The sequence below is a fragment of the Cutibacterium avidum 44067 genome (assembly GCF_000367205.1).
GTDB lineage: Bacteria > Actinomycetota > Actinomycetes > Propionibacteriales > Propionibacteriaceae > Cutibacterium > Cutibacterium avidum.
On the sequence record NC_021064.1, the window covers coordinates 865,073 to 1,326,445 of the forward strand.

The 461,373-nt window shown below is 62.8% G+C and carries 407 protein-coding genes, 11 tRNA genes, 3 rRNA genes, 1 other RNA gene, 9 pseudogenes and 1 riboswitch (2 of these 432 only partly in view); of the genes and pseudogenes, 214 read left to right on the forward strand and 217 right to left on the reverse strand.

Annotation, left to right across the window (positions count from 1 at the left end; all coding sequences use genetic code 11):
- The 3 genes in view from PALO_RS03950 to dprA are tightly spaced (each overlapping or abutting the next) and all read left to right on the forward strand, a layout consistent with a single transcriptional unit that may run on beyond the window.
- A protein-coding gene (locus PALO_RS03950; RefSeq protein ID WP_004808563.1) for a YraN family protein crosses the window boundary here: on the forward strand, nt 1-34 show its final stretch. It extends 389 nt beyond the left edge of the window; the window shows 34 of its 423 coding nt (coding positions 390-423); its start codon lies beyond the left edge, outside the window; it ends in the stop codon at nt 32-34.
- Entirely contained in the window at nt 31-1,554 is a 1,524-nt protein-coding gene (locus PALO_RS03955) for a YifB family Mg chelatase-like AAA ATPase (protein ID WP_015582508.1), read from the forward strand. The genes PALO_RS03950 and PALO_RS03955 overlap by 4 nt, the downstream gene beginning before the upstream one ends.
- Nucleotides 1,551-2,690: a DNA-processing protein DprA gene (gene dprA / locus PALO_RS03960; protein ID WP_015582509.1), complete on the forward strand. Its 1,140-nt coding sequence runs from the start codon at nt 1,551-1,553 to the stop codon at nt 2,688-2,690. The genes PALO_RS03955 and dprA overlap by 4 nt, the downstream gene beginning before the upstream one ends.
- Here the strand turns inward: dprA and PALO_RS03965 are convergent.
- The 4 genes from PALO_RS03965 to PALO_RS03980 all read right to left on the reverse strand — a co-directional run bounded on the left by PALO_RS03965 (nt 2,665) and on the right by PALO_RS03980 (nt 5,262).
- On the reverse strand, nt 2,665-3,186 hold the full coding sequence (locus tag PALO_RS03965; RefSeq protein ID WP_015582510.1) for a methylated-DNA--[protein]-cysteine S-methyltransferase: 522 nt from the start codon (nt 3,184-3,186) through the stop codon (nt 2,665-2,667). The genes dprA and PALO_RS03965 overlap by 26 nt on opposite strands.
- 49 nt (nt 3,187-3,235) lie before the next feature.
- Nucleotides 3,236-3,451, reverse strand: a complete 216-nt coding sequence (locus tag PALO_RS03970; protein WP_004808547.1) for a CsbD family protein — start codon at nt 3,449-3,451, stop codon at nt 3,236-3,238.
- A gap of 274 nt (nt 3,452-3,725) precedes the next feature.
- The gene (locus PALO_RS03975; RefSeq protein WP_015582511.1) at nt 3,726-4,856 is read right to left on the reverse strand and encodes an alpha/beta fold hydrolase; all 1,131 of its coding nucleotides are present in this window, start codon (nt 4,854-4,856) and stop codon (nt 3,726-3,728) included.
- Nucleotides 4,857-5,176: 320 nt separating this feature from the next.
- Nucleotides 5,177-5,262: transfer RNA gene (locus tag PALO_RS03980), tRNA-Leu, on the reverse strand.
- A 139-nt stretch (nt 5,263-5,401) separates the two neighbouring features.
- Here PALO_RS03980 and PALO_RS03985 point away from each other — a divergent pair.
- Together PALO_RS03985 and PALO_RS03990 are read left to right on the forward strand one after the other, a co-directional pair.
- The gene (locus tag PALO_RS03985) at nt 5,402-6,766 is read left to right on the forward strand and encodes a M20/M25/M40 family metallo-hydrolase (RefSeq protein WP_015582512.1); all 1,365 of its coding nucleotides are present in this window, start codon (nt 5,402-5,404) and stop codon (nt 6,764-6,766) included.
- A 2-nt stretch (nt 6,767-6,768) separates the two neighbouring features.
- Nucleotides 6,769-8,067 carry a citrate synthase gene (locus PALO_RS03990; protein ID WP_015582513.1) on the forward strand — a complete coding sequence of 433 codons (1,299 nt, stop codon included), beginning with the start codon at nt 6,769-6,771 and terminating at the stop codon, nt 8,065-8,067.
- 24 nt (nt 8,068-8,091) lie between these two features.
- On the opposite strand, the gene PALO_RS03995 is transcribed toward PALO_RS03990, so the two are convergent.
- Nucleotides 8,092-9,063, reverse strand: a complete 972-nt coding sequence (locus PALO_RS03995; protein WP_004808539.1) for an aldo/keto reductase — start codon at nt 9,061-9,063, stop codon at nt 8,092-8,094.
- Nucleotides 9,064-9,157: 94 nt separating this feature from the next.
- Here PALO_RS03995 and PALO_RS04000 point away from each other — a divergent pair, with 94 nt between their 5' ends.
- The 6 genes from PALO_RS04000 to hisG all read left to right on the forward strand — a co-directional run bounded on the left by PALO_RS04000 (nt 9,158) and on the right by hisG (nt 13,258).
- The gene (locus PALO_RS04000; protein WP_015582514.1) at nt 9,158-9,811 is read left to right on the forward strand and encodes a histidine phosphatase family protein; all 654 of its coding nucleotides are present in this window, start codon (nt 9,158-9,160) and stop codon (nt 9,809-9,811) included.
- 53 nt (nt 9,812-9,864) lie between these two features.
- Entirely contained in the window at nt 9,865-10,446 is a 582-nt protein-coding gene (locus PALO_RS04005) for a DUF3090 domain-containing protein (RefSeq protein WP_015582515.1), read from the forward strand.
- Nucleotides 10,404-11,243, forward strand: coding sequence for an SCO1664 family protein (locus PALO_RS04010; RefSeq protein WP_334333933.1), 840 nt, complete (start codon nt 10,404-10,406; stop codon nt 11,241-11,243). Before PALO_RS04005 ends, PALO_RS04010 begins: the two co-directional genes overlap by 43 nt.
- Nucleotides 11,244-11,315: 72 nt before the next feature.
- Nucleotides 11,316-11,981, forward strand: coding sequence for a nicotinamide riboside transporter PnuC (gene pnuC / locus PALO_RS04015; RefSeq protein WP_015582517.1), 666 nt, complete (start codon nt 11,316-11,318; stop codon nt 11,979-11,981).
- Between the two features lie 84 nt (nt 11,982-12,065).
- Nucleotides 12,066-12,332 carry a phosphoribosyl-ATP diphosphatase gene (locus PALO_RS04020; protein ID WP_004808531.1) on the forward strand — a complete coding sequence of 89 codons (267 nt, stop codon included), beginning with the start codon at nt 12,066-12,068 and terminating at the stop codon, nt 12,330-12,332.
- A 71-nt stretch (nt 12,333-12,403) separates the two neighbouring features.
- Nucleotides 12,404-13,258: an ATP phosphoribosyltransferase gene (gene hisG / locus PALO_RS04025; RefSeq protein WP_015582518.1), complete on the forward strand. Its 855-nt coding sequence runs from the start codon at nt 12,404-12,406 to the stop codon at nt 13,256-13,258.
- An 88-nt stretch (nt 13,259-13,346) separates the two neighbouring features.
- Here hisG and PALO_RS04030 read toward each other — a convergent pair whose 3' ends face one another.
- The gene (locus PALO_RS04030) at nt 13,347-13,946 is read right to left on the reverse strand and encodes a hypothetical protein (protein WP_015582519.1); all 600 of its coding nucleotides are present in this window, start codon (nt 13,944-13,946) and stop codon (nt 13,347-13,349) included.
- A 103-nt stretch (nt 13,947-14,049) separates the two neighbouring features.
- Between PALO_RS04030 and PALO_RS04035 the strand changes: the two genes are divergently transcribed.
- From PALO_RS04035 to pheT, 7 genes are all read left to right on the forward strand, one after another.
- Complete coding sequence (locus PALO_RS04035) at nt 14,050-14,523, forward strand: SseB family protein (RefSeq protein ID WP_050796881.1); 474 nt, start codon at nt 14,050-14,052, stop codon at nt 14,521-14,523.
- Between the two features lie 371 nt (nt 14,524-14,894).
- Nucleotides 14,895-15,536, forward strand: coding sequence for a translation initiation factor IF-3 (infC, locus tag PALO_RS04040; RefSeq protein ID WP_004808524.1), 642 nt, complete (start codon nt 14,895-14,897; stop codon nt 15,534-15,536).
- A 100-nt stretch (nt 15,537-15,636) separates the two neighbouring features.
- Nucleotides 15,637-15,843 carry a 50S ribosomal protein L35 gene (rpmI, locus tag PALO_RS04045; protein ID WP_015582520.1) on the forward strand — a complete coding sequence of 69 codons (207 nt, stop codon included), beginning with the start codon at nt 15,637-15,639 and terminating at the stop codon, nt 15,841-15,843.
- Nucleotides 15,844-15,943: 100 nt separating this feature from the next.
- On the forward strand, nt 15,944-16,315 hold the full coding sequence (gene rplT, locus PALO_RS04050; protein ID WP_004808521.1) for a 50S ribosomal protein L20: 372 nt from the start codon (nt 15,944-15,946) through the stop codon (nt 16,313-16,315).
- Between the two features lies 1 nt (nt 16,316).
- Nucleotides 16,317-17,138 carry a TrmH family RNA methyltransferase gene (locus PALO_RS04055; protein WP_004808520.1) on the forward strand — a complete coding sequence of 274 codons (822 nt, stop codon included), beginning with the start codon at nt 16,317-16,319 and terminating at the stop codon, nt 17,136-17,138.
- 153 nt (nt 17,139-17,291) lie between these two features.
- A complete protein-coding gene (pheS, locus tag PALO_RS04060; RefSeq protein ID WP_023033462.1) occupies nt 17,292-18,401 on the forward strand; it encodes a phenylalanine--tRNA ligase subunit alpha in 1,110 nt (369 codons plus the stop codon).
- On the forward strand, nt 18,398-20,917 hold the full coding sequence (gene pheT, locus PALO_RS04065; RefSeq protein ID WP_004808516.1) for a phenylalanine--tRNA ligase subunit beta: 2,520 nt from the start codon (nt 18,398-18,400) through the stop codon (nt 20,915-20,917). The genes pheS and pheT overlap by 4 nt, the downstream gene beginning before the upstream one ends.
- Nucleotides 20,918-21,005: 88 nt before the next feature.
- On the opposite strand, the gene bioB is transcribed toward pheT, so the two are convergent.
- Nucleotides 21,006-22,172 carry a biotin synthase BioB gene (bioB, locus tag PALO_RS04070; protein ID WP_004808515.1) on the reverse strand — a complete coding sequence of 389 codons (1,167 nt, stop codon included), beginning with the start codon at nt 22,170-22,172 and terminating at the stop codon, nt 21,006-21,008.
- 60 nt (nt 22,173-22,232) lie between these two features.
- Between bioB and PALO_RS04075 the strand changes: the two genes are divergently transcribed.
- The 6 genes from PALO_RS04075 (at nt 22,233) to rrf (ending at nt 30,563) form a co-directional block, all read left to right on the forward strand.
- Nucleotides 22,233-22,799: a TetR family transcriptional regulator gene (locus PALO_RS04075; protein ID WP_004808513.1), complete on the forward strand. Its 567-nt coding sequence runs from the start codon at nt 22,233-22,235 to the stop codon at nt 22,797-22,799.
- A gap of 96 nt (nt 22,800-22,895) precedes the next feature.
- Nucleotides 22,896-23,435, forward strand: a complete 540-nt coding sequence (locus tag PALO_RS04080) for an arginine repressor (protein ID WP_015582523.1) — start codon at nt 22,896-22,898, stop codon at nt 23,433-23,435.
- 79 nt (nt 23,436-23,514) lie between these two features.
- On the forward strand, nt 23,515-24,771 hold the full coding sequence (gene tyrS, locus PALO_RS04085; RefSeq protein WP_015582524.1) for a tyrosine--tRNA ligase: 1,257 nt from the start codon (nt 23,515-23,517) through the stop codon (nt 24,769-24,771).
- 686 nt (nt 24,772-25,457) lie between these two features.
- Nucleotides 25,458-26,980: ribosomal RNA gene (locus PALO_RS04090) — 16S ribosomal RNA — on the forward strand.
- A gap of 270 nt (nt 26,981-27,250) precedes the next feature.
- Nucleotides 27,251-30,335 (forward strand): 23S ribosomal RNA (locus PALO_RS04095).
- Between the two features lie 111 nt (nt 30,336-30,446).
- Nucleotides 30,447-30,563 (forward strand): 5S ribosomal RNA (gene rrf, locus PALO_RS04100).
- The 16S, 23S and 5S rRNA genes sit together here, the layout of an rRNA operon.
- 324 nt (nt 30,564-30,887) lie before the next feature.
- On the opposite strand, the gene PALO_RS04105 is transcribed toward rrf, so the two are convergent.
- Nucleotides 30,888-31,553 (reverse strand): class I SAM-dependent methyltransferase, encoded by a 666-nt coding sequence (locus PALO_RS04105; protein ID WP_023033460.1) that lies wholly within the window; start codon nt 31,551-31,553, stop codon nt 30,888-30,890.
- A 266-nt stretch (nt 31,554-31,819) separates the two neighbouring features.
- Here PALO_RS04105 and PALO_RS12475 point away from each other — a divergent pair, with 266 nt between their 5' ends.
- From PALO_RS12475 to PALO_RS04180, 15 genes are all read left to right on the forward strand, one after another.
- Complete coding sequence (locus PALO_RS12475; RefSeq protein ID WP_015582526.1) at nt 31,820-33,151, forward strand: hypothetical protein; 1,332 nt, start codon at nt 31,820-31,822, stop codon at nt 33,149-33,151.
- On the forward strand, nt 33,148-34,146 hold the full coding sequence (locus tag PALO_RS04115; protein ID WP_015582527.1) for an HAD-IIA family hydrolase: 999 nt from the start codon (nt 33,148-33,150) through the stop codon (nt 34,144-34,146). Before PALO_RS12475 ends, PALO_RS04115 begins: the two co-directional genes overlap by 4 nt.
- Before the next feature lie 70 nt (nt 34,147-34,216).
- Nucleotides 34,217-34,786, forward strand: a complete 570-nt coding sequence (locus PALO_RS04120; protein ID WP_015582528.1) for a biotin transporter BioY — start codon at nt 34,217-34,219, stop codon at nt 34,784-34,786.
- On the forward strand, nt 34,783-35,502 hold the full coding sequence (locus PALO_RS04125; RefSeq protein ID WP_015582529.1) for an energy-coupling factor ABC transporter ATP-binding protein: 720 nt from the start codon (nt 34,783-34,785) through the stop codon (nt 35,500-35,502). Before PALO_RS04120 ends, PALO_RS04125 begins: the two co-directional genes overlap by 4 nt.
- Nucleotides 35,499-36,125, forward strand: coding sequence for an energy-coupling factor transporter transmembrane component T family protein (locus tag PALO_RS04130; protein WP_004810919.1), 627 nt, complete (start codon nt 35,499-35,501; stop codon nt 36,123-36,125). The genes PALO_RS04125 and PALO_RS04130 overlap by 4 nt, the downstream gene beginning before the upstream one ends.
- 217 nt (nt 36,126-36,342) lie before the next feature.
- Nucleotides 36,343-37,080, forward strand: a complete 738-nt coding sequence (locus PALO_RS04135) for a TlyA family RNA methyltransferase (protein WP_015582530.1) — start codon at nt 36,343-36,345, stop codon at nt 37,078-37,080.
- A 42-nt stretch (nt 37,081-37,122) separates the two neighbouring features.
- Nucleotides 37,123-38,058 carry an NAD kinase gene (locus PALO_RS04140; RefSeq protein WP_015582531.1) on the forward strand — a complete coding sequence of 312 codons (936 nt, stop codon included), beginning with the start codon at nt 37,123-37,125 and terminating at the stop codon, nt 38,056-38,058.
- On the forward strand, nt 38,055-39,734 hold the full coding sequence (gene recN / locus PALO_RS04145; protein ID WP_015582532.1) for a DNA repair protein RecN: 1,680 nt from the start codon (nt 38,055-38,057) through the stop codon (nt 39,732-39,734). The genes PALO_RS04140 and recN overlap by 4 nt, the downstream gene beginning before the upstream one ends.
- A gap of 73 nt (nt 39,735-39,807) precedes the next feature.
- The gene (locus tag PALO_RS04150; protein WP_015582533.1) at nt 39,808-41,496 is read left to right on the forward strand and encodes a CTP synthase; all 1,689 of its coding nucleotides are present in this window, start codon (nt 39,808-39,810) and stop codon (nt 41,494-41,496) included.
- A complete protein-coding gene (locus PALO_RS04155) occupies nt 41,493-42,152 on the forward strand; it encodes an NUDIX domain-containing protein (RefSeq protein ID WP_015582534.1) in 660 nt (219 codons plus the stop codon). Before PALO_RS04150 ends, PALO_RS04155 begins: the two co-directional genes overlap by 4 nt.
- Complete coding sequence (locus PALO_RS04160; RefSeq protein WP_015582535.1) at nt 42,149-43,069, forward strand: site-specific tyrosine recombinase XerD; 921 nt, start codon at nt 42,149-42,151, stop codon at nt 43,067-43,069. Before PALO_RS04155 ends, PALO_RS04160 begins: the two co-directional genes overlap by 4 nt.
- Nucleotides 43,070-43,165: 96 nt before the next feature.
- Nucleotides 43,166-44,083 carry a ParA family protein gene (locus tag PALO_RS04165; RefSeq protein WP_015582536.1) on the forward strand — a complete coding sequence of 306 codons (918 nt, stop codon included), beginning with the start codon at nt 43,166-43,168 and terminating at the stop codon, nt 44,081-44,083.
- Entirely contained in the window at nt 44,068-44,430 is a 363-nt protein-coding gene (locus tag PALO_RS04170; RefSeq protein WP_004810935.1) for a hypothetical protein, read from the forward strand. Before PALO_RS04165 ends, PALO_RS04170 begins: the two co-directional genes overlap by 16 nt.
- Nucleotides 44,431-44,447: 17 nt before the next feature.
- Nucleotides 44,448-45,185, forward strand: a complete 738-nt coding sequence (locus tag PALO_RS04175; protein ID WP_004810937.1) for a pseudouridine synthase — start codon at nt 44,448-44,450, stop codon at nt 45,183-45,185.
- Between the two features lie 9 nt (nt 45,186-45,194).
- Nucleotides 45,195-46,271 carry an FKBP-type peptidyl-prolyl cis-trans isomerase gene (locus PALO_RS04180; RefSeq protein WP_023033455.1) on the forward strand — a complete coding sequence of 359 codons (1,077 nt, stop codon included), beginning with the start codon at nt 45,195-45,197 and terminating at the stop codon, nt 46,269-46,271.
- Nucleotides 46,272-46,332: 61 nt separating this feature from the next.
- Here PALO_RS04180 and gluQRS read toward each other — a convergent pair whose 3' ends face one another.
- Nucleotides 46,333-47,364: a tRNA glutamyl-Q(34) synthetase GluQRS gene (gene gluQRS, locus PALO_RS04185; RefSeq protein WP_036910244.1), complete on the reverse strand. Its 1,032-nt coding sequence runs from the start codon at nt 47,362-47,364 to the stop codon at nt 46,333-46,335.
- Between the two features lie 45 nt (nt 47,365-47,409).
- On the opposite strand from gluQRS, the gene PALO_RS04190 reads away from it, so the two are divergent.
- From PALO_RS04190 to ilvC, 12 genes are all read left to right on the forward strand, one after another.
- On the forward strand, nt 47,410-48,372 hold the full coding sequence (locus PALO_RS04190; RefSeq protein ID WP_015582539.1) for a helix-turn-helix transcriptional regulator: 963 nt from the start codon (nt 47,410-47,412) through the stop codon (nt 48,370-48,372).
- Nucleotides 48,369-49,337 carry a WYL domain-containing protein gene (locus PALO_RS04195; protein ID WP_015582540.1) on the forward strand — a complete coding sequence of 323 codons (969 nt, stop codon included), beginning with the start codon at nt 48,369-48,371 and terminating at the stop codon, nt 49,335-49,337. Before PALO_RS04190 ends, PALO_RS04195 begins: the two co-directional genes overlap by 4 nt.
- A gap of 1 nt (nt 49,338) precedes the next feature.
- Nucleotides 49,339-49,542 carry a hypothetical protein gene (locus PALO_RS04200; RefSeq protein WP_015582541.1) on the forward strand — a complete coding sequence of 68 codons (204 nt, stop codon included), beginning with the start codon at nt 49,339-49,341 and terminating at the stop codon, nt 49,540-49,542.
- Between the two features lie 93 nt (nt 49,543-49,635).
- A complete protein-coding gene (locus PALO_RS04205) occupies nt 49,636-49,869 on the forward strand; it encodes a twin-arginine translocase TatA/TatE family subunit (RefSeq protein ID WP_015582542.1) in 234 nt (77 codons plus the stop codon).
- An 8-nt stretch (nt 49,870-49,877) separates the two neighbouring features.
- Complete coding sequence (tatC, locus tag PALO_RS04210; protein WP_023033454.1) at nt 49,878-50,771, forward strand: twin-arginine translocase subunit TatC; 894 nt, start codon at nt 49,878-49,880, stop codon at nt 50,769-50,771.
- A 38-nt stretch (nt 50,772-50,809) separates the two neighbouring features.
- Nucleotides 50,810-51,703 carry a diacylglycerol/lipid kinase family protein gene (locus PALO_RS04215; protein WP_015582544.1) on the forward strand — a complete coding sequence of 298 codons (894 nt, stop codon included), beginning with the start codon at nt 50,810-50,812 and terminating at the stop codon, nt 51,701-51,703.
- A gap of 29 nt (nt 51,704-51,732) precedes the next feature.
- Nucleotides 51,733-54,492 (forward strand): DEAD/DEAH box helicase, encoded by a 2,760-nt coding sequence (locus PALO_RS04220; RefSeq protein ID WP_015582545.1) that lies wholly within the window; start codon nt 51,733-51,735, stop codon nt 54,490-54,492.
- Between the two features lie 62 nt (nt 54,493-54,554).
- The gene (gene hisF / locus PALO_RS04225) at nt 54,555-55,316 is read left to right on the forward strand and encodes an imidazole glycerol phosphate synthase subunit HisF (protein WP_015582546.1); all 762 of its coding nucleotides are present in this window, start codon (nt 54,555-54,557) and stop codon (nt 55,314-55,316) included.
- 44 nt (nt 55,317-55,360) lie between these two features.
- Nucleotides 55,361-55,771 carry an HIT family protein gene (locus PALO_RS04230; protein WP_004810959.1) on the forward strand — a complete coding sequence of 137 codons (411 nt, stop codon included), beginning with the start codon at nt 55,361-55,363 and terminating at the stop codon, nt 55,769-55,771.
- A 207-nt stretch (nt 55,772-55,978) separates the two neighbouring features.
- A complete protein-coding gene (locus PALO_RS04235; protein WP_036901880.1) occupies nt 55,979-57,796 on the forward strand; it encodes an acetolactate synthase large subunit in 1,818 nt (605 codons plus the stop codon).
- A 1-nt stretch (nt 57,797) separates the two neighbouring features.
- Nucleotides 57,798-58,304 carry an acetolactate synthase small subunit gene (ilvN, locus tag PALO_RS04240; RefSeq protein ID WP_015582548.1) on the forward strand — a complete coding sequence of 169 codons (507 nt, stop codon included), beginning with the start codon at nt 57,798-57,800 and terminating at the stop codon, nt 58,302-58,304.
- Nucleotides 58,270-59,394: a ketol-acid reductoisomerase gene (gene ilvC, locus PALO_RS04245; protein ID WP_342341414.1), complete on the forward strand. Its 1,125-nt coding sequence runs from the start codon at nt 58,270-58,272 to the stop codon at nt 59,392-59,394. Before ilvN ends, ilvC begins: the two co-directional genes overlap by 35 nt.
- Nucleotides 59,395-59,478: 84 nt before the next feature.
- On the opposite strand, the gene PALO_RS04250 is transcribed toward ilvC, so the two are convergent.
- Together PALO_RS04250 and PALO_RS04255 are read right to left on the reverse strand one after the other, a co-directional pair.
- A complete protein-coding gene (locus PALO_RS04250; protein WP_015582550.1) occupies nt 59,479-60,057 on the reverse strand; it encodes an O-methyltransferase in 579 nt (192 codons plus the stop codon).
- 100 nt (nt 60,058-60,157) lie between these two features.
- A complete protein-coding gene (locus PALO_RS04255; RefSeq protein ID WP_051048697.1) occupies nt 60,158-61,216 on the reverse strand; it encodes a 3-isopropylmalate dehydrogenase in 1,059 nt (352 codons plus the stop codon).
- An 89-nt stretch (nt 61,217-61,305) separates the two neighbouring features.
- Between PALO_RS04255 and PALO_RS04260 the strand changes: the two genes are divergently transcribed.
- Entirely contained in the window at nt 61,306-62,397 is a 1,092-nt protein-coding gene (locus PALO_RS04260; protein WP_023033452.1) for a branched-chain amino acid aminotransferase, read from the forward strand.
- A gap of 96 nt (nt 62,398-62,493) precedes the next feature.
- Here PALO_RS04260 and PALO_RS04265 read toward each other — a convergent pair whose 3' ends face one another.
- The gene (locus PALO_RS04265; protein WP_015582553.1) at nt 62,494-63,777 is read right to left on the reverse strand and encodes a thymidine phosphorylase; all 1,284 of its coding nucleotides are present in this window, start codon (nt 63,775-63,777) and stop codon (nt 62,494-62,496) included.
- Between the two features lie 81 nt (nt 63,778-63,858).
- Here PALO_RS04265 and PALO_RS04270 point away from each other — a divergent pair, with 81 nt between their 5' ends.
- The 4 genes from PALO_RS04270 (at nt 63,859) to PALO_RS04285 (ending at nt 65,980) form a co-directional block, all read left to right on the forward strand.
- Nucleotides 63,859-64,659 (forward strand): fumarylacetoacetate hydrolase family protein, encoded by an 801-nt coding sequence (locus PALO_RS04270; RefSeq protein ID WP_015582554.1) that lies wholly within the window; start codon nt 63,859-63,861, stop codon nt 64,657-64,659.
- Complete coding sequence (locus PALO_RS04275) at nt 64,659-65,621, forward strand: CPBP family intramembrane glutamic endopeptidase (RefSeq protein ID WP_015582555.1); 963 nt, start codon at nt 64,659-64,661, stop codon at nt 65,619-65,621. Before PALO_RS04270 ends, PALO_RS04275 begins: the two co-directional genes overlap by 1 nt.
- Before the next feature lie 75 nt (nt 65,622-65,696).
- Nucleotides 65,697-65,768, forward strand: a tRNA-Gln gene (locus PALO_RS04280).
- Between the two features lie 136 nt (nt 65,769-65,904).
- A tRNA-Glu gene (locus PALO_RS04285) sits at nt 65,905-65,980 on the forward strand.
- A gap of 138 nt (nt 65,981-66,118) precedes the next feature.
- Here the strand turns inward: PALO_RS04285 and PALO_RS04290 are convergent.
- Entirely contained in the window at nt 66,119-66,838 is a 720-nt protein-coding gene (locus PALO_RS04290; RefSeq protein ID WP_004810977.1) for an IclR family transcriptional regulator, read from the reverse strand.
- A 120-nt stretch (nt 66,839-66,958) separates the two neighbouring features.
- Here PALO_RS04290 and leuC point away from each other — a divergent pair, with 120 nt between their 5' ends.
- The 4 genes from leuC (at nt 66,959) to PALO_RS04310 (ending at nt 70,983) form a co-directional block, all read left to right on the forward strand.
- The gene (leuC, locus tag PALO_RS04295; protein WP_015582556.1) at nt 66,959-68,380 is read left to right on the forward strand and encodes a 3-isopropylmalate dehydratase large subunit; all 1,422 of its coding nucleotides are present in this window, start codon (nt 66,959-66,961) and stop codon (nt 68,378-68,380) included.
- Between the two features lies 1 nt (nt 68,381).
- The gene (leuD, locus tag PALO_RS04300) at nt 68,382-68,972 is read left to right on the forward strand and encodes a 3-isopropylmalate dehydratase small subunit (protein WP_015582557.1); all 591 of its coding nucleotides are present in this window, start codon (nt 68,382-68,384) and stop codon (nt 68,970-68,972) included.
- A 142-nt stretch (nt 68,973-69,114) separates the two neighbouring features.
- Nucleotides 69,115-69,837 (forward strand): lysophospholipid acyltransferase family protein, encoded by a 723-nt coding sequence (locus tag PALO_RS04305; protein ID WP_171023479.1) that lies wholly within the window; start codon nt 69,115-69,117, stop codon nt 69,835-69,837.
- Between the two features lie 48 nt (nt 69,838-69,885).
- Nucleotides 69,886-70,983: a D-alanine--D-alanine ligase family protein gene (locus PALO_RS04310; protein WP_015582559.1), complete on the forward strand. Its 1,098-nt coding sequence runs from the start codon at nt 69,886-69,888 to the stop codon at nt 70,981-70,983.
- 9 nt (nt 70,984-70,992) lie between these two features.
- On the opposite strand, the gene PALO_RS04315 is transcribed toward PALO_RS04310, so the two are convergent.
- Nucleotides 70,993-71,451 (reverse strand): DUF3515 domain-containing protein, encoded by a 459-nt coding sequence (locus tag PALO_RS04315; protein ID WP_171023461.1) that lies wholly within the window; start codon nt 71,449-71,451, stop codon nt 70,993-70,995.
- 53 nt (nt 71,452-71,504) lie between these two features.
- Between PALO_RS04315 and PALO_RS04320 the strand changes: the two genes are divergently transcribed.
- Complete coding sequence (locus PALO_RS04320; protein WP_015582561.1) at nt 71,505-72,467, forward strand: thiamine-phosphate kinase; 963 nt, start codon at nt 71,505-71,507, stop codon at nt 72,465-72,467.
- Nucleotides 72,468-72,517: 50 nt separating this feature from the next.
- On the opposite strand, the gene PALO_RS04325 is transcribed toward PALO_RS04320, so the two are convergent.
- Nucleotides 72,518-72,772, reverse strand: a complete 255-nt coding sequence (locus PALO_RS04325) for a hypothetical protein (RefSeq protein ID WP_036910330.1) — start codon at nt 72,770-72,772, stop codon at nt 72,518-72,520.
- A 19-nt stretch (nt 72,773-72,791) separates the two neighbouring features.
- On the opposite strand from PALO_RS04325, the gene PALO_RS04330 reads away from it, so the two are divergent.
- Nucleotides 72,792-75,164, forward strand: a complete 2,373-nt coding sequence (locus PALO_RS04330; RefSeq protein WP_041710015.1) for an FtsK/SpoIIIE family DNA translocase — start codon at nt 72,792-72,794, stop codon at nt 75,162-75,164.
- 133 nt (nt 75,165-75,297) lie between these two features.
- Here PALO_RS04330 and PALO_RS12815 read toward each other — a convergent pair whose 3' ends face one another.
- The 3 genes and pseudogenes from PALO_RS12815 to PALO_RS04340 form a co-directional block, all read right to left on the reverse strand.
- Nucleotides 75,298-75,510, reverse strand: coding sequence for a DUF805 domain-containing protein (locus tag PALO_RS12815; protein ID WP_023033451.1), 213 nt, complete (start codon nt 75,508-75,510; stop codon nt 75,298-75,300).
- A gap of 34 nt (nt 75,511-75,544) precedes the next feature.
- Nucleotides 75,545-75,628: pseudogene (locus PALO_RS13135) on the reverse strand (DUF805 domain-containing protein); the annotation flags it as partial.
- Between the two features lie 337 nt (nt 75,629-75,965).
- Nucleotides 75,966-76,039, reverse strand: a tRNA-Val gene (locus tag PALO_RS04340).
- Nucleotides 76,040-76,136: 97 nt separating this feature from the next.
- Between PALO_RS04340 and prfB the strand changes: the two genes are divergently transcribed.
- The 12 genes from prfB (at nt 76,137) to ssrA (ending at nt 87,066) form a co-directional block, all read left to right on the forward strand.
- Nucleotides 76,137-77,243, forward strand: coding sequence for a peptide chain release factor 2 (prfB, locus tag PALO_RS04345; RefSeq protein ID WP_015582565.1), 1,107 nt, complete (start codon nt 76,137-76,139; stop codon nt 77,241-77,243).
- A gap of 10 nt (nt 77,244-77,253) precedes the next feature.
- Complete coding sequence (gene ftsE, locus PALO_RS04350) at nt 77,254-77,940, forward strand: cell division ATP-binding protein FtsE (protein WP_015582566.1); 687 nt, start codon at nt 77,254-77,256, stop codon at nt 77,938-77,940.
- A gap of 32 nt (nt 77,941-77,972) precedes the next feature.
- Entirely contained in the window at nt 77,973-78,875 is a 903-nt protein-coding gene (gene ftsX, locus PALO_RS04355; RefSeq protein ID WP_015582567.1) for a permease-like cell division protein FtsX, read from the forward strand.
- Between the two features lie 46 nt (nt 78,876-78,921).
- The gene (gene smpB, locus PALO_RS04360; RefSeq protein ID WP_004811003.1) at nt 78,922-79,404 is read left to right on the forward strand and encodes an SsrA-binding protein SmpB; all 483 of its coding nucleotides are present in this window, start codon (nt 78,922-78,924) and stop codon (nt 79,402-79,404) included.
- A 98-nt stretch (nt 79,405-79,502) separates the two neighbouring features.
- The gene (gene argC / locus PALO_RS04365) at nt 79,503-80,558 is read left to right on the forward strand and encodes an N-acetyl-gamma-glutamyl-phosphate reductase (RefSeq protein WP_015582568.1); all 1,056 of its coding nucleotides are present in this window, start codon (nt 79,503-79,505) and stop codon (nt 80,556-80,558) included.
- 11 nt (nt 80,559-80,569) lie between these two features.
- Nucleotides 80,570-81,736, forward strand: coding sequence for a bifunctional glutamate N-acetyltransferase/amino-acid acetyltransferase ArgJ (gene argJ / locus PALO_RS04370; RefSeq protein WP_015582569.1), 1,167 nt, complete (start codon nt 80,570-80,572; stop codon nt 81,734-81,736).
- The gene (argB, locus tag PALO_RS04375; protein ID WP_015582570.1) at nt 81,733-82,683 is read left to right on the forward strand and encodes an acetylglutamate kinase; all 951 of its coding nucleotides are present in this window, start codon (nt 81,733-81,735) and stop codon (nt 82,681-82,683) included. Before argJ ends, argB begins: the two co-directional genes overlap by 4 nt.
- Nucleotides 82,658-83,875: an acetylornithine transaminase gene (locus tag PALO_RS04380; protein WP_036910248.1), complete on the forward strand. Its 1,218-nt coding sequence runs from the start codon at nt 82,658-82,660 to the stop codon at nt 83,873-83,875. Before argB ends, PALO_RS04380 begins: the two co-directional genes overlap by 26 nt.
- Nucleotides 83,876-84,020: 145 nt before the next feature.
- Complete coding sequence (gene argH, locus PALO_RS04385; protein ID WP_036910334.1) at nt 84,021-85,427, forward strand: argininosuccinate lyase; 1,407 nt, start codon at nt 84,021-84,023, stop codon at nt 85,425-85,427.
- Nucleotides 85,424-85,957 (forward strand): DUF1707 SHOCT-like domain-containing protein, encoded by a 534-nt coding sequence (locus PALO_RS04390; protein WP_015582573.1) that lies wholly within the window; start codon nt 85,424-85,426, stop codon nt 85,955-85,957. The genes argH and PALO_RS04390 overlap by 4 nt, the downstream gene beginning before the upstream one ends.
- 97 nt (nt 85,958-86,054) lie before the next feature.
- Entirely contained in the window at nt 86,055-86,666 is a 612-nt protein-coding gene (locus PALO_RS04395; RefSeq protein ID WP_015582574.1) for a DUF1707 SHOCT-like domain-containing protein, read from the forward strand.
- A gap of 29 nt (nt 86,667-86,695) precedes the next feature.
- Nucleotides 86,696-87,066, forward strand: a transfer-messenger RNA (tmRNA) gene (gene ssrA, locus PALO_RS11660).
- Here ssrA and PALO_RS11935 read toward each other — a convergent pair.
- On the reverse strand, nt 87,031-88,626 hold the full coding sequence (locus tag PALO_RS11935; RefSeq protein WP_201764013.1) for a recombinase family protein: 1,596 nt from the start codon (nt 88,624-88,626) through the stop codon (nt 87,031-87,033). The genes ssrA and PALO_RS11935 overlap by 36 nt on opposite strands.
- Nucleotides 88,627-88,861: 235 nt before the next feature.
- Here PALO_RS11935 and PALO_RS04405 point away from each other — a divergent pair, with 235 nt between their 5' ends.
- Nucleotides 88,862-89,422 (forward strand): antirestriction protein ArdA, encoded by a 561-nt coding sequence (locus PALO_RS04405; RefSeq protein WP_015582576.1) that lies wholly within the window; start codon nt 88,862-88,864, stop codon nt 89,420-89,422.
- Between the two features lie 44 nt (nt 89,423-89,466).
- Here PALO_RS04405 and PALO_RS11565 read toward each other — a convergent pair whose 3' ends face one another.
- Nucleotides 89,467-89,889: a hypothetical protein gene (locus tag PALO_RS11565; protein ID WP_015582577.1), complete on the reverse strand. Its 423-nt coding sequence runs from the start codon at nt 89,887-89,889 to the stop codon at nt 89,467-89,469.
- 134 nt (nt 89,890-90,023) lie between these two features.
- Nucleotides 90,024-90,179 carry a hypothetical protein gene (locus PALO_RS12480; RefSeq protein ID WP_155242765.1) on the reverse strand — a complete coding sequence of 52 codons (156 nt, stop codon included), beginning with the start codon at nt 90,177-90,179 and terminating at the stop codon, nt 90,024-90,026.
- Nucleotides 90,180-90,470: 291 nt separating this feature from the next.
- Between PALO_RS12480 and PALO_RS04410 the strand changes: the two genes are divergently transcribed.
- Both PALO_RS04410 and PALO_RS04415 read left to right on the forward strand, forming a co-directional pair.
- Entirely contained in the window at nt 90,471-90,923 is a 453-nt protein-coding gene (locus tag PALO_RS04410; RefSeq protein ID WP_015582578.1) for a hypothetical protein, read from the forward strand.
- Nucleotides 90,923-91,138: a helix-turn-helix transcriptional regulator gene (locus PALO_RS04415; protein ID WP_021108403.1), complete on the forward strand. Its 216-nt coding sequence runs from the start codon at nt 90,923-90,925 to the stop codon at nt 91,136-91,138. The genes PALO_RS04410 and PALO_RS04415 overlap by 1 nt, the downstream gene beginning before the upstream one ends.
- 216 nt (nt 91,139-91,354) lie before the next feature.
- On the opposite strand, the gene PALO_RS04420 is transcribed toward PALO_RS04415, so the two are convergent.
- Nucleotides 91,355-91,846, reverse strand: coding sequence for an arsenate reductase ArsC (locus tag PALO_RS04420; RefSeq protein WP_015582580.1), 492 nt, complete (start codon nt 91,844-91,846; stop codon nt 91,355-91,357).
- 151 nt (nt 91,847-91,997) lie between these two features.
- On the opposite strand from PALO_RS04420, the gene PALO_RS04425 reads away from it, so the two are divergent.
- From PALO_RS04425 to secA, 8 genes are all read left to right on the forward strand, one after another.
- Nucleotides 91,998-92,663, forward strand: a complete 666-nt coding sequence (locus tag PALO_RS04425; protein WP_015582581.1) for a hypothetical protein — start codon at nt 91,998-92,000, stop codon at nt 92,661-92,663.
- A 205-nt stretch (nt 92,664-92,868) separates the two neighbouring features.
- Nucleotides 92,869-93,447 (forward strand): YqgE/AlgH family protein, encoded by a 579-nt coding sequence (locus PALO_RS04430; RefSeq protein WP_015582582.1) that lies wholly within the window; start codon nt 92,869-92,871, stop codon nt 93,445-93,447.
- A gap of 64 nt (nt 93,448-93,511) precedes the next feature.
- Nucleotides 93,512-94,222, forward strand: a complete 711-nt coding sequence (mtrA, locus tag PALO_RS04435; protein ID WP_015582583.1) for an MtrAB system response regulator MtrA — start codon at nt 93,512-93,514, stop codon at nt 94,220-94,222.
- A gap of 116 nt (nt 94,223-94,338) precedes the next feature.
- Nucleotides 94,339-95,817 carry an MtrAB system histidine kinase MtrB gene (gene mtrB, locus PALO_RS04440; protein WP_036902484.1) on the forward strand — a complete coding sequence of 493 codons (1,479 nt, stop codon included), beginning with the start codon at nt 94,339-94,341 and terminating at the stop codon, nt 95,815-95,817.
- A complete protein-coding gene (locus PALO_RS04445) occupies nt 95,814-97,595 on the forward strand; it encodes an LpqB family beta-propeller domain-containing protein (RefSeq protein ID WP_015582585.1) in 1,782 nt (593 codons plus the stop codon). Before mtrB ends, PALO_RS04445 begins: the two co-directional genes overlap by 4 nt.
- Before the next feature lie 194 nt (nt 97,596-97,789).
- Nucleotides 97,790-98,284: a ComF family protein gene (locus PALO_RS04450; RefSeq protein WP_036910340.1), complete on the forward strand. Its 495-nt coding sequence runs from the start codon at nt 97,790-97,792 to the stop codon at nt 98,282-98,284.
- A 195-nt stretch (nt 98,285-98,479) separates the two neighbouring features.
- The gene (gene hpf, locus PALO_RS04455) at nt 98,480-99,091 is read left to right on the forward strand and encodes a ribosome hibernation-promoting factor, HPF/YfiA family (RefSeq protein WP_015582587.1); all 612 of its coding nucleotides are present in this window, start codon (nt 98,480-98,482) and stop codon (nt 99,089-99,091) included.
- Nucleotides 99,092-99,359: 268 nt separating this feature from the next.
- Entirely contained in the window at nt 99,360-102,062 is a 2,703-nt protein-coding gene (gene secA / locus PALO_RS04460; protein ID WP_015582588.1) for a preprotein translocase subunit SecA, read from the forward strand.
- Between the two features lie 48 nt (nt 102,063-102,110).
- Here secA and PALO_RS04465 read toward each other — a convergent pair whose 3' ends face one another.
- Nucleotides 102,111-102,635, reverse strand: a complete 525-nt coding sequence (locus PALO_RS04465; protein WP_015582589.1) for an Rv3235 family protein — start codon at nt 102,633-102,635, stop codon at nt 102,111-102,113.
- A gap of 179 nt (nt 102,636-102,814) precedes the next feature.
- On the opposite strand from PALO_RS04465, the gene PALO_RS04470 reads away from it, so the two are divergent.
- A complete protein-coding gene (locus PALO_RS04470) occupies nt 102,815-103,312 on the forward strand; it encodes a DUF6912 family protein (protein ID WP_004811057.1) in 498 nt (165 codons plus the stop codon).
- Between the two features lie 28 nt (nt 103,313-103,340).
- Here the strand turns inward: PALO_RS04470 and PALO_RS04475 are convergent, their stop codons facing one another.
- On the reverse strand, nt 103,341-103,814 hold the full coding sequence (locus tag PALO_RS04475; protein WP_015582590.1) for a DUF2505 domain-containing protein: 474 nt from the start codon (nt 103,812-103,814) through the stop codon (nt 103,341-103,343).
- A gap of 153 nt (nt 103,815-103,967) precedes the next feature.
- Between PALO_RS04475 and PALO_RS04480 the strand changes: the two genes are divergently transcribed.
- The 3 genes from PALO_RS04480 (at nt 103,968) to trpS (ending at nt 110,672) form a co-directional block, all read left to right on the forward strand.
- A complete protein-coding gene (locus PALO_RS04480) occupies nt 103,968-108,578 on the forward strand; it encodes an NAD-glutamate dehydrogenase (RefSeq protein WP_015582591.1) in 4,611 nt (1,536 codons plus the stop codon).
- Between the two features lie 59 nt (nt 108,579-108,637).
- On the forward strand, nt 108,638-109,435 hold the full coding sequence (locus PALO_RS04485) for a PHP domain-containing protein (protein ID WP_036902472.1): 798 nt from the start codon (nt 108,638-108,640) through the stop codon (nt 109,433-109,435).
- A gap of 145 nt (nt 109,436-109,580) precedes the next feature.
- Nucleotides 109,581-110,672 carry a tryptophan--tRNA ligase gene (gene trpS / locus PALO_RS04490; protein ID WP_015582593.1) on the forward strand — a complete coding sequence of 364 codons (1,092 nt, stop codon included), beginning with the start codon at nt 109,581-109,583 and terminating at the stop codon, nt 110,670-110,672.
- A gap of 65 nt (nt 110,673-110,737) precedes the next feature.
- Here trpS and PALO_RS04495 read toward each other — a convergent pair whose 3' ends face one another.
- A complete protein-coding gene (locus tag PALO_RS04495; RefSeq protein WP_015582594.1) occupies nt 110,738-112,363 on the reverse strand; it encodes a DEAD/DEAH box helicase in 1,626 nt (541 codons plus the stop codon).
- 249 nt (nt 112,364-112,612) lie between these two features.
- Here PALO_RS04495 and PALO_RS04500 point away from each other — a divergent pair, with 249 nt between their 5' ends.
- Entirely contained in the window at nt 112,613-113,179 is a 567-nt protein-coding gene (locus PALO_RS04500; protein ID WP_177166475.1) for a hypothetical protein, read from the forward strand.
- Nucleotides 113,180-113,271: 92 nt separating this feature from the next.
- Here the strand turns inward: PALO_RS04500 and PALO_RS04505 are convergent, their stop codons facing one another.
- Together PALO_RS04505 and PALO_RS04510 are read right to left on the reverse strand one after the other, a co-directional pair.
- Nucleotides 113,272-113,499 carry a DUF3107 domain-containing protein gene (locus PALO_RS04505; protein ID WP_004811072.1) on the reverse strand — a complete coding sequence of 76 codons (228 nt, stop codon included), beginning with the start codon at nt 113,497-113,499 and terminating at the stop codon, nt 113,272-113,274.
- Nucleotides 113,500-113,520: 21 nt separating this feature from the next.
- Entirely contained in the window at nt 113,521-114,384 is an 864-nt protein-coding gene (locus PALO_RS04510; RefSeq protein WP_015582596.1) for a PP2C family protein-serine/threonine phosphatase, read from the reverse strand.
- 269 nt (nt 114,385-114,653) lie between these two features.
- Between PALO_RS04510 and PALO_RS13140 the strand changes: the two are divergent.
- The 4 genes and pseudogenes from PALO_RS13140 to nudC form a co-directional block, all read left to right on the forward strand.
- A pseudogene (locus tag PALO_RS13140) lies at nt 114,654-116,048 on the forward strand (UvrD-helicase domain-containing protein); the annotation flags it as partial.
- Between the two features lie 72 nt (nt 116,049-116,120).
- A pseudogene (locus PALO_RS13145) lies at nt 116,121-117,824 on the forward strand (RecB family exonuclease); the annotation flags it as partial.
- A complete protein-coding gene (locus tag PALO_RS04520) occupies nt 117,821-121,069 on the forward strand; it encodes an ATP-dependent DNA helicase (protein WP_015582597.1) in 3,249 nt (1,082 codons plus the stop codon). The pseudogene PALO_RS13145 and the gene PALO_RS04520, both read left to right, overlap by 4 nt.
- A 133-nt stretch (nt 121,070-121,202) precedes the next feature.
- Nucleotides 121,203-121,991, forward strand: a complete 789-nt coding sequence (gene nudC, locus PALO_RS04525) for an NAD(+) diphosphatase (protein WP_275433910.1) — start codon at nt 121,203-121,205, stop codon at nt 121,989-121,991.
- A 31-nt stretch (nt 121,992-122,022) separates the two neighbouring features.
- Here the strand turns inward: nudC and recD are convergent, their stop codons facing one another.
- Genes recD through PALO_RS04540 form a run of 3 tightly spaced genes read right to left on the reverse strand, consistent with a single transcriptional unit; the run spans nt 122,023 to nt 130,272 of the window.
- A complete protein-coding gene (recD, locus tag PALO_RS04530; RefSeq protein WP_004811082.1) occupies nt 122,023-123,891 on the reverse strand; it encodes an exodeoxyribonuclease V subunit alpha in 1,869 nt (622 codons plus the stop codon).
- The gene (locus tag PALO_RS04535) at nt 123,884-127,117 is read right to left on the reverse strand and encodes a UvrD-helicase domain-containing protein (protein WP_015582599.1); all 3,234 of its coding nucleotides are present in this window, start codon (nt 127,115-127,117) and stop codon (nt 123,884-123,886) included. Before PALO_RS04535 ends, recD begins: the two co-directional genes overlap by 8 nt.
- Nucleotides 127,114-130,272, reverse strand: a complete 3,159-nt coding sequence (locus PALO_RS04540; protein ID WP_015582600.1) for an exodeoxyribonuclease V subunit gamma — start codon at nt 130,270-130,272, stop codon at nt 127,114-127,116. The genes PALO_RS04535 and PALO_RS04540 overlap by 4 nt, the downstream gene beginning before the upstream one ends.
- Nucleotides 130,273-130,436: 164 nt before the next feature.
- On the opposite strand from PALO_RS04540, the gene PALO_RS04545 reads away from it, so the two are divergent.
- Nucleotides 130,437-132,518, forward strand: coding sequence for an ATP-dependent DNA helicase UvrD2 (locus PALO_RS04545; RefSeq protein ID WP_177166351.1), 2,082 nt, complete (start codon nt 130,437-130,439; stop codon nt 132,516-132,518).
- Here PALO_RS04545 and PALO_RS11940 read toward each other — a convergent pair.
- Nucleotides 132,476-133,420 (reverse strand): hypothetical protein, encoded by a 945-nt coding sequence (locus PALO_RS11940; RefSeq protein ID WP_419763412.1) that lies wholly within the window; start codon nt 133,418-133,420, stop codon nt 132,476-132,478. The genes PALO_RS04545 and PALO_RS11940 overlap by 43 nt on opposite strands.
- A gap of 178 nt (nt 133,421-133,598) precedes the next feature.
- Here PALO_RS11940 and PALO_RS04555 point away from each other — a divergent pair, with 178 nt between their 5' ends.
- The gene (locus PALO_RS04555; protein WP_004811094.1) at nt 133,599-134,222 is read left to right on the forward strand and encodes a M48 metallopeptidase family protein; all 624 of its coding nucleotides are present in this window, start codon (nt 133,599-133,601) and stop codon (nt 134,220-134,222) included.
- On the opposite strand, the gene PALO_RS04560 is transcribed toward PALO_RS04555, so the two are convergent.
- Entirely contained in the window at nt 134,210-135,571 is a 1,362-nt protein-coding gene (locus PALO_RS04560) for a zinc-dependent metalloprotease (protein ID WP_015582605.1), read from the reverse strand. The genes PALO_RS04555 and PALO_RS04560 overlap by 13 nt on opposite strands.
- A gap of 85 nt (nt 135,572-135,656) precedes the next feature.
- Here PALO_RS04560 and PALO_RS04565 point away from each other — a divergent pair, with 85 nt between their 5' ends.
- From PALO_RS04565 to PALO_RS04575, 3 genes are all read left to right on the forward strand, one after another.
- Nucleotides 135,657-136,805, forward strand: a complete 1,149-nt coding sequence (locus tag PALO_RS04565) for a YlbL family protein (RefSeq protein WP_015582606.1) — start codon at nt 135,657-135,659, stop codon at nt 136,803-136,805.
- Nucleotides 136,802-137,365 (forward strand): PPA1309 family protein, encoded by a 564-nt coding sequence (locus tag PALO_RS04570; protein WP_177166352.1) that lies wholly within the window; start codon nt 136,802-136,804, stop codon nt 137,363-137,365. Before PALO_RS04565 ends, PALO_RS04570 begins: the two co-directional genes overlap by 4 nt.
- A gap of 167 nt (nt 137,366-137,532) precedes the next feature.
- The gene (locus PALO_RS04575) at nt 137,533-138,018 is read left to right on the forward strand and encodes a universal stress protein (protein ID WP_171023474.1); all 486 of its coding nucleotides are present in this window, start codon (nt 137,533-137,535) and stop codon (nt 138,016-138,018) included.
- Nucleotides 138,019-138,091: 73 nt separating this feature from the next.
- On the opposite strand, the gene PALO_RS04580 is transcribed toward PALO_RS04575, so the two are convergent.
- From PALO_RS04580 to PALO_RS04595, 4 genes and pseudogenes are all read right to left on the reverse strand, one after another.
- On the reverse strand, nt 138,092-138,736 hold the full coding sequence (locus PALO_RS04580; RefSeq protein ID WP_004811103.1) for a cation efflux transmembrane domain-containing protein: 645 nt from the start codon (nt 138,734-138,736) through the stop codon (nt 138,092-138,094).
- A gap of 167 nt (nt 138,737-138,903) precedes the next feature.
- Nucleotides 138,904-139,095 carry a hypothetical protein gene (locus PALO_RS12335; protein ID WP_148285397.1) on the reverse strand — a complete coding sequence of 64 codons (192 nt, stop codon included), beginning with the start codon at nt 139,093-139,095 and terminating at the stop codon, nt 138,904-138,906.
- Nucleotides 139,092-140,314: pseudogene (locus tag PALO_RS04585) on the reverse strand (IS110 family RNA-guided transposase). Before PALO_RS04585 ends, PALO_RS12335 begins: the two are co-directional and overlap by 4 nt.
- 662 nt (nt 140,315-140,976) lie before the next feature.
- A tRNA-Met gene (locus PALO_RS04595) sits at nt 140,977-141,053 on the reverse strand.
- Nucleotides 141,054-141,270: 217 nt separating this feature from the next.
- Here PALO_RS04595 and PALO_RS04600 point away from each other — a divergent pair.
- From PALO_RS04600 to serA, 6 genes are read left to right on the forward strand one after another with little or no spacing between them, the layout of a single operon-like run.
- Entirely contained in the window at nt 141,271-142,758 is a 1,488-nt protein-coding gene (locus tag PALO_RS04600; RefSeq protein ID WP_015582610.1) for an ABC transporter substrate-binding protein, read from the forward strand.
- Complete coding sequence (locus PALO_RS04605; protein ID WP_015582611.1) at nt 142,755-143,732, forward strand: ABC transporter permease; 978 nt, start codon at nt 142,755-142,757, stop codon at nt 143,730-143,732. Before PALO_RS04600 ends, PALO_RS04605 begins: the two co-directional genes overlap by 4 nt.
- On the forward strand, nt 143,729-144,541 hold the full coding sequence (locus PALO_RS04610) for an ABC transporter permease (protein ID WP_004811119.1): 813 nt from the start codon (nt 143,729-143,731) through the stop codon (nt 144,539-144,541). Before PALO_RS04605 ends, PALO_RS04610 begins: the two co-directional genes overlap by 4 nt.
- Nucleotides 144,541-145,353, forward strand: coding sequence for an ABC transporter ATP-binding protein (locus PALO_RS04615; protein WP_015582612.1), 813 nt, complete (start codon nt 144,541-144,543; stop codon nt 145,351-145,353). Before PALO_RS04610 ends, PALO_RS04615 begins: the two co-directional genes overlap by 1 nt.
- Nucleotides 145,350-146,135, forward strand: coding sequence for an ABC transporter ATP-binding protein (locus tag PALO_RS04620; RefSeq protein WP_015582613.1), 786 nt, complete (start codon nt 145,350-145,352; stop codon nt 146,133-146,135). Before PALO_RS04615 ends, PALO_RS04620 begins: the two co-directional genes overlap by 4 nt.
- Before the next feature lie 46 nt (nt 146,136-146,181).
- On the forward strand, nt 146,182-147,372 hold the full coding sequence (gene serA, locus PALO_RS04625) for a phosphoglycerate dehydrogenase (RefSeq protein ID WP_004811127.1): 1,191 nt from the start codon (nt 146,182-146,184) through the stop codon (nt 147,370-147,372).
- Between the two features lie 82 nt (nt 147,373-147,454).
- Here the strand turns inward: serA and PALO_RS04630 are convergent, their stop codons facing one another.
- Nucleotides 147,455-148,243, reverse strand: a complete 789-nt coding sequence (locus PALO_RS04630; protein WP_004811130.1) for an inositol monophosphatase family protein — start codon at nt 148,241-148,243, stop codon at nt 147,455-147,457.
- A gap of 82 nt (nt 148,244-148,325) precedes the next feature.
- Here PALO_RS04630 and PALO_RS04635 point away from each other — a divergent pair, with 82 nt between their 5' ends.
- The gene (locus tag PALO_RS04635) at nt 148,326-149,843 is read left to right on the forward strand and encodes a S10 family peptidase (protein ID WP_021108430.1); all 1,518 of its coding nucleotides are present in this window, start codon (nt 148,326-148,328) and stop codon (nt 149,841-149,843) included.
- A gap of 21 nt (nt 149,844-149,864) precedes the next feature.
- Here PALO_RS04635 and rsgA read toward each other — a convergent pair whose 3' ends face one another.
- Genes rsgA through PALO_RS04650 form a run of 3 tightly spaced genes read right to left on the reverse strand, consistent with a single transcriptional unit; the run spans nt 149,865 to nt 152,766 of the window.
- A complete protein-coding gene (rsgA, locus tag PALO_RS04640; protein ID WP_015582615.1) occupies nt 149,865-150,866 on the reverse strand; it encodes a ribosome small subunit-dependent GTPase A in 1,002 nt (333 codons plus the stop codon).
- Complete coding sequence (aroA, locus tag PALO_RS04645; protein WP_015582616.1) at nt 150,867-152,156, reverse strand: 3-phosphoshikimate 1-carboxyvinyltransferase; 1,290 nt, start codon at nt 152,154-152,156, stop codon at nt 150,867-150,869.
- The gene (locus PALO_RS04650) at nt 152,146-152,766 is read right to left on the reverse strand and encodes a DoxX family membrane protein (RefSeq protein ID WP_021108432.1); all 621 of its coding nucleotides are present in this window, start codon (nt 152,764-152,766) and stop codon (nt 152,146-152,148) included. Before PALO_RS04650 ends, aroA begins: the two co-directional genes overlap by 11 nt.
- 106 nt (nt 152,767-152,872) lie before the next feature.
- Here PALO_RS04650 and PALO_RS04655 point away from each other — a divergent pair, with 106 nt between their 5' ends.
- A complete protein-coding gene (locus PALO_RS04655; RefSeq protein WP_419763413.1) occupies nt 152,873-153,667 on the forward strand; it encodes a sigma-70 family RNA polymerase sigma factor in 795 nt (264 codons plus the stop codon).
- Nucleotides 153,658-153,924 carry an anti-sigma factor RsrA gene (locus PALO_RS04660; protein WP_171023472.1) on the forward strand — a complete coding sequence of 89 codons (267 nt, stop codon included), beginning with the start codon at nt 153,658-153,660 and terminating at the stop codon, nt 153,922-153,924. Before PALO_RS04655 ends, PALO_RS04660 begins: the two co-directional genes overlap by 10 nt.
- Nucleotides 153,925-154,150: 226 nt before the next feature.
- On the opposite strand, the gene PALO_RS04665 is transcribed toward PALO_RS04660, so the two are convergent.
- Together PALO_RS04665 and PALO_RS13150 are read right to left on the reverse strand one after the other, a co-directional pair.
- The gene (locus PALO_RS04665; protein ID WP_015582619.1) at nt 154,151-156,244 is read right to left on the reverse strand and encodes a PHP domain-containing protein; all 2,094 of its coding nucleotides are present in this window, start codon (nt 156,242-156,244) and stop codon (nt 154,151-154,153) included.
- Nucleotides 156,245-156,702: 458 nt separating this feature from the next.
- Nucleotides 156,703-156,777, reverse strand: a complete 75-nt coding sequence (locus tag PALO_RS13150) for a 50S ribosomal protein bL37 (protein WP_369797015.1) — start codon at nt 156,775-156,777, stop codon at nt 156,703-156,705.
- 181 nt (nt 156,778-156,958) lie between these two features.
- On the opposite strand from PALO_RS13150, the gene PALO_RS04670 reads away from it, so the two are divergent.
- On the forward strand, nt 156,959-158,434 hold the full coding sequence (locus tag PALO_RS04670) for a sensor histidine kinase (RefSeq protein WP_015582620.1): 1,476 nt from the start codon (nt 156,959-156,961) through the stop codon (nt 158,432-158,434).
- A 69-nt stretch (nt 158,435-158,503) separates the two neighbouring features.
- Here PALO_RS04670 and PALO_RS04675 read toward each other — a convergent pair whose 3' ends face one another.
- Entirely contained in the window at nt 158,504-158,755 is a 252-nt protein-coding gene (locus PALO_RS04675; RefSeq protein ID WP_002513444.1) for a WhiB family transcriptional regulator, read from the reverse strand.
- A gap of 278 nt (nt 158,756-159,033) precedes the next feature.
- Between PALO_RS04675 and PALO_RS04680 the strand changes: the two genes are divergently transcribed.
- The gene (locus tag PALO_RS04680) at nt 159,034-159,432 is read left to right on the forward strand and encodes a hypothetical protein (protein WP_004811151.1); all 399 of its coding nucleotides are present in this window, start codon (nt 159,034-159,036) and stop codon (nt 159,430-159,432) included.
- Nucleotides 159,433-159,480: 48 nt separating this feature from the next.
- Here the strand turns inward: PALO_RS04680 and PALO_RS12485 are convergent, their stop codons facing one another.
- From PALO_RS12485 to PALO_RS04695, 4 genes are all read right to left on the reverse strand, one after another.
- A complete protein-coding gene (locus PALO_RS12485) occupies nt 159,481-159,657 on the reverse strand; it encodes a DUF6104 family protein (RefSeq protein ID WP_015582621.1) in 177 nt (58 codons plus the stop codon).
- A 76-nt stretch (nt 159,658-159,733) separates the two neighbouring features.
- Complete coding sequence (locus tag PALO_RS04685) at nt 159,734-163,534, reverse strand: multifunctional oxoglutarate decarboxylase/oxoglutarate dehydrogenase thiamine pyrophosphate-binding subunit/dihydrolipoyllysine-residue succinyltransferase subunit (RefSeq protein WP_041710023.1); 3,801 nt, start codon at nt 163,532-163,534, stop codon at nt 159,734-159,736.
- Between the two features lie 186 nt (nt 163,535-163,720).
- Nucleotides 163,721-164,950, reverse strand: coding sequence for a glycosyltransferase family 87 protein (locus PALO_RS04690; RefSeq protein WP_041710247.1), 1,230 nt, complete (start codon nt 164,948-164,950; stop codon nt 163,721-163,723).
- 151 nt (nt 164,951-165,101) lie between these two features.
- A tRNA-Arg gene (locus tag PALO_RS04695) sits at nt 165,102-165,173 on the reverse strand.
- 122 nt (nt 165,174-165,295) lie between these two features.
- Here PALO_RS04695 and lysA point away from each other — a divergent pair.
- From lysA to PALO_RS04800, 21 genes and pseudogenes are all read left to right on the forward strand, one after another.
- On the forward strand, nt 165,296-166,732 hold the full coding sequence (gene lysA, locus PALO_RS04700) for a diaminopimelate decarboxylase (RefSeq protein ID WP_015582624.1): 1,437 nt from the start codon (nt 165,296-165,298) through the stop codon (nt 166,730-166,732).
- Between the two features lie 70 nt (nt 166,733-166,802).
- Nucleotides 166,803-168,128, forward strand: a complete 1,326-nt coding sequence (locus PALO_RS04705) for a homoserine dehydrogenase (RefSeq protein WP_015582625.1) — start codon at nt 166,803-166,805, stop codon at nt 168,126-168,128.
- Nucleotides 168,129-168,130: 2 nt separating this feature from the next.
- On the forward strand, nt 168,131-169,201 hold the full coding sequence (gene thrC / locus PALO_RS04710) for a threonine synthase (RefSeq protein ID WP_290126285.1): 1,071 nt from the start codon (nt 168,131-168,133) through the stop codon (nt 169,199-169,201).
- Between the two features lie 10 nt (nt 169,202-169,211).
- Nucleotides 169,212-170,102, forward strand: a complete 891-nt coding sequence (thrB, locus tag PALO_RS04715; RefSeq protein WP_004811167.1) for a homoserine kinase — start codon at nt 169,212-169,214, stop codon at nt 170,100-170,102.
- Nucleotides 170,103-170,402: 300 nt separating this feature from the next.
- Complete coding sequence (gene rho, locus PALO_RS11955) at nt 170,403-172,304, forward strand: transcription termination factor Rho (protein WP_015582627.1); 1,902 nt, start codon at nt 170,403-170,405, stop codon at nt 172,302-172,304.
- A gap of 114 nt (nt 172,305-172,418) precedes the next feature.
- Nucleotides 172,419-172,628: a 50S ribosomal protein L31 gene (gene rpmE / locus PALO_RS04725; protein ID WP_004811173.1), complete on the forward strand. Its 210-nt coding sequence runs from the start codon at nt 172,419-172,421 to the stop codon at nt 172,626-172,628.
- A 103-nt stretch (nt 172,629-172,731) separates the two neighbouring features.
- Entirely contained in the window at nt 172,732-173,820 is a 1,089-nt protein-coding gene (prfA, locus tag PALO_RS04730; RefSeq protein ID WP_015582628.1) for a peptide chain release factor 1, read from the forward strand.
- Nucleotides 173,817-174,683, forward strand: a complete 867-nt coding sequence (gene prmC, locus PALO_RS04735) for a peptide chain release factor N(5)-glutamine methyltransferase (protein WP_015582629.1) — start codon at nt 173,817-173,819, stop codon at nt 174,681-174,683. The genes prfA and prmC overlap by 4 nt, the downstream gene beginning before the upstream one ends.
- Before the next feature lies 1 nt (nt 174,684).
- Nucleotides 174,685-175,465 (forward strand): annotated as a pseudogene (locus PALO_RS04740) (L-threonylcarbamoyladenylate synthase); the annotation flags it as partial.
- A gap of 206 nt (nt 175,466-175,671) precedes the next feature.
- The gene (locus tag PALO_RS04745; protein ID WP_004811181.1) at nt 175,672-176,775 is read left to right on the forward strand and encodes an MraY family glycosyltransferase; all 1,104 of its coding nucleotides are present in this window, start codon (nt 175,672-175,674) and stop codon (nt 176,773-176,775) included.
- A 291-nt stretch (nt 176,776-177,066) separates the two neighbouring features.
- Nucleotides 177,067-177,435, forward strand: coding sequence for a hypothetical protein (locus PALO_RS04750; protein ID WP_015582631.1), 369 nt, complete (start codon nt 177,067-177,069; stop codon nt 177,433-177,435).
- A gap of 14 nt (nt 177,436-177,449) precedes the next feature.
- Nucleotides 177,450-177,728, forward strand: coding sequence for a hypothetical protein (locus PALO_RS04755; protein WP_015582632.1), 279 nt, complete (start codon nt 177,450-177,452; stop codon nt 177,726-177,728).
- Entirely contained in the window at nt 177,725-178,501 is a 777-nt protein-coding gene (gene atpB / locus PALO_RS04760; protein WP_004811187.1) for a F0F1 ATP synthase subunit A, read from the forward strand. The genes PALO_RS04755 and atpB overlap by 4 nt, the downstream gene beginning before the upstream one ends.
- 85 nt (nt 178,502-178,586) lie before the next feature.
- Nucleotides 178,587-178,808, forward strand: a complete 222-nt coding sequence (gene atpE / locus PALO_RS04765; RefSeq protein WP_004811190.1) for an ATP synthase F0 subunit C — start codon at nt 178,587-178,589, stop codon at nt 178,806-178,808.
- Between the two features lie 10 nt (nt 178,809-178,818).
- Nucleotides 178,819-179,373 (forward strand): F0F1 ATP synthase subunit B, encoded by a 555-nt coding sequence (locus PALO_RS04770; protein ID WP_004811192.1) that lies wholly within the window; start codon nt 178,819-178,821, stop codon nt 179,371-179,373.
- The gene (locus tag PALO_RS04775) at nt 179,370-180,161 is read left to right on the forward strand and encodes a F0F1 ATP synthase subunit delta (RefSeq protein WP_004811193.1); all 792 of its coding nucleotides are present in this window, start codon (nt 179,370-179,372) and stop codon (nt 180,159-180,161) included. Before PALO_RS04770 ends, PALO_RS04775 begins: the two co-directional genes overlap by 4 nt.
- Nucleotides 180,162-180,214: 53 nt before the next feature.
- Nucleotides 180,215-181,852, forward strand: a complete 1,638-nt coding sequence (gene atpA, locus PALO_RS04780; RefSeq protein WP_015582633.1) for a F0F1 ATP synthase subunit alpha — start codon at nt 180,215-180,217, stop codon at nt 181,850-181,852.
- 3 nt (nt 181,853-181,855) lie between these two features.
- Complete coding sequence (locus PALO_RS04785; RefSeq protein WP_015582634.1) at nt 181,856-182,800, forward strand: F0F1 ATP synthase subunit gamma; 945 nt, start codon at nt 181,856-181,858, stop codon at nt 182,798-182,800.
- 11 nt (nt 182,801-182,811) lie between these two features.
- Nucleotides 182,812-184,266, forward strand: a complete 1,455-nt coding sequence (gene atpD / locus PALO_RS04790) for a F0F1 ATP synthase subunit beta (protein WP_015582635.1) — start codon at nt 182,812-182,814, stop codon at nt 184,264-184,266.
- A 5-nt stretch (nt 184,267-184,271) separates the two neighbouring features.
- Complete coding sequence (locus PALO_RS04795; protein WP_004811202.1) at nt 184,272-184,703, forward strand: F0F1 ATP synthase subunit epsilon; 432 nt, start codon at nt 184,272-184,274, stop codon at nt 184,701-184,703.
- 130 nt (nt 184,704-184,833) lie between these two features.
- Nucleotides 184,834-185,346 carry a DUF2550 domain-containing protein gene (locus tag PALO_RS04800; protein WP_004811204.1) on the forward strand — a complete coding sequence of 171 codons (513 nt, stop codon included), beginning with the start codon at nt 184,834-184,836 and terminating at the stop codon, nt 185,344-185,346.
- Here the strand turns inward: PALO_RS04800 and PALO_RS04805 are convergent, their stop codons facing one another.
- The 4 genes and pseudogenes from PALO_RS04805 to PALO_RS12835 all read right to left on the reverse strand — a co-directional run.
- On the reverse strand, nt 185,347-185,997 hold the full coding sequence (locus PALO_RS04805) for a cob(I)yrinic acid a,c-diamide adenosyltransferase (RefSeq protein WP_004811205.1): 651 nt from the start codon (nt 185,995-185,997) through the stop codon (nt 185,347-185,349).
- 185 nt (nt 185,998-186,182) lie between these two features.
- Nucleotides 186,183-187,019, reverse strand: a complete 837-nt coding sequence (locus tag PALO_RS12980) for a uracil-DNA glycosylase (RefSeq protein ID WP_004811207.1) — start codon at nt 187,017-187,019, stop codon at nt 186,183-186,185.
- Between the two features lie 2 nt (nt 187,020-187,021).
- The gene (locus PALO_RS12830) at nt 187,022-187,612 is read right to left on the reverse strand and encodes a low temperature requirement protein A (RefSeq protein ID WP_023033429.1); all 591 of its coding nucleotides are present in this window, start codon (nt 187,610-187,612) and stop codon (nt 187,022-187,024) included.
- 80 nt (nt 187,613-187,692) lie between these two features.
- Nucleotides 187,693-188,235, reverse strand: a pseudogene (locus tag PALO_RS12835) (low temperature requirement protein A); the annotation flags it as partial.
- Nucleotides 188,236-188,498: 263 nt separating this feature from the next.
- Here PALO_RS12835 and PALO_RS04820 point away from each other — a divergent pair.
- The 3 genes from PALO_RS04820 to arfB all read left to right on the forward strand — a co-directional run bounded on the left by PALO_RS04820 (nt 188,499) and on the right by arfB (nt 190,657).
- Nucleotides 188,499-188,822 carry a MarR family winged helix-turn-helix transcriptional regulator gene (locus PALO_RS04820; protein ID WP_036910348.1) on the forward strand — a complete coding sequence of 108 codons (324 nt, stop codon included), beginning with the start codon at nt 188,499-188,501 and terminating at the stop codon, nt 188,820-188,822.
- Nucleotides 188,819-190,018, forward strand: a complete 1,200-nt coding sequence (locus PALO_RS04825) for an MFS transporter (protein WP_015582640.1) — start codon at nt 188,819-188,821, stop codon at nt 190,016-190,018. The genes PALO_RS04820 and PALO_RS04825 overlap by 4 nt, the downstream gene beginning before the upstream one ends.
- A 216-nt stretch (nt 190,019-190,234) precedes the next feature.
- Complete coding sequence (arfB, locus tag PALO_RS04830; RefSeq protein WP_023033427.1) at nt 190,235-190,657, forward strand: alternative ribosome rescue aminoacyl-tRNA hydrolase ArfB; 423 nt, start codon at nt 190,235-190,237, stop codon at nt 190,655-190,657.
- A gap of 583 nt (nt 190,658-191,240) precedes the next feature.
- Here the strand turns inward: arfB and PALO_RS04835 are convergent.
- The gene (locus PALO_RS04835; protein ID WP_023032723.1) at nt 191,241-191,891 is read right to left on the reverse strand and encodes a hypothetical protein; all 651 of its coding nucleotides are present in this window, start codon (nt 191,889-191,891) and stop codon (nt 191,241-191,243) included.
- A gap of 385 nt (nt 191,892-192,276) precedes the next feature.
- Here PALO_RS04835 and PALO_RS04840 point away from each other — a divergent pair, with 385 nt between their 5' ends.
- Nucleotides 192,277-194,331, forward strand: coding sequence for a type I restriction-modification system subunit M (locus tag PALO_RS04840; RefSeq protein ID WP_015582643.1), 2,055 nt, complete (start codon nt 192,277-192,279; stop codon nt 194,329-194,331).
- Between the two features lie 134 nt (nt 194,332-194,465).
- Nucleotides 194,466-195,020: a YagU family protein gene (locus tag PALO_RS04845; protein ID WP_015582644.1), complete on the forward strand. Its 555-nt coding sequence runs from the start codon at nt 194,466-194,468 to the stop codon at nt 195,018-195,020.
- 68 nt (nt 195,021-195,088) lie between these two features.
- On the opposite strand, the gene PALO_RS04850 is transcribed toward PALO_RS04845, so the two are convergent.
- Genes PALO_RS04850 through PALO_RS04860 form a run of 3 tightly spaced genes read right to left on the reverse strand, consistent with a single transcriptional unit; the run spans nt 195,089 to nt 197,987 of the window.
- Nucleotides 195,089-196,141 (reverse strand): ABC transporter substrate-binding protein, encoded by a 1,053-nt coding sequence (locus PALO_RS04850; RefSeq protein ID WP_015582645.1) that lies wholly within the window; start codon nt 196,139-196,141, stop codon nt 195,089-195,091.
- Entirely contained in the window at nt 196,138-196,971 is an 834-nt protein-coding gene (locus tag PALO_RS04855; protein WP_004811233.1) for an ABC transporter ATP-binding protein, read from the reverse strand. The genes PALO_RS04850 and PALO_RS04855 overlap by 4 nt, the downstream gene beginning before the upstream one ends.
- Entirely contained in the window at nt 196,968-197,987 is a 1,020-nt protein-coding gene (locus PALO_RS04860; RefSeq protein ID WP_004811235.1) for a FecCD family ABC transporter permease, read from the reverse strand. The genes PALO_RS04855 and PALO_RS04860 overlap by 4 nt, the downstream gene beginning before the upstream one ends.
- A 161-nt stretch (nt 197,988-198,148) precedes the next feature.
- Nucleotides 198,149-198,269, reverse strand: a riboswitch (cobalamin riboswitch).
- Between the two features lie 553 nt (nt 198,270-198,822).
- Here PALO_RS04860 and PALO_RS04865 point away from each other — a divergent pair.
- The 3 genes from PALO_RS04865 to PALO_RS04875 are packed head-to-tail and all read left to right on the forward strand — an operon-like array spanning nt 198,823 to nt 201,381.
- Nucleotides 198,823-200,121, forward strand: a complete 1,299-nt coding sequence (locus PALO_RS04865) for a hypothetical protein (protein ID WP_015582646.1) — start codon at nt 198,823-198,825, stop codon at nt 200,119-200,121.
- A 57-nt stretch (nt 200,122-200,178) separates the two neighbouring features.
- Complete coding sequence (locus tag PALO_RS04870; RefSeq protein WP_015582647.1) at nt 200,179-200,745, forward strand: hypothetical protein; 567 nt, start codon at nt 200,179-200,181, stop codon at nt 200,743-200,745.
- Nucleotides 200,746-200,751: 6 nt separating this feature from the next.
- Entirely contained in the window at nt 200,752-201,381 is a 630-nt protein-coding gene (locus PALO_RS04875) for a hypothetical protein (RefSeq protein WP_015582648.1), read from the forward strand.
- A 186-nt stretch (nt 201,382-201,567) separates the two neighbouring features.
- Here the strand turns inward: PALO_RS04875 and lpdA are convergent, their stop codons facing one another.
- Nucleotides 201,568-202,971: a dihydrolipoyl dehydrogenase gene (gene lpdA / locus PALO_RS04880; RefSeq protein WP_015582649.1), complete on the reverse strand. Its 1,404-nt coding sequence runs from the start codon at nt 202,969-202,971 to the stop codon at nt 201,568-201,570.
- A gap of 151 nt (nt 202,972-203,122) precedes the next feature.
- Between lpdA and PALO_RS04885 the strand changes: the two genes are divergently transcribed.
- Entirely contained in the window at nt 203,123-204,649 is a 1,527-nt protein-coding gene (locus PALO_RS04885) for a helix-turn-helix domain-containing protein (protein ID WP_015582650.1), read from the forward strand.
- Here PALO_RS04885 and pdxY read toward each other — a convergent pair.
- Nucleotides 204,586-205,461: a pyridoxal kinase gene (gene pdxY, locus PALO_RS04890; RefSeq protein WP_015582651.1), complete on the reverse strand. Its 876-nt coding sequence runs from the start codon at nt 205,459-205,461 to the stop codon at nt 204,586-204,588. The genes PALO_RS04885 and pdxY overlap by 64 nt on opposite strands.
- Before the next feature lie 65 nt (nt 205,462-205,526).
- On the opposite strand from pdxY, the gene PALO_RS04895 reads away from it, so the two are divergent.
- Together PALO_RS04895 and PALO_RS04900 are read left to right on the forward strand one after the other, a co-directional pair.
- The gene (locus PALO_RS04895) at nt 205,527-206,321 is read left to right on the forward strand and encodes a glycerophosphodiester phosphodiesterase family protein (protein WP_004811250.1); all 795 of its coding nucleotides are present in this window, start codon (nt 205,527-205,529) and stop codon (nt 206,319-206,321) included.
- A gap of 161 nt (nt 206,322-206,482) precedes the next feature.
- A complete protein-coding gene (locus PALO_RS04900; protein ID WP_004811252.1) occupies nt 206,483-206,815 on the forward strand; it encodes an RNA polymerase-binding protein RbpA in 333 nt (110 codons plus the stop codon).
- 105 nt (nt 206,816-206,920) lie between these two features.
- On the opposite strand, the gene PALO_RS04905 is transcribed toward PALO_RS04900, so the two are convergent.
- The 5 genes from PALO_RS04905 to metX are packed head-to-tail and all read right to left on the reverse strand — an operon-like array spanning nt 206,921 to nt 211,646.
- Nucleotides 206,921-207,739 carry a polyprenol monophosphomannose synthase gene (locus tag PALO_RS04905; RefSeq protein WP_004811255.1) on the reverse strand — a complete coding sequence of 273 codons (819 nt, stop codon included), beginning with the start codon at nt 207,737-207,739 and terminating at the stop codon, nt 206,921-206,923.
- Nucleotides 207,720-209,309, reverse strand: a complete 1,590-nt coding sequence (gene lnt / locus PALO_RS04910) for an apolipoprotein N-acyltransferase (protein ID WP_015582653.1) — start codon at nt 209,307-209,309, stop codon at nt 207,720-207,722. Before lnt ends, PALO_RS04905 begins: the two co-directional genes overlap by 20 nt.
- Entirely contained in the window at nt 209,306-209,797 is a 492-nt protein-coding gene (locus PALO_RS04915; RefSeq protein WP_015582654.1) for an Lrp/AsnC family transcriptional regulator, read from the reverse strand. The genes lnt and PALO_RS04915 overlap by 4 nt, the downstream gene beginning before the upstream one ends.
- Entirely contained in the window at nt 209,794-210,444 is a 651-nt protein-coding gene (gene metW, locus PALO_RS04920; protein ID WP_004811259.1) for a methionine biosynthesis protein MetW, read from the reverse strand. Before metW ends, PALO_RS04915 begins: the two co-directional genes overlap by 4 nt.
- The gene (gene metX / locus PALO_RS04925) at nt 210,420-211,646 is read right to left on the reverse strand and encodes a homoserine O-acetyltransferase MetX (protein ID WP_015582656.1); all 1,227 of its coding nucleotides are present in this window, start codon (nt 211,644-211,646) and stop codon (nt 210,420-210,422) included. Before metX ends, metW begins: the two co-directional genes overlap by 25 nt.
- 67 nt (nt 211,647-211,713) lie before the next feature.
- Between metX and PALO_RS04930 the strand changes: the two genes are divergently transcribed.
- Complete coding sequence (locus PALO_RS04930; protein ID WP_041710029.1) at nt 211,714-212,931, forward strand: acetyl-CoA hydrolase/transferase C-terminal domain-containing protein; 1,218 nt, start codon at nt 211,714-211,716, stop codon at nt 212,929-212,931.
- On the opposite strand, the gene PALO_RS04935 is transcribed toward PALO_RS04930, so the two are convergent.
- The 7 genes from PALO_RS04935 to prcB form a co-directional block, all read right to left on the reverse strand.
- Complete coding sequence (locus PALO_RS04935) at nt 212,932-213,780, reverse strand: HAD family hydrolase (protein WP_023032715.1); 849 nt, start codon at nt 213,778-213,780, stop codon at nt 212,932-212,934. It abuts the gene before it with no gap.
- Nucleotides 213,781-213,858: 78 nt separating this feature from the next.
- Nucleotides 213,859-213,932, reverse strand: a tRNA-Pro gene (locus PALO_RS04940).
- A 63-nt stretch (nt 213,933-213,995) separates the two neighbouring features.
- On the reverse strand, nt 213,996-215,366 hold the full coding sequence (gene der, locus PALO_RS04945) for a ribosome biogenesis GTPase Der (RefSeq protein ID WP_015582658.1): 1,371 nt from the start codon (nt 215,364-215,366) through the stop codon (nt 213,996-213,998).
- Between the two features lie 64 nt (nt 215,367-215,430).
- A complete protein-coding gene (gene cmk / locus PALO_RS04950; protein ID WP_015582659.1) occupies nt 215,431-216,102 on the reverse strand; it encodes a (d)CMP kinase in 672 nt (223 codons plus the stop codon).
- A gap of 62 nt (nt 216,103-216,164) precedes the next feature.
- The gene (locus tag PALO_RS04955; protein ID WP_144010455.1) at nt 216,165-217,328 is read right to left on the reverse strand and encodes a prephenate dehydrogenase; all 1,164 of its coding nucleotides are present in this window, start codon (nt 217,326-217,328) and stop codon (nt 216,165-216,167) included.
- Nucleotides 217,249-217,926: a proteasome subunit alpha gene (prcA, locus tag PALO_RS04960; RefSeq protein ID WP_015582661.1), complete on the reverse strand. Its 678-nt coding sequence runs from the start codon at nt 217,924-217,926 to the stop codon at nt 217,249-217,251. The genes PALO_RS04955 and prcA overlap by 80 nt, the downstream gene beginning before the upstream one ends.
- On the reverse strand, nt 217,923-218,762 hold the full coding sequence (gene prcB / locus PALO_RS04965; RefSeq protein ID WP_015582662.1) for a proteasome subunit beta: 840 nt from the start codon (nt 218,760-218,762) through the stop codon (nt 217,923-217,925). Before prcB ends, prcA begins: the two co-directional genes overlap by 4 nt.
- Nucleotides 218,763-218,905: 143 nt before the next feature.
- On the opposite strand from prcB, the gene PALO_RS04970 reads away from it, so the two are divergent.
- The 4 genes from PALO_RS04970 to PALO_RS04985 are packed head-to-tail and all read left to right on the forward strand — an operon-like array spanning nt 218,906 to nt 223,013.
- Nucleotides 218,906-219,526: a TetR/AcrR family transcriptional regulator gene (locus tag PALO_RS04970; protein WP_021108458.1), complete on the forward strand. Its 621-nt coding sequence runs from the start codon at nt 218,906-218,908 to the stop codon at nt 219,524-219,526.
- Entirely contained in the window at nt 219,526-220,434 is a 909-nt protein-coding gene (locus PALO_RS04975) for an ATP-binding cassette domain-containing protein (protein ID WP_015582663.1), read from the forward strand. Before PALO_RS04970 ends, PALO_RS04975 begins: the two co-directional genes overlap by 1 nt.
- Nucleotides 220,435-220,437: 3 nt before the next feature.
- Nucleotides 220,438-222,624: a YhgE/Pip domain-containing protein gene (locus tag PALO_RS04980; RefSeq protein WP_015582664.1), complete on the forward strand. Its 2,187-nt coding sequence runs from the start codon at nt 220,438-220,440 to the stop codon at nt 222,622-222,624.
- Nucleotides 222,621-223,013, forward strand: coding sequence for a DUF3054 domain-containing protein (locus PALO_RS04985; RefSeq protein WP_015582665.1), 393 nt, complete (start codon nt 222,621-222,623; stop codon nt 223,011-223,013). The genes PALO_RS04980 and PALO_RS04985 overlap by 4 nt, the downstream gene beginning before the upstream one ends.
- A 114-nt stretch (nt 223,014-223,127) precedes the next feature.
- Here PALO_RS04985 and PALO_RS04990 read toward each other — a convergent pair whose 3' ends face one another.
- Nucleotides 223,128-224,750: an HAD-IA family hydrolase gene (locus tag PALO_RS04990; protein WP_015582666.1), complete on the reverse strand. Its 1,623-nt coding sequence runs from the start codon at nt 224,748-224,750 to the stop codon at nt 223,128-223,130.
- Between the two features lie 7 nt (nt 224,751-224,757).
- The gene (gene metH, locus PALO_RS04995) at nt 224,758-228,243 is read right to left on the reverse strand and encodes a methionine synthase (RefSeq protein WP_015582667.1); all 3,486 of its coding nucleotides are present in this window, start codon (nt 228,241-228,243) and stop codon (nt 224,758-224,760) included.
- 51 nt (nt 228,244-228,294) lie between these two features.
- Here metH and PALO_RS05000 point away from each other — a divergent pair, with 51 nt between their 5' ends.
- Nucleotides 228,295-229,101, forward strand: a complete 807-nt coding sequence (locus PALO_RS05000; protein WP_004811285.1) for a proteasome assembly chaperone family protein — start codon at nt 228,295-228,297, stop codon at nt 229,099-229,101.
- A 9-nt stretch (nt 229,102-229,110) separates the two neighbouring features.
- Here the strand turns inward: PALO_RS05000 and rpe are convergent, their stop codons facing one another.
- The 12 genes from rpe to efp form a co-directional block, all read right to left on the reverse strand.
- Entirely contained in the window at nt 229,111-229,782 is a 672-nt protein-coding gene (rpe, locus tag PALO_RS05005) for a ribulose-phosphate 3-epimerase (RefSeq protein WP_015582669.1), read from the reverse strand.
- A gap of 424 nt (nt 229,783-230,206) precedes the next feature.
- A complete protein-coding gene (locus PALO_RS05010) occupies nt 230,207-231,052 on the reverse strand; it encodes a CAMP factor family pore-forming toxin (protein WP_015582670.1) in 846 nt (281 codons plus the stop codon).
- A gap of 394 nt (nt 231,053-231,446) precedes the next feature.
- Nucleotides 231,447-232,811 carry an RsmB/NOP family class I SAM-dependent RNA methyltransferase gene (locus PALO_RS05015; protein ID WP_015582671.1) on the reverse strand — a complete coding sequence of 455 codons (1,365 nt, stop codon included), beginning with the start codon at nt 232,809-232,811 and terminating at the stop codon, nt 231,447-231,449.
- Complete coding sequence (fmt, locus tag PALO_RS05020) at nt 232,808-233,755, reverse strand: methionyl-tRNA formyltransferase (RefSeq protein ID WP_015582672.1); 948 nt, start codon at nt 233,753-233,755, stop codon at nt 232,808-232,810. Before fmt ends, PALO_RS05015 begins: the two co-directional genes overlap by 4 nt.
- Nucleotides 233,756-233,791: 36 nt before the next feature.
- Entirely contained in the window at nt 233,792-235,801 is a 2,010-nt protein-coding gene (locus PALO_RS05025) for a primosomal protein N' (protein WP_015582673.1), read from the reverse strand.
- Nucleotides 235,802-235,853: 52 nt separating this feature from the next.
- The gene (gene metK / locus PALO_RS05030) at nt 235,854-237,050 is read right to left on the reverse strand and encodes a methionine adenosyltransferase (protein WP_004811298.1); all 1,197 of its coding nucleotides are present in this window, start codon (nt 237,048-237,050) and stop codon (nt 235,854-235,856) included.
- 40 nt (nt 237,051-237,090) lie between these two features.
- Entirely contained in the window at nt 237,091-238,323 is a 1,233-nt protein-coding gene (gene coaBC / locus PALO_RS05035) for a bifunctional phosphopantothenoylcysteine decarboxylase/phosphopantothenate--cysteine ligase CoaBC (protein ID WP_015582674.1), read from the reverse strand.
- Nucleotides 238,324-238,335: 12 nt separating this feature from the next.
- Entirely contained in the window at nt 238,336-238,683 is a 348-nt protein-coding gene (gene rpoZ / locus PALO_RS05040) for a DNA-directed RNA polymerase subunit omega (RefSeq protein WP_015582675.1), read from the reverse strand.
- 20 nt (nt 238,684-238,703) lie between these two features.
- Nucleotides 238,704-239,303 (reverse strand): guanylate kinase, encoded by a 600-nt coding sequence (gene gmk, locus PALO_RS05045; protein WP_015582676.1) that lies wholly within the window; start codon nt 239,301-239,303, stop codon nt 238,704-238,706.
- 56 nt (nt 239,304-239,359) lie between these two features.
- Nucleotides 239,360-239,680, reverse strand: a complete 321-nt coding sequence (mihF, locus tag PALO_RS05050) for an integration host factor, actinobacterial type (protein WP_004811306.1) — start codon at nt 239,678-239,680, stop codon at nt 239,360-239,362.
- A 90-nt stretch (nt 239,681-239,770) separates the two neighbouring features.
- Nucleotides 239,771-240,463 carry a transcription antitermination factor NusB gene (gene nusB / locus PALO_RS05055; RefSeq protein ID WP_015582677.1) on the reverse strand — a complete coding sequence of 231 codons (693 nt, stop codon included), beginning with the start codon at nt 240,461-240,463 and terminating at the stop codon, nt 239,771-239,773.
- Nucleotides 240,460-241,029 carry an elongation factor P gene (gene efp / locus PALO_RS05060; protein ID WP_015582678.1) on the reverse strand — a complete coding sequence of 190 codons (570 nt, stop codon included), beginning with the start codon at nt 241,027-241,029 and terminating at the stop codon, nt 240,460-240,462. Before efp ends, nusB begins: the two co-directional genes overlap by 4 nt.
- Before the next feature lie 231 nt (nt 241,030-241,260).
- Between efp and ppk2 the strand changes: the two genes are divergently transcribed.
- A complete protein-coding gene (gene ppk2 / locus PALO_RS05065; RefSeq protein WP_015582679.1) occupies nt 241,261-242,211 on the forward strand; it encodes a polyphosphate kinase 2 in 951 nt (316 codons plus the stop codon).
- Here the strand turns inward: ppk2 and PALO_RS05070 are convergent.
- Both PALO_RS05070 and PALO_RS05075 read right to left on the reverse strand, forming a co-directional pair.
- The gene (locus tag PALO_RS05070) at nt 242,096-244,087 is read right to left on the reverse strand and encodes a heavy metal translocating P-type ATPase (protein ID WP_015582680.1); all 1,992 of its coding nucleotides are present in this window, start codon (nt 244,085-244,087) and stop codon (nt 242,096-242,098) included. The two genes, ppk2 and PALO_RS05070, sit on opposite strands and share 116 nt — an antisense overlap.
- 115 nt (nt 244,088-244,202) lie before the next feature.
- Nucleotides 244,203-244,598 (reverse strand): ArsR/SmtB family transcription factor, encoded by a 396-nt coding sequence (locus PALO_RS05075; RefSeq protein ID WP_015582681.1) that lies wholly within the window; start codon nt 244,596-244,598, stop codon nt 244,203-244,205.
- A 332-nt stretch (nt 244,599-244,930) separates the two neighbouring features.
- Here PALO_RS05075 and PALO_RS05080 point away from each other — a divergent pair, with 332 nt between their 5' ends.
- Nucleotides 244,931-245,815, forward strand: a complete 885-nt coding sequence (locus PALO_RS05080) for an endonuclease domain-containing protein (RefSeq protein WP_373430358.1) — start codon at nt 244,931-244,933, stop codon at nt 245,813-245,815.
- 288 nt (nt 245,816-246,103) lie between these two features.
- Here PALO_RS05080 and PALO_RS05085 read toward each other — a convergent pair whose 3' ends face one another.
- The 12 genes from PALO_RS05085 to PALO_RS05140 form a co-directional block, all read right to left on the reverse strand.
- Entirely contained in the window at nt 246,104-247,183 is a 1,080-nt protein-coding gene (locus PALO_RS05085; protein WP_023033421.1) for a 3-dehydroquinate synthase family protein, read from the reverse strand.
- Complete coding sequence (locus PALO_RS05090) at nt 247,180-247,695, reverse strand: shikimate kinase (protein WP_004811316.1); 516 nt, start codon at nt 247,693-247,695, stop codon at nt 247,180-247,182. Before PALO_RS05090 ends, PALO_RS05085 begins: the two co-directional genes overlap by 4 nt.
- Entirely contained in the window at nt 247,692-248,888 is a 1,197-nt protein-coding gene (gene aroC, locus PALO_RS05095; protein ID WP_004811317.1) for a chorismate synthase, read from the reverse strand. Before aroC ends, PALO_RS05090 begins: the two co-directional genes overlap by 4 nt.
- Nucleotides 248,889-248,901: 13 nt before the next feature.
- The gene (locus PALO_RS05100) at nt 248,902-249,708 is read right to left on the reverse strand and encodes a shikimate dehydrogenase (protein ID WP_004811318.1); all 807 of its coding nucleotides are present in this window, start codon (nt 249,706-249,708) and stop codon (nt 248,902-248,904) included.
- Nucleotides 249,709-249,724: 16 nt separating this feature from the next.
- Complete coding sequence (gene mltG / locus PALO_RS05105) at nt 249,725-250,834, reverse strand: endolytic transglycosylase MltG (protein WP_015582684.1); 1,110 nt, start codon at nt 250,832-250,834, stop codon at nt 249,725-249,727.
- Nucleotides 250,831-251,274 carry a Holliday junction resolvase RuvX gene (gene ruvX, locus PALO_RS05110; RefSeq protein ID WP_171023470.1) on the reverse strand — a complete coding sequence of 148 codons (444 nt, stop codon included), beginning with the start codon at nt 251,272-251,274 and terminating at the stop codon, nt 250,831-250,833. The genes mltG and ruvX overlap by 4 nt, the downstream gene beginning before the upstream one ends.
- Nucleotides 251,275-251,309: 35 nt before the next feature.
- Entirely contained in the window at nt 251,310-253,988 is a 2,679-nt protein-coding gene (gene alaS / locus PALO_RS05115) for an alanine--tRNA ligase (protein ID WP_015582685.1), read from the reverse strand.
- Between the two features lie 172 nt (nt 253,989-254,160).
- Nucleotides 254,161-254,622: a DUF948 domain-containing protein gene (locus PALO_RS05120; protein WP_015582686.1), complete on the reverse strand. Its 462-nt coding sequence runs from the start codon at nt 254,620-254,622 to the stop codon at nt 254,161-254,163.
- Nucleotides 254,619-256,010 carry a replication-associated recombination protein A gene (locus PALO_RS05125; RefSeq protein WP_036910264.1) on the reverse strand — a complete coding sequence of 464 codons (1,392 nt, stop codon included), beginning with the start codon at nt 256,008-256,010 and terminating at the stop codon, nt 254,619-254,621. The genes PALO_RS05120 and PALO_RS05125 overlap by 4 nt, the downstream gene beginning before the upstream one ends.
- A gap of 107 nt (nt 256,011-256,117) precedes the next feature.
- Nucleotides 256,118-257,941 carry an aspartate--tRNA ligase gene (gene aspS, locus PALO_RS05130; RefSeq protein WP_015582688.1) on the reverse strand — a complete coding sequence of 608 codons (1,824 nt, stop codon included), beginning with the start codon at nt 257,939-257,941 and terminating at the stop codon, nt 256,118-256,120.
- Nucleotides 257,942-258,123: 182 nt separating this feature from the next.
- Nucleotides 258,124-259,194 (reverse strand): hypothetical protein, encoded by a 1,071-nt coding sequence (locus tag PALO_RS05135; RefSeq protein ID WP_015582689.1) that lies wholly within the window; start codon nt 259,192-259,194, stop codon nt 258,124-258,126.
- Between the two features lie 123 nt (nt 259,195-259,317).
- Complete coding sequence (locus PALO_RS05140) at nt 259,318-259,971, reverse strand: TetR/AcrR family transcriptional regulator (RefSeq protein ID WP_015582690.1); 654 nt, start codon at nt 259,969-259,971, stop codon at nt 259,318-259,320.
- A gap of 85 nt (nt 259,972-260,056) precedes the next feature.
- Between PALO_RS05140 and PALO_RS05145 the strand changes: the two genes are divergently transcribed.
- Genes PALO_RS05145 through PALO_RS05155 form a run of 3 tightly spaced genes read left to right on the forward strand, consistent with a single transcriptional unit; the run spans nt 260,057 to nt 265,774 of the window.
- Complete coding sequence (locus tag PALO_RS05145; RefSeq protein WP_015582691.1) at nt 260,057-264,490, forward strand: acyl-CoA dehydratase activase-related protein; 4,434 nt, start codon at nt 260,057-260,059, stop codon at nt 264,488-264,490.
- Nucleotides 264,491-264,524: 34 nt separating this feature from the next.
- Nucleotides 264,525-265,088, forward strand: coding sequence for a GNAT family N-acetyltransferase (locus tag PALO_RS05150; RefSeq protein WP_036910359.1), 564 nt, complete (start codon nt 264,525-264,527; stop codon nt 265,086-265,088).
- The gene (locus PALO_RS05155; protein WP_015582693.1) at nt 265,082-265,774 is read left to right on the forward strand and encodes a DUF998 domain-containing protein; all 693 of its coding nucleotides are present in this window, start codon (nt 265,082-265,084) and stop codon (nt 265,772-265,774) included. The genes PALO_RS05150 and PALO_RS05155 overlap by 7 nt, the downstream gene beginning before the upstream one ends.
- A gap of 73 nt (nt 265,775-265,847) precedes the next feature.
- Here the strand turns inward: PALO_RS05155 and hisS are convergent, their stop codons facing one another.
- Nucleotides 265,848-267,212 carry a histidine--tRNA ligase gene (hisS, locus tag PALO_RS05160; protein WP_004811330.1) on the reverse strand — a complete coding sequence of 455 codons (1,365 nt, stop codon included), beginning with the start codon at nt 267,210-267,212 and terminating at the stop codon, nt 265,848-265,850.
- Nucleotides 267,213-267,340: 128 nt separating this feature from the next.
- A complete protein-coding gene (locus PALO_RS05165; protein ID WP_015582694.1) occupies nt 267,341-268,012 on the reverse strand; it encodes an MBL fold metallo-hydrolase in 672 nt (223 codons plus the stop codon).
- Here PALO_RS05165 and PALO_RS05170 point away from each other — a divergent pair.
- Complete coding sequence (locus PALO_RS05170; RefSeq protein ID WP_177166464.1) at nt 267,990-269,288, forward strand: DUF349 domain-containing protein; 1,299 nt, start codon at nt 267,990-267,992, stop codon at nt 269,286-269,288. The two genes, PALO_RS05165 and PALO_RS05170, sit on opposite strands and share 23 nt — an antisense overlap.
- Nucleotides 269,289-269,383: 95 nt before the next feature.
- On the opposite strand, the gene PALO_RS05175 is transcribed toward PALO_RS05170, so the two are convergent.
- From PALO_RS05175 to murQ, 21 genes and pseudogenes are all read right to left on the reverse strand, one after another.
- On the reverse strand, nt 269,384-271,705 hold the full coding sequence (locus PALO_RS05175; RefSeq protein WP_015582696.1) for a RelA/SpoT family protein: 2,322 nt from the start codon (nt 271,703-271,705) through the stop codon (nt 269,384-269,386).
- Between the two features lie 141 nt (nt 271,706-271,846).
- The gene (locus PALO_RS05180; RefSeq protein WP_004811334.1) at nt 271,847-272,941 is read right to left on the reverse strand and encodes a potassium channel family protein; all 1,095 of its coding nucleotides are present in this window, start codon (nt 272,939-272,941) and stop codon (nt 271,847-271,849) included.
- A 2-nt stretch (nt 272,942-272,943) separates the two neighbouring features.
- Nucleotides 272,944-273,477 carry an adenine phosphoribosyltransferase gene (locus PALO_RS05185; RefSeq protein WP_015582698.1) on the reverse strand — a complete coding sequence of 178 codons (534 nt, stop codon included), beginning with the start codon at nt 273,475-273,477 and terminating at the stop codon, nt 272,944-272,946.
- Nucleotides 273,474-274,643, reverse strand: a complete 1,170-nt coding sequence (gene secF, locus PALO_RS05190; RefSeq protein ID WP_004811336.1) for a protein translocase subunit SecF — start codon at nt 274,641-274,643, stop codon at nt 273,474-273,476. The genes PALO_RS05185 and secF overlap by 4 nt, the downstream gene beginning before the upstream one ends.
- 1 nt (nt 274,644) lies before the next feature.
- Complete coding sequence (secD, locus tag PALO_RS05195; protein WP_015582699.1) at nt 274,645-276,288, reverse strand: protein translocase subunit SecD; 1,644 nt, start codon at nt 276,286-276,288, stop codon at nt 274,645-274,647.
- A 73-nt stretch (nt 276,289-276,361) separates the two neighbouring features.
- A complete protein-coding gene (gene yajC / locus PALO_RS05200) occupies nt 276,362-276,799 on the reverse strand; it encodes a preprotein translocase subunit YajC (protein WP_004811338.1) in 438 nt (145 codons plus the stop codon).
- Between the two features lie 62 nt (nt 276,800-276,861).
- Nucleotides 276,862-277,890, reverse strand: coding sequence for a Holliday junction branch migration DNA helicase RuvB (gene ruvB, locus PALO_RS05205; protein ID WP_036910270.1), 1,029 nt, complete (start codon nt 277,888-277,890; stop codon nt 276,862-276,864).
- A gap of 47 nt (nt 277,891-277,937) precedes the next feature.
- Nucleotides 277,938-278,543 (reverse strand): Holliday junction branch migration protein RuvA, encoded by a 606-nt coding sequence (gene ruvA, locus PALO_RS05210; RefSeq protein WP_015582701.1) that lies wholly within the window; start codon nt 278,541-278,543, stop codon nt 277,938-277,940.
- A complete protein-coding gene (ruvC, locus tag PALO_RS05215; protein ID WP_004811341.1) occupies nt 278,540-279,085 on the reverse strand; it encodes a crossover junction endodeoxyribonuclease RuvC in 546 nt (181 codons plus the stop codon). Before ruvC ends, ruvA begins: the two co-directional genes overlap by 4 nt.
- A 41-nt stretch (nt 279,086-279,126) precedes the next feature.
- Nucleotides 279,127-279,921: a YebC/PmpR family DNA-binding transcriptional regulator gene (locus tag PALO_RS05220; protein WP_015582703.1), complete on the reverse strand. Its 795-nt coding sequence runs from the start codon at nt 279,919-279,921 to the stop codon at nt 279,127-279,129.
- A gap of 150 nt (nt 279,922-280,071) precedes the next feature.
- A complete protein-coding gene (gene priA, locus PALO_RS05225; RefSeq protein ID WP_015582704.1) occupies nt 280,072-280,839 on the reverse strand; it encodes a bifunctional 1-(5-phosphoribosyl)-5-((5-phosphoribosylamino)methylideneamino)imidazole-4-carboxamide isomerase/phosphoribosylanthranilate isomerase PriA in 768 nt (255 codons plus the stop codon).
- Between the two features lie 13 nt (nt 280,840-280,852).
- Nucleotides 280,853-281,473: an imidazole glycerol phosphate synthase subunit HisH gene (hisH, locus tag PALO_RS05230; protein WP_015582705.1), complete on the reverse strand. Its 621-nt coding sequence runs from the start codon at nt 281,471-281,473 to the stop codon at nt 280,853-280,855.
- Nucleotides 281,466-282,086, reverse strand: a complete 621-nt coding sequence (gene hisB / locus PALO_RS05235) for an imidazoleglycerol-phosphate dehydratase HisB (protein WP_004811345.1) — start codon at nt 282,084-282,086, stop codon at nt 281,466-281,468. The genes hisH and hisB overlap by 8 nt, the downstream gene beginning before the upstream one ends.
- Entirely contained in the window at nt 282,086-283,213 is a 1,128-nt protein-coding gene (locus PALO_RS05240; RefSeq protein WP_041710254.1) for a histidinol-phosphate transaminase, read from the reverse strand. The genes hisB and PALO_RS05240 overlap by 1 nt, the downstream gene beginning before the upstream one ends.
- A gap of 32 nt (nt 283,214-283,245) precedes the next feature.
- Nucleotides 283,246-284,565: a histidinol dehydrogenase gene (gene hisD, locus PALO_RS05245; protein WP_015582707.1), complete on the reverse strand. Its 1,320-nt coding sequence runs from the start codon at nt 284,563-284,565 to the stop codon at nt 283,246-283,248.
- A gap of 4 nt (nt 284,566-284,569) precedes the next feature.
- Nucleotides 284,570-285,124, reverse strand: a complete 555-nt coding sequence (locus tag PALO_RS05250) for a hypothetical protein (protein ID WP_015582708.1) — start codon at nt 285,122-285,124, stop codon at nt 284,570-284,572.
- Nucleotides 285,121-288,693 (reverse strand): DNA polymerase III subunit alpha, encoded by a 3,573-nt coding sequence (dnaE, locus tag PALO_RS05255; RefSeq protein WP_015582709.1) that lies wholly within the window; start codon nt 288,691-288,693, stop codon nt 285,121-285,123. Before dnaE ends, PALO_RS05250 begins: the two co-directional genes overlap by 4 nt.
- A 104-nt stretch (nt 288,694-288,797) precedes the next feature.
- Nucleotides 288,798-288,926 carry a hypothetical protein gene (locus PALO_RS12985; RefSeq protein ID WP_259903059.1) on the reverse strand — a complete coding sequence of 43 codons (129 nt, stop codon included), beginning with the start codon at nt 288,924-288,926 and terminating at the stop codon, nt 288,798-288,800.
- 363 nt (nt 288,927-289,289) lie between these two features.
- Nucleotides 289,290-289,824 (reverse strand): annotated as a pseudogene (locus PALO_RS12840) (family 1 glycosylhydrolase); the annotation flags it as partial.
- Between the two features lie 578 nt (nt 289,825-290,402).
- Complete coding sequence (locus tag PALO_RS05270; protein ID WP_015582711.1) at nt 290,403-291,419, reverse strand: hypothetical protein; 1,017 nt, start codon at nt 291,417-291,419, stop codon at nt 290,403-290,405.
- Between the two features lie 272 nt (nt 291,420-291,691).
- A pseudogene (gene murQ, locus PALO_RS05275) lies at nt 291,692-292,500 on the reverse strand (N-acetylmuramic acid 6-phosphate etherase); the annotation flags it as partial.
- A gap of 171 nt (nt 292,501-292,671) precedes the next feature.
- Here murQ and PALO_RS05280 point away from each other — a divergent pair.
- Together PALO_RS05280 and PALO_RS05285 are read left to right on the forward strand one after the other, a co-directional pair.
- The gene (locus tag PALO_RS05280) at nt 292,672-293,544 is read left to right on the forward strand and encodes a MurR/RpiR family transcriptional regulator (RefSeq protein ID WP_177166481.1); all 873 of its coding nucleotides are present in this window, start codon (nt 292,672-292,674) and stop codon (nt 293,542-293,544) included.
- A gap of 22 nt (nt 293,545-293,566) precedes the next feature.
- Nucleotides 293,567-294,226 carry an HdeD family acid-resistance protein gene (locus PALO_RS05285; protein WP_015582714.1) on the forward strand — a complete coding sequence of 220 codons (660 nt, stop codon included), beginning with the start codon at nt 293,567-293,569 and terminating at the stop codon, nt 294,224-294,226.
- A 107-nt stretch (nt 294,227-294,333) separates the two neighbouring features.
- Here the strand turns inward: PALO_RS05285 and PALO_RS05290 are convergent, their stop codons facing one another.
- From PALO_RS05290 to hisI, 13 genes are all read right to left on the reverse strand, one after another.
- A complete protein-coding gene (locus tag PALO_RS05290) occupies nt 294,334-294,531 on the reverse strand; it encodes a hypothetical protein (RefSeq protein ID WP_015582715.1) in 198 nt (65 codons plus the stop codon).
- Nucleotides 294,532-294,540: 9 nt separating this feature from the next.
- Nucleotides 294,541-294,843, reverse strand: a complete 303-nt coding sequence (locus tag PALO_RS05295) for a hypothetical protein (protein ID WP_015582716.1) — start codon at nt 294,841-294,843, stop codon at nt 294,541-294,543.
- A gap of 63 nt (nt 294,844-294,906) precedes the next feature.
- A complete protein-coding gene (locus tag PALO_RS05300; RefSeq protein ID WP_015582717.1) occupies nt 294,907-296,379 on the reverse strand; it encodes a glutamate synthase subunit beta in 1,473 nt (490 codons plus the stop codon).
- A complete protein-coding gene (gene gltB, locus PALO_RS05305; protein ID WP_015582718.1) occupies nt 296,372-300,895 on the reverse strand; it encodes a glutamate synthase large subunit in 4,524 nt (1,507 codons plus the stop codon). Before gltB ends, PALO_RS05300 begins: the two co-directional genes overlap by 8 nt.
- A 126-nt stretch (nt 300,896-301,021) precedes the next feature.
- Nucleotides 301,022-301,861 (reverse strand): prolipoprotein diacylglyceryl transferase, encoded by an 840-nt coding sequence (gene lgt, locus PALO_RS05310; protein WP_015582719.1) that lies wholly within the window; start codon nt 301,859-301,861, stop codon nt 301,022-301,024.
- Nucleotides 301,858-302,691: a tryptophan synthase subunit alpha gene (trpA, locus tag PALO_RS05315; protein ID WP_004811361.1), complete on the reverse strand. Its 834-nt coding sequence runs from the start codon at nt 302,689-302,691 to the stop codon at nt 301,858-301,860. The genes lgt and trpA overlap by 4 nt, the downstream gene beginning before the upstream one ends.
- Nucleotides 302,688-303,944: a tryptophan synthase subunit beta gene (gene trpB, locus PALO_RS05320; protein ID WP_015582720.1), complete on the reverse strand. Its 1,257-nt coding sequence runs from the start codon at nt 303,942-303,944 to the stop codon at nt 302,688-302,690. The genes trpA and trpB overlap by 4 nt, the downstream gene beginning before the upstream one ends.
- Before the next feature lie 31 nt (nt 303,945-303,975).
- The gene (gene trpC, locus PALO_RS05325; protein ID WP_015582721.1) at nt 303,976-304,776 is read right to left on the reverse strand and encodes an indole-3-glycerol phosphate synthase TrpC; all 801 of its coding nucleotides are present in this window, start codon (nt 304,774-304,776) and stop codon (nt 303,976-303,978) included.
- Nucleotides 304,777-304,992 (reverse strand): HGxxPAAW family protein, encoded by a 216-nt coding sequence (locus tag PALO_RS05330; protein WP_004811364.1) that lies wholly within the window; start codon nt 304,990-304,992, stop codon nt 304,777-304,779.
- 17 nt (nt 304,993-305,009) lie between these two features.
- Nucleotides 305,010-305,165: a hypothetical protein gene (locus PALO_RS12490; protein ID WP_023032685.1), complete on the reverse strand. Its 156-nt coding sequence runs from the start codon at nt 305,163-305,165 to the stop codon at nt 305,010-305,012.
- Nucleotides 305,143-305,724, reverse strand: coding sequence for a Trp biosynthesis-associated membrane protein (locus PALO_RS05335; RefSeq protein WP_041710256.1), 582 nt, complete (start codon nt 305,722-305,724; stop codon nt 305,143-305,145). The genes PALO_RS12490 and PALO_RS05335 overlap by 23 nt, the downstream gene beginning before the upstream one ends.
- Before the next feature lie 47 nt (nt 305,725-305,771).
- On the reverse strand, nt 305,772-307,271 hold the full coding sequence (locus PALO_RS05340) for an anthranilate synthase component I (protein WP_015582723.1): 1,500 nt from the start codon (nt 307,269-307,271) through the stop codon (nt 305,772-305,774).
- Nucleotides 307,271-307,636, reverse strand: coding sequence for a phosphoribosyl-AMP cyclohydrolase (gene hisI, locus PALO_RS05345; protein ID WP_171023453.1), 366 nt, complete (start codon nt 307,634-307,636; stop codon nt 307,271-307,273). Before hisI ends, PALO_RS05340 begins: the two co-directional genes overlap by 1 nt.
- Before the next feature lie 96 nt (nt 307,637-307,732).
- Here hisI and PALO_RS05350 point away from each other — a divergent pair, with 96 nt between their 5' ends.
- The gene (locus PALO_RS05350) at nt 307,733-308,368 is read left to right on the forward strand and encodes a TIGR03085 family metal-binding protein (protein WP_015582725.1); all 636 of its coding nucleotides are present in this window, start codon (nt 307,733-307,735) and stop codon (nt 308,366-308,368) included.
- Nucleotides 308,369-308,399: 31 nt separating this feature from the next.
- On the opposite strand, the gene gatB is transcribed toward PALO_RS05350, so the two are convergent.
- Genes gatB through gatC form a run of 3 tightly spaced genes read right to left on the reverse strand, consistent with a single transcriptional unit; the run spans nt 308,400 to nt 311,718 of the window.
- A complete protein-coding gene (gatB, locus tag PALO_RS05355) occupies nt 308,400-309,893 on the reverse strand; it encodes an Asp-tRNA(Asn)/Glu-tRNA(Gln) amidotransferase subunit GatB (RefSeq protein ID WP_015582726.1) in 1,494 nt (497 codons plus the stop codon).
- Nucleotides 309,893-311,398 (reverse strand): Asp-tRNA(Asn)/Glu-tRNA(Gln) amidotransferase subunit GatA, encoded by a 1,506-nt coding sequence (gene gatA / locus PALO_RS05360; protein WP_015582727.1) that lies wholly within the window; start codon nt 311,396-311,398, stop codon nt 309,893-309,895. The genes gatB and gatA overlap by 1 nt, the downstream gene beginning before the upstream one ends.
- Nucleotides 311,395-311,718: an Asp-tRNA(Asn)/Glu-tRNA(Gln) amidotransferase subunit GatC gene (gatC, locus tag PALO_RS05365; protein ID WP_004811372.1), complete on the reverse strand. Its 324-nt coding sequence runs from the start codon at nt 311,716-311,718 to the stop codon at nt 311,395-311,397. The genes gatA and gatC overlap by 4 nt, the downstream gene beginning before the upstream one ends.
- Nucleotides 311,719-311,882: 164 nt before the next feature.
- On the opposite strand from gatC, the gene PALO_RS05370 reads away from it, so the two are divergent.
- Together PALO_RS05370 and PALO_RS05375 are read left to right on the forward strand one after the other, a co-directional pair.
- Nucleotides 311,883-312,494: an ACT domain-containing protein gene (locus PALO_RS05370; protein ID WP_015582729.1), complete on the forward strand. Its 612-nt coding sequence runs from the start codon at nt 311,883-311,885 to the stop codon at nt 312,492-312,494.
- Nucleotides 312,495-312,500: 6 nt separating this feature from the next.
- Nucleotides 312,501-313,013 (forward strand): SNARE-associated domain-containing protein, encoded by a 513-nt coding sequence (locus PALO_RS05375; RefSeq protein ID WP_004811374.1) that lies wholly within the window; start codon nt 312,501-312,503, stop codon nt 313,011-313,013.
- 28 nt (nt 313,014-313,041) lie between these two features.
- Here the strand turns inward: PALO_RS05375 and PALO_RS05380 are convergent, their stop codons facing one another.
- The 4 genes from PALO_RS05380 to PALO_RS05395 all read right to left on the reverse strand — a co-directional run bounded on the left by PALO_RS05380 (nt 313,042) and on the right by PALO_RS05395 (nt 316,590).
- A complete protein-coding gene (locus tag PALO_RS05380; protein ID WP_004811375.1) occupies nt 313,042-313,254 on the reverse strand; it encodes a hypothetical protein in 213 nt (70 codons plus the stop codon).
- An 18-nt stretch (nt 313,255-313,272) separates the two neighbouring features.
- Nucleotides 313,273-314,256: a methionine synthase gene (locus tag PALO_RS05385; protein WP_015582730.1), complete on the reverse strand. Its 984-nt coding sequence runs from the start codon at nt 314,254-314,256 to the stop codon at nt 313,273-313,275.
- On the reverse strand, nt 314,253-315,353 hold the full coding sequence (gene mnmA / locus PALO_RS05390; protein ID WP_015582731.1) for a tRNA 2-thiouridine(34) synthase MnmA: 1,101 nt from the start codon (nt 315,351-315,353) through the stop codon (nt 314,253-314,255). The genes PALO_RS05385 and mnmA overlap by 4 nt, the downstream gene beginning before the upstream one ends.
- Before the next feature lie 91 nt (nt 315,354-315,444).
- Nucleotides 315,445-316,590 (reverse strand): cysteine desulfurase family protein, encoded by a 1,146-nt coding sequence (locus PALO_RS05395; RefSeq protein WP_015582732.1) that lies wholly within the window; start codon nt 316,588-316,590, stop codon nt 315,445-315,447.
- Nucleotides 316,591-316,746: 156 nt separating this feature from the next.
- Between PALO_RS05395 and glgX the strand changes: the two genes are divergently transcribed.
- From glgX to PALO_RS05430, 7 genes are all read left to right on the forward strand, one after another.
- Nucleotides 316,747-318,837, forward strand: coding sequence for a glycogen debranching protein GlgX (glgX, locus tag PALO_RS05400; RefSeq protein WP_015582733.1), 2,091 nt, complete (start codon nt 316,747-316,749; stop codon nt 318,835-318,837).
- A gap of 280 nt (nt 318,838-319,117) precedes the next feature.
- Nucleotides 319,118-321,277 (forward strand): alpha-1,4-glucan--maltose-1-phosphate maltosyltransferase, encoded by a 2,160-nt coding sequence (locus tag PALO_RS05405; protein ID WP_015582734.1) that lies wholly within the window; start codon nt 319,118-319,120, stop codon nt 321,275-321,277.
- The gene (treS, locus tag PALO_RS05410; RefSeq protein WP_015582735.1) at nt 321,274-323,046 is read left to right on the forward strand and encodes a maltose alpha-D-glucosyltransferase; all 1,773 of its coding nucleotides are present in this window, start codon (nt 321,274-321,276) and stop codon (nt 323,044-323,046) included. The genes PALO_RS05405 and treS overlap by 4 nt, the downstream gene beginning before the upstream one ends.
- On the forward strand, nt 323,043-324,341 hold the full coding sequence (locus PALO_RS05415; protein ID WP_015582736.1) for a phosphotransferase: 1,299 nt from the start codon (nt 323,043-323,045) through the stop codon (nt 324,339-324,341). Before treS ends, PALO_RS05415 begins: the two co-directional genes overlap by 4 nt.
- Before the next feature lie 81 nt (nt 324,342-324,422).
- A complete protein-coding gene (glgB, locus tag PALO_RS05420; RefSeq protein WP_015582737.1) occupies nt 324,423-326,357 on the forward strand; it encodes a 1,4-alpha-glucan branching protein GlgB in 1,935 nt (644 codons plus the stop codon).
- A gap of 21 nt (nt 326,358-326,378) precedes the next feature.
- The gene (locus PALO_RS05425) at nt 326,379-327,173 is read left to right on the forward strand and encodes an NUDIX hydrolase (protein ID WP_015582738.1); all 795 of its coding nucleotides are present in this window, start codon (nt 326,379-326,381) and stop codon (nt 327,171-327,173) included.
- 96 nt (nt 327,174-327,269) lie between these two features.
- Nucleotides 327,270-329,351: a glucose PTS transporter subunit IIA gene (locus PALO_RS05430; RefSeq protein WP_015582739.1), complete on the forward strand. Its 2,082-nt coding sequence runs from the start codon at nt 327,270-327,272 to the stop codon at nt 329,349-329,351.
- A 104-nt stretch (nt 329,352-329,455) separates the two neighbouring features.
- On the opposite strand, the gene PALO_RS05435 is transcribed toward PALO_RS05430, so the two are convergent.
- The 3 genes from PALO_RS05435 to PALO_RS05445 form a co-directional block, all read right to left on the reverse strand.
- Nucleotides 329,456-331,969 (reverse strand): glycoside hydrolase family 65 protein, encoded by a 2,514-nt coding sequence (locus tag PALO_RS05435; RefSeq protein ID WP_015582740.1) that lies wholly within the window; start codon nt 331,967-331,969, stop codon nt 329,456-329,458.
- Nucleotides 331,966-332,709, reverse strand: a complete 744-nt coding sequence (locus tag PALO_RS05440) for an HAD family hydrolase (protein ID WP_004811387.1) — start codon at nt 332,707-332,709, stop codon at nt 331,966-331,968. Before PALO_RS05440 ends, PALO_RS05435 begins: the two co-directional genes overlap by 4 nt.
- A gap of 108 nt (nt 332,710-332,817) precedes the next feature.
- Entirely contained in the window at nt 332,818-333,756 is a 939-nt protein-coding gene (locus PALO_RS05445) for a tetratricopeptide repeat protein (RefSeq protein WP_004811388.1), read from the reverse strand.
- Nucleotides 333,757-333,868: 112 nt separating this feature from the next.
- On the opposite strand from PALO_RS05445, the gene pgm reads away from it, so the two are divergent.
- Nucleotides 333,869-335,500: a phosphoglucomutase (alpha-D-glucose-1,6-bisphosphate-dependent) gene (pgm, locus tag PALO_RS05450; RefSeq protein WP_004811389.1), complete on the forward strand. Its 1,632-nt coding sequence runs from the start codon at nt 333,869-333,871 to the stop codon at nt 335,498-335,500.
- A gap of 89 nt (nt 335,501-335,589) precedes the next feature.
- Here the strand turns inward: pgm and PALO_RS05455 are convergent, their stop codons facing one another.
- On the reverse strand, nt 335,590-336,117 hold the full coding sequence (locus PALO_RS05455) for a PH domain-containing protein (RefSeq protein WP_015582741.1): 528 nt from the start codon (nt 336,115-336,117) through the stop codon (nt 335,590-335,592).
- 2 nt (nt 336,118-336,119) lie between these two features.
- Nucleotides 336,120-336,272, reverse strand: a complete 153-nt coding sequence (locus PALO_RS12495) for a hypothetical protein (protein WP_162495054.1) — start codon at nt 336,270-336,272, stop codon at nt 336,120-336,122.
- Nucleotides 336,273-336,523: 251 nt separating this feature from the next.
- Here PALO_RS12495 and mce point away from each other — a divergent pair, with 251 nt between their 5' ends.
- Nucleotides 336,524-336,982 carry a methylmalonyl-CoA epimerase gene (gene mce, locus PALO_RS05460; protein WP_015582742.1) on the forward strand — a complete coding sequence of 153 codons (459 nt, stop codon included), beginning with the start codon at nt 336,524-336,526 and terminating at the stop codon, nt 336,980-336,982.
- Between the two features lie 137 nt (nt 336,983-337,119).
- Complete coding sequence (locus tag PALO_RS05465; RefSeq protein ID WP_015582743.1) at nt 337,120-338,463, forward strand: DivIVA domain-containing protein; 1,344 nt, start codon at nt 337,120-337,122, stop codon at nt 338,461-338,463.
- Nucleotides 338,464-338,576: 113 nt separating this feature from the next.
- On the opposite strand, the gene nucS is transcribed toward PALO_RS05465, so the two are convergent.
- Complete coding sequence (nucS, locus tag PALO_RS05470; protein ID WP_187290332.1) at nt 338,577-339,335, reverse strand: endonuclease NucS; 759 nt, start codon at nt 339,333-339,335, stop codon at nt 338,577-338,579.
- A 63-nt stretch (nt 339,336-339,398) separates the two neighbouring features.
- Here nucS and PALO_RS12355 point away from each other — a divergent pair, with 63 nt between their 5' ends.
- On the forward strand, nt 339,399-339,689 hold the full coding sequence (locus tag PALO_RS12355) for a hypothetical protein (RefSeq protein ID WP_231097213.1): 291 nt from the start codon (nt 339,399-339,401) through the stop codon (nt 339,687-339,689).
- Nucleotides 339,686-340,498: an alpha/beta fold hydrolase gene (locus tag PALO_RS05475; protein WP_041710040.1), complete on the forward strand. Its 813-nt coding sequence runs from the start codon at nt 339,686-339,688 to the stop codon at nt 340,496-340,498. Before PALO_RS12355 ends, PALO_RS05475 begins: the two co-directional genes overlap by 4 nt.
- 9 nt (nt 340,499-340,507) lie before the next feature.
- Here PALO_RS05475 and PALO_RS05480 read toward each other — a convergent pair whose 3' ends face one another.
- Nucleotides 340,508-341,011 (reverse strand): peptidylprolyl isomerase, encoded by a 504-nt coding sequence (locus tag PALO_RS05480; protein WP_041710262.1) that lies wholly within the window; start codon nt 341,009-341,011, stop codon nt 340,508-340,510.
- 387 nt (nt 341,012-341,398) lie between these two features.
- Between PALO_RS05480 and PALO_RS05485 the strand changes: the two genes are divergently transcribed.
- Genes PALO_RS05485 through PALO_RS05505 form a run of 5 tightly spaced genes read left to right on the forward strand, consistent with a single transcriptional unit; the run spans nt 341,399 to nt 347,295 of the window.
- Nucleotides 341,399-342,418, forward strand: coding sequence for a PAC2 family protein (locus tag PALO_RS05485; RefSeq protein ID WP_004811397.1), 1,020 nt, complete (start codon nt 341,399-341,401; stop codon nt 342,416-342,418).
- Between the two features lie 35 nt (nt 342,419-342,453).
- Nucleotides 342,454-343,941, forward strand: coding sequence for an Hsp70 family protein (locus PALO_RS05490; RefSeq protein ID WP_015582747.1), 1,488 nt, complete (start codon nt 342,454-342,456; stop codon nt 343,939-343,941).
- Nucleotides 343,938-345,692, forward strand: coding sequence for an FUSC family protein (locus PALO_RS05495; RefSeq protein ID WP_015582748.1), 1,755 nt, complete (start codon nt 343,938-343,940; stop codon nt 345,690-345,692). Before PALO_RS05490 ends, PALO_RS05495 begins: the two co-directional genes overlap by 4 nt.
- Nucleotides 345,689-346,339, forward strand: coding sequence for an IMPACT family protein (locus tag PALO_RS05500; RefSeq protein ID WP_015582749.1), 651 nt, complete (start codon nt 345,689-345,691; stop codon nt 346,337-346,339). The genes PALO_RS05495 and PALO_RS05500 overlap by 4 nt, the downstream gene beginning before the upstream one ends.
- A gap of 44 nt (nt 346,340-346,383) precedes the next feature.
- Entirely contained in the window at nt 346,384-347,295 is a 912-nt protein-coding gene (locus tag PALO_RS05505) for a diacylglycerol/lipid kinase family protein (protein WP_023033406.1), read from the forward strand.
- Between the two features lie 29 nt (nt 347,296-347,324).
- On the opposite strand, the gene PALO_RS05510 is transcribed toward PALO_RS05505, so the two are convergent.
- Genes PALO_RS05510 through PALO_RS05520 form a run of 3 tightly spaced genes read right to left on the reverse strand, consistent with a single transcriptional unit; the run spans nt 347,325 to nt 349,041 of the window.
- On the reverse strand, nt 347,325-348,011 hold the full coding sequence (locus tag PALO_RS05510) for a 5'-methylthioadenosine/adenosylhomocysteine nucleosidase (protein ID WP_015582751.1): 687 nt from the start codon (nt 348,009-348,011) through the stop codon (nt 347,325-347,327).
- A 51-nt stretch (nt 348,012-348,062) separates the two neighbouring features.
- Entirely contained in the window at nt 348,063-348,683 is a 621-nt protein-coding gene (locus PALO_RS05515) for an L-threonylcarbamoyladenylate synthase (RefSeq protein WP_015582752.1), read from the reverse strand.
- A 37-nt stretch (nt 348,684-348,720) separates the two neighbouring features.
- Entirely contained in the window at nt 348,721-349,041 is a 321-nt protein-coding gene (locus PALO_RS05520; protein ID WP_187290343.1) for a hypothetical protein, read from the reverse strand.
- Between the two features lie 261 nt (nt 349,042-349,302).
- On the opposite strand from PALO_RS05520, the gene PALO_RS05525 reads away from it, so the two are divergent.
- Nucleotides 349,303-350,502 (forward strand): pyrophosphate--fructose-6-phosphate 1-phosphotransferase, encoded by a 1,200-nt coding sequence (locus PALO_RS05525; protein WP_004811405.1) that lies wholly within the window; start codon nt 349,303-349,305, stop codon nt 350,500-350,502.
- 160 nt (nt 350,503-350,662) lie between these two features.
- Here the strand turns inward: PALO_RS05525 and PALO_RS05530 are convergent, their stop codons facing one another.
- Nucleotides 350,663-351,970 (reverse strand): ISL3 family transposase, encoded by a 1,308-nt coding sequence (locus PALO_RS05530; protein WP_015582132.1) that lies wholly within the window; start codon nt 351,968-351,970, stop codon nt 350,663-350,665.
- 135 nt (nt 351,971-352,105) lie between these two features.
- Between PALO_RS05530 and PALO_RS05535 the strand changes: the two genes are divergently transcribed.
- The 5 genes from PALO_RS05535 to PALO_RS05555 all read left to right on the forward strand — a co-directional run bounded on the left by PALO_RS05535 (nt 352,106) and on the right by PALO_RS05555 (nt 355,820).
- Nucleotides 352,106-353,047: a DNA primase family protein gene (locus PALO_RS05535; protein WP_272946590.1), complete on the forward strand. Its 942-nt coding sequence runs from the start codon at nt 352,106-352,108 to the stop codon at nt 353,045-353,047.
- A 139-nt stretch (nt 353,048-353,186) separates the two neighbouring features.
- The gene (locus tag PALO_RS05540; protein WP_015582755.1) at nt 353,187-353,465 is read left to right on the forward strand and encodes a VRR-NUC domain-containing protein; all 279 of its coding nucleotides are present in this window, start codon (nt 353,187-353,189) and stop codon (nt 353,463-353,465) included.
- Nucleotides 353,446-354,822: a DEAD/DEAH box helicase gene (locus tag PALO_RS05545; RefSeq protein WP_015582756.1), complete on the forward strand. Its 1,377-nt coding sequence runs from the start codon at nt 353,446-353,448 to the stop codon at nt 354,820-354,822. Before PALO_RS05540 ends, PALO_RS05545 begins: the two co-directional genes overlap by 20 nt.
- On the forward strand, nt 354,813-355,274 hold the full coding sequence (locus PALO_RS05550) for a hypothetical protein (RefSeq protein ID WP_015582757.1): 462 nt from the start codon (nt 354,813-354,815) through the stop codon (nt 355,272-355,274). Before PALO_RS05545 ends, PALO_RS05550 begins: the two co-directional genes overlap by 10 nt.
- A 210-nt stretch (nt 355,275-355,484) precedes the next feature.
- Nucleotides 355,485-355,820 (forward strand): HNH endonuclease, encoded by a 336-nt coding sequence (locus PALO_RS05555; RefSeq protein ID WP_021108806.1) that lies wholly within the window; start codon nt 355,485-355,487, stop codon nt 355,818-355,820.
- Nucleotides 355,821-355,981: 161 nt separating this feature from the next.
- On the opposite strand, the gene PALO_RS05560 is transcribed toward PALO_RS05555, so the two are convergent.
- Both PALO_RS05560 and PALO_RS11980 read right to left on the reverse strand, forming a co-directional pair.
- Nucleotides 355,982-357,334 (reverse strand): MFS transporter, encoded by a 1,353-nt coding sequence (locus PALO_RS05560; RefSeq protein ID WP_015582759.1) that lies wholly within the window; start codon nt 357,332-357,334, stop codon nt 355,982-355,984.
- A 10-nt stretch (nt 357,335-357,344) separates the two neighbouring features.
- Entirely contained in the window at nt 357,345-359,405 is a 2,061-nt protein-coding gene (locus PALO_RS11980) for a YcaO-like family protein (RefSeq protein ID WP_080634300.1), read from the reverse strand.
- Nucleotides 359,406-359,737: 332 nt separating this feature from the next.
- Between PALO_RS11980 and PALO_RS05570 the strand changes: the two genes are divergently transcribed.
- The 3 genes from PALO_RS05570 to PALO_RS05580 all read left to right on the forward strand — a co-directional run bounded on the left by PALO_RS05570 (nt 359,738) and on the right by PALO_RS05580 (nt 362,891).
- Complete coding sequence (locus tag PALO_RS05570) at nt 359,738-360,208, forward strand: P27 family phage terminase small subunit (RefSeq protein ID WP_444843312.1); 471 nt, start codon at nt 359,738-359,740, stop codon at nt 360,206-360,208.
- 88 nt (nt 360,209-360,296) lie between these two features.
- Nucleotides 360,297-361,454 carry a methionine adenosyltransferase gene (metK, locus tag PALO_RS05575; RefSeq protein WP_015582762.1) on the forward strand — a complete coding sequence of 386 codons (1,158 nt, stop codon included), beginning with the start codon at nt 360,297-360,299 and terminating at the stop codon, nt 361,452-361,454.
- A gap of 129 nt (nt 361,455-361,583) precedes the next feature.
- Nucleotides 361,584-362,891 (forward strand): ISL3 family transposase, encoded by a 1,308-nt coding sequence (locus tag PALO_RS05580; RefSeq protein ID WP_015582132.1) that lies wholly within the window; start codon nt 361,584-361,586, stop codon nt 362,889-362,891.
- Here the strand turns inward: PALO_RS05580 and PALO_RS05585 are convergent.
- The 16 genes from PALO_RS05585 to PALO_RS05660 form a co-directional block, all read right to left on the reverse strand.
- Entirely contained in the window at nt 362,863-363,996 is a 1,134-nt protein-coding gene (locus PALO_RS05585) for an MFS transporter (RefSeq protein ID WP_015582763.1), read from the reverse strand. The genes PALO_RS05580 and PALO_RS05585 overlap by 29 nt on opposite strands.
- Nucleotides 363,997-364,206: 210 nt before the next feature.
- A complete protein-coding gene (locus PALO_RS05590) occupies nt 364,207-365,427 on the reverse strand; it encodes a YhjD/YihY/BrkB family envelope integrity protein (protein ID WP_015582764.1) in 1,221 nt (406 codons plus the stop codon).
- Between the two features lie 109 nt (nt 365,428-365,536).
- Entirely contained in the window at nt 365,537-366,124 is a 588-nt protein-coding gene (locus tag PALO_RS05595) for a MerR family transcriptional regulator (protein WP_016667570.1), read from the reverse strand.
- A 183-nt stretch (nt 366,125-366,307) separates the two neighbouring features.
- Nucleotides 366,308-366,787 (reverse strand): bifunctional nuclease family protein, encoded by a 480-nt coding sequence (locus tag PALO_RS05600; RefSeq protein ID WP_004811409.1) that lies wholly within the window; start codon nt 366,785-366,787, stop codon nt 366,308-366,310.
- Nucleotides 366,788-366,866: 79 nt separating this feature from the next.
- Nucleotides 366,867-367,577: a transcriptional regulator FtsR gene (gene ftsR, locus PALO_RS05605; RefSeq protein ID WP_004811410.1), complete on the reverse strand. Its 711-nt coding sequence runs from the start codon at nt 367,575-367,577 to the stop codon at nt 366,867-366,869.
- Complete coding sequence (locus tag PALO_RS05610; RefSeq protein ID WP_004811411.1) at nt 367,577-368,158, reverse strand: zinc-ribbon and FHA domain-containing protein; 582 nt, start codon at nt 368,156-368,158, stop codon at nt 367,577-367,579. Before PALO_RS05610 ends, ftsR begins: the two co-directional genes overlap by 1 nt.
- Before the next feature lie 8 nt (nt 368,159-368,166).
- Nucleotides 368,167-368,559 (reverse strand): glycine cleavage system protein H, encoded by a 393-nt coding sequence (locus PALO_RS05615; protein WP_171023465.1) that lies wholly within the window; start codon nt 368,557-368,559, stop codon nt 368,167-368,169.
- A gap of 64 nt (nt 368,560-368,623) precedes the next feature.
- Nucleotides 368,624-369,376: a DUF881 domain-containing protein gene (locus tag PALO_RS05620; protein WP_015582765.1), complete on the reverse strand. Its 753-nt coding sequence runs from the start codon at nt 369,374-369,376 to the stop codon at nt 368,624-368,626.
- Nucleotides 369,369-369,701: a small basic family protein gene (locus tag PALO_RS05625; protein ID WP_002513635.1), complete on the reverse strand. Its 333-nt coding sequence runs from the start codon at nt 369,699-369,701 to the stop codon at nt 369,369-369,371. Before PALO_RS05625 ends, PALO_RS05620 begins: the two co-directional genes overlap by 8 nt.
- Before the next feature lie 42 nt (nt 369,702-369,743).
- Entirely contained in the window at nt 369,744-370,490 is a 747-nt protein-coding gene (locus PALO_RS05630) for a DUF881 domain-containing protein (protein WP_036910383.1), read from the reverse strand.
- A gap of 20 nt (nt 370,491-370,510) precedes the next feature.
- A complete protein-coding gene (gene clsA / locus PALO_RS05635) occupies nt 370,511-371,164 on the reverse strand; it encodes a cardiolipin synthase ClsA (protein ID WP_015582767.1) in 654 nt (217 codons plus the stop codon).
- Between the two features lie 45 nt (nt 371,165-371,209).
- Entirely contained in the window at nt 371,210-371,833 is a 624-nt protein-coding gene (pgsA, locus tag PALO_RS05640) for a phosphatidylinositol phosphate synthase (RefSeq protein WP_023032665.1), read from the reverse strand.
- Nucleotides 371,826-372,386, reverse strand: coding sequence for an HIT family protein (locus PALO_RS05645; protein ID WP_015582769.1), 561 nt, complete (start codon nt 372,384-372,386; stop codon nt 371,826-371,828). Before PALO_RS05645 ends, pgsA begins: the two co-directional genes overlap by 8 nt.
- Entirely contained in the window at nt 372,379-374,448 is a 2,070-nt protein-coding gene (gene thrS / locus PALO_RS05650) for a threonine--tRNA ligase (protein ID WP_036910277.1), read from the reverse strand. Before thrS ends, PALO_RS05645 begins: the two co-directional genes overlap by 8 nt.
- A 73-nt stretch (nt 374,449-374,521) precedes the next feature.
- The gene (locus PALO_RS05655) at nt 374,522-375,154 is read right to left on the reverse strand and encodes a response regulator (RefSeq protein WP_015582771.1); all 633 of its coding nucleotides are present in this window, start codon (nt 375,152-375,154) and stop codon (nt 374,522-374,524) included.
- On the reverse strand, nt 375,151-376,371 hold the full coding sequence (locus PALO_RS05660) for a sensor histidine kinase (protein ID WP_015582772.1): 1,221 nt from the start codon (nt 376,369-376,371) through the stop codon (nt 375,151-375,153). The genes PALO_RS05655 and PALO_RS05660 overlap by 4 nt, the downstream gene beginning before the upstream one ends.
- Nucleotides 376,372-376,601: 230 nt before the next feature.
- Between PALO_RS05660 and PALO_RS05665 the strand changes: the two genes are divergently transcribed.
- Nucleotides 376,602-377,663 (forward strand): ABC transporter permease, encoded by a 1,062-nt coding sequence (locus PALO_RS05665; protein ID WP_015582773.1) that lies wholly within the window; start codon nt 376,602-376,604, stop codon nt 377,661-377,663.
- Nucleotides 377,664-377,696: 33 nt separating this feature from the next.
- The gene (locus tag PALO_RS05670) at nt 377,697-378,485 is read left to right on the forward strand and encodes an ABC transporter ATP-binding protein (RefSeq protein ID WP_015582774.1); all 789 of its coding nucleotides are present in this window, start codon (nt 377,697-377,699) and stop codon (nt 378,483-378,485) included.
- Here PALO_RS05670 and PALO_RS05675 read toward each other — a convergent pair.
- A complete protein-coding gene (locus tag PALO_RS05675) occupies nt 378,442-379,506 on the reverse strand; it encodes an NAD(P)-dependent alcohol dehydrogenase (RefSeq protein WP_015582775.1) in 1,065 nt (354 codons plus the stop codon). The genes PALO_RS05670 and PALO_RS05675 overlap by 44 nt on opposite strands.
- A gap of 165 nt (nt 379,507-379,671) precedes the next feature.
- A tRNA-Val gene (locus PALO_RS05680) sits at nt 379,672-379,746 on the reverse strand.
- 497 nt (nt 379,747-380,243) lie between these two features.
- On the opposite strand from PALO_RS05680, the gene PALO_RS05690 reads away from it, so the two are divergent.
- From PALO_RS05690 to PALO_RS05705, 4 genes are all read left to right on the forward strand, one after another.
- A tRNA-Gly gene (locus PALO_RS05690) sits at nt 380,244-380,316 on the forward strand.
- A 28-nt stretch (nt 380,317-380,344) separates the two neighbouring features.
- Nucleotides 380,345-380,415 (forward strand) — tRNA-Cys (locus PALO_RS05695).
- Nucleotide 380,416: 1 nt separating this feature from the next.
- Nucleotides 380,417-380,491: transfer RNA gene (locus PALO_RS05700), tRNA-Val, on the forward strand.
- 244 nt (nt 380,492-380,735) lie between these two features.
- Entirely contained in the window at nt 380,736-381,494 is a 759-nt protein-coding gene (locus tag PALO_RS05705; RefSeq protein ID WP_015582777.1) for a sirohydrochlorin chelatase, read from the forward strand.
- Nucleotides 381,495-381,550: 56 nt separating this feature from the next.
- Here the strand turns inward: PALO_RS05705 and PALO_RS05710 are convergent, their stop codons facing one another.
- Entirely contained in the window at nt 381,551-382,405 is an 855-nt protein-coding gene (locus PALO_RS05710) for a PPK2 family polyphosphate kinase (RefSeq protein WP_004811460.1), read from the reverse strand.
- A gap of 134 nt (nt 382,406-382,539) precedes the next feature.
- On the opposite strand from PALO_RS05710, the gene msrB reads away from it, so the two are divergent.
- The 3 genes from msrB to PALO_RS05725 all read left to right on the forward strand — a co-directional run bounded on the left by msrB (nt 382,540) and on the right by PALO_RS05725 (nt 384,913).
- Nucleotides 382,540-382,986 (forward strand): peptide-methionine (R)-S-oxide reductase MsrB, encoded by a 447-nt coding sequence (msrB, locus tag PALO_RS05715; protein WP_004811463.1) that lies wholly within the window; start codon nt 382,540-382,542, stop codon nt 382,984-382,986.
- Nucleotides 382,987-383,108: 122 nt separating this feature from the next.
- Entirely contained in the window at nt 383,109-383,678 is a 570-nt protein-coding gene (locus PALO_RS05720) for a DUF3000 domain-containing protein (RefSeq protein ID WP_015582778.1), read from the forward strand.
- Entirely contained in the window at nt 383,675-384,913 is a 1,239-nt protein-coding gene (locus PALO_RS05725; RefSeq protein ID WP_015582779.1) for a ribonuclease D, read from the forward strand. Before PALO_RS05720 ends, PALO_RS05725 begins: the two co-directional genes overlap by 4 nt.
- Before the next feature lie 36 nt (nt 384,914-384,949).
- Here PALO_RS05725 and dxs read toward each other — a convergent pair whose 3' ends face one another.
- The 11 genes from dxs to PALO_RS05775 form a co-directional block, all read right to left on the reverse strand.
- On the reverse strand, nt 384,950-386,818 hold the full coding sequence (dxs, locus tag PALO_RS05730; protein ID WP_021108529.1) for a 1-deoxy-D-xylulose-5-phosphate synthase: 1,869 nt from the start codon (nt 386,816-386,818) through the stop codon (nt 384,950-384,952).
- Nucleotides 386,819-387,023: 205 nt separating this feature from the next.
- On the reverse strand, nt 387,024-388,160 hold the full coding sequence (locus PALO_RS05735; protein ID WP_015582781.1) for an alpha/beta hydrolase: 1,137 nt from the start codon (nt 388,158-388,160) through the stop codon (nt 387,024-387,026).
- Nucleotides 388,161-388,370: 210 nt separating this feature from the next.
- Nucleotides 388,371-391,040 (reverse strand): aconitate hydratase AcnA, encoded by a 2,670-nt coding sequence (gene acnA, locus PALO_RS05740; protein ID WP_015582782.1) that lies wholly within the window; start codon nt 391,038-391,040, stop codon nt 388,371-388,373.
- A gap of 372 nt (nt 391,041-391,412) precedes the next feature.
- Nucleotides 391,413-391,739 carry a DUF6767 domain-containing protein gene (locus PALO_RS11985; protein WP_320432724.1) on the reverse strand — a complete coding sequence of 109 codons (327 nt, stop codon included), beginning with the start codon at nt 391,737-391,739 and terminating at the stop codon, nt 391,413-391,415.
- Nucleotides 391,666-393,438 (reverse strand): recombinase family protein, encoded by a 1,773-nt coding sequence (locus tag PALO_RS05745; RefSeq protein ID WP_041710045.1) that lies wholly within the window; start codon nt 393,436-393,438, stop codon nt 391,666-391,668. The genes PALO_RS11985 and PALO_RS05745 overlap by 74 nt, the downstream gene beginning before the upstream one ends.
- 117 nt (nt 393,439-393,555) lie before the next feature.
- On the reverse strand, nt 393,556-394,392 hold the full coding sequence (locus PALO_RS05750; protein WP_015582784.1) for a hypothetical protein: 837 nt from the start codon (nt 394,390-394,392) through the stop codon (nt 393,556-393,558).
- A gap of 19 nt (nt 394,393-394,411) precedes the next feature.
- Nucleotides 394,412-394,633, reverse strand: a complete 222-nt coding sequence (locus PALO_RS05755; protein ID WP_015582785.1) for a hypothetical protein — start codon at nt 394,631-394,633, stop codon at nt 394,412-394,414.
- Nucleotides 394,634-394,675: 42 nt separating this feature from the next.
- Nucleotides 394,676-395,869: an ISL3 family transposase gene (locus PALO_RS05760; protein WP_015582786.1), complete on the reverse strand. Its 1,194-nt coding sequence runs from the start codon at nt 395,867-395,869 to the stop codon at nt 394,676-394,678.
- Between the two features lie 454 nt (nt 395,870-396,323).
- Nucleotides 396,324-396,563, reverse strand: coding sequence for a hypothetical protein (locus PALO_RS05765; protein ID WP_015582787.1), 240 nt, complete (start codon nt 396,561-396,563; stop codon nt 396,324-396,326).
- Nucleotides 396,564-396,585: 22 nt separating this feature from the next.
- Nucleotides 396,586-397,791, reverse strand: a complete 1,206-nt coding sequence (locus PALO_RS05770; RefSeq protein ID WP_015582788.1) for a class I SAM-dependent RNA methyltransferase — start codon at nt 397,789-397,791, stop codon at nt 396,586-396,588.
- Between the two features lie 183 nt (nt 397,792-397,974).
- A complete protein-coding gene (locus PALO_RS05775; protein ID WP_015582789.1) occupies nt 397,975-399,999 on the reverse strand; it encodes an APC family permease in 2,025 nt (674 codons plus the stop codon).
- 134 nt (nt 400,000-400,133) lie between these two features.
- Between PALO_RS05775 and PALO_RS05780 the strand changes: the two genes are divergently transcribed.
- Both PALO_RS05780 and PALO_RS05785 read left to right on the forward strand, forming a co-directional pair.
- Complete coding sequence (locus PALO_RS05780) at nt 400,134-400,829, forward strand: potassium channel family protein (RefSeq protein WP_004811481.1); 696 nt, start codon at nt 400,134-400,136, stop codon at nt 400,827-400,829.
- A gap of 42 nt (nt 400,830-400,871) precedes the next feature.
- Nucleotides 400,872-401,531 (forward strand): potassium channel family protein, encoded by a 660-nt coding sequence (locus PALO_RS05785; RefSeq protein WP_015582790.1) that lies wholly within the window; start codon nt 400,872-400,874, stop codon nt 401,529-401,531.
- Between the two features lie 610 nt (nt 401,532-402,141).
- Here the strand turns inward: PALO_RS05785 and PALO_RS05790 are convergent.
- From PALO_RS05790 to PALO_RS05805, 4 genes are read right to left on the reverse strand one after another with little or no spacing between them, the layout of a single operon-like run.
- Complete coding sequence (locus PALO_RS05790) at nt 402,142-402,534, reverse strand: OB-fold nucleic acid binding domain-containing protein (protein WP_015582791.1); 393 nt, start codon at nt 402,532-402,534, stop codon at nt 402,142-402,144.
- Nucleotides 402,535-402,536: 2 nt separating this feature from the next.
- The gene (locus PALO_RS05795) at nt 402,537-403,271 is read right to left on the reverse strand and encodes a DUF3710 domain-containing protein (protein ID WP_004811487.1); all 735 of its coding nucleotides are present in this window, start codon (nt 403,269-403,271) and stop codon (nt 402,537-402,539) included.
- Between the two features lie 43 nt (nt 403,272-403,314).
- Complete coding sequence (dut, locus tag PALO_RS05800) at nt 403,315-403,773, reverse strand: dUTP diphosphatase (RefSeq protein ID WP_015582792.1); 459 nt, start codon at nt 403,771-403,773, stop codon at nt 403,315-403,317.
- The gene (locus PALO_RS05805) at nt 403,766-404,326 is read right to left on the reverse strand and encodes a DUF3093 domain-containing protein (RefSeq protein WP_015582793.1); all 561 of its coding nucleotides are present in this window, start codon (nt 404,324-404,326) and stop codon (nt 403,766-403,768) included. The genes dut and PALO_RS05805 overlap by 8 nt, the downstream gene beginning before the upstream one ends.
- A gap of 38 nt (nt 404,327-404,364) precedes the next feature.
- On the opposite strand from PALO_RS05805, the gene PALO_RS05810 reads away from it, so the two are divergent.
- The gene (locus PALO_RS05810) at nt 404,365-404,664 is read left to right on the forward strand and encodes a DUF4235 domain-containing protein (protein WP_015582794.1); all 300 of its coding nucleotides are present in this window, start codon (nt 404,365-404,367) and stop codon (nt 404,662-404,664) included.
- 68 nt (nt 404,665-404,732) lie between these two features.
- Here the strand turns inward: PALO_RS05810 and PALO_RS05815 are convergent, their stop codons facing one another.
- Complete coding sequence (locus PALO_RS05815) at nt 404,733-405,029, reverse strand: DUF4193 domain-containing protein (protein ID WP_002513666.1); 297 nt, start codon at nt 405,027-405,029, stop codon at nt 404,733-404,735.
- A 209-nt stretch (nt 405,030-405,238) separates the two neighbouring features.
- On the opposite strand from PALO_RS05815, the gene sepH reads away from it, so the two are divergent.
- A complete protein-coding gene (sepH, locus tag PALO_RS05820) occupies nt 405,239-406,309 on the forward strand; it encodes a septation protein SepH (protein WP_015582795.1) in 1,071 nt (356 codons plus the stop codon).
- 75 nt (nt 406,310-406,384) lie between these two features.
- Here sepH and PALO_RS05825 read toward each other — a convergent pair whose 3' ends face one another.
- The 3 genes from PALO_RS05825 to PALO_RS05835 are packed head-to-tail and all read right to left on the reverse strand — an operon-like array spanning nt 406,385 to nt 408,830.
- On the reverse strand, nt 406,385-407,032 hold the full coding sequence (locus PALO_RS05825; protein WP_036901796.1) for a thymidine kinase: 648 nt from the start codon (nt 407,030-407,032) through the stop codon (nt 406,385-406,387).
- Nucleotides 407,029-408,156 carry an alkaline phosphatase family protein gene (locus tag PALO_RS05830; RefSeq protein ID WP_015582796.1) on the reverse strand — a complete coding sequence of 376 codons (1,128 nt, stop codon included), beginning with the start codon at nt 408,154-408,156 and terminating at the stop codon, nt 407,029-407,031. The genes PALO_RS05825 and PALO_RS05830 overlap by 4 nt, the downstream gene beginning before the upstream one ends.
- A gap of 11 nt (nt 408,157-408,167) precedes the next feature.
- The gene (locus PALO_RS05835; RefSeq protein WP_004811500.1) at nt 408,168-408,830 is read right to left on the reverse strand and encodes a DUF5998 family protein; all 663 of its coding nucleotides are present in this window, start codon (nt 408,828-408,830) and stop codon (nt 408,168-408,170) included.
- Between PALO_RS05835 and PALO_RS05840 the strand changes: the two genes are divergently transcribed.
- From PALO_RS05840 to PALO_RS05850, 3 genes are all read left to right on the forward strand, one after another.
- Nucleotides 408,811-409,908: an App1 family protein phosphatidate phosphatase gene (locus tag PALO_RS05840; RefSeq protein ID WP_015582797.1), complete on the forward strand. Its 1,098-nt coding sequence runs from the start codon at nt 408,811-408,813 to the stop codon at nt 409,906-409,908. The two genes, PALO_RS05835 and PALO_RS05840, sit on opposite strands and share 20 nt — an antisense overlap.
- Before the next feature lie 65 nt (nt 409,909-409,973).
- On the forward strand, nt 409,974-412,625 hold the full coding sequence (locus PALO_RS05845) for a DNA gyrase/topoisomerase IV subunit A (RefSeq protein ID WP_015582798.1): 2,652 nt from the start codon (nt 409,974-409,976) through the stop codon (nt 412,623-412,625).
- A 16-nt stretch (nt 412,626-412,641) separates the two neighbouring features.
- Nucleotides 412,642-413,124 carry a carbonic anhydrase gene (locus PALO_RS05850; RefSeq protein WP_004811507.1) on the forward strand — a complete coding sequence of 161 codons (483 nt, stop codon included), beginning with the start codon at nt 412,642-412,644 and terminating at the stop codon, nt 413,122-413,124.
- A gap of 69 nt (nt 413,125-413,193) precedes the next feature.
- Here PALO_RS05850 and PALO_RS05855 read toward each other — a convergent pair whose 3' ends face one another.
- From PALO_RS05855 to PALO_RS05865, 3 genes are all read right to left on the reverse strand, one after another.
- Entirely contained in the window at nt 413,194-414,525 is a 1,332-nt protein-coding gene (locus PALO_RS05855; protein WP_021108541.1) for an MFS transporter, read from the reverse strand.
- 53 nt (nt 414,526-414,578) lie between these two features.
- Nucleotides 414,579-415,898: an anaerobic C4-dicarboxylate transporter family protein gene (locus tag PALO_RS05860; protein ID WP_015582800.1), complete on the reverse strand. Its 1,320-nt coding sequence runs from the start codon at nt 415,896-415,898 to the stop codon at nt 414,579-414,581.
- Between the two features lie 311 nt (nt 415,899-416,209).
- Nucleotides 416,210-418,369: a DNA gyrase/topoisomerase IV subunit B gene (locus PALO_RS05865; RefSeq protein ID WP_015582801.1), complete on the reverse strand. Its 2,160-nt coding sequence runs from the start codon at nt 418,367-418,369 to the stop codon at nt 416,210-416,212.
- A 154-nt stretch (nt 418,370-418,523) separates the two neighbouring features.
- Here PALO_RS05865 and PALO_RS05870 point away from each other — a divergent pair, with 154 nt between their 5' ends.
- From PALO_RS05870 to dcuC, 3 genes are all read left to right on the forward strand, one after another.
- Nucleotides 418,524-418,730, forward strand: a complete 207-nt coding sequence (locus tag PALO_RS05870) for a DUF7455 domain-containing protein (RefSeq protein ID WP_004811514.1) — start codon at nt 418,524-418,526, stop codon at nt 418,728-418,730.
- Nucleotides 418,723-419,463, forward strand: a complete 741-nt coding sequence (locus tag PALO_RS05875; protein ID WP_004811516.1) for a Type 1 glutamine amidotransferase-like domain-containing protein — start codon at nt 418,723-418,725, stop codon at nt 419,461-419,463. The genes PALO_RS05870 and PALO_RS05875 overlap by 8 nt, the downstream gene beginning before the upstream one ends.
- 84 nt (nt 419,464-419,547) lie before the next feature.
- Nucleotides 419,548-420,963 (forward strand): C4-dicarboxylate transporter DcuC, encoded by a 1,416-nt coding sequence (gene dcuC / locus PALO_RS05880; RefSeq protein WP_004811521.1) that lies wholly within the window; start codon nt 419,548-419,550, stop codon nt 420,961-420,963.
- Nucleotides 420,964-420,966: 3 nt separating this feature from the next.
- Here the strand turns inward: dcuC and PALO_RS05885 are convergent, their stop codons facing one another.
- A complete protein-coding gene (locus PALO_RS05885) occupies nt 420,967-421,548 on the reverse strand; it encodes a GNAT family N-acetyltransferase (RefSeq protein ID WP_004811524.1) in 582 nt (193 codons plus the stop codon).
- A gap of 192 nt (nt 421,549-421,740) precedes the next feature.
- On the opposite strand from PALO_RS05885, the gene PALO_RS05890 reads away from it, so the two are divergent.
- Entirely contained in the window at nt 421,741-422,922 is a 1,182-nt protein-coding gene (locus PALO_RS05890) for an alpha/beta hydrolase (protein ID WP_036902412.1), read from the forward strand.
- Here PALO_RS05890 and PALO_RS05895 read toward each other — a convergent pair.
- Entirely contained in the window at nt 422,863-423,474 is a 612-nt protein-coding gene (locus PALO_RS05895) for a TetR/AcrR family transcriptional regulator (RefSeq protein WP_004811526.1), read from the reverse strand. The genes PALO_RS05890 and PALO_RS05895 overlap by 60 nt on opposite strands.
- Before the next feature lie 106 nt (nt 423,475-423,580).
- On the opposite strand from PALO_RS05895, the gene PALO_RS05900 reads away from it, so the two are divergent.
- Nucleotides 423,581-426,151, forward strand: coding sequence for a glycoside hydrolase family 2 protein (locus PALO_RS05900; RefSeq protein WP_015582805.1), 2,571 nt, complete (start codon nt 423,581-423,583; stop codon nt 426,149-426,151).
- A gap of 69 nt (nt 426,152-426,220) precedes the next feature.
- Here PALO_RS05900 and PALO_RS05905 read toward each other — a convergent pair whose 3' ends face one another.
- Nucleotides 426,221-427,759: an RNA polymerase sigma factor gene (locus tag PALO_RS05905; RefSeq protein ID WP_023033395.1), complete on the reverse strand. Its 1,539-nt coding sequence runs from the start codon at nt 427,757-427,759 to the stop codon at nt 426,221-426,223.
- 344 nt (nt 427,760-428,103) lie between these two features.
- Between PALO_RS05905 and PALO_RS05910 the strand changes: the two genes are divergently transcribed.
- From PALO_RS05910 to PALO_RS05920, 4 genes and pseudogenes are all read left to right on the forward strand, one after another.
- On the forward strand, nt 428,104-429,042 hold the full coding sequence (locus PALO_RS05910) for a sigma-70 family RNA polymerase sigma factor (RefSeq protein WP_004811533.1): 939 nt from the start codon (nt 428,104-428,106) through the stop codon (nt 429,040-429,042).
- A gap of 507 nt (nt 429,043-429,549) precedes the next feature.
- Nucleotides 429,550-430,486: pseudogene (locus tag PALO_RS11665) on the forward strand (transposase).
- A 396-nt stretch (nt 430,487-430,882) separates the two neighbouring features.
- Nucleotides 430,883-431,272 (forward strand): hypothetical protein, encoded by a 390-nt coding sequence (locus tag PALO_RS12360; protein WP_144010461.1) that lies wholly within the window; start codon nt 430,883-430,885, stop codon nt 431,270-431,272.
- A 21-nt stretch (nt 431,273-431,293) separates the two neighbouring features.
- Nucleotides 431,294-431,578: a hypothetical protein gene (locus PALO_RS05920; protein ID WP_015582808.1), complete on the forward strand. Its 285-nt coding sequence runs from the start codon at nt 431,294-431,296 to the stop codon at nt 431,576-431,578.
- On the opposite strand, the gene PALO_RS05925 is transcribed toward PALO_RS05920, so the two are convergent.
- From PALO_RS05925 to PALO_RS05970, 10 genes are all read right to left on the reverse strand, one after another.
- Entirely contained in the window at nt 431,575-431,793 is a 219-nt protein-coding gene (locus PALO_RS05925) for a hypothetical protein (RefSeq protein WP_015582809.1), read from the reverse strand. The genes PALO_RS05920 and PALO_RS05925 overlap by 4 nt on opposite strands.
- A 149-nt stretch (nt 431,794-431,942) precedes the next feature.
- On the reverse strand, nt 431,943-432,851 hold the full coding sequence (locus tag PALO_RS05930) for an acyl-CoA thioesterase (RefSeq protein ID WP_036910393.1): 909 nt from the start codon (nt 432,849-432,851) through the stop codon (nt 431,943-431,945).
- Between the two features lie 54 nt (nt 432,852-432,905).
- Nucleotides 432,906-435,080: a 1,3-beta-galactosyl-N-acetylhexosamine phosphorylase gene (gene gnpA / locus PALO_RS05935; protein ID WP_015582811.1), complete on the reverse strand. Its 2,175-nt coding sequence runs from the start codon at nt 435,078-435,080 to the stop codon at nt 432,906-432,908.
- 102 nt (nt 435,081-435,182) lie between these two features.
- Complete coding sequence (hrpA, locus tag PALO_RS05940; protein ID WP_015582812.1) at nt 435,183-439,265, reverse strand: ATP-dependent RNA helicase HrpA; 4,083 nt, start codon at nt 439,263-439,265, stop codon at nt 435,183-435,185.
- Nucleotides 439,266-439,333: 68 nt separating this feature from the next.
- Nucleotides 439,334-439,558 carry a hypothetical protein gene (locus PALO_RS05945; RefSeq protein WP_015582813.1) on the reverse strand — a complete coding sequence of 75 codons (225 nt, stop codon included), beginning with the start codon at nt 439,556-439,558 and terminating at the stop codon, nt 439,334-439,336.
- Nucleotides 439,559-439,595: 37 nt separating this feature from the next.
- Nucleotides 439,596-440,450, reverse strand: coding sequence for a universal stress protein (locus PALO_RS05950; protein WP_015582814.1), 855 nt, complete (start codon nt 440,448-440,450; stop codon nt 439,596-439,598).
- 89 nt (nt 440,451-440,539) lie between these two features.
- Entirely contained in the window at nt 440,540-441,466 is a 927-nt protein-coding gene (locus tag PALO_RS05955; RefSeq protein ID WP_004811552.1) for a T3SS (YopN, CesT) and YbjN peptide-binding chaperone 1, read from the reverse strand.
- Nucleotides 441,467-441,661: 195 nt separating this feature from the next.
- Nucleotides 441,662-444,511, reverse strand: a complete 2,850-nt coding sequence (locus PALO_RS05960) for a vitamin B12-dependent ribonucleotide reductase (RefSeq protein ID WP_015582815.1) — start codon at nt 444,509-444,511, stop codon at nt 441,662-441,664.
- Nucleotides 444,512-444,592: 81 nt separating this feature from the next.
- Entirely contained in the window at nt 444,593-445,099 is a 507-nt protein-coding gene (gene nrdR, locus PALO_RS05965) for a transcriptional regulator NrdR (protein WP_015582816.1), read from the reverse strand.
- A gap of 225 nt (nt 445,100-445,324) precedes the next feature.
- Entirely contained in the window at nt 445,325-445,675 is a 351-nt protein-coding gene (locus tag PALO_RS05970; protein WP_015582817.1) for a hypothetical protein, read from the reverse strand.
- A gap of 283 nt (nt 445,676-445,958) precedes the next feature.
- Here PALO_RS05970 and PALO_RS05975 point away from each other — a divergent pair, with 283 nt between their 5' ends.
- On the forward strand, nt 445,959-446,642 hold the full coding sequence (locus tag PALO_RS05975) for a LexA family protein (protein WP_015582818.1): 684 nt from the start codon (nt 445,959-445,961) through the stop codon (nt 446,640-446,642).
- A gap of 9 nt (nt 446,643-446,651) precedes the next feature.
- Here PALO_RS05975 and PALO_RS05980 read toward each other — a convergent pair whose 3' ends face one another.
- The 4 genes from PALO_RS05980 to miaA form a co-directional block, all read right to left on the reverse strand.
- Nucleotides 446,652-448,700 carry an ATP-dependent DNA helicase gene (locus PALO_RS05980; RefSeq protein ID WP_015582819.1) on the reverse strand — a complete coding sequence of 683 codons (2,049 nt, stop codon included), beginning with the start codon at nt 448,698-448,700 and terminating at the stop codon, nt 446,652-446,654.
- The gene (gene hflX / locus PALO_RS05985) at nt 448,690-450,141 is read right to left on the reverse strand and encodes a GTPase HflX (protein WP_015582820.1); all 1,452 of its coding nucleotides are present in this window, start codon (nt 450,139-450,141) and stop codon (nt 448,690-448,692) included. The genes PALO_RS05980 and hflX overlap by 11 nt, the downstream gene beginning before the upstream one ends.
- Before the next feature lie 122 nt (nt 450,142-450,263).
- A complete protein-coding gene (dapF, locus tag PALO_RS05990; protein ID WP_015582821.1) occupies nt 450,264-451,088 on the reverse strand; it encodes a diaminopimelate epimerase in 825 nt (274 codons plus the stop codon).
- Between the two features lie 4 nt (nt 451,089-451,092).
- The gene (miaA, locus tag PALO_RS05995; RefSeq protein WP_015582822.1) at nt 451,093-452,052 is read right to left on the reverse strand and encodes a tRNA (adenosine(37)-N6)-dimethylallyltransferase MiaA; all 960 of its coding nucleotides are present in this window, start codon (nt 452,050-452,052) and stop codon (nt 451,093-451,095) included.
- A 117-nt stretch (nt 452,053-452,169) separates the two neighbouring features.
- On the opposite strand from miaA, the gene PALO_RS06000 reads away from it, so the two are divergent.
- Nucleotides 452,170-452,370: an antitoxin gene (locus tag PALO_RS06000; protein WP_015582823.1), complete on the forward strand. Its 201-nt coding sequence runs from the start codon at nt 452,170-452,172 to the stop codon at nt 452,368-452,370.
- Nucleotides 452,371-452,522: 152 nt separating this feature from the next.
- On the opposite strand, the gene miaB is transcribed toward PALO_RS06000, so the two are convergent.
- Together miaB and PALO_RS06010 are read right to left on the reverse strand one after the other, a co-directional pair.
- Nucleotides 452,523-454,007, reverse strand: a complete 1,485-nt coding sequence (gene miaB / locus PALO_RS06005) for a tRNA (N6-isopentenyl adenosine(37)-C2)-methylthiotransferase MiaB (protein WP_004811566.1) — start codon at nt 454,005-454,007, stop codon at nt 452,523-452,525.
- Nucleotides 454,008-454,056: 49 nt separating this feature from the next.
- Nucleotides 454,057-455,598: a YfcC family protein gene (locus tag PALO_RS06010; RefSeq protein ID WP_080634301.1), complete on the reverse strand. Its 1,542-nt coding sequence runs from the start codon at nt 455,596-455,598 to the stop codon at nt 454,057-454,059.
- Between the two features lie 181 nt (nt 455,599-455,779).
- Here PALO_RS06010 and PALO_RS06015 point away from each other — a divergent pair, with 181 nt between their 5' ends.
- Complete coding sequence (locus tag PALO_RS06015; protein WP_015582825.1) at nt 455,780-456,679, forward strand: aldose 1-epimerase family protein; 900 nt, start codon at nt 455,780-455,782, stop codon at nt 456,677-456,679.
- A gap of 55 nt (nt 456,680-456,734) precedes the next feature.
- On the opposite strand, the gene rny is transcribed toward PALO_RS06015, so the two are convergent.
- The 4 genes from rny to PALO_RS06035 all read right to left on the reverse strand — a co-directional run bounded on the left by rny (nt 456,735) and on the right by PALO_RS06035 (nt 460,551).
- Nucleotides 456,735-458,360: a ribonuclease Y gene (gene rny / locus PALO_RS06020; RefSeq protein ID WP_015582826.1), complete on the reverse strand. Its 1,626-nt coding sequence runs from the start codon at nt 458,358-458,360 to the stop codon at nt 456,735-456,737.
- Between the two features lie 97 nt (nt 458,361-458,457).
- Nucleotides 458,458-459,006, reverse strand: a complete 549-nt coding sequence (recX, locus tag PALO_RS06025) for a recombination regulator RecX (RefSeq protein WP_080634302.1) — start codon at nt 459,004-459,006, stop codon at nt 458,458-458,460.
- On the reverse strand, nt 459,003-460,049 hold the full coding sequence (gene recA, locus PALO_RS06030) for a recombinase RecA (RefSeq protein ID WP_015582828.1): 1,047 nt from the start codon (nt 460,047-460,049) through the stop codon (nt 459,003-459,005). The genes recX and recA overlap by 4 nt, the downstream gene beginning before the upstream one ends.
- A 307-nt stretch (nt 460,050-460,356) precedes the next feature.
- Entirely contained in the window at nt 460,357-460,551 is a 195-nt protein-coding gene (locus tag PALO_RS06035) for a DUF3046 domain-containing protein (RefSeq protein WP_004811580.1), read from the reverse strand.
- Between the two features lie 149 nt (nt 460,552-460,700).
- On the opposite strand from PALO_RS06035, the gene PALO_RS06040 reads away from it, so the two are divergent.
- A protein-coding gene (locus PALO_RS06040) for a DeoR/GlpR family DNA-binding transcription regulator (protein ID WP_036902406.1) crosses the window boundary here: on the forward strand, nt 460,701-461,373 show its 5' portion. 86 nt of this gene lie beyond the right edge of the window; only the first 673 of its 759 coding nucleotides appear in the window; its start codon is at nt 460,701-460,703; the stop codon falls past the right edge of the window.

The following is a 461,373-nucleotide window of genomic DNA, read 5'->3' on the forward strand; positions in this document are numbered from 1 at the left end:
GCCGACGATTACGCATGTGCGGGGCATCCAGTGACCGGGGCAAGCGCATGGTCGGTTGCCCTGATGGGGTTGGAAGGCTGCTTGGTCGAGGTGGAGACGGCCATATCGTCGGGCCTGCCGCGTACGGTACTCGTCGGCCTTCCGGACATGGCCCTGCACGAGGCTCGGGATCGGTGTCGGGCTGCGGTTGGTGCCACCGGCATGTCCTGGCCGAGCAACGTCCTGACGATTAACCTCACCCCCGCTGGCCTGCCGAAGGCCGGAACTCACTTCGATCTCGCCATTGCCGCTGCGACCCTGGCTGCGGACGGAAAGATCCCGCAGACCCTGCTCGGGTCGACGGTTCTCATGGGGGAACTGGGGCTTGACGGGCGGGTACGACCAGTGCGTGGGGTACTCCCGGCATTGTTGGCGGCTCGCGAGGCAGGGTTCGAATGTGCCGTGGTGCCGTCCGGCCAGTATGCCGAGGCCCGGTTGGTGCAGGGGGTGACGATCTGGCCGGTCGGCCATCTCCGTGATGTCGTCGAGGTCCTGCACGGCCGTCCGGTACTGGCGACTGAGGAACCCGTGACTGACGCCGCCGATGCTGATCCAGGTCTGGTAGATCTGGCAGAGGTGATCGGCCAACACGAAGCACGCCGCGCCCTTGAAGTGGCGGCAGCCGGACGCCACCACATCCTCCTTCGCGGCGCACCTGGATGCGGGAAGTCGATGCTGGCACGACGGCTGCCCGGGATCCTTCCCCGCCTGGATCACCGGGACGCCCTCGAGGTGACGGCTCTGCACTCCTTGGCAGGCCGGGGGAGCGGGCGTCTCATGACCAGGCCACCGTTGGCACAACCACACCATTCCGTGTCGATGGCTGCCATGGTCGGCGGAGGAGCACGGATTGCCCAGCCAGGTGCCATCTCCTTGGCGCACCGCGGCGTCCTCTTTCTCGACGAGGCCCCGGAATTTGCCCCCAAGGTCCTCGATTCGCTGCGTGGGCCCTTGGAGACGGGGGAGATCATCATTGGCCGTTCTCAGGCCCACACGACGTTCCCAGCTCGGTTTCAGCTCGTCATGGCACTCAACCCGTGCCCGTGCGGGATGGCTGACGACCCATCCGGTCGGTGTACCTGCACTCCACAACAGGTCCAACGGTATTCGGGTCGGCTCTCCGGCCCGATCCTCGACCGAGTCGACGTGACGGTACGGATGCGCCCGCTGACCTCGGCGCACCTGCTTGACGCCTCAACGTTGCCCGCAGGGGAGTCCAGCGCCGTCGTGCACGACCGGGTGGCAGAAGCCCGGCTGAGGGCTGCGCGTCGCTGGGAGGGGAGGCCATGGAAATGCAATGCCGAGGTGCCGGGGAAGGTGCTTCGCCAGAAGCTCCCGGCCAATGATGCCACTCGCATCATCGAAGACGCCCTGACGACCGGTCGGCTGACAGCCCGCGGCGTGGACAAGGTGCTGCGAATCGCATGGACCGTGGCCGATTTGGAGGGCAAGGACGAGGTGGACAAGGCATGTGTTGCTGAGGCCATGGGGATGAGACGAGGACGATTGTTATGACATGGGACAACGAGAGGGTGGCGCGAGCTGCCCTGACAACAGTTGTCCAGCCTGGGGACAGCGTCACGGCGCGGCGATTGCTGGACATGACGGCCGAAGAGATGTGGCACCGCCTGCTGACCGATGTGGACGAGAGATGGTACGAGCGAGCCAGAGGGACGGATGTCGACCAGGTGGTGGCCCGGTCGGAGAAAGCCATGATGAGGTTCCTCATCCCCGGAGACGAGGAGTGGCCCGTTGGGCTCGATGACCTCTCGTGGGTGGGGAAGTCAGGAATGGGTGGGGTTCCCATCGGGTTGTGGGTTCTTGGCCCGACACGCGTCAATGATGCGTCTGAGCGGTCGGTCGCCATTGTCGGCTGCCGAGCTGCGACGAGCTATGGCCAGGATGTCGCGATGGAGATGGCCCACCATCTTGCTCAGGGACACAGCGACGGGACCGGTCGTCAGGTCATCGTCTCCGGTGGCGCATTCGGGATCGACGTCGCTGCGCATCGAGGCGCCTTGTGCGTCAACGAGACGACGATCGGAGTCCTGGCATGTGGGCTTGACGTCTTGTACCCGAGGGGAAATGCCGCGGTGCTGGAACGCATTGCCGAAACGGGCGCCTTGGTCTCGGAAATGCCACCAGGCCGGCATCCAACGCGTCCGGGATTCTTGGCCAGGAATCGTCTCATTGCTGCGCTGACGACAGGAACCGTCATTGTCGAGGCAGGGTGGCGATCGGGGGCGATCAACACCGTCTCATGGGCGAATGCTCTGGGCCGGGCAGTCATGGCTGTCCCCGGTCCCGTGACCTCGAGCAGGTCGACCGGTACGAACAAGCTCATCCGTGACGGTGAGGCGATCTTGGTGCGCGATGCCGAGGATGTCCGCGGGATCGTCGGAGAACTTGCTCCTGAACCCGAAAGACCGGAAGGTCGCAGTCTTCCCACGGATGTCCTGGATGCCACGGAGCTGGCCGTGCACGAGGCGCTCCCGGCTCATGGATCTTGTGGGATGGACGAGTTGTCTGCGTCGGCGGGAGTGTCTGTGGCTCAGTGCTCAGCCGCGTTGACGGTCCTCGAGCAGCTGGGCATGGCGGCATGTTGCCTGGATGGTACGTGGTCGGTCACATTGGTCGGCAGTCGGAGGTGATGGCACCATGACGGATTTCCATGTCCAGCAGGAAACGCTTGATGGTTCGGCCGCCAAGGTAACCCCCGAGCTTGCCATCACTACGTAGGATCCGGTGACAAGGGATGACGATCGGCAATGGATTCGTGGCACAGGCGTTGCCAACCGCTCGGGATGCCTGTGGACGCCCGATGAGGGTGGCCAGGTCGCGATAGCTGATGGTCTGGGCGTAGGGAATCGTGAGTAGCCCGTTGATGACGGCTCGTTGGAAGGCTGTCGCTCCCGACAGGTCGAGGGGGAGACTGAAAGCAGTTCGGGAGCCGGAGAGGTACTCGCTGAACTGGTGGGCGGCGTCGTCGAGGATTCCCTCGCAGATGTGGTGTTGCTCGGACGGTTCATGGACGGTCAATGGTGCTGGTGCCTCGCCGAACGTGACCTGGGCCAGCCCTTGCGGGGTCGCGGTGAGCGTCAACATCCCGATGGAGTTGTCGAGGTAGCGCCGTGCCGTGATCGTCATGAGGACATGGTAAAGGGCCGGGCACCTCATGTGCCCGGCCCGTCAGTTGTCAGTCCTTCAGCTTGTCGGTAGCAGCCTGGACGTCGTGCTTGAGGTCAGTCGCCTTGTCCTTGGCGTCATCCACCTTCTGGTCCACCTTGCCGCTGGCCTTCTGATCGGCGCCCTCGCCCTGGAGATCGGCGTTGTCGGTCACATCTCCGATCTTCTCCTTGGCAGCACCGACGAGCTCGTCGCTCTTGCTCTTGATCTTGTCGCTGAGGCCCACGAGTGGCTCCTTTCGTCAGTCCCAGGACCGCTGATTAGTCCGGGGCGTATTTATATTTTACTGGGTAACCCAAGTCTGACCAGTGGTTCGTGTTGTACGGGTGATCTGGGCCCACGAACACGGTTGTTCATGATCTAGAACAGGACTGAGAAGGGCCTGAGAACTGAAGCATGCGAACTGGTGTGAGTTCGTGTCGCATGCCGGCACAACAAAGGCTGCGTTCCCGCGAGGTGTTGGAGACGCAGCCCTCGTCAGAGAATAGGCCGGATCAAGTTCACTTGTTGTGGGCGTCAATCCAGTCGACAGCAGTCTTGATGACCTGGTCCTTGGTGGGCTCGTTGAAGATCTCGTGCATGAGGCCGTGCCACTGGATGATCTTCTTGTCCTTCGAATTGATGGCGTTGTACCAGTTCACGTCGAAGTAGCTTGGCACGAGGCCATCGTTCTCACCGTGCATGATGAGGGTGGGGGCGTCGAACTCATGCGCATTCATGATGTTGTAGGCCTCGCCGACACCGAGCTGCTCGACCAGACCGAGACGCATGTAATGGTTGTACAGCGGGTCACGTTGCCAGTGGTCGATGCGGACATCGGGATCGGAGCACAGACCGTAAGCCGGGTAGCCAGGGAGGATGACGCCGGCAGAGAGCGGACCAGATGGCATCCGGATGCTCTTGGGATCCTTGACGGCAGCCTTGGCGAGCTGGCCGTTGAACGCCGTCAGGTGAGACATCGGGAGAATCTGGCTGATCTGTGGGAGGGCATGGCGGGCGAAGAAGTTGAGGTTGTCAGGGGTCACGGTGGTGACTCCCTCGGTGTTCGGCCCGTCAACGCTGGCGAACGTACCGCCACCGGAGGAGACGATGCCGTCGACAGTGCCCGGGTACATTATTCCGTAGGACTGAACGGCGATGCCGCCCATCGAGTGGCCGAGGAGGAAGACCTTCTTGTCGGCGTTCTCCTCGTGCGCGGTCTGGACGACTTGGTGAATGTCGGACTCGATGTTCCACCAGTCATCGAACTGGCCACGCGGAATGGCGTTGTTGACGTACGGGGCAGCGCTACGGCCGTGACCACGGTTGTCGAAACGGTAGACGCTGTAGCCGGCCTTGGTGAGGCTCTTGGTCAGGTACTCGTAGTTGGAGGAATTCTCCATGAGACCGTGGACCAGGACGACGGCCCCCTTGGCGTTGGGGACGATGTCCTTGCGGTAGAAGAGCTTGGTCCCGAGCTTGTCAGTGGTCTTGAAGTAGCCGGTCTCCTTCTTCACCTGGTCGGTCGTCGGGGCAGCGGCAGGCTGAGAACCACCTTCAGGAGCAGCCATGGCTGGGGTCGCAATGGTCACGCCAGTCACTGCCATGGTGCCGGCAATCGTCAGTGCGCTGAGTTTGCGTGGGAATGACATCAAGATGCTCCTTTGCGTCGTGCGTGCCCGTCTCATCCTTGAGTGACGGCCACCGCGGATGCCCAGGACAATATGAGCCGAGGGGTTCGTGATGGTGGGCTGAACGGCAGAGTTGGTCTTTCGTGCACAGACGGAAACTCAACTGAAGGAATCTGTCCACATCCACGAAGGGTGGACCGAAGTGAGCCTTTCATGTGTATTCACGGTGATAAATATCACAGATGGTGACGCGAGGGGCCGGTTACTCCTCAAGGGGTGAGCACGCGAATGGGGTGAAAAGTGAACCCCGTCTGACTTGTTCAGTCAGACGGGGTTTGTTGTGTCCGAGAGAGGACTTGAACCTCCACAGCCTTAATCGGCCACTAGCACCTCAAGCTAGCGCGTCTACCAATTCCGCCACCCGGACTCGGGTTTCCGGTTCTTCGCTCATGCGTCGAACCGGACAGTCATGGGACTTTAGTAGAAGTTCGCGCCACGATGCAAATCGGCGTCCATCGAGTGTCCCTGATGACGGTGGAAACCCCGGTCGGTGACACAATCGCGGCATGTCAGATCTCTTCAGCATGCCTCTCGAAGACCTTGTCGACGGGCCGAACAGTCCGCAGGCCGAGGTGGTCGACATCTGCTCGCGCATGATTCAGATCGACTCGCAGAACTTTGGTCCACAAGACGCTCGTGGCGAGGTCGACATGTGTCGCTACGTCTCCGAGCTCCTGGACGAGATCGGGGTGGACGTCTCGATCTACGAGTCCGAGCCCGGCCGAGCCACCCTGGTCGCCGAGTGGGCACCCGAAGGTACCGACATGAGTCGTCCTGCCCTGTTGCTTCACGGCCACAGCGACACCGTGCCGTTCGAAGCCGAGGACTGGACCCATCACCCGTTGTCCGGCGAGGTCCACGACAACTGCATGTGGGGCGGGGGAGCCATCGACATGAAAGGTTTCCTCGCGATGGTGCTCTCAGCCATCCGAGCCCGTCATCGTCGCGGTGAGGTGCCGTCGCGTCCGATTCGCTTCATCATGTTCGCTGACGAGGAGGCATCCGGCACGCTCGGATCCACCTGGATGGGTGCCAACCATCCGGAGATCTTCGACGGCGTCACCGAGGCCATCAGCGAGGTGGGTGGGTTCTCCCTGACGACCCCTGGGGGCAAGCGGGTCTACGTCGTCCAGTCGGCCGAGAAGGGCCTGTGGTGGTTCCGAATGAGTGCCACCGGCAGCGCCGGTCACGGCTCCATGCGCAACCCGGACAACGCGGTCGGCCACTTGCTGAAAGCCCTGTCGCGCATTGATTCCCATCAATGGCCCGACCTGGGCCACCCCGTGCAGGAGGAGTTCCTCGCCGAGGTTTCCGAGATGTGGGGTCTGACGATCGACCGGGACGACCTTGAGTCGAGCCTCGCACCGATTGGGCCGCTGTCCCGCATGGTTGCCGCGTGCTGCTCCCACAACGTCACCACGACGGTGCTGTCAGCCGGGTACAAGGTCAACGTTGTGCCGACTCGGGCCAGCGCCGAGATTGACGCCCGCTTCATTCCCGGGGCTGAAGAGGAGATGATCTCGACGATCAAGTCCTTGGCTGGTCCCGGGATCGATTTCGAGACGATCTCCCTCAAACCTGCCGCGGCAGCGCCCTTCGAAGGGTCAGCTGTCGACGCCATCCATCGCGCCATTGACGCCGAGGATCCGGGAGCTGTCGTGCTGCCCTACCTCAACTCGGCAGGAACCGACGCCAAGGGGTTCGCCGTCCTCCCGGACGGCCGTCGCATCAACTGCTACGGCTGCACCCCACTGCAGCTTCCTGCCGACTTCGACTTCATCAGTCTGTTCCACGGCGTCGACGAGAGAGTCCCGGTGGGCTCCCTCGTCTTCGGCGCCAAAGTCGTCGATCACATCCTGCAGGAGGCCTGACGATGAGTCAGAAACCAAGCCAGCGCGGCACCGCAACCCTCATTCTCGACGGCCAGGAGTACTCCCTCCCCGTCATCATCGGCACCACCGGCGACAGGGTCATCGACATCTCGGATCTTCGTCAGATGACCGGCGGAGTGACGACTTTCGACCCTGCATTCGCCAACACCGCCTCGTGTCGGTCAGCCATCTCCTGGATTGACGGTGAGGAGGGAGTGCTCACCTATAGAGGTCTGCCAATCGAGACCTTTGCCGAGGAGAAGGTCTCCTTCGTGGAGACGGCATGGTTGCTCATTTTCGGCGAGCTGCCGACTGAGGCGCAGCGTGACGATTTCCGGAACCGGCTGACCGAGTACTCTGCTTTGCACCGGTCGATGGATCTGCACTTCAATGCCTTCCCTCCCAACGGCCACCCCATGGCGATCATGTCGTCGATGATCAATGCGATGAGTACCCATGACCGCCCGCGCATCACTGATGAGGAATCCTTCACCGATGCCGCCGCCAAGCTGATGTCCAAGGTGAGGACGATCGCGGCAGCCTCGTACAAGGCGTCGATCGGGGAGCCGGCGATCTACCCGCGCTACGACCTCAAGTACGTCGAGAACTTCATGCACATGATGTTCTCCCTGCCGTACCGCGACTACGAGCCTGACCCGATTGCCGCGGGGGCCCTCAACCTCTTCTTCGTCCTCCACGCCGAACATGGCCAGAACTGTTCGACATCGACGGTGCGGATGGTGGGGTCATCCGGTGCCAACCTCTTCACCTCGTGTTCGGCAGGGGTGTGTGCACTGTGGGGGGACCGTCACGGTGGTGCCAACGTCAACGCGGTACGGGCTCTGCAGCGTATCCATGACTCGGGACTCTTCCCGCGCCAGTATTTGGCAAAGGCCAAGGATTCGGGGGAGAGGATTTCTGGCTTCGGGCACCGCGTTTACCGCAACTGGGATCCCAGGGCGAGGATTCTCCGCGGTGTTGTCGGTCCGTTGCTGGAGACCATGCACAAGCCGGACCCACTGCTCGACGTCGCCATGGAACTCGAGGAGGCCGTCCTGGCTGACGACTACTTCGTCGAGCGCAGGCTCTACCCGAACGTGGACTTCTACTCAGGAATCGTGTTGAGGGCCCTGGGGATTCCGCTCAACATGTTCACCGTCATGTTCGCCATTGGCCGTATGGCCGGCTGGATTGCGCACTGGAAGGAGGTCGCCGAGGACCCGATGACGAGGATCTCCCGGCCGCGTGAGCTTTACGACGGTCCGGTCTCCACGCCGTGGGTTCCTCGTAGTGAGCGCTGAGATCAGGCGCGGTGCGACGACCCCTCAGGACTCCTCGGAACGGGCCAGGTTCGGCCCGCCCGTGATGTCGTCGAGGGCCGAGGTGATCTCCGGGGGCAGCACGACGTCGTCGACGCCGAGCAGTTCCTCGAGCTGTGTCGTCGTTCGTGGTCCGACGAGGGCTGATGACACCACGGGGGCGTCACGCACCCATGCCAGAGCCATCTGTGCAGCTGTCGCTCCTAGTCCGTCGGCCGCCTTCGAGATGGCATTGACGACAGCTTGGGACTTGGGCGTCAGATAGGGCTGCACGAACCAGGAGAGACGGTCAGAACCGCCACGAGAATCCTTGGGCGTACCGTTGCGGTAACGGCCAGCCAGCACGCCACGTCCCAAGGACGACCACGCCAACAGTCCCATGCCGTGATATTGGGCAGAGGGAACGACCTCGATTTCGGCGCGACGAGCCAACAGGGAGTACTCGACCTGATTGCTCACCAGCGGAGTTCGCGTTCCGGTCGTCCGCTGCCACGTGGCCGCCGTTGCCGCCTGCCAGCCGACGAAGTTGGACACGCCGACATAGCGGGCCATACCTGAATGCACAGCATGGTCGAGGGCAGCGCAGGTCTCCTCGACGGGGGCATCTCCCCAGGCATGCACTTGCCACAGGTCGACATGGTCGGTGTGGAGGCGACGCAGAGATCCCTCCAGGTCGCGCAACAGAGCGGTTCGCGAGGTGTCGACAACCCGTTTCTTCCCCTCGACGACGAACCCAGCCTTCGTGGCGATGACGAGATCATCTCGGCTGATGTCAGTGTGAATGAGCTTCCCGATGAGCTGTTCGGCGAAGCCACCACCGTATGCGGGGGCGGTATCGACCAGGTTTCCACCGGCATCGACGAAACGGCGCACCATGGAGCGAGCCTCACGAGCGTCGGTCTGGCCGCCCCAGGTCAGGGAACCCAGACCAATGGCAGACACCTTGAGGCCGCTAGCCCCGACGGTTCTCAAGCGCATGTGTGCGTCCTCCTCGTTCAGATCACCCTAACGGAGCACCCTCAAGCCGGCCTTGAGGCAAGGTGCCAGGACTGGGGCGCAATACAGTGACGCCATGGCGCGACTTCTGCTCATTCGACACGGGCGTACTGAGGCCAATGCGAAGGGAATCCTCGCTGGTCGCTCGAACCATCCCCTCGACGAGGTCGGTACTCGTGACGCAAAGGCCCTGGCATCTCAACTGACAGATGTGGAACCTGACCTCGTCGTCACTTCCCCTGTTACCCGAGCACGGCAAACAGCCGCAATCATCACCGAAGGCGCGGGGTGGACCTGCCCGATACGCGTGAACGACGCCATCGCCGAGTGCGATTATGGAGTGTGGGCGGGACGATCCTTGTCGAGTCTCAGCAGCGAGCCGGAATGGCACACGGTGGTCGACAATCCGCCCGCGGCTGCCTTCCCCGGCGGCGAAACCATGACTGACATGTTCCTGCGCACGGCTAAGGCAGCCCGCAGAATCGCTGACGAGGTGCGGGATGGCGAGGCAGTTGTGGTCAGTCACGGCGATCCGTTGCGCGCCATCGTCGCCGACCTGGTGGGCCTGCCACATCGGCTCTTCCAATCCCTGGTCATCAGCCCGGCCAGCATGACGGTACTCGTCCGGGACGGTACGACGTGGCGTCTCCAAACCCTCAATTGGCGCCCTGACAAACCTCTGGGCGCAGGATCGAGCGCGGGCCGCCATCTCGGCGGTGACACCCAGTGAGACGGGGCCCAGCCTGTGCGTGTCGGAGGGGGCCGAGTGGCTAGGGTGGAGACATGACTCGTCGCACCTTCCGATTCGAACGGCCTGATCGGGTCGTGGTCGGCACCGTTGGTCGCCCGGGTGCACGGGTCTTCCACCTTCAGGTTCGGGAAGGCTCTCGCTTGGTGACGGTGCAATGCGAGAAGGCTCAGATCAGCCAGCTTGCGCTTCAGATGGACAGGATTCTGGACGGCTTGGCCGCCCATGCCGCCGACGTCCTTGTCCCACCGGCCATCGAGGCCCCTGATGACCTCGCCCCGCTGGACGCACCCCTTGATGGGGAATTCACGGTTGGCACCATGGCGATGGCCTTCGACGACCCGAGTAAGCGCATCGAGATCGAGATGTATGCCGTCAGCGATGACGAGTTGATGATCAACGACCCCGCGATGCTGTTGACCACACTTCCGGAGGCGGCACCAGATTCCCTCGAAATCCTCATGACGACCTCCCAGGCTCGCCAATTCGTCGCTCGGTGCAATGTCATTGTGGCGTCGGGACGCCAATACTGTCCGTACTGTTCCCAGCAAATCCTTTCGGCAGGGGGCCACCTGTGTCCCCGGTCAAATGGCTATCGCAGGCCGCTGGTGTGGTGAGTTCGACGAACCCCTGGGACCTGCCACAAGCACCTCGGCCCCGATCTCCATGGCGGATCGATGGTGCCCTGCCCGATTCCAGTAATGGCGCTCTCCTGGTGCGCGATGCGGACGACCGGTTGTGGGTGTACAAACCGGTTGCTCGCGAGCGACGTCTCCATGATTTCCCTGCCGGGACCCTTGCCAGACGTGAGGTTGCGTCCTACCTGCTGTCCCAGCTTATGGGTATTGCGCTGGTGCCGTTGACCGTCTTCATCGAGGACGGCCCACGGGGGGCCGGTTCGATGCAGCGATGGATTGACGACGATCTGGAGAATCCGTTGGTGGTGGCAGACACCACCGAACGTCTCCCGGGACACTGGCACGGATTCCTGCTGGGGATCGACGAGGACGACCACGAGATCGGGCTCGCCCACTCTCCGCATCCTGCTCTGCGTGCTCTGGCCCTCTTCGACACCGTCGCCAACAACGCCGACCGCAAGGGCGGTCACATCCTGCTCGGCCCCGATCCGGACCTGGACGGGACGGCCCATGTCTGGGCGGTGGACAATGGCCTGGCCTTTCACACTGCGCCCAAGTTGCGCACGGTGTTGTGGGGATGGGCAGGTCAACCCCTGGAACCGGTCGAGGAGATGATGCTCGACCAGGTTGTCGCTGTGCCTGATGACATCTTCGATGAGTTCATCAACGTGGCCGAGGTCGAGGCGTTACGGCAACGAGCCGCAGACCTCCTCGAGTTTGGTGCATTCCCGGGGCCGAGCGGACTGCGTCCGGCCCTGCCGTGGCCACCCATGTGATGGGGTGAAGGCTACCTGGGATCATCTGCGAGAATGAGCCGACCACCCTCCGGTGGTCGGAAAGGTGTAACTGTGTCCAATGTCCTCACGTCTCTGCTCAATGCTCAACTCGATGTGTGCCTGGGCAAGCCGATTCTGTGGCGCGAGGTCATCGGGAACCTGTTTGGACTGGCATCAGCACTCGGCGGTGCCCGTCGTCGGGTCTGGGCCTGGCCGGTCGGCATCGTCGGGAACGTCATCCTGTTCACCGTCTTCCTGGGCGGGGTGTTCCACACTCCTCAGGACCTCAACCTGTGGGGTCAGGCTGGCCGCCAGATCTTCTTCCTCGCGACCAGCGCCTATGGCTGGGTGGTGTGGGCTGCCACCCGACGCAACAATGGCGCCGCCCAGGTGGCCGTCCATCCCAGGTGGGCCACTCGTCGGGAACGCATCCTCAGCCTGACAGCCGCTCTCGTCATGCTCATCGTCTTCTACTTCGTTCTCAAGGCCCTCGGTTCTTGGGGCCCATTGTCGGATTCCTGGATCCTCACCGGATCGATCCTTGCCACGTGGGGGATGGCACGCGGCTGGAATGAGTTCTGGTTCGTGTGGATCGCCGTGGACATCGTTGGCGTCCCGTTGCTGGCGACCGCGCAGTACTACCCGAGTGCCCTGATGTATGTCTTTTACGGAGCCTTCTGCCTCTACGGCTTCCTGACGTGGTGGCGAGCTCAGCACGCCGGAGAGACTGCGACCTGATCGGATGCCCGGCCCGGTACCCTGCATGGTCCGTCACGTGGTCCCAGGCTTGGTCATGCCACCGCGGTCGGTAGCCTGGCCACTGTGAACAAGACATTCGAGGAACTCTTCGCCGAGCTGTCCACCAAGGCACAGACCCGCCCTGTAGGATCGGGAACCGTCGAGGAGCTTGACCGCGGAGTGCATGCCATCGGCAAGAAGATCGTGGAGGAAGCCTCCGAGGTCTGGATGGCCGCCGAGTACGAGGGCAACGAGAGGCTGGCCGAGGAAATCAGCCAGGAGATTTATCACCTGCAGGTTATGATGATCAAGCAGGGCCTGACCCTCGACGACGTCTACGAGCATCTGTGAATTCCCCCGGTCGGGTTGTGCCTGGCCAGTATCGTCATTTCCCCGATTTCTCAATCTCCCGAGGAGAGTTCATGTCAGACCTGCTGCGCGTAGCAGTACCGAACAAGGGTGCCCTGTCGGAAGCCACGTCCTCCCTGTTGACTGAGGCCGGTTACCGTCAACGTTCCGATCGTAAGGACCTCACCTTGGTCGACGAGGCCAACGGGGTGGAGTTCTTCTACCTGCGGCCGCGTGACATCGCGGTGTACGTCGGTGAGGGGACCCTCGACATCGGTATCACCGGCCGCGACCTGCTGCTGGATGCCGGTGCTGATGCTGCTGAGATCAAGGGTCTCGGTTTTGGTCACTCCCGGTTCCGTTTCGCGGCGCCCAAAGGTCCTGAGAACACCGTGGAGGGTCTGGCCGGTAAGCGCATCGCGACGTCATACCCGGGCCTGCTCGGATCCTTCCTGACCACGCGCGGTATCGACGCTCACCTCATCCACTTGGACGGTGCCGTCGAGTCCTCGATCCGACTCGGGGTGGCTGACGCCATCGCTGATGTCGTCGAGACCGGAACCACCCTGCGCAAGGCTGGTCTTGAGGTCTTCGGAGACGTCATCCTGGAGTCCGAAGCCGTGCTCATCCAGCGGCGGGACTTCACCGGTGGCACGACCTTCGACCACTTCATGCGACGCATTGATGGTGTCCAGGTGGCCCGTGGCTACGTCATGGTTGACTACGACGTGCCGGCCGAGGCTCTCGGCGCCGTCACCGAGCTGACCCCTGGCCTGGAAGCCCCCACCGTCTCGCCGCTGGCGAAGAATGGCTGGTATGCCGTGCGCGCCATGGTTCCCCGTGAGGCCGTGCAAGGGCTCATGGACGAACTGTGGGACGCTGGCGCTCGTGCCATCCTGTCGACGGAGTTGTCCGCCTGCCGACTGTGATCGTCACGGTGACTTTCCACCGTCACTGAAAAATGCCGTGGGCCCAAATGATGGATTCCACGGCATTGCTGTGTGTCTCGGGGAATGATCACTCGATCCCGCGCTTGCGCAGGATGGCCTCAAGCTCGGCGTCCTCGTCCTTCTCGGCGGCCGAGATATTGGGGGCCGCCTTGTTGGAGCTGGAAGCTGGCCTGGAGGAGCTGGAAGGCGAGCTCTGAACCGGGGCAGTGGCCGGCGTCTTCGGGGCATCGACGGTTCGAGAACTCGTCACCGGGGTCGTTCTCCGGGACGCATTCTGAGGGGATGCGGATTCCGGGGATACATTCTTGGTTCGGGCCTGCTTGCGCGCGGCGTGGCCCTGACGACGCTGACGTCCGGTTTCGCGGTCAACCGGGGACATGAAACCGGCGACGAACCAGGTCACCAGGCCAATGGCGATGACGATGACGCCGATCCAGATAGCTGTCGTCATGGCAGTACCGGCGAACCAGTCCACGATGAGGCGGATCGCTCGGACCAGCAGACGCATCAGTCCGGTCAGGACCAGGCCGGTCGGGATGAGGGCCAGACCCAATCCGCGCAGCAGGGCCCGGGAGGAGCGGCGCGAGAGCCACCCGGACAGGGCCCACAACAGCGGAAGGACAACCAGGAGAATGGTGACGACGGCAACGACGGTCGTTTCGCTCATGCCTCAACTGTTCCACACGGTGGTGACATTTGTGCGTCGTGGCCATGGCCACGGGCATGGTCGGCAGGCAAGCGTGTCATGGCGGTCAGCTAGTGTTCGGCAGGTGTCTGCTCCACTATCTCCCACCGGTGGCGACAGGGGGGACGCCGATCCCCGGGTGCGCGCTGCCCTCGCCGCCTGCTTGACCGACGATCCCGACACGTATCGCAACGCCTACCTCGAGGCGATCTCCACCTTGTGCGCGGGAGTTCGTCTCTTCATGCCAGTCATGACGGACGAGGTCGGTGAGATCGGCGCGGTCAAACTCACCAATGGGCAGGGGAGTACTGCCCTGCTGGCCTTCACCGGTATCGACTCCCTGACGGCATGGGACTCCCGAGCTCGACCGGTTCCCGGCCCATTACCGGATCTGGCCGCCACGGTCACCGAGGTCCAGGCTGATGCCCTTCTCATCGACGTCGCGGGTCCGGCTCCACTCGTCCTGGGGCCAGATGTCCTCGGCCCGATTGAACACGGCGGAAAACTCGTGAAGTTCGCGGACGGCTGGGGTTGGGTGCGCAGGGAGGACCCCTCCTGACGCAGGGGTCTTGGTGTCTGGAGTTGCTTTGGAAGATGGTTCCTTCCCTCCCGATTTGTGGTGTCGACGCCTGATGCCGTAGCATCTTCAGAGCGATCAGTGCAGAACTGGTCACGTGGAAGAGGGGGCCTGACCTCCCCACCTGGGCGGATTCCGTTCGCCGGGTTGTCAACAACGAGCCTCAGGGTTCCATCCCAGGGGTTCGTTGAGGTGTTCATGCACCAGTACGAGTCAGGCCTTCGCATGTCCGCGAGGGCCTTTTCTTGTACCCGGATCGCGGAGGCGTAGACACGTCCCCATAGTGAACAGACATCCGGGAGGACCCCATCAGTACTGAACCTCGCATCAACGAGCGGATCCGCGTTCCCGAGGTGCGCCTGGTCGGCCCCAATGGCGAACAGGTCGGAATCGTCAGGGTCGAGCAGGCCCTGCAACTCGCCCGCGAGCAGGACCTCGACCTGGTCGAGGTGGCTCCGCAAGCCCGGCCCCCTGTCGTCAAGCTCATGGACTACGGCAAGTTCAAGTACGAGGCGGCCCAGAAGGCCCGGGAGTCGCGACGCAACCAGGCAAACTCCATCATCAAGGAGATGAAGCTTCGTCCCAAGATTGACGACCATGACTACGAGACCAAGAAGGGCCATGTCCTGCGGTTCCTCAAGGCCGGTGACAAGGTCAAGATCACGATCATGTTCCGTGGCCGTGAGCAGTCCCGTCCGGAGCTCGGCGTCAACCTGCTGCGTCGTCTTGCTGACGATCTGACTGAGTACGCGACCGTCGAATCCCCTCCCAAGCAGGAGGGCCGCAACATGCTCATGATCCTCGCCCCGACTCGTAAGAAGAACGAGGCCAAGGCGGATCAGAAGGCTGAGCGTGACCGTCGAGCCGCTGAGCGCGCCGAGGCCGCTGAGGCCGACAAGGCTTACGAGGCTGCTCAGCGAGCTGCTGCCGGCACCGCCAAGAAAAAGAAGAAGAAGGGTCCCGCCGACAACATGGACCCCGACATCGACCTCTGAGCACTGCTCAGAACCAGGTGATCCGGTCTTCGCCGGTGAGCCAGCCCGGGACCTTCCCTCCGGTTCGCGGGACGACACACATGAACGAATGGAGCCATCCATGCCCAAGATGAAGAGCCACTCCGGGACGAAAAAGCGTTTCAAGGTGACCGGCTCGGGCAAGGTCACCGCTCGCAAGGCCGGCAAGCGCCACCTGAACGAGCACAAGTCTTCGCGCGTCACTCGCCGTCTGACCGGCGAGACCGTGCTGCCCAAGGGCGAGGCCGCCAAGGTCAAGAAGCTGCTCGCTGGCCACCCCGGTCGCTGACGACAGCCGACGCCGCCACTGACGACGTCCCCAAGTCCACTGGGCGGCATACGCCCCGAACCAATCCGGGACTGACCCGGGAGATCCAAGGAGAATCACCATGGCACGCGTGAAGCGTTCTGTGAATGCCAAGAAGAAGCGTCGTGAGGTCCTCGACCAGGCCTCCGGTTACCGCGGACAGCGTTCCCGCCTGTACCGCAAGGCCAAGGAGCAGACCCTCCACTCGGCCACCTACTCGTTCCGCGATCGTCGCGCCAAGAAGGGCGACTTCCGCTCGCTGTGGATCCAGCGCATCAATGCTGCCTCCCGCGCCCAGGGCATGACCTACAACCGTTTCATCAACGGTCTGAAGAACGCTGGCATCGAGGTCGACCGCAAGATGCTCGCCGAGCTGGCCGTTTCCGACATCGACGCCTTCAACAGCCTCGTCGAGGTCGCCAAGGCCAGTCAGCAGCAGAACGCTGCTGCCTGACGTGGGTATGAATGACGGGCCGAACGACGACCTTTCGAGGTGGGATCGCATCTCGAAGGGGTCGCTGCGTTCGGCCCGTCGTCTTTCGTCGCGGCGCGGACGTGAGGAGTCCGGGCTCTTCCTCGTCGAGGGTGCTCAGGCGGTGCGCGAGGCACTGGCGTGGCCTGGCAAGGTGAATCTGCTGGCCACTTCGGATCCGGTGCGTGATGCCGAGCACGTCGGAGCCGCAGAACGTCGTGGGATCAGGGTGGTGCTACTGACTGACGAGGACGTCAGTGCCTTGTCCGACACTGTCACCAGTCAGGGAGTCTTCGCCGTCTGCCGACAGGTCACCCGCCACGAGTTGCCTGACAAGGACGTACGCCTGGCCGTCATCTGCGCCCAAGTCCGTGACCCTGGTAACGCCGGAACGGTCATTCGCTGCGCCGATGCCTTTGGTGCCGATTGCGTGATCCTGACCCGCGGGTCGGTGGACCCGCACAACCCCAAGACGGTTCGGTCCTCGGTGGGATCAATCTTCCACCTGCCCGTCCTCGTCGGAGTCGACCTCGCCGATGCGGTGGAGTGGGCTCACAGGCACCACATGACGGTGCTTGCCGCGGACGGGGGAGGTCACGGCCTCGACGCCGTCGCCCGGTCCGGACGTCTCAAGGCGCCCATCGCGTGGCTGATGGGTAACGAGGCGTGGGGACTTCCGGAGACAGACCGAGCCTTGGCTGACGAGGTTGTCGGGGTTCCGATGTGGGGATCTGCTGAGTCCCTCAATCTCTCCACCGCCGCCGCCGTGGTGTTGTATGCCACGGCCAGCGAGCAGCGCGCCTGATTACCGCGAAGCGGCCATGATTCAGTATTGCCGGGCGACCACCAACCATTGACGGCGTCGACACCACTAGACTTGTGGTGATCGACGCCAGTCGCACACTCGCGCCCCGGAGACGGGCGCTTTTCCAACGTCAACCCATCAGGGGGAAGGCCCATGAGTGGCCCCAACATGAATTATGACCCGGTCCAGGTGAGCACCCTGGACGCCAACCAGGTCGACGCCCGGGTAGCCGAGGCCCTGGACGCGATCGCCGAGGCGTCCACCACTGCCGAGCTCAAGCAGGTGCGCATCGCCCACACCGGTGACAAGTCTCCGCTGGCCCTGGCCAACCGCGAGATTGGAGCTCTGCCTCCGGCTGCCCGCAAGGACGCCGGAAAGCGGATCGGTCAGGCGCGTGGCCGCGTCAACCAGGCTCTCAAGGCTCGTCAGGAAGAGCTTGCCGAGGCAGAGCTGGAGGCTCGGTTCGCCGCCGAGACGATCGACGTCACCTTGCCGGTCGTCACCTCACCTCAAGGCGCTCCGCACCCGATCACAGCCCTCATCGACGACGTCTGCGACGTCTTCTCCGCCATGGGCTGGGAGATCGCGGAGGGCCCGGAGGCCGAGTCCGAGTGGTTCAACTTCGACGCATTGAACCTGGGCACCGACCATCCCGCCCGCGCCCTGCAGGACACCCTGTGGCTCGATCCGGTCAGCGATGGCAAGTGCATGCGCACCGCCACCAGCCCGGTGCAGATTCACACCCTGCTCAAACAGCAGCCGCCGGTGCGCATTATCAGCCCTGGCAAGGTGTTCCGTGCCGATGAGTACGACGCCACCCACCTGCCGGTCTTCCATCAGGTCGAGGGGCTGTGCGTGGACAAGGGCATCACGATGGGTCATCTCAAGGGCACCGTCGACGCCTTCGCCCGCGCGATGTTCGGTGACGTGCGTACCAGGTTCCGTCCGCACTACTTCCCGTTCACCGAGCCTAGCGCCGAGGTCGACCTGGAGTGCTTCGTCTGTCACGGGGCCTCGGTCGGCAATCCCGACCGTCCGTGCCGTACGTGCCGCTCCGAGGGATGGATCGAGTGGGGCGGCTGCGGCATCGTCAACCCGCGCGTGCTCATCGCCTGCGGAATCGACACCCGTGTCTACTCCGGGTTCGCCTTCGGAATGGGCATTGACCGCACGGTGATGTTCCGCAACAACGCCCCTGACCTGCGTGACTTCGTCGAGGGTGATGTCCGATTCAGCCGCTCACTCAAGGGAGGAGCACGATGAAGGTCCCCATGTCATGGCTGCAGGCCATGGTCAACCTGCCTGACGGCACCACCACCGAGCAGGTGGCTCAGGTCCTCACCGACCACACCGCGACCGTTGAGAAGGTCGAGGTCGTCGGTGGCGAGTTGACCGGCCCGATCGTCATCGGTCACATCCTGTCCTCGATCCCCGAGCCGCAGAAGAACGGCAAGACCATCAACTGGTGCCGGGTTGACGTCGGTCCCCGGTACAACGCCGAGGGACACCCCAAGAACGTTGAGGATGGCGTCGAGGGACGCGGCATCATCTGTGGTGCTCCCAACGCCGTCGAAGGCGCCTGGGTGGTCGTCTCCCTGCCCGGAGCGGTGCTTCCCGGCGGATTCGCCATCAGCGCCCGCAGGACCTACGGCCACATGTCTGACGGCATGCTCTGCGCCGCCGACGAGCTGGGCATCGGTGTCGACCACTCCGGTATTATCACTCTGCCGCCATCTGTCGAGGGACACCAGCTGGTTCCTGGCGAGGATGCCCTGCCGATTCTCGGTGTGCCTGAAGAGGTCCTCGACGTCGACGTCACTCCGGACATCGGCTACTGCATGTCGGTTCGCGGTATTGCCCGCGAGGTGGCCCATGCCATGTCCGTGCACTTCCCGGATCCCTACGGCGAGGAGCCGATCAGCCCGGTTGACGGTCCGATTGGCGTGGACATCCAGTCCGATGCCTGCAGCCAGTTCGTCGCCCTGCCGGTGACCGGTCTGGATCCGCACGCACCAACCCCACGCTTCATCGCCGATCGCATCACCCGGGCGGGAATGCGTCCGATCAGCCTGGCCGTCGATGTCACCAACTACGTCATGCTGGAGTCCGGCCAGCCCCTCCACGCCTACGACGCCGACAAGGTGAGCGGGACGATCGTCGTTCGTAAGGCTCACGAAGGTGAGCACCTGGTCACCCTCGACGACACCGAGCGCACCCTCGATCCCGACGACCTGGTCATCGCGGACGACTCGGGTGCCATTGGCCTGGCGGGTGTCATGGGTGGTGCCGCCACCGAGATGAGTTCGGAATCGACCTCAATCATCCTCGAGGGGGCTCACTTCGATCCCATGACGGTGGCTCGGGCGTATCGACGTCACAAACTGGGTTCGGAGGCCTCTCGCCGCTTCGAGCGTGGAGTCGATCCGGTGTGTGCCCACACTGCTACGGTTCGTGCCGGCGAGTTGCTGGCTCAATACGGTGGTGCCACCGTCGGTGAGCTGACTGTCGTCGGTGAGCTCTCCGAGATGCCCCGCCAGACCATCAGCGCCGAGCTGCCGGGCCGTATCCTCGGCACCAAGGTGTCCACCGAGGAGGTCATCGAGATCCTGACCCGTTCGGGTGTCAAGGTGACTGCTCTGGGCGATTCCCTCAGCCTCGTCCCGCCGACATGGCGCCCGGACCTGGTTGATGCGTATGACTACGTCGAGGAGATCGCCCGCAAGATCGGCTTCGACCGTATCGAGCCGGTTCTTCCGCCCGCCCAGGGAGCCGCAGGTCTGACGAAGGCCCAGCAGAGTCGTCGTCGTGTGTTGCGTTCGGTTGTCGATGCCGGATTCGTCGAGCTCGTCACCTTGCCCTTCATCGGTGACAAGGATCTCCAGACCCTCGGGGTCGGCGTCGATGACCCGCGTCACGCCACGGTCAAGCTCGCCAATCCTCTTGACGACACCCACCCCTACTTGCGCACCAGCCTGTTGCCGGGACTCTTCCACGCCGTGGCGACGAACATGTCGCGGTCCCAGGAAGATCTCGCGGTCTTCGAGAGCGGTGCGGTCTTCCGCGCCGTGACCCCGGCTAGGGCGCCCCGTCCTGGTGTCGATGAGCGTCCCTCCGACGAGGTCCTTGCTGAGATCGACGCAGCCCTGCCGGCTCAGCCGCGTATGTTGGCCGCGGTGATCTGTGGCAACTGGTTGCCGGATCGCTGGGACGGCGAGCCTGTCAAGGCGGATTGGCGTCATGCGGTGCTGGTGGCTCAGGAGGCCGCTGACGCCGTCGGCGTCCCCCTGGAGCGCAAGGCTGACCGTCAGGCCCCCTGGCATCCGGGCCGTTGCGCTGCCCTCATCGTGAACGGCAAGGTCATTGGTCACGCCGGTGAGTTGCACCCGACCGTGGTGTCGAATGCCGGCCTACCGCAGCGGTCCTGCGCTGTTGAGTTCAACCTTGACGCCTTGGTCGCTGCTGCTCCCCATGGTGGCCAGGTCAAGGCCATCTCGAGTTTCCCGGTGGCCAAGGAGGACGTTGCTCTCGTTGTCGACGAGTCCGTCGCCAGCGAGGATGTCCGTCAGGCTCTCATCGAGGGGGCTGGATCACTGCTGGAGTCCGTCGAGCTGTTCGACGTCTACGAGGGGGAGCAGGTTGGTGAAGGGCACAAGTCGCTCGCCTTCAACCTTCGTCTGCGCGCTGGTGACCGGACTCTCACCGACGCCGAGGCCGCCGAGGCTCGCGACGCTGCGGTATCCCGCGCCGAGGAGGCGTGTGGAGCTCGGCTGAGGTCCTGATACCACTGGTACATGCCATGAGGGGCCGACATCATGTCGGCCCCTCATGCTGTGTTCAGGCGGGTGCTGAGATCTGGATGGGTGTGGCTCAGGCGTTTGCCGGAACCTCACTGCCAACGCCGCGGTGACGGATCGGAACCGCGTTGATGGGCAGGTCAGCCGACTGGTACGAATCGACGGTGGTGTGGACCATGGGCTGTCCGTCGGCTCCCTCAGGGACGAAGCCGCCATCCTGAATCATCTGCAGGTCGGCAGCGCCGGCAGCGCCCTCACTGGTGAGGTAGTCGCCCAGGAAGATGGAGTTGACGACCTCGAGGGCCAGTGGCTGCATGGTACGGATGTGCTGCTCGCGTCCGGCGGCAGCTCGCACCTCGGCATCCGGATGGACGAAGCGGACCATGGCGAGACGCTTGAGGCACCACTGCGGGGTGATGTGCTGAGCGCCGCCGGCCAGTGGTGTCCCCTCGAAGGGGAGCAAGAAGTTCACGGGCACCGAGTCGACTCCGTGTTCACGCAGGTCGAAGATGACGTCGACGAATTCATCGTCGGTCTCGCCCATGCCAGCGATGACGCCAGAGCAGGGGGAGAGACCATTGCGCTTGAGGACCTCGACGGTGTCCATGCGGTCCTCGTAGGAGTGGGTAGTGCAGATCTCGTCGTAGTGGGAGCGAGCGGTGTTTGCGTTGTGGTTGTAGGCGTCGGCACCGGCCTCCTTGATGGAGGCGGCCTTCTCGTCGTCCACGAAGCCCAGACAGACGCAGACCTCGACGTCGGGATGGTCTGCCTTGAGGGAGCGCACCATGCCGTTGACGCGCTCAACGTCTCGCGTGGAGGGGCCATGTCCGGAGGCCACCATGCAGACGCGACGGGCCCCGCCGGCGATACCAGCTTCGACGGCCTCGTGCACCTTCTCGGGGTCGGCCCAGGAGTACTTCATGATCTCGGCACGAGACCCCAGGCGCTGCGAGCAGTATGAGCAGTCCTCGGGGCACAGGCCCGACTTGAGGTTGACCAGGTAATTGAGGCGCACCCGGTTGTCGAAGAAGTGGCGACGAATCTTTCCGGCAGCGGCGATAATCGACATGAGTTCTTCATCACTGCTGCGAAGGATCTCGAGAGCCTCCTCGCGGGTGATCGACTCCCCTCTCAGGCCGCGCTCGGTCATGTCGGCTAGATTCAGCAATGCTCTGGTCCTTCCGAGACTGGAGACGTCCTGAACACCGTTCAGGATTGAACGGGGTTCAATGTAGTCCATGAGGTTCGGTCGACGTGGGCCACCCCCGACAAAAAGTGTCATCGAGTTCGAGGAGTCACCGTGAGCCTGACCAAGGCGGACGTTGTCCGGGCAGGGGTTGAGATCCTCGACACCTATGGGCTTGGCGACCTCTCCATGCGTCGCCTCGCTGAACACCTCGGCGTCAAGGCTGGCGCTCTGTACTGGCATGTTGCCAACAAGCAGAGTCTGTTGGCGGCAGTGAGCGACGAGATCTTGGCAGTGGACGGAGGACCGACGTCCGTACCGGTTGCAGAGGCTGACCTCGCTGCAGGTATTGACGAGTGGGCCCGGTGTTTCCGAAGGACTCTGCTCGCCCACCGTGACGGAGCGGAACTGGTTGCCTCGACGATCTCGGTGGGGCTGGGAGAAGTTGATCCCATCGTGACGGTGCGGGAATTCCTGGCAGTTCATGGCGTTGATGCCGATAGAGCCGGGGGAGTTTCGCGTGCCATCGCCCATCTCGTCCTTGGCCACACCATGGAGGAGCAGACGCGTACCCAGTTGCATGATCTGGGCGTCATGGGGGAGGTCGATCTCGCCCGACAAGAGGCGGATTTCGACCTTGCGTTGGGAATCTTCATTGCGGGTATGGAGAGCGTCTTCTGAGTCGTGGTTGGACTCGGGCCGCTGTATTGATGCATACTTATGTGGTCTTTCGAAAATTTAGCAGACGGTTCAATGGTGCGTGATCAAGGAGGTTCCATGAGCGAGGGGCACTTGGCACCGACCTCACGCGCAGCGCGGCATGCCCGCATCCGCGCCCTGATTCAGGAGGGAAGGATTTCATCCCAAGCTGAGTTGGGCGAGATCCTGGCCTCGGAAGGTTTCGTCGCCTCTCAAGGTACCCTCTCCCGTGACCTCGTCGAGATCGGAGCCATCCGGGGGCGTGATCATGTCGGAAACCCGTGTTATTCAATTCCCGAGGGAGAGCACCCCTCGGATGTGACCACGGGCTCGCTGGCGTGGATCAAGCTGGCACGAATGACCAAGGAGCTGTGCACCGGGGTACGAAACAACGAGTACCTCGTGGTGCTCAAGACCCCACCAGGTGCTGCTCAGTACTACGGATCTGCCATCGACAAGGCGGGCCTGGACATCATCCTGGGGACGATCGCGGGGGACGACACCATTGCCTTGATGTGCGCCATGGGAGTTGACGCCGGAGAGTTGGCGGACGCCTTCTCCCAGATGGCCGTCACGGGTGTGCCTGCTGAGATCCTCTCGCGCCCGGTGCGTGCCTGAGCGAACTGTGGAGGATGGCTCTGTCGGTAGACTGACGCTGAATCGACCCCACGTGGGGTCTTGACGAGAGGAAGTTGACGTGTCGGATCTGTTGGACGACCTGGAGTGGAGAGGGCTTGTTGCCGATTCCACCGACCGTGAGGCATTGGAGGCTCACCTCGCCCAAGGGCCCGTCACCTTCTATGTGGGCTTCGACCCGACCGCGAAGAGTCTTCACATTGGTCACCTCGTCCAGTTGATGCTGGTACGAGCGCTGCAGGAACGCGGACACAAGCCGTTGCTCCTCGTCGGTGGGGCGACCGGCCTCATCGGCGATCCGAAGATGACCGGCGAGCGGCAGATGAATGATCGCGCGGTGGTCGCTGAGTGGGTTGAATCCATCAAGGCGCAGGTGAGCAAGTACGTCGACACCGAGGGGCCTAATGCTGCTCGGATCGTCAACAACTACGACTGGATGGTCGAGTACTCGGCTCTGGATCTCCTGCGTGACGTCGGTAAGTACTTTTCTGTCAACCGGATGCTTGCCCGCGACGTCGTGGCCCGACGTCTCGAGAGCGGCATCTCGTACACCGAGTTCAGCTATGTCCTGCTGCAGGCGCTCGACTTCTACGAGCTGCACAGGCGCTACGGCTGCACCTTGCAGACCGGTGCTCAGGATCAATGGGGGAACATCACAGCGGGTGCAGAATTCATCCGCAGGACGACCGGTCACGTCGTGCACGGTCTGGTGACCCCGCTGTTGACCAAGGCTGATGGCACCAAGTACGGCAAGACCGAGTCCGGAACGGTCTGGGTCGATCCGGAATTGACGAGCGCCTACGCCTTTCACCAGTTCTTCCTCAATGCAGAGGACGCGAAGGTCATCGAGTACCTCAAGATCTTCAGTCCGCGTTCGCGTGAGGAGATCGAGGAGTTGGCTCGCAAGACCGAGGAGGAGCCGTGGCGTCGTGTTGCTCAGCACTGCTTGGCCGACGACCTCACTGATCTTGTCCATGGTGTGGAGCAGCGTAAGGCTGCGCAGGCTGCTGCTCAGGCCATTTTCGGACGCGGTGAGTTGCGGGACCTCGACGAGAAGACGGTGGTCTCTCTGGCCGAGGAGGTCGGCGCAGCTCATCATGAGGGCGGGGAGTACCCGACGATCGTTGACGCTATGGTTGCGGCTGGGATCGTCGATACGAAGTCGGCCGCCAAACGAGCCATCATGGAGGGTGGTGCTTACGTCAATAATGTTAAGGTGACTGATCCTGACCAGTGTCTGACGGATGACGATTTCTTGTGTGGTCGCGTCGCTTTGGTGCGTCGTGGTAAGAGGACTGTTGGGGCCATTCTGCGGTGAGTCCTGGCGATTTTGGGGAGGTGCCCTTGGGGGTTTGCCTACTGGGGTTAGGGCATGTACTATTCTCTAATGCCTCCGGGGTTGGGACGCGGTGAGTGGTCCCGGACTGGATGGCCTGGTTCTCTGATGATCATCTGAAGTGCCATGGATACGGTGTGCCTGCAGTGAGTAGCCGCCTAAGTCCGGGTTGACGCCAGTGTGGTCAGTGGGTAGAATCAGCCGAGCTGCTGCAAGGTGGTTTAGGTCGGGGTGAGTTGTTTTCGGTATATCGGAAATGACGAGCTTCTGGCGCCAAGATGAATTCTTCGATTTGATTTGATGAATTCGGATTGGTAAAGTAGCAAAAGTCGCCGTGAGGCGATGGCTGATCTGGTAGGGCCTTCGGGTTCGACGGGGTGGGCTGGCTGAGTTTGACTTGGTGGGTTTTCTTCGGTAAGGTTGGTCGGGTGCCCCAAGGGTTGCCGGGAGGCGAACTGCGGGTTGCGTGTGATGCTTGAGAACTCAACAGTGTGTCTTTGATAGTCAATGATTTTTGATGCATTTATGGATGTGTCGGATTTGTTTATGAATTCCTTTGTGATTCTGGACATGGACTGATTTTTTTGGTCAGTGTTTGGGGTTAGTGTTTTGGATTCTCTTGTGACATCGTTTGCCTGCATTGTTGTGTGTGGGTGGGTGATATTTTTTCATTGGAGAGTTTGATCCTGGCTCAGGACGAACGCTGGCGGCGTGCTTAACACATGCAAGTCGAACGGAAAGGCCCCTTTGGGGGTACTCGAGTGGCGAACGGGTGAGTAACACGTGAGTAACCTGCCCTTGACTTCGGGATAACTTCAGGAAACTGGGGCTAATACCGGATAGGAATCCTTGCTGCATGGTGGGGGTTGGAAAGCTTCGGCGGTTTTGGATGGACTCGCGGCTTATCAGCTTGTTGGTGGGGTAGTGGCTTACCAAGGCTTTGACGGGTAGCCGGCCTGAGAGGGCGACCGGCCACATTGGGACTGAGATACGGCCCAGACTCCTACGGGAGGCAGCAGTGGGGAATATTGCACAATGGGCGGAAGCCTGATGCAGCAACGCCGCGTGCGGGATGACGGCCTTCGGGTTGTAAACCGCTTTCAGCAGGGGCGAAGCTTGTGGTGACGGTACCTGCAGAAGAAGCACCGGCTAACTACGTGCCAGCAGCCGCGGTGATACGTAGGGTGCGAGCGTTGTCCGGATTTATTGGGCGTAAAGAGCTCGTAGGTGGTTGATTGCGTCGGAAGTGAAAACTTGGGGCTTAACCCTGAGCGTGCTTTCGATACGGGTTGACTTGAGGAAGGTAGGGGAGAATGGAATTCCTGGTGGAGCGGTGGAATGCGCAGATATCAGGAGGAACACCAGTGGCGAAGGCGGTTCTCTGGACCTTTCCTGACGCTGAGGAGCGAAAGCGTGGGGAGCGAACAGGCTTAGATACCCTGGTAGTCCACGCTGTAAACGGTGGGTACTAGGTGTGGGGTCCATTCCACGGATTCCGTGCCGTAGCTAACGCATTAAGTACCCCGCCTGGGGAGTACGGCCGCAAGGCTAAAACTCAAAGGAATTGACGGGGCCCCGCACAAGCGGCGGAGCATGCGGATTAATTCGATGCAACGCGAAGAACCTTACCTGGGTTTGACATGGACTGGGAGTGCTCAGAGATGGGTATGCCTCCTTGTGGGGCTGGTTCACAGGTGGTGCATGGCTGTCGTCAGCTCGTGTCGTGAGATGTTGGGTTAAGTCCCGCAACGAGCGCAACCCTCGTTCACTGTTGCCAGCACGTTATGGTGGGGACTCAGTGGAGACCGCCGGGGTCAACTCGGAGGAAGGTGGGGATGACGTCAAGTCATCATGCCCCTTATGTCCAGGGCTTCACGCATGCTACAATGGCCGGTACAAAGAGTTGCGAGCCTGTGAGGGTGAGCGAATCTCGGAAAGCCGGTCTCAGTTCGGATTGGGGTCTGCAACTCGACCCCATGAAGTCGGAGTCGCTAGTAATCGCAGATCAGCAACGCTGCGGTGAATACGTTCCCGGGGCTTGTACACACCGCCCGTCAAGTCATGAAAGTCGGTAACACCCGAAGCCGGTGGCCTAACCTGTGTGGGGGAGCCGTCGAAGGTGGGACTGGTAATTAGGACTAAGTCGTAACAAGGTAGCCGTACCGGAAGGTGCGGCTGGATCACCTCCTTTCTAAGGAGCAAGTTTTGGTTGTGGCATTGTTCGAGTCGTCCCGTGTGGGGTGATGGTAATGGTGTCGTGCTTCTTGTGGAACATTGGCGTCCTGTTGTTGTGATGGGGTTGGGGGCATGCTGTTGGGGTTCTGGGGTATCACACTGTGTGTGGTGGCCTGGTGCGGTGATGCGTCATCTGTCTGTTGTGGACGGTGGTGTGTTGATTCGTGTGGTGGTTGAGAACTGTATAGTGGATGCGAGCATCTTAATTTTTTGTGTCTTGTGCGTTGTGCAAGTTGTTAAGTGCGATCGGTGGATGCCTTGGCACCAAGAGCCGATGAAGGACGTTGTAACCTGCGATAAGCCCTGGGGAGTTGGTAAACGAGCTGTGATCCGGGGGTGTCCGAATGGGGAAACCTGGAATGTCCGGAGTAGTGTCCGGTGACCCTGCCCTGAATGTATAGGGGTGTGGGAGGTAACGCGGGGAAGTGAAACATCTTAGTACCCGTAGGAAGAGAAAACAACCGTGATTCCGTGAGTAGTGGCGAGCGAAAGTGGATGAGGCTAAACCGTGTGTGTGTTCAAGCCGGCAGGTGTTGCATGTGCGGGGTTGTGGGGGCCTTTTGGTTCTGCTGCCGCAGGATTGGCCAGTGATAAATGTTGCGTGAAGGTGAAGCGTCTGGGAAGGCGTACCGGAGTGGGTGAGAGTCCCGTAACTGTAAGCGTGGCACTGGTGAGGGTTGCCCCAAGTAGCGTGGAACTCGTGGAATTTCGCGTGAATCTGGCGGGACCACCCGTCAAGCCTAAATACTCCTTGGTGACCGATAGTGGATTAGTACCGTGAGGGAATGGTGAAAAGTACCCCGGGAGGGGAGTGAAATAGTACCTGAAACCGGTCGCATACAAGCCGTCAGAGCCTTGTGGGGTGATGGCGTGCCTTTTGAAGAATGAGCCTGCGAGTTAGTGATGCGTGGCGAGGTTAACCTGTGTGGGGGAGTCGTAGCGAAAGCGAGTCTGATAAGGGCGTGAGTCGCGTGTTCTAGACCCGAAGCGGTGTGATCTATCCATGGCCAGGATGAAGCGTCGGTAAGACGTCGTGGAGGTCCGAACCCACTTCAGTTGAAAATGGAGGGGATGAGCTGTGGATAGGGGTGAAAGGCCAATCAAACACCGTGATAGCTGGTTCTCCCCGAAATGCATTTAGGTGCAGCGTTGCGTGGTTCTTGTCGGAGGTAGAGCACTGGATGGTCTAGGGGGCCTATCAGCTTACCGAAATCAGCCAAACTCCGAATGCCGGCAAGTGGAGCGTGGCAGTGAGACGGCGGGGGATAAGCTTCGTCGTCGAGAGGGAAACAGCCCAGATCATCAGCTAAGGCCCCTAAGTGGTAGCTCAGTGGAAAAGGATGTGGAGTTGCGCAGACAGCCAGGAGGTTGGCTTGGAAGCAGCCATCCTTGAAAGAGTGCGTAATAGCTCACTGGTCAAGTGATTCCGCGCCGACAATGTAGCGGGGCTTAAGTTATCCGCCGAAGCTGTGGCAAACCCGTTTTGCGGGTTTGGGTAGGGGAGCGTCCTGTGTGAGGTGAAGCTGCCGGGTGACCGTGTGGTGGATTGTGCGGGAGTGAGAATGCAGGCATGAGTAGCGAATGACGGGTGAAAAACCCGTCCGCCGATTATCCAAGGGTTCCAGGGTCAAGTTAATCTGCCCTGGGTGAGTCGGGGCCTAAGGCGAGGCCGACAGGCGTAGTCGATGGATAACCAGTTGATATTCTGGTACCGGCTTGTCACCGTCCGTGTCGAGGTGTGTGATGCTAAGCGTGCGAGCCTGCCATTGTGATGTCTTTGATGTTGTGGTGGTGTGGTGAGTGTGTGAACCGATCATGTAGTAGGCAAGCTGCGGAGGGACGCAGGGAGGTAGCTCATCCCCGGCGATGGTTGTCCGGGGCTAAATGTGTGGACCGTCTGGTAGGTAAATCCGCTGGGCATATGGTTGAGGCATGATGGCGAGCCCACGTGTGTGGGTGAGTGAGTGATCCTGTACTGTCGAGAAAATCTTCGTGAGCGAGGTGGCTGGTCCGCCCGTACCCTAAACCGACACTGGTGGATAGGTAGAGTATACCGAGGCGATCGAGATCATCATGGTGAAGGAACTCGGCAAAATGCCCCCGTAACTTCGGGATAAGGGGGACCTGAACTGTCAAGGCCTGTACGGCTGGTAGCAGTGAGGGGCGCAGAGACCAGGGGGAAACGACTGTTTACCAAAAACACAGGTCCGTGCGAAGTCGTAAGACGATGTATACGGACTGACTCCTGCCCGGTGCTGGAAGGTTAAGGGGAACTGTTAGCGTTGGCGAAGCGGTGAACTTAAGCCCCAGTAAACGGCGGTGGTAACTATAACCATCCTAAGGTAGCGAAATTCCTTGTCGGGTAAGTTCCGACCTGCACGAATGGAGTAACGATTTCCCTACTGTCTCCACCATGAACTCGGTGAAATTGCAGTACGAGTAAAGATGCTCGTTACGCGCAGCAGGACGGAAAGACCCCGGGACCTTTACTATAGTTTGGTATTGGTGATTGGGACGACTTGTGTAGGATAGGTGGGAGACTGTGAAGTGGCCACGCTAGTGGTTGTGGAGTCATTGTTGAAATACCACTCTGGTCGTTCTGGTTATCTAACTTTGGGCCGTGATCCGGTTCAGGGACAGTGCCTGATGGGTAGTTTGACTGGGGCGGTCGCCTCCTAAAAGGTAACGGAGGCGCCCAAAGGTTCCCTCATCCTGGTTGGTAATCAGGTGTTGAGTGTAAGTGCACAAGGGGGCTTGACTGTGAGACTGACAGGTCGAGCAGGGACGAAAGTCGGGACTAGTGATCTGACGGTGGCTTGTGGACGCGCCGTCACTCAACGGATAAAAGGTACCCCGGGGATAACAGGCTGATCTTGCCCGAGCGCTCATAGCGACGGCATGGTTTGGCACCTCGATGTCGGCTCGTCGCATCCTGGGGCTGGAGTCGGTCCCAAGGGTTGGGCTGTTCGCCCATTAAAGCGGCACGCGAGCTGGGTTCAGAACGTCGTGAGACAGTTCGGTCCCTATCCGCTGCGCGCGGAGGAATCTTGAGAAGGGCTGTCCTTAGTACGAGAGGACCGGGACGGACTGACCTCTGGTGTGCCAGTTGTTCTGCCAAGGGCATGGCTGGTTGGCTACGTCGGGTTGTGATAACCGCTGAAAGCATCTAAGCGGGAAGCACGCTTCAAGATGAGGGTTCCTGCAGATGAATCTGGTAAGGTCTCCGGTAGACGACCGGGTTGATAGGCCAGGCGTGGACGCATCGTAAGGTGTGGAGCTGACTGGTACTAATAGACCGAGGACTTACACAACATTCGCACGCGTACACAAAAGCGTTTTCGTATTGACTCGCATCCACTATATGGCTCCCAACCCCCACCCGAGGAGCACAACATACAGGCCTTCACAGGCCCCCCATATTTTCCGGTGGCCATAGCGGAAGGGAAACACCCGGTCCCATACCGAACCCGGTAGTTAAGCCTTCCAGCGCCGATGGTACTGCACGAGGGATCGTGTGGGAGAGTAGGACGCTGCCGGAATTATATTTTTGTGTGTGCGTGTGGAGACGAGGTTGATCCTTGTCTCCACACGCTTTTTTACACCCGCACACCCGACAGCCGGCGGGGGTGACACCAATCAACCCCCCGGCCCCGTGCCGTCTACCCACAACCACCCACACCAACGAAAACATGAACTTATACCAACGAGTACTTGAATGGGTGCCGATATCATCCCTCCCATTCTTGGCCTCACTATATGGTTATTCTGGGTCCGAGGTCACGGGCGGTATCGCGACATGAAAACAATGACGTGGATAAATCATGCGCCCGCTTAGTCAGATGGACTGTTATTGGCGCTTTCGCTCAGCGCTGCGCTCTGGCAAGAAAGAGCGGGAACTCCACAAGTCGTCCCTCCCGTTCTCGCTTGATAGTCAAGGGAACCGACCATGTCATCTGGCTGAACCCAGCCTTCATACACAACCCCCTCATCGTGGTCTCGGTGAATCCGTCGTGGTAATGACGAGGATCGTCGGCGTCGCGCGCCGGTGAGTGGTGGACGTGGAAGGTACGTCCTTCCTTTTCAGTGAGGTCGATGGCGATGAAGGATCCGTCAGGTTTCAGCATGGTGTGTACAGATCCAAACAACATCGACACGTCCTCGACGTGGTGGAGAACCATGTGAGCAATGACGAGGTCGTACCTGCCGTCGTCGAGGCTAGTTGTGGGATCTGAATAGTCACGATCGAGAACTCTCCATCCCCGGTCGGATGTTCGCTTCGCCGCTACCTTGCGCATGCCCTCACTGGTGTCGGTCAAGGTAAAGGTCCAGGTAGCAGGAGTTGCCAATGCAGCGATCTCAGTGGCGAGCTGGCCGGTTCCCGCTCCGATCTCAAGGACGTCAAGGTCGGGGCTTGGCTGTTGCCCACCTGGGCACATCGTCTCGACGATCGCACGAGCGACTCGCTTTGCCTGTTTCTGCCTGTGGGGGTCGATCTCCCAATCCCGGGCGTGTGTGTCGAATTGGTTCACGTCAATCGATCCTAGAGGGGCAGCATCCACCTGTGGCATCACGGTGAGAAACACGGGCGACGCCGTCGTTCTTGCCTCCGGCCCTAAGGCGAATGCGCTGTCATTCCACGGTGTCGTACTGACATCCAATCGCGCCGGTGAGGTCATCGTGAAGGCGGAACCGGTGCAGGGAAAGTTTTGTGCGCGTCCAGAAGAGGCTGCGCTAGCGAAGACAACGCCGACTGGCTTCCGTCTCGGTTCGCCATGAGGGCCGAGTGTGCGGGACAATGGGAGACATGGCAGATTCTTCCTCCCCCAACAACGGTCGCTCCAGCGGAGACCGACGAGGCCAGGGCCGCAATGGATGGTCCGGCAAGTCGGGCGGACGCGGCGGTTGGAACTCGAAGTCGAATGGTCGTGGCGGGGGTCGCCGTGACCGTCGATCCTGGTCGGACGACGGCGATCGTCGCGGTGATCGCAGGCAGGGACACGGGGGAGACGGCGGTCGTCACTGGGACGAGGATCGCAAGCCCCGTCGCGACGGTGGCTCGGGGCGTTCCTGGCGAGATGATCGCAGGCCGCGTCGGGGCGACCAGGACCGGGACGACCGCTGGAATGACCGTGATGATCGTCGCCGCAATGACCGGCGTTGGGAGGATCGCCGTGATGATCGGCATGACGAGGGTGACAACCGACGTCATGAAGGCCATGGCCGTGGCGATCGTCACTGGGACAAGAACGGTCGCAAGGACTTCCGCAAGACGGACCGCAAGAACTTCCGTCATGACCATCGGGATGATCGTCGCAATGATCACCGGCATGACCATCATGGTGACGATGCTTCGCTCGAGGAGAAGGTGACCCAGGCCCCTGACGAGCCGATGGCACCGCTGGACTTCGACGAGAAGGCCCTGCCCGCCTCGGTACGGGCGGAACTGCGTGGTGTTCCTGCTGACACCGCCCATATCATCGAGGGCCATCTGGTTGCTGCAGCCGAGCTCCTTGACGAGGACCCGGCCCGGGCCAACGCCCACGCTCAGGCTGCGCGTCGACGCGCGCCGCGTCTGCCCGTGCTGCGAGAGGTGGCCGCAGAAGCGGCTTACCAGGCCGGTGAGTACGCCTCGGCCCTGAACGACTACCGGGCCCTTCGGCGCATGACCGGTAATGACAACTTTCTGCCGGTGATGGCTGACTGCGAGCGTGCTCTCGGTCGCCCCCAAGCGGCGCTTCGACTCATCCGCGAAGGCCAGCAGACCGACCTCAGTCCTGCTCAGCAGGTCGAACTGGTGCTCGTCCAAGCTGGTGCCCGTCGTGATCTCGACCAGAAGGCCGAGGCTGTGCGCCTGCTGCGCGACGCCGTCAAGAACCTTAAGGCACCGACCGAGGCAACGGCCCGCCTTCACTACGCCTACGCCGAAATTCTGCTCGAGGATGGAGACACGGCCGGGGCCCGCAAGTGGTTCGTCTCCGCCCAGAGTCACGATCCAGCCAATTTCCTGGATTGTCAGGACCGGATCGACATCATCGATGGTCGGGAGCCGAGCAGGAATCCTGACGACGACGCGGACGACATGGTTTTCATCGAGATGGACGAGGACGACGAGGAGACGAATCAGTGAGCGGCGCCCTCATTGACGGACATGACGCAGCCCTCTTCGACCTGGACGGAGTCGTTTACCTGGGACCCCATCCAGTACCTGCTGCCCCGGACACGATTGCGGAACTGCGTCGTCGAGGGGTGAAGGTTGGTTTCGTCACCAACAATGCGGCCCGGTCCGCTGAGGTAGTTGCCCAGCATTTGACCGACATCGGTATCCCCACGGAGGCCAGTGACGTCGTCACCTCAGCTCAGGCCATCACCGATCTTGCCGCCGAACAGCTGTCTGCAGGGGCCAAGGTGCTCATCATCGGTACCGAGTCGCTGCGTGTGGAGGCGCGATCTCGCGGGCTCGTGACGGTGGAATCGGCGCAGGATGATCCGGTGGCGGTCATCCAGGGTTACGACCCGCACATTGACTGGTCGTTGTTGGAGGAGGCTGGGTTTGCCCTGCAGGCTGGAGCCAAGTGGTACGCGGCCAACCCGGACATCACCCGTCCCACCGATCGTGGCATCGTCCCCGGCATCGGCGCCCAGCTCCAGGTCGTCGCGACGACGTGTGACGCCAAGCCGGTCATCGCTGGCAAGCCCTACCGTCCGCTGCTGGAGGCCACCGTTTCGCGTCTCGGGTGCAAGGCGCCGATCTTCGTGGGGGACCGGCTGGACACCGACATTCGTGGTGCCAACGCCATGAAGATGGACTCCTTGTTCGTCTTCACCGGGGCTCACGGCGTCGCTGATCTGCTGGCTGCAACACCCGAGGACCGACCGCGGAACATCGCTGTGGACCTGTCGGGCCTGCTGGAGCCTGCACGGACGGTTGAGATGTCGGACGCCCACGCTCGCTGTGGTGAGGCGGAGGTCTCACTGACGACTGACCGCGAGATCCGCGCTGACATGGTTCCCGGCGACGTCTCCGGACAGCTCGATGCCGTGACCGCCATGATGACTCTCGTCCACGAGTCCGATGCGACAGTTCCGGAGAAGCCTGAGGAGTCTTTCGACAAGCTCTACTGAACAGTGTTCAATTGGTTGTGACGGCCGCTCATCTCGTGCGGCCGCACGATCTCTTCATGGGAGAAACCCAATGTCATCACGCAGAGGATTCCAGGCCACCGACCTGGCACTCGTCGCCGTCTTCGCTGCCCTCATCGCAGTGCTCGCGGTCATTCCGCCGATCTTCATGGTGGGGGCAGTGCCCTTTGCCCTGCAGATGATTGCCGTCATGCTGACGCCGATGGTGCTTGGCAGCGTCCGCGGCGGATGCGCCATTGGTCTGTACATCCTCGTCGGTGTCCTGGGGCTTCCGGTCTTCAGCGGCGGTGCCAGTGGTGTCGGTGTTCTCGTCGGCCCGACCGGTGGATTCCTGTGGGGTTGGTTGCTGGGAGCATTCGTCGCCGGCGCAGTGGCGACTGTGGTTCTATGTCGACGCCCGCGCAAGTCAATGCTGCCGGTCTGGCTCTTTCTCGTCGCACTCGTGGACCTGGTGTGCGTCTACCTCGGCGGCATCCTCGGGCTGATGGCCTTCGCGAAGCTCAGCCTGAATGCAGCACTGGCTGCCAATATCGCCTTCGTCGGACTCGACCTAGTCAAGGGGATCTTGGCCTGTCTCATCGCCACAGCGGTGCTGACGGCCTTCCCGCGTCTCATGCCGTGATTGAGTTCAAGGATGTCGGCGTCGACGTCGACGAGTATGACGTCGAGGGTCATCACCGACGGGTGACCATCCTCAGCGGGGTCAATGTCACTGTGCCTGAGCGTCGGGTGGCGGTGGTCGGCCCCAACGGAGCGGGCAAGTCAACCCTGCTCAAACTCGTCAACGGGCTCATGGCGGCCACCAGCGGCACCGTCACCGTCGACGGAATTGATCCCAAGTTCGACGGCAAGGCGGCGAGACGGCGGGTGGGGTACATCTTCACCAGCCCCATGAGCCAGCTCGTCATGTCGACCCCCGTTGCTGACGTCGAGCTGTCCTTGCGCCAGCGCATCCGCAATCGTACGGAGCGTCACGATGCTGCCTTGAAGATCCTTGCCGACCAGGGGTTGGAGGCCATCGCTGGCCGCAGCGTCCACGCCCTGTCCGGGGGAGAGCGTCAGTTGGTCTCCCTGGCGAGCGTCCTCGCCGTGGAGCCGTCAGTCATCCTCGCCGACGAACCGACGACCTTGCTCGACCTGCGTAACCGAGAAATGGTCCGGCACGCCTTTGAACGCCTGGATCAGCAGATCCTGTGTTGCACCCATGACCTGGAGCTGGCGGCCTCCTTCGATCGGGTGCTGGCTGTCGAGGACGGCAGGGTCGTCGATGACGGGGACCCTGCCAAAGTCATTGCCGGGTACCGCCGACGGATGATGACCGAGGAGCTGTCCCGATGAAGGCTGACATCTCGGCCTTCCTCGGGGGTTACCGTCCTGGTCACAGCCTGGCCCACCGGATGCCGGTGTGGTCGAAGTACCTTCTCGTGTTGGTCGTAGGTGTCACCCCGTTCTTCGTCAAGCAATGGTGGTTCTCGTCGGGCTGCCTGATCATGGCCGTCGGCATCGACCTGGTCGTGGCAAGGATGCCCGTCCGCACTGCGCTGTCAATCGGCGTGCCATTGTGGATCGCGAACGTCCTCATCCTGGCCTATCACTGCTTCTTCACCACCTGGCAGCGAGGAGTGATCTATGTGGCAGGCCTGCTCGCCTGCCTCTACATCGCTCGGCTCGTCACGTGCACCACGGATCCTGGCGCTCTCATGGACGCCATCGTCGCGATGGTGGGTCCGTTGCGTCCGCTGGGAGCCAAACCTGAGAAGTTCGCCCTCACCTTGGCCTTGATGTGGACCACAATTCCTTATCTCATCGGATCAGTCGGGCAGGTGAGGGAAGCCGCCAGGGCGAGGGGACTGAGACACTCCAGCTGGAGATTCCTCATTCCGATGTTCGTGGGCGCAGTGGGCCATGCCCTGGAGATGGGGGAGGCCCTCAAGGCCCGTGGGCTTGGTGACGATGAGTGACCTCTTCAGCGCGTCGCATGTTCAGGTTGTGGAACGAAAAGCTCACAAATTGGGAACAATCTGCTGAAACCGTGGGGGGACTGCACATCCTTGATGCATGGGTGTGTCAACTATTCGTTCAGAGCAGTAGCCATTCGTCGCTTTGGGAGCCCCAATGACGGCGCTTGCTGTATCACCCCTGGTGCGGCGGGTCACCGAGAGGTGGCAGGCTGTCCCCGTGAGACTTGACCAGGCCCTCGTCGACGCCGAACTGGCGCGTTCACGCACCCTGGCCACCCGGTTGGTGCGTGAAGGACGGGTGACCGTCAACGGGGTGGTCGTCACCAAGCCCGCGGCGAAGGTTGGCCCCTCGGACGACCTAGTGGCGGAGGAAGAGGTGTGGGTCTCCCGGGCGTCCCACAAACTCATCGGGGCGCTGGACGTTCTCGATGTCGAGGTGCCCGCCCGGGTGCTTGACGCCGGAGCATCCACCGGTGGGTTCACCCAAGTCGTCCTGGCGAGGGGAGCTCAACTCGTTCACGCCGTCGACGTCGGCCATGACCAGCTCTCCCCGGTGCTGCGCGAGGACCCACGGGTCATTGTTCACGAAGGCCTCAACCTGCGTGACCTCACGCCTGCCGACCTGGCCACTGACGATCACTTCGAGCCGGTCGACCTGGTGGTCGGCGACGTCTCCTTCATCTCCTTGACGATGATCCTGGAACCGATCTCGGCCGTCCTGAGCCCAGAAGGCCTCATGTTGTTACTGGTCAAGCCACAATTCGAGGTCGGGCGCAAGGCCCTTGGTGCCCACGGGGTCGTCACCGACCCGCAGCTGCGCGCTCAAGCCGTCGCAACCGTCATCGCCAAGGCTGAAGAACTGGGTTGGTCAGTGCGCGACGAGTGCGACAGCCCCTTGCCCGGACAGGACGGAAACGTTGAGCACTTCGTCCTGCTGGAACGGTCTGGTCGGTGAAAGCGGGCCGGACAGGTCACACCGGGCCGCTACTGTGGTGACGTGAACGACACGAGCCCTTCCAGATACGTTGTCGTCGTCACCCATGCCACTCGTGACGACGCCTTTGACGCGGCCGCCGAGTTCATCGCCGAGATGGATAGCAGGAATATTGGCTGCGCCGTTCCCGACGATCAGGTTGAACCGATGACGGAGAAGCTGCCCGGAATTCGGGTTCAGGCTCTCGGAGAGTTCACCCACGAGGCTGAGGTCGTCGTCGTCTTCGGCGGTGACGGTACGATCCTGAGGGCGGCGGAGTGGTCCCTCCCTCGGCACGTCCCCATGATCGGCGTCAACCTGGGACATGTCGGATTCCTGGCCGAATTGGAACGCTCCGACATGGCTGACCTGGTTAATAAGGTCTGTTCGCGCGAATACACCGTTGAGGACCGGCTGGTCCTCAGGATCGCCGTCACCGAGCATTCCGGTCAGCATCGCTGGAATTCGTTTGCCGTCAATGAGCTGTCCTTGGAGAAAGCAGCTCGACGCCGCATGCTCGACGTGCTGGCATCCGTCGACGAATTGCCCGTGCAGCGCTGGAGTTGTGATGGGATCCTCGTCTCCACCCCGACCGGCTCCACCGCCTATGCCTTCTCCGCCGGCGGCCCAGTCATGTGGCCCGATCTCGATGCCATGCTCATGGTGCCGCTCAGCGCCCATGCTCTTTTCGCTCGTCCCCTTGTTATGAGCCCAGCCGCTCGCGTCGACCTCGACATCCAGCCAGATGGTTCGGAATCCGCGGTGCTGTGGTGTGACGGACGCCGCTCCTGCACGGTGCGACCGGGGGAGAGGATCACCGTCGTGCGTCATCCCGATCGTTTGCGCATTGCCCGCCTGGCCGCACAACCCTTCACCTCCCGTCTGGTCAAGAAATTTGAGCTTCCGGTCAGTGGGTGGCGCCAGGGGCGCGGACGTAATCATCCGGGGGAGAGCTCGTGATTCGCAGTGTCCGGATTTGCGGGCTGGGTGTCATTGACGAGACTGTCTTCGAGCCTTCTCCCGCGTTGACAGCGGTGACCGGCGAGACGGGTGCCGGCAAGACGATGGTCGTCACCGGCATCGGCCTGCTGCTGGGGGACAAGGCCGACACCGGACTGGTTCGCCATGGTCGCGACCGAGCCGTCGTCGAGGCCGTTCTCGATGTTCCTGACGCTGATCGCATCAATGACCTGGGCGGAACCGTTGAGGACGGTGAGGTCATCTGCGCCCGACACATCACGACGCGTCGCTCCCGGGCTTTGCTGGGAGGGGCCCAGGTCGCCGCGAACCAGTTGGCGGAGGTCGTCGGGGAGCAGGTGACGATCCACGGACAGTCCGAGCAGGTTCGCCTCGTGGATGCATCGCGTCAGCTCGATGTCGTGGACCGTGCCGCTGGTAAGGAACTGGCCGCGCAGTTGGAGCGTCACTCCCAGTTGTGGATGCAATTTCGCACCGCTTCCCAGCGTCTCCACCGCCTCAATGAGGATCGTGCCGGGGCCGAGATGGAGCGCGAGGTGCTGTCCCGACGGGTGGGGGAGGTCGATGCCGTCGATCCACAGCCCCATGAGGACGACGACCTCATCGCGGAGATGGCGGGGCTCCAAGCAGCTCAGTCGATTCGAGAATCGCTGCGCAGGGCCGATGTCCTCCTCAACGGTCTGGAGACGTCCACCGGGCCTCAACCGGGAACGCTGGCCCTCCTGGAACAGGCCGTTCACGAGCTCGACGGCACCGGGGACGTCGATCCTGGGGCTGCCGAACTGGCTGAGCGCGCTCGCCAGATGTCGTACGACCTGACCGACCTGGCCGCATCAGTGGCCGGCCATGCCGCCCGCGCCGAGTCCGATCCGCAGCGTCTCGAGGAACTGGGGGGACGGCTGGCGGCGATTCAGCGCTTGTTGAGGGCCCGCACGACGACCCTTGACGATCTGCTGGAGACCACCGCCGCGGATCGACACCGTCTTGCCGAGCTCGATCCCGCTGCCAATGATCTCGACGCACTGGGACGTGAGGTGGAGCAGTTGCGTTCCCAATTGCGGGAATCGGCCGACCGCATCAGCGCTGTGCGACGCCGGACCGCCGTCCGGTTGGCTGCCGAGGTGAAGCCGGAGTTGGCTGCCCTGGCCATGCCACACGCCCGGCTGGAGTTTCGCGTCGAACCGGCTCCCATGGGGCCGCGAGGTGCCGATGCCGTGACGATCATGCTGGCGGCCAACCCAGGTGCGGATCCGGCGCCGCTGTCCAAGGCGGCCTCAGGTGGCGAATTGTCGCGAGTGAGGCTGGCCCTCGAGGTCGTCGCGGCACAGACTCAGTCCCCACAGACCTTCGTCTTTGACGAGATCGACTCCGGTGTCGGAGGTGCGGTCGGGATCGAGATCGGGCGGCGACTGCGTCAACTGGCACGTCGTCACCAAGTCGTCGTCGTCACCCACCTGGCCCAGGTCGCCGCCTTCGCCGACACCCATGTCGTCATCACGAAGGCTTCTGACGGAGCCGTCACCAGCTCTGGTCTGAGAGAGGTCGGCGGTTCCGAGCGTGAGATCGAGTTGTCCCGGATGATGAGCGGCATGGTCGACTCGGAGTCTGGTCTGGAGCACGCTCATGACCTGTTGCACGAGGTTGCAGGACAGGACTGACAGGCTGCGCCGGTTGTCCGCCAGCCGGGCCGTCTTGGCCGAGACCTTGGGCCATCCGTTAGGCTGGAGGTCCGTGGGCACCGACAATCACTCCAGCAAGCACGTTTTCGTCACCGGAGGAGTCGTCTCCTCCTTGGGAAAGGGGCTCACGGCCTCCTCCCTCGGGTCTCTTCTCAAGGCTCGTGGCCTCAAGGTCACGATGCAGAAGCTGGACCCCTATCTCAACGTCGATCCGGGAACGATGAACCCGTTCCAGCATGGTGAGGTCTTCGTCACCGAGGACGGTGCCGAGACCGACTTGGACATCGGCCACTACGAGCGATTCCTCAATGAGAACCTGTCTGGCCAGGCCAACGTCACCACCGGCAAGGTCTACTCGGCCGTGATCGCCAAGGAGCGTCGTGGTGATTACCTGGGCGACACGGTTCAGGTCATTCCTCACATCACCAACGAGATCAAGGAACGCATGTTGGCGATGGAGGAGGGCAACCCCGACGTCGTCATCCATGAGATCGGCGGCACCGTGGGTGACATCGAGTCCCTGCCCTTCCTCGAGGCTGCCCGTCAGGTTCGTCACGAGATCGGCCGGGAGAACGTCTTCTTCCTGCACGTCTCCCTGGTTCCCTACATCAAGCCGTCCGGTGAGATGAAGACCAAGCCCACCCAGCACTCCGTGGCAGCCTTGCGGGAGGTTGGTATCCAGCCCGACGCCATCGTCTGCCGCTCCGAGCGCCCGCTGGGCAAGGGCATCAAGTCGAAGATCGCCCTCATGTGTGACGTCGAGGGGCCGGCCGTCGTGTCCTGTCCGGATGCTCCGTCGATCTACCTCATTCCCAAGGTCCTGCACCGCGAGGGCTTGGACGCCTACGTCGTGCAGAAACTCAGCCTGTTCTTCCGCGACGTCGACTGGACGACCTGGGAAGACCTGCTCGACCGAGTCCGCAAGCCGCGCAACGAGGTGACGGTGGCCCTGGTCGGCAAGTACATCGACCTGCCGGACGCCTACCTGTCGGTGACGGAGGCCTTGCGTGCCGGAGGATTTGCCAACAAGGCCAAGGCCAACGTGGTGTGGGTGGCCTCGGACTCCTGCGTGACCCCTGAGGGCGCTGCACAGCAGCTCAAGGACGCTGACGCCATTTGCGTCCCAGGCGGATTCGGTATCCGTGGGGTCGAGGGCAAGATCGGTGCCATTCGCTACGCCCGCGAGCACAAGGTGCCCTTCCTGGGCCTGTGCCTGGGCATGCAGTGCGCGGTTATCGAGGTCGCCCGAGACCTGGCCGGTATCGAGAACGCTGCCTCCAGTGAGTTCGACCCACAGACCACCGACCCGGTCATCGCGACGATGGCCGAGCAGGTCGACGCCGTCTCCGGCAAGGGAGATCTGGGCGGCACCATGCGCCTGGGGGCCTACCCCGCCAAGCTCGCCAAGGATTCCCTGGTGGCCGAGCTCTATGGCACGACGACGGTCTCCGAGCGTCACCGGCACCGCTACGAGGTCAACAACGCCTACCGAGATCGCCTCGAGCAGGCAGGTCTGAGGATCAGCGGCACCTCTCCTGACGGCGGTCTGGCGGAGTTCGTGGAGCTCGACCGCGAGGCTCATCCGTACTTCGTCGCCACTCAGGCCCATCCGGAGCTCAAGTCCCGCCCGACGCACGCCCACCCGCTGTTCCGTGGGCTCGTCGCCGCTGCTGTCGAGCATGCCAAGGCTGCTGCCAAGGAAGCCCCCAAGGAGACAGCCAAGAAGGAGGCCGACAAGTGAGCCAGGAGCGCTGGGACCGCGACGAGTGCTGGCAGGTCGTTGACCACCAGGTGAAGGCTACCGGTCGGGTGTGCAACTTCGTCGATGACGCTGTCGTCACCCCGTCCGGGGAGCACATCAATCGTCAGTACATGAGCCATCCCGGCGCGGTGGGCATCATCGCCCTCGATGACCAGGACCGCGTCGCGGTGGTGAGGCAGTACCGTCATCCGGTGCGCATGGTTCTCGTCGAGCCGCCTGCCGGTCTGCTCGACGTCGACGGCGAGGACTTCCTGATGGCAGCTCAGCGGGAGCTGGCCGAGGAGGCCATGCTCGCTGCCGATGACTGGCGCGTCCTCGTCGACATCGTCACCACCCCGGGTGGATGCCAGGAATCCTTGCGGATCTACCTGGCTCGTGGGCTTCACGAGGCGCCTCGTCCCGAAGGTTTCGTGTTGGAGGGCGAGGAAGTGTCGATGAAGGCTGGTTGGGAGCCGCTGGACGACCTCGTCGAGGCGATCTACGCCGGTCAGTGTCAGTCACCGACCCTGGTGACCGGGGTCATGGCCCTTGAACTGGCTCGTCGCACTGGCCGGATCGACCAGCTGCGTCCTGCCGATTCGCCGTGGCCGATTCGTGAGCGTCCCGGTGGCATCAACGGAGCCCTTGCCGAGTGAGGTCGACCGTCGGTGAGCAGGCCGAGGACTACCTGCGTCACCTTGTCGTGGAGCGAGGGTTGTCCGACAACACGGTTCAGGCTTACCGACGCGACCTTGCGCGCTATCAGGACTTCCTCGACTCGCGCGGGATCCGGTCCCTCCCGGAGGTCACCCGCGTCGACGTCGAGGAATTCCGCCGCCATCTCGACGACCTGGGACTGGCCCCGGCATCGGTCACCCGATCTGTGGTTGCGGTGCGCAATCTCCATCGGTTTGCCGCAGGTGCCGGGCAGACTCCGACAGATGTGACGGCTGGCATCTCTCCGGGAACTCGCTCCCGTCGACTCCCCAAGGCCCTGTCCATGGATCAGGTCGAGGCGCTGCTGGCGGCACCTGACACGGAGACCGTGGAAGGCCTGCGCGACGTGGCGTTGCTGGAATTGCTCTACGGCACAGGTGCGCGTGTCTCGGAGGTCTGCGCCCTTGACGTCGATGACATTCGTCCCGTCCTGGACGATCCAGAACTCGGCTTGAGGCTTGTCGGCAAGGGAGACAAGGAACGCATCGTCCCGCTGGGGAACTATGCCGCGAAGGCGGTGAACGCATGGCTGGTGCGAGGACGTCCCTCCTGGGCCGGGGCGGGACATGGCGACCACGCCCTGCTCCTCAACACTCGCGGACGGAGGTTGTCCCGGCAGTCAGCGTGGGCCGTCATTCGTCGCGCAGGTCAAGCCGCGGGTCTGGATGTCGAGCACCTGTCACCGCACAGCTTGCGTCATTCCTACGCCACCCACTTGCTCGACGGCGGGGCCGATGTCCGAGTGGTGCAGGAACTCCTGGGGCATTCCTCGGTGACGACGACACAGATCTACACCTTGGTGACGGCCGACCATCTCAGGGAGGTGTACCGGTCCTCTCACCCCCGAGCCCTCTGAGGCCAGTCTCGAGGATGGGGTGAGGTTGTCGGGTTCGCCCACTATCGTTGGTGCGAGCATGGATTGTTGTCGTGACGTCGAGAGGAAGGTCACCACGTGTCCGAGACTGACCCCGAACCGCTGTTCCGCGTCCCCGGGCCGGGCCGAGAGGCCCAGGAGGCTGCCGAGAACTCCGTTGGTCCGACCGGACGCGCGCTTCCCGACCTTCCCGAGCCGACGCCGGTTCCCGACGGTCCGAAGCATGCCACCGTCATCTCGATGTGCAACCAGAAGGGTGGAGTCGGCAAGACGACGACGACCATCAACCTGGGTGCTGGGCTGGCCGAATATGGCCGCAAGGTGTTGCTCGTCGACTTCGATCCGCAGGGATCCCTGTCGGTGGGTCTGGGAGTCAATCCACACACCCTGGAGAAATCGATCTACACCCTCTTGATGTCCCGGCGCGACGACGTTCATGACGTCATCCAGCCCACCGAGACCGAGGGCATGGATCTGTTACCGGCCAACATCGACCTTTCGGCGGCGGAGGTGCAGCTCGTCAGCGAGGTGGCCCGTGAGCAGACCCTCAAGCGGGTCATCGACCGTGTCCGTGGCGAGTACGACATGATCCTCATCGACTGCGCCCCATCGCTGGGTCTGCTCACCATCAACGCCTTGACGGCTTCTGACTACGTCATCATGCCGCTGGAATGTGAGTTCTTCGCCCTGCGCGGTATCGCTCTGCTCACCGACACCATCGAGAAGGTGCAGGATCGCCTCAACCCGGATCTGGAAATCCTCGGTATCCTCGGCACGATGTTCGACCCGCGTACCCTGCATGCTCGGGAAGTCATGGAGCGCGTCGTCCAGGCCTTTGGCGAGGTCGTCTTCCACACCGTCATCAAGCGCACCATCAAGTTCCCCGAGACAACGGTCGCGGGGGAGCCGATCACCAGCTACGCCTCCTCGTCACCGGGCGCTCAGGCTTATCGTGATCTGGCCAAGGAGGTTCTGGCCCGATGCCGCGTCGAGTGAGCCTGCCGGGAGCCAACGAGCTCTTCCGGCCCACCGCTGGCAACCACGAACCGGAACGTGCGAAGGCCCCTAAGAATACGCAGGCGAAAACTGCCAAAGCGTCCCCGTCGAGCGCATCGGGAAGGAAACGAGCTGGTAGCGGGCGGGTCCGCCATGATGAGAAGATCACCGTCTATGTCTCCACCGAGGAACTCATTGCTCTGGAGACCGCCAGGTTGGCCCTGCGATCCCAGGGAATCAACGCCGATCGTGGCCGTATCGTGCGCGCATCGGTAGCCATGGCCCTGGCCGATCTGGAGGAGAACGGTCAGGACTCCCGACTAGCCCGTCTCCTCACCACTGACTGAACAACGCGAGGAAGAACATGAGCGACGAGCAAGGTATCCGGCTTCAGAAGGTGCTGGCCCAGGCAGGGCTGGCATCCCGCAGGGCTGCAGAAGAGATGATTGCGGCAGGACGAGTCGAGGTCAATGGTGAACTCATCATTGAGCAGGGACGGCGTGTCGATCCCGAGCACGACGAGATTCGCGTCGACGGGTCCCGTATACCTACTGCCCGACGTCACGTCTACTATGTGCTCAACAAGCCGCAGGGCGTCGTGTCCACGATGGACGATCCAGAAGGGCGCCCCTGTCTGTCCGACATCGAGGGAGTGCCACACGGCATTCGTCTGTTCCACGTCGGTCGTCTCGACACCGAGACCTCTGGCCTGATTTTGTTGACCAACGATGGTGAATTCTCCAACCGCATGACCCACCCGTCGTACAAGGTTCTTAAGACTTACCTGGCTGACGTCGAGGGTCGGGTCGATGCCAAGGTCATTCGTCGCCTTGCGAAAGGCATCACCTTGGAGGACGGTCCGGTCAAGCCCGATGCCGTGCGACTCGTGCAGGCCAACGATGAGCACTCCTTGGTCGAAGTGAGCCTTCACGAGGGCCGAAATCGCATCGTGCGCCGCATGATGGACTCGGTTGCCCACCCGGTGCGTCGGCTGTCCCGGACGGCGATCGGCCCGGTCAGACTAGGGCGTTTGGGACGTGGCGACATGCGCGAGCTCACGCGCGAGGAGCTGGGGCAGCTTCTCGACCTCGTCGAGTTGTGAGGCGCTTCAGTGACAGGAATTGTGCTGAGGCATCCCTCGGGTAATCTCAGGCAGGTGAGTTCGAACAAGCATCGTCCGGTCAGCGCCGCGGCACTTGCCGCCGTACTGTGCGTGTCGTCACTGGCCCTCGCCTCCTGCAACAAGTCATCCTCCGACGCCAAGCCGTCGCCGAGTGCCTCGGCAAGCGCCCCGGCCTCCGCCTCCGCGAGCGCGAAGGCCTCGGCCACTCCGACCAAGAAGCCGACCATGGTCACGAACCTTGATCGGATCAAGGTGTCCGGCGAGGACGGCAAGTCACCCAAGGTTGAGGGATCATGGCCGCTGGCCATCGCCAAGACCCAGTCCAAGGTGCTCAAGAAGGGCGACGGCGAGAAGGTCGACAAGAACGCCACCGTCAAGGTGAATTACCTTGGCGTCAACGGGCGTACCGGAAAGGTGTTCGACTCCTCCTACCAGCGTGGATCCACCGTGGACTTCCCGCTGTCCCATGTCGTCCCAGGATTTGCGAAGGGTCTCGCCGGCAAGCACGAAGGCGATCGCGTCCTCATCATGATGCCGGGTTCTGACGCCTACGATTCTCGAGGTGGTGCCCCGCAGGCTGGCATCATGAAGGGTGATTCCCTCGTCTTCGTCGTCGACATCGTCGGCGTGCCGCTCACCAAGGCCAAGGGTGAGGCAGTGACCCCGGCGTCCGGCCTGCCAACCGTCAAGGAGGTTCATGGAGCCCCGGTCGTGACGATCGGCAACGCCAAGAAGCCGTCAAAGCTTGTCGTCCAGCCCCTCACCAAGGGAGATGGCAAGAAGGTCACGGCCAAGGATGCGATTGACGTCAAGTACCGCACCTACGCCTGGTCCTCGAAGGAGCTCATCGAGGATGGGTTCTCCGGCGAGGCCGTCACCGGTTCCATGAACTCGGTCATCCCGGGGTGGAAGAAGGGCCTGGTGGGTCAGACGGTCGGCTCGCGCGTCATGCTCATCGTCCCGCCTGCTGATGCCTATCCGGAGGGCAACACCAATCCGCCCGTGAAGAAGGGCGAGACCCTGGTGTACGTCATCGACATTCTCTCGGCTCAGAAGGAGTCCTGAGACACTGATCTGAGGCACTGATTCGGTCGGTCCTGTCTGACAGGACCGACCGAATCAGTTGTCACAACTCGTCCACGGAGAGAACGGCGTCACTCCACCACCCCAATGGGCCATCGAGGGAAGCGGGATCCAGCGGGGCCGTCACGGCCGGGGGTGAGGGTGGGGTCAGAGCCACCGACCCGATGAGGTCATGCGGGTCGCTGACTTCCGGAAGCCCCAAGGACCGACACAGCCATGCCATGATGCGGTTGCGGTCGATTCCCTCAGTCATGAGCCGGGTCAGTCCTGCAGCTCCCGCCGATTTGGAGAGACGCTCACCACCGGGGGCAGTGACGAGACCGGTGTGCGCATAGGTCGGGGTCTCAAAACCCAGCAGTGCGGCCAAGTGAGACTGACGCGGCGCCGAGGACCACAGGTCCCGTGCCCGAACGACCTGATCCACCCCCTGCAGCCCGTCGTCGACGACCACCGCGAGGTTGTATGCGGGGGTGCCGTCGTTACGCACCAGGACGAGATCGTCGACTCGTCCTCGGCAATGTCCCCGGGCTAGGTCGGTGGCCTCGAAGGAGTCGACCTGGCTGGCCAGGCGGGTGGCGGGAGGACGTTTCGTCGCCCGTTCCTCGCGCTGTGGTGCAGTCACGGTTCGGCAGGTCCCCGGGTACGGACGCCAGTCGGCCTCGTTGGGGGCGGTGGCCGCTGCCGCGATCTCCTTGCGAGTGCAGAAGCAGGGGTAGGTGTCCAAGCCCGCGACGGCGTCGGCGTAGAGGTCACGACGCTCCGACTGCCGGACCACTGGTCCGTCCCAGTCGATGCCAAGGGTCTCCAGATCCCGTAACTGGGTCGAGGCGATGTTTCCGGCGGCCGCCACCCGTGCCTGATCCAGGTCCTCGATGCGCACCACGAATCGCCGTCCCGAGGATCGAGCCAGCAACCAGGCCACCAACGCGGTGCGGAGGTTTCCCAGGTGGAGGGTCGAGGTGGGGGACGGGGCAAATCGTCCCGCTGCCGCGGATGGCTGCGGAGAGGAATGGGTTGCGGCAAAATCGGTCACGAGCGGCAGTGTAGGCAAAAATTGTTGTGACGGAATGGGCATGCCCGCCCACGTGGGTAGGCTGTGACGCTGGAAGGGAGGGTGCCGATGGCTGCGCAGCGTTCGGAGAGGTTGGTCAACCTCGTCATTGCTCTCCTTGTCACTGACCGTCCTCTCACTCGTGCCCAGTTGCGCGACATGATCGAGGACTACCGCAGGGTCTCCGAGGTCGCTTTCCAGCGCTCCTTCGAGCGCGACAAGGAGGAACTGCGTCGGATCGGCATCACCGTCGAGTCCGTGACCCTCGACACCTTCTTCGGCGACGAGGTCGGTTACCGCATTCCTCGTGCGGACGTCGAGCTGCCTCCCGTGCAATTCACCCAGGCCGAGGCCGACGCCTTGGCCACTGCGGCGAGGGTGTGGCGGGAGTCCGTTCTTGACGAATCTTCCACCTCCGCGCTGGTGAAGCTGCGGGCTGCTGGTGTCGAGCCCGACACCGAGGCCGGTATTGCCACGCAGGTCGTCACCGGAGCTGACGCACCGTCCTTCTCTGATCTGTGGCGGGCCACCATCGACCGGTCTCGGGTGAGGTTCGGGTACCGAGGTGGCAAACAGCGCACCGTCGATCCATGGCGGATGGCTCTGCGCCGGGGACGTTGGTACCTCGTTGGACGTGACGTGGACCGCGACGAGCCGCGACTGTTCCGTCTCTCGCGCATCAGTTCTGCGGTGACGACCGTGGGGGAGCCCGGTACCGTCACCAGTCCCGAACCTGAGGTCATCGAGGCCCACCTCAATCGCCTTGAACCGCCGGAGCCCGAGGAGGTCGACGTCACCATGGCCGTCGCTCCCGGTGTGCGTCTGGGAGTCATGACGACTCGCGCAGAGTGGGACGGGCCCGTTCCTGAGGGGTACGAGGTCGTCACCGGAGGGTTTGGCGGATATGACGAGGCCGCCACCGCGGTACTGCGCGCTGGTGGGCGGATCATTCTGCTCGCCCCGGAGAAGGCCCGCACGGTGCTCGCCGATCGTATTCAGGCCGTCCTGCGGTTGGAGGAGGATGCCTCATGACCGCCCGTACTGACACCGCCAGACTGCTCGCGCTCATCCCGTATCTGCGTTCCCATCCCGGAGTCGCTGTTACCGAGGTCGCTAGGGTTTTCGGAGTGACCACCGACCGGGTGATCGCGGATCTCAAGATCCTGTGGATGGTCGGACTGCCCGGCGGCATGCCGGACGATCTCATCGACATCGACATGGATGCCGTCGACTCCGACGGCACCATCACGATCACCAATGCCGACGCCCTGCCGCGTCCCATGCGTCTGACACCTGACGAGGCGTGGTCCTTGCTGGCCGCCCTGCAGGTCATCGCCGATCTGGCCGACGACACCGTTCGGCCTGCCGTGGCGTCGGCGGTCGAGAAGTTGCGCCAGGTCTGCCCGCAGTCCGGTCCGGATCCGGTCGAAGCCAGCGTGGAGGCCGATTACGACCCGCGTTCGGAATGGTTCACCGGAGCCTGCGCCAACAAGTGGCGCATCGAGATCGTCCACAAGCGAGGCGACGACCCCACCCCGCACACCCAGGTCGTCGATCCTGTCCGGGTGGAGGTTCGTGACGGTCATCGTTACCTCGTAGGGTGGTCGATGGCCCGCAAACAGTGGCGAACCTGGCGTCTGGATCGCGTCGTGACTGGCAAGAGGGTGGGTCACGCCACAAATCATGGCCGTCCGCCCAAGACTCTTGAGTGGTTTTCCGATGTCGTCGATGAAGTGACACTGACCCTGGCCCCGCGTGCCGGATGGGTCGCCGAATACCACCCGGTGCGTCACGTCGAGAAGGACGGGGACGTGTGGAAGGTGACGTTCGCAGTCGCCTCACCGACCTGGCTCGCCGAGCTCATGGTGGGTCTGAGCCCCGATGTCCTCGCCGTAGATCCGCCTCGTGCGGCTGCTCCAGCGATTCAGCTGGCACGCGCGGCCGCCATCGCCAACGGTATTGAGGTGCCACAGCGTGAGGCTGGGGGCGAGTCCTGATATGTGGTGGATGTGGGCCCTTGTTCTCGCATTCGTCCTGTTTGTCGTGGAGATCGTGGTCGGCACGATCTGGTTGTGGCACAAGGTCGTCGCACTGCTGAGCGACGTGGAACGGACGACCGGTCAGCTCGACGAGTTGGCTCACGTCCTGGAGGATCTCGACACCACTGCTGGTAAGGAGTCGATGAGGTCCGATGTACGGTGAGCGTCGTGGTAGCCTGAACGCCGATCGTCGAGCTGGAGGCCCTCCTGTGTGGTGCGGGAACGGGTGCCAGCCAAGTCTGGAAGGAGAGCCTCAATGGCTCCTCTGCTCATCGCGAATGAGATGACCATCATCATCATCGTCGTCCTCGCGCTTGTTCTCTTCGGTGGTTCCCGCATCGCCGGTGTTGGCAAGGGTGCCGGTCGCGCCATCCGTGAGTTCAAGGAAGAGACTGCCGGTCTCGACAAGGGCAAGGACAAGGAGGCCGAGAAGGACATCGAGGCCGTCGAGGCTGACGTCGCCAAGGATCAGAGTAAGCCGACCGAGTGAGTCAACTCATGGCCACGGATACTCCGGTCGAGCAAGCTGAGGTGGGGCAGACCGTCGGTGAGGGTCACCGTCGGTTTGCCCGATTCCGTCCGCCCGAGGCCGGGGAGGGCGGCACGATGTCTCTCCTGGATCATGTCCGGGAGCTCCGGTACCGAATCATCGTGTCATTCATCGCGGTCGTCATCACGAGCTCCGTGGCCTTCGTGTTCTACCGGCCGCTGGTCGAGATCGTCATGTATCCCTACCAGCAGGCCAGCGCCGCGATCAAGGAAAAGAATCCGACGGCCTCCTTGCAGGTCGTCAACAACGGTGTCGTCGCCCCGTTCGTGTTGAACATGAGGGTGGCCATCGTCGCCGGACTCATCGCAGCCTGCCCTGTCTGGTTGTACCAGATCTGGGCCTTCATCGTCCCTGGTCTTCTCGTCAACGAGAAGAAATGGGCGCTGCGATTCCTGGGATCGGCCATTCCGTTGTTCCTCATCGGCTCCGCGCTGGGATATTGGGTGCTACCCAAGGGCATCGCCCTGATGTTGAACTTCACTCCCCACGGCATGGGCATCACCAACCTGCTGGACATGAATGCCTTCCTTGCGTTGGAGATTCGCGTCATCCTGCTGTTCGGGGTGAGCTTCCTGCTGCCGGTTGTGCTGGTCCTGCTCAACCTGGTCCACGTGTTGTCGTCTGCGCAGTTGAAGTCGGCACGCAAGTGGTCCATCTTCGGTTTCTTCTGCCTGGGGGCCTTCGTCAATCCGTCCGGTGACCCGATCTCGATGTGTGCCCTCGCGGTACCACTGAGCGTGATGTACGTCATCGCCGAGTGGATCTGCCGCAGCAATGAGCGAAAGCGCAACACCGATGACCTGGGCATCGACAAGTCCGAGTTCAACATTCAGATCGACTGATCCGTGCCCACCTCTGCGTCGCGGCAGGAGTGCGCCGCATGACAACCCGTCTGCTTGTCAATCCGGCCGCCGGTGGCGGCCGCGCTGATCGTCTCCAGCCCTGGGTGGCAGCACAGTTGCAGCGGGCCTTCGGTGACGTCGATGCCGTACACACCACCAGCTTTCAGAATGCCGACGAGGCATTGGCTGAGTTTGCGGCCACCGACGGTGAGGGGGACCGCGTCGTCGTCATGGGCGGAGACGGCATGGTCCACCTGGGACTCAACCATCTCGCAGGGACCAGGATCCGGCTCGCCATCGTGCCGTCGGGGACCGGGAATGACTTTGCCTCGTCGGTGGGCCTGCCCTCCAGGGTTGACGATGCGATCAGGCACATCGTGGCTGATCAGCCCACTCGGATCGACCTCGCCGAGGTCACAGGTGCCGTATATGGCGGGCATTGCTGGGTGGGATGCGTTGTCTCCACCGGATACGACGCTATCGTCAACCGACGTACCAACCGCATGACGACGAAGTTCGGTCCGCTGAGTTACGGCTGGGTCGCGCTGTCAGCCCTGGCCGAGTTCACTCCCAGGCACTACCGGATCAGCATCGATGGACAGGACCGAGAGCTCGACGCCATGCTCATCGCCGTCGGCAATGGCGGACACTTCGGTGGCGGGATGAGGGTCTGTCCGACGGCCAGCGTCGTCGACGGGTTGCTCGACATCACGATCATCCATGCCGTACCCCGCCGGACACTGCTCAGCTGTCTGCCCCTGCTATACGCCGGCCGGTTCACCCATCTCGACTTCGTGGAGACCCTGCGCGCCCGACGCGTTGACATCGATGGGGATGACATGTTTGCGATGGCCGACGGAGAAGAGATCGGGGACGTTCCACTGACTGTCGTCGCCCGTCCATCCGCGGTCAACCTCGTCGGTCTGCCGTGACGGTCGTACCTGGCCGCTAGGTTGGAGACATGAGCGAGACTCTTGACCGGTTCATCGCAGGGCTGTCCTTCGAACCTGACGACTACCAGGTGACGGCTTGTCAGGATCTCGACGACGGTGCCGGGGTCCTGGTCGCCGCGCCGACGGGGGCCGGTAAGACGGTGGTGGGCGAGTACGCCACTGACTTGGCTCTGGCCTCAGGTCTGAAGTGCTTCTACACCACCCCCATCAAGGCGCTGTCCAACCAGAAGTTCCATGATCTGGTGGCTCGTCACGGTGAGGACCAGGTGGGTCTGTTGACTGGTGACGTCACCATCAATTCGGAAGCTCCCGTTGTCGTCATGACGACTGAGGTGTTGCGGAACATGATCTACCGCAACTCCCACACCCTCGACACCCTGGGTTGGGTCGTGCTCGACGAGGTGCACTACCTGGCTGACCGTTTCCGTGGCCCGGTCTGGGAGGAAGTCATCCTCGGTCTGGAACCGCAGGTCAAGATCGTCGGACTCTCGGCGACCGTGTCCAACGCGGAGGAATTCGGGGAGTGGCTAGACGAGGTGCGCGGGGACGTTCGTGTCGTCGTCTCCGAGCGTCGCCCTGTCCCGTTGACCCAACACGTGGCCGTTGGACGGCGACTCCATGATCTCTTTGGCGACAGGCGTCTCACCGACGTCAATCCGGAGCTGATCTCCATCGCTAAGGAGGAGTCCAGATTCCAGCGGGACGACTCTCGTCGTCCCCGAGGCCGCTCTGGCAAGGGGAAACGCAATGTCTCCTATGGCAGTGGCCGGTTTGGCGGAGCCTCCGCCCAGCGTCGAGGACGAGGCGGACGTGACAAGCCGCGCGGTCCTCGTAACCAACCCAGTCGCATTCAAGTCGTGCGGTCCCTCCAGAGGGCAAATCTGCTGCCCGCCATCATCTTCGTGTTCTCCCGGGTCGGATGTGACGCCGCCGTCAGCCAATTGCTCAACACCGACCTGGTTCTCACGAGCCAGCGGGAGGCCCGCCAACTGCGCCGGATCGCGGAGCGCCACGGCGAGGGATTGACAGACGAGGAGCGTCGAGCGGTGGGCTGGAACCACTTCGTGGCGGCCTTCGAACGCGGTATCGCCGCTCACCACGCAGGACTGCTGCCAGTGCTCAAGGCCATCGTCGAGGAAGGGTTTGTCGCAGGGCTCCTCAAGGTCGTCGTCGCCACGGAGACGCTGGCCTTGGGTATCAACATGCCTGCTCGCACCGTCGTGCTGGAAAAGCTCGTCAAGTACAACGGACAGACCCATGCCGACATCACACCGGGCGAGTACACCCAGCTCACCGGTCGCGCCGGACGCCGTGGCATCGACACCCAGGGACATGCGGTGGTGTGCTGGCAGGCCGGGATGGATCCTCGTGCGGTGGCCGGTCTGGCGTCGCGACGGACGTATCCACTCAACTCGGCCTTCGTCCCGACCTACAACATGGCCGTCAACCTCGTCGGATCGATGGGGCGCGAGAAGGCCCGTGACTTGTTGGAACACTCCTTCGCCCAGTTCCAGACCGATCGCAGGCTGGGTGGTTCGGCAGTGCGCAGCCGTAAGACCCAGTCCGAGATCGATGCCTATCTGAAAGCGGCCCATTGCGAGCACGGCGATTTCGCGGAGTATGCCCGCATGCGTGAGGAGATCGGCGAGCTGGAACATGAGCAGGCTCGGCTGCGCAAGGGGGAGCGGCCCAGCCAGGTCGCCGATTCCCTGTCCCGTCTCGACTCGGGTGACGTCATCGCGGTGCCGTCCGGTCCGCACGCCGGGTGGGTTGTCGTCGTCGATCCCGGTACTCACGGAAAACGGGGTAAGCGTCCGCATCCACTTGTCATGACCCCGGGCCGCACCGTGATTCGCCTTGGCCATGAGGACGTCGACGCCCCCGTCAAGCGGGTTGCCGGGGTCACGGTTCCGCGCCATTTTCACCCAGGAAATCAGGCCGATCGTCGATCCCTGGGTAAGGCCTTCGATCGAGTCCTTGACGGTCTGGGGCAGCCGGTCATCCAACCGAAACGTCCCGAGGTGGACGCGGAGCTGGCCGAGCGCATCCGTGAGCTGAGGGCTCGGATGAGGCAGCATCCCTGCCATTCCTGCCCGGATCGGGAATCCCACGCTCGCTTTGCCGAGCGTGCCATGAGGCTGTCGCGTCGCAGCGAACGAGAGTTGGCGAAAGCGCGGGCCAAGGCCACGTCGATCGCTACCCAGTTCGAGCGGATCGTGCTCGTCCTGGAGGCACTGGGATACCTCGGTGAGGGGGGCCAGGACGTCACCGACGCCGGCCGAATGTTGTCGGGGATCTACTCCGAGCTTGACCTCGTGACGGCCGAGGCCATTCGGCGTGGTGTCTTCGACGAACTGGACTATCCCCAGCTGGCCGCGGTGTTGTCAACCATCGTCCACGAATCACGTCCTGGTGATCGTGGCCACCTGCACCGCATGCCCGACCACGACAGCGAGTCGGCGGAATCCCAGCTCCGAGCCGTGCGAGCCGAAATCGGCCTGCTGGAGCGCGATCACCGTATCGAGCGTCCTCGCGATCTCGACATCGGATTCGCGGAGATGGCCTATGCCTGGGCTGCTGGGGCCGGGTTGGAGACGGTGCTCGACGACATGAGTGCCGGTGACTTCGTGCGCCGGGTGCGCCAGGTCTGTGATCTGGCGGGCCAGATCGCTCATGCCGGAGTCTCTGAGGAGCTTGACCACACCTGCCGTCAGGTGGTCGGTGCCATGCAGCGCGGAGTCGTCACCATGGACCGCGAGGAGGAGTGAGACCGCCGCTCACCCTCGACGGCACCTGCTCGCCAAGGGGCCACGCCCGGTAGCCTGTGGCCATGGCTGTGGCTGTGCGTGTCATCCCGTGTCTCGACGTCAAGGACGGACGAGTCGTCAAGGGCGTCAACTTCGTCGGTCTGCGCGACGCCGGTGATCCGGTGGAATTGGCGGCTGAGTACGGACGCCTGGGTGCTGACGAGGTGACCTTCCTCGACATCTCCGCCTCGAGCGAGGGACGAGCCACCACCCGCGAGGTGGTGACCCGCTGCGCCGAGACGATTTTCGTACCCCTCACGGTGGGTGGCGGGGTATGCGGGGTTGACGACGTCGACGTCCTGCTGCGCTCAGGTGCCGACAAGGTGGGGATCAACACCGGAGCCATCGCCAACCCGGGGATCATCGACGAGGTCGCGGACCGATTCGGCAACCAGGTCATCGTGCTGTCGGTCGACGCACGACGGGAACCAGACCAGCCCTCCGGATTCGGGGTGACCACCCACGGTGGAAGCCGTTCGGCCGGTCTTGATGCCGTCGAGTGGGCGCGTCAAGCCGTCGACCGAGGAGCCGGCGAGGTCCTGCTCAACTCCATGGACGCTGACGGCACCACGGATGGTTTCGACATCGAGATGATCGAGGCGGTACGCCGGGCAGTCGACGTCCCACTCATCGCCTCGGGTGGGGCCGGCAAGGTGTCTGACTTCGTCGAGGCGGTGCGAGCCGGTGCCGACGCCGTCCTGGCTGCATCGGTGTTTCACTACCGCACCCTGACGATCGCCCAGGTCAAGGACGGCTTGCGCGAGGCCGGTTTCGAGGTCCGCTGAGCGAACATCGCCATCGGGGAGAGCCGTTGTGGTAGTCATGATTCATGGACTGCCTTTTCTGCTCAATTGCTGCGGGGGACATCCCTGCGACGATCGTTGATTCCGACGACACCTCGGTCGCATTCCTCGACATCGAGCCCTTCCAGGATGGCCACACCCTCGTCATCCCGCGGAAGCATGTCACGAGCGTTCTCAACGACGACGGGGAGCTGGCTCGTATCAGCCCGATGGTGACGAAGGTGGCTCGGCGTCTCGTCGATTCGCTGGGAGCATCCGGGGTCAACATCGTCTCCAACGCCGGTGAAGTCGCAGGTCAGAGCGTCCATCATCTCCACGTCCATGTCGTTCCGCGGTATGACCGCGAGCCCGGGATCAATGCCATTCGTTCGACCATGCCGCGGCGTCCGGTCGAGGAGGTTGCCGCCATGGTGACCGGAGAGCCGAACAGAAGATAGTCCACAGTGTGGGACGTTTGTCCGAATTGGTTGACGGCTGGCCGCTCATGCACGAAGCTCAAAGGCATGAACGGCCAGCTTCTTGTTATTGGTTAGCGTCCTCATCCTCGGATAGGACGCTCCCTCGTGTGCCACATCGGCAGCGAGGGTTTTTTCTTGTCCAGGACCTTGGCAGCACCAATGAAGGGCACCGTTTCGCAACCACGGATGGAGGATGGCATGACCGAGAAATCCCGGCATCAACGGATGATGACTGGCGCACAGATCGTTATCGAGAGCCTCGAGAAGCTCGGTGCCGAGGTTGTCTTCGGGCTTCCCGGTGGTGCGATCATGCCAACCTATGATCCGCTGATGGATTCCTCGAGGGTGCGGCACATCCTGGTGCGCCATGAACAGGGAGCTGGCCATGCCGCAGAGGGGTACGCAGTCGCCACCGGAAAGGTGGGTGTGTGCATGGCGACCTCGGGGCCAGGCGCGACCAACCTCGTCACCCCGCTCTACGACGCCTACCTGGATTCGGTGCCGCTGGTGGCCATCACCGGTCAGGTCGGTACCACCCTCATCGGAACTGACGGTTTCCAGGAGGCCGACATCCGCGGCATCACGATGCCGATCACCAAGCACAACTTCCTCATCACCCGTGCCGAGGACATCCCGTTGGCGATGGCCGAGGCCTTCCACATCGCGTCGACCGGACGACCCGGCCCGGTCCTGATCGACATCACCAAGGACGCCCAGACCTCGGTCGTCCCGTTCACGTGGCCCAAGCAGTTCGACCTGCCTGGCTACAAGCCGACGACTCGTCCCCACAGCAGGCAGATCAAGGAGGCGACCGACCTCATCCGGGCCGCTCGTCGTCCGGTGCTCTACGTCGGTGGCGGCGTCGCCAAGGCCGAGGCTGCGGGCGAGCTGGCTCGGTTGGTCGACATGACGAGCATCCCGGTCGCAACCACCTTGATGGCCCGCGACGTCTTACCGGCCACACATCCGTTGGCCCTCGGCATGCCCGGCATGCACGGCTCGGTGGCTGCCGTCGGGGCGTTGCAGCGCGCCGATCTCCTCATCGCCGTCGGCACTCGGTTCGACGACCGTGTCACCGGGCGTCTCGACACCTTCGCTCCTGGCGCTAAGGTCATCCACGCCGACATCGATCCCGCTGAGATCGGCAAGAATCGTCATGCCGATGTCCCGATTGTCGGGGACGCAAGGCTGACCCTGTCGCGCCTGGCGGAGTCCCTGGAGGGCAAGGAGCTGCTCGACATCTCCAACTGGGTGCGTCAGCTGCAGCGGATGAAGGAGACCTATGCGCCGTCGTGGGAAGAGGTGCCCGAGGGCGAGATCTCCCCGCAACAGGTCATCCAGCGCATCGGCGCCCTGGCACCCGAGGACAGCGTGTTCGTGACGGGTGTGGGCCAGCACCAGATGTGGGCCTCCCACTTCCTGCCGCACGACAAGCCGCGGTCCTGGTTGACCTCCGGCGGCGCCGGAACAATGGGGTACTGCGTCCCGGCAGCCTTGGGTGCCAAGGTCGGGCGTCCTGATGCCACCGTGTGGGGTATTGACGGTGACGGCTGCTTCCAGATGACCAACCAGGAACTCGTCACGGCCGCCCTCAACGATGTACCGGTCAAGATCGCCATCATCAACAACAACGTGCTCGGCATGGTGCGTCAGTGGCAGAACCTCTTCTTCGACTCCAGGTTCTCCCATACCGACCTGCACTCCGACCGTCTGCCGGACTTCGTCAAGCTCGCCGAGGCAATGGGCTGTGCGGCCTTCCGCGTGACCGATCCGGACAAGGTCGACGAGACGATCAAGACTGCCAACGAGATCAACGACCGTCCGGTGGTCGTGGAGTTCGTCGTCCACACTGACGCCATGGTGTGGCCGATGGTGGCCGCCGGGACCAGCAACGACGACATCAAGATCGCTCGCGACATGGCTCCCGACTGGGGAGACGCCGGGGATGATATCGCACCCGTCGATGACGAGGACGACGCAGACGACGGGACCGAGGAGAACTGAGATGACCAGACACGTGCTGTCGGTGTTGGTGACGAACCGTCCGGGCGTGCTGACCCGGGTGTCGGGCCTGTTCGCCCGCCGGGGATACAACATCGAGTCCCTGACCGTCTCGCCGACCGATGATCCCAGCGAGTCCCGGATGACGATCGGGGTGAGCGTCGCCTCGGCCCAGGCCCTCGAGCAGATCGTCAAGCAGCTCAACAAGCTCATCGAGGTTCACAAGATTGTCGAGTTGGATCCCGGTGCGGTCACCCGTGAGCTCATCCTCGTCAAGGTGCGCTCCAACGTCGAGAATCGTTCCAAGATCATCGACACCGTCGAACTGTTCCGGGGCAAGACCGTCGACGTCTCACTGGAGTCGCTGACGATCGAGGCGACCGGGGGACGTGAGAAGCTGGACGCATTGCTGCAGATGCTGGAGCCGTTCGGAATCATCGAACTCGTTCAGTCCGGACAGGTGGCCCTCAACCGTGGTGCCGCCGCTCTCGGGGCAAAACGCTCTGGATGACCAGGAATTCCTCCAACCGAAATACAACGAGGCCGAAACACAACAAGGAGATAAACACACCATGGCAAAGATCTACTACGACGATGACGCCGACCTGTCCATCATCCAGAACCGTCAGGTTGCCGTCATTGGTTACGGCTCCCAGGGGCATGCCCATGCCCTCAACCTGCGTGACTCCGGCGTTGACGTGCGGGTCGGTCTGCGCGAGGGTTCCTCGTCGATCGCTAAGGCTGAAGCCCAGGGGCTGCGCGTGCTGTCCATCGAGGAGGCGTGTGAGGAGGCCGACGTGATCATGGTCTTGGCCCCCGATCAGAACCAGCGTCAGCTGTACGCCGAACAGATCGCCCCGCACCTCAAGGACGGCGATGCCCTCTTCTTCGCCCATGGCTTCAACGTCCACTTCGGCTACATCGAGGCCCCCGAGGGCGTCGACGTCTGCATGGTCGCCGCGAAGGGCCCTGGTCACATCGTGCGTCGTGAATACGCCGACGGCCGCGGTGTCCCAGTGCTTGTCTGCGTCGAGAAGGATGCTTCTGGCATGGCCTGGGCTCTGACCAAGTCCTACGCCAAGGCCCTCGGCGGTCTGCGTGCCGGCGGCATCGAGACCAGCTTCCGCGAGGAGACCGAGACCGACCTCTTCGGTGAGCAGGCCGTGCTGTGTGGTGGCCTGTCCCACCTCATCCAGGCTGGTTTCGAGACTCTCGTCAACGCCGGTTACCAGCCGGAGATGGCCTACTTCGAGGTCTGCCACGAGATGAAGATGATCGTCGACCTCATCATCGAGGGCGGCATATCCAAGCAGCGTTGGTCGATCTCCGACACCGCTGAGTACGGCGACTACGTCTCTGGCCCGCGCGTCGTCGACGACCATGTCAAGGAGAACATGAAGGCTGTCCTGGATGACATCCAGACCGGCGCCTTCGCCAAGCGATTCATCGACGACCAGGACGCCGGTGCTCCGGAGTTCAGGAAGCTGCGTGAGGAGGAGGCCAAGCACCCGATCGAGGCCACCGGCAAGGAGCTTCGCAAGATGTACTCCTGGTTGGCCGCCACCGACGAGGACTACACCGAGGGCAGTGCTGCTCGCTGAGCTCGAGGTTGCTGATAAATGCCGAGGGCCCGTGGACATCCACGGGCCCTCGGGCTGTGTGCAGGAGGTGTGACGAACGGTTGCTCAGCCGCGCGGGGACAGGCGGCAGGCGACGATGGCCGCCATGTCGGAGGCGAGCTGAATCTCGGTGGCATGGATCTTCGGGTGGGTGAGCCACGCCAGCCTGGTGGTGTCGACGGTGCCGTTGATGTCGCGCGGGGGGAATCCGTGGCTGGGGGGCATGTCGTCGATGACGACCAAACCGCCGACGGCGACAGCCTTGAGGATGTCGTCGACCTCACGTACCCGAGCCACTCGAATCGGGACGGAGAGAAGGCCGAAGGGTCCGCGTTCCAACAGGTCGTCCCAGGTGCCCTCGATGATGTCGATGTCGAGGTCAGCCAAGACCTCGCGGGCACGGGCGCACACCGTCGGATCAGGCTCGTAGCTGATGACCTTGGTGCGCTTGCGGGCCCCCAGACGCAGCCAGGCAGCTCCGGCACCGGATCCTGTCTCGCATTCCCCGATGGAACCGTGCACCCCCGCAGCCAAGGTCGCCATGAAACGGCCGGTCTCATTACGGGTGGTGGTGAAGTAGCCCATCTCCAGCGCATTGTGGAGGGCCTTCGTCACCGGTTCGGGAATCTCGGGAATGGATAGCACGGGGACATTGTGCCAGGAGGGCACATCCTCCGGGATGGTGGCGGCCGACAACTGGACACAGGAAACCCCGGCCCTGTCGGGTCAGGGTTCTCGTTGCGGCTCAGAGACGCTCGGCGATGCCTTGCCCGATCTCGCTGGTGGTACGGGATGGCCCTGACGCCCTGGCAGCGACATCGGCCGCAACAGCCTTGCGGATGCGTTCAGCGTCGTCGGCGTGACCGAGATGGTCCAGGAGCAAGGCCATCGAGAGAATCGCGGCGGTGGGATCAGCCTTACCGGTTCCGGCGATGTCAGGAGCAGAACCGTGCACCGGCTCGAACATCGACGGGAACTCACCAGAGGTGTTGATGTTTGCGCTGGGGGCCAGGCCGATGCCACCGGTCACCGCTCCTGCGAGGTCGGTGAGGATGTCTCCGAAGAGGTTGTCGGTGACGATGACGTCGAAATGCTGGGGCTCCTTGACCAGAGCGATCGTCACGGCATCGACGTGCATGTAGTCGGTGGTTACCTGGGGGAACTCCACGGAGACCTCGTCGACAATTCGACGCCACAGCGAACCGGCGTTGACGAGGACATTGTGCTTGTGGACGAGGGTGAGGTGGCCACGACGGACAGCTGCTCGCGAGAAGGCGTCGCGAACGACCCTCTCAACCCCGAAGGCGGTGTTGATGCTCACCTCGGTGGCAATCTCGTGGGGGGTTCCGGTCCGCACCGATCCGCCATTGCCACAGTAGAGACCTTCGGTACCTTCTCGGCAGACGATGAAGTCGATGGGTCCGGCCTCGGTGATCTCGGGAGCCAACGGAGCGGCGGTGCCGGGGTACCAGGTCGAGGGCCGCAGATTGACGCCATGGTCAAGGGCGAAACGAAGTTTGAGCAGTAGACCTCGTTCCAGGAGTCCTGAGGGGACCTCGGTCGAGCCGGGAGTGGCACCGACGGCTCCCAACACGATGGCGTCTGCCTTCGAAATCTCGATCAGGGTGGAGTCATTGAGGACCTCCCCGGTGGTCTTCCAGTGCTCGGCGCCGAGGTGGTACTCATGGGTGGTGAAGGTCTCGGTCCCGATCGTCCGCTCCAACACGTGGAGAGCCTGCTCGGTGACCTCGGGGCCGATTCCGTCGCCACCGATGACGGCGAGCTGCATCACGTCGTTCGTCATGGTCGAAACCCTACCGGGATTGTCCACGATGTGATCATGCGATTTCACGAATTGGAACAGCGGGTTCTTCCTCGGTGTAGCGTGTGGCCATGAGTTTGCGCTTTGCTTCTGCTGATGATCTGACGTGGTCCTCCGACGAGCGGATCGCGCTGGAACATGCCACTCCCCGATTTGGTGAGGTTTTCATCGACCACATGGCCCTTGCCACCTGGCAGGCCGGTGACGGCTGGGGAGACGACGCCGTGGTCAATTACCGTGGTCTGGACATCAATCCTGGTGGTGCTGTTCTCCATTACGCCCAGGAGATTTTCGAGGGCCTCAAGGCCTACCGTCACGCTGACGGGTCCGTATGGCTTTTCCGTCCTGACCAGAACGGTGAGCGTTTCGCCCTGTCGGCTGAGCGCCTTGCCCTGCCCAAGTTGCCGATTGAGGACTTCGTCAACGCCTGTGTGCGGTTGGCCGAGGTCGACGCCCGCTGGGTTCCTGATCCTGGGGAGGACGGCGAGAAGTCCCTCTACCTGCGTCCGTTCATGATTGCCAACCAGGACTTCCTCGGCGTCGCTCCTGCGACGAGGGTGCTGTTCTCCGTGATCGGTTCACCAGTGGGCGCCTACTTCGTCGGGGGAGTGAAGCCAGTGCGCATCCTCGTCGAGCGCCAGCAGGCTCGTACTGCTCCCGGCGGCACAGGCGAGGCGAAATGCGGTGGCAACTACGCTGCCTCGCTGCGCTCCCAAATCGAGGCCCAGGCCCGCGGCTGCGCCCAGGTGCTCTTCGTCGACGCGGTTGAGCATCGCTGGATCGAGGAACTCGGCGGCATGAACTTCATGGCCGTCAGCAAGGACGGCCAGCTCATCACCCCGGAGCTGACCGGCACGATCCTGCGCGGTATCACCCGTAGGTCCATTCTCGAGGTGGCCCCGGATCTCGGTCTGGAGCCGGTGGAGCGCAAGCTCGGCATCGACGAGATGCTTGACGGAGTGCGCTCGGGCGAGTTCCCGGAGGTCTTCGCCTGCGGTACCGCGGCGGTTGTCACCCCGATCGGATCCTTCCTCGACGGCGACGACGAGGTGACGGTCGCCGAGCCGACCGGAAAGACCACGATGGAGATTCGTCGTCGTCTCCTTGACATCCAGTTCGGCCGTGCCGAGGACACTCGTGGTTGGCTCAAGCGAGTCTGTTGACCGGCACAACGTCAAAACTGTCCTGACGACACCGGGGCCGGTTCACCAGAAGTGGACCGGCCCCAGTCGTCGTCAGATGCCCTAGGTGCGATGCGCTCAGGCCGTAATGGTGTCGACGACGATGGTGCGGGGCTGGAAGGACCTCCCGACGGTGAAGGCGTCGGTCAGGTCGTCCTCGGCGCGCGAGATGGTGTCGGCGGTGTCGGTGAGCAGGGTTGCCAGCGGCTGGCCAGCGACGACCCGATCACCCGGGCGAACGCGCAACATGACGCCGGCGGCAGCCTGTACCGGATCCTCCTTGCGAGCTCGTCCCGCTCCCAGACGCCAGGCGGCCAGGCCGACGGACATCGCGTCGATTCCGGTGACGACGCCAGCTTCGGAGGCGATGACGTCCTGGGAATGGTGAGCCACCGGCAGCGGAGCATCGGGGTCGCCGCCCTGGGCGCGGACCATGTCGCGCCAGACGTCCATGGCCTTGCCGCTGGCAAGGACGTCGGCCGGGTCAGTGCCGTCCAGCCCAGCGGCCTTGACCATCTGGCGGGCCAGCGCGACGGTGAGGTCGACGACGTCGGCAGGTCCACCGCCGGACAGCACCTCGAGGGACTCGGCCACCTCGATGCCGTTACCGCAGGCATACCCCAGCGGGACGTCCATCCTGGTCAGCAGGGCGGTGGTGCGCACGCCGGCGGACTCGCCCAGGCCGACGAGACGACGTGCCAGCTCGCGGGCGTCCTCCTCGGTCTTCATGAAGGCTCCCGAGCCTGTCTTGACGTCGAGGACAAGGCTGTCGGTGCCCTCGGCGATCTTCTTGCTCATGATCGAGGAGGCGATGAGGGGGATCGACTCGACGGTGCCGGTGACGTCACGCAAGGCATAGAGCTTCTTGTCCGCGGGGGCAAGCCCGGGCCCGGCAGCGCAGATGACGGCGCCGACAGTGTCGAGCTGGGCAACCATCTCGTCGTGGGAGAGGTCGGCTCGCCACCCGGGAATTGCCTCCATCTTGTCGAGGGTGCCGCCGGTGTGGCCCAGGCCGCGACCGGACAGCTGGGGAACGGCTGCACCGCAGGCAGCGACGAGGGGAGCCAAAGGCAGGGTGATCTTGTCACCGACTCCACCGGTGGAGTGCTTGTCGACGGTGGGACGAGACAGCCCCTTGAAGCTCATTCGCTCGCCGGACTCGATCATCGCCGTTGTCCAGGTCGAGAGCTCCTCGTCGTCCAGACCCTGGAAGAACACCGCCATGGCCATGGCGGACATCTGTTCATCGGCGACGACACCATCGGTGTATGCGCGAATGAGCCAACGGATCTGATCGGAGTCGAGGGTCTGACCTCCGCGCTTGGCGCGGATGAGGTCGAGGACGGAGTAGGTGGTGGTCATGCCGGAAAGTATGGCAGTACCAGCGGGTTCTCGGTGTGTGGATGCCCCGGTTATGTCGTGTGTCGCCATTACTCTTGACCCATGCGTATTGCCCGGTTTGTCACAGCTGGTTCCGACCCCGCCTTCGGGATCGTTGAGCTCGCCGCCGATCACGGAGACCATCCCGACACCATCGCCGTCATCACGGGAGATCCAGTAGCGGCTCCGGTTCAGTACACCGGTGCTCGTCACGACCTCGCTGACGTCCGGTTGCTGTCTCCGGTGATTCCGCGCTCCAAGATCATCGGAATCGGCCGTAACTACACCGAACACGCCAGTGAGCTGGGTAATGAAGTCCCATCCCGGCCTCTGCTCTTCCTCAAGCCCAACACCTCGGTCATCGGACCTGACGAGGCCATCGTCCGGCCGGCCGCATCCTCGAACCTGCACTACGAGGGGGAGCTGGCCATCGTCATCGGTCGCATCTGTAAGGACGTCCCCGAGGAAAGGGCCCAGGAAGTCATCTTCGGGTTCACCGCGGCCAACGACGTCACCGCTCGCGACATGCAGAACTCCGATGGCCACTGGGCGCGTGCCAAGGGGTCGGACACCTTCTGCCCACTCGGCCCGTGGATGGTTACCCACTTCTCCGTCGCCGAGGCCTCACACCGACAGATTGTCACTCGTCTGGACGGCGAGGAGGTCCAGCACAGCAACACCGACCAGATGATCCACACCATTCCCAAACTCATCTCCCACGTCTCGTCCTTCATGACCCTGTTGCCCGGCGACGTCCTCCTCACCGGAACTCCTGCTGGAGTTGGGCCCATGGAACCCGGTCAGCGCGTCGAGGTCGAGATCGAGGGGATCGGTACCCTGGCCAATACCGTCGTGGAGGCCTGATGGCGACTCGTGCCGTGTCCCGCCGCTCGACGGTGACCGACCCTGAGCCGCGAGCGGACTACACTCGGGTTCTCGTCGATTCGTCGGCTGGACCGGGTCCCGGTCTGCTCGGTCTCATCGGGCTGTTACTGGGGTACGCGATCATTGTCCCCGGGCTGCTGTACGCCTTCCTGGGGATCGGTTTCCTCTTCGAGTGCAACGACGGGGAAGGGTTCAGCACCTACTACAAGCGAGCAGCTGGCTATCACACCGTCGGAGGCCTCATCGCCACCCATCTGGCGCTGGCAAGCCTCATCGTCGTGGTGTTGGTGCTGGCGCGGTATCTCAACCATCGCGCGCCTCGGTGGGTGGCATCAGTCCAACCAGGCATTCGATGGCGTTTCGGTCTGCTGGTGGCTGTGGTCGCCGTCGTCGTGCTCAACCTGACCCAGCTGCTGGTGCGCGGGGGAGCGGACGCCCATTACACCGTTCCCCGGTACTGGTGGGTGTGGCTGCTGGCGATCATCATCACATCGCCCTTGCAGGCCCTTGCCGAGGAGATGTTCTTTCGGGGGTATCTCATGAACGTCATCTCCGGACTGGCCTTGAACCTGCCTGAGAAAGCGGGTCGATGGCTTTCGGTCGTCGGCTCCGCCCTCATCTTCGCCTTGATGCACGGCACCCAAAACGCCTGGCTCTTCGCCGACAGACTCGCCTTCGGATTGCTCGCTGGATGGCTCGTCATCGTCACCGGCGGCTTGGAGGCCGGGGTTGCTGCCCACGTCGTCAACAACCTCTTCGCCTTCGGCTATGCGGTCTTCCTGGGAGGGGTGTCGCAGGCTCGCGGCATGACCTCGATGGGTTGGGTCGACGCGGCCTGGGACATCGGCGGATTCCTGACCATTGCCTTGGCCGGGTGGTGGATCGGGAACCTCATGAGAGTCGCTCGAAGGACACCCTCACGGCAAGGCATTTCGTCCTGATTTGCAAAGTGGGGGGAGAGTTCGTTAAAGTTTCTCGTCGTTGCGCCACTGAGGTACACCGAGGTGGAACGGCAATGGGGTATAGGGTAATTGGCAGCCCGACTGATTCTGGTTCAGTTAGTCCAGGTTCGAGTCCTGGTACCCCAGCTCGGGAGACTGAAACCATGAAGTTGCGAAAGCGGCAGAATGATTGCTAAGGTTTTCCAGCCTGGTCCGGAAAGGATGCGGGAACAACAGAAAAAGGTTGTCAAAACCCGAACTCGACGGGCATTGATGTCCGTATGGCCCCGTAGTGCAGCGGCCTAGCACGCGGCCCTCTCAAGGCTGAAACGGCGGTTCGAATCCGCTCGGGGCTACCACCAAGTAATGGCCCGGATCCGTCAGGATCCGGGCCATTACTTTCACAGCGGGAAATACCGACGCGGCCATTTCCGAGAATCAAAAAAGGATGGAAGGGAATTCCCCCGCATCCCAGGCGCACACCGGGACGACCGGCCTCACTTGGCGGAGCGCCGCAGCACCTCGGACAGGCGCCCTCCGGCAGCGACGACCGCAGGAGCGTGAATACGTCCGGGCTGGCGGGTCAGACGCTCAATCGGTCCAGAGACGGAGACGGCCGCAATGACCTTGCCGGAGGGGGACCGCACCGGGGCGGAGACCGAGGCGACGCCAGCTTCGCGCTCGCCCACCGATTGGGACCAGCCGCGCTTGCGTACGGCAGCGAGGGTGACCTCGGAGAAGGCGGAGTTGCTCAATCCACGACGGATCTTGTCGCTGTCCTCCCATGCCAGCAGAATCTGAGCCGCTGATCCAGCGTCCATGGACAGGATGGATCCCACCGGGATGGTGTCCCGCAATCCGGTCGGACGCTCGGCGGTGGCTGCGCAGACGCGGCTGCCAGCCTGGCGACGGTAGAGCTGAGCGGATTCACCGGTGATGTCTCGAAGTCTGGCCAGGATCGGTCCAGATGCAGCCAGGAGACGATCCTCGCCGGCTGCCGCTGCGAGCTCTGAGAGCCTCGGGCCGAGAATGAAGCGGCCTTGCAGATCACGACTGACGAACCGATGGTGTTCCAGCGCGCGGGCCAGACGATGGGCCGTCGGTCGGGCCAATCCGGTCATCTGAACCAGTCCTGCCAAGGATGCCGGACCCGTCTCCAGGGCAGCCAACACGAGGGCGGCCTTGTCGAGCACGCCCACACCACTTGATTCGTCCATATGGCGATATTAGCGTTCCAAATCCTGATCGTCGAGTCAGAATGGGTCTCGCCAACCGGTGGGGGCTGATGACATGCCACACAACATCGGTGACGAACGACCAGCGAAAGGGAAGACGCGATGGGGAGAACGCTGAGCGAGAAGCTCTGGGACGCCCACGTTGTCAGGCACGGACAGGACGGGGAGCGCGACCTTCTCTACATCGACCTCCACCTTGTGCACGAGGTGACCAGTCCCCAGGCCTTCGACGGACTGCGGTTGGCGGGACGCAAGGTTCGTCGCCCGGATCTGACGATTGCGACCGAGGACCACAACATCCCCACCCTCGACATTCTCCAGCCCATCGCCGACCCGATCTCGCGGGCACAGGTCGAGGCGTTGCGTGAGAACGCTCCTGAGTTCGGGGTGCCGCTGCATCCTCTGGGTGACGCGGACCAGGGAGTGGTACACATCATTGGCCCCCAGCTGGGGCTCACCCAGCCGGGTATGACGATTGTGTGTGGTGACTCCCACACCTCGACCCATGGTGCCTTGGGTGCTCTAGCCTTTGGCATCGGCACCAGCGAGGTCGAGCACGTGTTGGCGACCCAGACCCTGCCGCAGGTCAAGCCCAGGACCATGGCGGTGACGGTTGACGGGGAGCTGCCGGAAGGCGTCACCCCGAAGGACCTCATCCTGGCCCTCATCTCCAAGACCGGCACCGGCGGTGGCCAGGGCCACATGGTCGAGTATCGCGGTGAGGCCATCGAGAAGATGTCGATGGAGGGCCGCATGACGATCTGCAACATGTCGATCGAGTGGGGAGCCCGCGCCGGCATGGTCGCCCCCGACGAGACCACCTTCGCCTACCTCAAGGACCGTCCGCATGCACCCAAGGGCGAGCAGTGGGACGAGGCCGTCAAGTATTGGCGCACCCTGCGTACTGACGACGACGCCACCTTTGACGCCGAGATCCGCCTCGACGCATCCAAGCTCACCCCCTTCGTGACGTGGGGGACGAACCCCGGCCAGGGGGTCCCGCTGGGCGGGGTCGTCCCTGCCGCCGAGGATTTCGAGGATGAGGTGGCTCGTAGCGCCGCTGCTCGCGCCCTGGAGTACATGGACCTCACACCAGGTACCAAGATGCGCGACATCCCCATTGACACCGTCTTCCTGGGATCGTGCACCAACGGTCGCATCGAGGATCTCCGGCTGGCCGCCGAGGTCATCAAGGGGCGTCACATCGCCGAGGGCACCCGGATGCTCGTCGTTCCCGGTTCGGCGCGGGTACGGCTGCAGGCCATGGAGGAGGGTCTGGACGAGGTCTTCACCCAGGCCGGAGCTGAATGGCGCGGAGCCGGATGTTCCATGTGCCTGGGCATGAACCCTGACCAGCTGTCACCGGGGGAGCGCTCGGCGTCGACCTCGAACCGAAACTTCGAGGGGCGTCAGGGCAAGGGGGGACGAACCCACCTCGTCTCCCCGGCCGTCGTCGCCGCCACCGCCGTCACCGGACGGCTCTCCAGTCCCGCCGATCTGCCACCCGTTTCCCAGGAGGCCTGAGATGGACGCTTTCACCACGCACACCGGAGTTCCTGTCCCGCTGCGACGGGCCAACGTCGACACCGACCAGATCATTCCCGCGAGCTACCTCAAGCGGATCACCCGAACCGGTTTCGAGGACGGTCTGTTCTCCTCCTGGCGCTCCGAACCGGACTTCGTGCTCAACAAGGAGCCGTGGAGCACCGGCTCGATCCTCATCGTGGGGCCCGACTTCGGTATCGGATCCTCCCGTGAGCACGCGGTGTGGGCACTGCAGAACTACGGGTTCAAGGTCGTCGTCGGATCGCGGTTCGCCGACATCTTCCGCAACAACTCCGGAAACAACGGACTGCTGCTCGCCCAGGTGGACCCCGAGGTCGTCGAGAAGCTGTGGGACTTCGCCGAGCACAACCCCGGCGAGAAGCTCACCGTCTCCCTCGAAGACAAGACCATCAGCCTACCTGACGGTACGTCCCACCCGTTCGAGATCGACGACGCCACCCGTCAGCGTCTGCTTGCAGGCCTGGATGCCATTGGCGAGACCCTCGAGTACGCCGACGACATCGCAGCTTACGAGGCTCGTCGGTCATCCTTTATGCCGACAACGGCCTGACCCGTTGATCAACCCACCCATCGATCACCGATGACAGTACCAGGGAGCCGATAGGGTGGGTTGATCCACATCACTCAGGAGGGACACCGTGGCGCTGCCCGCCGTGACCAATCCAGCCGACACCCCTGGTCTCATCTTCCGGATGGGTGTGGGGACGCTGTACCCGCTGGCTCGTACCTTGACGCGGTTCGACCACCACGGTGGTGAGAATCTGCCCGGACCAGGGCCGGCCCTGGTCGTGAGCAACCACGTCTCCAACTACGATCCCATCGTGCTGGGGTCCTTCTTGGTGGCCAATGGTCGTTGGCCGCACTGGTTGGCCAAGAAGGAGCTGTTCTCGGTGCCGATCGTCGGATGGGTGGCCTCGGCCAGTGGTCAGATCTCGGTGGACCGGAAGGGTCCGAATCCGGCCAAGGTCCTCGACGACGCCAAGACTGCCTTGGACAAGGGCATGACGGTGGTCATGTACCCGGAAGGCACGATCACCGCGGATCCCCTGCACTGGCCGATGACCGGACGAACAGGGGCCGCACGCCTGGCCCTGGAGACCGGTGTACCCGTCATCCCCGTGGGGCAATGGGGACCCCAGGAGGTCATGGGATACAAGGAGATGACCTTCCCCAAACTGTGGCCGCGCAAGACCATGAAGCTGTACTGCGGGACCGAGGTCGAACTGTCGGACCTCCATGGCCATCACGACCGCGCGTCGGTCCGCGAGGCCACCAATCGCATCATGGATGCCATCGACGCTCAGGTTGCCCGTGCTCGCGGAGAGCTCCCGCCGCCGGACCGTTACGACATGCGCAAGGGGAGACGGGTTCCCAAGTCGGTTGCTCCTGCGCGGCCAGTCGTCGACCCTCGGTGACGTGATGCCTCGGTAGGGTGGGGTGCCGTCATAGCGAAAGGACCTCACATGAATCGCACCCACGTTGCCGTCATCTTCGGTGGGATGAGTTCGGAGCATTCGATCTCCTGCCTGTCAGCGGCGAACGTGGTAGCTGCGATTGACCGTGAACGATTCGATGTCTCCGGTGTGGGCATCACCCCCGATGGTGTCTGGGTGCGATACGGGGTTGACGAGATCCTTGGCCTGCCCAGCACCGGCCAGCTTCCCGTCGTGGAGGTGGGGGATCGTTCCTTGGTGTCGGTCAAGCAGATGCCGGAGGGTACCTGCATCGTTGACACCGAGGGCAACGCCGATCTCGTTCAGGTGGTCTTCCCGGTACTCCATGGTCCTTTCGGCGAGGACGGGACCATCCAGGGCCTGCTGGAGATGGCCGGCGTGCGCTATGTCGGGTGCGGTGTCGCGGCAAGTGCCAACTGCATGGACAAGCACCTCACCAAGATGATCCTGGCCGAGGCCGGGGTTCTCGTGGGTCCCTATGTCGTCGTCCGTGACCATGAGTGGCGAGAGGACCGCAATGCCGTCCTCAAGGCCGCTTCCCGCTTGGAGTATCCGTTGTTCGTCAAGCCAGCGCGGGGCGGATCGTCAATCGGCATCTCCAAGGTGATGAGCCCCGACAGGCTGGAAGCCGCCGTCGAGGTGGCTCGCGAGCATGACAACAAGGTCCTCATCGAGCAGGGGATCCGAGGCCGCGAGATCGAGTGCTCCGTCCTCGACGGTCACCATGGTGCCGCCCCTCGAGCTTCCGTGCCTGGCGAGATCGTCGTCCATGACCCGGATGGTTTCTATGACTTCGAGGCCAAGTACCTCAGCGGGGAGCAGAAGGCCTCCGTACAGGCCCGAGCCAAGCTCGATGACGAGATCCGCAACCGGGTCCAGAAGGTCGCGATCAAGGCGTTCCGGGTGCTTGGCTGTGAAGGACTCGCCCGCATCGACACCTTCGTGGCTCCTGACGGCACCGTCTACGTCAACGAGCCCAACACTATGCCGGGATTCACCCGCAGCTCGGGGTTCCCGCTGATGTGGCAGGCCAGTGGCATGACGTATGCCCAGATTGTCAGCGAACTCATCGAGCTTGCCCTGGAACGTCCGCTGGGACTGCGCTGATCTGAGCCCTCACTGACAGGGCTGCACCACTGGCATCTTCTTGACGGCGGCCGACAGATCGACCAAGGCATCGGCCTCCGGGGCGTACCTGGCAGGAACGGTCACCTCGACGTTGCCAGCCCTCCCGATGGTCGTGAAGCGCCAGCCGTCCTCGATCTGCTCGGCGAACCAGCCCACGTCGTTGATGACGTCACATCGCGACGTTGGTTCGAGCCTGGCGGGTTTGTCCACCCCACAGCGCAGCACGATGCGGGGATCACCCCAGGTCGCCACCGTCCCGTCATGATCCTCGAGGCTCGCTCCGGCAACCGTCTGCGGTAGATCGGCCATCACGGCCCGACATCCGGCAGCGGCTGAACCGCGGGGAGACGGATGGGTGATGGGTTCCTCGTTCGAACACGCTGCCGTGCTGACCAACAGACAGACAGCCAGCATGGTTGCGCACCGGGTTGCATGATGGATGGGCACGCACTCACGCTAGCGTGTTCTCGACCACCCCAGTCCGGTACCAAGGAGATCCAATGGCCAGCACGACGACCATTTCCCAGGTGGGGGAGTTCCCGCTCATTTCCTCCATCGTCAGGGATCTGCCCATGAGCCAGGCCGTCACCCTGGGGCCGGGGGACGACGGTGCCGTCTTCCAGGTTGACGGATCTGCCGTCGTCTCGACCGATGTCCTCGTCGAAGAGGTGCATTTCCGTCGCAGATGGTCGACGGCGACCGATGTCGGTCGGAAAGCCGTCGCCGTCAATGTCTCCGACATCGAGGCGATGGGCGCTGTCCCGGTCGCCCTCGTCGTCGGATTCTCCGCGCCGGGAGATCTGCCTGCGGCCTGGGCCCGGGAGTTCATGGCAGGAATGGCTGCCGAGGCCGAGCAGGCCGGGGTGAGCGTCGTGGGAGGTGACACCACCGCTGGACCTGTCATCAGCATTGCGGTCACCGTGATAGGCCAGACAGCTGGGATGGCTCCGGTCCGTCGTGACGGTGCCGTGCCCGGAGACGAGGTGGCAGTCGTCGGCCAGCTTGGCCTGGCTGCTGCTGGACTCGTGCTGCTCGGTCGAGGATTCCGGTCACCGCGTGCAGCGGTCTCGGCCCAACGTTGTCCTGAGGTCCCTTACGGGCAGGGACGGGTGGCGGCCCAGGCAGGCGCCCACGCGATGATTGACCTCTCGGACGGCTTGTTGGCCGATCTGGGCCACATCGCAGAGGAATCCGGATTCGCCATCGACGTCAACACCTCGGTTATCGACATCGAGGAATCAGTGCGGACCGTCGGCATGGCCACCGGGATGGACCCGCTCGACTGGGTGCTGGCCGGAGGGGAGGACCATGCCTTGGCGGCAACCTTTGCTCCCGGCACCGTTCCGGAGGGATGGACGGTCATCGGGCGGGTCCTTCCGCCCGACCAGGTCGCCGACCCCACGGTTCTCGTCGACGGCCAGCCGTGGCAGCGTGAGCGAGGCTGGACCCACTTCCATTCCTGAGATGACCACGGCATTCACATCGCGTTCGAGCGATGGCACTCGCTGATCAATCATCTGACTCTCCGCCTGGCCTGTCGGCTGCTGGTGGCCATGGTTGATAACGTCAATGACATGGCGACCCGTGCGTCTTCCCCAGCGCGGTCCCGAAATACGACGGCGAAGAAATCGTCACGTGGCTCGGGCACACGCTCGAACGGAAGCAACAAGAAAACGTCGACCAGCTCGAGGAGCAGGTCGACGCCACCGAGTGCACCCACTTCCACGAATCCGGTGGCCCGAGCGCTGTCGGCAACCTGGTCGGGTATTGCTCGCGGACTGGGAACCATGGTCCGCGGTATCGGTGGACGCCCCGCGGAGCCTGAGGTGACCCACGACGGTACCGGGCTCATGCTGCTGTTGCTGTCGGCCCTGGCAGCCGCAGGATTCTGGTTCGGTCTGCCCGGTGGCTTCGGCAACGGCTTGCGAATGGGTGTGGCGACGATCTTCGGGTCGCTGTCCTACGCCCTGCCACTGCTCGGGCTGGCCATGATGTGGCACACCCTGCGTCACCCGGCGACTAACGGCACGGGTGGACGCCAGGTAATGGGCTGGGTGTGTTTCTTCCTCGGCCTGCTCGGCGTCGTCAACATTGCCCACGGCCTTCCCCGCCCGGATCGTCCTGAGGCGGTCCGCGCCGCCGGCGGCATGCTTGGTTACATCTCCTCGAGTCTGCTGGCTGACCTGCTGACGAAGTGGGTCGCCTTGCCTCTGCTCATCCTCGTGACGGTCCTGGGTGTGCTCCTCATCGTGGGGCGCCCCCTCGTCGACGGGGCCGCACAGGTGCGTAACGCCTCTCGTCGCGCGGTGGCCAAGCCTCGTGAGATCGAGTCTCGCCGGGCCTACGACACTCCTCTGGTGACAGATACCCTCGTTGACCACAATCCTGACGAGATCGCCACACAGGAGATGCCCCCTGTCAAAGGTCGTCGTTCCAGGAAGCGTAAGAGCAGCTCCGAGCGCACCGATGAGAGTCTTGACGCGATCTTTGACGCCGAAATCGTCGATGAGCCCCCTTCCGACGTGGCCGGGGATTCCTTGCCGCTCGACCTTCCGACTGAGGACGACGAACCTGCCAAGGAACGCACGGCTGCCGGGTTGCCGCAGGGATTCACCGTTCACGAACATACGGACCTCGAGCCCCCGGCCCATGAACCGATGCCAGCTCGCGTCGAGCAATTGCAGCTCTCCGGTGACATCGCCTACACCCTGCCGGCCTCTGAGCTGCTCCATCCGGGATCGGTCCCGCAGGCTCGCACGGAGGCCTCTGACGCTGTCGTCTCCAAGTTGTCGTCGGTCTTCGACGAGTTCGGGATCGACGCCCAGGTGACTGGCTACTCCCGCGGCCCGACGGTGACCCGTTACGAGGTCGAGCTCGGAGCAGCCGTCAAGGTCGAGAAGGTCACCGCACTGAGCAAGAACATTGCCTATGCGGTGGCATCCCCGGACGTTCGCATTCTGTCGCCCATCCCCGGCAAGTCGGCCATCGGCATCGAGATACCCAACCGCGACAAGGAAATCGTCTCCTTGGGCGACGTGCTGCGCTCCTCGAAGGCTCGCAATGACCACAGCCCGTTGGTCGTCGGCCTGGGCAAGGACGTCGAGGGCGGGTTCGTCATCGCTAATGTCGCGAAGATGCCGCACCTCTTGGTGGCCGGTGCGACGGGTTCCGGTAAGTCAAGCTTTGTCAACTCCCTCATCACGTCTGTGATGATGCGAGCGACCCCCGACGAGGTCCGCATGATGCTCGTCGACCCCAAACGAGTGGAGTTGACCCAATACGAGGGGATTCCTCACCTGGTCACCCCCATCATCACCAGCGCCAAGAAGGCTGCCGAGGCCTTGCAGTGGGTGGTCCGCGAGATGGACCAGCGTTACGACGACCTGGCCGCCTTCGGCTTCCGCCATGTCAAGGACTTCAACAAGGCTGTGCTGGCGGGAGAGGTCACTCTTCCGCCCGGTTCCGAGCGGGTGCTGGCCCCTTACCCATATCTGTTGGTCGTCGTCGATGAGTTGGCTGACCTCATGCTGGTGGCCCCGCGTGACGTCGAGGACTCCATCGTCCGCATCACCCAGCTGGCCCGAGCTGCCGGCATCCACCTGGTACTGGCCACCCAGCGGCCGTCGACCGACGTCTGCACTGGCCTCATCAAGGCAAACATCCCATCGCGGCTGGCCTTCGCGACCTCCTCGATGACGGATTCTCGAGTCATCCTTGACCAGCCGGGTGCCGAGAAGCTCGTCGGTCAGGGCGACGGACTCTTCCTACCGATGGGAGCCTCCAAACCCCTGCGCGTTCAGGGGTCCTGGGTGTCGGACTCCGAGATCCACCAGGTCGCCGCTCACGTGAAGTCCCAGATGGAGGCCCATTACCGCGAGGACGTCGCCGCCCCCACCGCCGAGAAGAAGGTTGCCGAGGACATTGGTGACGACATGGAGCTCGTGCTCGAGGCGGCCAAGCTCGTCGTTGAGTTGCAGCTGGGATCGACGTCGATGTTGCAGCGCAAGCTGCGCGTGGGATTCGCCAAGGCCGGTCGTCTCATGGACATCTTGGAGACTCGCAATGTCGTCGGGCCGTCGGAGGGCTCGAAGCCTCGAGACGTGCTCGTGCGTCCTGACGATCTCGACGACGTCGTCGCGAATCTGCAAGCTGAGGCATGATGGGTGGGGCACGCAAGAGGGGTCCGAACGACGTGGTTCGGACCCCTCCTCTTGATGTTTGGCAACTGACGCGTCACTCAGTGGCGGGCAGTGGCTCCTTGTCGTTGGTCTGCCACGCATTTTCGTCGGTATCCTAGATGAAGTAGACCAGCAACCAGATCCAACCAATGACTGGGAAGATGAAGAGGAGCAGCCACCACCCGGAGCGATGGGTGTCGTGCAGGCGGCGCACGGCAATCGAGAGCCCGGGGATGAGGGTGCCCAGGGACCAGATGGTGTTCAGCACTGTGTAGACCGTCGACGGGTCGTCGGGAGATCCTCCCGCGGCGACGTTGAGGACCCCCAAAAACCATCCCGACCAGCGATGAGAAGAGGATGACCCACCAGTACTCGGAGCGCGAGGCTCGACCATTGAAGACGGCGTAGTTCTTGAAGAACAGCTTGACGGCCCGTCCGAAGCTCACGTGGGGACGTCGGTGATCGTCATTTACCGGGTTGGTGAATCCCGCGTATGGGTCGGGATTCTGATAGGGGTTTTCCCGTCGAGAGCTGACCGTAGCGGTCGCGTTCGGCGTGCGTACGGCTCTCGCTGGGCCACTCTGCGGTGCCAGAACCGTCAGAGCGCTGCGGAGGGTTTGGCTCGGTCATGCAGACTCCTCATCAATCGATGGTAGTGATATTCGCCATACCTGAATGGCACCGCCCGTCACAGCGCAGACAAATAAGTATGCAACGACCAGTTCTCTCATGCCGAAAAGTACTATTTAAATACAAGATTTGAGGGTGCGTGTGATGGAGAGGTGGGCGCAGCCGGGCTCGAACCGGCGACCTCCAGCGTGTAAGGCAGGCGCTCTGACCAACTGAGCTATACGCCCCGGAGGCACACTGTAGCGAGTCATGAGCGTGAGCACACCGTCCGGGTCGGCGTCGTCACGGCGGAGTTGTCGTCGTGTCCCTGTAGAGTTGGTCGACGTGGCATTGGTAGACCTTCAGCAGACCGTCGAGGAGCTTGGCGCATCCCTTTCCTCGATTGAGAACGTTCTCGACCCCGAGGCCAAGAAGGCCGAGATCGCGGACCTTGAGGAGGAGGTGGCCGCCCCCGATCTGTGGGATGACCAGGAGAACGCCCAGCGGGTGACCTCCAGGCTGTCTGCCCTGCAGGCTGAGATCGAGCGCTTGGAGCGACTGCGTTCTCGCATCGAGGACGTCCAGGTTCTGCTAGAGTTCGCAGCTGACGGCGATGACGCAGAGTCCCTGGCGGAGGCGACGAGTGAGACGGCCAAGCTTCGTGAGGATATCGACGCTCTCGAGGTTCGTACGCTGCTGTCCGGTCAGTACGACGAGCGTGAGGCTGTCGTCACCATCCGTTCGGAGGCTGGTGGCGTCGACGCGGCTGACTTCGCCGAGATGTTGCTGCGGATGTATCTGCGCTGGGCTGAGCGTCACGGTTACAAGATCGAGGTCCTTGACACCTCGTACGCGGAGGAGGCGGGCATCAAGTCCGCGACCTTCGTCGTCCATGCTCCCTTCGCCTACGGCACCTTGTCAGTCGAACAGGGTACTCACCGTCTGGTGCGTATCAGCCCCTTTGACAACCAGGGACGTCGTCAGACCTCCTTCGCTGGTGTCGAGGTGCTCCCCGTCGTCGAGGAGACCGACCACGTCGACATTCCGGAGTCGGACCTGCGCGTCGACGTCTTCCACGCGTCCGGCCCCGGTGGCCAGGGAGTCAACACCACCGACTCGGCTGTCCGCCTGACCCACCTTCCCACCGGCATCGTGGTGAGCTGTCAGAACGAACGTTCCCAGATCCAGAACAAGGCTGCCGCCCTTCGAGTCCTGCAGGCCAAGCTGCTGGAGAAGGCTCGCGAGGAGCAGGAAGCCGAGATGAACTCGCTGAAGTCGGAAGGCAACTCGTGGGGTGCCCAGATGCGCTCCTACGTGCTGCATCCGTACCAGATGGTCAAGGATCTGCGTACCAATCACGAGGTTGGCAACACCGACGCGGTCTTCGACGGCGACATCGACGACTTCATTGACGCCGGCATCCGTTGGCGTCGCAAGAACGAGACTGACTGACGGGACAGACGTGATCACCTTCGAAAACGTCACGAAGACATATTCCGGACAGAGTCAGGCCGCTTTGTCCGACGTCAACGTCGACATCGACAAGGGGGAGTTCGTCTTCCTCGTCGGCCAGTCCGGTTCGGGCAAGTCGACCTTCATTCGACTGATCCTGCGCGAGTACCGCCCGACGAGGGGAACCCTCTACGTCGCCGGTAAGAACCTCAATCAGCTGAGGTCGTGGAAGGTGCCGGCCCTGCGTCGTCAGATCGGTACGGTATTCCAGGACTTCCGCCTGCTGCCGGGCAAGTCGGTCTACGACAACGTCGCCTTCGCGATGCAGGTCATCGGCAAGTCGACCAAGGAGATTCGTACCGTCGTCCCCGAGACCTTGGAACTGGTCGGCTTGGATGGCAAGGAGAAGCGGATGCCCGATGAGCTCTCCGGTGGTGAGCAGCAGCGCGTCGCCTTGGCCAGGGCTTTCGTCAATCGTCCCAAGATCCTCATCGCCGACGAGCCGACCGGAAACCTCGACCCTGATACTGCCGTGGGCATCATGAAGGTCCTTGATCGCATCAACCGCACTGGTACCACCGTTGTCATGGCCACTCATGACTCGACGATCGTTGACCAGATGAGACGACGAGTCATCGAGCTCGAATCCGGACATGTCGTCCGGGACGAGAACGAGGGCGTTTACCGCAACTCCTGAGATCCCCGACACGAGACAGAACGAGGAAATACATGCGTCACACCTTGCGAGAGACGTGGTCCGGGCTACGCCGCAATGCGACGATGACCCTGGCCGTCATCGTCACGATGTGGGTTTCCCTGTCCCTGTTCGGGGCGGCCCTGCTGGCCACCCAGCAGGTCGACCTGCTCAAGGGCAAGTGGTACGACAAGGTCGAGGTCTCGGTCTTCCTGTGCGTTGACGGTGTCTCGGGGGCGCAGTGCTCGGGGGAAAAGGCCGCCACCCAGGCTCAGAAGGACGCGATTCGTCAGGCTCTGCAGACCAATCCTCAGGTCTCGCATGTCTACTACGAGTCCAAGCACGAGGCCTTCCAGGAGTACCAGCGCATCTATGCGGATTCACCGGTCAAGGATGTTCTCACCGAGGACACCATTCAGGATTCCTATCGCGTCAAATTGGTCGATCCCCAGCAATATCAGGGGGTGGTGACGGAGGCGCAGGGCCTGCCCGGTGTGCAGTCGGTCGTTGACCTGCACAACGTGTTGGACCCGATATTTCTGTGGATGAATGCCCTCAAATGGGTGACCTTCGGAATGTCGGTGCTCTTGTTGGTCGCTGCGGCCTTGCAGATTGGCAACACCATTCGGATGGCTGCCTTCGCCAGACGTCGCGAACTGGGCATCATGAAGTTGGTAGGTGCTTCGAACGCCTATATCCTCATGCCCTTCCTCCTGGAGTCCCTTATCGCGGGTCTCATCGGAGCGTTGCTGGCCTGCCTCACCCTCGCCCTGGGCGCCGACTTGGTGGTCATGCGCAAGATGGCTCATTCCATCACGACGGTGGCGTGGATTGGGTGGCCCCAGGTGTGGACCTCGATCGCGTGGATGATCGTCGTGGCCATCGTGTTGTCCGTGGCACCGGCCTACATTGCGACCAAGAAGTACCTCAGGGTCTGAGTTCCTCCGTATAGGATGGAACGTCCTGTGTCGAAGGAGGTCCGCCATGCCCAGGGAACAGGGAGTCAAGGTCGTCGCGCGTAATCGTCGCGCCACCCACGACTACACCATCGGTGACAAGTGGGAGGCCGGGCTCGTCCTACAGGGCACTGAGGTGAAGTCCCTGCGCGCCGGTAAGGCCACCTTGACCGACGCTTTCGCCCAGGTCGATGACAGGGGTGAGGTGTGGATGTACAACCTGCACATCCCCGAGTACGCCTTCGGAACCTGGCGCAACCACGACGTCATGCGCAAGCGCAAGCTGCTTCTCAACAAACGCGAGATCGCCAAGCTGTCGCGGGAGGCTGACGGCCCGGGCAAGACGATCGTCCCGCTGCAGCTGTACTTCAAGGACGGTTACGCCAAGGTCGAGATTGCCGTCGGTACCGGCAAGAAGGACTGGGACAAGCGTCAGGCCATTCGTGAGCGTGACGCCAAGCGTGAGGCGCAACGAGCACTGGCGAATCGCGTGCGCAACCGCAAGCGCTGAGTCGTTGACGACCGCCACCGCGCTCACAGTGCGGTGGCGGCATTCTGGTTCCACATTGTGAATGCGAATTGGAGGAACATGCATTCCAGTGTATAAATATGCACATGAGCGCAAAAGGATTCACCGTCGCGGTGGTTGGAGCTTCCGGATACGCGGGAGCTGAGGTCGTGCGCTTGCTGGCCCGACACCCCGAGCTGACGATGGGGGACCTGGCCGCGCACCGGCAGGCTGGCCTCCGAGTGGCCCAGGCGATGCCACACCTGGTCGGGGTGGCGGGGGAACGGACGCTGTCCGAGATTGACGTCAATCGGTTGGCGAGCCATGACGCCGTCGTGCTGGCCCTTCCCCATGGCGCCTCCGGCAGGATTGCCAGTGGGCTCAGCGAGGTCAATCCTGATGTCGTCATCGTCGATGCTGGTGCAGACTTCCGGCTGTCGTCGTCCTCGGATTGGCAGCGCTGGTACGGCGGCGATCATGCCGGCACCTGGACCTATGGTCTTCCGGAGCTTCCGCTGGCTGCCGGCGGTTCGCAGCGCAGCAACCTCGTCAGGGCCAGGCGGATCGCCGGACCCGGCTGCAATGCCTCGGCGGTGGCCCTCGGTTTGGCGCCGCTGGTCGACCTCGTCGACACTTCTCAGACGGCAGTGACCCTGGTGGTGGGGACCTCGGGGGCCGGGAAGTCGAGTCGTCCGGACCTCACCTTCTCCCGCATGAGTGGGGGAGCCCACCCCTATTCCGTCGGCAATGCTCACCGGCACATCCCCGAGATCATGCAGTCCCTGCGTACCTCAGGTGCCACGGATCCGCACCTGAGCGTCAGCGCCGTTCTCGTCCCCATGACCCGTGGAATTCTCGCGGTGTGTACCGCACCGTCCCAGGCCTCGACCGCGACACTCGTCGGACGCCTGCGCGAGGTCTACCACGACGAGCCGCTCATCCACGTCACCAATGCTCACCCCGATACCCATGACGTCGCCGGATCGGCGATGGCGCACATCAATGCCGTCGGTGACCTCGACAACGGTCTGGCCACCGTCGTCGTCGCCCTCGACAACCTCGTCAAGGGCACCGCCGGTGCTGTCGTCCAGAGCCTCAATCTGGCCATGGGGCTCCCCGAGACAGCGGGGCTTCCCCTGGTTGGCCTCAATCCGTGACAGGAGGATTCATGTCCGTTACCTATCCGCTCGGATTTCGCACCTGTGGCGTCCAGGCCGGGCTGCGAACCAAACCGGCCCCGGATCTAGCGTTGATCGTCAACGACGGCCCTCGCGACACCGTTGCCGGAGTGTTCACGACCAATCGCGTCAGTGCCGCTCCCGTGCAGTGGTCTCGTCAGGTTGTTTCTGACCACAAGGCACGAGCGGTCATTGCGAATGCAGCTGTCGCCAATGCCTGCACCGGAATCGACGGCCTGACGGACTCCCAGTGCGAGGCCGAGCACGTCGCAACCCTGGTCGGTTGTCAGGCTGACGAGGTGGTCGTCGCCTCGACAGGAGTCATTGGTGTGCGACTCGACATGCCCTCAATCTTGGTGGGAGCCACGACCGCGCACACCTCCTTGGACAGGGGAGACGCCGTTGACGAGTCGGCGGCACGAGCAATCATGACGACCGACACCGTTCCCAAGGCCGCCACCGTCGAGAGGAATGGGACACGATTCGGAGGTATCGCCAAGGGGGCAGGCATGTTGGCTCCCCAGCTCGCGACGATGCTCGTCTTCCTCACCACCGACGCCGTCGTGGACCCCGAAGAATTCCAGGACGCCCTGGCCCAGGCGTGCGACGTCACGTTCAGCCGCGTTGACTCCGACGCCTGCATGTCGACCAATGACACTGTCGTTGCGATGTCGTCCGGGGCATCCGGCGTCAGCCTCACGGGTGACGCCCTTGTCTCTGCGTTGACCGACTTGTGTGCAAACCTGGCTCGCCAGCTCGTCGCCGATGCCGAGGGATCCCACCACGACGTCAAGGTGACCGTCCACGGAGCGACGAGTACCGAGGCTGCGGTGGCCGTCGCACGCGAGGTCACCCGATCCAATCTCGTCAAGACCGCCATTGCCGGCAACGACCCCAACTGGGGACGAATCCTGGCAGCTGTCGGATGCGTGCCTGAGGACGTGGCCCCCTACGATCCCGACGCGGTGGACGTCTCGGTCAACGGCATCCAGGTGTGCAGGTCGGGAGGGATCGGCGACGACCGCGATCTCGTCGACATGAACCCGCGAGAGGTCCACATCGACATTGACCTGCACGCTGGTGACGTCGAGGCCGCGATGTGGACCAATGACCTGACCCACGAGTACGTCGAAGAGAACAGCGCATACACATCATGACCCTTACTCTTGACATTCCCCTCAACGATTCACAGTTCTCGGCTCAGCGAAAGTCCGAGGTGCTGGTCGAAGCGCTACCTTGGATCAGACGGTTCCAGGGCCGGACCGTCGTCGTGAAGTACGGTGGCAATGCCATGGTTGACCCGGGCTTGCAGCAGGCCTTTGCCGACGACATCGTCTTCATGGCGTCGGTGGGTATCCGTCCCATCGTCGTCCATGGCGGCGGACCTCAGATCAACGCCATGCTCGCCGAATCCGCGACACCCGTGGAGTTCCGCAACGGTTTGCGGGTGACGTCTCCCGAGGTCATGGAGGTCGTCCGGATGGTGCTCGTCGGCCAGGTCGGCCGTCAGCTCGTCAACCGGATCAATTCCTACGCGCCACTTGCGGCTGGCATGTCGGGCGAGGATTCCGGACTGTTGGCGGCGCGGAAGTCCCGGGTCATCGTTGATGGGGAACGGATCGACATGGGCCTGGTCGGAGACATCGTCGACGTCAACACCGAACTCATCAACTCCATGTTGGATCGCGGGCAGATCCCCGTCATTGCTCCGGTGAGTCCCGAGGTCGACGAGGTCAGCCGACCGACCGGGCAGGTCCTCAACGTCAACGCTGACGCCGCTGCAACCGCCATCGCCCAAGCTCTGTGTGCCGAGAAACTCGTCATGCTGACGAATGTTGCTGGTATCTACGGCGCCTGGCCGGATCCGCACACCCTCATCTCGGAGATCTCGGACACGGATCTGCGCGCCATGATCCCTCGCCTGGGGGAGGGGATGCGGCCCAAGGGCCAGGCCTTGCTCGACGCCATTGACGGAGGGGTCGCGAGCGCGGCAATCGTTGACGGACGAATCGAGCACGCCTTGTTGTTAGAGATCTTCACCACCAGGGGAGTCGGGACGATGGCCCGGCGCGATGACTATGTCTGGGGGGATGACGATGACTGACGACCAGACGACTGGCACCTGGCGGGAGCGCTACCGGCGCGATCTGCTTGGCGTGTTCGGCAGCCCCCAGCTGTGCCTGGAACGCGGTCACGGTTGCGTCGTCGTCGATAGTGACGGCAAGGAGTACCTCGATCTGCTCGGTGGTATTGCCGTCAACGCCCTGGGCTATGCGCATCCCGTATGGGTTGAGGCCGTCAGCCATCAGGCCGCGACCCTTGCCCACGTCTCGAACTTCTTCACCACCGGGCCGCAGCTCGGCCTTGCCGAGAAGCTGTTGGCCCTGGCCAAGGCTCCACAGGGATCCGCGGTCTTCCTGTCGAATTCGGGTGCCGAGGCCAACGAGGCCGCGATCAAGATGTGTCTTGCCCGCAAGCCAGGCGGACGTATCATCGCGCTCGAGCACGCCTTCCACGGTCGGACCCTGGGCGCTCTCTCGGTGACGCACAAGATCGCCTATCGTCGGCCCTTCGGCCCCTCAGCCGTTGACGTCACCTTCGTCCCTGCGGAGGACCCCGATTCTCTCGCCGCCGAGTTGGAGGAGGGGGACGTCGCCGGGGTCTTCGTCGAGCCGGTTCAGGGAGAGGCCGGGGTCGTGCCGCTGTCAGTGGAGTACCTGCAACGGGTACGTGAGCTGACGGCCTCCCACGACGTCCTGATGGTCGTTGACGAGGTGCAGTGTGGGATGGGACGCACCGGTCACTGGTTCGCCCACCATGGCGCTCACATCACACCCGACATCATGACCCTTGCCAAGGCTCTGGGCGGCGGCTTCCCCATCGGGGCGACGATGGGCTTCGGACCCGACGTCTCCGGCATCCTCTCCGCCGGACAACACGGGACGACCTTCGGTGGCGGCCCGCTGGCCTGTGCAGCTGCTCTCTCAGTTATCGACACCATCGAGTCGGACAACCTTCTCTCGCAGGTCCGTCAGATCGGTACCTTGCTGTCGACCACGCTGAGGCAGTGTCATCCTCGCATCACCGAGGTGCGGGGGAGTGGCGCCTTGCTCGGTGTCCAGTTCGATTCCGAGATTGCTGCCGACCTCGTCGTTGCGGCCCGCGAGGCTGGGTTCATCGTCAATGCGGCCAATCCGTCGACGCTGAGGCTGGCTCCTCCTTACATCCTGACCACGGAGCAGGCCCAGTCCTTCGTCGACGCCCTCCCCGGCCTCGTCGATTCGGTGACAGCCTGACGTTCCACTGCGGATCCTCGGGAAACGCCACAGATGAACGGGGACGGTCATGGTGGTGGGTAAGCTGAAAATCACGTCCCCGAGCGAGGAGTTCTTCTTGACTACCGAACCGCATGACCACAACCGGAACAGCTCTGCCCGTCCGATGGCATTGTGGGGTGGACGCTTCTCCGGTGGGCCGTCCGACGCATTGGCGGCCCTGTCCGTGTCGACCCAGTTCGACTGGCGGTTGGCACGCCACGACATTGCTGGTTCCAGGGCCCACGCCGGAGTTCTCCACGCCGCGGGTCTGCTGGACGACGAGCAGTACCAAGGCATGATCGAGGCTCTCGACAAGCTTGAGGACGATGTCATCTCCGGACGATTCGTCGCCGGCCCTGATGACGAGGACGTTCACACCGCCCTCGAGCGCGGCCTCATGGAACGAGCCGGTGAGGATCTCGGCGGACGTCTGCGTGCTGGTCGCTCTCGTAACGACCAGATCATTGCGCTGCTGCGTCGGTATCTGCGTGAGGAGGCTCGCAGTCTGGCCGGCGAGGTGCTGGAACTGGTCGACGTGTTGACGCAACGGGCCGAGGAGGCTGGTGACGCCGTCATTGCTGGTCGTACCCACATGCAGCACGCCCAGCCGGTGCTGTTGGCCCATCATCTGCTTGCTCACGCCTGGCCGCTGGTGCGTGACGTGCAGCGTTTCCGCGACCTCGATGTCAGGATGGACTGCTCTCCGTACGGCTCGGGGGCCCTTGCGGGGTCGTCACTCGGTCTGGATCCGGAAGCCGTCGCACGGGACCTCGGGTTCTCCTCGTCTGCTCCCAACTCGATCGATGGCACCGCGGCTCGCGACGTCGTTGCCGAGTTCGCCTTCGTGGCTGCCCAGGTTGGGGTTGACCTCTCGCGGCTCAGCGAGGAGATCATCATCTGGAACACCCGCGAGTTCAGTTACGTCACCCTTGACGACTCGTTCTCGACCGGGTCGTCCATCATGCCGCAGAAGAAGAACCCTGACATCGCCGAGCTCGCCCGTGGCAAGGCGGGCCGACTCATCGGCGACCTTGCTGGTCTCCTGGCTTCCCTCAAGGGCATGCCGCTGGCATATGCGCGGGACCTGCAGGAGGACAAGGAGCCGGTCTTCGACCAGATCGATCAGCTCCATCTGCTGCTTCCTGCCGTGACCGGGATGATGGACACCGCGGTGTTCAACACCGAGCGCATGGCCGATATGGCTGGTCAGGGATTCTCCCTGGCCACCGATGTCGCCGAGTGGCTGGTGCGGCAGGGAGTGCCGTTCCGCATCGCCCATGAGCTTTCCGGGGCATGCGTGCGTGAGGCCGAGTCCCAGGGCAAGGAACTGGCCGATCTCACTGACGACGAGCTGGCAGCCATTGATCCCCGACTCACCCCGCAGGTCCGTGAAGTCATGACGGTCGAGGGGTCGGTGCGCTCCCGGTCCGGACGCGGTGGCACCGCCCCCGTCCGCGTGGCCGAACAGATTGCTGAGTTGCGAGATGCTGTTTCGCAGTTGAGCGATTTCGGGAGGGACGTGTCCCGATGAGTTCCGGGTGGCAACCGGAGAATGCCTCGCTGCGGGTGACCAACAAACAACGCGAGAGAGTCCTCGACCACATCAATGACGCCTACGCCCACGGAGTGATTGACGACGCGGAGCGAGAGCGTCGCACCGAGATAACCTTGTTGGCGCGCACCCGGTCCGAGCTTGACCAGGGCTACCGCGGGCTGCCGCCCTTCAAGCTATCGGTTCCCGAAGCCATCAGGGCACCCCTGCCTGACATTCCTGCCGAGAGGACGACGAAGGGCGTCGGGCTGTGTGCCTTGTCAGCATTCATCAGCGGACCAGTCGGTCCGGCTATTGGTGTTGCGGTGACGAGGAGGGGATCCTGGGCGCGACGCAGGGTGAAGCGCCAGCTCATCACTCAGGTCATGTTCTTCGCCTTGATGGGCTTTTTCGGGGCGTTCTCTCCTCCCGCATTCTCTGGTGACAGCGCGGCGCTCGGTACGGTCGGACTGATCTGGATGATCGTGACCATCGTCCAGGCGATTCGCGGATTCGAGGGACAAGACTGAGACGCTGGTCTGTGTTCATGCCGTGGCCCTATGACTGCGGTCGATGTCGAGGCGGCCTTCATTGGTTTGGGCAACGGACCGGATCATGATGGATGCCGTGAACAGTTGTCAGTCGTGGCAGTCGGGAGAGGATCAGTGGCTCGTCAACGACGCTCAGCGTGATCGAGTCGTTGACTTCTTGCGGAATTCCTATGTCGACGGTCGGCTCTCGCCTGCTGACTTCGAGGACAGGGTGAGTCGTGCCCTGGCCGCGGTGACACGAGCTGATCTCAATGCGACCCTGGCTGGTCTGGCTGTTATCGGTGGTCGGGTCCGTTCCTCCCAGACTGCACGTATCGCTCCTGGGGAATCGTTGGCTGCCGGGCTGATCGGGTTGTCCCCGCTCTTCTTCGGGCCGCTGGGTCCGATGTTGGGTGTGGCGATTTCGCCGCGAGGTTCTTGGACTCGTCGTCAAGTTGCCCATCAGGCCAATTTCCAGGTGCTTGCCTTGTTGTTGGCCATGGTTGTGTTGGGGGTTGTTGCCAAAACGGGCATGCTTGTCATCGCCTTCCCCCTCGTCGGAATGGCGTGGTTCGCCGGGACGATCACTCACGCCGCTCGTGCCTTCGAGGGTGTCGAGTGGACGAATCCGCTGCTCGACGCGATCCCGCTGAAGTTCTTCGACGACGGTCGGCGTCGGCTGACGGGTTCGGTGACTCGGGGCCGATGAGGTAGACTTGACTAATACAACAGCATAGAGGGGATGACTGGTTTCGACTTGGAATGGTTGTTCCAGGAGAAGCGGGCCGAGGACCCAGGGTCAACTCGTTAACGACCCCTGGAAACCTATAAGTGCCGAGAACACTCGCACTGACTTCGCTCTCGCTGCCTGATCAGTGATCGAAGGGTCAGCCCGGATGTAGCCTTCCGTCCGGATTCTGGCCTCGTTTAGAAGGCTTGCTGTACAGCCGTGGTCACGGAGGCTGTACGGGACTTTTCCGTGACTGGGCTTGTCTGCACCATGTCGGTGTGAGTGCAGGAGCCGAGTAACAACGACAGCATCGACTGCGCCCGGAGAATGTCTGGACGGTCTTTCAAGGACGCGGGTTCAATTCCCGCCATCTCCACCTGAGGGGGAAGTGTCGAACTCTCGTGAGAGGGTCAGCACGTCCCCCGTTTCTTTTGCCTGCACGAGGTTGTCGTGCGTGATCTCGGTGCCGTGCTCGTAGAACCACGACGCGATGCTCAGCGTTCTCGGCCGAGACGAAGATCTTGTCGACGAAGTAGCCCAGCAGCTGCTCACGCATCTCTACCGTGTCCATCGTCGCCTTCGCGAACCTTCCGTAGAAGGCGCCGATCGAGCTCTCGTCCTCGGCCAGCACGGCCTTGACCCGCTCGGTCTGGAGGGCGGTCTCCAGCTCGTCCTTCTGCGCGCGCAGGGCCTCCATCGCCGCCTGCGTGTCCTCGTTGAAGATGCCCATGCCGATCGCCTTGATGAAGTTCGCCAGCTTCTTCTCCACGTCCCGCCGCTGGGCCTCCAGCGCCTCCAGGGCGGCCTCGCGGCGCCCATGGGTGGCCCGGTAGTGATCAGCCATGTCCACGGCCAGGGAGGCCAGCATCTCGGTGTCTTCGAGGAAGCCCTCCATGATCTGGACGACGCGCGCCTCCAGGTCGTCCTTGCGCACCGGCTTGGCCGTGCACCGCTTCTTGCGCTGGTTCAGGCAGTAGTAGTAGCGGTGCTTGCGGCCCGTCTTCGAGGTGCCGCTGACGCCCTCCATGGGCGCGCCGCAGCGTTCGCACCACAGGTGCCCGGTGAGCCAGTAGTCGGGGGCGTCGTCGCCCATCGCGGCCAGCTGCGCCTTCGTCCTGGCCCCGAGACGCTTGTTCACCGAGAACCGCCTCTGGACCTCCTCGAACAGCGCCTCGTCCACCAGCGCAGGCATCCCGCCAGGAATCACGTGCCCCGCGTAGGAGTACTCGCCGATGTAGCAGCGCGCCTTGAGCAGCTTGTTCAGCGCCTTCGGCGTGAACTCGTACCCCCGCACCGTGCGCACGCCCTGCGCGTTGAGCTGGTCGGAGATGGTCTTCATGGAAACCCCGCGCGCGTAGTCGCTGAACATCTGCCGCACGAACGGAGCCGTCTGCGGGTCCTCGACGTACTTCTTGTCCACGCCGATCAGGTAACCGAAGATCTTGTGCCCGTTGGCCCGCGCGTTCTCGGCGTTGAAGTGCACCCCTCGCCGGATGTTCGCCGACAGGTTCAACGAATAGAACTCGGCGAAGCCGTCGAAGACGGACTCCATGAGCACCGACTCAGCTGCCTCGCTCGGGTCGATGCCCTCGATGTAGTGGATGCGCACCCCCGCCGCCATCAGCCGGTGCCGGATCTCCATCAGGTCGCGTCGGTCACGACCCAGACGGTCGACCTTCCACGTCACCAGGTAGGCGGGTCGGATCGTCGGCACCTCGGCCAGCATCTTCTGCAAGCCTGGCCGCTCCATGTTCCGACCGGTCTTGACCAGGTCCTTGTACTCCTCGACGAGGGTGAGTCCCTGAGACTGCGCCCACTGCCTGGCCAGACGCTGCTGCTGCTCGATCGACGCCTCGTTCTGGGATGCCGACGAGTAGCGGTAGTAGGCGATGCCAACTTGTTGTCGTTGGGGGCGTGCTTCTTCACGAGGGTCCTTCACGTGCCACGGATGCCCGGGGTAGGGCCCCGGAGCCCAGCGGCACGCCACCGCCTCGTCTCGGCTCAGCGAGCCGGCCCACCACCATCACGCCGGCAGTGCGCAGCAAGTCTACCGCGTTGTTGTGCAACTCGGTGAAGAAGCTACCGCGGCACCGGCAGTAGCCGCGCCAGCGCGGCCGGGAGCGCCGTCGCACGCGGGGGAGAGGTTCTCCCGGCCGACCGAGAGGAGCGCTCCCATGACCACCACCGAGACCACAGCCACGATGTCGCTGCGCGTGTGGCCCGGGTGCCTCAGCTGCTACAACGCCGGCCGGCTCGTGGGCGCCTGGATCGACGCGGCCGACGCCGGCGAGCTCACCGTCGAGAGGCTGCACCAGCTGGCTGGTGCGCCGCTCAGAGTGGGCTGCGAGGAGATCTGGTGCCTCGATGGAGATGGCCCGTGGCCGGGCTTCCACGAGATGGGCCTGAGCGAGGCCCAGGAGTGGGCTGACGCGTACGCGGAGGTCGAGCCCTGGCTCTGGCCCGCGCTCTCCGCGTGGGTCGCCAGCGGGGCGTACGTGGCCGCTGGGAACGGCTCCGTGCCCGTGCCTTCGGACTTCATCGACCACCTCCACGGCGAGTTCGACTCGTGGGCCGACTTCGTCGAGCACTGGCTCACCGAGACCAGCTACATGGATCGCTGGCCCGAGGCGGCGCAGACCTACTTCGACGCCGAGAAGTTCGGACGCGACCTGGCGTTCGACTTCACAATGATGCCCTCGCCGTCCGGGGGCGTCTACGTGTTCTCGAATCCCTGAGCCCGACCCTGATCCCCGTGGCCGATGGCCACGGGGATCTTCTTTCACGCGCCGACCTGACGTTCGCGCTGAGCGCGTTCCAGTGCCTCGTCCAATGCCGCCTGGCCGCGCTGGACGTAGTCCTCGCGGTCCTTGGCATGGAACCTGTCCACCTCGGGGTGGGCGTCCTTCCATGCCTTCAGGGCCGTGTCGACGTCCTCGTAGCACCCGGCCGCGAGCTCGTGCTCCAGCCGCTCCTTGATCCGGTCGGCTGCCTCACGTTCGGCAACCTTGGTCTCGAACTCGTCCTCCCACTGCTTCCCGGCCGCACGCATGGTTTCCAGCTCGGCCGACAGGTCCCGGCCGGCCTCGAACGCGGCCGAGCGGGCCTGCTTCTTCGTCTCGCGCAGCTCCAGCTGCGCCAGCACCTTGGGATCCAGATGCGCGCCCAACGCAGCCAGCACGCGCGGCCCGATGCCCTTCGGCACGTGCGCCTCGACCGGCCGCTAGCCGTGCTCGGGTCTCCTCGTCGATCGGCCTCTGATGGCCGTCGAGAACGTCACATAATCCCTGTCCGCAATCGAAACTGTACCGCGTTCGAGCTACTACGATTGCGGACACATTACGCAGGGAACTGACGTCCCCGACTGATCGCCTTGTCACGCAGCTTCCGGGCACGCTTGGTGATCTTGCGCTGGGTAGCCAAGTCTCGATAGTCAATGAACGCGTGTCCGGTAGCGAGGTCGGAGTTTGCGGCCTGATCGTCAGCAATCAGCAACTCGTGTTCCGGCCTCAGTGACCTCGGATGTTGTTATTCCCCACATCCCGGCTGACTGGTGGCTAGCTGTGTATTCGGCGAACGCTGCGTTGGGATCAACCTGCGACGCCTGTTAGGGACATCACGCCTTGATCGCTGGAGTTGGGGGCAAATGCCCAGCTCTCGGCCTTGTCCCCGTCGCACGCGTTCGGCTGCACATCCCGATGCGGATACGTAAAGATACCTTGACGCACTAAATACTGTACGTATAGTCTTCATTACGTAATGCATACCTGACATCAGGAGGTCATCATGGAACCCAGGACGTGGGGTCGTACCAAGAGCGGACGTCCGGTCGCGCCCATTGGGATCGCCGGCGGCGTCGTCGTCGGTGTGCTGTTCGGTTTGCTGTACTTTGCGGCGAACCGAACCGACCCCCAGGGCTGGATGAAGGCATTGGCCATCGGCCTGGTTATGATTCCGATGGGTTTTGCGTTCGTCGCGCTGTTCACCGTCGATCGCACCACCATGAAGGGAGCGGTCCAGCGCCCGGAGGTGTCGGTGGAGGACCTCTGGCTGCAGAAGGCCGGTTACTACGCCTTCGTCGTTATCATGATCGTCCTGTCAGTGTTCGAGATGGTGGCACTGTTCCTCCCCTCGCTGCGCGATCTGCACATCCATCGCGATTGGCTGTGGGGCCTCGTCCTCCTGGGCTGGGCGAGCTGCGGCATTGCGTATCTGGTCATCAAGAAGCGGGAGTCGTGATGCGCAATCGCATGGTGGAGCAGCGCGCTCGTCTCGGTTTGTCCCAAAAAAAGCTGGCCACAATACTCGGCGTCACGCGCCAGACCATCATCTCCGTGGAGAACGGCAAACATGACCCCTCGCTCTCCTTGGCTTTCAACATGGCAACTGTCTTCGGGTGCACGGTGGACGAATTGTTTCAGCCTGAGCCGTGGCAGCCACTTGAGCGCAGGTGAAGCTCAAATTTCCAAAATGGAGAGGCGCGCGACTGCACAGGCGTACGTGCTCGGCCAGCGCCACGAGTTCGACACGTGCGCCCTGGGTGAGAGGTGTTCGGCGTTTCCTCCTCTCATCGTGCTTGGCCTGGAGCTGGCCACCGCGTCATGACGCTCGCTCACGTGCGCATGCCTGCTGTGGTTTCAATCTCTCTTCCGCCTGGAGTTCGGGACACTTCACTTGTGGCCAGGCTGACACAAGGCTTGTACAGGAACGTCGAGTGATGTGAGTAGTTCCTCGACACGCTGCTTGACATCGTCGCGGATCTCGCGAACGGTCGCCAGGTCCTGACCGGCCGGGTCAGCGACGTCCCAGTCCTCGTATCGCTTTCCCGGATAAACCGGACAGGTCTCTCCACAACCCATCGTGATGACGATGTCAGATGCCTTGACAGCTTCCGGGACAAGCAGTTTCGGCGTTTCCGTCGAGATGTCGATCCCGTCCTCCAGCAGTACGTCCCGGACAAGGGTGTTGATCGACCCCGCAGGTTCGGATCCGGCCGAGAGCACCTCTACGCTTCCTCCGGAGAGATGGTGCGCATAGGCAGCACCCAGTTGGGACCGGCCGGCATTGTGGATGCAGGCGAACAACACCGTGGGCCGCTCAGTGGTGTCCGTTGGCTGTGCTGAATCCAGGTCGTCGATGTCGCTGTGGTGGGCGAAATTCATGGACCTCATTATGAGGCACGTGGTCACGTCGCCGATGACGCCCGTTCGTCAAAACTTGTTGTCCACAGGGGGGATGACGACCCAGCCGTGAGTTGTCCACAGAACTGAGAAAGAGTGACTGAAATCCGAGGTTCGGACGACAACTGTAGGTATGAGAGAACTTGAAACTGAATGGCTCGACAACGACGGTATTGCACGGATCACCAGGACAAGCCCACTACGAGGACAGGCCGACCGTGCTGTCGCCGCCGGGCGTGCCACCCGTCTCCTACCCGGCGTTGTGGTCCCGGCCGATCGAGTCGGCGAAACGGACGTCAGGATCCGCGCCTTGCGGGCCTGGCATCCCGAGAGCGTGCTGGTCGGGCAGGTTGCACTTGCGCTACAGGGGGTGACGCCACTCGACGCTGACTCCTCGGGTCTCGGTACCGTGCATCAGGTTGAGGCTTTCAGCCCTACTCGTCATATTCGACGAGACGGCATCGTCGTCCACCGGTGGCAGGTTGCAGACCACTACATCCTTGACGAGCCATGTGCCCTGGCCGTTCCTGAAATGTCGGTGCTCCTGCTGGCCATTCGCGGCGAATGGGAATGGGTGTGCGCGGCCCTGGAGCACGGTTTGGTGACGCCGTGGTCATGCCGAATGGCTCGAGGCGCCATGTCGTGGCGTTTTCGGCAACACGAGATAGATGCTGCCCTGGGCAGCATTTCCCTCGAGCCGTGGTCGGTGTCTGAATTCCAATTGGCTCAGACGTTGCGAGATGGCGTGAATCCTGGATGCGCCACTGCACGCACCTTGCTCACGGCCGCAGCGGCGTGAAAGATCTCGTCGCAACCGACGTCGAGCAGTGATGACAACGCACCCAGCGGCCGCCTCGATCGCGCCGTCGGGCCCTGCCTGGTCCTCACGACGGGTGCGCAGGGCATCGAACAAGATGCCGGAGTGCCCGCCCATCGCATTGATGCAGAAGGTCTGGGTGGGGCCTCCCTTGAGATACAGCTTCTTCCCGGTCACCGGTGACACAATGGGCGTTGTGAGACTCGCGAATCCCCTCAAGGCTGGTGACTTGCTGGTGGCAAGTCACCAGATTGACGAGGGCGTTTTCTACGAGTCCGTCGTCTACCTCGTCGACGTCGGCCTCGATGGAGTCCTGGGCGTCATCGTCAATCAGCCGTGCGCCCCGGGAACCCTCCGCCGACAACTGCCCGGATGGGTCCATCTGGCGACCCCGCCCCAGGACCTCTTCCTCGGGGGTCCGATGTCGCCCAGCGGAGCGATTTGTCTGGCACGTGTGCAGCGTTCCAGCGAGGAACCGCCGGGGTGGCGACGAGTCCAAGGACTGATCGGTCTGCTCCATCTCGACACCCCGACGGAATTGGTCGTGGGAGCGTTCACGGATGTACGGATCTTTGCCGGATACGCGGAGTGGGGGCCTGGACAACTCGAGGCTGAGCTCATTCGCGGTGATTGGATTCGCGCCATCGCGCACCCGGAGGACGTCTTCTCCTCTGAGCCGCGTGGCCTATGGCGAGCCGTCCTCCACCGCCAGAACGGCACGGCGGCGATGCTCGCCACCGCTACGGACACCCCCGCCCTGAATTGATCGATGGCCGGATGCCATTGGGGCTACGATGTGCACCATCCCGGAATGAGTCAGGAGGTCTGTGGTGAGCGCCACCGGTGAACATGGGCCGATCCTCGTCGTCGATGACGACCCGGCTCTGGCCGAGATGCTCCAGCTCGTCCTGGTGAAGGAGGGATTCTCGACCGTGTGGGTCGGGCACGGCAACGACGTCATGGACGTCTTTCGTGAGCGCAAACCCGCACTCGTCCTCCTCGACCTCATGCTTCCGGGCCGTGACGGCATCCAGATCTGCCAGGACATCCGAGGCGAATCCGGCGTCCCGATCATCATGCTGACAGCGCGCTCCGACACCCCTGACGTCGTTCGTGGATTGGGAGCCGGTGCTGATGACTACGTCTCCAAGCCCTTCCGCTCCGCAGAACTTGTAGCCCGAATCCGAGCCCGGCTTCGCACCCCAGCTGCTCAGCGGGATGAGGGGGGCATCATCACCGTCGGGGACCTGACCATCGATCCTGCCGCTCACCTGGTGCAGCGAGGTGGGGAAGAGATCTCCTTGACGCCATTGGAGTACTCCCTGCTCGTGACGATGGCCCAACATCCCAACAAGGTGTTCAGCCGTGAGACCCTGCTGCGGGAAGTCTGGGGCTACACCAGTAATGCGGACACCCGGTTGGTCAATGTCCACATGCAGAGATTGCGCTCCAAGGTGGAACGCAACGCAGAACGTCCACAGATGATCGTGACGGTGCGCGGAGTCGGATATCGCATCAGGACACCCGGGGAGGAAAGCTGATCACCCCGGCGCGGCATGCTGGCCGCCCCCGACGACCTGCTTGGCCCCAGTCCTGGCTCGCCGGGCCGCGACGACTGTGGTGGTCGTCATTGCCGTTGCGCATGGTGACCATCACCATGTCGAGCAGTCTGGTCATTCTCGTCGTCGGTGGCTTCTTCCTGGTTCGTCAGGCCACCGTGGGAATCCTCGACGCCAAACGCGCCTCTGCCATTGCGGAGACGACCACGACGATCAATCGCATCCAGGGCCAACTACGTGACACCGATCTGCGCACTGCCTCTCTCTACGAGCGGCTCAATCGACTTGCAGACGACGCAGCTGGACAGTCGGGGCAGTATCACGTCCTCATCCAGGGTCCTGTTTCCGGACTCATTTCCCAGGGGGTCTCGCCGGACTCCGTCCCGGCTGAACTTACCGCGAAGGTGGGGGAGTCGAGCGGGATGTGGACTGCGCCGACGATGGTCCATTACACCGACCACGTGCGTCCTGACGTCCCCGGGATTGTCGTCGGATCGACCTTGTGGTCCCCCGGGGCCAGCCAGTCCATCCCGGTCTACTTCATCTTTTCGGAGACCCAGGAGGTCGCCACCGTCGAGTTGCTGCGACGCAGCGTCATCAGCGTCGGAGCCCTCATGGCCCTGGCCATCGCCCTAGCAACCTACTTGGCGACCCGTCACCTGTCCCAACCCATTCGGCAAGCCTCCATCACAGCGTCGAAATTGGCCGACGGGGCGTTGGACGAGCGTATGGCGGTGCGGGGGACTGACGACCTCGCGACCCTTGCCCAGTCGATGAATGACATGGCAGCCCAGTTGGATCGGCGAATTGGGGAATTGGAGAGGCTGTCGACACTGCAGCAGCAGTTCGTCTCGGATGTCTCCCACGAGTTGCGCACCCCCATGACGACGATGCGGATGGCCTCCGACATGATCGAGGCCAATCCCGATGATCCGGTCCAGGTGCGGTCGGTCGAGCTCATGCGGGCCCAGATGGAGCGTTTCGAGGTTCTGTTGGCCGACCTGCTCGAGATCTCTCGGTTTGACGCCGGCGCCGCACAATTGACACTGGAAGACTGTGACATCGTCGAACTCGTGCGCGCCGAGACCGTCGACGTGACTCCGCTCGCAGAGCGCCTGGGAGTTCCGATCGTACTGACCGCCGATACGACGCAGACTGCTGAGGTTGACCCGCGACGGATCAGCCGCATCGTCAGGAACCTGTTGTCGAACGCTGTTGAGCATGCCGAGGGAAGGCCGGTCGAGGTGACCGTCGTCGGTAATGACTGTGCTGTAGGGGTCGCCGTGCGTGACCACGGAGTCGGATTCGAGCCATGGCAGGCAGAAAAGGTCTTCGGCAGGTTCTGGCGTGGAGACCCGTCCCGGGTACGCACCGTGGGTGGCAGTGGTCTCGGCCTGGCCATTTCTCGTCAGGACGCCAACCTGCACCATGGCTGGTTGACGGCGTGGGGACGACCCGGAGATGGTGCCTTCTTCCGGCTGGTCATTCCGAGGGATTCCGGGGCAGTGATCGTCGAGTCCCCATTACCCGCTGCGCCGAGCGATGCCGGTCCGACCGAATCGGAGGAGGAGCGATGACACTGCGTCCCACACGACGTGCCGTGCTGTCGGGAGCCGCCCTCCTACTGGCAGGTTGCGCCGAGGTGCCGTCCACAGGGGCAGTGACACAGGCTGAAGACCCACACCAAGCCTCAGGTCAGCGGGAGGGCATTGACGTCGCTCCTCAGCCTCCTGCTGATGGCGCATCGATTGACCTTGTCGTGGGCGGTTTCCTGCAAGCCATGACGAGTGCTCGCGACGACTACCGCGTCGCGCGTGCCTACCTCACGAAGGACATGGCGGACCGCTGGGATCCCCATTCCGGAGCGACGATTTACCAGGCCACCAATCACAAGCCGACCAGCACGGTGGCGACGGCTTCTCTCCAGGCTCCGATCATCGGCACTGTTGATGCCGAAGGTCATTACCACCCAGGGGAATCGCAGACGCTCAAACATGATTTCGGCATGGCCCAGGAATCCGGACAATGGCGGATTTCCCGGCCTCCCGAAGGGCTGCTGATCTCGCAATACACCTTCCAGCGCGCTTGGTCGGCGATTCCGGTCTACTTCTTCGCCGCCGACGCTGACCGCCTGGTCCCGGACGTCATTCATCTGCCGAGCCTGGGGGCTACCCCTGACGCCGCGCTCAGGGCGATGATGGCGGGTGTGCCGGAATACCTGAAGCCTGCACTTCGCACGGCACTGCCGGCAGGGGTGAGAGCCGTCGGGACGACCACGGTTGACGCCGTTGGCGTCGTCACCGTGCCACTGAGTGCGTCCGCAGCCCAACTCTCAGAATCTCAACGTCGGCTGCTCGCCAGCCAAGTCACCTGGACTCTGAGTGGTTTCGCTGCCATCTCACGTATCCGATTCACCGCCGGCGGGTCTCTGCTGCCTCTTCCCGAGGCGGCTGAGGACAACACAGTGTCGGCAGACTTGTACGCCGACCTCCTACCGCTCCCGTCGACGGATTCCCCCACGGTGGTCGCCGTCGTCAAGGGACAGATGGGACGGGTCAACGCAGCAGGCCAAGCCCTCCAGATCATGCCTGGAGCGTTGGGGCAGGACGCTCGCCCGGAAACTGGTGTCTCAGCTGTCGCCTCCACCCAGTTCGCCATGCCGGTCGCAACCGTGAGCACCCCGGGTGCGGTGTGGCACGCCGTTTCCGCGGATCGACGGTCGCTGGTGAAATGGCGTGAAGGCAGTGATCAGGTCGACGTCGTTGCCACCGGGGTGAACCTGCTTCGTCCTCAAGTCCTCGTCGATCGCAGTGTGGTGACCTTCTCGACAACAGATCCGACGCTCATCGTCGTCGCCGCGGATGGTTCCCGAATGTCCACTGTCGTTGACCTTGGTGGTCGCACAGTGGCTTCCTTCAGTGTCTCTCCTGATGGCATTCGCGTGGCCCTGGTCCTTCAGCGGGGGAAGACCTATGGATTGGGTATCGGCCTGCTGTCACGGCAGGACGGCGCAGTTCATCTCGGCCACATCGTCGACATGCCGTTGTCCTCCTCGGACGCGAATCTGTCGAGGATCACCGACGTTGCCTGGCTTTCCCAAATCCAATTGTGTGTCCTGGGCAGCGCGATCGAGTCTGGGGTAACTGCGCCGTACGAGGTCATTGTTGACGGCTCGGGTGCGACGTCCATGGGGCCGCTCAGCGGGACGAGCGTGGAATCCGTGGTGGCAGTCCCGATGGAAACTGGCGCTGAGGCTGTCATGCTCAGTGAGGACGGAAAACTGCTTCACCACGAGGAGAGATTCCACTGGCGCCAGGTCCTGCAGGGGGTCAGTGCGGTCGCGACTACAGCTTGACCCTTCCGTGACACGACGGTGACCGGCGACACTGGTTCATCGTGAACCCAATGGACTCCCTGGCTGACCTGCTGCTGGGAGCGTGCTGTCCTGGATGTGGGGAGCCGGGCGTGGGTCTGTGTGAGGCGTGTCGGTCTGCGATCAACCCGACCCCTCGGGTCATTGTTGACGGGCCGCCACCGGTCATTGCCTGCATGGGCTATCACGGTCCTGTTCCTGGGATCGTCACAGCTCACAAGGATCGTGGTGCGGCATGGTTGACCGACGAGCTCGGCCATTGGCTGGCTCATGGGCTCGCTCCGGCGATAGCAGCCGCTCCCGGCCACGTTGACGTCGTTCCAGTTCCCTCAACGGCGAGGGCTGTGCGACGACGAGGTGCTGATCATGCTGCCGACATGACGCGATCAGCTCTGCGAACCCTGGATGTGTCCAATGCCTCCCTCGCCCAGGTCTTGCACCGAACTCGACGCGTGGCGGATCAGCTTGAGGTTCGCCACGAGGATCGCGGCGCCAATCAGCGCGGGTCGATGAGAGCTCTGACGGGGGAGGGAGATGTCATTCTCGTCGACGACGTTCGCACCTCAGGGGCGACGATCGACGAGGCGTGCAGAGCCTTGGGGTGGTCCGGGCGACGAGTGCTGTCCGTGGTTGTCCTGGCTGATGCTGCGACCCCACTGAGATGGCCGTGATCACATTGTCGGGCGACACGTCAGCGTGGGTGCCGAACCTTGCCAAACAGCTGTTGTGAGCCCCTCCCATGGGCTAGCGTAGGTGCATGGCACGACCGATTGGCACCCTGACCTCCACGAGGGGGATGGGACACGGTCGTGCCATTTGTTTCTGCGTCGGAAACACCGATGCGAACCCCAATACAGGAGGTTGTCATGGATGTCATCGTTACGGGACGGCACTGCCACGTCAGTGACGACGTGCGCGCCCAGGTCGAGGACAGGCTCTCCGGGGTCGAGAAGTTCAGGGACCGGGTCCAGCGCGCTGAGGTGGTCTTCACCGCCCAGGACGCCAAGGGGGCCAAGGACCAGGCCATGACGTGTGAAATCACACTACGGGCGAAGGGGCCGGTGGTGCGAGCTGTCGGGCAGGCGGAAGACAAGATGGTTGCCTTTGACATGGCTGCCGATCGACTCCGCACCCAGCTCGTCAAGGCTGCTGATCGTCGTCGCAGTCGTCGTGGCTTGCGCGTCTCCCAGGTCCTGGACGTCTTGCCCGAGGAAAGCACCGATGATGCACCCGAGATCCTGGCCACCAGGAAGATCGCGGGCGACGTGGAAGTCACCGGGGACAGCCCCATCTATGTCAAGGAAAAGGTCTTCCAGGCCGTTCCCCTGACCCTTGCCCAGGCTCTCGACGAGATGGAACTTGTCGGGCACGACTTCTTCCTCTACCTCGATCAGGATTCCAAGCAGCCCAGCGTCGTCTACCGGCGCAAGAAGGGGTACAACTACGGCGTGATCCATCTGGATCTTGACCACGAGTGATTCCTGGATCGTCAAGACACAACGACATCGGCGGCGGTGCGGGATAATCCTGCGCCGCCGCCGATTCATGTCGCGGGTCAATGGCGGGAAAGGACGGTGAGGAATGGACTCATGAGGGGTTCAGCAACCCTCACGTGTCCAGGACGAAAGGCCGCGGCGTTCTTGGTTCGGCCGCAAACCCCCTAGGATGGGGAAGGCAGCTCTCTTGAGCTGCTCGTCCGGGATGCGCCCGGACGACACGACGTCTACTCCTTGAAGGACCCACCCCGTGAACCTCATGGATCGCGTGCTGCACGCCGGTGAAGGCAAGATTATCCGCCGACTCAACCGCATTGTCGGCCAGGTCAACAGCATCGAGGAGGACTACGTCGCCATGAGCGACGACGAGTTGGCGGGACAGACCGCCGACTTCCGTCAGCGTCTCGACAACGGCGAGAACTTGGACCGGCTGCTTCCGGAGGCCTTCGCGACGGTGCGTGAGGCGTCCAGGCGAGTACTCGGCAAGCGTCACTTCGACGTTCAGATCATGGGCGGTGCGGCCCTGTACCAGTGCAACATCGCCGAGATGAAGACCGGTGAGGGCAAAACCCTCGTCGGTCTTCTCCCCGCCTACCTTGAGGGGCTGCTCGGCAAGGGCGTCCACGTCGTCACCGTCAACGACTACCTGGCTCGAGTGCAGTCCGAGCAGATGGGTCGTGTGCACCACTTCCTGGGTCTGACGATCTCGGCGATTCTGTCGGACATGCCTCCGATGGAGCGCAAGGAGGCATACAAGACCGACATCACCTACGGCACGAACAATGAGTTCGGCTTCGACTACCTGCGCGACAACATGGCCAGCTCCTTGAGCGAGTGCGTGCAGCGTGGCCATCACTTCGCCATCGTCGACGAGGTTGACTCGATCCTCGTCGACGAGGCTCGTACCCCGTTGATCATCTCCGGCCCTGCCGAGGAGAACAAGCAGTGGTACCCGGAATTCGCCAAGATCGTCTCGAGGCTTCAACGCGACGTCGACTACGAGGTTGACGAGAAGAAGCGGACCGTGGCCGTTCTGGGGCACGGCATCAGCGTCGTCGAGGAGCGTCTGGGAATCCAGAACCTGTACGAATCGGCAAACACTCCTCTCATCGGTTACCTCAACAACGCCATCAAGGCCAAGGAGCTCTTCCACCGCGACAAGGACTACGTCATCATCGATGGCGAGGTCCTCATCGTCGACGAACACACCGGTCGTACCCTGGCAGGGCGTCGCTACAACGAGGGTCTGCACCAGGCCCTCGAGGCCAAGGAACATGTCGAGATCAAGGACGAGTACCAGACCCTCGCGACGATCACCCTGCAGAACTACTTCCGCATGTACGACAAGCTCGCCGGCATGACGGGTACCGCCAAGACCGAGGAGAGCGAGTTCCAGAAGATCTACGGTCTGGGCGTCATCCCGATCCCGACGAACCGCCCGATGATCCGCAAGGACCAGAAGGACCTCATCTACCGCACCGAGGATGCCAAGTTCGACGCCATCATCTCCGACGTCGTCGAGCGCCACGAGGCTGGTCAACCGATCCTCATCGGTACCGCATCCGTCGCCAAGTCGGAGCTGCTCTCGGAGAAGCTCAAGCGGGCCGGCGTTCCCCACAAGGTGTTGAACGCCAAGCACCACGAGTCCGAGGCGGCGATCGTCGCCCTGGCCGGCCGCAAGGGAGCTGTGACGGTCTCGACCAACATGGCTGGTCGTGGTACCGACATCATCCTGGGTGGTAACCCAGAATTCCTCACCGAGCTGGACCTTCGCGAGAAGGGGCTCGACCCGGTGGAGGATGAAGAGGCCTACCAGACCGCCTGGAACAACACTCTGGCCAGGTACGAGGAGCAGTCGAAGGCCGAGCACGAGGAGGTCGAGGAGCTGGGCGGCCTCTACGTCATCGGTTCCGAGCGTCACGAGTCTCGCCGTATCGACAACCAGTTGCGTGGACGTTCCGGTCGTCAGGGTGACCCGGGTGAGTCCAGGTTCTACCTGTCCTTGCAGGACGAGCTTATGCGCCTGTTCAAGCCTGAGGTCATCGACCGCGCCATGGTCACCCTCAAGATGCCCGAGGACATGCCGATCGAGTCCAAGTGGGTGTCGCGTCAGATCGAGAGTGCCCAGAAGCAGGTTGAGGCGCAGAACTTCGAGATGCGTAAGAACGTCCTGAAGTATGACGACGTCATGAACCGTCAGCGTCACGTCATCTATGGGGACCGTCGCAAGGTTCTCGAGGGTGCCGACGTCGAGGTCGAGCTGCGCGCCACCACTGATCGCGTCGTCGAGGCCGGTGTGCGCAAGTACACCCAGGGCTACTCCGAGGACTGGGACCTCGAGGCGATGTGGGACGAGGTCGGCACTGTGTACCCCGTTGGTCTCGACATCAACGAGTACGCCGACTGTCAGGACGGTGAGGAGCTCGTCGAGGACTTCAAGGCGGATGCCCAGGATGCCTATGACCGTCGTGAGGCCGAGCTCGGTGAGGCGACGATGCGCCAGCTCGAGCGTGAGGTCCTCCTGACGGTACTCGACCGCAAGTGGCGTGAGCACCTCTACGAGATGGACTACCTGCGCGAGGGCATCGGCCTGCGTGCAATGGCCCAACGCGATCCGCTGGTCGAGTACCAGCGCGAGGGCGGCGACATGTTCAACTCGATGATGGATTCCTTCAAGGAGGAGGTCGTCGGGTTCCTGTTCAACCTTGAGATCGAGACCAGTCCGCAGGTTGGTCTGGTGACCGACGCCGAGGGACAGCCGGTGACGGCAGATTCGGTGCTGCCCCAGGAGAGCCGTGCGCGTCGCGCTCTGAGCTACTCGGCTCCCGACGAGCAGGGTGACACCAAGACGACTGCTGAAGGTGGTGCGCCGAAGAATCCCAAGGCCGAGGGCAACCGGGCCGCGAGGAGGTCTGCGTCCAAGAAATCGAGGAAGAACCGCAAGAAGCGCTGATGTGACATCGGGGACGGCGTCGACACGACAGTGTCGGCGCCGTTTTCGTCACGCCATACCGACGGCCTCCTGCGTGATGTGCTTGTCGCTGAGGAGCGCGGCCACTTTGGGGTTCAGAACGAGCTCGACCGCGTCGAGATGCCATACACCACCGTGCTGAACCAGGTTCGTGGCCAACGGGAGCCGCCTGCCACGCAGATCGATCAGGCCGACCCCGTCCACGTGGTCGTCGTCAAAACTGACTTGAGGCTCGCCGACGAGGAGCATACGGCTCCAGCCAGGACCCCGGGGCCATTTGCGCATGGTTGCCGCAGCACGAGGGCTGGATGCTCGCATGAGCTGATTCATGGGGCGTCGCCCGGCTATCGTCTCCACGATGATGATGTGGATTGCCCGGGTCAGTCGCACAGCCTGTCGGTAAGCCTCTGTGTTGCCTTCCACGGCGCTCGTCACCGGTGATGACGAGACGACGCGCAACTCGTCCGGCCACCAGTCCCGATCAAGCTCCAGGAAGATGTCCGAATGATGTGGCCGGGCCGAATCAAGGGGAATGGGCGCTGATGTGGTCGTCATGGCCTCTAGAACAGTGCACGCGGCCTTCCTCGGGAAGGGTTGATGCGCAAATCTGTGGAAAACTCGAGTGAGCTAACGATGCCGTCATCTGGGACGGCGCGAGCCAATATATGATTCCCGTCCGCATCTGAGTACCGTGGACGATGCATCAGGGGTCACGCTGGCCAAGGAGGGTTCAATTGTCGACGTCCACCATCGTTTTCATCCCAACTAATGCGCAACGGGCTCGTGAGCTCGTTGCTGCGCCGGGAGAACAGGTGACGGCCTTCACGGTCACCGAGGAGCTTCGTGTCATCCTCGACGTCACTGATCCCGAGGAAACCGAACATGCTGCCATGGTCATCGGTTCGGTGTGGGGCCTGACCCATACCGGTCGTCGACTGGTTCTCGTCGCTCATGTCCCTGCCGAGCAAATTGCCGATCACGAAGAGGTCGACAACGGCGGAGTGACACTGACCCGTCTCGAGCCCTCGCAGATCACGGCGTGGTTTGCCGACGATGACGACGCCGACTCCAAGGATGCTGCCGCAGCCGTCAAGGGCATGATCATCGACGATGCCTGGAATGACGTCACCGTTCAGACTCTCATCGGTGAGCACGAGTTGTCCTGGCATGACATCACCGAGGAGCTTCCGGCGGCCGACACCGACCCCGAGGGTTTCCCCGGATTGGAGTGACGGACCGCCGCGACGGGTGGGGTTGGCCTCAGTGGGAGGCCAACCAGTCGTCGCCCGCCCGCTGCTGCATGTCGAAGGCCTGAGTGATGTGCGGGGCCGCGGCCTTTTCCAGTTTCTTGCCCACCAGTGGGACCGACACGGTGAAGGTACCGGTGTATACGACCTCGGTTCCGGTGACGTCGGGACGCACGGAGACGTGTCCGTCTGCCTTCGCCCGCATGCCCTGAGGAACGATCTGCAAGGAGCCCTCCCGCGATCCATCGGGATTGGCGGGCTGCCACCACAAGGTCTGCTTGGCGGTGAGGGTGGAGCCGATGAACTTCGTCACCTGGCTGGGAGCGGGCACGGCCACGTCCAGGCTCAACGAGTCCCCCGTGATGACGGCATTGCTGGTGGTGGCCCCGGCGCGTCGGTGGACGTCCTGCCACCATGCCGGATCGGTCATCATGGTGACGACTTGATCAGGGGTTGCGTTGAAATGGGCCCGTGAATTGATGTCCATGTCACCCATGATGCCGGATGTTCGCGGCGCGCCTCGCAAAACGACCTATGCGTGGTGGTTCACGCAGAGGCGTAGACCCTTGTAGAGTTCTCATTGAGGACCACGTTGAGGTGGCCCCGTGACCATGACGAAGGTAACCTGATTGTGTCAGAGATGGAGAAAGTCATCCCGGCTCTCGTGGCATCGGTGCTGGAGCAGCACGCCGCTGGAGATCACTGCTGTGAAGAGGTGATTCGTCAGGCGATGGAACGGCAGATGAAGCTTGCCGTGAAGCCTGGACCGGTTCGCGTCGGCGTGAGTATCGATCCGCCGTGGTCTGACGGTCAGGTCAACTCGGTGCAGGTCGTCATGGATGACCGTCCCTTCCTCGTCGACACCGTCGTGTCGTGCCTGCTTCGTCATGGGTGGCGAGTTGAGGACGTTCGGCACCCGATTTTCGGTGTCAAGCGCAACGTCGAGGGAGCTGTTGAGAGTGTCGGAACTCCCGGACGCGAGGGCTGCGAGCCGGAGTCCTGGATTCACATTGATGCCACGGCGCCGATTGGTGTTGACACTGGCAAGGCTGCCAAGCAGCTCGATGAGGATCTTCACAGCTGCCTTGACCAGGTTGTTCGGGCCACGGACGACTGGGCGGCGATGCAAGAGGCGATGTTGCGGACCGCTGAGCTGGTGAGTGCCTCCCAAGGGCGCTCCGATGATCGTGACTCGACGCGTGAGCTCCTGGAATGGTTGGCCAATGACCATTTCATGTACTTGTCCTACGAGGAGTTCCGGGTCGACGGGGACACCATGACGCCAGTACCCGGTACCCGGCTGGGCATCACCGATGACGGGCCGCGCTTCGATGCGATCCCTCACAGCGAGGATCATTCCACCATCGTCGTCACGAAGGACTCGGTTCGTTCCACCGTGCAGCGCAATGGATACCGGGATTACGTTGGCGTGCGAATCCGTGACGAGAACGGCACCGTCGTCGCTGAGCACCGCTTCATCGGTCTGCTGGGGTCGGCCGCATACACCGAGTCGGTGACGCACATCCCGGTCCTCCGCGCCAAGGCCTCCCGCGTGCTGGCACTTTCGGGATACCGAGCCAACTCCCATGGCGGCAAGGCGGTCATTCGTACCATCGCTGAGTTCCCACGTGATGCCCTTTTCGAGGCCTCGGCCGAAGAGCTCGTGCCACTCATCATGACGATCGTCGACCTGCGCGAGAAGCAGCGCCTTCGCGCACTGGTCCGCCGCGGTCCGTGGGGTCGGTTCTTCCACCTGCTGGTCTTCGTCCCGACCGACCGTTTCGACGCCAGCACTGTTGGCGTCGTCGAGGGAATCGTCGCCAAGCGGACCGGCGCGGTCGAGTTCGACTCGACCATCATGATGGGTGAGTCCTCCCTGGTCAGGATCACCTTGACTGCCAAGGTCCCTGACGGTGAGGTTCTTCCTCCAGTTGATGACGCGGAACTGCAGGCAGAGCTCGCCGACGCCACTTCGAACTGGGATGACGAGTTCATCGCCCTGGCCAGCAGCATTGAGAGTGACCGACGCGGAATTGACTTCGGACCCGAGTACAAGCAGGAATTCACGGCCAAGCAGGGCATTCTGGACCTCGAACTGCTCAACAGGTTGGCTGAGGATGACCTGGGCCTGGTCATGTACCGTCCGGATGATCCGGCCGATCCCTCCGACCTGCGCCTCAAGATCTTCAACCAGCACGCGCCGATGACGCTGTCCCAGGTCATGCCGCACCTGTCGAGCCTCGGCGTCCAGATCGTCGATGAGCATCCGCACCGGATTGTCCTGCGCGGTCGGGAGATCTGGCTGTTCGACCTTGGCCTGCAGGCCCCCGGCGAGCTGTGGAAGGAATCCGAGCGACATCGTTTCACCGAGGCTTTTGCCGCATCCTGGCGTGGGGAGTGCGAATCCGACACCTTCTCGGGCCTCGTGACCGAGGCGGGCTTGTCCTGGTCCCAGGTGGCTATGTTGCGCTGTATCGCTCGTTACCTCCGGCAGGTTGGTAGTCCGTTCTCCCAGACCTACATGGCGAAGACACTACGGGCGAACCCGAATCTGGCAGGCGACCTCGTGAGGATCGTCGAGGCCAAGTTCGATCCGTCGGCTTACGATGACGGGGTCGATGCCGGAGCCGAGCGGTTGGCCAAGGTGGAGGAACTGTCACAGACCTTCCTTTCTGATCTGGACGACGTCGCCTCCCTTGATCACGATCGCATCCTGCGCATGATGCATGCCGTCATCAAGGCCATGATCCGCACCAACTGGTGGCAGAAGGATCGCCGAGCGCTGGCCTTCAAGGTGCGCCCGGGTGAGCTCGACTTCGCCCCAGCCCCACGACCCAAGTTCGAGATCTTCGTCAATTCGCCGAGGGTCTCCGGAACTCACCTGCGTTTCGGTGCGGTGGCGAGAGGAGGCTTGCGTTGGTCGGATCGTCCCGAGGACTTCCGTACCGAGGTCCTCGGCCTGGTCAAGGCCCAGATGGTCAAGAACTCGGTCATCGTGCCTGCGGGCGCCAAGGGCGGCTTCGTTCCCGCCCATCTGCCCGATCCCACGACCGACCGCGCGGGCTGGGCCGAGGAAGGCAAGGAGTGCTACCGCATCTTCGTCTCGTCGCTGCTGTCCCTGACCGACAACGTCGTCGAAGGCAAGGTCGTCGCCCCTGACCACGTGGTGCGCCACGACGGGGACGATCCCTACCTCGTCGTGGCCGCTGACAAGGGCACTGCCACTTTCTCCGACACCGCGAACGCAATTGCCGCGGAGCACGGATTCTGGCTCGGTGACGCCTTCGCCTCGGGTGGATCCCATGGTTACGACCACAAGGCCATGGGCATCACGGCCCGCGGCGCCTGGGAGTCGGTGACCCGGCATCTCGCCGACCTGGGTATCGACCAGGCGGCTGACGACTTCACCTGCGTCGGTATCGGCGACATGTCCGGTGACGTCTTCGGCAATGGCATGTTGCTGAGCAAGCACATCAAGCTGGTGGCAGCTTTCAACCACCGTCACGTCTTCGTCGACCCGAACCCGGATCCTGCCGCGTCCTGGCAGGAGCGTCGTCGCCTCTTCGATCTTCCGCGCTCGAGCTGGGGCGATTACGACTCGTCCCTCATCTCCGAGGGCGGCGGCGTCTGGGATCGCACCTTGAAGTCGATTCCGGTGAGCCAGCAGATGCGCGAGGCCCTCGGCATCGACGGCTCCGTCAAGAGGATGACCCCTGACAATCTCATCTCGGCGATCCTGCGGGCTCCGGTTGACCTGCTGTGGAACGGCGGAATCGGAACCTACGTACGCGCCACGAGTGAGACCGACGCCCAGGTCGGCGACCGAGCCAATGATCCGGTTCGCATCACGGCCAAGGAGGTGCGGGCCAGGGCTGCTGGCGAAGGCGGAAACCTGGGATGGACGCAGGCAGGTCGCATCGAGTACGCCCGAAACGGTGGCCGAATCAACGCCGATTTCATCGACAATTCTGCCGGCGTCGACACCTCTGATCATGAGGTCAACATCAAGATCCTGCTTGATGCCGAAGTGGCTGCCGGCCGCCTCAGCGCCGAGGAACGCGACGAACTCCTGCCTGCCATGGCTGACGACGTCGCTACCCTGGTACTGCGGCACAACCGTTCTCAGAACCTCGCGCTGGCCAATGCGGTGAGCCCGTCCGGGCCGACTCCTGGAGTTCTGGAAGCCTGGATGTGCGAACTCGAGGAGTCTGGCCATCTTGATCGCGTCGTCGACACCATGCCGTCGACCGCTGAGATGAATCGTCGAATGGCCGCAGGGGAGGGCCTTGCCAGCCCGGAGCTGTGCACCCTGCTCGCGTGGACGAAGATCGCCCTGTGCGATGCCGTGCTGGCCACGGATCTTCCGGAAGATCCCTTCGTGGCGGATCGCTTGGTGGGCTACTTCCCGCCGCTGCTGCGTGAGAGGTTCGCTGATCGGATGCCAGATCACCGGCTGCACCGGGAGATCATCACCACCGAAGCCGTCAACAGGTTCGTTGACTCCCAGGGCATCACGGCCTTCCACCGCTTGCATCTGCAGACCGGGGCAGACATCGCTCAGGTCATCCGTTGCCAGCTGGCGGCCCGATCGGTCTTCGGACTGGGCAGGGCGGAGACGAACCTCACCCATCTCGGACTGGACGCAGCCCGTACTGCCGAGATCAGGCTCGCTCTTCGAGATCTCGCCATGGACGCCACGAGGTGGTTCCTCAACCACGGAGGTGCGGACAACATCTCTGCCGCGATTGAGACCTACCGTCCGGGCGTCGCGAAACTCGTCGACAAGCTCTCCGACTTGCTGGGCGACAGTGCCGACGAGTGGCAGAAGAAGGTTGACGGTGTCACCGAGTTGGGACTTGATCGTGCGGATGCCGCTGTGGTCGCCTCTCACGACTGGGGCCCAGTGCTGTTGAGCGTTGTCGAGATCTCTGACGAAGGTCATCCTCTCGACGAAGTCGCCGAGGCATACCTGACGCTGGCGCGCAGGGTGGACATGACCCGCCTGACCCATCTCGTCGAACAGCTTCCCCAGGACCGTCCGACGGATGCCCGAGTGCGGGCAAGCCTCCGCGAGGATCTCCTTCAGGTGATGTCCGAGGCGACGCGTCGGGCCCTTGAGATTGGAACGGCCAACGTTCTGGTCGATGGTGGACGTATTGTTGAAGCGATGACGACAACCCCGGATCTAGCGCACTGCGTCGTGATGGTCAGTGACCTGCGGTCCTCCGTGGGCCAGGAGGCCAAGCAGTGAGAATTGATCTCCACACCCATTCCACGATCTCGGACGGGACGGATTCCCCGACCCGCCTCGTGATGAGGGCTGCCACGAGCGGTCTGGACGTCATCGCCCTGACTGATCATGACACCTTCGATGGGCTGGAGGAGGCTCAGGCAGCCGGACAGCGGTTCGGTGTCCGGCTGCTTCCTGGCCTCGAGATGACGTGCCACGTTGGTGGTCGTGACGTTCACCTTCTCGGTTACGGGCCGCGTCCTGACGATCCAGCTCTGGGCAGAAAGCTGCAGATCACGCGGGATTCGCGAGTTGGGCGTCTGGACGCCATCTGTCAGAAACTTGCCGAGGTCGGAATGTCGGTGACGACGGCGGACGTCCATCGAGCTGCCGGTTCGGCCTCGAGCCTGGGTCGGCCCCATGTAGCGGACGCGATGGTGGCCAAGGGCTACGTCGAAGACCGTGACGAGGCTTTCCGAGACTGGCTCGCTGACGGCAAGCCCGCCTATGTTCCACGGCACAGCGTGGCGTTGGAAGAGGGCATCGACCTCATCCACGATGCCGGCGGCGTCGCCGTCCTGGCACATCCGTGGGGCAGGGGAGCCCAGCAGGTCCTCACCCCGCAGATGATCGCGTCGTTGTCCGCCTATCACCAGCTCGACGGAATCGAGGTGGAGCACCAGGACCACGACCAGGCAGCCCGCCGTATGCTCTTCGATCTGGGAGGACGGCTCGGGTTGGTCCGGACCGGCGCGAGCGATTACCACGGCTCGGGCAAGAAGGACCACGAGCTGGGATGCAATCTCACCCGTGAGACCGCCTATCGAGAGCTCGTGACGAGGATCCAGCTGCGTGGTGGAGTTCTTCGCGTCCGGTGAGACTGCTACAGTGACCGACATGACGATTGCACCTGCGAATGCCACCTCGTGGTGGCGTCGCTGCGTGCGGCACTGACGATGTGACAGCCGCCCTGCCCGGCGGCGTCGCCTCGTCGCCGAGGAGGGCGGCGAGGAAGGATTTTCGATGACCAGCGACGTCTCCGAAATCGGATCGAACGCTGCCACCTTGGCGCGCTCGCGGGCCCGCAGTGACAAGGTTGAGACCGATCTGGCCGTCCATCCCGAGAAATGGCGGATTCTCACCGGGGATCGTCCCACCGGAAGTCTCCACATCGGTCACTACTTCGGCTCCCTGGCCAATCGGGTGCGTCTGCAGGACAAGGGAATTGAGTCCTTCCTCGTCATCGCTGATTACCAGGTCATCTATGACCGTGACGGCGTCGGCGAGTTGCAGGCCAATGTGATGTCGAACATCGCCGATTACCTTGCCATCGGTGTCGACCCGGTCCGTACCACGATCTTCACCCACTCGGCCCTGTCTGCCCTCAACCAGCTGCTGCTGCCCTTCCTGTCGCTGGTGACCGACGCGGAGCTGCGTCGTAACCCGACTGTCAAGGACGAGCTGGCCACCTCGGACCGCCCGATGTCGGGTCTCATGCTCACCTTCCCGGTGCACCAGGCTGCCGACATCCTCTTCTGCAAGGCCAACCTCGTCCCGGTCGGCCGTGACCAGCTGCCGCACATCGAGCAGACCCGCGTCATCGCTCGTCGCTTCGACGAGAGGTACGGGCGAGCGGATGCCTCTGAGCCGGTCTTTCCCGAGCCGGAGGCGCTGCTTTCCGCCACCCCGCATGTGTTGGGTCTCGATGGCACGAAGATGAGCAAGTCGAAGGGCAACACCATTGAGATCGGCATGACCGCCGATCAGACCGCCAAGCTCATCAAGAAGGCCAAGACGGACGCCGAGCGCCACATCACGTGGGATCCGGAGAACCGTCCTGAGGTCTCGAACCTGTTGCTGCTCACCGCCCTGTGCGAGAACGGTGATCCCGCTGCCATTGCCGAGGAAATCGGTGACGGTGGTTCGGGTACCCTCAAAAAGCGTCTCACCGCCTCCCTCAACGACTACTTCGCCCCGATTCGTGAGCGTCGTGCTGAACTTGCCGCTGACGAGGGCCACCTGCGCGAGGTGCTCCGGGAAGGAAATGAGCGTGCCAACGCCGTCGCCGACCAGACTCTCGCTGAGGTGCGGACAGCCATGAGGATGGTCTATTGAATCTGGTGATATGAAGCGAGGCACGGACATCATGTCCGTGCCTCGTCCTGTGTTCAGACCGAACCTCACAGGGACCGACGTGCCCTGCGGCGGCGCGGGACGGCGGCCGTCCCCTTGTCGCCAGCGGTCTTCGTGCTGGCCTTCTTCCTGGGTGCCTGCTCCTTGGTGGAAGCAGCGTCCTTCTCGGGAGACTTCTTGTGTTCCTTGGCCTCATGCCTGCCGTGCGCGCTGCCGACCTCGTCGCCACCGCGGATCACCGTGCCGTTGCGGCGACGGGTGCGTTTGCGGCGCGGTGTGTCATCGTCCTTGGAATCCTCGCGGGAACGACGGCCCCCACTGCGATCACCATGCCTGCGGTGGCCGTCGTGCCTGTCGTCACGCTTGTGGTGATGACGCTCACGCTTCTCGGCGCCGGGCAAAGCGCCCTTGGTACCTTCCGGGATGTCGAGGTCGGTGTAGAGATGCGGGGAGGTCGAGTAAGTCTCGATGGGCTCGGGGATCTCGAGGTCCAGTGCCTTGTTGATGAGGTTCCAGCGAGTGACGTCAGCCCAGTCAACGAGGGTGACGGCCACGCCCTTGGCGCCAGCACGTCCGGTACGGCCAATACGGTGGACGTAGGTCTTCTCGTCCTCGGGGCACTCGTGGTTGATGACGTGGGAGACCCCGGTGACGTCAATGCCACGCGCAGCGACGTCGGTGGCGACGAGGATGGTGGCGTCGCCGCTGCGGAACTTCTTGAGGGCCTTTTCGCGAGCGACCTGGGTGAGGTCGCCATGGATGGCCCGAGCCTTGAAGCCACGGTCGTCGAGGTCGTCGGCCAGACGCTGGCAGGTGCGCTTGGTACGGCAGAAGATGATGACCTTCTCGACATCGCGGGACTGCAGGATGCGCCCGATGACCTCGATCTTGTCCATCGGATGGGCCTGGTAGACGAATTGCTGGGTATCCGGAACGGTGGCCTGGGCATCGGCACCCTCGGCACGCACGTGTACCGGACGGTTCAGCTGGGAACGGGCCAGAGCCATGATCGGTGCCGGCATGGTGGCCGAGAAGAGCATGGTCTGGCGAGAGGTCGGGGTGCGCCCGATGAGGTTCTCGACGTCGGGCAGGAAGCCCAGGTCAAGCATCTCGTCAGCCTCGTCGAGAACGACGATGCGCACGTGGGACAGGTCGAGGTCCTTGCGCTGGGAGAGGTCCAGAAGACGTCCGGGGGTGCCGACGACGACGTCGACCCCGGCCTTCAGCGCGTCGATCTGTGGTTCGTAGCCGACGCCGCCATAGACGGTGAGGACTCGCGCGCCGCGCACCGAGGCGGCGGTCGAGATGTCCTTGGACACCTGGAGGGCTAGCTCCCGGGTCGGGCACATCACCAGTGCCTGGGGCCTGCCCTTGTGCTCGAACTCCTCCCAGTCGTCATCTCCGGGCAGGATGATGCGCTGCAGGACGGTGATGCCGAAGGCGAGCGTCTTGCCGGTGCCCGTGCGGGCCTGGCCGATGAGATCGGTGCCCTGAATGGAAATCGGGATGGACATGGCCTGGATGGGGAAGGGAGAGACGATCCCCACCCCCTCCAGCGCCTGGCAAATGTCTTCTCGGACGCCGAGATCGGCGAAAGAGGTGGAAATGGAAATAGTGGTCTCGGTCAGTGTCTTGGCCTCTTCGTGCGTGGGCCCGTCAAGGCCCTGTGTCATTCTTCGTAGTCGTTCCTCGTGATGTCGTCGCGCGAAACTCTGTTCCGCGACGATGTCACGTGCGGTGTGGACCTGCGAGGTGACGCGGTCGACACACCACCAGCCATCTTACCTCCAGTGCCGTCGACCCTCTAACCTGTTGGCGTGAGCATCGACGACACGAACCCCGACGACTCCTCGGTTGTGACGATCTTCTGGTCCGTCGCAGCGTCCTGTGCCTTGCATGGATTCTCCGCAACGGTGTCCGGCATGGTCCTGGCTCCCGGCCTGTCCGAACGGTTCCTCATCGTTGATCGCAGTGCTGAGATTCAGCAGATCTTGGCCGAAGCCAGAACCCATCTGACGGATCGCACGGTTCTAGTAGAGACGGAACCCCTCATCGGGTCCGTGGAGGAGTACGTGCCCTCCCGGTCTTGGTCCCAGGTGTTGCTGCGCGACCACATCGTCGTTGATCTCATCGCCGATTTCCTGGACCGGGTCGAGCCGAATCTCGCACCCGAACTTCGTCCGGCCTGCGGGTCTTTTGGCCCGTGGCTCGGTCGCGGTACGGGGAGCCGCGTGAGATGGGATGCCGTGATGCGTCACATCGTCGCCGGGCAACGTGACAAATCGGCAGAATCCCTGTTCGCACGACGTCTCGTGGGAGAGGTGTTGTCGGTGGCCCAACGGCTCTTTGCCCGTCATCAGGCGCTGACCGCGGCCCTGACGAAAGCTGGTGGGGGAGAGTTCGATGATCTCGACCTCATCAATGAGGTGATGGCTGGTGTGTTGAACGTCCATGACGAACGCATGATTGATCTCGGCCTCGAACCGTGATTGACGAAACGGCGAGTGACCTCGAGCGGTAGGTGACAATGGCAGCTTCCGGAATGACCCGAAGCTGCCATGACGTTCAACCGTGACCGAGTTCAGAGAGTCCCAAACCCGACCTGACGGCTGTTGGGCTGCCCCAGGTCGAGGTAGGCGATCCCACGGGCGGGAACGAGAACCTTGCGGCCCTTGGCATCCGTCAGGGTGAGGACGGCGTCGGGCTGGCTGAGGCTGTCCTTGAGCTGCTGCTCAATGGACTCAGCGCTTTCTTGAGCGTCGATGCTGACTTCACTTGCAGTGTTGACGATGCCGATCTTGATCTCCATGACGACAAATCTACCGTTGGATCAAGCGTCCCGGCGCCACAGCGCCACAGTGATGTTGTCATGACCGCCGCACGTGTTGGCGTGCGCGATGAGTCCGGCCGCGAGATCTGCTGGGTCGGGACGACCCTGCTCATTTTTTCGCACCGTGCCCGCGAGATCAGTGACGAGCGTGGTCAAGTCGTCCGGATCGGGAACGTGATTCCACAATCCGTCACTGCACACCAGGAGCCATCCGGAATGCTGTGGTTGATAGGCCATGACGCGGGGAGCGAGGTCGGTGGCGGCGGCGCCGAGCCACTTCGTGATGGCATGGGCGCCGATCCCCGCCTCTGCTTCTTCCCGAGACATTCCTAGGTCCATTTGTGCCTGGGCCATGGAATCATCGATGGACAGTCGGACACAGCCACCGTCATCAGGGAACCAGTAGGTTCGGGTGTCACCGATGTTGCCCACGACAATGCGTTCTTGTGTCGCAACGGCGACGGCCAGAGTGCACGCACCAATCGGACGCGATGCGCTCACCACGGCCTCGTGCGCCTTTCGGAAGGCTCGCTCGAAGAGGGTGACGATGTCATCGTCGTTGGCTGGCATCCCCTGGTCCATCGTCGCCGTCAGGTAATCGCGCGCGGTGTGAGATGCGATTCTGGCGCATTCCTCAGCACCATCGGTGGACGAGACGCCGTCAGCGACGACAAGGACGATATGACGCCCGGAACTGTCGATGCCGAGGGCTGCCGCGTCCTGGTTCGTTTCATGACGTAGTCCGATGTGTGAGGCGCAGGCAACATCTCCACGAGCTGCAGCTCGCTCGGTGAGGTCCACTCGCGAGATGGCGGGGGTATCGGGCGTCACGATTTCGGCCGATGACTGGTCCGATTCATTCATGAAGGTCCTCAGGCTGGGTAATTGTTCTCCGCAGGGCTCCGGCTGAATCCGGGCGCAGCGCTCGACGTGGTGTGGCGATCGCGGTAGATCCATGTCTACCGACGAGGTTTATGACCAGCTACGAACATGCGGACGCGTCTCATGGGGGTGAGACAGCTCTTCCACCCTTTCACATGGTGGGCCGATGAGACCAGGAAATGACTGCTGACGTCGTTGTTCTGTGGAAAAGACCCAGCCGGACGGCAATGCTGTCGCAGGTCGGTGGTGGGATGTGTGCCATGCATGGATGGGATGACGCTCAGGTGCGGGTGCTCAATGATGATGCTGGCACGGTCCTCGTCATGGGAGGGCCGGGCACCGGACGGACGGGTCTGTGTCTTGAGGTGGCCGCGCAGTACGTCGAAGCTGGCGGCTCCCTGTCCGACATCCTGCTGCTCGGCCAGACAAGACCGGCTGCCCAGACATTGCGCAATGGCCTCGTACGACGACTCGGAGGCGCTCATCTGGACCCTCATGTCATGACGGTTCACGCGTTGGCCCGGCGCATCCTTGGATCTCGACATTTCTCGGGACGGCTGTTGACCGCTCCTGAGCAGGAGTTTCGTATCAGAGAGCTTCTTGCGGCTCGTGACATGACGGACTGGCCCGAGGAACTGCAGGCATGCGCACAGACCTCTCAATTCGCGTCTGACGTGCGTGTCATGGCGGCGCGACTTCGTCAAGAAGGATGCGACCCGCAGGACCTCACTGCTGCGGGGATGACCTGGGGAGTGCCGGAATGGCAGGTTCTGGGACCATTCCTGACGGATTATCTGGACGTTCTTGATCTGGAGGGGGCAGTGGATTACGCCGAGGCGGTGCATCGTGCTCGGATCGCCTTGACCCGTCCAGGTGCGGCCATCGACGTGAGGTCACGGGTCAAGCTGCTGGTGTGCGACGATCTGACCGAGTGTGATCCGTCCCAGATTCGCCTCATTGCCCAGATTGCGCAATGCCATGTTCCTTGTGTGCTGACCGCCGATCCGGACCAGACCGTCTACGGTTTTCGAGGAGCAGCCGCGGAACGCCTCGACGATCTGATCGATGAGTTCCCGGACGTGTCGATTCACCACCTGACGATCAATTACCGTAATCATGCGCATGTTGCCGACGTCGTTGAGTCATTGCGTGCAGGAATGCCAGCGATACCGTCGTCCAGCCGTCTGAGACGGCGGGCAAACAACGCCGCGGCCACAGAGGCGGGAAAGGTAGCCGCCGTTCGAGCTGGCAGCACCACTCGCCTGGTGAGAAAGGTCGCTGGAAGTCTTCGCCATGCTCACGTGGCCGATGGCGTCCCTTGGAGTGAGATGGCGGTGGTGACCCGTCATGGGGCTGAGCTGGGAGTGATCGCGACGATCCTTGCCTCTCAGGGCATACCGGTCTTGCGCTCGCGGGATGAGCATGCGTTGTCTGACGTCCACGCCGTCACTCAGATCCTCAATGCTCTTGAGGTGGCTGTCCGTCTCGCAACAGGAACCCAACCGGGCCGGCGAGAAGTGTCGGCCCTGATCACGAACCCATTGGCAGGAATCGATCTCACTGTCGTTCATCGCCTCGAAACCTGGTGCCGACTCGTTCGCCGGGAGGAGCTGAATTGGGAGGTGCTGCAGGAGCTGGCCGCGGATGCGAGCCGTTCTGTGACGAGGACGGAGATGGCCGACGACGCCGTCAGTGATGGAGCTCACGATGACAGCGATGTGACCACCGTGCCTCCAGGACTACGAGTTCTGGTTGAGCCGCTTGCCGCCTTGGTCCGGCGAGTTCAACTCTCGGCAAGCCTTTTGCGCCTCGGTGGCACGTGCCATGAGGCGTTGTGGGCCTTGTGGCAGGGCAGCTCATGGGCGTCCGCCCTGCGTCGTCGCGCCTTGGCCGGGGATGCATCAGCTGATCGTGATCTCGACGGGCTGTGTTCTCTCTTCGACATGGCAGAGGCAGCCCGCACCATGGCTGGTGTGTCGGGAGGACGTCGCCTCATCGACATGGTCAGTCGAGAGCAGATTCCAGCAGACCGCGCTCGTGAATCTGATGAAGATCGCGATGGGGTCACCGTCGTCACTGCTCACCGTGTCAAGGGAAGAGAATTCAGCGTGGTGGCGGTCTGCGGACTGGAAGAGAGCAACTGGCCTGCCGACAACCACACCGGTTCCCTGGTCGCTGCAGACAGATGGTCTCCGGACGGTCCCGTGACGGTTCCTGGATGGTCGGAAAACCTTCGTGCCGAGACCAGGCTGTTACTTGTGGCGTGTTCGCGCGCGAGAGATCAATTACTGTTGTGCTCAGTCGAGTCTCCGGATGAAGGCATCCGCCCATCCGGGGTGTTGACGGGGATTCCACACCTCGAGGACAGCGTGAACGTCCTGAACTTCGCCGGCCTTACCGAGCTCGTTGGTGAGCTGCGTCGAGTTGTCGCGGACGAGACCGAGTCGCCAGGGGTACGGGTCCAAGCCCAGGAGCTTCTGGATGATTTGCGTGGTGAAGAGCACCACGGACGGCCTCTCGTGCCACAAGCTGACCCGCAAACCTGGTGGCGTGAGGGTGCCCCTCGTCAGGCTGATGTCACCGGTGAGATCGAGTTGGGCGCCTCGCACATTGGAGAATTGCTCACCTGTCCGAGACGGTGGTTCATGACTCGTCGTGCCGGAGCCAGCAACGGTGCTGCCCTCAGGGCAAGTATCGGTACCCTTGTCCATCGGATCTGTGCGGAGAACATGGATCGATGGTCCCTGCCCGGAGCACTGGCTGAGTTGGAGGAGTCGTGGCCGGACATCGAATTGACCGCGGAGTGGCAGCAAGAGGCCGAGCTCGACGATGCAAAAGCTGCGCTTAAGCGTTTTGACGGGTGGTTGGCTTCGCGTGATCGAGATCTCATCGGTGCTGAGGTGCGTGTCGATGGCACGATCAAGGTTCCGTCCGGTGTGGCTCGAGTACGTGGAAGCATAGACCGGCTCGAACGAGACGCAGAAGGCGCCTGTTATGTGGTGGATCTCAAAACTGGGACAAGCAAGTCTCCTGAAACGAAGAACTCCCATCACCTACAGATCGGTGTCTACCAAGCCGTCGTCGCCGCCGGTGGAGTCGCGAGTCTTGGGAAGGCGTCGGTGAGCGGCGCGGAATTGGTCCATCTTCGGATTGGGGCGGGCAAGGGACAGGCAAATGCGAAGATCGACCGCCAGAGTGGGCTTTCGGACGTTCCCTGGCCCAACGGCACGGAGCCAGTTGATGGTTGCCAGAACTGGATCGAGGCGAGCGTTGACAAGGCCGTCAAGGTCGTCAAGTCTGGTGAGTACACCGCGATTGCGAACAAGGGTTGCGGTCATTGCCCAGCGAGGGCCGGATGCCCGGCCTTGGTCCCGAAGGACTCCTCGACTGCAGTACCTCGACAGCACGGGAGGGCCTCATGACGGAGTCGACTGACGAGATCCGGAACGATGACGTCGACATTGCATCTCTGCTTGGGATCCCCATCTCAGCTGAACAGCAGAGGGCTGTCACGGCACCGCTCAAACCGTGCGTCGTCATTGCTGGAGCAGGTACGGGTAAGACGACAGTGATGGCGGCCCGGGTGGTCTGGCTTGTCGCCGGTGGGCTGGTCAGGCCGGAGGAAATCCTGGGCTTGACGTTCACCAACAAGGCCACATCCGAATTGTCGGAGCGGATCGAGAAGAACCTCACCAGTGCAGGCTTACTGACCCCGGAGCAGCCCAGGCCCACAGTGGCGACGTACGACAGCTTTGCCGGAACTCTGGTAGCCGACTACGGGGCGTGGGATGGGATAGACACGGGTGCTCATCTCATCACAGGAGCGAGGGCGTATCAGTTGGCCACGGAGGTTGTGTCAGAGTTGGACAGGCCACCGTTGGTGGGCACCCATCTGACGCCGACGTCGATTGCTCAAGCGGTGGTGTCACTGGCCGGAGCGATGTCCTCACACGATGCGAGTGAGGATACGGTGCGAGCTGCGGATGCTCGTTGGCGCCAGATGCTTGTCGATGCACCGACACGACGCGATGGGGAGCAGTACGCCAGTGTGAAGAAGAACCTTCTCACGGTGGACGAACGTGAGGACCTACTCGATCTGGTCAAGGCTTACCGGGATCTCAAACGGCAGCGCGGATTCGTCGAGTTCGGCGATCGCATGCTGCAGGCCCTGCACCTCGTCGCACATCATCCACGGGTCGGGCAGGAATTGAGGGCCCGATACCGTGTCGTTCTTCTCGACGAGTATCAGGACACATCGTCGGCGCAGGCTGATCTGTTGGCTGCCCTCTTCTCGGGGCCGGATGCTGATCACGGGATGGGTCATCCGGTGATGGCTGTCGGTGATCCGTTGCAGGCCATTTACGGATGGCGTGGAGCGGCCGCGAGCAACATCTTGGATTTCCACCGGCGGTTTCCTGATGAGACGGGTCGCCCTGCGACCATGTTGTCCCTGGTCACGAATCGACGATGTGCCAATCAGATCATTGATGCCGCGAACGTGGCATCCGAGGAGTTACGGGAGTCGCTGGCATCGTCCATGGAATCTGTCGACGACAGCGCGGCCGAGGACCGCGTGGAACTCTCGGTGGGGATGCCTCTCGTCGCTCCAGAGGGGAACCGTCGAGGGGACGTCGGTGTTGCCGCATACCCGACCTGGGTTGATGAGTGCCGTGCGTGTGCCGACATGCTGGTGGAGGCCAAAGAACGTGGGGCAATCACACGGTGGTCCGATGCCGCAATCCTGGTCAGACGCAACGGCGACATTGCCGACCTCTACGATGCGCTGAGCTCTCGTGACATCTCGGTGAGAGTGGCAAACCTCTCCGGGTTGTTGTCTCTGCCGGATGTTGCCATGGTGGTGGCTCATCTTCGTCTGCTCGTCGATCATCATGACGATGCAGCCATGACGACCCTGCTCGCTGCCCCTCGATTCGGGTTGGGAACGGACGATCTTGCTTGGGTCCACCGACGGGCACGGACCTTGGCCAAGACACAGGCGGAGGCTGACGGCCTGGATCCCAAGGATGTTGACGTCCATCTCGTCGACGCTGTCATGGAAGGTCTACCGGTAGGCGATGAACGGGTGCGATCTGCACTCAAGCGTCTTGCTGCGGAGATCGCCGAGGTCGAGGTCCATCAGGGGGACAGCCCCGACGACCTGATCCTGCACATCGAAACAATTACCGGGCTCGTGGACGACATGGCTGCCGACGACCCAGGTCGTGGCTTGGCCCGTCGTGACCAGCTCGACGAGTTGTGGGACGCAGTACGAGAGGTGCGTCGGAGCGACCCCGACATGACGATCGCGGGGATCGTCGCATGGCTGGCAGCCGAGGAGGACCATGGGCATGGCCTTGCCCGAGCCTCCGCAGACTGCAGCGATGCCGTGACGATATCGACCGTCCACGGGGCCAAGGGACTGGAATGGCCGTTCGTGATCATTCCTGACATGGCCCAAGGCGTGTTCCCATCGGAGCTGAGTCCGGATAATTTCGTGACCGTGGCCGCTGTCCTGCCATCCTTCGTCAGGGGAGATGCGAGTGAGATCAACCATCCCGTTTCCGGAGGTGAGGCCGATGCCAAGGAATACGTCGCGGCCCTCAAGGACGATTCACGATGGTCAGAGGCCAGGCTGGCCTATGTGGCCCTGACGAGAGCCAAAGAACGCTTGATCGTGTCATGGCACAAATGGGACTCACGACGACAAGGTTGTTACAGACCCGGCCAGTACGCAGATCTCCTTGCCACCATGCTCGATGTGACGTGGCCAGAGCTTGGCGAGCGACCTGAGGCCAGTACCCAGGACGGGACTCCATGGCCGGTGTTTGCCGATGAGAGCGCCATCCCATGGACCAGCACCAAGATGCCTGACGGTGTTGATCTACCAGCTGTTGATGATCCCAAGGACGCCGATCGGGTGGCATCGTGGCGGTCCGACGCGCAGGCCTTGGTGGCTGATGCTCGACGTCGGCGCGATGACAGCGACCATGCGGTCATTCCGCCGAGACTGACCACCTCTCAGATGGTGAGGCTCCACGCCAATCCACAGGCGTTCCGGGAGGAACTGCGACGTCCGATGCCTCGACCTGCAGACAGGGGAGCCGGTATCGGAACGGCATTCCACGAGTGGGTGAGCCAACGCCTCGCACCGACCGAGCCGGTCCCGCTCCTTGACATCGAAGAGATCGACGAATCTGAGGAGGACAGCCTGGAGGTCGAGGGTAGTGCGGTGACGGAGTCGGCCGGGGGCCATGCACTGCGAACCCTTCGCCAGGCTTTCGAGGAAAGTCGGTGGGCAGACGCGACAGTCCTCGCGGTGGAGAGGTCTTTCGTCATGACGATTGGGAACACCGTCGTCCGTGGGCGTCTTGACGCGGTGGTGGCCGACCCCGATCATCCCGGCGATGAACTGGTCATTGACTGGAAAACCTCGCGGCCACGGTCGGCTGACCCGCTTCAGTTGTCCATCTATCGGTTGGCATGGGCCCAAGCCCGAGGGATCGATCCGTCTCGGGTGCGAGCGGTTTTCCATCATGTCGGGGCCAACGAGACCATCACCGCAGAACCATTGTTGGATGCTGATCAGGTGGCTGCGATTTTGGAGGGTGCGGAGGACGAATCCGATATGTCGTCCAGCAAGTCTCGGTCCTCGGCTCGTTCGCGATGACCGGGATTACAGTGACAACGTGACTGGGATCAGCGAGACGCGCATCGTGGCTCGACCCATATTGGATTGGTGCCATGCAGACCGGGACGACGACGAGGCGAATCGAGCTCGGTGGAAGGATCCGATGGCCCGATTGTTGCTGATCGATCCGCATGACAAGGTCGTGATGTCCAACGGACGCGTGGCAACGGTTCCAACTGAGGGGGATCGGGACGACCAGCGCGACCTGTTCCTGGGCGTCGTCGGTGGAGTGCCGTGGTTTGCCCGGCGGAACGGTGAGCCGCGTACAGAAGCTTGCAGCTTGCGCACCGTGGACCTTGACCCGACTGATCGTGAAGTGGTGATGGCAGCGGTTGCAGCTCTCGCATGGCACGAGAGCAAGCCGACTTGCCCCCGGTGTGGGGAACCGACACGCATCACGAACGGCGGTCCGGCTCGGATCTGTGCCCATGGTCACCAGGTCTTCCCGCGTACCGACCCGGCGATCATCGCTGCGGTACTGGACGCCGAGGACCGCATTGTGCTGGCTCGGCAACACTCCTGGGCTCCTCATCGTCGGTCCCTTCTGGCCGGGTTCGTCGAAGCTGGGGAACCAGCGGAACATGCCTTGGTCCGCGAAGTTGCTGAGGAGACGACCCTGAGTATCACCGCTGCTCGGTATGTCGGCTCACAGTCATGGCCTTTCCCGCGGTCACTCATGTTCGGTTACGTCGCACGAGCAGCCGGAACGATCGACGTGGGCCACGACGAGCTGGCAGGGGCTGATTTCCTCACCCGCGACGAGGTGTCCGATCAGGTTGAGTCCGGTCGGTTGCAGCTGCCACCGACCTTGTCGATTGCCAGAGCTCTCATTGATGCATGGTTGGCACATCGGCTTCCGGAACCTGAGAGCGGGCTCGACTTGTCGTCTCCGCTGAGGTGAGCGACCGCAAGTTCTTCGGCAACTGCTCTGGTCACAGTGAGCGAGTCTCCTCCCACCGACGCTGGATACCAGACCGGCGGTCATTGGTCCGATCAATGGCCCGCTCCACGGACTCCTTCATCCCGACAACCGTGAGGTGCTCACGAGCACGAGTAATCGCCGTGTAGAACAACTCACGGGTGAGGAGCGGGGAATCCGGGGGCGGCAAGATCACCGTGACATTGGTGAACTGACTGCCCTGGGCCTTGTGGATCGTCATCGCCTGCAGAGGTTGCAGAGATGGGATGAGGGAACAGGGCAAGCGCCGAGGGGCCCCGCCAGGTCCGGGAAGAGCTACGGTCGGAACAGGTCGCGTCTCCACGACAACTCCACAGTCGCCATTGTTCACGCCCAGCTGAGCGAGATTGTGTGTGACCATGGCAGTTTCACCGAGCGCCCATCGGCTCTGATCGACTCCGGGAAGGACATCGGCGAGGACAGAAACCATGCGTTGCGACCACTCGTCGACGCCATATGGTCCTTCCCGATGGGCGCACAGCAAGCGATGGCCATCCACGAGTTTGAGGGCAGCGGCGTCGGAGCCTGACCGGGCCAGCTCGAGCATCTGCGATCCCGTCTGTGCGATGACGTCCGCGACAGCTGGAAGGTCAGCCATGGTGATATTGGCGGGATCGGCGTCGATCCAGGAAATGCTCGGCAGGACGGAGCTCGGCCTTGACGCATCATGGTCGGGCTGAGACCTGGTGAGCACCTCCAAAGCGGTTTCCTTGGCGCCCTCACGAACGGCTTCCGACAGATCCGCGATGTCGCCTCGCGACCGGTGGTTGCGAGTGAGGATCGTGACAGGCAGACGTGTATCGAGGGTGCCGGCTGACGACACAATGTCTGCCAGAACACTTCCGGCGTCCACCGAGACGAGCTGGCCCGGGTCTCCCACCAGGATGAGGCGAGTCCCGGTCCCAATAGCGGCGAGGAGGCTGGCCGCCAGTGGGAGGGAGAGCATGGACGCCTCGTCGACGACGACCACTCCGAAGGGAAGCTGGTGCTGCTCGTCGTAGCCAAAGGATGTCCCTGGCCCCTGCCACTTCAAGAGGGAATGGACGGTCGTGGCATCAGCGACGATGGGGCTGAGATCGTCAGGCATGCGCTCTGATACCTCTGACACCGAGTCGCGAAGTCGGGCCGCTGCTTTGCCGCTGGGGGCCGCGAGGGCAATGGCACCGAGGTGAGGATCCGCCTTCTGAAGTGATGCCAGGAGGGTGCACACTGTCGTCGTCTTGCCTGTTCCAGGTCCACCAGCAAGAACACTGATCCTGTGAGTGATGGCGGCAACAGCAGCCTGGGCCTGAGCCGGATCCAACGTGATTCCGGAGGATGCAAGAGCAGCGCTGACCTCTGACACGATCTGCTCGGCGGGCACGGGTCCCTGGCTGGGGGGGTCTGCGGCGAGTGAGGCCAAATCGCGAGCGACATCGTGCTCAGCCTGCCAGTACTTCTCAAGGTAGAGCAGGCCATCGTCCAAGCGAGCCGGCAATTGGTTGAGTGGATCACCACGGCCCGCGATGATGGGGCTCTCCGCAAGGGCAGACAGCCATTCTCTCGGTTCGGGCCATTCCAAGTCGTCAAAGAGCGCAGCCTGCTCGCTGTCGTTGATGTCCGGGATGGCTGGGTCGAGAACCTGACGTCGGATGGACTCGGCGATCTCGTGGGGGTCCCAGAACACCGACCCTCGACGCAGCTCACGACACGACAACGCAATGGCCAAACTGACGTCAGCGTTGTGCTCCTCGCCGATACGGCACACCAGGTTGGCAAGGTGGATGTCGCTTGGTTCGAGAACACCGGCGCGGGCGAAGGGCTCCAACCTGGTTCCGGCTCCGACCGGTACGAGTTCAGGCATGGTGACCTCCCAAACACTCGCTGATGGCCTCGACGAGTTCCGGCTTTGGATGCCAGGTGAACACTCCCTGCGGCATCCCCATCTCCGGAGCTGGGCGACCGGCCATCCCTCGAACGAAGAGATACCCAATCGGACCGAGGTGACGGGCAGGGTCGTACCCGGTAAGGCTCGCCGAGAGGAAACGATGCAGGGCAGCCGAATACAACAGTCCCTGAAGGGGATAGTGAGAGCTGAACATCATGGCGCGCATGGTGTCGGTGTCGTACATGTCGGCCCGAAGTTTCCGAGCGCCGGGAACCCGATTCGTCTTGTAGTCGACCACGAGGTGGCGTCCATCCGGTCGTCTCAGGACGGCATCAATCGAACCGGTGAGGAACCCTCGCAGAGTCTGGTCACTGTTGGGTATGTGGGCCAGGGCGTCCCCATAACCATTGATCGGATCGTCAGATGGCACCAAACCTGGATCCCTGAGCAGAGCTGCCAGATCGGCCATCGTCGCTGCCAGACCAGATTGGGACATCGCCAACTCGAAGTTCATCTCCGCGAGTCGGTCGTCGGGGGAGAAGCTCGACAAGGACATGCCCGGCGCCAGGTCGCCAAGATCAGTCCGCAGAACCTGTTCCAAGCCGTTGGCAAGATCTGTTGCAGGGACGTCCGGCAATGGCGTGGTGCGCAGAGCTCTGCGGGTGATCGCGAGGACCTCGTTGAACAAATCCGCAGAACCGGTGTCGACGTATTCAAGGACTGTGTGTACCAGGGTGCCGAAGGAGGTGCCGCCTGGGAGTCCGCAGAGGCCTGGTGCAGTGGTGTCGGGGGACTCGTCGTCCTCAGGTTCGTCAGTCAAAGTGGTCGGCAGAGGAGCGAGGACGGAGCCATGAAGCTCGGCAGTCAATCCCGAGTACGAGGTTCGGACGAAGTCGAGGTCGAGGGGTCGTGTCAGAGAACGAGGAGCCGCAATGCTCCGATGCTCGGCGTCCGATGCTCGAGTGAGCTGTTTCTGATTTGCGGGTGCAATGGCTGTCGTGACTGGCCCTGAGTTGAGCCAGGGGAGGGTACCGGGATCAGTTCCGGCCCTGCCAAGGCTGAGTTCGCCAGTGGAACGGTCCATCTCGACCAGACGTTGGAAGGCCGACCATCGATTGCGCCGTGAGCATGGAGACCACCACAACCGAACGGCTGATCGAGCTCGGGTGAGAGCGACGTAGAGAAGTCGCAGATTCTCGCCACGCTCATCCTCCTCGTGGTTCTCAATCGCCATGGTGCGATCAATCCCCTGGGAGGAAATGTCGAGTACTCGGCGCTGCCCGTCATGCCAGACAACCGGCCCGCTGATGTTCTTTCTCGGCGCCCATCCATTGGCGATGTCAGGCAGCAGGACGACGGGGAACCCCAACCCCTTCGCCTCATGAATGGTCATGACGTTGACGGCCTGATGGTCGCTGTCGAGACGACGGGGGTCATCGTCACCAGCTCGTCGTTGCTGATCGCGTATCCATCCGGCAGTTGCCATCGGCGTCAATCTGGCCTCGGCAGCCGCGGTGTGGGCCTTTTGAGCGACCTGGCGGAGGTCGGTGACGTATCGCTCGCCCCCGCTCATGCTGACTAGACGATCCAACACCCCTGGTCGGTGGAGGGCCGCTTCGACGGTGCCCCACACTCCGATGCTGGGCCACACGCTCGCCCAACGGGCCACGTCGATGGCGAGGTCGGAACGCACCCTTGAATCCGATGCCGCGAGGTCAGCAGGGGTTGCACCAATGAGGTCAGACAGGCACAACCGGGTGCGCAGCCTCTCGTCAGTGTTGTCGAGAGCTTCCAGGAGAGTGACGAGATCCTCGGCGGCCTGGGAAGACCACACCGGTGATGCTCCGGAGAAGACAGCGGGCTGATTGGCCCGTGACAAGGCAGCAGCGATCTCCGCACCTCTCCTGCGCGTCCTGACGAGGATGGCGATGTCGTTGGGGCGAAGTGGCCTGTCCTGCTCATCCTCGTCATGGATGATCGTGCCGCCTTCCAGCATCATGATGACTTGATTGACGAGATCCTCGGTGACGAGGCGATCCGAGGTCGTGGCATCCAGTTGCCCGTCGAGAGGGGCTTGGAGACAACGGATTTGGAATGGTTGTGACCAGCTGTACCGGTGAGTCTGCGAGGTCCCAGTGCCGATTCGTGACGTCGGGTGACGAGCGGTGACCGATTCCATGGCGATCCCGCGTCCTAGCTGTGCGTTGCCGAAAAGGGTACTGACCGCCTCGACGATGGGCTTGTCCGCCCGGTAGTTGACGTCGAGATGGAGGACGTGCTCAGCGGAATTCGCGGCGTCCTGATAGGCGTAGATGTCGGCGCCGCGAAATGCATAGATGGACTGTTTGGGATCTCCGATGAGCCACAAGTTGCTGTGTCCGTGAAATGACCGGTGCAAGATTTCCCACTGGAGAGGATCTGTGTCCTGGAACTCATCAATCATGACCAGGGAGAAGCGCCGTGCCAACGTCGCACATGCCATCGGGCCACGTACCGGATTTCGCAGTGCTCCGACAAGATCTCCGATGAGGTCGTCAAAGGTATGTATTGCTCGCTTTCGCGAGCGCTTTCGTACCTCGTCACGCACGGACATGGCCCAGCCAACATCGGGCGACATGGCTTCCACATCTGTCGCGATCGGCACCTCGCCATACCTGACGGCAACGTCCCTGGACAGATCCCGCTTGTCAAGGACAGAAGGAGGTCGGTCAGCATCGAGATGTCGAGCCAGATAAAAGTCGTCAGACACCTCGTTGGCCACTGGAGTGAGGTCGGCCATCAGGACTGACGACGGGTCGTGGTCTGACAGGACTCCCAACTCGGCGAGCATTCGGGAGGCGAACTCGTGGGTGGTCGTGATGACGGCCCGGTCGAAGGAGTCGAGGGCCGCCTCCACACGTTTCAACCCTTCTGCGCCGAGGCTCATCACGGAGTCATCGCAGGCGTCTGCAGACTTCCGGCGACCCGCGAGCAGGGATGCGGTGCTGACAAGGCGTTCATACACTCGGCCACGCAGCTCCCGAGCTGCCGATCGGTTGAAGGTGACCAGGAGGAGATTCTCGATGTTCACCATTCCGGTAGCGATCGCTTTGGCGCACACCGCCGAGATCGTCCAGGTTTTCCCAGTTCCCGCGCTCGCAGCCAACAGGACCGTTCCCTGAGGTAGCGGATCAACGATGTTGAATGAGGCCTTCGTCGTCATGCCATACTCCCGGGATGAGCGAATCGAGCCATCGAAGGTGGTGAGAATCCGGTACCTTGCGATGCACGAATGATGGGGTCGAACAACCACCCGGAAAGCTCCTCAAGAGTGGTGCCGAGTTCATGACAGCGGGTGATCAGCTCGGTGACGTCAGTGCCCAGGAATGCTGCCCAGTTTGGATCACGCTCCCGGGACCACTGCACTTGCAGTGCACTGGCGCCGGTGCGGTAGTCATTGCGAGCCATGGGAGACAGGCCTACCAGGGCATGGGCTAGTTTGACGGGTAGGGGGATGAACTGCTGGTTGCTCCACCATGCCAGACGTGCCAGACCGGCGAGAACCCCGCGTGCGTGTTCGGGGTCCGGAGCCACCATCCTTCGAACCCCGTCGCTCGAGACCAGAGTCCCGAACCATCCGACCTCGTCAGTGGCAATGGCGACCGCGAGGAGGTCAACCCACAGATCAAGTATTGGCCTGGCATTCGCACGTGTCGCGACAGCATGAACGATCTGATTGTTCCTCACGCCGACACGGCCTCGCAGTGAGACCACATGCATCGGATCAACGATGAGACCATCAGGCCACGTCAATGGCGGGTTGTCACCGTCAATGAGATCAAGGTTGATTTCTATGAATCGTTCATCGTGACCACCACGAAGTTCCTTGGCCGTCTGCGAAATACGCATCGCATCGTCTGCCAAGGAACTGACGATTCGCTGCCCCAAGCGGCCTGGGGGAGTTGACCCGCGCAAACGCTCGGCGTTGATGGCATCTTCTGGGTTCGAACCATGTTCGAGGTCCGCGAGTATCCGAGAACGGATCCAGTACTTGTCCAACGATGTCGGGGCAAGGGGGAGGTCGACTGGCAACTCCGTGTTTCTCTCGTTGGCTGGCGCACCTGCCCGTGCCCGGAGCAATGTCCGAGCGGGGTGAGACAGCGCCAGGGTGAGATCGGTTGGCGACATCCGTGATTCGGGAAGCTCCGTCACCGGTGGTAGGACAACGCGTTCACGACGTCGCTGCGAACCAGGCTGGCATCGTGCCGCGTGGGCTGCGGTGTGATCGAAACCGCGCCACCATACACCGTTTCCATCGCAGAACTCATCAGGCGAGAAGGGCTGCAAACCGTGATCGACGGAGCGGGCAGTGACGGACCTCATCTCCAGTGACTGCGTGAGGGTCGTTGTGAATGGGCCAGGCAGGACGGCCAGGTTGGTCACAGCGTTTCGAGCCTGTCGCACGACGATGAGGCGGCTCCTTGCCGACAGGGCAACGTCAAGTAGGTCCTGGCGTGCTCTCGCAGTCGGGTCAAGGCAGTCATCGCGCAACCCTTGAAGCTGGTCGGCCCGAATGACGTCTTGATCAGGGTCAACGACGATGACGACTTGATGATCAATGGGAGAAAGGTCCCCGGGACGACAAACGTGAAGCGAACCGTCGAACCATGTGTGACGACCGTGATGTGTGCGCGACAACCAGATCAGAAGATCAATGATCTCCTGGCGATCGAAAAGTCGATTCTCGGCAGCCACGTCAAGACCGGTCAGAAGGGAGAGGGTGTCAAGGACCGATCGCGGAGCATCGCTGGGCGCGGCGGTGAGGTTGTCGACGATGTCGCTGATGCGAGTCAACCACGTGGTGATTGGCGCGGGTGCCTCGGTGTCCAGAAACGCCTTGCGCAATCGCGATACCAGTTCGGCCAGCTTCCCGACCACTGGGATCGTGGTGGAACCGACGTCAGTAATGGGTGTGACGGTACCGAGGTGGGTGGGAGGAGCCGACGACATCGCGATGGCGAGCACCATGCGCTCGATTCCGGCCAACCAAGTCGACTGCCTGATGCGACCCAGCCCGGCAATCTCACGAGCCGCTGGATCAATTCCCCATCGGATGTCGGCCTGGCTCACCAGCCGTTCAATGGTTTCCTGGTCATCGTCGGAGAATCCGAAACGTGCCCTCACAGCCGGCATAGCGCACAGATTGAGGAGATCTTGCCCAGTCGCGCGAGAAGACGCCAGACCAAGGACGGTTGTGACGGCTTCGGTCACCGGATTGACGCGATCCTGGGGAGGGGGAGTCGTGAACCGGATTTGGTTGGCCGGATGACTGACATCCGCCATGGTGCTTGCGGACAACAGGTGCGCGGTATCCTGACGTCCCGAACAGACGATGACGACGTCCCTTGGCTGAACCGTCTCGTCGTCGGCAAGAACTGCGCAGACGACGTCGCGGATGACCTCTGCCTGACGGTCCGGCCCATGGCAGTTGTGGATCTCGACGGGGGCTAACTCGTCGCCTGGAGCGCCCGGGGCCTCACTCGTCGCCGGAAGCGATGATGCGGTCCACCTCGTGGTCGTCGTGGTGCGCAGGCGGTCGAAGGTGCGCCACGGATCGTCATGTCCAATGGCGTGGTCGAGGTGGACGATCGTGATGGTGCGTGATGCTGCTAGTGCTTCGGCCAGCTCGACGTCATGATGGGGCAGAGCCGTCGATGAGAACCACACGATGGGTGCACCGGAGGAGGTTTCTTGGCCTCGCAGTGCGTTGACCAACATCTCGTGTCTGGTCACCGGATCGGCAACGGAGCAGGAATCGGCGAGCAGGGCACGCCAGAGTGGGGCCCACCAGGATCGGGCGGGATCCAGGGGGGCACCAGCGAGATCGACGTCATGTCCATCGTCGCGTCCAGGGCCGTGGCCTTGTGCCCAGGTTCGCAACACCTCGTGGGAGTCTCGGGCGAGCGCCGTCAAGGCTTCTGCGGCTTGTCGGGCTGTCGTCCATGATGCACGTGGAATGCCTTGTCGGAGGCTGGCATCGACATGAGCGGAGACGATCTCGAAACCTGGGGAATCAGTCTCGATGATGCGCGCAATGCGTAACGCCAACGGCCCAGGGCGCCACGGATCCTCGTCGCGCCCAATCCCGAGGAGCTGTTCTTCGAGGTGGGTTCGAAGACCGTGGGGCGTGGTCGACTGGATGCCAGCGGCAATGCCATGGCGGCGGGCAAGGGATTGCAGCAGAGCGCGGGAATGGGCGGTGCTGGGTGCTACGAGCAGCGGACGGACGAAAGGGTCCTCAGTGGGTTGCGCAAGGGCCGTCGTCACAGCTTCTCGGACCTGGTGCCAGGTACGAACCACCTTCACCACACCTGCCATCGGGGCACCTCCTCGTGACGACTCGGCCTTGTCCTGAAATGTTGGAGACCGAACTGGTGAGTCAGTCTAGGGCTGCTGTCGGACAGGTTTCGGTGCAGTCGGTGGCACAGGAGCGGAACATCGCGGCGGAACATGCCGTCGCGGAGCTGTCGGTGCGTGCCCCTATGGTGATCGCCGTGAGAACCCAGTTGGCAGATGCGATCCTGGCAGCACTGGATCCTGAGCAGGTCAAGGTTGCCAAGACCTTCGACGTTCCGGTGTGTGTCATCGCTGGTGCCGGAACGGGAAAGACTCGCGCTGTCACCCATCGCATCGCCTACGGAGCCGCGACAGGGAAGCTCGACCCGCGCCGGACTCTTGCGGTGACCTTCACCACCAAGGCCGCCGGCACGATGAAGGGACGACTCGCTGATCTCGGCGTGGTGGGGGTTCAGGCTCGCACCATTCACTCGGCCGCCCTGCGCCAGATCAAGTTCTTCTGGCCGCGCGCCTACAACTGTGAGTTGCCACCGGTGAGTGATTCCAGGTTCTCCATGGTCGCCGAGGCAGCCCGACGCATTGGTCTGGGAAATGACAAGGCACTGGTACGGGACCTGTCCGCCGAGATTTCCTGGGCGAAGGTCTCGAATGTCCCCAACGAACAATATGCAGCCTTGGCGCGAACGGAAGGACGAGTCGTGGCCGGGGTTTCGGCCACCGATGTCGGTAGGGTCCTGGCTGGATACGAAGCGGTCAAACGGGAACGTTGCGTCATTGATCTGGATGACATCCTGCTGTGTGCCGTCGGAATGATGGTCCAGCACCGGGACATCACGGAGGAAATCCGCTCCCGCTATCAGCACTTCGTCGTCGACGAGTATCAGGATGTTTCTCCTCTCCAGCACCGATTGCTCGAGCTGTGGTTCGGCGACCGCAATGATGTGTGCGTTGTCGGGGATCCCCACCAGGCCATTCACTCCTACGCTGGTGCACGTGCTGACTACCTGATGAATTTCGTGGCAGATCATCCGGGTGCGAAACGTATCGACCTGGTCCGGAACTATCGTTCGACCCCGGAGATCATCCGGCTGGCCAATGAGGTTCTCGTCAACCGTATGACCCCGGACGAAGCTCCCGAGCACGGCAGGGGGGTGACCTTGGTTTCTCGTGGCCGGTCGGGTTCCGAACCGGTCTACCAAGCGCTCGGTGACGACTCCTCCGAGGCTTCGGCGATCGCGATGTGGGTGGAATCCCGTCATTCCGCGGGGATTCCGTGGTCTGAGATTGCCGTTTTGTACCGGATCAATTCTCAGGCATCCCACCTTGAGGCGGCGTTCGCCGAGCGGTCCATCCCATACCTGGTCAAGGGATCCGAGCGGTTCTACGAGAGGCGGGAGGTGCGTCGCACTCTCGATGCTCTCGTTCGGATCGTCGCCGATGAACCCGGGGCCGACGCCCTGCCCGCTTTCGATCGCCTTCTTGTTTCGCAAGGGTGGACGACCGCTGCTCCTCAGGGAGAGGGGGAGGTGAGGCAGCGGTGGGAATCGCTGCAGGCACTCCGTGACTTGGCGGCCTCGGCTGTCGAGGAGGGGACGGCAACTCTGGCGGATTTGGCCACTGTGTTCTCCCGGCGAGCTGCCACCCAGGAGGCCCCTGTTGGAGACGGCGTCACCCTTGCGACATTGCACGCGTCGAAGGGTCTTGAATGGGATGTTGTTGCCCTGTACGGGATGAGCGACGCCATGGTGCCGTTCATTATGGCTGAAACTCCCGTCGAGATTGCCTCGGAACGACGTCTGCTCCATGTCGGAGTCACGAGGGCTCGTCGAGACCTGTGGGTTTCGTATTCCTGGTCGGGTTCGGACCGAGACCGTCAGGGTATCTCGCGCTTCCTGCGGGGATTGCCAGGGACCGGAAATGCGTCGACCAAACCCCCACGCCACCGCAAACGTCGCGCCACCGTTGCAGTGTGCTCGGTCTGTGGAGAGGCGTTGACGGCTGCCCGGGATCGCAAACTTGGCCACCACATTGCTTGCGAGGTCGGGGTTGACCCGACACTGGTCGAGCGGTTGCGCGAATGGCGCAGCGAACGAGCGGAGTCGGATCGTGTGCCCGCCTTCGTCATTCTCACCGATGCCACTCTGCTCAGCGTGGCCGAGAAGCGGCCAGATTCGGTGGAGGGACTGCTGCAGGTGCCTGGTATCGGCCGACGCAAGGCCGATCATTACGCAGCTGATCTCATCAAGGTATTGCACGACGCCTCCTGAGGCGGCCAGCAGTGACAACCGGGCTGGGCCGGCACGACGAGACTGCGTTCTCCGGCGTTCGTACGTACCTGGACGGACTTCGCGCGATAGACGTCTGAGTCATCGCGAAGAGCGCCAGCTATGGCTTCGATCTGGTTCACCAGCCACGCAGTGACGGCCGGATCGTGGCTGTCTCCCGTCGTCGTACGGGCCATCGTCACCCAGTCGGGGTCGCGCGCAGCCAGTGCCATGTCTGCGCAGTGTTGGCATCCGGGGTGGTGATCGTTGATCGGTCCGAGAACACCCCAGCGATGGCGTCCCCAGGCAATGACCGACGGGACGCCGGCTCGATGGCACTGTTCGGCGATGTCACGTCCCCCGAGCAGGGTCCTTGGACAGATCACGACGACGTGAACCACGGGGCAGGACGCCCCGGACACACACCGAAGGTCACGGAAGCTCCCGGGCTGCCGGCCACGCATCCACGTCGTCACCTCGATACGTCGTGCCTCCAGACCGCGGACGATGTCTTGGGAGACGCCGTCATCACTGACAACGGCTACCCGTAGGCCGGTCGGCATCGTCACCATTCCGGACTCGTGAAGGCGATTTGCGACGTCTGCAGGAACATCGACGTGTCCGTCATAGCTTGCTCGCACGCCTCGCAGCCGAAATGATCGACCGTCTGGAGCAAGCAGACGCAATCCGCCCGGTACGGGCGTCCAGGGACAATCAAGTTCAACACGCATGCCCTGAGAATCGCGAAAGGCTTGAAGCGCGGGGAAGGACCAACGAGACGACGGGCAACACGTCAACAATGACGGGCAACACGCTGCCCTTCGCGGACAACACATGTGGGAGTTCGAACAACACTGAATTTCGAACGCCACCTGGCATGTCAGAGCAGGGGATTCGGGGGACATGGGAACCCCCGGACCATCACGATGTGCCTTCCCCTGCACATCCGAGATCCGGGGGCCGTTCTCAATCTAGGGCAGGTCGGGGTTCTCGTCAACCACGTCGCCCCCAGACGTCATGATGTTTCTGAGTCGAGCTGCGGGGCAGAACACCGCTTCACCGAAACTGTCCTAACCACCGGGCATGATGGGCCACATGGCTGGCAGGGCGACCACCGACGAGATCATCGCAGCATGCGACGGCAGACCGGAAATCATCATTCGGCGTAGTTCCCGACGTCACCTCACCCTGAGCGCACGGATGGAGGGTACGTCCGTCCTTGTCATGGTTCCCATGGGGATGCGGAAAGCTGACCAGAACCGTCAAGTCATGGAACTGGTCGACAAGGTGACGCGATCCCAGGCTCGACGACGATCCGGTGCGACCTCCGACGAGCTGACGCGTCGTGCCCGTCGGCTGTGTCGGGTCCACCTCGAGCCGCGGGTGGGGCACCCGGTCGAGCCCATCTCCGTGAGGTGGGTGTCGAACCAGAATACTCGGTGGGGATCATGTACCCCGGTGACGGGACAGATCAGGCTCTCAGATCGCATGGTCGGCTTTCCCGACTGGGTCATAGATCATGTTCTGGCTCACGAGCTGTGCCATCTGGTGGAAGCCAATCACAATCGGCGGTTCCACGAGTTGCTCGCAGGATTCCCCAATGCGGAGCGCGCGGAGGGATTCCTCAACGGGTACCAGTGGGCTGTTTCCGGGGGAGTCGATTCCCCAGAACACCAGCCGGACGATCCGTTGGCTCAGCCGTCCTGACCGTGATCGCGCAGCAGCTTCTCCAACTCGGCATCGAGATCATCGCCGCCTTCAGCAATGTCCTGACGGTCGCCTGAGACATAGCCCAGCGGGTCATCGAGGTCGGCGGCGGTAGGCACGATATCGGGGTGGTTCCACACCTGATCGCGTCCGACCGTGCCTCGGGCATCACGCAGTGCCGCCCACAGGTTGGCTGCGTCGCGGACGCGGCGGGGGCGAAGCTCCAGACCGAGCAGGGACTGGAAGAACACCTCGGCGGGGCCAGATGTGGCGCGACGTCGACGCACGGCCTCGGCCAGCTGATCGTGACTGGGAAGCCAGGTGCGGGCGACCTGGGATGTCACCTCGTCGACCCATCCCTCGATGAGGGCGAGCAGGGTTTCCAGGCGCTGTAGGACGCCCTCCTGCTCTGGCGTGCGGGTCGGCTCGAAGAGGCGTCCTTGCAACCGCTCGGACATCTCCTGGGCCTTCTCCGGGGTCAATTGGGACAAGTCATCAATGTCGATGGCGTCCTCGATGGCCGAGGAATCGATGCGAATTTCGCGTGCATAGTGCTCAACTAGGGCCAACAGCTGTGGTCCGAGCCAACTCACCGCATTGAATAGACGCTGACGGGCCGACTCACGCAGCACGAGGTAGAGCTCGACATCTCGTGGATCGAGGTCGAGATCCTTCCATGCCGCGGCGATGTTGGTCGGGAGAAGGACGACCTGCGGTACCGACAAGACCTGGAGACCAATTTCGGTTCCCGTCACCGTCGAGGTCGACAGTTCGCCGAGGCCCTGGGCCAGCTGAGCTCCGTACAGCATGGCTGACATCCGGCGAAGCGCCGGTCCCATCATCTGGGTGAGGGCAGCCATCGGGTCATTGGGACCGCCAGGTGACATCAATCCGGTCATCGCCTCGGTCAGGGAGACCAGCACCGGCTCGACGACAGACTGCCATGAGGAAAAGGTGTGCTCGATCCACTCCGCACGGCTCCAACAGGCAGGTTGTGTGTTGACCTGGGCGAACTCACATTCTCGGTCGAGCCAGCTCTCTGCAAGACGCGATGCGTCGAGCAGAGCACTGCGCTCCTGCTGTCCTGGCGTCGGGTCAGGGCCGTGGGACGCCGTGATGTGGCGGGCCATGTCCTTGATGTGAGACCAGTCGACCGGTCCCTCACTCGGATTGGCTCCGGGCATTCCGAAACCGACCGGTCCGCCTGAGCCGAACATCTGCGACAACTGGGTCATGAAAGAGGTGAGGTCACCATTGGCGGGCAGGCCCAGTTGCTGCATCATGCGGCGCAACTGCTCGGCCATCTCCTCGGGGTCGGGCTGCCCAGGATTCTGGGGTCCGTCATTCATTCCCGTCTCCGTTCGCTTGGCGTGGTGTCTCGCCAAGTCTAGAGCCGTCGCCGTCGTGGAAAAGTGATTGTCCGTTCCGGCTAGCATGGCCACCATGTCCGAGTCGATCACGCCCAATTCACAGGCGCATGACTCCGGCACGCCCGCAGCGACGACCACCGCGGTCGATGTCGAGACCCGTCAAGGGGTGCGTTTCCCCACCCGTTGGATGGCAATCTCGTCGGCTCTTGTCGTGCTGCTGTGCGTGCTGGCCCTGATCCTCGTGCCCATCCCGTTCGTGGCTAGGTCGCCAGGACAGACCGTGGATCTGCTCTCAACGAACGAGCAGGGCAAGCCGATGATCCAGATTGACGGCTTGACGGCTCGCCACAGCGAGGGCGAAATGAGGATGACAACGGTGTCCATCACCCGCGCAGATTCGCGTCTCAGCCTCGCAGAGGCCTTGGTGGACCGCATTCGTCGGGACCATGACGTCTTGCAGCGGGAGGCCATCTATCCGCCAGGCCGCTCTCCTCAGCAGGTCAATGCTGAGGAGTCGTACATGATGGACACCTCTCAGCGTGACGCTGCCGTGGCTGCACTGCGCGCTGCAGGCCAGCCTGTCACTGAGATGCCGATGGTCAACGCCGTCAGTGCGGCTGGTCCGGCTCACGGAAAACTCGAGCCCGGTGACCTCATCGAGAAGGTCGATGGGAAGCCGGTGGCCTCCCTTCTCGACGTCGGCAAGGCGGTTCGCAAGCATGCCGTGGGCGACACCGTGGTGTTCGTGGTGTTGCGGAACTCCACTCGCAAAACGATTGCCGTGACGACGGTCTCATCAGTCAGTGACCGCAGAGCTCCTGCCGTCGGTATCACTGTCGACACTGGATACCGATACGCCCCGACGATCACCTATGGAATCCCGGCGGACATCGTCGGTCCTTCAGCTGGACTTGCCATGGCCCTGTCGATCTATCAAATGGTCGCCCCGAATGACCTCATTGGTTCGCTGCGGATTGCCGGCACCGGAAGCATTTCCCCTGATGGCAACGTCGTTGCCATCGGCGGTGTCCAGGAGAAGATATCCGGTGCCGAGCGGGATGGCGCCAAGATCTTCCTCGTGCCGGCAGGCAACTGCCTGGACATCAGTGGGGTTCAGACCTCGATGCGCCTGGTCAAGGTCTCTAGCCTCAAGGACGCCATCGCGGCCATCCAGAAGATCCGCGCTGGCGGAGCGGGAGTACCACATTGCTGAATGATGAGGACGACAAGATGAGTCAGGACGCCGACAACGCAGGGTCCGAGACACCGTCGGTCAATGACGCCCTCGTGGCATGTCTGGCTGAGATCGAGAGGTTCGTCGGGACATCGAGCTGGGGCGGCCCGCCGCGCCTGTTCGCCTTGGTGCGCACCGTCGACCTCATGAAGGCCGAGCCTGCCCTTGCCGGTCAGCTCGCCGTGGGCGGGCCAGACAGTCTTTCCAGTATCGAGCAGGACGACTTCCGACCGGGAGAGGATCTGGCTCAGGCCCTCGCCACGACAGCCTGGGGAGAGGCCGTTGACGGGGCGGCCATCTGCGTCGAACGGATCTTCCTGCCCGACGAGTGTGCCAACGAGATTCCGGACGATCCGGACAAGGCTGCGGGTTTCGTCGCGGCTCATCCCCATCGTCAGGAAGTACGTGTCGTGGCCGGTGCGCTGCGTGATGGAAGCCATTACGGCGTGGCCCGTCTCGTCGACCATCCGGAGGATTTGCTCGGATCGGTCAACCTCGTCCCGGCCCTGGAGTCTGCGGTTCTCGGCACCCTGGAGTGACGACCGGTCACGAGATCGTCTCGTGGTCGGTAATGTGCATCGTGTCGGTAGTGTGCCGCGACATCTAGGAGACGATCATGACGGAGCAGCAACCCGAGATGGTCAAAGACGAGTCCGAGACCGGCCGCCGTGCATCCGTGACATACGAACGTTCGCCCCGAGGCACGATGAGGGGCCGTCCGGTCATCATCGCGATCATGCCGGACATCCCGCGGGCAGTACTCGCGACTGGCGTCGAGCATGCCATGGCCATGGGTAGCAAGATCGTCTTCGCCCATGTCGCGACCGATCGCGTGCCGAACCCGTCTGATCCCGACCAAAGCCACCCACTCGACCCGACCGCCGAGCGCATCTCGAATGCGACCGCCCGATCGTCTATCCAAGGTTCCTTGGACGCTTTCATGGCGAACTACCCAGAGACGGAGTGGGAGCTCGTCTATCTGTCTGGTCTGCCGGATCAACAGCTTGCCCACCTCGCCCATGACATTGGCGCTGGGTGCTTCGTGCTGGGAACTCGGCGTCCCGGTTTCCGTGCCGGTTTGCAGGAGTGGCTGGACGGATCGGTGGCAGTCCAGCTGGGACGCCGTCAGCTGCGCCCGGTCATTATCGTCCCATTGCGAGGCGAGGACTGGGATCAGCCGCTCTGTCAGTGAGTGCCGTCGCGTCTGGCAGCTCCGTGTCGGAAGGCGACCGACGACCGGGACTGGCGAGAGATTTGAATACGGCTCAGGCCTCGTCAATCTCGAGTTCAGGTACCTCGCGGCGAGCCTGCTCCCACACTTCCTTGGCAGCCGTGGCGTTGATGAGGGCCATCACGAGTCCGACGATGACGTCGGGCCAGACCGTGAACCACACCGTCGTGATGAGACCAGCGACGAGGATGAGCACGTTGCCGAGTACGTCATTGCGTGCTGCCAGCCACGCACCTCGAACTAGGCTCGATCCCTGGTGACGCAATGTCATGAGGGCGATGGCACACGACAGGTTGATGAGTAGGGCAATGATGGCCGTCACTGACAACGGCACGGGCTCAGGCGGGGCTCCCGAGGTGATCTTCCAGACGGCAGTTCCCAGTGCTGCAGCTGCCGGGATGAGGATGAGGCCGGCCAACCAAATGCTGGCCTTCCGTCGTGACTGCACCGACCACCCGAGGGCCACCAGGACGAGTCCGTTGATGAGGACGTCCTCGAGGAAGTCGGCCGCGTCGGCGAAGAGGGATGCCGATCCGATGATGGATGCCACCGTGACGTCAATGACCAGTCCGATGGCATTGAGGATCGTCACGAGAGCAATGATCCGCCTGGTCGACGGGGACTCGATCTCGTCGGCTGCGTCGCCGGTACAGGTGGGGGAGCCATCGTAATGTGCCACGAGTCATCAGTCTGTCAGATTACGCATGACTGGGTACAAGGCCACGGAGTGGTTTTGACGGTTCGGCCGGGGAACAGATTTCGGCAGTCGAGTGAAAACCTCGTCGCCACCACGGATCGGATGTGATCGTGGTGGCGACGGGGCCGACGTGTGACTGGGCGTCGGTATCAGAAGATGCCGTCGCGATTGCGGATCTCGGTGATCGACTGGCCGACGGAGGAGATCTTGACCACCGAGGTGCTCCACGTACCGACGCCGGTGACGCGGCTCGTGTCGTACTCGGTTCCGGCGGCCATGAAGTTGCCGACGTCGGTGGACCAGTACCACGTGTTGGGGGGTGTCCCTATGTTGTGAGTCAAGCTGCGAGAGCGGCTGGTTCGGGGGTTGGTGCTGATGCGGGTGGTTGGTAGTAGGTGCCGTCGCGGAGCATGGCGAAGATGACGTTGCGGCGGCGGCGGGCGAGGCAGATCACGGCGGCGTTGTGGCGCTTGCCCTCGGTGCGTTTGTGGTCGTAGTAGGCCTTCGAGATCGGGTCGTGGTTCGAGGCGACCCAGGCAGAGTAGAACAGGGCGTTTTTAGGCGTTTGTTGCCTGATCGGGCGGGGAACTCGCTGCGGATCGAAGTCCCGGATCTTCGCGTGACCGGCGTGATGCCTGCATAGGCTGCGAGGTGTCCGGGAGTCTGGAATGCGGAGCCGTCACCGATGGCCAAGAGGATCTGCGCGGCGGTCTTGAGGCCGATCCCTGGCATGCTCCTCAAGACCGCCGCGAGAGGGAAGTCCTCCAGCATCCCCTCGACCTTCCTGGCCACCGTCGCTTGCTGCGCTTTGAGTTCCTTGATTTGACCAGCGACTCTGGGGATTACCAACTCCACTGCGGCGGTCGCAGGAACGATGACGGTCTGCTCGCCCAGTGCGGTGAAGATTCGATCGACCAGCGGTTCTGGATCGCGGCGAGAGTGGGACCTGGCGAACCTCAGAACTTTGCCTCGACCAGCGGTTTTCAACCTGGTGGGGCCGCCAAACTTCTCTAACAGATCCAACACCAGTGCGGTGGAAAGGCTGCCGCCGGTAAATACCCGCTCGAGTGCGGGATGGATCTGCGTCAGCAGCGACCGGATTCGGTTCAACGCCCGGGTGGTCTCGTGGGCGAGGTCCTCGTCGAAGCCGGCGAGGACCTTCACAGCGGAGAGGACTTCGCTGTCACGGTCGACCTGTCTGAGCGTGTGGGGCATGGTGCGGGCGGTGTCGGCGATGATGAACGCGTCGCGCGCGTCTGTCTTTGACCTGCCGGGATAGAGGTCTGCGGCCTTGCGTATCGTGAGCCCGGGCACATAGGCGACCGCGCAGCCGCAGTCTCTGGCGACCGCGATCGGCAGCGCCCCGATGGTGTTGGGCTGGTCCACGATCATCAGCACGTCGCCAAGCTTCTGCAGGCCCATGAAGAGCTCACGCAGCTTTGCCTCGTGTTGTGGGAGGGGCTTGTCGAAGAGCTTGCTGCCGTCGGGGTCCAGAGCGCAGGCGTGGTGTCCGGTCTTTCCGACATCCAGACCGATGACCACCGGGTACTGGGAGTTCATGATGTCGTCCTCCTTTGACGCATCACTGCTGGTCGCAGTCCTGACACCCGATGCCGGCACCCACGTTACGAAGAGACCTCAGCAGTGCTGGGCCGTGTCCCTATCAGCGGTCAACGCGTGTCTCTCGACCGGGCGGCAACACCCCCGGACCATTGATAGCAGGCCAACAAAACCATACCCGGTCGAGCGACCAGACCCCCGCCCATCGGGGGCACTCACAAGGTAACGGGCAGAAGACTGTCAGCGACAGCTTCGACATCGAGATGGGAGGAGGTCATGCACAGAGCGTGCTACATAGATATGAAAGTGTCAACAATGGAAACATATGACACCATATATGCATCTGTGTACCATCTTGTTCATGGCCAAGATTTATGAGCAAGCCCGTGAAGCTGGCCTCATTGACACCTACTCTGCTGATGAAGCTGTCGGCATGACCGTACAGATGCTGCTGTTTAAGAAGCGGTTGAAGTTTCGTGACCTTGCTAGAGCACTGCATGTCTCTCCGGCTACTGCGGGCAAGAGAATTCGTGGAGAGCTCGGATGGTCGGTGACGGATCTCATTGCGACCGCTGAACTCCTCGACGTCCATGTCGAGGACCTCATCCCCAAGCGCAAAGAAAACCAGCCCGCCTCCCAAGGGGGAGACGAGCTGGCCTCTCTGGTAGCGGGGACAGGATTTGAACCTGTGACCTCCGGGTTATGAGCCCGGCGAGCTACCGAACTGCTCCACCCCGCGTCGACTTGCTCGACTATACAGATCACACCGGTGCAATACAAATCGGGGCGGGACGTGCTCGAATGATCGGCGCATCAACCCCGTCTGCGTCACCCGTTCGGCCGCCTTCGGAAGCCGTGCACATCTGACTGCAGTACTAACCCCACAGACTGCATGAAGTCGGGGTCGGTTATGCTCATTCGCAACGTGCTACGCCCGAAGGGAGCATGAGCAGACGATGCGAGGCCAGTTGAAGGCTGCGGGACTTGCCGTGGCAGTGGCTCTGTCGACCACCGGAATCACCGGCTGCCAGTCCGCAGAAGAGGGAGTTCTCACCATTGGGGCGACGGCTGCCCCTCCGACACTGGACCTGGTGTCGAATGCTGCCGCAGCGATCCCGCAGGTTCTTCTCTACAACGTGTACGAGACCCTCATCCGCGTCGACGACTCGGGCAAGCTCGTCGGTCTGCTGGCGAAGTCGTGGCAGCTGTCCGAGGACGGACTTCACCTCGCCTTCCACCTTGATCCTTCAGCGCGCTTCGCCTCCGGGGCCGCGGTGAACTCAGCGGCGGTGAAGTCCTCCCTGGAGCGGATGAGAGCCGAGTCGGCCAGCCCCGTTAACCAGGCGAACCTGTCGGCAGTCAAGGCTATCCGTACCCCTGACGACGCCACCGTCATTCTTGACCTGTCCCATCGCGACAACTTCCTGTTGTTCAACCTGGCCAGCACATCGGGTGTCGTCATTGATCCCGCCACCAAGGATCTGGCCACCCGGCCGCAAGGATCTGGCCCCTACGTCGTCACCGAGTTCACGCCGGGGCACTCGGTGACCTTGTCGCCGTCCCCTCGTCCGTGGCACGAGGGGGGACGTCCCACCGTTCGTTTCTCGTACTACTCGGACCCGACCTCGCAGACGGCCGCCCTGCTGTCGGGAGATCTTGACGTCGTCTCTGATCTGACGACTCCCCAGGCCCTCTCCCGCTTCACGAGCAACCCGGCCTACCGGGTACTGCGGGGAACCACCAACGGCGAGGTCGTGCTGGGTATGAACAACACCTCCAAGCCGCTTTCAGACCGACGGGTTCGGCAGGCCATCCTCATGGCGATTGACCGCAACGGATTGCTGGACGTCGTATGGAATGGCCAGGGAACACTCATCGGCTCGATGGTTCCACCCACCGACCCTTGGTTCACCGATCTGTCCCACACCTGGCCCTATGACCCGGCACGGGCGCGCAAGCTACTTGCTGAGGCCGGGTACCCCAACGGATTGACCCTCAGACTGCGGGCAGCGGCCCTGCCCTACGCGACGGCAGCCTCTCGGGTGGTTGCCTCCGACCTGGCCCAGATCGGGATCACCGTCGACAGCGACGAGCTGGAATTCCCGGCCCGCTGGCTCGATGTCGTCTACACCCATGCTGATTACGACCTGACGATCGTCGCCCACGTGGAGGCACGCGACATCGTCAACTGGGCCAACCCCGACTACTACTGGCGCTACCGCAACAAGGAATTCAACCGGCTCATCGAATCCGCCCGGACGGGACCAGCCGACCGCACCAACGAGACCATGATGCAGGCCAGTAGGATCCTGGCGACTGACGCCGCCGGAGGATTCCTCTTCCTGATGCCGAAGATCACCATCAGCAAGGCTGGTATCAGCGGACTACAGCGCAACACCACCTCGATGAGCTTCGACCTCACCAAGGTCAGGAGGACGAGGTGACCGTCATTAAACGTGTGCTCCTCCCATCGGGGGAGTTGCTGGTGTGGCTGCTGGTTGCATCCTTGATCGTCTTTGCCCTGCTCAGCTTGCTTCCCGGTGACGTCGCCCAGGTCATTCTAGGCGCCAACGCGGACCCGAAAGCTGCAGCAGCCGTGCGCACCCGACTGGGCCTGGACCTCCCGTGGCCCCAGCGGTACTGGGATTGGATCAGTTCTTTGGTCAGGGGCGACCTGGGCATTTCCATCGTTTCCGCTGAACCGATCGGTCCGCAGATTGCGTCGCGACTGGCGGTGACGGGTTGGCTCGTCGGGCTGTCATTGCTGCTGGCCCTGGTGGTCTGCTTGCCGATGGGAGCTTATGCGGCCGTCCATCGTCGCGAGGGTCGAGGATTCGCGGCTTCCGCGCTGTCACAGGTCCTCATGAGCATTCCTGCCTTCCTCGCCGGAATCCTCCTCATCCTGCTGTTCTCGGTGACCCTCGGATGGCTGCCTGCCGGGGGATACGTACCGCTGCATGAGGATGCCGGAGGATGGGCGGCGCACCTGGTCCTTCCGGTGTTGTCCCTGTCCATCGTGCAAGCCGCAGTGATGACACGTTACGTACGCAGTGCCTTCATCGACGTTCTCGCTGACGATCACCTGCGCACGGCCCGCGCCGTCGGTTGGCGGCTGTGGCCCGCACTGCATCGTCACGGATTGCGCAACGCCTCGATCAGCTTGGCCACAGTTCTTGGCCTGCAGGCCAGCGCAATGCTGGTGGGAGCCATCGTCGTCGAAGAGGTCTTCGTCATCCCAGGTCTGGGGTCCTATCTCCTCGATGCTGTCAGTACCCGCGATCTTCTTGTCGTCAGTGACGTCGTCATGGTCATCGTGGCCATCGTGCTGGTGATCTCCTACCTCACGGATCTCCTCATCGTGGCCCTCGATCCTCGGCTGCGTATCAGAGCCACTTCCAGACAGGGGGACCACTCATGAGGAGGGCAGGTCTGGTCATGGGGTGTGTTCTGGTCGGCTTGGTCGTCGTGGCTGGAATCACCTCTGCGGTGTGGACGCCATACGATCCCAATCTCGTCGTCCCGGCAGATCGTCTTCTGGGGCCCAGCAGCCAGCATTGGCTTGGAACCGACGGATTCGGCTCCGACATTGCATCCCGGATGCTCGTGGGTGCTCGTACCTGTCTGCTCGTCGGAGTGGTGTCGGTACTCATCGCCGCCGGAATCGGCGTGCCGTGGGGGGTGACATCCGCCATGCTTCCTCGCCCCTGGTCCACGATCGTGGGACGAGCTGCCGATCTGCTGTACGCGTTCCCAGCCCTGTTGCTGGCGATCATCCTGGCCGCGGCAGTGGGTGGATCGACTCTGACCGGCATGGTGGCCATCGGTGTCTCGACGGTCCCCGTGTTCGCCCGTATCACGCGAACCGCCAGCCGACAGATCCTTTCCCAGGACTACATCGTCGCGGCGCGTAGCTCAGGGATGTCATGGCATTCCATCGCCTACAACCACGTGCTGTCCAACATTGCTCCGCTGATCGGCGTGCAGGCCTCGGTGTCCTATGGCACGGCGATCCTGGCGGAGGCCGCGCTGAGTTATCTCGGGCTGGCCACTCCGGCAACCGTCGCCACTTGGGGACGAATGCTGCGTGATTCCCAGGTGTACCTTTTCGACAGCCCCTGGCTGACCGTGGCGCCTGCCCTGGCGATTGCCGCAGCTGTCATGGGATTCACTCTCCTGGGAGACGGCTTGCGTGATTTCCTTGATCCGAGATTGCGGGAGGTCCGCTGATGGCGCTTCTGGAGGTTAACGATCTCGTTGTCGATTTCGGACGGCATCGTCGGGTCGCTGTTGATCACGTCAGTTGGTCCCTGGACCCCGGTGAGCGTCTCGGTCTCATCGGTGAGTCCGGATCGGGGAAATCTGTCACCGCCCTGGCGATCATGGGTCTGCTTCCTGGCAACGCCCACGTGTCGGGTTCCATCCGTTGGCGTGGTGAGGAGCTTATCGGGGCCAGCGATCGGGCCATGTCCGCGTTGCGAGGCAGCAGCATCGGCATGGTTTTTCAGGAACCCATGACAGCACTGGACCCGACGATGAAGGTCGGAAGACAGGTTGGCGAGGTTGCCCTGCTGCACCATTCCGTCGCGCGAGGCCGGGCTCATGACCGCGTCCTGGAGATGCTTGAACAGGTTGGTATCGAGGATCCGACCCGAGTGGCGAACTCCTACCCGCACCAACTTTCTGGTGGTCAGCGTCAGAGAGTTCTGCTCGCCATGGCTCTGGTCAATTCTCCAGACCTGCTCATCTGCGACGAACCGACGACAGCCCTTGACGTGACGGTGCAGGCCCAGGTTCTGACAACGATTGACCAGGTGCTCGACTCAGTGGGCGCGGCCTGTCTGTTCATCACCCACGACCTGGCGGTGGTGTCCCACATTTGCCACGACCTCATCGTCATGACCTCGGGCCAGATCGTCGAAACCGGTCCAGCTCGCACAGTGCTGTCCGGACCTGATCACCCCTACACCCGACGGCTGCTGCGAGCTGCACGACTCGACCTTGTCGAGCCCGGGACGACGATTGTGTTGGAGGATTCATGACCACCCAGATCGAGGTCGAGGACCTGCATCTTCATCTGGGGTCGCGTGGCGCCGGGATCGACGCCCTGGACGGAATCTCCCTGCACATCGACAAGGGGGAACGGCTCGGCCTGGTGGGAGAGTCTGGGTCGGGGAAGTCAACCCTGCTGAAAATTATGATGGCCTTGCGTCGACCGGATTCCGGTATCGTCCGCTTCCGGGGACGATCCCTGAGCGACATCGGCGCGGTACGTGATTTACGTCGGTCGGCCGCGATGGTGTTCCAGGACCCGCGGTCCTCCCTGGACCCGCGTATGAACATCGGTCGGGCGATCACCGAGCCACTGCGGTCCCCGGTTGCACGACGTATGACCCGTGAGGAACGCAAGGACCGCCTGGCAGAGGTCATGGTTGACGTCGGTTTGGATCCTGAGTCCGCCAGCCGATTTCCACACGAGTTCTCTGGTGGTCAGCGTCAGCGCATTGCCATTGCCAGGGCCTTGGTCACTGAACCTGACGTCCTGCTGGCCGATGAACCGGTGTCCGCTCTCGACGTGTCGGTGCGTGCTCAGGTGCTGAACCTGCTCAATGACTTGGTGCGCCAACGGGGACTGACGATGGTCTTCGTTTCTCACGACCTGGCCGTGGTGCGTCACCTGTGCGACACCGTGGCCGTCATGAGTGCTGGACGCATCGTCGAGCGAGGCCGACTTTCTGACGTCTACCGCGATCCGCAGCACGAGGTCACCCAGGAGTTGTTGACAGCGATTCCTCACATCCGTGTGGACGATTCCACCCACTGAGACGAGCTCGGTAGTTCGACCCTGCTCCCTCCATAAACTGACCGTCATGAAGGCGCTCCTGCTCGAAAACATCCACGATGAAGCCGTTCGAACCCTGAAACAGGCCGGTTACGAGGTTGAGCGGGTGAGCGAGGCCCTCGACGAGGACGACCTCATCAGTGCCCTCGACGGAGTTGATCTGTTGGGCATCCGGTCGCGGACTCGCGTCAGCCGCCGAGTCGTCGAGGCGTGTGGCGACAACCTCACCGCCGTGGGTGCCTTCTGCATTGGCACGAACCAGATGGATCTGGCCACCATGGCCCAGGCTGGTGTTCCGGCCTTCAACGCCCCTTATTCCAACACCCGTTCGGTTGTTGAACTGGTGATGGCGGAGATCATTGCATTGGCCCGTCGTCTCGGTGATCGCAACACCCAGATGCACAACGGGGTGTGGCGCAAGTCCGCCATCGGGTCCCACGAGATCCGCGGTCGTCGTCTTGGCATCATTGGGTACGGAAATATCGGCCAGCAGCTCTCCGTGGTGGCCGAATCCATGGGCATGCAGGTCTTCTTCTACGACATTGCCGACGTCCTGCCCATGGGGAACGCCCACAAGTGTGAGTCTATGGAAGAGTTGCTGGGCAGCGTCGATACCGTGTCCTTGCACGTTGATGGACGCCCGAGCAACAACAACCTCATTGGAGCGCGGGAGTTTGCCGTGATGAGGCCGCGCTCGTTGTTCCTCAATCTTTCCCGCGGCAAGGTCGTCGACATTGACGCCCTGGTCGACAATCTGCGTACGGGCCACATCGCGGGTGCTGGAGTCGACGTCTACCCCGAGGAACCTGCCTCGGGCAAGGAGCTGTTCACCTCCCCGTTGCGTGAGTTGGACAATGTGATCCTCACTCCGCACATTGGTGGTTCCACCCAGGAAGCCCAGGTCGACATCGGTCGCTATGTCGCCGGAAAACTCGTCGATTACGTCGAGAATGGCGCAACCGGGATGAGCGTCAATATTCCCGAGATCACGCCTTCCCCGCGTACTGGCGCCCGTATTGGCCACCTCCATCGCAATATCCCCGGTGTGATGGCCACGCTCAACCGACTCGTCGCCGACCAGGGCGGAAACGTCACGTATCAGGCGCTGGCCACCAAGGGGGAGCTCGGCTACTGCGTCCTCGACATTGCCGAAACTGACGGCGGGTTGTTGGCCAGTGTCACCGATCTCGAGGGGACGATTCGCGCCAGAATCCTCTGATCTCCACGACACAAGGAGCGGGCGGGTGATGATCACCCGCCCGCTTCCATTCTCAACGGGTTCTGATGCTGACGACGCAGCCTCAATCCTCAGGCTGAACCATGGCCAAGGCCTCGTCATGAAGGAACCCATTGGACGCCATGGCATTTCCTGACCAGGGGCCGTCTTTGCCGTCGAGACCAGTGAATGTGCCGCCGGCTTCGGTGACGATGACGTCAAGGGCGGCCATGTCGTGCAGCCCCAGCTCCGGTTCGCATGCCAGGTCGACGGTTCCCTCGGCAACCATCATGTACGACCAGAAATCACCGAAGGCGCGGGTACGCCACACCGATCTCATGAGTTCACCAAAACCGCGACCGCGACCGCTCTCCACCCATCCATGGAGGGAGGAGTAGGACAGGAAGGCGTCGTCAAGGTTGCGCACATTGGATACGTGAATGGGCGTTGCCGAGGCAAGCGACTTGCCGGTCCACGCGCCGGAGCCCTTGGCAGCCCACCAGCGACGTCTCAGGGCTGGAGCAGACACGACGGACGCGACGATCTCGTCCTCCACACTGAGTGCAATGAGGGTTGCCCATACCGGAACTCCGCGCAGGAAATTCGCGGTGCCGTCGATCGGATCGATGATCCAGCGACGCGGGCCCTCGCCGGTGTCAGCCCGTTCCTCGCCATGCACCGCGTCTCGGGAGCGCATCCGTGACAAGGTGCGGCGAATCGAGTCCTCAACGGCCAGATCTGCATCGGTCACTTCAGAACGATCGGGCTTGGTAGAGACCGTCAGGTCCCTGGCTCCGAATCGAGACATCGTCAAGGAGTCGGCATCGTCCGCGAGGATGTGTGCCAGGCGGAGGTCATCGGTGTGGTCGGCCATGCCCTCACCCTACTGGTGCGGGTGTGGCATCGAGGGCACCAAAACCCGGGTGGCTTGCGACCGACGGCCTTAGGCTTAGGTCATGACGACAGACGAAACCCCCACCGTGGCCGCTGACGCGCCAGCTCCGACTGATGATCTGGTGACAACTCACCACAGCATCTCCACGGTTGACGGTGACCTCAGCTATACCGCAACCACCGGACGCATCGTTCTGGGCAGCGAGAAGATCGCCAACAATGCCTTCACCGCTCATACGCCGCAGGCTCTCATGGGCATCACGGCCTACACCCTGGACGACACCGATCCCACCACGAGGCCGTTGACATTCGTATTTAACGGCGGCCCGGGATCCTCCTCGGTGTGGCTGCACATGGGCCTTGTCGGCCCACGTGTGGTTGATCCGGGGACCCCCGAGGAGCCGGCCACCCCGCCGTTCCACCTCATTGACAACGGGCACACGCTGCTTCGGGAGACCGATCTCGTTGTCATTGATGCGATGTCGACCGGATACTCCCGAGTCGTCGATGGCGAGGATCCAAACCAGTGGCACGGCTGGAGCAAGGATGTCGAGCTCGTCAGCGAGCTCATCCGACTGTGGGTCACCCGTCATGGCAGGTGGGGAAGCCCGCTCTACCTGCTGGGAGAGTCCTACGGAACTGTCCGGGCCGTGAGTGTTGCCCAGCGCCTGCAGGACACCTTCTCGCTGTACCTCAATGGCATCATCCTGGTCTCCTCCGTGCTCGACTTCGGTAACCAGGACTTCGAGGACCTCACCTGGGACCGAGCCTGCGTTGACTTCCTGCCGACCTATGCCGCCGTCGCCCACTACCACGGCCACAACTCTGATCGCAGCCTGGAAGACGTCCTCGCAGAGGCCGAGGAATTCGCCGACGGCCCCTACCGTCAGGCTCTCGCTGCCGGCCATCGCCTCGACCCTGCGGAGAGGGCTCAGGTCACGGCGACCCTGTCCCAGCTCACCGGCCTGGATGTCAGCTACATCGAGCGTGCCAACCTGCGTATCGAGCACATGCGCTTCTGCACCGAGCTGCTGCGTGGCGAGGGCAAGGTCGTCGGCCGTATCGACGGTCGTTACAAGGGTGCATTGCCGAAGCGGACCGACGAGGTCGCCGACACCGACCCCAGCGGTGACGACACCGGCGCAGCCTTCGTCCACGGCTTCCAGCACTACCTGCGCAGCGAACTTGAGGTGACCACGGAGTCCCAGTACAACCTGGGCCTGCCGCTGTACCGGAACTGGAACTACAAGGAGTTCCAGGGCCGTCCGGTCAACGTCACCGACAAGCTGGAACGGGTCATGCGTGCTCAGAAGGGCCTGCACGTGCGCGTCGAGTACGCCCATTACGACCTGGCGACCCCTTATTTCGCGGCTCGCGACACCATCAACCATCTCAAGCTCGACGACGATGCCTTCGATCGCATCGAGGAGGCCTTCTTCGACACCGGTCACATGCCGTACCTCGGTTGCCGTGACGAAGAGGCTGACGGTATCGCGACCTTCATCCGTCGGACCAGTGGACGTCCCGTGACCGAGGTGCTCGAGGAGAACGCCGAGGACCACGGGGACGGCAGCGAGTGAACGACACTGCTACCGCCCTGCTCAACGCGGGGCGGTAGCACTCAACAGACGTCGCAGCGAGTCCACCCGGGACTGCCGCACCGTTCCCGCAGCGAGGGCGTCGTCGATGGCGCACTCGGGACTGTCGGCACTGTGGCGGCATCCGCGTGGGCAGTTGACGGCAACCTCATCCAGTTCCTTGAAACCGGCGAGGATGCCGTCGGGCTCAACGTGGGACAGACCAAAGGATCGCACCCCTGGGGTGTCGATGATCCAGCCGCCTTGGGGCAGCGGGATGGCTTCCGCGCTCGTGGAGGTGTGACGACCGCGCCCGGTGACGTCATTGACGTGGCCTGTGACGCGATGGACGCCGGGAACCACGGCATTGATGAGTGTTGATTTTCCGACCCCGGAGTGGCCGACGAGCACGCTGATCCTGCCGTCCAGCAACTCGTGAAGATCCTTCAGGTCACTACCAGGGCGGCTGGTCACGACCGGAATCCCCACATCCGAGTACAGCTCGACGAAGTCATCTCCCGGCGCCAGATCGGCCTTGGTCAGGCAGAGGATGGGGGAGACACCGGCGGCATGGGCAGCCACTAGGATGCGGTCGATCATCCCGGGACGCGGTGGGGGATCGGCGAGGGCGGTGACGATGACCACCTGATTGGCGTTGGCAACAATGGGACGCTCATGCGGATCGGTGTCATCGGCCGTGCGCCGCAGGACGGTGGTCCGGTCCTCGGTGTGGACGATTCTGGCCAGGGTTCCCTCGGCACCTGAGACATCGCCGTCAAGACGCACCTTGTCCCCGACGATGACTGACTTCCGACCGAGTTGTCGTGCCTTGGCGGCGATGACCTCGACGTCGTCATCGAGACGGCATCGGTAGCGGCCCCTGTCGATGGTGATGACGGTCCCGACGGGCAGCGATGAGTGATCCGGGCGTTGCTTGGTTCGCGGCTTGGTACGGCGACGCGGCCGGTCGTAGGAGGACCAGTCGCCGGTGTCGATTCCCGAGGAAGCCAGACGTCGTGGCGACACTCAGCCCTCCTCGACGAGTTCAGCCCACATCTGTGGGAACTGCGGCATGGTCTTCGACGTGCACGTGATGTCATCGAGTTCGATCCCCTCGACGGCCAGGCCCAGGAGGGCCCCGGCATGGGCCATCCGGTGATCGGCGTAGCACCCGAACAACCCGCCATGGAGGGAGTCGGCACCCTGGCCATCGATCTGCAGACCGTCCTCGGTTTGCCGGACGGTGACGCCGATACCGGACAATTCATGCTCGAGGGCGGCAAGGCGATCTGTTTCGTGGCCGCGAATGTGTGCGACCCCACGAATACGGGACGGGCCTTGGGCAAGGGACGCGACTGCGGCTACCACGGGGGTGAGCTCGCTCGCCTCGTGCAGGTCGACGTCAATCGGTCGGAGGGCATGCCATCCGGGGGCCTCCAGCGTCATGGATCCCTCGGAACGAGTCGCAGCAGCTCCCATCGTGGCGGCGATCTGGATGAACTGCGCTCCAGGTTGAGTGCTGGAAGCTGGCCACGCCGGCACCGTCACGGATCCGCCAGCGATCATGGCTGCGGCGAGGAAGGCGGCGGCGTTGGTGAGGTCTGGCTCGATGACATCGTCGAGAGCGTGAATCGGGCCGGGACGCACCACCCAGCGGCAGGGCTCGTCACTGATCACCGTGACGCCACGCTCTGCCAACATCTCGCAGGTCATGGCGATGTGGGGACCTGACGGTACAGACGTCCCGTCGTGACGAAGATCAATACCGCGCGGGAAGCGAGCGGCGGGCAACAACATGGCCGAGATGAACTGGCTCGACGCTGAGGAATCGATCGTCACCTCGGGGCCACCGAGACGGGCAGGAGCCGTCATGGCGAATGGCAGCTGGTCGGCATCAACTGTCACACCGAGCTGACGCAACCCGTCGAGAACGGGTCCGACCGGGCGCCGGGACGCCTGCTCGTCACCGACGAATCGGGTCTTGCCAATGACAAGTGCGGCTACCACCGGGAGGAACCTCATGACGGTACCGGCGAGGCCGCAGTCAATCGGGCCGGCAGAACGCGCCAGGCCAGGAACGACCCGAACTGAGGACGGGCCGGCAGGCTGGATGTCGGCACCGAGGTGCTGCAGCCCAGCGGTCATGAGGTCAGAGTCACGTGAGGTGAGGACACCGTCGAGGACGCTGGGCCCGTCGCCGAGTGCCGCGAGGACAAGGGCGCGGTTCGTCTGGGACTTGGATCCCGGGACGACGACACGCCCCGCGAGACGATGGACGACTCGCGGGGCGGTCCAGTGATGCTGGTCAGTCAGCAATCTTCTTCTGAGCCTTCTCGGCCTTCTTCTGAGCCTTGGCGGCTTCCTTCTGGGCCTTCTCGAGTTTCTTGCGGGCCGACTTCGACAGGTCGTCGAAGGAGGAGCTGATGGCCTTGCGCTGGTCACTGGCAGCAGACGAGACGCGACGCTGGGTGTCACCAGCGCGCCAGGCCAGGCTGGGACGACCGGCGGTGTCGCGGGAGGCCATCATGGCCCCACCCAACAGAGCGACGTTACGCAGCAGGACCGAACGAGCCGCGGCACGCTCGTCCCTCGGCAAGGACTTGTCAGGAATGGAAGCGAGCACATGCGGAACCATCGTGGTGGCAACAACTCCGGCACCGACACGACGGGTGAGACCCGTCGCCATTCCGAGACCGCCAAAAGCCTGGGCAGCGCCGGTGATGCGAACCAAGGTCTTGGTGTCCTCAGGGATGTATGCGCCGACAGATGCCGGCAGTGCGCGCTGCACCAGAGGAAGGAGACGGTCAGCAACCGGCTCGGCATCCTCCACGAAAGATTCGGGCTTCATCGCGGAGTTCGTCCCCTTGACGATGAAGTAACTGGCGAACATGGTCCGGCCCAAGCCTCGGATGATACTCATGGACATATGTCTACCGCGCCAAGGCCTTCCGCGGTAGCCGGATGGGCAATATTTTCGTCAGATGAACGGTCGCCGTGGGAATAGATCAACCTTTGTGATGCGTTAATCCGACATGAACGCTGTCCTCATCACGTCGTGCACCAGGCGGAGCCGTCGTCCGTCCGGTCATCGGCGCTGTGCACTAAGCTGGGCAGCGATGACCACACGAGAGTTCGAACCTAGGATGGATCGTCACGGGGACGTGCCGGGCACCGTGGATGTCGCCAAGGAAACCGAGGCTGAAAGAGCCGAGCGGTTCGAACGTGACGCCCTCGAGTATCTCGATCAGCTCTATGGTGCTGCATTGCGGATGACCCGAAACCCGGCCGACGCCGAGGATGTCGTCCAGGAGACCTACGCGAAGGCATTCGCGTCATTCCACCAATTCCGTCCGGGAACCAATCTCAAGGCCTGGCTGTATCGCATCCTGACGAATACCTACATCAATTCGTATCGCAAGGCGCAGCGCCGACCGCAGACCTCCGATGACCAGGACATCGAGGACTGGCAGATCGCGCGGGCGGCCTCTCATGATAGCAACGGGCTTCGGTCCGCCGAATTGGAAGCCTTGGACGGGCTGCCAGACCAGCAGATCCTTGACGCTCTCGACGGGCTGTCCGACGAGTTCCGGCAGGTTGTCCTGTTGGCCGATGTCGAAGGATTCGCCTACAAGGAGATCGCCGAGATCATGGGAACGCCTATCGGGACGGTCATGAGTCGGCTCAATCGTGCCCGTAAGCAGTTGCGAAAGCAGTTGGTCGACGTCGCCGGGGCGCGGGGGATTGGCCCTCATGCCGGTCAGATTGACGAGGAGGACCTTGGTCGTCCGGAATTGGCGCGTAGTGCAGGAAAGGAGGGATCGCGATGACGCCGTCTAATGGTGACGAGGAGTCCTGTTGTTGGGTCATCGACCACCTCCAGGAGTTCTTGCACGGCGAGATGAGCGAACAAGAGGCCGACGCCTTCCGTCGTCACATCGCGGCCTGTGAGAGCTGCATGGATGAGGCGGACATGGAAGCAGCCGTGTCCCGAGCCCTCAGACGATGCAATCGCACCGTTGCCGCACCGATGCAGTTGAGAACCCGCGTCGTGCAGATGCAGGTGTCCTATCGTTGGCAGGCCTGAGACCGCTGACTAGTAAAAGACCCCTCACGCACAAGCAGGGGTGTGGTCCTTGGGGACAGTCAATTGTGTGGAGGAATCACCGCCACACAGGACGTCAGGGGACTGGCGTCAGTGACGGAAGAGATCTTGTGACATGACCTCCTCCGTCACCAACTGAAACACTCGTTTGTGCATCCCGTGCCAGTCGTGAGTACGGGATGCACAAAACTTGAGGTTTGATGAGGTCCTAATTACCAGTGTTGGGTAGCTTCGGCCGCTTAACGGGCGGGTTCGATTCACCTGGATCGACAGTCGGGGCAGTCGTCGGCGTGGGCTTGCGCGAGGCGGGCTGCGACGGGGTTGCGGATGGCGAGGTGCTGGGCGACGCAGGGTCGACCACCTTCACGAACACCGGGTTCGCGTAGAACCAGGTATCCACCCATGGATTGCCCGCGCGGGCCGTGCCGTCGTGCATGATCGGACCGTGTGGATCCACATCCGGGCCGTGGTATCCAGCGCCAGTGCGCTTGCCGTCGGAGCCGCGGAAACGGATGTAGAAGTCCTCTTTCAGATCCTTGAACTCGTGTGTGAGGACGAGCTTGCCCTTCTGACCCTTCGTCTTGAACGTGTGCAGTACGCGGGTCTCAGGTGCGCGCAGCGTCTCACGATCCGCAACCGGGCCAGTGATCGGCCCGCCGATGATGTCCACGAATGCCAGCTCCGGCACCCACTCGACACCCACCGTCGGGTCCGTAGCCTTCGGTTCCTTCGGCGACATCTTGATGCTCTTGACCGGCTCGGTCGCCGTCTCGATCGTCAGCTCGACGGTGATCTTGCCGCCCTTCGACGCCTCAATCGTGTCACCGAGCGTGACGACTCGACCATTTGCGCTCACCTTGGCGATGAAGCTTTTGATGAGCTGGCCGTGGCTGGCCCACACGCGGCCTGCGCGCAGCGCATCCATGACGGCGGTGTAGCTGCGTTCCGTTGCACCTGCGTGGATGCGGGTGAACTGGCCGGGCCAGAAGTCCGAACCACCTTGTGGGTCAATGAGGGGCTCCGGGTACTTCGGCTCCTCGCCTTCGGGGGTCTTCGCGTCGATCTCGGCGCGGACCTTTTGCGCGTCCTTGTACAACTTCGCGTCCTCAGGGCTGCGCAGCAGATCACCGGAGATGCCGACCGAACCGTCGGGGTTCTTGATCAACAGATCGCCGGCGACCTCACCCGTCGCGGTGTCAATTGGGTGCGGACGGCGCCCGCCGAGGAGCTTCATCTGCGCATTCTCGTTCTTGGCGTTGTCGTACTCCGGCTTCTTCGGGTAGTCGCCCAGACGCCACGTGTGCCACGAGGCGAGGTGGGCGTCCGAGTTCGCGGTGATGTAGAAGCGGCGTCCCTCAGCCAGCATGGAGTCCCAGAAGCCGCCCACGGTGGCCGTCAGCCAGTCCCAACCGCCATACGGTCGCATGTGCTCAGCCTTGTAACCGGGGTAGGAGTCCTCACGCGGATCGTGGGTGTATTCTCCGCGCATATCGCCATTGCCGACGTTGCGGCCGTACGGGTAACCCTGCGCGCCTGGCGCACCCTCCATGCCGATCATGACGTGCGGGTCGGCGTCGTGCCACAGACGGAACTCGTCGGGGGAGTCAATGCCCAAACGCATTGGGTGGTTTGCGAGGACGAGGACGTCGTCGATCCTGCCCTCAGCCTTCTGCTTGCCGAGCCAGGCGATGCCGGCGGCGGCCATCTTCTCCTGCTCGGCTTCCTCAGGACTGCCGACCTTCGGTTTCTCCCAACCGTTCAATTTGCCGTCGTAGGCAAGTTCGAACGCACGGAGAATCTTCGCTTCGTTCTTACCGGTGACGAAGACTGTGCCGTGCTCAGCCGCGGGGATGTACCACTCCAGGCCCTGGAAGATGAGCAAGTTCTTGCGTGCCTTACGCTCAGCCTCGATCTCTTTATGGGAGTTGAACACACCTGGGTCGGCATGCACGAAGTTGGAGTGCTCCGTAAACACCACCCAGTCGCAGCCGAAGTACTCGGCGGCATCCAACTGATCCTTAATCCGGTACTTTGCGTCGTAGCTCCACTGGGTGTGGACGTGGTGATCGCCGATTAGCCAGAGCAGCTTGTCGGGGTCGACTGAGTCCTTGTTGGGAGCGGCGGCAGCTTGGGTGCCTTGTAGTGCGAGGCCAGTGACCATCGCATTGGCTGCTGCGGCCATGCCGACCTGCAGGATCGAGCGGCGGCTGAAGCTCAGGCGGGCCAGTTCTTCGTCGCCGCGGCGACGGACATCCTCGAGTTCGTCAGGCGATAGGTGCTTATCGTCGTGGTGATGGTTCATGGTCCCCTCTCTCTGAGCCACAACTTTAAGCACAGTGAGGTGAAGCGTAGTTAACGCCCATGCGAACACATGTCACACGGTGGGGTGCAATAACCGCACCTGCTCCTGGGGTTGTTGATTGTAAGTCTGTTTATGGGCTCGCTCGTGGCCATCGTCGCGTCGCTGGTTGACGCACTGGGTGAGAATCGCGCGTATGGTGCGCGCCGCCGTCCTCGGGTTGCGCAACGCCGAGTTCTTTGAGGCGAGCATGCTGGCCGACGCACAAGGGGCGCTGTTGCTAGGCAGATGGTGGAGATGATCGGCATGGTGTTCCAGCCGTCGTCGCTCTGTAGCCGCACCGGATGCAGCTGAGGATGCGAGTCGTACAGATACAGGTGTCCTATCGTTGGCAGGCCTGAGACCGCTGACCAGTAAAAGGCCCCCGTCCATATGGACGGGGGCCTCGTCATCCCAAAAACTCAGGCGTTGGGACGCTTGCCGTGATTGGCGCCCTTCTTGCGACGCGCACGACGCTTACGACCAGTCTTGCCCATGGCGCTCTCCTTCCTGAGGGGTCATAAACCTCCCTACTGCTGAAGGAGGGTCCGCGCGGGTACGCGGCAACGACGATCAATTCTGCCGTATGGGGTGTGCCTGGCCCAAATCGAAACGCACATTGATCGACAAAATGGCACCGGGTGGAGCTGGCCCGATTCTGGTCACTAGAGTGACGGCATGCCTGCCATCAATCGCTTGGTCGCTGACCGGACTAGCCTCCCCGCCGCCGACATCGCGTGGCTCGAGGAACTTGTCGACGACTGGCAGATGCTCGCTGACACGTCCTTCTCGGATCTCATCCTGTGGGTTCCGGACAAGGATCCCAATGTGTTCTGGGCAGCCGCCCAGGTACGTCCCGACACCGGCCCGACGGCCCTGGAGGACGACGTCGTCGGCGAGTCGGTCTCCTACGACGACGAGAGCCTCGTCACCGAGGCGTTCATGAGCGCCGAGATGTGCGAGACCAGCGACAACAAGCTGTCGGCGGGTATTCCCGTGGACGTCTGGGCGATTCCCGTCATTCGTCATGACGATGTCATCGCCGTGGTCGAAAGACACACCAACCAGATGGGGGTGCGAGCTCCCGGAAGCACCGAGGACAACTACCTTGAGATTGCCGACATCCTGTCGGAGATGCTTCACCACGGCCGGTTCCCGCTCTTCCCGGACTTTGACAGGGCTCTGGCGCCGAAGGTCACTGACGGGGTCATCCGGGTCGCATCCACGGGAATGGTGACCTTTGCCAGCCCGAATGCCCTGTCGGCCTTTCGACGCCTGGGCCTGACAGGAGACTTGGACGGCGAGTACTTCATTCCGACGGTTCGGGACCTGTGCCCCAAGGTGCGCGAGGTTGGTCAGTCCTTCACCCTTGATCTGGAGGGCCGCTGGCTTTCCGAGACCGATATTGAGAACTCCGAGGCGACCTTGCGTGCCCGCGTCATTCCGTTGCAGACCTGGCTGGATGACGTCGAGGTCTCGGCAGGAACGATGATTCTCATCCGCGACCTCACCGAGTTGCGGGACCGAGATCGTCAGCTCGTCACCAAGGACGCCACGATCCGCGAGATCCATCACCGGGTGAAGAACAACCTGCAGACCGTGGCAGCTCTCCTGCGTCTGCAGTCGCGGCGGATGAAGAATCCGGATGCCAAGGAAGCTCTCCGACAGGCCATGGGACGAGTCTCGGCCATCGCCGTGGTGCACGAGATCCTGTCGCAGAACTTCGAGGAGCAGGTGGCCTTCGACGAGGTTGCCGATCGCATTCTCCACATGGTTGGAGACGTCGCGGCATCTTCAGGGTCCGTGGCGGCACGGCGTGAAGGGACCTTCGGCAGTGTTCCTGCCGAGACCGCCACAGCCTTGTCCTTGGCAACGACGGAGCTGTGCCAGAACGCCATCGAGCACAGCTTGGATTCCTCGTCGGGAAACGTCATCGTGCGTCCCTACCGCACCGAGGATTCGCTGGTCGTCGACATCGTCAATGACGGAAGCCTCCTGCCGGAGGGATTCTCACTCGACCAGCACCGCAGCTCCTTGGGGCTGTCCATCGTCACGACGTTGGTCCAGGACCTCGGTGGAACCTTCACCCTCGAAAACAATCCCGACGGCGTGGGAACCTGCGCCAAGCTCATGATTCCGCTTGACCGGTTATGAGTATGAGACGTGACCGATGGTTTCCCCGGAACGGATCCGAATGATTCCGGGCTGCCTGTCCGAGGTGAGTCAGGAACGACGAACGCGGGAGCGGGACTGACGACGCTTGATCGCGCGCCTCTCATCCTCGCTCATGCCGCCCCACACACCGTGATCCTGGCCGGCTTCCAGAGCCCAGGCCAAGCACTCGGCGCGAACCTCGCACCGGGCACAGACCTTCTTCGCCTCCTCGATCTGGGCAAGGGCCGGACCAGTGTTCCCAATCGGGAAGAACAGCTCGGGATCCTCACTCAGGCAGGCAGCCCTGTGGCGCCAGTCCATGCCTCTTCGACTCCTTCTCCCCAGCGCAACCCGGGGCACGTGTGATGTGCGGGTGGATAACCCGTCATGCCGTACGACCGACGAGTGGCCGTTCGGCGGGCAACCATGAAAGTCTGGCAACCGTCGAATGTTTTGGCAAGAGCATCCACCGAAGGACGAACATCCTCCCACGAATCGCTCGGACACAATGAACGTCGGTCCAGGCGAGGACGCTTCGAGGAGTTCGCGGCCAGTTCGATTATGATACGTCGTCGGTTCATCCGTGCAGGAGCAAAACAATGATTCCGTCAAGTGAGCAGGATTCACGATCGTCTGCGTTGCGCGGCGGCATCCCGGTATCGGTCCTGGTCGCGGTGGTGGCGACCTGGATCTGCGCGATTGCCCTCCTCGTGGTGGCCATCGCGGTCATGGTGAGTGGTCGCGACGTCTTCAGTGCCGGAGTAGGCACGATGCTCATCATCTATGCCGCTCTCGTCGTGCTGGTCGGGTGGATGGCCGTGAAGGGACGACCGTCGGCGCAGGGGCTTATGGTCGCCAGCGGTCTGCTACACGTCGTTGTTCTGGTATCACTGCAGCGTTCAGGTGGCCCGGTGTGGTTCTGGATCCTGGCCGTCATCCCGGCCGCGGCTGTCATGGCTTCCTTGTTGCCACGGTCGCGGGCCTGGCTGCGGGACTGATTGCCCCGCAGCCAGCCGTCACCGCATCGGTTCCGGGCTCGTGGTGACTCAGTCGTCCTCGTCGTCGAGTCGGGCGAGGAAGGTGGCCAGGCGCTCAACGGGGACTTCGAACTCCGGGTTGAGGTCGACGAAGTGACGTAGCTCGTCGGCCAGCCACGCGACGGTGAATTCCTCGTCTCCGCGACGATCTTCCAGTTCCTCAATGCCCCTGTCGGTGAAATACATGGGCACAATAATGCACCACAGCATGCGCCATGGCGCCACCCCACGAGGGATGGCGCCATGGCGGTGATTGGGCGGATCAGGCCATGGCCTTCTCGAGCAGCTCCTGCTCCTCGCGGACATGCACACTGTGCTGGCCCACTGAGGGAGCCGAGGACGGCGGACGTGTCACGGCGGTCAGGCCATCGAAGAAGCCAGGCAGCTTGTCGGACATCGCCTGGGCCAGGTGAGTGAGGATGTAGTACCAGGCACCCTGGTTTTCCGGCTCCTCCTGCACCCAACGAACGTCAGTGACGTTGCTGTAGGGCTCGAGTACCTCGGCCAGTTCCTTGTCCGGAAGCGGGTAGAGCCGCTCCAGCGGGATGATGGCCAGCTGACCGTCGAGCCCGGCGGCCTTGCGCTGCTTGACGAGTTCCCAACGCACCTTGCCTGAGCAGAGGATGATCCTGGTGACGGCCGACGGATCAGTGATGGACGGATCGGGCAGAACCGGGCGCCACTTGCCAGTGGTGAACTCCTCCGGGTCAGAGGTCGCCATCTTGTTACGCAGCATGGACTTCGGAGTAGCGATGACGACCGGTCGGTGCCTGTTGACGTAGGCATGCTGACGCAGCAGGTGGCTGTAGCTCGCCGGGGTCGAGGGCTGGCAGACAGCCAGGGCTCCCTCACTGCACAGGTTGAGGAAGCGCTCCAGGCGGGCCGAGGAATGGTCCGGTCCCTGGCCCTCATAGCCGTGGGGGAGCAGCAGGACGACGCCGGACTTCTGCCCCCACTTCGAACCTGCCGAGGCGATGAACTCGTCAATGATCGTCTGGGCTCCGTTGACGAAGTCACCGAACTGGGCCTCCCACAGCACCAAGGAGTCCGGACGGGCGACCGAGTATCCGTACTCGAAGCCCATCGCCGCGTATTCGTTCAGCGGGGAGTCGAGGACGTCCAGGTGCGCCTGCTCGCCACCGAGGTGGTTGACGGGCACGTAGAACTCTCCGGTCGCACGATCTACCAGGGCCGCGAAGCGCTGCGAGAAGGTGCCGCGGCGGCTGTCCTGCCCGGCCAGGCGGACGTGGATGCCCTCACGCAGCAAGGAGCCCAGGGCGATCATCTCGCCGGTCGCCCAGTCGATCCCACCCTCTCGAATGTGCTTGGCACGACGCGTCATCTGAGGGGCAACCTTGGGATGGGCGTTGAAGGTCTCCGGCAGGTTCTCATGAGCCCGGGCGACGGCCTCCAAGGTGTCAACCTCGACCGTGGTCAAATGCAGGCCACTGTGCTTGACCGGGTAGTCCGGAACGCCGCTGTAGGGCTCGGGCCTCGAGGTGGCCTCACGGACCTCCTTGAAAACCGTCTCGAGGCGAGACCGGAACTTCGACATCACGGCATGGGCGTCCTCGTCGGTGATGTCACCACGACCGATGAGGCTCTCGGTGTAGAGCTTTCGGGTCGAACGCTTCTCAGCGATGAGGTCGTACATGTGCGGCTGGGTGAAGCTGGGATCGTCACCCTCATTGTGGCCGCGGCGGCGGTAGCAGACCACGTCGATGACGACGTCACGGTGGAAGATCTGGCGATACTCGTAGGCAATACGAGCAGCGTGGACCACCGCGGCGGGGTCATCTCCATTGACGTGCAGGACCGGGGCCCCGACGGCCTTGGCAACGTCGGTGCAGTAGGTCGAGGAACGTCCGTCACGGGGCGAGGTGGTGAATCCGACCTGGTTGTCGACGATGACGTGGATCGTGCCACCGGTGCGGTATCCCTCGAGCTGGCTCATCTGCAGGGTCTCGTAGACGACACCCTGACCCGAGAAGGCAGCATCACCATGCATGAGGATTGGCAGGACCGGGAAGTTGTCCGGGTTGCCCAGAGCGTCGAGTTTGGCCCGGCAGATGCCCTCGAGGACAGGATCGACGGCTTCGAGGTGACTCGGGTTGGCGGCAACCGACGCCTTGATGGTGTTGCCGGAGGCTGCGGTGAACTCACCCTCGTCACCGAGGTGGTACTTGACGTCACCCGATCCCTGGGAGTTCACCGGCTCGGCATTGCCCTCGAACTCACGGAAGATCTGCCCGTAGGACTTGCCGATGATGTTGGCCAGCACGTTGAGACGACCACGGTGAGGCATGCCGATGCAGACCTCGTTGAGGCTGTCGTCGGCAGCCAGGTTGCACAGTGCGGCCAGCAGGACGATGGCCGACTCGCCACCCTCGAGGCTGAACCGCTTCTGACCGACGAACTTGGTCTGCAGGAAGGTCTCGAAGATCTCGGCCTCATTGAGCTGGTCGAGGATCTGCAGGTGCATCTCGCGGGAGAGGGGCTGGTGCTCCTTCTCGAAACGATCCTGGAACCACTTGCGCTGCTCGTGGTCAGCGATGTGCATGTACTCGATGCCCATCGTCGAGGCGTAGGAGTCACGCAGGATCGTGAGGATCTCACGCAGGGTCATGGTGGCGCGACGCTGCCCGGCGAAGTTCGCGATCGGGAAGGTGCGGTCCATGTCCCACAGGGTGAGGCCGTGGCTGTTGAGCATGAGGTCGTGGTGGAACCGCGGCCGGTACTCGATGGGATCGATGTCGGCGGACAGATGGCCGAAGCGACGCCAGGAGTCGATGAGTTCGATGACGCGAGCCTGTTTGCCGACCTGGTCGGGGCGGTTGGCCTGACGGTCGCTCGCCCACTGGACCGGAGCGTAGGGGATACGCAGGGATTCGAAAATGTTCTCGTAGAAGCGATCAGCACCCAGGAGCAGCTGGTGCATGCGACGCAGGAATTCGCCGGACTGGGCGCCCTGGATGATGCGGTGATCGTAGGTAGAGGTGAGGGTCGTCACCTTGGAGATGCCCAGCTCCGCCATACGGGTGGGGGAGTTGCCCTGGTAGGCAGCTGGGTAGTCGATCGATCCGACGCCGAGGATCATGCCCTGACCAGGCATGAGGCGGGCAATGGAGTGGTTGGTGCCGAAACCGCCGGGGTTCGTCAGGGAGGCCGTGACTCCCTTGAAGTCCTCGATGGTCAGCTCATTGGTGCGACCCTTGCGGACGATCTCTTCGTAGGCACGCCAGAAGTCGAGGAAGTCCATCTGCTCGGCGCCCTTGATGGCGGGCACCACGAGTTTGCGGGAGCCGTCCTTGTTGACGACGTCTATGGCCATGCCGAGGTTGATCTGATGGTTCTCGATGAGGTGAGGCTTGCCGTCGATCTCCGCATAGGCGTTGTTCATCGCCGGAACGGTCTTGAGTGCCTGCACCATCGCATAGGCGAGGATGTGGGTGAAGGAGATCTTGCCGCCCTTGGCCTTGCGAAGGAAGTTGTTGATCATTGTGCGCTGCTCGATGACGAGCTGCATCGGCACGTCACGCACCGTGGTGGCCGTCGGCATGGTCAGCGACTGATCCATGTTCTTGGCGGTGCGCATCGGCGCACCCTTCATCTTCGTCACCGTGGGCTCGACGGTTTCCAGCTTGGCGCTGTGACGCGGGGCGTCAGCCGTCAGAAGAGGACGGGCAGGCTCGCGGGAGGTCTTTGATGGTTCGGGCTTCGATGCCATGTCCTTGACCTTCGGTGTCGGGGTGGGGGCGGTTGATGCAGCGGGTTTGGGAGCCGGCTTGGCTTCGGCCTTCGCAGCCGGAGCAGGCTTCTGATTGGCGACGGGATTAGGAGCCGGTTCAGGCTTGGGATCCTGACGAGCGGGCTGTTCGCCGACTGCCAATCCAGTCACCTCATCGGACGCCTGGGCCGCCTCGTGGTGAAAAAATGTGGCCCAAGCAGGATCGACCGAACTCGGATCATTCTGGTACTGGTCACGCATCTCCTCGATGAGCCAGTCGTTGGCTCCAAAATCAGCAGAGTTGTTGGACTTGTCGTGTGGGGCGGGACTCACCACTGCCTTCTTCCGTCAAACCGTCGTGTCAAGCACTCGCGGAACCTCTGGAAAGGCCCTCCGAGCTGCGCTGCTCTGTCTGTGTCCATGGACCCAGACGTGATGATCGTAGCCGGATTGATCAGGCCTTCCCAACAATTTGGGCACATCGGGGAACACTCATCCCCGATCACCAAAATGTGATATTGGTCACCGCTCGTCCAGCGTAGCGCGGACCGATCTGCCTGGGACGGATGTCGGCTGGGCGGGACGGTGCATACGAAGGCTTGCGACAAACGCGACAACACAGGCCGCGAAGGTCACGAGGGTCATGACGTTACGGCTGACCAGTAGGGCCATGCTGGTCCGACCGGGCGGCAGGCCAACGACGCCGGCGTAATTCAACGGATACACCTGCTGAGTCAAGAATGCCGTGATGAGAAGGAGTATTGCGACGATCCAGCACCATGTCCGGGTTTGCGACAGGGAGTTCGGGTCGGGAGGGGTCTGGGAGTTCGCCTCGCCAGAGACACGATCGAGGATCATGGCAGCAGGCGCAGCCCACCACACGAAGTACTGGGGGGACAACGTCTTGTTGGCGATGATGAGAGCGCCGATGATGACGAGATCAGCCAGCACCGCGCTGCGGTGGTCAAGACCGTTGCGTCGCCATGACAGGAACGCCAACCCGATCGTGAGTATCACGGTGAGAGCCATGAAGACGGTCGAGACTGATTGCCACGTGGACACCCCCGAGCCAAAGATCTCGTAGGCGTTGTACTTCGACATCTCAACCTTGTAACCACCGTCGGGATTCTTGAAGTGTTGGTACACGGGAACGGTGGCGGGTACGGATTCGACTTGAAGCCCCCGGCCCGACTGCCACGTCAATGGGGACACGAGGCGGCCCCATCCACCGTCCAGCAACGAGGCCAGTGCGAGTGCAACACCAGTCGCGCCGAATGCGATCAGGCGTCGGATGGCTGCCTTGTGCCGGGAAATCATGGGAAGGATGAGAAGAGCCGGCCACAACTTTACCGCGGCACCCAAGGCGATCATGACGCCACACGCGGCCGGGTGACGGCGGTACCAGAGAGCTGCCAACCCCATGCAAACGGCGGGCACCATGTCGAAGCGATTCCACATGATGGGTCCGAGGAATGGCACCAGGACGATCCACCACAGAGCGCCGGCTCGGTGGCCGTGGATCCACATGGCGACAGCAAGCAGTGCGTCAAGCAGCAGCATCGTCGTGGCGAATGCCGGTATGAAGTAGGAGTCACCGGCAGACCAGTGCAAGGCACGCAGGAACCACACGACAGGAAGCGGGTATTCCGGAAGAACCACTGGATCGGGCTGTCCGCCCTGCATCCACCACAGGTAGTACTGCACATCCCCGGTGATGTAGTTCGACGAGGGTTTGATGAAGACATGGAGCATGGTCATGCGTCCGACAACCCACAGCATGATGGCACCGGCCCCGGAAAACAGGGCGGCTCGTGATCTCTGACGAGGGGATTCGGTGTCAAGGGCTCGCACGATGTGAAACCCTACCCGGTCAAAACTGGTGTCTCGCTGCGTCACTGGTGGGCGCTCCCGGAGGGATTCGAACCCTCGCTCCCGCCTCCGGAGGGCGGTGCTCTATCCCCTGAGCTACGGGAGCCGATGGGTCCGTGGACCCCGACCGTCCATCGACTTTAGCGCACTGGTGGGATGATGCGCCATTCATGGCCACGGACGTGGACACCCGCCGGCCCTGTCGTCACCCTCTGGCAAGGTGGAACCATGACGCACATGCACGTTGCCGGCTCGGTCCATGCCGATGTCGCGGCTGCCGGCCCTCAGTGGCTGACCCTGCCCGATGACGTCAATGCCCTGGATCCTGCGCTCTGGTCCGGGTCAGCGGGACGTGGACATGACGGAATTGTCGACGTCGCAGGCGTCTCCGTGACAGACCTCCTGGCCGAGTACGGTTCCCCCCTCTACGTCCTCGACGAGGCTGACTTCCGCCAGCGCGCCCGGACCTTCCGCGACGCTTTCGCAGGCTGGGACGTCTATTACGCAGGCAAGGCCTTCTTGACGCGCACCGTCGCCTCCTGGATCGACGAGGAGGGCCTCTGTCTGGACACCTGCACCGGTGGAGAGCTCATCACGGCTCTCCAAGGCGGAATGGATCCTGCACGCATTGGTCTGCACGGGAACAACAAGTCCATCGACGAGCTCAAGCTGGCTCTCAGCGTCGGGGTCGGGCGTATCATCGTCGATTCGCTGGACGAGATCACCCGTATCGAGAAGCTGTGTCGAGAGAACGGTTGGCACGCCCGAGTCATGGTGCGTGTCACTGCGGGCGTCGAGGCTCACACCCACGAGTACATCGCCACCGCACATGAGGACCAGAAGTTCGGTTTCTCGATCACCAATGGTGCAGCCATGGTGGCCATGGTGAGGTGCCACACCAGTGACGTCATTGACCTGCAGGGCATTCATTCCCACATCGGCTCCCAGATCTTCGACACCGCGGGTTTCGAGGTGGCGGCTCGTCGCACTATGAAACTGCTTGAACAGTTCCGGCAGGCCACCGGCACTGCCCTGCCGGAACTCGACCTCGGTGGCGGATTCGGCATTGCCTACACCAACCAGGACTCTCCGGCCACCGTTGAGAGCCTGGCTGCTTCCCTGCGGGAGATTGTCACCCTTGAGGCCCGGGGGAGGGGACTGGAGGTTCCCCACATCTCCCTGGAGCCTGGTCGTGCGATCGTCGGGCCGACGACGATGGCCCTGTACACCGTCGGCACCGTCAAGCCAGTGGACCTGGACACCGGCGCCCAACGGATCTACGTGTCGGTTGACGGCGGCATGAGCGACAACATTCGTCCCGCGCTTTATGCTGCGGAATACTCTGCCGTCATCGCCAACCGTGCCTCGACCGTCACCCCGGTGCTGTGCCGCATCGTCGGAAAGCACTGCGAGGCCGGCGACATCCTGGTCCGCGACGTGTACCTCCCCGGTGACGTGTCCCCGGGCGACGTCATCGCAGTTCCTGGTGCCGGCGCCTATTCAAGGTCCATGGCATCGAACTACAACCATGTGCCGCGACCAGCCGTCGTCCGCGTCGGTATCGGAGACCACCCGGACACATCGGTATTGCTGCGACGGGAGAGCATTGACGACCTGCTGTCCCTGGACCCGGGCCCGGTCACGTCCGAGGTGCAGTGGCCGTGATAGATCACAGAAGCACACGGCCCAGGGCTCTTGACCAACCATCAGCTGATAACAACGAGATGAGGACGAGATGACGAACACCACCGGTCCCGCGTCAGCCCAGCCGATCCGCGTGGCCCTCCTGGGGTGCGGGGTCGTGGGCTCCCAGGTGGCCCGCATGATTGAGTCCCGCAGTGACGACGTCGCGGCTCGGGTGGGCCGTCGTGTCGAGCTTGCTGGCATCGCTGTCGCCCATCCTGATCGCCCCCGTCAGGGCCTTGACTCGCGGCTGTTCACGGATGACCCGACAGGGCTGGTCAACCGGGACGACATTGACATCGTCATCGAGCTCATTGGTGGCATCGACCCCGCGCGTCAGCTCCTGACGGCTGCCCTGGAGAAGGGACACTCTGTCGTCACTGCCAACAAGGCTCTGCTGGCTACCCATGGCACGGAACTGCACGCGGTCGCCGAGGGCCATGGCGTCGACCTCTACTACGAGGCCGCAGTGGCCGGAGCCATCCCGATCGTCAGGCCGCTGCGCGAGTCGCTTGTCGGTGACCAGATCACCCGAGTGATGGGCATCGTGAATGGCACGACGAACTACATCCTTGACCAGATGACGACCACGGGAGCAGGTTTCGACGACGCTCTGGCCCAGGCGCAGGCCAAGGGATATGCCGAGGCCGATCCGACCGCCGACGTCGAGGGATATGACGCCGCCGCCAAGGCGGCCCTGCTGTCCACCTTGGCGTTCCACACGCGCATGCGCGGCGACCAGGTGTACCGGGAGGGCATCACTGCCATCACTCGGGAGGACATTGCCGCCGCTCGGGACATGGACTGCGTCATCAAGTTGCTTGCCGTCTGCCAGGCCGGTCCTGACGGCATCTCTGCTCGCGTTCATCCGGCGCTGGTTCCTGCCGCCCACCCGCTGGGCGGAGTCTCTGGTGCCTTCAACGCTGTCTTCGTGGAAGCTCGCGAGGCTGGGCACCTGATGTTCCTCGGCCCGGGTGCGGGTGGCTCCCCGACGGCCTCCGCCGTGATGGGTGACCTGGTGACGGTGGCTCGTAACCTGGTTCGAGGAGTTGCCGGACCGCCTCAGGACGTCTACGGCGAGTTCCCGATTCTGCCCATCGCCGAGGTTCACACCAGGTTCCACCTGCGCCTGCAGGTACGCGACGAGCCTGGCGTCCTCGCCGAAGTCGCGAAGATCTTCGCGAGCCATGGCGTCTCCTTGCAGACCGTGCAGCAGTCGGCGGTAGAGGGCAATGACCGTGTCGACGGCTGGTCCGCGACCCTCAAGATCCTCACCCACGAGGCCCGAGAGTGCGACGTCAAGGAATGCGTCGACGAACTCACCGGACACCATTACGTCAACTCTGATCCCCGCGTCATCCGAGTGGAGGGAATGTGATCATGACCCGGCAGAAGTGTCCCTTCGGCGTCATCGAGAATTACCGAGACCGTCTCCCGATGGACGGTATCGACGAGATCGTCACTCTGGGGGAGGGATCCACGCCGTTGGTGCCGGCGCCGCGTCTGGGGGCCGAGCTCGACTCCTCGGTGTGGATCAAGGTCGAGGGTTCCAACCCGACCGGCTCCTTCAAGGACCGGGGCATGACGATGGCCATGACGAAGGCGCTTGCTGATGGTTCCAAGGCAGTCGTGTGTGCCTCCACGGGCAACACCTCGGCCTCGGCGTCGGCCTACGCGACCCGGGCTGGCATGACCCCAGTCGTGCTTCTTCCCCAGGGAAAGATCGCAGCTGGCAAGCTTGCCCAGGCCGTCGTCCACGGCGGTCGCATCATTCAGGTCCTCGGGAATTTCGACGATTGTCTTCGCATCGCTCGCGAGCTGGCCGAGAACTTCCCGGTGTCCCTGGTGAACTCGGTCAACCCGTACCGCATCGAGGGGCAGAAGACGGCCGCCTTCGAGATCGTCGACGTTCTCGGCGATGCCCCTGACATCCACGCCCTGCCTGTTGGTAACGCAGGAAACATCACCGCGTACTGGAAGGGCTACGGCGAGTACGCCGCTGACGGCCCTGCCAGCCACACCCCGAGGATGTTTGGTTTCCAGGCCTCTGGGGCCGCTCCGCTGGTACTCGGGCACGACGTCGACGATCCCGAGACGGTGGCCACGGCCATTCGTATTGGTCGTCCGGCATCCGGCAATCTCGCCCTGGCCGCCCGCGATGAGTCGAACGGTCTCATCGAGGCCGTCACCGATGAGCAGATCCTCGACGCGCAGGCGTTCCTGGCAGCTCGCGAGGGTATTTTCGTGGAGCCGGCCTCAGCCACTGGTGTGGCCGGTCTTCTCAAGCTGAAGTCCGAGAGCCGTCTGGAGCCTGGTCAGCGCATCGTCATCACTGTGACGGGCAATGGCCTCAAGGACATTGACACTGCCCTGAGCCGCACCACCTTGTCGACCGAGGCCGTCGAGGCGTCGACCGACAAGGTCGCAGCTTTGCTGGATTTCCACTCCTGAGAGGTTGACGATGGCTGACAGCGTGCGGGTGCGTGTTCCTGCCACCTCGGCCAATCTGGGCCCTGCCTATGACTGCATGGGTCTGGCGTTGGACCTGTGGGACGAGGTCGGAGTCGAAGTCCTTGATCACCCCGGGGTGCAGATTGATGTGACGGGGGAGGGGGCCGACACTGTTCCGCATGATGAATCTCACCTTGTCGTCGCAACGTTGCGACAGGGGCTGGTGGAACTGGGTTACCCCCGCCCGGATGCTGGGTTGCACCTGACCGCTTTCAATGCCATTCCGCAGAGCCGTGGCCTTGGCTCCTCGGCCGCGGCAATCGTGTCCGGATTGGCCTTGGCCTGGGGACTGGCGTGTCCGGGAGTGCCGTTGGACCGCACCGAGCTACTGACGATGGCGGCTGCCATCGAGGGACATCCGGACAACGCTGCCCCGGCCATCCTCGGTGGGGCCCAGCTGGCCTGGTTGAGTGGGGGAGTCGTCAACCACATCGGGCTGGCCGTCAACCCGTCAATCATCTTCCGTGTCTTCGTTCCTGATCGCCATGTGCCTACCGCGCTGGCACGCCAGGTTCTTCCTGAGCAGGTTGACCGTGCCGACGCCGTGCAGCAAGTTCTGGCCGCGTCACTCCTCGTCACGGCCCTGACGACCTCGCCAGAGCATTTGTTGGCCGCCACTCAGGACTGGCTGCATCAGCCTTACCGTCGCACTCTCATGCCGGAGTCAGCTGCGCTCATGGACGCTTTGCGCGACCGTGGTGTTGCCACCGTCATTTCCGGCGCCGGACCCACCGTCCTGGCCCTGGGCGCCCGTGATCAGTTCGAGGGAGCCTGGGACGTCGACACCACTGGTTTCGTCGTCCACGATCTTGTTCTCGGAGAAGGCGTTCATCTCCTCTGACGCGTTGTGTGAATGCGATCCGCTTCGTGCGTTATAGTGGTGACGCAAGCGCGCTCGATGCGCGCAATTCCCCACTGACGACCGAATCGTGGTCCCTGTGCCACAGTTCCGTTCGTGGGGACCATGTCCTCGGCGTTCGAGGGCCTCGAACGCCACACCATGGCCGAGAGTCTCGCTCAGCAGACCATCTCGGATCCCCGTGGTGTCAGCCGCCCGACCCATTGTCGATTCCGACGGCAGGCCCGATGAAACCTCGCCCGCCGGAAGTTGCACCGGCCGGGGCAGTTCGAAGGGACTTACGTGACTCAAACCTCACAGCCGGGTGGATCCTCGGATCTGTCCACGAAGTTGCTGCCCGAGCTTCGATCCATCGCCATCCAGATGGGTATCAAGGGAGCTCGCAGTATGCGCAAGGCTGACCTCGTGGCCGCCATCTCTGACGGGGGATACCCAGGAACTGGGAAATCCGGCCCTCGTCGTGATGGTGGTCTAGCGCTCCACACTTCCGGTGAGGGGGACGATACCCGTCCGCAGCGCACCCGTCGTCGCCGCGACAATGGCTCGACTGATCCCGAGTCGCGCTCCTCTGAGGGCGAAAGGACCCCGTCGGTCGGTGACCTTCTCGACGCCGCAGAAGTGCAGAAACGTGCCGACAAGGTGCCGACGCAGGAAGACGGGGGTCAGCGTGGCGAGGACGGCACCAACGACCGTCCGCACCGTGACGATGGCGACCGTGGCGGCAGAGGAGACTCGCCGCGTCGTCGGGCTCGCAACACCTCCCGTGAGAATTCCAACGGCAATTCCGGCGACAATGTCAACGACGAGGTTGGTGCCCGGTTGGAGGCACTGTCCCGCGGGAAGAATGGCGAGCGCCCCCAACTGAATCGCGGCAGCCAGCGTGACCGCAACAACAATGACTCGAATCATGAGTCTGACGATGACTACGGCCGCTCTTCGGAATACGGCAATGGTGGTCGCCGCTCTCGCCGCCGCCGTCAGCGCGATCGACAGAATCGTCGCAAGCGTTCCAACGAGCGTTACTCCGATTCCGAGCCGAATGTCCGCGAGGATGACGTCCTCGTGCCGTGCTCCGGCATTCTCGACATTCGTGACCAGTACGCTTTCGTGCGCACCTCGGGATACCTGCCTGGCTCGAACGATGCCTATGTCTCGATGGCCATGGTCCGTCGCCATGGGCTGCGCAAGGGCGACGTCATTGTCGGTCAAATGCGTGCACACCGCGAGGGGGAACGGCGTGAGAAGTTCGCACCTCTGGTCAAGATCGAGCAGGTCAACGGCGCGGATCCTGAGCAGATGAAGCAGCGTCCCGAGTTCTCCAAACTCACCCCGCTGTACCCGCAGGAGCGCCTGCGCCTCGAGGATGATCCTAAGAACATGACCGGCCGCATCATCGACCTGGTCAGCCCGATCGGCAAGGGCCAGCGCGGCCTCATCGTCTCGCCTCCGAAGGCTGGCAAGACGATGATCATGCAGTCGATCGCGAACTCGATCACCAAGAACAATCCTGAGGTTCACCTCATGGTGGTGCTGGTCGACGAGCGTCCCGAGGAGGTCACCGACTTCCAGCGCACCGTCAGTGGTGAGGTCATCGCGTCGACCTTCGACCGTCCTGCCGACGACCACACCCAGTTGTCCGAGTTGGCCATTGAGCGGGCCAAGCGTCTGGTGGAGCTCGGCCACGACGTCGTCATCCTGCTGGACGGCATCACCCGTCTGGGACGTGCCTACAACCTGGCTGCCCCTGCTTCGGGACGAATCCTCTCCGGCGGTGTCGACTCCGCGGCTCTCTACCCGCCCAAGAAGTTCTTCGGTGCCGCCCGAAACATTGAGCACGGCGGATCCCTGACGATTCTTGCCACCGCGCTCGTCGAGACCGGCTCCAAGATGGACGAAGTCATCTTCGAGGAGTTCAAGGGCACCGGCAACATGGAGTTGCGTCTGCGCCGTGAGTTCGCCAACAAGAGGCTCTTCCCGGCCATCGACGTCGACGCATCGGGTACCCGTCGCGAGGAACTGCTGCTCTCGCGCGAGGAGACCGCGATCATGTGGAAGCTGCGACGCGTTCTCTCCGGCCTGGAAGACTCCCAGGCCCTCGAGATGATGCTCTCGAGGCTGCGCAAGACTCAGACCAACGTCGAGTTCCTCTACACGATCTCGAAGACGACTCCCAGCCAGGACTGACGTCGTCAGGTGGACTGGTGCCGGCCGTTCGGTGTATCGTCGAACGCCGGTTCCGGTTCACGTCCGCATGATCAGTCGGGCGACCCGGGGCACGTTTGATTAAGGAGATCACATATGAAGCAGGGAATTCATCCCGAATACCACGAGACGACCGTGGTGTGCACCTGTGGGAACACCTTCACCACCCACAGCACCTCGAAGTCCGGCACCCTCAATGCCGACGTCTGCTCGAAGTGCCACCCGTTCTACACCGGTAAGCAGAAGATCCTCGACACCGGCGGCCGCGTCGCCCGGTTCGAGCGCCGCTACGGCAAGAAGAACTGACGTCGTCCATCAATGACGTATCACCATGACGCCGGGCTGATGCTCGGCGTCATGGTCTTTTCAGGGGTCTCGTGTGGTCCCGACACGGTTGGCCAGGAGGGTCATGAGCGAATCGACGCAGCAAGCGGTTGACGAGGTTCGTCGTCATCTGCGGGAGATCGAGATTCAGCTCGCCGATCCACAGGTGCTGTCCGACCCGGTTGCGATGGGACGACTGGGCAAACGCCATTCGCGCCTGCGCCACGTCGTGTCGGTGGCCGATCGCGTCGACCACCTGGCAGCAGACATCCAGGCCGCGGAGGATCTCGCTGACGAGGATCCCGCCTTCGCGCAGGAGGCCGACGCGCTACGAAACCAGCTCAAGACTGTCAACGGTGAACTGACCGAGCTGCTGGCTCCCTCGGATCCCCTTGACCAAGAGGACGCCCTGGTCGAGATCCATTCCGGCGAGGGTGGCGAGGAGTCCGCCCTGTTCGCCGGCGACCTGCTACGGATGTACACCCGCTATGCCGAGAGGGTTGGCTGGTCGATTCGTGAACTCACCAGCGAGCTGACCGATCTCGGTGGTTATCGCTCCGTCGTCGTTGCCGTCGAGGGGGTTCCGTCACGCCCGGCTTACGGTTATCTCAAGCACGAGGGCGGTGTTCACCGGGTTCAGCGGGTACCGGTGACGGAATCCGCTGGACGTATTCACACCTCGGCGGTCGGTGTCCTCGTCATGCCTGACGTCGACGAGACCGAGGTGGACATTGATCCTGCCGACGTGCGCGTCGACGTGTACCGTTCGTCAGGCCCCGGCGGCCAGGGGGTCAACACCACCGATTCCGCAGTTCGTCTCACCCACCTTCCGACCGGCATCGTTGCCAGTTGTCAGAATGAACGCAGCCAGCTGCAGAACAAGGCCGAGGCCATGCGGATGCTACGCGCCAAGGTCGCCGCACTGGCTGCCCAGCAAGCTGCCGACGAGAACGATCGCATGCGTCGGGACCAGATCCGTACCGTCGACCGCTCGGCGCGGGTGCGTACCTACAACTTTCCGGAGAATCGGCTCACCGATCACCGCATCGGCTACAAATCCCGCAAACTTGACCAGATCCTCGCGGGTGATCTCGGCGAGGTCCTCGACGCCCTCCACGCTGACGAGGTGAGCCGGCGGATGGCTGATCGTCGTGATGGGCAGGAAGCATCATGACGGATCCCAGCCCCTCACTTCTCCTGGCGCGAGCCACCCGGCAGCTGACCAGCGGAGGTATCGAGACCCCAGCTGCTGACGCACGGATGCTGCTGTGCGAGGCCCTTGACGTCCAACCCGCCAAACTCATCTTCGTGTCGAGCGTGAACCCTCATGATGAGGATCGGTTCAACGAGATGGTGGAGCGACGTCGATCCGGGGAACCGACTCAGTACATCGTCGGGCATGCCTGGTTCCGCGGTCTGCGCCTGGACGTGGGCCCAGGAGTCTTCATTCCTCGGCTGGAAACCGAATTGGTGACCGAATGCGCCGTCGACGAGGCACGGCGCCTCGTCATGGCAGGATCTGCTCCGAGCGTCATTGATCTGTGTGCGGGCACCGGCGCCATCGCGCTCGCGATTGCCAACGAGGTACCAGGAGCTCGTGTCAGCGCGGTCGAACTCGACGAGGCTGCCTTGGTGTGGACTCATCGGAACCTTGCCGATACCGGGGTGGAGGTTCTTGCCGGGGATGCCCTCGAGGCTCCAGATGATGGGCGTCGCTTCGATGTCGTCGTCACCAACCCGCCGTATCTGCGACGTGTTGATGCCCCAGTTATGCCTACTGACGTCACGGACCACGAACCCGACCTCGCACTGTTCTCCGGGGATGACGGGTTGGACCTTCCACGTCGTCTCATCGACCGTGCCGCACAGCTACTCGTGCCGGGGGGTCTGTTCGTGATGGAGCACGACGACACTCAGCGCGAGGCCCTGACCGGGTGCATGGCAATGGCGGCGCAGTGGGACGAGATCGAGGACCATGATGATCTCGCAGGTAGGCCGAGGTTCGTCACGGCTCGACGACGGTGCAAGGATGTATGACATGGATGAGACTGACCAGACGACGGTCGAGGACAATGAGCTGACGGAGGACACTGACGTTGAGTCGACCGACACCGACAGTCAGTCCGAGCCCGTCGAGGCCGTGGCCGAGACCGAGGACACCGGGATCACCCCGCTCATACTCGACGTCGCGAATCCGGCGACCTACGAAGAGGCTCTGGAACAGGCAGCTGACGCCATCGCCGACGGCGAGTGCATCGTCTTGCCGACCGACACCGTTTATGGGATCGGTGCTGATGCTCTCAATTCCTTGGCCGTTCAACGTCTTCTCAACGCCAAGGAACGCGGTCGCGACATGCCGCCGCCAGTCCTCGTCAGTGATTCGGTCGCCTTGCCTGCTTTGTGCCAGCACATTCCGGTCACGGCGGAGGCTCTCGCGGAGAAGTACTGGCCAGGTGGTCTGACTCTCATCCTGCGTGCTCAGGAGTCCCTCGGGATGGATCTGGGGGAGACCAACGGCACCCTCGCCGTGCGCGTTCCCGACCAGGATCAGACCCGTGAGTTGTTGCGTATGACGGGCCCGATGGCGGTCTCGAGTGCGAACAAGTCCGGACATCCGGCCGCGCTGACGGCTCAGGAGGCCGCCAATCAGCTCGGCGTCACGGTTGCGGTGTATCTGGATGCCGGCCCGAGTCGGGTGGGAGAGGCCTCCACCATCATCGACTTCGTGTCGACCACTGACGGCAAGGTCGTTCGCCAGGGAGCGTTGTCCTTGGAAGCCATCCATGAGGTGGCTCCCGATGTCGTCGGGATGGAGGAGTCCGAGGATGAGGCCGCTGAGGAGGACGTCCGCAAGGCCGAAACAACTCCGTCGGACGAGCCCAGTCCAGAGGGCCCGACAGAGTCTCCGACCTCCACGACCGATGACGTCGTACCTGCTGAGGAGACCGAACAGATCGCTCAGGGCGCAACTGCTGCGGACACCGATGCCCCAGTCACGCCGACTGACGAGAACTGACCTGCGAACATGCGGGAGTACATCCTGGTGATGCTGACATCAGGCCTGACGACCTATTTGTTGTCGGGCCTGTGCCGGCAAGCTGCCCTGAGGTGGGGGGCTGTCGCCAAGGTGCGCGCGAGGGACGTGCACACCAGGCCCATACCCTACTTCGGAGGGGTGGCCATGCTCGGTGGAGTGGCACTGGCATGCCTGCTGGCGCGAAACATGCCTTTCCTGGGGCGTCACCTCCTGGTGGCCGACGATGCCCTGACGATCTGCGTCGCTGGGGCCGTAATCTGCGCCGTGGGTGTCCTTGACGACCTGCTTGACTTACCTGCCCTGGCGAAAGCAGCAGGGCAGGTGCTGGCGGCCGGAATCGTCGTCACAGGTGGTGTCCGAATGTTCTGGATCCCGCTGCCCAACTCGATCATCGCCCTGGGGACGCCCACATCGATCCTCGTCACGGTCTTCTTCATCGTGTTGTGCGCCAACGCGGTGAACTTCATCGATGGACTGGACGGATTGGCCTCTGGTGTCGTCGCCATCGGGTCTCTCGCCTTCTTCTCCTACACCTACCTGCTGGCCCACGAGCAAGATTTTGTGGTGGCGACGACGACGAGCCTCATCACCGCTGCGACTGCGGGAGCCTGTATGGGATTCCTGCCTCACAACTGGCATCCCGCGAAGATGTTCATGGGGGATTCGGGGGCCTTGCTGCTGGGTTTGCTGCTCGCCACCTCCACGATTTCCCTCACCGGGCAGATCGACTCCACGGCCTTGACGGCACAGGGTGGCGGATTGGTGCCCGCCTACCTCCCGATCATCGTCCCGCTCATGGTGCTCGCGATTCCCGTCCTCGACCTCGTCATGGGATACGTCAGGCGAACTTGGCGGGGAACCTGGTTCTTCGTCGCCGACAAGCAGCACCTTCACCACCGCCTCCTGCAGCATGGTCACTCCCACATTCGAGCCGTCTTGCTGATGTATCTGTGGACCACCGTGTTGACCTTCGGGACGGTGTTCATCGGCCTGGAGAGGACCTGGTGGGCGGTTGTCATCGTCATTGCGGGACTCGTCATGTGCGTGCTCCTGACCATGGCGAATTCGCGACATCCGGCTGCCGAGGCCTGAGATTTCGACGCCATCGCGCGTTGTGTGTTACGTTTCTCACCGAGGGCAACCTCGCAGGGCCAATCACTCGACTCACAGCGTAGCGTTGTCGAGTTCTGGCGGCCTGAATCACCATCACTGGATCCATCGGTCATGACGTCGGGGAGGGATGACGAGATGACGAGTCTCGCCATGACTGGTCCCAGGCATACTCCTGTGGCTGGCTCTGCTCCCGTGACCTCTCACGTGCTGTCACGCATTTACCGAAGCGGCTTGGTCTGGGCCACTGCATGTGGGCTTCTTGTCACTACGGTGGCGACGGTTGGCGTCACTCCCCATCTGGCTTCCGCTCTCAGTGGTCTGGCCGGCACCGCAGCTGCCGTTGTCTTTCTGGCTTGTGGACGCGGAGTCCACCTGTTGAACCGCAGTGGATCCTGGATCCTGGGAGTAGGGCTCTTCATCATCCAGATCGCCGTTCTTGGTGGTCTCGGCGCACTCCTGGCTCAGTACCACACGGGCCTGCTCCCGATCCCGTGTGCGGCAGCGATCGGCGCCGTTTCCCTCGCGTGGATCGTCGGTGTTGTCGTCGCTGGACGACGTCCCCAACGCATTTATGAAGACCCGCAGGATCATGATTCCTCCAGTGCCGAAACTCGTCGGACCGACGGAGCTCGACGATGAGCACTGACAGGCCTATGGCTGCTAAAGTCAGCCTGGATATGGGCACGAACTCGATGACGCGAACGAGTACCAGCTCCACGCCGTCCTCCAGCGACGACGCCTGGGGCGTCCTGAGCTACGTCCTGGCGGGCATGCTCTTCTACGGTGGCATCGGGTGGCTGTTGGCCAGCCACTTCCACCAGATGTGGATCTTCGTCGTCGGCATGGTTGTCGGACTCGCGGCGAGTGTCTACCTCATCGTCAAACGGTACGGAACCGTGCCTGAACAGAACAACGACCGGGAGGGTCAGTGAACGGGATCGTGTCTCCCCTGGAGTTTCACACTCCGGGGCTTGAGGACTTCGAGTTCGACGGGACTCTCGGGGCGGCTTGGATGGACAAACCGTTCTGGCAGGCGATCATCGCCTTCGTCATCGTCATCGCTTTCTGGCTGTGGATGAGCAGTGGCCTCAAGGTCGTTCCCGGCAAGCGCCAGGTCTTCGGCGAGTACTGCTACAACTTCATTCGCAACGCGCTGGTGCGTGACACCATCGGTCATGGCTTCGAGCCCTGGTTGCCGTACTTGGTTGCGCTGTTCAGCTTCATCCTCATCAATAACTGGTTCGGCGAGCTCTTCGTCTTCATGTTCCCGACCTTCTCCCACGTCGGATACGTCTACGGTCTCGCGATCGTCTCGTGGTTCGTCTACGTCATCGCCGGCTTCAAGACCAAGGGCATCCGTTACCTCAAGGACTCGATGCTTCCTCCGGGCGTCCCGTGGTACCTGTGGTGGCTCATCATCCCGCTCGAGTTCCTGTCGAACTTCATCACCCGTCCGCTGACCCTGTCGTTGCGACTGTTCGCCAACATGTTCGCCGGCCACCTCATCATCATGATCTTCGTCGTCGGCGGCGGATTCCTTCTCACCTACCCCTCCAGCGTCATGTACAACATTGCTGGCGGTTTCTCCCTGATCCTCAGTTTCGCGCTCTTCGCGCTGGAACTGTTCGTGGGCTTCCTGCAGGCCTACGTGTTCACCGTGCTGTCGGCACAGTACGTGGCGTCCTCCATCTCCGAAGGACACTGACGGCACAACCCCCTAGACCTCGTCGTCAAACCGACCGGCGACGAAGACAACGCCCCACAAGGGGCACAATCCGGAAGGACACACCATGGTTCCCATGCTCATCGGTGGCTCGCTCAACTCCCTCGGCTACGGCCTGGCAACCCTCGGCCCGGCTCTCGGCGTGGCGTGGATCTTTGCGTCCGTCATCAATGGCACTGCTCGCCAGCCTGAGGCTCGTCCGGCCATGATGTCGACGGCATTCATCGGCTTCGCCGTGGTCGAGGCCCTCGCCCTGTTCGGCTTCGTGCTCGCCTTTATCGTTAAGTGAGTCCGGACGCATGAACATTCTCGAAATGGATTTGGGGCCACTTGTCCCACACCATTCCATCGAGATCATCGTCGGCATCATCCTCCTGCTGCTTCTCACCTGGCTCATCGCCAAGGCGGTTGTCCCCCGTTTCGAGAAGCTCTACGAGGAGCGCACCGAGACGATTCAAGGTGGGATCGAGAGGGCCGAGAAGGCTCAGGCGGAGGCCAAGGCTGCTCTGGAGAAGTACCAGGCTCAGCTTGCCAACGCCCGTGACGAGGCTGCCCAGATTCGCGAGGACGCCAAGAGCCAAGGCGCACAGATCGTTGAGGAGATGCGTGCCAAGGCCCAGGCCGAGGCCAATCGCATCACTGAGCGCGCTAACGCTCAGATTCAGGCGGAGCGCGAACAAGCAGTGCGAGAACTGCGCTCTGAGATTGGTGGTCTGGCGACGACTCTTGCCGGTCGGATTGTGGGGGAGTCCCTCCAGGACGATCAGCGCGTCCAGGCGACCGTCGACCGCTTCCTCTCCTCGCTGGCCGAGGAGCCCTCGGCTTCTGACTCGCGGACGGTGAATCGGGCATGACGACAGTGGTGAGCGCGTCACGACAGCTGGATGAAGCTGGAGATCGACTCGGTGCAACAGCCGACTTCGCCAGCGAGGTCTTCGCGGTTGTCGACGTCCTGGATCGCGAACGTGGTCTGTGCCGAGCCGTCTCGGACACAGGTTCTGAGGCCAAGGCTCGTCAGGGGCTCGTGGACGCGGTCTTCGCGTCGAAGGTCTCTCCCGACTGCAAGGAATTACTGGACGCGACCACCACTTGCAAGTGGCGGTCACCAGCGGCCTTGACGCGTGCGCTGGAGCGCCAGGGTGTTCGCGCCGTGCTGCGCGGAGCCCGGCAGGCTGACCGTCTTGACACGGTTGCCGACGAGCTGTTCCACATCAGTCGACTGGTACGCGGACAGGCTTCACTTCAGGTGGCGATCGGTGATCCGAACCGTTCGGTGAAGGATCGACAGAAGTTACTCACGACGCTGATTGGCGATCGAGTCAGCGAGGACACCCTCCTCCTGGCTCGCCGCGCGGTGGTGTCGTCCGACAACACCTTCGAGCAGGTCGTCGACGGCTATCTTCACATTGCCGCCGAACTGGCCGAACGGAGGCGCGCCATCGTGACGACTGCCAGTGCGCTGACTGACGCACAGCGTGCCGAGATGGTGAAGCAACTGGAACGGATCACCGGCAGCCCGATCGAGCTGTCCGAGGTCGTCGACCCGGCGACGCTCGGTGGTGCGCTCATCGACCTCGGTGACGAGGTCATCGATTCGACGGTGGCCCACCGTCTGGACCAAGCCCGACGAGAACTGGGCTGACACACGTGACCCCCACCTCGGGTGCGGGATGGGGGAGCTTACAAGGAGACGCAATGGCGGAACTGACGATACGTCCGGAGGAGATCCGCGACGCCCTGGACAACTTCGTCCAGAACTACGAGCCGGAGGCGGCGGCCCGTGAGGAGGTCGGCACCGTCGTCACGTCCGGCGACGGTATCGCCCATGTCGAGGGTCTTCCCTCGGTCATGGCTAACGAGTTGCTGCGCTTCGAGAACGGGACGATGGGCATCGCCCTCAACCTGGAGGAGCGGCAGATCGGCGTGGTCGTGCTCGGCGACTCCGACGGTATTGATGAGGGATCGACCGTTCGTGGTACTGGCGAGGTGCTGTCGGTGCCCGTCGGTGAGGGCTATCTCGGTCGCGTCGTCGACGCGATGGGCAATCCCGTGGACGGCCTCGGGGAGATCAAGGATGTCGAGGGACGTCGTGCCCTGGAGATTCAGGCTGCCGGTGTCATGGACCGCCAGGAGGTCCGCGAGCCGCTGCAGACCGGTCTCAAGGCCATCGACTCGATGATCCCGATCGGTCGTGGTCAGCGTCAGCTCATCATTGGCGACCGTAAGACCGGTAAGACCGCCATTGCGATCGACACCATCATCAACCAGAAGGCCAACTGGGAGTCCGGCGATCCCAAGAAACAGGTTCGCTGCATCTACGTCGCGGTCGGCCAGAAGGGCTCGACGGTGGCCGAGGTCAAGGGCGCTCTCGAGAAGGCTGGTGCGATGGAGTACACCACCATCGTTCACGCCCCGGCGTCTGACCCCGCTGGCTTCAAGTACATCGCTCCGTACGCCGGTTCGGCCATCGGACAGCACTGGATGTACCAGGGCAAGCACGTCCTCATCGTGTTCGATGACCTGACCAAGCAGGCCGAGGCCTACCGAGCAATGTCACTGCTGCTGCGTCGTCCGCCGGGTCGCGAGGCCTACCCCGGCGACGTCTTCTACCTCCACTCCCGTCTGCTGGAGCGTTGCGCGAAGCTGTCCGACGAGCTGGGCGGCGGTTCGATGACCGGTCTTCCGATCATCGAGACCAAGGCCAATGACGTGTCCGCCTTCATCCCGACGAACGTCATCTCCATCACCGACGGTCAGATCTTCCTGCAGTCGGATTTGTTCAACGCCAACCAGCGTCCGGCTGTCGACGTCGGTATCTCGGTGTCCCGAGTTGGTGGCGCCGCCCAGATCAAGGCCATGAAGTCGGTGTCCGGCACGCTGAAGATCTCCCTGGCCCAGTACCGGGACATGGAAGCTTTCGCCATGTTCGCCTCCGACCTGGACGAGACCTCCCGTCGTCAGCTGGATCGTGGCGCCCGTCTGATGGAGCTCCTGAAGCAGGGACAGTTCTCCCCGTACCCGGTCGAGGAGCAGACCATCAGCGTTTGGGGCGGCACCACTGGCAAGTTCGACGACGTCCCCGTCAGCGACGTGCTGCGTTTCGAGGGCGATGTGCTCGAATACCTGCGCAGCCACGGAAACGTACTCACCACGATCCGTGAGACCGGTAAGTTTGACGACGACGCCCAGAAGGAAGCTGCGGCCGCGTTCGACGAGGTCAAGAAGGGATTCAAGACCTCTGACGGCAAGATGTTGATTGGTCACGAGGAGTTCGATCCGATGTCCGACGAGGAGATCGACCAGGTCAAGATCGTTCGCGCGAAGAAGGGCTGAGCCGTGGCCTCAAACCTGCGGGAACTGCGGGAAAGGCGGAACTCCGTCGCGACGACGAAGAAGATCACCCGCGCGATGGAGCTCATCGCCTCCTCTCGGATCGTCAAGGCACAGAACATCGTCAGGGCGGCGAGTCCCTACTCCTTGGAGTTGACACGAGCCCTGTCGGCGGTTGCCTCCCACACCCACGAGGAGCACCCGCTCACCTCCGTCAATCCGGCCCCGAAGCGTTCGGCTGTGCTGTTGGTCACCTCTGATCGCGGTCTCGCCGGAGCGTATTCCTCGAATGCGATCAAGTCGGCCGAGCAGCTGCACGCCGCTCTCAGGCCGGAGCAGGAGGTCGTCACCTACCTGTGTGGTCGCAAGGGAGTGCAATACTTCGAGTTCCGTGGTCGCAAGGCCGAGCACGTGTGGAGTGGTTTCTCCGATTCGCCGACCTATAGACAGGCCCGCGAGATCGCGGACACGTTGATCGAGGAGTTCCTCCGTCCGACTGAGGAAGGTGGGGTTGACGAGATCCACGTCGTGTACACCCACTTCGACTCGATGCTGACGCAGAAACCAAAGGTCGTGAGACTGTTGCCGCTGGCCGTCGTCGATCCGAAGGCGACGCCGGAGGGAGAACTCGAGGCTGGTGATCCTGGAGTCGGCACATCCGATGAGGAGATCTTCCACGAGTACAACTTCGAACCGGATCCGGTCAGTGTTCTGGATCAGTTGCTGCCCTTGTACGTCGCGAACCGTATCCATTACGCCTTGCTGCAATCGGCCGCCTCGGAGTTGGCAAGCCGGCAACGCGCCATGAAGGCAGCCACCGACAATGCCGAGCAGTTGATCCAGTCGCTGAGTCGGCAGGCCAACCAGGCCCGTCAGGCTGCCATTACCCAGGAAATCACCGAGATCGTGGGTGGCGCCGCTGCCCTTGCAGAGTCCGCCCCACAGGAGTGAGAGAGAACATCATGACTGCGACAGCTATTACCCCCGAGACGAAGGACGAGGCTGCCGGCATTGGCCGCGTCGTCCGTGTCATCGGCCCCGTCGTCGACGTCGAGTTTCCGGCTGGACAGATGCCGGAGATCCTCAATGCCCTTCACGTTGACACCGAGGTGATGGGGGAGACCCATACCATCACCCTCGAGGTGGCCCTGCACATCGGCGAGAACGTCGTGCGTGCCATCTCCCTCAAGCCGACTGACGGTCTGCGCCGTGGCACCGAGGTCCGTGACACCGGTGCCCCGATCACTGTGCCGGTCGGCGATGTCACCAAGGGCCACGTGTGGAACGTGACCGGTGACGTCCTCAACGTCGATCCGTCGACCATCGAGGTCTCCGAGCGCTGGCCGATCCATCGCGATCCGCCTGGATTCGATGACCTGGAGCCCGAGACCGAGATGCTGCAGACCGGCATCAAGGTTCTCGACCTGCTCACCCCGTACGTCAAGGGCGGCAAGATCGGCCTCTTCGGCGGCGCCGGCGTTGGCAAGACGGTTCTGATTCAGGAGATGATTTACCGTATTGCTCACAACTTCGGCGGTACCTCGGTGTTTGCCGGTGTCGGTGAGCGTACCCGTGAGGGCAACGACCTCATCAACGAGATGGACGAGGCCGGGGTTCTCAAGGACACCGCCCTTGTCTTCGGCCAGATGGACGAGCCCCCGGGCACCCGTCTTCGCATCGCCCTGACCGGCCTGACGATGGCTGAGTACTTCCGCGATGTCCAGAACCAGGACGTGCTGTTGTTCATCGACAACATCTTCCGGTTCTCACAGGCTGGTTCCGAGGTCTCGACCCTGCTCGGTCGTATGCCTTCAGCCGTGGGCTACCAGCCGAACCTGGCTGACGAGATGGGCCAGCTGCAGGAGCGAATCACGTCGACCCGTGGTCACTCCATCACCTCGATGCAGGCTGTCTACGTCCCTGCCGATGACTACACCGACCCGGCTCCGGCAACGACCTTCGCCCATCTGGATGCCACCACTGAGCTCTCCCGTGAGATTGCTTCTCGCGGTCTGTACCCGGCCGTAGATCCACTAACGTCGACCTCTCGTATCCTCGACCCGCTGTACGTGGGGCAGGAGCACTACGACACTGCCACCCAGGTGAAGCAGATTCTGCAGCGTAACAAGGAGCTTCAGGACATCATCGCCATCCTTGGTGTCGATGAGCTGAGCGAGGAGGACAAGGTCACCGTCGCTCGTGCCCGCCGCATCCAGCAGTTCCTGTCACAGAACACCTACACGGGTGCGAAGTTCACCGGTGTCCCGGGCTCGACCGTCTCCATGGCCGACACCATCGAGGGATTCCAGATGATCTGCCGTGGCGACGTGGACCACGTTCCGGAGCAGGCCTTCTTCAACGTTGGCAACATGGACATGGTGATGGAGAACTGGGACAAGATGAAGAAGGAGGGCTGAGTCCCATGGACCACCCGCCGCTTCAAGTCAAGGTCGTCTGCGCCGACGGCGAGGTCTGGAAGGGGGAGTCGGTCAACATCATCGTTCGGACCACCGAGGGTGATATTGGTCTCCTTCCCGGACACGAGGCCTTCCTCGCGGCCCTCGCGCCCTGCGCAGCCCAGATCATCACTCCTGACGGTGCCCGCGAGGTCATCGCCTGTGACGGTGGCTTCGTGGCCCTGGACAATGACGGCCACGTGTCGATCATTACCCAGTACGCCACGAAGTCGGAGGAGATCTCGGTCGATCAGGCTCACCGCGACCTCGACGAACTGAGGAAGAAGATCAACGCGGACGAGCGAACCGAGGAGGACTCCTTGGTCGTCCAGGATCTGACCCACCGCCTTCACCTGGCGCAGGCTCAGCTTGCTGCTGCCCGCGTCGCCGGGAAGTAGAACGTCTGACCAGGGTGGGAAGGGGGTCGCCGCGAATCATTCGCGGCGACCCTTTTTCATCTCGTCGCTGACGAGGGAACTTAGGGTTACCTTCGTGGAATGTCAATGTTCTGACGACTAGCGTTGGAATATGCACGCTTCCATCGCTTTCATCGGTATGACACCGATGTTGTCGACGCTGGCGATGGATGCTGTCATCATCGGCCTTATCGTGTGTTGTGCCGTCATCTACATGATCTGGCTCCTCGTCAGGCACCGCGTTCTCATGCGTAGACGCGGTGCTTTTTTGTGCGGTTTGCGAGTTATGGGTGGGCCCAAGCCCGGCGGATGGATGATTGGCACTGCCCGCTACGCCGACGGCACCTTCGAGTGGTATCGAGCGATCGATCCCCGTCCCGTTCCCGCCATTGTCTTGAGGCGGGGCGGACTCGTCATGGTCGAGCACCGCCCGCCGAACGTGAATGACTCCTTGGCACTTGCCTCCGATGCCTACGGGATCGTCACCCTTCAGACAGGGCGCAAGGGCAAGTCCTCGGTGTGCCAGATCGTCGTTGATCCTGGCGTGGTGACCGGCCTCATGTCGTGGCTCGAGGCGGCTCCCCCCGGTGGCGTCGAATATGCCGCCGCAGGTCACCTCATCTGATCATTCCTTTGTGGCTCCCGGGTTGCGTTCTCCACCTGGAACCCACAACACCTCGTCGGAAGAATCCTCGCCAGCCTTGTTGGCTGCTCGCGACAGGATGAAGAGCAGGTCGGACAAGCGATTGAGGTATGTGATCGCCAGTTCGTTGACACCGCCCGGAGTCGTCTCGGGGTCATCCGAAATCTCATTTCCGTATGTCTCAGCAGCTCGCCATGCCGCTCGCTCCGCGGTACGAATGGCAGTTCGGCACACGTGCAGCTGCGCACCGACAGGGTTTCCGCCCGGGAGGATGAACGACTTCAGGGTCGGGAGATCGTCGCCGAACTCGTCACACCAACGCTCAAGCCGATCGACGCTTTCCTGGACGGTGCGAAGCGGTTCCCACTTCGGGTTTGCGACAAGCGGGTTGGCCAGATCAGCGCCGACGTCAAACAGTTCGTTCTGGACGATGCCGAGCGCTTCTCGCACCTCATCGGTGAGCACGTGGATCGTGGAGTCCAGGGCAATGGCCAGACCGATGTTGGCGTTGGCTTGGTCGACGAGACCATACGCTTCCACGCGCAGATCTGACTTGGCTGCCACTGAGTTGTCGACCAGACGGGTCGAGCCGTGGTCGCCAGTACGGGTGTAAATCTTGGAGAGAATGACCATGATCCCAGCCTACGGGCATTATCAATGCACGGAAGGCGATCATGGTGCGCGAGCGTTCACATCGCCAAGCTGTCCTTACGGGATGGATCGGGATCTTTTCCTAGGGGTTGACCTGGCTGCTGAACTGGCGATGGTGCGGCAGGGTACAGCGTCATACCAAGATGATGGCTGGTGTGCCAGGGGCATCATTCGACAGCCAGACCTCGAAGTGTGTGGACGACTTCGTCAAGCATCTGACGCGTGAGGCGTCCGGTGTTCGTGTTCTGCCGACTGACGTGGTAACACCCGACGACGTGGACTGTGGTGCCGTCCGTCCTCGTGATCTCGGCTCGAGCCCCGTGGCCGAAGCGGGGAGCGGGGCGGGGGACCTGCCACCCGAGCCGGCGGGCAGCCCCCAGAGTTGACGTCCAGGCAATCTGACCAAGACACATCACCGCACGCAGGGTGGTCAGCGCAGAGAGTTCGTTGTCGAACCAGATCGCACAGGTGCGTTTCTCGTCGGGACTCGGCCAATTGTCGGGTGGAGCGCAGTGCACCGGGGCAATGATGCGACAGTCATCGAGGCTCAGACCATCAGCGGCGTCGATGCTTTCCGCCTGAGACGCAACACCGGCGTCATGCAAGGCACGGTACAGCCAATCCCCGGACTGGTCTCCGGTGAACATGCGACCAGTTCGGTTGGCTCCATTCGCAGCGGGTGCCAAGCCGATGACTGCCATTCGGGCCATCGGATCCCCGAACGAGGGTACGGGCCTCCCCCAGTAAGGCTCATTGCGCCATTGAGCGCGCTTGCTGATCGCCTTGTCCTCCCGCCATTCGATGAGGCGAGGACATGCCCGGCACACTGAAATCGCGGCGTCAAGGTCGGTGGGTTCATTGCATCGGCCGGCAATCTTCGCAACGTCATCAGCGTTGTTGGCGACTGGTGTCCGTGGCGTTGCCAGGTCTCCTGGCCAGCCGGTTCCAGGAATGACGGGGGATTCGAACAGGTCCCCAGTGTGCGGATGGGGGAGAGCAGTCATGGTCACTTCTCAATAATTCGGTCATGCTCAGTCGGGTCTCGGTCGAAGTGTTTCATGTGGTGACGTCGGCTCATGACAGCGGTGATGACGAGGATGGTCGCAACCAAGGCGTTGGTCACGATGGCAGGAATGAAGCTTGCCGCCGCGACGATGACGAGGGCGAGGATTGCCACGAGGCGACGCCATGGCGTGTGCTCAGTGACCCTGTGAATGTGCCATGCCTGTGCCGCGAGATACAGAATGGCACCTCCACAGGCCAGGGCTGTCAGCGTGAGGCTGCCGTGATGGGCCGGTTCGCCGACGATGATCTCATCGGACACTGCGAGCGGGATGAGGCCCAGCGCAAGGACCATCTGCACGGTGACGGAGCGTGCCCCGGACTCGGCCGGATCATCGTGCTCAGCAGGGTGGGTTTCCAGAATGACCTCGACGTCCCAGATGTAGAGCCACCACAAGGCGAAGAAGGTGACGATGGAAGTGGTGGCGGCAAGGAGGTTGAGTAGATGGAACCCCGCTTCGTGAAGGCCGGTGACGATGCTGACGATCTGCTCGCCCAGAGCCAGGATGAGGAACAGCCGGATGCGTTCAAGCATGTGTGCGGTGTCGAACTGCCACTCGGTGGTGTCGATGTCGCGTTCCTGCGTCCCAGCGGATGACGCAGCAGCATCCCTGCCACTTCGACGATGACCGCAGCGAACCAGACCCACAGTCGGGCGTGCGGCTCAACGAAAATGCCGATGATCCAACCGATGGCTGACAGACAATGCCACACCATGACCCCGCGGGAATGGAGTTTCATCTCTTCGCGACCGTGGATGAACCACGTCATGGCGACCTGACCGAGCTGGGCGATGAGATATGGCGCGACGAAGGCGAGACATTCGACGCCGTCCTCAAACGCCACTGGGATGCCGGCAGCCATGAAGATTCCGAAGAAGAGCACCCACAGGATGGGCCGCCGCAACGACTTGTTCTCGGTGATGGTTCCGGTTGCCGAGAACGAGGTGTTGGCCCACAACAAGTAGAGCGGTACCCACAGCACCATGGTCTCGAGCCCGCCCCGCCACGTCACATGATCGTGAAGGGTGGTTGCGAGCTGACCAATGGCAGCGACGAAGACCAGGTCGAAGAGGAGCTCGATCGCGGTGACGGCTGTGGTCCGCTCTTCCATGCTCGCGGAATCGGCGGCATCATCCTGCATCGTGGTGTTGTTCATGGGTCCTCATCAGTTAGGTGTCGCGTCACATTCTACGGGAACCGGGCGTCACGACGATCACACGATGAAGTATTCCGGAAACCGGAGTACTCTGAGGTCACGTGACTTCCGGACGCATCTTGCCCGAACCCTTCGACCCGCTTGAGGCCGAATCCGCAGCCGACCTGGTTCTCACGTGCGGACGAGTTCAACGCCTGGCCAAGCGACGTGCTGGCATTCCGCCGTCCTCAGTGACGTGGCGGGTCCTGCACACCCTCGAAGTGATGGGGAGCGTCAGCACCGGAACCCTCAGCCGCGTGGAGGGAACCAGGCCAACCACCACGACGGACATCGTCGAGAGGCTTGAGCGTGACGGCCTGGTGACGCGACGGCGCGACCCCGACGACGCCCGCAGCAGATTGATCGAGATCACTGATGAGGGTCGTGATTACTGCCGCCGTTGCGAATTGTCAGTGGGGGAGTCGGTCGTGCCTGCTCTCAAGGAATTGACCGACGAAGAGCGTTCCACACTGATTCAGGCGCTTCCGGCTTTGCGAAGGGCAGTCCAGGTGCTGTCTGACGACGATGAGAGGACGACGAAGAAGTGACGAGCAAAGAACCCATCAGACCGGCCGTGTGGGCTGTCACCATTGCGGTGGCCTTCTCCTACATGGGGGTGGGCGTCGTTGACCCCATCCTCCCGGAGATTTCGTCGGCCCTGCACGCCAGCCCGGGGCAGACCGAGCTGCTGTTCAGCACCTACCTCTTTGTCTGTGCCGCGTTGATGTTCTTCACCTCATGGGTGGCCACCCGCATTGGCCGCAAGAAGACCCTTCTCGTCGGACTCGTCATCATCGTGACCTTTGCGACGGCCTGCGCGTTGTCCGGTCACGTCAACCTCATCATCGGATTCCGCGGCGGCTGGGGAGTTGGGAACGCTCTCTTCGTCTCGACCGCCTTGGCGACAGTTCTTGGCGCCTCTGCCGATGCCCGTCGCGCCATCATGCTGTACGAAGGTGCTCTTGGGGCCGGAATGGCCTTGGGTCCGCTCGTCGGTGGCGCCCTGGGTTCGATTTCATGGCGGGGCCCCTTTCTCGGCACCGCAGTTCTCATGGCGATCGGTCTTGTCGCCATCGCGTTTTTCGTCCCGCCGACCCCGATCGACAAGTCCCAGCGCCGCTCTGCCGCCGAGCCGTTCAAGGCTCTCGTCGATCCGCGGATCTCGATTCTCATGCTGGCTGCCCTGGTCTACAACTACGGTTACTTCACCTTGCTTGCCTACGCGCCGTTCCCGCTGGCCGAGGCGTCCATTCGAGCTGGTGGTCAGTTCACCCCGCTCGATCTGGGTCTGGTCTTCTTTGGCTGGGGCCTCATGGTCTCATTGGGGTCGGTGTGGCTCGGACCGCGTTCCTGCGAACACCTCGGTATTCGTCGCACAGTTGCCGTCACCCTGATCCTGTTCACCATTGACGAGGTCCTACTAGCGACCTGGATCTCGCCGATTCCTCAGGTGATCGGGGTCATCATTGGCGGTCTGTTCATCGGCATCGTCAACACTGCCATGACTGAGATCGTGATGTCCGCGAGCAACATCCAGCGCGAGGTCGCGTCGTCGGCCTACTCCGGCGTTCGCTTCCTCGGCGGCGCGTGCGCTCCCACTCTTGCCGGTGCGCTGAGCTCCCTGTGGGGGGTCGGTGGCCCGTACTACGTCGGAGCTGTCACGCTCGCGCTGACAATCATCCTGCTGTGGATTGACCGGCAGCGCCGCAGGCGGATGACGGCACACAGTGTCGCATTGGAGTGACGTCCCGTGAAGTGTTGATGGTCCGCACCGGATTAGAAGTTCTCACCCATCAAGGCGCAGGAGGAGGTATACGCCGTGTCGGTCATCGGAACCGTCGACGCGAATTCTACGTAGCACACAGGCTCCTGTGGAGGTGGTGCTCGGGGTCGTGGGTATCCTTGATGGGCTGTTCGAAGGAGTATCCGGGCCGAGTAAATAGCGAGGGGAGCGACGACCATGATAGAAGAGATGGAGATCATTCCTGGTTTCGTCGTTCCCGAGTCACAACTACAGGAGCGGTTCTCCCACAGCTCCGGGCCTGGCGGCCAGGGCGTGAACACCAGCGACTCACGGGTCGAACTGCAGTTCGACGTGGCTCGCTCTGACGCCGTGCCAGAACACTTGCGACCGATGTTGCTGACAACCCTGTCGAATCGCCTGGTCAATGGAGTCTTGACGGTTGCCGTTCAGGATGAGCGGGCTCAGTTGGCCAACCGCCGTCTCGCTCGTGCCAGGATGGCCGACGTGCTCCAGAAGGCATGCGTCCAACCGCGACGACGCCGTCCCACCAAACGAACCAGGGGATCGCAGCGTCGTCGCCTTGAGGCGAAGAAACGACGCGGGGAGATCAAAAGGAACCGACAGCGCCCGAAATGGTAGTCAGGAATCCACGAATCCGGTACGGAAGACATTCGTAGTCCGCGCGTCACCGATTTGGGATAGCGCACATCCGGGGGTGCTCGATGATGAATGACCATTCGACACGCGAATTGGTGGCAAGGTTGCGAGTCCACGGATGGCAGCGAGTGCGCGACAACTGCATTGAACCGGAAGGGGGAGGAATTTCAGCCGAGGGAAGTATCGCCGTCTTCGTGGAATGACATAATGTCTCTTATCGGACAACTATGGTGGGGTGGCGAGATGGCGCCGGGGACGGCCGGCCTACAGCGGAAACTGGTGGATGGTGAGCTTGTTCCTTTCACCACATTTGGTGAGCGTGACGAACTGGTCAACATTGACTTCCTCGGAGATGCTGAGTCGGTGCTCAGGCGGCCATTCGAGATCGGATGGGGCGCCTCTTCTACCGCTGCGACCTGGGAGAACGACCACCTAGGTCAGCAGGGCAGGGCAAAGGCCCTCTCAAGTGATGCACGCACCCGTCTCCCGGTTGGCCTCCACTCCCTGCGACGTGAGCGAGCGTTGGCTACGAGCCTTTTTCGGCTGGTGCGGGTCCTCACTGGCCTTAGGTCGAGAAGGGCCGACGGAGCTGTCCGTGTCCTCGATCTCGGGGCCACAGGGCCCACGCCACTCCCATGAGCCCAAGCGCGACCAGCAAGACTCCGCTGGTGTAGTCGGAGTAGCGCTCTGCCCAAGGACGTCCCATAAAGGGGGCGGAGAAGCAGCCCATCACGAAGGGCTCCAACAACGCCCCCACCGGCACCACACAACGTGCCACTGCGCCAGCCCCACTTGGTTTTGCTGCCATCCACCCCACCAGGCCCAGCGGACCGCACAGCAGCGCGGCAGCAGCAAACCAGTTCAGGTTGCCTAGCAGGTCGTTGGTCCCATCCAGGTGGATCACCCAGCCGGTGACGAAGTCGAGCACGCCGCCGACGACATAGTGGATGAACAAGGTCGCGACAGACGCGACAATACCGCCCAGGAATGCCACGGTTGGACGGGACAGCTTCCATCCAGCGTAGACGGCGACGCCTGCCCACACGGTCCCCGAGCTGACGACCTTGGCGATGCTTTTGCGGACGAAGGACCATGTCTGGAAATGGCCTTCCAGCTCCCACTGAGTGGTCATGTTGAACAGCACCGCGATCAGCGCGACAGCCATGCAGACCTTGGCAATGGATCTCCAGACGGGATCCTCCGCGAGTTCATCCATGAGCATGGAGCCTAGTGATACCTGGCCATGTGGCGCATCAGACTCCAGTCCCACCACAGTGACACCACGGTCCTCATTGGCCTGGACTCCAGCCCCGACACACGCCTGGCGCCCTTCGGCATGAGCGGATGCTCACGCCCATCACGGTCAGTCCCATATCAACGGGGTCGGCAGACCTGCGCACAGCTAGCTCACTACAAGCGAACCGTCTGCAGCGTTGAGTCCGCAAGACTCAAGTGCATTTGCCCCAACATGAGCCGCGGGGATTCGACCCGCCCGAAGGCGACGTGTCACGGCGTGGTGTCACCGTCAATCGGTTCACCGCGCGTGAATCGGGTGTCTCGACGTTATGATGCCATTGCTCCACTCGCGACGAAGGGATCACATGGCTCCGCAGGGTTTTCAGGACAAGGTGGCGTTCGTCTGGCGGGTGGCGGACAAGTTACGCGGTACGTTCAAGCAACATGAGTACGGCTCGGTGATGCTGCCGCTGCTGGTGTTGCGCCGTATGGATGCGGTGCTGGAGCCCACCAAGGATGAGGTCCTGGAGTACGCCGACGGTCTGGTGGAGATTGGCCCTGGTCAGGACAGGATACTCAAGCGCATCTGCGGCCAGCGGTTCTACAACACGTCGCGGTACACATTCGCCCGGCTGCTCAGTGACGACAAGAACCTGGCTGACAACCTCGCCAAGTACATCGCGTCCCTCTCCCCTGACGCGGCGACGGTGATCGAGGCGTACCAGTTCGACGGGAAGATCACCCGGATGGACCACGCCGGGATCCTGTACGGCGTCATGGCCGACTTCGCGGACCTGGACCTGCGTCCCAGCGAGGTCAGCAACGAGACCATGGGTTACATCTTCGAGGAACTGTTGCGGAAGTTCTCCGAGATGAGTAACGAGACCGCCGGTGAGCACTACACCCCGCGTGAGGTGATTCGTCTGGTCGCCGATCTTCTCATCGGGGGTCAGACCGCCCGCGACCTTACCGAGAACCAGATGCCGGTGCGTACCATCTACGATCCGGCGGCCGGCACCGGCGGCATGCTCATGATCACCATGGACCGCATCAAGGAGCTCAATCCGAAGGCCCTCGTCAAGGTCTACGGCCAGGAACTCAACGACGAGACCTGGGCTATCGCCCAGTCCGACCTCATGATGCAAGGCATCGGCCCCGAGCAGATGCACAACGGCAACACTCTCACCGCCGACGCCTTCCCCACCGACAAATTCGACTTTATCCTCGCCAACCCGCCCTACGGCGTCGACTGGAAGGGCTACGCCCAGCCCATCAAGGATGAACACAACAGACAAGGCTTCAACGGCCGTTTCGGCGCCGGACTCCCCCGCGTCTCCGACGGCTCCTTACTGTTCCTGCAGCACATGCTCAGCCACATGAAACCCGTCACCGACGCCAGTCCGAACGGATCGCGCGTCGGCATCGTCCTGTCCGGCTCTCCCCTGTTCTCCGGCCAGGCCGGATCGGGTGAGAGTGAGATCCGCCGCTGGCTGCTGGAGAACGACTGGCTGGAGGGCATCGTCGCCCTGCCCGACCAGATGTTCTACAACACCGGCATCTCCACCTATGTGTGGATTCTCACCAACGCCAGGACCGACGCCGAACGCGGCTTGGTGAAACTCATTGATGCCCGCGACATGGGCACCAAGATGCGCAAGAGTCTCGGCGACAAGCGCAAGGAACTCACCGATGACGCGATCGACGAGATCGTGCGTCTGTTCAGCGGCGCCCTTGACGAGTTCGCCGACGACAAGCGCGTCAAGGTGTTGCCCCGAGAGACCTTCGGATTCCAGCGCGTCACCGTCGAACGCCCCCTGCATCGGCGCTGGGAGGTGACTGAGGCTGTCGTCAAGACCCCACCCTTTGAGCAGTTCGCGCATCTGACCGGGAGGACATACGGCACGCAGAAGGCCCTGCTCGCTGACGCCCCCGGCATGACCGCAACGCAGAAGAAGAAGTACGCCGCCGCCTGCGCGGTGAATGATCCAGGTGCGCCGGTGGTGATGAAGAAGGGCAAGCCGGAACCCGACACCGACCTGCGTGACCAGGAGAACATTCCCCTGCCCGCCGGCTGGTTCGACCTCGATGATGACGCCCGCGCCCAGGCACTGCTCGACTCTGCCGAGAAGCACCTGACCGAGGAAATCAGGCCGTACCTGCCCGACGCGTGGATCGACCACGACAAGACCAAGCTCGGCTTCGAGATCCCCTTCACCCGCCAGTTCTACGTCTACACGCCGCCCCGCCCCGTCGAGGAGATGGCCGACGAGATCATCGTCGACCGCACCAACCGCAACGGCCGGCTCGTCGATGCCTACTTCTCCCGCCCCGAGGTCCGCACGTCCTTCGTCGACTACCTCATGGTCACCTATGACGAGTTTCGCGCAGGCACCGGTGAGACTCGCGCGAACCGATGCTAGTCATCGCACCATGCGTTGGCCGTGGCGAGGATGCAGCGTGGTCCTGAGCTACTCTCAGCAGCGAGCGGTCACGCCATGATATCTGTCAGCATGTCATCGTCCCGGAGCGCTGGGTCGTGCAAGGAGTTGATCACATGACCTCGAACACCACGGAGCCGTGTCGCCGGAGGTATGGTGCCGCGTTATGGGCGGGCGTGCTCGCGGGGATTATCGGCGCCATCGTGAAGTTTGGCTGGGAAGTTCCGCTGCCTCCGCGCACCGCGGCACGCAATGCCACGAACCCTCCCCAGCAGCTCCTTCAGCAACTTGGGTTCAGCGAGCACTTCACTCACATGTCGTACACCTTCAGCGGGTGGCCGCTCCCCTTCGTGAGCTTCATCGTCCACTTCGGGTTCTCGATCTTCTTCGCCGTCGTGTACGCGCTGCTGGCCGAGAAGCACCCTCGCGTCAAGCTGTGGCAGGGCGCGGTGTTCGGCTTGGCCATCTGGGTGCTCTTCCATCTCATCCTCATGCCAGCCATGGGCACCGTTCCCGCCCCCTGGCACCAGCCCTTCGACGAGCACCTCAGCGAGTCCTTCGGGCACGTGTTCTGGATGTGGGTCATCGAGCTCACCCGGCGTGACCTGCGCAACCGCATCACCGGAGAGCCTGATGCCGAGGTTCCGCTCCCTGCACTTGGAGGTAACTGACATCGGATGTGGATCCGCACTGGTCCGCTCGACGACCGTGTGAAGGTGGGCGATCGTCGAGCGGGGGCTCAGCCGCGAGCGGTCACGTCGTGCCGCGGCTTGATCCCTGACGCGGGGACCAAGCGGTACTTCTCCAAGGACTGTCGCAGTGTCTCGGCAGCATCGACGTTGAGTGGACTACTGGTCCACGCCGGGTACGCGATGTTGACGAACCGGCGGTTCTTCACGGCAGGAAGGTTCTTCGTGGCCGGATTGGCCTCGAGCAGGGCGACCTTCTGGGCCATCGTCTGGCCGGGGTAGTCGTCGAAGACAATGACGTCGGGTCGGGTCTGCGCGATCTTCTCCCACGAGATCGTCGTCCACGTGTTGGCCACGTCCGTGGTGGCGCTCACGGCACCCGCCGCCTTGATGATGCCTTCAGGGCCGCCGTAGCGCCCACTGGTGAACACGCTGCCGGTGTCGCCGCTGTCGACCATGAGCACCGTCGGCTTGGTCGATGCCTGAGGGGCTCGGGCCAGAGCCCGACGTCGCGTGTCGATGTCCTTGACGACCCTCCGGGCCTCCTGGGTGTGCCCTGTGACGGCGCCCAGGTTGCTCAGATCCGACCGCAGGGCCGTCCAGGGATCCATGACTCCGCGAGCCTTGTCATCGCTCTTCGCACGGCAACTCTCCGACAACACGTAGGCACTGATGCCCCGTGCGCGCAGCTCCTCGGGAGTGAGATGGGTGCTTTCACCGTATCCATATCCGTACCCGGCGAGCATGACGTCGGGTCGCGCGCCCAGAACCTGTTCGAGCGTCGGGTAGGAGCCGTCACTGTCGGGCAGGGCCGACACCGCCCGGTGGCCGTAAACCTTCGCCAAGGCATCGGTCTGGCCCTTGATCCCCGTCGCCGCGACGATCTGGTCGCCGGCGCCGATCGACAACATCATCGCGACCATGTTGCTGTCGTTGACGAACACTCGTCGCGCATGGGAGGGGAAGGCTCGGCGAGCACCACAGTTGGTGATGGTGACCGTCGAGGGACCGGAGCCGCTCGAGATCGAGGAACTCGTGTGGGTCACGTGGGCGCAACTCGTGAGGGCGGCCGCGCCGGCGACGATGAGTGGTGATCGGGTCATGAGGTGCCTTCCGGTCGGGATGTGTCAGTGGGATGGGTGTGACACAACGGGCCGGGGCTCGCCGGGTCACAGAGAAGATGGGATAGGCCCGTGATGGGGTCGACGTGGCGCGTGAGCCTCATGCCGAATGCCTTGCTCACCTCGCCACGGGTGAACACGTCATGTGGTGGACCCTGGGTGAGCACGCGTCCCCCTGCGAGAACGGCGACGTGATCGGCGTACCGCTCGGTCAACGTGAGGTCATGGATCGCCACGACGACGGTCTGGTCGAGGTCACGGATGAGTGCGAGCAGGTGATGCTGCTGGGCCAGGTCCAGGTGGTTGGTCGGTTCATCCAGCATGAGTATGGGAGTGCGCTGGGCCAGCCCACGGGCCAGCATGACTCGACGGCGCTCTCCACCGGACAGTCGTGAGCAGGGCCGATCGGCGTAGTCGGACATGTCGACCCGGTCTAGTGATTCCATGACGATGCGATGCTCGTCCTCACCGCCGTGGTCCCACGGCCGTCCATAAGGGGTACGTCCCAGGGCGACGAGTTCACGCACGAGCAGGTCACCAGGTGGTGAGTCCTCCTGGGCGACGAAGGACACCTGGCGTGCGCGTTGTCTGGCCGAGAGACGTCGGAGGGGGACATCGTCGAGGAACACGTCTCCGGCGGCCGGCCGGCTGATTCCGGCGATGGCACGCAGCAGGGTCGACTTGCCCGAACCGTTGAGCCCGATGATGGCCGTGACGGTACCGGGCTCGAAGTCCAGATCGACGTCTCGGACGATGGTTCGCCCCTCGACCTGCGCCGCGAGACGTCGTGTGGTCAGTCGGGTGCCCATCATGCCCCCGCGTACTGGTAGTGGCGCCGTCCCAGCAGTAGTAGGAACACCGGGGCGCCTAGCAGACCTGTGACGATGCTCAACGGAGTCTCCTGCGGGCGGCTTGCCACCCGGGAGAGGACGTCGACCCACACGAGGAAGAGTGCGCCGAACAGAGCGCTGACCGGCAGGACGACGCGATGGCGCGGTCCCACGAGGAGCCTGGTGAGGTGGGGAATGACGAGGCCCACGAATCCGATGCCGCCGGAGACCGCGACGATCGCGCTCACGAGGATGGCCTGGACGATGAAAAGGGCGACTCTCAGGCCGGTGACCGGAACCCCGAGCGAGGAGGCGAGTTCCGGGCCTGCTGCTAGCGCGTCGAGCCACCTGGATCCAATCATGAGCAACAGCAGGGTGACGACGACCACCACCGCCGTCGGCACGAGGGTCTGCCAAGAGGCGCCTGCCACGCTGCCCAACAGCCAGAAGAGGACGGACTGGGCCGATTTCGGGTCGTTGCTGTGGAAGACCAGGAAGCTCGACATCGCGCTGAAGGCTGAGGACATGACGACACCGGTGAGGACGAGCCGCAAGGGGCTCAGACCTCCCTGGGCCATGGCGATGCCGAACACGGCCGCGGTCGCGACGAGGGCACCGAGAAGGGCACCCAGGTACAGCGAGTACACGCCGAAGGCCGCCAGCGTTCCCGTGGTGATGACGGCTGTCGCCCCGACGCTGGCCCCTGCCGAGACCCCGAGCATGTAGGGATCGGCCAACGGGTTGCGTACCAAGGTCTGCATGACGGCGCCGCCGACGGACAGTCCGGCCCCGGCGACGACGGCCAGCACCGTTCGTGGAAGTCGCAACCCCCACACGATCTGGTCCACGGTGGCCTCGACGCTGCCTCCGCGCACGTGTACATCCAGGACGTGCCACGCCTGTTCGATGGGCAGCCGGATCGTGCCGAAGGCCAGCGAGAGCACGACGCTCAGGATGAGGGCAACCGCCAGGACCAGCAGTACGGGCCCGGCGGGCAACCGGTGATCCTCGTGGGCCCGCGATGACGTCGATCCGTCCGACAGTTGCCGTTGCCCGGGCGAAGCGCAGGGATGGGTGTCTCGATGGCGGACATGTGGCAAAGGAACTCCTGGCGGTTGACGCCCATCTCGCGAGGCGTACGGCGGCTGCATTCGCCGGGAGGTTTTCGGGCTCGGGGTCGCGCGGCTCGTCCCCTTCCCAGGTGTCTCCACCCAGTGGGCTCGCGGCGAGCCATCACCCACACCGCTGCGCGTCAGTCCTGGATTCGCACCAGGTTCCCTGACCGGCGAGACGCACCGTACCACGCAGGTGGTGAATCGTCCCACTCATTCATGAACCCGCCCCGAGAATCGAAATCTCCATCCCGAGCGACATGTCCCAGAAGTGGCGGATGTCTCACTCGTACACTGTCTACAGGCGAGGTCATGCAGTGGTGGCGGCCCGGAAAGGCGACGTGCAGACTCGGTATGTATCCACGAGATGAAACAAAGGCTGTCGACGGGTTTCAGTGGTCTTGTTGCTGCCTGGGGGCCATTGTCCCAGTTCGGTGTCCGATCACATGCTCGTCATCACGGGTTCATGTCCTGTTCACAACCGCGTCATTACTGGATATTCCAGATCGCCGCCCTTTGCGAATTGAACCTCCGCGTCGCTAGCATTGGATCGCAGATCCTCCCGGGGTGGTTGCCTATTCTCCTTGACAGGGGCGTGCATCTTCTCCTTGACAGGGGCGTGCATCTTCTCCTTGACAGGGGCGTGCATCGACTTCCACAGGGGCTCTGTGAAGCACGTCAATTCCTATGGATGCGAATCCGTGAGGAGTATGAAAAAGCCATGCCCTTGAAGAGACGTCCAGGGCGCAGAGTCCTCGCGGCGGCTGCCTCGGCAGTCCTCGCAGTGTCTGCCATGATGCAGGTGCCGGCGGCTCACGCCGTCATTCCACCCAAGCCGCAGGGCTATCCGATCGCGCACCTCTATGAGTCGTGCACGGATGCCTCCGCCCACGCCCAGGGATACCCCGAGTGGCATTACGGTGAGACGGGACGACGCTACCTCAGCGACGGCACGATCCAGTTCACCAACCGCACCGATCAGGTCGTGCCGTACACCGGCACGATCGAAACTGAGAGCAACCACGCCATTTCGGCGACCTCGGCGGCGAAGCTCCCCTCCGGATGGAACACCACCGCCAAGTCTGACATCGGCCTCAAGCTGTCCAATGGCTGGGTCGAGGGTGAGACCGTCGGTCCCGTTAAGCTCAAGCCGGGTGAGTCGATCCGCGTCGAATACGGCGTCCTCGAAAAGGACTTCGTCTCGATGTTCGTCACCTGCCGCGACGGCGTCCTACAGAACTCCAACGGCGCTAACGTCATTCGCGGCACCGGTCCGGCCGAGCGATACGCCTTCGTCTACCTCATCCACGCCGACGGCTCCATCTCGGATCTGGCGATGCAGATCCCGTCGCGCCACGCGGGTGCCAACAGCAAGCCGATGGGATCGGACGCCTACACCGCCATGTCGGGCCCCAGCCTGGAGTCCGTGGCGAAGCCGACCGACCACGTCGTCGAGCCCGCCGTCGCTCCGCAGAAGGATCCGTCCTGGCCGGCGAAGGGTCAGACCTGCCGTGCCCGCGACATCGCGTGGTACCCCTACGACATCTCGTCGATCCAGCCCACCTACCGCAAGCCCGGCTACTCGACGGACTTCCTCAACTGGTCGAAGGCCCCCTACGACTACCACCCGGTGACCGACTTCGTCGTGGGTGCCCAGTACAACGGGTACGCCAACTGGATGGGTCGCTACGGCCGCCTGCCGGCAGGATGGCTTGGCAGCGTCGGGGCCACCAACCGTGCCTACATGCCCGTCGGAACCGCCCTTGGTGCGGTACACCTGCAGCCCGGTGAGCGCGTGCGCGTCACCTATGGCACGACGATGACCCGCGTGAACTATCGCGAGATCCACTGCGGCAGAGACGGAAAGTACAGCTTGGTGTCGAACTACGGCACCGCCTCGGCGCCAAGCGGTTTCTGGGCCGAGGCCACCGTCACCTCCCGGGACGGCAGCGTTCGCAAGATTGACGTCACTCCCGACAAGTACCGCCAGGTTCCCCTGCCGACTCAGTCAGATCGCTGATCTCGGCGTCCTCAACACCACGACCACCGTCAATCCCGACCACGAAGGAGAACACTCATGATCACCCGACTGCTTGCCGTTCCCGCAGCCCTCGCCGCCTCGGCCGCTTTCACGGTCGTTCCGGCCCAGGCCGCCGCCCCGGCCCAGGCCGCCAACCCCACGACGATCGGCGCCTCCTGCGCCAACATCGGTGAGACCGGCCAGACCATCACCCGGACCCGTAGCTACTTCGACGGCTCGGCCGGCACGTGGACCATCTCGAACTACAACGACGAGCCGCTGCCCATCACCCGGACCATCACCGAGACCAAGACGAAGACCTGGAACGTCTCGGCCGGGGTCGACTTCCCGATCCTCGACCTCATCCACGTCACCTTCTCGACGAGCTACACCGACAGCCAGTCCTACGAGGTCGGCGACACCGTCGGCCCGTACAACCTGGCTCCGGGCAAGACCGCGGTCCTGCGTGCCGGATGGGTCGTCTCGGACTTCCGTGGCCAGCACACCGTCTGCGGCACCGATCACACCTGGAAGGCCAACGGTGGTGAGTTCACCGCGAGCCTTCCGAAGGAGCGTCACATCGCCATCAGCACCCGCGACAACGACCCCTCCCTCGAGGCCTGATCGCCCATGGGATTCCTGACACACCAGGTGCGTCGCGGGGTCACACTCGCGGCGGCGGCTGCCCTGTCAGTGGCCCCGTTCGCCGTCTCCGACGCCCATGCGGTCGAGTCGGCCTCCGCCAGTGACCCCACCCAGTTCGAGCTGCCGCAACGGTGGAACTCCGACTACGAGCCGGGAACCGAGTGCTCGACCCCCGGTGAGAACGGCACCTACCTGACGGCCAAGAAGCGTTGGTTCAAGCAGACCGACGCCTCCAGCGTCGCGAACAACACTGCCAATGCAGTGCCCGTCTCGACGAAGGTGAAACAGTCGCGCACCCAGACCCTCCAGGTCAGCGCAAAGGTTGCCGGTCAGGGTGACCTGGCCAAGATCATGACGCAGACCTTCGGGTTCACCTACGTCAACGAGGTCCACTGGTCGCTCAAGCAGGTCGTCGGGCCCTACACCCTGCCCGCCGGCAAGGAAGGACGTCTGGCCTGGGGATTCATCATCCTCGACGCCGATGCCCAGAACGTCCATTGTGCGCCGAACCTCAGCTGGCAGGCCACGGGTCGCCCGTACCACGTCTCGGCCCCCGAGAGCCGGTACGCCGAACTCCAGATCGACAACCCGGAGTACGAGGACCTCTCGTACTGACACCGGATACCAGAGATCGAGGGGCCGCGGTCATCTGCGGCCCCTCGATCCGTCTTCGTCGTGGGTCTCCTGCCCGCCATTCGCGTCTTCGAACCCGCTCTGTGTTGGCAACACCGGGGCTAGTGGCCCAGACGCCGAGGCGGGGCCCCGTCACCAGGACCCCGCCTCAAGCCATACATGAGAACGTCAGATGTTGATCATCTCTCCGCCGATACCCTCGACAGCATCCTTGAGGGCCTCCGACAGGGACGGATGCGGGAAGATGTTGCGGGCGACCTCGTCAGTGGTGATATCCCACATCTGTGCCACGGTGAGGGCCGGGATGAGCTCGGACACGTCGTGTCCGATGATGGTGGATCCCAGCAGCTCGTTGTGACGGGCGTCGGCGACGACCTTGACGAAGCCGGACCCGTCACCCATGCCCCAGGCCTTGCCGTTGGCCGAGAACGGGAACCGTGACACCTTGACGTCGTAGCCCTGTTCCTTGGCCTGGGCCTCGGAGTAGCCGAAGGTGGCGACCTGCGGCTGACAATAGGTGACCCGAGGGATCATGGCGTAGTTGATGGGCATGGTCTGCGCCCCGGCGATGGTCTCGGCGGCGACGACGCCCTGGGCCTCGGCGGTGTGGGCCAGCATGAGCTTGGCCGTGCAGTCACCGATGGCGTAAATGCCCGGGACGCTGGTGCGCATGAAGTCGTCGATCTCGATGGCGCCGCGTTCGGTGAGCTTGACGCCGGTGGTCTCCAGGCCGTACCCCTCGACCCGCGGGGCGAAGCCGACGGCCTGCAGGACTCGGTCGGCCTCGAGCACGGTGGACTCGCCACCCTTGGCCGGACTCACCGTGACCTTGACCTTGTCTCCCGAGTCGTCGATCGACTCGACCTTGGTGCCGGCCATGACCTTGACGCCGAGCTTCTTGTAGGCCCTGGTGAGTTCCTTGGAGACCTCGGGATCCTCGTTGGGGACCATCCGGTCAAGGTACTCGACGATGGTGACCTGGGCACCGTAGTTGGCCAGGACGTAGGCGAACTCGGTGCCGATGGCGCCAGAACCAGCGATGATGATCGATCCGGGGACCTCGTCGGAGAGGATCTGCTCCTTGTAGGTGACGACGCGGTCCGACAGCTGGGTTCCCGGCAAGGTCTTGACGGTGGACCCAGCGGCGATGATGCAGTTGTCGAAGGTGATCTCGTCGGACACCTGACCCTGCCCGTCCTTGACGACGACGGACTTGGGCCCGGTGAACTCGCCCCACCCGGAAAACTCGGTGATCTTGTTCTTCTTCATGAGGTAGTGGACACCCTTGACCATCCGGTCGGACACCTCACGCGACCGGCTGTAGGCCTTGCCGAAGTCGACGGAGATGTCGCCGCCGATGCCGAAGGCGCCAGCCTCCTTTGTGACGATGTGCGCAAGTTCCGCGTTGCGCAAAAGCGACTTGGTGGGGATACAGCCAACGTTGAGGCAGACACCGCCCCAATATTCCTTCTCGATGATGGCGGTCTTCTTGCCGAGCTGAGCGGCACGAATGGCGGCAACGTAGCCGCCAGGGCCAGCTCCGAGGACAACAACGTCAAAATGTGAGCTCATGGGTAACACTCTAGTGGGAAGGTCGGTCTGTGACGATGATCTCACTGAGGAGACTTCTGTCGGGTTGCGACTGGCCCCTTCTGCCCCGCGGTTCAACCTCAGATCTGATATATCCTTGTCGGAAGACTTCATCTCGTCGAAAGGATCTGCTGTGGACAACATCACCCCAGCTGCCGTCGGTCGCCTCATCCGCGACGCACGCAAGCAGCGCGGCATGACGCAGAACCAACTGGCGGAGCTCCTCAAGACCTCCCAGAGCGCCATCCACCGGGTCGAGTCAGGCACACAGAACCTCTCGCTGGAGTACATCAACCGCATCGCCGAGGCCCTTGAGTCCCCCATCATCACCCAGCCGGGTGGCGGCACGATGAACTACCGCATCGAAGGCGGCCGCCAGCTCGAGGGCTCCATCGAGGTGCGTTCCTCCAAGAACGCTGCCGTTGCCCTGCTGTGTGGCTGTCTCATCAACCGTGGCCGCACTGTGTTGCGCGGAGTCGCTCACATCGAGGAGGTCAATCGCATCCTTGAGGTGCTGACGTCCATCGGCGTCACCTACGAGTGGTCCGAGGACGAGCGCGACCTCACCCTCATTCGTCCTGCTGAGCTCAACCTTGACGACATGGACGTCGAGGCCGCCCGTCGCACCCGAAGCGTCATCATGTTCCTCGGCCCACTGATGCGCTTCTATGACTCCTTCAAGCTCCCCTACGCCGGCGGCTGCAACTTGGGCGCCCGTACCGTCGAGCCTCACCTCCAGGTCCTGCGCGCCTTCGGTCTTGACGTCGTCGCGACCGAGGGTTTCTACCAGTGCCACATGACGGATCGCACGGTCAAGGAGCGTCACATCGTCCTGACCGAGCGCGGCGACACCGTTACCGAGAATGCTCTGCTCGCCGCAGCCCAGACTCCGGGCGTGACGATATTGCGCAACGCCAGCCCGAACTACATGGTTCAGGACCTGTGCGTCTTCCTGTGCCAGCTCGGCGTCAAGATCGAGGGCATCGGGACGACGACCCTGCGCATTCGTGGCGTCGAGAACATTGATGTCGACGTCGAGTACGCGCCGTCCGAGGACCCGATCGAGGCCATGAGCCTCCTCACGGCAGCCGTCGTCACCAAGTCCGAGCTGACGATCACCCGCTGCCCCATCGAGTTCCTCGAAATCGAGTTGGCGATTCTCTCCGAGATGGGTCTGGACTTCGATCTCTCCCCCGAGTACGTCTCCCACAACGGATTCACCCGTCTGGTCGACGTCACCGTCCGCCCGAGCGAGCTGCGCGCGGTCGCGGACAAGATCCACCCGATGCCCTTCCCGGGCCTCAATATCGACAACCTGCCGTTCTTCGCCGTCATCGCCGCGGAGGCCGAGGGCCAGACCCTCATCCACGACTGGTGCTACGAGAACCGGGCCATCCATCTGCTCGAGTTGGGCAAACTCGGAGCCGACGTCCAGCTCCTCGATCCGCACCGACTCATCGTGCGGGGACCGACGCGCTGGCGCGGCCGTGAACTCATCTGCCCACCGGCCCTGCGCCCGGCCGTCTGCCTGTTGTTGGCTGCCCTGGCCGCCTCCGGCGAGACGACCCTGCGCGACGTCTACATGATCAACCGCGGTTACGAGGACCTACCCACCCGACTCGGGGCACTGGGAGCCAAGATCTCCGTCTTCCACGGCTGAGCCGAGGCGTCCTCGGGCGACCAGTCCAATTCGTCACCGGGATGGTTCCAGGTGCGCTCGAGGACCGCATGGACGACGCCTGCAGCCTTGCCGAGTGCAGTCTCCGGGGACTCCCCTGCGACGAGCTGAGCCGTCAGGACTGCCGTCGTCAGGTCGCCAGCGCCGTTGAAGTGACGGTCGATGAGGGGACCATGGGTCACAATGGTCCGTTCCCCCGCCACCGCAACCATGGCCAGCCCGTCACCGTTCTCGTCCTGATGCGGTACTGAGGTGACGACGACGAATTTCGGGCCATCAAGGCCACGAGCGGCGTCCACGATCTCGTCAATCGTGAGCGGCATGGTGTCGGTCAGGATGCCGAGCTCGGCCACATTCGGCACAAGGACGTCGGCACTCTGGACAGCCTCTTTCATGAAAGCCACGGTGTCGTCAGGAACGTAAGTCCTCACCTGATCACCAACCATGTCTCCCATGACGGGGTCGCAGACCCACATGGCATCGGGATGGTGCTCCCGGCACTTCTCCACGGTCCGCAAGACGGTGGGACCGGTGAGAGCCGTGAGGTAACCCGACAAGACAGCGTCAACATGCTTGAGCTCGCCGTTGGAGTTGAGGGCGTCAACCATGCCGTTGATCTGCTGAGCATCGATCGGGATACCGGCGACGCTGGAACGGCCGTTGTGGTTGGACAGCAGAGCCGTGGGCATCCCCCATGCTCGGACCCCCATGACGCGCATCACCGGAACTGCGATGCTGTTTCCGACGGTTCCCTGGACGACATGGGACTGCAATGACAAGACGGTGGGGCTCACGCATGACACTGTAGTTGCCATGGCGATCACGGATCCGGACCATCTCAGGGGCAGAATGTATGGCTGTGCGAGCCACTGACTACCCGTATTGCCAACGTCCGTTCACCGTTCTTGCCCATCGGGGCGGAGCCGGAATGATCGTCAACAAGGGGATCGAGAACACCCTGGCGGCTTTCGGACATGCGGTGGATCTCGGGTGCACCCACCTCGAGACTGATGTTCACGCCACCAGTGACGGTGTCCTCATGGCCTTTCATGACCCCATTCTCGACCGGGTCACCGAGTCCAGCGGTGTCATTGCGAAGATGCCGTGGCACACGGTCAGACAAGCCAGCGTCGGCGGAGAGCCCATCCCCACACTCGATGACGTCCTCGACGCCTTTCCGGAATCCTTCATCAATATCGACATCAAGCACGACGCCGCCACCATGCCCCTCATCGAGGTCCTTTCCCGTCACCGGGCCTGGAATCGGGTCTGCGTCGGATCGTTCAGCAGCAAACGCATCCGAACGTTCCGCCGGTTGGTGCGCGAGCGCACGGCCACCGCGGTGGGACCGGTCGGAGTTGGGTGGGCCGTCGTCGGACCGAACAGCCTCCAGATGGCCGAATCTCGAGGCGACGCGTACCAGGTCCCCCATCGTGTGAGCCGGTACGGTGTTCCCCTGGTGACGCCGACCTTCGTTGCCGCTGCCCATCGCCTCGGTCGAGCGGTTCACGTCTGGACGATCAACGAGGTGTCAGAGGCTCGAGAACTCATGGACATGGGAGTCGACGGGATCGTCACGGATCGTCCCGACCTCATGTGCGACTTCGCGCGCATTCACCAGCCCAAGGACGCCCCGACACTCATTCCACGGTGAGTCGCGGCGAGCTGAATGCCCAACTGGTCACAGCTTGTTCCACGACGCGAACGCCCGTCCCGAAATTCGGTTCTGCTCCCGGAATTTGTGGCTTGTGGGATGCTGGACCCATAGACGACGGCCCAACCAGGGCCTGACGCCTACGACCAGGAGGGAGCATCATGGCCGACCGTGCACTGCGAGGCATGGGTTTGGGATCCAAGAGCTTCGAGGACGAAGAAGGCGTTGAGATGGCCGAACGCCAAGAGATTGGCTTCGACTGTCAGAACGGTCACCACTTCGACCTCACCTTCTCCACCGAGGCAGATCTGCCGAGCTTGTGGGAGTGCCCGCGCTGTGGCGCTGAGGCGCTGCGGAGCGACGGCACCGATCCTCAGCGGAAGAAGCAGAAGCCGCAGCGCACCCACTGGGACATGCTTACTGAGCGTCGCTCAATCCCCGAACTCGAGGAATTGCTTGCTGAAAGGCTGGAGGAGATCCGTAAGGGGGATTGATCCTCGGCCAGAACCCTGGGGCGACCCCGAGTCAGCGTGTCGTGGCCCCGAAGAGCATGAGAGTGCCCAGCAGAGAAGGGGCACTCTCATGTGCTCTGGTTGGCCTCAGCGCTTCAAACGACGGTCCTTGATGTCGCCGGCAACCTGCTCAGCCCGTTCGAGGGCGACGTGCCCGAGATCCTTGAGCTGGTGGGAACGATAGTCAACCCCCCACAAGGTGGTGCGAAGCAGAGCCTCGACGACGATTTCCTTGCTCATCTTGGAGTTGCCGTACTCGCGCTCGATGAACTCAATCGGCACCTCGGCGACGGTCATGCCCTTCTTGAGGGTGCGCCACGTCAGGTCGAGTTGGAAACAATAACCGGCCGAGGCAACCTCGTCCAGACCGATCGTCCGCAGGGTGTTCGCGCGGAATGCGTTGAATCCACCGGTGGGATCCTTGACACCAATTCCCAGGCACATCCGGGTCCACAGGCCGCCACCACGCGAGATGAGCTCACGGTACTTCGGCCAGTTCACGACGGACCCACCCTTGACGTAGCGAGATCCCTTGACCATGTCGGCATGTTTGAGGGCCTCGAGGAGCAACGGCAGTTGCTCGGGTTGATGGGAGCCGTCGGCATCCATCTCGACGAGGACGTCGTAGCCGTGGTCCAGACCCCAGTGGAACCCGGCAAGGTAAGCAGAACCGAGTCCTTCCTTGCCCTTCCGATGCATGACGAGAACGTGATCGTCTGCAGACGCCAGACGGTCGGCAATCTCGCCGGTGCCGTCCGGAGAGTTGTCGTCGGCGACGAGAACATCGACCTTCGGATTAGCACGGCGGGTGCGCGCGACAATCGTCTCGACATTCTCCGCCTCGTTGTAGGTCGGAATGATGACGAGGACCTTATCGAGCCGGACCTCAGTGTCGGTGGCGAACATTCCTCTCCGATCTGTTGTTTGCTTGTGCGAGCATATCGCGGCGACGTCGAATCACCGACACCACTGTCGCACCAGCCGCAACGAGAACGACGACGACCCGTAGCCACGTCCCCATTCTCACGGCCAGCGTCAGCCCGGACTCCTGCGGAACCTGCACCGTGAAATTGGTGTGCGCCCCCTCTTCGGTACGCAGGGCTACTGAGCCATCCGGATTGACCAACCCGGAAAAGGAATTCGTCGTCGAGATGATGATGTGTCTCCCCGTTTCAACCGCGCGCGCTCTGGTGATCTGCCATTGCTGGGGAGTTTGGGCGGTATCGATGAATGACGAGTTGTTGGATTGAACCGCAAGAATTCTTGCCCCATGGCGAACCGTGTCCGCGACAGTGTCGTCATAGGCAACCTCGAAACAGACCACCACGCCGACCGGGACTTTCGTCCCAGAAATAGTCGAGTCAAGGACACCCGGAGTCGTCCCCGGAACGGACTGGCGTCCAATATTCTCCAATATGGGAATGAGCGGCAGGAAGAATGACCTGGCGGGAATCCACTCACCGAACGGCACCAAGTTGCGTTTGTGATAGATGGATGTCGGCTTGGGTGACGACGCCGGCCACCACATCGACGTCGTCTGGCGCTCGTCATCGCCGGGTCCGTCGGTCACTGCTCCCACGAGGATTGGCCGCTTCGAGATGGCCAGCGCCCCTATGACGATCTGGTGACTCTCAACGTCGAGAATTGGATCGATGTCGGTGGAGTTCTCGGGCCACAGGATCATGTCGGGTGCGCCCTTGCCTGAAACCCGTTGCTCGGCGACGGCCATGATCGTCTGGGACAGATGATTGTCCGTGACGGACCGGGCATAGCCCATCGCGTAGGGACCGGCAGTACCGTCCACTCCCCCTTGGACGACGAGTACCCGAACGCTGTCATCATGAGTGTCGCGTGTGGCGATCGCCCCCGACACGGTCGCCAGGACTGCGACGACGACGAGTTCTGCCATGAGGCCAACCGCATTATTGACACGCCGCTTTCCTCGGGCAGCGATGACACGCGCCAAGAGGGCTGCCGCCAGGGCGACAAGAAGACTCGTCCCCGTCGTCCCGGCCCACCTCAGGGCTCCGACCCATGGGGTGTCGACGACAGTCCAGGCCAGCCGAACCCAGCCGAAGCCCCCAAGCGGGACCGCAGCGGCTCCCACTTCTGTGGCCGTCCAGACCATAGCCTGGAACAAAGGTGCGCCGGGCAGGACGCTGACGCAGCGGATGGCCCACCCGGCCAGGAGACACCACAACGCCATGACGGCAACGAGAAGCACCGCCACCGGAGGGCCCATGACGCCGACCCAGGCGATGGTGGTGGCGAACAGGCCGAGACCGAAGAGGTATCCCAGACCGGCCGCGGCACGGCCTGTCGTGGGACGGACGAGCAGGATGAGTGCGGCGAGTCCTGGAATGACGAGGATCCACCAATCCAGCGGCTGGAATCCAGTACCTGTGGCGGCGCCGGCGACAAGTGCAGCCAGGCCGCGCAGCCACGACGTGCGCGGAAGGTGGGAGAGGTGCGTCACCGGGTACCCAGCATGCCGAGATCGTCGAACATGGTGTCGAGGACGACGACCGTTTCCGTCCCGCAGTGACACTCCTTGCGGATGCGGGTGACCAGCTGGTCGAGGTGACTGGTGTTGGGCGCCTGAACTCTCGCCAGGTAGGAGGCCGCGCCAGCGATGGAGTGGCAGCCTCGCACCTCCGAGAAGGTCCTCAAGATGTCGGGGATCCTCTCGTCCTCCTCAGGATCGATGGGGTTGAGGAAGATAAAAGCCGTAATGCCTGCGCCGATGGCTTCCAGGTTGAGAGTGGCGTGGTAGCCGCAGATGATTCCCTTGGCTTCGAGCCTCTTGACGCGCTGCTGGGCGGCTGAGGTGGACAAACCTGTCTGATGTCCGAGCTCGGTCCACGACATCCGACCGTCTCCCTCGAGCAGACTCAGGATCTGCCGGTCGGTGGCTTCCAAGATCGGCGACCGATCCTCGTCCTCCTCGTCGTGGTGCTTGGTCATGAGTGGCTCCTCCCTGTCCCCGGTTCGGCCCAGTGGGATCTCAGCACGTGAATGGTAGATCCGGCGAGCAAATTCGGTGCCGCAGATGCTACCCGGGACGGGCGACCTCGGCCGTCGAGGCAGACCCTTTCGACGATCTCCAGGTCGAACTCGGCGAACCAGTCCTCGAGGTCCGCCACGCCGGAATACGACTGGTTGGGGGTGTCATGCCAGGAGTACGGCAGATCGTGGGAGGCCGGCATCCTGCCTCCGATGATCTTGAGTCGGTTGCGCCAGTACACGAAGTTCGGCACGAGCAGGATGAGCAGGGTGCCGATGCGTGCCATTTCCGCTAAGACGACGTCAGGAGAGACGACGGCCTGCAGGGTCTGCGACAAGATGACGACGTCGTAGGAGTCGTCGTGGAACTCCCCCAGGTCCTCGTTGAGATCCATCCCCAGTACCGGCACCCCCGCCGACATCGCGGTGGCCAGGGAGGATTGATCCAACTCGACACCGGTCCCCAGACAGTCTCGGGTGGTGATGAGGTGACGGAGCAAGGAGCCGTCGCCACATCCAAGGTCAAGGACGCGGGAATGGGACGGCACGAGTGAGGTGATGATGCGTTGATCGGGACGGAGTGTCACAGCGTCGTCTCCCTCGTGCACAGGTGGCCGTCGAAATGTGGTGCCCGCGGTGATGCCCTCATTGGCAACCAATCGGCGGTGAGGAAGGCCCTGACGAGGTCGTGGTAGGGGTCGAGCTTCATGAGGAAGGAGTCGTGGCCCCACGACGAGGCGATCGTTGCGAAACTCACTGGTAGCCCTCCTCCCTCGAGATGACGGGCGATCCGGCGTGAGTGGGCCGGGGAGAATCGCCAGTCGGTATCGAAGCAGATGACGAGGAAGTTGACCGGATCTGCCACCAGTGCGTCGGTGGCCCCGGCGCGGCCGAACGGGTCGAAGTAGTCCATGACCCGAGTCAGATAGACGTAACTGAGTGGGTCGAATCGGGTGAGGAAGGCCTCGCCCTGGTGATCAAGGTATGACTCGACGGCGAAGTTGATGCCGAACCCGCGTTCCACCGATTCGGACTGACGAGACCGTCCGAACTTCTCGGCGAAGGCGTCCTCGGACAGATAAGTGATGTGAGCGAGCATCCGCGCGATCGACAATCCGGTGTTTGGGCGGACGTCGTCATAGGTGCCATCCGCAAAGGCTGGATCGCGCAGGATCGCCTCACGTCCCACCGCGGAGAACGCGATGTTCTGGGCCGTCAGCCCGCTCGACGAGGCAATGATGATGGCGTTGTCCAGGGTTGACGGGTACGTCAGCGACCAGTCGAGGGCCTGCATACCGCCCATGGAGCCGCCGACAACGGCGTGAAAGTGCTCCACACCCAGGTGCTCGGCGAGTCGCAGGTGCACTTCGACGAAGTCGTGCATATCGATTTGAGGGAAATCGAGTCCCCAGCGTTTTCCAGTGTCCGGATTGGTCGAGGCCGGTCCAGTCGTACCGGAACAGCCTCCCAGCAGGTTGGAGGCGATGACGAAGAAGCGGTCGGTGTCGATGGCGCGACCCGGTCCGATGATGTTGTCCCACCACCCTGGGCGATCCGCTCCCGGGTGGAAACCTGCTGCGTGGGCGTCTCCGGTGAGAGCGTGACAGATGTACACCGCATTGTCACGAGCTTCATTGAGGGTGCCGTAGGTCTCGTAGGCGACGGTGACGTGATCGAGACGGCCACCTGCGATCAGATGGAGAGGGTCGTCCGGCGTGGCAACCGTCGCGTACTTGGTCTCGACGGTCCCGACTCCGGGGCCTACGGGGCTGGTTCTGTGCGCTGGCAGACGGGGTGACATCGTGACCATTCTGCCAGTTCTCGTCGTCGCGCCCACCATGTGAAGGGTCCCAGCCACTACGCTCTTTGTCGTGCGCATGATGGATCAAGTCAGCCTTGAACGCGTCTTGCGGGGTGTGGCAGGCCAGCCGCGGGTGGTCTGTGGCGGTTCGGGGGCCACTCCCCTACCACTCCTGGGCATCATCGACCGATGTGTCGAGACGTGGCGGTTGGTGTGCATCAATGCGCCAGTCGGTGTACCCACACGCAAGGACGTCGTTCACGAGACGATCTTCATCGGCCCGGGTGGTCGACGTGCCGAGAGCCTCGAGTATGTCCCCTGTCGTTTGAGCCTGGCACCGAGCCTCTACGAGGAGCGACTCGCACCCGACATCCTCGTTCTGCACACCAGCACTCCACGCAATGGCACCGTGAGCATGGGCATTGAGGTCCAGGTGTTGCCGGCCGCCCTCGACGCGGCCAAGCGGCGAGGTGCTCTCATCATTGCCCAGGTCAATCCGAACATGCCCCATGTCCTCGGCGACGGAATCGTTGACGTCGATGACATTGACATCGGCGTTTTCGTCGACGCTTCCCTGCCAACTGCCTCCATGCCGTCCCCGGGTCCGCTGGCCCGCCAGATCGGTGACCGGGTGGCTTCCCGGATCCGTGACGGCGCCACCCTCCAGGTGGGGATCGGTGCGGTTCCTGACGCCGTCGTCGCTCAGCTGCCCGAGGACATCCACGTGGGCGTGTGGACCGAACTCCTCACCGACTCCATCCGTCTCCTGGACGAAGCTCACACCTTGGACGATCGCGTCGTCACCGGCACCTTCGCGATGGGAACACCCGCCTTGTACGAGTGGCTCGACGACAATCCGCGGGTACGGTTGCTGCGCTGCGAGACCACGAATGACCCCGGGATCATCGCTGGCCAGCCCAAGGCCACCAGTGTCAATACGGCTTTGCAGGTGGACCTGTTCGGTCAGGTCAACGCAACTCGAGTCGGTACCAAGATCCATTCCGGAGTCGGTGGATCCACCGACTTCCTGGTGGGCGCCATGCACTCCCCCGGCGGTCAGGCCCTCATTACCATGCGCAGTTGGCATCCGAAAGCCAACCGTTCGACGATCGTGGACACGCTTGATTCACCGGTTTCGGCGATCCAGCCCTCGGTCATCATCACGGAGCAGGGCACGGCTGAGCTGTTCGGAAACTCCCAGAATGAGCAGGCTCGTCAACTCATCGAGAACACTGCCCACCCGGACGCCCGCGACCATCTCTGGCAGCGGGCCCGGGAGTTTGGGTTGGCCTGATCAGGCGTCGGGTACTTCGACGTCGAGGAGCTCGGCGAGGACCGTGATGACGCCATTCTCCTTGTTGGACGGAGCAACGTAGTTCGAGGCCTCAATGATGTCGGGATGGGCGTTGGCCATTGCGAAGGACCACTTCGCCAGCGGCATCATCTCAAGGTCATTGAGGAAGTCGCCGAAGATCGCCGTCTGGTCCGGGGTGACACCCAGATCGGCCTGCACAGCCTTGACGGCACTGCCCTTGTTCACGCCGGGGTTCATGATGTCGACCCAATTCGGGGTGGCAAGGATGACCTGGTGGTCAGGGGCGATGCGCTGCATCGTCGGGTGAGTGACCTCGGATGCCTCGCCGAAGTCATAGATGGACAGCTTGATGACGTCGCCGGTGTGCTCGGTGAGGTCATCGACGACGGTGTGGCTGTGGTAGTAGGTCGCGACGTGGGAGACAAAAAGGTCATCCCCGCGCTCGAGGTATGCGATGGACTTGGTCGCGACGACCAAACCGACGTCATGCCCATCTTCGACGAGCCTTCGAACTCCCTCAATCACCTCGTGCGCAAGGTCGGGGTCGATGATCGATGAGGAGACGTCGGCGCCATCGCGGACGACATAGGTACCGTTCTCCGAGATGATTGGCATCCCGTCGAGGTGGGAATGGAACATCGTGGACAGGGTGGCGCACTGGCGTCCGGAGGCCGGTACGAAGGCGACGTCACGATCCTTCATGATCTCCAGGAGTGGCCACAGCTGGGCTGGGATGTTCCCCTCGCCGTCGAGGAGGGTGCCATCCATGTCGGAGATGACCAGTCGGAGATCGTCGGCGGGGGCAGGAAACGGGGTTGGCTTCGGCATGTCCACCCGCTCAGAATAGCGACGTGGAATATAGACGACTGATGCCTGGCGAGAAAAACATTCCCACCAGGCATTTTGTCGGGCTGACAGGATTTGAACCTGCGACCCCTTGACCCCCAGTCAAGTGCGCTACCAAGCTGCGCTACAGCCCGATCGGATCGCTTGGCGACCCGAGGAAGTACACTAGCGTACTTCGTCTCCTACGACCAAATCCGTCACTTCTTGTTGCGCTTCTCACGCGGACGGATTTCGACATGCACTGGCGATCCGGCGAAGCCGAAGTCCTCGCGCAACCGCCGGATGATGAACCGCACGTACCCCTGGTCGAACATTCCGGAGGTGAACAGAGCGAAGGTCGGCGGGCAGTTGTGAGCCTGAGTGCCGAAGAGGATCCGCGGCTGTTTGCCACCACGAACCGGGTGCGGGTGTGCAGCCGCCAGACGTCCGAGGAAGGCATTGAGCTTGCCGGTCGAGACCCTCGTCTCCCAACCTGCGGCAGCCGTCTCAATGGCCTTCTCGAGCTTGTCAACGTTGCGACCTTTGAGAGCAGAAATGTTGATCCGGGGAGCCCACGCATAGGCCTGCACATCCCGTTCGATCTCGCGCTCCAGGTAACGCCGACGCTCGTCGTCAGTCAAGTCCCACTTGTTGTAGGCGATGACCATCGCGCGTCCGGCCTCCTCGACCATCGTAAGGATGCGCAGATCCTGGTCACTGATCGACTCCGAGGCATCGATGACGACCACACACACCTCGGCGCGCTCGATGGCGGCCTGGGTGCGCAGGGAGGCGTAGTACTCGTGCCCGGAGGCCTCCTTGACCCGTTTCCGCAGACCTGCGGTGTCGATGAACTGGTACAGGGTGTTGCCAACGGTGACGAGCTCGTCGACCGGGTCCACAGTCGTACCGGACACGTCTGAGACCACGGCGCGGTTCTGACGGGCCAGTCGGTTCAGCAGCGAGGATTTGCCGACGTTCGGCTTGCCCACGATGGCGACACGGCGCGGACCACCTGTCGTCTCATAACTGGCCGGGCTTTCCGGGAGCACCTCGATGAGGGCGTCGAGCAGATCACCCGACCCACGACCATGCATGGCGGACACCGGGTGAGGCTCCCCAAGACCGAGGTTCCACATCGTCGCGGCCTCGGCCTCGCCACGCACGTCGTCAACCTTGTTAGCTGCGACGACGACGGGCTTGCGCGACTGCCTCAGCACCTGGACGACGGCTTCGTCCTCATCCGTCGTACCCACGTTGGCGTCAACGACGAACAGCACGGCATCGGCCGTCGAGATGGCCAACTCTGCCTGTTCGGCGATCATTGCGGCCATGCCCGATGCGTCGGAGGCCCATCCTCCGGTGTCAACGAGGACGAACTGACGGCCGGACCACTCGGCGTCATAGGACACTCGATCTCGCGTCACGCCGGGGACGTCCTGCACAACCGCCGCTCGACGTCCAAGGATGCGATTCACGAGGGTGGACTTACCCACGTTGGGTCGTCCCACGACGGCGACAACAGGCTTGGGAAGAGCCTCCTCGATGCCGTCGCTGGGGCCGTCGAAGAACTCGGGCGAGTCGGACATGAGGACACACTCCTGCTAGGGGACTGAACCACGGTACACGGTCTCGCGCCCGCGGAAACGTTGCTCAGCGCAGCGACTGAGGAACCAGGCCGATGACGGCGTCGATGACCTGCTCCAGATTGAGGCGGGTGGAGTCGATCAACGTAACCCCTTCCGCCGGCTGCTCAAAGGTCGATACCGTCGAGTCGTCACGGTCGCGACGCACAATCGAGTCGATGACCTGCTCCATGTCGACCTTCTCCCCCAGCTCGGCCTGACGCCGAGCGATGCGGACGGCAGGATCGGCCACCAGAAGCACCCTCACCTGGGCGTCGGGGCACACCACCGTGGTGATGTCGCGCCCTTCCATGACGATCCGTCCGCACTCCGTCGCGATTTGGCGCATACGAGCGGTCAAGGCGTCACGGACGGGCTGGATCGTGGCCACCGCAGACACCTTGGCGCTGGTGTCTGGATGCCGAATCTCCACAGTGACATCTTCCCCGTCGATGACGACGAGGTCGTGGTCGGCAGAGGTGTCGATGTCCAACCGGCAGGTGCGAGCCACCTCAATGGCGTCGGACGGATTGGTCTTCGGATCAATTCCCAGATGAGCGACGCGACAAGCCACCGCACGATACATCGATCCGGTGTCCAGATGGGCCGCGCCGAGGCGATTGGCAACCCCCCGAGAGGTCGACGACTTGCCTGACCCGCTGGGCCCGTCAATGGCGATGACAAGAGGTGAGGTTGACACGTTCTGCCTGCCTTTCAATGGCGATCCGACGAGGCGAGACTATCGGCATCCACCGACAGCAGTCAGGAACGCACCGTCCATCCCTGATCGCGCATTGACACCGTCAGCTGCTCAGCCCGATCGGGGGCAACATCGATCGACAGGAAACCGACCTCACGGGCCAGATCGTGCTCGACCGAGAGGTCCTCGACGTTGATACCAGCAGCCTCGACATCAGCGAACAACCTCGCCAGGGCACCAGGCGCATCGGGAATCTCGACGACGACCGCCGTGGTCTTCATCATCTCGTGACCATGCTTACCGGCGACTTTGCGTGCCCCCGACTGCCCGACGCCGAGGAACTCCTCCAAGAGATCGGGGTCGTCGAGGCGAGACAACAAGTCGTCGAGGTCGGCGCGAATGGCCTCCAACTGGCTACGCACCTCGGCCCGGTTGGCGTTGAGGATCTGGCGCCACATGGCGGTCTGGGAACGAGCCACCCGCGTGACGTCACGGATGCCTGATCCAGCGAGCCGCAGGTGCTCAGGACGTGCATGCCGCAGATTGGCCGCCGTGAGGATGCTCATGAGGTGAGGAAGGTGAGACACCTCGGCCACGGCGCGGTCGTGCTCGTCAGCATCCATGCTCACCACACGAGCGCCGCACGTCCTGGCCAGAGCAATGACCTGCTCGACGTCATCATGCCGGTTGTCAGTACGGGGAGTCACCACCCAGGTGCGGTCGACGAACAGTTCGCCGGAAGCTGTCAACGGGCCTGTGTACTGAGTGCCAGCCATGGGGTGTGAGCCGACGTACCTGGTGACATCGACATCTCGACCAGCTGTCAAGTCGATGAGTTCGGCGAGCACCGCTCCCTTGACCGACGCGGTGTCCGTGACGACGGCGTGGGGATGACGGTTGAGGCGCTCGACGATGGTCGAGGCGACAGCGGCGGGCGGGGTTGCCACCACGACGACCCGATACGCATCGTCGTCGAGGCCGTCCAGCTGGCCTGCGCCACGTCCGGCCGCCACCAGGGCGTTGCCGCGATCGATGTCCCACAGGTGGACGTCAGCCCCCGCGGCGACGAGGGCTTTCCCGACTGACGCACCGATGAGTCCTGCACCGACGATGAGAATGGGACCCCTCAAGGCCAGTGCAACGTCCTCAGGACTCGTCACTGTCAGCCTCCAGCACGGTGGCAGCGTCGAGACGACGGAAGTGGCGTCGGGTCGAGGCGTGGCGATCGAGCAGTCCCACTTCGATGCTCTCTGGTTCAGCCTCAAGAACGCTCACCGAAGCCCGAACGACCTCAGACACCGACGCATGGTCCGGCAGGTCGAAAGAGTCCTCAGAAGCCACCCCCATGAGAACGGGATCAGTGCTGGCACGCACGGTCCCGTCGAAGTCAATGGTGTAGAAGCGGTCCTCGGAGGGAACGAGGCCGAGCTCTGCCACGGTCACCTGGACCTGGTAGGGCTTGACCTCAGGGCGGGTGAAGACCTTGCCGATGATGCGGGAGTACATGCTCGCCAAGCTGCGTCCCGTGACGTCAAGTCGGTCATAGGCGTAGGCACGAAGATCGGCGAAACGAATGCCCGCCACCCGCAGGTCCTCGGCCTCATGGAAGATCCCGACCGCGGCAAAGGCAAGCCGATCGTGAATCTCGGAGATCGACCTCATACCCCTGGGAAGATCTGCACCACTCTGACGGGCAACCAACGCAATGCCCTCCACGCAACGAGCGACGACGATGCCGTCACCTCCATCACGGATCGAATCAGACACGAAACTGGCCCGGTCGGCCACCCACTGACTCGGTGGAACGTAGGCAGGAATCGTCATGACTGGACCTCCTCGTGCTCCGTCTCGGCGGTGATCTCGTCGACGACCCGCTTCGCCAGCACCGCGACTTCCTCGGTGGGAATCCGCGTGACACCGGTGGAATCGGCATGTGCAACGGTCGGGTACAGACCACGAGACAAATCAGGTCCCGACAGGGCCGAGGTGGTGTTGTCGCTGATGGCGGTGTGCAGAGCGCGAATCGCAAGCATGATGGCTTCGTCGCGATCCATCCCAGGGCGGTAACCGTCATTGAGGACATCGGTGGCGAACAGAGTCCCGGACCCGACGCAGGCGTGAGCGTGCTTCTCGGTGCATCCACCCGTTCCGTCATAGGAAAAGATGCGTCCACGGTGAGCGAGGTCATCCCACCCGGCCAGCAACGGCGTCACAGCCATACCCTGAGCCATCATCGTGCCGTTCGAGCGCACCAGACTCGACAACCTCGCGGCTCGACCGTCCATGCTGATCCGTTGTCCCTGGATCTTCTCGAGGTGATCGACCTCGGCCTGGAAGAGACGAATCATCTCCCCCGAGAGACCCGCTGCGCCTGCAACTCCGGTCACACAGCGATCATCGGTGCCGAGAATTCGGTCAATATCTCGCTGATTTGGGCGCCGCGTCATCGCCGATCCGAGGTCGGCGGCGGCTATCACACCCCCGCTGCAACGGATGGCCAGCACCGTTCTGCCGTGCCTCGACAGCTCAGGAACACTGGTGTCCACCGTCGTCGTAGGCAGCAGCTCAGGGGCCACACGCCTCAAGAACAGGGCAAACGAATCGGTGGTTGTACTCGAGGTGAGGTAATCCTCATCGAGATCGGACAGCGACAGTGGCATGACCCTCCTCGTCACGGATGCACTCGGGATTTCCAGCCTAGCCGACCGATTTGGGTACAGACCCCGATGCAGATACCATCGGTATCCGATACCAGTGGTACTGCCCACGATCCCCTTGCTCTTTCGAAGGACGACAACCCGTGATGCCTGCCGCAGTGGAAAGACCTCATCGCGACGAGGTCAAAAACCGCATACTCGTCGCTGCCACCGAAAATTTCGAACGGGACGGCTATGCCGGCGCGAGTCTGCGCCGCATCGCATCGGATGCCGGATTCACCAAAGGGGCCGTGTATTCCAATTTCGGGTCCAAGCCCGACCTCTTCGGACAGGTGTGCACCGAAAGGCTTGCCAGTGGCGAGAGGGATGTCGTCGATGCCCTCTCCCCCATCTTGTCGAGCGGTGGCAGCCCCGACGAGGTCATGAGGCAGATCAGCGAGAAGCTCACGGAGATCCTCCTGGAAGATGCTCCGTGGCAGGTCATTCTCGCGGAATTCCGTGCTCTGGCCCGCCATGACGAGGAGATCGCCGAGGCCTACACAAAACTGCAGAAACAGCGGATCGCTCAACTGGTCGATTTGACGACCCAGTACTGTGTACTCGACCGCGTCAAGTCCGCGGAGGATGCCAACCCACGCAGCCTCGCGGTGGTGGTCCTCAGCCTGGTCAACGTGCTTGCCCTGGAACACTCCGTGGCCAGTGCAGTCATTGACCAGCAGGTCATAACGGATGTCATCGAACGTTCAATCAGGGGGTTCCTCCAGTGATGCGTTTCTCGAAACGTCCTCCGGTCGACACCCAGGCCCTTGAGGACGCCTCGGGAGTGGTGCTCCACGCCCGCGACTTGAACGCCCATGGGCGGCAAGGAATGATCTTCGGGCCTCTCGACATGGACCTCGCGCCGCGTCAGCTAGCCGTCATCCATGGCCCCGCCGGCGCCGGAAAGTCGGCCCTGCTGCTGGCCCTCTCCGGACGGTTCCGCAGAACGCGCGGGACCCTCATCATCGACGGCATTGATGCGATGGCCGAGCCCTACCGCGCCATTCATCGCACGTCCGTGGCCCGTATCGCCGATTACGTGGTCCCGGAGGATCGCCTGACCCTCAATGAATCAGTCGCTGAGCGATGCCACCTCGATGCTGTCAACCTCAAGACAGCCGAGAGCAGGGTGCGTCAGATCGAGGAAATCGTCGGTTTCCGCATTGACCGCTCCTGCGAGTTCGAGCAGCTCGAAGCCATTGAGCGTGCCGTGGCGTCGGTGGCTCTTGCCATGCTGAGGGAGACGAAGGTAGTCGTCATTGACGATGCCGATGTCATGGTTCCCCACAACCAGCAGAGATTGTTGTTCGAGATGTTCTCAAAGCTCACCGAGCTCGACGACTCGACCATCATCGCCGCGACAGTGGATGACGACATGGCGCCGCCCGGATCCCTCGACGTCGAACTGCCGGCCCACAACCGTGCCCATGCGGTCAAGGACATTCATGGCAACAAGGATGTTGACGGTAATTCTCGCGACCCGGAAGCCCCAGAAGTGACACAGATTCCTCTTGACGGAGAGGAAGAAAAAACCAAGCACGAGGTCGACACCAAGACCGATTCCGCGCCTGAAAAAGAAACCGAATACAACACTCCGACGGAAAATACCCATACCGATGACTCCCCCCGGAGATAACGCATGCTGACTCGATTCATCAGACTCGTACAGTTCGAGTTTCGGCGTTTCAAAGGACGCTCCAAGCTCGGCCTCATCTTCATTCTCATTATTCCGCTGCTGTACGGTGGTATTTATCTTCACGCCAACTGGGATCTTTATTCCAATACCGACAAGGTGAAGATTGCGATCGTCAATCATGACAAGCCGGCCACGTTTGATGGTCGGACCATCGAAGGTGGCAAGGAGTTCCAGGAAACTCTGAAGAAGAATCCGCGATTCGACTGGCAGTTCCTCGGAACCGATGAGGACAAGGCCTATCAGGGTCTTCGTGACGCCGAGTACTTCATGGTCATCGAGGTACCCGAGAACTTCTCGACGAGCATCGTGTCTGCCGGTGACTTCAAGCCGGCTCGGGCGACACTCAAGCTCCACCGTGACGACGCAAACGGATTCATCATCGGTCTGTTGACCTCACAGGTTCAGACAGCCCTTGAGCAGGCCTTGGACCAAAGTGTGTCCGAGACCTACTTCAATGCACTTTTCGTCAACCTGGGCGTCATCAAGGACTCATTGACGAAAGCGTCCGAGGGCTCAGCAACACTCGACTCCGGCATGAAAACCCTTGACGCCGGCGTCAATGAGATGAACACCAAGGTCCTGGGGGCGACCAAGGCCGTTGGCGACTCCACCGCAACCGTCAACAAGGTAAATTCCGCACTGGCGAACGCCGATTCGGCAGCGGCCAAGACGTCGATGGCAGTGAGCCAGACCCGGGTGGGTGCCCAAGCCATCACCGGCGCCGCACAAAGCGTCATGGCCGATGCCCAGGCCGTCAATTCTGCAATGATTCCGCTCATCAACAATGTGACCAAGAACCTTCCTGCTTTGCAGAAACAGGCCGGTAACCTCGTCTCGGCGACGGCGACGTTGCAGAATCCCAACGGGAATTCTGTCGTCAAGATTCAGCACGATGTGACCGGGGCGGCGAACAAGGCATCGGCTCTTGCTGCCAAACATCCTGAACTTGCCGATGATCCTGACTACATCGCATTGACCAAGCAAATCAATGGCGCCGCAAGTTCAACGACGACCGTGTCGTCCAATATTGCGGCGGTCGCAAATATCTCGGCCGGCCTCAATCTGAGCCTCAATCAGCAGAATGCTGACACCCTGGCCGACAATGCCAAGGCCTCGCTGAACCGTCTCAACAAGGATGCGCAGCAGGTCAACAATGGCCTTGAGACGATCAACGGTGCCATGGACAACGCTGATTCAGCTGCCCAGGATCTCAACAAGGCTGTCAACAACGCCACCGACGCCGGCCGCGACTTCACCGCGAAAGCTCCGGAAATTGCCTCTGGCGTCATGCAGTTGAGCAATGGTCTGGGGCAGCTCAAGGCGGGTGCTGACGCTCTGTCCAAGGGAGCGACAAAGCTCCATCAGGGCCTCGATACCGGTGCCAAACAGATACCCGGCATGACGGATGACCAGCGCACCAATCTGGCCAATGTCATGAGTTCCCCGGTCGACGTCGAGCAGACCATCCTCCACTCCGCGAAGTACTACGGACGTGGCCTCGCGCCGATGTTCTTCTCCATCGCCATGTGGATCGCCTGCATCTCGACCTTCCTCGTCGTGCGTACCTTCTCCGGTCGTGCCATGACTGGTCGGGCCAATGCCCTGTCGATCGCGCTCGTCGGCTTTGGCCCGCTGGCGGTGATCGCCTTGGTTGGTGCGTACATCATGGCCTTCGGCGTCTGGTTGACCTTGGGACTCGACCCGGTCCATCCCTGGTACTTCATAGGTTTTGTGACGTTGGCATCACTGTCATGGATGATGCTGGCCTTCTGGATGCGACTCATCTTCGGCTCGCCACAGACAGCCATCTTCCTCATCCTCTTGGTACTCCAGCTGCCCACATGTGGCGGAACCTTCCCTGTCACGATGCTGCCGCCGGTCTATCAGAAGCTGGCAGTCGTCATGCCGATGAAGTACTCCGTCGACGCCTTCCGCGTCCTCATCTCAGGTGGACCGATGTCGACGATGGCGCTTGGATTCGCCGTCGAGGGTGGCATCCTCATCATCTCGACGATCATCACCCTGGCCCTTGTCCATCGCCACAAGCTGTTCCGCATGCGTGACCTGCACCCGCCGATGATCACATCGACCTCCACGGCCGACTTCGCCTTCTCCGTGAGGCCGCGATGAATGACGAGCTGGCATCGCCCTCGGTACGACGGGCTCTCGTCGCCGACATCATCTGCGTGATCCTGTTCGCAACGATTGGACGGGCCAACCACGGGGAGGCCCTCTCCCCCGGTGGCCTGTTACGAACCGGCACGCCGTTCGTGCTGGGCCTTGCCGTCGGTTGGGTCATCGTCGTGACAGCTCGTATCCCGGCACAGCGCTGGCTGGCTGGACTGGTTTTGTGGGCGTCCACCCTCCTCGTGGGAATGGTGGTTCGCTACTTCACCGATCAGGGGGTGGCAGTCGCCTTCATCATCGTGGCGGCAAGCTTTCTGGCTCTCACCCTCATCGGGTGGCGAGCCATGATGATCGGCACCAGGACGGCGCGTCGCAGGAAACGGCAGGTGTGACGGCAAGAGGGCCGGCGGGTGAACCCCGCCGGCCCTCTTCTGTGGTTGTTGATGAAACCGTGCGGTTGAACGCGTCAGCGGCACAGCCACAACGTGGTCATGCGACCCCAACCATCACTTCTCCTCCTTCGGCAACCGCCACTGATCGTGCTCGGTGATGTTGCGTGGACGAGGTCCGTGATAGTCAGGCCCGTAAGCGCCCGGAGCAGGGCGACGCTTACGCACTGGCGCCGTCACACCAGGAGCAAGCCGACGTGAAATGACGAGGAAGCCGGTATGACCCGTCGTCCCGTGAGCCGGACGGATGGCCAAGCCTTCAGCGTGCCAGTCCCGGGTCGTCGTCTCGGTGGCCTGCGGCTCCGTCCATCCACCATCGGCACGAAGAGTGTCCATTACCCGACCCATCTGGGTCGTGGTGGCGACATAGCAGCACAGCACGCCGCCCGGAACCAACACCTTGCCAACCGTCTCGACGCACTCCCATGGGGCAAGCATGTCGAGGATGGCGCGGTCGATCGGCTCGGACGTAATGCCAGTCACCAAGTCGGAGACCTTGAGATCCCAGGTGGACGGCACCTCGCCATAGAAGGACTCGACGTTCTTGCGGGCGACGTCAGCGAACTCCTGCCGCCTCTCGTAGGAATACAGGCGTCCGTTCGGCCCAATGGCGCGCAGCAATGGGATCGACAGGCCGCCGGACCCGACTCCGGCCTCCAGTACGCGCGCCCCGGGGAAGATGTCGGCCCACATCGTGATCTGGGCCGCCTCCTTGGGGTAGATGATCGCGGCCTCACGCGGCATCGAGACGGTGAACTCGCTGAGAATCGGTCGCATGGCCAGGAACTGCAAGCCGCCGACGGAGGTGACGACGACTCCCTGAGGCCCGCCGATGAGGTCGTCGTGGCGCACTGCCCCCTTCGTGGTGTGGAAGATGCCACCCGACTGCAGGACGATCGAGTGTTTGCGCCCCTTGGGATCAGTGAGGGTGATCCGCTCCCCAGAACGCAGGACTCCCCCGCCGCCATTTGACACCGGAGCAGCAGGCTCGTCGGCAAGGTGCCACAGGCTGACGAGACCAGCCAGTGACAGACCGGACAGGTCCGGGCGATGAACCCGGCGAGGTCCAGGACCGATCTCGGCCAGCCCGTCAACGGTGAGCACCGCGGCCCCAGCGGTCGTCGCTGAGGTAGTCCCCTTGGGAGAATCCTCGATCGCCAGACAGTCGGCGATGTCGACGCCAAGCCTTTCGGCAGCCAACAAGTACGGATCTGGCGCCGGTTTGGCCGTCCCCGGGGTGACGTCGTCGAAGGTCACAACGGTGTCAAAGGGGTTGCCGATACGGTCGTGGACGGCCTCAAGCACCGGCTCGACGACGGCGTGGGCCGATCCCGTCACGAGCGCCATGGGCACCCCGGCCTCACGGATCTCTGTCAGCAGGTCCAGCACACCCGGACGCCACGGCACCTCTCGTTCCCGGTTGAAGGTCGAGACCATCGTGATGAGCTGGTGCCGCACATCCTCGGCGGTTACCGACTCCCCAATCTCTCCGGCCATCGCCTCGCAGACATCGGTCATCGGTCCGCCAGTGAAGCTACTGGCCTTTTCGGGCTCCCACATGATTCCGTGGGAGGACAGAATCGCCAGTTCTGCCTCGACCCAGCGAGGTTCTGTATCGACGAGGGTCCCGTCAAAGTCCCACAACACCGCTGCAAAACGGTTGGCAGTCGAGGTGTGCAAGGACGTCTCACTTGGCGTTGAAATAGTTGGCCTCCGGGTGATGGAAGACGAAGGCGTCGGTGGACTGTTCTGGATGGAGCTGGAACTCCTCCGACAGCTCCACACCGATCCTCGCCGGGTTGAGCAGTTTCACCACCTTGGCCCTGTCATCGAGGTTCGGGCAGGCGGCGTACCCGAAACTGTACCGGCAGCCCCGATAGGTCTGATGATCGATGGCATCGGTGACGGAGGTACCGTCGTCGTCAATCCTCAATTCATGACGCACACGGGCGTGCCACATCTCGGCGAGGGCTTCGGTCAACTGAACGGACAGCCCGTGCAACTCGAGGTACTCCCGGTAGGAATTGGCCTCGAAGAGTCGTTGGGTGGCAGCCGAGACGGCCTTGCCCATCGTCACCAGCTGGAAACCAATGACGTCCGGGCCGTACTCGCCAGCCTCGTCGACGTCGCGGAAGAAGTCGACCAGGCAGAGCTTCCGACCACTACTTTGGCGTGGGAAGGTGAACCGGGTGACCTCCCTCGAGGTGTCCTCGGGGTCCAGGATGATGAGGTCGTGCCCCTGGGAGAAGCACGGCCAGTAACCATCAACCACGCCGAACTGGGCCAGGTTCTCCTGACGGATGCGGTCCAGGAGAAGTCGTAAACGGGGCCGAGCCACCTCATTGACCATGCGATCCCAGGACCCGTCGCTGCGCGAACCCTTAAGACCCCATCGGCCCATGAAGGTGGCGCGCTCGTCGAGCCAGACCAACACGTCGGCCAACGGAATACCCGTCGAGACTCTCGAACCCCAGAACGGCGGGGTCGGGATCTCGACCGACCCTGGAACCGGTCGGGCCACATCGGCGCGCGGGGCATTGTCATCAGAAGTCATGTCGTCGGTCTCAACAGCGGCCTGTTTGACCTTGATACGACGGCGTCGAGGCTTCGGGAGTTCAGCTCCCGGAACCCCCTTCTTGACGGCCATCACGGAATCCATGAGGCGAAGTCCCTCGAAGGCGTCCCTCGCGTAGCGCACCTCGCCCTCGAACAGGTCGTTGAGGTCCTCCTCGACGAATGTCCTCGTCAGGGCAGCACCACCGAGCATGACTGGGTATTTGGAGGCCAGTCCGGTCTGGTTCAACTCGAGCAGGTTGTCCTTCATGACCATCGTCGACTTCACCAGCAGACCAGACATGCCGATGACGTCAGCCCGATGGGTCTCGGCGGCCTCGATGATCGCCGTCACCGGCTGCTTGATGCCCAAATTGACGACGTGATAGCCGTTGTTGGAGACGATGATGTCGACGAGGTTCTTGCCGATGTCGTGGACGTCTCCCTTGACCGTGGCGAGCACCAGGGTGCCCTTGCCGGAGGTGTCCGACTTGTCCATGTGAGGCTCGAGGTGAGCGACTGCCACCTTCATGACCTCCGCGGACTGCAGCACGAAGGGAAGCTGCATCTTGCCCGACCCGAAGAGGTCGCCAACCACCTGCATGCCGGCCAGCAGATCCTCGTTCACGATGTCGAGAGCAGCCTTGGACTCCATGGCCTCGTCGAGGTCATCCTCCAGGCCCTTGGCATTGCCGTCGATGATGCGCTGTTTGAGGCGCTCGAACAGCGGCATGGCGGCCAGCTCGGCCTCACGCTCGGCACGCATCGAGGCAGCCGTCACTCCTTCGAAGAGTTCCAGGAAGCGATTGAGCGGGTCATAACCGTCATGACGCCGGTCGTGGACGAGGTCGAGGGCGACCTCGCGCTGTTCCTCCGGAATGCGATCGATCGGCAGGATTTTTGCGGTGTGGACGATGGCCGAGTCCAGACCGGCCTTGACAGCCTCGTGGAGGAAGACCGAGTTGAGGACGATGCGGGCAGCCGGGTTGAGGCCGAAGGAGATGTTCGAGACACCGAGGGTGGTACGTACACCCGGGTAACGCTTCTTGATCTCGGCGATGGCGTTGATGGTCTCCAGACCGTCGCGGCGGGTCTCCTCCTGACCAGTGCCGATCGGGAAGGTGAGGCAGTCGACGAGGATGTCACCAATGTCCATGCCCCAGTTGTCGACGAGATCATCGATGAGACGAGAGGCCACCCGTACCTTCCACTCGGCGGTGCGTGCCTGGCCCTCCTCGTCAATGGTGAGTGCGACGACTCCAGCCCCATTCTCGACGACCATCGGCATGACGCGCTGGTAGCGCGATCCAGGACCGTCCCCGTCCTCGAAGTTCACCGAGTTGATGATGCAGCGACCGGGCAGATGCTCCAGACCGGCAGCCAGGACGTCAGGTTCGGTGGAGTCAAGGATGATTGGCAGCGTGCAGGCGGTGGCCAGTCGGGCGCTGAGTTCGGACATGTCCGCCACGCCATCGCGACCGACGTAGTCGACGCACAGGTCGAGCAAGTGGGCGCCGTCGCGGGTCTGGGCCCTGGCGATGTCAACACACTCATCCCAGTTCTGGGCCAACATCGCTTCACGGAAGGCCTTGGAACCGTTGGCGTTGGTGCGCTCGCCAATGGCCAGATAGGCGGTGTCCTGGCTCAGCGGGACGTCGTTGTACAGGGAGGCCACGGCGTCGACGTGGTGAATCTCGCGCTCGGGAACCGGTCGACCTGAAACCCGCTCGGCAATGGCATGGATGTGGTCGGGGGTGGTACCACAGCAGCCGCCGACGACCGATAGGCCGTAACGATCAACGTAGTCGTCCAGAACGGGGGCAAGATCGTCAGGACCAAGGGGATAGCGGGCCCCCTCCCCCGTGATCTCGGGCAGGCCGGCGTTCGGCATGCACATGATCGGCACCTGTGCGCCGCGGGACAGGGTGCGCAGGTGCTCGGCCATCTCGGCGGGTCCGGTGGCGCAGTTGAGGCCGATGGCGTCGACGCCGAGAGATTCCAGCACCGTCAACGCTGCACCGCTCTCCGACCCCATGAGCATGATTCCGGTGGTCTCGACGGTGAAGTCGACGAGAATAGGCAGGTCGACCTTGCGCGCGGTGCCGGCACGATGAGCGCCTATGATTGCGGCGCGAGCCTGCAAGAGGTCCTGGCAGGTCTCGATCTGGACGCCGTCGGCGCCCGCGTCAATCATGGCCTCGATGACCTGCTGGTAGACATCGCGGATGGCGGCGAAACCAATCTGACGAAGGGTCGGCAGCTTGGTTCCCGGACCGATCGATCCAACGACGTAACGCGGCTTGTCCGTACGCTTGTCAGCTGCCTCGCGAGCCAGTTTCGTGGCAGCAGATGCCAGTTCGACAGCACGTGGAGCGATGCCGTACTCCGTCAGGGCCGGCAGGTTCACACCGAAGGTGTTGGTCTCGATGATGTCAGCCCCGGAATCCAGGTAGGCGTCATGAATGCGGGAGATGACATCGGGTCGGGTGACATTGAGTATCTCATTGCAGCCCTCAAGTCCCTGGAAGTCATCTATCGTGAGATCGCTGCTCTGCAGCATCGTGCCCATGGCGCCATCAATGACGAGAACGTGCCGGGACAGAGCGGTGCGAAGGGTCATGGGTTCCAGCCTAGGGGTCAGGCTAGCCTTGGCACCATGCGATTTCGACACATGGACCGGCCATGGGTCGTGGTGGCCTTCAGTGGCTGGAACGACGCCGGCTCGGCCGCCACCCAAGCGGCGACCCTCATCGCTAAGTACTCCGAGGCGAAAACCTGGCGGACGATTGGTGGCGAGGAGTTCCACGACTTCCGTCAGACCCGTCCTGCCATCACCGTCATGAATGACGTCGAAATCGTCAACTGGCCGTGCACGACGATCCGTGTTGGCGGGTGGCAAGGCCAGCCGATCGTCATCGTCACCGGTCCGGAGCCAAGTCTGCGCTGGCGAACCTACTGCTTCCGCTTGCTGCGGCGACTACGCAAGCTCAAACCGGCTGGTCTCGTCGTGCTTGGCGCGATGGCCACTGATGTCGCCCACACACGGCAATTGCCCGTGATGGTCTCGACGACCGACCCTGACCTCGTCAGTGCCCTGGGGGCGGAGAAGCTCGAGTACGACGGCCCGACGGGCATCCCCTTCGTCCTTGTCACAGAGGCACGGCGCCACGACTTCAACGCCATCGGGCTGTGGGTCGGGGTGCCGCAATACGCCTGTGAATCCCCCTGCCCTCCGGCTGTGCAGTCCCTCCTTGTCCGGATCGAGGAACTCACCGGGATTGCCGTGCCGCAAGCTGGTCTCGAGGAGGACAAGCGAGAATGGGTCGGAGCCATCGACGAGGCCCTGTCTGAGCATCCCGAACTGGCCGAGTACGTCGCAGCCCTCGAGACGGAACAGGATGCCACCCTGCCCGAGGGGCTTACGGGAGACGTCCTGGCCGTGGAGTTTCAGTCCTATCTACGCCACCGCGGTACCTGACCGCAGTACTCAGTGGCAGCAGTCCTGGGCCGCCTGAGCCTGATTGCGCAGTGAGGTGACGACCTGGTCGGGGTCATCGGATCGGTAGACGGCGGAACCCGCCACGAAGGTGTCAGCACCGGCCTCGGCGGCGCGCTCAATGGTGTCAGCCGAGACTCCGCCGTCAATCTGCAACCAGATGTCCGCCCCGGATGCGTCAATGAGTTTGCGTGCACTACGGATCTTGGCGAGAACGGGATCGAGGAATTTCTGTCCGCCGAATCCAGGCTCCACGGTCATGAGGAGAATCTGGTCAAACTCGGTCAGGAAACCAGCGAGCTGCTCGACTGGGGTCGCCGGACGCAGTGCCACGGATGCTCGCGCTCCCATCGCCCGCAGCTCGCGAGCCAGCTTGATGGGCGCGGTGGCAGCTTCCAGGTGGAATGTGACTGACTGGGCACCGGCCTCGACATATTGCGGTGCCCACCTGTCGGGGTCCTCGATCATGAGGTGGACGTCAAACATGAGGTCAGTGGTTGGACGCAGGGATGCCACGAAAGGCGCTCCCATGACGAGGTTCGGCACGAAATGGCCGTCCATGACGTCGATATGCAAACCGTCTGCTGACGGGATTCGTCCCACCTCATCGGCGAGGCTGGCCAAATTGGCATTCAAGATGGACGGCGTGATGCGAACAGTCATGCTGTCAGCCTAGAGGGTCATACAGGGACGCGGGGAAGCACTCTCCTTGCCACGACGTCAAGACCGTGACCCATCATCCCCGCTTGAAGTGATGGGGTATCCAGAGTTGATGACGACGACTAACGCGTCGCTCGTCAACTATCGACACAGGCTCGAGTGCAGGAACACCGACGCCTGACCCGCGACATGTCGCGATGCACGGCCACTGGACGGTGGCCGATTCGGTAACCGTCATGTGTGGACATCCGCAATACCCTTTCGATGCATCATCACCAACATCGTGGCTTCCGCATCGTCCACCGGTGACGACTGCGACTCACGCCATTGCCCCGGATGTGGAAAGGACATTGATCACGACTGACATAGCCAGCCACGCCTGAGGCAATCCTCGGGACCACCACCGTGGCCCCGAGGATCATTGGTATCAGGCAAGAGTTATCGGAGCATTGGCAGCCGGCATGCAGAAGGATGGCGAGGCCGGAGCATCCTTCTTGTTCGGGGCCTTGAGGGCATCCTGGTAGGCGACCTTGAGGTCCTTCATGGCCTGGTCGACCTCGGCGACCCGCACCCATGCGTTACCACGAATGAGACCAGCCCTGTCGATGGCACGGTTGAGCAGACGGATGGTGTCGCCGTCCTTGTAATTGATGACGCAGGTGTCGCGATCAAATAGAACTTGCGCCATCAAGCGTCCCAGTTTGGCACGCACGAACTTGGTGGCAACATCGGTCGGCTTAAGGTCAGGCATGGCCTGAGCCGTAGCGAGAGCCTTTTTAAGAGCAGCCACCTCGTCGGTCAACTGCGCGGGGGTGGAATCAAGAGAAATCAGCACGTTGATAGCGTGGGCAATCTCATCGAACACGACAGTATGCGCGTTCTGCACCTTGTCCTGAATGGTGAGAGTTGCGGTGTGCGTGGTGTCGCACATGGTCAGGAACAACTCGACACGAGCCGGAATCGACTTGACGAAGGTGGTGACTCCCTTGATGACCTTCTCAAGCTGGGCCTTAAGAATCTTGGCCTGCTTCAGGAGGTCCGAAATGGTATCAATGACCTCCTTAGGAGACAGAGAGGCCTTGGCGACCTTGAGATCATTGGTCAGCGAGTGAATACGATTATTGACATCGCCAAGCAATGCGTGTGCATCAGAGGTATTACTCGACACGGCGGAAACAGCCGGCACGGCAGCGTGAGCCGCGGGGGTGGAAAGAGCGACTGGAGCCATCAGGGCACCGGCAACCAGTGGGGCGGCGATCAACTTGATCCTCATGAGGTTCTCCTCGTTAGAGCGACGTGTCCACGACTTCGGACCACATCACTGTCGCAGACGAGACCGAGTGCTGAGAATACAAAAGCCGGGATATCCCCCAAAGAGCTACCTACATGTATACCAAGGAACTTCGCAGGATGACGAGAGCTAACTTTTGTCCTCCATACCGTGTCGAGCACCACGCGCACCAAGGCCGCTGCCGACCGATGTCACACGTAGCATGTTCCGACCTACGGTGTGGTTGCCCACCAACCCGGGGCAACCACACCCTTCGGCCCCGCTTCCGGAAATACCCAGTGCATCAAGTGCCGACGTCAGCGTGGACCGGGCTGTTTCTGATCTTGGGATGTCGTTGACATCCGTCAGCCACACATATGCCTGATAATCGCATTCCTCACTCGTCGTGTATACGGAACAATGCGCAAAACATGGCATCGGTGCCGTGACGATGTGGCCACAGTTGGATGGCGTTCGAGTTTCCGGACGCAGCGATACCAGGAATGCCCGGAAGCATGGCAGGAGCGTCGAAAACGTCAACTGGCAGGGACGCGCGAGCATACTCAACGATATCGATGGTTTCGGCTCGGTGCGGTGAGCACGTGACGTATCCGACGATCCCACCTGGTCGACTGAGATTGACCGCCGAGGTAAGGAGCCGACGCTGCAGGTGGGTCAACTCCTCGACGTCAGCAGGAGTACGACGCCAGCGCGCTTCTGGACGTCTGCGCAGGGATCCCAGACCCGAGCACGGCACATCAGCAAGGACGGCGTCAAAAGACCGAGCTGGAAGTGGCGGGCACGTGCCGTCGGCAGTCATGACGCGATGGTTGCCCGGGATGGTCTTGAGGGCTTTCGCCACGAGATCAGCACGATGTTCATGCAGTTCCACCGCGGTCAGATTGGTGTTGTGCTGGTTCGCGAGTCCGGCCAGGAGCGCGGATTTTCCCCCCGGTCCGGCACAGAGATCCAGCCATTGACCAAAACTGCCGTTTGCCTCGGCTGCGTGCAGCAAGGCCAGGATCACCAATTGAGAGCCCTCATCTTGTATGCCGGCCCTCCCCTCACGCACCGCAGCGACATCGGACGGGTTTCCTGGGCGCACGACACCCCATGGGGAATACCGAGTTGGGGTCCCAGACTCAATTTCGTCGCGCTCAGCGAGGCCAGGACGGACGACCAGGGTCGGGATCGGCGGCTCGTTGTCCGCCAGCAGAGCGGCCTCCACCTCGTCAGCTCCAAGGCGATCCTGGAAGGCCTTGACGATCCACGTTGGGTGCAGGGTTCGCAGGGCCATGACGTCGACGCCCTCGCGTCCACCGATCTCGCTGGCCCATTCCTCGAGGCTGTGGGTGCTGATGCGCCGGGATACGGCGTTGACAAGACCTGTTACTCGTTCCCCGATGACTTGACGGGCCAAATCGACCGAAGTGGCCACAGCAGCTCGGGTGGGCACCCTCATGGCAAGGATCTGGTGTGCCGCCATCCGTAGGACGACGCGCACTCCGGGCTGGAGTTTGGCAGGGTTTCGCTCTGATGCGGCCTCAATGATGCGATCCCAGGTACCCGATCCGCGGGAGGTGCCGTCGACGAGCTCGGTCGCGAACGCCGCGTCACGTCCGGACATCCCGGTGGCACGCAATTGGTCGGCCAGGGCAAGGTTGGCATAGGCACCATGGGTCTCGACGGCCAACAGTGCCGTGTATGCCAGCCGTCGTGCTGGATCCGCCTTGCGGCGTTTCTGGTGGGGACGCTGATTCATCGCAGCCTGGTTCCGGCGTCAATCCCTGCGCCCCGCGCCCAGTCAGCTCCGTTCATGGCCTTCTTCCCGAAAGCCTGGACCTGCAACAGTTCGAGGGGCCGAGAACCAGTCCCGAGGAAGAGCTGCTTGCGGGTGGCGACGAGCTGGCCCGGTTGGGCCGTCGCCACGGTGTCTGGGACCGTTGCGTCGGGGCCAAGGTGGCAGGTGCGCAACACCTTGAAGCGCTTGTCATCGAGTTCAGCCCATGCTCCTGGGGTCGGGGACGTGCCACGAACCAGATGATCGATCTCCTCGGCAGGAGCCGTGAGATCAATGCGGACGTCACCTGGGTGTATCTGTGGGGCGGTCGTCACCCCTTCAGACGACTGAGGCGTCGGCTCGATCCCGGAATCGATGTCCTCGAGTGTCTGAGTCACCAGCGGGGTCGCGGTCTGGGCCAGTTCGTCAAGGAGCTCACCGGCCGTGACCGTCTCGCCAATCGGCACTGTCATGGAGCGATACACCGGTCCGGCGTCGAGGTCTTCGACGAGTTGGAAGACGCAGGCGCCCGTCTCCTCGTCCCCAGCCATGATGGCCCGCTGCACCGGAGCAGCTCCCCTCCAACGGGGCAACAGGGAGAAGTGCAGATTGATCCAACCATGTTTCGGCGCAGCCAGGAGATCCGTGGGGATGAGACCGCCATAAGCGACAACGACTGCGGCATCAATGTCGAGGGCCGCGACGGCGTCGTGTCCCTCGCCGGACTTCACGCTGGTTGCCTTGATGACGCGAATGCCAAGATCCTCGGCGGCCTTGGCGACGGGGCAGGGACGGGGTGTGCGGTGACGCCCTACTGCGGCGTCGGGCCGGGTCAGGACGGCAACAACCTCATGGTGTGGGTCGTCAACAAGGGCCGTCAGGGTGGGGACGGCTACGTCCGGGGTGCCAGCGAAAAGTAATTTCACCCTTCCAGCCTATCGGCCGGACAACGCCCGCCGGCCTCACAAGAGATGCGCAGGATCGATGACGACGCGCAGAGTGCCCTGTTCATGGTTCATGGTGTGTTTGGAACGCAGGTGGAACAAAGCTGAGGACAACTTCCCGACGGAGAGTTGTCCCACCGGACGCACGATGATCCGGTCACGCTCACTCTCTTCAGCTCGCCGCTGTTGAGGGGCCGGGCCCAGCACTTCCAGCTTGTCCCCCATGTCCTCGTTCAGTCGCTCGGTTGCCAGGGCGACCGTTTGCGGCTCCCCGTCGACGATCCCACAGGGAACCGCGGGTGGGAACCGAGCCTCTCGTCGGTCCTCGAGCTCACGGGCCGCCCAACCGATGGGATCGTTGCGAACCATGGCCTGCAAGGCAGCATCCTCCGATGGACCGACGACGACCACCCGCCCGCCATCGCGAACTGATCTGACGAAGGCCATGATCGCCATCCAGCGATCAACGGTCTGTTCCACCGCAGCCAGCCCCGGTCGAGTCAGGGAGGACAGCGCATCGAGGATGACGGCGCAGGAGTATCCCGATTCCGGCACTGGTTCGGCCCCCGGCGTGGCGACGACGAGTCTGGGAGCTGAGTCGACGCTGTCTCGCACGTGGTTTCCCGAGGAGTCGACGACGGGCACGTCCGGGAAGGCGCGGCCCAGTTCGCCGGCCGTCGTCGTCGCTCCAACGATTCCGGACCTGACGTCGGTGGAACCGCACTCGGGGCAACGCCACCGAGGTAGATGGGTGCCGCACCAAGTGCAGTGCAGGTCAACTCCCGTGCCAGTACGCCGTCCTGTCACCGGGCCGCAGCAGGAAGGGCATCTCACGGATGTCCGACACACCGAGCAGGACGGTGAGACCAGATCCCCAACTCGAGGCACCGACACCAGGACCGGTCCACGCAGCAACCCCTCACGGATCGTCGTCATGGCCAGATCGGGCAACCGCACGGATCGGGCCAACGGATCTCGTTCCAGAGCGAAGTCGGAATCCCCTGGGACGCGTACCGGAGCACAGACAGATCTCATCGTCTGACGGTCTGCCCGAATGCCCACGAGCCAGCCTGACCTCAGCCACGACGCACTGCGAACCGAGCAGGAGTAGCTCGCCAACAGCAGGGCGCCGTGATCGACCTGGGCTCGTAGGGCGGCGACATCTCGGGTGTTCGGGTAGGGAGCTCGCGGTTCGTCATGGAGGTCAGAGCACTCGTCCCACACTGCGACCAGTCCGAGGTTCTCGACGGGGGCCATGACAGCTGACCTGGTGCCGATGATGACCTTGGCCGTGCCACGAATGACGGCCAGGTAATGGCGCCATCTCGTCGACGCCGGTTGATCAGCGTGGAGGACGGCCACCGTCCCCGCTCCCAGAACGGCTTCGAACCTGGAATGGAGGGTGGTGACATCCTCGACGGTCGGACAGCAGACAATGGCACTGCGCCCGGAGACAAGGGCTGCGGAGACGGCCTGCAACAGGCCATTGGCCCAGTCCCCCAGACCGTCGTCGTCCCCCGGACCACATACCGGAGTGACCCGCCAATGAACTCGGGGACGCTCGCCGGCTGCCACCAGGTCGAGGAAATGACGTCCATCCGTGAGAGCCCGCAAGGTGCCTGACGGCATCGTCGCGGACGGGACTGGCCACAGCGGCGGGTCAGCGGCCTCTGTCGTCGCATGACGGGTCGGAATGGCCCACCTGAGCACCTCGTCGAGGGTGCCAGCCCAGTGATCGGCAACCTTGCGAGCCAGCCTGAGCTGGTCCGGGGTCGACACGACCTGTTCGGAGATCAACTTCACGACCGGGGAAAGCTTGACCCCTGGTTCCTGTTCGTGGTCGACCGCCATCACGACGCCGTCACACAGCCGTCCGGCGAGTTTCACCCTGACCCGCGTTCCCGCCTGAATCCGACCGACGAGGTCATCAGGGATGAGGTAGTCGAAGGGACGGTCCAGGTGCGCCAAACCAGAGGAGACGACCACATGGGCAATCCATGTGGTCGTCTCCAGCAGCGGTTCGGTCATGGGTCAGATACTACGGCCCACCACCGACGGCATCGCGACAGATGGTGTTCTCTCAGAGACGGGCGGCCGCGGCCAAGGCCTCGGCACGGTCCGTCACCTCCCAGGTGATGCCAGGGAGCTCGCGCCCGAAGTGTCCTCCGGCGACGAGCTGGGAGTAAATCGGACGAAGCAGATCAAGGTTCTTGATGATCGCGCCGGGACGAAGGTCGAAGACCTCGGCGACTGCGCGCTCGATCTCGATCTCGGGAACGTGGTTGGTCCCGAAGGTGTCGATGCGGAATCCCACCGGACGCGCGGCACCGATAGCGTAAGCCACCTGGCACTCGCAGCGGTCGGCCAGACCTGCGGCGACGACGTTCTTGGCCACCCAGCGCATGGCGTAGGCAGCGGAACGGTCGACCTTAGAGGGGTCCTTGCCGGAGAAGGCACCGCCACCGTGACGGGCCATGCCGCCATAGGTGTCGACGATGATCTTGCGACCGGTCAGACCGGCGTCGCCCATGGGGCCACCGATGACGAACTTGCCGGTCGGGTTGACGAGCACCCTCATGTCCTTGTGATCAAGGTCGTAGCGCTCCAGCACCGGGTCGATGACCAGGCGACGCAGATCAGGGGTCATCGTCGCGTCGATGTCTACCCCGTCGCGATGCTGGCTGGAGACGACGACGGTGTCCACCGCCACCGGCTTGTCGTTCTCGTCGTAACGGATCGTCACCTGGGTTTTGCCGTCGGGGCACAGGTAGTCCAGCGCGCCCTCCTTGCGGACCTTGGTGAGTTGCAGGGACAGGGCGTGGGCCATGTCAATCGGGAGTGGCATGAGGGACGGGGTCTCGGTGCAGGCGTATCCGAACATCAGGCCCTGGTCGCCAGCGCCCTGAGCGTCGATGAGGTCAGTGGAACCATGCCGAGTTTCATAGGCTGAGGTCACGCCCTGGGCAATGTCGGGGCTCTGGGCATCAATCGCGACCGAGACGCCACAGGAAGCACCGTCGAAGCCCTTGGCCGAGGAGTCATAGCCGATGTCAAGGATGCGGGAACGAGCAATACCCGCGATGTCGACGTAGGCCTCAGTGGTAACCTCGCCGCAGACCATCACCTGACCGGTCGTCACGACCGTTTCCACGGCTGCGTGGGAGTGGGGATCCTCGGCAAGGAGAGCATCGAGGACGGCATCAGAGATTGCATCAGCAATCTTGTCGGGATGGCCTTCCGTCACCGATTCGGATGTGAACAGACGAGTGGTGGGCATGGTAGTTTCCTGTCCGCGCGGCCACAAGCCGCGCATCGTGTTACTGAGTGGCCAGCAGCGTGTGGACCTCGTCGAGGACCGCTACTGCAACCTGCGACTTAGATCCGGTGACGCGTCGACCGGGCCCCTGCTGGTGGACCACGGTGACATCGGTGCCGACCTTGCCGAACACCTTCCCCTCGCTCACGTCGTTGACGACCAATAGATCGCATCCCTTGCGGGCGAGTTTGGCCTGCGCCAGCTCAAGGAGCTGGGCACGGTCAGGTGCCGTCTCGGCGGCAAACCCGACGACGACCTGATGCGGTACCGATTGGGCACAGATCCGGGCCAGGACGTCGGGAGTCTGGTGGAGTTCGAGGGACGTCGTCGCGCCGACGGCGGAGTCCCCCTCGTGTTTCTTGATCTTGGTGTCGGCGGCCACCGGTGCGAAATCGGCGGCCGCAACGGCCTGGATGACGACATCGGCGTGAGGTGCCAGATCGTTCATGGCCTCGGCAAGGTCCTCAGTGCTGTCGATCCGCGTCACCTCGACGCATGACGGCATGACGACATCGACGTGAGCTGCAACGACGTGAACATCCGCACCTCGAGCAGCTGCCACCTGAGCGATGGCCTTCCCCATCCGTCCGGATGAGGAGTTTCCGAGGTAACGCACTGGGTCGATGGCCTCGCGGGTGCCACCCAGCGAGATGACGACGCGTTTCCCTGCAAGATCCCGGCGGCACATTGCGTCAGCGGCATCCGGACAGGCCAGCAACAGCTCAACGAATTCGGCGATCTCATCCGGATCAGGCAGTCGCCCAGGACCGGAGTCCCGACCGGTGAGGCGCCCGGATGCAGGATCCTTGACGACGATGCCATGACGACGAAGGGTCGCGACATTGTCGATGGTGGCTGGATTCTGCCACATCCCGGTGTGCATGGCGGGCGCCAGCACAACCGGCGCGGACGTGGCGAGAATCGTCGTTGTCAGGAGGTCGTCGGCGTGACCACCAGCGATACGCGCCATGAGATCGGCGGTCGCTGGGGCAACGACGACCACGTCGGCACGCTCGGCCAACCGAATGTGCTCGACGCCGGGAACATCGTCAAAGACCTCGGTGTGGACCGGATGCCCACTCAGTGCCTCCCACGTGGGACGACCGACAAATTCGAGGGCGGCCCTGGTGGGGACGACATGGACCTCATGACCGGCCTCGGAGAGGAGTCGCGAGAGCAGACACGCCTTGTAGGCGGCAATTCCTCCTCCGACACCAAGGACGACGACACTCACGCCAGACTCAGATCAGGCGTTCGGATCAGCGAGATCAGCGAAGGGATCGTCGAGCTCGATGGACGGGGCCTCCTGGGCCGCAGCGGCCTGAGCAGCGATCTCCTCGGCGTCCATCTCATGGGCCTCAACGACACCGGCCTGGATCTCACGCATGGCGATGGACAGCGGCTTCTCCTGGTTGGTCGTCTCCACGAGCGGGCCGACGTTCTCCAGCAGCCCCTCCGCCAGCTGCGAGTAATACGCATTGATCTGACGGGCGCGCTTCGCGGCGAAGAGAACGAGGCGGTACTTCGAGTCGACGTGCTCGAGGAGCTGGTCGATGGGCGGGTTGACGATGCCTTCAGGCGTGGTCTCGGTCAAGGAATGTCCTCCCAGTGTGGTCATAGACCCAACAACCCTACCAGAGAAGCAACGGCATGGTCCACGGTGTCGTTGACGACCACGGCGTCGAACTCATTGGCATTCGCCAACTCCACACGAGCCGTCTGCAACCGGCGCTCCCGCTGTTCGGGGGTCTCCGTCCCCCGACCGATCAAACGGTGGACGAGCTCGTCCCACGATGGCGGGGCGAGAAAGATCTGCGTGGCCTGCGGATATGTCTCACGCACCTGGCGGGCACCCTGAAGATCGATTTCAAGGATGACGGTGCGATCATCCGCAACCGCTTTCTCAACGGGTTCGCGTGGGGTGCCGTATCGGTGGCTGTTGTGGACGACGGCCCACTCCAGCAGCCCGTCACCGTCGACAAGCTCGTCGAACTGCGCCGGGGTGACGAAGTCGTAATCGATGCCGTCACGCTCAGTGGGGCGAGGCGGACGGGTCGTCACCGACCTCGAGACGACAATCTCGGGGTGGCGACGGAACAACGCGCCGACCACCGTTCCCTTGCCGACGGCCGTTGGCCCTGAGACGACGGCCACCGTGACGGGATGGTCGTGTCGAAGACCACGGGCCTGTGGGATGACGGGGTCGCTGCTCATGGCAACACCCTAGTGGTCAATGGCGACGACGTCGCGCAGCGTAGGGGCGAAGAACCTCAGGAACAACGGTCGAACTCGGCACGCAGGCCGGCGATCTGATGTCTGCCCAGGCCACGAATGCGGCGATTCGGGGCGATATCGAGGCGCTCCATGATCTCGGCAGCGCGCTTCTCCCCCACGCGAGGAAGGGCCTTCAGCAGGTCAACAACCTTGACGTGGGCGAGTACATCGTCCTCGGCAGCCTCGTCCAAGGCCTCGGACAACGACAGGTCCCCGGCGCGAACCCTCGCCTTGAACTCAGCCCGGACTCGCCTGGCCCGTGTCGCTGCTTCACGAGCAGCCGAAAGCTGTTCCGGTGAAAGAGTGGGTATGGACACGAGCCCCTCCGATCAAGTGTGCAGCCATTCCGAACAGTGCGGAAGGTCTCCACCAGAACCCTGGTGGAGACCTTCGGTACACTAGTCTGCTTAGTCGGAGCTTGGGGACGATTCGTGGGGATCTGTGTCCAATTCGTGATCGTTGGATGTCGGATGTTCTTCCGATTCCAGATCTACCCCGTCAACGGATTCCTCCACCACTGATTTTTCGGTCACGTTCTCGCCGTCACCAGCAGCCTCCGGAGGGGCAACGTCCGCAGAGGACACGTCCTCCACCCGAGCAGGGCCGTGGACAATGACGGCGTTAAGCAAACCATTGAGGAATGGCGCCGAGTCATCGGTCGAGAACTCCTCACTCAGCTCAATGGCCTCAGAGATGACGGCCGGGTCCGGCGTATCCGTATGCAGAATCTCGAAGGCGGCCAGGCGAGCGAGGACACGATCGACGCGCGGCATCCGGTCCAACGTCCAGCCCTCGGACAGACAATCGGTGAGGACCGAGTCCAGGCCAGCCTGAGAGGCAGCCACCCCGCGAACCAGATCAGCCGCGAACGGGCGTACCGAGTTGGTGAAGACGCCCGGGCGGGCGGCCAAGACCTCGAGGATGTCGGTACCCATGAGATCAGCCTCGAACAGAATGTCGAGGGCCTGTTTGCGCGCCTTGGACCGCGTCGAGAGGTCAGCGTGCTTCTGGATGTCTCCGCTGACGCGCTTGACCTCGAGGTCTCCGATCCTCTCGATGGGGCCCTCGTCGTCAGGCGTCGGAGTGGTGTTCGTACTCACTTCTCGGAAATACGACCGAGGTAGTCGCCAGAGCGGGTGTCGACCTTGACCTTCTCACCGGTGGTGATGAAGAGCGGAACCTGGATCTCGCGACCGGTCTCGAGGGTGGCGGGCTTGGTGCCGCCGGTGGAACGATCACCCTGCAAGCCAGGCTCGGTGTAGGTGATCTCGAGCTCGACCGAGGCGGGCAGGTCAATGTACAGCGGGTTGCCCTCGTGCAGGGCGACGGTGGCGGTCTGGTTCTCGAGCATGAAGTCCTTGGCGTCACCGACGACCTCAGAGGGAATTGGCAGCTGCTCGTAGGTGGTCTCGTCCATGAAGACGTAGACGTCACCATCCTGATACAGGTACTGCATGTCACGACGATCGACCTCGGCCGACTCGATCTTGACGTCAGAGTTGAAGGTCTTGTCCACAACCTTGCCACTCAGCACGTGTTTCAGCTTGGTACGAACGACGGTGTTGCCCTTACCCGGCTTGTGGTGCTGGAACCAGATGACCGTCCACAGCTGGCCGTCGAGGTTGAGAACGGTGCCGTTCTTGATGTCATTGGTGGAGATAACCACAGGTCGGTCCCTTTCGAGATGAATTGCGTCGATCATGGATCAGGATGCGGCACGCCAGCCGACATCCTGGACAAGTCTAGCGGACGGGGGGCTTCAACCCCCTATGCCGGGGGAAGGCAGACCCATGACAGGCAGGTGCGGACCACTCGCCGCTCCCATGACATGGTCCCGTCATGTCCCGTTCATGTCGTTGAGGCCTTGGCCGCACACCTCTTCAGTAACGTTGACACCATGCACGACCTTGACTCCACCGGGCTGCGCGCCCACTTTGATCCTGCCACGGATTCCGACCAGCACTCGCTGCGTGAATTCATTGACCTGGTCGCTGATGCCGGATATGTCGTCGATTCCGATGAGCACGGAGACGATCCCGAACTCATCGCTCCAGACGGTTCCGCCGTGGAGACCTGGCATGAGGATTACCCCTATCCGAACCTCATGGACAGGCGAGAGTACGAAACCCAGAAAAGGTTGCTGCAAATCGAGCTTCTCAAGCTCCAATACTCCATTGACGACACCGGCGACCGTCACGTCATCGTCTTTGAGGGACGCGACGCAGCCGGGAAGGGTGGCGCGATCAAGAGGTTCAGTGAGCATCTCAATCCCCGTCGCTGCCGTACCGTCGCCCTCGACAAGCCCTCGGACCGCGAGCTCGGCCAGTGGAACTTCCAGCGTTACATCCAGCATTTTCCCACTGCCGGCGAGATAGTCCTCTTCGACCGGTCCTGGTACAACCGGGGCGGCGTCGAGCGGGTAATGGGATTCTGTACTGACGAAGAGCATCGAATCTTCCTGCACCAGGCCCCAAAGCTCGAGGAGATGATGATCGAGTCGGGAATCCACGTCACCAAGTTCTGGTTCTCGGTAACCCGTCAGGAACAGCGCACTAGGTTCGCAATTCGTCAGCTCGATCCGGTTCGCCGCTGGAAGCTCTCCCCAATGGACTTGGAATCCTTGGGACGTTGGGACGATTACACCCGCGCCAAGGAAGAGATGTTCGCCGCGACTGACACCGATGCTGCCCCGTGGATTTGCGTCAAGTCCAATGACAAGAAACGCGCGCGTCTCAACGCCATGAGGTATTTCCTGTCCCAATACGATTACGAAGGCAAAGACGAAGACGTCGTCGGCCAGCCCGATCCTCGGTTGGTACGTCGAGCCCGAGACACCGTTGGAGACTGAGGGAGGCTGTCCCGCCGGGGTGGATGGCGGCGCCCCTGACGACGGGGCTGATACGCGATTCTGGGCGCCGTCGTTCACCTGCGTTGAACCCAGTGGGAATAAGCCGCGCCGAGTTGAGGATGAAGGCCGTCTCACTACCGACGTGAACCAGCGCCGCTCCGAGAGGTCCGAGAGCTCCGGTCGCGGCCAGGACCATGCCGAGGACATCCACGGCTAGGGTCCCGACGACGTTGAACCAGATGATGCCTCGCACCCGTCGAGCCGTTCTGACGGCGCCGGCAAGGTCGGCAAGGTCCGAGGAGATGAGGACGACGTCGGCAGATCGTCGAGCTATCTCAGTACCGGCGCCCATGCCCACCCCAACGGTGGCTGCCGAAAGAGCGGGAGCGTCGTTGACGCCATCACCAACCATGACCACCTTGCGTCCCGATGCCATGAGTTCCGAAATGACATCGGCCTTTTCAATCGGACGCAATCCAGCACGGACCTCGTCAACACCGACCTGATCGCCCACTTGTCTGGCTGTTGCCTCCGCATCTCCCGACAACATGACGACCTGAAGCCCCATGCGGTGCAATTCCTCAATTGCTGCTGCGGACGTCTCACGAATCTCATCAACGAACTGGATTGCGCCAATCCATTCGTCGTCCACCCACACGTATGACCGCGCGATGGCGTCCGTGGAGAACCCGGCGGGGACGCGTCTGCTGACCTCGACGCGGCGACCGCCGACGACGCCTGAGACACCATGCCCAGGCTCATAGCGGAAGTCCTCGGCCATCAAGGCCGTCACGTCACTAGCCGCGCATATGGCACGGCCAACCGGGTGTTCGCTGAACTGCTCGACGGATGCGGCCAGGGAGAGGACATCGTCATCCGCCCAGCCTGCAGCCGGGTCGACCTTGGAAACCGTCGGTTGTCCAGCAGTGATCGTGCCCGTCTTGTCGATCACCACCGTGTCGACCTGACCGAGTTGCTCCAGGTGCACGCCGCCTTTCACGAAGGCTCCGCGTCTGGCAACCCGGGCCATGCCAGCCAGAATCGCCAGTGGCGTGCCAGCTGCAACACCACATGCACCGGCGACGACGATGACCGAGATGGTGGCTCGCAGGTCGTGGGTCGCGAACCAGGTGATGATTGCAGCGAGGAAGGCCGCTGCGACGATCCAGGTGGCAACGCGATCGCTGAGCCGCTGAACCGGGGTCGGGCTGTCCTGGCCGGAGCGCACAGCCTCGACGATCTGACCATAACTGGAATTGGCTCCGATCTGCTCGACGCGCACCTCAATCGCGCCGCCATGATTGACAGAACCCGCCAGGACGCGGTCCCCTTCACGCACGGTCACCGGCATCGGTTCGCCGGTGATTCGGGACTGATCAACCTCGGATCTTCCCGCTTGAATGAGTCCATCCACGGCAACTCGATCCCCTGGCGAGATCACGATGAGGTCCCCCACGGTGAGTTCAGCCAGAGCAGTGTCGACGATCCCGTCGTTGCGTCTCACCCGAACCGTGTCCGGGAGGAAAGCCATCAGGTCGGTGAGAGCGTCACGACCGCGCTCCATGGAGAGGTCCTCGAGGATCTCGGCGACGAGCACGAATGTGGTGATCATGAGTGCGGTGACCCATTCACCGATCGCTGCCGCAGCAGCAATGGCACACAGCATCGATAATTCCATACTCATGTGGGCATGACAGAGATCGTCGAAGGCCTCAGCGAGGAAAGGCCAGCACCCGACAGTCAGGCAAATGACCCCAATCGCGGGGACCCGGTGTTCTGGCCATACCAGACCCAGTCCGACGATGACGGCAGCGACGGCGCAGAGAGTCGCGCGCCAGCCGAGATCAAGGTCAAAACGGTCACGCCAAGAGGGCATGGATGTTCTCCTGAGGGAGGTAAATGTGGTCAGCGGAGGTTCTCGCGCCGAAAAATGCGCCCTCGGCGGGCGGAAGACGGTTCCTGTGTCATCGGAAACGGAACCGGCGTGACGGTCAGGCCGTCGTCGTACGGCTGGCCGGGCAACGCGCACCCTGGGTCATCTCAACCATGTGGTGGGTTGGAATGGCGTCGACATCGTGTTCTGCCTGGAAGACAGCCTGCGAAACTAGATTGCGGGCGCGCTCGTCGGTGAGGCTGTAGAACATCGTTGTGCCGTCGCGGCGGGCAGACACCATGCGACCCATGCGCAATTTGGCCAAATGCTGGGAAACAGCGGTGGGGCGTTTACCGACGACTTCCGCCAGATCTCTCACGGACATCTCGCCCTCCCGAAGAGCCAGGATGATGCGAATCCGAGTTGGGTCAGCGAGCAGGGCGAACACTTCCGCCGCAAGGTCGACATAATCGCTGTCGATACCAAAGGTGCATGTATGCGTATCTTCGCTCATATGAAGATACTACGGGTGAGCGATGAGCCCTGGCAACCTCCGAAATCCCCGGCGCGAGACATTCACAGCGCAATCCAAGGTAAACATTGGGTCTTGGCGCGGGTTGTTTGTGGCAATTGCGGTGATGACAGTGTGAGGTGACGCCCCACCCAGCGAGAAGCTCGACCAGTCTCTAGTTGTCCACAACCGTGGTCGGTACCCGGACCACACTTGTCCACAGATCTGACATTGCCTGACGGATTCCGGGGTCTCCGACGACAACTGAAGACGTGAGAACCTTTCAAGACCAGATCGAGCGCCGCGGAATCGCGCGTATTCACCGTCATAGCTACATCCGGGGTCAGGCCGACCGGGCGGTGGCACGCGGAGACGCTGTCCGCATCCTGCCCGGGGTCGTTGCCGCCACACCCCTTGCTCGCGACCCAGAGACAATCATCCGGGCGCTCTTCCTGTGGCACCGGGATGTCGTCCTCGTAGGCAAGACGGCCCTCATCCTGCTCGGGATGACGGCCCCAGGTTCGGTTCGCCCGATGGACTTGCGCACCGTCGACGAAGTTGAGGCATTCTCTCGAACCCGTGCCCTCGTCAGACCGGGCATCCGCGTTCATCGCTGGCACGTTCCGCACCGATTCATCACCGAGAGGGAGCGGATTCGTCTCGCAGCACCGGAGGTCTCGGTCCTGGTGTTGGCCATCCAAGGGGAATGGGAGTGGGTTTGTGAAGCGTTGAGGCAACGGCTCGTGACCCCTGAAAGCTGCCGGCGCGCACGCAAGAGCCTCACGGGTCGTTACCCAAGGGACCAGGTCGATGCTGCTCTGGCCGACATCACGTTGGCGGCATGGTCAATTCCCGAGTTGGAGATGAGCCGAATGCTGAGAGCTGTCGGTATCACCGGCCACAAACCAAATCACAAGGTGCGGGTTGGCGACAGGTACTACTACCTCGACCAAGCATTTGAGGACGAGAAGGTGGCCCTTGAGATAGACGGCAGAAACGTCCATGGCACCGCAGATGGTTACGAGGCAACAATGATGCGATCAGCCCACCTCGATCGGCATGGCTGGAAGGTCCTTCACACCACCCCAACCATGATCCGACACAACCCGAGATTTGTACTCGACTGGTTGGCGTCCCATCTCCACCGTCGCCATCGGCCCAAGACCATGTTCACCGAACCGGTGTTGCGGAAGATCATGGGCGGCCTTGCCACGGCCTAGCCGCCACCTAGTTCAATCTGGCATGGCGTAGCCGCCGTTCTGAGCTGTCACCCGGTACGGCTGTGGAGATGTCGGTTGTGACCACCGACCGTGCGGCCTCGAGTGGCAACCTCAGCTTTCATAACCGCGATTGCCGCATGAGGGTACGGACAGTCGTGCTCGGAGACATCAATGCTCGTTGACCGGCACCCATATCGAGGTACCAACCCCCGGCTGGTCATCAATGAGCGGACGCCTCAGCAGTCGCGCGAGCAGGAAAGCGACGTAACAGCGACATACGCTGGGACATCAGGCGCTCTGCAGGCTCCGGTAGCACTCGCCCAACACGTCCTCGGAGGGGTCGACGATCATCGCGACCTCACCGGGCTCCCTGATACCGACAAATCTCAGGACGCGCCGACCAGTGCCTGGTTCGAGCCGGGTCTTCTTGTCGAGGTTCATCATCGCGCGAAGATCCGCCCACGCGACCTCATCGAAGGTGGTGGGAAGCCCGATCCCCGAGAGGATGGTCCGGGTACGATCCACGACCTCGACAGACAGTCCCAGGCACCTCCGGGACAACTCAGCAGCGAAGACCATCCCGACGGCGTCCGCTTCACCGTGGCGCCAGGTGAAGTGCTTGTGGGCCTCCACCGCGTGGGCCAAGGTGTGCCCGTAGTTCAACCTCTCGCGACCAACCTGGCCACGTGATGACGTTCGTTCGTGCAGATCTCCGCTGACAACGGCGGCTTTGACCGAAACTGCCCTGGTCAGCACCTCGACGAAGGCCTTCGAGGTGACGTCAAGAACGTCCTGTCCCTCGACGAGGTCAAGAATGACAGGATCATTGATGAATCCACACTTGACAATCTCTGCAAGCCCCGATCGCACCTCACGCACAGGCAAGGTTGTCAACAGATCGGTATCGCACAGCACCGCCCTCGGTTCGTGGAACGCCCCGACGAGGTTCTTCCCAGCCGGGATATTGATGCCGGTCTTGCCGCCGATCGCCGCGTCGGCCATGGCGAGCACCGTCGTCGGGATCTGGATGACGTCAACCCCACGCATCCACGTCGCCGCCAAGAACCCGGCCAGATCGGTGGTGGCTCCACCACCCAGACCGACGATGACGTCGCCGCGGGTCATGCCAACCTCAGCGAGTTCTTGCCAACCCCTGACCAGGACATCAGGTGACTTGGCGGCCTCGGCATCCGGCACCGCGATGATGATCGGATCGTCAAGACCAACTCGACCCACGAGGCCCAGAAGCGGCTCGGGGCACACGACCGCGACCCTGCGACCTGCCACGAGACCAGCCAATTCCGTCACAGCGCCGGAGCCGATCCTTACCCGGTAGGGCTGAGCCGTTGCTACCTCGACAAGGTTCATGACTCCCCCTCCAGGTCGGCCAGCTCACTCATGATCGCCTCGACGACCTGGTCGGGAGTCAGTTTGTCGGTGGACACTCGGATGGTTGCCGGACGCTCGTACACCGCTCGCCTATCCTTCATGAGCCGCACCAACTGCGAGTGCACCTGGCTTCCCAGCAGCGGTCGGCCGGTGTCCTTCAGCCCCACCCGGTCAGCCGCGGTACGAGCCGAGACGTCCAGCCAGACGACACACACCTGATCCAAGGCCTTACCGACCTCGATGTCGACCGGAGCTCCACCACCCAGGGAGATCACTCCACCGCATTCGATCGCAGCGAGGGTCTCCCGCCTCTCCACCTGGCGGAAGTACGGCTCTCCCTCGACGAGGAAGATCTCCGGGATGTCGCGCCCCTCGACCTGTTCGATGAGAGCATCAACGTCGACGAATTCCTCCTCCAAACGCTCAGCCAGGAGCGGCCCCACGGTCGACTTTCCCGATCCGGGTGCACCAATGAGAACAATGACGCTCACGGAGCCACCACCAGACCGCGCTCGGCCAGGCGACTCAGGTAGGCTTGAGCATTACGGCGGGTCTCGGCCACCGAGTCTCCGCCGAACTTGTCCAGGGCGCACTCGGCCAACACCAGGGCAACCATGGCCTCGGCCACGACACCTGCCGCCGGGACCGCGCAGACGTCGGAACGCTGATGATGGGCCGTGGCGGCCTCACCAGTGGTGGTGTCGATCGTCGGCAGGGCGCGGGGAACAGTTGCGATGGGTTTCATGGCCGCCCTCACCCGTAACACCTGGCCGGTTGACATGCCGCCCTCGGTACCGCCCGCACGATCACTCATGCGGTGGATACCCGCCTCGGTCGGCTCCATCCAGTCATGGGCCTGAGAGCCGCGACGACGGGCCAGCTCAAAGCCGTCCCCCAGTTCGACACCCTTGATGGCCTGGATCCCCATGAGTGCTCCGGCGAGACGCGCATCGAGTCGTCGGTCCCCCTGGCTGTGGGATCCCAACCCAGCAGGCAGACCATATGCCAACACCTCGACGACACCACCCATGGTGTCGCCCTCCTTGCGGCACGCCTCCACCTCAGCAACCATCCGCTCGCTCGTGGCCGGATCAGCACAACGCACCGGATCAGCGTCAATACAGGCCAGATCCGCCGGTTCCGGCCGCACATCCTCAGGACACTCGACAGGCCCGAGGGACACGACGTGGGACAACACATCGACGTCGAGGGCCTGCTTGAGGAAGGCCTTGGCGATTGCTCCCAGGGCCACTCGCGCAGCGGTTTCACGGGCCGATGCGCGTTCCAGGATCGGACGGGCCTCATCAAAGTCGTACTTCTGCATACCCGCGAGGTCAGCATGTCCCGGACGGGGACGGGTCAGAGCAGCACCACGAGCCTGACCGGCCAGCTCCTCGGGGGATACCGGTCCGGGAGCCATGACGGTACGCCACTTGTCCCACTCGGAGTTACCGATCCGGATCGCGATGGGATCGCCGAGGGTCTCCCCGTGACGGAACCCCGCGATCAGCTCCAACTCATCGGCTTCGAAGAACATCCGGGCCCCTCGCCCCACCCCGAGGCGACGACGTCGCAACTCCTCTGAAATCTCGTCGGCCCCGACGCGGACATGGGCCGGGATGCCCTCCACCGTCGCGACAAGGGCAGCGCCGTGGGACTCCCCGGCAGTGAGGTAACGCAACATGGGGCCCAGTCTCTCAAAGGCGGGCGCGCTCAGCCAGGGCGTTCTGCGCTGTGGACCTCAAGACATCCATGGGCACGTCATGGCCCGTCATGAGACGAACCTGGTCGACGGCCTGTCCGGCGAGCAGGTCGAGACCGTCGATGACCGTGATGCCAGCGTTCTCCCCAGCCACCGTCAGCGGCGTCGGCCACGGGTCGTAAATGACGTCGAAGACGGCGTCAGCATGGGCAACGAGGTTCTCAGCCCGGTCCATGACAGACCCGGCCGGAACCGTCGAGACCATGAGGTCACAACGCGACGGCTCGGACTCGAAGGGCAACCAGGCGACGCGGATCCCAAGACGGTTGGCAAGCTCAAGGATCTCGGTCGACCGATCGCGAGAGCGCGACATGATGATGACCTCGTCTGCCCCCAGTTGGACGGCAGCGGCAAGAACCGACCGTGCCGTCGCCCCCGCTCCGAGCATGACGACCTTCCCAACCTCGGTGACGCCTCGAGACCGAAGCGCAGCTCCGGCGCCGGTCACGTCGGTGTTACGGACGATGGTTCTCCCGCCACGACGCACCCAGGTGTTCGCCGCTCCGAGCAGTTCGACGGTCTCGTCGGTCTCCCCCAACTCACTGAGATCAACCTTGTGGGGCATCGTCACCGACAAGCCGCGCCACGACTCGTCCAGCTCATCGACAAAGGTGCGCAGTCCACCGGGCTCGACGTCAACGGCGTCATAGGACCAGTCCAGTCCGAGAACCCGATATGCGGCCCGATGGATTGCCGGCGACACGGAATGAGCCACTGGATGACCAACAACCGCGCACCGCATCGTCAACTCCTCCCGATCAGCACTTACCCTTGTGGTCCTGACACCACGCCTGGAACTTCTTCACATTCTTCTCGTGATCGGCCAGGGTCTTGGCATAGGCCGTCGTCCCCTTGTCGGGATCCGTGACGACCCAGTACAGGTAGTCGCTCTTGATCGGGGTCACGGCCGCCTCCATCGACGCCGCACCAGGATTGTTGATGGGAGTCGGCGGGAGGCCGTTGTGCAGGTAGGTGTTGTAAGGAGAATCCTTGGCGCGCTGCTCGTCGGTCGTCGTCAGCTTTCCGTCGGCATGGTTGGCGTACAGTACCGTCGCATCCGACTCCACCTTCATACCCTGGTTGAGACGGTTGTAGATGATGCCGGCGACCATCCTCATGTCCTTGGGGTTCCTGGCCTCCTTCTCCAGGATGGAGGCGACGATGAGGGCATCATAGGGACTGCGCTTGATGGCCTGGGCCTGACCCATGAAGTTCATGGTGTTTACCTGTTTGACGAACTGGTTCGCCTGCATCTGCAGAATCTCCAGCGGCGTCGGGTTGGAACCCACCTCGTAGGTGTCAGGGAAGAGGAAACCCTCCGGACGGTCCTTGGCCCACACCGGCAGGCCAAGCTTCTTGGTCTGCTTGTACGCGACCTTGAAACTGTCGACGGGCATGGTGGTGCCCTTGGCCATGATGGCGAACTGTTCCTCGGTTGTCAGCCCCTCGGGAAGGGTGACGCGAGTGCGCTGGATGTTGTCCGGGTTGCCCAGGATGGAGACAGCCTTCGCCGCGCTCATGTGGGTCTTGAGCTTGTACTGGCCGGCCTGGATCGTGACGTCAGACTCCGACTCGCGAATGGCCTTGTTGTAGGCCTTCGTCGACTTGATGACGTCGTTGTCGAGCAGGATCGATCCGACCTCGCTCACCGACGCGCCCGAGGGCACACGCACCAGGACGTCCTTCTCACCGTCTCCGAGGTAGTCGTCGGCCGACTTGTACGAGATGTAGGCGTCATAGGTCTTGACACCGACGAAGACGCACCCACCAACGAGAACCGCCAAGGACAAGATGACCGCCACAGCACTGCGAAACTTGTACCAGAACTCCGCCTTGGGGTCATCCTGTTCGTCGAACGGTCCGCTCACGAATCCGTCCCTCCTGTCGTCGTCGCCGATCGGGCCGACCGGACTTGCTCCAACACGTGCTCCAGTATGGCCACCGCAGCCACCTGATCAATAACGCCACGCTGTTTGCGCGCGTCTCGCCCAGCATCGTGGAGAGCACGAGCGGCCGTACGTGTCGTCATCCTTTCATCGACCCAGCGCACCGGAATCGGACTGATGGCTTCGGCCAGCTGACGTCCAGCCTGCCGAACATCCCGCGCGGCGATCTGCTCGGTGCCGTCGAGGGCCACCGGGAGGCCCATGATGACCTCGACGGGCTCATACTCGGCGATGATCTCGGCTAGGCGCTGCACCGGACGATTCGCGGTCTGCACCGTTTCGACCGGGAAGGCAAGGATGGCATCACGGTCACTCGCGGCCACACCGATCCGGGCCTTCCCCCAGTCGACAGCGATCCTCACACCGCGTAGGGAGGTATCGGGACGCTCCTCGGAGTTCACAGCGCAGCCAACTCGGCGTTGATGGCACGAAGAGCGGCGTCGATACCAGAAGCATCGCTGCCGGCACCCTGAGCCATGTCGTCCTTGCCGCCACCGCGGCCACCGATCGGCCCCGTACCGGCCTTGATGAGGGCACCAGCCCTGGCTCCGGCGGCGCGAGCGGACTCAGTCGTCGCGACGATCATGGCGGGCTTGTCGTCTGTACCTCCGATGAGGGTGACGACCGCTGGGCGATCCTTGACGCGTACCCGGACCTCGGAGGCCAGGGTGCGCAGGTCGTTGCCAAGAACACCAGGCACCCTGGCCGCGATGAGGTCGAAGGATCCGGCCGGGGTGGCACCGGCGACGATGTCGTCAACCTGCCCCATGAGTTCGCGGGTGCGGGCGGCGGCCAGCTTGTGCTCAGCGTCCTTGAGGTCGGCAGCGAGCTTGGAGACGCGGTCAGCCAGCTGGTCGGGCTGCACCTTGAGGATGCCGGTGAGCTCGTTGACCAGGGCACGCTCGGCAGCCATGTGGCGGAAGGCATCGGTGGAGACCAGCGCCTCGACGCGGCGAGTCCCCGAACCGACCGATTGTTCGCCCAGCAGGCTCAGCATGCCGATACGACCGGTGGAGGCGACGTGAGTGCCACCGCACAACTCGCGGGACCATGGGCCGGCCAGTTCGACGACGCGCACGATCGGCGGGTACTTCTCGCCGAACATGGCCATGGCTCCCATGGCCTTGGCATCTTCAAGAGGCATCTGGGTGTCAGTGACCTCGAAATCGTCGTGGATGGCGACGTTGCAGCGCTCCTCGATCTCCTCCTTGAGGGATTCCGAGAGTCCCTTGGTAGCCGAGAAGTCGAAACGCAGGTAGCCGGGCTTGTTGTAGGAGCCGGCCTGGGTGGCCGACGGCCCGACCAGCTCGCGGAGGGCTGCGTGGATGACGTGGGTGGCGGTGTGGGCCTGGCAGGCCCCGAAACGGGTGGTCGGGTTGACCAGCGCGGTCACCTTGTCACCGACAGCGAGGTCTCCGTCGAGACGTACCTTGTGAACGATGAGGCCGGGAACCGGGCGCTGGACGTCCAGGACCTCGAGATCGAAGCCATTGGCGCGGATGATGCCGGAGTCGGAGTCCTGGCCACCCATCTCGGCGTAGAACGGGGTCTCGGCGAGCACGACCTCGACGACGGATCCGGACTCGGCAACCGTGACGGAGGCACCGTTGGCGATAATGCCAGTGACGGTGGTGTCGACGGTCAGATCCGTGTAACCGAGGAAGGGAGTCTCACCGAGGGCGCGCACCTGGGAGTAGGCCTCCGGGTCGGTGAGCAGGCCCTTCTTGGCCTTGGAGTCTGCCTTGGCACGGGCGCGCTGCTCGGCCATCAGGGCGGTGAACTTGTCACGGTCGACCTGCAGGCCCTGTTCGGCCGCCATCTCAAGGGTGAGGTCGATCGGGAAACCGTAGGTGTCGTGCAGCTGGAAGGCCTTGTCACCAGACAGGGTCTTGGAGCCCGCAGCCCTGGTATCTGCCACCGCGGCGTCGAGCATCGCGGTACCGGCGCTGAGGGTACGACGGAAGGTCTCCTCCTCGGCGGTGGCGGCCCCGATGACTCGATCCCACTGGGCGAGGACGTCCGGGAAGGAAGCAGACATGAGGTCGCGGGAGACCGGCAGCAGCTCAGGTAGCACCGGATCCTCCACACCGAGCAGACGCATGGCACGAACGACGCGACGCAGCAGACGACGAAGCACATAACCACGAGCCTCGTTGCCGGGGGTGACGCCGTCGGTCATGAGCATGAGGCCGGAACGGACGTGGTCGGCAACCACGCGCAGCCGGACGTCGTCGTCATGATTGGCGCCATAACGCTTGCCCGACATCTCCGAAGCCTTCTCGATGACGGGGAAGACCTGGTCAACCTCGTACATGTTGTCGACGCCCTGGAGCAGGTAAGCAATGCGCTCCAGACCAGCGCCGGTGTCAATGTTGAGGCTGCGCAGCGGGCCGGCGATGTCGAAATCTTCCTTGGCGCGAACCGCGGACAGATCCTCGGTCTCGAACACGAGGTTCCAGATCTCGAGGTAACGATCCTCATCGGCCTGCGGACCTCCGTCGGGGCCGTAAGCCGGACCACGGTCGATGTAGATCTCGGAGCACGGGCCGCCCGGACCGGGGACGCCCATGTGCCAGTAGTTGTCCTTGAGGGAACGGCCCTGGATGTGCTCATCGGGAACCCCGACGGCTCGCCAGGCCTCGCGCGCCTCGATGTCGCCCTCGGGGTAGTCCGGATGGAACCCCGGGCCGAGGATCGTCACCCAGATGCTGGCCGGGTCGAAGCCGAATCCACCCTGGTCGGCAGGCTTGGTGACGAGTTCCCAGGCGTACTGGATGGCCTCATTCTTGAAGTAGTCACCGAAGGAGAAATTGCCCAGCATTTGGAAGAAGGTGCCGTGGCGGGTGGTCTTGCCGACCTCGTCGATGTCGAGAGTGCGGACGCACTTCTGGATGCTGGTGGCGCGTTTCCACGGGGAAGGCTCGGTGCCCATGAGGTAGGGCTTGAACGGCACCATGCCGGCATTGACGAACAGCAGGGTGGGGTCGTTGTACAACAGCGAGGCGCTCGGCACCACTGCGTGACCCTTGTTCTCGAAGAAGTCGACGAAGCGCTGTCCGATCTCCGCTGTTCTCATGCCTGGTCCTTCTTGACGTGGTCGCTGGTTGTGGCCTGTGGGGGACGTCCTGACAGATTTCAGGACATACCGGGTCCCAACCCTACCCGGACGCGCGATAGGCCACATCTCAGCGCGCCGCGGAAAATGTCGAGCTGGGGAATCGTGGAGCGACGGGTGATCCGATTGTGGATCAGTTCTCGTCGTCGAGGTCCTCAGCTGATGACGCACCATGACTCACCTCGGCGAGAGCTGCCTCGTTCTCGACCTGGGAGGGATGGTTGCGACGCCTGGGACGACGAATCGTGCGTCGCACTCCCTCGCCAAAAGCAGCGGCCTTCACCATCGGCGTCCCGACCGTCTGGGTGAAGGTTTGAGCGAGTTCAGCAGCCTGACCGGTGACGACGGTGCCGTGTTCGGAAATGGTGTGAATGTCCTCGATGACCTGGTCAAGCTTCGAGATCTCACCATTGGTGATGACGACCGTTCCCTTGAGTTCTTCCAAGATCGGCACCGTCGACTCATCCACGTCGCGGACCGTCTTGCGCACCTCATCCAGAACGCCACCAAGTTTCAGCAGGGGAACGGCACACAGCGCGACGAGCACCACCGCCGCGAGGGCAGCGATGAGTCCGGCGATCTGACCCAGGGTCATGACTTCTTCTCCTCGGTGGTGTCTCGTCCGAGCAGCATCCGTATCTGGCTCAGACGTTGTGAGATGGCAGCCTCATTGCCGTGGTCGGTCGGGTGGTAGTACCGCGTCGAGGCGATGTCGTCAGGAAGATACTGCTGTTCTGCCACCCCGTGCGGGAAGTTGTGAGCGTAACGGTATCCGACCCCGTGACCGAGGTCGTGGGCGGATGAATAGTGCGCGTCACGCAAATGGGCCGGCACCTCTCCTCCCTTACCGGCGCGGACGTCGGCCAGTGCCCCGTCGATGGCGGTGATGACGGCGTTGGACTTCGGGGCGGTGGCTGCTGCAATGGTCGCCTGGGCCAGGTTGAGGCGGGCCTCGGGCATACCGATGAGTTGAACGGCCTGGGCTGCGGCGACACAGGTTTGCAGCACGCTCGGGGCGGCCATGCCGATGTCCTCGCTGGCCAAGATCACCAGACGGCGGCCGATGAACCGGGGATCCTCCCCCGCCTCGATCATCCGGGCCAGGTAGTGCATGGCGGCGTCGACGTCCGAACCACGTACCGACTTGATGAATGCACTGATGACGTCGTAGTGCTGATCACCGTCACGGTCGTACCGCACCGCAGCGCGATCCACGGCCGTCGAGACGATCTGACTGGTGATGGTGTCAGTTCCAGCCGTGCTCGCCCCGGCTGCGGCCTCCTCGAGATAGGTCAGGGCTCGTCGGGCGTCTCCCCCGGCCAGCTGCAGCAGGTCGGCTCGGGCATCGTCGTCAAGGGTGTAGAGCCCGTCCGACTCGGTGCGCAGACCGCGCGGATCACTCAGTGCACGGTCGATGAGGGAGGACACGTCAGCCTCGGTGAGGGGTTTCAGGGTCAGCAGCAGGGATCGGGACAGCAGCGGGGAGATGACCGAGAAGGATGGATTCTCCGTGGTGGCGGCGATGAGGGTCACGGTCCGGTTCTCAACTGCGGGCAGGAGCACATCCTGCTGGGCCTTGGAGAACCGGTGCACCTCGTCGACGAAGAGGACAGTCGGCCTTCCCAGCGCCAGCTGGCGACGAGCGATGTCGAGTTCCCGTCGGACGTCCTTGACTCCAGCGGTCACGGCCGAGATCTCCACGAACCGTCGGTTCGTGGCGTGGGACACCACAGAGGCAATCGTCGTCTTGCCGACCCCCGGAGGGCCCCACAGGAAGACGCTCATGGCCCCGGTGCCCTCGGCCAGCCGGCGCAACGGCGACCCTGGGGTTAACAGGTGTTGCTGACCGACGATCTCGTCAATCGTGCGGGGGCGCAGTCGAACGGCCAGTGGCGCGTCAGGGTTGGGAGTGTCCAAGGACCCGCCACTGGTCGCGTCCGGCTGGACCGGCCCGACATTGCCGAAGAGATCCTCACTCACCACGGCACCATATCGCCGCGCTGCGACACCCCGACGTCCAACGACGCTCGACATGAGGAATGGGCGGCGACCGTACGCATCGGTCGCCGCCCGCCGTCAGCTCGGAATCATCACTTCCTGGACTTCTCTGCGTCGTCCCTCTGCCCCTCGGGGGACTCGGCCTTCTTCTTCGGTTTGGCGTCCACCCCAGCCTCACGACGCTGAGCCGGGGTGATGGGAGCCGGAGCGGCCGTCAACGGGTCATAGCCGTTGCCGGTCTTCGGGAAGGCGATGACGTCCCGGATGGTCTCGAAGCTGCCGAGCAGCATGACCAGACGGTCCAGGCCGAAGGCGATGCCACCATGCGGCGGAGCACCGAACTTGAAGGCGTCAAGGAGGAAGCCGAACTTTTCCTGGGCTTCCTCCGGACCAATGCCCATGACGTTGAAGACGCGCTCCTGGACATCACGACGATGGATACGGATGGATCCGCCGCCGACCTCATTGCCATTGACGACGAAGTCGTAGGCATAGGCGAGGGCCGAACCCGGATCGGTGTCGAAGGTGTCCATGCACTCAGGGGTCGGGCTGGTGAAGGCGTGGTGGACAGCAGTCCAGGCACCGCCACCGACCGCGACGTCGCCAGAGGCCTCGGCCTCCTTGGTCGGCTTGAACAGCGGGGCGTCGACCACCCAGCAGAAGGCCCAGTCGGAGGGATCGAAGAGTTCACAACGACGGCCGATCTCCAGACGGGCCGCACCGAGCAGCTCCTGGGAGGAGGTCTTCGGTCCAGCGGCGAAGAAGATGGCGTCACCGGACTTGGCACCGACCTTCTCGGCGATACCGGCCTTCTCCTCCTCCGAGATGTTCTTGGCGACCGGACCGCCAGGCACACCCTCGTCGGAGATGGTGATGTAGGCCAGGCCCTTAGCGCCTCGGGTACGAGCCCACTCCTGCCAAGCGTCGAACTGGCGACGCGGCAGCGAGGCTCCACCAGGCATGACGACGGCGCCCACGTAGGGAGCCTGGAAGACGCGGAACGGGGTGTTGGCGAAGAAATCAGTGACCTCGGTGATCTCGTTGCCGAAACGAAGATCAGGCTTGTCGGAGCCGTAACGGTCCATGGCCTCGTGCCAGGTGATGCGCGGCAGCGGGGTCGGCATGTCGACGCCGATGATCTTCCAGCAGGCCGCCATGGTCTCCTCCGCCAGGGCGATGACGTCATCCTGGTCGACGAAGCTCATCTCGACGTCGAGCTGGGTGAACTCGGGCTGACGGTCAGCTCGGAAGTCCTCGTCGCGGTAGCAACGTGCGATCTGGTAGTAGCGCTCCATGCCCGACACCATGAGCAGCTGCTTGAACAGCTGGGGGCTCTGCGGCAGGGCGTACCAGCACCCGGGGGCAAGACGAGCCGGCACCAGGAAGTCACGGGCACCCTCAGGAGTGGAACGGGTCAGGGTCGGGGTCTCGATGTCATAGAAGTTGTGGCGGTCGAGAACCTCACGAATGGCGTGGGTTACCTTGGAGCGCAGCACCAGGGCCTCATGCTGACGTGGACGCCGCAGGTCCAGGTAGCGGTACTTGAGACGGGCGTCCTCACCGACGGTGACGTGCTCGTCGATCTGGAAGGGCAGCGGGGCCGAGGGGTTGAGAACCTCGAGCTCGGAGATGGCGACCTCGATCTCGCCGGTGGGAAGGTTCGGGTTGGCGTTGCCCTCCGGACGAGCCTCGACGACACCAGTCACCTTGATGCAGTACTCGTTGCGCAGATCATGGGCGCCGGAGGACTCCAGAATCTCGTCACGGATGACGACCTGGGCCAGACCGGATGCGTCGCGAAGATCAATGAAGGCGACGCCGCCATGGTCGCGTCGGTGCCCGACCCATCCGGCGAGAGTCACCTCCTTGCCGATGTCGCTGGCTCGCAGGCTTCCGGCGTCATGGGTTCGCAGCACGTTTTCATCCTTCCGTTGTTGCAGGCCACGTATAGACGGTACGGGCCGCGAGCCAGCATACCGGCGGCCACCTCAGCCGTCATCCGGGACGCACTGCCCGAGGGGGCACGCCCCCCGGCGAGACATGATTGAGCGCCGTGACGGTCGACCGTCACGGCGCTCAATCATGTCTCGACCAAGGATCAGGCCTCGATCTCGGGGAACCATTCCGCTATCTGCTTGCGGATGGCCTCGTTACCACCGGAACGCTCGTTGTTGGCGAGGATCCACTCGCGCAGCGAGCCACCGGCAGCGTCATTAATGGCGTTTCGGGCCGTCCCGGGATCGCGCAACACGTCCTTCAGCATCGACACCGCCTCGTCGGTGGTGCGGTAGAAGTAGGGGTAGTCCTCAGGAACGGTCTTGCGGGCCCAAGCGGCATCCGGGAAGACACCGACCGCACCAGCGACCAAGGCCTCGAGGTACTCGAAGCCATAGGCCTCATTCTTCGCAGTGGCGAGGAATGCCGTCATACGGGCCAGGGCCTCCCAGTATTCCTCGCGCTGACCGAACAGTGGGCCGACCGAGGCCCACTTGGGCGAGGACATCTTCATGGCCATGACGCTGGCGAGGTCGCGCTGGCTCAGACGAACCTCCATGCGCACGTCCATCTCGGAGGCGACGCGATTCATGACGTCGAGGAAGACCTTCGGCTGTTTGTTGTCGGTAAGGTGAATAGCCGGGTAAAGGACGGTCGGCACCTCGGGATCGACGTGCTCGCGGACGAGATCGTCACGGATACCAGGCTGAACCCAGGCGATCCGAGCCTGGTGGGCCAGCGGGGAGATCGTCCAGCGACGAACCAGCTCGGTCACCTCGCCGGCGGTGCGCTCACCGGAGCACAGGGTCGGGAAGAGGGCGTAGGCCAGGCCCATGGCCGCGAAGTTCACCTTGTGGTGGTAGTGGGACGGGGGCAGCCACTGCAGGTTGAGGATCTTCGGCTCAGCACCCTCACGGTGCATCGTCTGGAAGACGCCGACCGAGTCGATGACGTCGAGGTTGATGACGAGGGTCTCCAGCGGGTCAAGGCTGGACAGCGTCTTGGCCTCGAAACCGTCACACTGCCGATCCTCGTGGTCGACGACGACGGCTCCCGGGTACATCTTGAGGAGTCGCTCGACCAGCGCGGTTCCGCCTCCTCGTCCGACAAGTCGACCCTGGTCGTCAACGATGGGGTCACCATCGAGGAAACCCATCTTGATTGCGATGGTCATTGGTCATCTCCCGTTATCCGTGGGCGGAGGCGCGACCGTGCGCCAGGTTCATGGGTATCACCCTATCGCCGGACGTGGCACTCCGGTGGGCGAACTGAACGCCCTGAGGGCGAAAAGGATGTGTCATTCCCTGGGAACCGAACCCGTCAGGGTCTTCTGCAGGGTCGGAGCCTCTCGAGCAATGAGTTCCGAGGCGGAGAGGTCTGCCAGGGATCGCAGCCCGACGACATAACGGGCCGTGAAGATTCCCAACAACTGCGAGAGCCCCAGCGAGGCCCGGATCCCTGCCTCCTCCTCCCCGAACCGGGGCACCAAGAGCTCGACGACGGGCGCCAGGATCTGATCGGTGTAGAACTCGCTCACCATGTCGAAGGCGTCAGGCTGGGTGAGGAGCGCCTGAACCACCCCCTGCATCTGCGGATCCGGTCCGCCCAGGCCAAGATGACCGTCCCAGGCATCGATGAAGGCCTTGACCAGTGCTTCGCCCAGGTGATCCGGGTCTGTGCCGGAACAGACGTCAGCAACGATCCGGTGTGGTCCGTTCGGCAGGGACATCGCCTCGTTGTAGAGAGCCTGCTTGGATCCGAAGTAGTAGCTCACCAGCGAGGTGTCCACCCCGGCTTCACGAGCAATGGCCCGCAGGCTCACCGACTGATAATCACCAGCCAGGAACAGGGCCCTGGCGGCCGCCAGAATCGACGCTCGTGCTGCCCCGGCCTCGCCTCGCGGGCCGCGGCGAGGCGCTCGGGTGCACTGTGACTGACTCGGGACAGACATGGCACGACCGTACTCCCCCGAGAATCTCTCGAGAAAGGGAACCCCACTTGCTGCGAAGAGATTTCCACGGTGATGAAATGGGGACATGGACGCACATCGTGGCAATGCGATCGCACTGGACGACCAGGACCTTCGGATGGGGCTGGACGTCGGATCGACGACGATCAAGGCCGTCGTCCTGGACCCTGACGAGAACATCCTCTTCGAGGACTACAGACGCCACCATGCCGATATCACCGGAGCCATGGCGTCCCTGCTCGGCGACGCCGCCGATGCCCTCCCCGGTGCCAAGGTGCGCGCCGCCGTCACCGGATCGGCAGGCCTGGGAACCGCCGACGCTCTGGACCTCACATTCATCCAGGAGGTCATGGCCGAGACTGCGGCCGTCCAGCATTGGAACCCTGACGCTGACGTCCTCCTGGAACTTGGCGGCGAGGACGCCAAGATCACCTACCTCAAGCCAGTCCCGGAGCAGCGCATGAATGGTTCGTGCGCCGGTGGTACGGGTGCCTTCATCGACCAGATGGCCACCCTGCTCCACACTGACGCCCCGGGCCTCAACGACTTGGCATCACGGGCCGAGACCATCCATCCCATCGCCTCACGCTGTGGGGTGTTCGCCAAGTCTGACCTCCAGCCCCTCATCAACGAAGGTGCGCGTCATGAGGACCTCGCTGCGTCGGTCATGCAAGCCGTCGCCACCCAGTGCATCGCCGGCCTGGCCTGTGGACGTCCGATCCGTGGCAAGGTCATCTTCCTCGGTGGTCCGTTGCACTTCATGCCGACTCTGCGGGACGCCTTCGCACGAGTTCTCGAAGGCAAGGTCGACGAGTACATCACCCCGGAGCGTGCCCAGCTCTACGTGGCCATGGGGGCTGCCCTGACGTCCGCCTCGGAGCCGGTCGACCTCGCCGAGACTGCTGAGCGTTCCCGTCACGCCCGCACCCAGAACGGCATCTCCCAGTCGATGCCGCCACTGTTCAGGAATAAGGAGGAGCTGGCCGAGTTCACCAAGCGTCACTCCCAGGCCAAACTCCCCCATCTGCCACTGCATGACGCTCGCGGCAACCTCTTCCTCGGTATTGACGCCGGTTCGACGACAATCAAGTCGGTGCTGCTTGACGAGTCCCTCAACATCGTCGCCTCCCATTACGCCTCCAACGAGGGCGACCCGGTGAGCGCAGCAGTGCAGATCCTCGCCGATCTCTACGACACCATGCCCACCGAAGCCACCATTGCCCGCACCTGCACCACCGGCTACGGCGAAGGCCTCGTCAAGGCTGCATTGGGTGCCGAGGACGGTGAGGTCGAGACAATGGCCCATTATCGGGCCGCCGATCATCTGCTTCCCGGAGTCACGGCGATCATCGACATCGGCGGCCAGGACATGAAGTACCTGCGGGTCGTCGACCAAGTCATCGACTCCATCTCCGTGAACGAGGCGTGCTCGTCCGGGTGTGGGTCCTTCCTCCAGACCTTCGCCGCCGGCATGGACACCGACATCCAGTCCTTCGCCGACATGAGCCTGATGGCTCAGCATCCGGTCGACCTGGGCAGCCGTTGCACCGTCTTCATGAACTCCTCGGTCAAGCAGGCCCAGAAGGAGGGAGCCTCCCCTGCCGACATTGCTGCCGGGCTGTCTTACTCCGTCGTCCGCAACGCTCTGTACAAGGTCATCAAGTTGACCGATCCGTCCCAGCTGGGTGACAAGGTTGTCGTCCAAGGCGGCACCTTCCTCAACAACGCCGTGCTGCGAGCCTTCGAGAAACTCACCGGCCGTGAGGTCGTCCGTCCTGCCGAGGCCGGACTCATGGGTGCCTACGGCGCTGCACTGACGGCCCGTGCCCGCTTCCATGCTGGCGAGCCCACCACCTCTGACGGTCTGCGAGATCGCGCCGAACTGGACGGGTTCGCCGTCGAGACCCACCGCGATGACTGCACCCTGTGCCAGAACCACTGCCAGCGCACCATCGCCACCTTCTCGGACGGACGCGTCTTCGTCTCCGGCAACCGCTGCGACCGCGGCGCCGAGGTGGACAACCGCAAGATGGCCAAGCTCCCGAAGTCTGAGCTGCCCAATGTCTTCGAGGCGAAGTACAAGAGGCTGTTCAGCTACCGGCGCCTCACCGCAAAGAAGGCCTTTCGTGGCGACCTGGGCCTGCCTCGTGCCCTCAACATGTACGAGAACTACCCGTTCTGGTTCACGACCCTCTCAGCCCTGGGCTACCGCGTCATGATCTCGGGCCGTTCTTCCCACGCCCTGTTCGAAAAGGGCATGGAGTCCATCGCCAGCGAGAACATTTGCTACCCCGCCAAGCTCAACAACGGTCACGTGGAAGATCTCGTTGAGCGTGGCGTCAAGCGGATCTTCGACCCCTGCATCCGTTTCGAGCAGGTCAGCGTGGCCGATGCCGACGCCCACTTCAACTGCCCGGTCGTCGCCTCCTATCCCGAGGTCATCCGAGCAAATGTCGAGAGCCTGCGCGAGAAGGACGTCGAACTCATCTCTCCATTCCTCTCCCTGGCCAACCCGGACAAACTCGCCGAGCGGCTGGCCGAAACCTTCGCTGAGGACGGGGTGACCGTCGAGGAGGCCCATCAGGCGGTTGCCAAGGGGCTCGAGGAGGACAAGGCCTTTCGCGACGACGTCCGCAAGATGGGCGAGGACGCCTTGGCCTACATGGCTGAGCACAACGTTCCCGGCATCGTGCTGGCAGGACGCCCCTATCACGTCGATCCCGAGATTCACCACGGCATTCCCGAGATGGTGAACTCCCTGGGCATGGCGGTCCTCACTGAGGACTCCGTGGCCCATCTTGGGTCTGACCTGCTAGAGCGTCCGCTGCGTGTGCGTGACCAGTGGATGTTCCATTCCCGCCTCTACCAGGCAGCCGCCTTCGTGGGTTCCCGCCCCGATCTCGAGCTCGTCCAGCTCAACTCCTTCGGCTGCGGACTGGACGCCATCACCACCGACCAGGTGCGCGAGATCCTGGCAGCGCGTGACCGCATCTATACCACTCTCAAGATTGACGAGGTGTCAAACCTGGGCGCGGCCCGTATTCGGATGCGCTCCCTGCAGGCCGCGACGAAGGAACGCGCCCGCCACGATCGCAAGCTGGTGACCCATCCGCTTTCCGACGACCGAGTCCTCTTCACCAAGGACATGAAGGCGACCCACACCATCCTGGTGCCCCAGCTCGCCCCGTACCAGACCTCGGTCGCGGAGGCAGCTCTGCGCGCCTCCGGTTACAACGTCGAGGTGTTGGAGCAAGCTTCCAGGGAGAACATCGACTTCGGCCTGTCGGTGGTCAACAACGATGCCTGTTTCCCCGCCATCGTCGTCATTGGTCAGCTCGTCTCGGCATTGAAGTCGGGCAAATACGACTTGGACCACACCACCCTCTTCCTCACCCAGACCGGTGGCATGTGCCGTGCCACCAACTACATTGGTCTACTGCGCAAGGCCCTCAAGGACGCCGGATTCGGAAGCATCCCGGTCATCGCGGCTTCCCTGCAGGGTGTCGAGGACAACCCGGGCTTCTCCCTCACCGTTCCCCTGATTCACCGCATGGTTCAGGCCATCACGATCGGGGACCTGCTGCAGAAGGTCCACCTGCGCACTCGTCCTTACGAGGCGGTTCCGGGCGCGGCTGACGAGCTCATGCACCACTGGACGACCATCGCGCGGGAGCACTTCCTGGACGGCGGGCACTCCAAAACCTGGGGACGGCGCACCTCCTACAAGGCGATCATCAACGGCATCGTCGACGATTTCGAGCATCTTGAGCTCATTGACGGCCCACGCAAGCCTCGTGTCGGCGTCCTCGGCGAGATCTTGGTGCAGTTCCACCCGGACGCCAACAACCACATCGTCGACACCATCGAATCCGAGGACTGCGAGGCCGTCCTGCCGGGGCTCATGTGGTTCGTCTACAACTGTTTGTCCGCAGGCGACTACAACTACAAGACCTTCGGTACTGACAAGTGGAGCCGTCACCTCAAGAAGGCGTTCCGCGGTTTGCTCATGCAGTACCAGAAGCCGGTGACCGCAGCGTTGAAGAAGTCCACCCGGTTCGAGGTTCCGACCCCGATCACCGATCTCATGGAGGACGCCCAACGCATCGTTCAACTCGGCAACCAGGCTGGCGAGGGTTGGTACCTCGTCGGTGAGATGGTCGACATGATCCGCGAAGGTGTGGCGAACATCGCCGTCGTCCAGCCGTTCGCCTGCCTACCGAACCACGTCACCGGACGAGGGATCTTCCGTGAGATCCGCCGTCAGTTCCCGCACGCCAATGTGGTGTCGGTCGACTACGACCCCGGCGCATCCCAGGTCAACCAGCTCAACCGCATCAAGCTCATGGCTGCCACCGCGCGCGATCGCAACGACTCGGAAGAGCTCGACGCCAACGAGGCCATACGGCCGGAGTCAGACGAGCAGATCCCGACCTCTCCCCAGACGGCATCACGCCCAGACCTCAACGGAACGCCTGTGATGGAGCTGTCACTGCACGTGTAATTGGCCTTTGGGAACCGGTGATATCGTCACCGGCATGGAATTGACTGGCACCCGTCGGCTACGGACGGATCGCCTAGTACTTCGCCGGTTGACCGTCGACGATGCCCAGCAGATGTACGACAACTGGGCCAGCGACCCGGAGGTCACACAGTTCCTCAGGTGGCCCGCCCATTCCAGCGTGGATGTGAGCCGGGCCATCGTCGGTGCCTGGGTCGATTCCTACGATGATCCAGGAACCTTCAACTGGGGTATTGAGCTGATCGAGGACGGGACCCTCATCGGACAGACCTCGGTCGTCGAACAGGATCTCAGCGTCGGCCTGGTCAATGTCGGCTATGTCGTCGGACGGCGCTGGTGGGGCAGGGGTTACTGCACCGAGGCGCTGGTCGCAGTGACGGGTTATCTCTTCGCCGTCGCACAGGTCAACAAGGTGGAGGCCAATCACGACCCGGCCAATGTCGCCTCGGGACGAGTCATGGAGAAGGCCGGCATGGTGACCGAGGGTCTGCGTCGAGCCTCCTGCCTCAGCGGGTCAACGATCCGCGACCAGATCTACCACGGCATACTGCGCAGCGAGTGGGAAGGCCGTCAGTGCTGAATCCTCATCGTGAAGCGACGTGTCGACGGTGGCGCGCAACCTTCCTCATCTTCGCATCACTGGCCTCCCTGACCTGGGCATTCGCAGGCATTCTCAACCCCGCGATGAGCCAGCTGCATGCTTTCGTATCGGAGTACTCCGCCCGTGACCAGCCATGGCGTTACCTCTTCCAGACCACCGACGTCATCATGGGGACCTCCCTGTGTCTGGCAGGCCTGGCCACTCTCGCCTGGGCTGGTCATCGCCCCCTTGGCCGCCAGGGGTGGTCGGGCATTGGATTCGTGGCTGGCGGGCTCTTCAGTGTTCTTGACGCCTTAGTGACGATGGACTGCTCCCCTACTCGTTCCAATGCCTGTCTAGCTGCCGAGGAGGCCGGTCACGTCAGCCCGAGCCACTTCGTCCACGTCGGGACCTCGACGATCGTCGTCATCGGTTTTGCCCTCCCGATCCTGTTGCTCAACTCCACCATGACGAGGTTCCGCACCTTCGGTCTGGTGGTGGCATGGGCGTGGATCGTGTTCACCCTGCTCAACGGCATCGGGGCCATGGACTGGTTCGATGGCACCCCGATGGATTACACCGGGATCTGGCAGCGTTTCAGCTTGGCCCTGGGCGCCCTGTGGTGGCTGACGTTGGCCGCCGACGACGTCATCACCTCCCGTGCTCAGCGACGCCCAGTTTGCTGAGGTATGAAGGAGGGCTCCCGGAGGTTACCGGGAGCCCTATTCCTCGTAGGTGTCGTCCTTCGGCCGGCCGCACTCACCACGAGCCGACGACGCCGGGATGAAGATCCTCGGCAGGCGGGTTCCAACTCGCGGCGTCAGCCTCGACCTGGTCACCGGAGCGGATGTCCTTGACGGTGTCGGGGTCTCGGTGGTCGCTGTGCTGAGCGCCCGGGAACCACACGTAGGGGATCCCGCGACGATCAGCATGCTTGATCTGCTTGCCGAACTTGTCGGCCTTGGGGGCCACCTCGCAGGGGATGCCGCGGGAGCGCATCGCGTGGGCGACGGCCTCCGAGCTGACACGATCCTCCTCGGTGTTGACGGCCACGAGGACCGCCGAGGGAACCGAACGAGAAGACGTCAGCTCCCCTCGGGAGATGATCGGGGCCAGCAAGCGGGTCAGGCCGAGCGAGATTCCCACGCCCGGGTAGACGTGTTTGCCGTCGGAGGCCAGGGACTCGTAACGGCCACCCGAGCACACCGAACCCATCGACTCATGGCCGGTCAGTTCGGTCTCGTAGACGGTGCCGGTGTAATAGTCCAGGCCGCGGGCGATCTTGAGGTTGGCAACCATGCGTCCGGGGACGACCTTGTTGACGGCAGTGACGACTCGGTTGAGGGAATCCAGGCCCTCTTCGAGCATGTCGTTGGACACCCCGAGTTCGCGCACCTTGCCGATGAAGGAGTCGTCGGCAGACTGGATGGAGGCCAGGGCGACACACTTGCCGGCGACGTCGTCAGACAGGCCCAGCTCGTCAGTGAGAAGCTCACGCACCGCGTCCGGGCCGATCTTGTCGTACTTGTCGACCCGCTGCAGAACGGCCATGTGGTCCTCGATGCCCAGCCCGCGGTAGAACCCCTCGGAGAGCTTGCGGTTGTTGACGTGCATGGTGACGGTCGGGAAGCCCAGCTCAGTGTGCAGGCGCTCAAGGGCCGACAGCATCACCAGCGGGGTCTCGATGTCGTGGTGCTCGGCCAGGGTCTGGTCGCCGACGATGTCGATGTCAGCCTGGGTGAACTCGCGGTAGCGGCCCTCCTGAGGACGTTCACCACGCCACACCTTCTGGATCTGGTGGCGACGGAACGGGAAGTGCAGGTGGCCGGCGTTCTCCAACACGTAGCGGGCGAAGGGAACGGTGAGGTCGAAGTGCAGGCCCAGACGGTCCTTCTCGGACCGCGAGTCATGAGGGTCAGCGTGCAGTCGATCGACGACGTAGACCTCCTTGTCGATCTCTCCCTTGCGGGTGAGTTGCTCCATGGGCTCGACGGCACGGGTGTGGATCGGCGCGAAACCATGAAGCTCGAAGGTCTCCTCAAGGATCCGGGTCACATGGTTCTCCACCATCTGTCCTGAGGGCAGGAATTCGGGAAAACCGGACAAGGGCTTGAGACGGGCCATGGAAGGAATCCTTCGAAGAGTTGGGTATCTGGGCGGGTTACCCCGCAGGAGTCATTCTGCCAGCCCGAGAGCAATCGGGCTCATTCGCCACTGTTCGGTGAGACTTTTCAGTGGGAGTGCGACGAGACCTACGTGCGGTTGAGAAATGGGTTGGAGATGCGCTCCTGGGCCATCGTCGTCGGTCCCCCGTGTCCTGGCAGTAGGTGGGTGGAGTCGTCAAGGGGCCAGACGACGTCGGACAGGCTGCGAGACATCTGTGCCGGGTCAGCCCCGGGCATGTCGGTTCGACCGATGGAACCTGCGAAGACGACGTCACCGGACATGACGATCGGGCCGAACTGCGCGTCAACCATGCGGATCATGGAACACCCAGGAGTGTGGCCCGGGGCGTGCAGGAATTCCAGGTCGAGGTCGGCGTACTCGTGGTGGGAGAACGGCTCGACGTCGACGACTTCCTCGGGTTCGCGCAAGGTCGTCGATCCGTAGCACTGCTCGATGAGTGGACGGGCGAAGTCAGACAAGGCTGCCATGGGGTCGGCGAGGAGATGCCGGTCATCTCGAGGGCACAGCACCGGGATGCCGTACTGATCTCCAACCTGGCGAGCTGAACCGACATGGTCGATGTGACCGTGGGTGAGCGCGACCGCCACCGGGGTTAGATGGTGGGTCTTGAGTGCCTCGCCGAGGAACTTCTCGGCACCCATTCCAGGGTCGACGACGACGCAGTCAGACCCTGGTTCGCGCGCCAGGAGATAGCAATTGGCCTGAAAAGGACCAGTGATGAAGGACGCAATGAACACGTTTGCCACTTTATCGGGCAAGATGGAGCGTATGAGTCACGCACAAGCTCCGCAGTCCTTCGGCCGCGTCGATGATGACGGCACCGTTTACGTCCGAACCAGTGACGGGGAGAGGCCTGTCGGCCAGGTGCCGGACTCCACCAGCGAGGAAGCCCTTGAATTCTTCGTGCGCCGCTATCACGCCCTCGAGACCGAGGTGTCGCTGCTGGAATCACGAGTGAGCTCCGGGACCGCCTCGCCGGAGGAAGCCCGATCGGCCGCAAGCAAACTCGTCACGTCTATCCGTGAGGCCCATGCCGTCGGCGACCTGGAATCGCTCGCAGCTCGGGTGGAGGCTCTCAGCCCCACCATCGACGCCAAGGCGGAGACCCGTCGGGAGGAGAGGGCCGAGGCCAAGGCCCGCGCAAAGCAGGCCAAGGAGGACATGGTCGCCAAGGCGGAAGCCATCGCTGCTGGCACCGACTGGCGCGGTGGCATCGGCAAGTTCCGCGACCTGCTCGAGGAGTGGCGTCATCTCCCCCGTATCGACAAGACCACCGACGACGAACTGTGGCACCGCTTCTCCGGGGCTCGCACCGCCTTCACCCGTCGCCGCAAGCAGCACATGGCTGAGCAGAATCACCTGCGTGAGAAGGCTCGCGTGCTCAAGGAGCAGATCATCGAGGAGGCTCGTCCGCTGGCTGATTCGACGGCCTGGGGCGAGACCTCTCGTCAGTTCCGCGACCTCATGAACCGTTGGAAGGCTGCTGGCCCGGCTCCTCGCGACATCGACGAGAAGCTGTGGAAGGAGTTCCGCGCCATCCAGGACAAGTTCTTCGACGCCCGCAGTACTGCTCAGAGCCAGCAGGACGAGGAGTATCGCGGCAACCAGGAGGTCAAGGAGAACCTTCTCGACGAGGCCGAGAAGGACATCCTGCCGGTCAAGGACATCGAGGAGGCCAAGGCCAAGTTCCGCTCCTTCCTGGAGAAGTTCAACGAGGTCGGTCGAGTGCCCCGTGACGCCATGAAGCGCATCGACGCCCGCGTCCGTGACTTGGAGCGTCAGGTCCATTCCGCGGAGGAGGCCGAGTGGAAGCGCACCGATCCGCAGGCTCGTGAGCGTGCCCGCGCCACCGTCGACATGTTCAGCGCCCAGATCGACAAGCTCACCGCCCAGGCCGAGAAGGCCGAGGCTGCTGGCCACACCAAGGAGGCCGAGAAGGGCCGCGAGTCGATCAGGACCTACCAGACCTGGCTGGAGGAGGCCCAGAAGGCCCTCGACGAGTTCAGCGCCTGACTGACAGGAAACGGCCCCGGTCACAACGACCGGGGCCGTTCGTCATACCGGCGGCTTTCCAGACAGAGAAGTCAAACCCCGAGAGCCACACCGGGTCACGACTTCACGCGAAAGACGTCATAGACCCCGGAGATCCGCCGGATGGACTCGATGAGGTGCTTGAGGTGGGTTGGGTCGGGAGCCTCGAAGGTGAGCCGCAATCGAGCCAGATGGGTCTTCGATGCACTCATGTTCGCCGAGATGAGGCTGACCCCCTGCTCGGCGAGGACGCGTGAGGTGTCCAGCAGCAGGCCGGCACGGTCGAGACCCTCGATCTGGATGGTGACCTGGTAGCCCTCCTGCTGGTTCTCAGACCAGGAGACCGGCACGATCCGCTCGGGGTGCTCAAGCAGGTTCTTGGCGTTCGAGCAGTCCGTGCGATGTACCGAGACCCCATCGTTGCGGGTGACGAAGCCCATGATCGGGTCCCCCGGCAGCGGGGTGCAGCACCGAGCCAGCTTGACGAGCATGTCGGGGTCACCGTCGACGATGACTCCGGTCTCGTTGCTGCGATGCCGCGGAGTCTTGACGCCAACGGCGAGCTCCTCCTCGACGTCGGCCGTGGTCTCCTCCGGCCCACCGCCCAGGGCGATGAGCTTCTCGACGACCGACTGGGCGCTGACGATGTGCTCCCCCACCGCGGCGTACAAGGCGTTGATGCCGGGCACCCGCAGGTCGTCGGCCACCGCGGTGAGGTACTCCACCGTCAGCAAGGACTGCAGCGGCACACCAGCCTGACGCAACTGCTTGGCGATCGCATCCTTACCGGCCTCGATGGACTCCTCACGGCGTTCCCTCGTGAAGTAGGACTTGATCTTGGAACGAGCACGTGGAGAGGCGATGAACCCCAGCCAGTCACGACTGGGACCGGCACCGGGGGAGTTCGAGGTCAGGATGTCAACGACGTCGCCGTTGGTCAGCTTGGTGTCCAGGGTGACGAGTTTGCCATTGACGCGAGCGCCGATACAGCGGTGGCCGACCTCGGTGTGGACGGCATAGGCGAAGTCGACGGGGGTGGCGTCCTGGGGAAGGGCCATGACGTCGCCCTTCGGGGTGAAGACGTAAACCTCCGAGGAATTGATCTCGAAACGCAACGAATCCAAGAACTCGCCGGGATCGGACTCCTCCTTGGACCACTGGTTGAGCGACTGTACCCAGGACAGGTCGGTGCCGTCAGGCTGAATCCCCTTGCCAACGGCGTTGGGGTTCTCCTTGTACTTCCAGTGGGCCGCAACACCGTACTCAGCCCGCCGGTGCATCTCGTGAGTACGGATCTGCAATTCCACCGGCTGCCCGCCGGGCCCCAGCACGGTGGTGTGCAGGGACTGGTACATGTTGTACTTCGGCATCGCGATGTAGTCCTTGAACCGCCCTGGGAGGGGATTCCATCGCACGTGCATGACACCCAGTGCGGCATAACAGTCGCGCGGGGTGTCGACGAGGATGCGCAGACCGATGAGATCGTAGATGTCTGAGAAGTCCCGACCGCGCACGACCATCTTCTGATAAATCGAGTAGTAGTGCTTCGGCCGACCGTAGACGGTGGCCTCGATGCCGGCCTCATCGAGGTCCTGACGGACGATCGCGATGACTTCCTTGAGCTGAGCCTCCCGCTGCGGGGCCTGCTCGGCCACCATGTGGACGATCTCGTCGTAGAGCTTGGGATTGAGGGTGGAGAAGCACAGGTCCTCCAGTTCCCACTTGATCGCATTCATGCCAAGGCGATGAGCCAGTGGCGCGAAGATCTCGAGGGTCTCCTTGGCGATGCGGTTCTGCTTGTCCGGCCGCAGGAATCCCAAGGTCCTCATGTTGTGCAGCCGATCGGCGAGCTTGATGACCAGCACTCGGATGTCGCGGCTCATCGCGATGACCATCTTGCGGATGGTCTCGGCCTTCGCCGACTCCCCGTACTGGACCTTGTCGAGTTTCGTCACCCCGTCGACGAGCAGGGCCACTTCCTCGCCGAAGTCTGCTGTTAGCTGCTCGTGCGTGTACGAGGTGTCCTCGACGGTGTCGTGCAGCAGACCGGCGCACAGGGTCTGCTCGTCCATGCCGAGCTCGGCCAGGATCATCGTCACCGCTAGGGGATGGGTGATGTAGGGATCGCCCGACTTGCGGGTCTGCCCACGGTGATAATGCTCAGCCGTGCGGTATGCCCGCTCGATGACAGCGGTGTCGGCCTTCGGGTGATTGGCAAGGACTACCGAGATAAGCGGATCCGTGACGCTCTGGGGCGGTCCTGATGGCTTCGGGGTCCCCCAGCGGACGATGCGCTCGCGCATCCTCATCCGGGGCTGGGGACGCTGCTGGTCAGTCTTCGGCTTGCCCAGGGTTCCCTTGCCCGATCCGTACGGACCGTAGACGCTGTCGTCGGCCATCGGGGCACCTCCTGGCAAGTTGGATCATTCATTCTAGTGGCATTTACCATCGTCATGTCGGCTGAGTGCGACGGCATGTGGTCGGTCAGCACCCATGCCGACAGCTGAATGAGCCTTCCGGTACGGGGGCTCCTGCTGTTCTCAGCGGACCAGGTCAGACTCGGTCTGGGTGCCAGTGGCGCGAGGAACCGCCTTCCGCACGACGACGATGACGTCACCAGCCTGTAACTGACCGATCGACGGGTCGTAGAAGTTGCGCAGCACGTCATTGCGGATGACGGCCAGGAGCCGCTCGTTCTGGATGTCGGCCGGACGTGCACCGATCTCCGTCTTGGAGACCATCCGCTGGACGACCTCCATACCCTTCGAGCTGGACAGCAGGTCGTCGACGACGGTGCCCACGTGCGGGTTGACCGAGGACAGACCAAGCAGACGGCCCACCGCGTCGGCGGAAGTGACGACGGCGTCGGCTCCGGACTCACGCAGCAGCGGAAGGTTCTCGTCCTCCCTGCCGGAGACGACGATGTGGCAGCGCGGGTTGAGCTGTCGCACCGTCAGTGTGGTGAGGATGGCCGAGTCATCTCGGTTGAGGGTGATGACGACCTCGCGCGCCTTGCTGATCTCAGCTCGTCTCAGCAGATCCCGCCTCGTCGCGTCGCCTTCGAAGGCAGCCAGGCCTGACCGATTAGCCTCGGCCACCGCAGAGGGACGATTGTCGATGACGACGATCTTCTCGACGGGAACGTCATGGTTGCGCAGGGTGTTGACGGCGCTGCGCCCCTTCGTGCCGTACCCGATGACGACGGTGTGGTTCCTCATGCGCTTCCTCCAAGCACTGTCAAGCAGTCCGCGTCGCCCCTCGTTGGCCAACATCTCGAGGGTGGTACCGACCAACAGCACCAGGAAGGTGATGCGCAACGGGGTGATGATGAAGGCATTGATGAGTCGCGCATGGGGCGCGACCGGGGTGATGTCACCGTAACCAGTCGTGGTCACGGTGACCGTCGAGTAGTAGAAGGCGTCGATCAGGGAGACGCCGTCACCGACGGTGGAATCAACATAGGAGTCATGGTCGACCCAGACGATCAAGGTACTGGTCAGCAACAGAATCGCTGACCAGACCAGCCGCTTGACCAGCTCTCGAAAGGGTTTGGTGGTCTTGAACGGAAGCTTGACCAGGGCCGACTGCTCAAAGACGTTGCGACGGCTCGAAGACTCCATTGATTCCGGCACCATGATCAGACCGTGATCACGGCGTTGACCGGACCGATACCGGCCCGGTCGAGCTTCTCACGGCCCCCCAGGGCGGACAGCTCCATGAGCACCGACACACCGACGAGCTCACCACCGAGCTTCTCCACCAGGGATGCCGTGGCACCGACCGTTCCTGCCGTCGCGAGGATGTCGTCGACGATGAGCACCTTCGAGCCGGGCTGAACGGCGTCCTGATGGACGGTGAGGGTGGCGGAACCATACTCCAGCACGAAGGACTGGGAGTAGACGTCACCGGGGAGCTTTCCGGGCTTGCGCACCGGGATGAACCCAGCGCCCAAGGACAGGGCCACCGGCCCGGCGAACATGAATCCACGAGCCTCCATGCCGAGAACGACGTCGACCCCGCGCGGAGCGGTGTCAACGAGTTCGGAGATCGCAGCGGCGTACCCGTTGGCGTTGGCCAGCAGAGGGGTGATGTCCTTGAAGGTCACCCCGGGCTCCGGGAAGTCCGGAACATCCCGGATCAGGCCGGTGATGAGGTCAGTACGGTAGGTCATTTCTTCCTCTCGGAGCGAGTGGAACGACGCGGCTGATGACGCTCGCTCCCAGTGATGGACGTGACGTCACCAGGCCCTTCGGCGGCGACGGTCTGAGCCGTCACCTGAGGACCCTTGTGCGCAGCACGCTCACGGCGGCGCAGGACACGAGCGGTGTGTTCCTTCATGGCCGGCTCATTCTCACGCAGCTGGGTGAACACCGGGGTGGCGATGAAGATCGAGGAGTAAGCACCGACGATCATGCCGACGAAGAGGGCCAGGCCGAGATCCTCAAGAGGCCCGGACCCGAGCACGAAGGCACCGGCGAAGAGCAGTGCCGCCACCGGCAGAACGCCGACGATGGTGGTGTTGATGGAACGCACCAGCACCTGGTTTACGGCCCGGTTGGCGCCTTCCGCAAAGGTGTAGTCGCGTTTCTGGATGTCCTGGACGTTCTCGCGCACCTTGTCGAAGACCACGACGGTGTCGTAGAGGGAATAGCCCAGAATCGTCAGCACGCCGATGACGGTCGACGGGGACACCGTGAAGCCGATCAAAGCATAGATGCCGATGGTGACGATGAGGTCGTGCAGGAGAGCGATCAGGGCGGCAATGGACATCTTCCAGTGCCGGAAATAGGCCCAGATCTGCAACATCACCAAGACCAGGAAGACGACCAATGCCTTGATGGCCTTGCCGGTGATCTGGTCTCCCCACTGACTACCGACCTTGGAGTACGTGACGGAGTCCGTCTTGGTCGCGGTGGCCTTGGCGATAGCCCCCTGAACCTTGGTGGTCTCCTCGTTGTCGAGTGCCCTGGTCTGCACCTGGACGGCGTTCGAGCCGAGACTGACGACCTCGGTGGAGTCCATGTCCGGGACTCCGGAAGACAGCACTGACCTGCGGATGTCGTCGACGGTCGAGGTCGCAACGTGGGCAGGAGAACGGAACTGCACGCCGCCCTTGAACTCGATACCGAGGTTCAAGCCACGCACCAACAGGCCAAGCAGCGAGATCGCGATGACGATGATCGAGATCGTGTACCAGAGTTTACGGCGCTGGATGAAGCCGTAGGAAATCTCACCCGTGTACAGGGCATGGGTGAAACCGTGCTTGTGCTTCTTGCTCTTCTCCTCGGACCGCCTCGAGGCGACGGATGAGGTCTTGGCGTTCTTGTCGTCAGTCATGTCAGGCCTCCTCCGTCTCGATGGTGCGCTTGGCCCGCGGGGCAGATCGCCTGCTTCGCCGACCGAGCAGCTGAGCTTCCGTGACACCCATGTGCCCAGCCTCAAGGCCGGAGCCGCGTCGGCCCTGGCCCCAGAACTTGGTGCGTCCCAGCAGAGTGACGACGGGGTGGGTGAAGAAGAAACAGATGAGGAGGTCGATGAACGTCGTCAGACCCAGGGTGAAGGCGAATCCCTTCACCTGGTCGACTGACAGTACGAACAGCACGATGGCGGACAGCAGGGAGACGCCGTCGGCCATCAGGATGGTGCCGCGGGCCTTCGTCCAGCCGGTCTGAAGGGCGGTACGCAGGGTCCGTCCTTCTCGGATCTCGTCTCGGATGCGTTCGAAGTAGACGATGAAGGAGTCGGCTGTCACGCCAATGGCGACGATCGCGCCAGCGATACCAGCCAGGGAAAGAGTGAATCCGACAGCCTCGCCCAGGAGCACCATGGCCGTGTAGGTCGTGATACCGGCGATGAGCAGGGAGCCAATGGCCACCAGGCCCAGTCCTCGGTAGTACAGCAGGCAGTAACCGGCAACCAGGATCAGTCCGATGACGCCGGCGATGATCCCGGCACGCAGCTGCTCGCTACCAAGGGTCGGCGAGACATTGTCAACGCTGGAGATGTCGAAGGACAGCGGCAGGGCACCGTACTTGAGGACGTTGGCCAGGTCAGCAGCACTATCCTGGGTGAAGTGTCCGGAGATCTCGGCCTGACCACCGTTGATCGGACAGGAGGCTCCCTTGCCGCCATCCAACTGCGGGGAGGAGATGACCTTGCCATCCAGGACGACGGCGAACTGGTTCTGCGGGCTCTGGCGCGAGCACAGGAAGGTGGTCGCCTCACTGAAGGAATTCGTGCCGATGGAGTTGAATTTCAGGTTCACCACGTAGGACAGCTGGCCCGGCGGGATTCCGGAGTCGGCGCTCTCGACCTGGGTCCCCGTGATGGCGACCGGGGAGAGCAGGTACTTGGTCTTGCCCTCACGGTCACAGGTCACCAGGGCCTTGTTCGGCGGGGATTCGACGGACTTGGTGCACTTGAAGTCCTGAAAGGCCTTCATATCCTCCGGGGACGGCTTCCACTTCTCGGCGTCCTTGACCATCTTGGCCGCGGAGGTCGGATCCTTCTCGTTGTACTTTGGGCCACTGTCCTTGGCACCAGGCTTCGAGCTGGCAGAGGCGCTTGACGACGCCTTGGCCTTCGGGTCGGCAGTGGGGAGGGCCGAGGGCTTTGCGGGGCCGGGAGTCGGACCCTTCTCACCCACCGGCTCCTCGGCATAGACCATACGGAATCCGAGCTGGGCAGTCTGGCCAACCATCTCGACGAGCTTGGAGCTCTCGACGTTCGGGGCCGAGACGACGATGTTGCGATCACCCATCGTCGTCACTGACGACTCGCCGACACCAAGCGAGTTGACGCGCTGCTGAATGATGAGCCGCGCCTGCTCGAGGCTCGTCGGTGTGGGAGCCTTGCCATCATCCGTCTTGGCCGTCAAGGTGACGGACGTACCGCCTCTGAGGTCCAGGCCAAGTTTGGGTGACCACGTACGCGTAGCTCCCATGAGCACGTACATGACGATGATGGCCACCAGGAAGATCACCAGGGTTCTGCCTGGATGGTGTGTCCGCTTTTTCGTTGCCACGTCGAAAATATTCCTTGGTCTTGGTGGATTGTCAGGCCCGGGGCTGCTCGTCAGTCTCAGCAGCGAGGGTGGACTCGGTAGCCGAGGTCTCAGGCTGGGCGTCGATTGCCGGATCCTCGGCGAGAGTCTCATTGCTGGCCGGAGAGGTCTGTGCCGGGACGTCGTCGGCGAAGGCGAATTCCTCCTCGTCACCAGCAGGTCGAACGATGGCCTGCTTGAGGACGCTGACCTCGACGCCAGGGGCGAGTTCGACGACGGCCTGCTTGTCGCCCAGGTGGGTGATCGTCACGAAGAGACCGCTGTTGAGCACGACACGAGTGCCCTCCTGCAGGTTCGACTCGAGCTTGGCTCGCTCCTCCTGCTGCTTCTTGACCTGCCTCTTTCCCTGCCACACGGTGAATCCGATGAGCAGGATGAAAAGAATCAGGATGGGCATGAGACCGCCCAGCGGGCTGGCGAGAAGAGGCATAGGGAGTTTTCCTTGTCTACGGGTGTGACCGGGGTCATGCTACCCCGGACCGGTGAACATGGTCAGAACAGGCCGTCGCCGGTGCTGTTGGTAGGTGGTTCAAGACCGAGGTGGCGCCACGCCCTGTCGGTGGCAACCCGCCCCCGAGGGGTACGCATGAGGAAGCCCAACCGGACGAGGAAGGGTTCGGCGACCTCCTCGACGGTCTGAGGCTCCTCCCCCACGCTGATGGCAAGGGTGGACAGGCCGACCGGGCCTCCGCCGAATTTGAGACAGACGGCATTGAGCACGGCACGGTCAAGGCGGTCGAGGCCGAGCGGATCCACCTCATAGAGATCCAGAGCCGTCTCCGCCCCCCTCGGTGTCACCGGGGACTCGTCGTTGACGTCACCCCAGTCACGGACGCGGCGCAACAGTCGGTTGGCAATCCGAGGCGTGCCGCGAGAGCGGGAGGCGATGGTATGGGCGGTCCCCTCAGCCAGGTCAACCCCGATGACCCCGGCTGAGCGGGTGACGATCCGCTCAAGGTCGGCCACCTGGTAGTAGTCGAGCTGGGCCGTGAAGCCGAATCGGTCCCGCAGCGGCCCGGGCAGCAGGCCTGCCCGTGTCGTCGCCCCGACAAGGGTGAACGGTGGAATGTCGATCGGGATCGCGGTGGCCCCAGGGCCCTTGCCGACGACGACGTCGACGCGGAAGTCCTCCATCGCCAGGTAGAGCATCTCCTCGGCAGGCTTGGACATCCGGTGAATCTCGTCAAGGAAGAAGACCTCACCGGGAACAAGCGAGGACAGGATCGCAGCCAGGTCCCCCGCGTGCTGAATGGCAGGGCCGGAGGAGATACGAATCGGGGCGGACATCTCGGCCGCGATGATCATGGCCAAGGTGGTCTTTCCAAGCCCTGGAGGTCCGGACAACAAGACATGGTCCGGGGTCGTACCGCGTGACTGTGACGCGGCCAGGACGAGTCCCAACTGCTCGGCGACACGCTGCTGTCCCCCGAATTCCGCCAGGGCACCAGGGCGCAGAGCAGCCTCTTCGGCCTTCTCAGGAGGCTCGGCCCAAGGATCGACGGGCGAATGCTCCACCGAGATTCTCCTTCCTGACGACGTCTGTCAGTGTGCCAGAGGGGTCCGACATCTCATCGAGCCAAACTGCGCAGGGCTGCTCGCATGAGGTTGCCGATCGTCATCGAGGGATCGGCCTCCTTGAGGGTGGCCACCTCCTCAACAGCCTTGTCAGCATCCTTCGCAGACCATCCCAGACCGATGAGCCCATCAGCAACCTGCTCTCTCCACGGTGCCACCGGCTGGCTCGTACCGGCAGGGGTTGACCCGGCAGGAGCGACGATTGCCATCTTGTCCTTGAGCTCGAGGATCATCTTCGCTGCACCCTTGCGACCAATACCGGGCACGCGGCACAGCGTCGCCTCATCCTCGGCGCTGATCGCCGACGCAAGTTGGTTGGCGTCCAGCACACTCATGATCGCCGCGGCGAGCTTGGGGCCGACCCCGGAAGCCGTCTGGACGAGCTCGAACGCGTCCCTGTCGTCAGCTTCGACGAAGCCGTAAAGAGTCAGGGAGTCCTCGCGGACGAGGAGGGAGGTCTGCAAGGTCATCGTCTGGTCGACACGTGCACCCGCAGCCGTGGCAGGCGGGCACAGCACCTTGACGCCGATTCCGTGGTTGTCGAGGACGACCCAGGTCGGGCCGGCCGCAGTCACGGTGCCGGAGAAATGGGAGATCACCGGGCAAGATCCTTCCAGGAACGAGGTGCCGGACGGCCACGTCGTTGGGCTGCCACGGCTGCTTCGATGCGATTGGTGGCTCCGCCTCGCCACAGATGACAGATCGCCAAGGCCACGGCATCGGCAGCGTCGGCTGGTTTCGGCGGGGCTGACAGGCGCAACACCCGCGCGACCATGAGACCCACCTGGGCCTTGTCAGCACGCCCAGAACCGGAGATGGCCGCCTTGACCTCACTAGGGGTGTGCAGGGCGACCGGCAGGCCGTGGCGAGCAGCGATCATCATCGCCATGCCTGCGGCCTGGGCGGTACCGGTGACGGTGTTGCGGTTGTGCTGGGCGAAGACCCGCTCGACGGCGATGGCGTCAGGACGGATGTGGTCGCGCCACTCCTCCAACCCATCGTGGATGCGCAGCAGACGATGGGCGTGATCCAGATCTGCGGGGGTACGGATGACGCCGACCGCGATGAGCCTCAACGGGGCCCCGGGGCCGCCTTCGACGACCCCGACCCCGCATCGGGTCAAACCGGGGTCGACCCCCATGACCCGCGTGACACGCGGGTTGGGGGTCGTATCTGGGATGGTCACTCCTCCTCGTCGAGAGCCGCAGCGACCTCGGCGGGGACGTCAGCGTTGGAGAAGACGTTCTGGACGTCATCGAGGTCCTCGAGGGCGTCGAGGATCTTGTAGAGCTTGCGAGCATCGTCGAGCTCTACGGGCTGGGTGAAGTCCGGCTTGAAGGAGACCTCGGCCGAGTCGTAGTCGATGCCGGCGTCCTGGACGGCCTTACGGACGTCAACGACGGCGTTGGGGTCCGAGATGATCTCGAAGACGTCGCCCTCGTCGACGATGTCCTCGGGCTCGGCGTCGATGGTGGCCTCCATGAGCTGATCTTCGTCCACCTCACGGGTTTCGGTCTTACGACCCTCCTCGACCTCGTAGGTCTTCGAGACTGCCACGACACCCTTGCGCTGGAACAGACGCTGCACCGAGCCACCGTCGGCCATCGTGCCACCGTTGCGGGTCACGGCAACGCGAACGTCGGAGACGGCACGGTTACGGTTGTCAGTCAGGCACTCGATGAGGACGGCGACGCCGGCGGGACCGTAGGCCTCGTACATGATGGTCTCGTAGTTGACGGCGTCGGCGCCCTCACCGGAACCGCGCTTGACGGCGCGGGTGATGTTGTCGTTGGGGACCGAGCTCTTCTTCGCCTTCTGGATGGCGTCGTAGAGGGTCGGGTTGCCCGACGGGTCTCCACCACCGAGTCGTGCCGCCACCTCGATGTTCTTGATCAGTCGGGCGAACAGCTTGCCACGCTTGGCGTCGATGGCCGCCTTCTTGTGCTTGGTGGTGGCCCACTTGGAGTGACCGCTCATGAACGGTGTCTCCCTTCCTCGAATGTCGCAGTTATCGGCCCAGAGGGGCCAAGCATTCGGCGCAGGACGAGCCCACGCACACAATGAAGTAGTCTACACTCCTCACCCGACGGCGAATCGGGCTGAGGAGAGCGGACGGTGACCTGACCGTCAGTCAGCGTCGGGTACGGGGGCAGAGTCCGCCGGGATCGGTGCCCGGCACACCTCGAGGGCCTCCGGCAGGGTGAAATTACCCACGTAGAGAGCAGTTCCCACGATGGCTCCCTCCACCCCGATCGGGACCAGTCCGCGCAGACGACGCAGGTCCTCCAGGGTGGCGATGCCTCCGGACGCGACGACGGTTCCCTGGATGCGCGCACAGATTCGGCCCAAGAGTTCATAGTTCGGTCCGGTCAACATGCCGTCGCTGGCCACGTCGGTGACGACGTAACGCTTGCACCCGGCGTCCTCGAGCCGGGCCAGGACGTCGAGGACCTTGCCGCCCTCGCGAGTCCAGCCGCGCGCCGCGAGCTGATCTCCCCTGACGTCCAGACCGATGGCGACCTGTTCGCCATAGCGGCGCACGACCTCGTCACACCAGGTGGGATTCTCCAGAGCGGCGGTACCGATGTTCACGCGAGTGGCGCCGGCCGACAGAGCCGATTCCAGACTCTTCTGATCGCGGATACCGCCCGACACCTCGACGTTGATGTCCATCTGCTCGACGATGTTGCTGATGATCTCAGTGTTGGATCCACGTCCGAAGGCGGCGTCGAGGTCGACCAGGTGAATCCACTGGGCTCCCAGACCTCGCCACCTGTGAGCCACCTCCAGGGGATCACCGAACGCGCGTTCGGAACTGGCCACCCCCTGTTGCAACTGGACGGCGCGTCCACCCTGGACGTCAACGGCTGGAAGTAGCGTGAGTTCTCCGGTCACGAGGGTCAGGTTATCAACACACCCGAGCCAGCCACCGTTCGAGCAAGGCCAGGCCCGCCGTTCCGGACTTCTCGGGATGGAACTGGGTGGAGGTCACCGGACCAACCTCAGCGGCGGCGACGAAGGTCGCACCTTGATGGGTTGCCGTGGTGAAGTGGTCGTCAGGCCCGTCAACGAGCACCCCGTAGGAGTGGACGAAGTAGAACCTCTCGCCATCCGCATGCCGAAACAGGGTCGTCCGGGTCCCCGGTTGGACGGTGTTCCACCCCATGTGTGGCAGGCGGTCAGCCGGCAGCTCCTCGACGACACCGGGCAGTACCTCGAGGCACTCGACGTCGACGCCGCGTTCACTGCCACGCTCGAAGAGCATCTGATGGCCGACACAGATCCCGAGCAAGGGCCGTCCCTCGCCAACCCAACGATGCACCAGGTGGTCCCCACCCATGGCGCGCAGGCCTGCCATGCAGGCTGCCAAGGCTCCCACTCCGGGCAGGACGAGGGCGTCATTGTCGAGCAGAGCTCCCGGGTCACGGGAAATCGTGACGGTGGCACCGGCCCTGCGCAGGGCGCGCCCGGCCGAATGCAGATTTCCCGAGCCGTGGTCGATGATGCCGACCCGCACCGGATCAGACATCGAGGGCACCCTTGGTGCTGGGGACACGCCCGGCATTGCGCGGATCCGGAGCGACGGCAATCCTCAGAGCGCGGGCCAGAGCCTTGTACTGGGCCTCGCAGATGTGGTGGGGATCCCGTCCGGCCAGCAGACGCAGGTGCACGCACAGGCCAGCATTGAGAGCCAGTGACTGCACGACGTGATAGGTCATGGATCCTTGGTAGGGAACACCGGAACCGCCGAGACGAGCGTAGATCTGACCCTCCGGCTCTCCGGTGCACTCCACCCACGGGCGCCCAGCGACGTCGACGACGCATTGTGCGAGCGCCTCGTCGAGAGGGACCACGGCGTCACCGAAGCGAGCGATCCCTCGCTTGTCGCCGAGGGCTTGGGCCAAGGCCTGTCCCAGCACGATGGCAGTGTCCTCGACGCTGTGGTGACCGTCGATCTCGACGTCTCCGGTGGTGGTGATCGACATGTCGATGCCTGAATGCTTGGCAAGGGCCGTGAGCATGTGGTCGTAGAAACCGACCCCGGTGGAGATGGTCGACTCCCCCTCGCCGTCAAGATCAATGGAAACGTCAACGTTGGACTCGGAGGTCTCGCGGTGAACGTGAGCGCAGCGGTGGGTCATCAATCCTCCTCGGGATCGAGCCGACGAGCGGTCGGAAGGACGTCGAGCAGTGCAGCTCGGAATGCGTCGGTCTCCCGAGGAGTACCAGCACAGACACGCAGGTAGCCAGTCGGGCCCACCTCACGAACGAGAACGCCGTGGTCGAGAAGGGCCCGGAAGACCGCATGGCGATCGGCGAACCTCCCGAAGAGGACGAAGTTCGACTGGGACGAGACGACGTCCAGACCGTGCGCGCGCAACCAGTCCTCGAGGTTGGCACGCGTCTCACGGAGTTCGTCGACCCGAGCGAGCATCTCGGGAGCATGGGCCAGAGCGACCCGGGCCACCACCTGGGACACCTCCGACAAGTGGTAGGGCAATCGGACAATCCTTAGGGCGTCCACGACGGCAGGAGCCGCAACGGCATATCCAAGACGACCTCCGGCCAGGGCAAACGCCTTCGAGAGGGTGCGCACCACAATGAGGCGTCCATGCTTGGGAAGCAGGGCGATTGCCGAGTCCTCCGGGGTATCGGTGAACTCCTGGTAGGCCTCGTCGACGACGATGATCGCGTCGGTGGCCGAACAGACCTCGTCTATGACCGCCACCGGGATGGTGGTGCCGGTCGGGTTGTTCGGCGTGGTCAGCAGGACGACGTCCGGCTTGACCTCCTCGATGGCGCTCACGATCTCGGCGGTGGTCAGACCGTAGGAGGCATTGCGGGGACGAGTGACGTACTCGGTGTGAGTGTTGCGTGCGTACTCGGGATACATCGAGTAGGTCGGCGTGAAGGTCAGGAGAGTACGACCCGGACCGCCGAAGGCCTGCAGGATGTGGGTCATGACCTCGTTGGACCCATTGGCCGGCCAGATCTGATCGCTGCTGACCCCGAATCCGATGTACCTGGCAAGGTCCTCGCGCAAACCCGTGGCCTCTCGGTCCGGGTAGCGATTCAACCCCTTGCCGGCATTGGAGACGGCCTTGGCCATGTCCTTGCGCACCGATTCCGACGGTGGGTACGGGTTCTCATTGACGTTGAGGCACACCGGGACGTCGAGCTGCGGGGCACCGTAGGGCTCCTCCCCCACCAGTTCGGGGCGAAGCGGCAGATCAGCCAATTGAATGGGGTTCGGCTGCGGCTTGGCCATCGGACGGGGCTGGGTCGTCCGTCGACGCTGGGTCATCGCGGCCTCCTCACGGTGATGGCATTGGCATGGCCGGGCAGGTTCTCGGCCAGGGCGAAGTTCTCGACGGAATCGGCAAGGTCGAGCAGGGCGTCCTCGGTGTAGTCAATGACGTGGACAGCTCTCATGAACGAACGCACCGACAGTCCCGAGGAGTGGCAGGCAGCACCTGCCGTCGGCAGCACGTGGGTGGATCCAGCCGAGTAGTCACCCAGGGAGACCGGGGACCAAGGACCGACGAATATGGCACCGGCGTTGTGAACTCGCGCTGCCACCGCGGCGGCATCGGCCGTCTGAATTTCCAGGTGCTCGGCGGCATAGGCGTTGACAACCTCAAGACCTTGGTCGATGTCGCGCACCATGACTATGGCCGACTGCTCGGAGGTCAGTGAGGTACGGATCCGCTCGGAGTGCAGGGTAGCCTCGACCATCGTGGCCAACTCCTTCTCCACGATGTCGGCCAGCTCGGTGGAATCGGTGACGAGAACAGCGGCGGCGAGCGTGTCGTGTTCGGCTTGGCTCATGAGGTCGGCAGCAACGTGACGTGGATCAGCGGTCTTGTCGGCCAGGATGGCGATCTCGGTCGGACCAGCCTCCGAGTCGATGCCGACGGTGCCACGCAGGTAGCGCTTGGCAGCAACGACATAGATGTTGCCCGGTCCGGTGACCATGTCGACCCGCGGGCAGGAATCGGCCTCGTCGGAGCCTTCGACACCGTGGGCGAACATGGCGATGGCCTGGGCGCCGCCGACGGCATAGACCTCGTCAACCCCGAGCAGGTGACACAAAGCGAGGATGTTGGGGTGCGGCAGGCCACCGAACTCAGCCTGCGGCGGGGATGCCACCGCGATCGACGTAACGCCGGCTTCCTGGGCCGGGACGACATTCATGATGACCGAGGAGGCCAACGGGGCAAATCCGCCAGGGACGTAGAGCCCCACTCGGCCTACGGGGACGATGCGCTGACTCACACGAGCACCGGCAGCCACCTCGACCGGTGCCGGCGAGGTTTCCACCTCGGCCTCCCGGCACACCTGACGACGTCGACGAATGGACTCGGTGAAGGCCTGACGCAAGGTGTCGTCAAGGTCGGCAGCCGCCTCGACCAGGACCTCAGCCGGAACCCTCAGATGATCCGGAACCACATGGTCGAACTTCTCGCTGTATTCGCGCAGTGCCTCTGCGCCACGGTCCTTGACCGCAGCGCAGACAGGGATGATGGCCGCCATCGCAGCATCGACATCAAAGTCAGCGCGCGGCACGGCGCGACGCAGGTCGCCAGTGGTCTCACGGGTCAAATCGACGATTCTCAGCACACCGTCAGTCTAGTGAAGCCTCGGTCGCCGGTTCGGAGCGTCCAGTTCGCGGAGAGCGACGCCAGGCCGTCACCAAGGATGCAATAAGCATCGGGACCATTGCTGCAAGCAACCAGACCAGCACCGACACCCAGGTGTGGAGGGCAAAATCAACCGGAACGACCTCACCCGTCTTGGCCGCAACAATGCGCTCGGCGAAGGAGTCCGGGCCGATGAGTACCCCTACCCACCAGCAGGCCAGGGCAGACAGACAGGACGACACCCCGGCAGCCAGTACTCCCCAAGCACCGCGACGGCGCATCAGGACCCAGCTCAGGAAGCCGATGATCAGTCCGACGATCAGGCCCACGAGGCAGTACACGGCGTCGGTCGAAAAGACCTGGGTGAGGCCCTTCTCCGTTGTCGATGCCGCACCATCGGATCCCACCGTGTAGGTCGGCAAGGTCACCATGGAGTGCCATATCGGAGCAGCCAGTCCGCCCAGGACGACGCCCATCCCCACGACGAGCAGGCTCGACCGCAGAATCGCGAGACCGTGAGCACGGATCGTCTCGTTCATGACTGCCTCCTGGGGATGCATGAGGGGCCGAGCAGGGCCTTGAGGTCGGCCATTAGCGGCTGGCCAGTGGTGACTTTGAGTTCATCGGCAAGCCGGAAGGTGGTCGTCACCTTTCCGTCGAGGAGTCGCAGTCTCACCTCGGAGCTACCCGGGTGGTTGCGCAGCACTCCCCGCAGGCCCTCGATGGTGCCCCGGTTGCATCGTCCGCGACGTAGATCAATCGTCATGGGGGCATTGCCGGCATCGGTGAGGTCCAGCAGCCAGACGTCATTGGCTGACATCTCGACGGTCTCGTCACGTTCCCTGATGAATCCGCGCACCTTGAGGATGCTGTCGACGGCCAGTAGCGGCTCCACGCGCTGGTACACCTTCGGGAAACAGGCAATAGTGATGGAGGCGCCGAGGTCCTCCAGCGTGATAGAGGCCCAGATGTCACCGTTCTTGGTGGTACGTCGGACGATCTGAGTGACCATACCGGCGATGGTGTAGCGCCCCTCATGATGGCCTTCAGGGTTGACGAGTTCGGCCACCGAGATGTCTGATTCGGCCTCCAGAGCAGCTTCCAGGCCTCGCAGCGGGTGATCGGAGACGTACAGACCCAACATCTCACGCTCGAAGGCGAGCTTGGTACTGCGGTCCCAGTCGTCCTCCGGAACGACCCGCTCGACACCCAGCTGGGTGGGTTCCGAGTCGTCCCCCATGCCGAAGAGGTCATCCTGACCATTGGCCTGGTGGCGTTTGATGTCGATGACGGCATCGACCGCCTGCTCGTAGACCGCCATCAGGCCGCGTCGGGAATGGCCCATGGAGTCGAAGGCGCCAGCCTTGATGAGGGACTCGATGAGCCTCTTGTTGCACACCGTCAGGCTGACCTGGTCAAGGAAGCTGAAGAAATCAGTGGCCGGGCCGTTCTCCTCACGGGCCCGAATGATCTCCGCGACGGCGTTGGCACCGACATTGCGGACAGCTCCCAGGCCGAATCTGATGTCCTCACCGACAGCGGTGAACTCCAGCGAGGAGGCGTTGACGTCGGGAGGCAGGACATTGATGTGCTGGGACCGCATGTCGGCCAGGTACATCGCCATCTTGTCCTTGTCGTCACCGACACTGGTCAGCAGGGCAGCTCCGTACTCGGCCGGGTAGTTGGCCTTGAGATAGGCCGTCCAGTAGGAGACCAGTCCATAACCGGCAGCGTGAGACTTGTTGAAGGCGTATCCGGCGAAGGGGACCATGACGTCCCACAGGGTCTGGATGGCGTCGTCGGAGTACCCGTGTTCACGCATGCCAGCCTGGAAGGGGATGAAGTTCTCCTCCAGGATGTGCTTCTTCTTCTTGCCCATGGCACGACGCAGAAGGTCCGCGCCACCCAGGGTGTAGCCAGCGAGCTTCCGGGCGATCGACATGATCTGCTCCTGGTACACGATGAGGTGGTACGTGGGAGCAAGGATCTCGTCGAGGTCCTCCTTGAGTTCGGGATGGATCGGGATGATCGGTTCTCGGTTGTTCTTGCGCTGGGCATATGAGATGTGCGCATTGGCACCCATCGGGCCTGGTCGGTACAGGGCCAACACGGCAACGATGTCATCGAAGCAGGTTGGTCCCATGAGACGCAGCAGGGATCGCATGGCCGTGCCATCGAGCTGGAAGACGCCCAGGGTGTCGCCTCGGGCCAGCATCTCGTAGGTGTTCTCGTCATCAAGGGCAAGCTCCTTGAGATCGACGTCGATCCCCCGGTTCTCCTTGATGATCTTGATGCAATGATCCATGATGCCGAGGTTTCGCAGGCCCAAGAAGTCCATCTTCATGAGCCCCATCTCCTCGAGCTGGGGGTAGGCGAAGCCGGCGATGATCATGCCGTCCTTGTCGCGCTTGTGCATCGGCACCAGGTCGAGCAGCGGAGCGCTGGACAGGATGAAGGCACATGCGTGCACACCAGTTCCGCGAATCAACCCCTCGAGGCCCTTCGCCGTCTCGACGACCTTGGCGACGTCGGCGTTGTCAGAAACCAACTGGCGGAATTCCTGGCCCTCGCCGTACCTCTCATGGGACGGATCGAAGATCTTGCCCAGCGGAACTCCCTTGCCCATGACATCCGGGGGCATCGCCTTGGTGATCTTGTCGCCGAGAGCGAATGGGTAGCCGAGAATACGGTTGGCATCCTTGACGGCAGCCTTGGCCTTGATCTTGCCGAAGGTGTTGACCTGGCTGGTGTACTCCGCCCCGTACTTGTGGGTGACGTAATCGATGACCTTGTCACGCTGGCGGTCGTCGAAGTCGAGGTCGATGTCGGGCGGGTTCACACGTTCGGGGTTGAGGAACCTCTCGAACAGCAGTCCGTGTTCCAGCGGATTGATGGCGATGATGCCCGTCAGATAGGCGACGAGGGAACCGGCAGCCGATCCACGACCCGGCCCGACCGGCACGCCCATGGAGCGCGCCGCATTGCATATGTCGGAGACGACGAGGAAGTAGGAAGAGAATCCCAGCGGCTCGATGACCGAGAGCTCCGTCTCGAGACGGTCGAGGACCTCCTTGGGCGGATTCGGACCGAACTTCTCATCCATGCCCTCCTGAAGCTTCTTGCGTAACCAGGACTCCTGAGTCTCCCCCTCCGGGACGTCGAACTGCGGCATCCGGTCGACGTGCTTGAAGACCTCATCGTAAGACCCGATCATCTCGGTCAACAGCAGGGTGTTGTCGCAGGCCTCGGGATGGTCGGGGAACAGCGCCCGCATCTCGTCAGAAGATTTGATGTAGTAGCCCGAGCCGTTGAAACGGAAGCGGTTCGGATCATCCTTGTTACGACCCACGCCCACGCAGAGCAGGGAGTCGTGGGCGTCAGCCTGGTCCTCGGTGACGTAGTGCGAGTCATTGGTGACCAGAAGCGGAATGTCCAGCCTCTTGGCCAGCTTCAGCAGGTCGGAACGCACCTGCTTCTCGATCGGGACACCATGGTCCATCAACTCGCAGAAGTAGTTCTCCTTGCCGAAGATGTCCTGGTAGGCAGCCGCGGCCAGGCAGGCTTCCTCGAACTGGCCCAGGCGCAGTCGGGTCTGCACCTCACCCGACGGGCATCCGGTGGAGGCAATGATGCCACCGGGATACTTGGACATCAGTTCGCGATCCATGCGGGGCTTCATGTAGTAGCCCTCATAGGAGGCCAGGGAGGACAACCGGAACAGGTTGTGAAGCCCCTCCGGGTCCTTGGCCCACATCGTCATGTGGGTGTAGCGCCCACCCCCGGAGACGTCCTTGCCACCCTCGGCATCCGGATCGCCTGCGTCACGGGAGATTCCCCAGAATTCCTGTACCCGGGACATGCGCGTACTCGGAGCGACATAGGCCTCGATGCCGATGATCGGCTTGACCAGCGGATTCTGGTCTCCGTCGTACTTCTTGGAGATCTGGAAGAACTCATAGGCACCGAACATGTTGCCGTGGTCGGTCATGGCGACCGCCGGCATGCCCTGACGAGCCACCTCGGCAAAAAGCTTCTCGTTGCTGGCAGCACCATCCAGCATCGAGTACTCAGTGTGAGTATGAAGGTGGACGAAGTCGGATCGGGCCACGGACAGTCCTTTCACGAACCGACCGGAATGGAGGTCACTCCGGCCCTAGGTGGTGCTAACTCGGACAGACTAGTCCGCACCACCGACCGGGGCGACCCGACCACTCACGTCGGGCGGCGAACGACGAAGTCAACCTGCATACCCCCAGCCAACTGGGACACCAGATCCGTGTACGGACCAGCAACCTCGCCGACCCTGACGAAGCCCCCGTCAAGCTTATCGTCGTGCACCATGAGATGGATCTCACCGCAATATCTCCCCACGGTGTCTATCTGGAGGGATCCGGCCCTGCGGCACCCGGCATTGGGGGCGTCAGGGACCAATTCGCCCTTCCGTACCCGATTCTCATGATGTTGTCCGCGATCGTGATGATCCACGTCCCAGGACTTCAGCATTTGCGGGTTTGATCCATATGTCATCCTCGAACTATTCCAGCCACCCCTCCCATTCGCCGCCGCGCATGACCTGAGTTGGCCCGTGTTCTGCAAGGCTAACTTCGATGCTGGTCAGCCTCAGCGCGCATTCCTCAGCCTTAGGTACGGACGCTGACCAAGCCGAGGCTCAGATCCAAGATGATCAGTAATCCACAATACTTTTCCCGTCTGCACAATCCGAACCAGTCGAACCATTTGATAATGAAGACCATTGAATACAGAATTCGTAGCCATAAACATGATCGTCACTTCCAGTGATACCTAACCCATTGAACGGACTGAAATACTCTGTATTGATCTCGTTAATTAGGAGGCAATAATTCACCTCTTCTCGCCATCAGCCAACCACATATTCCGCCATTTTTAGGTAAAGATCGATAACGTCACGGTTCTTCCATCCCCCATATTTGTCGACTACTGCAACAGGGAGTACATAATGATTAATCGTGATGAACGCTCGGATACCGGCGTCGGTAAGACAACGAATGACACGGTCATAATAGGCCACGCCATCTGTATTGTGTTCATCTTCAAAGCCATTCGGGAACAAAGGAGCCCAGCTAATCGACAGTCGATATAAATCGAAGTCAAGATCTATGATCTCGCGCAGGTCAGACTCCCAGTGCTCATAGCCTCTCGAGCCGACACGAAAGGGGTATATGGCATCGCCCGCACGGGCTGCGTTTGTGTTCTGGAGCCTGACCCGTTCTTCCGAACACTGATTCTGAGGTGGTGATGTCCCAGGGCGTAGACACCGGCCAAGCCGAAGCCTAACCAGTGACGAGCGTCGTGAACTGACCGAGGTGCGACGCAAGAACCGTGTACTGGAAATGGAAGTCGAGACCTTGAAACGAGCCTCGGCCTACTTCGCCCGGGAGAACATCCTCCCAACATAGGGTTCCGGTGCGTCCAGGAACTTCCCGAGGCGAGAACTGCCGTGTCGGTGGCCTGCCGGGTGCTGAAGATGTCGCGGTCGGGGGTCTCCGAGTGGCGCGACCAGCCAGCCGCCGGATCGTGGGGTGGTCGATCGCCGACCACACCCGCACCGAGTTGATGGTCAACACGCTGCAGATAGCCCGCCGGCAACGCCAACCACCCCGGGGGACGATCATGCATGCGCACCAGGCCAGCCAGTACACAAGCTGGCTGTTCGGACATCGGCTGTGGGAGGCCGTCACCCTACGAGTTCGAAACCCCTCACACCGCCACTAACGCGGCGGCATAATTCAACCAACATAAACCGTCCAGGAAACCGGGCCAAGCTCCGAATACGGTTCATCTCATGCCCCTCTCGGCGTCAGTATCATGCGATGATCTCCGCACCCTTCTTGGCCAGAAGCTTTTGGCATCCACCAATCGCTTCATCTCTTCGGGTGTCATACTCCTGTCCTTAGCGATCTCAGCCAGAGGCGCGCACACATCATCGGGTCTCATCACCTCGGTGCTCCACAGCTTCCAAGGCCAATCGATTCGTGTTATGACGGCCCGATGAATTTTATCCACCGAGACACATTTAATTCCATACCCGCCATTTATATCGGTGTGTGACCCGTTGGAAGACCAGTAGTGCAGCAGGCCCACACTATGGCCAGCTTGGTCACGCTCAATAGACCTTCCTAGAACAACCACCATGTGACCAGACTCATCTTTTCCTATCTCATCGCTCCAGAAGATCTTCATATAATCGAATTTGCGGATACTGGCGAATAGTGCATTGCGGTCGCTTGAGTTTATGTACTCATCTGTTGTACCAATGTACATATTGGTTCCGATTCCCAATTCATGAACAAGTTCAGCCAAGCCAGGTCCATTAGCATTTGCTCGACCCCACGCTCCAACTCCGTCGGCTTGGATTGGGTACGCCCGATTCTCGACAGTGTAAGGCTTCAGGTACTCCCACTGCTTCTCTGGGAGGACGTGCCCGCAGGATTTTTCGTACATTTCAATGCTTTTCAGTAGCAGAAGATAGACAGCCGAGGAACAGAACGACGGCGTAGCGAACTGTGGGTTCACCTCAACACCAGACTCCGAAACCCCTACGGCACGGTCCAGTCCCGTCCAGGCGGTTTGCTGGAAGCCCGGAGGAATATCTCTTCCTGTGTGATATCCGCCACCCACGGGAAAACATTTTAACGCGTCACCCATTGATTCATTCCACATTGTGGTTGACTTTCCAAACGCAGCGTTCGATTCCAACGTGAACGCCGGGCTCATAACCGCCGCCGCAGACGCAACACACGTGCCCAGCACCAGTCTTCTCCGGGTAATATGACCGCGAGCTTTCATCGTCATCACTTCCTTGATTCCTACCGTATTTCCAATTTTCACGCGATTTTATGTTTAGGGAGGCCGACTCCTTTCGACCGTCCTGCCTCCCAACATGCCACAACGACGGGGAAACTCGCGTATATGCATTCTCCCGGCGATTCTTCAAACATGCTCCGTAACGGGTTGGCACGTCTGCCGTTTTTGTTCATACTCGGCGCGAACAAGCCGTCTGCCAGGGTTACATGTTTAGCGCTGAGAATTTTTACAATTGTTATTAGTTCTGATGCCGCGGCAGCGACGATGAACGATGCCATCTTGGCGTGGCCGTCAGCCTCACGAAGGGCGGTAACGGCCTGGTCCCGGGTGTATCCCGTCGTGGACACGGCACGTTGCCGCAGTTTCTCGTTGCTCGGAGAGACGTCGACCATGAAATACCCGTAAATCTTGCCAAGCCCGACCATGGTCGCCGTCGAGATCGTGTTGAGGACGAGTTTTTGTGCCATTCCGGCCTTCAGACGGGTCGACCCGGTGAGCACTTCAGGGTCGGCGTCGATCTCGACGGGCAGATCGACCTCGTCACTGATAAGGGCGTCCTGGTTGCAACACACCGACGCCGTGAGGGCACCGGCCTGCTTGGCAGCACGCACTGCTCCTATCACCCACGGGGCGCGCCCGGAGGCAACGAGCCCGACGACGACGTCGTGCGGCCCGGGATGCAGGGCATTGATCTCCTCAGCCCCGCGCTCCTGGTCGTCCTCCGCTCCTTCAACTGCCTGGAACATGGCTTGCTGGCCACCGGCAATGAGACCGACGACCATGGTGGGATGCGTGCTGAAGGCGGGAGGACACTCGGCAGCGTCGAGAACCCCCAGCCGCCCACTCGTTCCCGCCCCGGCATAGAGATCAGCCGACCACCGGCCGACAATCCCGCCACCGCAGCCTCGACGATCGCCGCAATGGCAGGAAGCTGCCGGGCGACGGCATCAGGAACACGGTGGTCCTCATCGTTCATGACGTGAAGCACCTCGAGGGTCGTCAGCTGATCAAGACCCTCGCTGGCCGGATTCCGACCCTCCGTGGTGGTGAGCCTAGTGAGATGCTCCATGGACTCGCCTCCTGCGACGACAAAACTTCGTGGTTCCATGTCTTGGAACCACGCCCTCTGTACAACCGTGTGGGCCACATAGACCACACTGTGTTTCCACGGTCCGCAGCAGGACTAAACAGTTCAGACGGCGTAAAACGATGTTGCACGAGAATCGTTAATCATGGAAGGATTTTTCATATGGCTGGCAGCCTGTTACCCCGCATCGACATGGCCAGGTCCACCATGCGCCCGGCGGAGGCGCAGGTTGCCGCAGTGGTCCTTGCTGAACCGGACTGGGCACTCGAAGCATCAACCAGCCGGCTCGCCCAGGCTGCTGGAGTATCCCCCGCATCCGTGGTGCGCTTCTGTCGTGCCCTTGGACTCAAGGGCTGCCGCGAGTTGCGCGCCGAGCTTGCCCGTGACCTGTCTCGCCGCAGCATTGAGATGGAGCGCTCGTCGGTAGCCGAGGGCACCATCTCGCTTGACGACACCTTGGAACAGATGATCTCCAAGATCGCCTTCCATGAGGCTCGCACCATTGAGGACACCGCCCGATCGGTGGACCCGGAAGAGCTCGAAGCCGTGGCCAGCGCCATCTCCATCGCGCCGCGGACCGTCCTCTTCGGGGTCGGTTCCAGCGGGCTCGTGGCCGACGATCTCTCCCAGAAGCTGGAACGCATCGGTCTGGTCTGCCAGCATCACAACGACACCCACGTCCAACTCGTCCATGCCGCACTGTGCGGACAGGCGTGCGTCGCCGTGGGGATCTCGTTCAGCGGTAACACCCAGGAAGTCGTCGAGGCTCTCACCGTGGCTCGGGCCCACGGTGCCACGACAGTCGCCATGACGGGAGTGCCCCAATCCCCCGTCGCGCAGCTGTCGGATCACGTTCTCGTCACCCCAGCCCGCGAGACCCAGGTCCGGGCCGGAGCGATGTCCAGCCGAATGTCTCAGTTGGCCGTCATCGACTTCCTCTTCGCCAGGGTCGCTCAGCTGTGCATGGACGATCTCGAAACCCTCCGGACCAGCACCCGAACGGCAGTCAGCACTCACCGGACCTGAGGTCCTCACGTAGACTTGAATCATGTCGTCGCAGACCCTGACAAAAACTTGGAAGTCAATTTGGTGGGTTCCCCTCACGAAGGGGATCCTCGCGATCATCGCGGCGGTGATGGCTGTCGTCTGGTCCCACCAGACCATGGAGGCCCTCGTGGTGATCGTCGGTGTCTACGCCATCGTCGACTCCGTCATGACTCTCATCAATGCTCAGGCCCTTCGCGGCATGGTTGGCACCGGGTTCATGAGAGCTTGGGGCATTATCGGCATCATCATTGGCCTCGTCCTCATCATCCACCCTGGATTCTCACTCCACGTCATCGCCATCCTCCTCGGAGTTTGGCTGGTTCTCCTCGGCGTTGCGGCGACCGGTTTTTCCCTGCCGATGAGGTTCGTCACCGAGAGGGCCTGGGCCTGGATGCTCGGCGGCGGCATCGGACTGTTCGTGCTGGGCATCGTCATCCTCGTTCACCCCGGATTCGGCGTGGTGGCCATGAGCTGGCTGCTGGCCATCGGCGTCCTGCTCTACGGCATTGCCAACATCGCCATCGCAGTGGGCGTCCACAAGATCGCGAACTCCATTTCCTCGGCAGTGCGGCGAGATCCACGCAATACCCTCATCGAGGGTGAGGTCGTCGATTCCCCCGCGACCTCTCAGGAGACCTCACCCCACCGCGAACTCAAGTGACGAGTGACCCTGAGCACCTACTGCGGCCCGGCCTCCAAGCCGGACCGCAGTACTGTGTGGTAGATCCGGATCATGCACCGGTATGCGGGAGACCGCTCGGACGACCATCAGATGTCCCCGAGCCGATGCACTGCTCCCAGGCTCAGCCAGTACTGACCGTCAGACATCTGACTGTCGACGGCGACGATGGTGAAGTCGCCATGTTCGGAGGCCGTGGCGCGCGTTGCTCTGGCAGCCAGGGGTGCGGCCATGATCGCGCCCGTCAAGGCGCCCAACACGGTTCTGCGTCGCAGGTCGTCATTCATGGCGGAACACTAGACGGAGGGTGGCTCACGACGGTCGTCGTGCTCGTCATCCATGCCAAGTTCGTGATCGAGACGGTCATCCAAGGACCGAGCCCTGCGCTGGGAGGCCAGATAGGCCCACCAGACCCCGGCACCGATGATGCCCAGGAAGGAGGCAGCCCCACCGAAGGCGCCCAGCACGAAGCGCGGATCGCTCTGGCTCGATGCCGTCAGCCCGACGACGTCAAGCACCACGAAAAGGGCGACGCACACCCACGTCAGCACCTTGGCGTGATGAATCGCCGAATCGAGATCCTGCTGATCATCGTTCATCCCAGCAGTCTCCTCCCACCCGGTATCTCCTGTCGAACCCACAAGGCTTCTTCCCCGTCGAGATCAGACCATCATCTGACGATCAGAGGGTTTGACCGGCTTCGGCAGCACTGATCGCGAACCCTTGAGATACGCGTCGACGCCGTTGGCCGCCGCCCGTCCCTCCGCAATGGCCCAGACCACCAGGGACTGACCACGACCCGCGTCACCACAGGCGAAGACCCCCGGGACGTTGGTCTCGTAGGCGTCATTCCGGACGATGTTTCCGCGACCGTCGAGTTCCAGTCCAAGTTCCTGGACGACGCCATCATGCTCGGGGTGGGCGAATCCCATCGCGAAGATGACCAGATCGGCCGGAAGGTCGTGCTCACTGCCCTCGTCAGCGATGAAGACCCGGTTCTCGTCACGATGGCCCGAGACCACTCGGACGGCCTTGACGTGGCCCTCGTCATCGCTGACGATCTCGACGGTGTTGGTCGAGTAGACCCGCTCACCGCCCTCCTCATTGGAGCTGGAGACACGCAGGATGAGCGGATAGGTCGGCCACGGCTGATTGGCCGGACGATCCTTCGGCGGTTCGGGGTTGTACTGCAGCTGGGTGATCGATGCCGCCCCCTGACGCACCGCAGTGCCGACACAGTCATTGGCGGTGTCTCCCCCACCGATGATGACGACGTGCTTGTTGTCGGCGCGGATCTGGTCGGGAACATCGGCCCCGGCCAGCACTTTGTTCTGCTGGGTGAGGTACTCCATGGCGTAACAGACACCGTCGAGCTCGATCCCCGGGGCGTCCAGCATGCGCGGCACGGTGGCACCGGTGGCCAGGATGACGGCGTCGAAGCGCTCGCGCAGCTGCTCGCCGGTGATGTCCACGCCGATCTCGGTGTTCATCTTGAAGACGGTGCCTTCCAGCACCATCTGCTTGATACGACGGTCCAGGACCGACTTCTCCATCTTGAAGTCCGGGATGCCGTAGCGCAGCAGGCCGCCAATGGCGTCGTCCCGCTCGTAGACGACGACGGTGTGGCCGGCGCGGGTGAGCTGCTGGGCTGCTGCCAGACCGGCAGGACCGGACCCGACAACGGCGGCCGTCTTGAGGGAGTGCCACTCGGGGACGATGGGAATGACGCGACGGTCCTCCCACGCCTTGTCGATGATCGCGACCTCGATGTTCTTGATCGTCACCGGGTCACGGTTGATTCCCTCGACGCAGGCAGTCTCGCAGGGAGCCGGGCACAGGCGACCGGTGAACTCCGGGAAGTTGTTGGTCGCCAGCAGGGACTCCAGGGCCTCACGCCACTCGTCACGCCAGATGAGGTCGTTCCAGTCCGGGATGAGGTTGCCCAGCGGGCACCCGGTGTGGCAGAACGGCACACCACAGTCCATGCACCGACTGGCCTGATCAGTGATGATCGGCAACAGGGCGTGGCCGGGACCTCCGGGGTAGACCTCCTTCCAGTCGTGGATGCGCTCCTCGACCCGACGACGCTCTGCCTCCTGTCGCGGCACCTTCATGAAACCGTGCAGATCAGCCATGGGACACCTCCATGAGAAGTTCGGTCGTCTCGTTGTCGTCCAGTCCGCGTTCCGCGGCCTCGACCATGGCCTTCATCATCTTGGCGTAGTCACGCGGCTGCACCTTGGTGAAGGAACTTCGGATGCACTCCGGGCCTTCGGCCAGGATCTCTCCGGCGAGGGTCGATCCGGTCTCGGTCTGGTGCAAGGTCAGCAGCTCGATGACGCGATCGACGTCAGCCTCCTCCATCGGCAGGGCGTCAACCATCTCCGGGTTGAGCCGGTTGACGTCGAGATTACGGACCCATGCCACCCCGCCCGACATGCCGGCGGCGAAGTTGCGTCCGGTAGCGCCGAGGACGAGCGCCTCTCCCCCGGTCATGTACTCACAACCGTGGTCGCCAACCCCCTCGACCACCGCTGTGGCTCCGGAGTTGCGCACGCAGAATCTTTCACCTGCCTGGCCGCGCAGCAGGATCTGCCCGGAGGTGGCGCCGTAACCGACGACGTTTCCGGCGATGATCTGGTCGCGGGGACGGAAGGGCGCCTCCACGGACGGGGCGACGATCACCCGGCCACCGGACAATCCCTTGCCGACGTAGTCGTTGGCGTCTCCGACGAGCCTCATCGTCATGCCGCGTGGGACGAAGGCACCAAAGCTCTGACCAGCGGTACCGGTGAAGGTGAGATCAATGGTGTTGTCGGGAAGACCTGTGCCATTCGTCGCCACCGTCACCCGGCTGCCGAGCATCGTGCCGACCGTGCGATCGACGTTGCGGATGCTGAGCTCCCGTCGAATCGGGGTGCCGTCGGTGAGGGCATCGGCACACATGTCGATGAGTTTCATGTCCAGGCTCGTTGCCAGGTCGTGGTCCTGGTCGCAGACATGGTGCAGCGGGGTGCCCTCCGGCAGTTCCACCTGGTGCAGGATCGGTGAGAGGTCGAGGCCCTTGGCCTTCCAGTGGGTGATGGCCTTACGGGTGTCGAGGACCTCGACATGGCCCACGGCCTCGTCGATGGAGCGGAATCCCAGCTCGGCGAGGATCTCGCGAGTCTGCTCGGCCATCATCATCATGAAGTTGACGACGTGGTCAGGGTCCCCGGTGAACTTCTTGCGCAGCTCAGGGTTCTGGGTCGCCACACCCACCGGGCAGGTGTCGGTGTGGCACTTGCGCATCATGACGCAACCCTCGACGATGAGCGCCGTGGTCGCGAACCCGAATTCCTCGGCACCCAGCAGGGCGGCGATGACGACGTCTCGTCCGGTCTTGAGCTGACCGTCGCACTGCACGACGATACGATCCCGCAGGCCATTGAGGAGCAGGGTCTGCTGCGCCTCGGCCAGGCCGAGCTCCCAGGGACCACCGGCGTGCTTGATCGAGGTCAGCGGAGCCGCGCCGGTTCCGCCGTCGTGGCCCGAGATGAGCACGACGTCGGCCTTGGCCTTGGAGACACCGGCAGCAACCGTGCCGACTCCGGTCTCGGCAACCAGCTTGACGTGAATGCGGGCCCGCGGGTTGGCGCACTTCAGGTCGTGGATGAGCTGCTTGAGATCCTCGATCGAGTAGATGTCGTGGTGAGGCGGTGGGGAGATGAGTCCGACACCTGGGGTCGAGTGGCGGGTCTTCGCAACCCACGGGTAGACCTTCGGTCCGGGGAGCTGGCCACCCTCACCGGGTTTGGCGCCCTGGGCCATCTTGATCTGGATGTCATCGGCATTGACGAGGTACTCGCTCGTCACGCCGAATCGTCCGGAGGCCACCTGCTTGATGGCCGATCGACGCTCCAGATCGTGGAGACGCTCGGGATCCTCGCCACCCTCACCGGTGTTCGACTTGCCGCCGATCCTGTTCATGGCAATGGCCAGGGTCTGGTGGGCCTCCATGGAGATCGAGCCATAACTCATGGCGCCGGTGGAGAACCTCCTGACGATCTCGCTGGCCGGCTCGACCTCCTCCAGCGGCACGACCGGACGATCGTGGCGGAACTCCAGCAGGGATCGCAGGGTCATGAGTCGGCTGGAGTTGTCGTTGATGTGGTCGGTGTAGCGGCGGAACTGGGCGTAGTCGTTGGTGCGAGCCGCCAGCTGGAGCCGGAAGATCGACTCCGGGTCGACGAGGTGCTCCTCTCCCTCCCGACGCCACTGGTAGTGACCGCCGGGCTTGAGGGTGCGGTGGGCGAGACGTACACCGGTTTCGGGGTAGGCGCTGAGGTGACGAGCAAGGATCTCGTCGGCGATCTCGGTCAGTCCGATTCCCTCGATACGGCTGGTCGTCCCGGTGAAGTACTCGTCGATGAACTCCTGAGATAGACCGGTGGCTTCGAAGATCTGGGCACCGGTGTACGAGGGGATGGTGGAGACGCCCATCTTGCTCATCGTCTTGAGGACACCCTTGCCGAGAGCCTTGTAGACGTTGTGGATGGCGATCTCAGGGTCAGCCGAGACCCACACCTCGTGGCGGGCCATGTCCTCAGCCGACTCGAAGAGCAAGTAGGGGTTGACCGCCGAGGCGCCATACCCCATGAGGAGTGCGACGTGGTGGACCTCTCGGACGTCACCGGCCTCCACGACCAGCCCGACCTGGGTACGCGTCTTCTCGCGAACCAGGTGGTGGTGGATGGCGGAGGTGAGCAGCAGGGACGGGATCGGGGCCAGCTCGCGGGTGGCGTGACGGTCCGAGAGCACGATGATGGTGGCTCCATCGGCGATGGCCTCGGAAACCTCGGCCCGGATCTCCTCGATGCGACGTCGCAAACCCTCACCGCCTTCCTCGACGGAGAAGAGTCCCCGGACGACATGGGTCTTGCGGTCCGGGTGCTCACCGTCGGCATCAATGTGGACGATCTTGGCGAGCTGGTCGGAGTCGATGATCGGGTAGTTGACGACCACCTGACGGCAGGACTCCGGTCCGGGTTCAAGCAGGTTGGCTTCGGGACCGATGGTACCCGTCAGGGAGGTGACGAGTTCCTCACGAACGGCGTCCAGCGGCGGGTTCGTCACCTGGGCGAAGAGCTGACTGAAGTAGTCCCACAGCATTTGTGGCCGATTCGACAGGACCGCCAGCGAAGTGTCGGAACCCATGGCTCCCGTGGCCTCTGCACCCTGGTTCGCCATCGGGGCGATAAGCATCTTGAGCTCCTCGGAGGTGTAGCCGAAGAGCTGCTGACGACGGGTGACGGACGCATGGGAGTGAACGATGTGGGTGCGCTCGGGCAGGTCGTCAAGGTCGATGCGACCCTGGTCGAGCCACTCTCCATAGGGCTTGGCAGAAGCCAGTCGGGTCTTGATCTCGGCATCGTCAACAACGCGATGCTCCGAGAGATCGGCGAGGAACATACGTCCGGGCTTGAGGCGTCCCTTCTCGACGACGCGGGCCGCCGGCAGGTCAAGCACACCGGACTCGGACGCGAAGACGACCAGTCCGTCGTCGGTCACCCAGTACCGGGCGGGACGCAGACCGTTGCGGTCAAGCACTGCGCCGATCTGATTGCCATCGGTGAAGGTGACGCAGGCCGGACCGTCCCAGGGCTCCATGAGGAAGGAGTGGAACTCGTAGAAGTCGCGCAGCTCCTGAGTCATCTCGGTGTTCTTCTGCCACGCCTCGGGGATCATCATGAGGACGGCGTGCGGCAGGGAGCGTCCTCCCAGGTGAAGCAACTCGAGCACCTCGTCGAAGGAGGCTGAGTCCGATCCAGTCGGGGTGCAGATGGGGTACAGCCGAGCCAGGTCACCTGGGATGAGGTCGGACTTCAGCAAGGCCTCACGAGCCTGCATCCAGTTGCGGTTGCCGCGCACCGTGTTGATCTCGCCGTTGTGGGCGATGAGTCGGTACGGGTGGGCCAACTCCCAGGCCGGGAAGGTGTTCGTCGAGAACCGGGAGTGGACCAGGGCCAGTGCGCTGGACAAGTCGGCGTCTTGGAGCTCGGGGAAGACCTCCTCGAGCTGGTTGGTCGTCAGCATTCCCTTGTAGACCAGGGTCCGCGAGGACAGAGAGGCGAAGTAGACCCCGGCCTCGTGCTGGGCACGTCGCCGCAACACGAAGGCCAGCCGCTCCAGATCCATACCGATACGACCGTCACGGGCACGAATGAGGAGATGCTCGAAATGAGGCATGGTGCCCAAGGACACCTCGGAAAGAGTGTGGGTGTGGACCGGGACCTCACGCCATCCCAGCACCTCGATGCCCTCGTCCGCAGCGATGAGCTCGATGGCAGCGCGGGCGCGGGCACGTTTGGCCTCGTCAAGGGGCATGAACGCCAGTCCAACGGCGTAGGCTCCAGGTTCCGGGAGGCGGATTCCGGTGACCCGTCGCAGGAAGGCGTCCGGCACCTGGAGGAGAATGCCTGCGCCGTCGCCGACGGCCGGATCAGCGCCAGTGGCACCACGGTGGTCAAGATTGCGCAGTGCCTCAAGTCCTTGCTCGACGATCTCATGGCTGGCCACGCCTGTCATGGTGGCCACGAAGGCCACGCCGCAGGCATCGTGCTCGAACTGGGGGTCGTAGAGGCCCTGCCGGGGGCGATGACCGAAGATCATCGGTACTCCTTTCGACGGAGACAGGTGTGCTGCAATTGCGCAAGCACACCCGATCCGGGGACAGACTGTCACACGATGACCACGCCTTGACACATATGTCCGGGTTGTGGACTCATTGCGGCAGAGTCACTTGGCTTGAGCAGCTGGGCGATCGCTGTGCCCGTCGTCCTTGCCATGACGGCGCTGCAGGATGATTAGAATGACGACCGCGCCGGTGAGGACCACCAGGGCGGTGACGTCGTTGAGTCGCCATTGTCCCACGTGATGGGCCGGGTCGATGCGCAACCGCTCCACCCAGAAACGACCAGAGGTGTAGACCGCGACGTAAAGGGTGAACAAACGGCCATGGTCGAGTTTCCAGCGACGATCCGCCCAGACCAGGAACGCCGCCCCGGCCAAGCTCCACACCAGCTCGTACAAGAAGGTGGGGTGAAAGGTCGCGTACTGCAGATACCCCGCCGGCCGATGGGCGAGGTCGATCTCAAGTCCCCATGGCAAGGTTGTCGGGCGGCCGAAGAGCTCCTGGTTGAACCAGTTCCCAAGACGTCCGATGGCCTGAGCGGCCAGGATGCCCGGTGCCAGGGAATCGGCCACCGAGGCGAACATGATCCCCCTGTGGCGGCAGTACCGCCAGACCGCCAGGCTTCCCAGAGCGATGGCACCCCAGATACCGAGCCCGCCTTCCCAGATGTAGAAACAGTGGTACCAGGTCCGGCCAGGGCCGAAGTAGAGCTGATGGTCTGTGATGACGTGGTACAGGCGCCCACCGATGATGCCAGCGATGACCGCGAGGGCACACAACTCCTCGAAGTGCTCCTGCTTACCACCTCGGGAGAGGTAGCGACGCTCGCCACTGATGTAGGCAATGACGATTCCGGCCAGAATGCACAGGGCGTAAATGTGAATCGTCAGCGGTCCGAGGTGAAAGGCCTCGACCGATGGGCTGGGGATCGACAGCAGGTTCACTGGAGTCGCGCCCGCCGCACTCCGGACACCAGGTCATCGACGATGGTGCGCATCCGGTCGATACCGATGTGTGCAGTCTCCCCCTGCTCTTCAGCCTCGACGAGGGCGCGGACAAGAGCGGACCCGACGATGACACCGTCAGCGAAGGAACCAACCTCAGCTGCCTGGTCACCGTTGGAGACGCCCAGACCGACACCAACGGGGATCTCGGAATTGACGGCCTTGACGCGAGCCACCAATTCGGGGGCGGCCGAGGAGGTCTGGGCGCGAGTTCCCGTCACCCCCATGACGGAGGTGGCGTAGACCCAGCCACGGCAGGCGGCGACGGTGGAAGCCAACCTCTCGTCGGTCGAGGACGGGGCCACCAGGAAGACTCGGTCCAGACCGTGGGCCTCCGACGCCGCCATCCACTCCTTCGCCTCGTCAGGAGTGAGGTCAGGGGTGATGAGTCCGGCCCCGCCGGCCGATGCCAGATCTCGGGCATAGGCGTCAACCCCGTAGTGCTCGACGAGATTCCAGTAGGTCATGACGACACACGGGGTGCCGGTGTCGGCCACCGCCTCAGCAGCGAGCAGGGTGTCACGAGTGCGCACCCCGCGCTCGAGTGCTCGAGTGGTGGCGTGCTGGATGACGGTCCCGTCCATCATGGGGTCGGAATAGGGCATCCCGATCTCGACGAGATCGACGCCGATACCAGTCGTACCGGTCGTGAGAGCCTTCATGGCGTCGATGGAATCGGGTACCGAGGGATGCCCCACCGGCAGGTAACCAACCAGGGCCGGACGATTCTCCTCACGGGCCTTCAGGTAGGCACTCGCACTGCTGGTCATTCCATACCTCCGGTGGTGGCGTCAACACTGCCGTCGATGTCGAACCATGCGAGGGCTGTGTCGACGTCCTTGTCCCCTCGTCCCGACACAGTGACGATGACGATCGGCAGCTCGCCGTCGTGGTCCGGCAGATCCTTGGCAATCCGCAGGACGCCGGCCACGGCGTGAGCCGACTCAATGGCGGGCATGATGCCCTCGGTCTGGGTGAGGGTGCGCAGAGCCTTCATGGCGTCACGGTCGTTCACGGGAAGATAGGTGGCTCGCTTGTTGGCAGCCAACCAGGAGTGCTCGGGACCGACACCGGGGTAGTCCAGGCCGGCCGAGATGGAATGGGACTCCATCGTCTGACCGTCTGCGTCCTGCAAGATGTAGGTGCGGGTGCCGTGCAGCACGCCGACCGAACCTCCGGTGATCGACGCGGCGTGACGTCCGGTCTCGACGCCGTCGCCACCAGCCTCGAATCCGTAGAGGCGAACCTCGGGGTCGTCGATGAACTGGGCGAAGGAGCCGATGGCGTTGGATCCGCCGCCAACACAGGCACAAACCGCGTCCGGAAGTCGCCCTGCGCGGTCGAGACACTGCTGACGCGCCTCAGCGGAGATGACTCGCTGGAACTCGCGCACCAACGTGGGGAAGGGATGCGGGCCAGACGCGGTGCCGATGAGGTAATGGGTGTCGTCAACGTGGGCGACCCAGTCGCGCATGGCCTCGTTCATGGCGTCCTTGAGGGTACGAGAGCCAGCCTCCACGGCGACGACCTCAGCTCCCAGGAGCTGCATACGAGCGACGTTGAGAGCCTGACGCTCGGTGTCGACCTGGCCCATGTACACCCGGCACTCCATGCCCATCATGGCGGCGACGGTGGCCGTCGCCACCCCGTGCTGACCTGCACCGGTCTCGGCGATGAGGCGGTGCTTGCCCATTCGTCGGGTCAGCAGCGCCTGCCCCAGCACGTTGTTGATCTTGTGCGAGCCGGTGTGGTTGAGGTCCTCACGCTTGAGCAGGACCCGCACCTTGCGGCCGGTCTGCTCGGTCACGTACTCGGAGAACCGGGGGGCCTCCGTCAGTGGGGAGGGGCGTCCCGCGTAGTCACGACGCAGTACATCCAGCTCGGCGTGAAAGTCGGGGTCAGCGAGGGCGGCCTCAAAGGTCTTCTCAAGCTGGTTGAGGGCAGCCTGAAGTGCCTCCGGGACGAAGCGGCCACCGAAGGCGTCAAAATGGCCGCGGACGTCGGGCAGGTCTCGAGCGGACATGGTCGTCCTTTCCGTTGGATGTCAGGCGTGGTCAGACGGTGGCGCGATGGATCTCGCGCAGCACCTGGGCTGGTTCACCGTGGCGAACCAGCATCTCCCCCACCAACACCGCATCGGCACCACGTTTGTGGGCCTCGACGGCGTCGTCCACGCAGAGGATTCCAGACTCAGCCACCTTGACGGCATTCTCTGGCAATTCGCCAAGCAGGGTGCCGAAGATGGCCCTGTCGACTTCGAGGGTCTTGAGATTTCGGGCGTTCACCCCGATGACTCGGGCATCAAGGGCCGCTGCCCGAGCAGCCTCCTGTGGGGTGTGCACCTCGACCAAGGGGGTCATGCCCAGCTCGGTCGCAAGATCGTAAAGGCGTCGCAACTCGTCGTCGGGCAGAGCAGCGACGATGAGGAGGACGAGATCGGCGCCGTGAGCACGGGCCTCGAGCACCTGGTACTCAGTGACGACGAAGTCCTTGCGGAGAATCGGAATGTCGACCTTTTCCCGTACCGTGTCGAGGTCGGCGAGGGATCCCTGGAAACGACGCTCCTCGGTGAGAACACTGATGGCGGCTGCTCCGCCAATCCGGTACTGATCGGCCAGCGCAGCAGGATCGCCAATCGTCGCGAGGTGACCCTTCGACGGACTGGACCTCTTGACCTCGGAGATGACCGACAGACCAGGAGAGGTCAGCCGAGGAACGGGGTCAATTGCGGGTGTGACGAGTTCGATGGCCTCGTGAAGGTTGTCCGAGGTGACCATGAGCTGGCGCTCATGGAGATCCTCGAGAACACCAGCGATGATCTCGTCAAGAATTGTTCCGGTGACGGTGGGCGACATTCAGCGTGCTCCGCCATAACCCATGGCGCGCATCACCAGGGTGACGACACCGCCAAGAACAACGAGAGCAGCGCCGACGATGCAGGTGATCCAGCTGGGGCCAGACATGGCACCGACGGTGGCGACGATGAAGCCAATGAGGGCGACGATCGAACCTGCCCAGTTCGCGGGGCTCCCACCGTGCTTGTACTGACGAGTGGCGCGATCAACGCTCATGGTGTTCCCTCCGGTGGTCAGGCGCGGCTTGTTCCACGCAGCTGGTCGATGATGCGGGTGGACTCCCCGAGCTGGTCAGGGGTGCCGTCGGATACCCGCAACGCGGCGAATCCAGTAATGATCCTACCCTGATTGGCCGTCGGAGCGGACCTACCGACCATTGTGTGAGCCATTCCCGCCCTCGTGGGCCAACTCGTCAGAATTCGATTCCGACGACTCGGGTTCTGCCTGCGACCGGGCCCCTGGTTGAGTCCGGAAATCCGCCAGGGTGGGGTCCTCTCCCCTGTCCAGGGCATCCCACGCGGATCGCGAGTCGCCGACCAGTTCTCCGGTACGACGGGCTGAACGGCTGGGCCAACGGTCGGCGAAGGCCGCTACCCCGGCGCCGGTGACAATCGTCATGGCTCCGGCCACCAGACACACCCATGGCCATGGGGTGACGGTCATCTGCGGCGCTCCGGCATCAACCCCCTTGGCAGCCCACTGATGTGGCGACGCACTGCGGTGGGTGAGGACGACAGCCGCGATCCCGACGCCGACCAAGGCCTGCACGATTCCGGTGACGCGGCGACCGACCGTCTTGACGACGAGGAGGAGGGCCACCGTGATGACGAGCATGAGGGCTGTCGCCGTGATCAATCCTCCCGTGACGTCAGCACCGGTCAGTCCAATTCCGGCACGCTCCATCCAGGTTCGCCTGGATGCGACGCTGACGAGGATGGCAGCCAGGATCGGGGAGGCGGCAAGAACCACTCGCCACACGACTGGGATCGGAGTCCTCACTGTGTGTCCTCCCGCAGGGGATGCAGGGTTCCCGCATCCTGAATTGCCTGGATGACGGCCGCCGCCTTGTTCTGGCATTCAGCGTTCTCCTTGGCTCCGACCGAGTCCAGCACGATTCCGGCTCCGGCTTGCACATGGGCGACCTGGTCCTTGAGGACGGCGGTCCGGATGGCAATGGCACAGTCCGAGTTGCCGTGCAGATCGAAGTACCCGACGACGCCACCGTAGACGCCACGTCGGGTGGTCTCGAGCTCCTCGATGATCCGCATGGCGGAAATCTTCGGTGCCCCGGACAGGGTGCCAGCCGGGAAACACGACATCGTCACGTCGACGGCGTCCAGGCCGTCAACGATCTGGCCGGTCACCGCCGCCTCCAGGTGCATGACGTGGGAATATCGCCCCACGTGCATGAACTCGGTGACGTTGACCGTTCCGGGCACGCAGACCCGGCCCAGGTCGTTGCGTCCCAGATCGACAAGCATGGTGTGCTCGGAGCGCTCCTTGGGGTCGGCCAGCAGCTCGTCCTCCATGGCCCGGTCCTCGGCCGCAGTGCGTCCGCGCGGGCGGGTACCGGCAATGGGGTGAGTCGTCGCGACACCGTCTGCCACCGTCACCAGAGCCTCCGGGGAGGATCCGATGACGTCGAATCCAGGTAACCGCAGCAGGTAGAGGTAGGGACTGGGATTGGTGCGACGCAGCTGACGGTAGATGTCGAGGGCGTCAGCCTCGGTCTCGACGTCGAAGCGCTGGCTGGGGACGACCTGGAAGATGTCACCGTCGCGAATGCGCTCGATGGCGGTGTCAACCATCTCACCGAATATTTTGGGCGTGCGTTGACGCCGTACCTGACTCGCGGCGCGGTCCACGGCACGGGCCGTCAACACCTCCCGCGGCTCGGCCAACCTCGTCACCATCGCCTCGAGGGCGTCAACCGCGTCGTCGTAAGTCTGATCGAGATCGGTTCCGTCGACCACCTGGTTGGAGATGAGCCACAGTTCGCCGCGCTGGTGGTCGAGGACCGCCATCTCCCCGACGAGCATGAGGCATGCCACCGGAAGGCCCAGGTCGTCGACGAGATCGTCGCCGATATCCTCCAGACGACGAACCATGTCGTACCCGATATATCCAACAAAACCGCTCGTCAAGGGTGGAAGACCAGACTCAACCGGGGTGTTCAGGGCGGCCAGGGCCTCCTTGAGGGCGCCGAGCGGGTCATCACTGACCGTCAAACCCGCAGGCGGTTCGCCGATCCACTCCACCGAACGCCCGTCGGACGTCAGGGCGCAGCGAGTGATGACTCCGATGAAGGACCACCGCGACCAGATGCCCGACTCAGCGGACTCCAGCAGGAAGGTCAGTCGTCTGTCCCCGCAGAGATGCTGGTAGAGACCAATCGGGGTGTCGTCATCGCAGATCAGTTTGGTCCGTACCGAGACGACAGTGTGCTCCTCCGCCAGGGCAGCGAACTCCTCACGTGATGGGGTGACGTCGATCATCACTCGGCCACCTCGTCCAGGAGCACATCGGCGTCGAAACAGGTGTGGTCCCCGGTGTGGCATGCCCCTCCGACCTGGTCGACGCGAAGTAGCAGGGTGTCGCCGTCACAGTCGAGTTGAACCGAACGAACGTGCTGGGTGTGGCCGGAGGTCTCCCCCTTGACCCAGTACTCCTGACGCGACCGGGACCAGTAGGTCGCACGACGAGTGGCCAGGGTACGGGCCAGGGCGACATCGTCCATCCAAGCCATCATGAGGACGTCCCCGGTCGTGGCGTCCTGGACCACGGCAGGTACCAGACCGGCGTCATTGCGTCGCAGGCGCGCTGCGACGTCGGGGGTGAGAGTGGGTTCTTCGGTCAGCACGGGCCCATTGAACACCGAATCACCGACATCTGGGGTCCGCGCCGCGTTTCGGACCGGTGCTGGCAAGATGGACTCATAGCTCGAAGGAGGACCTGAATGTCCATGGCACGAGACGAACGAGCCGGACTGGCTGCAGACCTGTCACGACTTGGCCCCGACGCCCCGACTCTGTGCGAGGGATGGACCGCCCGAGACCTGCTGACCCACGTCCTGCTCCGGGAGAATGATCCATTGGCCATCCCCGGTATGGCCGTCAGCGTCTTCGACGCCGTCACACAGGCCCGTGCGGACAAAATGGAGGCATCGGGATCCTTCGAGGATCTGGTGGCACGCTTCGCTCAGGGGCCAGGCCGTTTCTCGATCTTCCGCGTTCCGGGGATGGACGCCGCCGCCAACTCGATGGAGTACTTCATCCACCACGAGGATCTGCTTCGGGCCCAGCCCGGCTGGCGACCCCGACAACTGGGCCACCGCGCCGAGCTTCGACTGGCGGGGATCATCCGTAAGTACGGACGTGCTCTGACTCGTCGCTCCCCGGTGGGCGTGCGCGCGGAGATGACCGGACTGGGGGACCCCGTCACCCTTCATCCCGGTGACCGCATCGTCACCATCGTCGGCAAGCCCTCGGAAATCCTCCTACTGCTCACCGGGCGCACCTCGGTCGCCCAGGTCGACGTCCTCGGTGAGCCGGACACCCTCTCCGAGTTCATGCGCTCCGACCACTCGTTGTGAGGGCCGGGGCGCAGGAACTCAACCGCGTGGGTCAGGAGAGCTTCTCGAGGATGAGCTCCCTGACCCGCTTCGCGTCTGCCTGACCCCTCATGGCCTTCATGACCTGACCAATGAGAGCACCAGCCGCCTGGACCTTGCCACCACGGATCTTCTCGGCAATCTGCGGGTTGGCAGCGATGACGTCGTCAACAGCAGCACCAAGGGCGGCGTCATCGGAGACGACGGCGAGACCGCGTCCATCGACCACCTGCTGAGGATCTCCCTCGCCAGCGATGACACCGTCGATGACCTGGCGGGCCAGCTTGTCGGTGAGGGTACCGTCGTCAACGAGCTTCTGCAGTTGGGCGACCTGGGCCGGGGACATACCGACCTCGGACAGGTCCACCTCGGCCTCGTTGGCACGACGAGACAGCTCGGTGAGCCACCACTTGCGCGCGGCAGCGGGCTGGCAGCCAGCGTTGACGGTTTCCTCAAGGAGGTCGAGGGCGCCGGCATTGACAACCGCAGTCATCTCCAGCTCGGAGAACTGCCACTGGGAGGCCAGACGAGCTTTCTTGGCAGCTGGAAGTTCCGGCAGGCCAGCACGCAGCTCCTCCACCCATTCCCGGGACGGCGCGACCGGAACCAAGTCCGGCTCGGGGAAGTAGCGGTAGTCCTCGGCGTCGGACTTGTCGCGTCCGGCGATGGTGTATTCGCCGCTCTCCTGCCACATCCGGGTCTGCTGACGAACCTTGCGTCCCTCGGCCAACACGAATCCCTGACGCTGGATCTCGTAGGTCAGGGCTCCTTCGACCGAGCGCAGCGAGTTGACGTTCTTGGTCTCGGTACGGGTGCCCAAGGTGCTGCTTCCGCGTGGCATGAGGGAGACGTTGGCATCACAACGCAGGTTGCCTCGCTCCATCCTGGCCTCGGAGACGCCCAGGGCGACCATGATGTCGCGCAGCTGAGCCATGTAGGCCCGTGCCACCTGCGGCGCCTTGGCTCCCAGCCCACGGATCGGCCTGGTGACGATCTCGATGAGCGGGACGCCGGCGCGGTTGTAGTCCATGAGAGAGTGGCTGGCACCGGAAATACGTCCGTCAGATCCGCCGACGTGCAGGGACTTTCCGGCGTCCTCCTCCATGTGGGCACGCTCGATCTCGACACGGAAGACCTCGCCGTCGACCTCGACGTCGAGACAGCCGTCGTAGCAGATCGGCTCGTCGTACTGCGAGGTCTGGTAATTCTTCGTCATGTCCGGGTAGAAGTAGTTCTTCCGGGCCATGCGGCACCACTCGGCGATCTTGCAGTTGAGGGCCAGACCGATGCGGATGGCCGACTCGACGGCGTGGCCGTTAATGGCCGGCATCGATCCGGGAAGACCCAGGCAGACCGGGCAGACGTTGGTGTTGGGATCCTTCTCGGTATCCGTGGAACATCCGCAGAACATCTTGGTCGCCGTCGACAGCTCGACGTGGACCTCAAGTCCGATGACCGGCTCGTAGTCAGCCATCACCTCGTCATAGGGCAGCAGCTCGTCCGCCATCATGCCTCTCCCCTCAGTTCGGGAGCCTTCGCGAGCAGCGGGGCACCCCACTTCTCGTTCAGCAGCCGTTCCAGGGCCGCACCGACCCAGTAGACACGGTCATCCGCCATGATCGGGGCCATCACCTGCATACCGACGGGCATGCCGTCGGTCTCGGACAGGCCGATCGGGAAGGACCCGGCAGGGCTGCCGGCCATGTTGGCCGGAATGGTGCACAGGTCGGAGCGATACATCGCCATCGGGTCGGCCGTGCGCTCCCCCAGCCGGAATGCCGTCGTCGGGGTGGCTGGGGAGACGAGCACGTCACAGGTCTTCCAGGCCTTCTCGAAGTCACGCTGGATGAGGGTGCGGACCTTCTGGGCCGAGCCGTAGTAGGCGTCGTAGTAGCCGGCCGACAAGGCGTACGTACCCAGGATGATGCGACGCTTGGCCTCGGCACCGAATCCGGCACCACGGGTGGCACGCATGACCTGCTCGGCAGAGTGCCCGCCGTCATCATCGACGCGCAGGCCGTAGCGCATGGCGTCGTATCGGGCCAGGTTGCTGGAGACCTCCGCGGGTTGGATGAGGTAGTAGGCAGGCAGGGCCAGGTCAAAGTTGGGGCAGGAGACCTCGACGATCTCGGCTCCCGCACTCGTCAGGATCTCGACGGCCTCGTCGAAGCGTGCCTCGACCTGCGGGTCGTACCCCTCGCCGGCGAATTCGGTGACGACACCGATCCGCATTCCGGCGACGTCCGGCTGGTTCGCAGCCTCGACGATGGCCGGGGCGGGCTGGTCGATGGTCGTCTGGTCCATCGAGTCATGACCGGCGATCACCTGGTGCAGCAGGGCCGCATCCAGGACGGTACGAGCGCAGGGTCCGGGGGTGTCCAGGGAAGACGCCATCGCGATGACGCCGTACCGGGACGTCGACCCGTAGGTCGGCTTGATGCCGACGGTGCCGGTCACCGCACCGGGTTGACGAATGGACCCGCCGGTGTCGGTACCGAGAGCCAACGGGGACTGGAAAGCAGCCAGGCTGGCGGCGGATCCGCCGCCCGAGCCACCAGGAACTCGGTCGAGGTCCCACGGGTTGTGGGTGGGGCCGAAGGCAGAGGTCTCGGTCGAGGATCCCATGGCGAACTCGTCCAGGTTCGTCTTGCCCAGGATCACCATGCCGGCGTCCTTGCATCGGGTGACGATGGTCGAGTCATAGGGCGGGATCCATCCCTCCAACATTCGGGATGAGGCCGTGGTGGCCAGCCCCTTGGTGCAGAAGAGATCCTTAACGGCCAGCGGCACACCGGCCAGCGGACCGAGCTTCTCACCGTCGGCGATCCGAGAGTCGATCCGTCGGGCAGTTTCCCGGGCGCCGTCGTGATCAACCAGAAGGAAGGCACGCACGTCGCCGTCGACCTCGTCGATGCGGTCCAGGTGCGCCTGGGTGACCTCCTCGCTGGAGACCTCGCGGGACGCAATGCGCGCACCGAGTTCGGCGGCGGTCAGGGTCACGAGCTCGTTCACTGTGCCTCCTCGTCCAGGATGCGGGGCACACGGAAGCGCTGATCCTCACTGTGAGGGGCCATGGCCAGGGCGTCATCAGCCGACATCGACTCCTTGATGACGTCCTCGCGGAAGACGTTGGACAGCGGCAGAGCGTGCGAGGTAGGTGGCACGTCGTCGGTGGCGACGGCTGACACTGCGGCCACGGCGTCGAGGATCGCGTCAAGCTGAGGAACCAGATACGCGGTCTCGTCGTCAGTGAGGTCGATGCGTGCCAGGCCGGCCAGGCGGACGACGTCATCCGGCGTGAGGGCCACGATGAATCTCCTGGTTGACGGCATGGGGGCGGGAATGCCCTCGGACCATCCTAGGACCACTGGCCGACTCCTAGGACCACTGGCCGACATGACTGCCAGATGAGCACCTCCTCCCTCGATGATGACCCGCCGGAACACGAATTCAGTTTGGGATCGTCGGATCCACCCGCAACAATGAGTGAGTGCTCATGATTCGTATTCAGCTGCCAGACACGCCGGGTTCCCTGGGCTCGGTGGCGACCGCCATGGGCACCGCCGATGCCGACATATCCGCGATCGAGATTGTCGAAAAGGGCGATCACTACGTCGTCGACGACTTCATGCTGACTCTTCCCCCAACCACGATGCCTGACACCTTGGTATCGGCCTGCGACATGCTGGACGGAGTTCATGTGCTGTGGCTGAGCAGGTATCCGGAGAATTGGAGTATTGAGTCCGACATCGCAGCCCTGAATCGGATGTCCGAGGACCCGAAGCATTCCGCCGAGATTCTCTGTGGTGCCGTTCCAGTCGTCTTCCACACTCATTGGTCGGCACTTTTCGATGCCGATGAGCAGGTCATCATCTCGACTGCCCTGTCTCCGGAATTCACTCCTGAGGGCATCGCACGTCTGACGCCGATGGATCGCTCCCATGTCGCTGAGCTCGAGGCTGGCTGGATGCCAGGTTGGGGTGACACCGTCATCGCCGCTGTCCCACTGGCGAGGGGGCGCTGTCTGGTTGCCGGACGTCAGGGAGGCCCAGGGTTCCTGGCTTCCGAACTCAATCGTCTGCAGCACATGGCCGCTCTAGCCAACTGAGGTCACATGGAGGTCTACCTCACCTGGCAGTTCTGGTACCAGGTTCTGTCAGCCTTCGCCTTCGGCGTGGCTTCCAGCTTGGTGCCGGTGCTCAATTCGGAGTTGTTCATCGTCGGCGCCCTGGGATCAAAACTCCTGGGCCCGCTGGAAGTCGCCCTGGGGCTGGCTCTTGGCCACGGCGTCGGCAAACAGATCATGTTCATCGGTATCCGACGCGGATCGAATTCGCAATGGATCAAGCACAAGGAGCCCAAACCGGTTCCGGAGGGATCCTGGCGGTGGCGTCTACGGAGATGGAATGACAAGGCTGCTCACGTGGTCGAGACCCCGCGATGGGGCATGCCTCTGCTGTTCTTCTCAGCCATTACCGGTGTCCCGCCGGTCTACCTCGTCGTCATCTACGCGGCGACGACCAAGATGCACTTCTGGTGGTTCTCGCTGTGGGTCACCGTCGGATTCTTCATCCGGTGTTACCTCCTGGCCCTGGCGACCCAGTATGGGTTCCACATCATCATCTGACACCAGCGCGACGCTGTGAAGACCCTTGTCACCCGCGCATGACGAGGATGCGGAAGAAGTAGTACCCCACCCCGACCAACACCGCGAGAGCGACGACGAAGGCGACGGGTGCGAGAACTCGTTGCACCTTCTTGCGCTTCGTGGTCGGGACTCCAGTCGGAGCCCACTGTTTCTCACCGACACGCGGCCTAGTGCGCTCCGGCGTCTGGCCGTCAAGGTTGAGATTGGTGAAGAAACCCACGATCGGAACCCTACCTGCTCAGCCTGCCCGATCCAGCTGCTCATCGACGAGGTCAGCTGCCCGTCTCACCGTCCGGCAGACCTCGGCAGCCGATTGACGGAACCAGCCGGCGAGCCCGCAGGCAGGGCTCAGCACCCCTGCCCTCAGCAGGGTGGGATCCACCTGGGTGCGTCGCGCCAACCACAGCACACGGTCGATGAGGCGATCCACCGGTGGCACCTGATCGACCGTCATGGTGTCGACGACTCCCATGCCCAGCCGTCCACCTGACTCCACCCATTGCGCGGCGGAGTCCAATGACACCGCGTCTGTGATCTCGCACCACATCGTGGTGAATCCGGCCTTGCCGGCCGGCGCCCATGGGATGGGATGGCCACAACAGTGCAGTCCCGTCGAGACCTCCTCACAGCTACTGACGACCGTCTGCCAGAGCCGCGTCGCCGTGGTGGCCTCCATGGCCGGATGCCGATAGAGACCCGACTGGGTCGGAATGGATCCCGCGAGAACGGCAGGAGCAGCAGGCTCGTCGATCTGCATCGTCCAGGTCACGCGTGGCATCCGGCGTCGCAGTTCGGTCAGAAGCTGGCTGATCCCCTCCGCCAGGCTGGCCGTGACGTCGTTCAGGGCCGAGGAATCCGCGAGGATCGACTCCCCGGCGCGCATGTGCAGGCCAGTGGCAAGGGTGAGAGGACCGGCCACAGTGATCTTGACGGTGGCCTCCTCGTCGGCCAGCACCTCCTCGAGGTCATCGAGGTCGTTGCGCAGAAGGGATCGTGCCGAGCGAGCGGCATGGTCGGTGGCGTCCGCGAGCCGCCATCCGCCCGGGCCATGATCAACCGGCAGATCGACGAGGAGGGCCGTCGCCCTCCCGACCATTTGACCACTGACTCCGCGGGCCGGTAATTCTGGCAACGGGATGAGCTCGTCGAAGATCTCGGCCATCGCAGCCACGCTGCCGCGCATGTCGGTGCCGGGCAGCGACCCAATACCGGTGGCGATCATGCTGCCTGCTCCGCCGTCATTCCAGCTCGATCCGTCCCGCATATGGTTGCGGATCCGACGACGAGGTCCCCGTCGTAGAAGACCGCCGCCTGACCGGGAGCGACTCCGCGCAGGGTCTGCTCGAGGTCCATCACCACCCCACCGGCGACCGTGGTGATCGTGGCGTCAACCGGATCCCCATGGGCTCTCACCTGAACCTGACCGTGCCAGGTCTTGGCAGACTCGCCAGAACACCACACCGGCCGGATGGCCTCGACGTGGCGTACGGTCAGCCCTTCGGCTCCTCCGACGACCACGGTGTTGTTGACCGGTTCGATGTCGAGGACGTATCGCGGCTTGCCATCCGGGGCCGGAACTCCGAGCCGAAGACCTCTCCGCTGGCCAATGGTGAAATGGTGGTACCCGTCGTGATGACCGACAACAGCCCCGGACTCATCGCGGATCTCTCCGGCGGCCGAGCCGATCTTCTCCGAGAGCCAACCTGGCGTGTCCCCGTCCGGGATGAAACAGATGTCGTTGGAATCAGGTTTGTCAGCCACCGACAAACCAAGATCCGCCGCTTCCCGTCGCACATCAGTCTTGAAGGAATTCCCCAGCGGGAACAACGAATGGGACAGCTGATCCTGGTTGAGGACAGCCAGTACATAGGACTGGTCCTTGCCCGGGTCGACCGAGCGGTACAGCTTCGTCATTCCATCGTCGACCTCAGTCCGGGCGTAATGGCCGGTGGCGACGGCGTCATATCCCAGGTCGAGACCGCGTTCCAGCAGGGCCGCGAACTTGATCCTCTCATTGCATCGCAGGCAGGGATTGGGGGTGCGGCCGGCCTGGTACTCAGCGATGAAGGGGTCGATGACCTCCTCGGCGAAGCGGTCGGAGAAATCCCACACGTAGAACGGGATCCCCAGCTTGTCCGCGGCCCGCCGGGCGTCAAAGGAGTCCTCCAGGGAGCAGCATCCTCGTGACCCTTCCCGATGGGAACGCGGGTTGCGTGACAGCGCCAGATGCACACCGGTGACGTCGTGGCCTGCCGCGACGAGACGGGCAGCGGCGACGGCGGAGTCGACTCCTCCCGACATGGCAGCGAGAACCTTCACAGTGCTTCCTCTCCGTGAACGTGTAGGGATACGGATCAATGGTGGGAACGTGATCCCGGCGGGAATGTCGATGATAGGGGTTGACGCCGACTCACCGCGCCCCGCTGGCCTGCGAGATGACCGCAGGCAGGACGGTGAGCAGACGATCAACCTCGGCCTCGGTGGTGCTGTAACCCATCGAGATCCTCACTCCCGACGATGCTGCCTCGTCGTCACGACCCATGGCCAGCAGCGTCGGTGAGGGACGGGAAACCCCGGCATGGCACGCCGATCCGGCCGACAGGTCGACCCCGTCCCGGTCCGCGAGCATGACGACGTCGGTCCCGCGTACTCCGGCCACGCTGAGATGGATGATCGTGGGGCTCGTCGTGCCGGCATCATCCACGCTGGCCCCAGGGATCTGTCGGCACGACTCAACGATCCGTTCCCGCCATGCCTGCCATTGAACCGTCTTCTCGTCGAACTCATTGACGCAGGCCCGCAGAGCAGCCGCGAAACCTCGAGCCAGCGCGACCGGCTGGGTGCCGGAGCGAATCCCGTACTGCTGCCCACCTCCCGGGGAGACCGGATGCACCTCGACTCCCCTGCGGACCCAGAGTGCCCCGATTCCGACGGGTCCACCGATCTTGTGTGCGGAGAAGGACGCCAGGTCCGCTCCCCACTCGTCGAGGTCCACCGGAACATGGCCAAGGGCCTGGACGGCGTCGGTGTGCATGAGGGCTCCGGCCCGATGGGCCTGTTCGGTGATCTGGTCAACGGGTTGGCGTGCGCCGGTCTCGTTGTTGACGGCCATCACCGAGACGACGTCGAGGTCGCTGCTCAGTGGGCTCGCAGCAATCGAATCAGGGTCCACGACTCCCGTGTCGTCGACCGGAAGCACCCCCACCCGTTCGCCAAGCAGCCATGGCGAGGTCACCGTACCGACGGCGGGATGCTCCACTGCCGAGATCAGTGCGTGGCCATGACGGGCCGCTCCCATAATGCCCAACATGTCGGCCTCCGTTCCTCCGCTGGTGAACACGATCTCCAACGGACCCGTTCCGAGCAGGCTGGCGACCTCCTCTCGCGCATCTTCCAGCAAAGCCCTCGCCGCGCGGCCTGAACCGTGAATGGCACCAGGGTTTCCGGGCACCGGTTCGGCCATCGCGGCCAAGGCTTCCGGGCGCAGCGGGGAGGTCGCCGCGTGGTCGAAATAGGCACGAGAGTGATGTACTGAGTCGGGCTGCGATTGCGACATACCTGTCCTTCCTGGCGACTCCTTGACGCTACTGCCGATCGGCAGGGTATGGAATTGCGCGTTCTCGCTCCTGCGGACGCCGCGGCCGACTCAGACTAAAATGATTCGTCGGTCCGCCGATGTTCCGGCCAACATCCCCGACGAAAGGCCCTTATTGTGACCGACACCAACACGGCGTCATTCGACACCAGTGCGCTTGGCTCCACCCTCATTGACGACGGTTGCCGTTTCGGGTTGTGGGCACCACGCGCAGAGCGCGTCGAGCTGGCACTCGTGGCAGATGACAGGTCACAGGTCAACCACGACATGACCATGGACGAGCATGGGGTCTGGACGATCGAGGTCCCTGACGTCACGGCCGGCCAGCGCTACGGCTACCGAGTTCACGGTCCATGGGATCCCGATCGCGGTATGAGGTTCAACCCGGCCAAGCTGCTGCTCGACCCATATGCCAAGGCCATCACGGCAGGTGTCGACTACCACGGACCGATCATGGATCACACCCCGGAGTCCAATTACGAGCCGGATCCGACCGACGACGCGAACTCGGTCCCGCTCGCCGTGGTGATCGAGGATTCCGAGCCTCCCAAGCCCATCGAACACCGCCGGGACATCAGCGAGTCGGTCATCTACGAGACCCACGTCAAGGGTTACACCCGGCTGCATCCCCTCGTCCCCGAGCATCTGCGCGGCACCTATGCCGGTCTGGCCTACCCGGCCGTCATCGAGCACCTCAAGGCCATCGGCGTCACTGCCATTGAGTTGCTGCCCATCCAGCAATTCGTCTCCGAACCCTTCGTCGTGGGCCGGGGACTGTCGAACTACTGGGGATACAACACCCTGGGGTTCTTCGCTCCTCACGCCGCTTACTGCTCGGTGGGTTCCACGGGTGCCCAGGTGCGTGAGTTCAAGGAGATGGTGACGGCCTTCCACGAGGCCGACATCGAGGTCATCCTCGACGTCGTCTACAACCACACCGGCGAAGGTGGTCACGAGGGACCGACGCTGTCCTTCCGCGGTATCGACCACGAGTCCTACTACCGACTCAACAATGATCACCGCAACGACTACGACGTCACCGGCTGCGGCAACTCGGTCGACACCTCCCATCCGGAAGTCCTCGGCCTGGTTCTCGACTCGCTGCGGTACTGGGTCACCGAGATGGGTGTTGACGGTTTCCGCTACGACCTGGCGACCACCCTCATCCGTGACAAGTCCCACGGGGTCGACCAGAACCATCCCTTCAAGCAGGCCCTCGTCGACGATCCGGTCCTCAACAAGGTCAAGCACATCGCCGAACCGTGGGATCTGGGCCCCTACGGTTATCAGGTAGGCGCTTGGGGCCCTCATTGGAGCGAGTGGAACGACCGCTTCCGCAACTACATCCGCGATTTCTGGCGCGGTGCCGTCTGCGGGGTCGAGGAACTCGCCACCCGGCTGTGCGGATCCCCGGACCTCTACGGTCAGCCAATCTCGAGCGTCAACTTCATCACCGCCCATGACGGCTTCACCATGCGTGATCTCGTCACCTATGACATGAAGCACAACCAGGACAACGGTGAGGACAACCACGACGGGTCCAATGACAACCGCTCCTGGAACTGTGGCTGGGAGGGTGAGACGACCGACCAGTCCATCGTCATGCTGCGTCATCGTCAGGTCCGCAACCTCGTTTCCACCTTGCTGCTGGCCACCGGTGTGCCGATGATCACCGCCGGCGACGAGATGGGTCGTACCCAGCAGGGCAACAACAACGCCTACTGCCAGGACTCCCCCATCTCGTGGATGGACTGGGACGACGCCGAGGACTGGTCCGACGTCACTGATCTCGTCCGCACCATCACCACCCTGCGCCGCGAGCACCCTGTCCTCCGCCCCTCGATCTACCGTCACCATGACCCGGTGGGTCGTTCGACCGATGCGCGCCCGCGCCGGGCCGACCTGGCCTGGTTCTCCGGTCACGGTGGCGAGATGGTCACCGATGACTGGCATGACGAGGGCCGTCGCACCCTTGGCATGTACACCTCCGACGACAACGAAGCCTTTCTCATCTGGTTCCACGCCGGAGATCATCCGACTGAGATCACCCTGCCGAGTCCCCGCTGGGGTGAGTCCTGGCAGGTGGCTGCCGCCACGACCCTGCCGGGCGAGATCCCTGACGAGCCGGTCCCCGCCGGGCTGTCGATCACCCTGCCCAGCAGGTGCGTCGTCGCCATGCAGGCCTCATTGGCCAAAGATGAGGCCTGATTCCAGACATCAGTTACGCGCCAAGCGCACCTGAGGCGGATGGATCGAGAGGTTCATCCGCCGTTCTCGTCAGCACATTTCAGGGCTAGAGCCGTAAGCCAGTGGTCAGTGCGCACCTTCCCAAGCCTTGCTCCGAGAATTCGGGTCGAAACTGTCACTGCGGCGCTGGTCCGAATCATGACGCCCCGGAACCAGCCACGGTAGCCTGTGGCCCGTGTGGAGGATCAACAGGCGAGACCGCCGTCAAGACGAGAATGGCCCCGATGACGATGACGTGCAGATGACGCCCCCTGCCCCGGAACCCTCACCCGAACCGATGGCCCCTGTCATCCCCGCTGACTCGCCGAAGTCGGCTCCCTCCCCGGAGTCGTCTCCGTCGCCTGAGTCCCCGGATTCACCTGGGCTCCCGGCCAGCCCCGACTCCGCCTGTGAGCCGGATCCTACAGCCGTGGCCATCGACGTCCTCGGTCGTCCCCCGCTGCGTGGTTTCGGGCGCATCCCCGTCCACAACGTCCGTCCCGAGGTCGAGAGCGGTCAGCTGCCGATCTACTCCGTCGTTGACGAGGAGTTCGAGGTCACGGCCAATGTCTTTCGCGAGGGCCATGACGCCGTCGGCGCCAGCGTCATCCTCACTGATCCGGATGGCAACCGTCACGTCACCGACATGCACCAGGTCGATCCCTGGGGCCTGGACATCTGGAAAGCACGCGTCGCGGCGGGTGTCGCGGGTGATTGGACGATGCATGTCGAGGGATGGTCGGACACCTGGGGCACCTGGCACCACAATGCCGACGCCAAGCTGGCCGCCGGGATCGACGTCGAACTCGTCTGTGCCGAGGGCCACGCCCTCATCGGTGAAGCCATCGAGCACGCCGAGCAGGCCGGCGACGCCGACGCCGTGGTAGCCCTGCGCGAGGCCGATGCCAGCCTCACCCCTGACCGCGCACCTGATTCACTGCGCCAGGTCGTCAACACCGTCGCCCTCTCCGAGGCGATGCGCGTCCACGCTCCGCGCCCATTGACCTCTCCCACCACCCCGGCCCCGCTGCGGGTCGAGAGGCGCCGCGCCCTCTACGGCTCCTGGTACGAATTCTTCCCGCGCTCCCAGGGAGCTCACATCGACGAGGACGGCCACTGGGTCTCCGGCACCTTCGACTCCTCCTGGGAGCGATTGGACGCCGCTGCTGCGATGGGATTCGACGTCGTCTACCTGCCACCGATCCACCCCATCGGAACTGCTTTCCGCAAGGGCAGGGACAACACCCTGACCCCCGGGCCCGACGATCCCGGTTCGCCATGGGCCATTGGTTCCCCGGCTGGCGGCCATGACGCCATCCACCCAGATCTTGGCACCTTCGCGGACTTCGACCGCTTCGTCGCCCACGCCCATGACCTGGGTATGGAGGTGGCCCTGGACTTCGCCCTGCAGGCATCCCCGGACCACCCGTGGGTGCAGGAGCACCCGGAGTGGTTCACCACCCGCGTCGACGGCACCATCGCCTACGCGGAGAACCCACCGAAGAAGTACCAGGACATCTACCCGATCAACTTCGACAACGCCCCGGAGGGAATCTACGACGAGTGCCTGAGGCTGCTCGAGCTGTGGATCTCTCACGGGGTGACGATCTTCCGCGTCGACAACCCGCACACCAAGCCGGTCAACTTCTGGGCCTGGCTCATGGAGCAGGTGCATCGTCGTCATCCCAAGGTCATCTTCCTGGCCGAGGCCTTCACCCGTCCCGAGATGATGGCTGCCCTTGGCAAGGTCGGCTTCCAGCAGGGCTACTCCTACTTCACCTGGCGCACCGCCAAGTGGGAGTTGGAGGAGTACCTCGACGAGGTCTCCCACCAGACCTCGCACTTCTACCGTCCGAACTTCTTCACCAACACCCCGGACATCAACCCGATCTACCTCAACGATGGCAACCCGGCCGGATTCGCCATCCGCGCAATCCTGGCTGCGACCATGAGCCCGTCGTGGGGCATGTACTCGGGCTTCGAGATCTGCGAGCACGAGCCGCTGCCGGGACGCGAGGAGTACGCACACTCCGAGAAGTATGAGTACCGTCCCCGCGACTTCGACTCCGAACCGAACATCAAACTGCTCGTGACTCGTCTCAATGAGATCCGTCGCGCTCATCCGGCCTTGCAGCAGCTGCGTGACACGACCATTCACCATGCTCCCCATGACAATGTCCTCGTCTTCTCCAAGAAGGCGGTGGATGACGTCGTCATCATCGTCATCTCGCTGGATCCGGTGTGGGGCGTGGAGTCCCAGATCATGTTGGACATGGCTGCCCTTGGCCTTGGCAACGACGACACCTTCGAGGTCCACGACGAGCTCACGGGTGCCGACTTCACCTGGGGACAACAGGCCTTCGTCAAGCTCTGCCCCGCCCAGCCGGCCCACATCCTGCACGTGCGAAAGAGCACCTCATGACCCATTCCTCCTACACTCCCGCCGAGGAGATTCCCGAGACCCTGGCACCGACCGGGGCCCTCGGGCTCACCTCGGCCCAGTTGCAGGCCAGGCTCGACGCGATCCACCCGGTCGGTTCCATCGATCGGACGGAGACCGAGTGGTTCCGCACCGCGGTGTTCTACGAGGTCCTGGTGCGATCCTTCAAGGACTCCAACGGAGACGGCATCGGCGACTTCAAGGGTCTGACGGAGAAGCTCGACTATCTGCAGTGGCTGGGAGTGGACTGCCTGTGGCTTCCGCCCTTCTACGACTCCCCCCTGCACGACGGCGGTTACGACATCCGCGACTACCGCTGGATCCGTGAGGAGTTGGGAACGATCGAGGACTTCAAGGTCTTCCTCGACGCCGCTCACGACCGTGGCCTGCGCGTCATCATCGACTTCGTCATGAACCACACCTCGGACTCCCACCCGTGGTTCCAGTCCTCGCGTGCCGATCCCGACGGCCCCTACGGCAACTACTACGTCTGGGCCGACACCGACGAGGCCTATTCGGACGCTCGCATCATCTTCTGCGACACCGAGGACTCCAACTGCTCGTGGGACTCCGAGCGCAAGCAGTTCTACTGGCACCGCTTCTTCCACCACCAGCCCGACCTCAACTTCGAGGAGCCCCGGGTCATGGAGGAGATGCTCGACGCCGTCCGATTCTGGATGGACCTGGGCATCGACGGTTTCCGTCTCGACGCCGTCCCCTACCTCATCGAGGCCGAGGGAACGAGCTGCGAGAACCTGCCGGGAACCCACAAGATCCTCAAACAGCTGCGCGCAATGGTCGACGAGGAGTACCCGGGACGCATCCTGCTGTGCGAGGCCAATCAGTGGCCTGACGACGTCGTCGAGTACTTCGGTGACGGTGATGAGTGCCAGATGGCCTTCCACTTCCCCGTCATGCCACGCCTGTACATGGGGCTGCGCCGCGGATCACGGGAGTGCATCAGCGAGATCCTCGCCTCCACACCGGACATCCCGGCAGGTTGTCAGTGGGGAACCTTCCTCCGCAACCATGACGAACTCACCCTCGAGATGGTGACCGAGGATGACCGTCAGTACATGTGGGAGGAATATGCTCCCGAGCCGCGCTGGCGATGCAACCTGGGCATTCGTCGCCGGTTGAGCCCCCTGGTCGACAACGACGAGGCCAGGGTTCGTCTGCTCAACGCCATGCTGCTGTCCCTGCCCGGCTCCCCGGTTCTCTATTACGGCGACGAGATCGGCATGGGCGACGACCCTTGGCTTCCTGACCGCGACGGCGTGCGCACCCCGATGCAGTGGGATGATTCCGAGACGGCCGGATTCTCGACCGCGCTGCCGGAGGACTTCCATCTCCCACTCATCCGCACCTTCGGTCACGGCCCGGAACACGTCAACGTCGCCCGTCAGATGGATGACCCATCCTCCCTGTTGGTGTGGACCCGCGCCATGTTGGGCATCCGTCGTCGGCACCCCGTTTTCGGTACCGGAGAGTTCACCGATCTGGAGGCGGAGGACATGGCCGTGATGTCCTTCCTGCGCCACGACGAGGACGAGACGATCCTGTGCCTGGCCAATCTGTCGGACACCGATAGGACCGTCACCCTCATCCTGCCGCAGTTCGCAGGTGTGACCGGAGCGTCCCTCATTCACGGCCAGGATGCCCAGCCGGTGGAAGCCGACGGAACCCTGACGGTTCCGATGCCGCCCTACGGCTACCGATGGCTGCAGATGACCGGAGAGGAGAAGCCATGACCGACTGGGACGACGCAGACGTCCGGGACCGCCTCTGGGACCACATCAGTACCGCTCGATGGTTCTCCGGCAAGGGCCGAGATGGCACCCTGGCCAGGTTGCTGCCGCTGGCTCCGGTCGTTGACGAGCACGACCTCAAAGTGGTGCCCGTCATTGCCCTGGTCTGTTACCCGCAGGCCCCGGAGGAGTACTATCAGCTCCTACTGGCCCTGCGCCCCGGCAGTTCTGCGGGACTGACGCAGATTCACGTCGATGGTGAGCCCGTCACGGTCAGCGACGCCACCACCGACCAGGAGGCCCTGACAGTGTGGGCCAGGACGATCCTCGAGGCTGATCCTCAGGCCGCGGATGACTCATGGCAGCTCCATCGCCGCTTGGAGGCACCTGAACCGGTTCGGACCGCCGAGCGCTTTGGCGGTGAGCAGTCGAACACCTCGATCATGGTTGGCGACGCCATCATCTTCAAGATGTTCCGCCGCCTCGAACCCGGCGACAATCTCGACATCACCATTCACGGCGCCCTCAATGACGCCGGCGTCTCCTCGGTGGCCAAGCTCTACGGTCACATCTCCGGACAGATCCCAGCTAACGAGGACATCCAGACCGATCTGGCCATGATCATCGAGCGGCTTCCACATCCCCAGGATGGCTGGGAACTCATCACCGACAAAGCTGCCGATCTGGAGGACATCACCGATCTCGTCGCCGACCTGGGCCGATGCCTGCGAACCATCCACTCTGCGTTGGAGCAGACCTTTGGGACGGCCGAGTTGGACGGGGACCAGATTGCCGACGACATGGTGCGTCGTCTCGAGGCTGCAGTGACGGCAGCCCCGGCGCTGGAGCCACACCGCGACCTCCTCGCCACACGTTTCGAGAAGCTGCGCGGTCGCCGCCTAGCCGCTCAGGCGGTGCACGGTGACTTCCACCTCGGACAAACCCTGCTGACCCCCGACGGCTGGCGGATCATCGACTTCGAGGGCGAACCCCTCAAGCCCCTGGCCGAACGTCGCCTGCCGGACTCCCGCTGGCGTGACGTGGCAGGAATGGTGCGCTCACTATCTTATGCCACCTCGGCCCATGCCGAACCCACCGCGCCGGAGACATTGGCCTGGGCACAACGAGCCCGCGATGCCTTCCTGGATGGCTATGGTCGCCCGGACGACGCCGAACGCGACGTCTTGGCCGCCTACGAGGCCGACAAGGCCGGATACGAAACCGTCTATGAAACCCTCAACCGGCCGGCCTGGGTTGACATCCCGTTGTCGGCCATTCGGGCGATGGTGCAGGATTGATGATGTCCCCGCCCCACGCACCCCCGTCGAGTCACCGACCCGACGGCGATATCCACACCAACGACATGCCAGGAGGACGACATGGCTCACGATGAGTTCGGAGGACTCACCGGTTGGGACCTCGAGGGGTTCCATTCCGGTGGGGACACGGAGGTGTGGAAGCGACTCGGCTCCCACGTCGTCACCATTACCGACGACGAGCGCGGCTCCATCACCGGAACCCGCTTTGCCCTCTGGGCCCCCAACGCCCGGGCCGTCGAGGTGATCGCGGACTTCAACTGGTGGACCGGCGACCCAATGCGTCTCATCCCGGGATCTGGCGTCTGGGGCACCTTCATTGAGGGAGTGGGCGAAGGCACTCTCTACAAGTTCCGCATCCAGGACCAGTGGGGCAACTGGCACGAGAAGGTTGACCCGATGGCCCGCTACTCCGAGCAGGCCCCGCAGAACGCGTCCATCGTCACCGAGACCCACTACGAGTGGAATGACGACGAGTGGATCGCCCACCGTGAGGCCTCGCACGCCCATGCCGAGCCGATGAGCGTCTACGAGGTCCACCTGGGCGGATGGCGTCATGGACTGAGCTACCGTCAGCTGGCTGACGAACTGGTCGACTACGTGCTGTGGCAGGGCTACACCCACGTGGAGTTCATGCCGCTGGCCGAGCATCCCTTCGCCCCGTCCTGGGGTTACCAGGTCACCGGATACTTCTCACCGACCAGCCGTTACGGCTCCCCCGACGACCTGCGTTACCTCATCGACAAGCTCCACCAGGCTGGCATCGGCGTCATCATGGACTGGGTTCCGGGGCACTTCCCCAAGGACAACTGGGCCCTGGGACGCTTCGACGGCACCGCCCTCTACGAGCACGCCGATCCGCGCCAGGGCGAGCACGTGGACTGGGGCACCTACATCTTCAACTACGGCCGCAACGAGGTGAAGTCCTTCCTCGTCTCCAACGCGCTGTACTGGATCAGCGAGTTCCACGTCGACGGTCTGCGCGTCGACGCCGTCGCCTCGATGCTGTACCTGGACTACTCTCGCGAGGAGGGTCAGTGGGTGCCCAACAAGTACGGCGGACGCGAGAACCTGGAGGCCATCGACTTCCTGCGCTACGTCAACTCACACCTGTACTCGCGCCACCCCGGCATCCTCATGATTGCCGAGGAGTCGACCAGCTTCCCCGGCATCACCAAGCCGGTCGATCACGGCGGCCTGGGATTCGGGTTCAAGTGGAACATGGGTTGGATGAACGACTCCTTGCGCTACATGGAGCTCAATCCGTTCCATCGCCAGTATCACCACGGCGAGATGACCTTCGCCATGGTGTACCAGTACTCGGAGAACTTCATCCTGCCGATCAGCCATGACGAGGTCGTGCACGGCAAGGGATCCATGATCAACAAGATCCCCGGTGACGACTGGCAGCAGTTCGCGTCCCTGCGAGCCTTCTACTCCTACATGTGGTCCTTCCCGGGCAAGCAGCTCATCTTCATGGGTCAGGAGTTCGGCCAGCGTCACGAGTTCGACGAGTCCGCCAGCCTCGAGTGGTTCGTCGCTGATCTGTGGGGTCACGGTGGTCTCAAGCGCCTCTTCCGCGATCTCAACATGATCTACAAGGAGAACCCCGCCCTGTGGCAGCTCGACAGCGATCCGCGTGGATTCGAATGGATCAACGCCGACGACGCCGGCAACAATCTGTTCTCCTGGCTGCGCCGCAGCGAGGACGGCTCGACGATCGCCTGCTTCACGAACTTCTCCCCCAACCCGCAGACCGACTACCGCGTCGGACTACCCGCGGAGGGTGTGTGGACCGAGATCCTCAACACCGATTCCTTGGAGTACGACGGAACGGGAGAGTTCGGCAACCTCGGCCAGGTCGTGGCCACCCCGCTTCCGGTTCCCGATCGTTTCCCGGCCGTCGCCACCGTGTGCGTCCCGCCGATGGGCTCGGTGTGGCTGCGCCACGATCCCTCGGCGACTGCTGCTCTGCCCGGCGATCCGGGAATGCAGTGATTCTGGCAAGGAGGATTGTTCGTGGTCGATGACGAGTCCGATCCCGAGGACTTTCGGATTCAGGTCGAGGTGGTGGGCGACTGTGGTCGCCTGCTGCTCGACGATCCGCCATATCCGGAGGGTCTGACGCGGGCCATTTCCTTGGCCTCCGACGACGCCATCCTCGGTCACAAGGTGCGTCGTCTGGAGGCCCGGGTGGCCGTCGACGACGGAGAGGTCATCCATGCCCTGCACCGGGCCGGATACCGGCGTGAGGGACGGCTGCGCCAAGCTGGCAGCCGAGGGGATGGTTGGGTGGACGAATTCGTCTACTCCCGACTGGCCACCGACGAGATCTACACCCGGACCGGTCACACCGGCATGCTCGACTCGGTGCTGCCCACCAAACGGGTCATCTCCCACGTCCTGGTCCACGACGGAGTCGGGCGGGTTCTCATGTGCGAGACGACGTACAAGCCTGACTGGGAGCTCCCCGGCGGTGTAGTCGAGCCGGTGGAATCGCCCCATGCCGGAGCGGTTCGGGAGTGCCGGGAGGAGTTGGGCGTGACCATCGACATCCCTGCCACCCCCGTCCTCATCGATTGGATGCCACCTGCCCTGGGGTGGTCTGACGCCATCGAGTTCATCTATGACGCCGGTGTGGTCGAACCGTCCCTCGCTGCCATCATGAATCCTGCTGACGGCGAGATCGGCCATCTGCACTGGGTGGATCCTGCTGACGTCCCTGCACACGTCACCGAGCTGTCGGCCCGACGTATCGCGGCCATACTGGCAGACTCCACCCCACGTGCCACTGAGAACGGGTTTTCGTTGTAACCCTGGGGTGGTGAACGAACGTTCGGCCCTGGTGGTTATGCTTCTTCGTCGTTGTCCTGGAAGAAGGATGACTGAACACACAGGAGGACCACCTACATGTCATCAACTGCGTCCCAGATCGTGGACGTGGTGGGCGGCCGCGACAACATCGTCGGCTTGACCCACTGCGCAACCCGTCTGCGGTTCCAACTTCGTGATTCCTCGTCCATCGACAAGGCCGAGATGGAGAAGATCCCCGGCGTCATGGGCGCTGTGCCCCAGTCGGGCAACCGTTATCAGGTCGTCATCGGCGGCGCCGTCAACGGCGTCTACAACGACATCATGAACCTGCCGGACATGCAGAACCTCGGCTCCGGGGACGGCGAGCAGTCCGATGCGGACGTCAAGGCCGCACATCGTTCCAAGGGCCCGCGCGGCAAGTTCTCGTGGCTCGACAACCTGTTCGAGTATCTGTCGGACTCCTTCCGTCCGATCATGGGCGCCCTGCTCGGCGCCTCACTGTTCATCACCTTCATGGCCCTCATGGGTTCCATGGGAGTCATCGGCAACTGGGCCGACTCCCGTGTCTCCCTGCCTCCGAGCTGGCAGTTCGTGAACCTGGCCTGGCAGTGTGTTTTCTACTTCTTGCCACTGCTGGTCGCCTACAACGCCACCAAGCGGCTCAATGCCGACCCGTGGGTTGGATTCTCCGTCATGGCCGTCGTGATGCTCCCGGGGTTCGCGGAGCTCGGCAAGGCCGCTCACCCTCTGACTCTGGGCGGATTCAAGGTCAATGTCGTCGACGTCTTCGGTCTGCCGCTGACGATCTTCAACTACGGCTCCCAGGTCTTCCCGCCCCTCATCATGGCGGCCATCCTGGCTCCGTTGTACAAGTGGCTCAAGAAGGTCATCTCCCCCAATGTCCAGATGATCTTCGTGCCCTTCCTGACCATGCTCATCATGATCCCGCTGACGGCCTTCCTCATCGGCCCCATCGGTGTCTACGCCGGCGCTGGTCTGGCCAACGGGCTCAAGGCGGTCAACGATGTCTCCCCGTTCATCTTCGCCGTCCTCATCCCGCTGCTCTACCCGTTCATGGTTCCGCTGGGCCTGCACTGGCCGCTCAACGCCGTCATGCTGCTCAACATCCAGACCCTGGGCTACGACTACATCCAGGGCCCGATGGGTGCCTGGAACTTCGCCTGCTTCGGCGCCACCGCCGGCGTCCTCTTCCTGTCCATCCGTGACAAGGACGTGACGATGCGCCAGACGGCGACCGGCGCCCTGGCGGCCGGTCTGCTCGGTGGTATCTCCGAGCCCAGCCTCTACGGCATCCATCTGCGGTACAAGAAGATCTACCCGTCCATGCTCGCCGGCTGTCTCGTCGGTGGCATCATCATCGGTGCCGGCGGCGGCCTGCACACCCCGGCCTTCGTCTTCACCTCCCTGCTGACAATCCCAGCCTTTGACAACATCGGTCTGTATTCCGTCGCCATCGCGGCCTCCTTCTTCACCGCCATGGCCCTGGTCATCGTGCGCGATTACCGTGACGACGACGAGAAGGCTGCTGCCAAGGCTCGTTGTGCCGAGGCCAGGGCTGCCGACACTCAGGGTGCGATGGCCGAGCCGGCTGCTGTCGCCGCTGCTCCGACTGCCGTTGCCACCGCAGGTGCCACCAGCCCCGAGTCCGGGACCGCCACGGTCGAGGGGGGCGATGCCCCGACGACTACCGATGTCGCTCCCGAGGCCGTCACCATCACCTCCCCTCTCAAGGGGCGTGCGGTCTCGATCTCCCAGATCCCCGATCCGGTCTTCTCCACCGGCGTCGTCGGCGATGGTATCGCCATCGAGCCCAGTGACAACACGGTCGTCTGTCCCGCCGACGCCACCGTCGTCACTGCTCCGGATTCCGGTCACGCCTTCGGGCTCAAGCTCGATTCGGGCGTCGAGCTGCTCGTGCATGTCGGTATCGACACCGTCGAGCTGGGCGGCAAGGGATTCGACGTCAAGGTCAAGGCTGGCGACCACGTCAGCGCCGGTCAGCCCCTGGTCGTCTTTGATCCCGCCGTCATCGACGAGGCGGGCTACTCGAAGATCACCCCGGTCCTGGTGACCAACGGGTTCGACTACTCCAACGTCACCGGCATTCCGGCCGACGACGTCACCACCAGCACCCCGGTCATCACCGTGGTGAAGTGAGTCGCGGGCGGCCGGGACATCTCGGCCACTCCTACCCCCCCACGAATGGAGGAGGCCGGCGCCGTGACGGTGCCGGCCTCCTGTTCGTTGTTCTCATCAGTTCGTCAATCCCGCGAGGGCAGTATTGGGGAGGAGACGATCGTCTCAGCGATGCTTCCGGGAACCTCTGCCGTGATGAGGGAACCGTCTGCACGTCGCAGTCCCGAGATCGGGTGCGTTCCGCGCAGACTGGGACGCAGCGGGCCCTGGTCGCCCAGCGGGATCCGAACCGGCTCGACGCCGATGTGGTGGAGCTCCCCGCGTACCGTCACCTCGCGGTCATGACCTGACAAGATCTGGAAGGTGATCGCGTCACGTTCCAGCTTCACCAGCATGTGCGAGTCGCCAATGAGCATGTGATGCTTGATGGATGTCCACTGGGCCGGCAGCCGAGGATCGAAACGTAGGTTCTCTCGGTCATTGCGCATGCCCACGAATCCATGGACCAGACAACCCCACACACCACCGGTCGAGGCAACATGCACACCATCCGAGGCGTTGTGGTGGGTGTCGGCCAGGTCGCAGTAGAGGGCGTCCAGGAAGTACTCCATGGCCATCTCCTGATGGCCCACCTCGGCTGCCATTACTGACTGCACCACTGCTGAGAGGCTCGAGTCACCGGTCGTGATGGGGTCGTAGTACTCGAAGTCGGCGAGCTTGACCGCCTGGGTGAATTGGTCCCCCTGCAGGAACAGGGCCAGCACGACGTCGGCCTGTTTGAGTACCTGGAACCGGTAGATCACCAGCGGGTGGTAATGCAGCAGCAGCGGACGCCTGTCGGCGGGGGTGTTCGTGAGGTCCCACAGTTCTCGCGAGAGGAATTGGTCGTCCTGAGGATGGATGCCGAAGGTGTCGTCGAAGGGGATGACCATTCCTGCGGCGCACTCCTCCCAACCACCGACCTCGTCCTCGGTGAGGTCCAGTTCGGAGCACAGGTGCTCGTACCACAGCGGGTCCTCGTCCCTCATTCGCCTCATGACGCTGGCAGCGTCAATGAGGTTCGCCCGCGCCATGACATTGGTGTAGAGGTTGTTGTTGACGACCGTGGTGTACTCGTCGGGCCCGGTCACGCCATGGATGTGGAATTCCCGGCCTCCGTTGATCCGCCAGAAGCCCAGATCTGCCCACATCCGCGCCGTCTCGACGAGGACCGGAGCGGCATCGCGGAAGAGGAAGGTCTTGTCCCCCGTCGCACGAGCGTGGTTCATGATCGCGTGAGCGATGTCGGCATTGATGTGGTATTGGGCGGTACCTGCCGCGTAACAGGCCGATGCTTCCTCGCCGGTGATGGTCCGCCAGGGGAAGAGGGCTCCCCGTTCGGACAATTCCTCAGCTCGTCGTCTGGCCTGCGGAAGGGTGTTGACACGGAACCGCAAGGCATTCTCAGCGATTCGCGGGTGAGTGTAGGTCAGCATCGGGATGACGTAGACCTCAGTGTCCCAGAAGTAATGGCCTTCGTAACCGGACCCGGTCACTCCTTTGGCAGGGATACCACGCTGGTCGGCGCGGGCCGAGGCCTGGGCGATCTGGAAGAGGTTCCACCGCACCGCCTGTTGGATGCCGGCCGGCGCGCCTTCAACCTCGACGTCAGCCGTCGCCCAGTAGTCGTCGAGCCACTCTCGCTGCTCGTCGTAGTAGACCCGATGGCCCTGCTCGCGGACTCGGTCGAGGCTGCGACGAACACGGTCGAACAGTTCGTGCACCGGCACCCCTCGCGAGGAGTGGTAGGCCACGGCCTTGTCCACTCGGATGGGGCGACCCTGGGTGGCCTCGATGCGGTAAACCCGCTTGCCACACCCGGGCTCGGTGTCGATGAGGGAGACGCACTCGTTGTCGGTGGTGATCTCGTGATCAGCGCCCACCGCCAGGGTCATCCCGGACCTGGCCGTGTGGAACCCCAGGATCATCCGCCGGTCCGAGTGCCAGTCCTTCTCCGCGACGAGCACCTCGTCGGCGAACTTGCGAGCCTGACGAGGATCGTCGGCATTCCCCGAGTCCTCAGGACGAACGTGGTACTCGTCCATGCCGTCCTCACGATTGAGGATCTGAGAGCTGATGACGATGGGGGCGTCCCCCTCGAGCATCGTCACCTCGATGCTCATGAGAGCCATGTGACGGTGGGTGAAGGACACCATCCGTGACGTCGCCACCCGCAACAGCTTGCCCGCCGGGGTCCGCCACACCAGTTCGCGACGGAGCACTCCTTCGCGAAAGTCGATCCAGCGCTTGTACGACTGGATCTCGTTGACGCTGAGCAGCAACGGCTCGTCGTCAACGTAGAGCTTCATGAGCTTGGCATCGGGGACGTTGACGATCGTCTGACCGGTGCGCGCAAAGCCGTAAGCGTTCTCGGCATGATGGATGTCCCAGATCTCATGGAATCCGTTGATGTAGGTGCCATGACTGAAGGAGTCACGCCCCTCGGACGGGTTACCGCGCATGCCGAGATAACCGTTACCGACCGAGAACAGGGTCTCGGTCGTCCCCAGATCATCGGTACTCGGTGCCGTCTCGACGATCGCCCACGGATCATCGGGAAAACGCCATCGATCCATCGGGTCGGTGCCCGTTCGCGTCATGCCATCTCCTCAGCCATCTCGTCCAGGTCATCGACCACTCGGTCAGCACCCACCTCACGCAGCCGGTCAGCACCCACGCCGCGATTGACGCCGAGCACCATTCCAAATCCACCAGCCGCACCGGCGCGCACTCCCGAGACCGCATCCTCGACGACAACGCATTGCTCCGCAGACACACCAAGCAGATCAGCTCCACGGAGGTAGGTGTCGGGCGCGGGCTTTCCAGACAGGTTCTCCGCCTTCGACCGGTTGCCATCGACCAGCACCGGGAAATCCTCGCTCATACCGGCTGCATCGAGCACCGCAGCGGCATTGCGCGACGAGGACACCACAGCCATCGCCACACCGCGTTCGTGGAGCAGATCCACCCAACGGCGAGACCCCGGATAAGGCTGGATGCCGTCTCGGGCCAGCACCGTGTTGAACAGGTCATTCTTTCGATTTCCCAACCCGCAGATCGTCTCGGCATCGGGAACATCGGAGGGATCCCCCTCCGGGAGAGTGATGCCGCGGCTGGCAAGGAAGTCACGTACCCCGTCGTATCGAGGTTTGCCGTCCACGTAGGCGAAGTAGTCCTCGTCGGTGTAAGGATCCTGGCCCTCGCGATGCGCCAACTCCTCGTTGAACATCTCCTCCCAGGCACGCATGTGAATCAGCGCGGTAGGGGTGAGGACGCCGTCAAGGTCGAACAAAACGGCATGGAACTTCTCGTCGAATGGGGTCGAGTCCATGGTCTCCATGCTATTGGTCGATGACGACACGTCCAGCTGGATTGAGTCAGACTTGTCCCCACATGTTCACGGCCCGGGAGCGTACTCCCGGGCCGTGAACACGTCTGGAGGCGACGATCAGAACAATGCTGCTGCCAGCGAACGTCGCGCGGCTGCCACCTCAGGATCGGACTGTCCCACCATGGCGAAGAGCTCCAGCAGGCGAGTGCGAGCGGCTTCGCGCTCCTCGTCGTGGTTGGTGCGCACCACCTGGATGATCCGGTTAAACGCGTCAGCGGTCCGTCCGCCCATGAGCTCGACGTCGGCAGCAGCCAGCTGGGCCTCGACGTCGTGAGGATTCTGCTGGGCAGCGGTGAGCAGTGCAGCAGGATCCTTGTCGTCCAACCGTCCCAGCAGCGCTGCCCCGTTACGTCCCGCGATGAGGACGGGGTCGTTGGGCTCCTTGGCCAGCAGCGCGTCATAGGCGGCGACCGCCTCGTCGAACCTCTTGGCGTCCATGAGCTTCTCGGCCTCGACCGTGCGCGGGTCAGGGCCAACGGCTTCCTCGCTGCTCGCCTGGACCGTCACCGGCTCCGCGCGACCGACCATGCCACCGGCCGTCGCGGCCTGAGTCACCTGGTCGGTGATCTGACGGAACTGCTGCTCGTCGATCGTGCCCTGGGCCAGCGGTGCCAGCTGTCCACCGATGACGGCGACGAGCATCGGAACGGCCTGAACGCCCAAGCTCTTGGCCAATTGAGGCTGGGCGTCGATGTCGACGTGCACCAGCAGCCACTTGCCGGCAGCCTCGTCGGTAACTCGACTCAGCACCTGCGACATCTGTTGGGCACCATGGGCCTTCGGTGTCGTGAACTCCACCAGCACCGGGTGCTGCACCGACTTCTGGAGCAGCGAGTTGAAATTCTCCTCGGTACCCTCGATCACCCAGGTCCTGGTGGTTCCCGAACCAGCTGGGGCGGGTCCGGCAGGAGAGTCGGAGGAACCGGCTGCGGCTGCCAGCCCCGACAGATCGACGGCATCATGACGATGAATCGAGTCAGAAGACATGTCGTCCATTCAACCAGACCTCTCGTAATCCGCCCCAGCATCGGTGACTATCGATGGTCCGAACGCCCTGATTCCTCACGGGGACCTGCCGCAGTGCTCCGCCCGGTGAGAGAATGGCCCCATGGCTCATGAACGTGCTGGGAAACCTGCCCAGGAATCCGATCTCATCGATGTCGATGCCGTCCTGTCGGCCTACCACGACATCACTCCCGATCCCTCCAACCCGGACCAGATGGTTGTCTTCGGCACCTCGGGTCACCGCGGCTCCTCCTTGGACGGCGCCTTCAATGACGCCCACATCGCCGCCACGACCCAGGCAATCGTCGAGTACCGTGCCTCCCAGGGCATCGACGGTCCGTTGTTCATCGGCAAGGACACCCACGCCCTGTCCATGCCCGCGTGGACCACTGCCATCGAGGTACTGCGTGCCAACGACGTCGAGGTCGTTGCCGAGCATGACGACGAGTGGACCCCGACCCCGGCGGTCTCGCGAGCCATCATCGTCCACAACCGCCTGAGCGAGGGACGCCAGGCTGACGGCATCGTCGTCACACCCTCGCACAACCCGCCTCGCGACGGCGGCTTCAAGTACAACCCGCCGCACGGCGGTCCGGCCGACACCGATGCCACCGGTTGGATCGCCGACCGCGCCAACGAGCTACTCGCCGATCCGTCGGCTATTCGTCGCAAGCCGTACGCGCAGGTGCGCGACGAGGTCTCCCGTTACGACTACCGCAGCGCCTACTGCGACGATCTGCGCAATGTCATTGACCTCGACGCCATTGACGAGGCCGGGGTGCACATCGGCGCTGATCCGCTGGGCGGCGCCTCGGTGCAGTACTGGGAGTACATCGCCGATCATCTCGGCATCGATCTGACGGTCGTCAACCCCGAGGTCGATCCGACCTGGCGGTTCATGACCCTCGACACCGACGGCAAGATCCGGATGGACTGCTCTTCCCCGTCCGCGATGGCCTCCCTCATCGCCAACAAGGACGCCTATGACATTGCCACCGGTAATGACGCCGACTCCGACCGACACGGCATCGTCACCCCTGATGCCGGTCTCATGAATCCCAATGCCTACCTGGCGGTGGCAATCGGTTACCTCTTCGCCCATCGTCCCGGGTGGGGCCTCGGCGTCGGCATCGGCAAGACCCTGGTAAGCTCCTCCCTCATCGACAGGGTGGCCGCTGATCTCGGTCGTCGCCTCGTCGAGGTGCCGGTTGGCTTCAAGTGGTTCGTGCCCGGCCTGACGCGTGGCAATCTTGGATTCGGTGGCGAGGAATCCGCTGGTGCCTCCTTCCTCGACCTAGACGGCCACACCTGGACCACCGACAAGGACGGCATCCTCCTGGCCCTGCTCGCCAGCGAGATCAGAGCCGTCACCGGACGTTCTCCCTCTGAGCACTACGCCGATCTGGAGAACCGCTTCGGCAAGTCCTACTACGCCCGTATCGATGCCGACGCCAACCGTGAGCAGAAGGCCCGCCTCAAGGCCCTCTCCCCCGACGACGTCTCCGCCGACGCCATCGCCGGCGAGAGGATCGAGCAGATTCTCACCACGGCGCCAGGCAATGGTGCTCCCATCGGTGGCATCAAGGTCATCACCGAGAATGCCTGGTTCGCTGCCCGTCCGTCCGGCACCGAGAACAAGTACAAGATCTACGCCGAGTCCCTGCGCGACGCCGCCCACCTGGCTGCCGTGCAGGCGGAGGCCCGCGAGATCGTCGACAAGGCCCTGCAAGGCTGACACAGTGACATCATGAGCGCTGCATCGCCCCGACCGCCCGAATGTGGTCGGGGCGATGTCATGTCCATCACGATGTCAGTGCAACATGGTCACTTGGGATGGGCCAGGTTTGTCCGCAAGCCGGCCATCTGAATGACGCGCTGGATCGTCAGGTCGCGATCCTCCGGGCGCCCGACGTAGTCGATCTCACGCAGGCCTTGGTCCTGAGCCGCCGACTCGAAGATGAAATGGCCATAACCGAGCAGACGTCCGAGGAAGGGCTGCTCGACCGAAATGTCGAGAATACGAGTCATGGGCATCGTCGCCAGGTGCTGATCGAAGATGCCATGGACGCGGAAAACCCGCATGTTGGTGATGACGAAACGGTCCATGTGATCTAGGTGAAAGCGCAGTGCTCCCCAGGTCGCCAGGGAGATTCCCATCACGAGGGGGAGGCCCCACCACCGCTGCGCAAAGACCATTGAGATGAACAGCAGTGTTGCCAACACCATGGCGATCGTCGGGGCCACCAGGACGATCCAGTGCTTGGAAACCTCGTCGATGACGTACTCCCCCTCGCCGACCAGCAGGTGTCGGTCAACATCGGGGTCTATGAAACGACGGATGACGTCGGGCAAGGTCAGGACTGCCCGCCCAGTGCCCTGATGAACCCGAAGAGGCCACTGAAGAAGCCACGAATCACGCGAGCAGTGCCAGCCGGATCCGTGAAGACGTAGTACAAGCAGAACACGACGAGGAACACGACGATGATCGTGTGGATGGTCTTCTTCACGTTCACTAAGGCTCCTTGCTCGGCACGTGGCCCGGGGAAGGGCTCGGGGACACTGCAAAGTCATTCTTGACCGAACGATCCCTTCCGCACCACTCGCAACGCCGAGCAGAACGCACATCGTCATGAGGTCCACTGGTGTGGACAGCAGATCGCACCGCATCGCATGGATGCTCCGGACAAGGTCGGTCAATGTCGTGTCGAATACCCACCCCGACTGACTCCGGCTTGGCTGGCAGTGCAAGGATTGACGCATGGAGAACTTCAACAATGATCCCTTTGCGTGCATCGACCACGTTGGTTTCGCCGTCAAGGACATGGACGAGGCCATCAAGTACCACTGCGACGTCCTCGGCTTTCACGTCCTCCTTCGCGAAAAGAACGAGGGCCACGGCGTCGAGGAGGCGATGATCGCCACCGGCAAGCGCGGCGAGGAGAGCACCGTCGTCCAGCTGCTGGCTCCTCTCGGCGAGGACAGCACCATCGGAAAGTACATTTCCAAGAACAAGAACATGATCCAGCAGGTGTGCTACCGCACCTACGACCTGGACAAGACCATCGCCACCCTGAAGGAGCGCGGCGCCGTCTTCATCGGCGAGCCCTCCATCGGAACTGCTGGCTCCCGCGTCATCTTCCTTCACCCGAAGCACACCGGTGGCATTCTCGTCGAGATCACCGAGCCCCCGGCCGGTGGCATGCCCTACAAGGACTGATGTCACACCGTTGAGGTGAGAGGTTTTCGGGCCCCGGGGACAGTGTCCCCGGGGCCCGCCTCGTCCCGGTGAGTTGCGCCGTTGTAATTCGGTACCGATTGGTACCGTTGGAGTCACCTAATGAAAGGGGACCATCGGTGAGCACGAAAGACGTCTCTGACGGCCAGTTCGACGAGGAGACCGGACTCAACCTCTTCGACGACACCGCCAGCGCGGCCGGTAGTTTCACCCATTCGATGTGGGGTTATGACCGTGCCAGCGTCGACAACTACGTCCGGGAGATCGAGCAGCAGGTCTCGACCCTGAAACAACTCACCCGGCACCTACGCGGGCAGGTCTCTCAGGCCCAGGCCGAGGTCACCCAGACCGATTTCAAGCGTCTGGGAGTTCACGCCACCGAAATCCTCACCGCCGCGGAGGCCCAGGCCAAGGACATCGTCGCCATGGCTGGCAACGAGGCCGAGCGCATCAAGGAGGAAGGCCGTCGGGTCGTTGCTGACATGCGCGCCGCCGCCCAGACTGAGTCCGACGACATCCGTGTCGCCGGGCTGGCGAACCAGCGCGAGCTGCGTGACCAGGCTGCCAAGGATTCCCGTACCGCCGTCGAGCAGGCCCGCCTGCAGGCCCGAACCATCGTCGAGCAGGCCGAAACTCATGCCGAGGCCATCGTCACCGAGGCACGTACCAAGGCGTCGGTCATCGATCAGAACGCCCGAGCCCAGGTCTCACAGATCATCGAGAAAGCTCGTTCCGAGGCCGCCGAGATCACTGAGTCCGCTCGTCACGATGCTGCCGAGATCACCCAGAAGGCACGAGAGGAAACCGCTGCCGTCACTGCAGAGGCTCGAGCCAGCCACGATCAGGCCATGGCCAAGATCAATGAGTTGCTCGAACAGGCCAAGGCCCATCAGCAGGCCAGCAGCGACACTGTCACCAAGCGCGCGGAAGAGGCCGACACCATCCGTCAGAGCGCACTCGAGGAGGCCGAATCCACGCGTAACCAAGCTGCTCGTGACGCGGAGAACCGTATTGCCACGGCTCACCGTCAGGCAGCCATGATGAAGGAACGCCTCGAGGAGCAGTACGCCTGGCGCAAGGAACAGTTGGAACGCGAGACCGCTGCCCTGCTGCAGCGCAAGAAGGCCGTCCTCGCCCAGCTCAGCAACCTCAAGGCTCTGGCAGGAGAAGCCGAGAGCGCTTACCCCGACACTGATCCGTTCGCCGAGCAGTCGGAGGCTGACAGCTCCGAGGACGCCACCATCGTCATCGACCCGAAGACCCGCCCCAAGACCGACGCCGAGCCATCTGAGGCAGCGGCCCCCCATGAGGATCAGGCCACCCAGGTGCTTCCAAGCGTCAAGGGCGACACCCAGAACGGTGCCACTCCAGCTCAGCAATCGGAGCCCCAAGGCGATCAGGACGATGAGTCCGACAACGAAAAGACCCAGATACTGTCTGCAGACCGCACTCCCAAGAAGTGAGGTGCGCCCCACAGCGTGAGTGGCCCCTGACCATGAGGTCAGGGGCCATATCTTTGAGCAGGTGCCTGCACTAGACGGTATGGGTGACCCCGGAACGGGGTCACCCATACCGTCTAGAAGAGACGATCTTCCGAGTGATCCATGCCACGCAGGGCGTCGTAGTCGACGGTGACGCATTCGATGCCACGGTCCGTGGCCAAGGTGCGCGCCTGTGGCTTGATCTTCTGGGCCGCGAAGACTCCCCTGACCCGATCACCCAACAGGTGGTCGCGGTTCATGAGTTCCAGATAACGGGTGAGCTGTTCGACCCCGTCGATCTCGCCTCGCCTCTTGACCTCGACAGCGACATAGACACCCTCGGCATCGCGACACAGCAGGTCCACCGGACCGATCGGCGTCATGTACTCGCGCCGAACCAGCGACCAGCCTGCCCCGAAGGTGTCCGGATTCTCGGCGAGCAACTCCTGAAGATGAGCCTCCACCCCGTCCTTCTGCAGACCAGGGTCGACTCCCAGCTCCTCGGTGACGTCGAGAAACTTCGGGCCCAACAGGATTTGCAGATGATCTCCTGTCGGGGCATCAACCTCCCAGACCTCTTCGACCTCAGCGTCCACGGCGGCCGTGGCGGCCGGCTCGTCAGGCAGACAAGGACGGGTCGTCAAGGTGCACGGGGAACTCATCCAGTTCAGTGGCTTGTATGCACGGTCGTCGGCATGGACACTCACCGAGTTGTCCGACTTGACGACGATGAGCCGCTTCGCCCATGGCAGATGGGCCGTGAGACGACCGGTGTAGTCAACCTGGCAGGGAGCAACGACGAGACGCACGGAGTCGGACTTTACCTGCACCTCAGCCTCGACCTCGAACGCCATTCTGGTGCGCCGGCATGGGCCCATCCCCTCAGCATTGTCGTCCCCGGTATCAGGTGCGGCACAATGGGCCGCATGGGTCGTCATCATGGTTCGCGCAAGTGGCAGCGTCGAGCCCGCCCCCTCAGTGCGACCAGCCATCCCCATTCTGAGTACAAGAGGGACGGTCAGCACGTCGTACGCATGGTGCCTGCTGACCGAGCGCTCAAGGTCTACACCTGTCCCGGGTGTCTCCATCCCATCCAGCCAGGAACCCCGCACGTCGTCGCCTGGCCGCATGAACCATCGATGTTCTCCACGTCCCCGGTCGAGGAGCGTCGTCACTGGCACACCGGGTGTTGGAGGTCGCGTCCATGAATGAGCTTCACCTGATCACCCTCGGTGACGGTCGTCAGGACGTCTACTGGTGCCACGGGGTCTTCGGGCAGGGAAAGAACTTCACCAGGGTCGCCAAGGACCTCCTCGCCACCGGTCCGGACGCCTACCGCTGCATCCTCGTGGACCTACCGAACCATGGCCGTTCCCCCTGGACACAGGATTTCTCCTACCCCGCCATGGCCAAGGCCCTCTCCGAGACGATCAGGACGACCAGCGGGGACCGCCCGGTTCATCTCCTGGGCCACTCCATGGGTGGCAAGGTCGTCATGCGGACAGTTCTGGACAATCCTGATCTCGCGCGCAGCCTCACCGTCGTCGACATGGCACCGGTGGATTCTCATCTCACCCGCCTGGCTCCCCTCGTCCATGCCATGACGTCAGTGAATCTGAGTGGCTTGACCACGCGACGCGAGGCCGAGGAGCAGATGTCCGATGAGATCCCTTCCGCGACGATCCGTCAGTTCTTGTTGCAGAACCTGCGGCATGACACTGGTGAGAACAACCGCTGGTACTGGCAGATGAATCTTGACCTGCTGGGTAATGGCTTGTCAGACATTGGTTCCTGGCCGTCGGTCAATACGACCTGGGACGGACCGGTGCTGTGGATCACCGCCGAGGAGTCTGATTACGTCGGCCCAGATCATTCCCAGGCCATGCACGAGCTCTTCCCCCAGGTGCGCCGAATTCGAGTGAAGAACTCGGGCCATTGGGTGCACTCGGACCAGCCCGCAGTTTTCGTGCAGGTTCTGGCAGCTTTCCTGTCGCGTTGCCAGGATGATTCCTCCTGACACTGAGGCTCAGCCCATCACCACCGAGCCGATACGGGTGTTGACTTTGGGGGAGCTCCCGTCCTCGGCCACCCCCTTGCCAGCGATTTCGGAGATGCTGTCGACACCTTCCCGATCAATGCTCCCGATGACTACGAATGAGTCCGGCAGCTTGGAGTCCCCGTACACCAAGGCGAATTGCGATCCCAGACGGTGCTGGGAATCTGTCACCAGAGCAAGGGTGCCCGCACCTACTGATCCGCCGGTCTTGGCTCCCTTCTCAACCGGGTACGAGTACCCGGGTCCGCCATTACCAGTGCCGGACGGGTCGCTGCACTGAAGGTACTTCGCGTCTCCGGTCGACAGTTTGTGGCACGACGCGTCGTTGTAAAAACCCTGTTCAGCCAAGGACACGAACGAGTTGACGGCGCACGGGGCCGTGGCACGATCCACCGTCAGCACCACGGGCGCGTCATTGATCGTCAAGGTGACGGTTGCCGATCCCGTCCTCTCAATCTCGTCGGAACGAGGCATGTCGACAGGACGAGCCGCTTTGCCCGTCACGGCGTAACCGCACGGACCGCTGGCCGCCGCTGGCGTCGGTGCCGTCGGTGCCGGGGCATGGGCGGGACTCTGCTGGGCTTCATGGGTGCTGGCTGGCTGGCTCGTCGTCGAGGGGGAAGCCGTCCACCAACGATCAGGGGAATCGCTGACCCCGGGCACCTCTCCGCGAGTCTGTGAACATCCGGCGAGCAGGGAGAACCCCGCAACGGCGACCGCGGTTGCTGCTCGGCACGTCATCCTCATGTAGTCCGTCCTTCTGTCATCTGGCAACGCGGTCAGGCTACCCACCGTTCCGACGGAATAGAGTGAGGACTCACGGGGTTGCATCAACCTGGACCTATTCGAAGGAGGACACCCATGGATCAGCAGAGCGACCGCTTCCGCTGGCACCCCGGAATCGTGGGTCCCGATCAGGAGGTGTCCGCCCTCATCACCCTGGTGCAGTCCTTTAACGACACCGGACGGGTACAGGCACGGGTCCGTGACGCGATCTTCACCGAGCTCCCCCACCACGAACTCGGTGAATTCGACATCGACTTCCTGCTGGACCACCGCGATTCCCGTCAGCCCATCATCTTCGACACTGACCATTTCGAGGGCTATGAACGCCCTCGTCTGGTCCTTCACGAGGTCACGGATCAACTCGGACAGGCCTTCCTCGTCCTTGACGGCCCGGAACCGGCTCTGGGCTGGGAGACCTTGGTGTCGTCGTTGACAAACCTCGTGGACTCCATGGGGATCCGTCTGACGGTCATCACTGATTCGATTCCCGTACCGACCCCTCATACCCGACCCGCCATGGTCACCCGATGGGCGTCGCGTCCCGAACTCATCCTGGGATCCACCTCACCGTTTGGCCGCGTTCAGGTGCCGGCGTCCTTCCCGGTCGTCCTCGGGCAGCGGTTGGGGGAAACCAACCACGCCGTCATCGGCCTGGCGTCCCACGTGCCCCACTACCTGGCTGACCTGGACTACCCGGAGTCGGCCCGCGCCCTCGTCGAGGCACTACGCGGCGCAACCGGCCTGGCCCTGCCCATCAACGCTCTGGCGATGGCCGCTAAGACCGTTCGTGCCGAGATCGACACCCAGGTCAATGGTTCTGAGGAGCTCAAGACCATGCTCCATGCCCTCGAGGAGCAGTACGACTCTCGAGTTGCCCAGCGCGAGCTCGGCACCACCGAGGTCACGGTCCCTGACGCCGAGGACATTGGTGCCGAGGTCGAGGACTTCCTGCGTTCCATCGACGACGGTGACGACCACGAGGACGATTCCCGCAGTGACGACAATCCTTCCGGTCCGCGACGTGGCAACGACGGTGACGCCGACGACGACACCCCTGATTACCGTCCCCGTCGTGGAGGCGATTCGGACGGATAAGGGCATTGTCTGTACCCAGACATAGACTGCCCAGCATGGATCTGGGAATCGACTTGGGAACCACCTACACTGCGGTTGCTGCTGTTGACAACGGAAACCACCCCCTGCTTCCCTTCCTCGACACGGAAGGAGACTCACACGACCAGCTGCCCAGCGTGAGCGCGGTCGTCGGTGGGTCCCTCGTCCACGGCTTTGAGGCCCGCCAGGCGATGGCCGGTGGAGCCCCTGGCGTCCGCTCGGTGAAGCGCCTCCTGGCGGCCCCCGGAGCCGGCCCGTCGACTCTGGTCCACATCGGGGAGATGGAGATCCCGCTGGTCGATCTGTGGACCGACTTCCTGCGTCATGTCATCTCGTGCATCGACGTCCCCGGACCTCATCGTGCCGTCCTCGGTGTACCTGCCCACGCTCACACCGGGCAGCGCCTCGTGACGATGGATGCTGCACGTCAGGCCGGCATTGATGTGCTCGGCCTAGTCAACGAGCCGTCTGCGGCCGGGCTGGAATTCGCCCTCCGCCAGGCCCGGAACCTCAATTCCAAGCGCACCAGGGTCATCATCTATGACCTCGGTGGTGGCACCTTCGACGCATCCCTGGTCAACATGTCCGGCCAGAGCCCGGAAGTCCTCGACTCCGTCGGTCTCAATGACCTCGGTGGCGACGACTTCGACGAGGTGCTGGCTGCTCTGGCCACCCGTCATCTCAGCGACACCCCTGTCGATCGTGACGAGCTCCTCGAGGCGTGCCGAATCGCCAAGGAAGCCCTACGTCCCCAGTCTCGGAACCTCCTCGTGGACCTCGACTCGACGACTCTGCGCATTCCGGTCGCCGAGGTGGCCGAAGCCTGCCAGCCGCTGGTCGATCGCACCATTGAGACCATGGATCCGTTGTCCTCCCTGCTCAACAGCGCTGACTCCGACGTCGCCGGTATCCATCTCGTCGGTGGCGCCACGTCCCTGCCGATCGTTCCCCGCCGGCTGCGCGAACTCTTCGGGCGACGAGTGCACCGTTCTCCCAACCCGACCTCGGCCACCGCAATCGGTCTGGCCGTCGCCGCTGACGCGGACACCCTGGGAATCCGTGACCGCCTCTCCCGCGGTTTCGGTGTGTTCCGCGAGACTGAGTCCGGACGAGGCATCGGCTTCGACGTCCTCACCGACCAGAGCACGCGGCTTTCCGGGACGACGACGATCACGCGAACCTACCGTTGCCGTCACAACATCGGCGTCTTCCGCTTCGTGGAGTTCTCGCGAACTGACGCCAACGGCGAACCGGTGGGTGACCTCATTCCCTTTGCCACTGTCGTCTTCCCCTTCGACGAGACTCTGCAGAATACGGGCACCGACCTCGACGCTGACCAGGTCGACGTCCACGAGGTCGACAACGGTCACCTCATCGAGGAGACCTACACCATTCTCGAGACAGGTATGGTCACCGCGACGATCATCGACGTCGACACTGGATGGTCCACCACCGTCACCATGGGACGTCCCACGACGACGAGCACCGGTACGGTGCATCGATGAGCCCGACTGACAAGCCATCCTCACTGCGCCACCTGCTGCACAGACTGATCACCATTCGCCCGGCTCCGGGACGCAACAAGCAGGCGGTCATCCTCATCATCCCGATGGCAGTGTCCTTGGTGACGATGGGTCTCATCACCGACCCGAGCCATGCCGCCATGGGAATGATGGGTGCCATGGGCGCACTGGCGGGCAACAGCAATGCCCCACTGTCGCGCGCTCGAATCCTCATCGGCGTCGGCATCGCGACGGTCCTCTCCCAGTGTCTCGGCCTGTTGTCCATGCGGGTGGAGTGGATCATGCCGCTCATCCTGGCCGCGTGGAGCCTCGTCATCATTTGGACCTGGCATGCTCTGCAGTTGGGTCCGCCGGGACCTCTCAACATCCTCTTCGCCGGGGCTTTCGGCGCCTACATGGCCAGCCATGGGTGGACGATCGCAACAGTCTTCACCTCGACCGGCCCTTCCTTCCTCATCGCCGCCATGGTGTCGATGATCATCTGCTTCATCTCGCCGCACCGACCGGTGCGGCTCGCCGTCGAGAAGGCCGAGACAGCAGTCAACAATTATTGTGAGCCCGACGAGGATGCCGACAGCCACGAGGTTGCCCGGCTGCGCTCAGCAGCCCACGCTGCCATCCATCAGGCGTGGTGGGCCTACAACGACGGTCACGCCTCCGGGGCCGACAACCCGTCGGAGATGTCCGAGCTCTCCGAGCTGAGAGCCCGACTCGTCACCGCCCACATGCGCCTGGAGCACGAGCTGAGGCTGGAAGCCTTCCCATCCGCCGACGTGTCCCTTCCAGACCATCTGGACTGGACCCCGTTGGGGCGACCCAAGGCAAGTTATCTGCTCCGGACAGCACTGGAGCGTGGTTCCCGACCGACGATGCTGGCACTTCGAGCAGCCACCGGCGTCTTCTTCGCCGCCTTGCTCATGATCCTGCTGCCCTTCGGCCATCCTTACTGGGCCATCCTCAGCGTGCTGATCTTGATGCACATGGACGCCACCCGCTCCGACATGACCATCCGGGCCATCCACCGCGTGCTCGGGACGGTCATCGGGCTGGGGCTCTACCTGGCCGTGGCAGCCTTCGGACCGTCAGGTTGGGTCCAGATCGGCCTCATCATCGTCTTCCTGTGGATCATGCAGGCCATGGTGACGCGCAATTACGGCATCGCCTGCATCTTCATCACCTGTTTCGCACTGCTCATGACACCACTCACCCAGCCCGGTGAGATGTACCAGCTGGCCCAGGACAGGATCCTTGAGACGGTCGTCGGTCTGGCCGTCGGCATCATCACGATCCACGTCGTCGGTCGGCGGGCTCCAGTGCTTCTGGTGCGCAGCCAGTACCGCCGCACCTTGCGCTCGATGATGCCTGTGCTGCGGTCGCTGGCAGAAGGCCACACCAGTACCTCACGGGCTCAGGTGGAACGCAACCAGATGGTCCATGAATTGATACGCGGATCTGCCCTGCTCTCTGCTACTCGCCCCGACGCTCCACAAGCTCTGCAGGACTGGTCCAAGGTCGATCGCACCGTCACCGAGACCGGCTACGATCTGTTATCGGTGTGTTGGCACACCATCGACAAGCCCGTGCCGTGGGCACGTCGGCTGTTGGCCGACATCGCGGTCTTCATCACCGGTCTGCCTCCGATTTCTAGTCAGAACCTCGATGCCCACATCGTCGTCGATGAGATGGAGAAGATCCGCCTCGACATGGTCACCTCCCTACCGGGGGTCAGGTGAACGAGTACATCGTCCTGACGGACCCGGTCGAGGCTGAATTGGAGATCAAACGCTCGATCTTCCGAACCAGACTGGTCCGCGTCGAGACCGAGGAAGAAGCTCGTGACGTCATTGCCCGAGCAAGACGAGATGGCCACGATGCCCGTCACCACGTCTCCGCCTTCGTCATCGGACCTGATCGCCATGCCCAGCGCTGCAGCGACGACGGCGAGCCTGCTGGAACAGCTGGAATGCCGACTTTGAACGCCCTGACGGCCTCGAGTTCTGACGATCAGCCGCATCTGTCGGACGTCGTGGCCGTCACGAGCCGGTGGTTCGGTGGCATCAAGCTGGGAGCTGGCGGCCTGACCCGCGCCTACGGGAACGCGGTCACCAAGGCCTTGGACTCGGCCTCGCTGCATCGTCGAGTCCTCATGGACACCTTCACGACCCTACTCGACCTACGACAAGCTGGTCATGAAGAAGGTGTCATCCGAGCTGCCGGACACGAGGTCGTTACGGTCGGCTACACCGCAGACGGGGCCCTCCTCACCTTGGCTTGCCGAGCGGGTCAGGCCGACCATCTGGCTGTCGAATTGGCCGAACTCCTGGGCCGTGACGTCGATCTGACGCCGAGGGCGCAGCGTTGGGTCGACCTCACGCACTGAGACGGAGCGGCCACGAAGTTGGTCTGATGCCCTAGGCTCACGACGTGCACACATCTCAGCCGCGCACCGTGGCAGTCATCCATAATTCGGTGAAGACTGCCGCCAACTCCCAGTGGCGCACTCTCATCGAGAGCAAATGCCAGGAGCACTTGGGGGTCAACCCGTCCTTCCTTCCCACAACCGACGATGACTTCGGTCACGGCCTGGCCAGGAGCGCTGTCGATGATGGTGCCGACCTCGTCCTGGCCATGGGCGGCGACGGAACGATCCGTCAGGTCGCAGCTGGTCTAGCAGGTACCGGAGTCCCGATGGGGATTCTCGGCATGGGGACGGGCAATCTTCTGGCCCGCAACCTCAATCTGCCCCACACTGATCTGGCGGCCTCCCTCGACGCCGTGCTGACCCGCCCAGTGCGGGCCATCGATCTTGGTTACGTCCGTTTCGACGAGTCCGAGGAGATCTGCTTCACCGTCATCATTGGCATGGGCATGGATGCTCAGATGATGGCCGGCACCCAGGATCGTCTCAAGGACAAGGTCGGATGGCTGGCTTATGTGGCATCAGGTGCCCAGACCCTCATCCAGCCCGGGTTCCAGGCCCGCACCAGCGTCGATGGTCGCAAACCGGTCGTCACGCGGGCTCGGACGGTGCTGGTGTGCAACTGCTCCGTCCTGCCTGGTGGGGTCGATCTCGTCCCGGACGGCCGTATCGACGACGGAACCCTGGACGTCCTGACCCTGTCTCCCCACGGGATCGTCGGCTGGGTAGCCGTCCTCAACCATTTCATCACCCGGCATCGCCATGGGCACCGACTGGTGCGTCACGCTTCCTCACGAACAGCGCTCGTGAGGTCTGGTTCCGGGCCAATCCTCGCCGAGGTTGATGGTGATCTGGTGGGCAAGGTGACGACGATGAGAACACGGGTGGCCCCCGGAGCCCTGCTGGTACGGGCCTGAGGGCCCCGGATGGATTCGGACCTGATCTCTCAGGCCTGAGCCAAGGCGTGGGCCAGGTCGCGTCCGCGGCGAGCGGCGTCGTTGAGGAAGGCCGGGAAATCGGAGGTGGCATCACCATCGGCGGAGTCCGACAGGATTCGCACGACGGCGAAGGGCACCCCGAGGTGGCTGGCAGCCTGTGCCAGAGCCGCGCCCTCCATCTCGACCGCACTGGCGTCAAAGGTGGTGCGCAACCACGCAACCTTCTCGGCCTGGGCGATGAACTGGTCGCCACTGACGATGGTTCCAGCCACGACGTGATGACCGCGCGGCCCCTCGAGAGCCCGCAGCGCCCCCAGTACCTTGGTGGAAAGATCCGGATCCGGCTCCCAGAATGCTGGCTCACCGGGGATGATGCCGATGGGGTTGCCAAAGGCAGTGTCGTCAGCGTCGTGCTGACGGAACTTGTCCCCGACGACGACGTCGCCAATACCCAGACCAGGAGCCACGGCACCAGCGACACCAGTGAAGACGATGCTCGTAGCGCCGGCCTGAACCATGGCTGAGGCCGCCAAGGCCGCATTCACCTTCCCGATGCCACACTTCGCCAGCACCACCGGTGTTCCGTCCAACCGGCCGCGCAGCAATTCGCACGGACCGTCCAACTCCACGACCTCGTCAAGGTCCTCGCGGATGAGACGGACCTCATCCTCCATTGCACCCATCAGGCCAAGCACGTCGTCAACATCCTTCGTCAGTCGCCGTCACGATTCGAGGGACAGATGGTCTCACTCGAAGGGGGACGGATCACCGGCACCGCGGCGCGTGATCACTGCTTCCCCGGAGGTGAAGTCAACCACCGTCGTCGGTTCGATGCCACAGTCTCCAGAATCGATGACGGCGTCCAGATGATCACCGATCTCGTCCTGGACCTGCCAACCGTCGACCATCGGGGTCTCCTGCCCGGGCATGATGAGGGTCGAGGAGACGATCGGCTCGTCGAGGATCTCCAGCAGGGCCAGAGCCGTCACGTGCTGAGGCACCCTGACACCCACGGTCTTCTTGCGCGGATGGAGCATGACCTTCGGTACGTCACGAGTCGCCTTGAGGATGAACGTGTATCGCCCAGGGACGGCCGCCTTGACCGCCCGGAAGACCCAGTTGTCCATCTGGACGTACTGTCCGACCTGGGCGAACTCGCTCATCACCAAGGTGAAGTGGTGCTTGTCGGACAGCTCACGGAACTTGCGAATCCGATCCAGGGCGTCCTTGTTCCCCAGCCGTGCCCCGAACGCGTAACCCGAGTCGGTCGGGTAGGCGATCAGGCCACCGTCGCGCAGGATGTCGACGACCTGGTTGAGGGAACGCTGCTGCGGGTTCTCCGGGTGTACCGGGAAGTACTTGGACACCTTGCCATCGTATCGCCGCAGCGGACTCCCCTGGCGGTCAGCGAGCCATCAACGTGCACATTTCGCGCGCCTGACCATGGACCTCCAGCACGCCGATGAGCGAGAGCAGATGAGTTGGTCTGGTGACCTGCACAGCGACGCTGACGGCGTCTCCCTCGACGTCAATGGTCAGCTGACTCACTCCCTTGATCTCGGCTCCACGCGCCGACTTCTCCGCGGCCTTGCGAGCTGATCCGGAGCCGTCCTGTCCTACCAGCTGAGCAGCTGATCCCTCCTCGCATCCAGCCCGAACAGCCTCCGCAGCGACGGTGTGGGCAAGTCGAGCAGCCCTCGCCTGTTCTGCCCCGTCCACGGCCACCCCAGCGGCAAGGAGAAGGACCGGAAGCAACACCGTGACGACAACGGACAGACTGACGCCACGATCGCCATGTCGCTGGGATGGATCCCTCTTCCTCGCACTGGCCACACGTCGGTGCATTAACGCATTACTCGTCATACCATCACACCAACACGAACCCCAGTGTCCTGGAAAGGGTTGACATTTGCTCCCTCGGTGTGGCATTTCGACTCGTGCCATAGGCTTAATAGCGTCATCGCACGACGAACGAAAGGTTTCCCCATGGCCGTCAAGAAGGTCGCTCTCCTCACCGCCGGTGGATTCGCGCCCTGCCTGTCCACGGCGATCAGTGGTCTGATCCAGCGCTACACCGAGGTTGCCCCCGAGGTCGAGATCATCGCCTACAAACACGGCTACGAGGGCCTGCTCAAGGGAGACTTCATCGAGGTCACCGACACTGTGCGCAAGAACGCCGAGATCCTCAAGCGTTTCGGTGGTTCCCCGATCGGCAACTCCCGCGTCAAGCTCACCAATGCCGCCGACCTCGTCAAGCGTGGTCTGGTCGCCGAGGGCGACGATCCCCTCAAGGTTGCTGCTGACCGTCTGGTCGCCGACGGGGTCGACGTCCTGCACACCATCGGTGGCGACGACACCAACACCACTGCCGCTGACCTCGCCGCGTACCTGGCAGAGCACGACTACGGTCTGACCGTCGTCGGTCTGCCCAAGACCATCGACAACGACGTCATCCCGATTCGTCAGTCGCTGGGCGCCTGGACCGCTGCTGAGCAGGGTTCCCGCTTCGCCCAGAACATCGTCGGTGAGCACAACTCCGGATCCCGCATGCTCATCGTCCACGAGGTCATGGGACGTAACTGTGGCTGGCTGACCGCAGCCACCGCCGCCAAGTACCGCGAATGGCTGGACACCCAGGAGTGGGTCCCCGAGATCGGTCTGTCCAAGGAGGCCTGGGACGTCCACGCCGTGTACGTCCCGGAGGCCCACCTCGACCTCGAGGCCGAGGCCGAGCGCCTCAACAAGGTCATGGACGAGATCGGCAACGTCACCATCTTCCTGTCCGAGGGCGCTGGCCTCGACGCCATCATCGAGGAGATGGAGAAGGCCGGTCAGGAAGTCCCGCGCGACCCCTTCGGCCACGTTAAGCTCGACAAGGTCAACCCTGGCGCCTGGTTCGGCAAGCAGTTCGCCGAGAAGCTGGGAGCCGAGAAGGTCATGGTCCAGAAGTCGGGTTATTTCTCCCGTTCGGCTGCCTCCAACGAGGCCGACCTCGAGCTCATCGGCCGCTGCACCGATCTGGCCGTCGACTGCGCCCTCGCTGGCAGGGCTGGCGTCATCGGTCAGGACGAGGAGAACGGCGACGAGCTGACCAACATCGCCTTCGACCGCATCAAGGGTGGCAAGCCCTTTGATGTCACACAGCCGTGGTTCACCGACATGCTCAGCGAGATCGGGCAGGCCTGACAGTTCTGGCCCGCCAGTGGCCCTTCCGCACGAATCGGTCCCGGTGGACTGACTGAGAGCGGAGGGGCCATTGTGGTACGTGGAACCCTGTTAAACCCAATGCGCTGTTATTCTCCGTTTTGAGCGATCGACGGCGAGTACGGACAAGAAAACCGGCTCTTCAGGATCCAGGGTGTAGTCGGGGTCTGAATCCTCCGGTCTCCAGGAGGGATCTGGTGATGTAGTGGGTGAGGTTCCGGAAGCCCAGGGCGATGCCGCGGAGGTGTTCGAGTCTGCCGTTGATGGCCTCACTAGGGCCGTTCGAGGTCCCCGGGTGGTCGAAGTAGGTCAGGATGTCGGCGGCCCGTTTCTTCAAGGTGTGGCCCAGGGTGGCCACTTCGGGCAGTGCGGCGGGGACTTTGGTGGCGATCGCGTCGATCAGGTGGGCCATGATCGCCCGACCCTCGGCACGGTTTTCGGCGCGGTAGGCGGCCACGACCTCCTGGTAGACGGCCCAGGTCACCTGGACCGGGGCGTGGGCGTCATCGGCGAGCACAGCGTCGAGGCGGGCGGCCTGCCGGTCGGTGAGCAGGTCCCGGCCCGTGTGCAGGGTCAGCCTGACCCCGAACAGGGGGTCGCCCCTGCGGCCCCGATGGCCCGTGGTGTCCTGCTGGACGCGTTGGCGGGTGACATCGAGCTGGTCGCCGGCGAGCTGGACGACGTGGAAGGGGTCCATCACCTCGACCGCGGCTGGCAGTTCCTCGGCGGCTGCGGTCTTGAAGCCGGTGAACCCGTCCATGGCCACCACCTCGATGCGGTCGCGCCAGGCCTGGTCACGGCCGGCCAGCCAGGTTTTGAAGACCTTCTTGGAGCGGCCCGCCACCATGTCGAGCAGCCGGGAGGCCCCGGTGCCGTCGCGTAGCGGTGTCAGGTCGATGATCACGGTGACGTACTTGTCGCCGCCTCTGGTGTGGCGCCACACGTGCTCGTCGACCCCGATGACCTCCACGCCGTCGAAGCGGTGCGGGTCGTCGATGAGCCGACGGGTGCCCTCGGCCAGCACCGCATCATTGGCGGTGGTCCAGTCCACGCCCAGGGATGCGGCGATCCTCGAGACCGGCAGATGATCGAGTACCAGGCCCTCCAGTGCCCAGGCCAGCCCACCCCGCGACAGTTTCGCCCTCGCCTGGGCGGCAGCACTGGTGTCCTGGCGCCATACCCGCCCGCAGCCGGTGCACCGGTACCGGCGCACCCGCACAGCCAGGATCGTGGGCCGGTGCCCGAAAGGAGTATGGGCCAGGCGCCTGACCACCGTGTCACGAGGGATCCCCTGGCATCCGCACCGGTGGCACCACTCGTCGGTCTCGACGACCCGGCAGGCCAGGACCGCCTCCTCGGCACTGATCAGCTGACCGGTGACCTCCAGACCGAGTTCATCGAGACGGGCAAATGTGGTCAGGTCAGGAGCGCCGAAGGTAGCGTGGTTCATGGAGGACCTTGCGATTCACGAGGACAGATCTAGACACTCCGATCCTCGCGCAGGGTCCTCCCTCCACGCACCCCAGCCCCACAGGGCAACTACAGCAGACTCTCACACAGTCCAGCCACAACTACACCCTCAATCCTGAAGAGCCAGCAAACCAGCCTCAACCCCAACAACGATGGTGCACAAGTGTGGGAAGAAACCCTCCAGCTCATCTTCCAAGCAGATGCGGAGCTTATCGGCTACGTGCAGCGCATTTGCGGTCTCGCCGCGATCGGGAAGGTCATGATCGAAGCGTTGATTATTGCCTATGGTGATGGTGCGAATGGTAAATCCACGTTTTGGAACACCATCGCCAGAGTCCTAGGTAACTATGCGGACTCGATCAGTGCCGATGTGTTGATCGCGGGAAAGAAAAACGACGCGAAAAACGACATGGCTGAAACCCGTGGTAAACGCCTGCTGATCGCGGCTGAAACCGAAGAAGGCCGCAGGCTTTCTACCTCGGCCGCTAAACAGCTTGCCTCCACTGACAAAATCGCAGCCGAGAAGAAATACAAAGACCCCTTCGCGTTCACTCCCTCCCACACGCTCGTGCTCTACACCAACCACCTACCCAAAGTTGGTGCCAGGGACGCAGGGATCTGGAGACGCCTGATTGTGATTCCTTTCGAAGCGAAAATCGAAGGCTCGAGCGACATCAAGAACTATGCCGATCACCTCTACACCCATGCTGGTGGGGCAATCCTGGCGTGGGTGATGGAAGGAGCCCGGCTCATCCACGCCGAGAACTACCAGCTGCACGTTCCAGCAAAAGTCCATGCTGCAATCGAGGCCTATCGGGCGGCTAACGACTGGTTCGCTCACTTCCTTGAAGAATGCTGCCAACTCAAACCCGGCCTGTCAGAAAAATCGGGGGCAGTCTACGACGCTTACCGCTCTTGGGCACTAGCGCGCGGAGAATACGTGCGTTCAACCACAGACTTCTACGCCGAGATCGACAAAGCCGGGTTCAACCGACGTCGCACCAACAGTGCGCGCATGATCGACAGCCTCGCTCTCATCAGCGAATTCACGCTCTAAAACCAGCCTGGGTGACAGGTGTGTCACCTTGTATAAGACTTCTATATAGGGCAAAAAATAAGCTTAATTTTTCCTATATAGAGGGTTTAGAAAACAGCTGACACACCCGTCACCCTGAGATCAAATTTCAGGAAGTGACATGAAAGAACACCACATCGAACAAGCCCTCAAAACCGCCGTTGAGACTAATGGTGGCCTGTGCTGGAAACTCGTGAGCCCCGGAACCACAGGAGTCCCAGACCGCTTGTGCTTAAAGGGTGGGAGAACAGTGTTTGTTGAGGTCAAAGCACCCGGCAAAAGGCCTCGCCCCATCCAACAGCATCGCATCAAGCAGCTACGCGACCACGGCTTCACCGTCCTCGTCATAGACAGCGTGGACGGGATCGAGGGGGTGCTGGATGCACTACACGCCGCATAACTACCAGCAGGCAGCCACTCGTTTCATCATCCACCACGAAGAAGCCGCCATCCTCCTCGGCATGGGCTTAGGCAAAACCGTCATCACCCTCACCGCCGTGTGGGAGCTGCTCCTGGACTACTTCGAAGTCTCCCGCGTCCTCGTGGTCGCTCCGCTACGGGTGGCTCGTGACACCTGGCCTGCCGAGCTCGCAAAGTGGAGCCACCTGGCGGGACTGACGGTGGCGGTGGCTGTCGGCACCAAAGCAGACCGGCTGGACGCGCTCGCGCAGTCGGCGATGGTGACGGTGATTAACCGCGAAAACATCCCCTGGCTTGTCGCGCATTATGGTGAGGCGTGGCCGTTCGGCATGGTTATCATCGACGAACTCTCCAGCTTCAAGAATCATCGCGCCAAACGCTTCACCACCCTGGTAAAGATGCGCCCGTATGTGAAGCGCTGGGTCGGGTTGACCGGGACGCCCGCTTCGAATGGGTTGATGGATTTATGGGCGCAGTTCCGCCTCCTCGACGGCGGTGAACGGCTTGGCAGGTTTATTACGCGCTACCGCGACCGCTGGTTTACCCCTGATAAGCGAAACGGGGCGCAGGTGTTTTCGTATAAGCCTCGTGAGGGTGCGGAGGATGAAATCTACCAAGCGATCGCCGACATGACCCTGTCCATGCGAACCACCGACCACCTCCAACTCCCCAAACTAACGGTCACCACCCAGCCAGTGATGCTTGGAGCCAGAGAACGCGCGGTCTATTACCGGTTGCGTGAGCAGATGATCCTCGACCTGGACGGGCAAGTCATTGACGCCGCTAACGCAGCCGCCTTGTCGGGCAAGCTGTTACAGCTCGCTTCCGGTGCGGTCTATGACGAACACGGCCAGGTGGCCCAGGTACATAGCGCGAAACTCGACGCGCTCGAAGACCTCATCGAAGCCGCTAACGGTGAGAACCTGCTAGTGGCGTATTGGTACCGCCACGACGTGGCTAAAATTCGTGACCGGTTCCCACAAGCCAAAGAACTCAAAACGGCAGCTGATATCCAGGCGTGGAATAACGGCGACATCAGTCTCGGCCTGATTCACCCGGCCTCCGCTGGGCATGGGCTGAACCTCCAGCAAGGTGGGCATCTGCTCGTGTGGTTCTCTCTGACCTGGTCGTTGGAGTTGTATCAGCAAACCAACGCCCGCCTGTACCGGCAGGGACAAACCCAGCCGGTGACTATCACCCACCTCGCCACTCAAAACACCCTCGACCAAGCCGTCCTCAAAGCCCTGGAAACCAAGAACACGACTCAGGCTGCGTTGATTGACGCGGTCACCACCGAACTCACAACCACTCCCAGGAAGGAACCGTCATGCATGTGATGACCAAATACCTCGACACGAGGAAAGCAGCCATCGCCGCGTTGCAAGACTTCGCTGTGATGGAACAGGTCATCGAGACCACCGACCAGCAAGTCAAAGACGCGTACGATGACCTCGCCAGCCCAGCTACCCCCAGGATGGATGGCACCCCGCCTTCTGGTGACCTCCACGCCGGGGAACACCGCATCGCCGCTACCTTGGATCGTATCGACCTGTACCGCGCCCGTTACGCCCAGGCGCGCCAGTACATGGACTGGTTCCTGCCCGCCTGGGAAATCCTGAGTGAGGACGACAGGTTCGTGCTCGAAGCATTCTTCCTCGCCGAAGGAAGTCGCGAAGAGTGCGTCGACCAGGTGTGTGAGCGCTTCTACGTGGAGAGTGATAGTGCTTATCGGAAGAAAAACCGGGCGCTGGAAAAGCTCTCCCACGCCTTGTACGGGAAGACAGCCTAAGTGAACCCAAGCGTTGGAAGGTGTCCGAAACCTGCAATGGAAACCGGTGTTTGGGCCTGTCATACTGTAAGTGGTTGATTAATAGGTCAAAGCCCTAGCAGCCCACCACGGGAGGCTGGGGCTTCGCCGTGCCGGCTGGTTTGTTGTGGGAGGTAAGCGGTCGTGCCGAGGAAACCCGCCCACCCGTGTAAGGCTCCTGGCTGCCCAGGCTTGACCTACACCAGATACTGCGAGCAGCACGCTCTTCTCGAACAAGCAGAAGCCAAGGACTACCGGAGCAGACGTGACCCGAAGATCAACCAGCGTTACAACCACGCGTGGCGCAAAATCCGCAACAGATTTATTATTGCTCACCCGGTGTGTGCTCACTGCCAGCAAGCCGGACGCATCACTCCAGCTGCCGAGGTTGACCACATCATCCCGCTCGAGCACGGCGGCACCCACGAGGAGACCAATCTGCAAGCCTTGTGCAAGCCCTGCCACTCGAAGAAGACAGCGCAAGATGGCGATCGGTGGCGGGCGAAAACCTACGAATACCGGTTCTAGCCACCTATTCGAGATCTCGACTTTCCTGGTTCGATTTTCCGTCGAGGGGTAGGGGCCACCGGATCTCCACAGGCTTTCGGTTCCTCAGCGGGCGGGGCCAACCGCGCACAAAGTTCCCGAATCAAACAAGGTATTAACCCCCGGCCCGGTAAAATGATAACTTATGAGTTTTTGGAGGACTGAACGCCCATGAGATAGTAGAAGGCGACAAACGCTAATCCTACAACTATTAACCACGATATGCCGTAGGGCAACGTTGACGTGACTTGCTGATTCGTAAAGGCCATCGCTACGATCGACGAGGTCAGAGGTATAAACATCGTAGATGACAGTGACTCGACGATTACGGAAGAGCTGGCCATCTCCTCTATGGTAATACCGTCAGGGACGGCGGGGTCTTCGAAAAAGATATTAAGAGTATCAAGGTAGGTGAGCCCCATACCTGTGCCGGCCAGTGTCCATAATATGACAAAGAATACAGTTGGGTGAGACAAAGACGAGTCAGTTAAGGACACGACGCTAATCGCAGCAGTAGACAAAAGCAACAGAGTCAAACCGATGGATGACCGTATCCTGTACGCAAGCATACTTGAGGCTGGTTTTATGCCGCAAAAGACTCCTAGCAAAGCCCATGCAAGCCCTCCTCCCGTTAAAATGTATCCCAGCGACTTGGCGCTTGCATCAAAAAGATCGTGAGCTGTTAGGCTGACCAGCTCATTAGCGGCGAAATAACTGCCAGTTAGAAAAAACATGCCAGCTAGCGCTGCTCTGCGTTGAGTTCTCTGTGAAAAGGTTCCTGATGGCATTAAGAGAATTGCAACGCGAGTTAGTAGTCCAATCCCAACTAAGAGTAGAAGAATCTTGCCAATACCGGCAATTGGCACGATTGTAACACCTACACCGATTATAATCAGAAAAAGCGCCTGATAAGACATCGGGGCGTCTTTCTTCTGAGACTCCGTCTTGAGGTTGAAAGCGATTACAAACCTCGCGGCTAGAAGAAAAGGAAGGTACAAAAGTATAGCCCATCTCCATGACAAGAGATGTGTTACCCAGGCAGCGTAGGCTGGGCCTACAACGGATGCAACTACCCAGCTCGCTGAGGCGAAAGCAAGAGTAAGCTGTCTTGCGCGCCCCGACAGACCAAGCGCAACAGCACCTAGTGAGGTCATTGCAAGAATGGACCCCGCTAAGCCGCGCAGGATTGATCCTATGACAAAAACAATGACACTAGGAGCGACAGCACTTACAAGCGCGCCAAAGACCAAGACAAGCGTTGCGCCGACTAGGAGCCTAACTAACCTCACCCGATTCATCAAGGCTGCGCCTATTGGTAAACCTGTCATAGTTGCGATAGACGATGCACCAAGTATAACTCCATAGTAATTCTGTCCGTGGAGATCATTAGCCATGATAGGCAGAATTAGCTGGTTAAGGTAGCTTTGCATACCGCCAATTAGCTCAAGTATGATTACCGCAATGGCGATGAAAAGGCCGGATTTGCGTAGATTCACGGTAATCCTTTTAACAGTGCGGCAGCGGATTACGATTTATTTCATCAATCCGGGTTGGGACTGACTGCTGACCGAGCAAAACAGGCTCATATTGGATAGCCATCCTACCAAGATGAAGATCGCCGGCGGCAAAGTTAGGGACTAAGCCCGGGACCACCACACGGATCACCGAAATCTGGAGGGACCGAACATCCGGTGACGTAATATCAACAGTGATTGGTTCTAACCCCATTTCTTGTAGCTTTGACACATAAAATGCCAATTCCTCATGTTCGGAGTTAAAATGTATATCTTCATAGAAATACGCGTGGCTTTGGGCGGGGAATAGCCACGGCTCGACCCTTGGTAGTAGACGCTGATCCAAATAAACTTGTTGTTGTAGCATCAAGTCATTCATTGTAGAGAAATCTGATGGATAGTAGTCAAGATACCTTCGGTCAGCACGCCAGGGTTTTGCGATCCCATCCCACAATTCCCCACGCTCTATGGCCATAAAGAGCTCACCATGTGGGTTAAGCAGATCAAAACTACCCGCTTGAAGTGTGCAGGCTTCTGTAAGAGCTTTGAGAATTGCTGCCTCGTTTGTCGGCCTACAACCAAACCCGGTGTTCACTATCCCAAAGTCATGATTAAAAATGGTGGCAGCATAGATTGGCATATTAAATCTGTTCTCAATACCAACGATGCATATCTGATTGCCTTTAGCTTTGAATTCTTGAACCAAGCTAGCGACAGGACCGCGTTTTGGTATTGATAACCGAGGATTATTTGCTGGATTATGCCACCAGCACATGGTTGCATGTCGCTCCATAATTTCCTGTAAAGCGTTAATGCATGCAGATGTGTAGGTCTGTCCGGCAGAGATACCTGCATATGCTGGTGCGTTGATAGGGGGAATCGGGTAGCGCCCAAACTTGCTGAGCCTACGATGGTTAACGAATACCATCGACACGGGGACGAGACGTTCTTCGCCATGGAAGGTACGACCCTTAACCCACGTAGTTAATGTGTTCTCATCGAATAGCTCGAATCTCCCTTCAAATCGTGCGATCTGCTCTTGGCTAAAAAGCACAAAATCTGCTGGTCTTGCAGGGTTTAAACCGGCCTCATGAAGTGATTTTCCGCTGCCCGTTACGAGCGTCCGTGTGTCTATAATATTTACACAATATCGTTCGTAGGCCTCACCCAGTGCAGACAGCTCCGCATTTCTGAGATCGCCGAAGGTGCTACCCTGGCATACGGTGTTGTTTGCCCACGAAGAGGCGAACCTAAGGTCGGCTACATCACTTTGGACGGTTACGAGTGACGGTGGTAGAGATTCATGGTTCTTAATAAGTCTAAGGGCTCTAACAATACCGTGTCTTGGATTTTGGGACGATTTCTCTGAATAGTTACTCGGTGCATTGGCTAATATCTCCTGCCCGGTAAGCGTGAAAGGCACCAACTGAGAGTGGTAAAAACCTCCATCCTCATAGTTATGTTCGGAGGTCAAATAGCATTCTCCGTCTACTCGCTCCGGAAACCAAATCTCACGATTTTCAGCGTACCTCAGCAAGACATGCGGGGTCAGACAGTCTAGCGATGTTAGATAAGGCTCCTCTGATCGGATGCTATAGATATCCTGTCTGGAAAAATTGGTTCTCCGTCGAGCCTCAATGTCGGAGTATGAGACGCCACCCTTTGTTAATGTAGGACTCAAGCAGGATATTGGTAGTGATACTTCAAGGATACGTGTCATGTCTATCGCTTTGATCGCAAGCTCTGTCAGACGTTGTTTCCGTTTGATAGAGTCCGAGGCCGTTACGATCAAGAGCCTGTTTTCGATAGCGCCTTGCAGTAGGTTTTTAAGCTTATTTGAAGTTTCTTCTAAGTCGTCATCTAGAGAATCTATAAAATACGACACTCCTGCTGGAAGAGGGATATCGGTGACATCTAACTTCTCGCGAGTTGGGATATGAAGGTCGAAATTACCGGGCGCTGGGAGTTCCGATTTAGGGGTGTATAGATCCCCTATTGAATCTCGCACAAGGGCGATAGTTCCAGATTTTTGCCAAATAGTAACGACCTTCATATCCCCGAACCTCACTAGTCTTGGTTTACTTCGGGTCGGTGGATGGGTGATGGTTGCCGTTGGGGGCGAGGATATTCTCGCCCCTTGGATCAACTTCGACCTTCACAAAATCGTCTGTTTTGAGTTCGCTAAGCATGGTGTCTCCTTGTGTCCGTCGGCGTCAGTGTGACTGCCGATGCATTGAATTGTCACACGGGTTGGTTTGCTTCGCAAGAGTTTGGGAGAGTTTTATGGCGAGGGATGGTACAAATCGTGGTGGTCGGCGTGTCCGGGCCGGAGCGAAACCTGACCCTCTGAGCGAGAAGCTCGCTAAGGGCACGCCTGCTACGAGGTTGTATGACCCGCTTGAAGAGGCGTTTGATTTTACTGGCTCTGATGTTGGTGAGGGGGCGGTGCTTGCTGGCGAGGTGATGCCCGAGCCCAGTGATTATTTGTCTGAGGTGCAGCGGGATGGCAAGCCCTTGGGTGCTGACTTGGTGTATCGCGAGACGTGGCAGTGGTTGGATCAACGCGGGTGCGCCCAGTTTGTCTCGAAAAGGTTGATTGAGGCCTACGCTCAGGCGTTCGCCCGCTATGTCCAGTGCGAGCAAGCCATCAGCAAGTTCGGCCTGCTCGGTAAGCACCCGACCACGGGCGCTGCGATCGCATCCCCATTCGTGGCGATGTCGCAGTCGTTTGGGAAGCAGGCGAACGTGTTGTGGTATGAGATTTACGAGATCGTGCGCGCCACCTGCACCAGCGACTATTCCGGTACTGCGCCTGGTGATGAGGTGATGGAGCAGCTGTTGAAAGCCCGCTCCTAGCGTTCTGTTGTTTCTTTGCACCTTACCCAAGGCGGGTGGGTGCTTTTCTATGCCCTGAAACCCCCTTGATGGAAGTGAGTGTGCGTGTATGTCTAACGTGCGGACTGCCGAGAGCGTGTGTGTGGGTCACCCAGACAAACTCTGTGACCTCATTAGCGACCAGATTTTGGATGACATCGTGTGGGAGGATAAGACCGCCCGCGTTGCAGTCGAGGTCATGGCGACCGGGCGGCGGATTATTGTCACTGGTGAGATCAGCGCGAACCACCGACCCCGCATTAGGGACTCGGTGCGTTCTGCGCTTGTGCGGGCGGGCTATTCGCCTTGGCGGTTCCTGATTTATGTGTGGGTGCGCCGCCAATCACCCGACATCGACGCGGGCGTGAGCACGTCGCTGGAGGCTCGCGCAGGTGATGAAACGGCGCATGTGCTCCAGGGTGCTGGTGACCAAGGCACGGTGTATGGGTATGCCACGGATGAGACCCCACAGCGGCTCCCGTTGCCACTCGTGCTTGCCCATCGGGTTTGTGAGCGGTTGGATACTGCGCGTCGTGAGGGCACCATCACCGGGATCAAGAGTGACGGCAAAGCACAGGTCTCGGTGCGTTACGACGATACCGGCACTCCCGTTGCCGTGGACACCGTCGTGGTGTCTGTCCAGCATGATGCGGGTAAGGATCTTGGTGAGCTTGCCCGCCAGGTCAAGACGATGGTGGTCGCCCCGGCCTGCGAAGCACACCTACCCATTGATGACCACACTGAGGTTTTGGTGAACCCTTCAGGCCGGTTCGTGGTTGGTGGTCCTGCTGCTGACACGGGACTGACGGGGAGGAAGCTCATGGTTGACACCTATGGTGGCCTCGCTGCCCATGGTGGTGGGGCGTTCTCGGGTAAGGATCCCTCCAAGGTGGACCGCACGGGCGCTTACATGGCTCGCCTGATCGCTAAGACAGTGGTCGACGCCAGGCTCGCACATGAATGCCAGGTGAGTATTTCTTATGCGATTGGTAAGGCTGACCCGGTCGCCTTCCACATCGACACCCTCGGCACCGGAGAGCACCCCGACTGGCTATTAACCGAGGCTGCGCGTGAGGTGTTCCCACTACGTCCGGCAGCGATGATCGATGCGCTCAAGCTACGCAGCCCCCGCTATACGGATCTTGCCACGTATGGGCATTTCGGGCGCGGACTATCCCCATGGGAAGACAGCTTCAACTACTGCTCTAAACTGGCTCTTCAGGATTGAGGGTGTAGTTGTGGCTGGACTGTGTGAGAGTCTGCTGTAGTTGCCCTGTGGGGCTGGGGTGCGTGGAGGGAGGACCCTGCGCGAGGATCGGAGTGTCTAGATCTGTCCTCGTGAATCGCAAGGTCCTCCATGAACCACGCTACCTTCGGCGCTCCTGACCTGACCACATTTGCCCGTCTCGATGAACTCGGTCTGGAGGTCACCGGTCAGCTGATCAGTGCCGAGGAGGCGGTCCTGGCCTGCCGGGTCGTCGAGACCGACGAGTGGTGCCACCGGTGCGGATGCCAGGGGATCCCTCGTGACACGGTGGTCAGGCGCCTGGCCCATACTCCTTTCGGGCACCGGCCCACGATCCTGGCTGTGCGGGTGCGCCGGTACCGGTGCACCGGCTGCGGGCGGGTATGGCGCCAGGACACCAGTGCTGCCGCCCAGGCGAGGGCGAAACTGTCGCGGGGTGGGCTGGCCTGGGCACTGGAGGGCCTGGTACTCGATCATCTGCCGGTCTCGAGGATCGCCGCATCCCTGGGCGTGGACTGGACCACCGCCAATGATGCGGTGCTGGCCGAGGGCACCCGTCGGCTCATCGACGACCCGCACCGCTTCGACGGCGTGGAGGTCATCGGGGTCGACGAGCACGTGTGGCGCCACACCAGAGGCGGCGACAAGTACGTCACCGTGATCATCGACCTGACACCGCTACGCGACGGCACCGGGGCCTCCCGGCTGCTCGACATGGTGGCGGGCCGCTCCAAGAAGGTCTTCAAAACCTGGCTGGCCGGCCGTGACCAGGCCTGGCGCGACCGCATCGAGGTGGTGGCCATGGACGGGTTCACCGGCTTCAAGACCGCAGCCGCCGAGGAACTGCCAGCCGCGGTCGAGGTGATGGACCCCTTCCACGTCGTCCAGCTCGCCGGCGACCAGCTCGATGTCACCCGCCAACGCGTCCAGCAGGACACCACGGGCCATCGGGGCCGCAGGGGCGACCCCCTGTTCGGGGTCAGGCTGACCCTGCACACGGGCCGGGACCTGCTCACCGACCGGCAGGCCGCCCGCCTCGACGCTGTGCTCGCCGATGACGCCCACGCCCCGGTCCAGGTGACCTGGGCCGTCTACCAGGAGGTCGTGGCCGCCTACCGCGCCGAAAACCGTGCCGAGGGTCGGGCGATCATGGCCCACCTGATCGACGCGATCGCCACCAAAGTCCCCGCCGCACTGCCCGAAGTGGCCACCCTGGGCCACACCTTGAAGAAACGGGCCGCCGACATCCTGACCTACTTCGACCACCCGGGGACCTCGAACGGCCCTAGTGAGGCCATCAACGGCAGACTCGAACACCTCCGCGGCATCGCCCTGGGCTTCCGGAACCTCACCCACTACATCACCAGATCCCTCCTGGAGACCGGAGGATTCAGACCCCGACTACACCCTGGATCCTGAAGAGCCAGAAAACCCAGACCATCAACACGGCAAGGTAGATGAATACCAGGGCATATCCCAGTTGCTGAGCCAGATATGAGCTGAGCATAGGGCCAGCAAAGGCACCAAAAACACCGTAGGCGGTGAAGGCCAGCCCAAAGATGGGCCCAAAGTGTTTGAGACCGAAGAGGGGTGTCAGTAACAAGGGCGAGATCGTGAAGATTGTCCCCAAAGCGACTCCTGCCAGGAAAGCCACCACGATGAGTGCCCAACCGCTGGTGACGAAACCCAACAGCACGTACCCCATGGCAAGGGTCAAGGAAGTCACGGCTCCGATGACCGTCGGTCCGACACGATCGAGCACCATCGCGTTGATCACTCGTATCAGCCCATTTCCGGAGACGAACGCGGTAACCGCCGCCACCGCGCTCACTCGCACCCCAATATCATTGAGATGCGCGGAATAGGTGGCAGCGAAAGTCATCATCGTGATGGCTGCCCCACCACCAGCGAACCAGATCGCCCATACCTGCCAGAACGCGGGCGTCCGCACGGCTTGCGCGGTGGTTGCAGACGGTGCTGAAATCTCTTCCCGCGATGCCGCTAACCCTGCCCTACGCTCCTCCTCGAGCCAGTGCGGGGTGGAAAGAAAAATCACCAGGACCTGTGTGACGGCGACGCCAATCATCAGCGTCAAGACCGTGTCTGTGAACCCCCAATGTTTCAGCATTGCCGCGACGACAGGGGCCGCCGCGGCAGCGGGAAGGGCGAAACTGGCGTTGACCAATCCGGTAACCAGCCCCAACCGTCGCGGAAACCATTCTTGGACCGCAGTCAATGAGGGGGAATACGTGAAGGCCGAGGATGCTCCAGACAACAGCGCCCACGTGTAAGCAACCGGTAGCGACCGTGAGTCCACCACGACGACCGCCAAAGACACCATCATGAGGACCGTCGCCACGACATACATCCAGCGAGTGCCCAACTGTTGACGAACGATCCCGGCGACGTATGTCAACAGCCCCGACGCAAGAACCGCACACGTCGTCACCCAGCCCAATGATGCATCTGAAGCTCTGGTAGAGCTCCTCCACCACGAGGTGAACAGCGGAGGCAACGTGAACATGACGACTCCGGGGAACAGCGTGCCCAGAAGACTGGCAGCCAAGGCACAATGAGCTATCCGCGACGACGACCCTTGCAAAATTGCGATTCCCTTTCTGGGTCCGTCAGGGCCCAATGGCCACGGGGCCAATCACATATGGGGCAAACGCCAGCCCGCAGCTGAATCACGCCGTCACGAACTGACCTGCCACCACGCAGCATCATCAGTGGGTCATTGGTCCTCGCGGCGTCGACCGAGTATGGCGCCAACCGCCATGCCCCCGACAGCACTGACGATACTCGCTCCGACAACCGGCCAACGGCGAGGCTCGGCGTGCGCGGGAGGCAAGGCACGAGAAGCAGCAGGTGCGTCGGCCGATGCGTCATCCGCCTCCTGCCGGCTAGCGTCCTCCTCTCCCCCATTGGCCTGTGAGGCGACACCGACGACTTCCGCTCCGTCCTCGTCCGAGTGCTTGCGGGCGCGATCCGCTAACGCGGCCTCCCAGTGCCCGTCAACGGTACGGCAATCGTCACGACCGAGCAGGGGTTCGTCGCAGTCGTTCCACTCCTTGTCGACAGCCGGCTGGTTCGCCGTAGCGATCCATGAGGCGATGAAGAGACTCAATCGAGCGATGAGATCGAAGACCAGCATGATGATAATGACAGACCCAAAGGCCTGCACAGCTTTGTTGGAGCTGAAGGCCTGCACAAGATAGCCAGCACCCACCTGTAGGAGGGCCAGGGCAAAACCTGCGGCCAGCGATCCCTTGAGGATCGGACGCCACACCGGCTTGCCACGCGGCATGACGGTGTACAGGAAGATGAAGAGCAACCAACCGGCAATCGCCGAGGCCAGCAGGCCGGCCAGGGTCAGCAGCAGGCCATGGCCAGGAACGGTGTCGAGGCCAGTCCACCTGGCCAACAGCCCGGCCATCGAGGAGCCGACCTGGGAGGTGATAATCGTCAGCAGGCTCACCAGCAGCAATCCCAGGAATGCCAACATGTCGGAAAGCTTGGCGCGCACGAATCCGCGGTCGTCGGCCACCATGTCAAAGTCTGGGGCCCATTCCGCCTGGATTCCCTTGCGGATGTTTCCGACCCAGCCGATTCCGGCCCAAAAAGCGGTGAGGATGGAGACGATGAACGCCCAGACCGATCCGCCGACCTTCATCGCATTCTCAATAATGCCGCGAATTTGTTCCTTGTCATCCTGCTGAGTGGCCAGACTCACGACCGAATCCACCACCTGATTGAGCAGGTAGGGGCTCAACCGGCTCAGAATCAATCCCAGCACGGCAAAGGCGAATGCGATGACCGGGACGATCGCCAGCACCGTGAAGTAGGTGATGGACGCGGCGAAATGGTTGCCGAGACGTCGGGTGAATCGGGTGTGGGCTCGCAGCAGATGGGCGATACCTGGCCGCTTCATGATGGCGGCAATCGTGTCCTTCACAGGGGCCTCCTCATCGTGAATCATTGCATGGAGAACACCCCAGGCGCACGCTCAACGAGCATACACATCAGGAATGACGGGGACGATTTCCCGTCAATTCACCGCCAGTTCAGGAGGCGTGCTTGGCAATTCTTCTGGCAGTGAACTCGTCGAGCTCTTCCTCGTCAATCGGATTGAGACGCTCACTCGGCAGTTCCGCAAGGCTTCCCTGAACGTCTCGCCACACTCCTCCCAAGGCGATGGCAAACATTCCCTGGCCACCGCGCAGCAGGTCGATGACCTCATTGTCGTTGGTGCACTCGTAGACGGAGACCCCGTCACTCATGAGGGTGACCCGGGAGAGATCCTCGACGCCATTGCTGCGCAAATGGTCGATGGCAACCCGGATCTGCTGCAGGGATACGCCAGCGTTGAGCAGGCGCTTGACGACCTTGAGCATGAGGATGTCGCGGAAGGAGTAAAGACGCTGGCTACCGGAGCCGCGAGCAGCTCGGATCTCCGGACGGACCAACCCGGTTCGCGCCCAGTAGTCGAGCTGGCGGTAGGTGATGCCGGCTGCGCCGGACGCGACAGGCCCCCGGAATCCGATGTCCTCAGGCATCGGAGCGAAGTCACCCTCGAAGAGGGCATCCTGACCACGACGCGCGGGGCCGTCGAGGGGAGTTTCAACACTCGGCTGCTCACCGGTCGTTGCCATCTCGTCACCCTTCACCAGTTCTGTTCATCGTCTCAACGGCGGAGCACGGCTGCCCCGTCGAACGCCCTCGACGCTACGGCGCCAGTCCTGATCGCCGTCGAAGCCACGCCGATGGCTTCACACCGTCCTCACATCCCAGTTGCGAATATAGGCTTGACAAGGTGTTTTGCTGTTGACTCAAGGTCAACCAGAGGTCGAGGGTCCAGGTCCGAAGTCGTCCGGACTGACCTGGTCCAGGAACTGCCGGAACTCTTCCACCGCGTCCTCCGGGCCGGCATCGAGGAGTATTCCGGCCGAGGAGATGACCTCCTCGGTACACCAGATCGGTACCGGAAGACGCAGTGCCAGGGCGACCAGATCCGAGGGCCGAGCATCAATCCTCATGGCCCCCAGGACCAACTCGCCGAACCAGACGCCGTCCTCGACCTTGGTGATGACGCATTGCGGCTCTTCCTCGCACAGCACCGCGACGACGCGTGCGAGCAGGTCATGGGTGTAGGGCCGGATCGGCTCCTCCTCATTGAGGGCGTCGGTGATGGCCAATCTCTCCGGCTCTGCGATCCACAAAGCAAGATGGCGACGACCATCGACCTCGCGCAACAGCAGCACCGCTGCCCCGGACACCGGCTCGGTCCGAATCTCGGCAACCTCGAGCAAGACCATGCTGCCAGCCTAGCGCGGCCTTGGAGTCGATCCTTCGGCGTGACAGCGTTCACCTGGCAAGGCAGCCCAGTTGGCCGAATCAGTTGGCCGACCAGTGTTCCAACATGTCGTAGACCATCGCCGTATGGGCGTGCATCATCACCTTGGTCGTCTCCGCGGCAATCTTGGACGCCTGCTCGGGATGACGAGCGTGCGGAATGAGAGTCTGCTCAATGAGGCCGGCCTCGTGCTCAGCTGCCTGACGGATGGCGCGCATGTGACGCGAGTCCATCCCATAGGCAGAAAGCCGTCGAGCCGCGACGCAGATGACGAGAGCTTCCTGCCCGAAGTAGGAAACCCCTCTCTTGGGACGCACCAGCTGGTGACGCTCGAGTTCCATGAGTAAAGCCTCAGTGATACCCGAGGCCCTGATGAGCTCACGCCGATTCATCCTGATGGGACCACGGGTCTGGACGATTCCCTGACCTGCCGGAGTCTTTGGGACCGGAGTCCCCTCACTCTCGGACGGCAGCGGCGGTGCCTCAGCCACCGGAGGCTCTTCGCCCCGGTCCATCATCTCCAGATGGTCTCGGATGACACGCAGCGGCTGAAAGTGATCACGCTGACACGTCAGAATGTACCGCAATCTCTCGACGTCGGAGTCGGAGTACTTGCGGTATCCCGATGGTGCCCTCTCAGGGGACAGCAGGCCCTCAGACTCTAGAAATCGGATTTTGGAAATACTCAGATCGGGGAAATCCGGTTTGAGAGTCTTCATCACCTGCCCGATGGTGCGGACAGATCCTGGCATCAGACGCGACCAGCCCCGCTGGCACCAGATGCCATCCCACCGGTGTGGTAGGTCATCCGGAACTTGCCGATCTGCACCTCGTCACCGTCCCGCAGCACGGCTGAACCGTCAACCAGGGTGCGGTTGACGTACGTGCCGTTGAGGCTGCCCTGGTCCTCGATGATCATGCGACCGTCGGGCTGACGGATGAACTTCACATGGTGACGAGAGACCGTGATGTCGTCGAGGAAGATGTCAGATCGGGTGGAACGTCCAGCCGTCGTCTCATCCTGATCGAGCAGGAACTGCGCACCGAGGTTCGGTCCGCGTCGCACCACCAGCATGGCGTTCTCGGCCGGCAAGCCGGCGATGTCCTGCAACACGTCGGCGGGAAGGTCGAGATTGGGCGAGGTTTCCTCGGCCACCGCCGGTTCGGTGATAGTCGGGATGACGCCGGTGTTGTCCCCGGGAGTGTCGATGGGCACCCCGAGACGGGTCCCGCATCGGGAGCAGAAGTTTGCGCCATCTTCATTGACGTGGCCGCACATGGTGCACTTGTTCATGTTCGCGTCCTCGCTCTCGGGGGTCTCCGAAACAGTCATCTTAGGGGTCACTCCCCCATGCTCGCGAGGTATTCGTCCGGGTCGAGCAGTTCGTTGAGCTCTTCAGGGTCAGACAGTCTCACGTCAAAGAGCCATCCGTCACCCCATGGATCCGCCTCGAGCAGGTCAGTGTCAACCGACTGATTGACCGAGACGACCTCCCCGGCAAACGGGGAAACGAACTCCCAGCTGCGAGACGAGAACTCTAGATCGCCGCAGGTGTCTCCCGCAACGATCTCCTCCCCGTCGTCAGGAAGGGACAACGACTCCACCGGCCCGAACTGGTCAAGGAGGGCCGACGTGACTCCGACGCGCACCCGGTCACCATTACCGGGCCTGATCCACAGGTGATCCGAGGTGCACAACACATCATCGGGAATCTCGGTCATCGCCACCTCCAGGACACGGCCGACGGAAAAATCCTCGTACTCGCAGACTACCGCGCTCAGCGCCTCGATGCCCGCGTCATCTCACCGGTGTGGCGTGAGTCATCGGACGCGGATGGGCAACCGCGGAAATGATGAGGTCCTGAGAAGTCGTGATCTCGACGGAGGCCCCCACCTTGTCGGACTCCATCTGAGAGACCAGGCCGCCACGGAACCGTGCCCCCTCCCGGAGGGCATGGGGCTCACCAATGACAGCCAGGGTGTAGGGACGGCTGATCGTCGTTCCGCTGGCCTCGAGACCATCAGGGCTGGCGGCAAACCAGGTATCGGCAACGATGCGGACCTTGTTGTTGAGAACCATGGCCTCAGCCCCGGCGTCACGCATCTCCTCGACGGCGTCGAGCATCATGTCGGAGGTCACCTTCTCGTCCGGGTCGTCGATGGTGATCTTGATTCCCGGTCCATGGACCGGAACGGTGCCGGCCAACACCTTCATCCGGGTCAGTCGGTCCTCGGCCTCCTGCTGAGCGACCTTGCGCGAATTGGCCCCCGACTGCAGCTCCCTCGTCGTGGCACGCAGGTCAGCGATCTCGGAATCCAGCTGACGGGAGGATCCCGAGAGGGTGTCCAGCATCGTCACCAAATCTGCCCTGCTCATCGTCGAATAGGCGTCCTGATTGTGCTGGGAATGCACCTGAGTCACGATCATGAAGGAGCACAGGCACAAGATGATGGCGACGAGGATCTGCCCGGTCGACACCGAGGTCAGGTCCTTGCCGATCTTGCGCCAGTGGTTTCCGGTCCACTCCCGCGGATCGTGGTGCTCAGGCATGGAGCACCTCTCGCCGAATGGCGGCAGCGTTGGTGAAGATTCGGATGCCGAGCACGACGACGACGGCAGTCGACAACTGCGAACCCACACCGATCTGATCACCCACCCAGACGATAAGGGCGGCGATGGCGACGTTGGAGAGGAAGGAGACGACGAAGACACGGTCGGAGAAGGTGTGCGCCAGATAAGCACGCACCGCTCCGAAAATGGCGTCAAGGGCAGCGACAATCATGATCGGCAGGTAGGGCTGAAGGCCAGGTGGCAGCGTCGGGTTGACCACGATGCCGATGATAATCCCGACCACCAGGCCGATGAGCGCAATCATGGGTGTCCTTCCTGTGCTCCGATGCCGTTCATCGTCTCACTGTCATCGGTGAGGACTCGCGTGACTCACCGACACCCTCGATCCCGGCACCGAGACCCGATCCCTCGTCGCCACCGTATAGGTGATCGATGAATTGTCGCTCAGGTAGGTCACCCAGCGACCCCCCGGTGTGTCAGCCAGTTTCGCCGGGATCGTCTGCGGGGAGCCGATCGCCTCGATGACATAGGGTCGAGACAGCGAGACGTAGTCGACGGTGATCGCCGATCCGGCCGAGCGGATCGCCGTGCGGGGCCCGATTCGGTGACCATTGACGGCCACAGCCTCCGCTCCGGACTGCCACAGGGCGTTAACGAGTTTGCGCAGGTCGGCGTCACCAAGTTCATCGTCCGGCGCCGCATTGGCGTCATCGAGGAAGATCCGCACCCCTGGACCCGTCAGTGGGATCACCGCTGAGTCCTGCCCTGTCTCGTCATCATCAATGGGTGACGCGGAGGCACCTTTCATGGCATCCATGGAGGCGCGCAACCTGGCCAATTCTGCATGCTGAGCTGATTCATGAGCTTGGGCCGATTGCACGTGGGCGACCAGGTTCCTGCGTTCTCGTGCGTCCAGCGGCGCGCGTGCAGCCGTTGAGCGCCACGCGATACCGATGAGCACCCCGGTGACGAGCAGGATGACAACGGCAGCAACTCCAACAGGACGTCGCTTCGTGCTGCCGGGGTTGCGGTCGTGGTACTCCTGATACCCCTGGTCCAAGGCTTGCGAGCGAACCTCCCGAAGCAGGTCCATCGATGCATCAGGACGCTGCTTCACGACTGCTCACCCCGGCGATCGACCCGCGGTAAGGTGTGAACGATCTGAACGGTCTGGACGAGGTAGAGGAAGTAGGCCCACCAGTACAGCGCCGTTCCCCAGATGGCGAAGGCCCACCCGAGGACCCGGAAGACCGTCCAGCCTCCTGTTCCGAGATGCCCCAGCAGGACCAACGGGAAGGAATACAGCAGGCAGAAGGTGGCCGCCTTGCCGACGAAGTGCACTGGCAACGAGGTGAACCCGCGAGTTCTCAGGGCCGGAACCAGACATGCCATGCAAACGTCCCGGGCAATGAGCAGAATGACCAGCCACAGTGGTATGACGTCGCGCAGGGTCAGCGCGATGACCGTGGCGAAGATGTAGAGACGATCGGCGATGGGGTCAAGCATCTGGCCGATGCGCGAGATCTGGTGCCAGCAACGGGCAATTTTGCCGTCGAGCCAGTCGGTGATACCGGCAACAGCAAGCACCGCAACGGCCCAGCCATCCTCATGCGGGCCCAGAGCGAGCCACAGGAAGACAGGTACGCCGATAAGACGGATCACTGACAGGATGTTGGGAACCGTCCAGAATCGATCGGTGTCCCACGGATTAGCCTCGGGCACTTCCTCAGGCGGCAGGGTGCGCGTCACAACCTCCACCCTAACCATTCATCCCGTTCAGTCGAGAGCCTGCCCACGCCGTGCCCCGACCCGTCACGACTGACACGCCCGACGCACTGCCACCATCCGCTGCACCACGGTGATGGCTCCGGCCACCGTCAGGTAACACAGCGCAATCGGTAGGACGGCCAGGCACCAGTGCGGGAAACCCCCGGCCTTGGCCAGACCCGTGATCTCGACGGCCAGCAAACTGACGAGCAGACGATCCGCACGGGTGGCGATGCCGACCTTGGCCTCCAGCCCCAAGGACTCAGCCTTGGCACGCACATAGGAGGTGGCCATCCCGAAGACCAGCGCTGCGAGGGACATCGAGGTCCACAGCAGGTTGTTTCCCGGGCCGGCGTAGTACAACGCCACCCCCGCGAAGATGGCGGCGTCACCAAATCGATCCAAGGTGGAGTCGAGGAAGGATCCCCACTGGGAGTGACGCCCGATCTTGCGGGCCATGTTGCCGTCGAGCGAATCGGAGAAGATGAACAGGGCGACCAGCCACGGCCCCTGCCACAGCCACCCTTGTGGGAAGCAGATGAGTGCCATGGCGACGGCACCGACGGTGCCGACCCAGGTGACCATGTCGGGGGTGACGTGCGCCCGCAACAGGGCGTCGGCGATGGGGTTCATGACCTTGGCCCAGGCGGCCCGGAAATGCTCAAGCATGAGCCACCCACGCATCGGCCAACATCTGACGGCCATCTCCCAGCAGCTGTGGAACAGCACGGACACCGGCCACGATGGGAAGGAAATTCGTGTCTCCCGTCCAGCGTGGAATGACGTGCTGGTGCAGATGGGCGGCCACTCCGGCTCCACCAGAGGCTCCCTGGTTCATCCCGACGTTGAATCCCTGCGGGTGGGACACCTCCTGAAGGGTCCGGATCGCAGCCTGGGTGAGGTGGGCCATCTCGACGACCTCCACCTCGGTGGCGTCGACGTAGCCGGCAACGTGACGATAGGGGCATACCAGCATGTGCCCCGGTCCGTAGGGGTAGAGGTTCATGATGACGTAGCAGGTCTCGCCACGGTGGACGATGAGGGCGTCCTCGTCGCTGCGCTGCGGAGCGACACAGAACGGGCACCCGTCCTCCGGGCGGTCGCCCCGGGGCTTGTTCTCACCGCCGATGTACGCCATCCGGTGCGGGGTCCAGAACCTTCGGAAGGGATCAGGGACCCCGACCAGATCCTCGGCGAACTCGAGGCGGTAGTCCTCAGTCATCGACGACCCCACACAGGGTCTCAGCAGTCGGGTCGTCGTTGCGACGGGCCCTGTTCCAGCCTGCGATGATGCGCGCGGCCTCGTCCTGGGCGATGCCGTTGACCTGGGAACCATCACGCAGTCGGAAGGAGATCGCACCGGCCTCGGCGTCCTCCCCACCCGCAATGAGGGTGAAGGGGACCTTCTCCTTGGAGGCATTGCGGATCTTCTTGCCAAAGCGGTCGGACGACAGGTCGATCTCGACCCGGATGCCCTGGGAGCGCAGCACCTCGGCAAAGGTCGTGACGTACTCGTCAAAGGCCTCAGCAACCGGGACCAGGCGCACCTGAACGGGGGCCAGCCAGACCGGGAAGGCACCGGCGTAGTGCTCGGTGAGCACGCCGATGAACCTCTCAACACTGCCCAGCTTGGCCGAGTGCAGCATGATCGGGCGCTGGTGGGTACCGTCAGCAGCCGCGTACTCGAGGTCGAAGCGCTCAGGCTGGTTGAAGTCATATTGAATCGTCGACATCTGCCAGGTACGACCAATGGCGTCCTTGACCTGGACCGAGACCTTCGGACCGTAGAAGGCGGCGCCGCCCGGATCGGGGACCAACTGCAGACCAGTGCTGCGGCACACCTGGTCGAGGGTGTCGGTGGCAGCCTGCCAGTCCTCGTCGGAGCCGATGAACTTCTCCTTCTTCGCACCGTCCTCCTCGCGGGTGGACAGCTCGAGGTAGAAGTCATTCAGACCGAAGTCGGCCAGGATCGACAGGAAGAACTCGATCTGCTTCTCGATCTCGCCAGGGGCCTGCTCACGGGTGCAGTAGGTGTGCGAGTCATCCTGGGCAAACCCGCGCATACGGGTCAGCCCGTGCACGACGCCCGACTTCTCGTAGCGGTAGTCATGGCCCATCTCGAAGAACCGCAACGGCAGTTCGCGGTAGGACCGACCACGCGAGCGGAAGATGAGGTTGTGCATCGGGCAGTTCATGGCCTTGAGGTAGTACTCCTGGCCAGCCCGGGTGACGTTGCCCTCCTCGTCACGCTCCTCGTCGACGAGCATCGGCGGGAACATGGTGTCGGCGTAGTAGGGCAGGTGACCCGAGGTGTGGAACAGCCCACCCTTGGTGATCTCCGGGGTATGCACGAAGGAGAATCCCGCCTCCATGTGGCGCGCGATGACGTGTTCCTCGATGAGGTGACGCAGCATCGCCCCCCTGGGATGGAAGACCACCAGGCCCGGACCGATCTCCTCGGGGAAGGAGAACAGATCGAGCTCGGCTCCCAGCTTGCGATGGTCCCGACGCTCGGCCTCCTTGATCCGCTCCCGGTAGGCAACGAGATCCTCACGGCTGGCCCACGCGGTGCCGTAGATGCGCTGCAACTGGTCGTTGGCCTGGTCACCCTTCCAGTAGGCAGCCGAGAACTTCGTCAGGGCGAAGGCATTGGCCAGATACTTGGTTGACGGCACGTGCGGGCCACGGCAGAGGTCCTTCCAGGCAACCTCGCCATTGCGGCGCACGTTGTCGTAGATCGTCAGCTCGGCGCCACCGACCTCGACCGAGGCTCCATCGGCGCCCTTGCCCTTGGTGCCGATGAGTTCCAGCTTGTACGGCTGGTCAGCCAGCTCCTCGCGGGCGGATTCCTCGCTGGTGACCCGACGCACGAAGCGTTGGTTCTCCTTGACGATCCGCTTCATCCGCTTCTCGAGCTCGGTGAGCACCTCGGGGGTGACGGGCTCGATGTTGCCGAAGTCGTAGTAGAAACCGTCGGTGATGAACGGACCGATACCCAGGTTCACCTCGGGGTACAGCTGCTGGACGGCCTGTGCCATGACGTGAGTGCACGAGTGCCGAATGACGTTGAGCCCGTCCTCGCTCGTCGCCTCGACGGGCTCAACCTCGGCGCCGTCGTGGAGTTCGCGCTGCAGATCGACAAGGATGCCGTCGACCCGCATGGCGACGACGTCACGCTCGGAGCCGAAGAGATCCAGACCGGTCGTGGTGGTGTCCACCTGCTCGGTCCTGGAGGTACCGGAACGGTGCAGGGTGATGCTGATGGACACGATTGACTTCCTCACTCGATTGCAACCCGACGGATGCCGGACATGGTCCAATAATGCCGTACCGGGTCGGGTCGCTTCGAGTTGCGGGTCAGCGAATGAGACCAATGTCTCGGGCGCGAGCCACTGCCGCGCTGCGAGAGGTCACTCCGAGCTTGGTGTAGATGTGCGACAGATGGGTCTTGACGGTGGCCTCCGAGACGTACAGGGAATCCGCGATCTGTGCGTTGGAGAGCCCCTCCGCCGAGGCTCCCAGGACGTCGAGCTCCCGGGCCGTCAAGGAGGTCTGTGGGGAGCGCATCCGAGCCATGAGACGAGTGGCGACGGCCGGCGCCAGAGCTCCCTCACCGCGAGCGGCACGATGGATCGCCGACAGCAGTTCCTCGGCGGGAGCGTCCTTGAGGAGGTAACCGGTGGCACCCGCCTCGACCGCTGCCAGAATGTCGGCGTCGGTGTCGTAGTTGGTGAGGATGAGGACTTCCGGGGGATTCGGTTGTGACCGGACCTTGCGGGTGACCTCCACCCCGGACGGTGCCTTGGCATCGCTGCTGAACTGCAGGTCGAGCAGCATGAGATCGAGGTCCGTCGTCGCTGCGGCGGCGAGGGCCTGGGCAGGGGTCGATGCGGTGGCGACGATATCGATGTCCGGATCGGTACCGAGCAGGGCCGTCACTCCGGCTCGAACCACCGGATGATCGTCGGCAATGAGGACCCGCACGGTCATGACGGTTCTCCTTGGTGAACGAGGCGTGGTTGCTCGGCGGTGGAATGCACCGGGAGATCGACGTCGATGATCGTCCCCTCCCCCGGTTCTGAGGTCAGTGAGACCTCCCCGGACAGCTCGTCGACCCGCTGTCTGATGGCATGCAGCCCGAAAGCTCCTTTTCGCACTGGCGCGTCGAGGTCCATCCCGACGCCGTCATCGGTCACCCTCAGATGGACGTGGGATTCATCGGTACGCGAGATCCGGATCGTTGCGTGACGGGCACGGGCATGACGGACCACGTTGGACATGGCTCCCTGGCACAGTCTGAGCAGGACTGTCTGGATCTCCATCGACAGGTCTGAGGTGTCAGGACAGTCGACGTTGACGTGGAGCCCGCCGAGTGACCACGTCGTCGCACCCAGTCGCTTGAGAACTGCCGGCAACCCCTGATCGGCCACGGTGGGAGGAGCCAGTTCCGCAATGAGCCCGCGGGTCTCGGACAACGCCTCGGACGAGGTGCGGTGGGCCAGCTGGATCTGCTCGATCGCCGGATGGGCAGGAGCCGTGCGCTCAACCGCCGACAGCAGCAGACCGATGCTCGACAAGGATTGCGCGACGGTGTCGTGGATCTCTCGTGCCAGCCTGGCACGTTCCTCCAGCACCCCGGCTTCCCGCTGGGAGGCTGCCAGCCTCTCCTGCACGGCGAGCAGGTCGACATTGAGGCGTTCCAACTCGGCCGCCTGAGTCTGCATCGCCTTGAGGGACAGACCGACGACGACGGCCACTGCGGCACCGGCTACCGGCCCGACGACTCCCCCGACGCTCCAGCCACTCGTCAGTCCGACGCCGAGGACGATGGCCACGGCCCCGACGAGGACTGCGATGCAGGCATGGAGAGGGGCCAAGTGATCCAGGTAGACGAAGGAGAGCGGGATCGTCAGGTAGGCGGCATAAGGGAAGTCGATGGCCAGCAGGATCGAGACGGCGATCATCACCGTCACCAGGATGGGCCGCCACCTGTCACGCCGAGTGCGATCCATGACGTGGGTCGTCATGAGGGCGGTGTGGACGAGGATGAGCAGGATCTCCCAGGTGAGGATTCGCCACAAATGGGGTGGGGACAACACCAGGGCCATCACGACGGTGAAGATGACCAGACCGGCAAAGAGCACCTGGATGCCGATCTGCATGCCCACCTCAATGACCACCGCGCGTCCGCGGTGACCGGCGTCCATGTCGCGCCACCGGTGCAACCCATCACGAGCAAGTGCGGTCGTTCTCATCGGCCCCAAGTGTAGGTGCGCAACCCACATGTCCGTGCCACCAGGCCCCTCCCCCCCCCCGCGTCATCCAAAAGGTTGATGTCCGCCTCCGCCTGGAGTCGCCCCACAACCACACCACGCGCTGATTCCGACAAGGGTTTTCACCAGGAAGGTGGTTACGACGACAACGACAAGGAGTTCCCATGTTCCTCGCCCGGCGTGATCTGGCCTTCGCCAAGGGCCGGTTTGCCCTCATGACCGTCGTAGTGGCCCTCATCTGCGTACTGGTCGGTTTCCTCACCGGTCTGGCAGGCGGCCTCGCCCAGCGCAGCGTCGTCGCGGTGGTGCAGGTACCGGCTGATCGGGTCGTGCTGGCCAAGACGGGATCGACGACGACGTGGACCGATTCCAGGGTGCATGAGGACCAACTCAAGACCTGGCAGTCAGCTGACGGGGTGTCCGAGGTCACTCCCCTGGGCGTCACCCAGACTCACGCCAGCAAGGACGGCACCGGATCCGCGGTGGCCATCTTCGGGTCCGACGTCGCGGCGACCTCCCTCGGCACCCCGGCGAGGGGAAAGGTCATCATTTCCCGGACCATCGCCGATGACCTCAGCCTGGCAGCCGGGGACACGATGGAAATCGGGTCCCAGAAGTTCACCGTCGAGTCCGTCAGTGACGACACCTGGTACTGCCATTCGGCCGTCGTCGCCATGAGCTACGCGGACTGGCAGGCGACCGTGGCGCGCATGGGCCAACCCAAGGCCGAGCCAACCGCCCTGCTGGTGCACGGAGAGCCCGATTGGAAGACGGTCGACAAGGCCGCCGGAACCGAGTCGGCTTCTCCTTGGAAGTCGGTGCGGATGCTGCCGACCTTCGGACCTGAGATTGGCTCCCTGGCTCTCATCATCGGCCTCCTTCTGGGCATCTCGGCCCTCGTCGTCGGAGCATTCTTCACCGTCTGGACCATCCAGCGTCAGCACGACATCGGTGTGCTGCGTGCGCTGGGAGCGACGACCCGGGCCTTGCGTCGTGACGCCCTGGGACAGGCAGGTGTGGTGCTGGCCATCGGTATCGGTGCCGGCCTGGTCCTCGTGACGATCACCGGATTCGCCATCCGCTCGACCATGCCCTTCGCCATGACGTGGTGGACGGTACTCGGTCCAGGAACCCTGCTCGGTCTACTGGGCCTTGCCGGAGCCGCTGTGGCCATCCGCTCCCTGTCGAGGGCAGAACCCGAGCAGGCCCTCGGCTCGACCCGCTGACCTGTCCGTCCCCACAGTTTTCAGGAGCTTCGCATGATCACCCTCGACAACGTCACCTTCACCCGTCCAGACGGCAACCGTCGCGTCACCGCCTTGGAGAACGTCAGCATGCACGTCGGCAACGGGCACGTCGCCGTCATCACCGGACCGTCCGGGTCGGGAAAATCGAGCCTCTTGGCCGTCGCTTCCACCTTGGCCCGGCCCGACACCGGCACCATCCTCATTGACGGCATCGACGTCACCGGACTCGACGACGCCGGTGCCACCGAACTGCGCCGGGAGAAGATCGGCATCGTCTTTCAGCAGTCGAACCTCATCCCCAGCCTCGACGCCGTCGACCAGCTCGTCATGATGGGAGAACTCGACGGTGCGCATCGCTCCACCCGTGACGAGCGCCGCGAGCAGGCCAAGGAACTCCTCGACGCCGTCGACCTGACCAACCACATGCACAAGAGGCCGGCACAGATGTCAGGTGGACAGCGTCAGCGAGTCAACATCGCCCGGGCCCTCATGAACGACCCCAGCGTATTGGTCGTCGACGAGCCGACCAGTGCCCTGGATTCCCAGGCTGGCACCCGCATCATCGAACTCGTGGTCAAACTGACCCATGAGCATGACACCGCCACGATGCTCGTGACCCACGACGAGGAGCTCATCGATCACGGCTCCCAGCATCTGGAGATGCTCGATGGACATCTCGCCCAGGCGCGTGGAGTCCGCGACGAGAAGCCGTCGCGGAACGGCTCGGACTCAGCTCGTGGCCGTATCGGCGCGTGGCTCATTCAGCTGGGGCTGCATCCTCAAAGGTCGCTGTGTCGATGACGAAGCGGAACCTCACATCCCCCGCGACGACACGATCATAGGCCGCATCGACCTCGTCGACACCGATCTTCTCCACCCAGGCGCCCAGATGATGCTCGGCACAGAAATCGAGCATTTCCTGGGTCTGCGGGATACCGCCAATACTGGACCCCGCGAGCACCTTGGAACCGTTGATGAGGGAACCAATCGGCAGGCCCAGCTCCTCCGGGGGCAGTCCGACACAGGCCATCACGCCGCGCGGCTTGAGCAACTTGAGATAGGACTTCAGGTCGATCGGGGCGCTGATGGTGTTGAGGATGAAGTCGTACTCACCGCGATGGTCACGGAAGAAATCCTCGTCGCTGGTCGCCAGGGTGCGCGTGGCTCCGAGCTTCTCGGCAAGGTCAGCCTTACGCAGGCTGCGAGACAGAACGGTGACCTCAGCCCCCTTCGCCGCCGCGATCTGAACGCCCATGTGTCCCAGGCCACCAAGACCCAGAACGGCGACCTCGTCACCAGGGCCCACGTCCCAGGTGGCAATGGGCGAATAGGTGGTGATTCCGGCGCACAGCAGCGGAGCTGCCGCCATGAAGCCCAAGGAGTCGGGGATGCGACAGACGAACCTCTCGTTGACGACGACCTTCTGGCTGTACCCGCCCTGGGTGATGGTGCCGTCGACGTCACGGGAGTCGTATGTTCCCACGGACCCGTTGAGACAGGCCTGCTCCTCTCCTGCCGCGCACTGCTCACAGTTGCCGCAGGAATTGACCAAACACCCGACACCCACCCGGTCGCCGGGCTGGTACTTCGTCACCTCGGAACCGACAGCCTCGACGACACCGGCGATCTCGTGACCGACGGTGAGCGGGAAATGCGCGTGACCCCACTCGTTGCGGATCGTGTGGATGTCGGAGTGACAGATACCTGCAGCCTTGATGGCAATGACGACGTCGTCCGGGCGAGGATCTCGCCTCTCGATCTCGACGACCTTGAACGGCTTGTCCGGGCCTTCCTTCTGAAGGGCCTTGACGGTGATGGGCATGAGTGTGCCTCCTCGGTGATCCCCAGTGCCGATCCCTGGCACTGACGTTGTCAGAGTATTGCGAATCAGCCTGTGAGGCGGCTCAGAAGCACAACCAGATGCTTAAGCAAAGGAGACGACAATGGCTGCACAGTCTTCTGTGGACTCCTGTGCAGCCATGCCTGGTGGTGGGCGATGCGGGGTTCGAACCCGCGACCCCTTCGGTGTGAACGAAGTGCGCTACCACTGCGCCAACCGCCCGCGCTGGAGAAACTATGCCAGAAGCGGGGGTGCTTGTCCAGGTCGACGGGCCACTATCCGCAGACACCAATGCCGGGGATCGCGAAGATCATCCAACCACCTGATGACGTCTGACACGCCCGTGTCTGGTGACCGCGGTTCTGACACCTCATCGTGCAACGCACGGTGGCAGCGAACTCGATCAGCAACCCGATCACCGCCATGCCCATCGACCGCTTTCCCCGGTCGCACGCCCCTCCCAGCCCGATCCCCCACACCGTGACCTGGATCAACATCCGTCCGGGCCCGATGTGGAGCACGTCCAACCGATCCCGAATCGCGACACGCCAATGGATCACATTAATGAAACTCCATTCTGACTAGGGGAATCACAAGTTTTTGGCGCGAGCATCCCGCCCCGATTTGCATCGCTGCTGAAACATCCTCTAAAGTTCTTTTTCGTCGCCCGGCAGGAACCACAAGGAGCGAAAGCCCCTCAGAGAACTGCTGGAAAGCATGCGGACGTGGCTCAGTTGGTAGAGCATCACCTTGCCAAGGTGAGGGTCGCGGGTTCGAGTCCCGTCGTCCGCTCGGAGAGGTCTTTCGGACCTATCCACATGGTGGAGTGGCCGAGAGGCGAGGCAACGGACTGCAAATCCGTGTACACGGGTTCAAATCCCGTCTCCACCTCGGGCGGTTGGCGCAGTGGTAGCGCGCTTCCCTGACACGGAAGAGGTCGCCAGTTCAAACCTGGCATCGCCCACCAAAAAGGTCGGCCGACATGAGTCGGTCGACCTTTTTGCTACACCGACCGTTTCTCCCCTCCCTCAGAGATCTGTCCCTTTAAATCCGTAACGCTCACAGCCACCGTTCATTTGCCCCATATCTTGACGGACTGCATGCACACCGGTTCACAGGGACATTTTCGCCAATTCGACGGGTCGACTTCGATAGGGTGAACGCGACGTGTCGGACTTGTTGTCCTGATGGCTGGGGAAGGGAGTGCTCAGATGGCTGCGCCGATACTCGGCCTCGTCCTCCCTGCGATGTCCGAAGCCTCCGCGAATCTCATCGGCCAGAGATTGCGGCAGCGAATGTCTCACCTCCACCCGCACATCGAGTCAACGGTCAGCTTCGTGCCGGAGAAAGGCCGTTGCAAAGCTCCTCGCATCAAGCCGTCGTGGAGTGAGCTGGTCCTGGTCCCCGTCAATGCCACTCACCTTCATTCCAGCCCACCGCAGCTGACTCGCCACGCCGAGGACATCCGTCGGAATCATCCGGACCTGGCCATCCGCGTGGCCCGGCCCACCGGCCCGGCCCCGGCTCTGCTCAACCTCGTCGATGCACGTCTGCGACTGGCAGCCCATCGCGTGCACGCCCAGGAATTGGATGCACTCATCCTCTCGGCCCCCGACAGCGGAGACCAGCGGGGCGCGGCCATGCTCTCCAAAATGACGCGCCTGTGGTCCCAGCACCACCACCTACCGGTTCACATTGCCACCAACAGCGGCGGCACCACCGACGTCGAGGAGGTCGTCACCCACCTACGTCGAGAGGGTCGTCGTCACATTGCGGTGGGAAGCCTGTGGATCTGCGACGACGAGACCTTCCGCGCCCACACTCACAAGGCGCTTCAGGCTGGCGCCGAGGTCGTCTCCGCGCCTTTGGGGGACGATCCGGTCCTCGCAGCCCTCGCCTTTCAGCGGTACTGCTCGGCTGCCATGGGTTTGGTCTCCGGGCAGACTGACGACGAGGTCGTCCCCGAGTAGTACCCCCATCAACTCAGCACCGGCCCGGACAAGTGTCCGGGCCGGTCTCTCATTCGTCACGCGTTGCTGAGGCGTTCCTTCTCCTTCTCCACGTCGAAATCGGCGGGAGGCCAGGTGAGCTTCATCGAACGCATCGTCTCCAGCAGGATGCGTCCCACCGCCCAGTTGCGGTACCACTTGCGATCCGAGGGGATGATGTACCAGGGAGCCACGTCCGGATTGCACTTGCTGAGCAGGTCGTTGTAGGCGTCCATGTAATCAGGCCACTTCGACCGGGTGTCGAGATCTCCGGGGTTGTACTTCCAGTACTTGGCGGGGTCATCAAGACGAGCCTGCAGCCTCTCCTTCTGGGCGTCCGGGGAAATGTGCAGGAAGCACTTGACGACCTTGCAGCCGTCAGCCGCCAGTCCGAGCTCGAACTCGTTGATGAGGTCGTAACGCTCCTTCCAGACCTTCTCCTCGACGAGGTTGTCGACCCTGGCCACGAGGACGTCCTCATAGTGGGAGCGATCGAAGACGCCCAGCATTCCGGGCTCGGGCAAGGCCTTCCTCACTCGCCACAGGAAGTCGTGCTTAAGCTCCTCGTCGGTCGGAGCCTTGAAGCTGTGGTGGTGAATTCCCTGCGGGTCAACCAGTCCGAAGACGTGGCGGACCACTCCACCCTTGCCAGCGGTGTCAAGCCCCTGGAGAACGACGAGCACGCGGCGAGCCTCGTCAGGGTTGCTGCGGCCGCGGGCGAACAGCGTCTCCTGCAACTCCGAGAGTTCCTCGGCCATCGGCTCGAACTCCTTGAGGGTCCTTTCCTTGTCCCCAGGTGCCTCCGGAGTCGCGCCGGTGTCGATCTTGTTGATGTCAACCGGGGGCTGCGGGCAGCGCAGCACATCGGACAGCTGAAGGGAGTCTTTGGCCATGTGAGTTCGTCCTTCCTCGGTTCTTGCTCCTCCATCCTGCCGCGACCCGGCGGACTCGGCGCGGGAATGACAACATCCGAATTACCGTTTCACTCAACACGGAACCGGCGAGATGCGCCGGGCTGGAGGAGATCATGACCAACGAGAACACCACCCCACCAGACCTGCAACCGGGTCTCGTGCTGACCCCCGATCAGTGGCGTCAGCGTCTTAGCGACGAGGAATACCACGTGCTGCGGGAGGCGGGCACCGAGGCTCCCTTCGTGGGGGAATACACCGACGCCACTACCGAGGGCGTCTATCGCTGTCGCGCCTGCGGGGCTGAGCTGTTTCGCTCCACCCATAAATTCCAGTCCAGCTGCGGTTGGCCTTCCTTTTACGCGCCGCTGGCCGAGGACCGAGTTCGTTACCTCACTGATGAGTCCCTTCCGGGGCGCCCACGGACGGAGGTCAGATGTGCCCGATGCGACTCCCACCTCGGACACGTTTTCGCCGGTGAAGGCTTCGACACCCCGACCGACCTGAGGTACTGCATCAATTCGATCTGCCTCGATCTCGATCCTGCAGAAACTGACAAGTGACGACCTCCTCACGGTGAAAACCCTCAACCTGAACCATGAGGACCGCATCTATCCGCGGTGCGCGGCGCGTCGGAGAGCACCAGGGGTGGCAATCCCCATAGCCTGAAAAGGTGATTCGGCAGATGTATCCGGTGGATTTCGAGGAGTTGCGTTCCCGAATCCTCAAGTATTCGTGGTCAAGCAAGCTCGAGGTTCGCGAGATACCCGCTCCTACCCGCATCTCGCCGTTCTCGGTGGCGATCGAAGGATCCGTCATCATCAAGGGTGACGAGCTCGGAAGCGGACGTCTCATCCTGCTCCACAACCCCTCGGGATCCGATGCCTGGCGGGGAACGAGCCGATTCGTTGCCATGATCCGTGCCGAGGTCGATCCGTCGATGGCTTCTGACCCCCTGGTCGGCAACGTCGCATGGTCCTGGCTGACCGATTCCCTCGACACCCATCACGCGCTCCGTCACGCCGAGGCCGGCACCGTCACCTCAGTCGTCAGTCGGCCATTCGGGCAGCTCGCTGCCGACCCCGAGTCGAATCACATCGAGGTGCGCGCTTCATGGACGCCGACCTTCTCGACTGCCGAAGACGTCGATTCACACGCGGAATCGTGGAGCGACCTCTGCCTGCTCTCGTGTGGGGTCTCCCCGATTCCTGACGAGATCACCGCGATCTCACCACGACGGGCCAAACTCGCGTGAGCGATTTCCCCGTCCTTGCAGAGCCTCGGGAAGGAGTGCCGCCAGTCGTCGCTTCTCCCGAGGCTCTTCGCCACACGTGCCAGGCGCTTCAGAACGGCCACGGTCCCGTCGCGATCGACACCGAGCGGGCCCATGGTTTCCGTTACAACCCGCGCGCCTACCTCATCCAGTTGCGCCGTGAGGGGTCTGGCACTCACCTCGTCGATCCCGTCTCCCTCGGCGAGACGAACGGTTTGAAGCCTCTTGCCGATGCCCTCGCCGGGACACAGTGGATCCTCCATGCCGCCACCCAGGACATACCATGCCTGGCGATGGACGGTCTTCGTCCTGACGACCTGTTCGACACCGAGTTGGCTGGACGCCTTCTCGGCCTTCCTCGCGTCGGCCTGGGATCGATGGTCGAGCACTACTGCGGGGTGACCCTTCTCAAGGAACATTCCGCCTCGGACTGGTCTCGACGTCCCCTCCCCCATGACTGGCTCGTCTACGCCGCTCTGGATGTCGAGCTCCTCAACGACGTGCGAGAAAAGGTCATAGCCGACCTCCAGGAGGCTGGAAAGGACGAATGGGCTCGTCAGGAGTTCGCCCACCTCGTCATGATGGCCGCTGAACTACCCAGTGAGGAACCGGGTGTCGACGCGTCCCGTTGGCGCCGGATCAGCCACATCGGTAACGTTCACAGCCGAGCTGGGCTGCAGCTGGCACATGACCTGTGGCTGGCCCGCGAGAACCTCGCCCACGACCTCGACATTGCTCCGGGCAGGCTGTTGCGTGACGACGCCCTCGTCGCAGCCGCAAAACACTGCGACCGCACCGTCAACGTCGATGTCGAGAAAATCTTGTCCACCAAGGGATTCCATCGCGGCCAGGCCAAGAAATATCATCAGACCTGGGTCGACGCCATCGACCACGCTCGTGGCGTCTCGCCGAAGAAGTACCCGCCATTTCGCGAGTATTCCTCAGCGATCCCCCACCCCCGCTCCTGGGAGCGTCACCATCCTGAGGAGGCTGCCCGCTGGGCGGCGGTCAGACCGGCCGTCAATGAGGTGGCCGCTGACCATGACGTCCCACCGGAAAACCTCTGTACCCCGGCATGGTTGCGGCAATTCGCATGGCAGCCACCGCACGACCTCTCCATCGCGGGGGTCGATGCGTTCTTCGCAGATTTGGGCGCCCGTCCGTGGCAGCGAGGGATCCTCGCGAGTCTGCTCAGCGAGGTCATGGCTGAGCTGTGATCGCGACCTCAGGCTCTCTGGTTGAGAGGAGTCAGCTCACTGGGCGTCGAGCTGGGAGGCCAGCTGAGCGACCGCTTCAGCGATCCCCTCGGCATTCAGGCCCAGCTCAGCCATGATGGCCGACCGCGAGTCATGGTCGAGGTAGCGCTGCGGGATGCCGAGGTTGCGGGTCGGACGCCAGACACCTCGTTCTGACAAGGCGTCAGCCAGATGGGATCCGAGTCCGGAGACGACCAACCCGTCCTCCACACTGATGACGGCATGAGCCCTTGATGCCTCCTCGAGAAGACCCTCGCAGACCGGGAGGGACCAGCGGGGGCTGACCACTCGCACCGGGACGTCGAGACTGTCTGCTGCCTTCAAGGCATCAGTGCACAACTGACCATGGGCAACGACGAGGATGCCGTCCTCCGGTCCTTCGCGCAGGACGTCCAGGCCATCATGGGAGGACACCACTGGGATGTCGTCAGGCATGGGAGCCTTCGAGTACCGGATGACGGTGGGTCGGTCATCAGTGTCGACGGCCTCGTCAAGTAGCGAGATCAGATGCTGACGGTCACGAGGTGCCGAGAGCATAAGGCCGGGCACGATCCCGCAGATCGCCATGTCCCACATGCCGTTGTGGGAGGCGCCGTCGGTGCCGGTGATTCCAGCCCGATCCAGCACGATCGTCACGCCGGCATGGTGCAGACCAGCATCCATGAGGAGCTGGTCGAAGGCCCGGTTGAGGAAGGTCGAGTACAAGGCGACGACCGGGTGAAGACCGGCAGCGGCCATACCAGCCGCCGCGGTGACCGCATGCTGCTCGGCAATGCCGACGTCGAGAACCCGCTCCGGGTGACGGGCGGCAAACGGGGCCAGTCCGACTGGGTGGAGCATGGCAGCAGTCACGCCGACGACGTCGGGACGTCTCTCCCCCAGCTCGACCATGGCACCGGCAAAGGCATGGGTCCACGAGGCGCCACCGGCAGCCTTGAGGGATTCTCCCGTCTTGGGGTCGATCTGACCGACGGCGTGGAAGTGGTCCTCCTCGTTGGCCTCAGCGGCAGCGAATCCCTTGCCCTTCGTCGTCATGACGTGGACGATGACGGGATGCTCGTAACGCTTGGCCAGTTCGAGGGCGCGCTCGACGGATGAGACGTCATGGCCGTCAACCGGACCGAGGTACTTGATTCCCAGGTCCGAGAAGATCCCGTTGCCGATGAGGGCGTCCTTGACGCCGGCCTTCGCCGCGTGCATGAGACCGAAGACCTGTTTGCCCAGCGGCTTCTCGGTGACATGCCGCTTCATACGATCAAGGGCTTCCTCATAGTGAGGATCGGTGCGAATGATGGCGAGCTGGTTGGCCAGACCTCCCACCGTCGGGGTGTAGGAGCGTCCGTTGTCATTGACGACGATGACCAGACGCAGATCCTGCTGATCCGCGATCGAGTCCAGGGCTTCCCAGGCCATACCACCGGTGAGTGCACCATCGCCGATGACGGCGACGACCGTGCGGTCCTCGCCACGCGAGAGGAATCCCTCGGCAATGCCCTCGGCCCAGGACAAGGAGGTGGAGGCGTGCGAGTTCTCCACCCAGTCATGAGCCGACTCGGACCGGCTCGGGTATCCGGACAATCCGCCGCGCTGACGCAGCTTGTCGAAGCCAGCAGCACGTCCGGTCAGGATCTTGTGGACATAGCTCTGGTGACCGGTGTCAAAGATGATGGGGTCATGAGGTGAGTCGAAGACCCGGTGGAGTGCGATCGTCAGTTCGACGACGCCGAGGTTCGGCCCCAAATGGCCGCCAGTACGCGAAACATTGTCGATGAGAAAGGTACGAATCTCTTCGGCGAGGTCTTCGGTCTGCTGGGTGGTGAGTTTCCTCACGTCGTCGGGGCAGCCGATGTCGTCGAGAAGAGCCATACGTGCCATCTTAGGACCTGCCACCAGGGTGCCGGGCCCACTTTGCGTTCCGTTTCGCCTCACGCTCACAATCTGGCTACCTTCTTCACAACTGGTAAGTCCCGGGAGGGCCAGGATGCACGAATGTTCGGCACGAGACGGTACCGGGCCAATCCTTCACCACCGCCCCGGAAGAAAAAGGATGGGCCCGGCAGATCATGGGGAGTCAGGCACGCACGGCCTTGAGGATGAGAGGCAGGTCCTGACTCAAATCAGCGTTCCAGCAACCCCAGTCGTGGCCGCCATCACACTTGAAACCGCCGTAAGTGCGGGTCGTGTAACGGATGTAGGTATGGGGAACCTGGCGAGCAGCGAGCCGCACGTGCAGAGCCGTCGTATTGGCTCCAACAGCGGTTTCGATGGCCATGGCAGCTGGATTGCCGGTACCCAACCCAGTGCCCGCATACAAAGCCAGACGGGTGCCGTCACGCTGAATGCTGGCGAGGTTGTCGGCTCCCTCCCTACTGGACGGGTTCGCCTCGACGAGTGTCTTGTTGGTTCGCACCATCGGGCCCCAGACCGAGTCAGGCTGATATCCACTCGTGACGAGCTGTTCGGCCACGGTGGCCCGCACCGAGGTGCTCTCGATGTCGACAGCACCGGAGTAGGCCGAGACCGAGGAGAACATCCCCGGATGCTCCATCGCGTAGTGGTAAGCCCCGTAACCGCCCATGGAGAGGCCGGCAATGGCGCGATGCTTGCCTGACGCCACGGTGCGGAAGGTGGCGTCGACAAAGGGAATTACCTCGTCGAGATGGTGATGCAACCAGTCGGCGTCACCGCGAGACTGGTTCGCCCAGTCGGAGTACCAGCTGACCTTGCCACCCTCCAATGTCACCGTGATGAGGTCGGCATCGGCGGTGATCTGTTCTGCCCTGCCCTGCTTGCCCGACTCGTCGGTCCAGTCACGGACCCGACCGCTTCCACCGCCGGGAAGCAGGTAGAGGACCGGGTAATGCTTGTCGGGATGGGAGGCGTACCCAGCTGGCAGGGTGACGCGGATGGCCATCTGACCATCAAAGGTCTGTGCGGGATCGATCGACGGGGTCGAGTAATTGATCTGCCAAGTGCGCTGCAAGCCCGAGACCTTCGTCACGGAGGTGACGGTGATGCCCCTGGTGTCATGGATCTGCGCGTCATGGATCTGCGCGTCATGGACCTGTCCGAGGATTTCCGGAACGGCTGCCGCGACGTCACTGGTCGGGGCATCGGAAGTGGCCGGTGCGGCGTGGGCTGCCATGGGCGTCAGTGTCAAGGCTCCGCCGGTCAGTGCAGTCACCACGATTCGGGTGAGTCGTCCCATCGGTGTTTCCCCTCGTCGGCGATTCTCAGCGCTGTTTGTCGTCACTGTAGTGACCAGAGGGTCACGGGATGTGAGGGTTGTCACACGGATTTCAGGGCGTCTCGAGGGCACCCACCATTTCGTCGTCGCCCCTGCCCTGGTGCGATTTCTCAGGAGACGATGACCGGGGGCGGGAACCACGTGGTTTCCGCCCCCGGTTGAACGCATGTGTCAGTTACGAGCCATGTTCCTCAACACGTATTGAAGGATGCCTCCGTTGAGGTAGTAGGAGCGCTCTCCTGGGGTGTCGATGCGGACGACGGCGTCGAACTCAACGTCCTTCTCACCGTTGACGGCCTTGACGTGGACCGTTTCCGGGATCATCTCGTTGATCTTGTCGACGCCAGTGATCTCGAAGGTCTCCTCGCCGGTCAGGCCGAGGGAATCAGCCGACTCGCCCTCCGGGAACTGCAGCGGCAGGACGCCCATGCCGATGAGGTTGGAGCGGTGGATACGCTCATAGCTCTCGGTGATGACGGCCTTGACCCCCAGCAGCTGGGTACCCTTGGCGGCCCAGTCACGGGAAGATCCGGAACCGTACTCCTTGCCACCCAGGACAACCAGCGGGATGCCCTGTTCGCGGTAGCTCACCGAGGCGTCGTAGACCGTGGTGACGGGGCCGTCGACCTTGGTGAAGTCGCGGGTGAAGCCGCCCTCGGTTCCCGGGGCCAGCTGGTTGCGCAGGCGGATGTTGGCGAAGGTGCCACGCATCATGACCTCGTGGTTTCCACGGCGGGATCCGTAGGAGTTGAAGTCGCGACGCTCGACGCCGTTGCCAGCAAGCCACTGGCCCGCCGGGGAGTCAGTCTTGATATTTCCGGCCGGGGAGATGTGATCGGTGGTGACCGAGTCGCCGAGCTTGAGCAGAACGCGGGCATCGGTGATGTCACCAACCGGGTCGGGTTCAGCCTTCATACCGTCGAAGATCGGCAGCTTGCGGACATAGGTGGAGGCAGGATCCCAGGAGAAGGTTTCACCCTCGGGGGTCTCCAGCTCCTTCCAACGCGGGCCACCGTCGAAGACGTCGGCGTAGCGCTCGGAGTACATCTCAGCGGAGATGGACGATCCGACGATCTCCTCGATCTCCTTGGTGGAGGGCCACAGATCGGCCAGACGAACCTCGCGGCCGTCCGGGGTGGTGGCCAACACATCGTTGTTGAGATCGATGTCCATGGTGCCAGCGATCGAGTAGATCACCACCAGCGGTGGGCTGGCCAGGTAGTTCATCTTGACGTCGGGGCTGATGCGACCCTCGAAGTTACGGTTGCCGGAGAGGACTGCCGTGACGGCCAGATCGTTCTCGTTGATGGCGGCCGAGACCTCGGGGATGAGCGGACCAGTGTTACCGATACAGGTGGTGCAGCCGTAGCCGACCAGGTCGAATCCCATGGCAGCAAGGTGCTCGGAGAGTCCGGCTCGCTCAAAGTAGTCGGTGACAACCTGGGAGCCCGGGGCCAACGAGGTCTTGACCCACGGCTTCGGCGATAGACCCAGTTCGTGGGCCTTCTTGGCCACCAGCCCGGCAGCGATCATGACGCTCGGGTTCGAGGTGTTGGTGCAGGAGGTGATGGCGGCAACCGTCACGGCACCGTTGCGCAGCTCGAAGGAGCGTCCATCGGCCAGGCTGACCGGAATGACAGCACCCGGGTTGGTGGTGTAGTCGGGAACGGTCTTCTCGAAGGTCTCCTTCGCCTCGGAGACGAGGATACGGTCCTGCGGACGCTTCGGGCCGGCGATGGACGGCTTGACCGTCGAGAGGTCGAGCTCCATGTACTCGGAGTAGCGGGGCTCGCGATCCGGGTCGTGCCACATGCCCTGGGCATTGGCGTAGGCCTCGACGAGTTTGACCTGGGACTCGTCACGACCGGTGAGGCGCAGGTAGTCCAGGGTGACGTCGTCGATCGGGAAGACGGCGATGGTCGAGCCGTACTCAGGGCTCATGTTGCCCAGGGTGGCGCGGTTGGCAAGCGGCACGGCGGCGACGCCGGGGCCGTAGAACTCGACGAACTTGCCGACGACCTTGTGCTCACGAAGCATCTGGGTGATCGTCAGGACGAGGTCGGTGGCGGTGACGCCGTCAGGCAGCTCACCGGAGAGCTTGAAGCCCACGACACGCGGAACCAGCATGGAAACCGGCTGACCGAGCATGGCGGCCTCGGCCTCGATGCCACCCACACCCCAGCCGACGACGCCAAGACCGTTGACCATGGTGGTGTGGGAGTCGGTGCCGACGCAGGTGTCCGGGTAGGCGACCTTCTTGCCGTCCTCGTCATGGACGAAGGTCACGCGGGCGAGGTGCTCGATGTTGACCTGGTGGACGATGCCGGTGCCCGGCGGGACGACACGGAAGTTCTCGAACGCGGTCTGGCCCCAACGCAGGAACTGGTAGCGCTCACGGTTGCGCTGGTACTCGATGTCCTTGTTCTGCTCGAAGGCCTCCGGGGTGCCGAAGCGCTCGACGATGACGGAGTGGTCGATGACCATCTCGGCGGGTGACAGCGGGTTGACCTTGCTGGGGTCACCACCAAGATCGGTGACTGCCTCACGCATGGTGGCCAGGTCGACGATGCAGGGCACGCCGGTGAAGTCCTGCATGATGACGCGGGCCGGGGTGAACTGGATCTCCTTGGACGGCTGGGCGTCGGCGTCCCAATGTCCCAGGTCGGTGATCTGCTCGGCGGTGATGTTGGCACCATCCTCGGTGCGCAGCAGGTTCTCGAGCAGGACCTTGAGGCTGTACGGCAGGCTGTCGGAACCGTCGACCTTGGTGACGTCGTAGATCTCGTAGGACTGGCCGTCGACGTCGAGGGTTCGTCTCGCGTCGAAGCTGTTGACACTCATGTGGACTCCTGACTAGTCGATGCGGATCTCATCATCTCGCGTCGAGCTCCACCACCGTGGCGGAACAAGATATCTTGATGTCAAGATATCTTGTTGTGAAACGGCCCCCAAGTTAGGCTTGACTAAGAAGTAGAATGAACCCACCGGATCATCAGGCCCCGCCGGCATGCTCAAGGTGAACGCCTCCATCCGACTTGCTCATGGCACCAGAGCCCCGCGCTGCACCCTTTTTGGGACGGTGCGGCGGGATACAGTCGTGGTGGCCATGGAGACGCCCCTGTCAGCACCGCAACACGGCGTCACCACCCCAGCCTGCAGCACATCGTGGTTCCGGACAGGATTCATCGTATGGATCAGTCAAGATCGTATGGATCAGTCAAGTCCCTCAGATCGGGGATCGGGCCCCAACTCGTCGTCATCTGTCACTTCGACCGCATGCGGCGGGGCGCTCTGCTTCTCCTTTTCACGCGCCACCTTCCTGGACTTCGCGAGCTCGCTGCGCAGGGCGTCATCACCCATGACGAGGTATACCAGCCCGCAGTCCTGAGGGCCGGTGACGTAAAGCTGGCACAGACTACAAGGATCCCCCGGACGCAGCGGACACATCGGAACTGGACCTGCCATCTCAGATCTTCGGCTCCAGGATCGCCACGGCCTCAACGGTATCTTCGTCAACCCGAGAATTGTCATCAGGCACATACTCCGTCGTTTCCAGACGGTTGAACGCCTCGATGCCGAGCAAATCATAAGCCTCTTCGGGCAACGTGGGATAGAAGGACACGGGGCACTTGAAGCGCACTCTGGTCACAATCGTGTCGCCCTTCTTCGGGTTCGCATCGGGATTTATCTCGATGCCCTCAACCACCTGTCGCAGAATCTCCTTCTGCTGCGCGGGGTCGTACTCGTCGAAATGCTCACGGAACTCGTCCAGCATCTCGTACACGCGAGCCGTCGTCACCTGCTTCTCCTTGGCGCTTTCCAGCTTCGCCTCGGCATCATCAAACGCTACCTCGATGTCTGTGCACTCTTCATAGAGCTTGTCGAGACGCGCCTGCATGTCCTCGTACTTGCGCTCGTAGCTTCGGTCGGAGGCGTCCAGAGAATCGAGCTTGCGTGACAACATGCGCCTTGCCGCCTTGTTGTTGTCCAGCGCCTTGCCGATGCGCTCTACGTCCGCCTCCAGCTTCTCGATGTCCACGGCGGCATCAAGCCCCTCGCGCACGCGCTCCTCGAACACATCGGAGTAAGCCGCGCGGGCTATGACCTCGATGACCTCCCGGTCGATGTACTCCTGTTTGAACTGTCGGGTGAACGTGCAGCTCGGCCCGAACTGCTTCTTGCTGTACTTGCAGGTGTACGCATACGTGGACTTGCCGACCGTTCCGTCCTTCTTGCGCTTCCCGCGCGAGATGTTGGCAATCATCTTGCGCCCGCACGCCGGGCAGACGAGCATCCCCGTGAGAAGATGCACGTGCTCGCCGGGCTTTGCCTCCGGGAACGGATGGGACTCCTCGGCCATGCGCTCCTGCGCCGCGTTCCACGTCGCCTCGTCGATGATTGCCTCGTGCTCGCCCTCGTACACGTCATAATCAGACTGCTTCACAACGCGGTACTCGTTGCGCTTGCCCTTGACGGGCGTCGTCCTGCGCCGCCCGAAGGCGATTTTTCCCGCATACACGGGGTTGCGCAGCACGTTTTTCAGGAACGCCGGGACGAAATGCTCATATTGTCCGTTCCCGCGCACCGTCTTGCGGTACCCCTGCGCATTGAGCCAAGACGCCAGCGCCATAACGCCCTTGCCGTTCTTGGTGTACTCGTGGAATATGATGCGGACGATTTCCGCCTCGGACTCGTCGATTTCCAGATGCCCCTTGCCCTTCTCGTCTTTGACGAGCTTATAGCCATAGGGGGCTTGTCCGCCATTCCACTTTCCCTCGCGGGCCTTCTGCTCGCGCCCAGCCATCGTCTGAACGAGGATGTTCTCGCGCTCCATCTCGGCAAACGCCGACATGAACGCAATCATCATCTTGCCCATCTGGGCTTCGCTGTTGATGCCGTCCTTGACATAGACGAGGTTCGTGCCAAAGTCCTGCATGAGCTGAAGCGACGAGAGGGCATCTGCCGCGTTACGCCCGAAACGGCTCAACTTGAACACGAGGACATAATCAACGTGGACGCCGGATTTTATCTCTTCCATCATCTCTTGGAAGTGAGGACGCCCCGTGATGTTCTTGCCCGAGTAGCCATCGTCTATGTACTCGTGCAATACGCGCAGGTTCTCACGCTTCACATACGCGCGCAGGTCGTAGAGCTGCGCTTCGATTGACTCGCCATTCTCCACTTGCATCTTCGTGGAGACGCGAACGTACAGGAAGCAGGTCTTGGCTTTGTGTGCCACTCCCTTCCGTGATTTCTGATTTGTGCTCATAACAATCCCCTTTGATTGATGAATTGCGTAAATACGCATTTAATTATAAAGCCCGCCGCCCACAAGAGCGACGGGCTTTATCGGTCGTTAATAACCGATAACTTCGGTCTCGACTGTCGAAATCACATCTGCGGGAATGTCATTCACATCAAGCCGATACACAACATTCATACGCGGATTGTACACACCGAGGTATTTCACATTCTCATATTCAGGATGAATGGAATGAAGTCCCATACGCCAATACATAAGCAACTGGAGGGTGTATTTGTTTTGACGTTTTTGCTTCGAAACCTTGAAATCCCACAACGTATCATCCGTCAGAAAGTCACCGTCTCCAGTAGCAACATAACCGGTATAGCCGCCTTCAAATGTCATACCGTCCAACACCTTTGGTCCATACTGCTCGAAGAACCCTAATGAACGCTCGACCATCACGCGTATGTTCTCAATCGTATAACCATCAGGCGTAATATCCTCTACAGGGCGGTATGCCATAATTCCTGCTCTATATGCAGAATCAAACCCAGATAGTTTTACAGCCGCGTCTATTGAGTCGTCATCCAGCCCGCGCACATTAGATATCAGTCTCTCAAAAAGCTCAAGCTGTTGAACAGTAGCAGCACCCATCTGGGAAATCTTAAACGCATCTTCGGCCGAAGTCCCGGACATGAAACGCGTGAGATAGTCCACGGCAATGCCGACCAAACCCGGAGATACGTTTTCCTCTGTATGCAGTTCATCAATGCCGCCCCCGTCGAGCATCGTTTGCTCAAACTCCTTCGGTTTGATATAGCCGCCTCTCGGCTGCTTTATCTTGCCGATACGCTGCGTCACAGAACACATCCATCCGTTCGCAGCAATATCCTGCGGCGTCAGTTCGCCGCTCCTGAGCTTCTCCATTACGTCTTCTCTTGTCAACATAGATTCCACTCCTTCCAAATCAGTTTTCCGAATGTTCCTGAATCCACTCATGGATAATCGCGGAAATCGTCGTTTCCTTCTCAGCCGCCATCACCTTGAGCGCCTTCTTATCGCTCACCGTGAGCGACAGCGAGAGCGTGGTGCGCTTCTCTTCAGTAGCCGTGTCGGCGACGACGGCCTTCTCTATCTTCTTCTGCTCGGCCTCGCGGTCGGCAGCGTATTTCTCGAACATATTCGCCATAGCTTAGCCTCCTTTAATGTCTCTTCGGACTTGAGGTGGGGGTCACGTGTCGAGGCCGTCGGCGATGAGCAGGCAGTGGAGGCGGTAGTTGTCGCGGTTGCGGAAGCCGCGGGCGATGCGGTGGTGGAGTTCGATCAGGCCGTTTATCGCTTCGGTGGGGCCGTTGGACGCGCCCCCGGTGTCGAAGTAGGCCAGGAACGCGTCGCGCCACTGTTTCAGGGTCCGGCCCAGACACGCGATTTCGGGGATCGGGCAGGTCGGCAGAGCCTCGACGAGGTGCTCGGCCAGAGCCCGGCCCTCGGCTGGTGAGTTTGCGTGGTAGACCTCGCGGACGCGTTGCGCGGCTTGCCAGGCAATGAATACCTCTTCATGCGCTTGGTGGGCGTCGATCGCTGTGGCGAGGCGGTGTTTCTGCTTGTCGGACAGGTTCTCTGCTGAGGCTTTGAGGATCGTCTGGATCCCGAACAGCGGGTCGCCGGTGCGGCCTCGGTGGCCGAGGGTGGCTTGTTGGACGCGGCGGCGGACCTCGTCGACTGCTTTCGTGGCGAGGGCGACGACGTGGAAGGCGTCCAGCACCGCTGTCGCGTCGTCGAGGTGCTCGTCGATGGCGTTCTTGTAGCCCCGGAAGGGGTCCAGGGAGGCGACCTCGACCTGCCGCAACCAGTCAGGGCCGCGTTCCTGGAGCCAGGCTGAGTAGGCGGTTCCCGAGCGTCCCGGGACCAGGTCCAGCAGCCGGGTTCGGGGTGTGCCGTCAGCGGCGGGGGTGAAGTCGACCATGCCGGTGAGCATCTTCAGACCCCGGGTTCGTGGGTTCTTGTGATGCCAGACGTGTTCATCAACCCCCAGACGACGGACCCCGGTGAACCGGGACGGGTCGGCGTCAGCGGCCTGGAGGACCGGTTTGATCGCCCTCCACGCGGTCTTCCAGTCGATGCCGAGCTGGCGTGCGAGTCCCAGCACCGAAGCGTGCTCTCGGCGCAGTTGCGCCAAGACCCACCCGATGGCGCGCCGGGTCAACAGGGCCCTGGGCGCGGCGACCGCCGGGTCTTGCTCGGTCAACGAGCCCTTGGCGCACAAGGGTTCGGCGCAACGCCACGTGCGGGTGCGCCACACAATCACGACCGCCGTGTCGCCGAAGGCAACATCGTGCAGGACCCGAGCACGGCGGCCGTGAGACCGCGCGAGAACGCCGCAGTCGGGACAGAATCCCTCGCCAGGGGCGGACTCCACCTCCACGGTGATCGTGTCGGGGCGCGCTCGACGGCGGTCACGTGCAGACCAGACAGGTCGATCAGGGCATCACAACGCGGGCAGTAGTCGGTAGGCTCACACACAGTCGGGGTCTTCTTGGAACAGCGAGTTTGGTCGCTGCTGACCCTGCCGAAGACCCCGACCCCTCACCACACCGAGCCACGACTACCCGCCCCACCCCCAGTCCGAAGAGCCACATTAACGAACAACCGGCAAAATGGAACGAGACCCATGCCGCACCCCTTCTGTACGTCCACCCACATCCGACTGCCGCCCGTAGGGCGGCTACCCCTCGCATCGAGCGGACGCGAGATGCACATGGGCGCTCGAATATCCTACGACCGCTTCAGAGGCGTTTTAAGGCACGAAAAAAGCCCGAGGGGTACCGGAGAGAGTACCCCAACGGGCTGAAAATGCCTTAGAACGCAAATTACGGCCTCTATTGCTCCGCTTCGTCTTCTCCTATGAGTCCGAAGTGACGGAACGCGTCCAGAATCGCCTCGCGCTTCTCGGGCGGGCACTTCGGTTGCTTCTTGTCACCCGACCTATCGGCCTGCGTTTCCAGTCCGCACTCGGCCTTCATCTGCGCAACGTACAAGGAGCTGACCTTCATGCCGTGCGTTTTCTGGACATAATCCTTAATCTGCTCATACGTCGGCTTCGCCACCTTGCCGCCCATGCCAAGCTCGGACGGCGAGATGTCAACGTAGGCGTAACTCTTGACGGATTTTTTTCGGCTCCAGGATCGCCACGGCCTCGACATGATGAGTCATCGGGAAGACGTCGAACGCACGGATCGAACGCGGCACATATCCGCCGACGTCGAACAGGTGCAGATCGCGGGCCAACGCAGCCGGATCACATGCGACATGTGCGATCGCTCGCGGTGACGTTCGCGTCACGGCCTGGACGACAGCCTTGCCCGCCCCCTTGCGCGGGGGATCCAGCACGACGAGATTCGACTTGGCCTTCATGCGCGGCAGGACCCGTTCCACCCGCCCGGCAGTGAAACGCCCACCGGGGACATTTCGTCGTGCCAATGCCACCGCCTGACGCGACACCTCAATGCCACGAACGCGAACGCCATGATCGGCGAGCAGACCTGCGAAGAGTCCAACCCCGCAGTACAGATCCAGGGCCTCGTCACCCTGATGAGGATCCAGGCCACCCACCACGGCGTCGGCCAACGCCTCAGCTGCCCCGGGGTGGACCTGCCAGAAGCCGCCGGCGCCAACCTTCCAACGCCGCTGACCCACCTGAGCCGTCATCGTCTCGCCGCCGGCGATGAGCTGCCCATCCGCGATGACACTCACCTCCGGGTCCTGTGTGAGGCAGCTAGTCACCATGACAATCGCCTGGTCGGCCGCGCGGCACGCTGACTCGGCAGCCGGACGCCCAGCGGGATGCGCGATGGGGCAACCACCTTCAGGCACTCTCACCACATCATGACTGCGGTGGCGTCGCAGAGCCGGCCGTCCATCGAGGCTGCAATATTGCATACGGGTCCGCCAGCCCAGACCGTCGGAGGAACCGTCGACAGTCTCCACGGATCCAGTCCACTTGATGCCGGCGATGCGACTGAGCTGTTCGGCAACGACCCGTCGCTTGAGCTCGCGCTGGAACTCGACGTCGACATGCTGGAAGTCGCAGCCACCACACATCCCCGCGACGGGGCACGGCGGGACGACGCGGTGCGGATCAGGCGAAATGACCTTGACGGCCTGCCCGAACCAGTGCGAGGCCTTGGAGGTGTCGGTCAATCGAACCCGAACCTTCTCCCCTGGCAATGAGCCGCGGACGAAGACGACCCTGCCGTCCAGATGCCCCACGCAGTAACCACCGTGGGCGACCTTGCCCATGACGAGGTCGAATTCCTCGGCGGGGGACGCATCAACAGACTCCTGCATCAGGCCAAGTCTAGGCCCCCAGTGGTGTCACTTCCGTGCGGCTGAGGCCTTGATATGCCTCGAACCCCGCAATATCAGGGGTGGACGAGGCCACGTTCGCGAGAAGCTGACGTTGTGGCACTACCCGTGACAGCTTGGTGGTGATCATCACCACGAAGCCGTCACAAGGAAAGCATCCCGATGTCAGTGCCGCGGCGTGATCGTCGCGCTGGGATCCCGCCACGATCGCGGATCGTTGCGCTTCCAGCGCTTCTCCAGAATCGCCGAGCTGCACAACTGGTACGGCACCGAGGAGATGAGAACTCCGGGCATGAAGTGCAGGCGCGCCCGCACCACGAGAGCCGTCTGGTTGTGCAGGAGATGCTCCCACCAGTGACCGACGACGTACTCAGGAATGAACACCTCGACCATGTCTCGCGGATTCTCACTACGGATATGACGGATGTGGTCGATGAACGGGTTGGTGATCTCGCGGTACGGGGAGGCAATGACCTTGAGGGGGATGTCGATGTCCTCCTCGTCCCAACGCTCCAGCAGGCGGTCCGTGACGTCGGGATCGACGTCGACGATGACGGCCTCCAGGAAGGTCGGCACGGTGGCCTTCGCGAACTGAATGGCCCTCATCGTCGGCTTGTTGAGGTCCGCGATCATGATGACCGCGTGCACACGCGACGGCAGGGCGCGATCGGACGGACTGTTGAGCTCCAGCTCCTCGGCCACCGCGTCGTAGTGCTTCTTGATCCCCGTCATGAGGCCATAGACAACTGCCATCGCGATGAGCGCGAGGTAGGCCCCATGAATGAACTTCGACGCCAGGATGATGACCAGGACGATGCCCGTGCCCACCAGGCCAATGCCGTTGATGACGCGCGAGTGCTTCCACCTGCGGCGCTCCTTGACCGAGGCTGAGGCGTCGGTGCGCAGCAGCCGCGTCCAGTGGCGCATCATTCCGGTCTGGCTCACCGTGAAGGAGATGAAGACGCCGACCACGTACAACTGGATCAGCGCAGTCACCGAGGCGTTGAAGACCAGCACGAGGATGATGGCGCCGGTGGCCAGCGTCAGGATGCCGTTGGAGTAGGCCAGACGATCGCCACGGGTGTGCAGACGACGGGGTAGGAAGCCGTCACGAGCGAGGATCGAACCCAACACCGGGAAGCCGTTGAAGGCAGTGTTGGCAGCCAAGAACAGGATGATCATCGTGCAGACGATCATGATGTAGAAGCCCGGTTTGAAGGAGTCGTAGAAGACGGTTCGGGCGAGCTGGCCGACGACCGTCACTTGGTCCTTGACGACATTTCCGTGAGTGTCGACGAGGCGGGACTCCCCCGTCGGGTCGAACATCTTGACGCCCGTGACATTGGCCAGGACGAGGATGCCCATGAGCATGGAGACGGCGATTCCACCGAGCATTGCCAAGGTCGTGGCGGCGTTCTTCGACTTCGGCTCGCGGAAGGATGGGACACCGTTGGAGATGGCCTCGACGCCGGTCAGCGCGGCACAGCCTGAGGAGAAGGTACGCGCCATGAGGATGACGAAGGCGATACCGACGAGACCGGTGTACTTCGGCGCTCCGACGGCCGTGTAATCGGCGGTGGGAGCGCGCAGACTGTCTCCAAGGACGAAAACCCTTGTCAAACCCCAAATCACCATGCAGATCACTGAGATCATGAAGGCGTACGTGGGCACGGCGAAGAAGGTTCCGGACTCCCTGACACCACGCAGGTTCATGGCTGTCAGAATCGCGATGACGACAGCAGCCGCGACGCCTTCGTGCCCGGCAAGGCCGGGGATCATCGCCTCGGCGTTCTGAATGCCCGACGACACCGACACAGCCACCGTCAGGACGTAGTCGACGAGCAGGGCGGAGGCCACGACGAGCCCGAACTGCGGGCTGAGATTGGCTGTCGCGACCTCGTAGTCACCACCGCCGGACGGGTACGCATGCACCGTCTGGCGGTAGCTCATCACGACGATGAGCATGACGAGGGCAACGGCAATGCCGATCTTCCACGAGAATGCGAATCCGGCAGCGCCTGCCAGCGACAGGGTGATGAGGATCTCGTCAGGGGCGTACGCCACGCTCGAGAGGGCGTCAGAGGCGAACACCGGCAGTGCGATCCGCTTCGGCAGGAGGGTCTCGCCCAGAGCACTGCTCTCGAGTTTGCGCCCGATGAGCACCCTCTTGACGGCTTGGAAAACCTTCACGACGGGCCACTCTACTTGCGTAGAACATCATCGGCACATTGCCGGTACCCTCATGACCGTGAGGTCAGCAACCGCCCTCGGACGAGACAGGCAGACCGGGACGCGGCAGAATGGCCTCGACAACCACGACACGGATGGGTGCCACCGCCACCCAGGAGAGGGGTCACGTGCACATCGTCATCATGGGATGTGGCCGAGTCGGTTCGAGCTTGGCCATCCTGTTGGAGAAGCGTGGCCACGACGTGTCGGTCATCGACATTGACGACAACGCCTTCCGCCGGCTTGGGCCCGACTTCAAGGGGCGGACGGTCAAGGGGGTCGGATTCGACCGCTCTGTGCTGGAGAAGGCCGGCGTCCGCGAGGCTGACGGATTCGCTGCCGTCTCCAGTGGCGACAACTCCAACGTCTTGGCCGCCCGCGTGGTCCGCGAAGAGTTCGGAATCGACAACGTCGTGGCGCGCATTTACGACCAGGGACGTGCTGAGGTGTACGAGCGGCTCGGGATCCCGACGGTCGCGACCGTGCGCTGGGCTGCCGACCAGGTGCTGCGAAGCCTCATGCCGGAGGGTTCTGAGCCGGCCTGGCGTGATCCGTCCGGTCAGGTCCGTCTCATCCGCGTCAACACCCACACTGACTGGGTCGGGATGAAGATCTCCACCATCCAGGACCGCATCCACACCCCGCTGCCCTTCCTATTGCGGTTCGGTCAGGGCATGGTTCCTGACGACGCCACCCTGCTGCAGGACGGAGACGTCGTCTACGCAGCCGTCGAGGTCGAGCGCATCACCGAGATCGAGGGCCTGCTGGCCAAGCCGCCGGTCAAGCGTTGAGTGCCAGACACAACGCTCTGATCACCCGAGGCAAGGAGAATCGTGAGAATCGTCATCGTTGGAGCCGGTAACGTCGGTCGATCCATTGCCCGTGAGCTCACGGCTCATGGGCATCAGATCCTGCTCATCGACAAGAATCCCAAGGCCATGAAGCCGGACACCGTGCCGGAAGCCGAGTGGCTGTGCGCGGACGCCTGCGAGTTGGCGGCCCTCGAAGAGGCCCGCATCGACAACTGTGACATCGCCATCTCGGCCACCGGCGACGACAAGGTCAATCTGGTCCATTCGCTGCTCGCCAAGACCGAATTCGGCGTGCCGCGGACCGTCGCCCGTGTCAACCATCCCGGCAACGAGTGGATGTTCGACCAGGTGTGGGGAGTCGATGTTGCTGTGTCAACCCCGCGGCTCATGGCGGCACTGGTGGAGGAGGCCGTGACCGTCGGAGAGTTAGTCCGCCTGTTCACCTTCCAGAAGGGCCGCGCGAACCTTGTCGAGCTCACCCTGCCTGACAACTCGCCGCGTGTGGGTGACCGCATCCGCGACATCTCGATGCCCGGAGATGCAGTTCTCGTCGCCATCATCCGTGATAGTCAGGGGCGTGCGCCGGAACGTGAGACCGCCCTGGAGGCCGGCGATGAGCTGCTCTTCATGGTCTCGCCGAACTACGAGCCCGATCTGGTCGATCTGCTGGCACCTCACTGATCAGCTGATTCGGATTCTCACCGCCCCGAGGCTTCTTGTGGGGCATCCCGCAACTGTGAGGCAGCACCCACCCTGTTGTCCCGCGCTCCTCTTCGTGTTCTCTCTTTCCCCCTCGTGCCCGGTTCCCCTCCGTCGTGGTAATCCCGGTTCTGGATAAGGCTGCTGTCAGCTGTGGTTGCATCAGGGCCGGTTGTCACCCAGATCCCCACCAGGGTTGAACGCCTCGACAATCTATGGCTGGCCTGGAGAGCAGCAATACCCCACGCGCCCCGCACCTCACCTTGCCCAAGTAGTGGCAATAACGGTTACGACGGCCCCTGCTGCCAACCCACACGACAACAGGAGTCATCAGGACCCGCATCACCACACCAAGACGGAGTGAACGCGTGAGGTGAGCGGGAGGCCAACACGGGTCGGAAGGAAGATGAAAAACGGAGACACGAGATCAGGAATCGGGCAGCCATGCCAGGGAAACAGGCACCGAGCGGTGAAGAAGCGTCAGCGAAGGGAGCTGGGGCCACCCGGCCTGAAGACGAATTCCGGGGCCCGGCGAAGGCCCGGAGACCCCAAGATCCTTCGCTGAAGCTGTCACCTAGTCGAGGACTGCCACTCAGTCGGGAAGAACGGTGTACCTGGGGTTGTAGATCACTCGGCGCCCATCCGCCTCGGTGATCATCCCCTCGACGCTGATCCTTCGTCCAGCGCGTAGCCCCGGGATGCGCCGTCGACCCATCCATATCAACGTCACGGCACCAGTACCGTCGCGCAGCTCGGCCTCGAGCCAGCGATTCGTTCCGCGAGGGTTGAGGGTCAGCACCTCGATCCTCCCCTGGAGGGACGCACGGGAACGCATCCTGGCCTCGGCAATGGTCGAGACCCCGGCATTAATGCTGGAGCGCTGCAAGTCGTCATCGGCAAGATCCTCGTTGGACGCCGTGACCCGGTGCAGGACCCGCCGAAGCATCGACTCGCGGGGAGCGCGAGTATCGGTGCCTTCGGCCATGATCAGGACTCCTCCGGGTGCAGACCCTCAGGAACCTTCAGCGGGATGACGTCGCCGGGGACACGCGGACTGTCGTCGCGACGCACCACGAGGTTGCAGAAGAACTCCAGAAGTAGCTGGCCGGTGGCGTCGAGCTTCTCGCCGAGAGCCGACTCGCCCATCAGCACACCGCGCAGCAGCCAGCGCGGCCCCTGGGCCAACCAGGTGCGGGACACGTGGTACCCATCCTCACCGTCCGGTCCCTTCATCGGGACGATACGACGAAGCTCGGCACCCATCGGCCCTGGGCCGACATTGGCCTCGCCACCCTGAGCAGCGGTGCCGCGGACCATCTCCTCATGGACCTCGTCAATCATGACGGTCGAGGCAGGAGCAGCGAAGAGGGCCACCTCGATGGCGGAGTTCCCCTGAACGACGAGCAGGCTCTGCACGGCACCAGAGGCCTGGTCCAACTGGATCTGCATCTGCATGTTCTCGAACGGGGTGACGATGAGGGAACCGAAGTCGATGCGCTCGACATCGTCGGCGTCGAGGTCGACCTCGTCGATGTCGAAGGGGCCATCCTCGCGGTCGAGGTTGATCCGGTAGGTGGAGGCGTCCTTCTCCTCGCCGGGCTCGTCCTCGTCAGTGGTCTCCTCGACCTCGGGGTCGTCGGGAGCCTCTTCGGTGGTTTCGAGCTCCTCGTCGATGTCCTCATCCGTCTCGACGTCGTCGTTGCGCTTCTTGCGACCGAACATTGTGTCCTTCCTCGACCGACACTGTGGTGTCAACAAATGCAGTCTAACCATCAGCGGGACGCACACCAGAAACGCCGGTCGACCCGTATCCGCCTTGGCCGCGTTCGGTCTCGTCCAGGTCGTCGACCGGCTGGAAGACTGCCTGCACCACCGGGACGATGACGAGCTGGGCTATTCGCGACCCGGCATCAAGGTGCACGGACTCCCTGGGATCAGTGTTGATGAGCAGCACCTTGATCTGTCCTCGGTACCCGGAGTCGATGGTCCCGGGAGCGTTGACAATCGACAGTCCGCGCCGCGCGGCCAGGCCTGACCGCGGGTTGACCAGCCCGACGTAACCCTCCGGCAGGGCGATACGCACACCGGTCTCGACCATCGCCCGCTCCCCCGGCCCCAGGTCCACGTCATGGCGGCAGGTGAGATCGGCCCCGGCGTCACCGAGCATCGCATAGCGGGGCATGGCTTCCGAATCTGCCACGGTCGGGACAATGACGTCAGTCACGGCTGTCCTCCTCATCACGAGAGTCACTAGAAGGATCCTTGGAAACAGGCGGGGAGGACACAGCGGCAGAATCCGGCGCCACCACGTACTCGGACACGATCGCCGCCAACTTGTCGGGGTGACGAGTACTGACGATCCACGCCTGATGCGGGTCTGCAGGATCAGCGAGCCTCAACACGAGCCCAGACTTTATCCAGGGCCGTGTCACGAGGAACGATCCGACCTGATGGCTGGAGTGCATCACGGATGCCATCGTCCCTGCGTCCACGCCCCGAACCCGATCGACCCATCTCCACTCGATCCAGGACCGTCCTGCACCGAATCCGTCCTCAGTGACGACGATGCATACCCGTCCGGCCTCGACGAAGGCAGCAACGACGAGCACGACGATGATGACGGCGACGATGATCCCCGTGGTTGGGCTCGTCCAGGCACCGATCGCCACGATGAGTGAGATCGCGACGGCAGCTCCGATAAGCCACCATGCAGGCGGAGCGCAGAGTCTCTCGGAGTAGACGACTGATCCAGCAGGATGGGGGGAATTCACCGTCACAGCCTAGTCGACGGGCCATGACGCAATATCATGACGTCATGATCCCAGAAAAGATCCTGTGGAAGGTCTACGCCGGTGCCCTCGGCGCCGTCACCACCATCGTTAGCCAGAAGGTCGTCGAAGGCGTGTGGAAGTACGTCACCGGCGACGACGAGACTCCCCAGCCTGATGACCCCGAGGTCTCGACCACGAAAGCACTCTCATGGGCGCTGGCCAGCGGCATCGGGATCGCCGGATCCCAGCTGCTGATGCACCGCTTCGTCAACAAGCGCTGGATGAAGTTCAGCTCGGTCAACCCCATCACCGGCAAGGACTTCAAGGACAAGAACGACGACTGAGCCCCCTACCCCACAAACGACAACGGACCCCCGCCACGTGGCGGGGGTCCGTTCACGTCGGGAGAGGATCAGACGCAATCGACGCAGTAGAACTGGCCGTCACGCTCCTCAGCCAGCTGGGAGCGTCCCTTCACGAGGAAGCAAGACGCGCAGGTGAACTCGCCGGACTGGCGAGGCAACACCCGAACGGTCAGCTCCTCATGGGACAGGTCAGCGCCGGGAAGCTCAAAAGCCTCAGCAGCCTCGACCTCGTCCTCGTCGACCTTTCCGGAGTTCTTGTCGTTGCGCTGGTTCTTGAGCTCCTCGATGGAGTCCTCACTGACCTCCTCATCAGTCTTGCGGGGAGCGTCGTAATCGGTAGCCATGGTCACCTTCCAGTAAGGACTCGAGACGTCGCCAACTCGCTCGTTGCGAGCTGCGACCGCACAACATTCGCACCCTTGTGTATCACACCTGTCAAGTCGACAGACAGCGCGCCGGGGCATCCGGGCGGTACCATCACGCCCGGAGGCAGTAAGTTGGTGACTCACACAGCCAAACCCCGACCACAAGGGATCGGGAGGGAAGGTGGACGATGGACAGCGCTCTGAGCCCCCGCGAGATTCAGTCGCGGATCCGTTCCGGGGCCACTGTCGAGGAGGTGGCCGCAGAGGCGGGCGTCGGCGTCGACCAGGTGGAGCCCTTCGCCGTACCGGTCCTCGCCGAGTTGGACCACATCATCGAGGTTGCCATGACGTGCCCGGTTCGCCGCGCCGGCGCGGCCGGGTCCCACCGCACCCTGGGGACCGTCATTTCCCGCGTCGCCAAGGCCAATTCAATCCCCGATGAGAAGATCTCCTGGCGGTCGTGGCGCCACGAGGATCGCACCTGGGCCCTCGAGGCCACCTGGCCCGAGACCGAGGATGGAGCTCCGAGCGCAGCGATGTTCCGCTTCGATCTCAAGGGACGCCACACCTCCCCTGAGGACGCCGGTGCACGTTGGCTCGTCAACGACCGGTCCCCTGCTCCCGCTGAGCCGTTGCCAGATGGTGCTCCCGATCCCGATCAGGAGCCGACGCTGGATCTCAACGACGAGTTGGCCATCGTTCGCGCAGTGAGCAATCATCCGCAGCAGCCGGCCGACCCCAATGCCGTCGCCGGGATGACCAAGCACGACGGGGTCTATGACTTCGTCCCCTCATCCCCGGCCGACATGGACATGCTCTACGAGATGCTGGCAGGCTTCCAGGAGGACTCGGTCAACATTTATGAGGGCTTGGAGACGCCGGTGGTCGACGCCGATTCCGCCCCCGGAGTCCAGACGTCGGAAGCATCACAGGCCGCAACGCAGGAGTCCCAGACCGACGACTTCCAGGACGAGAACGCTCCCTTGGACACAACCGAAGATCCCCCCACCGCTCCTGATCCGAAAAGGCCTGAGCCCGGGACGGACGCTCCTGCCAGGAAGCCGACGACCAGGGCGACGTCTCGCAGGTCGAAGTCCACCAAGGACAGCCAGCCTGCCGACAAGGACGAGCCCCGACAGGATGCCCTCGTCGAGGGTGGCGAGCAGCCGCGCAAGAAGCGCAAGCCTCGCAAGTCTAAGAGGGCGTCGATCCCGTCGTGGGACGAAATCATGTTCGGAGGACCCACCCCCCACGCGTGAGAGGTCACGACCGCCGGAGACGTTCACAACCACACGAGCCCCGCCGTCCAGCCGGGCTCGTGGCATTCGGGGCTCTCAGCCGTCGAAGGGCAGGGTTTGCTCCGAAAGGGTCGCCTTGGACATTTCTCCGGTAATTCCCTGACGGTGATGACGACGACACAACACCTCGTAGTGGATCTCGGATCCGCCGCCGATGTCGCCGACGCCCACCTGATCCCCCTCACGCGCCATGACGCCGCCGACGATACGGGCGTTGTGGGTCGCAGGACGTCCGCACCAACACAGTGGCGAGACGGGAGGCTGGACGACACGGTCGGCGAGCTCGACGAGCCGTTTGGATCCGGGGAAGAGCGCGGTCCGGAAATCGGCGAGGATGCCGAAACAGTAGACGTCAACCCCGAGGTCGTCGACGACCCGCGCGAGCTGATCAATCTGTTCGGGACGGTAGAACTGGGCCTCGTCACAGATGAGGTAGTCGATGCGCCCACCGCGACTCAACCGCGCTACGACGTCTTGGTAGAGGTCCAGGGAGTCCGTCACCTCGACGGCCTCGACGCTCAGACCGATTCGGGAGGTGATGCGGGCACCGCCGGACCGATCGTGCATGGCATACCTGACACCCTGACGGTCATGGGCCGACTGAGCGTGGTCCATCTGCAACGCGAGTGTGGACTTTCCGGAGTCCATCGGCCCGGTGTGGAAGACGAGCTCAGCCATCCTCAGCCCTCGCAGACCTGCGCCAGCAACGGAATCCTCATCTCTTGCGGGGTCAGGGAACCATGCATGCCGACCAGGGAGAGTTCCTTGGGGGTGGCACGGCTCATGATCGCCCAGTCGTCACGGGTGATCGCCAGCACATCACCGAACCGGGATCGAGTGGATTCATCGACAGGCCCGAAGAGTTCCGCGTCGACGGCGTCATCACCCACCACGACCTGGGCACGATCTCCGAGCACCCGTCGCCAACGCTGTGCGACCTCGTCGGGACGTCGGGTGTAGATGTGGCGGAATCTCGGCTCCCCTGCCAGCAGATCGACGTCTGCGAGCAGTCCTCCCTCGTCCTCCACCATGACGCGGTGGTCCTGCGGCACATCGATCATGCCGTGATCTGCCGTAACCACCAGCGCAGTGCCGGGATCCAGCTCGTCGAGGAGAGCCCCGACGAGATCGTCAACCCACATCAAACGCGATCTCCACGCAGCGGACTGCCATCCCTCACCGTGGCCGACATGGTCCAGGGAACGCTCGTAGACGTAGGTCAGAGAGACCTCCCCGCCCTGAGACGCGGCGAGGGTCTTGCGGACCCGCTCGTCGACGTCGTCCTCGTTGCGAACGGCCACGAATCTCGGACCCCGCAAGCTCGCTCGCGTCAGCCCAGACCTCTCGAACCGTGCCGGGCCGACGCTGCTGACCGTCACTCCCGCTGCCACCAGGTCTTCGAAGGCCGTCGGGTGGGGCTGGACCACCTCGGGGTCGTCTCCGTTGGCCCAGCTCAACGCGTTCATGGCCTGTCCGGAGGGAGCACGGAAGGTGTACCCGGCGACGCCGTGGCGTCCGGGAACGGCACCTGTACCGATACAGCTCAACGAGGTGGCCGTCGTCGACGGAACCTGGCAGGTCAGGTCATGGCACACCTGCATGTCCGACAGGGCGGGAGCCAAGTGACGGGACTGCTCGAGGTTCTCCCGCCCCATCCCGTCGACGAGTAGGAAGACGTAACGCCTCGCCTCGGGCAGGCCGAGCCCAGCCGACCTCTGACCCGTCAACACCCTTCCCATGGCGGGCACCAGGTCGGAAAGGGTTTGCGGACCCGGCGCCATGAGGTCAGGGCCAAGCAATGAACTCATCGTGAATGAACTCATCGTGCTGCTCCAGTGGCGACCTGCATTCGAGTGGCAAACCCCATCATCCGCTCGACCTGGTCGGGGCCGTCAGCAGCAGGACTCATCCGGATGACGATGTCATCCCCGCTGAAGGTGCCGGTGTAGCCATGATCGGCGGTACACATCGGGTCACCGCAAGTGGCAGGCTCGAGCTCGATGCGCGACACCGCGCCCCACGTCATCTGCAGCCAGGTCTCCACGGTCGCTGCTGAGGGGTCCTTGCCGAATTTGTCGGGATGCTGGACGACGCGCGTCAGCACCACCGAGCTCACCTCCGACAGCGGGATCGACTCACTCGAGGTCACGGCCTGGAGCTGTCCTCCCTCGGTCCGCTCGTCGGTGTGACCGATGAGCATTCGCGTCGCAGTGCGCAGAATGACGGTGAGGTGCCGGTGAACCTCGTCATTGTCGAATACTGCCTCGAGGTGAAGCAGATGGTCGAGGATCTCCTCTCCTGCCAAGGAGGTTTCGGCGACGTCGCTGACCAGTTCAGGGAAGAACCCACAGGACTGGATCTCGGCAGCTAGGGCAGCCGGAAGAGGAGTTCGGGCTTGATCGACAGACTGGCTCACCGGCCCATCGTCCCACGACGAAGCCCGATCCAGTAATCTCCAAGACATGTCGAACCGGCCGTTCATCGGAGCCCGAGTCGAGGATGTCCTTCACAGGCGCCTCAACACCACGCTGCGCCGACGCGGTTGGGTGCAGCGCGTGATCGGATATCGCAGTTACGGATCGGCCACCCATGTGCGCGTGCTGGGCCGAGTCGTCCTCACCAGTCCCCCTGGTGCCACTCCGGAAGAGGAGCGTCATCCTGACCGTTCTCCGCTCACCCGGCGCAACATGTTGTCCATCGACCTGCTGTCCCAGCGAGGATGGCGCAACTTCCTCGGTCTTCCGGCGCCGGGTACCGAGGTCGTCGTCGACGTCAACGGGGAGAAGATCACCGTCCGGGCAGACCGTGGCGGATACGTGGACGTGCGCGTCAAGAACAATGGGCTGCAACCGGGATGGCACGAGGTCACCCTCTCGACCTCCGGGGACACGACGAAGGCGAAGGTCCTCGTCGTCTCACGCAACACCCGTTTCGGCATCGTGTCCGACATCGACGACACCGTCATCGCAACCTCCCTGCCGCGATCTCTCATCGCCGCCTGGAACTCCTTCGTGCTCACCGAGCAGGCCCGCAAATCCATTCCCGGTATGGCCCGCATGTACCAGAAGCTGTTGGAACGCCATCCCGACGCACCCGTGGTCTACGTGTCCACCGGCGCCTGGAACACCTATCCCTTCCTGGTGAGGTTCCTGGCCCGTCACGGCTATCCGCAAGGACCATTGCTGCTGACTGACTGGGGGCCGACGAACACCGGTTGGTTCCGCTCCGGCGTCGACCACAAGCGGACGGCCCTGCGCGAATTGGCCCGCGATTTCCCTGACATCGAGTGGGTCCTGGTCGGCGATGACGGGCAGCACGACATCCGGATCTACTCCGAGTTCGACGAGTTGCAACCCGGCCACACCCGCGCGATCGCCATTCGGGAGCTCTCGACGACCCAGCAGGTGCTGGCCCACGGCACGACGACGGTGCTGGAGGATCGCCACCGTGTGCAGTGGACCCCCGAATCAGCCCCTCTGGTACGCGCCCCTGACGGCGACCAGTTGGCCCCACTCCTGGACAAGGCGCTCAACCATGAGGACTCACCAGGACGGCCCTGACATGCGGATTTCGCGCCGATCGACCAATATAGGTCGTTAGCGTGTGCTGCTAGGGAGGTATCACGATGGCCAAGAAGACGGTGGATGACGACTTCACCGAGAACATCATCGACGTCAATGTCTCCCGCGAGATGGAGAACAGCTTCCTCGAGTACGCCTACTCCGTCATCTACTCTCGTGCCCTGCCCGACGCCCGTGACGGCCTCAAACCTGTTCAGCGTCGCATCCTCTTCACCATGAGTGACATGGGGGTCCGCCCTGATCGCGCCCATGTGAAATCGGCCCGTGTCGTCGGTCAGGTCATGGGTCAGCTCCACCCACACGGCGACGCCGCCATCTACGACGCCCTCGTCCGCACCGCCCAGCCCTGGGCCATGCGCCTCCCTCTGGTCGACGGGCACGGCAACTTCGGATCCCTGGATGCCGGCCCGGCCGCCATGCGTTACACCGAGTGCCGGATGGCTCCCCCAGCCCTGGCCATGATTGACGGGTTCGACGAGGACACCGTCGACTTCGAGCCCAACTACGACGGCAAGGAGACCGAGCCGTCGGTTCTGCCGGCCGCCTTCCCGAACCTGCTCGTCAACGGGGCGTCGGGCATCGCGGTGGGTATGGCCACCAACATTCCGCCACACAACCTCGTCGAGGTCGTCGCCGCCCTGCGTCACATGCTCAATCACCCGGACACCGATCTCGAGGAGATCATGCGCTTCGTGCCGGGACCGGATCTGCCCACCGGCGGGCGGATCGTCGGCCTTGACGGCATCGCTGACGCCTACCGGACCGGCAAGGGCTCCTTCAAGATCCGCGCCACCGCCCGCATCGAGAAGGTCTCCCCGCGACGCCGCGGCATCGTCGTCACCGAGCTGCCGTACATGGTCGGCCCGGAGCGCATCATCGACCAGATCAAGACCTTGGTGCAGTCCAAGAAGATCACCGGCATCTCCGATGTCAAGGACCTCACCGACCTGGCCAACGGCACCCGTCTGGTGATCGAGGTCAAGAACGGCATCAACCCGGAGGCCCTGCTGGAGCGGTTGTACAAGCTCACCAAGCTCGAGGACTCCTTCGCGATCAACGCCGTCAGCCTGGTCGAGGGACAGCCGAGAACCCTCGGTCTGAAGGAGATGTTGCAGGTCTACCTCGACCATCGCCTCGAGGTCACGCTGCGGCGCACCAACTTCCAGCTCAACAAGGCCAAGAACCGGCTGCACCTCGTCGAGGGACTGTTGCTGGCCATCGTCGACATCGACGACGTCATTGCCATCATCCGGTCCTCCGAGGACGCGGCAACGGCCCGCACCCGACTCATGGAGGCCTTCAACCTCGACGAGGTGCAGGCCAACTACATCCTCGACATGCAGCTTCGTCGACTCACCAAGTTCTCCACGATCGAGTTGGAGTCCGAGCGTGACGAGCTGCGCGAGCGCATCGAGGGGCTTGTTCTCATCGTCAATGACGAATCCGAACTGCGTCGAGTCGTCTCGGAGGACCTGGCCGAGGTGTCCACCAAGTACGGCACGCCTCGTCGCACCGTGCTGCTGGGAGCGGCTCCCGCCGTCGCTGCAGCCTCCGCCCCGCTGGAGGTCCCCGACGATCCCTGCTGGGTGCTGCTGTCGGCCACTGGTCTGCTGGCCCGTATCGACACCGAGGATGACCTGCCCAGTGGCGGGGACAGAGCCAGCCACGACGTCATCATCTCCCGTGCCCGCACCACGGCCCGTGGTGATTTCGGCATCATCACCAGTACGGGTCGTCTCATCAGGGCACATGCCATCGAGCTGGCCAGTCTGCCCATGACTGCCACCGCACCGTCGGTGGCCGGTGGCACCCCACTGGCGGACCTCGTGGGGCTGGAGAAGGACGAGAAGGCCCTGGCGGTGACGAGTTTGTCCGGGGAAGGCCCCTCCCTGGCCCTGGGAACTCGAAACGGCATCGTCAAACGCGTCAATCCGGAACTGCTCGGCAAGGATTTCTGGGAGGTCATCAGCCTCAAGGACGGCGATGAGGTCGTCGGAGCCGTCGAGCTGGACGACGAGAACCTCGAGCTGTGCTTCGTCACCGAGGGAGCCTCCCTGCTTCACTTCCCTGCCACGGCGGTGCGCCCGCAAGGACGTTCCGGTGGTGGTGTGACCGGTATCAAGGCCAAGGACCCAGTCGTCTTCTTCGGCGCGGCTCCCAGCCATGGTTCGTCGGTCGTGACGATTGCGGCCTCCTCCCCCGCTGCCGCCGGCAAGGAGCCCGGTTCGGTCAAGGTGACCCCCTTCGACCAGTTTCCACCCAAGGGCCGTGCGACCGGCGGCATGAGGTGTCAGCGCTTCCTCAAGGGTGAGACGGCCCTAGTGCTCGCCTGGATCGGCCCTGACCCTGCCGTGGCATGTGCGGCATCCGGTGTTCCTGTCGAGCTGCCGGAGCCGAGCCTGCGTCGTGACGGCTCCGGGGATCAGGGACGCCAGCCCATCCTGGCCGTCGGCACCCGTAATCATGGCGGTGACGACGTGGCCAATCCCGCCGAACGGCTCGATCCGGACACCTCGGACGACGATCTCCAACCCACCGATGTCAGGAGCGGGGCGACTCCCGACGCGGGCGGAGCTCTCATCCCCGCCCCGGAGTCGACCCTCGCGAAGGACTCGGAGGAGTCCAAGCCGCACCGCCGTCGTCGCCGTACCAGGACTGAGCACGACGACAAATCAGAACCGGACCTCTTCAGCTGATTAGGAGGCTGCGACCATGTTCGACGACCTGATGGATGGCAATGCCCGCTATGCCGAGTCCTTCGACCTGGCAGACATGCCGGGGCAGGCAGCTCGAGGGGTCGGGATCGTCTGTTGCATGGATTCCAGGCTGGATCCTCCGGCGATCTTTGATCTCAAGGTCGGGGACGCGAAGGTGCTGCGTACTCCTGGTGGCCGGTTGACCCCCGATGCTCACATCGGGCTCATCGTGGGCTCTCACGTCCTCGGGATTGATCGAATCGTTATGCTGGCCCACACCAAGTGCGCGATGGCCAGCGGGGACGACACCTCGGTCATTGAGAAGGTGCGACAGACCGACGGCACTGACCTGTCCGGCATGCGTATCGGGTCAACCCCCGATCAGATGGCTGGCCTGCGTCACGATGTCGCGACCCTACGCCGGGACCCACTGGTAGCCGCCGACGTGTGCGGCATGGTCTATGACGTCACGACCGGACAGGTCGAGCGGGTCTGCTGATCCCACTCGTCCGCGAACAGTTGCCTGTCCAGGTGTCCTGGTTCAGGTGAGCCGGGATGCCTGAACCAATCACTTGTTCTGGGTCTCGGCGGTGCTGACCGGGATCATCGCCACCAGACCGACCACGAGCACCAGGACGATACCGATGATTCCCCAGTACTGGTTGTTGTCGCCATCTGTGACGGCGTGTCCCATCGTGATGAGGAGACCGAAGAGGGCTGGCGCCAGGAAGGACACCGCCTTACCCGTCGTGGCGTAGAGGCCGAAGACCTCGCCTTGGCATCCCGGCGGACAGATCCGGGCGAGGAGACTTCGCGAGGCCGACTGGGCCGGGCCGACGAAGCCGCACATGATGAGGCCGAGCACCCAGAACACCATGGCCGAACCGTTGTGGCCGATGAAGACACCGATGCCGCAGGCAGACAGCACGACCAAAGAGACGATGATGAGGTGTTTGGGGCCGATTCGGTCGTCCAGGCGTCCCAGCAGGATGGTCGAGATACCGGCGACCAGATTGGCCACGATGCCGAAGATGAGGACATCGGCAGCACTGAATCCAAAGGTCTGACGGGCCAACGGGCCACCGAACTGGAAGACGCCGTTGAGGCCGTCACGGAACAGCGCCGAGGCGATGAGGAAGATGATGGTGTTGCGGCTGATGTGCCAGATTCTCACCACGCTGCGCCACAGTTCGGCGTAGGCATGTCCCAGCGCGCGGAATCCTCGTAACTGGGGCTCGGACTGGTCCACCGGGCGTGGGTTGTCACGCAGGATGAGGAAGGTGGGCAGGGTCAGCGCCAGGATCCAGATGGCGCAGAACAGCATCGCCACACGGATGTTCATACCTTCGTGGCTCGTGACCCCGAACCAGCCGACCTTCGGCTTGATCCAGGCGATGTAGATGACGAGCAGCGCGATGATGCCGCCCAGGTAACCCATGCCCCATCCCAGACCGGAGATGCGACCGATCTTGCCGGGCTCCGCGACGTCGTCGAGCATGCCGTTGTACAGCGAGCTGCCGACGTCGGAGATGACCGTGCCGACTCCCAACAACACCAGCCCCAGGACAAGATAGGACGGATGGGGCTTGACGAAGAACAGCAGCCCGGACATCACGGCCAGGGTCCATGTGAGCCATTTCAGGGCAGTCACCTGGCGTCCTCGTCTACCTGCCCACTGGCCGACGATCGGCGCCAGCAAGGCGATCGCCAGACCGGCCAGACTCATCGTCCATGACAGGGCCGTGACAGTGGTGTCCTTCGGCCCGAAGGCGTCACCGACAAGGTAAACGGCAAAGACGAAGGTGGTGATGACTGACGCGAAAGGCTGAGTGCCCGGATCCCACATGGCCCAGGCGAAGACGCGTTTGCGTTGGTCCGCCGGCACGTCGACGTGGCTCATGGTTGTGAAGTTTAGCGGTGCCCAGCCACTTGTGGTCACTGCTCATCGCAGCATCAACCCAGCACGACGGGAACCCAAAAAGCTCCCAACAGGATCGTCACGACGATCGAGACGGTACCCGGAATGACGAAGGGATGATTGAAGACGATGCGTCCAACTCGCGTCGAGCCGGTGTCGTCCATCTCCATAGCGGCAACCGTCGTAGGGTAGTTCGGCAGCAGATAGTAATTGGCCACTGCCGGGTAACAAGCCAGCATCACCGCGGGCGACACACCAATCTTGGCCACCACCGGCATGAAGGCAACGGTGGTCGCAGCGTGAGAGAACATCAGTGGCGCAGCCAGATACAGGATCACCGACAGGAACCACGGGGCGGAGTGCAGGATCGAGGCGCCAGCATGGGTCAGGACGTCCATGTAGTTATTGACAAACATGTTGCCAAGCCATGCCAGCCCCAGAATGCAGATCGCTGCTGACATTCCGGCCCGAAATGTCGCTTGGGTAGTGAGCTGTTTGACGTCCTCATGCGAGATCATGCAGATGATCATCGCTGTCGTCAACATGATGAGCATGATCGCCGCCGACGACGTCATGGGAGGCTTGGACAGCACACCGACTTCCTCTGACGAAATGGTGGCGTAACCGACCACCACGACAAGGGCAATCAGGAAGGCGACAAGGCTGGGTACGGCCGACCACTTTGGCTTCCAGGCGGTGTCGCCGACAGCCGCATTGTGGCTCACCAAGCCCTTGGCCTCGCGTTCCTGGTAGACCGGGTCATCCTTGAGATCCTTGCCCTGGTGCGATGCCACAACCGCACCAACAGCGCACCCGATAAAGGTGGTAGGAATCGTCACCGCAAGAATCTTGAGATATCCCACCCCCAGCGGCTCCAGAACTCCGACCAACGCCAATGTCGCTGCCGAAATCGGTGAGGATGCAACCGCAACCTGGGACGCAACAACGGCTATGGACAACGGTCTCGACGGTCTGATCTTGTGCTCCTTCGCCACTTCGACGATGACTGGCAACACAGAATACGCGGTATGTCCAGTGCCACACAGCAAGGAGAGGAGGAACGTTGATAACGGCGCAAGATAATTGATGTGGTTCGGGTGCTTGCGCAGCATGACCTCAGTCAGGTGCACCAAGTAGTCCATGCCACCTGCAAGTTGGAGGGCTGCGATGGCGCAGATGACGGTCATGATGATTCCGATGACCGTCCAGGGAATGTCCTCAGCCACTTTCGTGTGGAGACCAGTGGCCGCGAGGACAATACATCCCGCGCCTCCCGCGAGCCCGACACCAACTCCACCGAGGCGCGAGCCGATGATGATGAAGATGATGGCCACAGCAAGGTGGAACCAGATCATTGCTGCAGCCTCCCCACAGCGGATTCTCCATCAATCTTGGCGTTGTATCCGCCACCGGGCTGTCGTATGTGATCCAGCATGGCCTGCTCCTATCCGCCCAGGGCCGCGACATTCTTGCCCTGGCACCTCAGCGACGATAGCGAATACATTTTTTCACTACTACGATCTACCGTAACTTCTCATACACGAATTGTCGTGGGAACAACTGTGCATGCCGTCGCATCGCTTAAGGCCAGTCACCTAGGCAGCACACCGAGTGCACCTCACAGCGTCACCGCGAGGCAGCATTAACGAGCCGTGAGCAAGCCCTCTCAGGCGTCGATCTGTTCGGCGTCGAGACGGCAGGCCCCCTCGACGATGAACTGCTTGCGCGGGGCCACGTCGTTGCCCATGAGGATCTCGAAGGTGCTCTCGGCCTCGGCGGCGTCGTCGACGGTGATGCGACGCAAGGTGCGATGTCGCGGGTCCATCGTCGTCTCCTTGAGCTGGGAGGCGTCCATCTCACCCAGACCCTTGTACCGCTGCGGTTCCTTGAACCGCACCCCCTTCTTGGTCAACTGGGCGGCGGTGCGCTGGTACTCGGCGTCAGTGTAGGTGTAGAGGTATTTGTCCATCCCGCGCTTGGGATTGATGAGCTCGAAGCGATGCAGCGGAGGCACGGCCGAGAACACCCGGCCCGCTTCCACCATCGGGCGCATGTAGCGGAAGAAGAGGGTTGCCAGCAAGCAGCGGATGTGGGCGCCGTCGGAGTCGGCGTCAGCCATGAAGATGACCTTGCCGTAGCGAGCCTGGTCGAGGTAGAACGTCTTTCCCGACCCGGCCCCGACAACCTGGAGGATCGACGCGCACTCGAGATTCTTGAGCATGGCGCCGAGGTCGGCCTTCTGGACGTTGAGGATCTTGCCTCGGATCGGCAGCAGGGCCTGGTGCTCGGAGTTGCGGGCCACATTGGCCGTTCCCAGGGCGGAGTCACCCTCGACGATGAACAGCTCGGTCACATCGGGATCCGAGGAGCGGCAGTCCTTGAGCTTGGGAGGAAGGTGCGAGGACTCCAGGGCATTCTTGCGGCGCTGGTTCTCCTTGTGAGCGCGGGCCGCGACACGCGTCCGGGAGGCATTGACGACCTTCTCCATGAGGGTGCGTGCCACCGGCTTGTCGGCAGCCTTGGCCGAGGTCAGGAAGGCCGCCATCCTCTCCTCGACGATGCGAGCCACCAGACGACGCACCGGCGGGGTGCCCAGCACCTCCTTGGTCTGACCCTCGAACTGAGGTTCGGCGAGACTCACCGTCACCACGGCCGTCAGGCCCTCCAGGACATCGTCCTTGACGATCTCCTCGGACGACTTGAGGATCCGCGTCCCCTCCAAGCCCGCGTTGAAGGCTCGCAGCAGGCCCTGCTCGAACCCCTGGACGTGGGTGCCTCCCTTGGGAGTGGCGATGATGTTGACGAAGGAACGCACCGTGGTGTCGTACCCGGTGCCCCAGCGCAGGGCGATGTCCACCTCGAGGTCGCGGTCGACGTCGGTCGGCGTCATGCCACCGTTCTCGTCGAGCATCGGAACGGTCTCGGTGAAGGAGGCTCCACCCTGCAACCTCATGACGTCATTGACCGGCTGATCATTGGCGAGGTACTCGGCGAACTCGGAGATACCGCCGTCGAAGCGCATCGTCTCGGAGACGGTCTCGAGGACGTCGCCGGTCTCCGGATCAGTCTGGATCCCACGCTCGTCGGTGATGACGATCTCCAGCCCCGGAACGAGGAAGGCCGTTTGACGAGCACGATCAGCAAGCTTAGACCACGACAGCTTGGCATCAGGCAGGAAGATCTGCCGGTCCGGCCAGTAGCGCACCCGGGTACCGGTGGCTCCGCGCTTGGCCTTGCCGATCTTGCGCACCCCGGACTCGGGGGTGAAGGGGGCATCGGGGCCTTCCCCGTCGAAGGAACCAGGGACACCGCGTCGGAAGCTCATCCCCCACACCGTGGACTTGCGGTCCACCTCGACGTCCAGACGGGAGGAGACGGCATTGACGACCGATGCGCCCACGCCGTGCAGACCGCCTGAGACGTTGTAGGCCCCGCCACCGAACTTTCCGCCGGCATGGAGCTTGGTGTAGACCACCTCGACGCCGCTCAGCCCGGTCCTCGGCTCGACGTCGACCGGAATACCACGTCCCTCGTCGGTGACGAGGATCGACCCACCCTTCTCCAGGGTGACGGTGATACGACGCCCGAACCCGGCCAGCGCCTCGTCGACACCGTTGTCGAAGATCTCCCACAGACAGTGCATGAGGCCGCGGGTGTCGGTCGACCCGATGTACATGGCGGGACGCTTTCGGACGGCTTCAAGACCTTCAAGCACCAAGAGGTTCTTCGCGCCGTACTCACGGCTCGTCGACGCCGTGCGCACTGTGTTTCCGGCACTGGCTGAGGCGTCAGCGACGACGGATGATGGAGTCGAGGTCTTGTCCATGGTCACGCAGACAGCCTATCGGCACGCTCGGACAGGGTTTCGACAAGAATGTTCGTCCCCAGCGGCGTTCATTCCGCGATACTCCTGGGAACATTCCCACGATGACGTACGTTGTTCATACGGTGACCGAACACTTGAACCGGAGGAGGTTGTCATGAGCACCACGATGATCGAGCATCACGCCCTCACCACTGCGGACCGTTGTGATCGTTGCGGCGCACAGGCCTATGTGCGCATCACGCTGCGCAATGGTGGCGAGCTCCTCTTCTGTGCCCACCACGCCAGGGCTCACGAGGATAAGCTGAAGCAGGTGGCCCTGCACATCCAGGACGACACCACGAAACTTTTCTCCCATGCCTGAGGAACCCACGATCATTGGCGTGTCCGGGGTCTACCACCCAGGACGACGCTGCAACGTCGAGTTCGGCCCGCTGGCTGCCCACGCCGTCGAACTGTCCGGTGCCACCGGCACACCCAAGATTGGGTACTTGGCAACAGCCTGCGGCGACCAGGAGGCCCGGCTGGCACAGCGTCAGGAGGCTGCCCGCCTGCGCGGTTGGCGACTCAACCCGCTCACCCTTTTCATGATGCCCAACGTCGATGACGTCGAGGGGTATCTCTTCGATCAGGACCTCATCTGGGTTGACGGCGGGTCAGTCGTCAACCTGCTGGCAGTCTGGCGAGCCCATGGACTTGACGAGATCTTCCGCCGCCTCTGGTTGTCAGGCAAGGTCCTGGGTGGAGTCAGTGCCGGGTCAATGTGCTGGCACGCTGGCGGAGCCACCGACTCCTTCGGGCCGGATCTTCGACCCTGTATCAACGGGTTGGGATTCCTGCCCTGGGGCAATGGCGTCCACTACGGAGTCAACCCACAGCGCCGCGAGTTGCTGTGCCGAATGGTCGGAGAAGGCCTCTTCCCGAAGGCCTACTCGAGCGAGAACGGTGTTGGGATCGTCTATCGAGGTACCGAGGTCAGCGAGTTCGTCTGCGACCGTCCCGACGTGTATGGCTGGGTCACTGAACAGGTCCCCGGCAAGGAAGGTCCGGAAGCCTTCCATGAGGAGCCCATCACACCGCGTCGTCTCCCTGACTGATCCCCTTGTCAGGATTCATTCCTGTGAATCCTGTGAATACCGATACCCTTTGGCCACACCCCCCACACATCAAGGAGGCGTTCTGTGGCCGGGATCATCATTGCCATCGTCGCAATCATCACCGTGGCATGGCTCATCATCGCCAAGGCTCATGCGGCCTCTGCCATCTTCGTCGTCGGCACCATCTTGCTGCTCATCGCCGGGCTCATGGGCAAGGTCAGTGCCAGCACAGTCGAGATCAAGAGCTCGGGCACCGCGCTCTACGACGAGCTGCTCATCATCGAACACATCATCGCCGGACGGTTCTCCGGTATCGGTCTGTCCATCATGGTGCTCTTCGGCTTCGTGGCGTACATGCGTCACATCGGTGCAGACGCTCGCTCCGTCGTCATGCTGTCGGCGCCCCTCAAGAGGTTCCACGGCTCCTACTGGCTGGTTCCCATCACCTTCGTGCTCGGCTCCGTCCTGTCCCTGGTGGTACCTTCAGCCGCTGGCCTGTCCCTGCTGCTCATTGCCACCCTCCTACCCGCACTCATCGCGGCTGGTCTGAGCCCCCTGACGGTGGGAGCGGTCATCGTGACATCCTCGACGATCATGCCGACTCCGCTGGAGGCAGGAATCATCCAGGGTGCCAAACTCACCGACATGACGCCGTCGTCCTTCGTCTTTGGCCACGTCGCTAAGGCCACCGTCCCGACCCTCATCCTCACAAGCCTCGTCCACATGTGGTGGCAGTGGTACATGGATCGCCGTGACGTCAGGGCCGGTCGCGGTCATGATCCCCACGTGACTGCTGACGATCAGGCTGATCGCGCCACTGCTGAGGCCATGGAACGTGCCTCGACGGTGCCCGCCGCCTATGCCCTGCTGCCGATCCTTCCCCTGCTCGTCATCATCGTGACGGCAATCCTCAACCAGTCCGGGGCCATTGGTTTCGAGTTCGGCATCGTCCCGACAACCGTCGTCTGCTCCCTGTTCGCACTCATCTGCGAAATGATCCGCACCCGCTCCGTCACCAGCGTCTTCGACGGCTTCAAGAGCTTCTTCACCGGCATGGGTGACGCTGCTGGCGGCGTCGTCGCCCTCGTCATCGCGGCCAGCGTCCTGGTGGAAGGCATCCAGCAGCTGGGCATCATCACCGCCCTGACCGACGCTGCACGGTCCTCCCACGGGGCCGCCGCCGTGGTGTCATTGAGCTTCGTCGCCGCCACCGCGTTGCTGTCGGTGCTCACCGGTTCCGGTACCGCCCCGTACTTCTCCTTCGCAGAGGTCGTCGGTCACCTGCCCGCCAGCAGCGGGGTTCTCCCGGTGCGCACCCTGACGGCGATCTGGGGCACCTCGAACCTCATGCGTCAGGCCTCACCGGTGTGTGCTGCCGTCCTCATCGTGGCAGGCGCGATCAAGGTGAGCCCGGCGGAGCTCGTGAAGCGCACCGCAGTGCCCATGACCATCGCCACGATATGCAACGCTATCCTGGCGATGCTGTTCATCCAGGTGTGATCGTCATTTGGCTTCGATCGCATCCTCGCGAATGAGCCGCTGGAGTTCCACCCCGCCGAGGGAGTCGTCGACGGCACCATCAGTGTCGTCGACGTGGAACCCGTGGCGCTCATAGAACTTGATCGCGCGGGCGTTGTCAGCAAAGACCCACACATAAGCCGAGCGGTGTCCGATGCAGGCGTTGAGGAGATCGTCCGAGGCCCCGCAGTTACGAGCTTCGGGAAGGACGTGGAGGGTCGCAACCTCCCACGGCGTGGGAGCATCCGGGCTGGTGGAGATGCGTGCCATTGCCACTCCGACGGTCATCATGTCGAGGCGATCGACGAGGATCTTGAAAACCGCACCGTCGTCCATGAACTGCTTCCACTGCTCGATGGTGGTGTGGACGATGCCGGGGCCAGTGACCTCGGTGAGGATGTCGTTGGGGATCACCCCCTGACCGATTTCCCGGAAGCACACTGCCTGAACAGCCGCAGCCTCAGGAAGGTCCTCGCGATGAGCGTCCCTGACGACGAAACGACCGGGAGCGGTGGCCGGGTCGTGCGCCGGTCTTGACGGCATGTCAACATTGACTGACGTATCCATGACCTGATCCTACCGGTCCGGGGCCTCACAGAGGCCCGGTTCGCAACGGTCGAATTGTCGAACCAGTCCAGACACCATGGCAAACAGTTGAGGAAGGACTCCTCCCAACATGTCCTCACGCACGCCGCAATGGCCTGCCCGTCGCCGGCGTCCGTCTGTCTGATCCGAATAGTCACCGATCCCTCCTGCACCATGATCCCACCGACCACAGCCCTTGAGTACGGTGGACGCGTGGCAGACACGAAAGGCTCTCGTCATTCCTGGCTACGCACCGCTTCTGGTCTCGTGGGTCTGGTACTGGCCGTTCCGGTGCTGGCGTGGTCAGTGGCTGCGATCCTGCCGTCCCACCATGCCCTGACCTTCGTCTCCTCCGTTCTGGCGGGTTCGTTGGCCGTACCGGCATTGGTCATTGCCGCCATTGCCCTCATCCTCGCCCTTCTGGGACGAGGTGGCCTACGAATGACGGCGGTCGTCATCTCGGTGATGGCCCTCATCATTCCGACATCCGTCACAGCGTCGACGACGTGGGTGACCGATCGGGCCGGTGGATGGATCAACGTCTTCTCAGCCGCTGCGGTGTCATCGATGGCAGATCATCCTGACGAGACGGTCCGGTATGGATCTGGACCCGACGAGACGGCCCAGATCTATCGTCCGCGAAACCACGATGCCCCGGTTCTGGTCGACATTCACGGCGGAGGATGGAACACCAATGCCACCATGCCTGCCACCCTGAGGTGGTTTTCCGACCATGGCTGGTTGGTCATCCGTCCCTCGTACACCCTGGCATCCAAAGGTCACCCCACCTGGGACATCGCACCGAAGCAGGTGGCGTGTGCCTGGGCCTGGAGCCTGTCTCACGCCAAGGAGCTCGGTGGCGACCCGTCCCGAGTGTCGATCATGGGAGATTCCGCTGGCGGTGGGATGGCCATCAACCTGGCCTACGGCGCCGCGAGTGGGAAGCTGACGAGTTCCTGCGGACCGGTGCGAGCCCCGAAATCAGTTCTCGCCCTGTATCCGACGGTGGATGTCGCAGCCGTCCAGTCAGTCACCACCCTGGGAGCGGGAAATGCCGCGACGAAGTACACCGGTGGCACCCCACAACAATTCCCTGATCGCTACCGCGCCGTAAACAGTTCCACCTGGATCACAGCCAAGGCTCCTCCGACGATGGTGATCCAGGGTAATCACGACACCTTCGTTCCGCCATCGAGTGTGCGAGACTTCGTTGCTCGCGCTCGCCAGGCCGGGGCGGACATCACGCACGTGCAATTGCCAATGCTCAACCATGCCTTCGACGCCCAGGCGCGAGACTCATTGGGATTCCAGGCCGTCACCAGTCTCGGGCAGACCTTCCTCAGTGAGCACCAGTGATCCGCCGGTGAGCACCCGGGCCAAGGCCTCGAGATCCCCGGCGATGTCGGTGTCCTTGTTCTGGATCCACCTCATCTGCAAGCCCTCGGCCGCCGCCACCGCCAGCCGCACGGCCTGCTCGTCATCGATCCTCAGTGCCATCCTGACAACCTCGTGGACTCGTTGGCGGTGCCTTTCCATGAAAGCATGTGCAGGATGATTGGGGTCGGCGGCCGCCACACTCATGTCGACGAAGAGTTTCGTCAGCCCCGGGGTGCGGGTTGTCCCAGCCATGTATGCCCAGACATGATCGGGGTCGGTGAGCGCGCCGCCGTCGACGGCGTGAGCGTCGCGAGCCTCCAGGATGGCGACGAAGAGCTCGTCCATCGTCCCGAAATAATGCAACACGCCAGCCTCGGTGAGACCGACCTCAGCGGCAATGGCAGCCAGGGTGGGTCGTTCACCGGAACTTGCGCCGTAGAGCCGCAGCGCGACGTCAAGGATCTCGGCTCTGCGAGCAACCCCCTTGGCGTATGGTCCACGTCGAGCCGAAGTTTTCGTCGTCACTGCCATGGGCCCAACGATAGAGGGAAAACGCGGACTGCCTTCCCCTGGCCTACCAATGAATACTGAGCCATGCTAGGTTTTAGATGTGCCCCGGGCCGACAAAGGAGTTCTCATGAGTGTCCTCTTCCAGCTCACCTCAAGCAACCCGCGTGTCGTCGATCCAGTCGAGTTGGCTGCCGAGGATTGCGAGTGGATCGACGCGGTGGTACCGGGTGGAGTCCACGAAAGCCTCATTTCGGCCGGGGTGATTGATCACCCCTACCTGAGGAACCACGAGAAGGACTGTCGCTGGGTCGAGGACTGCGCCTGGTGGTATCGCGGGACCCTAGCTGTGCCGAGTGGGGAGGATCCCCTCGTCCTGTCCTTGACAGGAGTCGACACGGTCGCGGACATCTGGGTCGACGGAGAGCATGTCGGACGTCATGCGAGCCAGTACCGTCCCTTCTCGACCATCCTTCCACCCATTGACGGGGACCAGGCCGAGGTCCTCATTCGTTTCGCTCCCCCATTGGACGGTCTCACCGAGCCGCCTGCCACACGGGCCATGGTCAATGCCGTGAGCGACTTCCTCAATGCGACGGCTCCACAGGAGCTCGACACCGAGCCCGGCGCCGGGATCCTCACCCTCGATCTGGCTGCGACTCGACGTCGCAAGGGAATGTTCTCGTGGGGGTGGGATTTCGCCCCGCGCGTTCCCTCCATCGGACTGACGGGGACGGTAGAACTGTCCCGACGCGCTCCTGTCGAGCTCACTCATCGCGTCGAGACCGTCTCCATCTCCGGGGACTCCGCCTCGGTCAACGTCATCGTGGCCGTCACCCACCATGACGGCCCTCGGCCTCTCGACGTCGACGTCTCCCTGACCTCGCCCACCGGAGAGCGCACCGGTGGCCATGCCCGCATCCGCGACGGGGTGGCCACGGTCGAGCTGCACATCGAGCATCCGCAACTGTGGTGGACCCACGATCTCGGCGAGCCGTCGTTGTATCGTCTCGAGGTCAACGCCCATGACAAGGACGCCAACACCATCGCCACGGAGTCCGGGACGGCCGGCATCCGGACGATCGAGGTCGACCATTCCCCCGATCCCGATGATCCCGAGTACGACGGGCCCGCTCGTCACTTCCGCTTCATCCTCAACGGCGTGCCGGTCTTCGCCCGGGGCGCCAACCTCGTTCCGCAGTCGATGTTGGTGGGCTCGGTGACCCCGGAACAGGATCGCGATCTCGTACGCGCCTGCCGCAACGGCGGAATGACGATGGTGCGCGTCTGGGGTGGCGGGATCTACGCCTCCGATACCTTCATGGACGCCTGCGACGAGAACGGCATCCTCGTCTGGCACGACTTCATGTTCGCCTGCATCGACTACCCCGGTGACGACCAGGAATTCATGTCTGAGGTGCGTACCGAGGCCGATTACCAGACCCGTCGTCTGGCCAGTCACCCGAGCCTTGCGCTGTGGGCCGGCGGCAACGAGGTGCAGGCCATGCACCAGGCTGTCTGGAGCAACCTGGACCCTGGCCAGTGGGGATCGGAAATCTTTGACGAGATCTTGCCCACGGCCGTTCGTCGCAACTGTCCCACCGTGGATTACTGGGCCAACAGCCCTGCCACCGACGCCGACACAGACCCGCGTGTCAATGGCACCGGTGCCGGCGATCGTCATGCCTGGGAGGTCTGGCACGGAGCCGACGTCGGAGCCGGAACCCACGAGGACTATGCCAGCCCGGCCGAGGCCATGCACTTCCACCGCTATCGCCATGACACTGGGCGTTTCATCAGCGAGTTCGGCATCCACGCCAGCGCCGATCTGCCCGCCCTCGCGAGGTGGCTCGGCAGGGACCATCTGAAGCTCGACGATCCGGTGCTCATCGCGCGCAACAAGGACACTCCGAAGGCCAAGGGGATGGCCCTCCTCGAGTACGAGGTCGGGAGACCCACCTCGCTCCAGTCCTACGTCACCTCCACCCAGGTGGTACAGACTGAAGGGCTCAAGTACGGCATCGAGCACTATCGACGTCGTTGGCCACACTGCGCCGGCACCTTGGTCTGGCAGCTCAATGAACCCTGGCCAGGGATGACGTGGTCTCTTCTCGATCATGATCTCGGGGCCAAGCCGGGCTATTACGCCGCGGCTCGAGCCTTCGCTCCGGCCCTACCCATCCTGCGACTGACTGACGAAGCCCTGGAATTGTGGGTCAGCAACGTCCAGCCAACTCGCGTCACCGACACGGTGACCGTCAGCATCGAGGGATTTAACGGCACTGTTGAGCAGACGCACGAGGTCAAGGTCTCCGTGCCGGCATCCACGTCAGAGAGGGTGTGGTCGGTACCGCGTGCCCAGGTGCCGGTAAACGGCGGCCATTACGTGTGGGTTGAAGGGGCAATGCTGCCGAGCAACCGGCTCTTCCTGACACACATAGCTGACCTCGTCCTGCCCGACCCCGAACTCGATGTCGAGGTGACGCCGACGGGAACCACGACGGCGAAGGTCCGGGTGAGGGCCTCGAAGTTCGCCTATTTCGTCCGCGTTCTGACGCCGTGGCCCGGCGTCAGAGCTGACGTCTCGGCCCTCGACGTGCGACCGGGGAAGACTGTCGTCATGAACCTCGAAGGGCTACCCGGCGGGTTCAATCCTGACGAGATCACCGTCCGCCACTTCCTTGACGATGTCAAACGGTGATGTCTTGATCACTCAGACATGATGAAGGGGCGCCCGATCGGGCGCCCCTTCATGCGTCGTGATGATTCCTCAGTCGAGGTAATCGCGCAGCACCTGGGAGCGGCTCGGGTGGCGCAGTTTCGACATCGTCTTGGACTCGATCTGGCGAATGCGCTCACGGGTGACGCCGTACACCTTGCCGATCTCGTCGAGGGTCTTCGGCTGGCCGTCGGTCAGGCCGAATCGCATCGAGACGACGCCGGCCTCGCGCTCGGACAGGGTGTCGAGGACGTCGTGGAGCTGCTCCTGCAGGAGGGTGAAGTTGACGGCGTCGGCCGGCACGATGGCCTCGGAATCCTCGATGAGATCGCCGAACTCAGAGTCGCCGTCCTCGCCCAGTGGGGTGTGCAGGGAAATCGGCTCACGGCCGTACTTCTGCACCTCGACGACCTTCTCAGCGGTCATGTCAAGTTCCTTGGCCAGCTCCTCCGGGGTGGGTTCGCGTCCCAGGTCCTGGAGCATCTGACGCTGCACTCGGGCCAGCTTGTTGATGACCTCGACCATGTGCACCGGAATACGGATGGTGCGGGCCTGGTCAGCCATGGCTCGGGTGATGGCCTGCTTGATCCACCACGTCGCGTAGGTCGAGAACTTGTAACCCTTGGTGTAATCGAACTTCTCGACGGCACGGATGAGGCCGAGGTTCCCTTCCTGGATGAGGTCGAGGAAGAGCATGCCGCGGCCGGTGTAGCGCTTGGCCAGGGACACCACCAGACGGAGGTTGGCCTCCAGCAGGTGGTTCTTGGCGGCCTTGCCGTCCTCGGCGATCCACTCGTAGTCCTCGCGATCCTTCTCGGGGATCTTGGCGTCCGAGGCGGCCAGCTGCTCACCGGCGAACAGGCCAGCCTCGATGCGCTTGGCGAGGTCAACCTCCTCGACAGCATTCAGCAGGGCCACTTTGCCGATCTGCTTGAGGTAATCCTTGACGGGGTCGGCGGTGGCACCCGCGACCATGACGGTCTGCTCGGGTTCGTCGGCGTCATCATTGTCGGACAGGGAGAACCCCTCGGTCTCCTTGTTGATCTGCTGCTCGTCCTTGGCGGCCTCGTCCGGGTTGTAGTCCCGGTCGTCGACGTCGTCGAGGGAACGCTTCTTGCCGCCAATGGTCAGCACGACGTCGTCGCCGTCGCGCTCCACCGTCACGTCAACCGCTCCGGAAGCAGCCTCGGCGATGGTGGTTTCCTTCTTGGCCTTCGCCCTGGTGGTCGACTTCTTGGCCGTGGACTTCCTAGTACCAGTGGACTTGGTTCCGGACGGCTTCGTCGTCGACTTGGTTCCGGAAGTCTTCGAACCGGAGGTCTTCGTCGTCCCGCCTGCGGTCGTCTTGGTGGACTTCGCACCAGTCTTGACACCAGCAGCCTTCTTGACTGCGGGAGCCTCGGCCTCGTCGGCAGACTTCCTGGCCGACGACTTCGTGGTCGACGAAGAGCTCGTCTTCGTCGTGGTCTTCTTGGCTCGGCCGGTAGTACCGGTCTTGGCAGAGGTGGAACGTGTGCTCTTCCTCGCGGTGGCTGTCTTCGCCTCCTCGTCTGCAGCGGTGTTTGCAGTGCTGGACGTGGTGGTCGACACGGGTATCCTCTCCAAGGACTGACCAGTCCTTCAGTGCTGTCCCCTTCAAAATGGGTCCGGGAGAACCGGCGAACACACGCCTGACGGACCCAAGGGCATACGACGCCCGGCAGGCGTCAAGACCTTGTGCCAATTGTGGCACCCCGTGACCGATGACACAAACTGGGTCCCCCTCTCACCCTCCTGCCATGGAATGGCTGCACTGCGCAACTGTGTACGACCACAGTCTGATCCTCCGCCTTCGCCCACGACTGCAGGCACTCTTCCGCTGATGAGGGATGACATTCGATCCCTTCGGGCGTTGATATAGGTGTCAGCCAGTCAGACGGAGAAAGGCGAAGCACATGGACACCAAGTCCCGGGTTCGTACCACCGATGGCATTGATGGAAAGGACGCGGTCGGCCTCTACCTGGACGGAATCGCCCGCACCCCACTGCTCAATGCCGCAGAGGAGGTTGCGTTGGCCCGCCGGATCGAAGCGGGTGTGTTTGCACGCGCCGTTCTCGAGGGTCAGGCCGAGACCAAGTCGGATGCCACTAAAGAGGAGCTTCATCTCATCGCGGCTGACGGTGACGAGGCAATGGCCCACTTCGTGCGCGCCAACCTGCGCCTGGTCGTGTCGGTGGCCCGAAAGTACGGCCGCTCCCAGATGCCGCTTCTTGACCTCGTGCAGGAAGGCAATACCGGCCTCATTCGCGCCGTCGAGAAGTTCGACTACGCCAAGGGCTTCAAGTTCTCGACCTACGCCACCTGGTGGGTTCGTCAGGCCATCAGCCGTGGCATTGCTCAACAGGGCCGCATCGTCCGCCTCCCGGTGCACGTCGCCGAACAGGTAAACCAAGTCTCAGCCGCTCGCCGCAACCTCGAGCGCCAGCTGGGCCGCGAGCCCGAGACCGCTGAGATCGCTGATGAGCTGGAGATCACCGAGGAGCGCGTCATCGAGCTCATCCGCTTCGGACGCGACCACGTCTCCCTCGACGCCCCGGTCGAGGACGACGGAGACACCAGCCTGGGTGACCTCATTGCCCGTGAGACCTCCCCCGGCCCCGACGACATCGTCCTGGACGCCGAGGACCGCGGTCGTCTCGAGGGTCTGCTCGACGATCTTGACGAGCGTTCCGCCGACGTCGTCCGTCGTCGCTACGGACTTGTTGACGGCCGCCAGGCCAAGCTCGCTGACATCGGCAAGGTGTGGGGAATCACCGCTGAGCGCGTCCGTCAGATCGAGCGTGCCGCCCTGGCCACCATGCGTCAGCGCAACCTGGCCACCATGGCTGCTTGATCCCGAGCGACACCACGATCACATAGACGACGGCCCCCATACGCAGGGGGCCGTCGGTCGGCTCGTCTAAGATGAAAACGCGAAGACTCCAGAAAGAAATAGCAAGACTCAAAGGATCTGGCTGAGGGCCTTTGGAAGGCCGATGCAAACCAAGCATTCCATGGGCAAGCCCACTTGTTATGAGACTGATCGCAAATCGAATTCGATATGATCGACCTTCTCACGCGATCCAGTGTCACCATTCTTGATGTCTTTTTGGGTGATTGTTTATCGCAGCCTGGCGTAACTGTCGTCTGCTCATGTCACGACGGTTGTTTTGGCTGTCTGAGCGTCACGCTGCGTGGTGTGACGATGCGACGCTCTCGACGTCCACCTTGCTGCTCAAACTGGCTCTTCACAGATGAGGATGAAGGGGTGTGGATCGGTAGCTGACCCCTGGGTCCTGATGCGGGTCGAGGTCCTTGGAATGATGGAAGTTCGCACACAGCCATCGCCCAAGGCCTCGACATGAACAACGCTACCGTCACCACCTCTGATCTGGCCACGTTCTGCTGCTTGGACGACCTCGGACTGGTCCTGACAGGCCAGCACCTCACCCCTGAGCGGGCCGTCTTGTTGTGTTGCCCGACGGCACCGGATGAGTGGTGCCATCGCTGCAGCGGCCACGGCCGGGTGCGCGACACCATCACTCGGGAACTGGCGCATGTGCCGTTCTGCTGGCGTACCACCACCCTGACAGTCCGGCTTCCCCGCTACCAGTGCACCGGTTGTGGTCATGTGTGGAGCCACGACCTCACCCGCGCCGCTTCGCCGCACTCCTGCTTGTCACGAGGGGCGTTGCGGTGGGCGTTGGAAGCACTGGTGGTCATCGACCTGACTCAAGTCAGTACCGGCACCGGTGCGAGTCGGTTACCGGCGATGGTCGAAGGACACTCGAAACACACGTTTACAACCTGGCTGGCTGCACGGCACCTGCGGGCGTAAACATCATCGACTCTACCAGAACCGACGAATCCTGCACACCAGCGCTGATCTGCTGACCGATAGACAACAACGCCGCTTGGATGAACTGTTCAGTGATGATCGGCATGTCGAGGTCGAGGCCACCTGGGACGTCTACCAGCCCATGATCACCGCCTACCGCGCCAGCAGTCGAACCGAAGGCACAAAGATCATGACCCGGCTGATCGCGTCGATCGGATCGAGCGTTCCCGCCAGCCTGGTCGAGGTCGTACGACTCGGCCAGACCCTGACCACACGCCGCGACGACATCCTCGCGTTCTTCGCCCGGCCCGCCACCAGCAACAGCCCCACCGAAGCCATCAACGGCCGCCTCGAACACCTGGGAGGCACCGCCCTCGGGTTCCGTAACCTGACCCACTATACCACCCGATCCCTCCTGGAAGCCGGAGGCATCAGACCCCAGCTACACCCTCGATTGTGAAGAGCCCTTAAACTCGCTGGGCTTGGGACTGGCCAGGCAGGACAAGTCAGATACGTCCGAGGCGGGACAACCTCCAGATGGGCTCTTTGAACCGAGCAAGTTGCCATTCCCGGCAGCTCCGGCCCCAGCATGGACACCGAGGCGACCCTCCTGGGGCGTACCTTGGACTCAAATTCAATCGAAATGCATTGGAGATGTTATTACCCATGAAGCGCGCGATTTCTGCAACCATAGCCCTTGCGTCCGTTACTTTAACGTTTTCATCTTCTGTCTACGCATCTGCTTCCCCCCAATCCAATTAAGCAATCAGTTAATTCGCACATAAGCCAATCTGAAACCCCTCAGAGGTCTCGAGTTTTTCTAGGCCAAGACGGCTTCAAGAGAGTTGTAACATTCATGGACTCTTCCCATATCGGTGCTGCTCAACTTAAATTAAGCCTCCAGAAAGGCGACACTGTAAAACTTCTTGACAACGGGAGAACTCTTTCTATTTATAGCAAAAATGGAGCTTTTCTTTTCTCAATGACATCTCCTCTGATCCAAGGAGAAGATGGCAGCAGATCGGGTGCTTTCAAGTATTCAAGCGATACAGGCATCGCGACGGTATATGATCCACAGACCACAGCTTCCGCCATTAGCCAGCGCTGCGCCTCAAGCGAGGTGGCAAAGTGGAGCTACCGCGTTGGCGCCGGCCTTTTATGCGGAGGTGTTGGCGGTATGAACCCTGTCGCCGGCATGGCCTGCGGGTTGGCTGCCAGTGGCGGAGAGGATCATATTCCCGTTTAATAATGCGTACTAAGGAGGGGCATGTCGTACAATATATTTAAAGACAAGCGGAAGCCATTAGAGAAGATAGTCGATCCTGACCGGCTTTATACATGGTGGATTCTCTATGGGTTGGCAACAGTAGCTGGGATTTTCGTATCCGGATTTAGTTCAGCATCCGGGGGATTTTCTCGGCGACTCACTGAAGGAATGACTAAGGTTGGCTTCAATTGGGCTCCTCAGTTTTTGGTATTCACCGCCATTATGGCGATTCTTATCATTGTAGCCAAGAAAAAGCAAGATAAGTGGAAAGACAAAGATTCTTAGTCAGTTCGAACCAAGGCGGCACGCTCGTCGTCACTGATGTGGGTCCGCATGTGATTTCGTCCGGCTATCGTGGCGAGTTTCGTGTTGGCCGGTATAGGTGACCCCGGGTCGGGGTGAGAGTTCTGGCGGGCCGGGGCCTCGCCGTCAAGGTACTCGCGACGCAAGCGAGCCCATTCCCGGGCCCACGCCTTCCTCTGCTCACCGTACGTACTCATGTCATGACTGCTCATCAATGTCGATAGCGAACAGTGCCGCCCTGGCCACCATGCGTCAGCGCAACCTGGCCACCATGGCTGCCTGGTCCCTACAACGACATCACCAACGACGACGACGGCCTCGGAGAAATCCGGGGCCATCGTTGTCGTCATGACGTGGCCGTTGGTCGGGGCCCAACGGGGAAGGTCACCGAGGCATCCACGTCGTTGGCGTCCACCAGCTTCATGACTCCCTCCTGGCAACACGACGCGATGAGCTGTCCGTCCTGCATCAACCGGCCCATGGAGAATCCGAGTAGACCCGAGGCGCTTGGGGAAACCTGGTCGTAGAGCATCCACTCGTCTGCCTTGGCAGTCCGGTGGAACCACATCGCGTGGTCCAAGGAGGCCGGATTGACGATCATGCCCGGTGGGATCGACCCCAGATGTGGCATGACGGCACCGGCCATCAAGCTGATGTCGGAGATGTAGGCGAGGATGGCTCGCTGCACCACCCGGTCGTCAGGAAGGCTCGCCGTGGTGCGAACCCACAAGCTCAGATGAGTGACGTGATTGGGGTCGACGAGATTGGACCCGTCGCCGGCTAACCGGACGTCGAGGGCGTCCCATTCCTTGACGGTCGGCATCGACCGTCCGAACATCTGCTCCAAAGCCTGGGCCAGGGTCGGACACTTCTCCGGACCAGGCAGGTAGTCCGGCATCGGATCGGAGTGCTCCGGCCCGTTCTCACGGTTCTTGAAAGACAGCTCCGCGGTGAAGATCGTCCGGCCGTGCTGACGAGCATTGACCCGACGAGTACTGAATGTCCGTCCGTCACGAATCCGCTCGACGTCGAAAATCATCGGTAGGTCAGTGCGACCGGCATGGAGGAAGAGGGCATGCATGGAGTGGGCAGTACGCTCGGGGACCGTGCGAGCACCGGCCACCAGAGCCTGGGCGAGCACCTGACCACCAAATGTTCGCTGCCAGGTCGTACGAGGTTGTTTGCCTCGAAACAGGTCGAGGTCCAAGTCCTCGAGATCGAGCAGGTCAAGCAGTTCAGCAGTCGTCGATGGCACCCAACCACTGTGCCAGATCGACTGGTCCGGCACAGCGAATTCGGGTTCTCGTCGTCAAGCGGAGATGTTGATCCAGGCAGACCCGGCCGGGGCAAGAGTCACCTCGTCGTCCAGACCACTGATGGTCGTCGTCACCTCGTCGAAACTGAGGTTGGTCACCAGCAGCAGGCCAGCCTCGTCGTAGCAGGCCGTCTCGACGCGAGGATCATCCGCGATGAACTGGTCTGCGAACTCGTCGTCGCGACCAGCGGCCCACCAGATCGCCCGGTGTAGTAGTCGCGAGTTGTCCACGGTGTACGGCAGACCGGCGAGATAGACCGCCCGCCCCTTGCCGAGGGTGTGGACGGCAGCATGTATCGAGCCGTCATCGAGCTCCAGCACCTCGGTGTCGTCACAGACCGGGACGATCTCGGGAGCGACTGGTCCGACCTCCAGGGCCAGACCGTCAGTGATGAAATGAGAGTCGACGACATTCGGGTAGCGATCGGTCGACAGGCTCCAGCCAATCTCACGATCGACGCCGAGGACGTCAGAAAGCCGAAAACACGCTCCGTCGCCAGGCCAGTAGGTGGGATCGCCCACCCCGATGAAACCGCCACCACGAGCCACGAAGGTGCGCACTGCTGCCTGCACCGTGACGTCGGTCCACTCCTGGGCCCCCGAGAAGGCTGTCCCGGCAGAACCGGTGTTGATGAGTACCCCGATTCCCTCGGGAACGCCGTCACGAATGTCGTCGAAATCGAGCCAGTCGATGTCGAAGGGCAGGCCCGCCAGCGCTTCCACGACGCCCAGGTACGGTGCCGCCTGCTTGTAGTACAGGGCATGGGCGACCATGTGGGACATCCAGGTACGACGGGCTCCCCAACAGTTGAGGATGCCGATCCGGAACGGCGCGGTACGCGCGGTCTTCCCCCCGCTACGCTCCCAGATGTCACGGAATTCCTGGCAAATCTGCTCGATCCGTTCCATGAACTCCGGGTACTGATTGGCCAGGGAGAGGTATCCGCCGTAGCCAATACGGTCCAGGGGCTTGCGGACGATGGCGCGACGGGCCTGCACCCAGGAGGTGTTCGCCTCCCCCACCGGATCCCCCTCGTCATTGAAGACGTCGGGGAAGAAGTAGGGCAGGAATCGTCCCTCGGTGTAGTGGACACCAGGAATGTCGGAGATCATCCGGCAGGTGGCGGACGATCCCACCGAGCCGACCACGGCGTCCAGACCGGTGGTGGCGAAGAGCTCACCATAGGGCTCGGTGCCAATCCAGTTGTCCCCGAGGAACATCATCGCCTCGCGGCCCTTGTCATGGCAGATCTCGACAAGTCGACGCACCCGGTCCGTGACGAAGCGGTTGACGAAGTCGATCCACGCCAGGAAGAACTGGGAGGGCGGGCGGAAGGAGGAGTTGTGATAGCCGGCGTCGATGAAGTCCTCCGGGTTGATCTGCCAGCCGGTCTCGGCCTCGAAGGCTTCCATGAGAGGCACCGAAACGCTCGCGGAGTAGCCGAACCAGTCGACGAACTTCTCCTTGGCCTGCTCATTGAAGTAGAGGGTGAAGTGGTAGAAGAAGGTCGTGAAACGGACAACGTCGACCTCTGGGTGGGCGTCGAGCCACTCGGACAAGGACTCCTGGACGTGATTCCAGGTGGCAGGGTGCACGACGTCGAAGGGATGCTCCTTGCTGCGAGTGGGATCGTTCTCCCAGTGATTCGTCGTGTAGTTGTACATCTGGGTGGTGTCCCACAGCTGGGCTGCCAGGAATGCGACGGTGTAGACGTGTCCGGCCGTCGCGGGCACCGCCACGACGCAGTCAGCACCCTCGCCACTCACAGTCCAGTCGTCGACGACCTCGCCGGTGGTGCGGTCCCGTACCTGCCACCATCGCTTGACGTCGACATCTGTGTCGGGGCGAACCTGCTCGGCGAAGAAGCCACGCATGATGTGGATCTCCAGTGGACCGTCCTCCAGGGCCGGGACTCGGTCGGAACACAGGTACAGGCTGACGTGCTCGTCGAGATGGTCCAGGGCCCAGGCTTCGTCCCCACGGGCACAAAAACGGGTTGAGTAGACCTTCGTCCCCAGGTTGGAGACAATCTTCGGCAACCAGGTGCCGTCGCTGTTACGCACCGCGTCGGCACCGAGACGATCGATGATCGCAGCCAACTCGTCGTCCATCCCCTCCTCAACTGGCAGGGTGACTCGACCCGAGAAGCGGGGATCAGACGAGGTCATGGGGCATTCCTCCTTGAGTGCGGCCGGGCCACGATCCTACCGGCGGCGAGGCGATGGATCCGGCCTCTCGCTCACTCCATGTGAACGTGTTCATGGCTGTGTTCAGGACACCTTGTTCATCGCAGAGCGAATCCGTTTCGGGGAGACGGTGACCCTGGTCCCGAGGCGCTGGGCAAAGTACTGGACGCGAAGCTCCTCCAACATGAACCCGATCTCCTCGATCTCGGCGGGAAGCTTGCCAGCCGGCTGTTCCTCGCACAGGGCGTCGTACTCGACCAGAAGCGGCTCCAACTCAGCCATCTGGCGGGGATCGCGCGTCGGATTCGTCATGAGGGACTCGATGCGCACGCTCACCCCCTGGATCCAGCGCGGCATGTCGTCGTACCAGGGATCCGGGGTGGCCGAGATGAAGTTCTCGAAGACGAGGTCATCAATCTGAGTGGTGATGTCGGCGCGAATTGCCGGATCCGAAACCATTGCCAGGGCCTGACGGGCGTCGACGAGTCGGGTGAGGATCCGCCCGGCGGTGCGCACCACTCGGGCCATCCGATCGGCCTGGTCCTGACGGACAGCCAGGGAAAGGTCGTCGAAGGCCTCCTTCGCCCGAATCCCCGACAGATCCCCCGCCTTCTCATGAGCAACCGAGGCAACCGCCTTGTGACGCGCATCTGCTAACAATGCCGGCACGGTGGGATATGGCGAGGTCGCCAACGCCAACTTCGTGCCATTGTCCATGTGCGAGACGACCCACTTCGTCGGATCGGGCAGGGTGAGGACGAGCAGCCTGACGACTCCTGCGGCGTGGCTGGCGCGTTGAGCCCGCGGAGTGTCGAGAACGGTGCTACCGACCGCAGTTCCCTCATCAACCAGACAGGGGTAGCCGACGGCGTCAGCCCCCTTGCGCGACAGGTCAACCCGTTCCGGGATCGGATCGAAGGTCCACTGCGTCGCCCCATGGATCTGGGGTCGTCCGGCGGCCTTGGTCAAGGATTGCGAGACCTTGGTGGCCAGATCGGTCTGAAGGGATTCCAGGTCCTCGGACCTGGCGACGTGCTTGGGCTGGGAGAAGGTCGGCTTGTTCCTGCCCTTCTTCCCGGGCTCCTTGCCGACGGTGCGCCCCTCGGCGTCAACGATGTCGAACCCGACCCGCAGGTGCGCTGGGATGGCTGCGGTGTTCCAGCCATCGGCTTCCACGATGACCCCGGTGAGAGCCCGCAATGCTCGCCCGAGTTCTTCGGTGAAAGGGGCTTGACGGTCAGCGCCGTTGTCCTCGAGCCAGGTCAGCGCAGCTCGGGCACGGTCGGGAGCGGGGACGAGTTGGGTCCGGATCCGTTTGGGGAGGGCCCGGATGAGCTCGGTGGCCAACTCGGTGCGCAGACCCGGAACCTGCCAGCTGAAAGGAGCGGTCGGAACCTGATTGAGCAGGGCCAGCGGAATGGTGACGGTGACACCGTCATGGCCGGATCCAGGTTCGAAGACGTAACGCACCGGAAGATCGAGATTGCCAACCTTCCAATGGTCAGGGAAGGCGTCGGCGTCGACCGAGTCGGAGTCGACGAGGTCATCAAGGGACAGGTCGAGTTGGTGACGATCCTGGACTCGTCTCCACCAGGCGTCGAAATGGGATCCCGAGACGACGCCTTCCGGAACACGACGGTCGTAGAAGGCGAAGATGACGTCGTCGTCGGCGACCAATCCGCGCTGACGGCTACGTTCCTCGAGGTCGACTGCCTCGTCCCGAACCCGGTCATTGTGTTTGAGGAAACCGTGATTGGATCGCCAGTCCCGCTCCACCAGGGCGGAACGGATGAAGATCTGTCGGGAGACGACCGGGTCTACGCGCCCGTAGTTGACGCGATGATCTGCCCACAGCGGTACCCCGAAGAGGACCGCCCGCTCGGTGGCGACCACGGAGGCCGTCGAGGCTGCCCAGTGCGGAGCGGCCCAGGAACGCTTGATGAGCGGTCCGGCGACCTCCTCCACCCACTCCGGCTGGACGGCGGCCACCGTCCGGGCCCACAGCCGGGAGGTCTCCACCAGTTCGACGGCGACAACGAGTTCCGGGGACTTGCGCGCCAGCAGGGATCCGGGATTGATGGCGAACTTGGTGCCGCGAGCACCGATGTACTCCTGGGGTCCAGGACGTTGGCCGCGACGCTTCGAGGATTCCCGAACCTGGGCCAGACCGATGTGGGAGAGCAGGCCGGACAACAATGCGACGAGAACACGGTCAGTGGGAGCGGAGGTGCGGTTGACCTCCAGGTGCAGCTCCTTGGCGATCTGGCGCAGTTGGCCGTGCAGGTCGCCCCATTCGCGCACGCGCAGGTAATTGATGTACTCAGCCCGGCACATACGACGGAACGCCGAGGATCCCATCTGCCGACGCTGATGACTCAGGTAGCGCCACAGTCGGTGGATGGCCATGATGTCCCCGCCCTCGTCGATCCCACCAGGCTGGGGCTGAGAGGCAGGCTTGCCCGGACGGGAATTGGTGTGAGGGGTGTGACGGGCCGGTGTCCCCGGTGTCGGGGCGTTGGCGGGCTGCCGGTGTACCTGCTGACGAACCTGGGACCAGTCCCCCACCCGGTTGTTGTCGGCGTCGTCGACGGCCCGGAGGGTCTGCAGCAGGTTCGCCTCGGTGGCGAAGCGTCGGTGGAAGCTGTCGGCCTCCTCCCGCTTCTCGGCAGGGCGCTCCCTGACATCGCGGATGGACAGTGCCGCGACGATGACGAGGACCTCAGCGAGACTGCCCTGTTTCGACCCCTCAAGCAGCATACGCCCCAGACGCGGATCCAGCGGGACGCGGGCAAGCTGATGGCCAATCTTGGTCAGTCTGGGAGCGTCCCGGTGGCCAGGTTTGAGGGCTCCCAGCTCGTCGAGCAGGCGGATTCCGTCATTGATCCGGGAGCGATCGGGGGGCTCGACGAAGGGGAAGTCAGTGATGGCACCGAGTCGAGCCTGGGCCATCTGGAGGATGACGGCGGCCAGGTTGGTGCGCAGGATCTCGGGCTCGGTGAACTCGGGACGTGACGCGAAGTCGGCCTCTGAGTAGAGACGGATGCAGATACCGGGAGCGACGCGACCGCATCGTCCGGCCCGCTGATTCGCGCTGGCCTGGGAGACCGGCTCGATAGGAAGACGTTGCACCTTGGTACGCACCGAGTACCGCGAGATACGAGCGGTTCCAGGATCGATGACGTAACGGATGCCCGGCACCGTCAGGGAGGTCTCGGCGACGTTTGTGGCCAGCACGATGCGCCGGCCGCTGTGCGGGGTGAAGACCCGATGCTGTTCGGCGGCCGACAGCCGAGCGAACAGCGGCAGAATCTCGGTGTTGACCAGTCTGAGGTCGGCGAGGGCTTCGGTGGTCTCCCGGATCTCCTGCTCGCCCGCCAGGAAGACGAGGATGTCGCCCTCTCCTTCCCGGGTGAGTTCCTCGACAGCTTTGCAGATACCGGTGACCTGGTCGATGACCTCGTCCTTCGTATCGACCGGGGCAGGAGTCGAGGGGCGCTCCGAGAGCTCCTCGTCCTCATCCTCGTCATCGGCGCGGACCTGTTCCGAGGGGTCCAGGGGCCGGTACCGCACCTCGACGGGATAGGTCCGTCCGGAGACCTCGATGACGGGAGCGTCGTCGAAGTGGGCCGCGAACCTCGCGGTGTCGATGGTGGCCGAGGTGATGATGACCTTGAGGTCGCGACGCCGTGGCAGTAGCTGCTTGAGGTAGCCCAGCAGGAAGTCGATGTTGAGGCTACGCTCGTGAGCCTCGTCGATGATGATGGTGTCGTGAGCGTGCAGGTCGCGATCATGGGAGATCTCGGCCAGCAGCACACCGTCGGTCATGACCGTCAGCGCAGTGTCAGAGGTGGCGCGACGAGTGAATCGCACCTGATAGCCAACCTGTTCCCCCAGATCGACCCCCATCTCCTCCGCGACGCGTTCGGCGACGCTGCGCGCGGCAATCCGGCGAGGCTGGGTGTGAGCGATGCGTCGACGCCCCAGTGCCAGGCAGATCTTGGGAAGCTGGGTGGTCTTTCCCGAACCTGTCTCACCAGCGACCACCACGACTTGATGGTCCTGGATGAGGTCTGCGATCTCGTCGGCATGCGCCGCGATGGGAAGCTCGGTGTCGAAGGCGACGACTCCCCCACCGGGCAGCTCACCTTCCAGTCGTGAATCAGGCATGGCCAATTTAGTTTATGTGAGAGGTCTGACACTCAGCGACGGGCTCGTGCTAACCACCGTCTCGTCGGTCAAGCCGTGAAGATCTCCATCCGCTGGATCCGGTCGAGTGCCTCGGTGATCTGGTCGATCCCCGCGCATAGCCCGCCGCAGATAATGCCACAATGGGGCCCGAAGACAGTGCCGGCAACCAGTGGAGACTGCGCCTCCTTGCGAAGCCGCAGAGCGTGAAAGGCTGCGCGCTGGGAGATCGACCAGTCGTCCTCGTCCAAGACCGCCTCGAGGACCAACCACACGGCGGGACAACCACTGGTAGTCCTTCGAGCCGGCAGGTCAGTGGCAAATGGCCAACGGAGACTGGGCGTGGGCCATGATGCCACGGCTGACTCCGCCAGCGGTCCATCCCAGGATCGGGTGCTTCTTCATGCCGATGACGAGGAGGTCGACATCGCCGGACAAGTCGACCAGGGCGTCCACTGGCTCACCGGAGAGCACCCGAGTCTCAACCTCGACGTCGGGGTGCTCGTCGGCGACGGGCTTGACGACCTCGTTGAGTCGCTTGAGTGCTTCGGCGTGGACCTTCTGGGAATCCTGCCCGGGAACGGTCACGGCCAGTAGCTTGCACCCACGGTGGTCCGCCTCGGCGAATCCGAATCCGAGGGCGGCAGTTCCTGCGCTCTGGGGGCCGACGGCGACGGCCACACACTTCTTGCCACCGGTCGGGTCCGGGTTCGACGCACGGGAGATGACGACAACAGGTGCGGCGGACATGCCAGCCACCGCCACAGAGGTCGATCCGACGAACATCCGCTCCAGTCCGGAGCTGGCGCGACGACCGACAACGACGAGCTGGGCGTCTGCGCTGCGGTCGGCAAGGATGGCCGCTGGGTTACCCAGAACCACCTCACCCGAGATGCGATCGGGATCCATGCCGCGCCCCTTGGCGACGTTGATGGCGTCATCGACGACGACCTGGCCGGCGTCCTGCAGAGCGGTCGGGTCATAGACAACACCCCAGGCACCGGCGACAGCAGCATCGTCAACAGCGTGAAGGACGATGAGATCGGCGTCTCTCCTGATCGCGGATCCTGCGGCGTACCGGGCGGCGCGCAGGCCGTCCTCCGAGCCGTCGACTCCAACGATGACGGTGGTACGGCGAGTCCTTGACGAGGTTCGATCGTCGGTCATGGTGGTCCTCCTCAGTGAGACGTCAGGGGCGTCAACCCCTTGTCACATTGTCCCACCACTTGCCTTGTGACAAAGGGATCGGGTCCGGATCATTCTTCAAAAGTGGTTCTGCCGTGCAGCTTGCGAGCCAGTTCGTTGTCCAACCCGTCAGCCAGCCTGGACATGATGGAGACTGCCTGGTGCAAGTGCGCCGCAACGAACGGACGAGCCATCACTGACATCGTGACGAAGACCCGGTCCTGATGCAGGGCGAAGCGTCCGTAGCGGGACTGGACGTTGAGGTCGTTGAGCACCTCGACGGCTCGAGACCGTCCCTCAATGTTATGGACGAGAGCTGCGAAGAGCAGTAGTTCAGAGGCGTCAGGAGTGGTTCGCACGAACACCATGCAGGTGCCCACCCGGATGGCGAAATCTCCCTCGCTGTCGCGAATGGCGGGGTGTCCGAAGATCTGGGACAGCTCGTCGGCCACGAGGCGGTCGAGGTGATCCTTGTCGACCGGCATGATGGCGGGGACGCTGGCCGCCTCGGTGGGAGACAGCGGAGGTTCGGGCTGCAGAATCTCCGCGAGCTGGTCGGGGGCCAGGAAGACCGGGTGGGGGACACCGAAGATGTCGCGCAGGGTCGTCACCGCCAGCTCAGCAAGCTGTTCACTGTCATCCTGGCTTCGGTAGACCCAGTAGTTGTCAGTCTTGTGAGAGGTGCAGGTTCCGGGGTTCTGCCATCCCAGGGAGCTCAGTCCGTCGAGCTGGCCGGGGGTGAGCTGAGAGCTGTCCGGTAGACAGCTGTTGCTCGACGCCTCGGCCAGAATCATCGCGGTGTCATTACTGTGATCGGGGTCATCCTGCACGAACCGGATGAAGGGCGTGGGGTCATTGCGCGCTGACATGGTCGAGATCGTCAACTCACCATCGTCGTCAATGACGGAGACGACCTCGGCCAGACGCTCGGTGAACTGGTCCCAGGCCTGTGCCGTACTGCGATCCAGGTCGAACGCGAAGTCTGGTGGCTCGTCCATGCCTCCAACCTAGTAGGTCCGGAGGCAGATGTGCGGCCTGTGCTCGTCTTCCGGTGCCATCTGGTGAACGTGCATGGTTGGACACACGCATGGGCCTCGGCATCCGGAAGCCGACGGGTGCGATGACGCGCACACGCCAAGGGCCGGGGCACAACCTCTGCTGTACCCCGGCCACCTGATCAGATCATGACGTCATCAGCTGCAACCGCTGGTGGATCCACAGCCTTCGCAGACATAGCAGGATCCTGACGGACGCATCTTCGTTCCGCAGGTCATGCACAGCGGGGCATCGACCTCACGGCCCATCTGCTCCTCGAGCAGCTCGGCACTGGTGTGGGCACCAGCGACTCGCTCAACAGCCTCCTGAGCAGCGAAGAGCCCGGGCTGGTTGGCACCGTCCTCGTGCACCCGGACGCGGTCGGCCGGGGTGTCCTTGAGGGTCTCGGAGTCGATGAGCCCGCCCTCCTCCTCGTCTGACGCGTAGGAGCCGGTTTCGACGTATCGGGCACGCTCAGCGGCGGTGTAGATACCCAGCTCGGCGCGCTCGTCGAAGTCCAGGTAGTCCAAGGCCAGACGACGGAACACGTAGTCGATGATCGACGAGGCGATCCGGATGTCCGGGTCGTCAGTCATACCAGCAGGCTCGAACTTGAGGTTGGAGAACTTCTGGACGAAGGACTCCAACGGCACGCCGTACTGTAGACCGATGGACACCGCGATGGAGAAGGCATCCATGACGCCGGCCAAGGTCGAACCCTGCTTGCCGAGCTTGAGAAAGATCTCGCCCAAGCGGCCGGAATCGTAGGCACCAGTCGTGAGGTAACCGCCAGCTCCAGCGACCTGGAAGCTCGTCGTGCGGCCCATGCGCGACTTCGGCAGACGCTGACGACGCGGCCGGTACTCGATGCGAACCTCCGGCTCGGCCTTCTCCTCCTCCTTCTTGACCTCGGAAAGAGGCTGGCCAACCTTGCAGTTGTCGCGGTAGACGGCCAGGGCCTTGAGGCCAAGCTTCCAGCCCTCCATGTAGACGTTGGCGATGTCCTCGACGGTGGAGGACTCCGGCAGGTTGACGGTCTTGGAGATGGCACCAGACAGGAAGGGTTGGACGGCAGCCATCATCCGCACGTGGCCCATCGGCGCGATGAAGCGGGTGCCCATGGCGCAGTCGAAGACCTCGTAGTGGGCCTCGTCCAGGCCGGGAGCTCCGACGACCGAACCGTTGTCGGCGATGTAGGCCACGATCTTCTCGGACTGCTCAGGGGTGTAGCCGAGGTTCTTGAGGGCACGCGGCACCGTCTGGTTGACGATCTGCATCGAGCCACCACCGACCATCTTCTTGAACTTCACCAGCGAGAAGTCCGGCTCGATGCCCGTGGTGTCGCAGTCCATCATGAAGCCGATGGTGCCGGTCGGGGCCAGCACCGAGGCCTGGGCGTTGCGGAAGCCATTGGTACGGCCCAGCTTGACGACCTTGTCCCACTCGGCCTTGGCAGCAGCGAGGACGGTGGTGTCATTGTCGTGCAGCGGATGAACCTGGCGGTTGGCGTCGCGATGCTTGGCCATGACGGCCTGGTGCGGCTCGGCATTCTCGGCGTAGCCAGCATAAGGACCGACGATGGCCGCCAACTCGGCGGAGCGTCGGTAGGAGACACCGGTCATGACGGAGGTGATGGCAGCAGCCAGAGCACGTCCACCATCAGAGTCATATCCCAGGCCCAGGGCCATGAGAAGGGCACCCAGGTTGGCGTACCCAATTCCGAGCTGACGGAAGTTGCGGGTGGTCTCCCCGATGGCCTCGGTCGGGAAGTCGGCGAAGCAGATGGAGATGTCCATCGCGGTGATGACCAGCTCGACGGCCTTGGTGAACTTCTCGACGTCGAAGTGATCATTCTCGTCGAGGAACTTCAGCAGGTTGAGGCTGGCCAGGTTGCACGAGGAGTTGTCCAGGCTCATGTATTCCGAGCACGGGTTGGAGGCATTGATCCGACCGGTGTTCGGGTTGGTGTGCCAAGCATTGATGGTGTCGTCGTACTGCAGACCGGGGTCAGCGCACTCCCAGGCAGCCTGGGCGATCTTGCCGAAGAGCTCCTTGGCATCGACGGTGTCGAGCACCTTGCCCGGCTCGGTGCGGGAAGTCAGCCCGAAGGACTTGCCCTGCTCGACCGCCGTCATGAAGGCATCCGAGACGCGCACCGAGTTGTTGGCGTTCTGGTATTGGACACTGGTGATGTCGCGGCCACCCAGGTCCATGTCGAAGCCGGCATCGCGCAGGGCGCGGATCTTGTCCTCCTCGCGAGCCTTGGTCTCGATGAATTCCTCGACGTCCGGGTGATCGATGTCAAGGACGACCATCTTGGCAGCGCGACGGGTGGCGCCACCGGACTTGATGGTTCCGGCAGACGCGTCGGCGCCGCGCATGAAGGACACCGGGCCGGAAGCAGTACCGCCGGAGCTCAGCAGCTCCTTGGAAGAACGGATACGGGAAATGTTGAGACCGGCACCAGAGCCACCCTTGAAGATGAATCCCTCTTCCCGGTACCAGTTGAGGATCGACTCCATGGAGTCGTCCACCGAGAGGATGAAGCAGGCACTGACCTGCTGAGGGCTCGTCGTACCGACGTTGAACCACACCGGGGAGTTGAAGCTGAAGTACTGATGGACCAACAGCCAGGTCAGCTCCTCACCGAAGACCTTGGCGTCCTCCTCAGAGGCGAAGTAGCCGTTTTCACGTCCGGACGTCACGTAGGTCTTGACGACACGGTCGATGAGAGTCTTGAGACTGTCCTCACGGGCAGGAGTGCCCAGGGCGCCACGGAAGTACTTGTTCGTGACGATCGTCGAGGCGTTGACGCTCCAGAAGTCGGGGAACTCGACTCCGCGCTGCTCGAAGACCACGTCACCGGTGCGCCAGTTCGTCTGCACGACGTCGCGACGCTCCCACGTCACCTCGTCGTAGGGATGGATACCCTCGGTGCTGAAGGTGCGCTCGACGTGCAGCCCCTTGGAGCGGCTCGTCCTGCGTGGTGCGGACTTGGTCTCGGTCATGGCTCCCTCTAGATATTCGGTGATACGGGTGGTTTGGTGTCGGTACTTGTCGTGAGCTGAGGCGCACTTGGCCACGGCTCGTCAGAACAGCGGCTCGTCCTGCTTCGAAGGCCGCTTGCGGCCCGGGGACCGCACTTTCTCGGGAGACTCATCACGCAACCGATCGATCTCGGTGGCGAAGTCCTCGATGGTGTCGTAATTGAGATACACACTTGCGAACCGCAGATAGGCGATGGGATCCAGCTCACGAAGTGGGCCCAGGATTGCCAACCCAATCTCGTCGCTCGGAATCTCCGCGACTCCTCGGGCTCGAAGGCCGTCCTCGACGCGTTGACCCAACAAGGCCAGGTCGGCATCCGTGACCGGGCGTCCTTTGCATGCATTGCGCACACCACGGATCACCTTGTCTCGGGAGAAGGGTTCTTCGATGCCGTTGCGTTTGTGAACCGTCATCTGCATGCGCTCGATGGTGGTGAACCGTCGTTCACACACGGGACACTGCCGTCTCCGACGGATCGCAGTGCCGTCCTCGCAGACTCGGGAGTCCAGGACTCGTGAGTCGTCATGCTGACAGAACGGACAGCGCATCGTCGCCTCCTTCCCCGACCTTGCTGGGTTCCGAACGGCAGATACGCCGTCGATCCAGAAGACTACTCCGAACTTGGACCGAAAACACAACTTGTAGGGATGGTGAGGTTACTCGCCACAACATCTGGTGTCGAGAGGGATCATTGAGGATGTCGTTTGATCGTTCGTCAAGCTGCCACGCGTGACACGCCGAAGATGCTCAGTCCACACGACCACCTTCCACCGTCAGGACCTGATATCAGGCAGGTCGTCCGACTGATGTCCATCGGTCTGGACGACGGCAGCCGGGTCGGGGTGACCGCTCTCGGAGTTGCCCTGCCACACCTGACCAAGGCGTCCCAGGGACAGGATCACACCAACGATCATCACGACAACGGTAGCCATCACGGCGACGTCCCAGAACCGATCGTGGACGGGTTCATGGCGTGCGACGGCACTGGGACTCCCTGCCATCAATTCCTGACGATCGATGACGACCACCGGCTCGGCCAGCTCATCCTGCCACGGTCCGATGACCAGGTCACCTTGCCGACTGGTCGTCGTCTCAACATCCCACTCGTACGTCTGAGCACTCATCGGATCACCTCTCTGTCGACGAGAGCCATCCGCTCCCGTCAGCGGTCCCCGGAATGGATCCCGGGGAAGGGCCCGGCGGCACAACCTCCGCCGGCACCATCCATGACATCCGACCCGACCGACAGGTTCACCGTCATCAGACTGGAACACCAGGAGAACAACCTAGTCAGAAGCAATTCACAGGTTTCCTGAGAGCTCAGATCGACGCCGTCCCCATGCTCCGGAACAACCATCAAACAGAGCCGACGGGGAACTGTCGTACCCGACCTATACCGTGACTGGCATGACCACCGATACGCCCGGAACCGACTCCTCGGACTCGGCCGCCGTCTCGTCGGCTGTCCCGTTCACCACTACCCGTCAACCTTCTGCCAAGGAGCACGCGGTGCTTACCGCCGTCAAGGAAGGGCTGCGTCGCGACGGTCGCGCACCGACTGTTCGTGCCCTGGCTGACATGACGGGAGCAGCCAGTACATCGACCGTCCAGAGGCGTATCTCCGCGCTCATCGATCTCGGCCTGCTGCGACGCACTGACGGCACCCTCGAGGTCGTTGAGGACATCGTCGACGTCAATGATCCGCACGGACCCCAGGCCTTTCAGATCGAGGTTTTCAACCCGAATGAAATTGCCGATGACGAGCATCACGACACTGTCATCGCGGTTCCCTCCCAGTTACTGAGCCACGGAGACCACGTGGTGGTCGTCGTCCGTGACGATGGGATGGCACCCGATTTCCACGTCGGAGACCTTGTCCTCGTCCAACAGCTACCCGTGGCGGACCTTCCCGACGACCCGCCCGAGACCTATTTCGTGGCGGCCACAGTGGGTGGCACGACCATCATCCGTTCCTTGGCCAAGCTCGGAGGGAAACCGTGGCTGATGGCCTCGAACCCCGCTCACTCACCGGTAAACCTCGATGATGCTTCTCTCATCGGTCGCGCCGTCTCCATCATGAGACGACTGTGACCCTGGTGGTCACTCCCCCAGCCTGCGCAGAGCTCCGACAGCCATCTCACGATCCGTTGTCGTCCAGAACGAGGGCATGGACGCCCTCAAGAAACCGCCATATCGCGCCGTCGCCAACCGCGGGTCCAGAACCGCAACGACTCCCCGATCGTCGGAACGTCGAATGAGCCGGCCCGCCCCCTGGGCCAACAGGAGGGCCGCATGTCCGGCCGACACCGTCATGAATCCATTACCGCCAGCATCCTGAACTGCCTTGCCCCGTGCCGCCATGAGCGGGTCATCCGGACGTGGGAAGGGAATCCGGTCAATGATGACCAACCGACACGTGTCACCAGGAACGTCCACCCCCTGCCACAGGGACAAGGTCCCGAAGAGGCATGTCCGCGGATCAGCCGTGAATCGGCGCGTGAGATCGGCCAGATGTCCCTCCCCCTGACACAACACCGGAATGTCCGGCATGACCCTGCGCATGTGTTCGGAAGCAGCCACCGCGTTGCGGTGGGAGGAGAACAGCCCGAGGGTACGTCCACCAGCGGCCCAGATCAGCTCGGCAAGATCGTCGAGAACCTCTGGCGCGATGCCATCTCGACCCGGGCGCGGCAGGGACTTACCGACATACAGAATCCCCTGCTTCGAGTAGTCGAACGGTGAGCCGACGTCAACCCCTCGCCACCCCATCTGAGTATCGAGAACCTCCGGAGCGTCCCCCTCGATCTGCTCACGTGGCGACAGCCCGACGTTCCTTGCCGTGGCCAGGAAACTACCGCCGATGCACAAGGTGGCCGAGGTCAGGATCGTGATCGCCCCCGCGAAGACGTTCTCGCGCAGCAGGCCTGCCACGCTCAATGGAGCGACGTGAATGCTGCGGTACCCCTTCTCCGATTCCGAGACCCACACCACGTCAGCAACTGCCATCGACACCATGCGGTCGACGATCTCGAAAACCTCGCGCATGGTGGCCTGAGCTTGCACCCTCTCGGCGTCGACGGATTCCCTGGAATCCTCGTCCCGTCGACCCAACTGGCTCACTGCTTCCCTGGCCAGATCTCGCAATACCGTGCACGCCTGTATGACCTGAGCCTCGGGCTCGGTGACCTGTCCCGGCTCGGTCGCTTCCAAGGCCCTGGCCAGCACGTCCGCCTGATTGAGCAGATCAGCGCTCACGTCGTCGTCAAGCCATGTCGAGGCCCGTTTCGACGTCATCGTCACGAGGGAGGGAGACAGCCCCTTGGAAGCAGCCCCGGTGAACCGATCCACCAGCTCGTGGGCCTCGTCGATGATGACGGTGTCGTGCTCCGGCAACACGTTGTTACCGTTCAGCGCATCGATCGCGAGCATGGCGTGGTTGGTGACGACGAGGTCAGCCTTTCGGGCCTTCTCACGGGCTGCTTCGGAGAGGCACTCGCTGCCGAAGGGACAGCGCTGAGCCCCTAGACACTCGTTGGCTGGCACACTTACCTGGGCCCACGCCAACGGAGTGTGCGGAGGTGCGTCATCACGATCGCCGAGCCCCGACTCCTCGACCTGCTTCTCGGCCCATTCACGCAGCATGACGACCTCGGCGCCTAGTGCGGAGGCCGGCGCCGTCCCAGCCTCCCTGGTGTCCTCGGCCTCAGCCGCGAGATCAGCCCCAGGGACCAGGGCGTCCTGTCCTCTGGCCCCCGCCGATCCACCGCGAACCTTGTGCAGACAGACGTGGTTGTTGCGCCCCTTGAGCACGGCCACCTTCGGCCTACGGGACAGGACCTTGTCCGAGGCATCGAGAATTGCCGGAATGTCCTTGTGGGCGAGCTGCGTCTGCAGGGCAAGGGTGGCAGTGGCGACGACGACCTGCGCCCCTTCCTCGACACAATGGACCAGAGCAGGCGCCAAATACCCCAAGGATTTTCCGGTTCCGGTTCCGGCCTGAACCAAGAGATGCAGTTCCTCACGCATCGCCTGGTCGACGGCCTCGACCATCGTCACCTGGCCAGATCTCTCCTGACCCCCCATCTGGGAGACGGCTACGCCGAGGAGATCGCGACACATCTTGCTGACCTCAGCCGGCTCACGCGCCATGACACGCCTCCTCGACCTCAGCGGCCAGCGCAGGATGAAGATGGGCGATGACATGGGTGCCATCGGCGGTGTGGTCAATGAGTTCGATCGTCCCGTCGCGGTGGATCTTGTCCATGAGGTCTCCGCGCGCATAGGGCATGACCACGTCAACCTTCTGGGACGGCACCGGCAGCGACCCCTCGATGGCTGTTACGAGGTCGTCGATTCCCTCTCCGGTATGAGCCGAGATGACATGGGCACTGGGAAAGGTCGACCGCAACGTCAAGATGGTGTCGTCGTCGAGACGATCAATCTTGTTGAGTACCAGGATTTCAGGAATGTCGCTGGCACCGATTCCCGCGAGCACACCACGCACGGCGTCGACCTGCCCGATGGGGTCGGGGTCAGATGCATCGACGACGTGCACCAGAACGTCTGCCATTGCCGTCTCCTCGAGGGTCGAGGCGAAGGCCTCGACGAGGTCGTGGGGAAGATGCCGCACGAAGCCGACGGTGTCGGTGAGGGTGTAGACGCGACCATCCGCCGTCGTGGTACGACGGGTGGTGGGGTCGAGGGTGGCGAAGAGGGCATCCTCGACGAGCACTCCGGCACGGGTCAGCCGGTTGAGCAGGGAGGACTTCCCCGCGTTGGTGTATCCGACGATGGCGGCGGAGGGTACCTTGTTGCGAAGGCGATCAGCCCGCTTGGAGGCACGGGTGGACTCGATGCGCTTGAGACGACGACGCAGCACAGCGATGCGATGACCGATACGTCGTCTGTCGGTTTCGATCCGGGTCTCACCGGGGCCACGACCACCGATACCGGCGCCACCAGCCGCGCGACCACCCGTCTGACGGGAGAGGTTTCCGCCCCAGCCACGCAGCCTTTGCTTGAGGTAGTTGAGCTGGGCCAATTCGACCTGAGTACGACCTTCCACGCTACGAGCGTGCTGGGCGAAGATGTCGAGGATCAACGCCGTCCGGTCCACCACCTTGATCTTGACGCGGTCCTCGAGGTTTCGAAGCTGAGCGGCGTCGAGTTCACCATCACAAATGACGGTGTCAGCTCCGGTGGTTCGGACCACCTCGGCGAGCTCAGCCACCTTGCCCGAACCGATGTAGGTCGCCGGATCCGGGGTCGTTCGCCTCTGCATGACGGCCTCGAGGACCTGTGACCCCGCGGTCTCAGCCAGTGACTTGAGCTCGGCCATGGCGTTCTCGGCATCGACAGCCGACCCCTTGGTCCACACCGAACAGAGCACCACCCGTTCGAGCCTCAGCTGTCGGTACTCGACCTCCGAGATGTCGGACAGGTCGGTCGACATGCCCGGCACACGAGTCAAGGACAACCGGGCATCCAGGTCGAACTGGTCACCGTCATATTCGTTCTGATCGTCGTTGAAGTCCTCAACGAATTCGGGCGCATCCTCGCGCTCGTCGTCGAATCGTTCGGTGTCGCTCACCCGGTCCCCGTCCTGTTGGCCCACTGTCTCGTGCCCTCAATACCTCGTGCTTCGAGGTCATCGGGCCAAGTGTAGGAGGAGGAGCCGACAGGTCAACGGCGGTTCATTGACCTCGGTGTTCCTCATTCCTCGGGAAGGCTGACCGTCCCGGTCGCGAGAATGACCGCAGGGCCCGTCAGCACCGCGTCATAGCCGTCGTCAGCAGGGGTGAGGGTGACGATGACGTGGCCACCGGGCACATGGACTGTCCACGGACCACGGTGACCGGTACGGGTGGCCATCGTCGCTGCCACGGCCACGGTTCCGGTACCGCACGACATCGTCTCTCCCGATCCGCGCTCATGGACCCTCATCGAGACCGAATGGCCGTCCAGCTGCTCGACGAATTCGACATTGGCCCCCTCGGGGAAGGCCGACCGTGGACGCCAGGTGGGCGATTCGTCGAGGTTGAGCGCAGTGACGGTGGTGTGGTCTGTCACGACCACAGCGTGTGGGTTGCCGACGTCAACCTTGCATGCCGGCCACCACATGTCCTGATGTTCGATGGTGAGGTCGTCGCCCTCGACCCGGACCGTCCCCATCGTCACCGACACATCGCCGTTGTCATACAGGCTGACGTGACGAACACCGGCCCGCGTCGCGACGTCAGCCTCGTCACCCGCGATGCGCCCGGTCCGGGCGAGGTGCCGCGCGAAGACTCGTAGTCCGTTGCCGCACATCTCCGCGACGGTGCCGTCGGCATTGCGGTAGTCCATGAACCACAGTTCCGGATCGCCGTCCCACCCGGCGACGTCGCCGGCCCGCAGAGCCTGCAGGGTGCCGTCGCCGCCGATACCGAATCGACGGTGGCACAGCCACCGCACCTGCCCAGGGGTCAGGGGCTCGGGGCGGTCGACGATGACGAAGTCATTGCCGGTCCCGTGTGCCTTCCAGAACGTCGTCGTCATGTCGTCAATCCTCCTCGTCGGTGGACAGGGCGGTCAACACCCGCGCCACAACCTTGTCGTCGAGATCGGGATCAAGTGCATTGAACCATTCGATACGCTCGTCCCGGCGGTACCACATGAGCTGTTTCCGGGCGAAGCGGCGGGTGCCGGTCACGGTACGACGACGGGCCTCCTCCTCGTCATACTCGCCGTCAAGGAACTCCAGCACCTGCCGGTATCCCAGCGCTCGACTTGCCGTGAGGCCGTCCCTCAATCCGACGTCGACCAAGGCACGAACCTCGTCGACCAGTCCGTTCTCCCACATCTGGTCGACGCGATCGGCTATCCGTCGATCCATGTCCTCACGAGGAAGTTCCAGACCAATGTGCACCGTGTCAGGCCAGTGGGAGGTGCCGTCGGGAATGGTGGCGGTGAAGGATCCGGTGAGGTCAATGACCTCGAGGGCTCGCACGATCCTCCTGCCATTCCCCGGCAGGATCGATTCAGCCGCCTTGGAATCCCGTCGTGCCAGTTCCTTGTGCAGGGCCTCCGGACCTTCGGCCTCCAGACGTTTCTGCCACTTCGCCCGTACCGTCGGATCAGTGGGGGGAATAGTCATCTCGTCGACGATGGCCTTGGTGTACAGGGCCGAACCGCCGACGAGCACCGGGACGACACCGCGAGACAAGCACTCTTCGGTCGCTTCGCGCGCCAACTTCTGCATGAGGACGATTGAGGAGGGCTCGGTGACGTCAAGGATCGACACCACGTGGTGCCTCACTGCACGCTGCTCGGAAAGGGTAGGGGTGGCGGTACCGATGTCCATCCCCCGATACACCACCATTGAATCAGTGTTGACGATCTCGGCGGGGCGCCCTTCACGTCCCAGGCGTGAACAGACTCGCACCGCCAACCCTGATTTTCCGCTGGCAGTAGGCCCGAGAAGACAAATGACCGGCAAATTCACACGTTCATCCTTACGCACGGCAACGACATTGCGGGGCCAACGCGTAGAGCGAAAAACCTCACATGAGTGGACCATCTCGTGTGTAGCCTAAAGGGGTCATCCCCGAGAGGGGGAAAACTCCCGAAAGGAGATCACATGGGACTCTTCGACAAGGCCAAGGACGCCATCAGCGACCACCAGGACGACATCAAGGACCAGGTCAGCCAGCACAGCGACAAGGTCGAGCAGGGCATCGACAAGGCTGGCGACACTGTCGACGACAAGACCGGCGGCAAGTTCTCCGATCAGATCGACAAGGGCCAGGATGCCCTCAAGGACAAGCTTGGCGACCTCTGAGTCGTCCACGACATGACGCGGCCCGTCCCCTGAGGGGACCTGCTCCGGATGGGAGCGGATGAGCTGCGACACGAGGGGTGGTGCTTCACTGAGCACCATCCCTCGTCGCATGTCTGAATAGGTTTCACAGCAGGCTCCGAGCCACCCCCTTGTCAGCCCTGCGCCGCGCCGATCGTCGGAATACCGAGCATGGTGACGCCGGGCTGAGCGCATGACCCTTCACGGATCTGCCATGCGTCGCCGCCACGGGTATGGCGCAGGTTCACCAGGCCACCATCGGCAACCAGGTGATGGGGATGACCGGACGTGATGACGACCTCTCCAATGTCGCCCGGACGCGGAACCTCGTCATCTGGGGCCAAGCTGACATGAACCAGGCGGTTGTCCCGGGCCCTTCCGGTGACGCGATGGGTGACCTCGTCCTTGCGCCCCTCGCCCTCGGCGAACATCACCTCAACGGTGCGACCGACCTGAGCCTTGTTTTCCTGCCAGGCGATGTCGTCGACGAGATCGACGAGGCGTTCGTAGCGTTCCTGGACGACCGGCTTGGGGACCTGGTCCTCCATGATCCCTGCCGGGGTGTTGGGACGAATGGAGTACTGGAAGGTAAAGGCAGCGGAGAACCTCGACTCCTCGACGACACGCATGGTTTCGGCGAAGTCCTCGTCGGTCTCCCCGGGGAACCCGACGATGATGTCTGTGGTGATGGCGGCGTCCGGAATGGCCTCGCGCACCCGGTCAAGGATTCCGAGGAACTTCTTGGACCGGTAGGATCGGCGCATCCGGCGCAGCACCTCGTCAGACCCGGACTGCAGAGGCATGTGCAGGCTGGGCATGACATTGGGGGTCTCGGCCATGGCCTCGATGACGTCATCGGTGAAGGCGGCCGGGTGGGGTGAGGTGAACCGCACCCTCTCTAGACCGTCGATCTCACCGCAGGCCCGCAGCAGCTTGGCGAAGGCGCCACGATCACCGAACTGAACTCCGTAGGAGTTGACGTTCTGACCGAGCAGGGTGATCTCCTGGACTCCCTCGTCAACGAGGGCTCGGATCTCCGAGAGAATCTCACCGGGGCGTCGGTCGGTTTCCTTGCCGCGCAGCTGCGGAACGATGCAGAAGGTGCAGGTGTTGTTGCATCCCACCGAGATGGAGACCCAGGCCGAGTATGCCGAGTCGCGTCGGGTGGGCAGGTTCGACGGAAAGGTGACCAGGGACTCCTCGATCTCCACCTGGGCCGTGGCATTGTGACGGGCGCGCTTGAGCAGGGCCGGCAGGGAGCCCACGTTGTGGGTGCCGAAGACGACGTCCACCCATGGTGCCCGCGCGACGACCGTGTCCTTGTCCTTCTGAGCCATACAGCCGCCGACGGCCAGCTGCATACCGGGGTGAGCCGACTTCACCGAGGCCATGTGGCCGAGGGTGCCGTAGAGACGATTGTCGGCGTTCTCCCGGACTGCACAGGTGTTGAAGACGACGACGTCAGCCGGCGCCAAGGTGTCGGTTCTGGGATCGGGAACGTAGCCGGCCTCCTCGAGGAGACCGGCAATGCGCTCGGAGTCATGGACATTCATCTGGCATCCGTAGGTCACGACCCGGTAGGTCGGGGCCTCGGTCTGCCGCACGGTGTTACTGGGCATGGCGCGAACACTCTACGTCATCAGCCCACGTACCGGACCAGCCCGTCCCTCACACCATCGTCTGCAGGACCAGGAGGATCCCGCCATACACCAGGACGAACACGACCAATGGCCACACGAACTTCAGCCAGTGCGAGTACCTGATGTCCAGCATTTGCAGAGTTGCCATGACCAATCCTGTGGGTGCCAGGAACAACATCGCGTACTGACCCCACTGATAGGCGCACAACACTGTGGCTCGCGACACCCCGGCGGTGTCGCCGAGAGGAGCCATGATCGGCAGTGCCAGAACGGCCAGACCCGACGACGAGGGCACGATGAATCCCAGCAGGAAGAACACGATGAGCAGGGACAGCACGAAGACGGGGCCATTGACGTGGGAGACCACCTTGGCTGACTCATACAGCAAGGTGTCAGAAATCAAGCCTTCATTGAGGATGTGATTGATTCCACGCGCCAACCCGATGATGAGGGAGACGGCCACCAGGCTTGATGATCCTGCGCTGAACGCATCGACGAGTTTTTTCTCACTGATTTTATTCGGTCCGGTCGCAGCAATGAACATGATGACAATGGCAATGGCGAGGAATGATGACGCCATCGCCGGGAACCACCATCCTCGGGCCATAACTCCCCACACCATGATGGGAAAGGCTGACGCGAAGAGGACGAGGATGACTTTACGACGCCAATCGAATCCCACCTCGGCGCCGTCATTACCCAAACCCCACTGAGCCGCAAAAGCGTCGCGATCCTCCCAGACGTAGGAGAATTCCGGATCTGCCTTCACCTTTCGTGAATACCAGGCGAGATAGATGACGACAGCTACCGCTCCTCCGACCAGCCCTACCACACGCCATGGCATGCCTTCGGTGAGTCGAATACCGGCCGCATTCGCTCCGATGGCAGAGGAGAACGGGTTGATGGTCGAGAAACACGTACCAATCGATCCAGCGAGAAAGACCGACCCAACGACGACCAGAGCGTCATACCCCATGGCGATGAAGACCGGAGCAAGGATGGGATAGAAGGCGACTGCCTCCTCCTCGAGTCCACACGTCGTTCCGCCCACGATCATGAACAGGGACACGGAAAGGACAAGGAGGAACTCTTTTCCCTTGGACTTGGCAGTGAGTCTCCCGAGACCGGCCTCGAATGCGCCACTAGCCCTCACAACGCCAATGAGGCCACCCAGTACAAGGATGAAAACGATGATGTCGACGGCCTCGATCGTTCCCGTCACCATGCCGTTCGTAATCTCTCCGATACCGGCTGGATGGGATGCCAGGCGTTGATAGGTGCCTGGTACTGACACCGACCCCGTCATGGACCCTGAGGTGAATTCCGAGATCTTCATGGCGACCCCATATTTGTCGAGGGTCTCCTGGGTGGCCGCATGCTTCGTCATGGTGCCATGAGGATCCACAATGACCAACTGTTGCGAACCTGCGGAGTAACTCATCTTTGAGTAACTTCCGGCTGGGACGAGCCATGTACACGCAACGGCGAGGACTGTGAGGACGAAAAGGATTGTGAAAGCTGACGGAACCCGTAGGCGATGGCGGGTCGCAGTAGCATTGTTGTTGGACAAGATTCACCTACTTTCAGCATCGGTGAGTCGTCGCAACGGAAGGACCGACGACACTGCCGGTTCACCTGCCCTCCGTTGGGCACTATCAACTCGACTAACAATAGTATAACAACCCAGTACCTGCAGGTACTGGGGCTTAAGAATTAGCGCCCGGAAAGGACGGGACGATAGGCTTTTCATCATGATCAATGACGTCATACTCCCCACCGGCACCCAGTACGAGATTTCCCACGGTCCTTGGCAGGCCGTCGTGGCGGAGCAGGGAGCCACCCTTCGCAGTCTTCGCCACAACGGAGACGACGTCATCAAGACCTTTGAGGCCGACCAGTCCCCCGCTTCGTCGCAGGGGCAGCAGCTCCTCCCCTGGCCCAACCGCATCCGTGACGGCCGCTACCGATTCGATGACGTTGACCAGCAGCTGGCTATCAGCGAGGTCGATCGCAACAATGCCATTCATGGTCTGGTGGCGTGGTCGCCGTGGCACCTCGTCGAGCACACCGACTCCTCGGTGACCCAGGAGATCCGGATCATGGCTCGGCCTGGCTGGCCTGGAACGATTGATGTCCGGCTGACCCACAACCTGGATGATCACGGACTGACGGTCACCGTGAGAGCTCGGAACGTCGGGGCCACGGCAGTGCCTTTCGGCTATGCCGCCCATCCCTATTTCTGCCTCGGCGGGTCCATCGATGAGTGGAAGATTGACGCCCCGTTTGCATCCTGGCTGCAGGTTGACGATCGGCTTCTGCCGGTGCGGATTTGTGGGATGGACGAGGTCCACACGATGAGTGGGCAGTCGCTCGGTCAGCGCACCTTCGACACCGCCTACACCTTGGATCGTGAAGGAACCGTTGGATCGCCGGCATGGCGCATCAAAGTCACCAGCGATGAGACCAGCCATGAGTTGTGGGGAGATGCGACCATGGGCTGGGCGCAGATTTACACTCCAGATGACCGCCTCAGCCTCGCCGTCGAACCGATGACATGCGGGCCGGACGCCTTCAACGAGGGACCCACCCATGGAGACGCCATCCGCCTGGAATCCGGGGACGAGGTCGCCCTCACCTGGGGAATCGCCTGAGCTGGCTGCTCGGGACGGCATCCCGAACCACCACGTTTCCACAAGGGCTGGTGGCTCAGGATTCTCCCACCGTCTCCACGGCTTGGAAGGAGCGGATGACGGTAACCCTGGTGCGTCCTGGCACGGTGACCTGCTCCCCCACCGCCAACGCGATCTGGCGTGCGAGTCGGGATGCGTGCAGATCGTCCACCGTACCCGGATCGACGAGGATCTGGACCTCACGTCCAGCTTGCAGGGCGAATGCCCGTTCGACCCCGGAGAAGCTGGTGGCAATCTCCTCGATGGTGTCCATCCGGCGGACATGGGCCTCCAAGGAATCTCGACGTGCTCCTGGGCGGGCCGCAGAGATTGCATCGGCAGCCTTGACGATGAGATCCGTGACGCTCACGGGCTCAATCTCATCGTGGTGAGCTGCAATGGCATGCACGACCTCATCGGATTCCCCATGGCGTCGTGCCAGTTCGGCACCGATGGCCGCGTGGGTCCCCCCAACCCCCGGGGTGAGGGACTTACCGAGATCGTGCAGGAAGGCCGCACGACGACAGGTGTCGACGTCGCCACCGATTTCGGCTGCCAGGGTGGCCGCGAGTCGGGCGCACTCGACGCAGTGATCGAGCACCTGTTGGCCGTAGGAGGTCCGGAAGCGCAGGGACCCGAGGATGGGGAGGAGCCGATCGTCAATGTCGCCGATCCCGGCTTCGGACAGCGCCTCGGACGCGGCTTCCAGGCACATCTGTTCGATGTGGTCGACGGCTCGCTGATGAGCCTTCTCGATGCTGATGGGGTGGATGCGACCGTCTTCGACCAGATCTACGAGAGCCTGTCGGGCCACCTCGCGCCGCATGGGGTCGAAGCAGCTCAGCAAGACGATGCCCGGAGTGTCATCGATGATGACCGTGACTCCCGTCACTTGCTCGAAGGTGCGGATGTTGCGGCCTTCTCGCCCGATGACGCGACCCTTCATCTCGTCGCTGGGCAGTGGAACGACGCTGACGACGGTGTCGGCAACCATCTCGGAGGAACACCGCTGAATGGCATCAGCCACGATGTGCCGAGCTTTGCCCTCGGCGTTCGTCGTCGCCTCGGCGATGATCGCCCGGGCACTGTATTCAGCCACCGCACGAGACTCTCTGCCGAGGTGCTCTGCCAGTTCGTCTTGGGCCTGGCCAAGGGACATCCCGGCGACGCGCTCCAGCTCCGCGACAATCTGCTCGTCACGTCGATCGAGCTCGGCGTCCCGCTCGTCGAGGTGGGAGCTGCGCTCCGCCAACTCCAAGCGCTCCCTCTCGAGCTTGTCGAGGCCGTCGTCGAGGTGGCGACGGGCTTCGCGCAGCTGACGATCACGCTCTGTCAACTCTTCGGCAGAGCGCTGGTTGATCTCAAGCAGGGCCTCGGCGCTGTGGCGAGCCTGCTCGGCATGATCGGCTCGACGCTCTTCATCAGCGAGCCGCACTCGACTGGACTCGAGCGCAGCGCGAGCTGCCTCGGTCTCGTCACGACTGTCCGCAAGATCCTGAGTCGCACGCACCAGGCGCTCCTCGCTGCGGGATAGCTCCAATGCCTTCGCATCGCGTTCTGACTCTGCTCGTTCCGCCCTCCTGCCAATGGCTCGACGATCTGCCAGCCAGCCAATGATGACTGCCACTGAGAGCACCGCCACCACGACGAGTGCGATGAGCATGACCTCTACCCTTCCTCACATCCTGACTCGGAGCTGCACCGTCGCCCCCCTGACGTCGGTGCCAGGAAAACCGAGGTGAGGGGCAAACGATACGACCTTAGTCGAAGGGGCCGGTCATCGGCGCTTCGGGGGGTTCCTCACCGAGTTCCTCGCGGGCGGCACGGATGGCGGCCCAGGCGACCTGGGGTCCGTAGCCCTTGCGGGCCAGGGCACCCAACACCCGGCGGGTCAGACGGGCTTCCTCGACACCTCGACCTGCCCGCAGCTTGCTCACTGCGAGTTCAGTGGCGGCATCCAACTCGTCAGCCTCCGTGATCTGGGAGGTCGCGTCCTCAATGATCTGGGAATCGACCCCTTTGCGCGACAATTCGACTGCCACTGCTCTGCGGGACAGACCCCGCACACCGTGACGGGACGCTATCCATCGGTTGGCAAAGTCAGCATCATCGACGAGCCCCACCTCGGTGAGGCGATCAAGGACTGCCTCACGCACCTGCTCGGGCACACCTTTGGAATCCAGAGCTGCTGCGAGTTCACTTCGGGTGTTGGCCCGACGATCCAGTCGTTTGAGGCAGATCTCGCGAGCTTCCTCGTACCACTGGTCGTCGGTCAACTCCTCTGGAGAATCCTTGCGTCGCCGGCTCAGAATTCCACCTCACCGGTTTCGGGATCGACTCCCTCGGGAACTTCGGCCTCACGCAGACCCAGGTGGGTGAGGATCTTGTCCTCGACCTCGTTGGCGACGTCCGGGTTGCCCTTGAGGAAGTTGCGGACATTCTCCTTACCCTGACCCAGCTGCTCATTGTTGTAACTGAACCACGATCCGGACTTGGTGATGATCCCGCAGTCCACGCCCATGTCGATGAGGCTTCCCTCTCGGGAAATGCCTTGGCCATAGAGAATGTCGAACTCGGCCTGCTTGAACGGCGGGGCGACCTTGTTCTTGACGACCTTGACGCGGGTACGGTTACCGACCATCTCGGAACCGTCCTTGAGGGTCTCGATGCGGCGCACGTCCAGTCGCACCGAGGAGTAGAACTTCAACGCGCGTCCACCGGTAGTCGTCTCCGGGGAGCCGAACATGACACCGATCTTCTCGCGCAGCTGGTTGATGAAGATGGCCGTCGTCCCGGCCGCGTTGAGGGCACCGGTCATCTTGCGCAAGGCCTGGCTCATGAGGCGAGCCTGCAGACCGACGTGGGAATCACCCATCTCTCCTTCGATCTCAGCCTTCGGGGTGAGGGCTGCGACGGAGTCAATGACGACGAGCTCAAGGGCGCCCGACCGCACCAGGGTGTCGGCAATCTCGAGGGCCTGTTCACCGTTGTCAGGCTGGCTCACCAGCAGGGAGTCAGTGTCAACACCAAGCTTGCGGGCGTACTCCGGGTCGAGGGCGTGCTCGGCGTCGATGAAGGCGCAGATGCCGCCTTCGGCCTGAGCGTTCGCGATGGCGTGCAGGGCCACCGTCGTCTTGCCCGAGGACTCCGGACCATAGATCTCGACGATTCTGCCGCGTGGGAGGCCTCCCACACCGAGGGCGACGTCCAGGGCCACCGATCCCGTCGGAATCGCCGCAATCTTCACGGTCTCCTGCTCGCCAAGGCGCATGACGGAGCCCTTGCCGTGCTGCTTCTCGATCTGCTGCAAGGCCGTGGCAAGGGCCTGTTCGCGATCTGCGGTCGCTGCCATGTCGTTCCTTCCTTGAAGGCGGTCTCCCGCCCCATTTGCCGCGCGGCATCGCCGCAGCGTTGGTCATGTGTCGTGATGAGGGAGACACACCGGTTTCCCCGTGTCATCACTCAAACTGTAGGAGCGAGGTCGGACAATCCGTCAGCCAAGTTCGTTCCTGTGGATGACTGCCGTCACGGCTGTCCGCTCGCTTGTGGACAACCCTTCCAGATGCCACTGACGACTTTGCAGCGCGTCGTGTTCCGGTTTTGTTCCGTTTTCGTTTTGGCACCGTTCCTCGGCGTCCGGACACGTCCATCTCCCCAGGTCAGCGCAGCGAGTCGGGCAGCTCCAGTGCCTCCCAGCAGGCCCGCCAAATCGTCTTGGCATCGACCCCATCAGCCAAGGCTTCCTGCACAGTCCGTGAGTCGAGACCCGGTACAGCCTGCTGTGCAGCCCAGATTCGGCAGTAGTCGTCACCCAGGGCCTCAGCCAGTCGCGTCCACAATTGGGTCTCTGTCATGAAGACAAGCATAAGGGCAGGATAAGATCAGCGCAGATGTGCGAACGCTCACTGCACGGCTCTCCCCACGAGCCATGAGTCGCGCGAAAGGAGAAGCGATGACGATGCCGTCGGATGCCCATTCATCATCCTCACGGCGAAACGACCGCATGGTCGCCATTCTCGCCATGTTGCGTGACCACGACGAGGTCCCCTTGCGGGCCATGGCGGCCACCCTGGGAGCGAGTGCTGCGACGATCCGACGCGATGTTGCCTCACTCGCTGAGCAAGGCCTTCTCATTCGCTCACATGGAACAGCTCGCCGCGCCGGAACGGGTGCCGAACTGCCCGTCAACTTGCGGGACGGCCGTCGTCGCCGCGCCAAGGAAGCCATCGCGCATGCCGTTGCTTCCGAGCTTCCGGTGGGACGTCACGCGATTGGGCTCACCGGCGGCACGACGACCACTGAGATCGTCCGGGCCTTGCATCATCGCCATGACCTCACCCTCATCACGAACTCCGTGAGTATCGCCCTCGAGGCCGCCGGCCAGGGCCAGCAACGTGTCCTCATCACCGGCGGGGTGCTACGCCCCTCCTCCTTGGAATTGGTCGGCTCCCTGGCCGAGTCCACCTTCAAGCAGGTCAACGTCGGCACCGCCATCGTGGGGTGTGACGGACTGAGTGCCGAGGGTGGCCTGACGACCCACGACGGCATCGAAGCCGCTGCAAACCACACCATGATCAAGAGAGCAGCTCGCATCATCGCGGCTGTGGACGGTTCCAAGATCGGCCGAGTCACCCTGGCAAAGCTGGCTGAGGCCAAGGACGTCGACCTCCTCGTCA

Bases quoted from the DNA above. Each gene is read 5' to 3' on its own strand.
- PALO_RS05270 (WP_015582711.1), bottom strand. From the start codon at position 291,419: ATGACGATGAAAGCTCGCGGTCATATTACCCGGAGAAGACTGGTGCTG.
- PALO_RS05490 (WP_015582747.1), top strand. From the start codon at position 342,454: ATGGATCTGGGAATCGACTTGGGAACCACCTACACTGCGGTTGCTGCT.
- PALO_RS05735 (WP_015582781.1), bottom strand. From the start codon at position 388,160: ATGGGACGACTCACCCGAATCGTGGTGACTGCACTGACCGGCGGAGCC.
- PALO_RS05790 (WP_015582791.1), bottom strand. From the start codon at position 402,534: ATGGCCGAAGGCACCGATACTCGCGCTCCCCGCGAGTCGATGCTTCGG.
- PALO_RS04665 (WP_015582619.1), bottom strand. From the start codon at position 156,244: ATGAACCATCACCACGACGATAAGCACCTATCGCCTGACGAACTCGAG.
- serA (WP_004811127.1), top strand. From the start codon at position 146,182: ATGAAGGCGCTCCTGCTCGAAAACATCCACGATGAAGCCGTTCGAACC.
- PALO_RS04535 (WP_015582599.1), bottom strand. From the start codon at position 127,117: ATGACGACGAAGGCCTCATTCAACATCGTTGATCCGCTACCTCAGGGA.
- PALO_RS05175 (WP_015582696.1), bottom strand. From the start codon at position 271,705: ATGGCCGACGACAGCGTCTACGGTCCGTACGGATCGGGCAAGGGAACC.
- PALO_RS04175 (WP_004810937.1), top strand. From the start codon at position 44,448: ATGAGCGACGAGCAAGGTATCCGGCTTCAGAAGGTGCTGGCCCAGGCA.
- PALO_RS05375 (WP_004811374.1), top strand. From the start codon at position 312,501: ATGGAGGTCTACCTCACCTGGCAGTTCTGGTACCAGGTTCTGTCAGCC.
- prmC (WP_015582629.1), top strand. From the start codon at position 173,817: ATGACGGATCCCAGCCCCTCACTTCTCCTGGCGCGAGCCACCCGGCAG.
- PALO_RS04620 (WP_015582613.1), top strand. From the start codon at position 145,350: ATGACCACCCAGATCGAGGTCGAGGACCTGCATCTTCATCTGGGGTCG.
- rpmI (WP_015582520.1), top strand. From the start codon at position 15,637: ATGCCCAAGATGAAGAGCCACTCCGGGACGAAAAAGCGTTTCAAGGTG.
- metK (WP_015582762.1), top strand. From the start codon at position 360,297: ATGTCTAACGTGCGGACTGCCGAGAGCGTGTGTGTGGGTCACCCAGAC.
- PALO_RS04000 (WP_015582514.1), top strand. From the start codon at position 9,158: ATGGCGCGACTTCTGCTCATTCGACACGGGCGTACTGAGGCCAATGCG.
- PALO_RS05015 (WP_015582671.1), bottom strand. From the start codon at position 232,811: ATGAATCAGCGTCCCCACCAGAAACGCCGCAAGGCGGATCCAGCACGA.
- PALO_RS05405 (WP_015582734.1), top strand. From the start codon at position 319,118: ATGACGCCCCCTGCCCCGGAACCCTCACCCGAACCGATGGCCCCTGTC.
- PALO_RS05815 (WP_002513666.1), bottom strand. From the start codon at position 405,029: ATGGCTACCGATTACGACGCTCCCCGCAAGACTGATGAGGAGGTCAGT.
- PALO_RS05850 (WP_004811507.1), top strand. From the start codon at position 412,642: ATGTTCGACGACCTGATGGATGGCAATGCCCGCTATGCCGAGTCCTTC.
- PALO_RS04510 (WP_015582596.1), bottom strand. From the start codon at position 114,384: ATGAATGAATCGGACCAGTCATCGGCCGAAATCGTGACGCCCGATACC.
- PALO_RS05395 (WP_015582732.1), bottom strand. From the start codon at position 316,590: ATGTCGCAATCGCAGCCCGACTCAGTACATCACTCTCGTGCCTATTTC.
- atpE (WP_004811190.1), top strand. From the start codon at position 178,587: ATGGTTCCCATGCTCATCGGTGGCTCGCTCAACTCCCTCGGCTACGGC.
- PALO_RS04745 (WP_004811181.1), top strand. From the start codon at position 175,672: ATGCGGGAGTACATCCTGGTGATGCTGACATCAGGCCTGACGACCTAT.
- PALO_RS05770 (WP_015582788.1), bottom strand. From the start codon at position 397,791: ATGCAGGAGTCTGTTGATGCGTCCCCCGCCGAGGAATTCGACCTCGTC.
- PALO_RS04080 (WP_015582523.1), top strand. From the start codon at position 22,896: ATGAGCGAGGGGCACTTGGCACCGACCTCACGCGCAGCGCGGCATGCC.
- msrB (WP_004811463.1), top strand. From the start codon at position 382,540: ATGACCAACGAGAACACCACCCCACCAGACCTGCAACCGGGTCTCGTG.
- trpC (WP_015582721.1), bottom strand. From the start codon at position 304,776: ATGTCGCCCACCGTCACCGGAACAATTCTTGACGAGATCATCGCTGGT.
- PALO_RS05885 (WP_004811524.1), bottom strand. From the start codon at position 421,548: ATGGATACGTCAGTCAATGTTGACATGCCGTCAAGACCGGCGCACGAC.
- PALO_RS05645 (WP_015582769.1), bottom strand. From the start codon at position 372,386: ATGACTGAGGACTACCGCCTCGAGTTCGCCGAGGATCTGGTCGGGGTC.
- PALO_RS05145 (WP_015582691.1), top strand. From the start codon at position 260,057: ATGGACGCACATCGTGGCAATGCGATCGCACTGGACGACCAGGACCTT.
- metK (WP_004811298.1), bottom strand. From the start codon at position 237,050: ATGCCCACCACTCGTCTGTTCACATCCGAATCGGTGACGGAAGGCCAT.
- PALO_RS12485 (WP_015582621.1), bottom strand. From the start codon at position 159,657: ATGTATTTCACCGACAGGGGCATTGAGGAACTGGAAGATCGTCGCGGA.
- secF (WP_004811336.1), bottom strand. From the start codon at position 274,643: ATGACTGACGACAAGAACGCCAAGACCTCATCCGTCGCCTCGAGGCGG.
- PALO_RS12985 (WP_259903059.1), bottom strand. From the start codon at position 288,926: ATGGTGCACGACGATAAGCTTGACGGGGGCTTCGTCAGGGTCGGCGAG.
- thrC (WP_290126285.1), top strand. From the start codon at position 168,131: ATGACCCGGCAGAAGTGTCCCTTCGGCGTCATCGAGAATTACCGAGAC.
- PALO_RS05240 (WP_041710254.1), bottom strand. From the start codon at position 283,213: ATGGCCAAGCCGCAGCCGAACCCCATTCAATTGGCTGATCTGCCGCTT.
- PALO_RS06015 (WP_015582825.1), top strand. From the start codon at position 455,780: ATGATCAATGACGTCATACTCCCCACCGGCACCCAGTACGAGATTTCC.
- alaS (WP_015582685.1), bottom strand. From the start codon at position 253,988: ATGAGAACAGCGGAGATCGGACAGCGCTTCGTCGACTTCTTCGAGAAC.
- PALO_RS11940 (WP_419763412.1), bottom strand. From the start codon at position 133,420: ATGTCCCCCGAATCCCCTGCTCTGACATGCCAGGTGGCGTTCGAAATT.
- glgB (WP_015582737.1), top strand. From the start codon at position 324,423: ATGGCTCACGATGAGTTCGGAGGACTCACCGGTTGGGACCTCGAGGGG.
- PALO_RS05920 (WP_015582808.1), top strand. From the start codon at position 431,294: ATGTCGTACAATATATTTAAAGACAAGCGGAAGCCATTAGAGAAGATA.
- PALO_RS12490 (WP_023032685.1), bottom strand. From the start codon at position 305,165: ATGGCTCACACAATGGTCGGTAGGTCCGCTCCGACGGCCAATCAGGGT.
- PALO_RS04260 (WP_023033452.1), top strand. From the start codon at position 61,306: ATGAGTTTGCGCTTTGCTTCTGCTGATGATCTGACGTGGTCCTCCGAC.
- ppk2 (WP_015582679.1), top strand. From the start codon at position 241,261: ATGCACGACCTTGACTCCACCGGGCTGCGCGCCCACTTTGATCCTGCC.
- PALO_RS04865 (WP_015582646.1), top strand. From the start codon at position 198,823: ATGCCCTTGAAGAGACGTCCAGGGCGCAGAGTCCTCGCGGCGGCTGCC.
- PALO_RS12355 (WP_231097213.1), top strand. From the start codon at position 339,399: ATGGGCCGCATGGGTCGTCATCATGGTTCGCGCAAGTGGCAGCGTCGA.
- prfA (WP_015582628.1), top strand. From the start codon at position 172,732: ATGAGCGAATCGACGCAGCAAGCGGTTGACGAGGTTCGTCGTCATCTG.
- PALO_RS05530 (WP_015582132.1), bottom strand. From the start codon at position 351,970: ATGAACCACGCTACCTTCGGCGCTCCTGACCTGACCACATTTGCCCGT.
- PALO_RS05025 (WP_015582673.1), bottom strand. From the start codon at position 235,801: ATGACCGAACCGCTGCTGGAGACGACCACATGGATTGCCCATGTGGTC.
- PALO_RS05870 (WP_004811514.1), top strand. From the start codon at position 418,524: ATGAGCACCACGATGATCGAGCATCACGCCCTCACCACTGCGGACCGT.
- PALO_RS04820 (WP_036910348.1), top strand. From the start codon at position 188,499: ATGGGGAGCGTCAGCACCGGAACCCTCAGCCGCGTGGAGGGAACCAGG.
- pheS (WP_023033462.1), top strand. From the start codon at position 17,292: ATGAGTGGCCCCAACATGAATTATGACCCGGTCCAGGTGAGCACCCTG.
- PALO_RS04410 (WP_015582578.1), top strand. From the start codon at position 90,471: ATGGAACCCAGGACGTGGGGTCGTACCAAGAGCGGACGTCCGGTCGCG.
- PALO_RS05630 (WP_036910383.1), bottom strand. From the start codon at position 370,490: ATGGACCTGCTTCGGGAGGTTCGCTCGCAAGCCTTGGACCAGGGGTAT.
- arfB (WP_023033427.1), top strand. From the start codon at position 190,235: ATGATAGAAGAGATGGAGATCATTCCTGGTTTCGTCGTTCCCGAGTCA.
- metX (WP_015582656.1), bottom strand. From the start codon at position 211,646: ATGGTCACGATGTCACCCCGTCTGCCAGCGCACAGAACCAGCCCCGTA.
- hisS (WP_004811330.1), bottom strand. From the start codon at position 267,212: ATGGCCCGTCTCAAGCCCTTGTCCGGTTTTCCCGAATTCCTGCCCTCA.
- PALO_RS05445 (WP_004811388.1), bottom strand. From the start codon at position 333,756: ATGGACGACATGTCTTCTGACTCGATTCATCGTCATGATGCCGTCGAT.
- PALO_RS04680 (WP_004811151.1), top strand. From the start codon at position 159,034: ATGATTCCGTCAAGTGAGCAGGATTCACGATCGTCTGCGTTGCGCGGC.
- PALO_RS04915 (WP_015582654.1), bottom strand. From the start codon at position 209,797: ATGACCAAGCACCACGACGAGGAGGACGAGGATCGGTCGCCGATCTTG.
- PALO_RS05150 (WP_036910359.1), top strand. From the start codon at position 264,525: ATGGAATTGACTGGCACCCGTCGGCTACGGACGGATCGCCTAGTACTT.
- trpB (WP_015582720.1), bottom strand. From the start codon at position 303,944: ATGTCCGCTCGAGACCTGCCCGACGTCCGCGGCCATTTTGACGCCTTC.
- miaB (WP_004811566.1), bottom strand. From the start codon at position 454,007: ATGCCCAGTAACACCGTGCGGCAGACCGAGGCCCCGACCTACCGGGTC.
- PALO_RS04130 (WP_004810919.1), top strand. From the start codon at position 35,499: ATGAAGGCTGACATCTCGGCCTTCCTCGGGGGTTACCGTCCTGGTCAC.
- PALO_RS05385 (WP_015582730.1), bottom strand. From the start codon at position 314,256: ATGATCGCCACCGGTATTGGGTCGCTGCCCGGCACCGACATGCGCGGC.
- PALO_RS04970 (WP_021108458.1), top strand. From the start codon at position 218,906: ATGCCTGCCGCAGTGGAAAGACCTCATCGCGACGAGGTCAAAAACCGC.
- PALO_RS04610 (WP_004811119.1), top strand. From the start codon at position 143,729: ATGAGGAGGGCAGGTCTGGTCATGGGGTGTGTTCTGGTCGGCTTGGTC.
- PALO_RS05960 (WP_015582815.1), bottom strand. From the start codon at position 444,511: ATGACCGAGACCAAGTCCGCACCACGCAGGACGAGCCGCTCCAAGGGG.
- ftsX (WP_015582567.1), top strand. From the start codon at position 77,973: ATGCGTCACACCTTGCGAGAGACGTGGTCCGGGCTACGCCGCAATGCG.
- PALO_RS05625 (WP_002513635.1), bottom strand. From the start codon at position 369,701: ATGATTGCGCTCATCGGCCTGGTGGTCGGGATTATCATCGGCATCGTG.
- PALO_RS05295 (WP_015582716.1), bottom strand. From the start codon at position 294,843: ATGAACGATGATCAGCAGGATCTCGATTCGGCGATTCATCACGCCAAG.
- PALO_RS05795 (WP_004811487.1), bottom strand. From the start codon at position 403,271: ATGTTCGGTCGCAAGAAGCGCAACGACGACGTCGAGACGGATGAGGAC.
- leuD (WP_015582557.1), top strand. From the start codon at position 68,382: ATGGACGCTTTCACCACGCACACCGGAGTTCCTGTCCCGCTGCGACGG.
- PALO_RS03990 (WP_015582513.1), top strand. From the start codon at position 6,769: ATGAGTCAGAAACCAAGCCAGCGCGGCACCGCAACCCTCATTCTCGAC.
- smpB (WP_004811003.1), top strand. From the start codon at position 78,922: ATGCCCAGGGAACAGGGAGTCAAGGTCGTCGCGCGTAATCGTCGCGCC.
- PALO_RS05475 (WP_041710040.1), top strand. From the start codon at position 339,686: ATGAATGAGCTTCACCTGATCACCCTCGGTGACGGTCGTCAGGACGTC.
- prcA (WP_015582661.1), bottom strand. From the start codon at position 217,926: ATGACGATTCCTGCCTACGTTCCACCGAGTCAGTGGGTGGCCGACCGG.
- PALO_RS05340 (WP_015582723.1), bottom strand. From the start codon at position 307,271: ATGATCGACGTCACCCCATCACGTGAGGAGTTCGCTGCCCTGGCGGAG.
- PALO_RS05670 (WP_015582774.1), top strand. From the start codon at position 377,697: ATGATCACCCTCGACAACGTCACCTTCACCCGTCCAGACGGCAACCGT.
- lysA (WP_015582624.1), top strand. From the start codon at position 165,296: ATGACGCACATGCACGTTGCCGGCTCGGTCCATGCCGATGTCGCGGCT.
- argB (WP_015582570.1), top strand. From the start codon at position 81,733: ATGACCCTTACTCTTGACATTCCCCTCAACGATTCACAGTTCTCGGCT.
- PALO_RS04305 (WP_171023479.1), top strand. From the start codon at position 69,115: ATGGGTGTGGGGACGCTGTACCCGCTGGCTCGTACCTTGACGCGGTTC.
- PALO_RS04425 (WP_015582581.1), top strand. From the start codon at position 91,998: ATGAGAGAACTTGAAACTGAATGGCTCGACAACGACGGTATTGCACGG.
- PALO_RS04215 (WP_015582544.1), top strand. From the start codon at position 50,810: ATGACAACCCGTCTGCTTGTCAATCCGGCCGCCGGTGGCGGCCGCGCT.
- rpmE (WP_004811173.1), top strand. From the start codon at position 172,419: ATGAAGCAGGGAATTCATCCCGAATACCACGAGACGACCGTGGTGTGC.
- hrpA (WP_015582812.1), bottom strand. From the start codon at position 439,265: ATGCCTGATTCACGACTGGAAGGTGAGCTGCCCGGTGGGGGAGTCGTC.
- trpS (WP_015582593.1), top strand. From the start codon at position 109,581: ATGACCAGCGACGTCTCCGAAATCGGATCGAACGCTGCCACCTTGGCG.
- PALO_RS05540 (WP_015582755.1), top strand. From the start codon at position 353,187: ATGAAAGAACACCACATCGAACAAGCCCTCAAAACCGCCGTTGAGACT.
- PALO_RS05710 (WP_004811460.1), bottom strand. From the start codon at position 382,405: ATGGCCAAAGACTCCCTTCAGCTGTCCGATGTGCTGCGCTGCCCGCAG.
- PALO_RS04005 (WP_015582515.1), top strand. From the start codon at position 9,865: ATGACTCGTCGCACCTTCCGATTCGAACGGCCTGATCGGGTCGTGGTC.
- PALO_RS05975 (WP_015582818.1), top strand. From the start codon at position 445,959: ATGACCACCGATACGCCCGGAACCGACTCCTCGGACTCGGCCGCCGTC.
- PALO_RS05600 (WP_004811409.1), bottom strand. From the start codon at position 366,787: ATGGTCTTGCTCGAGGTTGCCGAGATTCGGACCGAGCCGGTGTCCGGG.
- argH (WP_036910334.1), top strand. From the start codon at position 84,021: ATGGCATTGTGGGGTGGACGCTTCTCCGGTGGGCCGTCCGACGCATTG.
- PALO_RS04770 (WP_004811192.1), top strand. From the start codon at position 178,819: ATGAACATTCTCGAAATGGATTTGGGGCCACTTGTCCCACACCATTCC.
- PALO_RS04905 (WP_004811255.1), bottom strand. From the start codon at position 207,739: ATGTTCGCCACCGACACTGAGGTCCGGCTCGATAAGGTCCTCGTCATC.
- PALO_RS04650 (WP_021108432.1), bottom strand. From the start codon at position 152,766: ATGTCCATGAGTATCATCCGAGGCTTGGGCCGGACCATGTTCGCCAGT.
- PALO_RS05855 (WP_021108541.1), bottom strand. From the start codon at position 414,525: ATGAGCCACGTCGACGTGCCGGCGGACCAACGCAAACGCGTCTTCGCC.
- PALO_RS05655 (WP_015582771.1), bottom strand. From the start codon at position 375,154: ATGACCGTGCGGGTCCTCATTGCCGACGATCATCCGGTGGTTCGAGCC.
- PALO_RS05875 (WP_004811516.1), top strand. From the start codon at position 418,723: ATGCCTGAGGAACCCACGATCATTGGCGTGTCCGGGGTCTACCACCCA.
- PALO_RS05250 (WP_015582708.1), bottom strand. From the start codon at position 285,124: ATGAACGAGACGATCCGTGCTCACGGTCTCGCGATTCTGCGGTCGAGC.
- PALO_RS05290 (WP_015582715.1), bottom strand. From the start codon at position 294,531: ATGAATGACGACCTGCGACGCAGAACCGTGTTGGGCGCCTTGACGGGC.
- PALO_RS04200 (WP_015582541.1), top strand. From the start codon at position 49,339: ATGTGGTGGATGTGGGCCCTTGTTCTCGCATTCGTCCTGTTTGTCGTG.
- rplT (WP_004808521.1), top strand. From the start codon at position 15,944: ATGGCACGCGTGAAGCGTTCTGTGAATGCCAAGAAGAAGCGTCGTGAG.
- nrdR (WP_015582816.1), bottom strand. From the start codon at position 445,099: ATGCGCTGTCCGTTCTGTCAGCATGACGACTCACGAGTCCTGGACTCC.
- bioB (WP_004808515.1), bottom strand. From the start codon at position 22,172: ATGGACTACATTGAACCCCGTTCAATCCTGAACGGTGTTCAGGACGTC.
- PALO_RS05180 (WP_004811334.1), bottom strand. From the start codon at position 272,941: ATGGTGCCGGAATCAATGGAGTCTTCGAGCCGTCGCAACGTCTTTGAG.
- PALO_RS04615 (WP_015582612.1), top strand. From the start codon at position 144,541: ATGGCGCTTCTGGAGGTTAACGATCTCGTTGTCGATTTCGGACGGCAT.
- PALO_RS04030 (WP_015582519.1), bottom strand. From the start codon at position 13,946: ATGAGCGAAACGACCGTCGTTGCCGTCGTCACCATTCTCCTGGTTGTC.
- PALO_RS04465 (WP_015582589.1), bottom strand. From the start codon at position 102,635: ATGACGACCACATCAGCGCCCATTCCCCTTGATTCGGCCCGGCCACAT.
- PALO_RS05830 (WP_015582796.1), bottom strand. From the start codon at position 408,156: ATGAGTTCATTGCTTGGCCCTGACCTCATGGCGCCGGGTCCGCAAACC.
- PALO_RS05835 (WP_004811500.1), bottom strand. From the start codon at position 408,830: ATGAACGGCCGGTTCGACATGTCTTGGAGATTACTGGATCGGGCTTCG.
- PALO_RS04405 (WP_015582576.1), top strand. From the start codon at position 88,862: ATGACCACCACCGAGACCACAGCCACGATGTCGCTGCGCGTGTGGCCC.
- PALO_RS04265 (WP_015582553.1), bottom strand. From the start codon at position 63,777: ATGACCACCACCTACTCCGTCCTCGACCTCATCCGCGCCAAGCGCGGA.
- PALO_RS05480 (WP_041710262.1), bottom strand. From the start codon at position 341,011: ATGCCTCGTTCCGACGAGATTGAGAGGACGGGATCGGCAACCGTCACC.
- rny (WP_015582826.1), bottom strand. From the start codon at position 458,360: ATGCTCATCGCACTCGTCGTGGTGGCGGTGCTCTCAGTGGCAGTCATC.
- PALO_RS04420 (WP_015582580.1), bottom strand. From the start codon at position 91,846: ATGAATTTCGCCCACCACAGCGACATCGACGACCTGGATTCAGCACAG.
- PALO_RS05350 (WP_015582725.1), top strand. From the start codon at position 307,733: ATGTCCATGGCACGAGACGAACGAGCCGGACTGGCTGCAGACCTGTCA.
- PALO_RS05000 (WP_004811285.1), top strand. From the start codon at position 228,295: ATGGACCGGCCATGGGTCGTGGTGGCCTTCAGTGGCTGGAACGACGCC.
- PALO_RS05440 (WP_004811387.1), bottom strand. From the start codon at position 332,709: ATGGAGACCATGGACTCGACCCCATTCGACGAGAAGTTCCATGCCGTT.
- mce (WP_015582742.1), top strand. From the start codon at position 336,524: ATGGAGAACTTCAACAATGATCCCTTTGCGTGCATCGACCACGTTGGT.
- PALO_RS05010 (WP_015582670.1), bottom strand. From the start codon at position 231,052: ATGAGGATCAAGTTGATCGCCGCCCCACTGGTTGCCGGTGCCCTGATG.
- PALO_RS05810 (WP_015582794.1), top strand. From the start codon at position 404,365: ATGATCCCAGAAAAGATCCTGTGGAAGGTCTACGCCGGTGCCCTCGGC.
- PALO_RS04840 (WP_015582643.1), top strand. From the start codon at position 192,277: ATGGCTCCGCAGGGTTTTCAGGACAAGGTGGCGTTCGTCTGGCGGGTG.
- PALO_RS05970 (WP_015582817.1), bottom strand. From the start codon at position 445,675: ATGAGTGCTCAGACGTACGAGTGGGATGTTGAGACGACGACCAGTCGG.
- PALO_RS04495 (WP_015582594.1), bottom strand. From the start codon at position 112,363: ATGACACAGGGCCTTGACGGGCCCACGCACGAAGAGGCCAAGACACTG.
- argJ (WP_015582569.1), top strand. From the start codon at position 80,570: ATGTCCGTTACCTATCCGCTCGGATTTCGCACCTGTGGCGTCCAGGCC.
- PALO_RS05865 (WP_015582801.1), bottom strand. From the start codon at position 418,369: ATGGACAAGACCTCGACTCCATCATCCGTCGTCGCTGACGCCTCAGCC.
- PALO_RS04855 (WP_004811233.1), bottom strand. From the start codon at position 196,971: ATGATGGGCACCCGACTGACCACACGACGTCTCGCGGCGCAGGTCGAG.
- mtrB (WP_036902484.1), top strand. From the start codon at position 94,339: ATGTCGAGCAGTCTGGTCATTCTCGTCGTCGGTGGCTTCTTCCTGGTT.
- ruvC (WP_004811341.1), bottom strand. From the start codon at position 279,085: ATGGGGGTCGACCCCGGTTTGACCCGATGCGGGGTCGGGGTCGTCGAA.
- PALO_RS04430 (WP_015582582.1), top strand. From the start codon at position 92,869: ATGGGCGTTGTGAGACTCGCGAATCCCCTCAAGGCTGGTGACTTGCTG.
- PALO_RS04870 (WP_015582647.1), top strand. From the start codon at position 200,179: ATGATCACCCGACTGCTTGCCGTTCCCGCAGCCCTCGCCGCCTCGGCC.
- gltB (WP_015582718.1), bottom strand. From the start codon at position 300,895: ATGATCTTCGGTCATCGCCCCCGGCAGGGCCTCTACGACCCCCAGTTC.
- PALO_RS05950 (WP_015582814.1), bottom strand. From the start codon at position 440,450: ATGACCGACGATCGAACCTCGTCAAGGACTCGCCGTACCACCGTCATC.
- PALO_RS05285 (WP_015582714.1), top strand. From the start codon at position 293,567: ATGTCGTCGCAGACCCTGACAAAAACTTGGAAGTCAATTTGGTGGGTT.
- atpD (WP_015582635.1), top strand. From the start codon at position 182,812: ATGACTGCGACAGCTATTACCCCCGAGACGAAGGACGAGGCTGCCGGC.
- PALO_RS04575 (WP_171023474.1), top strand. From the start codon at position 137,533: ATGAGGGGCCGTCCGGTCATCATCGCGATCATGCCGGACATCCCGCGG.
- argC (WP_015582568.1), top strand. From the start codon at position 79,503: ATGCACATGAGCGCAAAAGGATTCACCGTCGCGGTGGTTGGAGCTTCC.
- PALO_RS04445 (WP_015582585.1), top strand. From the start codon at position 95,814: ATGACACTGCGTCCCACACGACGTGCCGTGCTGTCGGGAGCCGCCCTC.
- pgm (WP_004811389.1), top strand. From the start codon at position 333,869: ATGGCTCATGAACGTGCTGGGAAACCTGCCCAGGAATCCGATCTCATC.
- PALO_RS04705 (WP_015582625.1), top strand. From the start codon at position 166,803: ATGACGAACACCACCGGTCCCGCGTCAGCCCAGCCGATCCGCGTGGCC.
- PALO_RS05840 (WP_015582797.1), top strand. From the start codon at position 408,811: ATGTCGAACCGGCCGTTCATCGGAGCCCGAGTCGAGGATGTCCTTCAC.
- PALO_RS04670 (WP_015582620.1), top strand. From the start codon at position 156,959: ATGCCTGCCATCAATCGCTTGGTCGCTGACCGGACTAGCCTCCCCGCC.
- PALO_RS05910 (WP_004811533.1), top strand. From the start codon at position 428,104: ATGGACACCAAGTCCCGGGTTCGTACCACCGATGGCATTGATGGAAAG.
- PALO_RS04565 (WP_015582606.1), top strand. From the start codon at position 135,657: ATGGCCACCATGTCCGAGTCGATCACGCCCAATTCACAGGCGCATGAC.
- gmk (WP_015582676.1), bottom strand. From the start codon at position 239,303: ATGAGCAGCGACCCCGTCATCCCACAGGCCCGTGGTCTTCGACACGAC.
- PALO_RS04545 (WP_177166351.1), top strand. From the start codon at position 130,437: ATGGTGATCGCCGTGAGAACCCAGTTGGCAGATGCGATCCTGGCAGCA.
- PALO_RS04190 (WP_015582539.1), top strand. From the start codon at position 47,410: ATGGCTGCGCAGCGTTCGGAGAGGTTGGTCAACCTCGTCATTGCTCTC.
- PALO_RS05485 (WP_004811397.1), top strand. From the start codon at position 341,399: ATGGATCAGCAGAGCGACCGCTTCCGCTGGCACCCCGGAATCGTGGGT.
- lpdA (WP_015582649.1), bottom strand. From the start codon at position 202,971: ATGAGCTCACATTTTGACGTTGTTGTCCTCGGAGCTGGCCCTGGCGGC.
- PALO_RS05220 (WP_015582703.1), bottom strand. From the start codon at position 279,921: ATGAGCGGTCACTCCAAGTGGGCCACCACCAAGCACAAGAAGGCGGCC.
- PALO_RS04255 (WP_051048697.1), bottom strand. From the start codon at position 61,216: ATGACGAACGACGTGATGCAGCTCGCCGTCATCGGTGGCGACGGAATC.
- PALO_RS05495 (WP_015582748.1), top strand. From the start codon at position 343,938: ATGAGCCCGACTGACAAGCCATCCTCACTGCGCCACCTGCTGCACAGA.
- PALO_RS04655 (WP_419763413.1), top strand. From the start codon at position 152,873: ATGAACGCTGTCCTCATCACGTCGTGCACCAGGCGGAGCCGTCGTCCG.
- PALO_RS04220 (WP_015582545.1), top strand. From the start codon at position 51,733: ATGAGCGAGACTCTTGACCGGTTCATCGCAGGGCTGTCCTTCGAACCT.
- PALO_RS04540 (WP_015582600.1), bottom strand. From the start codon at position 130,272: ATGGCAGGTGTGGTGAAGGTGGTTCGTACCTGGCACCAGGTCCGAGAA.
- PALO_RS05185 (WP_015582698.1), bottom strand. From the start codon at position 273,477: ATGACCTACCGTACTGACCTCATCACCGGCCTGATCCGGGATGTTCCG.
- PALO_RS05580 (WP_015582132.1), top strand. From the start codon at position 361,584: ATGAACCACGCTACCTTCGGCGCTCCTGACCTGACCACATTTGCCCGT.
- nucS (WP_187290332.1), bottom strand. From the start codon at position 339,335: ATGGCGTTCGAGGTCGAGGCTGAGGTGCAGGTAAAGTCCGACTCCGTG.
- PALO_RS04775 (WP_004811193.1), top strand. From the start codon at position 179,370: ATGACGACAGTGGTGAGCGCGTCACGACAGCTGGATGAAGCTGGAGAT.
- PALO_RS05300 (WP_015582717.1), bottom strand. From the start codon at position 296,379: ATGGCTGATCTGCACGGTTTCATGAAGGTGCCGCGACAGGAGGCAGAG.
- PALO_RS04330 (WP_041710015.1), top strand. From the start codon at position 72,792: ATGGTCCGCGGTATCGGTGGACGCCCCGCGGAGCCTGAGGTGACCCAC.
- PALO_RS05620 (WP_015582765.1), bottom strand. From the start codon at position 369,376: ATGCCTGAGCACCACGATCCGCGGGAGTGGACCGGAAACCACTGGCGC.
- sepH (WP_015582795.1), top strand. From the start codon at position 405,239: ATGGACAGCGCTCTGAGCCCCCGCGAGATTCAGTCGCGGATCCGTTCC.
- PALO_RS04205 (WP_015582542.1), top strand. From the start codon at position 49,636: ATGGCTCCTCTGCTCATCGCGAATGAGATGACCATCATCATCATCGTC.
- PALO_RS05755 (WP_015582785.1), bottom strand. From the start codon at position 394,633: ATGGCGAATATGTTCGAGAAATACGCTGCCGACCGCGAGGCCGAGCAG.
- ilvN (WP_015582548.1), top strand. From the start codon at position 57,798: ATGACCAGACACGTGCTGTCGGTGTTGGTGACGAACCGTCCGGGCGTG.
- PALO_RS05430 (WP_015582739.1), top strand. From the start codon at position 327,270: ATGTCATCAACTGCGTCCCAGATCGTGGACGTGGTGGGCGGCCGCGAC.
- PALO_RS05435 (WP_015582740.1), bottom strand. From the start codon at position 331,969: ATGACGCGAACGGGCACCGACCCGATGGATCGATGGCGTTTTCCCGAT.
- PALO_RS05980 (WP_015582819.1), bottom strand. From the start codon at position 448,700: ATGGCGCGTGAGCCGGCTGAGGTCAGCAAGATGTGTCGCGATCTCCTC.
- PALO_RS05660 (WP_015582772.1), bottom strand. From the start codon at position 376,371: ATGGACGCCGGTCACCGCGGACGCGCGGTGGTCATTGAGGTGGGCATG.
- PALO_RS04845 (WP_015582644.1), top strand. From the start codon at position 194,466: ATGACCTCGAACACCACGGAGCCGTGTCGCCGGAGGTATGGTGCCGCG.
- PALO_RS06000 (WP_015582823.1), top strand. From the start codon at position 452,170: ATGGGACTCTTCGACAAGGCCAAGGACGCCATCAGCGACCACCAGGAC.
- PALO_RS04875 (WP_015582648.1), top strand. From the start codon at position 200,752: ATGGGATTCCTGACACACCAGGTGCGTCGCGGGGTCACACTCGCGGCG.
- recD (WP_004811082.1), bottom strand. From the start codon at position 123,891: ATGCCTGAACTCGTACCGGTCGGAGCCGGAACCAGGTTGGAGCCCTTC.
- PALO_RS04835 (WP_023032723.1), bottom strand. From the start codon at position 191,891: ATGGATGAACTCGCGGAGGATCCCGTCTGGAGATCCATTGCCAAGGTC.
- PALO_RS04235 (WP_036901880.1), top strand. From the start codon at position 55,979: ATGGAGGATGGCATGACCGAGAAATCCCGGCATCAACGGATGATGACT.
- PALO_RS04980 (WP_015582664.1), top strand. From the start codon at position 220,438: ATGCTGACTCGATTCATCAGACTCGTACAGTTCGAGTTTCGGCGTTTC.
- hisG (WP_015582518.1), top strand. From the start codon at position 12,404: ATGTCAGACCTGCTGCGCGTAGCAGTACCGAACAAGGGTGCCCTGTCG.
- treS (WP_015582735.1), top strand. From the start codon at position 321,274: ATGACCCATTCCTCCTACACTCCCGCCGAGGAGATTCCCGAGACCCTG.
- aroC (WP_004811317.1), bottom strand. From the start codon at position 248,888: ATGTTGCGTTACCTCACTGCCGGGGAGTCCCACGGCGCTGCCCTTGTC.
- yajC (WP_004811338.1), bottom strand. From the start codon at position 276,799: ATGCCTCTTCTCGCCAGCCCGCTGGGCGGTCTCATGCCCATCCTGATT.
- PALO_RS05550 (WP_015582757.1), top strand. From the start codon at position 354,813: ATGCATGTGATGACCAAATACCTCGACACGAGGAAAGCAGCCATCGCC.
- dapF (WP_015582821.1), bottom strand. From the start codon at position 451,088: ATGACGACGACGTTCTGGAAGGCACACGGGACCGGCAATGACTTCGTC.
- PALO_RS11980 (WP_080634300.1), bottom strand. From the start codon at position 359,405: ATGAAGGTCGTTACTATTTGGCAAAAATCTGGAACTATCGCCCTTGTG.
- PALO_RS04170 (WP_004810935.1), top strand. From the start codon at position 44,068: ATGCCGCGTCGAGTGAGCCTGCCGGGAGCCAACGAGCTCTTCCGGCCC.
- der (WP_015582658.1), bottom strand. From the start codon at position 215,366: ATGTCCGACTCGCCCGAGTTCTTCGACGGCCCCAGCGACGGCATCGAG.
- PALO_RS04450 (WP_036910340.1), top strand. From the start codon at position 97,790: ATGGGCTATCACGGTCCTGTTCCTGGGATCGTCACAGCTCACAAGGAT.
- PALO_RS04975 (WP_015582663.1), top strand. From the start codon at position 219,526: ATGCGTTTCTCGAAACGTCCTCCGGTCGACACCCAGGCCCTTGAGGAC.
- PALO_RS05070 (WP_015582680.1), bottom strand. From the start codon at position 244,087: ATGCCCTCTTGGCGTGACCGTTTTGACCTTGATCTCGGCTGGCGCGCG.
- PALO_RS04805 (WP_004811205.1), bottom strand. From the start codon at position 185,997: ATGGTCATTCTCTCCAAGATTTACACCCGTACTGGCGACCACGGCTCG.
- PALO_RS06035 (WP_004811580.1), bottom strand. From the start codon at position 460,551: ATGACAGAGACCCAATTGTGGACGCGACTGGCTGAGGCCCTGGGTGAC.
- PALO_RS05900 (WP_015582805.1), top strand. From the start codon at position 423,581: ATGAGTGTCCTCTTCCAGCTCACCTCAAGCAACCCGCGTGTCGTCGAT.
- atpA (WP_015582633.1), top strand. From the start codon at position 180,215: ATGGCGGAACTGACGATACGTCCGGAGGAGATCCGCGACGCCCTGGAC.
- PALO_RS04520 (WP_015582597.1), top strand. From the start codon at position 117,821: ATGACGGAGTCGACTGACGAGATCCGGAACGATGACGTCGACATTGCA.
- gatC (WP_004811372.1), bottom strand. From the start codon at position 311,718: ATGCCGTCAACCAGGAGATTCATCGTGGCCCTCACGCCGGATGACGTC.
- dxs (WP_021108529.1), bottom strand. From the start codon at position 386,818: ATGGCTCTTCTCGACGACATCGGCTGCCCCGACGACGTGAGGAAACTC.
- dprA (WP_015582509.1), top strand. From the start codon at position 1,551: ATGACATGGGACAACGAGAGGGTGGCGCGAGCTGCCCTGACAACAGTT.
- PALO_RS05780 (WP_004811481.1), top strand. From the start codon at position 400,134: ATGGGTGCCACCGCCACCCAGGAGAGGGGTCACGTGCACATCGTCATC.
- PALO_RS03975 (WP_015582511.1), bottom strand. From the start codon at position 4,856: ATGTCATTCCCACGCAAACTCAGCGCACTGACGATTGCCGGCACCATG.
- PALO_RS05665 (WP_015582773.1), top strand. From the start codon at position 376,602: ATGTTCCTCGCCCGGCGTGATCTGGCCTTCGCCAAGGGCCGGTTTGCC.
- PALO_RS05955 (WP_004811552.1), bottom strand. From the start codon at position 441,466: ATGGACGAGCCACCAGACTTCGCGTTCGACCTGGATCGCAGTACGGCA.
- PALO_RS04850 (WP_015582645.1), bottom strand. From the start codon at position 196,141: ATGACCCGATCACCACTCATCGTCGCCGGCGCGGCCGCCCTCACGAGT.
- PALO_RS05330 (WP_004811364.1), bottom strand. From the start codon at position 304,992: ATGAGCGTTGATCGCGCCACTCGTCAGTACAAGCACGGTGGGAGCCCC.
- PALO_RS05750 (WP_015582784.1), bottom strand. From the start codon at position 394,392: ATGTTGACAAGAGAAGACGTAATGGAGAAGCTCAGGAGCGGCGAACTG.
- pheT (WP_004808516.1), top strand. From the start codon at position 18,398: ATGAAGGTCCCCATGTCATGGCTGCAGGCCATGGTCAACCTGCCTGAC.
- PALO_RS04675 (WP_002513444.1), bottom strand. From the start codon at position 158,755: ATGGACTGGCGCCACAGGGCTGCCTGCCTGAGTGAGGATCCCGAGCTG.
- PALO_RS04555 (WP_004811094.1), top strand. From the start codon at position 133,599: ATGATGGGCCACATGGCTGGCAGGGCGACCACCGACGAGATCATCGCA.
- PALO_RS05075 (WP_015582681.1), bottom strand. From the start codon at position 244,598: ATGAGCGAAGATACGCATACATGCACCTTTGGTATCGACAGCGATTAT.
- PALO_RS05100 (WP_004811318.1), bottom strand. From the start codon at position 249,708: ATGCGGTGCGCGGTTGTTGGTCATCCAGTGGCTCATTCCGTGTCGCCG.
- PALO_RS04275 (WP_015582555.1), top strand. From the start codon at position 64,659: ATGGCGACTCGTGCCGTGTCCCGCCGCTCGACGGTGACCGACCCTGAG.
- PALO_RS04795 (WP_004811202.1), top strand. From the start codon at position 184,272: ATGGACCACCCGCCGCTTCAAGTCAAGGTCGTCTGCGCCGACGGCGAG.
- PALO_RS03985 (WP_015582512.1), top strand. From the start codon at position 5,402: ATGTCAGATCTCTTCAGCATGCCTCTCGAAGACCTTGTCGACGGGCCG.
- PALO_RS04500 (WP_177166475.1), top strand. From the start codon at position 112,613: ATGGTCCTGGCTCCCGGCCTGTCCGAACGGTTCCTCATCGTTGATCGC.
- clsA (WP_015582767.1), bottom strand. From the start codon at position 371,164: ATGGTTAGGGTGGAGGTTGTGACGCGCACCCTGCCGCCTGAGGAAGTG.
- thrB (WP_004811167.1), top strand. From the start codon at position 169,212: ATGGCTGACAGCGTGCGGGTGCGTGTTCCTGCCACCTCGGCCAATCTG.
- PALO_RS05925 (WP_015582809.1), bottom strand. From the start codon at position 431,793: ATGAGTACGTACGGTGAGCAGAGGAAGGCGTGGGCCCGGGAATGGGCT.
- hisF (WP_015582546.1), top strand. From the start codon at position 54,555: ATGGCTGTGGCTGTGCGTGTCATCCCGTGTCTCGACGTCAAGGACGGA.
- PALO_RS12360 (WP_144010461.1), top strand. From the start codon at position 430,883: ATGGACTCTTCCCATATCGGTGCTGCTCAACTTAAATTAAGCCTCCAG.
- PALO_RS05370 (WP_015582729.1), top strand. From the start codon at position 311,883: ATGATTCGTATTCAGCTGCCAGACACGCCGGGTTCCCTGGGCTCGGTG.
- PALO_RS04800 (WP_004811204.1), top strand. From the start codon at position 184,834: ATGCACGCTTCCATCGCTTTCATCGGTATGACACCGATGTTGTCGACG.
- PALO_RS04270 (WP_015582554.1), top strand. From the start codon at position 63,859: ATGCGTATTGCCCGGTTTGTCACAGCTGGTTCCGACCCCGCCTTCGGG.
- prcB (WP_015582662.1), bottom strand. From the start codon at position 218,762: ATGCCACTGTCGCTGTCCGATCTCGATGAGGATTACCTCACCTCGAGT.
- PALO_RS05585 (WP_015582763.1), bottom strand. From the start codon at position 363,996: ATGTTCACGTTGCCTCCGCTGTTCACCTCGTGGTGGAGGAGCTCTACC.
- PALO_RS03965 (WP_015582510.1), bottom strand. From the start codon at position 3,186: ATGACGATCACGGCACGGCGCTACCTCGACAACTCCATCGGGATGTTG.
- PALO_RS04415 (WP_021108403.1), top strand. From the start codon at position 90,923: ATGCGCAATCGCATGGTGGAGCAGCGCGCTCGTCTCGGTTTGTCCCAA.
- recA (WP_015582828.1), bottom strand. From the start codon at position 460,049: ATGGCAGCGACCGCAGATCGCGAACAGGCCCTTGCCACGGCCTTGCAG.
- PALO_RS05525 (WP_004811405.1), top strand. From the start codon at position 349,303: ATGGCCGTCAAGAAGGTCGCTCTCCTCACCGCCGGTGGATTCGCGCCC.
- PALO_RS04935 (WP_023032715.1), bottom strand. From the start codon at position 213,780: ATGCCGAAGCCAACCCCGTTTCCTGCCCCCGCCGACGATCTCCGACTG.
- PALO_RS05845 (WP_015582798.1), top strand. From the start codon at position 409,974: ATGGCCAAGAAGACGGTGGATGACGACTTCACCGAGAACATCATCGAC.
- PALO_RS12980 (WP_004811207.1), bottom strand. From the start codon at position 187,019: ATGACTGCTCTCCCCCATCCGCACACTGGGGACCTGTTCGAATCCCCC.
- PALO_RS04635 (WP_021108430.1), top strand. From the start codon at position 148,326: ATGACGACAGACGAAACCCCCACCGTGGCCGCTGACGCGCCAGCTCCG.
- PALO_RS04930 (WP_041710029.1), top strand. From the start codon at position 211,714: ATGATGGATCAAGTCAGCCTTGAACGCGTCTTGCGGGGTGTGGCAGGC.
- PALO_RS05675 (WP_015582775.1), bottom strand. From the start codon at position 379,506: ATGCCCATCACCGTCAAGGCCCTTCAGAAGGAAGGCCCGGACAAGCCG.
- hisH (WP_015582705.1), bottom strand. From the start codon at position 281,473: ATGTCTGATCCGGTGCGGGTCGGCATCATCGACCACGGCTCGGGAAAT.
- PALO_RS05765 (WP_015582787.1), bottom strand. From the start codon at position 396,563: ATGGGCGGCAAGGTGGCGAAGCCGACGTATGAGCAGATTAAGGATTAT.
- PALO_RS05890 (WP_036902412.1), top strand. From the start codon at position 421,741: ATGATCCCACCGACCACAGCCCTTGAGTACGGTGGACGCGTGGCAGAC.
- hisB (WP_004811345.1), bottom strand. From the start codon at position 282,086: ATGACCCACCGCTGCGCTCACGTTCACCGCGAGACCTCCGAGTCCAAC.
- PALO_RS11985 (WP_320432724.1), bottom strand. From the start codon at position 391,739: ATGTGCCTGATGACAATTCTCGGGTTGACGAAGATACCGTTGAGGCCG.
- ftsR (WP_004811410.1), bottom strand. From the start codon at position 367,577: ATGCCAGGATCTGTCCGCACCATCGGGCAGGTGATGAAGACTCTCAAA.
- PALO_RS04985 (WP_015582665.1), top strand. From the start codon at position 222,621: ATGAATGACGAGCTGGCATCGCCCTCGGTACGACGGGCTCTCGTCGCC.
- PALO_RS04600 (WP_015582610.1), top strand. From the start codon at position 141,271: ATGCGAGGCCAGTTGAAGGCTGCGGGACTTGCCGTGGCAGTGGCTCTG.
- PALO_RS04690 (WP_041710247.1), bottom strand. From the start codon at position 164,950: ATGCTCCATGTCTTCATCAAACCCTCGTCGAACTACATCACCGGGGAT.
- PALO_RS04475 (WP_015582590.1), bottom strand. From the start codon at position 103,814: ATGGACATCAATTCACGGGCCCATTTCAACGCAACCCCTGATCAAGTC.
- PALO_RS05610 (WP_004811411.1), bottom strand. From the start codon at position 368,158: ATGACTGTTTCGGAGACCCCCGAGAGCGAGGACGCGAACATGAACAAG.
- PALO_RS12475 (WP_015582526.1), top strand. From the start codon at position 31,820: ATGGGAGACATGGCAGATTCTTCCTCCCCCAACAACGGTCGCTCCAGC.
- acnA (WP_015582782.1), bottom strand. From the start codon at position 391,040: ATGAGTGTCAACAGCTTCGACGCGAGACGAACCCTCGACGTCGACGGC.
- PALO_RS04755 (WP_015582632.1), top strand. From the start codon at position 177,450: ATGGCTGCTAAAGTCAGCCTGGATATGGGCACGAACTCGATGACGCGA.
- hpf (WP_015582587.1), top strand. From the start codon at position 98,480: ATGGATGTCATCGTTACGGGACGGCACTGCCACGTCAGTGACGACGTG.
- PALO_RS04290 (WP_004810977.1), bottom strand. From the start codon at position 66,838: ATGGACGAATCAAGTGGTGTGGGCGTGCTCGACAAGGCCGCCCTCGTG.
- PALO_RS04310 (WP_015582559.1), top strand. From the start codon at position 69,886: ATGAATCGCACCCACGTTGCCGTCATCTTCGGTGGGATGAGTTCGGAG.
- metH (WP_015582667.1), bottom strand. From the start codon at position 228,243: ATGACCCTTCGCACCGCTCTGTCCCGGCACGTTCTCGTCATTGATGGC.
- gluQRS (WP_036910244.1), bottom strand. From the start codon at position 47,364: ATGCCCATTCCGTCACAACAATTTTTGCCTACACTGCCGCTCGTGACC.
- PALO_RS05545 (WP_015582756.1), top strand. From the start codon at position 353,446: ATGCACTACACGCCGCATAACTACCAGCAGGCAGCCACTCGTTTCATC.
- tatC (WP_023033454.1), top strand. From the start codon at position 49,878: ATGGCCACGGATACTCCGGTCGAGCAAGCTGAGGTGGGGCAGACCGTC.
- PALO_RS04390 (WP_015582573.1), top strand. From the start codon at position 85,424: ATGAGTTCCGGGTGGCAACCGGAGAATGCCTCGCTGCGGGTGACCAAC.
- PALO_RS04380 (WP_036910248.1), top strand. From the start codon at position 82,658: ATGTCTGGGGGGATGACGATGACTGACGACCAGACGACTGGCACCTGG.
- PALO_RS05895 (WP_004811526.1), bottom strand. From the start codon at position 423,474: ATGGCAGTGACGACGAAAACTTCGGCTCGACGTGGACCATACGCCAAG.
- PALO_RS05860 (WP_015582800.1), bottom strand. From the start codon at position 415,898: ATGATCTGGTTCCACCTTGCTGTGGCCATCATCTTCATCATCATCGGC.
- PALO_RS05720 (WP_015582778.1), top strand. From the start codon at position 383,109: ATGTATCCGGTGGATTTCGAGGAGTTGCGTTCCCGAATCCTCAAGTAT.
- PALO_RS05140 (WP_015582690.1), bottom strand. From the start codon at position 259,971: ATGTCTGTCCCGAGTCAGTCACAGTGCACCCGAGCGCCTCGCCGCGGC.
- rpe (WP_015582669.1), bottom strand. From the start codon at position 229,782: ATGACTGTTCGCATCACGCCGTCCATCTTGAATGCCAATTTGGCCAGC.
- PALO_RS04120 (WP_015582528.1), top strand. From the start codon at position 34,217: ATGTCATCACGCAGAGGATTCCAGGCCACCGACCTGGCACTCGTCGCC.
- PALO_RS04230 (WP_004810959.1), top strand. From the start codon at position 55,361: ATGGACTGCCTTTTCTGCTCAATTGCTGCGGGGGACATCCCTGCGACG.
- PALO_RS04480 (WP_015582591.1), top strand. From the start codon at position 103,968: ATGGAGAAAGTCATCCCGGCTCTCGTGGCATCGGTGCTGGAGCAGCAC.
- PALO_RS04630 (WP_004811130.1), bottom strand. From the start codon at position 148,243: ATGGCCGACCACACCGATGACCTCCGCCTGGCACACATCCTCGCGGAC.
- PALO_RS12830 (WP_023033429.1), bottom strand. From the start codon at position 187,612: ATGCTTGAACGCATCCGGCTGTTCCTCATCCTGGCTCTGGGCGAGCAG.
- PALO_RS04195 (WP_015582540.1), top strand. From the start codon at position 48,369: ATGACCGCCCGTACTGACACCGCCAGACTGCTCGCGCTCATCCCGTAT.
- gnpA (WP_015582811.1), bottom strand. From the start codon at position 435,080: ATGACCTCGTCTGATCCCCGCTTCTCGGGTCGAGTCACCCTGCCAGTT.
- PALO_RS05085 (WP_023033421.1), bottom strand. From the start codon at position 247,183: ATGAACCTTGTCGAGGTAGCAACGGCTCAGCCCTACCGGGTAAGGATC.
- PALO_RS04560 (WP_015582605.1), bottom strand. From the start codon at position 135,571: ATGAATGACGGACCCCAGAATCCTGGGCAGCCCGACCCCGAGGAGATG.
- PALO_RS05135 (WP_015582689.1), bottom strand. From the start codon at position 259,194: ATGACCATCGCAATCAAGATGGGTTTCCTCGATGGTGACCCCATCGTT.
- PALO_RS04505 (WP_004811072.1), bottom strand. From the start codon at position 113,499: ATGGAGATCAAGATCGGCATCGTCAACACTGCAAGTGAAGTCAGCATC.
- PALO_RS04900 (WP_004811252.1), top strand. From the start codon at position 206,483: ATGGCCGACCGTGCACTGCGAGGCATGGGTTTGGGATCCAAGAGCTTC.
- PALO_RS03995 (WP_004808539.1), bottom strand. From the start codon at position 9,063: ATGCGCTTGAGAACCGTCGGGGCTAGCGGCCTCAAGGTGTCTGCCATT.
- leuC (WP_015582556.1), top strand. From the start codon at position 66,959: ATGGGGAGAACGCTGAGCGAGAAGCTCTGGGACGCCCACGTTGTCAGG.
- gatB (WP_015582726.1), bottom strand. From the start codon at position 309,893: ATGGCGGACGAGCTGCTGCCCTATGACGAGGTGATGGCTGACTACGAG.
- PALO_RS05120 (WP_015582686.1), bottom strand. From the start codon at position 254,622: ATGACCCTGGGTCAGATCGCCGGACTCATCGCTGCCCTCGCGGCGGTG.
- trpA (WP_004811361.1), bottom strand. From the start codon at position 302,691: ATGACCAGCAGTGCGAGTGCCTACCTGAAGGCCCGTGAGGAGAATCGT.
- PALO_RS05595 (WP_016667570.1), bottom strand. From the start codon at position 366,124: ATGGCAACGACCGGTGAGCAGCCGAGTGTTGAAACTCCCCTCGACGGC.
- PALO_RS05415 (WP_015582736.1), top strand. From the start codon at position 323,043: ATGACCGACTGGGACGACGCAGACGTCCGGGACCGCCTCTGGGACCAC.
- PALO_RS04320 (WP_015582561.1), top strand. From the start codon at position 71,505: ATGGCCAGCACGACGACCATTTCCCAGGTGGGGGAGTTCCCGCTCATT.
- PALO_RS05705 (WP_015582777.1), top strand. From the start codon at position 380,736: ATGGCTGCGCCGATACTCGGCCTCGTCCTCCCTGCGATGTCCGAAGCC.
- pgsA (WP_023032665.1), bottom strand. From the start codon at position 371,833: ATGCTTGAGCATTTCCGGGCCGCCTGGGCCAAGGTCATGAACCCCATC.